420 protein-coding genes, 18 tRNA genes, 14 pseudogenes and 3 riboswitches (2 of these 455 only partly in view) are annotated in these 461,373 nt (G+C 45.6%); of the genes and pseudogenes, 239 read left to right on the forward strand and 213 right to left on the reverse strand.

The annotated features are described in order from the left end of the window. A protein-coding gene (locus ITJ87_RS11280) for a pitrilysin family protein (RefSeq protein WP_117964446.1) crosses the window boundary here: on the reverse strand, positions 1–1,080 show its 5' end (the start). The gene continues 1,824 nt to the left of window position 1, outside the view; only the first 1,080 of its 2,904 coding nucleotides appear in the window; its start codon is at positions 1,078–1,080; its stop codon lies beyond the left edge, outside the window. A gap of 271 nt (positions 1,081–1,351) precedes the next feature. Here ITJ87_RS11280 and ITJ87_RS11285 point away from each other — a divergent pair, with 271 nt between their 5' ends. After that, positions 1,352–1,855: an RNA polymerase sigma factor gene (locus ITJ87_RS11285; RefSeq protein WP_117600548.1), complete on the forward strand. Its 504-nt coding sequence runs from the start codon at positions 1,352–1,354 to the stop codon at positions 1,853–1,855. A 146-nt stretch (positions 1,856–2,001) separates the two neighbouring features. Further along, positions 2,002–3,777: a biotin/lipoyl-binding protein gene (locus ITJ87_RS11290; RefSeq protein WP_117600662.1), complete on the forward strand. Its 1,776-nt coding sequence runs from the start codon at positions 2,002–2,004 to the stop codon at positions 3,775–3,777. Between the two features lie 89 nt (positions 3,778–3,866). On the opposite strand, the gene ITJ87_RS11295 is transcribed toward ITJ87_RS11290, so the two are convergent. The 3 genes from ITJ87_RS11295 to ITJ87_RS11305 all read right to left on the reverse strand — a co-directional run bounded on the left by ITJ87_RS11295 (position 3,867) and on the right by ITJ87_RS11305 (position 9,171). Beyond that, the gene (locus ITJ87_RS11295) at positions 3,867–6,557 is read right to left on the reverse strand and encodes an ATP-binding protein (RefSeq protein ID WP_117964445.1); all 2,691 of its coding nucleotides are present in this window, start codon (positions 6,555–6,557) and stop codon (positions 3,867–3,869) included. A gap of 16 nt (positions 6,558–6,573) precedes the next feature. Then, complete coding sequence (locus ITJ87_RS11300) at positions 6,574–7,764, reverse strand: glycosyltransferase family 2 protein (protein WP_117600546.1); 1,191 nt, start codon at positions 7,762–7,764, stop codon at positions 6,574–6,576. Between the two features lie 204 nt (positions 7,765–7,968). Further along, the gene (locus ITJ87_RS11305) at positions 7,969–9,171 is read right to left on the reverse strand and encodes a BamA/TamA family outer membrane protein (RefSeq protein WP_098032475.1); all 1,203 of its coding nucleotides are present in this window, start codon (positions 9,169–9,171) and stop codon (positions 7,969–7,971) included. Positions 9,172–9,330: 159 nt separating this feature from the next. On the opposite strand from ITJ87_RS11305, the gene ITJ87_RS11310 reads away from it, so the two are divergent. The 7 genes from ITJ87_RS11310 (at position 9,331) to nqrF (ending at position 16,907) form a co-directional block, all read left to right on the forward strand. Then, positions 9,331–10,731, forward strand: a complete 1,401-nt coding sequence (locus tag ITJ87_RS11310; protein WP_117964444.1) for a C1 family peptidase — start codon at positions 9,331–9,333, stop codon at positions 10,729–10,731. A 221-nt stretch (positions 10,732–10,952) separates the two neighbouring features. Next, a complete protein-coding gene (locus ITJ87_RS11315; RefSeq protein WP_117600543.1) occupies positions 10,953–12,302 on the forward strand; it encodes a Na(+)-translocating NADH-quinone reductase subunit A in 1,350 nt (449 codons plus the stop codon). A gap of 53 nt (positions 12,303–12,355) precedes the next feature. Beyond that, positions 12,356–13,525 (forward strand): NADH:ubiquinone reductase (Na(+)-transporting) subunit B, encoded by a 1,170-nt coding sequence (locus tag ITJ87_RS11320; RefSeq protein WP_117600542.1) that lies wholly within the window; start codon positions 12,356–12,358, stop codon positions 13,523–13,525. A gap of 17 nt (positions 13,526–13,542) precedes the next feature. Continuing rightward, positions 13,543–14,232 carry a Na(+)-translocating NADH-quinone reductase subunit C gene (locus tag ITJ87_RS11325; RefSeq protein WP_117964443.1) on the forward strand — a complete coding sequence of 230 codons (690 nt, stop codon included), beginning with the start codon at positions 13,543–13,545 and terminating at the stop codon, positions 14,230–14,232. A gap of 4 nt (positions 14,233–14,236) precedes the next feature. Next, positions 14,237–14,875, forward strand: a complete 639-nt coding sequence (locus ITJ87_RS11330) for an NADH:ubiquinone reductase (Na(+)-transporting) subunit D (protein WP_117600540.1) — start codon at positions 14,237–14,239, stop codon at positions 14,873–14,875. A gap of 113 nt (positions 14,876–14,988) precedes the next feature. After that, positions 14,989–15,615 carry an NADH:ubiquinone reductase (Na(+)-transporting) subunit E gene (gene nqrE / locus ITJ87_RS11335; RefSeq protein ID WP_005828321.1) on the forward strand — a complete coding sequence of 209 codons (627 nt, stop codon included), beginning with the start codon at positions 14,989–14,991 and terminating at the stop codon, positions 15,613–15,615. A 17-nt stretch (positions 15,616–15,632) separates the two neighbouring features. Further along, positions 15,633–16,907 carry an NADH:ubiquinone reductase (Na(+)-transporting) subunit F gene (gene nqrF, locus ITJ87_RS11340; protein WP_117600539.1) on the forward strand — a complete coding sequence of 425 codons (1,275 nt, stop codon included), beginning with the start codon at positions 15,633–15,635 and terminating at the stop codon, positions 16,905–16,907. Between the two features lie 127 nt (positions 16,908–17,034). Here the strand turns inward: nqrF and ITJ87_RS11345 are convergent, their stop codons facing one another. The 7 genes from ITJ87_RS11345 to ITJ87_RS11375 form a co-directional block, all read right to left on the reverse strand. Continuing rightward, complete coding sequence (locus ITJ87_RS11345; protein WP_117964442.1) at positions 17,035–18,369, reverse strand: nucleobase:cation symporter-2 family protein; 1,335 nt, start codon at positions 18,367–18,369, stop codon at positions 17,035–17,037. Positions 18,370–18,381: 12 nt separating this feature from the next. Then, positions 18,382–18,948: a xanthine phosphoribosyltransferase gene (gene xpt, locus ITJ87_RS11350; protein ID WP_117600538.1), complete on the reverse strand. Its 567-nt coding sequence runs from the start codon at positions 18,946–18,948 to the stop codon at positions 18,382–18,384. A gap of 13 nt (positions 18,949–18,961) precedes the next feature. Then, positions 18,962–20,194, reverse strand: a complete 1,233-nt coding sequence (locus ITJ87_RS11355) for a DNA recombination protein RmuC (RefSeq protein WP_117964441.1) — start codon at positions 20,192–20,194, stop codon at positions 18,962–18,964. A gap of 21 nt (positions 20,195–20,215) precedes the next feature. Then, positions 20,216–21,070 (reverse strand): type I methionyl aminopeptidase, encoded by an 855-nt coding sequence (gene map, locus ITJ87_RS11360; protein WP_005828329.1) that lies wholly within the window; start codon positions 21,068–21,070, stop codon positions 20,216–20,218. Between the two features lie 101 nt (positions 21,071–21,171). Further along, complete coding sequence (locus tag ITJ87_RS11365; protein WP_117974666.1) at positions 21,172–24,594, reverse strand: AAA family ATPase; 3,423 nt, start codon at positions 24,592–24,594, stop codon at positions 21,172–21,174. A gap of 15 nt (positions 24,595–24,609) precedes the next feature. Then, on the reverse strand, positions 24,610–25,821 hold the full coding sequence (locus ITJ87_RS11370; protein WP_117964439.1) for an exonuclease SbcCD subunit D C-terminal domain-containing protein: 1,212 nt from the start codon (positions 25,819–25,821) through the stop codon (positions 24,610–24,612). Positions 25,822–25,848: 27 nt separating this feature from the next. Next, a complete protein-coding gene (locus ITJ87_RS11375) occupies positions 25,849–26,478 on the reverse strand; it encodes an HU family DNA-binding protein (RefSeq protein WP_117964438.1) in 630 nt (209 codons plus the stop codon). Between the two features lie 270 nt (positions 26,479–26,748). On the opposite strand from ITJ87_RS11375, the gene ITJ87_RS11380 reads away from it, so the two are divergent. The 6 genes from ITJ87_RS11380 to ITJ87_RS11405 all read left to right on the forward strand — a co-directional run bounded on the left by ITJ87_RS11380 (position 26,749) and on the right by ITJ87_RS11405 (position 31,303). Continuing rightward, the gene (locus tag ITJ87_RS11380) at positions 26,749–27,831 is read left to right on the forward strand and encodes a hypothetical protein (RefSeq protein WP_117964437.1); all 1,083 of its coding nucleotides are present in this window, start codon (positions 26,749–26,751) and stop codon (positions 27,829–27,831) included. Positions 27,832–27,924: 93 nt separating this feature from the next. Then, positions 27,925–28,254 carry a PAS domain-containing protein gene (locus ITJ87_RS11385; protein WP_005828341.1) on the forward strand — a complete coding sequence of 110 codons (330 nt, stop codon included), beginning with the start codon at positions 27,925–27,927 and terminating at the stop codon, positions 28,252–28,254. 16 nt (positions 28,255–28,270) lie between these two features. Continuing rightward, positions 28,271–29,140, forward strand: a complete 870-nt coding sequence (locus tag ITJ87_RS11390) for an aldose 1-epimerase family protein (protein WP_196096226.1) — start codon at positions 28,271–28,273, stop codon at positions 29,138–29,140. A gap of 104 nt (positions 29,141–29,244) precedes the next feature. Further along, on the forward strand, positions 29,245–30,387 hold the full coding sequence (araJ, locus tag ITJ87_RS11395) for an MFS transporter AraJ (protein ID WP_005836469.1): 1,143 nt from the start codon (positions 29,245–29,247) through the stop codon (positions 30,385–30,387). Positions 30,388–30,444: 57 nt separating this feature from the next. Continuing rightward, positions 30,445–30,879, forward strand: a complete 435-nt coding sequence (locus tag ITJ87_RS11400) for a hypothetical protein (RefSeq protein ID WP_005828348.1) — start codon at positions 30,445–30,447, stop codon at positions 30,877–30,879. A 10-nt stretch (positions 30,880–30,889) separates the two neighbouring features. Beyond that, the gene (locus tag ITJ87_RS11405; RefSeq protein WP_196096228.1) at positions 30,890–31,303 is read left to right on the forward strand and encodes a hypothetical protein; all 414 of its coding nucleotides are present in this window, start codon (positions 30,890–30,892) and stop codon (positions 31,301–31,303) included. 65 nt (positions 31,304–31,368) lie between these two features. On the opposite strand, the gene ITJ87_RS11410 is transcribed toward ITJ87_RS11405, so the two are convergent. Both ITJ87_RS11410 and rlmD read right to left on the reverse strand, forming a co-directional pair. Then, a complete protein-coding gene (locus tag ITJ87_RS11410; RefSeq protein ID WP_117964436.1) occupies positions 31,369–32,280 on the reverse strand; it encodes an RluA family pseudouridine synthase in 912 nt (303 codons plus the stop codon). A gap of 60 nt (positions 32,281–32,340) precedes the next feature. Next, positions 32,341–33,762, reverse strand: a complete 1,422-nt coding sequence (gene rlmD / locus ITJ87_RS11415) for a 23S rRNA (uracil(1939)-C(5))-methyltransferase RlmD (protein ID WP_117964435.1) — start codon at positions 33,760–33,762, stop codon at positions 32,341–32,343. 204 nt (positions 33,763–33,966) lie between these two features. Between rlmD and ppdK the strand changes: the two genes are divergently transcribed. Continuing rightward, positions 33,967–36,687, forward strand: coding sequence for a pyruvate, phosphate dikinase (ppdK, locus tag ITJ87_RS11420; protein WP_117964434.1), 2,721 nt, complete (start codon positions 33,967–33,969; stop codon positions 36,685–36,687). Between the two features lie 210 nt (positions 36,688–36,897). Then, positions 36,898–37,143, forward strand: coding sequence for a hypothetical protein (locus ITJ87_RS11425; RefSeq protein ID WP_226791151.1), 246 nt, complete (start codon positions 36,898–36,900; stop codon positions 37,141–37,143). Between the two features lie 186 nt (positions 37,144–37,329). Here the strand turns inward: ITJ87_RS11425 and ITJ87_RS11430 are convergent, their stop codons facing one another. The 3 genes from ITJ87_RS11430 to ITJ87_RS11440 all read right to left on the reverse strand — a co-directional run bounded on the left by ITJ87_RS11430 (position 37,330) and on the right by ITJ87_RS11440 (position 39,300). Further along, positions 37,330–38,112 (reverse strand): hypothetical protein, encoded by a 783-nt coding sequence (locus ITJ87_RS11430; RefSeq protein ID WP_117964433.1) that lies wholly within the window; start codon positions 38,110–38,112, stop codon positions 37,330–37,332. Next, a complete protein-coding gene (locus ITJ87_RS11435; RefSeq protein ID WP_117600527.1) occupies positions 38,085–38,297 on the reverse strand; it encodes a hypothetical protein in 213 nt (70 codons plus the stop codon). The genes ITJ87_RS11430 and ITJ87_RS11435 overlap by 28 nt, the downstream gene beginning before the upstream one ends. A gap of 163 nt (positions 38,298–38,460) precedes the next feature. Beyond that, positions 38,461–39,300 carry an ADP-ribosylglycohydrolase family protein gene (locus ITJ87_RS11440; RefSeq protein WP_117964432.1) on the reverse strand — a complete coding sequence of 280 codons (840 nt, stop codon included), beginning with the start codon at positions 39,298–39,300 and terminating at the stop codon, positions 38,461–38,463. Between the two features lie 734 nt (positions 39,301–40,034). Here ITJ87_RS11440 and ITJ87_RS11445 point away from each other — a divergent pair. The 4 genes and pseudogenes from ITJ87_RS11445 to ITJ87_RS11455 all read left to right on the forward strand — a co-directional run bounded on the left by ITJ87_RS11445 (position 40,035) and on the right by ITJ87_RS11455 (position 42,924). Then, positions 40,035–40,429 (forward strand): annotated as a pseudogene (locus ITJ87_RS11445) (hypothetical protein). Positions 40,430–40,482: 53 nt separating this feature from the next. Further along, a pseudogene (locus ITJ87_RS11450) lies at positions 40,483–41,948 on the forward strand (relaxase/mobilization nuclease domain-containing protein). 209 nt (positions 41,949–42,157) lie between these two features. Continuing rightward, positions 42,158–42,408, forward strand: a pseudogene (locus ITJ87_RS18715) (chromosome partitioning protein ParA); the annotation flags it as partial. A 51-nt stretch (positions 42,409–42,459) separates the two neighbouring features. After that, a complete protein-coding gene (locus ITJ87_RS11455) occupies positions 42,460–42,924 on the forward strand; it encodes a hypothetical protein (protein ID WP_370293458.1) in 465 nt (154 codons plus the stop codon). Between the two features lie 166 nt (positions 42,925–43,090). Here ITJ87_RS11455 and brxL read toward each other — a convergent pair whose 3' ends face one another. The 10 genes and pseudogenes from brxL to ITJ87_RS11505 all read right to left on the reverse strand — a co-directional run bounded on the left by brxL (position 43,091) and on the right by ITJ87_RS11505 (position 57,692). Beyond that, positions 43,091–45,241, reverse strand: a complete 2,151-nt coding sequence (gene brxL, locus ITJ87_RS11460; RefSeq protein ID WP_117964429.1) for a BREX system Lon protease-like protein BrxL — start codon at positions 45,239–45,241, stop codon at positions 43,091–43,093. A gap of 3 nt (positions 45,242–45,244) precedes the next feature. Then, on the reverse strand, positions 45,245–47,725 hold the full coding sequence (locus tag ITJ87_RS11465) for a PglZ domain-containing protein (RefSeq protein WP_117964428.1): 2,481 nt from the start codon (positions 47,723–47,725) through the stop codon (positions 45,245–45,247). Positions 47,726–47,739: 14 nt separating this feature from the next. Then, on the reverse strand, positions 47,740–51,471 hold the full coding sequence (gene pglX / locus ITJ87_RS11470; RefSeq protein WP_229135062.1) for a BREX-1 system adenine-specific DNA-methyltransferase PglX: 3,732 nt from the start codon (positions 51,469–51,471) through the stop codon (positions 47,740–47,742). A 192-nt stretch (positions 51,472–51,663) separates the two neighbouring features. Further along, positions 51,664–54,501: pseudogene (brxC, locus tag ITJ87_RS11475) on the reverse strand (BREX system P-loop protein BrxC); the annotation flags it as partial. Between the two features lie 12 nt (positions 54,502–54,513). Then, on the reverse strand, positions 54,514–55,311 hold the full coding sequence (locus tag ITJ87_RS11480) for a DUF6079 family protein (protein WP_117964425.1): 798 nt from the start codon (positions 55,309–55,311) through the stop codon (positions 54,514–54,516). A 3-nt stretch (positions 55,312–55,314) separates the two neighbouring features. Then, positions 55,315–55,875, reverse strand: a complete 561-nt coding sequence (locus ITJ87_RS11485; protein ID WP_117964424.1) for a DUF1788 domain-containing protein — start codon at positions 55,873–55,875, stop codon at positions 55,315–55,317. Continuing rightward, entirely contained in the window at positions 55,862–56,626 is a 765-nt protein-coding gene (locus ITJ87_RS11490) for a BrxA family protein (protein WP_117964423.1), read from the reverse strand. Before ITJ87_RS11490 ends, ITJ87_RS11485 begins: the two co-directional genes overlap by 14 nt. Continuing rightward, positions 56,626–57,096, reverse strand: a complete 471-nt coding sequence (locus ITJ87_RS11495; RefSeq protein WP_117964422.1) for a BrxE family protein — start codon at positions 57,094–57,096, stop codon at positions 56,626–56,628. The genes ITJ87_RS11490 and ITJ87_RS11495 overlap by 1 nt, the downstream gene beginning before the upstream one ends. A gap of 7 nt (positions 57,097–57,103) precedes the next feature. Then, positions 57,104–57,310, reverse strand: a complete 207-nt coding sequence (locus tag ITJ87_RS11500) for a helix-turn-helix transcriptional regulator (RefSeq protein WP_117964421.1) — start codon at positions 57,308–57,310, stop codon at positions 57,104–57,106. 205 nt (positions 57,311–57,515) lie between these two features. Beyond that, positions 57,516–57,692 carry a hypothetical protein gene (locus ITJ87_RS11505; protein ID WP_158562828.1) on the reverse strand — a complete coding sequence of 59 codons (177 nt, stop codon included), beginning with the start codon at positions 57,690–57,692 and terminating at the stop codon, positions 57,516–57,518. Between the two features lie 420 nt (positions 57,693–58,112). Here ITJ87_RS11505 and ITJ87_RS11510 point away from each other — a divergent pair. Together ITJ87_RS11510 and ITJ87_RS11515 are read left to right on the forward strand one after the other, a co-directional pair. Beyond that, a pseudogene (locus ITJ87_RS11510) lies at positions 58,113–58,475 on the forward strand (hypothetical protein). 90 nt (positions 58,476–58,565) lie between these two features. After that, positions 58,566–58,913, forward strand: coding sequence for a hypothetical protein (locus tag ITJ87_RS11515; RefSeq protein ID WP_229135064.1), 348 nt, complete (start codon positions 58,566–58,568; stop codon positions 58,911–58,913). On the opposite strand, the gene ITJ87_RS11520 is transcribed toward ITJ87_RS11515, so the two are convergent. The 4 genes and pseudogenes from ITJ87_RS11520 to ITJ87_RS18995 form a co-directional block, all read right to left on the reverse strand. Continuing rightward, positions 58,853–59,089: a helix-turn-helix domain-containing protein gene (locus ITJ87_RS11520; protein ID WP_117964420.1), complete on the reverse strand. Its 237-nt coding sequence runs from the start codon at positions 59,087–59,089 to the stop codon at positions 58,853–58,855. The genes ITJ87_RS11515 and ITJ87_RS11520 overlap by 61 nt on opposite strands. 214 nt (positions 59,090–59,303) lie before the next feature. Beyond that, positions 59,304–59,552, reverse strand: coding sequence for a hypothetical protein (locus tag ITJ87_RS11525; protein WP_118696417.1), 249 nt, complete (start codon positions 59,550–59,552; stop codon positions 59,304–59,306). A 42-nt stretch (positions 59,553–59,594) separates the two neighbouring features. Further along, positions 59,595–61,135, reverse strand: a pseudogene (locus tag ITJ87_RS11530) (toprim domain-containing protein); the annotation flags it as partial. A gap of 63 nt (positions 61,136–61,198) precedes the next feature. Further along, a pseudogene (locus ITJ87_RS18995) lies at positions 61,199–61,387 on the reverse strand (hypothetical protein); the annotation flags it as partial. A gap of 6 nt (positions 61,388–61,393) precedes the next feature. Here ITJ87_RS18995 and ITJ87_RS19000 point away from each other — a divergent pair. Then, positions 61,394–61,687, forward strand: a complete 294-nt coding sequence (locus tag ITJ87_RS19000; protein WP_370540402.1) for a hypothetical protein — start codon at positions 61,394–61,396, stop codon at positions 61,685–61,687. 199 nt (positions 61,688–61,886) lie between these two features. Here the strand turns inward: ITJ87_RS19000 and ITJ87_RS18720 are convergent. Further along, a pseudogene (locus ITJ87_RS18720) lies at positions 61,887–62,200 on the reverse strand (hypothetical protein). 16 nt (positions 62,201–62,216) lie between these two features. After that, positions 62,217–62,408, reverse strand: coding sequence for a hypothetical protein (locus ITJ87_RS18725; RefSeq protein ID WP_117964418.1), 192 nt, complete (start codon positions 62,406–62,408; stop codon positions 62,217–62,219). Between the two features lie 136 nt (positions 62,409–62,544). Here ITJ87_RS18725 and ITJ87_RS11535 point away from each other — a divergent pair, with 136 nt between their 5' ends. Both ITJ87_RS11535 and ITJ87_RS11540 read left to right on the forward strand, forming a co-directional pair. Then, complete coding sequence (locus ITJ87_RS11535) at positions 62,545–62,994, forward strand: helix-turn-helix transcriptional regulator (protein WP_117964417.1); 450 nt, start codon at positions 62,545–62,547, stop codon at positions 62,992–62,994. Positions 62,995–63,423: 429 nt separating this feature from the next. Next, positions 63,424–64,308: a sensor histidine kinase KdpD gene (locus tag ITJ87_RS11540; RefSeq protein ID WP_117964416.1), complete on the forward strand. Its 885-nt coding sequence runs from the start codon at positions 63,424–63,426 to the stop codon at positions 64,306–64,308. A 13-nt stretch (positions 64,309–64,321) separates the two neighbouring features. On the opposite strand, the gene ITJ87_RS11545 is transcribed toward ITJ87_RS11540, so the two are convergent. Both ITJ87_RS11545 and ITJ87_RS11550 read right to left on the reverse strand, forming a co-directional pair. Continuing rightward, positions 64,322–64,930: a thiamine phosphate synthase gene (locus tag ITJ87_RS11545; protein WP_117599468.1), complete on the reverse strand. Its 609-nt coding sequence runs from the start codon at positions 64,928–64,930 to the stop codon at positions 64,322–64,324. 168 nt (positions 64,931–65,098) lie between these two features. Further along, on the reverse strand, positions 65,099–65,719 hold the full coding sequence (locus ITJ87_RS11550) for a superoxide dismutase (protein ID WP_117964415.1): 621 nt from the start codon (positions 65,717–65,719) through the stop codon (positions 65,099–65,101). Between the two features lie 144 nt (positions 65,720–65,863). On the opposite strand from ITJ87_RS11550, the gene ITJ87_RS11555 reads away from it, so the two are divergent. From ITJ87_RS11555 to ITJ87_RS11590, 8 genes are all read left to right on the forward strand, one after another. Further along, positions 65,864–68,218, forward strand: a complete 2,355-nt coding sequence (locus tag ITJ87_RS11555) for an ATP-dependent helicase (protein WP_117964414.1) — start codon at positions 65,864–65,866, stop codon at positions 68,216–68,218. 141 nt (positions 68,219–68,359) lie between these two features. Continuing rightward, the gene (gene nspC / locus ITJ87_RS11560; RefSeq protein ID WP_117964413.1) at positions 68,360–69,505 is read left to right on the forward strand and encodes a carboxynorspermidine decarboxylase; all 1,146 of its coding nucleotides are present in this window, start codon (positions 68,360–68,362) and stop codon (positions 69,503–69,505) included. Positions 69,506–69,615: 110 nt separating this feature from the next. Continuing rightward, positions 69,616–69,688 (forward strand) — tRNA-Gly (locus ITJ87_RS11565). Positions 69,689–69,716: 28 nt separating this feature from the next. Then, positions 69,717–69,801 (forward strand) — tRNA-Leu (locus ITJ87_RS11570). 40 nt (positions 69,802–69,841) lie between these two features. Continuing rightward, positions 69,842–69,925: transfer RNA gene (locus ITJ87_RS11575), tRNA-Leu, on the forward strand. A 14-nt stretch (positions 69,926–69,939) separates the two neighbouring features. After that, positions 69,940–70,012, forward strand: a tRNA-Gly gene (locus ITJ87_RS11580). A 27-nt stretch (positions 70,013–70,039) separates the two neighbouring features. After that, positions 70,040–70,121: transfer RNA gene (locus ITJ87_RS11585), tRNA-Leu, on the forward strand. A gap of 32 nt (positions 70,122–70,153) precedes the next feature. Further along, positions 70,154–70,226: transfer RNA gene (locus ITJ87_RS11590), tRNA-Gly, on the forward strand. A gap of 72 nt (positions 70,227–70,298) precedes the next feature. Here ITJ87_RS11590 and ITJ87_RS11595 read toward each other — a convergent pair. Further along, on the reverse strand, positions 70,299–70,895 hold the full coding sequence (locus ITJ87_RS11595) for a DUF4923 family protein (RefSeq protein WP_117964412.1): 597 nt from the start codon (positions 70,893–70,895) through the stop codon (positions 70,299–70,301). Positions 70,896–70,906: 11 nt separating this feature from the next. After that, positions 70,907–71,515 (reverse strand): ribosome biogenesis GTP-binding protein YihA/YsxC, encoded by a 609-nt coding sequence (gene yihA, locus ITJ87_RS11600; RefSeq protein ID WP_009036961.1) that lies wholly within the window; start codon positions 71,513–71,515, stop codon positions 70,907–70,909. Positions 71,516–71,690: 175 nt separating this feature from the next. Here yihA and recR point away from each other — a divergent pair, with 175 nt between their 5' ends. Genes recR through ITJ87_RS11615 form a run of 3 tightly spaced genes read left to right on the forward strand, consistent with a single transcriptional unit; the run spans position 71,691 to position 73,366 of the window. Next, positions 71,691–72,308 carry a recombination mediator RecR gene (gene recR, locus ITJ87_RS11605; RefSeq protein ID WP_035448317.1) on the forward strand — a complete coding sequence of 206 codons (618 nt, stop codon included), beginning with the start codon at positions 71,691–71,693 and terminating at the stop codon, positions 72,306–72,308. A gap of 49 nt (positions 72,309–72,357) precedes the next feature. Further along, positions 72,358–72,816 carry a hypothetical protein gene (locus tag ITJ87_RS11610; RefSeq protein WP_117599473.1) on the forward strand — a complete coding sequence of 153 codons (459 nt, stop codon included), beginning with the start codon at positions 72,358–72,360 and terminating at the stop codon, positions 72,814–72,816. 13 nt (positions 72,817–72,829) lie between these two features. Further along, positions 72,830–73,366: a GNAT family N-acetyltransferase gene (locus ITJ87_RS11615; protein WP_117599474.1), complete on the forward strand. Its 537-nt coding sequence runs from the start codon at positions 72,830–72,832 to the stop codon at positions 73,364–73,366. Here the strand turns inward: ITJ87_RS11615 and ITJ87_RS11620 are convergent. Next, positions 73,359–73,952: a YqgE/AlgH family protein gene (locus ITJ87_RS11620; protein ID WP_165491398.1), complete on the reverse strand. Its 594-nt coding sequence runs from the start codon at positions 73,950–73,952 to the stop codon at positions 73,359–73,361. The two genes, ITJ87_RS11615 and ITJ87_RS11620, sit on opposite strands and share 8 nt — an antisense overlap. A gap of 139 nt (positions 73,953–74,091) precedes the next feature. On the opposite strand from ITJ87_RS11620, the gene ITJ87_RS11625 reads away from it, so the two are divergent. Together ITJ87_RS11625 and ITJ87_RS11630 are read left to right on the forward strand one after the other, a co-directional pair. After that, positions 74,092–77,199 carry a SusC/RagA family TonB-linked outer membrane protein gene (locus ITJ87_RS11625; protein ID WP_117964410.1) on the forward strand — a complete coding sequence of 1,036 codons (3,108 nt, stop codon included), beginning with the start codon at positions 74,092–74,094 and terminating at the stop codon, positions 77,197–77,199. Between the two features lie 20 nt (positions 77,200–77,219). After that, the gene (locus ITJ87_RS11630) at positions 77,220–78,800 is read left to right on the forward strand and encodes a SusD/RagB family nutrient-binding outer membrane lipoprotein (protein WP_117964409.1); all 1,581 of its coding nucleotides are present in this window, start codon (positions 77,220–77,222) and stop codon (positions 78,798–78,800) included. A gap of 28 nt (positions 78,801–78,828) precedes the next feature. Here the strand turns inward: ITJ87_RS11630 and ITJ87_RS11635 are convergent, their stop codons facing one another. Then, positions 78,829–80,145, reverse strand: coding sequence for a pyridoxal phosphate-dependent aminotransferase (locus ITJ87_RS11635; RefSeq protein WP_117599478.1), 1,317 nt, complete (start codon positions 80,143–80,145; stop codon positions 78,829–78,831). Positions 80,146–80,309: 164 nt separating this feature from the next. On the opposite strand from ITJ87_RS11635, the gene ITJ87_RS11640 reads away from it, so the two are divergent. Further along, positions 80,310–80,383: transfer RNA gene (locus ITJ87_RS11640), tRNA-Asp, on the forward strand. 217 nt (positions 80,384–80,600) lie between these two features. Next, positions 80,601–81,740, forward strand: a complete 1,140-nt coding sequence (locus ITJ87_RS11645) for a site-specific integrase (RefSeq protein WP_196096229.1) — start codon at positions 80,601–80,603, stop codon at positions 81,738–81,740. A 51-nt stretch (positions 81,741–81,791) separates the two neighbouring features. Here the strand turns inward: ITJ87_RS11645 and ITJ87_RS11650 are convergent, their stop codons facing one another. The 11 genes from ITJ87_RS11650 to ITJ87_RS11695 form a co-directional block, all read right to left on the reverse strand. Continuing rightward, complete coding sequence (locus ITJ87_RS11650) at positions 81,792–82,610, reverse strand: site-specific integrase (protein WP_005794462.1); 819 nt, start codon at positions 82,608–82,610, stop codon at positions 81,792–81,794. A 2-nt stretch (positions 82,611–82,612) separates the two neighbouring features. After that, positions 82,613–83,869: a P-loop NTPase gene (locus ITJ87_RS11655; RefSeq protein WP_005794459.1), complete on the reverse strand. Its 1,257-nt coding sequence runs from the start codon at positions 83,867–83,869 to the stop codon at positions 82,613–82,615. 5 nt (positions 83,870–83,874) lie between these two features. Then, positions 83,875–84,144: a hypothetical protein gene (locus ITJ87_RS11660; RefSeq protein WP_005794458.1), complete on the reverse strand. Its 270-nt coding sequence runs from the start codon at positions 84,142–84,144 to the stop codon at positions 83,875–83,877. Next, positions 84,128–84,526 carry a YopX family protein gene (locus ITJ87_RS11665; RefSeq protein ID WP_005794456.1) on the reverse strand — a complete coding sequence of 133 codons (399 nt, stop codon included), beginning with the start codon at positions 84,524–84,526 and terminating at the stop codon, positions 84,128–84,130. The genes ITJ87_RS11660 and ITJ87_RS11665 overlap by 17 nt, the downstream gene beginning before the upstream one ends. 5 nt (positions 84,527–84,531) lie before the next feature. After that, on the reverse strand, positions 84,532–84,789 hold the full coding sequence (locus ITJ87_RS11670; protein WP_004326977.1) for a hypothetical protein: 258 nt from the start codon (positions 84,787–84,789) through the stop codon (positions 84,532–84,534). Then, the gene (locus ITJ87_RS18730) at positions 84,755–84,964 is read right to left on the reverse strand and encodes a hypothetical protein (RefSeq protein WP_005794455.1); all 210 of its coding nucleotides are present in this window, start codon (positions 84,962–84,964) and stop codon (positions 84,755–84,757) included. The genes ITJ87_RS11670 and ITJ87_RS18730 overlap by 35 nt, the downstream gene beginning before the upstream one ends. 6 nt (positions 84,965–84,970) lie before the next feature. Then, complete coding sequence (locus tag ITJ87_RS11675) at positions 84,971–86,701, reverse strand: hypothetical protein (protein WP_009132264.1); 1,731 nt, start codon at positions 86,699–86,701, stop codon at positions 84,971–84,973. A 649-nt stretch (positions 86,702–87,350) separates the two neighbouring features. Beyond that, entirely contained in the window at positions 87,351–87,563 is a 213-nt protein-coding gene (locus ITJ87_RS11680) for a hypothetical protein (protein ID WP_005794446.1), read from the reverse strand. A 2-nt stretch (positions 87,564–87,565) separates the two neighbouring features. Beyond that, entirely contained in the window at positions 87,566–88,459 is an 894-nt protein-coding gene (locus ITJ87_RS11685; protein WP_009132265.1) for a hypothetical protein, read from the reverse strand. Positions 88,460–88,538: 79 nt separating this feature from the next. After that, the gene (locus tag ITJ87_RS11690) at positions 88,539–88,820 is read right to left on the reverse strand and encodes a hypothetical protein (RefSeq protein ID WP_004327399.1); all 282 of its coding nucleotides are present in this window, start codon (positions 88,818–88,820) and stop codon (positions 88,539–88,541) included. A 139-nt stretch (positions 88,821–88,959) separates the two neighbouring features. Further along, positions 88,960–89,199: a hypothetical protein gene (locus tag ITJ87_RS11695; protein ID WP_004327398.1), complete on the reverse strand. Its 240-nt coding sequence runs from the start codon at positions 89,197–89,199 to the stop codon at positions 88,960–88,962. Positions 89,200–89,573: 374 nt separating this feature from the next. Between ITJ87_RS11695 and ITJ87_RS11700 the strand changes: the two genes are divergently transcribed. The 9 genes from ITJ87_RS11700 (at position 89,574) to ITJ87_RS11740 (ending at position 95,060) form a co-directional block, all read left to right on the forward strand. Continuing rightward, positions 89,574–90,140, forward strand: a complete 567-nt coding sequence (locus ITJ87_RS11700) for a hypothetical protein (protein ID WP_009132266.1) — start codon at positions 89,574–89,576, stop codon at positions 90,138–90,140. 760 nt (positions 90,141–90,900) lie between these two features. Then, complete coding sequence (locus tag ITJ87_RS11705) at positions 90,901–91,164, forward strand: hypothetical protein (RefSeq protein WP_005794441.1); 264 nt, start codon at positions 90,901–90,903, stop codon at positions 91,162–91,164. A 7-nt stretch (positions 91,165–91,171) separates the two neighbouring features. Continuing rightward, positions 91,172–92,809: a phage/plasmid primase, P4 family gene (locus ITJ87_RS11710; protein WP_181976269.1), complete on the forward strand. Its 1,638-nt coding sequence runs from the start codon at positions 91,172–91,174 to the stop codon at positions 92,807–92,809. Between the two features lies 1 nt (position 92,810). Then, on the forward strand, positions 92,811–92,993 hold the full coding sequence (locus tag ITJ87_RS11715; protein WP_005794436.1) for a hypothetical protein: 183 nt from the start codon (positions 92,811–92,813) through the stop codon (positions 92,991–92,993). 2 nt (positions 92,994–92,995) lie between these two features. Next, positions 92,996–93,217, forward strand: a complete 222-nt coding sequence (locus tag ITJ87_RS11720) for a hypothetical protein (RefSeq protein ID WP_008673439.1) — start codon at positions 92,996–92,998, stop codon at positions 93,215–93,217. Positions 93,218–93,222: 5 nt separating this feature from the next. Further along, the gene (locus tag ITJ87_RS11725; RefSeq protein ID WP_005794434.1) at positions 93,223–93,600 is read left to right on the forward strand and encodes a hypothetical protein; all 378 of its coding nucleotides are present in this window, start codon (positions 93,223–93,225) and stop codon (positions 93,598–93,600) included. After that, on the forward strand, positions 93,597–94,004 hold the full coding sequence (locus tag ITJ87_RS11730; protein WP_005794432.1) for a hypothetical protein: 408 nt from the start codon (positions 93,597–93,599) through the stop codon (positions 94,002–94,004). The genes ITJ87_RS11725 and ITJ87_RS11730 overlap by 4 nt, the downstream gene beginning before the upstream one ends. Then, positions 93,988–94,776, forward strand: a complete 789-nt coding sequence (locus ITJ87_RS11735; protein ID WP_005794430.1) for a hypothetical protein — start codon at positions 93,988–93,990, stop codon at positions 94,774–94,776. The genes ITJ87_RS11730 and ITJ87_RS11735 overlap by 17 nt, the downstream gene beginning before the upstream one ends. Positions 94,777–94,805: 29 nt before the next feature. After that, positions 94,806–95,060, forward strand: a complete 255-nt coding sequence (locus ITJ87_RS11740) for a hypothetical protein (RefSeq protein ID WP_005794429.1) — start codon at positions 94,806–94,808, stop codon at positions 95,058–95,060. A 196-nt stretch (positions 95,061–95,256) separates the two neighbouring features. Here the strand turns inward: ITJ87_RS11740 and ITJ87_RS11745 are convergent, their stop codons facing one another. Beyond that, on the reverse strand, positions 95,257–96,753 hold the full coding sequence (locus ITJ87_RS11745; RefSeq protein WP_117707987.1) for a phage portal protein: 1,497 nt from the start codon (positions 96,751–96,753) through the stop codon (positions 95,257–95,259). Beyond that, the gene (locus tag ITJ87_RS11750; protein WP_005794423.1) at positions 96,750–98,384 is read right to left on the reverse strand and encodes a terminase large subunit domain-containing protein; all 1,635 of its coding nucleotides are present in this window, start codon (positions 98,382–98,384) and stop codon (positions 96,750–96,752) included. The genes ITJ87_RS11745 and ITJ87_RS11750 overlap by 4 nt, the downstream gene beginning before the upstream one ends. A 348-nt stretch (positions 98,385–98,732) precedes the next feature. Between ITJ87_RS11750 and ITJ87_RS11755 the strand changes: the two genes are divergently transcribed. The 23 genes from ITJ87_RS11755 (at position 98,733) to ITJ87_RS11865 (ending at position 113,123) form a co-directional block, all read left to right on the forward strand. Then, positions 98,733–98,805 (forward strand) — tRNA-Met (locus ITJ87_RS11755). A gap of 65 nt (positions 98,806–98,870) precedes the next feature. Beyond that, a tRNA-Phe gene (locus tag ITJ87_RS11760) sits at positions 98,871–98,943 on the forward strand. Positions 98,944–99,022: 79 nt separating this feature from the next. Further along, a tRNA-Asn gene (locus tag ITJ87_RS11765) sits at positions 99,023–99,095 on the forward strand. A 7-nt stretch (positions 99,096–99,102) separates the two neighbouring features. Continuing rightward, a tRNA-Trp gene (locus tag ITJ87_RS11770) sits at positions 99,103–99,175 on the forward strand. Positions 99,176–99,180: 5 nt separating this feature from the next. Beyond that, positions 99,181–99,251: transfer RNA gene (locus tag ITJ87_RS11775), tRNA-Gln, on the forward strand. A 5-nt stretch (positions 99,252–99,256) separates the two neighbouring features. Continuing rightward, a tRNA-Glu gene (locus ITJ87_RS11780) sits at positions 99,257–99,328 on the forward strand. Between the two features lie 73 nt (positions 99,329–99,401). Further along, positions 99,402–99,486 (forward strand) — tRNA-Ser (locus ITJ87_RS11785). A 6-nt stretch (positions 99,487–99,492) separates the two neighbouring features. Further along, positions 99,493–99,574, forward strand: a tRNA-Tyr gene (locus ITJ87_RS11790). Positions 99,575–99,668: 94 nt separating this feature from the next. Further along, positions 99,669–100,292: a hypothetical protein gene (locus tag ITJ87_RS11795; RefSeq protein ID WP_032581963.1), complete on the forward strand. Its 624-nt coding sequence runs from the start codon at positions 99,669–99,671 to the stop codon at positions 100,290–100,292. Positions 100,293–100,319: 27 nt separating this feature from the next. Next, a complete protein-coding gene (locus tag ITJ87_RS11800) occupies positions 100,320–100,727 on the forward strand; it encodes a hypothetical protein (protein WP_004327383.1) in 408 nt (135 codons plus the stop codon). 37 nt (positions 100,728–100,764) lie between these two features. Continuing rightward, positions 100,765–101,958, forward strand: coding sequence for a hypothetical protein (locus ITJ87_RS11805; protein ID WP_005794414.1), 1,194 nt, complete (start codon positions 100,765–100,767; stop codon positions 101,956–101,958). Positions 101,959–101,977: 19 nt separating this feature from the next. Further along, a complete protein-coding gene (locus tag ITJ87_RS11810) occupies positions 101,978–102,352 on the forward strand; it encodes a hypothetical protein (protein WP_005794411.1) in 375 nt (124 codons plus the stop codon). A 2-nt stretch (positions 102,353–102,354) separates the two neighbouring features. Beyond that, positions 102,355–102,678: a hypothetical protein gene (locus ITJ87_RS11815; RefSeq protein ID WP_004326777.1), complete on the forward strand. Its 324-nt coding sequence runs from the start codon at positions 102,355–102,357 to the stop codon at positions 102,676–102,678. A gap of 3 nt (positions 102,679–102,681) precedes the next feature. Further along, the gene (locus ITJ87_RS11820) at positions 102,682–103,212 is read left to right on the forward strand and encodes a hypothetical protein (RefSeq protein ID WP_004326776.1); all 531 of its coding nucleotides are present in this window, start codon (positions 102,682–102,684) and stop codon (positions 103,210–103,212) included. Positions 103,213–103,235: 23 nt separating this feature from the next. Beyond that, positions 103,236–103,604: a hypothetical protein gene (locus tag ITJ87_RS11825; RefSeq protein WP_224205391.1), complete on the forward strand. Its 369-nt coding sequence runs from the start codon at positions 103,236–103,238 to the stop codon at positions 103,602–103,604. Positions 103,605–103,627: 23 nt separating this feature from the next. Next, on the forward strand, positions 103,628–104,191 hold the full coding sequence (locus tag ITJ87_RS11830; protein ID WP_004326773.1) for a hypothetical protein: 564 nt from the start codon (positions 103,628–103,630) through the stop codon (positions 104,189–104,191). Positions 104,192–104,292: 101 nt separating this feature from the next. Beyond that, positions 104,293–104,751: a hypothetical protein gene (locus ITJ87_RS11835; protein WP_004326772.1), complete on the forward strand. Its 459-nt coding sequence runs from the start codon at positions 104,293–104,295 to the stop codon at positions 104,749–104,751. Between the two features lie 113 nt (positions 104,752–104,864). Then, positions 104,865–105,035 carry a hypothetical protein gene (locus tag ITJ87_RS11840; RefSeq protein WP_007854272.1) on the forward strand — a complete coding sequence of 57 codons (171 nt, stop codon included), beginning with the start codon at positions 104,865–104,867 and terminating at the stop codon, positions 105,033–105,035. Between the two features lie 17 nt (positions 105,036–105,052). Next, positions 105,053–110,527 (forward strand): tape measure protein, encoded by a 5,475-nt coding sequence (locus ITJ87_RS11845; RefSeq protein ID WP_143888259.1) that lies wholly within the window; start codon positions 105,053–105,055, stop codon positions 110,525–110,527. Further along, on the forward strand, positions 110,524–111,036 hold the full coding sequence (locus ITJ87_RS11850; protein WP_007854278.1) for a hypothetical protein: 513 nt from the start codon (positions 110,524–110,526) through the stop codon (positions 111,034–111,036). The genes ITJ87_RS11845 and ITJ87_RS11850 overlap by 4 nt, the downstream gene beginning before the upstream one ends. A gap of 596 nt (positions 111,037–111,632) precedes the next feature. After that, positions 111,633–111,947 carry a Rha family transcriptional regulator gene (locus ITJ87_RS11855; RefSeq protein ID WP_004326767.1) on the forward strand — a complete coding sequence of 105 codons (315 nt, stop codon included), beginning with the start codon at positions 111,633–111,635 and terminating at the stop codon, positions 111,945–111,947. 9 nt (positions 111,948–111,956) lie between these two features. Continuing rightward, positions 111,957–112,682, forward strand: coding sequence for a KilA-N domain-containing protein (locus ITJ87_RS11860; RefSeq protein ID WP_004326766.1), 726 nt, complete (start codon positions 111,957–111,959; stop codon positions 112,680–112,682). Between the two features lie 9 nt (positions 112,683–112,691). Then, complete coding sequence (locus tag ITJ87_RS11865) at positions 112,692–113,123, forward strand: hypothetical protein (RefSeq protein ID WP_004326765.1); 432 nt, start codon at positions 112,692–112,694, stop codon at positions 113,121–113,123. A 69-nt stretch (positions 113,124–113,192) separates the two neighbouring features. Here ITJ87_RS11865 and ITJ87_RS11870 read toward each other — a convergent pair whose 3' ends face one another. Beyond that, positions 113,193–114,683: a BACON domain-containing protein gene (locus ITJ87_RS11870; RefSeq protein ID WP_196096231.1), complete on the reverse strand. Its 1,491-nt coding sequence runs from the start codon at positions 114,681–114,683 to the stop codon at positions 113,193–113,195. Positions 114,684–115,154: 471 nt separating this feature from the next. Between ITJ87_RS11870 and ITJ87_RS11875 the strand changes: the two genes are divergently transcribed. The 15 genes from ITJ87_RS11875 (at position 115,155) to ITJ87_RS11945 (ending at position 128,433) form a co-directional block, all read left to right on the forward strand. Then, positions 115,155–115,667: a hypothetical protein gene (locus tag ITJ87_RS11875; protein ID WP_196096233.1), complete on the forward strand. Its 513-nt coding sequence runs from the start codon at positions 115,155–115,157 to the stop codon at positions 115,665–115,667. A 4-nt stretch (positions 115,668–115,671) separates the two neighbouring features. Beyond that, a complete protein-coding gene (locus tag ITJ87_RS11880) occupies positions 115,672–118,542 on the forward strand; it encodes a hypothetical protein (protein WP_005794390.1) in 2,871 nt (956 codons plus the stop codon). After that, entirely contained in the window at positions 118,539–119,744 is a 1,206-nt protein-coding gene (locus tag ITJ87_RS11885) for a hypothetical protein (protein WP_117708019.1), read from the forward strand. The genes ITJ87_RS11880 and ITJ87_RS11885 overlap by 4 nt, the downstream gene beginning before the upstream one ends. A gap of 1 nt (position 119,745) precedes the next feature. Beyond that, complete coding sequence (locus ITJ87_RS11890) at positions 119,746–119,979, forward strand: hypothetical protein (protein WP_196096235.1); 234 nt, start codon at positions 119,746–119,748, stop codon at positions 119,977–119,979. Continuing rightward, complete coding sequence (locus ITJ87_RS11895) at positions 119,963–120,985, forward strand: hypothetical protein (protein WP_196096237.1); 1,023 nt, start codon at positions 119,963–119,965, stop codon at positions 120,983–120,985. The genes ITJ87_RS11890 and ITJ87_RS11895 overlap by 17 nt, the downstream gene beginning before the upstream one ends. Before the next feature lie 18 nt (positions 120,986–121,003). Then, on the forward strand, positions 121,004–122,323 hold the full coding sequence (locus tag ITJ87_RS11900) for a hypothetical protein (protein ID WP_196096239.1): 1,320 nt from the start codon (positions 121,004–121,006) through the stop codon (positions 122,321–122,323). Between the two features lie 516 nt (positions 122,324–122,839). Continuing rightward, positions 122,840–123,655, forward strand: coding sequence for a hypothetical protein (locus tag ITJ87_RS11905; RefSeq protein WP_005794376.1), 816 nt, complete (start codon positions 122,840–122,842; stop codon positions 123,653–123,655). Positions 123,656–123,900: 245 nt separating this feature from the next. Further along, complete coding sequence (locus ITJ87_RS11910; RefSeq protein ID WP_224205385.1) at positions 123,901–124,383, forward strand: hypothetical protein; 483 nt, start codon at positions 123,901–123,903, stop codon at positions 124,381–124,383. A 21-nt stretch (positions 124,384–124,404) separates the two neighbouring features. Then, on the forward strand, positions 124,405–124,800 hold the full coding sequence (locus ITJ87_RS11915) for a hypothetical protein (RefSeq protein WP_005794372.1): 396 nt from the start codon (positions 124,405–124,407) through the stop codon (positions 124,798–124,800). A gap of 6 nt (positions 124,801–124,806) precedes the next feature. Next, positions 124,807–125,982: a hypothetical protein gene (locus ITJ87_RS11920; RefSeq protein ID WP_004326739.1), complete on the forward strand. Its 1,176-nt coding sequence runs from the start codon at positions 124,807–124,809 to the stop codon at positions 125,980–125,982. Positions 125,983–125,984: 2 nt separating this feature from the next. Next, the gene (locus ITJ87_RS11925) at positions 125,985–126,248 is read left to right on the forward strand and encodes a hypothetical protein (protein ID WP_004326738.1); all 264 of its coding nucleotides are present in this window, start codon (positions 125,985–125,987) and stop codon (positions 126,246–126,248) included. A 27-nt stretch (positions 126,249–126,275) separates the two neighbouring features. Beyond that, complete coding sequence (locus ITJ87_RS11930; RefSeq protein ID WP_005794369.1) at positions 126,276–126,743, forward strand: hypothetical protein; 468 nt, start codon at positions 126,276–126,278, stop codon at positions 126,741–126,743. Then, positions 126,721–127,137, forward strand: coding sequence for a hypothetical protein (locus tag ITJ87_RS11935; RefSeq protein ID WP_005794367.1), 417 nt, complete (start codon positions 126,721–126,723; stop codon positions 127,135–127,137). The genes ITJ87_RS11930 and ITJ87_RS11935 overlap by 23 nt, the downstream gene beginning before the upstream one ends. A gap of 28 nt (positions 127,138–127,165) precedes the next feature. Next, positions 127,166–127,873, forward strand: coding sequence for a hypothetical protein (locus tag ITJ87_RS11940; protein ID WP_117700607.1), 708 nt, complete (start codon positions 127,166–127,168; stop codon positions 127,871–127,873). After that, complete coding sequence (locus ITJ87_RS11945) at positions 127,870–128,433, forward strand: DUF6549 family protein (RefSeq protein WP_005794364.1); 564 nt, start codon at positions 127,870–127,872, stop codon at positions 128,431–128,433. Before ITJ87_RS11940 ends, ITJ87_RS11945 begins: the two co-directional genes overlap by 4 nt. Before the next feature lie 41 nt (positions 128,434–128,474). Here ITJ87_RS11945 and ITJ87_RS11950 read toward each other — a convergent pair whose 3' ends face one another. The 38 genes from ITJ87_RS11950 to ITJ87_RS12130 all read right to left on the reverse strand — a co-directional run bounded on the left by ITJ87_RS11950 (position 128,475) and on the right by ITJ87_RS12130 (position 150,157). Beyond that, positions 128,475–128,876: a DUF3127 domain-containing protein gene (locus ITJ87_RS11950; protein ID WP_004326735.1), complete on the reverse strand. Its 402-nt coding sequence runs from the start codon at positions 128,874–128,876 to the stop codon at positions 128,475–128,477. 186 nt (positions 128,877–129,062) lie between these two features. Continuing rightward, positions 129,063–129,728, reverse strand: coding sequence for a hypothetical protein (locus ITJ87_RS11955; protein WP_004326734.1), 666 nt, complete (start codon positions 129,726–129,728; stop codon positions 129,063–129,065). A 90-nt stretch (positions 129,729–129,818) separates the two neighbouring features. Next, positions 129,819–130,112, reverse strand: coding sequence for a MazG nucleotide pyrophosphohydrolase domain-containing protein (locus ITJ87_RS11960; RefSeq protein WP_004326733.1), 294 nt, complete (start codon positions 130,110–130,112; stop codon positions 129,819–129,821). Next, entirely contained in the window at positions 130,096–130,497 is a 402-nt protein-coding gene (locus ITJ87_RS11965; protein ID WP_005794355.1) for a hypothetical protein, read from the reverse strand. The genes ITJ87_RS11960 and ITJ87_RS11965 overlap by 17 nt, the downstream gene beginning before the upstream one ends. A 1-nt stretch (position 130,498) precedes the next feature. Continuing rightward, positions 130,499–131,014 carry a hypothetical protein gene (locus tag ITJ87_RS11970; protein ID WP_004326731.1) on the reverse strand — a complete coding sequence of 172 codons (516 nt, stop codon included), beginning with the start codon at positions 131,012–131,014 and terminating at the stop codon, positions 130,499–130,501. Then, complete coding sequence (locus ITJ87_RS11975; protein ID WP_005794352.1) at positions 131,011–131,418, reverse strand: hypothetical protein; 408 nt, start codon at positions 131,416–131,418, stop codon at positions 131,011–131,013. The genes ITJ87_RS11970 and ITJ87_RS11975 overlap by 4 nt, the downstream gene beginning before the upstream one ends. Further along, positions 131,415–132,680 carry an RNA-splicing ligase RtcB gene (locus tag ITJ87_RS11980; RefSeq protein WP_007846611.1) on the reverse strand — a complete coding sequence of 422 codons (1,266 nt, stop codon included), beginning with the start codon at positions 132,678–132,680 and terminating at the stop codon, positions 131,415–131,417. The genes ITJ87_RS11975 and ITJ87_RS11980 overlap by 4 nt, the downstream gene beginning before the upstream one ends. A gap of 186 nt (positions 132,681–132,866) precedes the next feature. Next, positions 132,867–133,142 carry a hypothetical protein gene (locus ITJ87_RS18735; protein WP_007846615.1) on the reverse strand — a complete coding sequence of 92 codons (276 nt, stop codon included), beginning with the start codon at positions 133,140–133,142 and terminating at the stop codon, positions 132,867–132,869. Beyond that, positions 133,142–133,633, reverse strand: coding sequence for a DNA N-6-adenine-methyltransferase (locus ITJ87_RS11990; protein ID WP_117696789.1), 492 nt, complete (start codon positions 133,631–133,633; stop codon positions 133,142–133,144). The genes ITJ87_RS18735 and ITJ87_RS11990 overlap by 1 nt, the downstream gene beginning before the upstream one ends. Next, positions 133,630–133,866 (reverse strand): hypothetical protein, encoded by a 237-nt coding sequence (locus ITJ87_RS11995; RefSeq protein ID WP_007846621.1) that lies wholly within the window; start codon positions 133,864–133,866, stop codon positions 133,630–133,632. Before ITJ87_RS11995 ends, ITJ87_RS11990 begins: the two co-directional genes overlap by 4 nt. Before the next feature lies 1 nt (position 133,867). After that, positions 133,868–134,785, reverse strand: a complete 918-nt coding sequence (locus ITJ87_RS12000) for a radical SAM protein (protein ID WP_117700608.1) — start codon at positions 134,783–134,785, stop codon at positions 133,868–133,870. Then, positions 134,785–135,132 carry a DUF551 domain-containing protein gene (locus ITJ87_RS12005; protein ID WP_005794341.1) on the reverse strand — a complete coding sequence of 116 codons (348 nt, stop codon included), beginning with the start codon at positions 135,130–135,132 and terminating at the stop codon, positions 134,785–134,787. The genes ITJ87_RS12000 and ITJ87_RS12005 overlap by 1 nt, the downstream gene beginning before the upstream one ends. 2 nt (positions 135,133–135,134) lie before the next feature. After that, positions 135,135–135,530: a DNA methyltransferase gene (locus ITJ87_RS18740; RefSeq protein WP_007854407.1), complete on the reverse strand. Its 396-nt coding sequence runs from the start codon at positions 135,528–135,530 to the stop codon at positions 135,135–135,137. Positions 135,531–135,603: 73 nt separating this feature from the next. Then, on the reverse strand, positions 135,604–135,771 hold the full coding sequence (locus ITJ87_RS18745) for a hypothetical protein (protein WP_225538764.1): 168 nt from the start codon (positions 135,769–135,771) through the stop codon (positions 135,604–135,606). A 271-nt stretch (positions 135,772–136,042) separates the two neighbouring features. Continuing rightward, positions 136,043–136,897: a phosphoadenosine phosphosulfate reductase family protein gene (locus ITJ87_RS12015; protein ID WP_196096241.1), complete on the reverse strand. Its 855-nt coding sequence runs from the start codon at positions 136,895–136,897 to the stop codon at positions 136,043–136,045. 2 nt (positions 136,898–136,899) lie between these two features. Beyond that, on the reverse strand, positions 136,900–137,154 hold the full coding sequence (locus ITJ87_RS12020; protein ID WP_005794336.1) for a hypothetical protein: 255 nt from the start codon (positions 137,152–137,154) through the stop codon (positions 136,900–136,902). Then, complete coding sequence (locus tag ITJ87_RS12025) at positions 137,111–137,476, reverse strand: hypothetical protein (protein ID WP_005794334.1); 366 nt, start codon at positions 137,474–137,476, stop codon at positions 137,111–137,113. Before ITJ87_RS12025 ends, ITJ87_RS12020 begins: the two co-directional genes overlap by 44 nt. Positions 137,477–137,530: 54 nt before the next feature. Beyond that, on the reverse strand, positions 137,531–137,710 hold the full coding sequence (locus tag ITJ87_RS12030) for a hypothetical protein (RefSeq protein WP_005794333.1): 180 nt from the start codon (positions 137,708–137,710) through the stop codon (positions 137,531–137,533). A gap of 51 nt (positions 137,711–137,761) precedes the next feature. Further along, the gene (locus ITJ87_RS12035) at positions 137,762–138,346 is read right to left on the reverse strand and encodes a hypothetical protein (protein WP_196096243.1); all 585 of its coding nucleotides are present in this window, start codon (positions 138,344–138,346) and stop codon (positions 137,762–137,764) included. 8 nt (positions 138,347–138,354) lie between these two features. Further along, positions 138,355–139,065, reverse strand: a complete 711-nt coding sequence (locus ITJ87_RS12040) for a TIGR02757 family protein (RefSeq protein ID WP_117700610.1) — start codon at positions 139,063–139,065, stop codon at positions 138,355–138,357. Next, on the reverse strand, positions 139,037–139,705 hold the full coding sequence (locus ITJ87_RS12045) for a hypothetical protein (protein WP_117700611.1): 669 nt from the start codon (positions 139,703–139,705) through the stop codon (positions 139,037–139,039). Before ITJ87_RS12045 ends, ITJ87_RS12040 begins: the two co-directional genes overlap by 29 nt. Then, positions 139,587–140,006: a hypothetical protein gene (locus tag ITJ87_RS12050; protein WP_009132280.1), complete on the reverse strand. Its 420-nt coding sequence runs from the start codon at positions 140,004–140,006 to the stop codon at positions 139,587–139,589. Before ITJ87_RS12050 ends, ITJ87_RS12045 begins: the two co-directional genes overlap by 119 nt. A 5-nt stretch (positions 140,007–140,011) precedes the next feature. Then, positions 140,012–141,118 (reverse strand): DNA cytosine methyltransferase, encoded by a 1,107-nt coding sequence (locus ITJ87_RS12055; protein WP_117700612.1) that lies wholly within the window; start codon positions 141,116–141,118, stop codon positions 140,012–140,014. Further along, positions 141,103–141,639, reverse strand: a complete 537-nt coding sequence (locus tag ITJ87_RS12060) for a hypothetical protein (RefSeq protein ID WP_007854438.1) — start codon at positions 141,637–141,639, stop codon at positions 141,103–141,105. The genes ITJ87_RS12055 and ITJ87_RS12060 overlap by 16 nt, the downstream gene beginning before the upstream one ends. A gap of 116 nt (positions 141,640–141,755) precedes the next feature. Continuing rightward, positions 141,756–141,917 (reverse strand): hypothetical protein, encoded by a 162-nt coding sequence (locus ITJ87_RS12065; protein ID WP_005794321.1) that lies wholly within the window; start codon positions 141,915–141,917, stop codon positions 141,756–141,758. An 83-nt stretch (positions 141,918–142,000) separates the two neighbouring features. Beyond that, positions 142,001–142,372 carry a hypothetical protein gene (locus ITJ87_RS12070; RefSeq protein ID WP_230391777.1) on the reverse strand — a complete coding sequence of 124 codons (372 nt, stop codon included), beginning with the start codon at positions 142,370–142,372 and terminating at the stop codon, positions 142,001–142,003. 536 nt (positions 142,373–142,908) lie between these two features. Continuing rightward, on the reverse strand, positions 142,909–143,118 hold the full coding sequence (locus ITJ87_RS12075; protein WP_004326707.1) for a hypothetical protein: 210 nt from the start codon (positions 143,116–143,118) through the stop codon (positions 142,909–142,911). 1 nt (position 143,119) lies between these two features. Beyond that, positions 143,120–143,929 (reverse strand): hypothetical protein, encoded by an 810-nt coding sequence (locus ITJ87_RS12080; protein ID WP_004326706.1) that lies wholly within the window; start codon positions 143,927–143,929, stop codon positions 143,120–143,122. Between the two features lie 159 nt (positions 143,930–144,088). Beyond that, the gene (locus ITJ87_RS12085) at positions 144,089–144,832 is read right to left on the reverse strand and encodes a hypothetical protein (protein ID WP_009132286.1); all 744 of its coding nucleotides are present in this window, start codon (positions 144,830–144,832) and stop codon (positions 144,089–144,091) included. 6 nt (positions 144,833–144,838) lie between these two features. After that, positions 144,839–145,117, reverse strand: coding sequence for an HU family DNA-binding protein (locus ITJ87_RS12090; protein ID WP_009132287.1), 279 nt, complete (start codon positions 145,115–145,117; stop codon positions 144,839–144,841). A gap of 3 nt (positions 145,118–145,120) precedes the next feature. After that, the gene (locus ITJ87_RS12095; protein WP_009132288.1) at positions 145,121–145,549 is read right to left on the reverse strand and encodes a hypothetical protein; all 429 of its coding nucleotides are present in this window, start codon (positions 145,547–145,549) and stop codon (positions 145,121–145,123) included. 289 nt (positions 145,550–145,838) lie between these two features. Next, a complete protein-coding gene (locus ITJ87_RS12100) occupies positions 145,839–146,285 on the reverse strand; it encodes a hypothetical protein (RefSeq protein WP_229128048.1) in 447 nt (148 codons plus the stop codon). A gap of 165 nt (positions 146,286–146,450) precedes the next feature. Next, positions 146,451–146,675: a hypothetical protein gene (locus ITJ87_RS12105; RefSeq protein WP_009132290.1), complete on the reverse strand. Its 225-nt coding sequence runs from the start codon at positions 146,673–146,675 to the stop codon at positions 146,451–146,453. Next, the gene (locus ITJ87_RS12110) at positions 146,675–147,583 is read right to left on the reverse strand and encodes a recombinase RecT (protein WP_004326700.1); all 909 of its coding nucleotides are present in this window, start codon (positions 147,581–147,583) and stop codon (positions 146,675–146,677) included. Before ITJ87_RS12110 ends, ITJ87_RS12105 begins: the two co-directional genes overlap by 1 nt. Next, on the reverse strand, positions 147,580–148,548 hold the full coding sequence (locus ITJ87_RS12115) for a PD-(D/E)XK nuclease-like domain-containing protein (RefSeq protein ID WP_009132291.1): 969 nt from the start codon (positions 148,546–148,548) through the stop codon (positions 147,580–147,582). Before ITJ87_RS12115 ends, ITJ87_RS12110 begins: the two co-directional genes overlap by 4 nt. 71 nt (positions 148,549–148,619) lie before the next feature. After that, positions 148,620–149,321 (reverse strand): hypothetical protein, encoded by a 702-nt coding sequence (locus ITJ87_RS12120; protein ID WP_117797000.1) that lies wholly within the window; start codon positions 149,319–149,321, stop codon positions 148,620–148,622. Positions 149,322–149,705: 384 nt separating this feature from the next. Then, complete coding sequence (locus tag ITJ87_RS12125; RefSeq protein ID WP_024987683.1) at positions 149,706–149,957, reverse strand: helix-turn-helix domain-containing protein; 252 nt, start codon at positions 149,955–149,957, stop codon at positions 149,706–149,708. Further along, positions 149,954–150,157: a hypothetical protein gene (locus tag ITJ87_RS12130; RefSeq protein WP_004326696.1), complete on the reverse strand. Its 204-nt coding sequence runs from the start codon at positions 150,155–150,157 to the stop codon at positions 149,954–149,956. Before ITJ87_RS12130 ends, ITJ87_RS12125 begins: the two co-directional genes overlap by 4 nt. Before the next feature lie 776 nt (positions 150,158–150,933). Here ITJ87_RS12130 and ITJ87_RS12135 point away from each other — a divergent pair. The 7 genes and pseudogenes from ITJ87_RS12135 to ITJ87_RS12165 all read left to right on the forward strand — a co-directional run bounded on the left by ITJ87_RS12135 (position 150,934) and on the right by ITJ87_RS12165 (position 156,350). After that, entirely contained in the window at positions 150,934–151,704 is a 771-nt protein-coding gene (locus ITJ87_RS12135; protein ID WP_004326695.1) for a LexA family transcriptional regulator, read from the forward strand. Between the two features lies 1 nt (position 151,705). Then, positions 151,706–152,044 carry a hypothetical protein gene (locus ITJ87_RS12140; RefSeq protein ID WP_004326694.1) on the forward strand — a complete coding sequence of 113 codons (339 nt, stop codon included), beginning with the start codon at positions 151,706–151,708 and terminating at the stop codon, positions 152,042–152,044. Between the two features lie 333 nt (positions 152,045–152,377). Beyond that, a pseudogene (locus ITJ87_RS12145) lies at positions 152,378–152,902 on the forward strand (putative quinol monooxygenase); the annotation flags it as partial. 11 nt (positions 152,903–152,913) lie between these two features. Next, positions 152,914–153,729 carry a carboxymuconolactone decarboxylase family protein gene (locus ITJ87_RS12150; RefSeq protein ID WP_117964408.1) on the forward strand — a complete coding sequence of 272 codons (816 nt, stop codon included), beginning with the start codon at positions 152,914–152,916 and terminating at the stop codon, positions 153,727–153,729. A gap of 8 nt (positions 153,730–153,737) precedes the next feature. Beyond that, on the forward strand, positions 153,738–154,301 hold the full coding sequence (locus tag ITJ87_RS12155; RefSeq protein WP_117964407.1) for a sugar O-acetyltransferase: 564 nt from the start codon (positions 153,738–153,740) through the stop codon (positions 154,299–154,301). A 16-nt stretch (positions 154,302–154,317) separates the two neighbouring features. Further along, the gene (locus ITJ87_RS12160) at positions 154,318–155,184 is read left to right on the forward strand and encodes a DUF3737 family protein (protein ID WP_117964406.1); all 867 of its coding nucleotides are present in this window, start codon (positions 154,318–154,320) and stop codon (positions 155,182–155,184) included. Further along, on the forward strand, positions 155,181–156,350 hold the full coding sequence (locus tag ITJ87_RS12165) for a MalY/PatB family protein (protein ID WP_117962370.1): 1,170 nt from the start codon (positions 155,181–155,183) through the stop codon (positions 156,348–156,350). The genes ITJ87_RS12160 and ITJ87_RS12165 overlap by 4 nt, the downstream gene beginning before the upstream one ends. Here ITJ87_RS12165 and ITJ87_RS12170 read toward each other — a convergent pair. Together ITJ87_RS12170 and ITJ87_RS12175 are read right to left on the reverse strand one after the other, a co-directional pair. Then, positions 156,327–156,746, reverse strand: a complete 420-nt coding sequence (locus ITJ87_RS12170; protein WP_117599484.1) for a pyridoxamine 5'-phosphate oxidase family protein — start codon at positions 156,744–156,746, stop codon at positions 156,327–156,329. The genes ITJ87_RS12165 and ITJ87_RS12170 overlap by 24 nt on opposite strands. Positions 156,747–156,839: 93 nt before the next feature. Next, complete coding sequence (locus ITJ87_RS12175) at positions 156,840–157,724, reverse strand: AraC family transcriptional regulator (protein ID WP_117599485.1); 885 nt, start codon at positions 157,722–157,724, stop codon at positions 156,840–156,842. A 153-nt stretch (positions 157,725–157,877) separates the two neighbouring features. Between ITJ87_RS12175 and ITJ87_RS12180 the strand changes: the two genes are divergently transcribed. Then, positions 157,878–159,095 carry a sugar MFS transporter gene (locus ITJ87_RS12180; RefSeq protein WP_117599486.1) on the forward strand — a complete coding sequence of 406 codons (1,218 nt, stop codon included), beginning with the start codon at positions 157,878–157,880 and terminating at the stop codon, positions 159,093–159,095. Here the strand turns inward: ITJ87_RS12180 and ITJ87_RS12185 are convergent. Next, positions 159,087–159,611 (reverse strand): chromate transporter, encoded by a 525-nt coding sequence (locus ITJ87_RS12185; RefSeq protein WP_117964405.1) that lies wholly within the window; start codon positions 159,609–159,611, stop codon positions 159,087–159,089. The genes ITJ87_RS12180 and ITJ87_RS12185 overlap by 9 nt on opposite strands. Then, entirely contained in the window at positions 159,608–160,159 is a 552-nt protein-coding gene (locus ITJ87_RS12190; RefSeq protein ID WP_117964404.1) for a chromate transporter, read from the reverse strand. Before ITJ87_RS12190 ends, ITJ87_RS12185 begins: the two co-directional genes overlap by 4 nt. Before the next feature lie 193 nt (positions 160,160–160,352). On the opposite strand from ITJ87_RS12190, the gene ITJ87_RS12195 reads away from it, so the two are divergent. The 5 genes from ITJ87_RS12195 (at position 160,353) to ITJ87_RS12215 (ending at position 164,840) form a co-directional block, all read left to right on the forward strand. Further along, positions 160,353–160,748, forward strand: a complete 396-nt coding sequence (locus ITJ87_RS12195; protein ID WP_117964403.1) for a hypothetical protein — start codon at positions 160,353–160,355, stop codon at positions 160,746–160,748. Between the two features lie 2 nt (positions 160,749–160,750). Beyond that, on the forward strand, positions 160,751–162,040 hold the full coding sequence (locus ITJ87_RS12200) for a DUF3440 domain-containing protein (protein WP_117964402.1): 1,290 nt from the start codon (positions 160,751–160,753) through the stop codon (positions 162,038–162,040). Continuing rightward, a complete protein-coding gene (locus tag ITJ87_RS12205; RefSeq protein ID WP_117599490.1) occupies positions 162,037–162,570 on the forward strand; it encodes a ParB/RepB/Spo0J family partition protein in 534 nt (177 codons plus the stop codon). The genes ITJ87_RS12200 and ITJ87_RS12205 overlap by 4 nt, the downstream gene beginning before the upstream one ends. A 165-nt stretch (positions 162,571–162,735) precedes the next feature. Then, a complete protein-coding gene (locus ITJ87_RS12210; RefSeq protein ID WP_117964401.1) occupies positions 162,736–163,671 on the forward strand; it encodes a UDP-glucuronic acid decarboxylase family protein in 936 nt (311 codons plus the stop codon). Positions 163,672–163,712: 41 nt separating this feature from the next. Beyond that, on the forward strand, positions 163,713–164,840 hold the full coding sequence (locus ITJ87_RS12215) for a response regulator (protein ID WP_117964400.1): 1,128 nt from the start codon (positions 163,713–163,715) through the stop codon (positions 164,838–164,840). Between the two features lie 121 nt (positions 164,841–164,961). Here ITJ87_RS12215 and ITJ87_RS12220 read toward each other — a convergent pair whose 3' ends face one another. The 4 genes from ITJ87_RS12220 to uvrB all read right to left on the reverse strand — a co-directional run bounded on the left by ITJ87_RS12220 (position 164,962) and on the right by uvrB (position 174,578). Further along, entirely contained in the window at positions 164,962–167,856 is a 2,895-nt protein-coding gene (locus tag ITJ87_RS12220; protein ID WP_117964399.1) for a PD-(D/E)XK nuclease family protein, read from the reverse strand. A gap of 44 nt (positions 167,857–167,900) precedes the next feature. After that, positions 167,901–171,242, reverse strand: a complete 3,342-nt coding sequence (locus ITJ87_RS12225) for an exodeoxyribonuclease V subunit beta (RefSeq protein WP_117964496.1) — start codon at positions 171,240–171,242, stop codon at positions 167,901–167,903. A 133-nt stretch (positions 171,243–171,375) separates the two neighbouring features. Then, positions 171,376–172,431, reverse strand: a complete 1,056-nt coding sequence (locus ITJ87_RS12230) for a linear amide C-N hydrolase (RefSeq protein WP_117964398.1) — start codon at positions 172,429–172,431, stop codon at positions 171,376–171,378. Positions 172,432–172,517: 86 nt separating this feature from the next. After that, entirely contained in the window at positions 172,518–174,578 is a 2,061-nt protein-coding gene (gene uvrB / locus ITJ87_RS12235) for an excinuclease ABC subunit UvrB (protein ID WP_117964397.1), read from the reverse strand. A gap of 116 nt (positions 174,579–174,694) precedes the next feature. Here uvrB and ITJ87_RS12240 point away from each other — a divergent pair, with 116 nt between their 5' ends. From ITJ87_RS12240 to ITJ87_RS12260, 5 genes are all read left to right on the forward strand, one after another. Continuing rightward, positions 174,695–175,993 carry a phenylacetate--CoA ligase family protein gene (locus tag ITJ87_RS12240; RefSeq protein ID WP_117599496.1) on the forward strand — a complete coding sequence of 433 codons (1,299 nt, stop codon included), beginning with the start codon at positions 174,695–174,697 and terminating at the stop codon, positions 175,991–175,993. Between the two features lie 44 nt (positions 175,994–176,037). Next, positions 176,038–176,463: an amino acid-binding protein gene (locus ITJ87_RS12245; protein WP_057098070.1), complete on the forward strand. Its 426-nt coding sequence runs from the start codon at positions 176,038–176,040 to the stop codon at positions 176,461–176,463. A 196-nt stretch (positions 176,464–176,659) separates the two neighbouring features. After that, positions 176,660–177,478 carry an outer membrane protein assembly factor BamD gene (locus tag ITJ87_RS12250; protein WP_009038614.1) on the forward strand — a complete coding sequence of 273 codons (819 nt, stop codon included), beginning with the start codon at positions 176,660–176,662 and terminating at the stop codon, positions 177,476–177,478. Positions 177,479–177,502: 24 nt separating this feature from the next. Continuing rightward, positions 177,503–177,838 carry a DNA-directed RNA polymerase subunit omega gene (locus ITJ87_RS12255; protein ID WP_005825356.1) on the forward strand — a complete coding sequence of 112 codons (336 nt, stop codon included), beginning with the start codon at positions 177,503–177,505 and terminating at the stop codon, positions 177,836–177,838. Next, a complete protein-coding gene (locus ITJ87_RS12260) occupies positions 177,838–178,299 on the forward strand; it encodes a DUF4293 domain-containing protein (RefSeq protein ID WP_005825355.1) in 462 nt (153 codons plus the stop codon). Before ITJ87_RS12255 ends, ITJ87_RS12260 begins: the two co-directional genes overlap by 1 nt. A gap of 168 nt (positions 178,300–178,467) precedes the next feature. Here ITJ87_RS12260 and ITJ87_RS12265 read toward each other — a convergent pair whose 3' ends face one another. Both ITJ87_RS12265 and ITJ87_RS12270 read right to left on the reverse strand, forming a co-directional pair. Beyond that, positions 178,468–179,169: a porin family protein gene (locus tag ITJ87_RS12265; protein ID WP_008663316.1), complete on the reverse strand. Its 702-nt coding sequence runs from the start codon at positions 179,167–179,169 to the stop codon at positions 178,468–178,470. A 73-nt stretch (positions 179,170–179,242) separates the two neighbouring features. Continuing rightward, positions 179,243–181,033 (reverse strand): LysM peptidoglycan-binding domain-containing protein, encoded by a 1,791-nt coding sequence (locus ITJ87_RS12270; RefSeq protein WP_117599497.1) that lies wholly within the window; start codon positions 181,031–181,033, stop codon positions 179,243–179,245. Between the two features lie 189 nt (positions 181,034–181,222). Here ITJ87_RS12270 and uvrA point away from each other — a divergent pair, with 189 nt between their 5' ends. From uvrA to ITJ87_RS12285, 3 genes are all read left to right on the forward strand, one after another. Further along, positions 181,223–184,054: an excinuclease ABC subunit UvrA gene (uvrA, locus tag ITJ87_RS12275; protein WP_117964395.1), complete on the forward strand. Its 2,832-nt coding sequence runs from the start codon at positions 181,223–181,225 to the stop codon at positions 184,052–184,054. Positions 184,055–184,079: 25 nt separating this feature from the next. Further along, positions 184,080–184,559, forward strand: a complete 480-nt coding sequence (gene ybaK, locus ITJ87_RS12280; RefSeq protein ID WP_005825350.1) for a Cys-tRNA(Pro) deacylase — start codon at positions 184,080–184,082, stop codon at positions 184,557–184,559. A gap of 117 nt (positions 184,560–184,676) precedes the next feature. Continuing rightward, positions 184,677–186,197 carry a peptide MFS transporter gene (locus ITJ87_RS12285; RefSeq protein ID WP_005825349.1) on the forward strand — a complete coding sequence of 507 codons (1,521 nt, stop codon included), beginning with the start codon at positions 184,677–184,679 and terminating at the stop codon, positions 186,195–186,197. Positions 186,198–186,286: 89 nt separating this feature from the next. Here the strand turns inward: ITJ87_RS12285 and ITJ87_RS12290 are convergent, their stop codons facing one another. Next, positions 186,287–186,784 (reverse strand): GNAT family N-acetyltransferase, encoded by a 498-nt coding sequence (locus ITJ87_RS12290; protein WP_057255989.1) that lies wholly within the window; start codon positions 186,782–186,784, stop codon positions 186,287–186,289. Positions 186,785–186,891: 107 nt separating this feature from the next. On the opposite strand from ITJ87_RS12290, the gene ITJ87_RS12295 reads away from it, so the two are divergent. The 19 genes from ITJ87_RS12295 to ITJ87_RS12385 all read left to right on the forward strand — a co-directional run bounded on the left by ITJ87_RS12295 (position 186,892) and on the right by ITJ87_RS12385 (position 206,352). After that, positions 186,892–188,352: a monomeric [FeFe] hydrogenase gene (locus ITJ87_RS12295; RefSeq protein WP_005825346.1), complete on the forward strand. Its 1,461-nt coding sequence runs from the start codon at positions 186,892–186,894 to the stop codon at positions 188,350–188,352. 16 nt (positions 188,353–188,368) lie between these two features. Next, positions 188,369–189,427 (forward strand): [FeFe] hydrogenase H-cluster radical SAM maturase HydE, encoded by a 1,059-nt coding sequence (gene hydE / locus ITJ87_RS12300; RefSeq protein WP_117964394.1) that lies wholly within the window; start codon positions 188,369–188,371, stop codon positions 189,425–189,427. A 52-nt stretch (positions 189,428–189,479) separates the two neighbouring features. Beyond that, positions 189,480–190,898 (forward strand): [FeFe] hydrogenase H-cluster radical SAM maturase HydG, encoded by a 1,419-nt coding sequence (hydG, locus tag ITJ87_RS12305; protein ID WP_034525452.1) that lies wholly within the window; start codon positions 189,480–189,482, stop codon positions 190,896–190,898. A gap of 11 nt (positions 190,899–190,909) precedes the next feature. Beyond that, a complete protein-coding gene (hydF, locus tag ITJ87_RS12310) occupies positions 190,910–192,100 on the forward strand; it encodes a [FeFe] hydrogenase H-cluster maturation GTPase HydF (RefSeq protein ID WP_117964393.1) in 1,191 nt (396 codons plus the stop codon). A gap of 222 nt (positions 192,101–192,322) precedes the next feature. Then, the gene (locus ITJ87_RS12315) at positions 192,323–192,649 is read left to right on the forward strand and encodes a PadR family transcriptional regulator (protein WP_057281192.1); all 327 of its coding nucleotides are present in this window, start codon (positions 192,323–192,325) and stop codon (positions 192,647–192,649) included. Between the two features lie 82 nt (positions 192,650–192,731). After that, positions 192,732–193,841, forward strand: a complete 1,110-nt coding sequence (locus ITJ87_RS12320; protein WP_057281191.1) for a PspC domain-containing protein — start codon at positions 192,732–192,734, stop codon at positions 193,839–193,841. A gap of 542 nt (positions 193,842–194,383) precedes the next feature. Beyond that, positions 194,384–194,920, forward strand: coding sequence for a UpxY family transcription antiterminator (locus tag ITJ87_RS12325; protein WP_005825336.1), 537 nt, complete (start codon positions 194,384–194,386; stop codon positions 194,918–194,920). Between the two features lie 35 nt (positions 194,921–194,955). Then, positions 194,956–195,444: a UpxZ family transcription anti-terminator antagonist gene (locus ITJ87_RS12330; RefSeq protein WP_005829506.1), complete on the forward strand. Its 489-nt coding sequence runs from the start codon at positions 194,956–194,958 to the stop codon at positions 195,442–195,444. Positions 195,445–195,457: 13 nt separating this feature from the next. After that, a complete protein-coding gene (gene pseB, locus ITJ87_RS12335; RefSeq protein WP_005836599.1) occupies positions 195,458–196,480 on the forward strand; it encodes a UDP-N-acetylglucosamine 4,6-dehydratase (inverting) in 1,023 nt (340 codons plus the stop codon). Continuing rightward, complete coding sequence (pseC, locus tag ITJ87_RS12340; RefSeq protein ID WP_057281190.1) at positions 196,477–197,640, forward strand: UDP-4-amino-4,6-dideoxy-N-acetyl-beta-L-altrosamine transaminase; 1,164 nt, start codon at positions 196,477–196,479, stop codon at positions 197,638–197,640. Before pseB ends, pseC begins: the two co-directional genes overlap by 4 nt. After that, on the forward strand, positions 197,637–198,494 hold the full coding sequence (locus ITJ87_RS12345; RefSeq protein WP_057281189.1) for an aldo/keto reductase: 858 nt from the start codon (positions 197,637–197,639) through the stop codon (positions 198,492–198,494). Before pseC ends, ITJ87_RS12345 begins: the two co-directional genes overlap by 4 nt. Before the next feature lies 1 nt (position 198,495). Then, positions 198,496–199,278: an SDR family oxidoreductase gene (locus tag ITJ87_RS12350; RefSeq protein ID WP_057281188.1), complete on the forward strand. Its 783-nt coding sequence runs from the start codon at positions 198,496–198,498 to the stop codon at positions 199,276–199,278. Continuing rightward, the gene (locus ITJ87_RS12355) at positions 199,272–199,979 is read left to right on the forward strand and encodes a cytidylyltransferase domain-containing protein (RefSeq protein ID WP_057281187.1); all 708 of its coding nucleotides are present in this window, start codon (positions 199,272–199,274) and stop codon (positions 199,977–199,979) included. Before ITJ87_RS12350 ends, ITJ87_RS12355 begins: the two co-directional genes overlap by 7 nt. An 83-nt stretch (positions 199,980–200,062) precedes the next feature. Next, positions 200,063–200,356, forward strand: a complete 294-nt coding sequence (locus tag ITJ87_RS12360; RefSeq protein WP_057281186.1) for a nucleotidyltransferase family protein — start codon at positions 200,063–200,065, stop codon at positions 200,354–200,356. 423 nt (positions 200,357–200,779) lie between these two features. Then, positions 200,780–202,201 carry a bifunctional UDP-2,4-diacetamido-2,4,6-trideoxy-beta-L-altropyranose hydrolase/GNAT family N-acetyltransferase gene (locus ITJ87_RS18755; protein WP_064774925.1) on the forward strand — a complete coding sequence of 474 codons (1,422 nt, stop codon included), beginning with the start codon at positions 200,780–200,782 and terminating at the stop codon, positions 202,199–202,201. Positions 202,202–202,218: 17 nt separating this feature from the next. Beyond that, on the forward strand, positions 202,219–203,511 hold the full coding sequence (locus ITJ87_RS12370) for a hypothetical protein (protein WP_081030666.1): 1,293 nt from the start codon (positions 202,219–202,221) through the stop codon (positions 203,509–203,511). Next, entirely contained in the window at positions 203,508–204,572 is a 1,065-nt protein-coding gene (locus ITJ87_RS12375; protein ID WP_057281184.1) for an ATP-grasp domain-containing protein, read from the forward strand. Before ITJ87_RS12370 ends, ITJ87_RS12375 begins: the two co-directional genes overlap by 4 nt. 27 nt (positions 204,573–204,599) lie before the next feature. After that, positions 204,600–205,637 (forward strand): pseudaminic acid synthase, encoded by a 1,038-nt coding sequence (pseI, locus tag ITJ87_RS12380; protein WP_016273592.1) that lies wholly within the window; start codon positions 204,600–204,602, stop codon positions 205,635–205,637. 7 nt (positions 205,638–205,644) lie between these two features. After that, positions 205,645–206,352: a PIG-L deacetylase family protein gene (locus tag ITJ87_RS12385; RefSeq protein ID WP_035457975.1), complete on the forward strand. Its 708-nt coding sequence runs from the start codon at positions 205,645–205,647 to the stop codon at positions 206,350–206,352. A 13-nt stretch (positions 206,353–206,365) separates the two neighbouring features. Here the strand turns inward: ITJ87_RS12385 and ITJ87_RS12390 are convergent, their stop codons facing one another. The 3 genes from ITJ87_RS12390 to ITJ87_RS12400 are packed head-to-tail and all read right to left on the reverse strand — an operon-like array spanning position 206,366 to position 207,414. After that, positions 206,366–206,779, reverse strand: coding sequence for an N-acetylmuramoyl-L-alanine amidase (locus tag ITJ87_RS12390; RefSeq protein ID WP_057281183.1), 414 nt, complete (start codon positions 206,777–206,779; stop codon positions 206,366–206,368). 2 nt (positions 206,780–206,781) lie between these two features. Next, a complete protein-coding gene (locus tag ITJ87_RS19005; RefSeq protein ID WP_005829485.1) occupies positions 206,782–206,889 on the reverse strand; it encodes a smalltalk protein in 108 nt (35 codons plus the stop codon). 39 nt (positions 206,890–206,928) lie between these two features. Then, positions 206,929–207,414 (reverse strand): DNA-binding protein, encoded by a 486-nt coding sequence (locus ITJ87_RS12400; protein WP_005829481.1) that lies wholly within the window; start codon positions 207,412–207,414, stop codon positions 206,929–206,931. Between the two features lie 208 nt (positions 207,415–207,622). Here ITJ87_RS12400 and ITJ87_RS12405 point away from each other — a divergent pair, with 208 nt between their 5' ends. Next, on the forward strand, positions 207,623–207,841 hold the full coding sequence (locus ITJ87_RS12405) for a DUF4248 domain-containing protein (RefSeq protein WP_005829478.1): 219 nt from the start codon (positions 207,623–207,625) through the stop codon (positions 207,839–207,841). A 124-nt stretch (positions 207,842–207,965) separates the two neighbouring features. Here ITJ87_RS12405 and ITJ87_RS12410 read toward each other — a convergent pair whose 3' ends face one another. Together ITJ87_RS12410 and ITJ87_RS12415 are read right to left on the reverse strand one after the other, a co-directional pair. Beyond that, complete coding sequence (locus tag ITJ87_RS12410; protein WP_057281182.1) at positions 207,966–209,741, reverse strand: DUF3987 domain-containing protein; 1,776 nt, start codon at positions 209,739–209,741, stop codon at positions 207,966–207,968. Positions 209,742–209,795: 54 nt separating this feature from the next. Continuing rightward, positions 209,796–210,425: a BT4734/BF3469 family protein gene (locus ITJ87_RS12415; RefSeq protein WP_172793028.1), complete on the reverse strand. Its 630-nt coding sequence runs from the start codon at positions 210,423–210,425 to the stop codon at positions 209,796–209,798. 1,439 nt (positions 210,426–211,864) lie between these two features. Between ITJ87_RS12415 and ITJ87_RS18770 the strand changes: the two genes are divergently transcribed. The 9 genes from ITJ87_RS18770 (at position 211,865) to ITJ87_RS12460 (ending at position 222,063) form a co-directional block, all read left to right on the forward strand. Next, positions 211,865–212,047: a hypothetical protein gene (locus ITJ87_RS18770; protein WP_230391778.1), complete on the forward strand. Its 183-nt coding sequence runs from the start codon at positions 211,865–211,867 to the stop codon at positions 212,045–212,047. Between the two features lie 292 nt (positions 212,048–212,339). Then, positions 212,340–213,758, forward strand: coding sequence for a lipopolysaccharide biosynthesis protein (locus ITJ87_RS12425; protein ID WP_057281181.1), 1,419 nt, complete (start codon positions 212,340–212,342; stop codon positions 213,756–213,758). A 1-nt stretch (position 213,759) separates the two neighbouring features. Beyond that, entirely contained in the window at positions 213,760–215,289 is a 1,530-nt protein-coding gene (locus ITJ87_RS12430) for a hypothetical protein (RefSeq protein ID WP_117964392.1), read from the forward strand. A 265-nt stretch (positions 215,290–215,554) separates the two neighbouring features. Then, complete coding sequence (locus ITJ87_RS12435) at positions 215,555–216,472, forward strand: hypothetical protein (RefSeq protein WP_057281179.1); 918 nt, start codon at positions 215,555–215,557, stop codon at positions 216,470–216,472. A gap of 18 nt (positions 216,473–216,490) precedes the next feature. Further along, positions 216,491–217,345, forward strand: a complete 855-nt coding sequence (locus ITJ87_RS12440) for a glycosyltransferase family 2 protein (protein ID WP_147336728.1) — start codon at positions 216,491–216,493, stop codon at positions 217,343–217,345. Further along, positions 217,342–218,100, forward strand: a complete 759-nt coding sequence (locus tag ITJ87_RS12445) for a glycosyltransferase (RefSeq protein WP_057281177.1) — start codon at positions 217,342–217,344, stop codon at positions 218,098–218,100. Before ITJ87_RS12440 ends, ITJ87_RS12445 begins: the two co-directional genes overlap by 4 nt. 305 nt (positions 218,101–218,405) lie before the next feature. Next, a complete protein-coding gene (locus tag ITJ87_RS12450; protein ID WP_117964391.1) occupies positions 218,406–219,401 on the forward strand; it encodes an NAD-dependent epimerase/dehydratase family protein in 996 nt (331 codons plus the stop codon). Positions 219,402–219,424: 23 nt separating this feature from the next. Then, complete coding sequence (locus ITJ87_RS12455; protein WP_117964390.1) at positions 219,425–220,375, forward strand: glycosyltransferase family 4 protein; 951 nt, start codon at positions 219,425–219,427, stop codon at positions 220,373–220,375. Between the two features lie 125 nt (positions 220,376–220,500). After that, a complete protein-coding gene (locus ITJ87_RS12460) occupies positions 220,501–222,063 on the forward strand; it encodes an ATP-binding protein (RefSeq protein ID WP_117964389.1) in 1,563 nt (520 codons plus the stop codon). Between the two features lie 78 nt (positions 222,064–222,141). Here the strand turns inward: ITJ87_RS12460 and ITJ87_RS12465 are convergent, their stop codons facing one another. The 6 genes from ITJ87_RS12465 to ITJ87_RS12490 all read right to left on the reverse strand — a co-directional run bounded on the left by ITJ87_RS12465 (position 222,142) and on the right by ITJ87_RS12490 (position 230,447). After that, the gene (locus ITJ87_RS12465) at positions 222,142–222,930 is read right to left on the reverse strand and encodes an N-acetylmuramoyl-L-alanine amidase-like domain-containing protein (RefSeq protein WP_087332508.1); all 789 of its coding nucleotides are present in this window, start codon (positions 222,928–222,930) and stop codon (positions 222,142–222,144) included. A 97-nt stretch (positions 222,931–223,027) separates the two neighbouring features. Then, positions 223,028–226,249, reverse strand: a complete 3,222-nt coding sequence (locus ITJ87_RS12470; RefSeq protein WP_117964388.1) for a glycoside hydrolase family 2 TIM barrel-domain containing protein — start codon at positions 226,247–226,249, stop codon at positions 223,028–223,030. 8 nt (positions 226,250–226,257) lie between these two features. Further along, complete coding sequence (locus ITJ87_RS12475; protein WP_005836645.1) at positions 226,258–227,145, reverse strand: alpha/beta hydrolase; 888 nt, start codon at positions 227,143–227,145, stop codon at positions 226,258–226,260. An 18-nt stretch (positions 227,146–227,163) separates the two neighbouring features. After that, positions 227,164–229,155 carry an OPT family oligopeptide transporter gene (locus ITJ87_RS12480; RefSeq protein ID WP_195690894.1) on the reverse strand — a complete coding sequence of 664 codons (1,992 nt, stop codon included), beginning with the start codon at positions 229,153–229,155 and terminating at the stop codon, positions 227,164–227,166. Positions 229,156–229,252: 97 nt separating this feature from the next. Then, complete coding sequence (locus tag ITJ87_RS12485) at positions 229,253–229,648, reverse strand: DUF1573 domain-containing protein (RefSeq protein WP_005836647.1); 396 nt, start codon at positions 229,646–229,648, stop codon at positions 229,253–229,255. 91 nt (positions 229,649–229,739) lie between these two features. After that, complete coding sequence (locus ITJ87_RS12490; RefSeq protein WP_181980942.1) at positions 229,740–230,447, reverse strand: precorrin-2 C(20)-methyltransferase; 708 nt, start codon at positions 230,445–230,447, stop codon at positions 229,740–229,742. Between the two features lie 123 nt (positions 230,448–230,570). On the opposite strand from ITJ87_RS12490, the gene ITJ87_RS12495 reads away from it, so the two are divergent. The 7 genes from ITJ87_RS12495 to ITJ87_RS12525 all read left to right on the forward strand — a co-directional run bounded on the left by ITJ87_RS12495 (position 230,571) and on the right by ITJ87_RS12525 (position 238,166). After that, positions 230,571–231,428 (forward strand): helix-turn-helix domain-containing protein, encoded by an 858-nt coding sequence (locus tag ITJ87_RS12495; protein ID WP_005836651.1) that lies wholly within the window; start codon positions 230,571–230,573, stop codon positions 231,426–231,428. A gap of 90 nt (positions 231,429–231,518) precedes the next feature. After that, on the forward strand, positions 231,519–232,109 hold the full coding sequence (locus ITJ87_RS12500) for a DUF417 family protein (RefSeq protein ID WP_044468336.1): 591 nt from the start codon (positions 231,519–231,521) through the stop codon (positions 232,107–232,109). Positions 232,110–232,113: 4 nt separating this feature from the next. Beyond that, positions 232,114–233,469, forward strand: a complete 1,356-nt coding sequence (locus ITJ87_RS12505) for an FAD-dependent oxidoreductase (protein WP_117713488.1) — start codon at positions 232,114–232,116, stop codon at positions 233,467–233,469. A 102-nt stretch (positions 233,470–233,571) separates the two neighbouring features. Continuing rightward, entirely contained in the window at positions 233,572–234,741 is a 1,170-nt protein-coding gene (locus tag ITJ87_RS12510) for an ABC transporter substrate-binding protein (protein ID WP_117964386.1), read from the forward strand. Next, entirely contained in the window at positions 234,741–235,778 is a 1,038-nt protein-coding gene (locus ITJ87_RS12515; protein WP_034529853.1) for an iron ABC transporter permease, read from the forward strand. The genes ITJ87_RS12510 and ITJ87_RS12515 overlap by 1 nt, the downstream gene beginning before the upstream one ends. Next, positions 235,771–236,790, forward strand: a complete 1,020-nt coding sequence (locus ITJ87_RS12520; protein WP_009038555.1) for an ABC transporter ATP-binding protein — start codon at positions 235,771–235,773, stop codon at positions 236,788–236,790. Before ITJ87_RS12515 ends, ITJ87_RS12520 begins: the two co-directional genes overlap by 8 nt. Beyond that, on the forward strand, positions 236,787–238,166 hold the full coding sequence (locus ITJ87_RS12525) for an MATE family efflux transporter (protein ID WP_005829402.1): 1,380 nt from the start codon (positions 236,787–236,789) through the stop codon (positions 238,164–238,166). Before ITJ87_RS12520 ends, ITJ87_RS12525 begins: the two co-directional genes overlap by 4 nt. A gap of 13 nt (positions 238,167–238,179) precedes the next feature. On the opposite strand, the gene ITJ87_RS12530 is transcribed toward ITJ87_RS12525, so the two are convergent. From ITJ87_RS12530 to ITJ87_RS12610, 17 genes are all read right to left on the reverse strand, one after another. Beyond that, complete coding sequence (locus tag ITJ87_RS12530; RefSeq protein WP_057252497.1) at positions 238,180–239,265, reverse strand: linear amide C-N hydrolase; 1,086 nt, start codon at positions 239,263–239,265, stop codon at positions 238,180–238,182. A 67-nt stretch (positions 239,266–239,332) separates the two neighbouring features. After that, positions 239,333–240,007: a porin family protein gene (locus ITJ87_RS12535; RefSeq protein ID WP_195690895.1), complete on the reverse strand. Its 675-nt coding sequence runs from the start codon at positions 240,005–240,007 to the stop codon at positions 239,333–239,335. After that, entirely contained in the window at positions 240,004–241,899 is a 1,896-nt protein-coding gene (cbiD, locus tag ITJ87_RS12540; RefSeq protein WP_117964385.1) for a cobalt-precorrin-5B (C(1))-methyltransferase CbiD, read from the reverse strand. Before cbiD ends, ITJ87_RS12535 begins: the two co-directional genes overlap by 4 nt. Positions 241,900–241,931: 32 nt before the next feature. After that, entirely contained in the window at positions 241,932–243,785 is a 1,854-nt protein-coding gene (gene cobM / locus ITJ87_RS12545; RefSeq protein ID WP_022401024.1) for a precorrin-4 C(11)-methyltransferase, read from the reverse strand. Between the two features lie 11 nt (positions 243,786–243,796). Then, positions 243,797–245,065, reverse strand: coding sequence for a bifunctional cobalt-precorrin-7 (C(5))-methyltransferase/cobalt-precorrin-6B (C(15))-methyltransferase (locus ITJ87_RS12550; RefSeq protein ID WP_005836663.1), 1,269 nt, complete (start codon positions 245,063–245,065; stop codon positions 243,797–243,799). Between the two features lie 99 nt (positions 245,066–245,164). Then, positions 245,165–246,574, reverse strand: coding sequence for a precorrin-3B C(17)-methyltransferase (gene cobJ / locus ITJ87_RS12555; protein WP_057098097.1), 1,410 nt, complete (start codon positions 246,572–246,574; stop codon positions 245,165–245,167). Between the two features lie 99 nt (positions 246,575–246,673). Continuing rightward, the gene (locus ITJ87_RS12560; protein ID WP_005836667.1) at positions 246,674–247,573 is read right to left on the reverse strand and encodes an AraC family transcriptional regulator; all 900 of its coding nucleotides are present in this window, start codon (positions 247,571–247,573) and stop codon (positions 246,674–246,676) included. 209 nt (positions 247,574–247,782) lie between these two features. Then, positions 247,783–248,607: a sirohydrochlorin cobaltochelatase gene (locus ITJ87_RS12565; protein WP_005836669.1), complete on the reverse strand. Its 825-nt coding sequence runs from the start codon at positions 248,605–248,607 to the stop codon at positions 247,783–247,785. Positions 248,608–248,641: 34 nt separating this feature from the next. Then, the gene (locus ITJ87_RS12570; protein WP_181980943.1) at positions 248,642–250,711 is read right to left on the reverse strand and encodes a TonB-dependent siderophore receptor; all 2,070 of its coding nucleotides are present in this window, start codon (positions 250,709–250,711) and stop codon (positions 248,642–248,644) included. Between the two features lie 115 nt (positions 250,712–250,826). Continuing rightward, complete coding sequence (locus ITJ87_RS12575; protein WP_005836672.1) at positions 250,827–251,159, reverse strand: DUF2149 domain-containing protein; 333 nt, start codon at positions 251,157–251,159, stop codon at positions 250,827–250,829. Positions 251,160–251,180: 21 nt separating this feature from the next. Further along, complete coding sequence (locus tag ITJ87_RS12580) at positions 251,181–251,786, reverse strand: MotA/TolQ/ExbB proton channel family protein (protein WP_117964383.1); 606 nt, start codon at positions 251,784–251,786, stop codon at positions 251,181–251,183. A gap of 33 nt (positions 251,787–251,819) precedes the next feature. Then, positions 251,820–252,377 (reverse strand): hypothetical protein, encoded by a 558-nt coding sequence (locus ITJ87_RS12585; RefSeq protein ID WP_117599535.1) that lies wholly within the window; start codon positions 252,375–252,377, stop codon positions 251,820–251,822. A gap of 13 nt (positions 252,378–252,390) precedes the next feature. Next, positions 252,391–256,302, reverse strand: a complete 3,912-nt coding sequence (locus ITJ87_RS12590) for a cobaltochelatase subunit CobN (protein ID WP_117964382.1) — start codon at positions 256,300–256,302, stop codon at positions 252,391–252,393. A gap of 15 nt (positions 256,303–256,317) precedes the next feature. Next, positions 256,318–257,832, reverse strand: coding sequence for a PepSY domain-containing protein (locus ITJ87_RS12595; RefSeq protein ID WP_117599537.1), 1,515 nt, complete (start codon positions 257,830–257,832; stop codon positions 256,318–256,320). A 69-nt stretch (positions 257,833–257,901) separates the two neighbouring features. After that, positions 257,902–258,849: a sirohydrochlorin cobaltochelatase gene (locus ITJ87_RS12600; protein WP_117599538.1), complete on the reverse strand. Its 948-nt coding sequence runs from the start codon at positions 258,847–258,849 to the stop codon at positions 257,902–257,904. A gap of 17 nt (positions 258,850–258,866) precedes the next feature. Next, a complete protein-coding gene (locus ITJ87_RS12605; protein WP_117599539.1) occupies positions 258,867–260,171 on the reverse strand; it encodes a hypothetical protein in 1,305 nt (434 codons plus the stop codon). A 21-nt stretch (positions 260,172–260,192) separates the two neighbouring features. Then, the gene (locus tag ITJ87_RS12610) at positions 260,193–262,553 is read right to left on the reverse strand and encodes a TonB-dependent receptor (RefSeq protein WP_117974673.1); all 2,361 of its coding nucleotides are present in this window, start codon (positions 262,551–262,553) and stop codon (positions 260,193–260,195) included. A 121-nt stretch (positions 262,554–262,674) separates the two neighbouring features. After that, positions 262,675–262,883, reverse strand: a riboswitch (cobalamin riboswitch). Positions 262,884–262,925: 42 nt separating this feature from the next. Then, positions 262,926–263,131, forward strand: a riboswitch (cobalamin riboswitch). Between the two features lie 134 nt (positions 263,132–263,265). On the opposite strand from ITJ87_RS12610, the gene accC reads away from it, so the two are divergent. From accC to ITJ87_RS12630, 4 genes are all read left to right on the forward strand, one after another. After that, on the forward strand, positions 263,266–264,777 hold the full coding sequence (gene accC, locus ITJ87_RS12615) for an acetyl-CoA carboxylase biotin carboxylase subunit (protein WP_117599541.1): 1,512 nt from the start codon (positions 263,266–263,268) through the stop codon (positions 264,775–264,777). Positions 264,778–264,808: 31 nt separating this feature from the next. After that, positions 264,809–265,324: a biotin/lipoyl-containing protein gene (locus ITJ87_RS12620; RefSeq protein ID WP_117599542.1), complete on the forward strand. Its 516-nt coding sequence runs from the start codon at positions 264,809–264,811 to the stop codon at positions 265,322–265,324. Positions 265,325–265,378: 54 nt separating this feature from the next. After that, a complete protein-coding gene (locus ITJ87_RS12625; protein ID WP_117964381.1) occupies positions 265,379–266,911 on the forward strand; it encodes an acyl-CoA carboxylase subunit beta in 1,533 nt (510 codons plus the stop codon). Positions 266,912–267,045: 134 nt separating this feature from the next. Beyond that, positions 267,046–268,731 carry a putative transporter gene (locus ITJ87_RS12630; protein ID WP_195690898.1) on the forward strand — a complete coding sequence of 562 codons (1,686 nt, stop codon included), beginning with the start codon at positions 267,046–267,048 and terminating at the stop codon, positions 268,729–268,731. An 83-nt stretch (positions 268,732–268,814) separates the two neighbouring features. Here ITJ87_RS12630 and ITJ87_RS12635 read toward each other — a convergent pair whose 3' ends face one another. Both ITJ87_RS12635 and ITJ87_RS12640 read right to left on the reverse strand, forming a co-directional pair. After that, positions 268,815–269,567 carry a nucleotidyltransferase family protein gene (locus ITJ87_RS12635; protein WP_117964380.1) on the reverse strand — a complete coding sequence of 251 codons (753 nt, stop codon included), beginning with the start codon at positions 269,565–269,567 and terminating at the stop codon, positions 268,815–268,817. A 25-nt stretch (positions 269,568–269,592) separates the two neighbouring features. Beyond that, positions 269,593–271,023 carry an RNase adapter RapZ gene (locus ITJ87_RS12640; RefSeq protein WP_196096245.1) on the reverse strand — a complete coding sequence of 477 codons (1,431 nt, stop codon included), beginning with the start codon at positions 271,021–271,023 and terminating at the stop codon, positions 269,593–269,595. Positions 271,024–271,224: 201 nt separating this feature from the next. Here ITJ87_RS12640 and ITJ87_RS12645 point away from each other — a divergent pair, with 201 nt between their 5' ends. The 9 genes from ITJ87_RS12645 (at position 271,225) to ITJ87_RS12685 (ending at position 280,561) form a co-directional block, all read left to right on the forward strand. Continuing rightward, on the forward strand, positions 271,225–272,613 hold the full coding sequence (locus ITJ87_RS12645) for a cobyrinate a,c-diamide synthase (protein ID WP_117964378.1): 1,389 nt from the start codon (positions 271,225–271,227) through the stop codon (positions 272,611–272,613). 167 nt (positions 272,614–272,780) lie between these two features. Beyond that, positions 272,781–273,827 carry a site-specific integrase gene (locus ITJ87_RS12650; protein WP_117964377.1) on the forward strand — a complete coding sequence of 349 codons (1,047 nt, stop codon included), beginning with the start codon at positions 272,781–272,783 and terminating at the stop codon, positions 273,825–273,827. 345 nt (positions 273,828–274,172) lie between these two features. Next, complete coding sequence (locus ITJ87_RS12655) at positions 274,173–275,219, forward strand: DUF5119 domain-containing protein (RefSeq protein WP_229135065.1); 1,047 nt, start codon at positions 274,173–274,175, stop codon at positions 275,217–275,219. Positions 275,220–275,256: 37 nt separating this feature from the next. Continuing rightward, a complete protein-coding gene (locus ITJ87_RS12660) occupies positions 275,257–276,396 on the forward strand; it encodes a fimbrillin family protein (protein ID WP_117964375.1) in 1,140 nt (379 codons plus the stop codon). A gap of 11 nt (positions 276,397–276,407) precedes the next feature. Then, positions 276,408–277,481: a fimbrillin family protein gene (locus ITJ87_RS12665; protein ID WP_117964374.1), complete on the forward strand. Its 1,074-nt coding sequence runs from the start codon at positions 276,408–276,410 to the stop codon at positions 277,479–277,481. Positions 277,482–277,540: 59 nt separating this feature from the next. Continuing rightward, positions 277,541–279,283 carry a fimbrillin family protein gene (locus ITJ87_RS12670; RefSeq protein ID WP_117964373.1) on the forward strand — a complete coding sequence of 581 codons (1,743 nt, stop codon included), beginning with the start codon at positions 277,541–277,543 and terminating at the stop codon, positions 279,281–279,283. Positions 279,284–279,415: 132 nt separating this feature from the next. Beyond that, complete coding sequence (locus tag ITJ87_RS12675; protein WP_229135066.1) at positions 279,416–279,583, forward strand: hypothetical protein; 168 nt, start codon at positions 279,416–279,418, stop codon at positions 279,581–279,583. Between the two features lie 30 nt (positions 279,584–279,613). Further along, complete coding sequence (locus tag ITJ87_RS12680; protein WP_117964372.1) at positions 279,614–279,988, forward strand: hypothetical protein; 375 nt, start codon at positions 279,614–279,616, stop codon at positions 279,986–279,988. Between the two features lie 3 nt (positions 279,989–279,991). After that, positions 279,992–280,561, forward strand: coding sequence for a cob(I)yrinic acid a,c-diamide adenosyltransferase (locus ITJ87_RS12685; RefSeq protein ID WP_117964371.1), 570 nt, complete (start codon positions 279,992–279,994; stop codon positions 280,559–280,561). Positions 280,562–280,592: 31 nt separating this feature from the next. Here the strand turns inward: ITJ87_RS12685 and pncB are convergent, their stop codons facing one another. The 4 genes from pncB to ITJ87_RS12705 form a co-directional block, all read right to left on the reverse strand. Continuing rightward, positions 280,593–281,777: a nicotinate phosphoribosyltransferase gene (gene pncB, locus ITJ87_RS12690; RefSeq protein ID WP_005829296.1), complete on the reverse strand. Its 1,185-nt coding sequence runs from the start codon at positions 281,775–281,777 to the stop codon at positions 280,593–280,595. 240 nt (positions 281,778–282,017) lie between these two features. Further along, positions 282,018–284,408 carry an ABC transporter permease gene (locus ITJ87_RS12695; protein WP_117964370.1) on the reverse strand — a complete coding sequence of 797 codons (2,391 nt, stop codon included), beginning with the start codon at positions 284,406–284,408 and terminating at the stop codon, positions 282,018–282,020. Next, positions 284,405–285,400: an HlyD family secretion protein gene (locus ITJ87_RS12700; protein ID WP_117964369.1), complete on the reverse strand. Its 996-nt coding sequence runs from the start codon at positions 285,398–285,400 to the stop codon at positions 284,405–284,407. The genes ITJ87_RS12695 and ITJ87_RS12700 overlap by 4 nt, the downstream gene beginning before the upstream one ends. 12 nt (positions 285,401–285,412) lie before the next feature. Then, a complete protein-coding gene (locus ITJ87_RS12705) occupies positions 285,413–286,840 on the reverse strand; it encodes a TolC family protein (protein ID WP_016273658.1) in 1,428 nt (475 codons plus the stop codon). Between the two features lie 177 nt (positions 286,841–287,017). Between ITJ87_RS12705 and ITJ87_RS12710 the strand changes: the two genes are divergently transcribed. The 4 genes from ITJ87_RS12710 (at position 287,018) to ITJ87_RS19010 (ending at position 293,342) form a co-directional block, all read left to right on the forward strand. After that, positions 287,018–288,535, forward strand: a complete 1,518-nt coding sequence (locus tag ITJ87_RS12710) for a cobyric acid synthase (RefSeq protein ID WP_171030465.1) — start codon at positions 287,018–287,020, stop codon at positions 288,533–288,535. Next, positions 288,528–289,562: a threonine-phosphate decarboxylase gene (locus ITJ87_RS12715; RefSeq protein WP_117964367.1), complete on the forward strand. Its 1,035-nt coding sequence runs from the start codon at positions 288,528–288,530 to the stop codon at positions 289,560–289,562. Before ITJ87_RS12710 ends, ITJ87_RS12715 begins: the two co-directional genes overlap by 8 nt. 3 nt (positions 289,563–289,565) lie before the next feature. Next, positions 289,566–290,534: an adenosylcobinamide-phosphate synthase CbiB gene (cbiB, locus tag ITJ87_RS12720; RefSeq protein ID WP_117964366.1), complete on the forward strand. Its 969-nt coding sequence runs from the start codon at positions 289,566–289,568 to the stop codon at positions 290,532–290,534. A 108-nt stretch (positions 290,535–290,642) separates the two neighbouring features. Beyond that, a complete protein-coding gene (locus tag ITJ87_RS19010) occupies positions 290,643–293,342 on the forward strand; it encodes a HAMP domain-containing sensor histidine kinase (protein ID WP_310591548.1) in 2,700 nt (899 codons plus the stop codon). Here ITJ87_RS19010 and cobC read toward each other — a convergent pair. The 4 genes from cobC to cobU are packed head-to-tail and all read right to left on the reverse strand — an operon-like array spanning position 293,323 to position 296,213. Further along, complete coding sequence (gene cobC, locus ITJ87_RS12735; protein ID WP_057252470.1) at positions 293,323–293,862, reverse strand: alpha-ribazole phosphatase; 540 nt, start codon at positions 293,860–293,862, stop codon at positions 293,323–293,325. The genes ITJ87_RS19010 and cobC overlap by 20 nt on opposite strands. A 16-nt stretch (positions 293,863–293,878) precedes the next feature. Beyond that, positions 293,879–294,622, reverse strand: coding sequence for an adenosylcobinamide-GDP ribazoletransferase (gene cobS, locus ITJ87_RS12740; protein WP_061412619.1), 744 nt, complete (start codon positions 294,620–294,622; stop codon positions 293,879–293,881). Between the two features lies 1 nt (position 294,623). After that, a complete protein-coding gene (cobT, locus tag ITJ87_RS12745) occupies positions 294,624–295,661 on the reverse strand; it encodes a nicotinate-nucleotide--dimethylbenzimidazole phosphoribosyltransferase (RefSeq protein ID WP_117964365.1) in 1,038 nt (345 codons plus the stop codon). Positions 295,662–295,691: 30 nt separating this feature from the next. Then, complete coding sequence (gene cobU, locus ITJ87_RS12750; protein WP_117599556.1) at positions 295,692–296,213, reverse strand: bifunctional adenosylcobinamide kinase/adenosylcobinamide-phosphate guanylyltransferase; 522 nt, start codon at positions 296,211–296,213, stop codon at positions 295,692–295,694. A gap of 141 nt (positions 296,214–296,354) precedes the next feature. On the opposite strand from cobU, the gene ITJ87_RS12755 reads away from it, so the two are divergent. After that, positions 296,355–296,427 (forward strand) — tRNA-Gly (locus ITJ87_RS12755). Positions 296,428–296,542: 115 nt separating this feature from the next. Continuing rightward, positions 296,543–298,036: a proline--tRNA ligase gene (gene proS, locus ITJ87_RS12760; RefSeq protein ID WP_005829226.1), complete on the forward strand. Its 1,494-nt coding sequence runs from the start codon at positions 296,543–296,545 to the stop codon at positions 298,034–298,036. 168 nt (positions 298,037–298,204) lie between these two features. Here the strand turns inward: proS and ITJ87_RS12765 are convergent, their stop codons facing one another. Continuing rightward, complete coding sequence (locus ITJ87_RS12765; RefSeq protein WP_005836958.1) at positions 298,205–298,540, reverse strand: type II toxin-antitoxin system RelE/ParE family toxin; 336 nt, start codon at positions 298,538–298,540, stop codon at positions 298,205–298,207. Next, a complete protein-coding gene (locus ITJ87_RS12770) occupies positions 298,531–298,764 on the reverse strand; it encodes a hypothetical protein (RefSeq protein WP_005829224.1) in 234 nt (77 codons plus the stop codon). Before ITJ87_RS12770 ends, ITJ87_RS12765 begins: the two co-directional genes overlap by 10 nt. A 176-nt stretch (positions 298,765–298,940) precedes the next feature. Between ITJ87_RS12770 and ITJ87_RS12775 the strand changes: the two genes are divergently transcribed. Further along, positions 298,941–299,123, forward strand: a complete 183-nt coding sequence (locus tag ITJ87_RS12775; protein ID WP_005829223.1) for a hypothetical protein — start codon at positions 298,941–298,943, stop codon at positions 299,121–299,123. Between the two features lie 110 nt (positions 299,124–299,233). Beyond that, positions 299,234–299,368 (forward strand): annotated as a pseudogene (locus ITJ87_RS18775) (glycosyltransferase); the annotation flags it as partial. A 79-nt stretch (positions 299,369–299,447) separates the two neighbouring features. On the opposite strand, the gene ITJ87_RS12785 reads toward ITJ87_RS18775, so the two are convergent. Together ITJ87_RS12785 and ITJ87_RS12790 are read right to left on the reverse strand one after the other, a co-directional pair. After that, positions 299,448–299,549: a smalltalk protein gene (locus tag ITJ87_RS12785; protein WP_005829220.1), complete on the reverse strand. Its 102-nt coding sequence runs from the start codon at positions 299,547–299,549 to the stop codon at positions 299,448–299,450. Positions 299,550–299,603: 54 nt separating this feature from the next. Continuing rightward, entirely contained in the window at positions 299,604–300,113 is a 510-nt protein-coding gene (locus ITJ87_RS12790; RefSeq protein WP_035448452.1) for an HU family DNA-binding protein, read from the reverse strand. 274 nt (positions 300,114–300,387) lie between these two features. Between ITJ87_RS12790 and ITJ87_RS12795 the strand changes: the two genes are divergently transcribed. Further along, positions 300,388–300,648, forward strand: coding sequence for a DUF4248 domain-containing protein (locus ITJ87_RS12795; RefSeq protein ID WP_005829216.1), 261 nt, complete (start codon positions 300,388–300,390; stop codon positions 300,646–300,648). A 129-nt stretch (positions 300,649–300,777) separates the two neighbouring features. Here the strand turns inward: ITJ87_RS12795 and ITJ87_RS12800 are convergent, their stop codons facing one another. Together ITJ87_RS12800 and ITJ87_RS12805 are read right to left on the reverse strand one after the other, a co-directional pair. After that, complete coding sequence (locus ITJ87_RS12800; RefSeq protein ID WP_117966927.1) at positions 300,778–302,907, reverse strand: VapE domain-containing protein; 2,130 nt, start codon at positions 302,905–302,907, stop codon at positions 300,778–300,780. A 122-nt stretch (positions 302,908–303,029) separates the two neighbouring features. Continuing rightward, on the reverse strand, positions 303,030–303,353 hold the full coding sequence (locus ITJ87_RS12805) for a hypothetical protein (RefSeq protein ID WP_005829213.1): 324 nt from the start codon (positions 303,351–303,353) through the stop codon (positions 303,030–303,032). Between the two features lie 739 nt (positions 303,354–304,092). Between ITJ87_RS12805 and ITJ87_RS12810 the strand changes: the two genes are divergently transcribed. The 14 genes from ITJ87_RS12810 (at position 304,093) to ITJ87_RS12875 (ending at position 317,930) form a co-directional block, all read left to right on the forward strand. Continuing rightward, positions 304,093–304,620: a UpxY family transcription antiterminator gene (locus ITJ87_RS12810; protein ID WP_117966924.1), complete on the forward strand. Its 528-nt coding sequence runs from the start codon at positions 304,093–304,095 to the stop codon at positions 304,618–304,620. 16 nt (positions 304,621–304,636) lie between these two features. Then, positions 304,637–305,575, forward strand: a complete 939-nt coding sequence (locus ITJ87_RS12815; RefSeq protein ID WP_229135067.1) for a hypothetical protein — start codon at positions 304,637–304,639, stop codon at positions 305,573–305,575. Positions 305,576–305,586: 11 nt separating this feature from the next. Continuing rightward, complete coding sequence (locus ITJ87_RS12820; RefSeq protein ID WP_005836965.1) at positions 305,587–306,987, forward strand: lipopolysaccharide biosynthesis protein; 1,401 nt, start codon at positions 305,587–305,589, stop codon at positions 306,985–306,987. Between the two features lies 1 nt (position 306,988). Further along, on the forward strand, positions 306,989–308,173 hold the full coding sequence (locus ITJ87_RS12825; RefSeq protein WP_117588820.1) for an EpsG family protein: 1,185 nt from the start codon (positions 306,989–306,991) through the stop codon (positions 308,171–308,173). A 72-nt stretch (positions 308,174–308,245) separates the two neighbouring features. Then, on the forward strand, positions 308,246–309,316 hold the full coding sequence (locus tag ITJ87_RS12830) for a glycosyltransferase (RefSeq protein ID WP_117588821.1): 1,071 nt from the start codon (positions 308,246–308,248) through the stop codon (positions 309,314–309,316). Between the two features lie 17 nt (positions 309,317–309,333). Then, positions 309,334–310,416, forward strand: a complete 1,083-nt coding sequence (locus ITJ87_RS12835) for a glycosyltransferase (protein ID WP_117588822.1) — start codon at positions 309,334–309,336, stop codon at positions 310,414–310,416. Between the two features lie 192 nt (positions 310,417–310,608). After that, positions 310,609–311,949, forward strand: a complete 1,341-nt coding sequence (locus ITJ87_RS12840) for a right-handed parallel beta-helix repeat-containing protein (protein ID WP_117588839.1) — start codon at positions 310,609–310,611, stop codon at positions 311,947–311,949. 28 nt (positions 311,950–311,977) lie between these two features. Continuing rightward, on the forward strand, positions 311,978–312,946 hold the full coding sequence (locus ITJ87_RS12845) for an SDR family oxidoreductase (RefSeq protein ID WP_117966921.1): 969 nt from the start codon (positions 311,978–311,980) through the stop codon (positions 312,944–312,946). A 67-nt stretch (positions 312,947–313,013) separates the two neighbouring features. After that, positions 313,014–314,279 (forward strand): nucleotide sugar dehydrogenase, encoded by a 1,266-nt coding sequence (locus ITJ87_RS12850; protein ID WP_117966918.1) that lies wholly within the window; start codon positions 313,014–313,016, stop codon positions 314,277–314,279. 4 nt (positions 314,280–314,283) lie between these two features. Continuing rightward, positions 314,284–315,411 carry a glycosyltransferase family 4 protein gene (locus ITJ87_RS12855; RefSeq protein ID WP_034523419.1) on the forward strand — a complete coding sequence of 376 codons (1,128 nt, stop codon included), beginning with the start codon at positions 314,284–314,286 and terminating at the stop codon, positions 315,409–315,411. A gap of 34 nt (positions 315,412–315,445) precedes the next feature. Next, on the forward strand, positions 315,446–315,637 hold the full coding sequence (locus ITJ87_RS12860; protein ID WP_005836975.1) for a hypothetical protein: 192 nt from the start codon (positions 315,446–315,448) through the stop codon (positions 315,635–315,637). Next, positions 315,634–315,954: a hypothetical protein gene (locus tag ITJ87_RS12865; RefSeq protein WP_005829173.1), complete on the forward strand. Its 321-nt coding sequence runs from the start codon at positions 315,634–315,636 to the stop codon at positions 315,952–315,954. Before ITJ87_RS12860 ends, ITJ87_RS12865 begins: the two co-directional genes overlap by 4 nt. 9 nt (positions 315,955–315,963) lie before the next feature. Further along, positions 315,964–316,959, forward strand: a complete 996-nt coding sequence (locus tag ITJ87_RS12870) for an NAD-dependent epimerase/dehydratase family protein (RefSeq protein ID WP_117974596.1) — start codon at positions 315,964–315,966, stop codon at positions 316,957–316,959. 23 nt (positions 316,960–316,982) lie between these two features. Continuing rightward, a complete protein-coding gene (locus tag ITJ87_RS12875; RefSeq protein WP_118696408.1) occupies positions 316,983–317,930 on the forward strand; it encodes a glycosyltransferase family 4 protein in 948 nt (315 codons plus the stop codon). 14 nt (positions 317,931–317,944) lie between these two features. On the opposite strand, the gene ITJ87_RS12880 is transcribed toward ITJ87_RS12875, so the two are convergent. From ITJ87_RS12880 to ITJ87_RS12900, 5 genes are all read right to left on the reverse strand, one after another. Then, complete coding sequence (locus tag ITJ87_RS12880; protein WP_196096247.1) at positions 317,945–319,438, reverse strand: hypothetical protein; 1,494 nt, start codon at positions 319,436–319,438, stop codon at positions 317,945–317,947. A 201-nt stretch (positions 319,439–319,639) separates the two neighbouring features. Next, a complete protein-coding gene (locus ITJ87_RS12885; protein WP_117966910.1) occupies positions 319,640–321,763 on the reverse strand; it encodes a S9 family peptidase in 2,124 nt (707 codons plus the stop codon). 37 nt (positions 321,764–321,800) lie between these two features. After that, positions 321,801–323,132, reverse strand: coding sequence for an MATE family efflux transporter (locus ITJ87_RS12890; RefSeq protein ID WP_195690899.1), 1,332 nt, complete (start codon positions 323,130–323,132; stop codon positions 321,801–321,803). A gap of 102 nt (positions 323,133–323,234) precedes the next feature. Next, positions 323,235–325,088, reverse strand: coding sequence for a membrane protein insertase YidC (gene yidC / locus ITJ87_RS12895; RefSeq protein ID WP_117599576.1), 1,854 nt, complete (start codon positions 325,086–325,088; stop codon positions 323,235–323,237). Between the two features lie 31 nt (positions 325,089–325,119). After that, positions 325,120–326,739 (reverse strand): CTP synthase, encoded by a 1,620-nt coding sequence (locus ITJ87_RS12900; protein ID WP_117966405.1) that lies wholly within the window; start codon positions 326,737–326,739, stop codon positions 325,120–325,122. A gap of 271 nt (positions 326,740–327,010) precedes the next feature. On the opposite strand from ITJ87_RS12900, the gene ITJ87_RS12905 reads away from it, so the two are divergent. From ITJ87_RS12905 to ITJ87_RS12995, 19 genes are all read left to right on the forward strand, one after another. After that, complete coding sequence (locus ITJ87_RS12905; RefSeq protein ID WP_005829153.1) at positions 327,011–328,450, forward strand: DUF3078 domain-containing protein; 1,440 nt, start codon at positions 327,011–327,013, stop codon at positions 328,448–328,450. 230 nt (positions 328,451–328,680) lie between these two features. Beyond that, a complete protein-coding gene (locus ITJ87_RS12910; protein WP_005829149.1) occupies positions 328,681–329,100 on the forward strand; it encodes a SoxR reducing system RseC family protein in 420 nt (139 codons plus the stop codon). Between the two features lie 37 nt (positions 329,101–329,137). After that, on the forward strand, positions 329,138–330,040 hold the full coding sequence (locus ITJ87_RS12915; protein WP_005829147.1) for a Fe-S cluster domain-containing protein: 903 nt from the start codon (positions 329,138–329,140) through the stop codon (positions 330,038–330,040). A 60-nt stretch (positions 330,041–330,100) separates the two neighbouring features. Further along, positions 330,101–331,438: an electron transport complex subunit RsxC gene (gene rsxC / locus ITJ87_RS12920; RefSeq protein WP_005829145.1), complete on the forward strand. Its 1,338-nt coding sequence runs from the start codon at positions 330,101–330,103 to the stop codon at positions 331,436–331,438. A gap of 6 nt (positions 331,439–331,444) precedes the next feature. Continuing rightward, positions 331,445–332,437, forward strand: coding sequence for an RnfABCDGE type electron transport complex subunit D (locus ITJ87_RS12925; protein WP_005829143.1), 993 nt, complete (start codon positions 331,445–331,447; stop codon positions 332,435–332,437). Further along, positions 332,434–333,099, forward strand: coding sequence for an RnfABCDGE type electron transport complex subunit G (locus tag ITJ87_RS12930; protein WP_005829140.1), 666 nt, complete (start codon positions 332,434–332,436; stop codon positions 333,097–333,099). The genes ITJ87_RS12925 and ITJ87_RS12930 overlap by 4 nt, the downstream gene beginning before the upstream one ends. A gap of 16 nt (positions 333,100–333,115) precedes the next feature. Next, entirely contained in the window at positions 333,116–333,700 is a 585-nt protein-coding gene (gene rsxE / locus ITJ87_RS12935) for an electron transport complex subunit RsxE (RefSeq protein WP_117599732.1), read from the forward strand. Between the two features lie 61 nt (positions 333,701–333,761). Then, positions 333,762–334,340 carry an electron transport complex subunit RsxA gene (rsxA, locus tag ITJ87_RS12940; RefSeq protein WP_008663551.1) on the forward strand — a complete coding sequence of 193 codons (579 nt, stop codon included), beginning with the start codon at positions 333,762–333,764 and terminating at the stop codon, positions 334,338–334,340. Between the two features lie 132 nt (positions 334,341–334,472). Continuing rightward, positions 334,473–335,507 (forward strand): UDP-glucose 4-epimerase GalE, encoded by a 1,035-nt coding sequence (gene galE, locus ITJ87_RS12945; RefSeq protein WP_025833837.1) that lies wholly within the window; start codon positions 334,473–334,475, stop codon positions 335,505–335,507. A 615-nt stretch (positions 335,508–336,122) separates the two neighbouring features. Continuing rightward, complete coding sequence (atpD, locus tag ITJ87_RS12950; protein WP_117599578.1) at positions 336,123–337,658, forward strand: F0F1 ATP synthase subunit beta; 1,536 nt, start codon at positions 336,123–336,125, stop codon at positions 337,656–337,658. A gap of 19 nt (positions 337,659–337,677) precedes the next feature. Further along, entirely contained in the window at positions 337,678–337,926 is a 249-nt protein-coding gene (atpC, locus tag ITJ87_RS12955; protein WP_117599579.1) for an ATP synthase F1 subunit epsilon, read from the forward strand. 40 nt (positions 337,927–337,966) lie between these two features. After that, on the forward strand, positions 337,967–338,386 hold the full coding sequence (locus ITJ87_RS12960) for a hypothetical protein (RefSeq protein WP_117599580.1): 420 nt from the start codon (positions 337,967–337,969) through the stop codon (positions 338,384–338,386). Beyond that, on the forward strand, positions 338,370–339,440 hold the full coding sequence (atpB, locus tag ITJ87_RS12965) for a F0F1 ATP synthase subunit A (protein ID WP_117599581.1): 1,071 nt from the start codon (positions 338,370–338,372) through the stop codon (positions 339,438–339,440). Before ITJ87_RS12960 ends, atpB begins: the two co-directional genes overlap by 17 nt. A gap of 56 nt (positions 339,441–339,496) precedes the next feature. Continuing rightward, complete coding sequence (atpE, locus tag ITJ87_RS12970; RefSeq protein WP_005836993.1) at positions 339,497–339,754, forward strand: ATP synthase F0 subunit C; 258 nt, start codon at positions 339,497–339,499, stop codon at positions 339,752–339,754. Between the two features lie 95 nt (positions 339,755–339,849). Next, on the forward strand, positions 339,850–340,356 hold the full coding sequence (gene atpF / locus ITJ87_RS12975; RefSeq protein ID WP_005836994.1) for a F0F1 ATP synthase subunit B: 507 nt from the start codon (positions 339,850–339,852) through the stop codon (positions 340,354–340,356). An 11-nt stretch (positions 340,357–340,367) separates the two neighbouring features. Next, the gene (locus tag ITJ87_RS12980) at positions 340,368–340,928 is read left to right on the forward strand and encodes a F0F1 ATP synthase subunit delta (protein WP_005829118.1); all 561 of its coding nucleotides are present in this window, start codon (positions 340,368–340,370) and stop codon (positions 340,926–340,928) included. Positions 340,929–341,061: 133 nt separating this feature from the next. Continuing rightward, positions 341,062–342,645 carry a F0F1 ATP synthase subunit alpha gene (gene atpA / locus ITJ87_RS12985; protein WP_085929908.1) on the forward strand — a complete coding sequence of 528 codons (1,584 nt, stop codon included), beginning with the start codon at positions 341,062–341,064 and terminating at the stop codon, positions 342,643–342,645. Between the two features lie 121 nt (positions 342,646–342,766). Then, complete coding sequence (locus tag ITJ87_RS12990) at positions 342,767–343,657, forward strand: F0F1 ATP synthase subunit gamma (RefSeq protein WP_008663556.1); 891 nt, start codon at positions 342,767–342,769, stop codon at positions 343,655–343,657. Positions 343,658–343,824: 167 nt separating this feature from the next. Further along, entirely contained in the window at positions 343,825–346,041 is a 2,217-nt protein-coding gene (locus ITJ87_RS12995; protein ID WP_117689313.1) for an AAA family ATPase, read from the forward strand. A 52-nt stretch (positions 346,042–346,093) separates the two neighbouring features. On the opposite strand, the gene ITJ87_RS13000 is transcribed toward ITJ87_RS12995, so the two are convergent. The 5 genes from ITJ87_RS13000 to ITJ87_RS13020 all read right to left on the reverse strand — a co-directional run bounded on the left by ITJ87_RS13000 (position 346,094) and on the right by ITJ87_RS13020 (position 351,037). Continuing rightward, complete coding sequence (locus ITJ87_RS13000; RefSeq protein WP_195690882.1) at positions 346,094–346,996, reverse strand: SDR family oxidoreductase; 903 nt, start codon at positions 346,994–346,996, stop codon at positions 346,094–346,096. 25 nt (positions 346,997–347,021) lie between these two features. Next, positions 347,022–347,618 carry a hypothetical protein gene (locus ITJ87_RS13005; RefSeq protein ID WP_022400749.1) on the reverse strand — a complete coding sequence of 199 codons (597 nt, stop codon included), beginning with the start codon at positions 347,616–347,618 and terminating at the stop codon, positions 347,022–347,024. 100 nt (positions 347,619–347,718) lie between these two features. Further along, the gene (locus ITJ87_RS13010) at positions 347,719–348,525 is read right to left on the reverse strand and encodes a hypothetical protein (protein WP_117966408.1); all 807 of its coding nucleotides are present in this window, start codon (positions 348,523–348,525) and stop codon (positions 347,719–347,721) included. A 21-nt stretch (positions 348,526–348,546) separates the two neighbouring features. Beyond that, positions 348,547–349,269, reverse strand: a complete 723-nt coding sequence (locus ITJ87_RS13015) for a response regulator transcription factor (protein ID WP_022400751.1) — start codon at positions 349,267–349,269, stop codon at positions 348,547–348,549. 73 nt (positions 349,270–349,342) lie between these two features. Then, on the reverse strand, positions 349,343–351,037 hold the full coding sequence (locus ITJ87_RS13020; protein ID WP_022400752.1) for a sensor histidine kinase KdpD: 1,695 nt from the start codon (positions 351,035–351,037) through the stop codon (positions 349,343–349,345). A 201-nt stretch (positions 351,038–351,238) separates the two neighbouring features. On the opposite strand from ITJ87_RS13020, the gene ITJ87_RS13025 reads away from it, so the two are divergent. Beyond that, complete coding sequence (locus tag ITJ87_RS13025) at positions 351,239–353,392, forward strand: outer membrane beta-barrel family protein (RefSeq protein ID WP_117966477.1); 2,154 nt, start codon at positions 351,239–351,241, stop codon at positions 353,390–353,392. Between the two features lie 133 nt (positions 353,393–353,525). Next, on the forward strand, positions 353,526–354,701 hold the full coding sequence (locus ITJ87_RS13030; protein WP_226791163.1) for a TlpA disulfide reductase family protein: 1,176 nt from the start codon (positions 353,526–353,528) through the stop codon (positions 354,699–354,701). Positions 354,702–354,900: 199 nt separating this feature from the next. On the opposite strand, the gene ITJ87_RS13035 is transcribed toward ITJ87_RS13030, so the two are convergent. After that, positions 354,901–355,026: a DUF3791 domain-containing protein gene (locus ITJ87_RS13035; RefSeq protein WP_117966480.1), complete on the reverse strand. Its 126-nt coding sequence runs from the start codon at positions 355,024–355,026 to the stop codon at positions 354,901–354,903. 129 nt (positions 355,027–355,155) lie between these two features. Between ITJ87_RS13035 and ITJ87_RS13040 the strand changes: the two genes are divergently transcribed. Further along, positions 355,156–356,826: a formate--tetrahydrofolate ligase gene (locus ITJ87_RS13040; RefSeq protein ID WP_117966413.1), complete on the forward strand. Its 1,671-nt coding sequence runs from the start codon at positions 355,156–355,158 to the stop codon at positions 356,824–356,826. Positions 356,827–356,930: 104 nt separating this feature from the next. Here ITJ87_RS13040 and glyA read toward each other — a convergent pair whose 3' ends face one another. The 5 genes from glyA to pyrB all read right to left on the reverse strand — a co-directional run bounded on the left by glyA (position 356,931) and on the right by pyrB (position 361,109). Then, the gene (gene glyA, locus ITJ87_RS13045) at positions 356,931–358,211 is read right to left on the reverse strand and encodes a serine hydroxymethyltransferase (RefSeq protein WP_117599591.1); all 1,281 of its coding nucleotides are present in this window, start codon (positions 358,209–358,211) and stop codon (positions 356,931–356,933) included. A 102-nt stretch (positions 358,212–358,313) separates the two neighbouring features. After that, on the reverse strand, positions 358,314–359,084 hold the full coding sequence (locus ITJ87_RS13050; protein WP_117966416.1) for a porin family protein: 771 nt from the start codon (positions 359,082–359,084) through the stop codon (positions 358,314–358,316). 23 nt (positions 359,085–359,107) lie between these two features. Continuing rightward, positions 359,108–359,674, reverse strand: a complete 567-nt coding sequence (locus tag ITJ87_RS13055) for a flavin reductase family protein (RefSeq protein ID WP_117599593.1) — start codon at positions 359,672–359,674, stop codon at positions 359,108–359,110. Continuing rightward, positions 359,671–360,135 carry an aspartate carbamoyltransferase regulatory subunit gene (gene pyrI / locus ITJ87_RS13060; protein WP_117966419.1) on the reverse strand — a complete coding sequence of 155 codons (465 nt, stop codon included), beginning with the start codon at positions 360,133–360,135 and terminating at the stop codon, positions 359,671–359,673. The genes ITJ87_RS13055 and pyrI overlap by 4 nt, the downstream gene beginning before the upstream one ends. Positions 360,136–360,161: 26 nt before the next feature. Further along, positions 360,162–361,109, reverse strand: coding sequence for an aspartate carbamoyltransferase (gene pyrB / locus ITJ87_RS13065; RefSeq protein WP_195690881.1), 948 nt, complete (start codon positions 361,107–361,109; stop codon positions 360,162–360,164). Positions 361,110–361,572: 463 nt separating this feature from the next. Here pyrB and ITJ87_RS13070 point away from each other — a divergent pair, with 463 nt between their 5' ends. The 5 genes from ITJ87_RS13070 to ITJ87_RS13090 all read left to right on the forward strand — a co-directional run bounded on the left by ITJ87_RS13070 (position 361,573) and on the right by ITJ87_RS13090 (position 367,674). Beyond that, entirely contained in the window at positions 361,573–363,903 is a 2,331-nt protein-coding gene (locus ITJ87_RS13070; RefSeq protein WP_117966422.1) for a transglycosylase domain-containing protein, read from the forward strand. 20 nt (positions 363,904–363,923) lie between these two features. Then, positions 363,924–364,289 carry a 2-amino-4-hydroxy-6-hydroxymethyldihydropteridine diphosphokinase gene (locus ITJ87_RS13075; protein ID WP_117966482.1) on the forward strand — a complete coding sequence of 122 codons (366 nt, stop codon included), beginning with the start codon at positions 363,924–363,926 and terminating at the stop codon, positions 364,287–364,289. A gap of 82 nt (positions 364,290–364,371) precedes the next feature. Beyond that, positions 364,372–365,127 (forward strand): 3-deoxy-manno-octulosonate cytidylyltransferase, encoded by a 756-nt coding sequence (gene kdsB / locus ITJ87_RS13080; protein ID WP_195690880.1) that lies wholly within the window; start codon positions 364,372–364,374, stop codon positions 365,125–365,127. A 12-nt stretch (positions 365,128–365,139) separates the two neighbouring features. Next, positions 365,140–366,429 (forward strand): pitrilysin family protein, encoded by a 1,290-nt coding sequence (locus ITJ87_RS13085; RefSeq protein ID WP_117966427.1) that lies wholly within the window; start codon positions 365,140–365,142, stop codon positions 366,427–366,429. An 81-nt stretch (positions 366,430–366,510) separates the two neighbouring features. Next, complete coding sequence (locus ITJ87_RS13090) at positions 366,511–367,674, forward strand: phosphatidylinositol-4-phosphate 5-kinase (RefSeq protein WP_117966430.1); 1,164 nt, start codon at positions 366,511–366,513, stop codon at positions 367,672–367,674. A 90-nt stretch (positions 367,675–367,764) separates the two neighbouring features. Here the strand turns inward: ITJ87_RS13090 and ITJ87_RS13095 are convergent, their stop codons facing one another. Then, complete coding sequence (locus tag ITJ87_RS13095; protein ID WP_165491402.1) at positions 367,765–368,703, reverse strand: ribose-phosphate pyrophosphokinase; 939 nt, start codon at positions 368,701–368,703, stop codon at positions 367,765–367,767. A gap of 124 nt (positions 368,704–368,827) precedes the next feature. On the opposite strand from ITJ87_RS13095, the gene ITJ87_RS13100 reads away from it, so the two are divergent. Genes ITJ87_RS13100 through ITJ87_RS13110 form a run of 3 tightly spaced genes read left to right on the forward strand, consistent with a single transcriptional unit; the run spans position 368,828 to position 375,350 of the window. Continuing rightward, positions 368,828–373,174: a DUF5113 domain-containing protein gene (locus ITJ87_RS13100; RefSeq protein ID WP_117966434.1), complete on the forward strand. Its 4,347-nt coding sequence runs from the start codon at positions 368,828–368,830 to the stop codon at positions 373,172–373,174. Between the two features lie 3 nt (positions 373,175–373,177). Beyond that, positions 373,178–373,906, forward strand: a complete 729-nt coding sequence (locus ITJ87_RS13105) for a DUF5932 domain-containing protein (RefSeq protein WP_117966437.1) — start codon at positions 373,178–373,180, stop codon at positions 373,904–373,906. After that, on the forward strand, positions 373,899–375,350 hold the full coding sequence (locus ITJ87_RS13110; protein WP_131226274.1) for an AbgT family transporter: 1,452 nt from the start codon (positions 373,899–373,901) through the stop codon (positions 375,348–375,350). Before ITJ87_RS13105 ends, ITJ87_RS13110 begins: the two co-directional genes overlap by 8 nt. On the opposite strand, the pseudogene rpiA reads toward ITJ87_RS13110, so the two are convergent. Beyond that, a pseudogene (gene rpiA / locus ITJ87_RS13115) lies at positions 375,325–376,029 on the reverse strand (ribose 5-phosphate isomerase A). The gene ITJ87_RS13110 and the pseudogene rpiA sit on opposite strands and share 26 nt — an antisense overlap. Before the next feature lie 288 nt (positions 376,030–376,317). On the opposite strand from rpiA, the gene ITJ87_RS13120 reads away from it, so the two are divergent. Continuing rightward, positions 376,318–376,391 (forward strand) — tRNA-Arg (locus ITJ87_RS13120). Positions 376,392–376,712: 321 nt separating this feature from the next. On the opposite strand, the gene ITJ87_RS13125 is transcribed toward ITJ87_RS13120, so the two are convergent. Then, positions 376,713–377,675, reverse strand: a complete 963-nt coding sequence (locus tag ITJ87_RS13125; protein WP_117966440.1) for a S9 family peptidase — start codon at positions 377,673–377,675, stop codon at positions 376,713–376,715. A gap of 311 nt (positions 377,676–377,986) precedes the next feature. Then, on the reverse strand, positions 377,987–378,220 hold the full coding sequence (locus tag ITJ87_RS13130) for a YecH family metal-binding protein (protein ID WP_022402461.1): 234 nt from the start codon (positions 378,218–378,220) through the stop codon (positions 377,987–377,989). A 209-nt stretch (positions 378,221–378,429) separates the two neighbouring features. Between ITJ87_RS13130 and ITJ87_RS13135 the strand changes: the two genes are divergently transcribed. Then, positions 378,430–379,143: a hypothetical protein gene (locus tag ITJ87_RS13135; protein ID WP_008664631.1), complete on the forward strand. Its 714-nt coding sequence runs from the start codon at positions 378,430–378,432 to the stop codon at positions 379,141–379,143. A gap of 72 nt (positions 379,144–379,215) precedes the next feature. Here ITJ87_RS13135 and ITJ87_RS13140 read toward each other — a convergent pair whose 3' ends face one another. The 3 genes from ITJ87_RS13140 to ITJ87_RS13150 are packed head-to-tail and all read right to left on the reverse strand — an operon-like array spanning position 379,216 to position 382,403. After that, positions 379,216–381,225: an alpha amylase C-terminal domain-containing protein gene (locus ITJ87_RS13140; protein ID WP_117966443.1), complete on the reverse strand. Its 2,010-nt coding sequence runs from the start codon at positions 381,223–381,225 to the stop codon at positions 379,216–379,218. A gap of 31 nt (positions 381,226–381,256) precedes the next feature. Further along, positions 381,257–381,703 carry a YhcH/YjgK/YiaL family protein gene (locus ITJ87_RS13145; protein WP_117966445.1) on the reverse strand — a complete coding sequence of 149 codons (447 nt, stop codon included), beginning with the start codon at positions 381,701–381,703 and terminating at the stop codon, positions 381,257–381,259. Positions 381,704–381,737: 34 nt separating this feature from the next. Further along, entirely contained in the window at positions 381,738–382,403 is a 666-nt protein-coding gene (locus tag ITJ87_RS13150; protein WP_117966448.1) for a DUF2461 domain-containing protein, read from the reverse strand. A 333-nt stretch (positions 382,404–382,736) separates the two neighbouring features. Here ITJ87_RS13150 and ITJ87_RS13155 point away from each other — a divergent pair, with 333 nt between their 5' ends. After that, a complete protein-coding gene (locus ITJ87_RS13155; protein WP_117599602.1) occupies positions 382,737–382,967 on the forward strand; it encodes a hypothetical protein in 231 nt (76 codons plus the stop codon). 104 nt (positions 382,968–383,071) lie between these two features. On the opposite strand, the gene ITJ87_RS13160 is transcribed toward ITJ87_RS13155, so the two are convergent. The 13 genes from ITJ87_RS13160 to fabD all read right to left on the reverse strand — a co-directional run bounded on the left by ITJ87_RS13160 (position 383,072) and on the right by fabD (position 395,834). After that, positions 383,072–384,769, reverse strand: a complete 1,698-nt coding sequence (locus ITJ87_RS13160) for an alpha-amylase family protein (RefSeq protein WP_117966451.1) — start codon at positions 384,767–384,769, stop codon at positions 383,072–383,074. A 32-nt stretch (positions 384,770–384,801) separates the two neighbouring features. Then, entirely contained in the window at positions 384,802–385,611 is an 810-nt protein-coding gene (locus ITJ87_RS13165) for a patatin-like phospholipase family protein (RefSeq protein WP_117599604.1), read from the reverse strand. A 285-nt stretch (positions 385,612–385,896) separates the two neighbouring features. Then, entirely contained in the window at positions 385,897–386,406 is a 510-nt protein-coding gene (locus ITJ87_RS13170) for an ECF transporter S component (protein ID WP_171030451.1), read from the reverse strand. Positions 386,407–386,475: 69 nt separating this feature from the next. Beyond that, on the reverse strand, positions 386,476–387,597 hold the full coding sequence (locus ITJ87_RS13175) for a DUF362 domain-containing protein (RefSeq protein ID WP_117599605.1): 1,122 nt from the start codon (positions 387,595–387,597) through the stop codon (positions 386,476–386,478). 262 nt (positions 387,598–387,859) lie between these two features. Further along, a complete protein-coding gene (gene thiD / locus ITJ87_RS13180; protein ID WP_117966454.1) occupies positions 387,860–388,687 on the reverse strand; it encodes a bifunctional hydroxymethylpyrimidine kinase/phosphomethylpyrimidine kinase in 828 nt (275 codons plus the stop codon). Positions 388,688–388,708: 21 nt separating this feature from the next. Further along, entirely contained in the window at positions 388,709–389,305 is a 597-nt protein-coding gene (locus tag ITJ87_RS13185) for a thiamine phosphate synthase (protein ID WP_117599607.1), read from the reverse strand. An 18-nt stretch (positions 389,306–389,323) separates the two neighbouring features. Next, positions 389,324–390,019 carry a HesA/MoeB/ThiF family protein gene (locus tag ITJ87_RS13190; protein WP_117599737.1) on the reverse strand — a complete coding sequence of 232 codons (696 nt, stop codon included), beginning with the start codon at positions 390,017–390,019 and terminating at the stop codon, positions 389,324–389,326. Between the two features lie 35 nt (positions 390,020–390,054). After that, positions 390,055–391,188, reverse strand: coding sequence for a 2-iminoacetate synthase ThiH (thiH, locus tag ITJ87_RS13195; protein WP_117599608.1), 1,134 nt, complete (start codon positions 391,186–391,188; stop codon positions 390,055–390,057). 20 nt (positions 391,189–391,208) lie between these two features. Further along, positions 391,209–392,891, reverse strand: coding sequence for a phosphomethylpyrimidine synthase ThiC (gene thiC, locus ITJ87_RS13200; protein ID WP_117599609.1), 1,683 nt, complete (start codon positions 392,889–392,891; stop codon positions 391,209–391,211). Positions 392,892–392,904: 13 nt separating this feature from the next. After that, positions 392,905–393,681 (reverse strand): thiazole synthase, encoded by a 777-nt coding sequence (locus ITJ87_RS13205; protein WP_117599610.1) that lies wholly within the window; start codon positions 393,679–393,681, stop codon positions 392,905–392,907. A 10-nt stretch (positions 393,682–393,691) separates the two neighbouring features. Then, positions 393,692–394,375 carry a thiamine phosphate synthase gene (locus ITJ87_RS13210; RefSeq protein WP_117599611.1) on the reverse strand — a complete coding sequence of 228 codons (684 nt, stop codon included), beginning with the start codon at positions 394,373–394,375 and terminating at the stop codon, positions 393,692–393,694. A gap of 5 nt (positions 394,376–394,380) precedes the next feature. After that, positions 394,381–394,578, reverse strand: a complete 198-nt coding sequence (gene thiS, locus ITJ87_RS13215) for a sulfur carrier protein ThiS (protein ID WP_117599738.1) — start codon at positions 394,576–394,578, stop codon at positions 394,381–394,383. A 69-nt stretch (positions 394,579–394,647) separates the two neighbouring features. Then, positions 394,648–394,738, reverse strand: a riboswitch (TPP riboswitch). Between the two features lie 208 nt (positions 394,739–394,946). Further along, complete coding sequence (fabD, locus tag ITJ87_RS13220; RefSeq protein WP_117599612.1) at positions 394,947–395,834, reverse strand: ACP S-malonyltransferase; 888 nt, start codon at positions 395,832–395,834, stop codon at positions 394,947–394,949. 397 nt (positions 395,835–396,231) lie between these two features. Between fabD and ITJ87_RS13225 the strand changes: the two genes are divergently transcribed. The 6 genes from ITJ87_RS13225 to ITJ87_RS13250 all read left to right on the forward strand — a co-directional run bounded on the left by ITJ87_RS13225 (position 396,232) and on the right by ITJ87_RS13250 (position 405,054). Further along, positions 396,232–396,963, forward strand: coding sequence for an NUDIX domain-containing protein (locus ITJ87_RS13225; RefSeq protein ID WP_117599613.1), 732 nt, complete (start codon positions 396,232–396,234; stop codon positions 396,961–396,963). 49 nt (positions 396,964–397,012) lie between these two features. Continuing rightward, positions 397,013–398,500: a xylulokinase gene (locus ITJ87_RS13230; protein WP_117966472.1), complete on the forward strand. Its 1,488-nt coding sequence runs from the start codon at positions 397,013–397,015 to the stop codon at positions 398,498–398,500. Positions 398,501–398,590: 90 nt separating this feature from the next. Further along, a complete protein-coding gene (gene xylA, locus ITJ87_RS13235; protein ID WP_117599615.1) occupies positions 398,591–399,907 on the forward strand; it encodes a xylose isomerase in 1,317 nt (438 codons plus the stop codon). A 114-nt stretch (positions 399,908–400,021) separates the two neighbouring features. Beyond that, a complete protein-coding gene (gene xylE / locus ITJ87_RS13240) occupies positions 400,022–401,509 on the forward strand; it encodes a D-xylose transporter XylE (protein ID WP_117599616.1) in 1,488 nt (495 codons plus the stop codon). Positions 401,510–401,661: 152 nt separating this feature from the next. Then, entirely contained in the window at positions 401,662–403,323 is a 1,662-nt protein-coding gene (locus ITJ87_RS13245; protein ID WP_117966474.1) for an IS1182 family transposase, read from the forward strand. Between the two features lie 198 nt (positions 403,324–403,521). Beyond that, the gene (locus ITJ87_RS13250) at positions 403,522–405,054 is read left to right on the forward strand and encodes a carbon-nitrogen hydrolase family protein (protein WP_117599617.1); all 1,533 of its coding nucleotides are present in this window, start codon (positions 403,522–403,524) and stop codon (positions 405,052–405,054) included. A gap of 281 nt (positions 405,055–405,335) precedes the next feature. On the opposite strand, the gene ITJ87_RS18780 is transcribed toward ITJ87_RS13250, so the two are convergent. Further along, complete coding sequence (locus tag ITJ87_RS18780) at positions 405,336–405,590, reverse strand: hypothetical protein (RefSeq protein WP_226791169.1); 255 nt, start codon at positions 405,588–405,590, stop codon at positions 405,336–405,338. A 141-nt stretch (positions 405,591–405,731) separates the two neighbouring features. Between ITJ87_RS18780 and ITJ87_RS18785 the strand changes: the two genes are divergently transcribed. The 6 genes from ITJ87_RS18785 (at position 405,732) to ITJ87_RS13280 (ending at position 412,183) form a co-directional block, all read left to right on the forward strand. Continuing rightward, positions 405,732–405,932 carry a hypothetical protein gene (locus ITJ87_RS18785; protein ID WP_226791171.1) on the forward strand — a complete coding sequence of 67 codons (201 nt, stop codon included), beginning with the start codon at positions 405,732–405,734 and terminating at the stop codon, positions 405,930–405,932. A 465-nt stretch (positions 405,933–406,397) separates the two neighbouring features. After that, a complete protein-coding gene (gene ileS, locus ITJ87_RS13260; protein WP_117964611.1) occupies positions 406,398–409,886 on the forward strand; it encodes an isoleucine--tRNA ligase in 3,489 nt (1,162 codons plus the stop codon). Between the two features lie 32 nt (positions 409,887–409,918). Further along, a complete protein-coding gene (locus ITJ87_RS13265) occupies positions 409,919–410,299 on the forward strand; it encodes a TraR/DksA C4-type zinc finger protein (protein ID WP_005654117.1) in 381 nt (126 codons plus the stop codon). A gap of 2 nt (positions 410,300–410,301) precedes the next feature. After that, entirely contained in the window at positions 410,302–410,934 is a 633-nt protein-coding gene (locus ITJ87_RS13270; protein WP_117964610.1) for a lipoprotein signal peptidase, read from the forward strand. After that, the gene (locus tag ITJ87_RS13275; RefSeq protein WP_117964609.1) at positions 410,931–411,857 is read left to right on the forward strand and encodes a DUF4296 domain-containing protein; all 927 of its coding nucleotides are present in this window, start codon (positions 410,931–410,933) and stop codon (positions 411,855–411,857) included. The genes ITJ87_RS13270 and ITJ87_RS13275 overlap by 4 nt, the downstream gene beginning before the upstream one ends. Further along, complete coding sequence (locus ITJ87_RS13280; RefSeq protein ID WP_117599621.1) at positions 411,854–412,183, forward strand: hypothetical protein; 330 nt, start codon at positions 411,854–411,856, stop codon at positions 412,181–412,183. Before ITJ87_RS13275 ends, ITJ87_RS13280 begins: the two co-directional genes overlap by 4 nt. On the opposite strand, the gene ITJ87_RS13285 is transcribed toward ITJ87_RS13280, so the two are convergent. After that, a complete protein-coding gene (locus ITJ87_RS13285) occupies positions 412,137–412,898 on the reverse strand; it encodes an RNA methyltransferase (RefSeq protein WP_117964608.1) in 762 nt (253 codons plus the stop codon). The genes ITJ87_RS13280 and ITJ87_RS13285 overlap by 47 nt on opposite strands. A gap of 143 nt (positions 412,899–413,041) precedes the next feature. Between ITJ87_RS13285 and ITJ87_RS13290 the strand changes: the two genes are divergently transcribed. Continuing rightward, a complete protein-coding gene (locus ITJ87_RS13290) occupies positions 413,042–415,351 on the forward strand; it encodes a BamA/TamA family outer membrane protein (RefSeq protein ID WP_117964607.1) in 2,310 nt (769 codons plus the stop codon). 78 nt (positions 415,352–415,429) lie between these two features. On the opposite strand, the gene ITJ87_RS13295 is transcribed toward ITJ87_RS13290, so the two are convergent. From ITJ87_RS13295 to ITJ87_RS13305, 3 genes and pseudogenes are all read right to left on the reverse strand, one after another. Continuing rightward, positions 415,430–415,984 carry a DUF3332 domain-containing protein gene (locus ITJ87_RS13295; protein WP_117599624.1) on the reverse strand — a complete coding sequence of 185 codons (555 nt, stop codon included), beginning with the start codon at positions 415,982–415,984 and terminating at the stop codon, positions 415,430–415,432. 137 nt (positions 415,985–416,121) lie between these two features. After that, positions 416,122–416,559 carry a DoxX family protein gene (locus ITJ87_RS13300; RefSeq protein WP_117599739.1) on the reverse strand — a complete coding sequence of 146 codons (438 nt, stop codon included), beginning with the start codon at positions 416,557–416,559 and terminating at the stop codon, positions 416,122–416,124. A gap of 56 nt (positions 416,560–416,615) precedes the next feature. Next, a pseudogene (locus ITJ87_RS13305) lies at positions 416,616–417,493 on the reverse strand (NAD(P)/FAD-dependent oxidoreductase); the annotation flags it as partial. A gap of 305 nt (positions 417,494–417,798) precedes the next feature. Here ITJ87_RS13305 and ITJ87_RS13310 point away from each other — a divergent pair. Both ITJ87_RS13310 and ITJ87_RS13315 read left to right on the forward strand, forming a co-directional pair. Next, on the forward strand, positions 417,799–418,992 hold the full coding sequence (locus tag ITJ87_RS13310; RefSeq protein WP_117964606.1) for a BamA/TamA family outer membrane protein: 1,194 nt from the start codon (positions 417,799–417,801) through the stop codon (positions 418,990–418,992). Next, positions 418,979–420,679, forward strand: coding sequence for a lipid A phosphoethanolamine transferase (locus ITJ87_RS13315; protein ID WP_117599626.1), 1,701 nt, complete (start codon positions 418,979–418,981; stop codon positions 420,677–420,679). The genes ITJ87_RS13310 and ITJ87_RS13315 overlap by 14 nt, the downstream gene beginning before the upstream one ends. A gap of 24 nt (positions 420,680–420,703) precedes the next feature. Here the strand turns inward: ITJ87_RS13315 and ITJ87_RS13320 are convergent, their stop codons facing one another. The 6 genes from ITJ87_RS13320 to ITJ87_RS13345 all read right to left on the reverse strand — a co-directional run bounded on the left by ITJ87_RS13320 (position 420,704) and on the right by ITJ87_RS13345 (position 428,984). Further along, positions 420,704–421,120 (reverse strand): DUF1893 domain-containing protein, encoded by a 417-nt coding sequence (locus tag ITJ87_RS13320; RefSeq protein WP_117964605.1) that lies wholly within the window; start codon positions 421,118–421,120, stop codon positions 420,704–420,706. Between the two features lies 1 nt (position 421,121). Continuing rightward, positions 421,122–422,522 carry an aldo/keto reductase gene (locus ITJ87_RS13325; protein WP_117599627.1) on the reverse strand — a complete coding sequence of 467 codons (1,401 nt, stop codon included), beginning with the start codon at positions 422,520–422,522 and terminating at the stop codon, positions 421,122–421,124. Between the two features lie 21 nt (positions 422,523–422,543). Continuing rightward, a complete protein-coding gene (locus ITJ87_RS13330; protein ID WP_117599628.1) occupies positions 422,544–424,040 on the reverse strand; it encodes a 4Fe-4S binding protein in 1,497 nt (498 codons plus the stop codon). A gap of 196 nt (positions 424,041–424,236) precedes the next feature. Continuing rightward, entirely contained in the window at positions 424,237–426,027 is a 1,791-nt protein-coding gene (locus ITJ87_RS13335; RefSeq protein ID WP_117964604.1) for a glycoside hydrolase family 15 protein, read from the reverse strand. Positions 426,028–426,032: 5 nt separating this feature from the next. After that, on the reverse strand, positions 426,033–428,288 hold the full coding sequence (locus tag ITJ87_RS13340) for a bifunctional alpha,alpha-trehalose-phosphate synthase (UDP-forming)/trehalose-phosphatase (RefSeq protein ID WP_117964603.1): 2,256 nt from the start codon (positions 428,286–428,288) through the stop codon (positions 426,033–426,035). A 138-nt stretch (positions 428,289–428,426) separates the two neighbouring features. After that, positions 428,427–428,984: an NAD(P)H-dependent oxidoreductase gene (locus tag ITJ87_RS13345; protein ID WP_117964602.1), complete on the reverse strand. Its 558-nt coding sequence runs from the start codon at positions 428,982–428,984 to the stop codon at positions 428,427–428,429. Positions 428,985–429,256: 272 nt separating this feature from the next. On the opposite strand from ITJ87_RS13345, the pseudogene ITJ87_RS13350 reads away from it, so the two are divergent. Next, positions 429,257–430,378: pseudogene (locus ITJ87_RS13350) on the forward strand (tyrosine-type recombinase/integrase). Between the two features lie 171 nt (positions 430,379–430,549). Here ITJ87_RS13350 and ITJ87_RS13355 read toward each other — a convergent pair. From ITJ87_RS13355 to ITJ87_RS13410, 13 genes and pseudogenes are all read right to left on the reverse strand, one after another. Then, positions 430,550–431,053, reverse strand: a complete 504-nt coding sequence (locus ITJ87_RS13355; protein ID WP_227203692.1) for a S24 family peptidase — start codon at positions 431,051–431,053, stop codon at positions 430,550–430,552. Further along, positions 430,990–431,844 (reverse strand): hypothetical protein, encoded by an 855-nt coding sequence (locus ITJ87_RS13360; RefSeq protein ID WP_117964625.1) that lies wholly within the window; start codon positions 431,842–431,844, stop codon positions 430,990–430,992. The genes ITJ87_RS13355 and ITJ87_RS13360 overlap by 64 nt, the downstream gene beginning before the upstream one ends. After that, positions 431,837–433,471 carry an ABC transporter ATP-binding protein gene (locus ITJ87_RS13365; RefSeq protein WP_117964601.1) on the reverse strand — a complete coding sequence of 545 codons (1,635 nt, stop codon included), beginning with the start codon at positions 433,469–433,471 and terminating at the stop codon, positions 431,837–431,839. Before ITJ87_RS13365 ends, ITJ87_RS13360 begins: the two co-directional genes overlap by 8 nt. Further along, complete coding sequence (locus ITJ87_RS13370; protein ID WP_227203694.1) at positions 433,468–434,586, reverse strand: nucleotidyltransferase family protein; 1,119 nt, start codon at positions 434,584–434,586, stop codon at positions 433,468–433,470. Before ITJ87_RS13370 ends, ITJ87_RS13365 begins: the two co-directional genes overlap by 4 nt. After that, positions 434,583–434,849, reverse strand: coding sequence for a PqqD family peptide modification chaperone (locus tag ITJ87_RS13375; protein ID WP_117599633.1), 267 nt, complete (start codon positions 434,847–434,849; stop codon positions 434,583–434,585). Before ITJ87_RS13375 ends, ITJ87_RS13370 begins: the two co-directional genes overlap by 4 nt. A gap of 126 nt (positions 434,850–434,975) precedes the next feature. Further along, positions 434,976–437,837, reverse strand: coding sequence for a cell surface protein (locus ITJ87_RS13380; protein WP_147341688.1), 2,862 nt, complete (start codon positions 437,835–437,837; stop codon positions 434,976–434,978). A gap of 505 nt (positions 437,838–438,342) precedes the next feature. Continuing rightward, positions 438,343–439,551 carry a site-specific integrase gene (locus ITJ87_RS13385; protein ID WP_117599635.1) on the reverse strand — a complete coding sequence of 403 codons (1,209 nt, stop codon included), beginning with the start codon at positions 439,549–439,551 and terminating at the stop codon, positions 438,343–438,345. 4 nt (positions 439,552–439,555) lie between these two features. Continuing rightward, positions 439,556–440,230, reverse strand: coding sequence for a hypothetical protein (locus ITJ87_RS13390; RefSeq protein WP_117964599.1), 675 nt, complete (start codon positions 440,228–440,230; stop codon positions 439,556–439,558). Between the two features lie 23 nt (positions 440,231–440,253). After that, positions 440,254–441,181: pseudogene (locus tag ITJ87_RS13395) on the reverse strand (relaxase/mobilization nuclease domain-containing protein). Next, on the reverse strand, positions 441,178–441,540 hold the full coding sequence (mobC, locus tag ITJ87_RS13400) for a plasmid mobilization relaxosome protein MobC (RefSeq protein WP_117599637.1): 363 nt from the start codon (positions 441,538–441,540) through the stop codon (positions 441,178–441,180). The pseudogene ITJ87_RS13395 and the gene mobC overlap by 4 nt, the downstream one beginning before the upstream one ends. Before the next feature lie 157 nt (positions 441,541–441,697). Continuing rightward, the gene (locus ITJ87_RS13405; RefSeq protein WP_117964598.1) at positions 441,698–442,174 is read right to left on the reverse strand and encodes a DUF3408 domain-containing protein; all 477 of its coding nucleotides are present in this window, start codon (positions 442,172–442,174) and stop codon (positions 441,698–441,700) included. A 607-nt stretch (positions 442,175–442,781) separates the two neighbouring features. Beyond that, a complete protein-coding gene (locus ITJ87_RS18900) occupies positions 442,782–442,916 on the reverse strand; it encodes a hypothetical protein (RefSeq protein WP_255461548.1) in 135 nt (44 codons plus the stop codon). A gap of 40 nt (positions 442,917–442,956) precedes the next feature. Beyond that, on the reverse strand, positions 442,957–443,520 hold the full coding sequence (locus ITJ87_RS13410) for a sigma-70 family RNA polymerase sigma factor (protein WP_195690877.1): 564 nt from the start codon (positions 443,518–443,520) through the stop codon (positions 442,957–442,959). Between the two features lie 490 nt (positions 443,521–444,010). Between ITJ87_RS13410 and ITJ87_RS13415 the strand changes: the two genes are divergently transcribed. Continuing rightward, complete coding sequence (locus ITJ87_RS13415) at positions 444,011–444,283, forward strand: helix-turn-helix domain-containing protein (RefSeq protein WP_370540405.1); 273 nt, start codon at positions 444,011–444,013, stop codon at positions 444,281–444,283. Then, on the forward strand, positions 444,244–444,519 hold the full coding sequence (locus ITJ87_RS13420) for a helix-turn-helix domain-containing protein (RefSeq protein WP_117964623.1): 276 nt from the start codon (positions 444,244–444,246) through the stop codon (positions 444,517–444,519). Before ITJ87_RS13415 ends, ITJ87_RS13420 begins: the two co-directional genes overlap by 40 nt. A gap of 830 nt (positions 444,520–445,349) precedes the next feature. Here ITJ87_RS13420 and ITJ87_RS13425 read toward each other — a convergent pair. The 3 genes from ITJ87_RS13425 to ITJ87_RS13435 all read right to left on the reverse strand — a co-directional run bounded on the left by ITJ87_RS13425 (position 445,350) and on the right by ITJ87_RS13435 (position 447,784). Then, a tRNA-Lys gene (locus tag ITJ87_RS13425) sits at positions 445,350–445,422 on the reverse strand. Between the two features lie 93 nt (positions 445,423–445,515). Next, the gene (locus ITJ87_RS13430) at positions 445,516–446,319 is read right to left on the reverse strand and encodes an MBL fold metallo-hydrolase (RefSeq protein ID WP_025835841.1); all 804 of its coding nucleotides are present in this window, start codon (positions 446,317–446,319) and stop codon (positions 445,516–445,518) included. 82 nt (positions 446,320–446,401) lie between these two features. Next, entirely contained in the window at positions 446,402–447,784 is a 1,383-nt protein-coding gene (locus ITJ87_RS13435; RefSeq protein ID WP_117964595.1) for an MFS transporter, read from the reverse strand. Positions 447,785–447,992: 208 nt separating this feature from the next. On the opposite strand from ITJ87_RS13435, the gene ITJ87_RS13440 reads away from it, so the two are divergent. Continuing rightward, positions 447,993–448,682, forward strand: a complete 690-nt coding sequence (locus ITJ87_RS13440) for an HAD family hydrolase (RefSeq protein WP_117599641.1) — start codon at positions 447,993–447,995, stop codon at positions 448,680–448,682. Between the two features lie 42 nt (positions 448,683–448,724). Here ITJ87_RS13440 and uxaC read toward each other — a convergent pair whose 3' ends face one another. Continuing rightward, on the reverse strand, positions 448,725–450,131 hold the full coding sequence (uxaC, locus tag ITJ87_RS13445) for a glucuronate isomerase (protein WP_117599642.1): 1,407 nt from the start codon (positions 450,129–450,131) through the stop codon (positions 448,725–448,727). Between the two features lie 233 nt (positions 450,132–450,364). Here uxaC and ITJ87_RS13450 point away from each other — a divergent pair, with 233 nt between their 5' ends. Both ITJ87_RS13450 and ITJ87_RS13455 read left to right on the forward strand, forming a co-directional pair. Beyond that, positions 450,365–451,426 (forward strand): substrate-binding domain-containing protein, encoded by a 1,062-nt coding sequence (locus ITJ87_RS13450; protein ID WP_117964594.1) that lies wholly within the window; start codon positions 450,365–450,367, stop codon positions 451,424–451,426. A 39-nt stretch (positions 451,427–451,465) separates the two neighbouring features. After that, complete coding sequence (locus tag ITJ87_RS13455; protein WP_117964593.1) at positions 451,466–452,914, forward strand: tagaturonate reductase; 1,449 nt, start codon at positions 451,466–451,468, stop codon at positions 452,912–452,914. A gap of 108 nt (positions 452,915–453,022) precedes the next feature. On the opposite strand, the gene ITJ87_RS13460 is transcribed toward ITJ87_RS13455, so the two are convergent. Both ITJ87_RS13460 and ITJ87_RS13465 read right to left on the reverse strand, forming a co-directional pair. Next, positions 453,023–453,556 carry an FHA domain-containing protein gene (locus ITJ87_RS13460; protein ID WP_117964592.1) on the reverse strand — a complete coding sequence of 178 codons (534 nt, stop codon included), beginning with the start codon at positions 453,554–453,556 and terminating at the stop codon, positions 453,023–453,025. A gap of 50 nt (positions 453,557–453,606) precedes the next feature. Further along, the gene (locus ITJ87_RS13465) at positions 453,607–454,761 is read right to left on the reverse strand and encodes an SPOR domain-containing protein (RefSeq protein ID WP_117964591.1); all 1,155 of its coding nucleotides are present in this window, start codon (positions 454,759–454,761) and stop codon (positions 453,607–453,609) included. A gap of 232 nt (positions 454,762–454,993) precedes the next feature. On the opposite strand from ITJ87_RS13465, the gene ITJ87_RS13470 reads away from it, so the two are divergent. The 4 genes from ITJ87_RS13470 to ITJ87_RS13485 are packed head-to-tail and all read left to right on the forward strand — an operon-like array spanning position 454,994 to position 459,120. Next, on the forward strand, positions 454,994–456,412 hold the full coding sequence (locus tag ITJ87_RS13470; protein WP_117964590.1) for a capsule assembly Wzi family protein: 1,419 nt from the start codon (positions 454,994–454,996) through the stop codon (positions 456,410–456,412). A gap of 4 nt (positions 456,413–456,416) precedes the next feature. Then, positions 456,417–456,965 carry a dTDP-4-dehydrorhamnose 3,5-epimerase gene (gene rfbC / locus ITJ87_RS13475; RefSeq protein ID WP_117964589.1) on the forward strand — a complete coding sequence of 183 codons (549 nt, stop codon included), beginning with the start codon at positions 456,417–456,419 and terminating at the stop codon, positions 456,963–456,965. 3 nt (positions 456,966–456,968) lie between these two features. Beyond that, positions 456,969–458,282, forward strand: a complete 1,314-nt coding sequence (locus tag ITJ87_RS13480; RefSeq protein WP_117964588.1) for a UDP-glucose/GDP-mannose dehydrogenase family protein — start codon at positions 456,969–456,971, stop codon at positions 458,280–458,282. Positions 458,283–458,319: 37 nt separating this feature from the next. Then, a complete protein-coding gene (locus ITJ87_RS13485; RefSeq protein WP_117964587.1) occupies positions 458,320–459,120 on the forward strand; it encodes a DUF4738 domain-containing protein in 801 nt (266 codons plus the stop codon). A 41-nt stretch (positions 459,121–459,161) separates the two neighbouring features. Here the strand turns inward: ITJ87_RS13485 and ITJ87_RS13490 are convergent, their stop codons facing one another. Beyond that, positions 459,162–460,448, reverse strand: coding sequence for a DEAD/DEAH box helicase (locus ITJ87_RS13490; protein ID WP_117964586.1), 1,287 nt, complete (start codon positions 460,446–460,448; stop codon positions 459,162–459,164). Positions 460,449–460,576: 128 nt separating this feature from the next. Further along, positions 460,577–461,373, reverse strand: partial view of a phosphoserine phosphatase SerB gene (gene serB, locus ITJ87_RS13495; RefSeq protein ID WP_117599649.1) — the 3' portion only. Its footprint extends 433 nt past the window's final position; only the last 797 of its 1,230 coding nucleotides appear in the window; its start codon lies beyond the right edge, outside the window — the gene reads right to left on this strand; its stop codon occupies positions 460,577–460,579.

The following is a 461,373-nucleotide window of genomic DNA, read 5'->3' on the forward strand; positions in this document are numbered from 1 at the left end:
GTAGGCTCCGGCGCTGGTCAGCTCACCGTCCAGTACCAGCTTGTCCATGGTTCCGGTCTGGCTGTTGTTGTTCAGCAGTGCCAGGGCGATGTCCAGAGCATCTTCGTCGGGATGTCCGGCAGGCACTCCGTTGAATACCATTGCCACTTGCGGGTAGAATCCCACTTTGGCCGAATATTGTTTGCGGCCTTTTATTTCGAGGTTCTGGTAGACCTTGCGCTCGGGTGCGGGCTTTGCAGCCAGACGCCCGAAGGCGGCATTGATGCGTCCGCTGATTTGTTGGGCTTTGATGTTTCCTACGAGTACCAGTACCATGTTTTCGGGTACATACCATTGTTCGTAGAATTCAATCAGCTTGCTCAGGCGGGGATTCTTCAGATGTTCGGGCAGGCCGATGATGGAACGGGAGTAAGGATGTCCCTCAAAAGCTTTCTCCATCACGAACTGGTTCTGTGCACGTCCCTGGTCATCTTGTGAACGGTTATATTCTTCGTACACGTTTTCCAGCTCCGACTGGAAGGAACGGAATACGGGATGCAGGAAACGTTGTGAGGAAATCTCCAGCCATTTGTTTATCTGATAGGCAGGGAAGGAGCTGTGATAGAAGGTCCAGTCATAGTAGGTTCCTGCATTTACCCCTTTGGCGCCCATGCTTTCCATCAGGTTGGAGTATTCATTGGGAAGCCCCAGCTTTCCGGCCTTGACGGTCAGCTCATTGATTTCCTTGCTGATGGCTTCTTTTTTTACCGGGTCGGCTTCTTCGGCCATCTGGTCGTACTTGGCGATGATTTCCTTGTAGATCGGTTCTTCTTCCGTCCAGTTCAGCGCGCCTATCTTGTCTGTTCCTTTAAACATGACGTGCTCCAGGTAGTGTGCAAGTCCCGTGTACTCTTCGGGGTCGTTGATGGAACCGGCACGTACGCCTACCAGTCCGAATACGTCCGATTTGGATTCGTCTTCCCATATATATACGGAAAGACCGTTCTTCAGCTTGAACGCTTTCAGTCCTTGTCCAAAGGAGGGCAGGGAGATGATGACGGCAGCCAGCAGAAGAAGTGACTTTAATTGAAATGATTTCATAAAATAAAGTGTTTTTATATAATAAAAGTGTTTCCCTATATGTAGGCAAAGCTATAAAAAAATCACGTAACATTTACGAAATCTTCGGAAAAATGATGATTTTCAGTACATGATATCACCCGTAAACTATCATAGAGGGGGTGGAAACTGTCAAATGATAGTTTTTACCCCTAATAAAAACCGTATTCCGTCCCCCGGAGCTTCAAATCTTCCTTATACTTGCAACCGTAAAACCTAAACCATTATTAACTATTTAAAAATTGAGCAAAGTATGAATACTTACAGTTTTAGAAAAGATTTACTTGCAGTGCAAGAAGAACTGCTTCGCTTTGCATACAAGTTGACAGCCGACCGGGAAGAAGCGAATGATTTGTTGCAAGAGACGTCTCTCAAGGCTTTGGATAACGAAGACAAATTTGAACCCGACACCAATTTCAAAGGTTGGATGTATACCATTATGCGCAACATCTTTATCAATAATTACCGGAAAATAGTTCGCGAACAGACTTTTGTAGACCAGACGGACAATCAGTATCACCTCAGTATGCCCCAGGACTCTGGTTTTGCCAGTACCGAAGGTGCCTACGACCTGAAAGAAATGCACCGCATCGTCAATGCCCTTCCACGCGACTATAAAGTCCCTTTCTCCATGCACGTGTCCGGTTTCAAGTACCGTGAGATTGCCGAACGTCTCGGTCTTCCACTCGGAACAGTGAAAAGCCGCATCTTCTTTACACGTCAGAAGTTGCAGGATGAACTGAAAGATTTCATCTGATAATAGTTTGGTAGTAGCAATATGATATATAACATATTGATTGCGATGAATTTTTAAGGATTATTCTTGACTATATGTCAGAATAATCCTTTATATTTGTATATGTTAAGTTAACCGAAGAAAAAAATCTCTTATTACTGACTATGATGAAAAAGGAAATTAAATTCAGTCTTGTTTACCGGGACATGTGGCAGTCGTCCGGTAAGTATCAACCCCGGGTAGACCAGTTGGTACGCATTGCTCCGTTGATAGTAGAAATGGGCTGTTTTGCACGCGTCGAAACGAACGGAGGAGCTTTTGAGCAGGTAAACCTTCTGTACGGCGAAAATCCCAATAAGGCTGTACGCGCCTTTACCGCGCCTTTCAGGGAAGCAGGTATACAGACGCATATGCTTGATCGCGGGCTGAATGCACTGCGCATGTATCCCGTTCCAGCAGATGTGCGCCGGCTGATGTACAAGGTGAAGCATGCCCAGGGTGTGGACATTACCCGTATCTTCTGCGGACTGAACGAGACGCGGAACATAATTCCTTCCATCAAATATGCCCTGGAAGCGGGCATGATACCGCAGGCTACGCTCTGCATCACGTATTCTCCTGTCCATACGGTGGAATACTATGCCGGTATTGCCGACCGATTGATTGAAGCCGGGGCACCCGAAATCTGCTTGAAGGATATGGCTGGCATCGGACGTCCGGGTATGCTGGGACAGCTTGTCAGAACCATTAAGGAGAAGCATCCCGATGTGCTGATACAATACCACGGGCATAGCGGTCCCGGACTTTCTATGGCTTCCATTCTCGAAGTCTGCGAGAACGGTGCCGACATCATCGATGTGGCGATGGAACCCATGTCGTGGGGCAAGGTTCATCCGGACATCATCTCCGTGCAGGCCATGCTGAAAGATCTGGGTTTTCAGGTGCCCGACATAAACATGAAAGCCTACATGAAAGCCCGTGCCATGACGCAGGAGTTCATTGACGATTTCTTGGGTTATTTCATGGATCCCACCAATAAACATATGTCCTCACTCTTGCTGAAGTGCGGTTTGCCGGGTGGCATGATGGGCTCCATGATGGCCGACTTGAAGGGAGTGCATTCCGGCATCAACATGATACTGCGCGGCAAGAATGAGCCGGAACTCAGTCTGGACGACTTACTCGTCATGCTGTTCGACGAAGTGGAATATGTATGGCCCAAACTGGGCTATCCTCCTTTGGTGACTCCTTTCAGCCAGTATGTGAAGAATGTGGCTCTGATGAACCTCATGCAGCAAGTAAAGGGAGAGGAGCGCTGGACGATGATAGACAACCATACGTGGGACATGATTCTGGGCAAGAGCGGACGCCTGCCCGGTACTTTGGCGCCCGAGATAGTGGAACTGGCCAAGTCCAAGGGTTTTGAGTTCGTGGATACGGACCCGCAGCTGAACTACCCGGATGCTCTGGATACATACCGGAAAGAGATGGACGAAAACGGTTGGGAATATGGCGATGATGACGAGGAACTCTTCGAGCTTGCCATGCACGACCGGCAGTATCGCGACTATAAATCCGGCGTTGCCAAGAAACGTTTTGAGGATGACCTGCAGCGTGCCAAGGATGCGGCGATGGCCAAAAACGGATACTCGGAAGAGGAAATCAAGAAGCTGAAGCGTGCAAAGGCAGACCCGATAATCGCGCCTTCCAAAGGGCAAGTGCTTTGGGAGGTTTCTGTCGAAGGTCCTTCTTCTGCTCCTTTCATTGGACGCAAGTACCAGCATGATGAGGTGTTCTGCTACATCTCTACGCCGTGGGGTGAATACGAGAAGATATGGACCGGATTTACCGGACGTGTGGTGGAAGTCTGTGCCAAGCAAGGGGATGTGGTCAATAAAGGCGATGTGATAGCCTATATCCAGCGGAGTGATATCTTTGCATAAATGAGAACTTGAAAAAGTGGAATTTCACTGAAAGTTGATAACGTAGTAGGGTGATAATGCGATAGTTTATCACCCTACAGTCCTTTCAGTCATCCTTTATTGTCCAACCATTTCTTGATGGTTTCCTTCAGTACTTCTTGGGTGAAGGGTTTGGTAAGGAAGTCGTTGCAACCTGCTTCCAGGGCAGCCTGCTTGTCGTGTTCGTAGGCATAGGCTGTAAGGGCGATGATGGGGATGTCCGGCGCCAGTTCACGGATGATGCGTGTGGCGTCGATTCCGTCAAGGTTGGGCATTTTCATGTCCATCAGGATGAGGTCGGGATGGACTTCCTCGAACATAGTTACGGCTTCCATGCCGTCTTTGGCATGTTTCAACCGATAGAGCCGGCCTAAAATGGCGTTAATTAGGATGAAATTGCTTTCTGTATCTTCGGCAATCAGGATGGTTTTGGAAGGAGGGGTAGGGAGTGTTCCGGCTTCTTCATTCTTCGGGGAAGTTCCGGGGGCTGTATTTCTGCTCCTCTGCTCTGTGGAATGTGCCTTTGCTGTCGTTTCCCGGTTGTTCTCTTCCTTCTTTTCCATCTCTGTTTTGCTGGAGGATTCCAGTGGGAGGACAAAAATAAATGTGGTGCCTTTACCCACTTCCGAAGTGACGGATATGTTGCCGCCCAGGCGTTCGATGATAGTCTTGCAGATGGAAAGTCCCAATCCGGTGCCTTGGGCAAAGTTGTTCACCTTGACAAAACGTTCGAATATCCGGTCCACTTTGTCCGGTGCAATTCCCATACCCGTATCGGTGACGTGGAATGCTACATACTTGCCTTCCCGGTGATACCCGTAACTGATGTACCCGGCGGGGGTGAACTTGAAGGCATTGCCTATCAGATTGGAAATGACCTGGAAAATCCGGTTCTTGTCTCCGTCAATCACGATATTCTCGTCAGAGGGTTCGTATATCAGCTCCACTCCTTTGGGACAGCGGAAAATATGTGCGTCGTGTATCTCCTTGCAGAGCGGATGGAGGCGTACGGGCGTGATGGTGAACTCCACGATACCCGATTCGATTTTTGATAAGTCGAGAATTTCGTTAATGAGCTGGAGCAGGCGTTCGTTGTTCGATTCTACTATTTCGTAATAGCCTAGCCGTTCCTTCTCGTCGGTGCTTTCGGCAATGATGCGCGAGAAGCCTACAATGGCATTGAGCGGTGTGCGTATCTCATGGCTCATGTTGGCGAGGAAAGCGGATTTGAGCTGGTCGGAAGTCTCGGCTTTCTCCTTGGCTACGAGCAATTCCCGTTTCATCTGTTCCATTTCCGTGATGTCCCATTCGATGTTCAGCAGGATGGGGGAGAAATCGTTGCTTTCAATCTTCATCTTTCGCTTGTCCAGATAGATGGGGGTTCCGTTTCCGTCGCGTTCTTCCGCAATCCAGTGCATCTCTTTGCCGGTCCTGGCTATTTCAATGTCTTGTGCTCTTTTTTCCTGGGCAGTCTCCAGGGGATAAAAGTCGAAGTCGTCTTTCCCCAATGCCTCTTGTATGGGGATTTCGCGGTTGTACGATTCGCGGTTGCGGTAGAGGTACTTGAAGTTGTTGTTGATGTCCTTCACGACAATGCCTGCCGGGAGGTTTTCGATGATTTTGTCCAGAATCAGGTTGAACTGTTTGATTTGTTGCTCATGCCGGATGCGTGTGGATACATCCCTTCCGAAAGTCCAGACCGTCCCTTCGCCTTTGTCACTCGTCACCCAATAGGCGTTTCCTTCTATGGCGAGTACTTCCGGACGCAGTGGCAACGGATTGTGAACAATATAGCCTTGGGAGGTTTCTCCGCGTTTGACACATTCTGCAAATTCTTTCCACGATTTTTTGTCTCTTCCATACGAAGGCAAGTCGTATATTTTCAGTTTCGTGATGTCTTGGGTATTGCCGATGCCATGTCGCTCCTTGAAGCAGCGGTTGCCGAATATCAGTGTACCGTCTTCGTGTGCCGAGTAAATATCTTCGGTGGAGTTGTTGATGGCATGTGTCAGCAAGTTGATATCGTTGCGCCGTTGCTGAATGTCGGTGATATTCTGTATATATCCTTCCAGAATGGTATTTTTGTCTTTATGATATTCGCGTGCAAAGGCCTTGAGCCGTATATAGAAAATCTTTTCTTGAAGCAAGATGCGGTAGTCCACACTGTTTTCCATTTTCCCTTTTAGGTTTTCTTTCAGCCAGTTGGTGAAAGATTTCCGGTCTTCGGGAAGTATCAGTTTCAGATAGTCGTTCAGATTGATTTCTTGTGTCTCCTCTGTGCATAGGATATCGGTGTGTCCGGCATATTTGAAGCTTTGGGTGTCTGAATCGTATTGCCAGTTTCCGATAAGCGCAGCTTTTTGGATTTCATTCAACTCTTGGTTTTTTCTTTCGAGTTCCAGCTTGCGCTGACTACGTTCCGTGATGTCGCGGTATTGGCAGAGCACCATTCCGTCAAAGGGGGACATGATACACTTGAAGAAATAAGTGGTGCCGTTCAAGGCCATTTCGTAGTTATGGGTAGAGCGTATTTTGTGCGTCAGTACTCTTTTAAAGTCCGGATAGATTTGGTTATAAGTGGATAAGGGAATTAGTTGGAACAGATTCTTGCCCAGTAACCGGTCTTCCTTCAAGAACCAGAGATTGATGTTGTAAACTGCAATGTCCACACAAATACCGTCTTTGTCCAGAAGAATCATGGTGTCGGATGTCAGCTTTAACAGTCTTTCGGCGTTTTCAGCTTGTTTTAAAATGTTTTTCATTCTTATAGTATTAGTTTCATGCCCTTCTGGCCTTCTCCCATGCGCCGCTTGCATTGTCTTTACGTTTGCGCAGGTAGTTGAATCCTCGTATGACGTTGACGTTCATAAAAAGGAAATAGTAGGGGATGAAAAGTATCTTGTTCTTTATATGCTTCGTTGAAAGGTAGTACCCCCAACTTCCCATGAGGTAGAAAAAAGCTTGTAACAGCCAGATGATGGCATACAGTAATGGCGTGCTTGTCGTAAAGATGAGAATTGTGTTGAGGGGAAGCAATAGAAACAATAGGATAGGAGTGAGCGACCAGCGCAGCACCCGGTGGGAAATATATTGGAAACAGAATGTGCCGTAACGGAACGGGTTGAGCAGCGGACGTAGCCGCCAGATAGACTGCAAGCCACCGGCAGCGATGCGCACCTTGCGCTTTTCTTCCTCGCGCATATCTGCCGAGCCGCTTTCTACGGCATAGGCATTGGCGCAATAGGCAATGGTGTGTCCCTGCATGACGATGTGCAGGGAGAGTGTGAAGTCGTCGAGCAACGTGTCTGTTTGCATTTCTTCGAACAGATTGCGGCGCACGGCAAACAACTCACCCGCTGCTCCTACTGCTGAATAGAGGCGTGCGTCGAGCGCTTTGAGGGTGGATTCGTATTTCCAGTACAACCCTTCTCCCCCAGAGGCAGCATTGTCCTTACTTTGCACAGCAATACGTTTTTCGCCTGCCACGCATCCCACTTTAGGGTCGGTGAAGGCGTGCACTATCTCCCGTAGGGCTTTTCGGTTGAGGTGCGTATTGGCATCGGTGAATACGACAAGGGGCGTTCCTACGAAATGTATACCGCGGTTCAGGGCGGCTGTCTTGCCTTGGCGTTGGGGTTGGTGGAGGACGGTGGCTTGCGGCCAGCGGGAGAGGCGTTCGTTGGTACGGTCGTTGCTGCCGTCGGTCACCCAAAGAATGCGTAGCTTGTCGGCAGGATAGTCCAGCTCCAGACAGTTGCGCATTTTTTCGTCCACTACATCTTCTTCATTATAGGCGGCGATAAACAGAGTCAATGGGGGCAATGCGTTGTCGGTGGGCATAGGCCAGAGGGTAGGTGTGTGGAAGCACTCTTTTATCTTGACCAGAATATATAATAATATACCATAGCCTATATAGGTATAGAACACTATGAATAAACTTATCCAGAAGAGTATCTCAAGAACTTTCATGCTTCTGTTTTGTTTGCTATCTTTTTGAGGAAAAAGAAATGTGATTGCCAAAAGTATGGATAATCTTTTACTGATGCAAGAAAAAGAAAAGAAAAATGAAATGTTTGTGTCTCAAGAGGTAAAGTTTGGTTTTCAGGGCATTTTGATGTTATAATCATTCTCCATAGGAGGGAGACGGGCAGATACGGCAAGGTAAGGCGTTACTCAAAACGCTTCTGTCATATTGAAGTAAAACAACATCTGGTTGTTTACCGTGTTTTTGCCTAAATCCAGGCGGACGTTCATGCGTGGCTGTACCTCAATGCGTAGACCTACACCATAGTTGGGCAGTACGCCCTCTATCTTGCCAGGAGTGGGGCCCATGAAGCCGCACCCGGTCCAGGCTACAAAACCTATGTGGTTGAGCATCCGCTTCAGCCAGGTGCTGCGGTCGGTATTGAGCATCTGCCGGTATTCTGCCATGACCACGTGCGAGGACTTGTCGCGATACTGCCCCATGTAGTAGCCGCGCAGGTCGAAAGGCGTTCCGGTGAGGGCGTATTGCGTCAGTGGGACGTCGCCGAACACGTTCTTGGTCTGTGCCGTCCACGCAAGCACCCTGCGCTTGCCCAGTGACTTGTATTGGCGGTAGTCTATCTCCAGGCGGTAGAAGGTCTGGTCGCTTCCGATGAATTTGGTGTACATCATGCCGCGGAAATCCAGATACATGCCGCGGTAGGCGTTGGCGGGAACGTCACGGCTGTCGTATGTCAGCAGGAAGCCGAGGCCGGAGTTGAAGTTGTTGTAGCCGTTGGCCGTACCGCCTGCCTCTTTGTACGAAGGTTCGTTCACCAAGAACTTGCCGGGCTCTGTCAGGTGGTCATAATTGATGTCTATTTGAGGTCCGGCAAAGATATTGCTGTTGCCCAGCCGGAAGAGGAACCAGGGGTTGATTTGCACGCCGCTGTATCGGTATTTGCTGGTACTGTCGCTTCGTACGTAATCTTTATTGGTATTATAGCCGATGCCGTAAAAGTTTTCTTCCGTATTTTTATAGCTAAACTTTCCGAAGATACGGAAACGGTCACCCTTGAAGAAGAGTTGAGGCTTGGAGAAAAGATTGATGCCACCGTTGAACATGAAGGCGATGGCCATGGGCACTACGGAGCGCAACTGCGTGGTGTCGCTGGGGTTTATGCGGAAGGTCATCAGGGCGCTTCCTCCCAGCACGGCACCGAAGTCGGGAGTGTAGCTGGGTCCACCCAGAATATTGTAATGCAGATTCCGGCGCGCTACCTTTTGCTTGCGTAGTTCTTTTTTTGTCAGTGCGGGAACGCTGTCGTTTGTGGCGGCCGCAGTCTGTTCCTGGGCATAAAGGGTGGTGGCGAACAGCACCAGTGCGATAATGCTTAGTATATATCTTTTCATGTCGTACGAAATGTGGGTGCAAAGGAAACTATTTTATTCCGAATAGTTTTCACTGTAATAGATAATAAATCTAAAGATGTCACTAAAATTATCAAAAAAGACATTACTTTTGTCTGCTTCACGAAGCAAGACATCAATAACTAAAAACACATAATCTGAATGAAGAAACAATTTTTATCTGTAATTGTTCTGAGTGCCGCACTGCTTTCTGTGCAGGCACAAGAAGGAAAAGGCGGCATCAGCCCCGAAATGCTTGGGCAAATCAAGCAAAGTTATCAAGGCACGGCTGCCGACAAGGCTCTCCGCAATGCCATAGGCAATAATGACATCCGTAAACTGGCACTCAACCAGGAGAATATGCAGGGCATGGATACCCACTTCTCCGTCAAGGTAGAGTCCAGAGGCATCACCGACCAGAAGTCGTCCGGCCGTTGCTGGTTGTTCACCGGGCTCAACGTGATGCGGGCCAAGACCCTTGCCGAATACGGTTTCCAGTCTTTTGAGTTCTCCGAAGTCTATCCTTTCTTCTGGGACCAGTTGGAGAAGGCAAACCTCTTCTTGCAAGGCATCATCGACACCTCCAAGAGTCCCCTGACTGATAAAACCGTAGAATGGCTCTTCCAGCATCCGCTGAGCGATGGGGGTACCTTTACCGGTGTGGCCGACATTGTTTCCAAATACGGCCTTGTTCCTAAAGATGCCATGCCTGAAACAAACAGCAGTGAAAATACCTCCCGCATGGCCAACCTCATCTCTCTGAAGCTGAAAGAGTATGGTCTGCAACTACGTGATATGGCTGCCGCCGGTGCCAAGCCCGCAGCTCTGGAGAAGGAGAAAACCACAATGCTCGGAACCATCTACCGCATGTTGGTGCTGAACCTTGGTGTACCTCCCACGGAGTTCGACTATGTCTGCCACGATGCTAAGGGTAATCCCGTGGAGACAGAGCATCACACTCCCATGTCTTTCCTTGAGAAGTATGGAGACAAACAACTGCTGACCAACTACGTAATGCTGATGAACGATCCCAGTCGTGAGTATTATAAGTGCTATGAAATAGACTACGACCGTCACCGTTACGACGGTAAAAACTGGACTTATGTCAACCTGCCCGTAGAGGATATTAAGGAGATGGCCATCGCCTCCTTGAAGGACAGCACCATGATGTACTTCTCTTGCGATGTGGGCAAGTTCCTGAACTCTGAACGCGGTCTGCTTGATGTGAAAAATTATGACTACGAGTCACTGATGGGTACTACCTTCGGAATGGATAAAAAACAACGCATTCAGACCTTCTCCAGCGGCTCGTCCCACGCCATGACCTTGATGGCTGTTGACTTGAACAAAGACGGAAAGCCCGTAAAATGGATGGTAGAGAATAGCTGGGGAGCTGCTTCCGGTTACCAGGGACATCTCATCATGACCGACGAGTGGTTCAATGAATACATGTTCCGCTTGGTGGTGGAGACAAAGTATGTTCCTGCCAAAGTGATGGAATTGTTCAAACAAAAACCTATCCGCCTGCCGGCATGGGACCCGATGTTTGCTGAAGAAAAGTGATGATAAGGATTAGAGGTTAAGGATTAGTGATTAGTGGGGCTGCGCTATGATTCCGCAGGGTATTAATCCCTAATCCTTAACCCCTAATCCTTGTTCTCGTGTTCGTTAACGAAAGGGATTACGGAAATTTCTCCGTAATTCCTTTCTTTTTTGCTCTTTATTCACGTTCTTTTTTGCTACTTTTGCGGCAAATTAATGAAACCATTATTTTAAATAAACGCATGGCAAATGTAATTAAGTTACGTAGAGGCCTTGACATTAACCTGAAAGGCGCTGCTGCCCAGGAACTTGTGTCTGTTAAGGAACCAGGATTTTATTCGCTGATTCCCGATGACTATACAGGCATCACTCCGAAAGTGGTGGTCAAAGAGCAGGAATATGTGATGGCCGGGGGACCCTTGTTTATCGACAAGAATCATCCTGAATTGAAATTTGTTTCGCCCGTCAGTGGCGTAGTGACAAGCGTGGAGCGTGGTGCGCGCCGTAAGGTGCTGAACATCGTTGTAGAGGCTGCCACTGAACAAGACTATGAGGAATTTGGCAAGATGGACCCGTCCAAGATGAGCGGCCAGCAGGTAAAAGAAGCTCTTTTGCAGGCAGGTATGTTCGCTTTCATCCGCCAACGTCCGTACGACGTTATCGCTGACCCGACGGTGACTCCGAAAGCTATTTTCATTTCGGCTTTCGACAGTAATCCGCTGGCCCCCGATTTTGAATTCGCTCTGAAAGGAGAAGAAGCAAACTTCCAGACGGGACTCGACGCTTTGTCAAAGATGGCAAAGACGTATCTGGGTATTAGTGTAAAACAAAAGGCTGCTGCCCTTGTGCAGGCAAAGAACGTTACCGTAACAGCTTTCGACGGACCGCATCCGGCAGGCAACGTGGGTGTACAGATTAACCACATCTCTCCGGTAGTGAAAGGTGAAACGGTCTGGACTATCAGTGCCGAAGCCGTACTTTTCATCGGACGTCTGATGAATACCGGTCATGTAGACTTGACCCGTACGGTAGCTGTAACGGGTTCCGAAGTGTTGAAACCCGCTTATTGCAAGCTGAAAGTCGGCGCTCTGCTGACGAACGTTTTCAAAGGTAACGTGACTACCGACAAGGACCTCCGCTACATCAGCGGTAACGTGCTGACCGGTAAGAAAATTTCTCCGAACGGCTTCCTCGGCTCTTTCGACAGCCAGCTGACCGTTATTCCCGAAGGAGATGAAATCCATGAAATGTTGGGTTGGATTATGCCGCGCTTTAATCAGTTCAGCGTCAACCGCTCTTACTTCAGCTGGCTGATGGGCAAGAAGGAATATGTGATAGATGCCCGTATCAAGGGTGGCGAACGTCACATGATTATGTCCAACGAATACGACCGCGTATTTCCAATGGACATCTTCCCCGAATATCTGGTGAAAGCAATCATTGCAGGTGATATTGACCGTATGGAGGCTCTGGGTATCTACGAAGTAGCTCCTGAAGATTTCGCTCTCTGCGAATTCGTATGTTCTTCCAAAGTGGAAGTGCAGCGCATCGTACGTGCAGGACTCGATATGCTTCGTGCCGAAATGGCATAATCGGGGCGTATGGCAAATCGTAAATTGTAAATCGTAAAATCGTAAATATATTAATGAAAGCGTTAAGAAATTATCTCGACAAGATAAAGCCGAACTTTGAAGAAGGCGGCAAATTCCACGCATTTCGTTCGGTGTTCGACGGCTTCGAAACATTCTTGTTCGTGCCTAATGCCACTTCGAAATCGGGAACGCATATTCACGACTCCATTGACAGCAAACGCATCATGTCGATGGTGGTTATTGCGTTAGTACCGGCACTGCTGTTCGGTATGTATAACGTAGGTTACCAGCATTTCCATGCTACCGGTGCCACCGGCGGCTTCTGGGAAATGTTCATCTACGGTTTCTTGGCTGTATTGCCAAAAATCATTGTATCTTATGTAGTAGGTCTCGGCATTGAGTTCGTAGTAGCTCAGTGGAAGAAGGAGGAGATTCAGGAAGGCTTCCTGGTTTCCGGTATCTTGATTCCGATGATTGTTCCGGTAGACTGCCCGTTGTGGATTCTAGCGGTGGCTACTGCATTCTCTGTAATTTTTGCTAAGGAAGTATTCGGTGGTACGGGTATGAACGTGTTCAACGTAGCTTTGATTACCCGTGCATTCTTGTTCTTTGCTTATCCTACGAAGATGTCGGGTGATGCCGTTTGGGTATCGGGCGACAGCATCTTTGGTCTGGGGCAGTCGGTAGACGGACTGACGGTAGCTACTCCGCTGGGTGCAGCCGCTACCTCGGGCGCCGTTCCGGAATTCTCTTGGGACATGGTGACCGGCCTTATTCCGGGTTCTATCGGTGAGACAAGCGTAATTGCCATCGCTCTGGGTGCCATTTTGCTGTTGTGGACGGGCATTGCAAGCTGGAAGACGATGTTTTCCGTATTCGTAGGTGGCGCCTTCATGGCATGGGTATTCAATACAATCGGTCCCGACACCCCGATGGCACAGATGCCTTGGTACGAACACCTCGTGCTGGGTGGTTTCTGCTTCGGTGCCGTGTTCATGGCTACCGACCCCGTTACATCGGCACGTACAGAGACCGGTAAGTATATCTTCGGATTCCTGATTGGTGTCATGGCTATCATTATCCGTGTGCTCAACCCTGGTTATCCCGAAGGTATGATGCTTGCCATTCTGCTGATGAATATCTTCGCTCCGCTGATTGACTATTGTGTGGTACAGGGCAACATCAGCCGTCGCGAGAAACGTGCAATCAAGTCTAACAATTAATAAATACCGGAAAAGAAATGAATACCAATAGTAATAGTTATACTATCATTTATGCTTCGGTAATGGTTGTTATCGTTGCATTCCTGCTGGCATTCGTAAGTTCTTCCTTGCGCGAGACGCAGAACAAGAACGTGGAACTTGACACGAAGAAGCAGATTCTTGCTGCACTCAACATCAAGGACGTAAAGGATGCCGAAGCTGAATATAATAAATATGTAAAGGGCGATATGCTGATGAACGTTGACGGTAAGCTGACTGAGAATACCGGTGCATTTGCTACCGCTTACGAGAAAGAAGCCAAAGAAAATAACCGTCTGCATGTATTCGTGGCAGAGGTTGACGGTGAGAAGAAATATGTATTTCCCGTTTACGGCGCCGGTCTTTGGGGTGCTATCTGGGGATATGTTGCACTGAATAGCGACAAGGATACCGTTTACGGTGTTTACTTCTCCCATGCCAGTGAGACTCCGGGTCTGGGTGCCGAAATTGCAACTCCCCAGTTTCAGGGTGAATTCACTGGAAAGAAAACATTGGAGAACGGCGAGGTGGCCCTCGGTGTTGTGAAGAACGGCAAGGTAGAGAAACCTGACTATCAGGTGGACGGCATTTCCGGTGGTACCATCACTTCTGTTGGTGTGGATGCTATGTTGAAGGCTTGTCTGAGCAGCTACAAGAACTTTTTAACTAATAATAATGAGGAGGAATAAGAATATGGGACAATTGTTTTCAAAGAAGAATAAAGAAATATTCTCTACTCCGCTGGGACTGAACAATCCTGTTACCGTGCAGGTATTGGGTATCTGTTCTGCTTTGGCTGTTACTGCCAAGCTGGAGCCCGCCATTGTGATGGGTCTTTCAGTGACGGTGATTACGGCATTCTCCAATGTAGTGATTTCACTGCTGCGTAAGACGATACCCAACCGTATCCGTATCATCGTTCAGCTGGTGGTTGTTGCCGCGTTGGTAACTATTGTAAGTGAGATTCTGAAAGCTTTTGCTTACGATGTAAGTGTGCAGCTTTCTGTATATGTAGGTCTGATTATTACCAACTGTATCCTGATGGGGCGCTTGGAAGCATTTGCCATGCAGAACGGTCCCTGGGAGTCTTTCCTTGACGGTGTGGGTAATGGTTTGGGATATGCCAAGATTCTGGTAATCGTAGCTTTCTTCCGCGAGCTTCTGGGTTCGGGAACGTTGCTCGGTTTCAACATCTTGAACTATGAACCTCTGCAGAAGTTGGGCTATGTGAACAACGGCTTGATGCTGATGCCGCCAATGGCATTGATTCTTTGCGCTTGCATCATCTGGTATCAGCGTGCACGTCACAAAGAATTGCAGGAAAAGCAGTAATAAATAAATGAAGAATGAAAAATGAAAGAATGAAAAATGGGCTGCTCTGCTGCAGTACAAGTTCTCATTGCTTTAATTCTTTAATTCTTTAATTCTTAATTTATCGAAGAGATATGGAACATTTAATAAGTTTATTCGTCCGCTCTATCTTTGTGGACAACATGATATTCGCGTTCTTCCTCGGTATGTGTTCTTACCTTGCCGTATCGAAGAATGTGAAGACTGCCGTAGGACTGGGTATCGCCGTAACTTTCGTGTTGGTGGTTACGCTTCCGGTCAACTATTTATTGCAGACAAAGGTGCTGGCTGCCAACGCAATCATTGAAGGCGTTGACCTCAGCTTCCTGAGCTTTATTCTTTTCATTGCTGTAATCGCAGCTATCGTTCAGTTGGTGGAAATGATTGTAGAGCGTTTCAGCCCTTCGCTGTATGCTTCACTCGGTATCTTCCTGCCGTTGATTGCTGTAAACTGTGCCATCATGGGTGCTTCTCTTTTCATGCAGCAGCGCATCACGCTGGGTGAGAGCGACCCGAAATTCATCGGTGGCATTGCTGATGCTGTCTCTTATGCGTTGGGCTCCGGTATCGGTTGGTTGCTGGCTATCGTAGGCTTGGCTGCCATCCGTGAAAAAATGGCCTATTCTGACGTTCCGGCTCCACTGAAAGGACTGGGCATCACGTTTATCACTGTAGGTCTGATGGCAATGGCATTTATGTGTTTCTCTGGTTTGAACATCTAAAAGAAAGGAATAAAACAATGGATATGAATATGATATTAGCAAGCATTGGAGTATTCCTCGTGGTTGTCATCCTGCTTGTTGTTATCCTGCTGGTTGCCAAGAATTTCTTGGTGCCTTCGGGTAATGTAAAACTGACTATCAATGGTGATAAGGAACTGGACGTAGCTTCCGGTTCTACATTGCTGAATACGCTGTCTGTAAACGGTGTGTTCCTTTCCTCCGCTTGCGGTGGTAAAGGTTCCTGCGGACAGTGCAAATGCCAGGTAATGGAAGGTGGGGGTGAAATCTTGCCTTCTGAGACTCCGCACTTCAGCCGTAAGCAAATACAAGATCACTGGCGTCTGGGTTGCCAGGTGAAGGTAAAAGGCGATATGGCTATCAAGGTTCCCGAAAGCGTACTGGGCGTAAAAGAGTGGGAGTGCGAGGTTATCTCCAACAAGAATGTGGCTACGTTCATCAAAGAGTTCATCGTTGCTTTGCCCAAAGGCGAGCACATGGATTTCGTTCCGGGTTCTTATGCGCAGATTAAGATTCCTAAATATTCGATGGATTATGATAAGGACATCGATAAGGAACTTATCGGTAAGGAATACTTGCCTGCATGGGAGAAATTCGGTCTGTTGGGCTTGAAGTGCCGCAATGACGAAGAAACCATCCGTGCTTACTCCATGGCCAACTATCCTGCCGAAGGCGACCGCATCATGCTGACGGTACGTATCGCTACGCCTCCGTTTAAGCCGAAAGACCAGGGACCGGGCTTCATGGATGTAATGCCGGGTATCGCTTCTTCTTATATCTTTACCCTGAAACCGGGTGATAAGGTGACCATGAGTGGTCCTTACGGAGACTTCCATCCGATATTCGACTCTAAGAAGGAGATGATGTGGATCGGCGGTGGTGCCGGTATGGCTCCGTTGCGTGCACAGATTATGCATATGACGAAGACACTGCACACTACAGATCGCGTGATGAATTACTTCTACGGTGCACGTGCATTGAATGAAGTGTTCTATCTGGAAGACTTCCTGCAGATTGAAAAGGATTTCCCCAACTTCAAGTTCCATCTTGCACTGGACCGTCCCGATCCGGCAGCCGATGCAGCGGGCGTGAAGTATACTCCGGGCTTCGTACACAATGTAATTTACGAGACTTACTTGAAAGACCACGAAGCTCCCGAAGACATCGAATACTACATGTGCGGTCCCGGCCCGATGTCGAAGGCTGTTGAGAAGATGCTCGACGACCTCGGCGTTCCGGCTCAGAACCTGATGTTCGATAACTTTGGCGGATAACCTTCCTTATCCGTCTTGAGATAAAAAACTCCGGCTTGGCCTTCAGGGTCTTGCCGGAGTTTTTTTGTTCGAGGTATTTTCCTCTCTAATGAAAGAAAGTGGAGTGGATTCTTCGCAGTTTTTTCTTTTATTCCTTGATATGAATCAGTGCATTTGCCAGAATGGCTGTTACTCCTCCGGTGGTAATTCCCGAGGAGAAGATATTTCTTAGTATTTCGGGAAGTTGGCATAATATTTCCGGAACCAGTTCTACGTTTAGTCCCAAAGAGAAACTGATAGCCATGACTAATGTTGCCTTACGGTTGATTTCCTGTGCGGCGATGATGCGTATGCCTGCCGCTGCCACTGTTCCGAACATAAGCAGGGTAGCGCCGCCCAATACCGGTTCCGGCATCAATGAAAATACCAGGCCTACGGCGGGGAAAAGCCCGAGTATTACCAGGAATCCTGCTATATAGTAACCTACATAACGGCTTGCCACTCCCGTCAGTTGTATCATCCCGTTGTTTTGGGCAAATACGGAGTTGGGAAAAGAGTTGAGCATACCTGCCAGCATGGAGTTGAAGCCGTCGGCAAGGATACCGCCCGAAGCGCGTTTTACGAATGTTTCTCCTTCCACCGGTTCGCCGGATATGAGCGAATTGGCTGTGATGTCACCGTATGCTTCGATAGCGGTAATCATGAAAATAAGTCCTAAGGCAATGATGGTTGAGATGCTGAAGTCCAATCCGTAACGGAACGGCATCGGGAGATTGAAACCGCCATAACTTTGTATGGATGTAAAATCTACTATCCCCATGAACCATGCCACGATATAGCCTATAACCAATCCGATGACAATGGAACTCATCCTCATATACCGGTTGGAACTACGGTTGAAGGCAATGATGAGTAGCAACACCAGGGCCGCCAGTCCCACATGGCGCAGACTGCCGAAACTGCCGTCCGCTTGCGCTGCCGCACCGCCTCCGCAAGCAGTAATTCCCACTTTTATCAGACTCATTCCAATGAGAGTGACAACGATTCCCGAAATGAGGGGCGTAATGATTCTCTTGGTATATTTCAAGATTCGGCTGATGAACATTTCCACGGTAGATGCTGCGATGCAAGAACCGAAGATAAGCGGAAGCCCGCCCATCGTTCCGGCAGCAATAATGGGTCCGATAAAGGAAAAACTGGTTCCTTGGATGCATAGCAGCCCCGTACCCAATCCTCCGAACCTGCGGCACTGGATGAACGTTGAAATGCCCGAAGCGAACAATGCCATGGATACCAGATAACCGGTGGTCTCGGCATCGAGTTTCAGTGCTCCGGCAATAATGAGGGGAGGTGTGATGATGGCAACGAATATGGCAAGCAGATGTTGCAGGGCGGCGAAGAATGCTTCCTTGAAAGGTGGCTTGTCATTCAGTCCGTATATCAGTCCGTTTTTTAACTTTTCTCCTTCTTGATTGTCCTCCATGTGTGCAGCGGTTTATCTGATTTTAATCTCACAATTGTCCAGACTCTCGATGATGGCAAGTGATTCCACATGGATGCCTTGTTCGCGCAATTCGTCGCCACCATGCTGGAAAGCCTTCTCGATGATGAATCCCATACCGGCCAGTTCGGCACCTGCCTGCTTCACAAGGTCAATCATGCCTTTGGCTGCATTGCCATTGGCCAGAAAGTCGTCAATGAACAGTACCTTGTCACCCGGACAAAGGAAGTCCTTGCTGACACAGACCTCGTACGAACGGTTCTTGGTGAAGGAAAATACGGTGGTGGTCAGCATGTTTTCCATGGTACTCGGTTTCTTCTTCTTGGCAAATACTACGGGCAGTTCCAGCAGATAACCTACCATGATGGCAGGGGCAATTCCGCTCGCCTCTACTGTAATGACCTTGTTGATGGAGGTGGAAGCGAACCGTCTGACAAATTCCACGCCGATGGATTTCATCAGGATGGGGTCCATTTGGTGATTAATGAAGTTGTCTACTTTCAGAATGCCTCCGGGGAAGCATTTTCCGTCTTTGAGAATGCGGTCTTTCAGAGTTTTCATGTTGGATGATGTTTTATTGAATGTTATCGTTTTCCTCTTCTGTTTCTTCTTGAATGGTATCTTTGGGCAGCAATCTTGGAGAAATGCGTTTCTTGGGAGTGAGGCTCATGCCTTTCAGCATTTCGGCCTGGCGCACTACGCTGCCGTTACCGTCCGAGAGCTGGTTGAAGGCTTTGTCGTAATCCCTTTGCAGGCTGGCCAGTCGGTCGCCGATACCGAGGAAGGTGTCGGTAAAGCCTGCAATCTTTTCATATAAGATGGTGCCGCGCTTGATGATGGCCTGCACATTCTTTACCTGGTTCTCCTTCTTCCAAAGGTCGAGCGAGAGGCGCAGGGCGCTAATCAGGTTGGTGGGGCTCATCAGTACCACCTTTTTGTTGTAGGCATATTCCCAGAGGTGGGTATCGCTTTGGATGGCGAGGAGGTAGGCACCTTCGGTGGGGATGAACATCATGACGAAATCCGGCGATTGGGCGTCATAATGCGAGTAGTCTTTATGGCTGAGCTCGTCGATGTGGGCGCGGACGGATTGCAGGTGTGCTTTCAGGAAGTGTGCCTGCTCCTCCTTGTTTTCGGCAGAGGTGTAGGCAGCATAGGCAGTCAGCGACACTTTGGAGTCGATAATCATTTCCCGTTCGTCGGGGTATTTCACGATGATGTCGGGCTGCATCTTCTGCCCGCTTTCCTCGTTGATGATGGCTTCGCCCCGTTCGTCTTTTAGAAACTCCTGGCGGAAGTAGTGTTCGCCTTCAATCAGTCCGGAGGCTTGCAACAGACGTTCCAGAATCATTTCGCCCCAGTTGCCTTGCATCTTGGAGTCTCCTTTCAAGGCACGAGTCAGGTTGTTGGCATCTTCGCTGAGGCGGTTGTTCAGCTCCACCAGTTCCTTGATGCGTTCACCCAGCGAGAAACGTTCTTTGGCTTCGGTGCTGTATACTTGTTCCACCTTTTGGCGGAAGTCCTTCAGGTTATCGCCCAGCGGACGGAGCAGATTGCCCAGGTGTTCGGCATTCAGCCTGGTAAAGTCTTCGGCTTTGCTCTGGAAGATACGGTTGGAGAGATTCTCGAACTCGGTGTTCATGCGCTTGTGCAACGCTTCGGCTTCTTCCTTCTGCAGCTTCAATAATTCTATTTCCTTCTTTGTCCCGCTGATTTCCGCCCTCAGTGCGGCTGACTTGCGGTCTGCCGCCAGATAGCCGACTACGGTTCCAATGATTATCCCTATAATCAGTAATAATATTTCCATAGATGTTTTGAAGTGTCCGCCTTATTGTGTCAATATTTCGTTTCCGTCTTCAGTAATCAGGATTTGGCTTTCCCATTGGGCAGAAGGCAGTCCGTCGTCTGTGCAGACGGTCCATCCGTCGGCTTCGTCGATAAAGACTTCGTAGCTTCCCATGTTAATCATCGGCTCGATGGTGAACGTCATGCCCGGCACTATCAGCATGCCCGTACCACGTTTGCCGAAGTGTTCCACATCCGGTTCTTCGTGGAACTTGACGCCGCAGCCATGTCCGCAGAGGTCGCGTACCACGCTGTATCCGTTCTTTTCCGCATGCTCCTGGATGGCGGCGCCTACGTCACCGAGGCGTGCCCAGGGCTGTGCGGTCTGTATGCCTATGTCACGGCATTCTTTGGTGACCTGTACCAGTCTCTGCATGTCGGGGCTGACTTCGCCAATCATGAACATGCGTGATGCGTCGGCAAAGTAACCTTTGTAAATGGTGGATACATCGACATTTACAATGTCACCGCTTTTCAGGAATTCCCTGGTGCTGGGAATGCCGTGGCACACTACATCGTTGATGCTGGTACACACACTTTTGGGGAAGCCTTCGTACATGAAGGGGGCGGGGATGGCGTCGTGGTCTGTGGTGAAGCAATACACCATATGGTCAATTTCAGCTGTGGACATGCCTTCGCGAATGTTCTCGGAGAGATAATCCAGCAGGGCCGTGTTGATTTTGGCGCTTGCGCGGATACCGGCCAACTGCTCCTCGGTGCGGAGTGCGCTTCGCATCGGCAGTTTATATCCTTCTTTCTTATAATGTTGAATTTTGGCTTCTACTTCGTCGGAATAGTTTTTAGGAGTAAACCGGACTCCTTTCATGAACTTTTTCATTGTCTTTTCTTTTTTATGAGACTGCAAAAATACACAATAATGCAGGTGCTTGTACTATCAAGAGCCGAAAAAACATTCGTTTTCTTTATCCCGATACCAGCTTAGAGGGTATTCACCACTTCTATTTCGCTTCTTGAACTGTCTATCCTCCGTACTTGTATCTGGGTCTTTATGCGCTCTTTCAGTCCTTCCACATGACTGATGATGCCTACCTTCTTGCCGCCCATCTGGTGCAGTTTTTCCAATGTGTCCATAACGGTGTTCAGGTAGTCGCTGCTCAGTGTGCCGAAACCTTCGTCGATGAACAGTGTGTCTACCGAGAGGCTCTGGCGGCTGAGGGAAGAAAGTCCGAGGGCAAGTGACAGAGATACTAGGAAGCTTTCGCCGCCCGATAAGGTGCATGCCGGACGTGCCGCACCTCCTTGATGGAAGTCGCGCAGCAGGATGGTGAGCGAACCGGCCTGGCATTCCAGTTCGTAGCGGTCGGTCAAGCGTTGCAGATAGAAATTGGCGCCTGCCAGCAGTTCTTTTAAGACGAAGCTCTGGGCTATGTTGCGGAAGTTCTTTCCCCGTTCGTCACCGAAGTGGTGGCAGAGGCGGTCCCACTTCAGATACTCTTCGCGTAGCCGGTCGGCACGTTCCTTTTCTTCCTTTATCCGGTCGATGTTACGGGTGTTTTCTTCCAGGCGTAACTTCTGCTGGCCGATGGATTGGTTGCCGACGGTTATCTTTTCTTCGAGATTCGCGATGAGTGCATCCAGGGTTTCGAGGTTCTCGTTTTCTTCTATTTCGGGCTTCCGGCCGATGTGCTCTTCCACTTGTCCGGTGGCCAGATGAAAGGCGGTCGATGCAGCTACTTCTTCCTCTTTAAGTGTCTGCAATGAGGCACGCAATGCTTCTATCCGGGAGCCGGACCAAGCGGATAGGACGGTGATACGCTCCTCGTCGAGAGTGGGGTTGGCGGCATAGAACCCGGTTAAATCCTTTTGCAGCCTTGCCATTTGTTCTGCGGTGGAGGATATGCTTTGTTTCAGTCCGCTTGCTTGTGTATTCAGATTATTCCAGGCAATCCCCAGGTCCTTGATTTCCATTTCCTGTGTTGCTGCAGGTGCGTTGCGCCAGTCGGGGAATGCGGCATCGATGCTTTCCTTGTTGATGTTTATCCCTTCCAGCTCTTTGTGGATAAGGGCAATGGCGGATTTCAGTTCTCTTTGTTTTTCCTGCGCCAGCCGGTAGTTGCGCGTAGCTTGCGTTAGGCGGTCAATAAAGGAGAGGGGGGAGTTCTCCCATTCCGTGTTCCATCCTTCCCAGAGGATGTGGGGAGTGACGCGGTCCATGGTGGCACGTATGTTCTCCTTTTCGTTGGCGGTGAGCGACTCGTAATTGACGATGTTGTTTTTCAGCTCATTCAGCACTCTGTCGGCAGAGTTGAAGGCTTGGCGTGCAGCGTCCACATGTTTTTGGCATTCGTCCTTTTGCCGTTGCAGAGTTATGATTTGTGCGCTGAGCTTTTGAACTTCAGTGAGCTTTTCGTTCAGTTTGTCTGCTTCCAGCTTGTTCTCTTCCAGTAGCTTCTTCAGGGTTTCGTCGGTGGTTGTGGAGAGGCCGATGCCGTTGCATTGGGCGCATTTGGCTTGTGCGTCAGTACGGGCAAGGTTGTAGCTCCGGAGCGCTCTTGCTGTGGACTGACGGGCATTCTCTGCCAGCGTTCCGTAGGTCTTGGATTCTGTCCGATTGTTGTTCAATGCCTGCTCGGCTTCCTTGTATTCTTTCTCTTTTGTTTTCAGGGAGGTGCGTATGGGAGCAAGGACAGACTGGAAATCTTCATCTTTGCAAAGCGATTTTATTTCTTGTCCGCACACGGGGCAAGTATCCCCGACGACAAGCCGGGAGCGTGTTTCCTTTGCCCACTCTTCTACGGCTTCCTTTTGCTTGTCGTAGAGGGTGCGGATGTCATCATAACTTGTTTTCCTGCTGTCGAATGCCGTTTGCAGGAGGACGTATTGCTTTTGGCACGCCTCCACTTTGGCGTTCAAAGCCTTTTCGTTTTCCTTCGCCTCGTTCAGTGTCCTTTCCGTTTCAGCCAGTAAAGACAAGGCGCTCAAGGCTTGTAGCAGGTTCTCCCGTCCGGCATCGAGTTTGTTTTTCTTGTCTTGCAGGGCAGGGCGGTCCATGGTTTCAAGCTGCTTGTTCCGGAGGTTTATTTCGTTTTGCAATGTATGGTTCTCTTGTTCTTTCCGGGTGAGGGCAGCTTCCTTGTCGGTACGCTCCTTGACTTTTACGGGTTGTTGCGCGGCCAGTCTTTCAAGGTGCGCGTTGTAGGTGCCGATGCGTGTTTGGGCATCGAGTGCGGATTTTAGGCCGGTAATGATGGATTGGCTTTGCTCGAACATGGGCAGTAAGGGCGAATGCTCTTGCAAGTACTTCTCGGCACGATGCAGCTTGTCTTCTTGCTCTTTCAGGAAACCGCATAGCCACTTGCTTCCTCCGTCCAGCCGGGCAAAGGATGCTCTCAGTATCCCGGCTTGTGCATGGTTCTGTTGTTGCTGCTGTTGCTGCTGTTTCAAGGTAGAGAGCCAGTTGCGGGCGTCGGCGGTGGCATTCCATTCTTTAATCAGGAGTTCTTTCTGTTTGAATTCGTCCGATTGCAGTTGCGCTTGCTTCCCTTCCCATATCTTCTTTTGCTGTTCACGGGTGAGGAGGAGTTCGGAGTATTTCTTCAGCCAGTCCCGTTTTGCGAGGGCGGCGGTTTTCTGCTCATTGGCTTCCTTGACTCCGGCATTTTGCGTGGCTATGGCTTCCTTGATTGTGGCGACTTCTTCTTCTGCCAGGATGTGGATGCCTTCCAGCTTCCGGTTCTGGTTTTCGTATTCCGTCCGTCTTTCCTTGGTGGCGGCATATATTTCGGCACCTATTTCGGAGTAGATACTTGTACCGGTCAGCTTTTCCAGAATATCCGATTTTTCGCTTTCCTTGCTTTGCAGGAACTTGGTGAAGTCGCCTTGTGCCAGCATGGTGGTGCGGCAGAATTGTTCGAAGGTCAACCCCACTGCAGCTTGTATTTCCGTCTTTATCTCATTCTTTTTGTTGAGCTGTATGCCGCTTTTATTGTTTTCCAGTGTCCAGCGCACATCCTGCACGGCTCCTGAAATCTTGCGGTGTGCCCGCGCCACGTACCATCGGGCGGTGTAGGGTATTTCGTTTGAGCCGGTAAACTCCAGCTCCGTCCATGCTTCACTGGTGTTACGGCGCATCAGTTGCCGGCTGTCGTTGATGGCAACATCTTCCTTTTTGGCAGAGAAAGTCTGGCTCAGGTCTTTGTATTTTTCGTTCTCGGCATGGTCCATGCGGGGCGTTTCGTTGTAGAGTGCCAGGCAGATGGCGTCGAGAATGGTTGTCTTCCCTGCACCCGTTTCGCCGCAGATAAGGAAAAGGGATTCCTCGCTTAGCGGTCCGTTCTCAAAGTCGATGACGGCATCTTCTATGGAGGCAAGGTTCTTTATGGTGAGTTTCTGAAGTTTCATGTTCCGGACAAATGATTAGGAGTTGTTCTTGCTTTTCACTTTTTGCATGACAGTCTCCATCAGCTGGCAAAGTTCTGGGTCCATCTCTTTTCCTTCGGTTTCGCGGTAGTAGAGTCTGGCTATTTCCAGGGGAGACATTTCCTGCATCTCTTGGATGGAGATAGGCTTGCTCTCGTCAGTGTCGGCCTGCCGCTCTCGGGTAGTCTTGATGTAGCAATATTTGCATGCCTTGCCTTTGGCGGCGTTCGAGGCTTTTTCGTTGCAGTCGGGGGGCAGGTAGCCTTTTGTCAGCACATTCAGACGGAGGTATGCAGGTTTCTCTTCCGGATATTCTTCCAGCAGTTTCAAGGCGTCTTCGAAAGGCGTCGGGTCATGTGGAAGTGTGACGAGCGGAATCGGATTTTCAATTTCCCTTGTACTGATTTGTGGTTCTGCCCCTTTCTCCAACTCGATGATGGAGACGGAGTGAGGGTAGGTTTCGTCGAAGCTGACGGAGAGGGGAGTGCCGCAATAGCGTGCGTGGTGATGACTGCCTTTGATGTCCTGAGGGCAATGGATGTGTCCGAGTGCCAGGTAGTCGTACCCTTCTCCCATAGCGCTGAGGGGAACATACTCTATTCCTCCGATACTCTCATCGTGCCCGCTACGGTCGCTGCCTTCAATGGAGAGATGGGCCATGAGGACGACGGGAAGCTGTGCCGTATTCCGTTTCTTCACTTCGTCCAGCAGTGCCTGGAAGAAGCGTGCCTGTCGTTGGTCGCGCGGTGTTTCAGTGTCCAGCAGGGGGAAGTTTTGCGGATAGACGTGGGGCACGGCAATGACGTAGCCTATTGTCTTTTTTTCATTGTTTATCTCGATGATGTGCTTGTCCAGATTCACTTCCTCGGCTGTACGTTCGATGTTTCCCACAACGTTCAAGCCGAAGTGCTGCCAGAGGCTGCTGTCTATCTCCAATTTGGAGCTGCTGTCGTGGTTTCCGGCGGTGACTACGATGGCCATTCCGGGGCAGGCTTGATGGATGTTCAGCATGGCGTCGGTGTACATCTTCTGCGTGGTGGCAGCGGGAGAGGAGTAGTGGTAGATATCTCCGCTTACCACCATGGCGTCGGGCTGCTCTTCGGTTACTATGCGGGTGAGTTGCCGTAGGAAGGATTGCTGCTCGGCGGTGCGGTCGTAGTTGTAGAGGGTGTGTCCCAGGTGCCAGTCGCTGGTATGTAGTATTTTCATTGTTTTTGTTACTTCAATGGATGTGGGTTATGGTTTCCTTAGAATATAAATCTTGTGTGTTCCTCGTCCTTTGTAGTCGATGCCCGATTCGGGATTGGCTATCCATTCGCGCAACTCGCGGGAGGCGGCGGACTTCAATAAGCCGGTCAGTTGGCAATAGTCGGCTTGGGTCATGAAGCTGTTCTTCTCCAGGTATTTTTTTGCCCGTTCCAGCCGTTCCTGCGGAGAAAACATTTGTGAGGAGCGTTGGAATTTGTCGGTGGAACGTTTCAGGTGGCAATGGCGAGCGGTACGGTACAGCAGTTCCTTGTCTGCCTTGAAGTGAATGTCCTTCAGGCAGATGCTGACGGCGTTTCGCTTGGTGTCTCCTTCTTCGCCCGTCTCCCGTTCACGGTCTTGCCGCAGACCGAGGGCAGGGGTGAATACTCCTAAGTTGTCAATCTTCACGGAGTAACCTTGCCCCATTTGGTAGGCTATTTCGTCGGTGATGGCTTGTACCAGTCCGATGATGTCTCCTCGTGTGAAGGATGAGGCGTATGCTATCTTTTCGGTGATGGTTTCCAAGTTCACCTGCCCGTATAGTTTCATTCGTGGGTAGAGGATGCGTTTGCCGTCTTCTCCCGGCAGGTTCAGTTCCTGCATGTTGTATTCTGCCATGATGGTAGCGTTGTTATGAGGTTCGTTTGTTTGTTGGGGCTTACAGAGTTTGTCCCAAGGTTGCGGATGTGTATGCCAAGGTTGGGGATTTCTATCCCAAGGCTTGGGATAGACAAACCAAGGGCGAAGGTAATTCTTTATCTCTATACTTGCAAACTTTACTATTAGTAGTTAGGAAGTTTTTTATTGGTAGTCGGGAAGTTTTTTGTTATAGGTTTGAGAGAGGAATTGAAAAAAACGTTATCTTTGTTACATAAGAGAAGTGCATGAATGATGAACAAAACTAAAATTAAGCGATATATGAAACATTATCCGGACTTATTATTGTTGTTTGCCTTATTGTCCGTTACCACAATGATTAAAGCACAAATATCGATAAGACCTTATAGCGAATGGGAAGCAACCCAGTTTGTTGCAGTGAACGGACATCAGCCCGAAGACTATGTAACGCCAGATAATAATTGGGAAATACTATACAATTTACGGACTCCACGTACTCAAGCCGAACTTCGTGAAATGGGTATTAAATGCTCTGATAGCCAATTATTGTTATTGGAAGTAGGTGGACTTGTCAGTAAAACAAAAGGAAAATGGAAAGCTACTATACCCATTCTCGACAAAGAACAGACCAATTCTCTAAGAAGCTTAAGTAAGGAGATTGCTGAATCCATGTATGTCAAAACAAAGGCAGACTTTATATCATTGGCACAAACTATCAGTGAAATGGGATTCAAGAACAATGTACTCTCACTTGTTTTTTCATACCTTCTGGATGGAAAAATGTGGACAAAGTTAGTCTTGTTTGAGGATGTTGACAATTATACAAGCTGGAGTGGCTGTTACTGGGTATTATACGAATCAAGAAATGGCTTTGCATGCGGTACGAATGGTTTCGGAGAACAGAATTTGATTTTGACTTACATCAATAGCGGCATTGCTCCTGACAACGACATTATGGACCATTGTGCTGATGAAATAGTACAATTCGGAAAAGTAACAGATGCCAAACTCGTTTCTCAGTTAAAACCTTATGGGCTGGTAGATGATAATGGAGATGTATTATTTCCTATTATAAAGAAACGGCAAGACCGCTTTCATCAAATAACTGAAAAATTGGTAAACTCTATCAGTGCGGAACTAAAGAATAATTGTGGCTCCTTAGCAAGCCAATATGGTATTGACAATGAAAAAGTGGCAATGGTGATGCTGTACCATGAAATCATGTGGGATTTGGTAGATAATCTGATTCAAGATAGGATAATCTTCACTCCAGCTATTTTCAAAGATGAAGAATCGAATAAAGAACGATTGAATGAAGTCGTTTTCTTCATAGAAGGAGGATTAATGCAATAATAATTCGATAGAGAAAAGGACATTTGACTTTGAAGAGTTTTCTGTAAATGTATTTCAAGTGCATAGAAAATAGCCAATTAAAAATAAAGAATTATGTACGAATGGGCCAATGAAATGAACTGTGCCGTAACTGTATGCGACACAAAGGGAATCATCCTATATATGAACGAGAAAGCATGCCGTACGTTTGCCAAACACGGTGACCTGATAGGCAAGAATCTCTTTGATTGCCACAACCCGCAATCGCAAGCCAAGATACGCGAACTGCTGGAGACGGGGGGAGTGAATGCCTACACCATTGAGAAGAACGGTGTCAAGAAAATGATTTATCAGACGGCATGGAAACAGGACGGAGTAGTCGGTGGCCTGGTGGAGATTTCGATGGAAATACCCGGAGAGATGCCACACTATATGAGAAAATAACAAAATGATATATGATATGAAAACACTTTCTAATTCAGAACTGACAATTAAAGTTTCACCGCATGGAGCCGAGTTATGCAGTATCTTGCATGATGGAAAAGAATATCTTTGGCAGGCAGACCCCGCTTTCTGGAAACGGCATTCTCCGGTGCTTTTTCCCATTGTAGGTAGCGTTTGGGAGAATGAATACCGCCACGAAGGCGTTTCCTATGCATTGACGCAACACGGTTTTGCCCGCGATATGGATTTTGAATTGATGCTTGAACTGGAAGATGAAGTGCGTTATCGACTGGTTGACAGTGAGGAAACACGCAAGAAATATCCTTTCCCGTTTTGCCTTGAGATAGGCTATCGGATAGAGGGAAAGAAGATTGAGGTGCTTTGGAAAGTCATCAATACCGGAACACGCGAAATGCACTTCCAGATAGGGGCCCATCCGGCTTTCTATTACCCGGACTATGATACGGAGACAACGGACCGTGGATATTTCGGCTTTGATAAGACGGAAGGTTTGCACTATATCCTTATCTCCGAGAAAGGATGTGTCGCTCCGGATAAGGAATATTTGCTTGAGTTGACAGATGGCCTGCTGCCTTTGGACATCCACTCCTTTGATAAAGATGCCCTGATTCTGGAAAACAGTCAAGTGAAAGAAGTTACATTATATAATAAGGAGAAGAAGCCCTATCTCAGTCTGTATTTCGACACTCCGGTGGTGGGGTTGTGGTCGCCTCCGGCCAAGAATGCTCCGTTTGTCTGCATCGAGCCGTGGTACGGGCGTTGTGACCGTGCCCATTATAAGGGCGAATATAAGGATAATGACTGGATGCAGCACTTGGCGCCGGGAGGAGTCTTTAAAGGTGGGTATACAATTGATATAAGATAAAAAATGAAGAAGGATACTGAAAATAATTCGGTATCCTTTTTATTTGGAGAATGCAATGTCATTATCTTTGCGCCCGGTAAAAAATATAGGTTGTTTTTTAAGGTATGAAGAAGAGTCTTATTGCATTGGCGTTCGGTACATTGGGGCTAGGGATTGCCGAATTTACGATGATGGGTATTTTGCCCTATGTGGCTACTGATTTGGGAATCAGCATTCCCGTGGCCGGTCATTTCATTTCTGCGTATGCGTTGGGTGTTTGTTTTGGTGCGCCCATGCTGCTCCTGGCCCGTAAACGCCCGTTGAAGCAGATTCTGCTGGTCTTGATGGCATTAATGATTGTGGGTAATATTTGTGCGTCTATGGCACCCAATTATTGGGTCTTGCTGTTGGGACGTTTTGTTTCCGGACTTCCTCATGGCGCTTATTTTGGGGTGGCTTCCATTGTTGCGGGAAAATTGGCTGATAAGGGGAAAAGCTCGGAGGCGGTTTCAATTATGATAGCGGGAATGACTGTGGCCAATCTGTTTGGGGTGCCGTTGGGTACTTCGTTGAGCCATACACTGTCTTGGCGTGCCACGTTTCTGCTGGTAGGTGCCTGGGGATTGATAACATTGTACTACATTTGGCGTTGGGTACCGCAGGTCGAAGGACTGAAAGACACGGGATTTAAAGGACAGTTCCGTTTTTTGAAGAAGCCGGCGCCGTGGCTCATATTGGGAGCTACGGCTTTGGGCAACGGTGGCGTATTCTGCTGGTATAGCTACATCACCCCGTTGCTGACTGAGGTTTCCGGTTTTAGTGCGGAAAGCATTACGGCGCTGATGGTACTGGCAGGATTCGGAATGGTTGCCGGCAATCTGGTCAGTGGGCGCATGTCCGACCGGTACACTCCGGGAAAGGTGGGTACGGTGGTGCAAGGGATGATATGTGTTATTTTATTATTGATATTTTTACTCTCGCCCTATCCGTGGTGTTCGGCAATATTGATGACACTCTGTACGGCAGGTTTGTTTGCCGTCTCCAGTCCGGAGCAGGTGTTGATGATTCGTGTGGCCCCTGGAGGAGAAATGTTGGGAGGCGCTTGTGTGCAGATGGCCTTCAATTTGGGGAATGCTATCGGAGCCTATATCGGAGGTCTTGCCTTGAGTGGAGGATACCGTTATCCCGCATTGGCAGGCGTACCGTTTGCACTGATGGGATTTATTTTATTCCTTGTCTTCTACAAGAAATTCCAGGATAAGTATTAAGTGTTTCATTTTTTTTGTGTATGTTTGTCCGCAAGTATTAACTAAACTCGATAACTTATGAAGACTTTGAATTATGTGAAGATATTGCTGTTGTGTGTATTTACGATTGGGCTGGCGTCTTGTGGGGATGATGTATATTATACCATGCAGAATAGCGACGACAAATTGTGTGGGAAGACGTGGATAGAAGAATATCAGACGGAAAACAAAGATGGAGTTGAAGTGTTATGCAGTCATCAGCTGAAGTTTGCCAAGGCTGATAATTCTGGACAGGAAATCTGGGAGTATTATCGCGGAGGCGAGTCCCGTCCCTATGAAACGACTTCACGTACTTTTACTTGGAAATGGATGGATAAGTCTATGGAGGGGTTGACTCTGAATTATGGTGCCGGTGAAATCAAGTACTTTGATAATGTATGGGTGCGCGAACATTATTTATCCGGTAAACTGGATGGAGTGGTTGTTATGATGGTAGATGCTAATTATAAATAAAGTATGGCTTATGAATAATATGTTGAAATACACAAAAATGTTATTGTTGTTTGTCCTTGTATTAGGATTGACATCATGTGATAGTGAGGAAGAAACGGAATATAATCTGCCCGGTGAATGGTATACATCTGAAGAAATAGATTTCGGGGCATATACTTGGGGTAGGGGGACGATTATGACCTTTAACGCGCGCAACCAAGGTACTATTGGTTCATATGGCGACCCGAATTATTTGCTTTTCAGATGGAATTGGGTTAGTGGGGCTTACAATCTGATGGAATTGGAATTCTATGATGATGGCAGCATGGCTTACATTGAAGGAGCCATGGCTGATTCTTATTCTTTCAGTGGTACTTGGTATAATAGCTGGAGGGAATATCAAGATAATATTCACGGACAGCCTTTTCGTATGCATCGGCAATGACGACATGCTTATCAATAAAAAACGGAGCAAATCAATTGCTCCGTTTTTTATTGTATGTCAGCTTTTTACTTATTCTTCAAAACCAATTTCTTGAACTCTCCCGGATAAGGTGTTTCAAACCGCATCAGCTCTCCCGTGACGGGATGATAGAAACAGAGTTTGAAAGCATGCAGGGCCAAGCGTCCGATAGGATTTACGTCTTCCAGTCCATAGCGTCCGTCGCCGATAATGGGATGCCCCAAATCCTGCATGTGTACACGTATCTGGTTTTTTCGTCCCGTTTCCAGGTTCAGTTCAACGAGAGAGTATCCATTGGCTCGTTTGATGGTACGGTAATGCGTAATGGATTCTTGTCCCCCGTCATCTGTCGGGCTGGAGTATACATACAGCTTACGGTCTGTCAACCAAGAAACCACGGTTCCTGTATCTTTTTCCATCTCGCCGACCACTACGGCTACGTATCGCCGGTCTGTTACAATGTCATGCCAGTTATCGCGTAGTGTACGTTGGGTCTTCTCGTCTTTGGCAAACATCATCAAGCCGGAGGTGTCACGGTCCAGGCGGTGCACGATGTGTACACGGTGCTGCTTGCCCGAGCGTTGCACGTATTCATTCAAGATGGTATAGGCGGTACGTTCCTTTTGCCGGTCAGTGTTGACGGACAGCAAACCCTGCATCTTCTCTATCACGATGATATAGGCATCCTCGTATACAATCTTCATCAGTTTATGGTTGAACTCTTTACGTCCCTTCTCACGGCTGATTTGTACTTTCATACCCGGTTTCAGGGGAAAATTGTATTGTGTAGTGATAACGCTGTCCACATATATAATGCGTTTGCTCAGCAATGATTTCAGCTTGGTGCGGCTGGCGTCCGGCATTTTAGCTGCCAGAAACTCCATGAGCTCCATCGGTTCCTTCACCATGTAGTCCGTATATTGTGTGCGGGCTCTTGCTGTAATTTTTTCTTTTGCCACGACTGGTTTTAATTTACGATTAGACAATTTACAATTTACGATTGAAAACTACTTGGACTTTCAATCTTTTAATTCCAATAATACTACGTTTTCCACATGGTGGGTGTGCGGGAACATGTCTACCGGTTGAACGGCCTTCACTTTATATTTCGCATCGAGCAGTTGCAGGTCGCGCGCCTGCGTAGCCGGATTACAGCTGACGTATACGATGCGTTTGGGTTCGGCAAACAGAATGACATCCACTACATCCTGGTGCATTCCGGCACGGGGAGGGTCGGTGATGATGACATCGGGACGGCCGTATTGGTTGATGAAGTCTTGTGTCAGCATGTCTTTCATATCTCCGGCAAAGAACAATGTATTTTTAATTCCGTTAATCTCGGCATTGACCTTGGCGTCTTCAATGGCTTCGGGCACATATTCTATGCCGATTACCTGGCGTGCGTGCTTGGATACGAAATTGGCAATGGTACCCGTGCCGGTATAAAGGTCATAAACAAGCTCGTTACCGGTCAGTCCGGCAAAGTTGCGCGCTACTTTGTAGAGGTTGTGGGCTTGTTCGGAGTTGGTCTGATAGAAAGATTTGGGACCTACCTTGAAGCGCAGTCCCTCCATTTCCTCGAAGATGTGGTCTTTTCCCTTGAAGGTGTGTACCTCGAGGTCGGTGATGGTATCGTTGCACTTATTATTAATAATGTATAGCAGGGAAGTGATTTCGGGGAATGTATCTGCTATGTATTGCAGCATTTGCTTGAACAGAGCCATTTCCTCCTCTTTCTCTATCTTGCAGATGAGGATTACCATCAGTTCGCCGGTGGTAGAGGTACGCACAATCATATTGCGTAGCATTCCTTCATGCGTACGCAGGTTGATGAAGGAATAGTTGTGCTGGTAGGCATAGTCGCGTACCGCATTGCGGATGCAGTTGGATATATCGTCCTGCAACCAGCACTTTTCTATGGCAAGCACTTTATCGAAAGCATTGGGAATATGGAAGCCTACGGCATTCATCTGTTCGTACACTACATTCTGCTGAACCTCTTCTGTCGTCAGCCAACGTTTGTTGGAAAAAGTGTACTCCAGTTTATTCCGGTAGAACTGAGTTTTTTCTGAACCTAATATCGGAGAAATTTCCGGTAATTCTATTTTGCCGATGCGGGTGAGGTTGTCCGTTACTTGTTTTTGCTTATACTTGATTTGCTCGGAATAGGGGAGAACCTGCCATTTACAACCGCCGCATACACCATAATGTTGGCAGAATGGAACTGCCCGTACTGCCGAATATTCATGGAATTTCACAGCTTCGGCTTCAGCATAATGATGCTTTTTTCTCTTAATTTGCAGGTCAACTACATCGCCGGGGACGACATATGGTACGAAAATCACCAAATCATTGACTTTTGCGATGGCTTTTCCTTCGGCAGCCACATCCGTAATTGTCACCTTCTCCAGTAGGGGAAGTTCTTTTCTCTTTCTTGCCACTTTTACACCAATCTAATAAATTCTTCGGCAAAAATAGACATTTTTTCGGGATTTCTCTCTATGAAATGAAATATTAAAGATTGCAATGTCGAAATTGCATTTTAGCATAAAGTTTTTTCTGAAAAAGTTTTCTAGTCTGCGAAATATACTTAGATTTGCGAACAGAAAAGAGAAAATCACTATCAAAAACTTTAAATTTATATTATGGACAAAAAAAGAGTTTATACCTTTGGTAACGGTCAGGCAGAAGGAAAGGCCGATATGAGAAACCTTTTGGGTGGGAAAGGTGCCAACCTTGCAGAAATGAACCTTATAGGAGTTCCGGTTCCTCCGGGCTTTACAATAACGACAGAAGTTTGTACGGAATATTATGAAATGGGGCAGGATAAAGTCGTTGCTCTGTTGAAGAACGAAGTTGAACAAGCCATCGCTCATGTGGAAACACTGATGCGTTCCAAATTCGGTGATGTGGAGAATCCGTTGCTGGTTTCCGTTCGTTCGGGTGCACGCGCTTCCATGCCGGGCATGATGGACACTATCCTGAATCTTGGCTTGAATGACGAAGTGGTGGAAGGCTTGACGCGCAAGACGGGCAATGCACGCTTTGCATGGGACTCTTACCGTCGTTTCGTGCAGATGTATGGCGACGTGGTGCTGGGTATGAAGCCGGTGAACAAGGAAGATGTAGACCCGTTCGAGGCTATTATAGAAGATGTGAAACATGCTAAAGGCGTGAAGCTGGACAACGAGCTTGAGGTGGAAGACCTTAAGGAACTCGTGAAGAAGTTCAAGGCTGCCGTAAAAGAACAAACAGGGAAAGACTTCCCGACTTGTGCTTACGAGCAGTTGTGGGGTGCCGTTTGTGCCGTATTCAACTCTTGGATGAACGAACGCGCCATCTTGTATCGTAAGATGGAAGGAATTCCTGACGAATGGGGTACTGCCGTAAGCGTTCAGGCTATGGTATTCGGTAATATGGGCGAGAGCTCTGCCACGGGTGTTTGCTTTAGCCGAGATGCTGCTACCGGTGAAGACCTTTTCAACGGTGAGTATTTGATTAATGCACAAGGCGAAGACGTGGTTGCCGGTATCCGTACTCCGCAACAGATTACAAAAATCGGTTCTCAACGTTGGGCTGAATTGGCCGGTGTAAGCGAAGAAGAACGTGTCAGCAAATATCCTTCCATGGAGGAGGCTATGCCGGAAATCTATAAGGAGTTGGATGCTTTGCAGACGAAGCTCGAAAATCACTACCGTGATATGCAGGATATGGAGTTCACTGTACAAGAGGGTAAACTCTGGTTCCTCCAGACCCGTAACGGTAAGCGTACCGGAGCCGCTATGGTGAAGATTGCCATGGATTTGCTCCATCAAGGTATGATTGACGAAAAGACTGCATTGATGCGTTGTGAGCCCAATAAGTTGGACGAACTGCTCCACCCGGTATTTGACAAGACAGCTCTGAAGCAAGCCAAGGTATTGACCCGTGGTCTTCCCGCTTCTCCGGGTGCCGCTACGGGACAAATCGTATTCTTTGCCGATGATGCTGCCGAATGGCATGCTGCCGGCAAGCGTGTGGTGATGGTACGTATTGAGACTTCTCCGGAAGATTTGGCAGGTATGACAGTTGCCGAAGGTATCCTGACTGCCCGCGGCGGTATGACTTCTCATGCGGCAGTGGTTGCTCGTGGTATGGGTAAGTGCTGTGTATCCGGTGCCGGTGCCTTGAACATAGACTACAAGGCGCGTACAGTGGAAGTGGATGGTGTACTGTTGAAAGAAGGTGACTATATCTCCTTGAACGGAAGCACTGGTGAAGTATATAAAGACAAGGTGGAAACAAAAGCGGCTGAGCTGTCCGGTGACTTTGCGGAACTGATGGATTTGGCAGACAAATATACGAAGCTGCAGGTTCGTACCAATGCGGATACTCCTCATGATGCAGAAGTGGCACGCAATTTTGGTGCGGTGGGTATCGGCCTTTGCCGTACGGAGCACATGTTCTTCGAAGGCGAGAAGATTAAAGCCATGCGCGAGATGATTCTGGCAGAAAACGCCGAAGGACGTCGCAAGGCTTTGGCTAAGATTCTACCTTACCAGCAAGCTGACTTCAAGGGTATCTTCAAGGCAATGGCTGGTTGTCCGGTGACTGTACGTCTGCTCGACCCTCCTTTGCATGAGTTTGTTCCCCATGACCTGAAGGGACAGCAGGAAATGGCAGATACGATGGGTGTAAGCCTCCAGTATATCCAGCAACGTGTTGAGGCGCTTTGTGAGCATAATCCGATGTTGGGTCATCGTGGTTGCCGTTTGGGAAATACATATCCTGAAATTACGCAGATGCAGACGCGTGCTATCCTGGGCGCTGCTTTGGAATTGAAGAAGGAAGGCGTTGAAACCCATCCTGAAATCATGGTGCCTCTGACCGGCATCTTGTATGAGTTCAAGCAGCAGGAAGAAGTGATTCGTGCTGAGGCTGCCCAGTTGTTTGAAGAAGTGGGTGACAGCATCGACTTCAAAGTAGGTACAATGATTGAGATTCCGCGTGCCGCCTTGACTGCCGACCGCATTGCTTCCTCTGCCGAGTTCTTCTCATTTGGTACGAACGACTTGACTCAGATGACATTTGGTTATTCACGCGACGATATCGCTTCCTTCCTCCCGATTTATCTGGAGAAGAAGATTCTGAAAGTAGACCCGTTCCAGGTACTCGACCAGAATGGTGTAGGACAGTTGGTGCGTATGGCTACTGAAAAGGGACGTGCTATCCGTCCGGACTTGAAGTGCGGTATTTGCGGCGAGCATGGAGGTGAACCTTCTTCTGTGAAGTTCTGCCATAGAGTCGGCTTGAATTATGTCAGCTGTTCTCCGTTCCGTGTGCCCATTGCACGTCTGGCTGCGGCGCAGGCGGCTGTTGAGGAATAATTCCAAATTGGCTTAATTAAAATAATAGGCTGTAACTCATTGAAATACATGAGTTACAGCCTATGTTGTTCTTATACGGTTCGTACACTTGACAATGGAAACCGCGCCAAATGTACGTACTCGCTTACTCACTGCTTACACTAAAACTGATGTTGCTTACACCTGCTTACACCATCAAAAAAGCCTATGGCAGCGTAAAATTAAAAGCTTATGACAACTACATTAAAAGCAATCGTAAGGAAGCTGAGAACAGACGGCCTTTATGCAGTGTACACTCGCATCGTACACAACAGAAAACCGGGTTACATCAAGACCAACAAGATTGTTGATGCGAATTATATCTCTAAAGAGAATGAACCGACCGACCCTGTCGTTAATGAGTATTGCTCAATGCTCGTTCGACAATATACAGACCGACTGAACAGAACCAACACTGCCCATAGCACAGAACGTTAGAACTCTTTAAATGTTAATTTTCAGTGCTTTCAACTCATGGTTTTGGGAGATTTTGTTTCGTGAGAATGCGCTATATTCATTACGATTGGAGATGAATGTTTATTATTACATTTGTGAGCGAATGGGCTAAAAAACTCGCCTTGGTCTTGTGGGGTTCCACTTGACCAAGGCGAGTTACTTATGCTATTAAAGTTCATCTTCTGCCTGGATGCGCTGTTTCCAAAGTTTTAATTCATTACGCATTGCATTTCTAATCTCTTTCAAAGGTTTGTTTGGAAACTCATGAATGATAAGATTATGAAGAAAGAGAAATACGGATATGAAATATTTGCTCACCAACCAATCAGTAGCCGATGGATGTAAAATGCTTACTGCTGGAATGCCAAAAAATGTGCCAACTTCCCATTTCAAGTTATCAAAGACTTGAACAGATTGGATAGCATCTGACTCAGACTCATCCATATTCTTTCTGAGCGTATCAAAAGCATTTGTTTCCATGAAAACAATCCTTTTTGGTTTGAGTATGTTTATTAGCTCTATAGTGCTTTTAATACCTTCAGCCAACAGCTCTTTCTTCAAGGTACTTACACCTTTAGATGACTCAAACGGAGAAAGATTTGTCCATACCACCTTCTTGTCATCATCAATCTGGCTGTCCGGGTATTTGGAACCATACCCAAGGAACAATCGTCCGTTGGCAAGAAAACGGGAATCTTTCAATTCCTTGTCGAACCGCTTGCTCCACCATTCTTTGTTTCCCTCCAAGTAACCATCAACTGTATGGGTAGAGGTACATTTCCCGTTTCCTTTGGGATTTATTCCTACTACCATCAGTTCAATGTCAGTTTCAATTACGTTGAGAGGTGATTGGGTATAATACGGAGTGTTATACTTCTGTGAGAGTTCATTAAATTTCGGTATCCACAGTTCACTCCATTCTTTCAGTAATTCTTGTTTGGTCTTTTCCATTGTATCAAGTTTTTAATCGGTTTCGTACATTTTCCATAAGTCTTTTGTCCACTTGTGCATTGGGCGGTGGCATAAGTGCCAAGCAACCACCGATTCAGCGTTCCGTTCTTCAAACTCTCCGGATTGGCAATGTAATAGCGAAAGCTATCCTTCCAGTTGCATTCAATCAGCACTCCTAACGACATAAGGATGTTGCCTTTCCACCGGTCAAAGGTCTGTCTGGGGATTGGTTTGCCATTACTGGATCTTCATTGAGGAGCCATTTCTCGTTGAGCTCCTTCAAAGAAAGTCCCTTCTCTCCAGCGTGGGAAAGCGTATTGACCACCCAAATGTATTTTTCCAGGAAAGTCATCTTCCTTCTGTTTTACGCAGTCCACTTCCGTATTTCGCTTCAAACTCAGTAACCAGTTTCTGGAAGTTCTCGGGCAGATAGGTCATCGCTTTTTCACACATGTTCGCAGGCACCCCATAAAGAGCTTCAGCAATGGAACCGGTGATGCAGCCGATGGTATCGGAATCGCCACCGATACTGATGGCATTACGGACAGCATCTTCAAAATCCGTAGCCTGCAGCGCACATTGAATGGCTTGCGGAACGCTGTCCTGACAGATGCCGCCATTGCCTTCCCTATCAACTCCATTCCAGGAATAACGTTTTTGCAGTTCGGCAATGGTGAGCGGGAAACGATAGCCGAATTCCTGCTCCATACATTGCTGAATTTCATCCTTCGATGCTCCCTTACGGGCCAGGAAGATACACATGGCTGTAGCCTGTGCACCCTTGATGCCCTCCGGATGGTTATGCGTTCCTTCCGCTGAAACCTTGGCGGCATTCATGGTGTCATTTTTCGTATCGAATGCCCAACCCACCGGACCTACACGCATGGCCGATCCGTTGCCGCAGCTGTTGTATGCCGGAGCATATCCGGTTCTTGTCTTCTGGATGACCCAATTCTGGAAACAGTTTCCATATCCTCCCATCGGAGAGGGATAAGCTTCCGCATACCGGACATAGTAATCCGCCACCAGTGAAAGGCGTCCGGCCAGAATCGCATCCGCTGTAGCCAACGTCAGGATGCTGTCGTCTGTGTATTCCACGTAGCGAGCGAAGAACTCAAAGTCCTTGGTTCGTATGTTACTGAACTCGTAGATACTGCCTACGATGTCCCCAATGATACTTCCAATCATATTCTTCCTGTTTTAGTGATTCTACTTACTCAAAGCTGTTGCCACCAGTAATGTCCGTAAATATACTCATTTTGTATCTCATACAGAGCCAACCGATGGACTTTAATGCAAAGTTACCACGATACTCCCTCAAAAAGTGAGACACTCTCTATGTTTTAGGTCATAAGTACCATGATATTTGCTGTTGATACTTTTATACGGCCGCATTTCCATACGCTTCCACACTTCTTTTTCACTTCTGTTCTGAGTCCATAGGCAGTAATGTCCTTTTGCCCTTGAAGTCATTGTCTATAGAACATTGAAGTATGTATAGCCTTTGCAACCTTGGAATATGGGACGGATGAACCATTAGTTCAAGGCAATAGCCCAGCTTGGCAACAAGTGATTTCTATACAGACGTATGCCGTTCCAAAGATGCAGAAAACTACGGATAAAGAAATTTGGAACACTTGATAATCAGGCTAATATTACCGAATATTTTTCCCAAGAATGATGTTGTGAATTTTTGCGTTTCGCCGTTTTTTGTGCTTCTTTGAGGTCTCTAAAGCTACCGGGAAGACATCGAACTGCGTTGCAGGATTTGTCAAGCAAGTTGTACTCTTGTCATTACAAAACGGAGTTTTGTCCTCACAAGAGTCACTTGCCGATTACTGCCGCAACGGAGCGATAAATCGCTGTTTCGCTATGCGAAATAGGTGTCCGGAGAACCCAGCTAACAAGTAATCAAAGGAAGTATGAAACAGAAAACCAAAGTATTCCAGTTACGGCTTATCCCGAGGAAGCCCAACTGTTGAAGGAAAAATCAGGCTTATTCCACTCTGTGAGCCACTATATCCTGTCTGCAGTGCAGGAATTTTCCAATGTGGATGTGAAGGAACGCATCGAGTTGATCCGAGAACTCGGAGAATTTTACCGAAAGAATCAGAACGAACTGTCCTGGGCAGGCGGAAACCTAAATCAGGTGGTCAAACGAGCCAATGAGCTAGCGGTAGCCTGGTTACTCGCACCCAGCTATAGCCAAGAGATTGTGCTTCCAACCATTCGGGAAACACAGGAAACGATGAACCGCATCAAACGGGATTTGGAATTGATTACACTCAAGTGTATAAAAAACAAAACACTGAAGTAATGTTTGTGCGGTATATACTTTAACCGTTGAACCCAACTAATCCGAATATTCAGATGATTGCAACCATTTTACCCGGAAGTTCGAACTTCCATGCCGTAGATTATAATGAACGGAAGGTGGCGAAAGGTGTAGCCCGGTTACTGGAGATAAAAAACTTCGGAGCACTCGGTGAAGTGCGCAAGCCAACCCCTGAAGAGCTGGCTCAGTTTCTCATGGAATATTCCTCCATGAATCCCAGAATCCAGAAAGCCCAGTTCCATGCAGCCATCTCCTGCAAGGGCTACGAGATGTCAGAAGCCCAGTTGCTTGATTTCGCGCACCAGTATCTTCAAGAAATGGGCTATGCCGAACCCGGACAACCCTGGCTCATTTATTCCCACAACGATACAGACAATGCACACCTACACATTGTTACTTCGAGAGTGGCGCCCGACGGTCGCAAGATACAGCATAACCATGAATGCAGACGCTCATTGACAAGATACTCGGTATGGACCGGCAGCAGAAAACAGACAAGGACATCGAGGCCGTCAAACAGTACAGCTTTTCTTCCTTCACCCAGTTCAAGGCCGTGATAGGAACCATGGGCTATGAAGTCTTTCAGAAAGACGGGAACGTCTTCGTCAAGCAAGGAGGCAGAATCCAAAAGAAAATTCCTCTGGCAGAGATTGAAGCCCTGTTCAAGAAAGGCTATCAGGATAAGGCACGCAATCGCCAGTTGAGAGCCTACCTGAAGAAATACCGGGATGTATGCGCCAACAAGGAAGAACTGCAGAAGGAAATAAAGAAGAACTTCGGAGTGGATGTGGTTTTCTTCGGCAAGAAAGACAAGCCCTACGGCTATATGCTGATAGACCATGCCAACAAGACCGTCATTCATGGTGCCCGGGTCCTTGCCGTAGAAGAACTGCTCGACTTTGCTACCCCGAACAACGCTTTGACCGGATAGAAGCATTCATAGACCAGTTGCTGACCCTCAATCCTAAGGCCACGCAGGGAGAAATCTTCCAGAAATTCAAGAAACAGCATGCCTATATAAAGAAAGGTGTCATCTACTACGATGGCCAGAGCAGACCCTTGCCGCCTTTCATGGCCAAGGCCATAGACCGTAATAATCGCATCAGTTTCATTGAGAAATTCCGCCTGCAGAACGAAGCCGAAGTGGAAATGCTGTGCAAGGCATTCAAGGTGGACCGTCCGGACCTGGTGGACATTTCTACAGAACGTCCTCCCAAGTATGCTGATGCTGTGGACAAATTGCGTGATATATTCCAGAATCCCGAAGTGAAGTCCCCCCCGCAGCGCTATGTATCAAGAAGGTTTTGATGTGGAACGGGTGAAGAAGAAGCCCAAGAAGAATACACTCAATCCAATCAAAAGTTTACAGCGGAAGTCCCATCAAGGATTGGGTAAACTCCGGAAAGAAGGAGTCGGCAGTCACAGTGCTAACCGCGAATGGGAAGTTGGCAAGAAAACGAACTACGACGAGGTGGACGACGGACGCTCGTTGAAGATTTAGTATTGATGTTTAATGATTTAAGTTACAACAGAAAGTCAAATGGGGACTTTTAGTTGTAACTTTTTGGGCTAATTTTTCTCAGATTCCCTTGTTCCGAAGTCCATTCACCCCCCGGTTTCAGCAACCGAAAGCACATTGATGTTGTACATTTAGGTTTTCCCTGTTCCAGCATTTACTTTTGCTTGCGAATTTAATAAACGGAAAACAACATGATACAGACCCCGGTCATAGTCACCTTTGCCAACTACTTAGTGGCAAAAGGCGTCCGGGTGGTTATCATCGACTGCGACTTCCAACACTTGATCATGAAATGCCGCAAGGCAGACATCAAGAAGTATGAGAGGAACAACTACCCTATGAAGTCTGGTCATACGAACCCAACAACAAAGTGGATAGGACCTCGCTGGTGGAGAAACTGCACAATGACCCAGAGATAGATGTGGTACTCATCGACTCACCTGAGGAGGATGTAGACATATCGGACGAAGCACAGTCCTTCCGACCTCATAAGGTGAGCAGGGAGGAACCGAAGAAGGAAGAGGAAAAGAAAGAGGAATCCGAAGCACAATCGGATGCCGATGCTTCACAGGAAGGGAAAGAAGAATCCGACGATGAAAAGGAGCAATCAGACAACTCAGAAGAAACATCCAATGAAACTGAATTGGACACCGAACAGGACGAAACTTCTTCTCAATCTTCGGATGATGAAACGACCGAGGAACCTGCTAAAGAAGCAGAGTCTGAAAAACCTTCTGATGAACAAGCATCCGAAGAAAGCAACGATGATGCCTATGATGAAGAACACTCTGAAAGTAACGACCACCCCTTCTGCTCACCGAGCTACCGCGAAGCCATCATGACGGACGGCATCCTGGTGGATGACATCTTCAAAGTCATCGACCAGCTGGCTGAAACCGGTGAATGTGACCTGGGCACCATAATCTATCACTGCGAAAGCATGCGATATGCCGGGTGAATGCACCCTATACCAACTGGACGAAAGTCCACCGTTCCTTTAGCGACCTCTGATACTTGAATGACCTCTGTTCCTTTGGCGATGAAATCCATTATCTTTTTAAGCAAGTCTGCATGAACCTGATAACCAAGTAAATCTTGCGTTGTTTCATTATCTGACCACATATTTATTCAACTTTAGTATATACAATTTTTGTTTCCAAGCAAGGGCGTAAATCCAAGTCATAATAGCCCATAAGATAGAAGTTGCGACCAATGTTTTGATAGATATGCAAGCCGCGGTCAAGGGAGATATTCCATCCGTTGTCGGTGATGATGTACCTTGCATGAATTAAATCTGAGAATGTGAATTCAAAATCAATCCCAGTATCTTGCAGAGCCGCCTTTAGTTGTTCCAGCCCATCTTGAATCTTTTGTGTTTCATCAATGGATTCACCCATTTTGGTGGTAAGTATAATCTTCTTACAATCACCTATTTTTACAATGGATTCAATAAAGCGAGTTAGATTTTGCATTTGATATCCATGTGATAGGTAGGGCTCTTGCAGTTCGATAACCTTTGCCCCTTCCAAGTAATCAGCAAATAGCTTATCGTAGCTGTAGCCTGTATCTCCATACCGAATAGCAAGCGATTTGGGCTTTGGATCATTGTCTATTATTGCATTAGGTGCAGTTGTCGCTTGTACAGGTGTAAATTCTTGCAAATATTCTTTCTGGCATACCGCTTCTTTTTCTGTGCTCTTAGATTTATGAGGATTAAAGGCTGCTGGTTGTTTTTCAATAACAATTTCTACATCCCCAGTCTTTCTAGGATCCTGTGTAGCCATTGAATCTTTACTTTCCGGACACCATACCACAACTTTTTCTCCATCTTTGTTGATATACGACATATTGATGCGAGCGTATTCTTCATCAGGCTTACGCTTATTCAATTGTTCTTTTACACGTCGACGACCTTCTAGAGCATACGCTACAATCTCATCAAACTCCTTAGGCGTAGGTTCACCTATGGGGTAAATGAGTTTTAAGAAGCCAAGTACAGTTTTTTGAAGCGCACGACTATCACGGCCTTCTACATTGTCACCTACTTTGAGATATTTATTCAATATGGGCAGATAGTCACTGTTGTGGTCAAAGAGGTAGTGCATGACTTCCGACAGGTAGTCAGAAATCATGCCATAGTTGTTATTGTAGGCAGAATCGTCAATCTTGGGTATTTCCCAGCCTGGTATATAATTGTAGAACCGATCGATAACAGCAAAGTCGAATGCCTTGGGTAAAGTGGCCAATAAGTCATGATCATAGCTGTTGACTATAGTGGGTATGTTCAAGTCAAAGTTACCGACAAAAGCAAAACTAGCCTGTCCGGTCACTTCCTGTCCTCGGCTGAAGCGTCCATTTGCCATATAATCCTTCATGATTTGAATGGTATCGGCATCTTTAATCTTCATGTTGGCTACTTCGTCAAAAGCCACATTGTCCCAAAATCCCACTGCACCAACTTGTTTACGCTGATTATTGTACAGCAATGTCGCAGTACTGGCTTGCCCACCGGACAGCAAGGTGGAATAGGGAGAGAACTCCGAGTAAAAGTACGACTTACCGGTACTTCTACCTCCCAGTTCTATGCTGTTATAATTGTTTTGTACCAATGGGATGAATCTCGACAAGATATGGAATTTCAGTCGTTTGCCATCTTTGTCTCCCTTTAGAGAGCGGCTACGTTCTGCCAACCAGTCCGGATTGATACCGATACTGCGTATCAAAACATTTATCCACTCATCCGTAGTGAATCCTTTACGGCCTTCAAACAGTTTTTGTTCATCAAAACGTGCTATTTGGATGGGGCGCAAATCTTCTACATAGAAGGCATAGTCATCCTCTTGCACTTCATTGTAAGCCAATGTGACTTCAGCCCAGATACCACTTTCAAGCAGTTTTTCGTTTTTCTGATAAAACTGCGGATTGATGGCGATACGTTTGGAACCGAAATTTTCCATTTCGGCCCAATAACGTTTTTCTCGCTCCACATATTTCACATGGATCTTATCAATAAACTTGTGGCGCTTCTTTTGTTCCACAATAGCCTGAGCCTTATTGCTTTCATCGGGCTTTACGTAGTTCTTCTCGATGATTTGCAACACTGCTTTTTTACCTTCCTCAATTTCATCTGGGTCGTCCGAGGCACAATAACGTGACAAAAGAAATTCCAGTACGAATGAAGGCACATTTACAGTCTGTTTGATTTCATGCAGTAAATCCTTTCGTACGACCTTTCCAGGGAAGTATTCGTTGAGCTTTATATCTAGTCTGTCCATTGTTTAAAAATCAAATTCAGTTTGTAATTGAATAGAAGCTAATGTCACATTGGTATCTGGATCAAGGGCCATCACAATGATATCACCTTCTACGCCTTCGTTAATTTCTATGGGTTGCTTACACTTGTCGCATTCACTTGGAATTGCAATCAAGTCTGTTGTCTCATTATAGAATGTCGATTCAACCACACGACCCACTTCTTTTCCGGATGCATCGGTTACTACCATCTTGACAATGCACAGTTCAGGGCGGAAAAGTGAATCCACACCGCTAAAGTTTAATTCGATGAGCGGACGATTAACACGTACAATGCCACTGTTCTTTCCTTTATAAGTCAGCTCAAGACGGAAAGCATCTTTTTTGCGCTCTTCTGTCAATTGAACAGTCAGGATGGGAACGATGTTTTCCTGCAGCGACAAACCTTCATGGAAATAGATCTTATTCTTTTCATAGATGCCATATTGCTTGGCAAATGCAAAACGATAGACTTGGCTATGCACACCGATTTGCTCAGGAGTATAGAGCCATGAATTTTCGTTTCCATTCAGATCACCTGCTTGACTACGGCGTTCGTTCATTACGCTGGTACCAACAGGCTTGCTCATATTGTCTCCAGCCTGGTATTTGGGCTGTACCATATAACCATGGTCGGCCATAATGACGACATTGTCGAAACCTGAATTTTTGCAAGCACGGATACACTTGGTAAACAGTCGCATTTCACTTTCCATTTCAGAATAGCCTACACTGTTTAGATTCTCTCCCGCAGCATCGATTGATTGGCTGCGAATGATAAGCAAATTCACATCCGAGGTGACGTTAGCTGAGAGGAAATCCTCGGATCGTACATCCATCAGCTTAACATGCGCAGGCACTTTACTTTCAATATAGCTGATTCGATCTGCCGGTAAATCTACCTTTTTCCCTTCAAGATAAGGCTGCAGTTTACCATCTTCAACAGCCAACTGCAACTTTGATTCTGCGTCAGGAAGTAAGGCAGCCATGCCAAATCTGGTTACCGTAGGGACGTAAGCGGCCGAAGGCTGTATGCTGACGGTATAACTGTTTTCCAGGCTTTGAGCCAATTCCTTACCCATCTCAAAACGGAAAGCGTCGGCATAGATGATGGCTACTCGTTTGTGGGCATTTAGGAGGGGTGCAATTCCCTTGTTCCAAGCTTGTATATTCCAGTTGATGCCTGCAATTGGATAGCCTTCTTCTTCAATGAGTTTCTGATAACGACTCTGTATTTGTTCGGTAAAGTTTCGATAGTTACGATATACAAACTGCGCTAATTCATTTATCTGTGGTGTGTCAACATCCGAACCGGTCAGAATGGTCTGAAAACGGCGGAAGGCATAATCAACCTTATAGCCTTCTTCGCTGTACCACAGGACAAAATCCTTCAAGCTATCCAAATCGCCCAAAGGCTGGCGAATGCACTGCATCATTCGTTCACATTGGTCGGTTAAATTCCAGAATAATGCCACACCGGCATTAGCCTGATACCAAACGCTCTTTTTGTTTTTTGCTACCAATAACGTGGCTTCCGTGTATTCACCTTTGTGCAGATGGTCCAAATAGATATTGAACTCCACCTTGTTTTCAAAGGCAAATGTTACTATTTTACCTAAATCAATCGCATCAGCAAACAAACTATCCAGATGTAAACGACTGGTAATAGCCTGAGCCTGTTCTACATATTCGTCACGAAGATCGGTACGGTTGCGGATGCTTTGACAGAGGTTGTTTATGCTCTCCATGTTCTCTTTCGGGCATTTAGCCACGGTGTTGAGTTCCGCAGGCAAAATTCCGGGCAGGTCGTGCACGAATTCGCTGAAGAGCAAGTATTGCCATAGCTTTTGCTTGACATCCTTCAACGTAATTCCATTACTGTCTAATCCGGGCAAATGGTTTTCACCGAAGCTCTTCCATTCACTCATCCATGCAGTGCTGTTTATCTCATTTAAAGCCAAGAGATTCAAGGTAATCTCTACCATGCTTTTACCACCGGTAAGCGTCTCCAGCTCCGGATAATTTACACCCTCTTGCAGGGCATTGATGTTGGCAAAGCTGGCTGTGCCATTCTTAAACAATTCATCAATAGCCTCTGTTTTTCCGTGAAGGAAGTTTTTGCACAGGTTGATATAGGAGTCATTGGGACCGATGGGAAAGCGGGCACCAATTTGCGTCATTCCGATAAAGGGGTCATACACCCGTTTTTTATCTTTGGGGACAGCTGATTTGCGATAGATCAGCAGGCGCGCATCTTCGTTTTGAGCCAACTCGTTCATCCAATAGTCACAAGCCGCTTCTCTATGATGAATCAATTCTCGGGTGGTGTCGATTACCTGTACACCTCGCTCTGCCACCAAAGGCAAAAGCGAATAGTATTTGCCCTCGGGGTCATAAATGGTTATAATGGGATGTTCCTTGCTGGTTTTACCAATCCAAACATCTATGATATGTCCTTGTATATCCATATAGATAGAAGTGTTTATAAGTCAAACAATTGCATCGTTGGTCCTTCGCTGCATTTTTTTCTTGGTTTCTTTTCCTTGGGCTTGTTTTCGCACAATTCCTCAAGACCATGGGTCAAGGCCATGCACCAATCCTTTTTCGCTTTGTCTCGGATGCGAGCCGGATAGAGAGCATAAGCCAAATGGCTCCAGTCATATTCACCCTTTTGTAGATTCTCCCAATTGCTCAGGCATTCCTTTTTCCATGCGTTGTGGCGGAACACATTGCGCAATGGTGCTGCTGTTACCGGAACACCATCATCATGATTGGGCTTATATGGCAAATCATTCAATTGTTGGAGTTCTGCCTCCAATGTGCGTATATCGCCCATTAGGTTGAGCAAGGCTGCCTCTCGTTTCTTATCGTTAGCCAGTTGAGCTGCTGTCAAATCGCTTTGTGCAGCGGTATGTTCTTTGCTCAACAACAAGAGTAAGTGAGGCAGTGTTTGACTACTCAGTTGGGGATAATACACCCAAAGGGTAATTTCGCCCTCCGGTGATGAAACCGGCCAATAGATAGGTGCTTTTCTGCGGCTCTTGGTATAGCGCTTAAAATGGTAATCGAAGAAACCATTAGGCGATTCCAAATAAGTTTGCAAACTATCTACACCTATTAACTGGCAGAGTTCGCTTTCCATTTCATCTGCATCATTTTTCCAGAGACTGTGCATCACTTCCTGCACGCGCTTTACTAAACTGTCAGGATGCTGATCATCACCTATCAGAATGCCGTCAGTCGGTAGTGTAAGCGGATATAGCTGCGCTTCTTCAGACTGGAACGATACTACTGGCATAAAGGGCAAGGCGTCGAATACATCGCCAAAGGGAGGAATGGTTTCGGGCTGGGCTGCATAGCGGATATTCCATCTGCCGAAAGCCATGCCAACCAACTCCATGACGATTTCTTGCGCCATCACTTGTTTATTGATGACATTCCCATTGCTGGCACCATCGATGGAGAGTAGTTCTTCATAAGGACGGCAACTCTTATAGGCATTGAGCGTGGCTCTGAAGTCACTGTCTACTTCAATCTCTGCCAAGTCCATCCATAAGTCGTCGTTTTCTTTCACTAACTCTTGGTAGCGGGTATAATCAGCAGTAAGTTTTTCTTGCAGTTGATCTAAACTTTCTCCTAAATGGTGACCATGCATAATCTGTGCAATCAAGCCATGATATTCCAGGTTGGTTTCATCTAAACTGAACCACCAGCGTTTGATGTCAATGATTTCAGTAATAATGCGCTCAATATCAGCCTGACGATCGGCATAGTCGGGCATGGGGAGAAGATTCATATAGCCAGAAGGCTTATGTTGACCAGTATATTGATTTATTGCATATTGCGATACAATAGAATTGATATATGATAGCATTGTAAAAGAGCTTTCTTTATTTAAGCGGGGAATAGTTTGCCCTTCTACCGTAAAATAGAGGTTTCTTTTAAGAATATGTGCATCTAGAATATCTCCACGTTTACCATAGCAGAGGCCTGAACTTCCAACCGAATCAATACCTGTTGGCCTAAAGTTGGGATAGGTCTTAGCAATATCACCATTTCTTTCCCAGATCATAAAGTCTCTATATTGAGTATAAAAGAGAGTGTATCCGCTTCCTTCGTATATATGACGCACGTTTAGTAGCTGTTTGTTGCTTTCGTAAAATAATCTAAAGTGCACATCTGCAACAAGTGCCATTCCTCGTTGTGCAGGCATTCCTCTCTGTTCGATATTCTTGCAATTAAATAGATTTAGTAGTTTTCCGTCAAATTTATAACCAATTACAGTATTAGGAAGATTTGAATAATCAATAGACTTAGACCAATAAACGTCTGAGATAGAATCAGAATTCTTTATAGCGTTTTCAAGTTTACTTTCCTTGTTGTCCGTATCCAATAAGTCTATAAAAACTCCTTCCTTGTTTGAACTTATTTTACTGATTACTAGCGTTGATGTTTCTACATTAGCATCTAAAACATTCCATCCAGTGTCTGCACAAGCTGAAATATAACCGCAAATATTTTTCTTGCGGAATGGTTCGTAAGAGGATTTGATGAGCACAGTACGGTCAAAGATAGCCCCAACGAGTCCATCGTTGACCAATAATTCTTGCATGCGATCGAAGAAAGCGCAAACAAGGTTTTTGCACCAACAGGAATAATGGGTATCTAAATAGTCAATCGTACTTTCTGATCCTTCTCCAAAAGGCGGATTCATCAAAATTACATCGTATCGCTTCTGACACAGTTCAATGAAAGCAAACCCGCGTACCGCATCATTGGCAAACAAGGTATTTTCGTAGCCTTCTTCTTCCGACAGACGAGAAGAAACCGTGTGCAATGCCCCTTGCAACTTCTCTACAACTGTAGCGAAGAAAGCTTCCTTGGCTTCCTTCTTATTGATAAGAACATGAAGCTTTTTGTTTACAGCGCCAATTTCTTTTATCTTTTCCTCCGAATCAAATAAACTGGCATCTACATATTTATTTACTTCACTCCAATTCTTGCGTAAATCTTCAATTTCAGCTTCTATTTCCTGCTCCATCTTAATGAGCAAGCCCGCTTCGCCTGCATACTTCATCTTGTCCCATATCTTTATCAGCAAGCGTTGCATGGGTTTGTCCAATTGTTCGGTCAATAATTTGAGCATACGCTTATTGCCCGGCATCGGCTCAGCCAATACCAGGTGTGAACGCTCAATTACCGGACGCTCCTCGCGAGGAATGCCCAAATTACTCCACGATTGTTGAGCACGGAGCCACAGCGAAAGAGCGGCAATCTGCAGAGCACGAGGATCTATCTCCGCACCATAAATGTTGTTTTCCAAAATAAGTTTGGGAACCAAGCGAGCAAAAGATTCTCGGGTCTCCGTGTAGCGATATTGTGACAACAATTCGGGCTGATTGTCCCAGGCATCCATATAGATGGCTTCCATAACATCGAAGATATATAGCCCAAAATGCATAGAGCCACAAGCAGGATCAAGCATGGACAATTCGGTCGGCTCCTTAATAGGGCGTGGCGTCAGTACCTCGTCAGGCCGATGAATCATATACTGGCATAAATCTGTAATAGAGGTCTTACCACCGGTCATTTCATACCAAATACGGCCCAGAGAATTGTCTGTGAGAAAACGCACGACATAATCAGGCGTAAAAAACTGGTTACGCACCGCCATTTCTCGACTATTGCGCGGACGATTGCTTTCATCACGCATCTTGCGACGTTCCTCCAATGAATTATAGTACTGGAAAATCCAGCCCAAAGTTTCGTCTTCCCTCCAGAAGTCTACCGTCTCGCCAGTCTGGTCATCATAGAAAGCCGTAAGATTTTCATTGTTGATTAAGTCAAAGAGTTTGGTCAATGTCGTTTCATCCGGCCACATCAATCCATAAGGAGAATAGCGGTCGAAAACCGATGGAAGTTCGATAGACAATTCATCGTAGAGTGACTGGATATACCAGCAGTAGCGTTCGTAACGGGAGCCCACGCTGCCCTGTCCGGTTACCATATCATAACTGACGAAGCCGGCAGAATCGTAGCCATCACCGATAGAGGGCATAATCAATTCACGTTCTTCACACATGCGTACAGCACAAAAACGATTCAATATGGTGAACGCTTGTTCGGCTGTAAGCTGTTGCACTGCTTTTTTGTCGATATCTGTACTATCTGCAGGAAGGCTGTTTTTGATGTATTGCAAACGGCCACGAAGCATGCGAGCACGATAAATAATATCCGCATTACTTGTAGTTAGTTGGCTGACAGGAATAACCCGGCCGTCAGCCCAAATACCATAATGTTACTGCAGAGAAGATATGATGTTGTTTGTGAGCAACGTCTTGACGTCGCTCACAAACTGCATTAATATTTTGCGTCCTGATGTAGAAATCATAACTAGAAGTTTTGATTAGTCAATAAAAGAAAGATCAATGGATACGCCCTCATCCATTTGAGGCAATAGACGAGTCAACTCATTAATAAGCGACTCAACATCCTTTCGCTGAGTGAGGCGGCGCTTAATCTGACGACGAACGACTGTTGGTGTAGGTTCGTTAGCTCCTGAAGCATTTTCGGCATCAGTTTCGTCACTGCTTTCATTGGGGCGATTGGTATCATCGTCCTCAGCAGGCGTTGTAACAGCCGGTTTGTTGGCTGCTACAAAATCCTTCACTTTTCGCTCAAGACTATCGAATAGACCTAGAGGAGCGTAGAAAGCAGTAAATTGATTGCACATTTCCTGCAAAAGTTCGAGCGTTTTACCCTCTTGAATAGCAATTTTACTCATCAAGACTTCGATGCTCTGCTTCTGTTCCTCTTTCAATGAACAGAAATCTTCCGAACCACGAATTTCGCTGTTCTTCTGATTGATGAAGAGAGTAGCCTCCGTATAGAAGTGCATGCAAGCCTGCTCAATTTCATTGTCAATGCGTGAAGCCAAATCCGCATATTCTGCAGTGTGATTAAAACAGATTGGATCGAGCATAATATCGTTGAAGGCCTGTTCATCTTCTCCCAATTGATTCTTCAATATTTCCAGAGTGGGGAGTTGCGGCAAGCGTTGGGCATCATTCAGTCGTTTTTGGATTTTCTTGATAGAAGTGATAACCTTCCCTTGTTCCTCCGCTTTGAACACCAGGTTGACAAACCTTAATGCATCAGCACAAGCTTTGTCTTTGGCAAAGAGATAAGGTGCTTCGGCACCTTCTGATTCGATAATCTTAACCAAATAATTCACCGCTTGACTAACAGTAGATGTTCCAGCCATTTTCAGTTTTTCAAAAGTGTCTTTTAATTGTTCCACTTTTGTTCGACGTTGCGTGGCGATTTTTAATGATATTTTGGCTATGCTGGCTGGAATAGGAGATAATCCTTGCGGGTTGTACAATTCCTTCAGGGTAGTCATAGCCATCATCATTTCTGCCGGCTTTAAGTGAGCATCTGTATTAAGAGACAGCCCAAGGTGGCTGAACGATGTATTATTCTTCATGGCTTCAGCAGCATTCTTGGTGAACATTTTAAATGACTGAGCACCACTTCTTACCACGATAATGCCGGCCTTCAACATCAATGCTACTAAATAGCGGATGGTATCTTTGCTCCAGCCATACTGAGCACGGCTGAAGTGGTCGGATAGTTGTCCACCATTAGCATCATTGTTTGAGGCGATATAATCCTTTATTTCAGCAAACGCAGCATGACCAGTTTCTATAACACCATTATCGCCTACAATGCCAAATGGATTGAGCGACTCGGGCAGCTTGGTAGAATCTTCATAAGCCAATAAATCACTAACAACAGAAGCTGACATGCTACGCGAAGCCAAAGGATATTTGTTGTAAACCTGTTCGGCAAAACTCTTCAAGGCTTGCGTCTTGTAAGTTTCTCCATTTACAGATGTAGGCGAACCCTTGCAGATGGTTTCGCTGTTGTTTTGTGATTGACGTAAAATGCGTGTGATTTCCTGACGATTCTTATCGGCATCTGCTTGTTGCGCTCGCAGGTAATCTTGGATTTCCTTATTAGTATCATGCCGATGATTGTTGCAAATGGTTTCGTCTCTCACCACATCAATTAGCAAGAGCTCTATATCTTGCGGCAAGGTGCAAACCCAAAACATGGTCTGCTTATTTTCCACTTTTGTACTTTCAGTCAGGAGCGCATTATGCACTTTCTCAAAGTCGCTGGCGTCCACGAAGCGAACGTTCAGTTTGATGTCACCTCCCGAAATCAACACGGGATTCTGTCTGCCACGGCATAATTCCACCGTTGCACTAATTGTCTTAGAGCCATAAATGCTAACAGATGGAGCCGGGGATAGAATATCGTGCACCAACTCTTTCATGACTTTGAATTTATCAGAGTCAGTTGCATTTATTCTGGAACGTTCATCTTGGACGCTAAGAATGGCATTGGTCATGAATCTGAAACGTCCATCAATTTCTTGGAGTGTAACGCCGGCTGTGTCTTTTATTTCATCCAGTAAAGCACGGAGTTCCGGTTTGCTCAATGGATGGCCAATCTGTTGGAATAGCAAGGAGCAGAGATTGTCGAACGACAAACAAAAGTCGTCCAACAATTGCATAATGGCTATCGTCTTGCATACTTTCACAGCCAATGGGTTGCTACTATAAAGTTCGATGGCTTTTTTGGCGGAAATGACAATTTCGCGGAAGTCTTGATTCTTCTCCATATACGGATGAAGAGCATCATAGAACAAATCCGGCGTAGCCATCTTGCCTAAAGGGCATTCTGCCAAATGGCCATCTACCAATAAGTCTCTAATCAATCGGATGACTGAACGAAGACCGGAGCCGCCACTTCGGCTTGCCAGCTTTTGAAGTAAAGCCAGCAAGATATCAATATGAACGGGTAAGAATGGATAGAGATTGGCAAACAATTCGCTGGTCAATGGCTTCATATACAGCGAACGTTCCATATTTGTCAATCGCGTTTCCAACTTAATGGACGCTTCATTGCGATTGAACAGAGCAGTCAATACTTCTTTTCCCTGTGGTGACTTTCCCAACAGTCGTTTTGTGATGATTTCCTTGATATCATCAGCTTCTATATCAACCTTGATGGGGAAACGGTCATTGAGTTTAAAGAGTTTATCTGAGTTAACTTGTGCTTGAGGATTATCTTCTGTCAAGGTTTGTTGAGCAGTACCGATGAGCCAAACATTTCCTTTAAATTGAGATTTTAGGATTTGCATGGTTCCCTGCATACTGCGAATCAAATCTTCACTGCCTCCTACGTATTAACCAATTTCGTCGAGTACATAGATAATGCGTTCTTTGCCATATTTTTGTTTAACTAATGAACAGAGTCGTTTGAAGCGATCAGTTTCATTCTCAACAGATTCAACTTTGATAGCGTTATACTCTTCGGAAGAGGAGAAATATTCAGGCAATATGATTGGTGCAAATTTGGCAGCATATTTATTGGCTATCAACTTCTTTGATTGAATAACCTCCCAGTCTTTCCCCTCTGCTTTTACCATTTCGCAGAACTGATCATATTTACCCTCTTCTTGAAGAATGGAAATAAAATCCATTAGTTTAGGGTCGGTAGCTTTGATGCCAATGAGCTTCAACGTTTCGTAATACATTATATCGCTCACTGTCGATGTAATACCAGCTGTAGCTTCAGTGGTAAGGTCAATCATAATAACCAGGGGATCATACTTTTGGATAACCGCACGATGCAAGGTCTTGAGTGCATTATCTTCAATACGATTCATCAATTTTTCCCCAAAGCTGATACCATCCACCTTTAATGACTGCTGGAAAGAATATCCCAAATATTTGGCAAATGAACTCTTACCAGAGCCATAGAATCCAGATACCCAAACACCTACTTCGTTGGAAGAATCACGGAATGCAGACTCCAGTTCTTCGATAACCTTTTCATAGTTATCGTGCAACTTGTCGGTTACTACATATTCATTGATTTCGTTTTTTAGATTCTCCTCGCTATTATCTGCAAAAGTGACAACACTTTCAATTCGGCGATTGATGTCCTTGGACGAATCAAATAGTTCTTTTATGGTATTCATGTCTTAGAAGTTTTTTGAACGATAGCTACCGTCCATGGGATAAATATTTAAAAATGTTTTGGCAATACCTTGAGCGCTGCCGGGGTAGAGAATTAAGATAGGAAGGTCAATCTTGTTGTATATCAACTGTTCGATGCGACCAATCTTATCATAAGGATGAAGAAGCTCAAGATCCTTGAGGATGAGCAAAGGGTGAGCTGTGGCCATCATCTCTTGTTGAACAGCAAGAATAGAATTGGCAACAACCGAATTGTCTTGTATTTCTTGCCGAATACTTTCATAAAGATCAAATTCATTGTCTTCATCTACCCATACTTCATCATAATATTCATGGTTGTGAATATACTCTTGCAGAACTTTGCCAATAGAAAGTATTTTTACATCGGCGAAGCCATGAAACTTAGCTTTGGGAATCAAATGAAGGGGAATCATACGATATACCTCCATAGCATCCTCTACATCATAATTCACATAGCAGATGGGGCGGTCGCCTGTTGGATTAAGTATATCAGGACGACTTAAATAAGCAAGTGCTTCCTCAAATTTTTGTTCATAAAGTTGCATTAATAAACTCCTCCATTGATTTGTAATTCCATGAAATAGTAAGCAATTCACCAGATGTCTGAGCCATATAGGCACCTTTGAGACTAAGGTTCATTATTCTATCCAACACTTGATGACGAGTCAGGTTAAAGAGGCGCCATTCTTCCATTTCCCAAATAGCCATATCTGACATTCCTGCAAAATGCTGTTCATGCATAAAATAAAGAATTGTAAAGTCGTTCACTTCATAAGGTAGGATTTCGCCTTTACGGTTAATCATTTCATAATCGATAAAACATGAACGGACATAAGAGGCGTTACGCTTCTGTACAGACTCGCTCCATTTTGCTCTGCCTTCTTTTACTAGGTTTTCAACGTATTTTGTGAAGGCATCCCTATCAACAATATGCAGGTCTTCATTTTTGCATGAATTCAAAATTTTTGTGACGGCATCGAAAAATACAGCGTTTTCGCGAGCACAATAGACCATGAGAAGTTGAGTAAAATGCTTCAATGACAATCCACACTCACGAATGAGTTTAAGCCAAAGAGGCACATTGGGATTTACTTTCATAAATCTCTGGAAAAAGACATCATAGATAATATGAACCAGTCTATTTTCCGTTTTGCATGACAGGCAATCATTTTCTTTCACACACTTAATGAGCGCATCCTTGTCCATGCCTTCCTGATAAATAGAGAGCAGAGACAGTGTTTCATTAATCATGCCGGTGCCATGAGTTAACTGAGTTGTGTATTTAGGATTCCTCATCAATTGAAATATGGATAACAGCAATAACTGTTGGTGAATAAATTTGTGTAATGATAGGCCATCACTCTTAGAGAATTGTCTATATCATCTGACAGCTTTCCAATATTTATAGCTTCAAAACAAGGATCACATGCCACTGTAGCCATGGAACTGATGAAATCAAGTGGCTCCATGCCTAAGTTTACGTCATCGTCCAAATGATGTTTAAGATAGACATAAGTTTCCTCTTCTATTTGTATCGGACATTTGAAAAGGCTATACATATCTTTAGGTATAAAATTCTCATGGGTCTTTTGGACGATATTAATCATCAAATTATAAAAGGCCAATTTGGAAGACTTAGGAAAAAGGTAATTCATATATTCCTTTGCTGCATTATCTTCCAAGCATGGCCAAAGTCCCTTGCCGCATCCTGCTTTGTAAACAGCAAAACGCAATTTAAGTAGATTGACTATATCCGAATTTTTCATGTTGCTCTTATTGTTTATTGGTAGGTATTAGCAATTCTCGAATGTCGGCTTCTAACAATTTGGCCACCTCTGCCAGAGTTTCTATAGATGGCTGTGATGTGTTAGTACACCATTTGCTTATCGTAGCAGGGTCTTTACCCATTTTATCTGCTAACCATCTGGCTGTTTTCTTTTTCTCAACGAGAACCACTTTTAGCCTATTTAATTCTGCCATAATGATAAATTGATTGTAGTAATACGCAAAGATAAAACATTAGAATGACAATATACAATATTTGTTTGATTATTTGATTGATTTTTCTATGAAAATTACACGATAACTCTACCGAACGCAGGCTGGCGCTTGCGGAAGTAGAGCCATTGAATGGTTTTGGCAGTTGGCTCACAGATGTTGGCCGCCACTTCCGACTTATCGTATTTCATGCGATGTCGGAAGTGACGACCTTTTGGGGACGATGCGCCATCCGGTTTGCTCCGTGTCTGCGACACCAAGCAAAGCTCGGCTGATTGGCTTTTGCTACGAATGGAGGACTCCAGTCCGTTGCCATAGAGAGAACCTGCAAGGCTCCACTTCGCTTCACTTTATAGGTTCTCACAACGGCAACGGTTTTCGGGAAGCATATCTTCAAGATGGATGGGTTATTGGGTTGCGCAAGCTTTCATGAGGAATTTATCTAGGATAACCTGTTAGAGCTAATTCTTTCCCTTGGAGTCATGTTCAGGAAAGTCTTGGAACCATTGGAGCTTCTTGGTCCAACTCGTTTTGTACGTGCAAAGGTACTGCGGACGGGAGAAACGTCAAGTGCCGCTGACGCTTTCGGACGGAGGACTTTCCAGCAGCCTTCTACAATTTGTGCCAAATTGGGTATTCCGTAAAGTCCTCTGTCCTCCCACTTGCTTTATTCTCCCTGGTGTCCGCAGTGAGGGGATGCATGTAAAACGGTTTTCCCAACCAAGAAGCTCTAAAGGGCTTCACAAGAGGGATCGGAAACGTAACCAACTTAAATGATATAATTATGTGCAGACTCATGATAACACAGTTGGAGGAAGCCTTGAAAGGTTTTCCTCTCTATTCCCAGGACGGTAAGGGAAAGGACGCTATTTGCCGTGCCATCTTTGCGCTCGGTGGCGTGTAGTGGCTCATTCTTGAAGGTGAAAAGGAAGGAAACGACACCATCCTCTTCGGTATCGTCATCGGGCTGATGGAGGACGAATACGGCTACATTTTCTTGAATGAGCTGTCGGACATTGAGTTGGACTTGACCAAACAAGGCTTCGGCAAACTACAAGTAAGGCAGCAGGAGAACTTCCATCCGGTGCCGCTGAAGAAGTTGTATGACAGTTGGTTGCAGGAGTTCTTTGCAAGAATGGGTGAATGAGTGTGAGAACGAAGTGAAAGTAACAACAAAATGACCTGCCTTATCCGTCACGGACCGGGAAGGTCTCAAACAGTAGGTTTAGTCTGAGATATGAGGAATGGAAATATATTCAGTATCGCAGCCCAACTCGGTTGGACTGCTTCCACTCAGTACAAGGAAGGCAGGCTCTTCTTTGACTTCCATCGGAAGACCTTGAGCGGTGTGCCGTTTACCTTCACGGCAGAAATGAAGGACGGCAAGGTCAGTAACCTGGTGAAGGAGATTGAGTCCTTCGTGGATGCCAGCTTGCCGAGGCAGACGGCAAATCCGTTTTGGCTGGTCTGCCCTGGAGCCAGTGGAACTGAGTTCCGCTGCCCGGCAAGTCCAAAGGCAGCCTTCTATTCACGAGGGCTGTCCTTGAACTTGCGCTCTCTTCTTGGAAGACCCGCTTCCTTGTAGGCAATGAGGTCACTTCCCTGGAAGAGGATGCCCCTTTTATCGGTGTAGATCCGGATAAAAGGCAAAGGTCGCTCGGGATTGTTGATGTAGTCGTAGATGGTACATTGGTGCACCCCGAGGTAAAGGCAGGCTTCCTTGATCATTATCAATGGAATATGTTGCTTCTTGGCTGCCATGCACAGCGTGAACAGGAGGGAGTATAATCCGTTTACTGCCACTGGAGAGTTGACGAATGCTGGTGGCAGAAACATTGTGTACTTCTTTGATGCGTACGTCATATAGTTTGCTTTGTCCGTCTGCCAATGTAATAGCTTCTGCTGAAAACTTACTAATGCCGGATATCAACTGCTTGAGACCATCGGTTAGGATGTCATAATTTTCTTCATCCGTCTATTTCAGGTAATACAGATATTCACTCAAGGTGCGTCTGCCCAAAATGGAAATGCCTTTATTTTCCTCGGCAGAAAAATAGCTTTGCGGATTGTCTAAGGTTTCTATATTGGGGATGGTGATGGCATATATCTGTTTGGCAATGTCGTTAAAGAACACATGGTTGGTGGCTGCTATGGTAGAGAGGGCCAACTGTAAGGAGGTTACCTCATACTGTTGTAACCATTCTTCCTGTATTTCGCCCAGCAAACGCAAATATTTTCGCGTTTAGACGTTCCTTACTCTTCATATCTGTTTTAACCCGAGAAAGGCCGGATGAGATTTCAGGTAAGAGAGGATGGTGGACCACGACGAGCGGTTGGCCGTGATGTTCTGGGTGGATTTCCGGCTGCTGAACAACGAGGAGATGGCAGCCATGTTCAGGTAGAGAATGGGGTGGGCTTCCTTGAACTCGATGTCCGTGTTTGTCAGCATCGGACGGAATTTCGTGAGGTAACGGATGTTGAAGTGTACCTTCTCCACACATTTGCCGATGGTTTGCCAGCCCTGGAGCATGTTCCAGAAATCTACCACCTCGGAGCTCTCCTTCGCCAGTTCATTCTGATTGTGCATGCCACTGATGCAGGTCTCCAGCATCTGGGTGTAGTTGAACGATAGGTTCAGCACGGTTTCCAGCGTGCGGAAAGCAGCCAGCGGAATCACCCAGTTACCGAAGATACGGTCATGGATCTGTTCATCCTCTATCCGGATGGCCAGCTCGTTCTTGGTGATGCCGTACAGGGTTGCGAAGTTCTTCTTAAAGAGGTCACGGTATTTGAGAATTTCCAAGGTCAAATGGGTCAAGCCCAGATTGCAGATGGCCTGCAGCTCTTCGTAGTGCTTCTTTTCCAGAATGCTGAAGCTGGTCTTGGAGTATTCCAGAAATAGCACACGGGTATAGAGCGCCATGTCCTGAGTAGGCTTCTCCTGACCGCAGATGACCATTCCGGTCGTGACAATGGTTTGTGTGGCCATGCCGTCCGTTTGGGTGTTCTTCTTGGTCTGTTCACCGCCACCCCAAAGTCCTTTGAGAAAGGCGATCTTCCGGATGTCGAGGTCGTTCTTATATTCGTTAAACACGACAAGAATGTTTACAGCCTGGGAACCCCGGTCGTTCATGGCCGGAACGGAAGCCACACCCATGTTGGGCGGTTCCACATCGTGAAGGAAGAAAGCCTCCAGACTGGTGGCCAGCGTGGTCTTACCTGTACCTTTCTCACCAAACAGGTTCAAGATGGGGAAATGGCGGGGCTTCCGGTACACGATGTCACGGAATAGGGTAGCAAGCAGATAGCCAAAAGTCACCTGGGCATTGTTCCCGAAGACAGTGGTCAGCTTTTTTCCTGCTTTCGGTCCATCGTTGTTGAGGAAGGACTTTTCTTGGATTTGTTCCGTATCTGCTCCACGGCACTCCGCCACAGTCGGGTCTTGCCGTGAATCTTTCCCAACTGCTCGATGCACTGGGTATAGACCATCTGGTCTTTGACATAGCGCAGCAGCCCAGCGATCAGGCTGACGCATTGCCCCTCTTTGACAAGTGAATCTACTTGGGCAAACAGTTCCTTCGCCATGACCGCCTTGAAACCAGGGCCGTAGGGACTGCCCTTGGCCAGGTCCGTATCGGGAATGAAACAAAGCGAGTTGGTGTAGTGCTTCAGGATCTCAAACTGGTTCTCGTTCCAGGCCGTGCCGAGTGTGGCCACTGTATTCTCCAGTCCGATGGACTGCAGGCGTAGCACATCCGGCGCTCCTTCCACGATGATGAAGTTGGCCGCGTCACGCAGACGGAAAGCCCAGTCAATGCCGAACAATGTTTCTCCCTTGGTGTAGAGCAGACTGGTGATGGAGTTGATGTATTTGGGCGCTTTGGGGGTGGTGCCGATATACCGGGCCGTATAAGCGATGATGCGTCCCCATTTGTTCCGGATTGGAATCATAATCCGTTTACGGAACATCGGATAGAGCTTTTCGTCTTCATTTTTCCGGAGTATCCCCAACTCTATCAGCAGCTCTTCCTGTAGTCCCTGCTGTCGGCAAAAGTCCATGAACGCATGGATTTCCCGTGGCGCATAACCGATACCTGCTTCTGCACAGAAGTCCTCCGGCTATCGGTTGTAGGCATATTCCCGGGCATGACGGCTGTCATCATTGGCAGAAACGTGCAGATTGTCTGTAAAGAAGGTCTGGACTTTTTCCAGTACGGCATACAAGGAATCCTTGTGTGCCTGCTTTACCTTGTCGGCTGTAGCCGTTCATCCGGTATTTACGCAATGTCTTGTAGCAGACGCCCAGTTCTGCACAAGCTCTTTTTACTGAACTCCCAAAGGATCTACTATTGGCTTTGATTCTATCATATCTTTAAACTTTTTGGATATACCAATGGTCTATGAGAATGGGGTACACCAGATTTGTGTGGTATTCTCATTACATATTCAAATTGATAAAAACCAGTTCCTACTATTATGGTTTGTCTCCCAATAATGAATTAAGTGGCTATACTCTGGGAGTATGACGAGGTTAAGTATAGTCGCTGTCGTTTTTAATCTAGTCTTTTTTATCTTGCTTACGTACTCTTTTAGTTCTTACTTGAACTTTTTTGAAGTAGTTTTGAGTGGTCCGCTGGAGAAGTCTTAGGTCTGCAGTTCTGTATTCTAACTTGCCTGGTCGTTTGCACGGCTCAACCTTTCCTTCCGCCAGCGTTCAACATTACGTCTGCCAAATAATCTTCAGGCCTTGTTTTGACTGATGTATTCAGGGTTGTCATGGGTGGATTGAATCATGTTGGCAATTCTAGCTGCTAAGTCATTGGCGAACTCTTCGTATGGAATCATTTGGTCTGAGAATTCTAGAACATTCATAGGACTCAGGTTTAGTCTACGAAACTCGTGTAACCATAATTGTGTAGGTCTCCCGATTCGTTCTGGTTTTGAACTGTCGGTTGAGAATCATTCCTAGTTTGGAAGCTTGTGTTCGAACACTTTTCATCTTTTCGATGGGGAACTCCATGCTTTCGCCTACTTCAAGAGAAACGAGCGCAGGACGGATTTTTGTAGAAATTTCATTCATAAAACTTTGGTGTTTAATGTTTAACCATGCCCCATGGTTATGGGTTTGTACACCCCAAATTAAATGATTTATGTTTATATAGCCAATAAATGTTTGATGTCTTTTTGAGCTTCAATTAAAATTTTGTTCGTATGCTATGAGTATAGGAATAAAGCATGTTCATATTGGCAGGGAGATTGATAAACGACGTCTAGAGCTAGGTATCAGTAAATCAGAGCTTGGACGGTGCATTCATGTGCCCCAGCAGCACATCAACCGTATTCTGGAGAAAGAAACCATCGACACAGGCAAACTTATAGATATAAGTGTGGCCTTGGAGAAGAATTTCTTTGATCTGTATGCTTCTGATATGCACAACGTATCTGCATATCTGGCAGCAGTATCCATTCATGGAGATGCCAATAATATGATTGGCGATTCAGAAGTTGCGACTGAGCTGTCCCAAACGAAAGTTGTTTTGGAGGAAAAAGACAAGACCATTCAGGTTCTAACTGACGAAATCAAGCGTCTGGAGGAATCACTTGAGGATAAGACACTCATCATATCCTTCTATAAGGAGAAGGTGGGTGAACCAATAAAGAAATAACCATAGTTGCCTAGTCTGGAGAGATTGGTAGAGGTTGTGGTGAGTACAAGATTTTAGTGAAGTAATAGATATGAGTTGCAGGCTCAGAGCTTACCAGCATAGTGTAAGCATCTGATAGTTAAGCCAGCTTTTCAACAATGCCTTTAAGTCATGATGGAAAATCCATCAAACTTTAAACTTTAAATAAACATTCGCTTACACAGGAAGTGTTTGCAATTGATTTTCATAGCTATATTAGAGTGGCACAGGCTGCCATTGAAGGCTGATACCAATAATACTGAATAATGAATTTATGGACTGCATGCTTTACTTGGTAATGGCATGCGGCCCATTTTGTTGGGAAAAAACTGTAGTTTCTATTAATTTATTTGTATTTTCTTTAGTATATTTGCTTCCTATAATTTTATAGTAATAAGCAAGCAATAAACGATGATGCTAACAATTACGGCAGCATATGATGTCTGGACCAGCGGCCTCTATCAGAAGGATGAAGCATTGATATACAGTTTTGGCATGATTGTCATTCTGCTTTTGGTCATCATGATAATCATTTCCATCAGTAAAAGCAAAAGGTTGAAGACGTTGCAGCGCATTAATGAGGTTGCCGAAGAATCCAACCAGCTGAAGAATGCTTTCATAGCTAATATGACTCACGAAATTCGTACTCCTTTGAATGCTATTGTAGGCTTTACAACTATGCTTGCCGAAATGGATGATCTGGACAGAGAAACCCGTATGGCTTTCCTGAAGGAGATTAATGATAACAAGGACTCGCTGCTGCAACTGGTCAATGACTTGCTGGACTATTCAAAGATTGAGGCAAAGACCCTGGAATATAATGATGGAGAAGCGGATGTGAACGCGCTGATTGATGAAGTCTGCACGACAGAGAATATGCGCTCGCATCCCACAGGTATTCAGGTGGAGTTTGTAGAACGGCTGCCTCAATGCCGTTTGGTGGTAGATCGCGTGCGCTTTGCCCAAGTTATAGGTAACTTGGTGAGGAACGCCTTGAAGTTTACGGAGATGGGCAGTGTGAAAATCGGTTGTAGGAGATTGAGTAATCATAACTTCTATTTTTATGTGGCAGATACAGGCTGTGGCATTGATGAAGTGGGAAGACATGCCATCTTTGAACGGTTTGTGAAGATGAACTACAATATTAAAGGTACGGGGTTGGGGCTTTCCATCACTAAATCCATTGTGGAACACTATGGGGGAGGTATAGGTGTGGAGTCCAAGAAAGGGGAAGGCTCCACTTTCTATTTTACGTTGCCTGCCGGTATTGAATACAAAGAGTACGGTAAATTTTGATTTACCTGCGCTCTCAATCAGCCATTTCCTTCAGCTTCTTGAAGTGGCGGATTACTTCCAGATAATCGCGGTCGGTGCAGGCGTTGAATTTATTCCATAAGTCACCCATTATAACGGCACCACCGAATCCGTAATCCTTTATCTCCAGGATGTTATCGGAGGTAATGCCTCCCAAAGCCATGACTTTGCTGTCTATAATTTTACTTTTTTCTGCTTGTCGTAGTTCTTCGGCTGTAAAGCCTGATGTAACTCCGGTCTTTGTGATGCAATTATATATCGGACTCAAGAATAGATAGTCATAAAAATGTTTCTTGTTCCGTACTTCGTCCAGCGAGTGGCAGGTACAGCTGATGTGTCCTGAATAATCGTGCGGTTCTTTGGGGTTGCGGGTGTTTAGATGAATCCCCATCAGGCTGAATTCTTCCTGTAGGTAGAAGTGTTCATGAGTAATGATGCGCTTATGGTATTTTTGGGGTATCAGCGTTAAAAGTCGTTCTGAATACATGGCGGGAGTTTCCGGCTTCCTCAGATGTAGAATATCCAGCCCCTCTTCGAATAGTGCCGTGATAATCTTGTCTTCTTCCACAAAAAATGTGGGTGCTGTTACTACGATGAGTTTCATTTCTTTCGTTTAACTTTTAAGTTTAGCAAAGTTAATGAATACTTATGGTAGAAGCCAAGGAATTTCTTTAAAATATGTTAGATGGCTGCTTTAAACAAGAAAACGCCTTCTTGCGTCTTTATAACTCAAGAAGGCGTCCTTCACATGGCTTTGTGGGACCTCGTTGGTCTATTTGAATCTTTTACCTACCGCATCCCAATCAACGATGCTCCACAATTCGTTTACGTGATCGGCACGGCGGTTCTGGTAATCAAGATAGTAGGCATGTTCCCACACGTCGAATCCGAGTAGCGGAACAAGACCGGCGCGTACCGGATTGCTACCGTTGGCTTCTTTGGTTATGTGGAGTTTACCGTTCTTGTCGGCAGACAACCAAGCCCATCCGGAGCCGAACAAGCCGACAGCTGCCGCGTTGAATTCCTTCTTGAAATTCTCAAAGCTGCCGAAGTCGCGTTTGATGGCTTCTGCCAGCTTGCCGGTAGGCTCGCTGTGGGCAGGCTTCGGGGCAAACTGTAAGAAGTATAATGTGTGGTTCAATACTTGTCCTGCATTGTTGAAGATGGCACCGTCCGGTGCTGTGGCAACAATGGTTGCCAGGTCTTTGCCTTCAAATTCCGTTCCCGGAACGAGGTTGTTGAGGTTGTTCACGTAGGTTTGCAGATGTTTACCGTAGTGGTAATCTATGGTTTGCTGACTGATTACAGGTTCCAGTGCATTGTTAGTGTAGGGAAGTTTTGGCATTTCGTAAGTCATAACTGTTATCATTAAAATCGTTAATATTGTATTCATAAGTTTCAATTATTTAATTTTGGAACTTTACTATATAAACACTATAACCTATAGAAATGTTCGTACGTCTCCGAAGCTTTTTTTATCTTTGCCTCCGTAAAAACAAAGGAAGGAAAAATATCATCATTTTAAGATTATACGGATATGCCCGATTATATAGAGGAACTGAACGAAGGACAACGGAACGCGGTGTTATACAATGACGGTCCGTCACTGGTGATAGCCGGTGCCGGTTCGGGAAAGACGCGCGTGCTGACCTACAAGATTGCTTATCTGCTGGAGAATGGCTACCAGCCTTGGAACATTCTGGCATTGACCTTTACCAACAAGGCGGCGCGCGAAATGAAGGAGCGTATAGCCCGTCAGATGGGGCCGGAGAGGGCGCGCCATCTGTGGATGGGAACCTTTCACTCCATATTCCTGCGCATTCTGCATGTCGAGGCCGGGCATATCGGCTTCACTTCGCAGTTTACCATTTACGATACGGCGGACAGTAAAAGCCTGATACGTTCCATTATCAAGGAAATGGGGCTGGATGAGAAAGTGTACAAGCCGGGGATGGTGCAGGCGCGTATCTCGAATGCCAAGAATCATCTGGTTTCTCCGGCAGGCTATGCCAACAACAAGGAGGCTTACGAAGGAGACCGTGCTGCCAAGGTTCCGGCGCTTCGCGACATCTACCAGAGATATTGGGAGCGTTGCCGGCAGGCGGATGCGATGGACTTCGACGATTTGCTGTTCTACACATTCCTGCTGTTCCGGGACCACCCCGAGGTGTTGGCGCGTTATCAAGACCAGTTCCGTTACATTCTGGTGGATGAGTATCAGGATACCAATTTTGCACAGCACAGCATCGTGCTGCAACTTGCCAAGAACCATCAGCATGTCTGTGTGGTGGGGGATGATGCACAGAGTATCTACTCCTTCCGTGGTGCCGATATTGACAATATTCTCTATTTTACGAAAGTATATCCCGATACGAAGGTCTTCAAGCTGGAGCAGAATTACCGTTCCACCCAGACCATTGTCCGCGCGGCCAACAGCTTGATAGAAAAGAACCAGTGGCAGATACGCAAGGAAGTGTTCTCGGAAAAGGAGAAGGGAGAGGCCATTGGTGTGTACCAGGCATACAGTGATGTGGAAGAAGGGGATATTGTGGTGAATAAGATAGCTGAACTGCGGCGTGAAAAGCGCTATGCCTACTCTGATTTTGCGATACTCTACCGTACCAATGCGCAGAGCCGTATTTTTGAGGAAGCCATGCGCAAACGCAGTATGCCTTACCGTATTTACGGAGGCTTGTCGTTCTATCAACGCAAGGAAATCAAAGATGTTATCGCTTACTTCCGTCTGATAGTGAATCCCAATGATGAAGAGGCTTTCAAACGTATTATCAATTATCCTGCACGGGGTATCGGAGATACGACAGTGGGAAAAATCATTGCTGCTGCCACCGGGCACAATGTCAGTTTGTGGACCGTGCTTTGTGAGCCGTTGGCGTATGGCTTGAACTTCAATAAAGGTACGGTGGGAAAGTTGCAGGCATTCCGCGAACTTATATCCGCCTTTATCACAGATGCTGCGGAGAAGAATGCCTACGAGATTGGTGCTGACATTATTCGCCAATCGGGCATCATCAATGATGTGTGTCAAGACAACTCTCCCGAGAATCTGAGCCGTAAGGAGAATATAGAGGAGTTGGTGAACGGTATGAGTGATTTTTGCGCCCAACGGCAGGAGGAAGGAAACCCTAACGTGTTGTTGGGTGACTTCCTTTCGGAAGTTTCCCTTCTTACCGACCAGGATTCGGATAAGGATGGGGACGATGAGAAGATAACCCTGATGACTGTACATTCGGCCAAGGGATTAGAGTTCAAGAATGTGTTTGTAGTGGGGATGGAGGAGAATCTTTTTCCCAGCGGCATGGTGGGTGACTCTCCCCGGGCATTGGAGGAAGAACGGCGGCTGTTCTATGTAGCCATCACACGTGCCGAAGAACACTGTTTCCTATCGTATGCAAAGACGCGTTTCCGATATGGCAAGATGGAGTTTGGCAGTCCCAGCCGTTTCCTGAAGGATATAGATATACGTTTCCTGCGTCTGCCTCAGGATGCGGGAATGTTCCGCAGGGTAGAGGAGGAAGCCGCCGCTTTCCGCAGGGAGAACGCCAGAGGTTTTGCGCCTGATAGGGAAGATGCTCCGTATGGAGGAAAAGAGCGTGTGTCTGTACGACCGAAACAGCAGATTATTGCGCCGACCGTCCCACGTAATCTGAAACGGGTGGCGCCTTCTGCAAATACGGCAAGTACATCGCCTTCTGCCGGTGCGTCTGCCAACTGTGTACAGCAGGGACAACTGATAGAGCACGAACGTTTCGGCCTGGGTGAAGTTTTGAAAGTGGAGGGCGAAGGAGACAATGCGAAAGCCACCATCCGCTTCAAGAATGTGGGAGACAAACAACTTTTGCTGCGCTTCGCGCGTTTCAAAGTGCTGTCATAGGATAGTACGCATCTTTTGTCTCACACAGAGGCGGGATACTTGTAAGAGGATGATGGCATGAGTGTAGGACTGTGGTATCTTAAAAAAGACAGTTAGAACGATACATACGGACAATTTAGAATAGTAAATATAGATAGAAGAATGACAAATAAAGACTTTTCCCTTTTCCCTTCTCCCTGCTATATTATGGAAGAAGGATTGCTGAGAAAGAACCTCGCACTGATAAAAAGTGTGGCCGACCGCGCAGGTGTGGAGATAATCCTCGCTTTCAAATCATTTGCCATGTGGCGTTCCTTTCCCATTTTTAGGGAGTATATAGACCACTCTACGGCAAGTTCCGTCTACGAAGCCCGTCTTGCATTGGAGGAGTTCGGAAGTAAGGCGCATACGTACTCGCCTGCCTATACCGAGGCCGATTTTCCGGAGATAATGCGGTGCAGCAGCCATATCACTTTCAATTCGCTTTCGCAGTTCCACCGTTTTTATCCGGTAGTGGTGGCGGAGGGAAGCAACATTTCCTGCGGTATCCGTATCAATCCTGAATACTCTGAGGTGGAAACGGAGCTTTATAATCCCTGCGCACCCGGTACCCGCTTCGGTGTAATGGCTGATCAGCTTCCCGAAGAACTTCCGGCGGGTATTGAGGGTTTTCACTGTCATTGTCACTGCGAGTCTTCTTCCTACGAGCTGGAACGCACATTGGAGCACTTGGAAGGAAAATTTTCCCACTGGTTCTCACAAATTAAGTGGTTGAATTTAGGAGGCGGGCATTTGATGACGCGCAAGGATTATGATGTAGAGCATCTTGTCCGTCTGTTGCAGGGGTTGAAGGAACGCTATCCGCATCTTCAAATCATTCTTGAGCCCGGTTCCGCTTTCACTTGGCAAACCGGTGTGCTGAGCTCGGAGGTAGTGGACATCGTGGAAAACCGTGGTATTCGTACTGCTATCCTCAATGTTAGCTTTACGTGCCACATGCCGGATTGCCTGGAGATGCCCTACCAGCCTGTGGTGCGTGGAGCAGAGATGGACGATGCGGGCCCTTACGTCTATCGCCTTGGAGGGAATTCCTGTTTGAGCGGCGACTATATGGGACTGTGGAGTTTCGACCATGAGTTGCAGATAGGGGAGAGAATCGTCTTTGAAGACATGATACATTACACCACTGTAAAGACGAATATGTTCAATGGAATTCATCATCCGGCCATTGCAATGTGGACAAAAGAAGGAAAAGCTGAAGTTTTCAAGCAATTTTCTTATGAAGATTATCGTGGCCGAATGAGTTGATAATCAAAAGTCTGCTTGTATGCCTGGAGAAAATGTACACTTTTTGTGTGAAAAAAGTCTGCGGAATGTTTGCAGGTTTAAGGAAAATATCTACCTTTGCATCCGCAATCGCGGAAATAGCTCAGTTGGTAGAGCATAACCTTGCCAAGGTTAGGGTCGCGAGTTCGAGTCTCGTTTTCCGCTCAACGCAGTTTGGATTGCAATTACCTATGCCCAGGTGGCGGAATTGGTAGACGCGCACGTTTCAGGTGCGTGTGTCGAGAGGCATGCAGGTTCGAGTCCTGTTCTGGGCACCAAGGTAAAGCAGTCGGTTCTTTGAATTGTTGAAAGTAAGTTGGAGAGGTGGCGGAATTGGTAGACGCGCTACTTTGAGGGGGTAGTGACAATTATGTCGTGGGAGTTCGAGTCTCCTTCTCTTCACGCTTTTATACATTGCGGAAATAGCTCAGTTGGTAGAGCATAACCTTGCCAAGGTTAGGGTCGCGAGTTCGAGTCTCGTTTTCCGCTCTTTCAGATGTATTGAAGATGACTTATGCCCAGGTGGCGGAATTGGTAGACGCGCACGTTTCAGGTGCGTGTGTCGAGAGGCATGCAGGTTCGAGTCCTGTTCTGGGCACTTTATTCCTCGAAAAAGGAGAGTCATCCAATGCGGAAATAGCTCAGTTGGTAGAGCATAACCTTGCCAAGGTTAGGGTCGCGAGTTCGAGTCTCGTTTTCCGCTCTTTTCAGATAAAAAAATCCCGCAAGCATTGTTCGGTGCTTGCGGGATTTTTTTGTTGTATGGAAGTTGTTGTTACTGTTTCTGTAATGAGAATCCGAGCATCATTCCGTCGTAGCTGTTGGCCAGTGAGCCGATACTCTTCAGGGTAGAGTTGCTGCTTTTGCTGGAGAGGAAGGTTATCAGTTTCAGTAGCTTGTCCGATTCGAACAGCAGGTCCATAGTTGTGGAGGTAGCGTTGATCTTAGCATTCATACCTATCAATTTGGCAAATTTCAAGTTGACCTTTTGGGTGGATGCATTGTAGGAGTAGCTTCCCTTCATGCTCTTTTGCCCTACTTTGGCGCTGAATGTGCTGTCGGCGTTGAATGTGAATGACATTTGCCTGGCTTTGATGCCTACTTTGGCAAGCTGTTCGTCCAGTTTCTTTTCTGCGGCTGTGGCGGCAACGGCACCGCCGGCTTTCTGCAGCAGGTTGTCCGATTCGAATTCAATGGCGGAGCCGGTATACGACCAAGTGCCGGTCATATCCGCTGTTGACTTGCCGGTCACGGCATTTACCGCCTTCTCTATATTTTCTTTGTTGAACAAATCCTTGATGGATTGTGCGTGACTATTGCCGGTCAGCAGTAGTGCGGCAACAAACAGTTGCCAAAAAACGAATCTTTTCATTTTACTTATGTCTATTGTTTGCTATTCAGGCTTTTGTTGATACTTTCGATATAGTCCAGCAGCTCTTTCCGTCCCATGCGGTTTTCAGAAGAGGTGATGAAGTAGGGAGGCAGCTCTTCCCACTGTTCCTTCAACTGTTCCAGGTATTCGTTGATGTGGGTGTTCAGTCTGCCGCCTTTCAGTTTGTCGGCCTTTGTGAAGACGATGGCAAAGGGTACGCCGTTCTCGCCCAGCCATTCCGTAAACTCGAGGTCGATGGCTTGGGGAGCCAGCCGGCTATCTATAAGAACAAACAGACAAGTCATCTGTTCGCGTTGCAGTATATAACTTTCTATAATACGTTTGATTTGTTCCTGACCTTTCTGTCCCCGTTTGGCGTAGCCATATCCCGGAAGGTCTACAATGTACCAGCTCTTGTTGATTAGGAAATGGTTGATAAGCATGGTCTTTCCCGGTGTGGCAGAGGTCATGGCGAGTCCTTTCCTTCCGGTCAGCATATTGATAAGACTGGATTTTCCTACGTTGGAGCGTCCGATGAAAGCATATTCGGGAAATGTACCGGCGGGGCATTTCCGCACGTCTGTGTTACTGATGACGAATTCGGCGTTTGTAATATCCATTTTGTTGCCTTTTTGGGGTTTTACGTGTGGCAAAGGTAGCACTAATTTCATAAGTTTGCACTATCTTTGCCCAGAAAGCGAAGATAGGCTGCACCTCAGCATAAAAAATGAACGAGTTCATTTTATTCTGCATTCGGTTTGCACTATCTTTGTGGCCAATAGGAAAATTTTAAGTATGAATGGACAGTTTCCCTCGACATTATTGGAGAAGGCGGTAAATGAGTTTGCCAAGTTGCCCGGAGTGGGACGTAAGACGGCTATGAGGCTGGTTCTTCACCTGCTCCGCCAGGATACGGCAGTGGTGGAAGCGTTCGGCAATGCCATTGTGACGCTGAAGCATGAAGTGAAATATTGCAAGGTATGCCATAATATATCAGATACGGAGACGTGTCGCATCTGTTCCAGTCCGCAACGGGACGCTTCCGTGGTCTGTGTGGTAGAGAATATCCGTGATGTGATGGCTGTGGAAGCCACACAACAGTTCCGTGGTTTGTATCACGTGTTGGGAGGCGTCATCTCGCCGATGGATGGCATTGGTCCCGGAGACTTGCAGATAGAAAGCCTTGTGCAGCGGGTAGCCGCCGGTGGCATCAATGAAGTGATTCTTGCCCTGAGCACGACGATGGAGGGAGATACGACAAACTTTTATATCTACCGCAAGCTGGAAAAACTGGGTGTGAAGCTCTCCGTCATAGCCCGTGGCATTTCCATCGGCGACGAATTGGAGTATACGGATGAAGTGACTCTGGGACGCAGTATCGTGAACCGCACTCCATTTTCCGGAACTGCCTGATCGTGTTGGGCTTCTATCAATTATTCATTATCCACTATCAATTCACTAAATGGAAGAACAAATAAAGAAGACTGCATTGCGTGTCCGAACAACTTTTGCTTATTTCTGGATGCTCCCCATCCTACTCGTCCTGCTTGGAGAAACCGGAGGCGAATGGGTAGGTATGTATGCCGGAGATGTACGTGCTATCTATATGGCTGAGACGATAACCATTCTGCTGGCTGCCTCTTGCGTGCCCGTATCCCTGAAACTCTTTTCATGGGTATTAATCCGGAAAATAGATGTAGTGACGCTTCCCGAAGCCCTCCGCCTTTATGCGTTGTGGAGTGGCGTGCGGCTGGCATTGCTTGCCATACCAGTGCTTGCAGGTTTTTTCACCTATTATATAATGTTGAGCAGTACGGGTGTACTGTGTGCACTGATAGGACTGACGGCTTCTCTGTTCTGCCTGCCGGGTGATGGACGCCTGCGTAAAGAACTGCATATCAATAAAGAAGAAGAAATGTAACCGACTGGAAGATATGAATAAATCTTATTTCTGTAGTGAAAGGGTGCGTCTACGTGCTATGGAGCCGGAAGATTTGGAAGTGATGTATGCTATGGAGAATGATTCCCGGACTTGGGATGTGACGAACTTCACCGTGCCCTATTCCAGATTTGTCTTGAAACAATATATTGAGAATTCCGAATGCGATATGTTTGCCGACCGCCAGCTGCGTATGATGATTGTACGTGTAGAGGATGATGCGGTGATAGGCACCATTGATATTACAGAGTTTTCTCCCATGCATGCCCGGGGAGAGGTGGGCATTGCTATACGGAAGGAGTATCAGGGCAATGGTTATGCCAAGGAAGCGTTGCGTTTGCTGTGCGACTATGTTTTCAGTTTCCTATATCTGAAGCAGTTGATAGTCCATATTTCGGTGGATAATGAGGCAAGTATCCGCCTTTTTGAATCCTGCGGTTTTGTGCGTTGCGGGCTTTTGAGGGAGTGGTGGCGCGTAGGAGGGTGCTATAAGGATGTCGTATTGTTGCAACTTCTCCGCAACACTAATTGAACGTTGGAATCTGGGGGAAACGCGACCATATTTCATATTTTGCTCCCAGCTTGCACAATGCCTTCTTCCAGAGTGTGCCGCTGGCTGCCTCGTCCATTAGCGAGCTGATGTTTTCTTTGCCTACCAGCCAAGTGTTTTCTTCAATTTCCCGGTCCAGCTGTTCGTACTCCCAGCCGGAGTATCCCAAAAAAAATCTGATTCTGCCTTTAACGGAATTTCCCTGCATGATGTAGTTTTTAATGGCTTCAAAGTCACCGTTCAGGTAGAAGCCTTTGCCGATGGGCAATGCTCCGGTAATGCCCTTGAGCGTGTGCAAATAGAACAACGTATCTGTACTGAGCGGTCCTCCTTTATAGATAGGTATGTTTTCCGGGCAGTTGAAGTCTTTCAGCACATCATTCAAGAATAGGGGGAGAGGTTTGTTCATAACCAGTCCCATTGTGCCGTCATGTGTATGGTCCACCAGTAGAATGACGGATCGCCCAAACATGTGGTCACACAAAAAGGGTTCGGAAATCAAGACCTTTCCCCGGGCAGGAACCACATGGTTTGTTTCTATCTTGAATAGATCTATATTGCTATACATGCCCCTAATATACATAATATTCCACAATAAACAAAAGTTCTTCGCTGTTTTTCATTTTAAAAGTTTCTTTTCTCAGATTTTATGGTTTTTTTATTCGAAGAAAATGCTTAAATTTGCAAGTAATTGGCAATTTAATACAATGAAGTATACTACACTATATATGTTAATTTTAGGGCTGTTTTCTATAGGATGGACGGATTGCCCGGAGGGATTTTGGGAGCGTATGCAACGTCCGGGGCATTCCGAAATACAGCTTTCCAAAGTGACGGTAAGTGGCTGTGTGCTGGATGAAGGTGGGTTTCCGCTGGCCGGTGCCACTATTCAGGAGAAAGAAACGGCCAATGGTGCGATAGCGGATTCGGAAGGAAAATTCACGCTGGTGGTTGCCGATAATGCAGTGCTCCGTGTTTCATTTATCGGCTACATTTCCCAGGATATTGAGGTGGAAGGACGTTCGACCTTTCATATCACACTAAGAGAAAATATGATAGAGCTGGATAATGTCATTGTTACCGCTTTGGGTATCGAAAAGAAAGAAAATTCTCTTTCTTATGCCACAGATTTAATAAAAAACGAGGAATTGACTCGAGTAAAAATGCCCAACTTAATCACTTCGTTGACCGGCAAGTCAGCTGGTGTGCGTGTTAACCAGGTTTCTTCCGGTCTGGGAGCTTCAGCCAAAGTCAGTATCCGTGGAGTCCGTTCGGTGGCGAGTGACAACCAACCTCTGTACGTGATAGACGGTGTTCCCATTCTGAACTCCACCTCCGAGCAAGCATACTCTGCCATAGGCGGGACGGCCAATGCCAGCAACCGTGACGGAGGGGACGGCATTTCCAATCTGAATCCTGAAGATATAGAGAGTATCAGTATCCTGAAAGGAGCTCCCGCGGCAGCTTTGTATGGTAGCCAGGCTGCCAATGGGGTGATACTGATTACTACAAAGAAGGGGCAGTCGCACGGGCAGCGCAGTGTTTCTTTCTCGACGAGCCTGATGTTCGACAATGCTTTTGCACTACCCAAGATGCAGAACCGCTATGGAGTAAGTGACGGTGTGGACAGTTGGGGAGAACGGGCAAACCTTCCCGAATATGATAATCTGAGAGACTTCTTCTCTACTGGTGTCACCTCCATAACTTCCATCTCCTTGAGTCACGGCAATGAGAAGTTGCAGAACTATTTCTCCTATGCCAATACTACGGGGCATGGCATCATTGGGAAACATAACCTTTCGAAGCACAACCTCACTTTCAGAGAGACTTCCGTTCTGTTGAATTCCCGTCTGAAGTTAGATGGCAGTATGAACTTGATGCGCCAGGTGGTGAAGAACAAGCCTACCGTGGGTGGTTTCTACATGAATCCTTTGGTGGGGCTCTACCGTTTTCCACGGGGTGAGGATATTTCTTATTATAAGGAGAACTTCGAGGTTTATGATGAGGGTAGAAACCTGAACATACAGAATTGGCATACCTCCTACGAGGATTTTGAGCAGAATCCCTACTGGATTACCAATCGCATATTGAGCAAGGAGAACCGTATGCATGTCATAGTCTCCTTATCTGCCAATCTGAAGATAAACGATTGGTTAAGCCTGCAGGCCCGTGGCAATGTAGACTATATTAACGACAAGGTGCGCCAGCAGTTCTATGCCTCTACCGCTCCGGCGTTAGCGGGAGCCAATGGGCGTTATATCGAGATGGACTATCAGGAAACCCAATATTACGGAGACGCCATACTGATGATGAAAAAGCAGTGGGATGCATTCTCTCTCAACGCGGCGCTCGGTGCCAGTATCAATGACAAGACAGTGAACTCCACCCGCTATGACTCTAAAACAGCTTCGCTGAAATATGCCAATGTGTTCAATCTGGCCAATATCATCATGAATGGTTCCGCTGGGCTGGACCAGAAGATTGATGCACGGCGCCAATTGCAGTCCTTGTTTGCGACGGCACAACTGGGCTACAACGAGTTTGTCTATCTTGATTTGTCGGCCCGTAATGACTGGTCCTCCACACTGGCTTATACATCTCATGAGAAAAGCGGGTTCTTCTATCCCTCCGTGGGATTTTCGCTGATATTCAATAAGCTGATGACTTTACCCCGATGGGTGTCACTGGCAAAGATAAGGGGGGCATACAGCATGGTGGGCAATGATATTCCCATGTTCATCACAAATCCTTCCTCGCATATCACGGCGGGTGGAGAGTTCCTGGCAAGTGATGCCGCGCCGTTCAAGGATATGGAACCGGAGATGACGCATTCCTTTGAGGCGGGTATAGAAGCGCGTTTTTTAAAGAACCGCATTGGTTTGAATGCCACTTTCTATAAGACGAATACCCGGAACCAGTTCTTCAAGCTTCCCACTCTGTCGGGCGATAAATATGCCTACCGTTATGTCAATGCGGGTAATATACAGAATGTGGAGTGGGAGGTTTCATTGGATGCCGTTCCTTTGCTGACAAACCATTTCAAGTGGAAAACAGAGGTAAACTTCTCCACCAACCGCAACAAGATAATTTCACTGCACGAAGCGCTGAAGGAGTTTCTTTACGGTCCTACCAGCTTCTCGTCCAGTTATGCCATGAAATTGGTGAAAGGGGGCTCTATCGGTGACATCTACGGAAAAGCTTTTGTACGTGACGATGCGGGCAATATCGTTTACGGCACGGAAGGAGACAATACCGGCATGCCTTTGGTGGAAGGTGATGGCAATACGGTGAAAGTGGGCAATGCCAATCCAAAACTGATGCTGGGCTGGAATCATATGCTGTCTTACAAGAATTTTTCTTTCTATTTTCTGGTGGATTGTCGCTTTGGAGGCGATATTTTGTCCCAGACGCAGGCGGATATGGATATGTATGGCGTTTCTGAAGTCACGGCCCGGGCCAGAGACAAAGGTTATGTAATGCTTGAAGGTAACCGGATAGATAATGTGAAAGGATTTTATAAGAATGTTGTAGGCGGACGGGCCGGGGTGACGGAATATTATATGTATGATGCCACGAACATCAGGCTGCGTGAGCTGTCCGTGGGCTACCAACTGCCTGCAGCCTGGATGGAAAAGACCAAAGTCCTCAAGCGGGCACAACTGTCCTTTTCGGGACGCAACTTGTTCTTCTTCTACAAAAAGGCGCCTTTCGACCCTGACCTGGTACTCTCTACGGGCAACGATAACCAGGGAATTGAAGTCTACGGTATGCCTACCACGCGTAGTTGGGGATTTTCTTTGAAGTGTGAATTTTAAGAGGGGGAGGGAGACTTGATATGAAGAGGATTATAGTACTGATTGGCATGGTTTTCGTGTTTCTGGCTTGTACGCGGGACTTTAAGGAAATCAATACGGACAAGTCCGGCGTGACGGACGAGGACTTGCAGGCCGACTATAACGAACATGGCATCCGTCTTGGAATCATCCAGCAAGGCATCTATTTCAATTACGACTACGGAAAGGGGAAGAACTGGCCTTTTCAATTGACCCAGAATTTGAATGCCGACATGTTCAGCGGTTACATGCACGATGCCAAGCCTCTGAATGGAGGTTCGCACAATTCGGACTACAACTTGCAGGATGGATGGAACAGCGCCATGTGGGGACATACCTATGAGTATGTTTTCCCGCAGATATATCAGTCGGAGAATGCCACACGTGACCGTATGCCTGCCTTTTTCGGCATTACCAAGATACTGAAGGTGGAAGTGATGCACCGTGTCACGGACTATTACGGCCCTATTGTGTATAGTCATTTTGCCGATCCCGAAGCCCGTTATATGCCTGACACGCAGAAAGAGGTCTATAATGCCTTTTTCTGTGAACTCGATACGGCTGTTGCTGTACTTTCCGATTATATTGTCGAGCATCCGGGAGCTTCGGAGTTTGCGCGTTTCGATATGTTGTTGGACGGTGATTATGACTCTTGGATAAAGTTTGCCAATTCGTTGCGGATGCGGCTTGCCATGCGCATCGCGGTAGCCAGTCCGGAGAATGCAAAAACGGAATTCCGTAAGGCGATGGATAATGAATACGGAGTCATTCGGGAGGCGGACGAGTCGGTGGCGGTTTCCACAGCGAGTGGATATACCAATCCGTTGGGCGAGATAAACCTTGTTTGGAATGAAGCTTATATGGGAGCGCCGATGGAGTCCATACTGAACGGATATGAAGATCCCCGTCGTGAAATCTATTTTGCCACTTGCCAGAATGAACAGTTTGCAGGCGAGTATCGCGGCATTCGTCAGGGTACATGCTTTGCACATAACTATTATAATACACTCTCAAAATTGAAAGTTACCCAGCAGACTGATGCAGTGTTGATGCCGGCAGCAGAAGTCTGGTTCCTGCGTGCCGAGGCTGCCCTACGGGGATGGACTGATGAGTCGGCGAAAATCTGCTATGAAGAAGGGGTAATGGCTTCTTTCCGTCAGTATGGCATCTTGCAGTCCGACGCTTATCTGGAGAGCAACTTGTTGCCTGCCGATTTTGTGGATACCTACGATATGGAGAATGATATTACCGCCCGTTGTCAGGTTTCGCCACGCTGGCTGGAGTCAGCGGATAGGGATACGAAACTGGAGAAGATTATTACCCAAAAATGGATTGCCATGTTTCCCGAAGGGTGTGAAGCTTGGGCTGAACAGCGCCGGACGGGGTATCCCCGGCTATTCCCCGTACGCTTTAATCACAGTAAAGACGGGTGCATAGATACTGAGACAATGATTCGCCGTCTGAACTTTCCCGGCGGACTGAAGACGGAGAATGCCGAGCAGTATGCCGCTTTGGTAGAGGTACTGGGTGGAGATGACAATGCCGGTACCCGATTGTGGTGGGATACCGGCATCAACTGGTAGAAACACCTTATTTATATAGGGATATTTTTTATTGGATGGGGTGATTCTCGGCAAAAATTGCCATACGTTCGTCCAACTGGTCGTACTGATGGTCTTGGATAAAGGAAGTGCAGGCACGTAATCCTTCCTGATGGCTTCCGGTGGTCACCAGCGAAATGGCGCTTACACCGTAGTACATTAGTTCCCGCGCAAGTTCTCCGCTACTCATGCCCGGGTAACCGATGGTGAAGTAGAAACCGTCGGCAACGGGATCACCCAAATCATTGTCGTATACCAAGTGGAAACCGTGGCGCAAGAAGATTTCTTTCAGGCGGCGGGCACGTTCACCGTATACTTTCACTTCATCAAGGAAGTTGTATTGACCTTCATTGGCTGCTTTAAGCATGGCGGCAAGAGCATACTGCGCAGAGTGGCTGGTGCCGGAAGAGAGCGCATAGAGTACGCGGTGGATGAATACTGTGCCGAAGGTGCCGCCGCCGTAGCGTTGTGTCAACCCGGGATAGGCCCGATGATACAGTTTGTCCGAAATGCAGCTGACACCGATACGTTGACCGGCATAGCTGAAAGCTTTGGAACCGGAAATGAGCAGCACGTAAAGGTCCGTATAGTGTGCCACAGAAGGTTGGTAAGGCGCTTGGAACGGTTTGCTCAAGTCTTGGCGGAAGTCCATGGCAAAGTAGGCGAGGTCTTCCAGCACAATGACGTCATATTTGGTTGCCAGTTCGCCGATGATGCGCAATTCTTCTTCTTTTAGGCAAATCCAGCTGGGATTGTTGGGATTGGAATAGACGATGGCAGAGATATTTCCTTTGCTGAGGTAACTTTCCAACTTCGCTTTCAACTTGTTGCCACGGTAGTCATATACGTCAAAGGTTTCATATTTCTGTCCCATCACGACCAACTGCTGCTTCTGTACCGGGAAACCGGGATCGATGAAGAGAATGGTATCCTTTTTCTCATCGCACTGGCTGCATGTGAGGAATGAAGCAAAAGTTCCTTGCATGGAACCGGTAACTGGTACGCAACCTTCGGGGGCTACATCTACATTGATAAAGGCTTTGATGAAACGGGATGCTTCCTGCTTCAAGGCGGGGAGTCCGTTGATGTCCGGGTAGAGGCTGGCAATACCATTCTGCAATGCCTCCACCTCTGCCTTTACGCCGACGGCTGAGGGGGGGAGTCCGGGTACACCCATTTCCATTTTTATGAATTCCACACCCGATGCCGCTTCGGCATTGGCTGCAATGGCTTTGACTTCACGGATAGTTGCTTTGGCAAAGTCTGTGATATGAAAATCTGCGATAGTTTCATCTATCAACTTACGTTCAATAGGAGTATTTCTCATGATTTCAATATTAATTTAGTTTTGCAAAGGTAACATAAATCTCTTATAATCAAGCTATGTTAAAAAAAAGATGATTTTTTTCTTTCAAGCTATTGCAGATATAAGAATTTTGTCTACCTTTGCAACCGCAATCGAGAGAGATAGCAACGAAAGAATGAAATAATGGTGCGTTAGTTCAGTTGGTTAGAATACATGCCTGTCACGCATGGGGTCACGGGTTCGAGTCCCGTACGCACCGCGAAAGGGAGTAACATTAGTTACTCCCTTTTTTGTTGTGTATCAAACAATTAAGGCATTGGAAGTAGATGGAGAACATGTAAAAATTGGGTGTATATTTACCGGAAACTTACCAGTATTTCCCGATTTTTACCGATATTTTCACCTATAATGATACCGCCTTTGATACCATTTTTTTATTGTAGCGATAATCAGTAGATACCAAAACTCAAAAGAATATGAAATATCCGACAATGAGATTCGTCTTTGATCGTAAAAAGGTTGCGACAAAGACACACAAGGGACTCGTTCAAATTGAAGTTTTGAGCGAAGGTAAGAGAAAATGGATCGGAACCGGCGTTAAAGTCTATTCCGACCAATGGAATGATCGAAAGAAGATAATCAATTCAGTTGAAATGATTCAATTGAACCAGTGTCTTGATGAACAACTCCGGATTATCCAAAATTGGATTAATGAGCTTATCAGCAAAAAGGAAGTTTTTGATTTTGATAAGCTGGATAGATTTTTGAGATATACCAATAAATCAGAAAGTTTTGTTGACTTTGTAGAAAGAAGAATTGAAGAGCGTGGAGATATAACGGAAAGTACCAAAGCTTCCCATCGGACATTTGCGGCCTCATTACGTGAATTTGACAGAATAATATATTTTTCTGATCTGACAAAAGCCAATATCACATTGTATGATGATTGGTTACATGCTAAGGGCTATTCACAGCCGACAATATATAACTATCATAAACGTAACAAACGTTATATTCACGAGGCCATAAAGTTTGATTTGCTAAAAAATGATCCGTATAAGGGTGAGCGTTTTTCCCGTGGCAAACATGCCATCAGGAAATATTTGACTGCCGAAGAATTGAAGAAAGTGAAAGATGCTCAAATAGACTCGGAAACGATCTGTAGAGTCCGTGACCTTTTTATTTTTCAGGCATATACTGGAATATCCTATGCTGATCTTGCTAAATTCAATTTCAAACGTGACGTACAAAAACGCGGCAATAAGTATGTTATATTGGATATTCGTTTAAAGACAGAAGAAAACTATTTTATCGTATTACTGTCTCCTGCAATGGAAATATTGAAAAAATATGATTATGTGCTTCCGATTATCAGTAATCAACAATACAATTTGCGGCTTAAAATAGTTGCTGATTATGCAGGGCTTGATAGAAATTTGACCGTTCATTGCGCCAGGCACACATTTGCGACAATGTGCCTGAACAATGGGGTTAAAATGGAAAATGTGAGTAAAATGCTCGGTCATACAAATGTACGCACCACACAACAATATGCTAAAGTTCTGAATGCCGAAGTGGAAAAAGACTTTGAGATGCTGGAACGGATTTTGTCATAGCATAAGAGAGCCACGCTAAAATAGTTCTACTGATATTTAGCGTGGCTTGTTTCATTTGAAATACTCCATAACTTGTGCCGATTGTTCACGGAGACCACAGCAAAGATAATTTTGAGTCATTTCCACACTTGCATGTCCCATCATTTGGCTTATAGAGTATAAATCGGCACCCCGTAAATACAAATTGGTTGCAAAACTCCGGCGTGCCGTATGGCTTGAAACAAATTCCCATTTTTCACCTTCCACTTCCTTTCCGGCCTTGAATATTTTAACCGCTTCTGTGATTCCGGTTTTCCGGCAAATATTACGGATATTATTGTTGAATGTCGGATCGCTAACTTCTTCTTTAGGCAAGTTTGTTAGTAGCTCTTTCACAATTGGCTTCAATGGCACTGTGGCATGAGTCTTAGTCTTTAAGCTGACATAAGAGATCATTCCACCCACTATATTACGGTTGTTCAACCGTGTATAGTCACTATGACGGCAACCAGTAAAGGCTCCTATTAAAAATTGTGTGCGTACCAATTGTTCGTTGGCATTCTTGGGAACATAGGTGATAATTCGTTCAAGTTCTTCATCAGTAAGCCAAACATTAGTGCTTCTCACATTTTTTACTGAAAGGATTTTATTATAGTCTTTAGGTAGCTCAACCTCTTCATTATACAAGTTCAATACAGCTTTTAATTTGGCGGCATATTGGCGAACAGAGTTTGGTGCCAGCCGTTCTTCCATATAATCAACAAAAGCCTGCAATCGGACTTTTGAAAGATTCTCCCATGTTGCCGGGCAATCGTTCGCCTTACTATACATGTTGAGTATAATTTCATATTTGGGGTATTTTACCAAAAATGCTGTACGTAAATCTTTCATTTTTATTTCATTTCTTTATTCCAACTATCATAAATATCTTCCCAATTATCACCTAAGCCAACCCTTATACCGAAAGCGTTGTAACATTGTTGTACCGTTTCTTTCGGTGGTAAATATCTCCCGTCACTTAACATTATATAGCCTTCGTTTATTTCTTGTTGTAGCAAGTTTATATCTACTGGCATAATTTCATCAGGGAACAGCACCACGTTTCCTTTACTCGTTTGATAACTGACTCTTGGTAGTTCAAAATGCCCTCTCTGCCCAGTCAATAAAGAACAGATTCCGATTTCTCCGGTAATGAGATGAACTTCCGTGTTTGGCGCATTTATAACCATAAAATAGGCGTTATCGTCATTTTGGAAATGATTTACTACTCTGCCCACCCTTTCTGTATCACATCTTCTCATTCTCTCGTCCCAAAGATGTCCCAAATCATCATGGAACCGGATATAATCTCTTACCTTATCCCATGTTCTTACAGACAGAAATTTCATAGCAGGTAGAGTAAGAGTTTTTTCTACACCATTATCATATTTAAGTTCATGGGTAAAGTAATGTTTTCGTGAGCCGGTAATGTGTATATCCGTAACATCAAAGTTTTCATCATATCCGTTTTCGGTGGAATATTCTTCAAGAACAACAATATCACTCTGTACGATTTCATCAACTATCTTTTGAAACTCATTATAGGCGTTGGTTAGCAGGTTTTCGGTATTCATGTTGTCCTGCATGGGTATTTGTGCAACAAGTCTTATCGGGTATTCATTATGTTCTGTACCATAGCACATATTCTCCACAATACCACAATTAACCTTCCCACATCTTTCATGAAAGAAGTCCATTGTACGCAATACATCTTGGTTGCTTAATTTCGTGGGTTGGGTGACAAACAGCACATAACTTACTTTTACCCTACTAAGAAGTTCTATATGCACGTTTGTAACACTTGGAGGCGTGTCAATAAGAACATAATCCGGGTTGATAGAGTGTATTTTCTTTTTAGCCAGTTCAAGATATTGCCTTACCATTGATTTTTCCAAGTAAATAAACTTGGAAAACATATTTCCAGAAGAGTGTACCCAAATCATTTCATGCGGATGATCGCCTTCAAATTCGGTGTTCATTGACGGGGTATTTATATCTGCATCAATGATAAACACCTTATTCCCTTGTTTTGCAAGTAATCTTGCTATATTTGCGGTTGTTGTGGTTTTGCCTACGCCGCCTTTGCCTGAATATATTATAATAGCTTTCATATCAATTAAATATTTGGTTCAATAAATTCTATATTAGCCATCCGCATTTCATCTTCAAACGCCCATTTGTAATTGTGATTTTCCCAAAATGAAGCATATTCACAACCACGGCAAGTAACGGAGTATCGGCCTTCTCCTATTTTTCTTGCTTTACAAACATCGCGGAAAATCCGGTTATCTATCGGAAAGTCTGTAAAACATACGATCTCTTTTCCTTCATCCAGTAGCTTTTTAAGAAGCTGATAGTCACGACTGGTTCTATATGGCATATTCATGGTTGACCCCTTCTTTCATCAATTCAGGATTATCAAAAGCATTTCCTATGACTCGAATTTCCCGTTTGAAATCATTCCACCAATCAGGTGAAATTTGTTGCCATGGGTTCATCCATTCTTTATTTAAGTCGCTGATATTGGCAAGGCAAAAGCAGGCATATTCATCTATGTATTTAACCAATTTGGGATATTTACCATTAACACTAATAATGTCATGTTCGTAAATTTCTGTACCTTCTTTATCTGTTTTGCCTATAAATTGGCCGATTGTTTTGCAATCAACCTCATACTCTATGAATGTTCTTTTACCTCTATGGTTCAGATCACCATATACCCACATCTTTGTATTAAGGCTTTTGCCTCTGAATTTTATTATTCTCATAAATATTAAGAGTCAAGTTTTTTAATAAATTCATTTAATCTACTGGCTGAATAATCGGTACCGCCAATTATAAAATAACCATCAACGGCAAATTTGAATGCTTCAATGGCTTTTTGTCTCATTCCTTCTTCGGCTATCGCTATTGCTGCATAGGCTTTTGCTTCTGATATGGCATATTGCACATAGCCGGTAGAATCCATCCGGTTGTCACTTTCCAAATCCAAAGTGTTACGTCTGATATAATCTTTTGCTTTTTGATTCATACTTTTGGGTATTTTCCTTCTCCTTTCGGATCAGTTCATTAATAAATTTACTCATGTTCGGTTGCTCTCTGACAAAATCAACCAAATCAATATCCAGTCTAATAGCATAGACCTTACTTTTCGTAACCGGTTTGTTTCGGCGATAACTTCTTTTGGCTTGTTTATTCTCTTCCATAATAATTCATTGATATATGTAATAATTCGTTTGAAATGGCTGTAATTTAGGCTTGTTTGCCTCTTTTGTTCCGTCTCTGATTCGATGATTACCTTTGGTGTGAAAACGTCTGAAATCGCCCCAAAATAGTTCATCTGCATTTGCCTTTGGTCGGATTGTTCCCCAAACATATCGCCGTAATAGTTTGGGTAACATCATGGAAACAAACAGTAACGCTATACATTGGTGATTCAATAGTTTGGGCACAACGATTCGGCTGATAGTTCGTTCATGTTTATGTATGAAGATAGGCACCGGGAAAACCAAAGGCCGATCAATATACAATAGTTCGGGTGTGTATGCGCGTACTGGTTCATCCTCTGTTATTGGTTCGGGTACATTTGCGTTTGTTTCTTCGCTTACTGATTCGGTTAATAGTTCAGGCAAAGAAATGCCGGATAGTTCGGTTAACATTGTTAGCCTCTGTAATGCTTTGTTTATTTGATCCTGATAAAACCAACGGGAAATAAAATCTATCAGAGCTACCAAAGCAAAGACAAACGCCGGTGTTTTCGTTTGTGCATCCACATATAAGGCCGGTAAATGTTTTTCCGGTTCTCTTACCGGTTCTTTTTCCGGGATGATCGGAGCTTTGGCGCGATCTAAAGCCTTTATATTACATTTTAAGTTCGGGCAAATAGAATCATTTATAAATGCAGGCATAACCACACCTATACGCGCCGTCTTATCATCAAAGACCGCCGCCCGATCAGGTGCAACCAGCCACACGCCACCAGTCCAGCCGGAAAGCAAGGGGATAACGTTTGATGCAAAGAAACCTAGCTTTATATCAATTAAAGCGGCTTTTTCCAATGTTGCACAAAGTTCTTTGTGTCCGTTACTGTCTGCATCATTATAAGATAAATAAACTTTATTATCTCCGGCAATAGTACGAAGTGAAAAACCGCTTTTTTTGTTTCGTTTGGCTATTTCTTTTACAAAACCGGCGACCGCTTTTAATTCGCTTTTCTGAATCTTTATAAATCCGTCTTTTGAAAGATTGGGGTACACAAGCCGGTAATTAGGGAAATATCCGGCAAAATCACAAACAAAGGTTTGTTTCTTATCGTTGGTTATTTCTGTAATATTGCCGCCTTCCTGATTACAAACACAAACAGAACACCGGCCAACCATTTCTTTTAAATGTTTGGGATTGATAAATAATTTTAGGCCGTCAGGCAAAAGCCCGGATGTTTCAATAATTACGGGGTATTCTTTTAATGTACGCCCGTCAGAAGCAACTAAAGCCGATTTGTAAGGATCAAGATAAATATAATTAAATACCGGTCTTAGAGGATCTTTTGTTACTAATTTAGTGATATTTAGATGTTCCTTTGTAATCCACATATCAAAGGAGCAAACAATATTTTCGCGCTCTTCTATTTTGGTAAACCTTGTTTTATTGGCTTGTTTGGTGCCTATCAGCTTTTCAAATTGCCAAACAAGATTAAAAACCTGATCCACTGGAAAGGAACATTTAAAGCTGTTTATTTGTACAGTCCTAAAATCCGTTATATTTAGTTTGGCATCAACGCAAAGATATTTTATATTTATCTCGTTACCGTTGGCATCTTTCAGTTTTGCAAGCTCCGCGGCGGTATAGGTGCCGGGAGCTATTTCTATTTCATTTGTAAAAACGTCGTTTGCTATTTTAACCAATTCGGCCAAAATGAGGCCATTAAATTCTTTTTCATTCATAACATTAAATAGTTAGATATTTTACACCAAAGTAAAAGCCTAAAGCAAGGCAAAAAAGCAAGTAAATAGGAAGCAGCCAAAGACCGCCAAACGCGCTAAAGCAGATTAACAAAACTACTATTAGCCAAATAATTACGCCCACCATGTTAGAAAGTAGGGTTTTCAAGCTCTTGCAAAAAATCGTCCTCCGTTATACTCTCACATATATTTGAGCCATCAACATAAACACTAAATCCGGTTGCGGTGCGGAATACTTCTAATTTGTGCGTTTCTCCGTTTGGGGATTCTATTATATAAGCAGTCATAATATCAAAGTTTAAAGGAATGCCGGGAAACCGCCCGGCGCGGTGGAATGTTTGTATTATTCGTTTATGTTATGCAAATTACAGTTCCAAACGTGTTAGGGAATGAACCGTCTTTGTTAAGGCTAACAATAGATATATTATCCCCGTTATCCTTTATTACATAAACTATAAGTTTTCTAAATCCATATAACCCAATATGATATAATATCTTTTTCTCCATAAATTTAAAATTTGTCTGATTGATCGTTTTTATTTATGAAGTCTTTTAATTTTTTGGGATCGGTGCCAGAGATAAACACCACGGCACCGAATAAAAGCAGCATTAAACAAAACATAGCTTATTATTAATAAAGTGTTGCACGTTCGTATAAACTTTGCGATATAATGCCATCTTTACAAAGTCCGTCTTTATATTCTCCGAAAGCTATATTAAAATCCAGTTTAAAAGAATGTTTCTTTTTGTTGGCTTCTCTTTCAAATTCGCCTCCGAACTCTTTGCAGAACACCCAAAAAGATCGGCGTAACTCTTTTTGATTGGTTATCGTATATTTTGCCATGGCTATTTCATTTTAAAAGTTATGCCAGCAGGCAACAAAGAACGGTTAACACTGGAAACGAATTTATTAAAATCGTTCTCCGTTACTTTTGTTTCGTAGTCTTTCCAATTAAAAACAAGCTCGTTACTATGATCGTAATATATCACATTACAAACTGATAACCCGGCATCAAGAACGGCCAGCATAACTCGCTTTTCATTTTCGGCCTTTTGTTGTTTCTTTTTGCAATCGTTAATTATTTCAGCGCGTTTTTTCTCGTATGCTTTGCGCTTTTCTTCGTCTTTTCGCGCTTGTACAGCTTCAGGACGATAATAACCCTCGTTTATTCTGTTAGTTATAGTTGTACGTTCTTCATCCGTTAATTTCAAAGTAAAACGTTCATTTTCCGGCTTATATGGGTTTTCCCATATTTGCCCGGTTAACTCTTCCAGCTTTTTTATAGCCTCGTTAGATTCTCTTTTCCAGCGTTCAACGATACCAAGCGTATAAAGAAGGTATTTAAAGTATTGTTTATCTTCTGCCTGATAAAGTAAATTATACTCCGTTTCTGTAATACGCAAATAGTTAATTGCAGTTTCTTTGCTGCTGTTTGTAATATGATAAAACCCGTTTTCAACTGGGTACATTGGCGCGCCGTAATGATTAGACAAATGAAGATCAACGAACATTTTAAACTGTGGGAAACGCTTTAGTATTTCTTCATGGCAGCAACCACCAGCACACCAAACGAAACGCCCGTTTTTGCGTTGTTCGTAAATATCCGCCGTTATACTCCAATCGCATATATTATTTTTGCAATCATCAGCCAGTAATATTTTAACATTGATTTCAAAGGTTGTCCCGGCTTGAATATATCTTTTTGATACTGTGTAACAAAGTCTATTTGTAGTAGTCATAATACAAAGTTTTAAAGGGTGAATAATGAAAAGTAAGAAGTAACCCGGAGCCATGACAACCCCGGAAAAATAGTTATTATTAGAATTTAGAAAGATATTCCACGCATCCGATAATATAGGCCGCGTGTTCTCTTGCCGCTTGTTCTTTTTCTTGCTTGGTTGCGGTCTTATGATCCTGATCGGAAAGCATTTTAGCCGCCATCCGGACGATCTTTTTCATAGTAGAACAGTTTGCAAGATATTCAACGGAAGGAGTTAAACCGCGGTTTACTTTTTTCAAGAGTGCATTTTGCAGCCATTCAGTAAGCGCGTAAATATCGCGAGAATTGCGAATATAGATAATTAATAAATCTGTGTTCATAACGCAAAATTTAAAGGGTGAAACTTGGTTTGTCTTTGTTTTTCCCTTAACTTTGCGTTATCACTGTGGAAGGTGATCCGATAAACGCAAAGTTTAAAGGGAGGCCGGGAAGAGTCGCCAAACTCGACCCGGTTTTTTATTAATATGAAATCTTTTGAATGCGATCAAAAGGAATTAATAACGCTATATGTTTATCTTGATAGTGAATCAGTTCAAAACTATTTGCCGTTGATAGTCTTATAATAGCGGCTTTTTTCGCCGTTTCTTGAAACACATCAAAATGAACCTTCAAACGGTTGCAACAGTTTGTGCCCTCTGGGGCTACATGTACGGCGTTTAGCGTTACATTTTTGTTTTGTAAGTTTAGTAATACTTCCATGATCTTATATTTTAAATTAAACACTCAACCAAGAAGAAGTAAAAGCGGAATTTGTGGAAGGTGATCCGGTCTTTTATCTCCTTTTCTGTATTACAAAGATACGAATAATATTTGTAATACAAAACAAAATGTACTTTTATTTTTAAGAAAATGCTCCGTTTTTACATTTATTAATATTGATATAATATATTGATTATCAATAAATTAATAAATAATATGATGATAAATATAAAGTATTTAAGAAGTAAGGAAATATTTATAGAAAATAGGTGTTTAAATACGCTTATTTGCTTTATTTATAGCCTTTGTTTAACTTTGTAGCAAGTTACAGAGCGCGAGACGCCAATATAATAAACCCTTTTATATCGTTTTATATGGTGTATAGTAAGCGCGTAACAGATTTACAGCAAATTTATCAATTAACCCCGGATGATGTTTTCTTTTGTATGCTTGTAGCATCCGGCGCCAGTCGTGGCGAAGCATACGCAACTATATTTAGACCACGATCTACAAAGATAGAAACAGCGCAACGCGGAGCCGCCCAACTTGCAAAGGATAAACCCGGCATTAATAAACTAATACGGTCTTTTGAAGATAACCGCGCCGCCTTCCTTCCTGACAATGATAGCCCCAAAAGCAAGAAGAAAAAGAAAAACACAGAAACAGAAGAGGAAGAAAAAGCCGGAAATGTTGTACAATACCGAGATAAAGACGCTGTTTTATCAGGTCTCGAACAAACTTTGCCTTATTTGAGGGGCAAAGATCGTGCAGATGTATTAATGAAAATAGCCGATTTACAACAGATGAAGAAGGACGAAAATACAGAAGAAGAGGAAACAGTACATTATTATTTGCCTTTGCAGTGTTATAGATGCAGCCTTTTTATAGCTGATCGAGCAAAGCGGAAAGCAGAAGAAGCGGAAAAGCCGGATAATATTTAATATTATAGGTATAATATAAAGAGAATCAAGGCAAAGCGCGGCTTTTCTCCTTCTTTGCTGGTCAACTGGATAATGAAAGCAGGGAGGGCACCCCCCCCCGGCTACCCAAGACACCAAGCATGTTTCAATCCCGGTCAAGATTTTTATTTTTTTTTCTTTTTTGGAGCCAATAATGGATGTTTTTAAGGCTTTTCCAATGATAAATTACAAAAGTGAATGTCCGATGTATAGTTTTACTTCTGAAAATGTATAGTATATGTATAGTTTACTTCATAACTATACATGTGTAAATCATTCATTATTAGGTCAATGGAAATTTAATGTATAGTATGTATAGTTTATATGTAAATTGCGTATGGGGAAAAAATATATATAATATGGTTTGCATAAAAAACTATACATACTATGCACTATTTTTCCATTGATTTGTATTTCAATATGTTATATATGTATAGTTGCCTTTAAAACCCTACATAAACCATACATATCAGAGAGAATGTTCCATCTGTATTTCCTATTGAAATAGAGTAGTTATCCTTTGTTTATCAATATTTTGCGATTATTGGTCTTCAATGATGCAACGAATAAAAACATGGCAAAAAGACTTCAAAAAAGCGTGTTTATTCTATATTTTAAGTAGAAAATAATAGTATTTATATGGTAATTATGTAGAAAATAAGCTATATTTGTGGCATAAAACACTTGAAAAATAGCATAAAAACAGTAGAAATGCTTTGTTTTCGGGTATAAAAACGGTGGTATGAATAAGTTTGAGTCTATATTGTTTGATTATGGGCGATACGTTTTTGTTTCTGTGTTCAGAAAAGCGCAGGAAGAGGAAAGATATGAAGATTGTGCGGTGATGCGAGATATTATGCAAAAATATCATATACCTTGTGACACATCTTTAGAGGACTGGCGTACTGATTTGTGGCGATTTGGATATTCAGGAGATGTTGCTATAAATAATCTGTCAGTATATATGGTTGAGGCCTTAACCCGTGCCGGGTATTCAAATTCATAGATTGTACATGGAGAAGGGAAAGTATAGGAAGTTGTTAAATGAGGTCTTCGGGCTTATGAAAGGCGAGAAACTGGATGCCGCCTTACAAGAGTCCAAAAGTGCAGCGCGTGTTGACGCTGTGCAGGACTTGATGCGTGCAGCCATTATACGATCTTCGATTTGTAAGTTCAATGGTACGCCTTACTATTTCAGTGGCCGAATATATGAAGAGATGGCATGGGATGATTTTGGCAATCTGATATATGACTTGATGCGTAAATGCAAAATGCCCAATGGTGATTATTCCCGTGTGGAGGGTGTACTGAAAGTCTGTAAGCGTGTGGTGGCAGGAAAAGCCTTGAAGCCTGATAATGCCATTGTGGTGTTCAATAACTGTGTGTTTGATATGAGTGCTCGCCGTGCGCATTCTTTCAACAGCCGTTGGGTACAGACTACATGTGTTCCCTATGACTACAAGCCGGAAGAGCATGTCTTTCTTTGGAGAATGTTCCTGGATGAAGTTTTGCCGGACAAAAACATGCAAAAAGTTTTGCAGGAGTTTCTTGGAAGTATTTTTGTTGACCGGCGTGTGGCGAAAATGGAAACTATGCTTGTTCTTCGTGGCTCCGGCTCCAATGGCAAAAGTGTAGTCTTTGAAACGATCATGGGCATACTTGGCCGGGAGAATGTCAGCAATTTCGGCATAGGTGCATTGATTACTGGAAATGAGAGAAAAAAAAATATCGCTTTCATTAATGGCAAGCGGTTGAACTACTGTTCTGAAATACAAGCGTTAGAGTTTGGTAAGGATAGTGACACGTTGAAGAGCCTTATCAGTGGTGAACCTACCGAAGCCCGGCCTATCTATGGCGATAACTTCACTGCTTACAATATTCCTCTGCTTATGGCAAATGCCAACCAAATGCCGTATTTGAAAGACTGGAGCTATGGAATGAGGCGGCGTATTTGCATTATTCCCTTTGAGGTGGAGATACCCAAAGCCCGGCAGAAAAAAGAACTGTCACGGGATTTGGAGGCCGAATACCCAGCTATATTCAATTGGATATTGGAAGGACGTGACCGTTTTATCGCCAATGGTTATAAGTTGACAGACAGTAAGGAGCTTGAAAATGTCATGGATGAATATCAGTCGGAAAGTAGTACCGTAATGAAGTTCATGTATCAAATGAACTATCTGTGCCGCTATGAGGAAATTGCCGATATTGAACCCAAATGGATGTCTTCGGCCATTCTGTACCGGAAATATTGCAAATGGTGTAGGGACAATAATGCCAAAGAAGAGAATGTGACAGTATTCGGACGTATTCTTTCGGAAGCCGGTTATCGTAAAAAAAGAACCCCGAATGGTCAGGTGTATGGTTTGTATGGAACAGCCTTGACGGAAAAACTCTATTATGAGAAACGGGAAGACCTACGGGGTAACTATAAGCAAAGGATCGCTAAACCGGTTTATCAAGATGGCAAACGATACGCTTATACCCATGAAGGGCTTGCGGCCTGCTTGTCATTGAGCATTTATCAAGTCCAGCGTTTGTTCCGGGAGAAGAAACTGGAGGGGACGTACCACATGGAGAAGAGAACAACTGTTTTTGACTTGGACGCTGTGGAGAAGATTATCAAACAATTAAAAATAAGAACCAAATAGTATGATCGCACCGGATGAATTTGCAGAGGTTATTGAAAAAATAGATAACCTACGGGGAGCATTGGAAATCCCTATGCCAGCTGGATTTCATGTAAATCAAATGAAGCGTGAGCTTGAAGAAGTATCAGACAAATTAAAACGGATTTACGTTGAGGAAGAAGACGAAAATCCATGGGAGGAATAAGCATGGCAGTAAAATTTAGACACAAGGAAACGGGATTGTTCTTTTGCAGGGCAAAGGGATTATCCCCTTCAAGAAGAGATTATGACAAACTTGGAGAAGAAGGTATTTTTAGGAAAAGGCATTTGTCTAAGCGAGGAAGAATCTACGAAAGCGCAACTGAAAATCAGAAACGGGATTGGATTGGTAAGAAACATGCAGATGAATTTGAAATAGTAAAAGTATGAAAAATATGAATCACATAGAGTTAAGTGTTGAGCTGATGTCTATTCTTCGGGCCTTGAACTATTCATGTGAATTGAAGACAATAGAAGGTAAGAGCATTGTAATGGATATAGCAGTGCAAGGAGAATTGTCTGTCAGACACCAAAAAATGATTGAAATGCTTCTTGGTGGATTTCTCTCTGAATTTTATTGGGTAAATGGGAAGCATCATATTTATATCAGAGAAGAGTGCAAAGGGCTTCTTCCTGATGATGATAGGTATAGTTGCTTGATTTATGAAATGAATAAAGTATCATCGGATGAAGAACGTATAAACTCTTACGGTAAGGAATACTTTTTTAATCTTGGAGATAGATTTGAACGTAAATTAAAAATAGGATTATGAGCAAAAAAACAAATGGTATTCAGGTAGGTAACTTTATTGTTACGAGGGATAATGGTAGTGAACATGACTGGATCAGTATTAAGGCAGTGTCAGGTTTTTGGAGTATGCGTTTTCGGGATGATAACGGAATGTTTTCCCGGATTCGGGAGTTAACCAACAATAAGGAACTTCGTGAATATTTGGAAACATGGATCAAAGTATGTTTCCTTATTAGTAATGCAACCCCTGACGTTAAGTTTATGGAAGAGTTTTTTAAAAGCTATTCTGATCTTACCGAACGGCTACGAGGCTTGCAGCAACCAGTATCACCGGAAGATGATGCCAAGATACTGGAAGAAGAGAGAAACATGAATAGTATCAAGGAAGGTATTAAGGAGGAACATAAAAATGAGGGTACCGACTGATAAGGAAATTGAAGAGGCCAAAGAATACCTCCGTCAACGTCTGGATGCGGAGCTATCCATGCGTACCAATCTTCAAATTGTAATGATCGAGGCGGCAAAGCAAATTATAGATATTTCATACCGGTACAAGATCAGCCCTGAACTATTCCGTTTTTCAGCAAACAGACAGTTGCAGGAGGAAGTGGATGCCATTATTTTATCCCTTCTTGAAATAATTGAAGACTATACTTATACTTTGGCAGTAGCGACACATGAGGATAATAAGGATGCAATCATAACATGTATAACGCGAGAATCATACGGCAAAACCTTCACACAACGTGCAAGAGAATATGTTGACCGGTTTTCAAAGGAGGTTGAAACGGCCATTGCCGCCGGATTACTACTGAACCTTTCCAAAGACAAATTACTTTCATCTATCAGGCAGTCGGTAAAAACGCCATTGCTTAATGAGCATGTACAGAGAGCTATTTCAAAGGGTTATCCGATTATTTCAAGACTCGGTGTTCAGGAGTCTTTTGGAGTAGGACGTACTGTAAGCTCTTGGACTGCACTGTCAGATTTGACGGAGTATGCTGTGGCAGAGGGTTGGATGAAGCATTGGGAATTGCAGGCTAAAGCCTGTGGAGCCGTAGGGTTCTTTGTCATGCGTGGCAGCTCCTATCCTTGTAACATTTGTGACGATGAAGTCGGATTTCATGTGGAATGGGACAAATTACCACCGTATCACGGTCATTGTAAATGCTTTGCCGTTCCCGTATCAGCAATATAATTATTTAACATACTAAATATCAGAATATTATGTTTGGATTATCATTAATCAGCACAAAGAAACTCAATCATCTTGCATCAGAATGCAGCAAACTGGCTATTGCCAATGTTGAGCTTTCAAAACAAAATGCGACACAATCTAAAACTATTATGGAACTTACTGGAGAAGTCCGGGTGCTAAATTCTAAAATCCTTCTGAATGAAAGTATCAATGATGATCTGCAAAAGAAGCTTAACCGGAAATATCCTCGAAAGCCTTATAATAAAAAATTGTATCGAAAGTAGTGTCATATTCAATTCATTCATTACATTTGCAATGTAGAAGCTGACTTGTTATAACACAAGCTTATCAACCAAATTGTTGAAAAAGTAAAGCCTCTGTCTATTTTATGTAGGCAGAGGCGGCTTTTCCTAATGTATAGTTACATTGGATTCAGAGCGCGGAGTACGGGATTGCTTTCGCGCTCCGCGTTGGTACAGATCATTTTGCATTACCCTCTTTATTTTCATTTTTCTTGATTTTCAGTTGATATAGCAAGTCAGCTTGTTGCTGTTCCTTATATTCACGCATGATACGATCCCATTCATTGTTTTTTCCATAGCCGGATTCTTCCGAGCCGGTTTCTTTTGATAAAATACCGGCACCGACTAATTGTACCAAGTTCGATACCAATTCGGCTGCATTTTGGTGGACGTATGGAACTGCCCACGAAAAAATTTTCAAATTGAGGAATTTGGTAAGTTGGCCTTTTTCTGTTCCATATCCGTGCAGGAACAGCCGTTTCATTTTGTCTATTGATTCGTCAAATTCCTTGCAGTCAATCATGGCTTTTTCCAAAGATGGTGAATAGATCAGCTTGATAGCAACACCCGGTAAATCTCCTGACTTTACTTCGGGAGGCATGACAACAAAACTCCCCATAAAAATCATTTTAAGTAATGTATTAATTTGAAGTTCAAATGATTGTGATGCTTCGGGACGATTCATAAAGCCTGCATCATCATCCTTCCCCATAGTGATAGCTTTTACCGCACCATACATATCTCCCTGAATCTCAACATCTTCACCTTTAAGTAACATGATTGGAAATGCGTATGCCATATTGTTTTGACACAAATGGGAAATAGCCAGTTCGTACTTGTCGATATTATCTTGTGAAAAGCTCCAGCAGGCACCGTGTTTGTCCCGATAATATACAACCGGACATTCGGTAAATCCATGATCGTGTTCTTCCACTAATGTATATCCTTCAATACCGAAATACTGTTTCACTTTGTTTATTGCTCCGGCTATTCCCCTTTTATCCTGCCGGTAACGGTACATTTTTTTATTATCCCACACTTCCACCCAAGAAATGAGTTCCTTTCCCTCTTCGTCATAGTCGCTGTATCGCCGGGCAAACAGTGTCATTTGACCGGTTATGGAATCGTAGTGAGGATAAAGAGTGTCACCATCAAAATAGGAGAGATTCTTGGTGAACACCTTGCCTTCATTCATATAGAATACGATTGCTGCATCTCCCGTTATTTTTACACTTTTGGCATATTCGTAAAATGCAATCTCCATATTTTTATCCAGCCATCCTTTTTGAAATTCGAGAAATATTTCCCGTGAATTTTCATCAACTTTGGTATCGGTCAGCTCATGATGAATGTCATTGCCACATAGATGTACAAGTTGTTGGATAGTGATTATCATCTGAAAGGGAAAAGAAGCACGGAATACTTTCTCCCGGAAGAACCGTTTCTTCTCTTCGTCATATTTCAGTCTGTCCGGGTAAAACAATTCCGAATTGATCTTGTGCCCTGAAGGATAAAACTCACGGATAAAATCAGCCTGCGAAATGAGCTGCCATGTCAGCCTATCACTGTTGTTTGTGAACGATGCGTTTCTTAAATCGCTCGTAATCCTGCCTTGCAAGTAACCTTCGGGAGTAACCCTTGCAAAAGGCTTTTTTGTAAGAATCTCTGCTATCATATTAATCCTAAACCTTTTATGTGTTTGCGTTTATGTTTAATTTCAAAAATCATTCGCATAAGCAATGCTTCTATGAAGTCGGGAGAATGACCTACTAATTTTTTCATTATAATCTTCTTGATAATAGTCCAGCCTTTCTCTTCACTGTCTTCATCCTTTCGTATCGCTTTCCTTTCCTTGTCGAGAATCTGTCTAAGGGGAACTTTCTCAAACCCTTTGCCGGAGAACTTGCGTTCAAGAAGAGTCGGTTCAATGGAAATCTCCCGGTTGATAATTTTTTGTGCGAACAGATATGCCGCTTGTGATTTTAAATTCGCATAGATGTATTTGAATTTCTCTTCCACGGCTTCTTTGTTGTTGAATGGGATTGCATTCGGGAAAAAGCCTTTGAATATTTGTCCGAGTCCGTTAAGGTCATAGGTGAAGCATTCTTCTCTTACATGCCATTCTTCCAGCATCGCTTTTACGGTATCGACTGTTTTCTTGCTGTCAAGTTTGCAAACAAATATGTCTCTTATATGCCATCCTTCCCACAGCCACATGACAAGACTGTCGCCACCCTCAAATGCCGCATCACATGATACCCGGCGTATTCCATCACCTATCTGCATGGAATTGCGGTATAAGGCTTCCATGTGAGTCAGCTTTATTATATCATCTCCGGCAGCTTTGTATTTCCAGTTACCGTCAAGATCGCGTGCGCGTTGTTCGTCTGACTGGTTGACAAGGTTAGCCAAATAGGTCGGATCAGAAGACATCAGTTTTACATTATCGGAAAGTTTTGCTTCAATAAAAGTAACCGACTTGATAAACAGTTCTTGTGGTGTGCCATATTGCTCATACTCCGGCTTCCAGTAGGCGTGTATAATATCCTTGCATTGCTCATATACTTCCTCACGGGTATCTCCCCAATATATACCTGAAACATTGTCCCCGTCCATAAAACAATACCGGACTCTGCCATCACGTTCCGGGATTGGAAGACCATCTTCTCCGATCCACCAGTCAATGAATTTTGCAACCCAGCTGTCAGGATCAGGGTTACATGTTCCGATAAAGCGGTTACGGATATGAAAGGCGTTACGGTTACAAGTGATAAGGTATTTGAATTTGAGATATTCCATGTGGGTTATTTCATCCACACCTATATATGCGAACTGTTTACCTTGAAAACGCTTTTTGAAATCGTCAAGTGTGTCAGCATGATAGCTGAATTTTAAAAATCCACCTTTATAGAAATTCCAGCGCATGTCGTTTTTGGACTTGTTGTATTCCCCAAAATCATCATATAAGGTGGATGATGTTTCTACCATATCAGAGAGATCGTCTATCTCATGCCGGAGAAGCACAGAACGGAAGTTTTTATTTTTTATATCTTTCAATGTTTCCATAAGAAGAGTAAAAGTTTTACTTCCCCCACGGCATCCCCCACAGATGGTAATATCAGCCGGGGTGGAGAGCATGTTTTCCTGCCCTCCACCTTGTGCGATTATCTTATTCGGATTAGGAATTTTCCTATCCGCGTCCCTTAACATTTGGATATATTCATAATCAAGCACCAAACTGGCATTAACCGTTTTTATTCCACTATATTTCTCCATAAAAAGAAAACCGATCCTCACATTACACATGTGGAGACCGGCCTATAAGCTCTGATTCTAATATTGCAGTACAAAAATACGCATAAATAGTATTATTTTCTACATTTTAATAGAAAATAATATCAAAAATGTTTTGAGAAAAGAAATCCAGTACATATATTTGCAACGAAAACATGGAGTATGATAAAAATTAGTGCGGATAAAGATGCAGATCAAAGGGAAATATACAACAAGATAGTTTTATGTCCGATATGCGGTCAGAAACTAACTGATATAAGCTATGTCAATGGTGTTGTTATATTGAGAGTGAAGTGTCGTAGATGCAAGAACTACATAAATGTGGATATTGTGGGTACAAAGTAGTTTTCAGGATAATATCGCGGAGTGGAGCAGCTGGTAGCTCGTTGGGATCATAGCCCAAAGGTCATTCGTTCGAGTCGAATCTCCGCAACAATAGTTGGAGTTGCCGCATTGTTTCTCCCTTCGATGTGGCGTATGGGGATAAAGGGAGAATATGGAAAGATGGCAGACGTGGTGTATGCGCCGGACTGAAAATCCGGTTAAGGTGATTCGATTTCATCTCTTTCCACAAAACCTATACGGTGTGGTTCAATTCCCACAGGTACGCTGAAATGGGGTATCGCAGGTTAGGTGAGTATAGGTATATTGTCCGGTTAGCTCAATTGGTAGAGCAATACACTGTTAATGTAAAGGTCGGTAGTTCGATTCTATCACCGGGCGCAATGAAGCGGAGATAGTTCAGTTGGAAGAACGTCAGATTCCAAACCTGATTGTCGGGGGTTCGAGTCCTTCTCTTCGCGCATATTGAGATATGGTGTAATGGCAACACAGCAGATTTTGGTTCTGCTATTCAAGGTTCAAATCCTTGTATCTCAACAAATGGCGTATTCGACTAACGGTTAGGTCGTCACCTTTTCACGGTGGAAACCAGAGTTCGATTCTCTGATACGCTACACAAAATGAATAACGTCCGAAGTACAAGGGAAATGCGGTGGTTTCACAGAGATGTCTTGTAGGCCGCATATTGGAAGTATGGGTGAGTGAACGATACCACCTCTTTGCTAAAGAGGCAAGCTGAAAGGCTTCGGAGGTTTGAATCCTTCTGCTTCCGCAAAACGGGTAGTTACCGAAGTGGCAAACGGGATAGACTGTAAATCTATTGGCTTTCGTCTTCATTGGTTCGAGTCCAATACTGCCCACTATTAAATGAAAAATAAGACCAAAGAGTCAGATTGATGCAAAAAAGCATTGTCTGACTCTTTTTTTATTCAACATAAACACAAAATAAACACGATGGAACAAGAAAAAATCTTATCCACATTAAGCGAGAAACTTGGAGAAACCAGTTTTTCACCGCAGACATTACAGAAGTATGTAGAACTTAATCCCGTAGCCGAAGGTTCGGAGCCTGACGAGGCTTATTGGAACAAGGCTGTGAATTTTCTGAAAGGGATGCAAGGACAGTACAACCATGATGTCGCAACCAGAGTTGAGGACTTTAAGAAAAACTATAAGCCCCAACCGACTCCCCCGACACCTCCAACTCCACCGGCACCACCGAAAAACGATGATGAACTGGAGAAGAAGCTGAAAGAACTGGAAGCACGTTTAGATGCAGAAGACAGCAAAAAGGTTCAAGCTGACCTGCTAAAGAAGGTTACGGCTGCAATGAAAGCCAAGCAAGCGAATGATGATTACGTATTGGGCAAGACTTTGCAGGGGGTAACTTTCGATACCAAGAAAACTGTGGATGAACTGGTTACTGAATTTCTGCCAAAATATGATGCAGAATATAAGGCGTGCAGGGGTTATGGCACCGCCCCAAGAACTTCTGACGGTTCAGGTGGAACACAACACAATGCAGCCAGCAGATACTTTGAACGTAAAGGCAAGAAGGAAGGCTGGAAGAAGAATTAAAATTATTAACTCTAAAACAGTAAATGTATGGGAACAATGGGTAACACGTTTGATGTGAACACCGTGAAATACGGACATGCCCGTAAAGTGTGGCGTGAAATCCGTCACCGTTATCCGGGCGGTGGTATGGTGAGCAACATTTCCGATTGGGTTGCGGTTGGCAAGATTCCTGCCGGTACAGCTGTGAAGTTTGATCTTTCAGGTAAGACATTCACCGCTTATACGGATGCACAGATCAAGGCGGCTGAATCAGATATTACCACTCTTGGCATTAATGGTTATTTGCAAGAAGATATTCTTGTAGCCAGTGGCAACACAAAGGCCAGTGGGACAGTAGTCTATGCCGGAGAGATTTATCAGTACATGTTTGACGAAGAAGTGGTCGCTATCCTGCAAAAGATTACTACACTTCCTCAAATTGTATGGGTGCAGTAAAAGAATTTGAAAACAACATTTAAAATACGACAATTGTATGAATACACTTCCTATTGATTTGTACAAGGTTATCGAGTATGGGCTTGGTGGGGACACTTGGCAAGAATTTATTGACCGTTACAAGGAGAAGTATGACCTACTTCAAATTGATGGTTTTGAATTTGAAGCAACCAAGTTGGATTATACTTTCTCCCAGCTTATTACGAGCCTCGGCGTGAAAACGCTGCCAGCTTACGTTGATCCGGAAAGTCCGGGTTATGAAGCTGCATTGGGAGAACTCGAAGGAAGGACGGGTAATATCCCGACTCAAAAGAAGTTCTACCGTTTGAACCGTGTGACTGTGAGACAACAATTGCAGCTGTTGCAACGGGTAGGCATGTCCGCATTGACGGAAGAGATGCAGAATGTGTTCTTGGGCTTGCTTGATGAAAGTGCTGACGGTCTTATCGGATCGTACTACAATGCGCTTACTCACCAGCGAATGAGAATTGTTTCCACGGGTAAGTTCACTATTGATACTGATAACAACCCACGTGGTTTGAAGGGTATCACTATTGACTTTAATATCCCTGAAAACCATTATCAAGTATTGGCCGGCACAAGCCGCTGGTGGACTAAGGATGAACATATTCCGGCAAATCAAGGCTCTGCCTCTGATCCGATTATGGATGTAAAGAACAGAGTGAAAGAGATTCGCCGCAAATATCATTATTTGGGCAAGATCAGGATGGAGCTGGCGCAGGACTTATGGGATGATTTAATGACTCATACCACGGTTCTTAAACGTATCGGCCATTCCCTCTATCCGACTGTGACGGATGATAGTACGGTTATTGCCAATGCACAGAATGAAGATGAAGACCGCCTGAAAGCCATTTTCAAGAAACTGGTTAAGGTGGATGAAATCGTGCCACGTGACAGCTATGCTTTTGTTGACAAGCCCGGTAAGGATGCGGACGGACAACCTGATCTTATCACTGAACAAGTGGAGAACTTCAAGGCCACCAATATTGCCTTTATACCAGTAGGTCAGATCGGTACTATTCAAGGTGTGGAGCCTTTGACTTTGGGATATGAGGCAAACAAGGTTGCTTCTTATGACGGTGGACGCTTGAAACTGACACAGAGAGCCAATCCTGAAACACATTCAATCTATATTGAAAGTGAAGCCGCCCAAATGTGTGTGCCGAGAATGCCACAGTATATGTTCATCTCTACTGTAACTGTGTAATTCTTAAATTCATGCAAGAATGAATGAGGAACTTTCTCATACGGAAGATATGACCATTGAGGACTTTTTGAGTGGCGCAACTGCTTATGAAATAGCGGACAACGCCCTCAAAAGGGTTCTTGTCAAGCGGAAAATCGCTTTTGGAACAATGGTAAGTGAACTGACCGAAAGGCAGCTTGATCTTGCCACTGCCGATATTTACATGTGGTGTGCAAGCACTCCAAGCAGTAAGAATGATACCGAAGACAGTGACGGGGGATGGAAGCATAAGGAAGGTGGTTGGCAGACCAGTGCATACGACAAGCGGCAACTCCGTGAAATGGCGAAAGAACTGTATGAGAAATGGGATGAAGAAGTTGTAAAGGGCACTAAAATCAGAATAGTCAATTTTTGAGTATGAAAGTAAATAATCCACGGCATCCGCACAAATGTACTGTTTACCGAATTATAGGTGAGGATTCTTTCAGTGATGGTGAGAAGGTGATCTTGTATGAAGGTATATGCCGAAAGGAAGGTAGTACAAATTTGCGGACATTCAAAACCGATAATGTGATAAAGAGCGATTATCTGTTGAGCCTTCCCGGAATTGTTGAAGGAATATTGGCCGGTGATCTGATAGATGTCACGGACAGACAAGGCACTTTCACTCAATGTATGGTTACTGATAGCTATGCCGGAAATTTGGGAACAACTGTGTATTTCAATCTTGCAAAAAATTAACGCATGGATAACCGGAGCAATGAAGTATTGTTTGATGAAGGAATAAGGAAGGCAAAGGAGCTTGTTTCAGGATATATCTTTGATGTCTTGACTAAATGCTGTGAAGAACTTATCCAAGATGCACTTGATAACAAGTCAGGCTTTCGGAATCTTACGGGTAATACAATAACCAGTTATGCGTGCGGATTATTCATGGACGGTAGATTTTCCTATTTCGTTTGTAGTGGAGATTCAATGAAACAACCGGTGAGAGTAAAGCTGACTAAAGGTGAAACATTTGTAGGTGTCAGTTATGATAATCAGAACAGACGTTTTACTGGAACAATAGAAACTGATAAAGGTTATGGCGAAGCATTCTCCTTTGATTTCTTGAAAAGATATAAGTCGGAATCACGTAAAGGATTTGAGATAGTAATGTGCACGGGTACTGAATATTCAACCTATTTGGAGAATGTGTTGAATGCAGATGTTCTGACCGGAACATTTCAAAGGGCACAAAATACATTATTCAAGAACTTTAAACCAATGAAATGATGGGACGGACAGTTTATAGACGTATGGATATATTAAAACAAATCGCTGATGCAGTAACCGGCATTGGTGAAAAGGTTTTCATAACAGATCGTCCGGCTGCTGAACAAAAGGCGATGAAGGACTTTGTTGTTATCCGGTTGCCACAAACTATCCAAGATAAAGGGAGTACCTACCAAGACACTTACTGTCAGATAAACGTTTTTGCGCATGATCGCTCAAACGGTATTGAGAATACAGTCCGTTTGGATGAAATGCAAATGGAAGTGGTTTCAAAATTTCCAATAGTGACGGAATTGTTTTCAGCTGTAAGTCCACGATTGCTTCCCGGAGGAAATGACGGACTCGGTTTTCATTCCTTAATAATACAAGCGAAGCTAATAATAAACAAATGACACAAACTTAAAAAGATACGATTATGGCAGAGATTTCTATTACTACCAAACTGGAAGAGTTAAAGGTGCTCTTTAATCAGATGAAGGAGGTTTATTATGTGTCCAAAGTCAATAGTGACCTCGCAACTTTAGCGGCTTTTGATATGGAGCTGCCGGTACTCTCTGACGGAGTTACATTTGATACCGGAGCTGCCGATGTTTCCAAGATCAAGTTGACAACCGGAGCAACTTGGACTTCTATTGCTAATGCTGGAGATTCCGATATTCAGTTTCAAGTACCTTCCGTGGCAGGAAAGATCAATGACTTGTTACTGAACAAGAAAGCGGAAACGGTGACTATGACTGCTACCATTGATGGTGAGACTTATGAAGGTGAAGGTTACAATATCGAACCGAAGAAAGTAATCGGAGGACTCTTCATGCGTAGTGAAGACCGTCAAACAGCCTTGTTCTTACCGAATGTTGAGGGGTATAGCAACTTCGTCAGCGAGCAGGATAAGCCGGGGTACTTTAATGTATCTGTTTCTCCGTTGAATGATGCTAAGGGTGCCTCTATTTACATTTTACGTAAAAAAGTGTCCGAATAAAAAACTTAGGATATAACACTTTGCAAAATTCATATCAGCGAAAAGGTGGTGAGCTACTTGATACCGGCCACCACCTTTTTTCGTATAAAACACGATAAAATATGACAAAGAAGAATGACATAACACTTCCTACACCGGAGGATGAAAGGCTATTGAATGATGTGTTGGAAGACAGTGTGGACTATGTGGAAGTCCGAGGAAAGAAATATGGTATTTCATGGCTGAAAAGAGGGACTATACGCAAATTCACCAGTACCATGCAGAAATCGGGAAATGATGATAAGATCAGTTGCCAATGTGCAGCCGCTATCATTTTGAACGGATATTGGAAGATCAAGTTCTTCTATCCTTTCTTGTGGCGATGGTTCTTTTATATCAAACAATATGGAGATCATGAGCTGATGAAGGTTATAGCCGTCGGCAAAAAAAAAATTCCAGTGGAAGACTACTTGACCGCTACCATATATCTGACCGCGATGAAGGACACGATGATGACAATGACAAAAGAGGAAGCAGAGCATATCCTTCACGAACCAGCTACGGACAAACGTGGGAAATAGGCAAGTCCTATCCGTGGCTGACAGAGCCTTTGAGAGTATTTGGGATTCCAATAAGCAAGCCCTTGTTTGGTATTTATTGGGTACTTACAAATGCACAAATTGAACTATTGGCAATGGATGTGTCTATTGTGGTTACAGATTGTGACAAGGACAACAAGGAAAAGAAGCACGATACGAAGAACTTCAAATCCCCTTCCGTAAGCGAAATAGAGGATGCTGCCAAACGCTGGAAAAATAAGTATGGCAATGGAGAAACAGCAATTAACATTAATGATTATAAGTAGCACAAACACAATAATATATGGCTGATCTCGGTAATTTATATTTTGATATACTGTTCCGTGATAAGACAGCGGAACAACGTAAAAAATTGAAAGCGGAAATCACCAAAGACTTGCAGGCAAAACTTGATGTGGGTTTTGACAAGAAGAAGTTGGTTGGTGATATGAAGACTTTGCTTCAAAGTGAGAAGTTTAAGATCAATGTGGTAGTGGATAAGGCCAGTACCACACAAGCTGTCCGTGCCGCCTTGCAAGCCGCCGGGTTGAATACAAACTTTACAGCAAGTGATTTACGCGCCGCCAAAGCCGCAGCCATTCAAACCAAAGCGGAGGCTTCTGCCGCAGCCGCACGTGAGCTTGCGCGACAAAGAGCCGCCCGTGCCGCCAAAGCGGAACTGGATTTGGCTAATGCCCGTGAGAGATCAGCCAATGCAGCAAGGCGGCACATGACAGCCACTCTCAATATGAATGGAGCAATGAACAGCCAGTTGAGTATTGTCGGACAATTAAGAAATGAATTTTTGGGGCTATACTCCATTTATGCGGCACAAAATTTCTTACGTGCAGTGGTTGATATTGGTGGTGAGTTGGAGAATCAGAAAATTGCAATGGCCTCTATCCTGCAAGATGAAGGCAAAGCTACAACCATATTCAATCAGATTAAGAAACTGGCTGTTGCTTCTCCGTTCGGGGTTATGGATTTGAATCAGTATGCCAAGCAACTTTCTGCATATTCTATACCATACAATGAATTGTATGATACCATGAAAAGGCTGGCTGATATATCAGCCGGTGTAGGTGTTGATATGGGGCGTATCATATTGGCCTTCGGTCAGATAAAGGCTGCTAAATTCTTGAAAGGAACAGAATTGCGGCAATTGACGGAAGCGAACATTCCTATGGTGGATAAACTGGCCGAGCGATTCAGTAAGTTGGAAGGCCGCATTGTCAGTGCCGGTGAAGTGCTTGATATGATCTCGAAAAAGAAAGTTACGTTTGAGGACGTAAAAGATGTTCTTTGGGAACTTACGGATGATGGTGGCATGTTTCATAACATGCAGGAAGTTCTTTCAGAATCAGTCAAATCCAAATGGAAGAACTTGGCTGATGCGATTGACATTATGCTTGGTGATATTGCGGAGTCAATGGGTAGTACATTGAAATGGACTGCCGAAAGCCTTACCACCCTTGCTCAAAATTGGAAAGAAGTTGTACCTTTTATAACAGCGGCCACAGCTGCGTTTGGAACATATCGGGTTGCGGTTTATGCAGGATCACGTGCCATGGGAGTGGCAAATGCTACATTAATAAAAGGAACACTCGCAGCTAAACAGAAAACAGCAGCGGATTTAGTGATGGCTTCCAATTACCGCACTTTAACTGCCGCTGAAAAAGGATTGATTGCTTCAAGAAATGCTATGACTACCGCAGAATGGAGGGCATTGGCTGTTAGTGGCGCATTGAACAAAGAACAAGCGTTGAGGTTGATAACACTTGGGAAAATTAAATCAGGTCAGGCAGGACATATTACCCAATTACTTAATATATCAAAAGCTGAACTTCAAGTGGCTATGTCAGCTGGAAAAGCTCGTGTGGCAATGGCAATGCTTAGTTATGGAGCCAAACAAGTTTGGACTGCTTTTAAGGGTTTGTTCAATCCATACATGTATTTGTTCGCTGGACTTTTTGCCATTACTGAATTATGGTATAAGTCCGGGCAAAAGGCTGACGAAATGAACGAGCGTATTTCCGAGCTGACAACAAGAGCACAAGACGGTTTCAAGAATTTAACGAAAGAAGCTCAAAAATTTGCTGATGTTGATCCTTTTAAGGCGAATGATGCCTCACTGATTTCTTCTATTGAAGAAATGAAAACAGCATTAAAGGATTATTCTCCAGTTTGGGCAGACACTTTTAATGAAACGTTTAAGACTGATGATGAAGGAAATACGGTTAAAAGCCTTGCAGAACAATATATATTGCTTCGGAATGCTTTGAATGATACAAAAGAGGCTTATAGATTGTTGAATGCCATAAAAGGTACGTCTGAACATGCCAATGAAGCGACTGACGGTTATTTTGATGACAGTTTTCTTGAAAATATCAATGACTACATTGATGCGGAGGAACGGGTAAACAAGATTATTGGCCGCATGTCAGGCAGCTATATCGAGTATTCCACCGCCATGCAGAAAGTTATAGCCAAACATGGTGATTTTGCCAAAGCCGCTTCGGGTAAACCGCTGAAAGAACAGCTATCCATTCTCAAAGAATACCCCAAAGCATTGGCCAGCCTGAATAATGAGTTGCCTTTCACTGGAGGATATAGAGATGATATTTTTCAATTGCGGAAAGCGTGGAAAAACTCTAAGCGTATTTATATGGAAGATGTATTGCCGGATATGAAAGACTTCCTATCTGGGTACAAGTCGAGGCTGAAAGCTGCCGGCTGGGATTTGGAGAATTTGAGTGATGCGCAGAAAATAGCTATCGGTTTGGATATAAGTTCTTTCTTTGATACGTTCGAGAAGATGCCGAAATATATGCGAGACTTCTTTAACGAGAAGACTCTTGAAGAAGAGTTCAATATCAAGATTAATGCTGAATATACAGAAGCCAGTCAAAGTTTTTCTGATTTGCAGAAAAAGTTCAATGAAGCCACAGATGGGCAATTTGAAGCCCAAATAAAGGTTTCCACAGATTCAGAGAAAATCATTGAAGGAATACAAAAAGGATACAAGGAAGCTAAAGAGACAACAAATCAATTGAAGCCGGTATTGATTAAAGCCGGAATAGATTTGTCAGGTATTGGAGCTATTGACTTGTCAAAACTTCCCGACTGGCAGAAGCAAATTGTATCAGATTATAAAAAGGCTTTCGACACAATGCAAGCCGGTGAGAAAGGAGCTAAAGAAATCGGGTTTTCTCTCACTGATCCAAATAAGGATAAGAGCAAAAAGGATGCCTTTGCCGAAAGATTGAAAGAACGGGTAAACTTACTAAAGGAGGCATATTCTGAATATAAGAAGTGGACTGACATTGTTGGAAAGGGAGAAGCTGCCAGCAAGGTTAAAGAATCGGGTATTTTTGATTCCTTATTTAAAGGTAAAGAACCGGTGAATATTGTAAATTATCGGGATGAATTGAATAAGATCCTTAACCAGCTTGACGATAAGACCAAAGAGCGTAGGGAATTGAAAGTCTCTATACGGAAAGTGCTTTTGGATATTGATGCCAACGCTATGAAAGAAGCTTCGGATAAGGCCACAAAGGAACTTGAAAGGTACGTGTCTGATGTTTCAAAGAAATGGGATATATACAAGCAGCTTATCAATGCCGGTGCAAGTAAGAAGGATGCTTCAACTTATGCTTTTGGTTTTTTGACTGATTATGAGAATGAAGCGCAATATTTAATAGATACAGTACAAAAGAAACTCAAAGAAAAGGCTGTTGATCTTCCATTCACTTTGAGTGACGATGAAGCAGAAAGTATATTAGGAGGTAAAGACAGCCCATTATATAAGCAATTTTTTAAGGTGTGGAAGGATGCTAAAGAGGCATTTGAGAAAGATAAGGTAAGTATTGCACTTGATGATACAAAGGTTATTGCCAATGCAAGATCAACGATAGAAAAGATACGAATATTAAGTGAACAGTACGCATCAAAGACTGGATTAAGTGTCGGAAAAAATGGGGAGTTGGTTGGTGATACGTCAGGTCTAAACAATGTTCAGAAGGCTTATCTTGATGAATATAATAAGAAGCTGATTGAATTAAAATCGACCTTATTACAATTGTTACCTGAATGGGAGAAAATATTTGGAGATAAAGAGCAACGTTCATTCTCTGATTTGAAAGAGGCTGAACGTATCGCAAGGGAAATCAAGAATAATGCAAAGGTTTCCTATGATAGCGATGGAAAGCCCAATGGATTTACTTCTTTTTTTACGAAAGATGATGGTAGTATTGAAAATGTTAAGGGTGCTTATTCTTTGTTGGATAAATTGATAAAAGCCATCCCCCAGTTGCAAGATGCACAGTTGGCTGTAAATCCATTCAAAACCTTAGCGAAGAATGTAAAAGAACTTTTTACTTCTGAAAAAGACAGCGACAAACTGGAAAAGAAAATCGGACGGTTGGGAGAAAGTGCCGCTGAAAGTGCTGATCTTGTCGGCAATTTTGCAGGACAGATGTCTTCCATGTTCGATGCTTTGGGCAATGAGGGTATGGCCGATACAATGGGTAATGTGCAGGATGCCATGTCTTCTATAAGCAATATCGGGCAGGGATTCGCCAAAGGTGGAATAGTTGGTGGTATTGCTGCCGCTGCCGGTGAAGCTGTAAACTGGATTGGGAAGATAGCACAAGCACATGACAAAAAGCTTGATAAGGCTATTGAAAAAAGTAAACTTCGTGCTCAACAGTTGCAGTATATATACGAACAGATTGACGGTATTCTTGAACGTTTCTTGGGCAGTGGCACGGAACTAAAACTTGTAGATGCAGAAAATGACCGTACCCGGTTGAATCAATTAAATAATCAGATTGAGGCAATACGCAATAAGGGGAAGATCAACATCTTCGATTTGATGTCTTTGCAGAAATATAAGCAGGAAGCGGAAAAACTTCAAAAACGTGTTTCGGCATACGATGAAGGCGGTGCATACGGGTATCAACGTGCCTTGATGCAAGAACAACTTTCAGAGTTGGAGAAACAGCGGCAAGCCGAAATTGACAAGAAGAAGACGGATGATAGCAAAGTGGCTGATTATGAGAATCAGATTGCGGAGATGAAACAGCAAATAAAGGATTTTGCCGAAGAAACGGCTGAATCTCTTTATGGCATTAATTTGAAAGACTGGGCTTCGCAGTTGGGAGATGCCTTGTATGAGGCATGGCAGAAAGGCGAAGATGGTGCTGAAGCTTTCAAAAATAAGGTTGCCGATATTATGGGTGATGTTATGAACTCCATTCTCAAAATAAGTATTTTGGAACCGGCCATGCAACAGCTTCAAAAGATGCTTTTTGGTGAGGATGGAATGAGTGGTTATTTCGGCAAGGATTTCTCTCTTGACGAAAGGGAGTTAGAAAGTATTGCGGACTATCTAATGGGGGTCAGTGAGAAAACCGATGATTACTATTCCATGCTTGACAAACTGAATAACTATATGGAAAAGAAATATGGTATCAGCATGAAGGAAGAGGAAGAAGACAGTGGAAGTGGTTTATCTAAAGGCATACAGAATGTTACTGAAAATACCGCTAACCTTTTGGCTTCTTATATAAATGCAATCCGGGCTGACGTGAGTGTCAAACGGGAGTATGTGCGCAGATTGGTTGAAGAATTGTTCCCGGCCTATAATGTAATAGCACAAGCGCAATTACAACAACTGACAATGATACAGATAAATACAGCAAAGAATGTGGAATTTGTGGAAGAAATCAGAGATATACTGCATAGGAATATAAACGGTGTAAACAAATTTAATGTATGATTATGAACAGATTAAATAGTGAATTGAGAGGCCATGCCGTATCGTATGGCCTCTGCACACAATGGCAAGGTGACTGGCAAAATAATAAAAGCCAGCAAGAATTGATCGGAATGTATATACGGGGTATTGATTTTTGTATTGAACACGATTATCCGACAGTGGAATATATAAAAGGTAATTTTGACCGGAGTCTGCTTCATCAAAACCTTATTTTTGTTGATGAACCAGTGACCGGAGGCAACAATGGTGTATATGTACTGAACGGTAAATGTTCAGGCAAACTTTCTTTCGGTAAATTTACAGCCGCTACTCTCCATTTGCGCCATGATAGTGAATTGACTCTTGAAGTGGAAGATTGCGCCAAAGTTTTTGTGAGTGTATATGATCGGGCTAAACTACATGTAAGGCAAAGCGATGTGGCTAAAGTTTATGTATATGTTCATGGTGGAAACTGTAAAATAGAATCCGAAGGCAATGTTATGGTAAGATATAAAAAGAATAGGGACTAACACGTTTTCTGCAATATATTTATTTACAGTATTTTATATTTCTAAATTATTTGAACGGTATCATAAATTGCAACCAACATCTTGTCACAATACGGTAGATACGCGCATTATTTATATTATGTCTAAATTTTAGAGTAAATATAACTGTTTTTATTTACCGATTCTTACCGTTTGTTACTGATGTTTACCGAATTTATTTTATTGATTTTTAGGTTGTTGTATGGTGAAAATATCGTCTTTATATTTGCGCTGGAAACAATGTTGTAAGGTTCATTACGTGGTTGTCATGAACTGGAGTAAAATATTATAGGGCATTCTCTTTGAGGCAGACAACCACATTAAGCTTCATCGGGATTTGCCCTTTCTCTTTACTATTATGTCAAGCGTGACTATTATATTAAGGAGGGTTCAGTAGGTACGAGTAATGGCGTATTGGGGTTCGATTCCCTGCCTACTACAAGATCGGACAAAATAATTCCCCAAAAGCGGAGATGTCCGAGCCGCTGATGGGGAAAACATTAACTTTATAGTGCAAAGATATGGAAAATTTTAATCAGTTAATACCTATTGATGAGGGAAAAGGTAAAAAAAGAACAATGACCTCCTTACAGATTGCAGAAATTACGGGCAAAACTCATTCAAATGTAATGCGAGATATTCGCAATATCCTTGAACAACTGGAAGAAAAACATAAATTCAATTTTGAATTGATGTTCAAAATCACAAAGTTAGGGAATAACGCAGAAAGAAAAGACCCTTATTATCTTCTCACTAAAAAAGACTGCTTGCTTCTCGCAAGTGGTTATGATGCAAACTTACGAGCCAAAATTATTAATCGTTGGGAAGAACTTGAAGAAAACAAGCGTGAACTTTCCCGTAAAAGGGAGAAATCTTTGTTAAGTAAAATCTAAATTTATAATATGAAAACAAATCAAGAAATGGTGCGATACATTGATAGTTTTTCTGTGGTTCAGCGCACGAGTGATGGTTATTTTGACGGAACTGAATTGCTTCGGCAGTGGAATAATGTAGAAGGGAATCCGAGAAGGCAAATGAGTAAATTCTTAGAATCTGATAATACATCAGAGTTTTTGAAAGCTCTTGCAGAGGATGAAAGCCATAGAGCAAAAATGCTCATTGGTGAAAATCAACTACTTATAAAAGTTAAGGGTAGAAATACGAAAGAAGGCAAAACACCCGATAAAGTTTGGATGAATCCGCTTCTGTTTATCAAATTTGCTATGTGGATAAATCCGGCTTTTGAAGTCAAAGTATTACGGTTTGTGTACGATGAAATGATTCGCTATCGAAACGATGCCGGGGATGCTTACAAAGAACTTGGCTCTGCCGTTCAGAAGATAGTTCCTAAAGAGTTTATGCCGAAAGCAATGCAAAAGGTTGGGGAAGCATTGAATTGGGTTGTGTTTAACTCACATGAGAAAATGCTTCGCAACAAGCAGGGTGATGAAAGCAAACAACGCGAACTGTGGCAGCTTGAAAAGAAGGTGGCTGATTTAATCAACGAGGGATTCATTACCAACTTCGATAATTTAATATCATACCTTAGAAAACAATATTCAAAAAGGAACTATCCTGCCGTGTTCCAATTACAGCAAGAAAATACAAATTTTATCCACTATAAATAATAAATCAATATGGAATTAGTAGAATTTATGAGCAACAAAGAATGCGTTGTAGAAACATTCAAAGTAAATGGTCTTATTGCAAAAGACAATACGGTAACAGAGAAAGGTTTAATGGCTATACAGTTCTATTTAGATATGATAGAGCAAAAGAAGCCAGAATTAGAAAATTGTCAAACGGCTTATATGTCATGTAGTGAGGTGGAGGAATGGGAAAAGAAAAACGCTGCGGCTTCGGTAAGTTTTGACAGCGGAGGGGTAGTCGAGTTTCTCCCGATAGAAATGTTCTCAAAAGATGCTAAAATAGAAAAGGGAGGTGGCATAAAAGGTATGCTTATTTCAATGTGCGATTGCGCATGTGAAGATGAAATATCCGAAATAGTATCTTCAAATGATGAAATTCGTAAATTGAGAGATGCGCTTAACAAATATCTCGAAAGCTGAATACTTTTGGCTAAGAGTGGCAAAATGCACAAAATAAATTGGGCTGACTTCGGAGCCAGCCCAATTGGATTAATAACTTGTTGTTGCGTCAATCTTGACACTTTCGGATATAATATTTTCTGAATCATTATATCTGTATGTAACTATTGCATTCCATTTAGAAAGCGTTTCATAAAAAACATTGTCTATGACGTATATTCCGTAATCTCTTAAATTTATTTGATTTGATTGCCAACGCACTCTATCAGTATTATTAGAATCGAAGCTATTAGTAGTAGTTATTAGTTGATTGTTTTCATCTGTGATGCTAATTCCCTCAATCTTAAACTTCTCATTTCTGTTATTGGAATATATTTGCCCGGCAAAATTGATAAGAAATTTATTTTCATTTTGTTCAATTGTTCCCAAGCCTGCCTTTAAATAACAACATTGTACATTTATATCGAATGAAGAAGATATTCCGCTATAAGGAAGGTTGGCTGTAATTCGAGTTTGCCCGGTTCGGCCTTGACTATTACATATAACTGTACTGCCAGCAATGGAAACCAAGTTTTCATTTTCAGATGTGAGCACTAAATCTTTTATATAAGCATTTGCAGGTTCTACTACAATCTGTGGGATGAATGAATACCCCCAGTTCCCCTCAAAACAAGAAGCTGATAAGTTTCCTCCCCATACATTGTATAACTGAATACTTTCTGCCTTTATTTTGGCAGTAATATAAGCTATTGCGGTTTTATCTGCCCTATTGTTATATGCTGAAATTATGCTTGTACCGTTAGTTTTAATATTGAGTACACCATTCTGATCTACTTCAATAATATCACTATCTGATGAAGTCCATTCCAAAGTCTGATCTGAACTGTTTGCAGGTATAAATACGGGATGTAATGCAAGATTGGCATTTCTATCAAAAAATAGGTTTGTTCCTTCTTGGAATGAAACTGATTGCATTGGGATGAAACCTTCTTGCGTAATAGTGAAATCTTTTGAAATATTATCTCCCTTCAAAGTGATTGTACCTTGCCGCTGTAAGGAAGAGTTTTCATCCACAGTGATCGTTATCTTTCCATTGGATAAAGTTCTTGTTTTTGCGGCATGAACCCAGTTCATTGTTTCAGGAATAACAATTTCCATATTGACATTGGATTTGTAGGTAAATTCTTTGGTACCACCTTTCCAGCCAAAAGTAGAGTTTTGTTCAGGAATTAAAATAGCATCCTTTTGGGATTGTGATATATTTATTTGTATCGGTTCAAGAAAGCCGTCAGATGTTATTAGTATAAATCCAGTTCTTTTGTCATAATCAGGATTGGTTGCAACAGAAATTGTCACTTGTGCGTTCCCACTACCTTCTTTGGATGATGATACAGTTATCCATTCAAATGGATTATCATCAATATACCAGTTTGTGTTTGAGGATATTGAAATTGTTTGACTGCCACCATTACTATCAAATTCAAGACTGTTTTCGTCAATTGTTGTATATTTCTCTTCATCTTCTGATGAACATGCGGCGAATATCATTACGCATATAAGTGTAAATAGGACTTTTTTCATTTCTTGTATAATTTGTTTGATAAATATTTTATATCACTCTTAAATCTTTTAGTATCAAAACGGTTTTCAGGAAAGTCAACGTATATAATTAGGAACAACGCAAATAAGGGGAGTAATATTACTTCAATAATAGCCCAGTGCCACCCTAACACACTGAAACAAATCAGTAGGATTACTACTAACCAAACTAAAACTCCTAACATATAATAACCTCTTTTATAATTATAGACAAAAGTATTAATAATAAGTGTATTAATTAATGATATTTTTTATGTTTTTCAACATACACGTGGAAGCAAGTTAGGGGTTGAGTATAATAATCTACTAAAAAATACTTTTATGGTATTATTTTCTATGATTATATAGAAAATACAATTATATTTGCGTTGAAATAAGATTAAAGTATAAGGCCATAGAGCTTGTTGTGGAGACTAAATATCTCTGCGGCAAGCTCTTTTTTTATATGTGTATATGAACGAACCGTATTCTATTTTGATGCAGAAAACTACCGAGAATGCTCCGGTCAAAGACAGCTTGGCGCATTTTGGAATTGTGTGCACTGAATTTCCGTTCAAGCCGGGTGGGGAAACGAAAGATTTACCCAAACGGGATTGGCCGGATGAAGACGGTGAAGATACTTACATACCCGATAAGCTGCTATTAAAGGCATACGACTTGGAAGCCGAGATGTGTTATAAGGGGGATTTGGGTACTGCATACGATAAAATTATGGCCTTTCAAAACTATCTCACGGGGGAGAATGGTGACGGTGCCACCTTGAAAATGTATAACTCGCACACGGGTATCGGGCGACAAGGACTTTACTTACTGGAGGTTGGAGATTTTGAATTTAACAAGTCCAATATGGATGAAGTCTTGACCTTCCCGGTAAAATTTAGAGTAACTGATCCTCGAACTCAAATAATCCCCTCGTATAGTGTTGCGGAACCGACAAAGATAGTTGCATTGGTTGAAAAAGTATAGCTGTATGGCATGGAAGGTTTATGATAAAACTGGCAATACGGTACGTTGTACGCTGAAAAGTTTGGAGTATAATGGTACATGGATGGGTGCATGTTTTGTGACAAGCACTCTGAAAAGTGCCGTGCCCATTCTTTTTGAGATAGGTGACTATGTTATGTACCGTGGCGAGAAGTTTGAGATAAACTATGATCCTACGGCATTAAAAAAGGCGGCAAGAAAAACTTCGGGAGAAGCGTTTGTTTATGATAACATAAAGTTTAACTGGCCGGGAGATGAATTGACGCGATGTGATTTTCTTGATTATGTGAAAAGTGATAATCAGATACACTTCACTTCTTTGCCAAAGTTCAGTTTCTTTGCTTCGTCTATACAAGATTTGGCAGACCGTGTTCAAGTAAATCTTGACCGTATATATACCGGAGCACAAAAATGGACGGTTGTCGTACACCCTGAATATGTGAGCACTACCAATGTAAACATTGATGTGAACAATATAAAGGTATGGGGTGCATTGGAGTTGCTCAATTCAAAATTTGGTGCGAACTTTGTTATTCGTGGCCGAACAATAACAATCGGTACTGCCGGTATTGCTGTGGGCAATATTTTCAAGTATGGACGTGGAAACGGTTTGTACGAAATTCAACGTACAGCCGATGCGGATCAACAGATTATTACGCGATTGCGTGCATACGGTAGTACAAGAAATATGCCTAACCGGTATTATAATAAGCTCTCAAACAGTTCTCTTACCAATTATTTGCCGAATAACATGGCCGTGGAAAATCTGATGTTACCTGATTTTCCTAAGACAACGCTTGATCCATATATTGACAGCAAGAATATTGCTGTGCTTGGCATTCGGGAAGGGAGTGTTTATTTTGACGGTACCGGTGATTTGGAAGAAATATGTCCTTCAATGGAAGGTATGACCGCCGAACAGTTGAAAGATGCAGGTATTTATGTATCGTTGGATGCCGGGGATAATGGCAATCTTGACGAAGTGGCTGATGCCGAACAACTGACAGATGATGGTACAATGGATAGCCTGAAAGAAGGTGAAGATGTCCCACCTTTTACAATAACGCTAAAAGATGTTGGTTTCAATATAAACGATTACCTGACTTCTGAAACAGCCACCATTAGCATGAAAAACGGCATGTGTGGTGGCCGGGATTTTGAAATAACCAAATGTGAGAAGAAGGGCAATAAATATGTGCTGACTTGTAACCGTGTATATGATGAAAGTCTGAAATTATATTTCCCATACAAGGATTACAATATAAAGTCCGGTGACAAGTTTGTCCTGCTTTATATTGATATGCCGGACGTTTATATTCAGGCTGCTTCACAACGGTTGCTTGCTACCGCGAAAAAATATCTTGCAAAGAATGACTATGTGCGCTATTCGTATGAACCGAAGGTGGATGATATTTTCATGGCACGCCAACATGATGAGGCTGTTGCAAGGGGGGAAGCAAGCATACATGATACTTTGAAAGAAGGGGACTTGATGCTATTCACTGATAGCGATCTTGGTATTGAAGGCAGCATCATTATTGATACCCTTATTATCAAAGAGGGAGAAAATATGATACCGAAGTACACTATGACACTTCGGGAGGAAAAGGCTGTTGGATCGCTTGAAAAAATCCAAAATCAGATAGACTCTATTGCAGGTGGTGGGCAGGGAACCGGTGGCTTGAATACCCAACAGATACAGTCTATCATCCGTTCACTGGGCAATCAGCTTTTTCTTTCGCGCACCCACAATGATACGGCAGCTGGGCTTATCGGCTTCTTAGCCGGTGCTATCTTTGGTGCAAGCGGTTTTGCAGAGGGTTTGACCGGCTTTGGGGCGAAAATAGACAGCATGGGACGTGGGTATATGGAAAGCCTCACGTTACGCAGGTTTTTAGAGGTGCCGGAATTGCGTTTTAACCGTGCTGAAATTGTGCTTGGTGACAAATGGCGTTCTCCCGGTGCTGGAATTATAGAGAGTGTTGAGCCTGATTATGATGCTGATGGTAACTTGCTACGTTCCGGGACAATAAGTTTGAAATTACAAGACGGTGAAATAGGTGCTGTGGCTGTGGATGATATTTGCATGGGGTATTTCCATGACTATGAAACGCCGGGGAATAATGCGGTATCTGATATAGATGATAGCCGTGGCAACCGTATGTTTGCCGGTTTCTGTACAATCTATTTTCGTATTACAGAAATATTGGATGCCGGAACAAACAAAAGGTTTCGCTATGTGCTTCGTGGTGTTTCTGATCGTTGGCAATATTCTTTCCATCCGTGTGAGGCTTTGCATTTTGTCGCTTATGGCAACTTTACAAACAAGGAACGCCAGACTTCCGCTTATGAGACGAGGACATACCGCCGTTTCTTGGTAGGGGTAAATGACTGGGAGTTTACAAAGAGTATGGTTGCAATGCAGGATGGGGATTTGAGCAATCTCAACATCTTCGGGTTGGATATGACCGGTTATTCCGCTTATCTGAATAACATTTATATGACCGGCACAATCGAACAGTTACAGATAGATGCACCAGTACGCATTGAGATTGATACGCAAGGTGACAATTTTCTTGCTTATGGTGAATCAATGGAAATTACTTGCAAGGTCTTTAAAGGTTGGGAGGATATTACAGACACAGTTAGACAATGGGCTATCCGAAGGGATAGTGGAGATACCGCCGATGATGAAGCTTGGAATATCAAGCATAAAGATTTCAACGGTTCAATAACGATACATAACACAAAGGAAATTAGTGATTTAGGAAATAATTCAGTAACAGTGGTAAGTACCTTGTTTACCATAACGGCAACAAATGATACTGCATCAGTAGAAGCAATTGTGACGATATGATAGAGAGTGAAAAGAAAAGAATCAGAAAAGAGTTTCAACCGCTTACGATTGCAGTAAGCTTGAAGATAATGACACCGAACAGTCCGGCCAATCAGGTCTATAATCCGGTGGCAAATGAATATGATCCTGACCGTGGGGTTACTCCGCTGGTGATTTTACCGGAAGTCATAGCGAATGCCGCTGACGGTAGCTGGGATATGCCTTATGTTAATTCTTTGTTGGCAGAAATGAACTGGTTTGCTAATGGAGAGAATATTTCTGCAATCAGTTCATGGAATGGGAAGTACAGTATAGATACGGTTGGAGATACACGCGGTGCCATTACCATAAGCAGAAATGTGGCTCCGGGTGAAAGTTTTGAGTTGCATTTTGAGGGTCTGATAGCTGATACCCGGCTTGGGGTGAATATTCCCATTAAGACTGACCCTATCATATTGACAACGGTAGATAAGAGTGAAGATACCTACGGTTTGTCTATTGGGGATAGTCAGATAATCCAGTACAATCCATTTCTTGACAAACTCTTGTTGTATGATTACAAGGTAGCCAACAAATTGATTTCCGCATCTACGGCCAATAGGAATGCGGCTTTGGATGAAAATTCATACGAGCGCACCATTCCACTTATGGTAACAAAGGGAGTGAATAAAATAACTACCGGATATACGATTGAACTTTATCAGGTAAACAGCATATCCAGTCAAACGAGGATGACTACTGCAAATCACGAAATTGTGGCTTTGTCTTTAACCAGTCTGACAATGGATTTGCGTTTGATCGAGAAAGGGGATTATTTGCTGTTGGTGAAGGTTGGTGGAAAGGAGGTTGCAAGACAGCAATTCTCCGTCAATCGTGTTTATCCCAAATTTACGTGCATACCGGCAAGTCAGGCTTCCATCAATCCTGATGAAATCCTGCACAGGAATATAGCTATGGTACAGTGGAATGGCGAAATTGTGCCGATACCGGCACCGATTATCCGCATGGTATGGTTTACGGATAGTGCAAATAAGACCGGGGTACAATGGCAGGAAGGAGAAAAAACTGTGATAATGTTGGATGGAACCGGTATTGGTGAAACTTATCTTGATGATTGGTTGGATGTGTACATTAAGGCCGAGCAGAAAAAGGCTTTCTCTGTATTAACAGATGGAACAAATGAATATACGGACAGTAACGGGAACATATATATAAATAATTGACATGAGGTATGTTGTAGCAAATAAGGAAAAGGCTTTGGATGCCGGGGTTCTGTTGTTGGGGCACTTAGTAAAGGGAGAATCCATTGTCTTGAATGAAAAGGAGGTAATGTGTCTGCCTTCTCTTGATGGAGAACTGGAAGATAGAATACTGTTGTTGGACGGTATTGTTTATACTAATACAAGCATGAATAAAATTATATCAGAAGGAGGTTGGGAATATGGCAGAAAATTATAGTGCCCAAAATAGCATCACAATCAAACGTCTTCGTTCCAATGACAGTTTGATGCTGACTTTTGAAAATAATGGCATTCCATTGTTTCAGGCCGTAGATGAAGCAAGTGGGGCTGTCTCTCCTGATTGGAGTATAGCTGCGAATCAGCCGGTACGGACACCCAAAGTGACTTCAGCGCGTGGGTTGGCGGTCAGTTTGTCGCGCCATAGTTGGGCTTACAATGGAGTGGCTTTAAATTTTAACGGCACGGAAAGTGGAGGTTGGAAAAAAGACAGTACGGGCAAATTCTCTTTGAATACCAGTACCGGTGCCATTAAAATTATCGGAAACTTGGCGAGCAAAACGAATATTGCGGGAGATACATTGACTTATTCATGTGTCGCTTCTACGGCAGGTGTTGAGTATAATTTGACCGGGGAACTGCCTATTGCCATTCAGAATATGGGAGCCAGCTCTTACTATCTTGCCATTCTTGCGAGTACTGAACAGCTGACAAGCCAAGTGACAAGTTGCACATTGACTACAAAATTGTATGCTAGTGCCAATGCGATTACCGATTACTATGTAAAATGGTATAAGGACACGACGGCTTGGGCTGATAAGAACGGGCAAAAGAGTATAACTGTTACTCGTGGTGATGTGGATGGTACCCAGTTGTTCATAGCGGAAGTTTATCAGTCTTCAGGTGCTTCACAACCGATAGCACGTGCCGGGGTACGCATTGTTGACACGGCAGATGAATTTCAGATTGTGTGTTATATAACTTCTTCTAACAAAGAGGTTGATACCGGACAGCCCGTTACTGTAAGTGCCAAGATTGTAAATATGACTACTGGATCAACTTATACTCCTACTTCCGCATCGTGGACTATGGATGTGATGGATAAGGAAAACTGGAAGAGTTTGAAGCATTCTACAATAAATTCCATATCTGTGACAACAACGGAAACTGATAGGAACGGGACTCAATATGATGTTGATGTTTTGGCAGAATGTAAATTTAATTAACAAAAACAAGATAATATTATGGCAACTAAAGGATTAGGAAATGAAACATTGGTGACTTCCATTCTGCGCTCCAATACAGTGCTGGTAGAAGTTGGTGGTAGTGTTAGACGCATTACCGTAGAAAACTTCATGAACGCTATCAATAATGGCGATGAACAAATGTTGAGGCAGGTGGCTTGGGGGATTCCAATCAAACAATCAACCCAAAGTAGCACAAACTATGGTGTTATAGGTAATACTGCTGCATGGACGGAATACAAGTTGTATTGTGGCCGTTATCTCGTAACGAATGATGGAAGGGCAGCTAAAATGTCCCCTACCAATAGTGCGGTGTTTGCTGATGGTACTGCGGTAGATGAAACCAAAGGGCACGTGATGTGGATAGGGCCACGTTTGTATTATCGTGTACAGACTGACAGTGTGAGTGGTTTACCAGTCTTATGGCTCTCGATGCTACCTATTGGCGGTGAGTTTATTGGTGGGGCAAACGGTGGAATGTATAATTGTATTGGGGCATATAAAGGCTCCATGTCAGGTAGTGCACTTGTCTCACGTTCAGGAGTTGCACCGGCAGGCAGCAAGACAATCAACGCATTTTGGAATGCTGCACAAGTGAACGGTAAGGAATGGGGACTGACCGATTACGATCAGAGAAAGCTTATTATGATGTTGGGGCTGTCCCAGTACGGAGATACCAATATTCAAGCCAAACTTGGTTATGGTGTGGGTGGTAGCTCCAGTAAAGACTTGTGGGCTGCTGCGGCAGCATTGCAAACTGGCGCAACAAAGAGTCTCGGTGACAATTGGGGCAAAATAGCTATTTCTGTGGTGAATGGAAGTAATACTGGAGTGGATTGTTCACGGGTGAACATGATGGGTATAGAAGATCCTTATGGGTGGCAGTGGGAATTTCTGCAAGGAGTATTTTGCGGTAGTTCCAACAATAGTGCTCAAAGTGGAACGGAAATTTTCATTTACAAAGGAAACCGTTTACCGACTACTGCTGAATTAGCTGCGCATCCAAATGGTGAATACAGACAAGCTACCCGTCAGACAGCTTCCGGTCAAGTGCAGGAAATAATTCTTGGGGAGCATTTTGATATTTTCCCGAAAAAGATTGGTGGAAACAGCACTTCTTATTGGGCTGATTATTCATGGGCAAACACTACTGGGCAGCTGGTTCTGTGGGGCGGTACTGCGAATGTCGGTGCGAATTGCGGCCTCGCTTGTGCGAGCTCGGATATCGGTTGGTCGAACTCGCTTGCGGGTATCGGCTCTCGCCTTGCGTATTTTGGGAATTTAACATTTGTTAGCGGTGCATCTTTGATGGCTGCATAATAGATTTTGAAATATTAGTTCTTTGAATTTCAATTAATTAAAACCCGTCCACCTTCTCGTTTTACGGCAACGGATAACGGGACGAAAGCCGAAAGGCGTGGACGGTTGGCAGAGGGGAACAAGAGCTGGTTCTTTGGGGCGGTAATGCGAATAACGGTGCGAATTGCGGCCTCGCTTATGCGAACTCGAATAACGATTGGTCGAACTCGAATGCGAATATCGGCTCTCGCCATACTTATTTATCGTAGAGTAATCTGCGAGTTCTCCGAGCCATGACCTTGCAGGATTTATATCGTTGCAACGTAGTAATCAATTGGTTACGATGTCAGAAAATCAAGAATGCGGAAAGGTTGCCCAATTTGCGAAAGGCAACAAGCGGTGTTAGTAGGTTGGTTCTCGAAAGCTCCGGGCGAATTATTCAAGCAAGTAAAAACAGCTTGCAGTTATCGGAATAATTAAAATAGTCTGAACAAGACAAAATTGGAAGTATGGTGTAAATTTTAAAACAAAGCAGCAGTGAATATTGGAAGAAGTGATATTGATTGGAAGAGTCTATCGCATAATGAAATTGATAGAATTATAGCGGAAAGGATAGAGGCTGACAATAAACGGATAGAAGCAAACGGTGGAAAGAAATCTAAAAGAGCCGGGTATATTCTTGAACGTATAGCAGAGATAAATAATTTACGTGAAGCGGACAAAGAAGCACAAGATGGGAAGGTTAAGAAAAACCGCTTTATCAGGCGGCATAATCTACACCCGGAAGAAGACCTCCGAGCTTTGCAGTTGATGATCCTGACATTGGATTTTCCGGCACCGGATTATAGCGTAATGAGAGTAAAAAGTGATGCAGGAAAGGTTCGAGATATTGTCAAACAGAAATATTTCCCGTGGCGTATATTGCACCATGCAATTATGAGGGTGATTGAAGAAGATGTTTATAGAAATTTGATTTATGATACAAGTGCGTGTATCAAGGGAAAGGGATTACATTTTGGAGTAAGGAGAATGAAACGTTTTCTTCACCGGTACCCGGAATACAAATGGTTCGTAAAGACTGATTTCAAAAAGTTCTATCAAAGTATTCTTCATGAGCTTATTGTTGCTGCATTGAGAAGGAAATTCAAAGATGAACGATTTATTAAATTGATCGAGATAGCTGTTTTATCGTATGACAGCGGAACAGAGTTAGTTGACGTATTGGAGAATGAAGTTGAACGGAAGAAGAGGTGTTCCGATTGGAGCATTTACAAGCCAACCTATCGGGAATTTTGCGGCAAGCCGGATAGATCATACAATGAAGGAGAAATATCGTGTCAAATGCCTGCATAGATATTGCGATGATAATGTTATGCTGGCTCGTTCTAAGGCCGAAGCGTTGTTTCTTATTCGTGCGTATGAACGGGAAAGTGCAAAAGTTGGGTTGGTAGTTAAAGCAAACAGTTGTATTGCTCCGATAGGAACAGAAACAAAAAATGGGAACAAAAAGCATAGAAAGCGAAAACGTAGTAAGAGGAAGAAGGATTAACTTTTTGGGCTATTGCTTCACGAAAGATAATGTTCGGATGCGTAAAAATATGAAAAAGAACTTTGCCCGAAAGGTGAAACGAATAAAAAGCCGGAAACGTAACCGCGAGATACGAGCTTCATACTGGGGCTGGTGTAAGTGGGGAGATTGTAAGAATTTATGGAGAACAATAACAAATAATGATATGAGTTTTGCAGATAAAGGTATCAAACAGAGTGGTAGAACAAAGGACGGAAAGAAGTTCTTCGATGTAAAAGAGACAAGATTGATGGATATTCTCAATGTCCCTATAACAGTGGTGGACTTTGAAACGAATGTGAAGACAAAGCAAGGTGAAGGTAGATATTGTGTTCTTTTTGAACAGAACGGACAACGTAGCAAATTCATAACGAACTGTTACAATCTGAAAGATGTGTTGGATCAGGCTCGCGAAGCGGAGAATAACGGTCAGAAGATTTTTCCAGTGGAAAATGTGATTGTCAAGCGGCGTTCGTTAGGTGACGGGAAGAGTGCTTATTATTTTGAAGAATAATTATAAAAATGGAGGTAATTTATGAAAAGTTATGGAACTCTTGTAGGAGAACTGCCGACTGGTATTGAATTTGTAGTTGAAGGTGCGTTGCTACGCATTTACTTCGACTTTGAGAGAAGAGAAGCTGTTCAAAAGGCCGGTTCGGAAGATGTGGTGGTTGAAGACCAGTATGTCTGTGAAAACGTGGATGTTGAAGGGGAACATGATTATGACAGTATTGTAAGTGCCATTATCATGGAACGTTATGATGCGAATAAACGTGATGCCATTTTCGCCAACTTGGAAATGGCACGTGATATGGCTTCGGAACTTGACGAAGGTAAGCGTGCCGAATATCTGAAAGAATACACTGATTATCAGAGTTATCGTATCAAGGCTAAGGAGATCGCAAAAGAAGTATTAGCAAAATTGAAGTAATCCGGTATGGAGGCGCAAGGGCATATATTAATACGAAGAAAGGCCAAAAATGGAATTGACGGTACTAATGGGGAACCGGGGAAAAACGGGCTGCAAGGCTGTATTCTCCGGCAATCCGAATGGGCTAAAGGCATAGAGTATCGCAATGACGAGGCTTTGACTTCCGGTACCCGGTACTTGGATATTGCAATTGTGACTACCGGTGCTAATACGTTTAATGCGTATAAATGTCTGAAAACTCATACGTCCAGTGATTCCATTCCGGTGACAAATACAACTTATTGGCAGAAGTTTAATTCTTTGGTGCCAGTGTACACTCCGCTTATCATGGCTCAAAATGCTATTCTACGGTTCATGCAGGGTAATCAGCTTTTGATAATGAAGGGCGATAATAAAACGGTTGCAGCAGGTCTTGTTGGTGGTGACTATCCGTTATGGGTTGGAGCTACAACACCGACTGATGCGCCATATAAGGTGAGTATAGCAGGGAAACTCTATGCGGCTGGTGCGGTTATTTCAGGTGACAGCACTTTTGAAGGTACATTGAAAGGTGTATCAGGCTCTTTTACAAGGTTGAATTGCGTGAATGCTGCTGGTGATGCGGTTGGAGGAATCAGCTTTGGAAGTGATGGAAGAATGTGGTTTGATGGTGATATGTATCATCAAGGTACTAAGGATAACCGGTCATTACGTTTCTACACTTCTGACTTATGGTGTAGAGGCGTGTTTGGCGCAAGGGAAAGAAGCATTATGGTAGTTTACGGCTCCTATGCCTATGTGTACACAAAAGGTGCTGATAAAACCGGTACTTATATACCTTTGACTTCCGGGACTTCCTCTGCTAACGAAACTTATTATACAGTTCCTTGCTATTCGCCAAGATACGATTATAACGGTGAAACTTCGGGTTTTCCAGTTGATACGGTTATATTTAGAATAACATCGAATGTAACCTACCGTTATCTTTTGAGTCTTGCCGTCACCCAAAGGATATTCGTGGTTAATGCAAATGACAATTATAATAATGTTCAGATATATGCGAATGGAACAAAGCAAACATTGAATGGCGGTTCCATGCACCATTGTATGCAGTTGGTGGATTTTATGTATCCGTCACCGAACTCTGACTGGTTGGGAAGAGGACTGATGTTCGGTGCTTCAAATGATAATGATTGGAAGTGATTATGAAAAGGATAAATTTTGAAAGAATTGAGATATTTGTTGATATTGATAAGACGAGATGTTCCGTTGAGAACTACAAGAAGGATTTTGCCAATATCATTTATCAACTTGGCAGGGGAATAGAGGCTCATGCCCTCGCATTTAAAATATTCAACTCCAATGGAGAAATTGAGTATAACGATGAAGAGTGTAATATGATTAAGGAATACGCAAGTTTATGTTCCCCAGCCTTTATTGATGCTATCAACAAATTACTATTGGAATAAAAATAATAAACGCAAACACAAAAGGATATGAACGACATTATTGAAACATTCATTCACGACCATTTGTTTTTACATTTGGTTTTGATAGCGGTAAGTATGACAGCTATCATAATCGCAATGGGGATAGATTTTATTTCGGGGATTCAGAAGGCCAAACAGCGTGGGGAACTTCGTACCTCGAAGAAGTACAAAATGACAGCGACAAAAGCGAAGAAATATTTTAATCCGTTTCTGACACTGGTTATGATTGACCTTATATGTTGCATCGTCATTCCATTTCCAGTATTCGCTATGTTATGGGCGGTTTATTGCGTTTTCTGTGAGTTCAAATCGGTACGTGAGAAATCATGGGAAAAGGCCGAGCTTCGGAAAGCGGAAAAGACCATGAGTATAATCATTGAGAATAAGGACGATATAGCACGACTGGCCGCACAAATATTGTTTGAAACACAAAAAGAAAAGGAGGATAAAAATGACACGGGGACTACGGAATAATAATCCGTTAAATATACGGAGAAATAATACGAAATGGCAGGGGTTGTCTGCAACACAGACAGATAAAAGTTTCTTTCAGTTTAAAACTATGGCATACGGTTATCGTGCTGCTTTTAAAACTCTTCAAACTTATATTCTTAATAAGTATGATACTGACAAAGACGGCACGGCCAATGAACTTGAAGATGTTATTATGCGATGGGCACCGCCATGTGAGAACAATACTGAAGTGTATATTGCCACAGTCGAAAAGCGTTCAGGCATATCTCGTCATACAATTCTGAACAGAAACAACCGGGAACAACTTATTGCGGTGGTGGCTGCAATGAGTTATGTTGAGAATGGTGTTCCTGCAAACATGGATGAGGTAAGGAAAGGTTGGGAGTTGATATAGGAAACAAACATATAAACACATAGAAGATATGGCAAACTTGAATTTTACTCTTAAAGAAGAGGATTGGTACGAAAGCCAACCTATACAGTTATCTACTGGGAAATTTGCTATTAGCATCAATTTTGGAGATGCAGCAAACAACAGAGTTGTTGTGTACAAAAGTTCTAATGGAAAGGATTATGTACCTTACAAAACAGCACTTGGGGTTGGAGAGTTCTGTGATATGAATGTCGACGGGTTGATAGCCGGACAATATGTTATGGTAGGATGTAATGAACTTCCTATTTCATCTTCATTTTTGGAAAGTTCTGATGGTAGCAGCAGTGCGAGCAAATCGGATATTTTAGCAGAAAGCGGACGTGCTCAACTGGCAGAGTCCCAACTGGAACAGTCCATAAATGCGGTGAAGACCGCTTTGGATGAATTGGTTGGTACTGTTGATGCGACTACGGCCATTGACACCTTCAATGAAATTGAAACCTTCCTTGCAGGAGTAACCAATGAAAAAACTCTGACTGGAATGTTGGCTGTTACTGATGGAAAGGCCGTGACCGCACAAACAACGGCTGATGCTGCAAAAAGTACAGCTCAAACAGCTCTTAGTAAAGCCACTGCCAATGAAACAAAACTTAATACAATACCTGAAATGCCGGAGAATGACAGTAAGATATATGGTTTCTGTAATGGTGCATGGGTAGTTATTGCGGAAGTTGGTAAAAATGTATATACAGATTGATTATGAGATTGAAGATAGGTATAGGAGTAATCTTTGTGTTACTCCTTGCGGCAACCTTTTTGATGTACCGGTTGTGGCAGGAAGAGAAGAAGGAAAGTGCCCGACTTTCAGATAATATGAAAAGTCTCTGTACTGGGCTTGAAGAATATAAGATTAGGGATAGTCTAAATGTGGTTGAAAACCATGTTTTACGGCTTAACATAGAAGAATTGAAAGAGCTGCGGAGTGCGGATGCAAAACTAATAAAAGAATTGAATCTGCGTCCAAAAGAAGTCGAATATATCACAACCACAAAAGTTGTCACTAAAGACAGTATTGTATTTGTTCTGAAAGACAGCTGTTTCAATTATTCAGATAAATGGGTGGATTTTTATGCAAATATTCCTGACAGCACATTTACTTATGAAGTGAGAGACAGTCTTTCAAGTGCGATAAGCCGGATATATAAACACAGGTTCCTATGGTGGAGATGGGGGACAAAGGGGTATAAACAAACGATAGTCAATCATAACCCACGAAGCAAAATCGTTTATAATGAAATTGTAAAGGTGGAACATTAATTAATAAGAAGGGAGCCGAAATGCTCCCTTCTCCTTTTTCTTTAGAAAGGCAAATCGTCTTTTTGTTCCCCAAAATCCACTGGCGGTTGAGGTATGGCAGTTTGTACGGGTGCCGCGGTGGATGATGCCCCCTGATAATAAGTTTGGGGCTGTTGCGCTGCGGTAGGCTGTCCTGGATTACGGAGTGTTGCTTTCCAGCAAGTAATGGAGTTAAACCATTTTCCTTGCCATTCATTCGCATTAATATCTATTTCAATATCAACGTCTTGCCCGACTGCTAATCCAAAATTCTGAATATTGCTATTCATTACTGAAAAAGCGACTTTTTTAGGGTATTGGCCGGGAATTTCCAAAACGAAATCTTGTCTTTGCCAGTTGTTACCATTTTTTGAGACACCCGATTGTATCGGTTGTGCCACAATAATTTTTCCTTCTAATTTCATTGTTCGCTTATAAATAGTTAAACACTATATGCCCGGCCTTTTCAAGTTTACGGGCATAATCTAACATTCTTTCTTTAGTGCTGAAACTTTCATCATTCCACCAAATGCCAAATCTTTTAATCTGACACTGATAGCGTTTGTCTCCTAATAGATTCTCGGATATTCCTATACGATATTTTGCCATTTTTATTCATCATCCCCAGCCGGATTTAACTTGTCTGACTCATTGATTGCGCGGCTGATAATATCACAATCAGTAAGTTTTCGTTGTATGATAGCCATCCCCCTTTTGCAATTATCACTTTGATTGAGGTCACAATACCCTCCCTTATATAAAATATCAGAAAGTTCGTCCAATACTTTAAGTGTGTCAGTGAGCCGGAGATATGTTATTCCGGTTACTTCTTTGTTGTATGGACGGACTTCTTCTATCCGTTTGTCAAGGGATAGACAAGCAAGCTCTGCCATACATCTTGTAAGTTCTACTTTGGCAAGTAAGGCACTGTTTTCAATCCGGCATTTGTCAAATTCCAGTTTAATGGAGTATTCCATTTTAAGCAGATCAGGTTGTACTTCATCTGCAATATACTGGTTAGCATCAGCCATGAAAAAAGCCCGGTGTCCAGCTATTTTATTGATTTTCTTTTCATATTGAAGCATCAACTGTTCCAGTTTATTTCCTTGCTGCTTTACGCGGAAACGACAAAGCCTTGATTTACGTAATTCACTTAACATTTCTACAATTAAGGAACAAACTATGTCATTGGTGAACAATATGTTATATATTGCTGCCAGTGTGATATTTTCAGCTTTTAACTTCTTGTCTTTTATATCACCTATTTTTCTTTCCATAAGTTCATGAAATCTTTATAGACACATGGTAGTGCAAAGATAAGGACAAACGTCTCAACAATCAACTTTATTAATTGTCCGGTTCCTATATCAATCCATTCTGTTTTTATTATAATTCATTTTGGCTTCAATGAGTGAATCAATGTCACATTTGAAATGATGTAGTGTACTTAGGGCAACAATGATTACATCTGCCAGTTCTTCTTCTACATCTAAATACTCTTTAATATGTGGAGATTTCTCACCCGTACACTCAAAGACTTCGGCAACTTCTTCAAGCAGATCGCGGTGAAGATTGTTGTTGCTATCATTGTCGGGATCAATCTTTCCACGTCTTACGGCACATTCATAAGCTTTCTGCGCGATCTCATTTAATTTTCCCATTATCAATATGTTTTATCCAGTTATTATCTTTCTCCAAAAACCATTGCCAGCCATTTTGGGGCTTGATTTTTCGTTTTATATACCGGCGAACTGTGGCATAATTCAGATTTAGCTTTTGGGCGGCTTGGGTTATTGAATCGAATCTATACCATTTGCCTTCGGGAGTGATTGCGATACACGCAAAGGCATGGGCGTTTCCATTAGACCAATATCTATGTCCTTTCAAAGCCTCGCTGTGTCTTTTTCTTATTTCAACAGCTCTCTCTTTGCCATAGTATTCTTCATAGGTTTTTCCTCTTAATCCGTGGTGATAGCCTTTATTGAAAACATTATGTCCGTTGACAACCCGTGTGACCGGTATTTCAGGGTCTAATCTTAATTCCATATTATTCCTTATTTTTGTAATTATCTCTTCTCATTTGGTGATAGCGATAGTACATGGATAAGTCGAGTTTACGAATGAAATTATCATCCGCTTTCATGTCAGAAACTTTTTGGGCAGGCTTGACTACCTCAAAGAAAATTCTCTTTACCGCATACCTTCCCTTTTCAAGAGAATAACATTGCACTGATCCTTCATAAGCATAAATAAGCCCGGCAAAATCAGGGACTTCATCGGGCTTTATCAAACTTTTTGGTACTATATAATAAAAATAATTGGTACGTTGGCCGGAAGTGACAACATCAAACTTGTTCTTGCCATATTTATCACTTTTCTTTTTATCCTTATGGAAATCACATCTGCTTACTTTTACTTCATATTCATAAGTCAGGCGTGACCGGGTAACTTCCAATAAGTCAGCTTCCCATTTCCCGACAAAAATATTGGGAAAGATGCGGTTTCCTTTTTTATCACGAAAAACATGATCGCAAAAGCCTTGTATAATATCAAGTGTTTTCATTTGATCTTTCCATGTTCCTTATCCAGTTCATACTCAAAAAATCCTTTTGCCTTATCATAAAGTCCGTCCTTTATATCAGAGAAATACATAGCGGCATTAAAGGCTTTCAATGCTGCCACACGAGCTTTCTTCTTATAATAGTCTGCCCGTTTGATCGTATTTTCTTCTTTTCTACGTTCTTGCTGTTCCAAATATCGGTCAACCGCTTCTCGTCCCCAACGGAACATGTCTTCTTTGTCGGCAAAGGTGGCAGATTCTTCACGGATCAGCCTTTTCTCCGAGGAAATGACATAAGCTGATATTCCTTTGTATCTACGAATGGAAACGGCTATGTCGAAACCTTTATAATTTTGCTGTTCAACATAGCCGCCAAGAGTATATGGGAAGTCTGTCTTTTCTATCATACAGCTTTGATATTGATTAGTGGCACAATTGTATCAATAATTTCTACCGTAGGTTCTATAAGCTCTTTTATTTCCTGAACATTTTTGTATGCCATAGGACTTTCATCCAATGTCCCTTCACATACGGAAGTGGAATACACTTTGCTCATTTGGGTTTTGAATGCGTCCATTGATAATCTTTCTTTAGCTTCGGAACGGGAGTATAAGCGTCCTGCACCATGTGGTGCAGAATAGTTCCAGTCTTTGTTTCCCTTACCACGACAAAGAAGAATACCGTCTGCCATATTCATAGGAATCACAACGTAATCATTGGCGTATGCGGCAATAGCCCCTTTACGGATTATCATATCATCAAAGCTGATATAGTTATGGACTGTCTCAACGGATATTGTAGCGTTCCAGCTCAAAGTTCTGATTATACGCTGTATAATCAACTTGCGGTTGAATGCGGCATATCCTTGTGCGATCACCATGTCACATAAATAGTGGAGCATTGCTTCATTTGTGAGATACCCGGAATATTCGGCAAATTTTTCCTTCAAACGTAGTATTTCAGTTTGCATGAATTGTGGCTCAACAGTGGACTTCAAGCGTTGAATTTCATTAGAAAAAGCCTTTTTATCAAATTTTGCTATTTCTGCATGGTATTTACAGACCTTCACACCAAAGTTGCGCGATCCGGTATGTATTGTAAGAAATATATTATTGGTTGACTCGGCACGCCCCAGTTCTATAAAGTGGTTTCCACCTCCCAATGTACCTAAAGAGTTGTAGAATGTGCCTTCATTTATCCCCACCTTCTTACAAAGTTGTGATACATATTCTTCATTAATAACTGGTTTGGTTAGTTGGTATTTAGAGCAGAACTGATCCATTCTGATAGATAAGAAGGTAAACAAATCTTCCTTTTCTTGTTTGGATAAGGGTTGTTGGTTAATCTCAAATCCCATAGGTATGATGGAACGGATTGCATGATTAATGTCCGGGAAAGACTCTTCTGTTATTGCATTTTCAATTTCTACACACAACATTCCACAACCAATATCCACTCCGATATGATTGGGGTTGACACGATCTGTAACTGGCATGGTGAATCCAATCACTATATCTACTCCCTGATGGGTATCAGGCATAATACGAACCGGAACACCAGTCGTAACCGGATTGTTCAAAATGTTTTGTATCGTTCCAATAGCTTCATTTTCTATTGCATTTGTAAATATTTTACAATCTTTGCCGAATTTTCCTTGTAATTCAATCATAATCAAATCTTTTCGTTAAGTTTTTCAAGAAGTTCATTCGCACAGTTCTTTGCGTATTCTTCATCTTCATCATGAAAGGACTTGACTGTTATCCAAATCCCTGCAAATTTAACTTGTACTTTGTAATCAAGAAGGAGGTATTTCTCTCTGTTTCCGCTGCAATTATCTTCTACGAAGGTAGTCGTTTTATTGATTCTGTACTGTTTCATCATTATTTATTTCTTTAGAGTGGCAATTTCTATCAAGTATCTTAATGCACTGTTTAATTCCAGTATCAAATCCTTCTTTATAGCCTTTGGTATGCTCACCTAAAACATATATAGTCATTGACAGCCAAAATAGAAGTATGCCAACGGATTTATACCAGCATGGTAAAGATACAGAAAAGGGTTTTAAGGTGATAGAGAAATCACCGATCCACAGAAGACCGGCAATGAGCATGAGTAAATATAAGACTTTCATCATTTATCATTGTTAAGTTCAACATATTTGCCTTGTAAAGAGCAGTTCCTTAAAATTTCGGCATTTTCCCGGCCAAATGCAATAAGAACACTACCGCAACCGGGGCTGTCCCCACGTGTTCCATCGGGACGGAAGAATTTTATTCGATTCCTCAAAAACATCATACCGGTTGCTTTCGTGAAGATGATGTCTTGAAACTTATTGCTGTCACACCGGTTAAAAAGTAGTGCTATACCGTTGCCGTGTTCTGCCAATTTCTCTACAAACTGCCATATAAGCGGTTTGGAGTACGGAGGGTTAAGCCAAATTCGCCCCCCCCAATTTTGTATAAGACCATTGTCCTGCTTGTTGTACATGATTTTTGCGGTAGGCCAAAGAGGGTGCATGGGAGCACATGGATCAAGGTCAAATTCACCTAATGCTTCAATGATTTCTCGTGGTGTGTACCATTCATCGGAAGCGTTTGCAGATCGTTCAAAAGATGTATTCATGTATTACTTACATTTAGGATTTTACGAATTTCTATATGATCGCAATTTTCATCAGCCTTTTTCAGAATATAAGCAATTTCTTCTTCCTTACTCATGTTCTGTGGACGTTTCGTTGCTTCTGCTCTCAATTCAGAAATAATTTTATCTACTTCGGGATTAGGAGTTTCATATAATTTTTTAAATTCAGCGGCTCTACGTTTAATAAGTCGCTCTGTCTTTTTGTTTAATTTCATCTCACAATATTTTAAAGTATTCCTTACATAAAAAAACTTTTCTTGGTGAAAAGTCTTTGAAGTCGCAACTCATGTATATTTCCTTCCTATCAGCCCAATGTGCCATGTCTTTCTGCCACTGTGGAATAATTTGGTGTGGATTGTTCAGATCACGAAAGGGTTGACAATGTGGAAGAAAACGGCGGCTTTTAGATTTCCAGTAGTTGACGCGCGCAAACGATTCTTCAAAGTCCATAAGGATGCAATACAAGAAATATTCCCCTTTATATCCATACTTGTCTATTAAAGCGGAAGCACGTTCAACTTCTGCAATCTGTCCCGGTGTATCGCATCCAAAGCGAATACGTTTAATCCATTTTACTTTTGCAAGTAGCCGAGCGATTTCATCCGTGATTAAACGAGCATCCAGTCCTTGATTAAAATCCACTTTGATACCCAGTTTGATGATTTTCTCTATTTGCTGCAAGCCATAGTTTGAGGCCAGTATATTATTATCCATAAGGATAGCTTTCTTCCGTCCGGCTGTTATTTCCTCAATATCCATATAAGGTGAAATTTTTCCTTCTTTTTTAGGAACAACACACCATTTACACCGATTGGGACACCCACGTGTCAGAAATCCATAGGACAAATTGGAGTCAATATTGTAGATCGAGTAATCAGGTTGAAGACGATCAACCTCAACTGGAAGAACTTTTTCAATATCATATCCGGTACCACCTTTTTCTATTTGGTTAGCATTGATATAATAGTTATAGTCGGGTGTGAAAGTGAAAACTTTAGCTACATATACTTTATCATATTTACATAGTGGATTATACCATTCCACTTGATCGCCTCTTGCTTTGTGGTAAGCACTGATCTTCATAAGTGCTAAATTGGGGAAATTGCTATCAACGGCTAAAATTCCAATATTCATTATTCTTCAAATTTAGGTTTTGGCATCCATGCTATCGGTTCCCATGACGGAGGTATGCTGCTCATTGAAGAGTAAATTGGGTTACCTTTGTACGTGTCATAGATATAACCATCCATGCAGAACCATACATTGTTGCTATATGTACCGTTAAAAATCGCACCATGTTTACATAGAATGATGATGTCTTCATTTTCATCCGGTAACCGTTCTTTCACTGATACCCACGGAGGTTGTTTTGTCTGCCATCTGGCTCCTTCTTTGAATCCTATTCTAAAACAAGTTATTTTATCCCAGTCAGGATGTACGCCTCCAATTTCATTTACGGCTTCTTCTAATGTCTGTTTCATATCTATTTATCAAATAAATTAGTTTGAACCAACCTTCCTCTCTCTGTTTTTATCTCCCCAAAACATTCCCGGTGAAAACGTTCTTCTTGTGCTTCAAAGTATTCTTCATCTATTTCAGTTGCATAGAAATCGAATCCAAGTCCATAAGCAGCTATTCTGCTGCTTCCTGAACCTAAATGACTATCAAAAATTTTGTCTCCCTCTTTGGCGTTTTTTCTTAATATTTCAGCATATAATTTCACTGGCTTCTGACAACGATGGATATTTCCACCTCGTTCTCCAATTGTACACCGGTTTAGAGTTATGATCCGAAGAGCCTTGTCAAAACTACTCCATGCCAATTCACCGTCAGACATAGTTAATCCATGTTGTCCTTTATCCCAAACAATCCAACCCATTTTGGGAGGAAGATAGGTAGTAAAGTAGTTACCACCAAAAATTATTTGATTCTTCGATACCCTGAATAGTTCCTCAAAATATTTCTTTCCGGGGGGGGGACTTATCCCAATCCTTTCTTTTATATTGTTTAAAGCCTAAATGCTTCGGCATCCCACCTTTGTGCATTATGTCTATGCCATACTGGGGATCGACTATCGCTAAATCAAAGAACTTATCAGGAATCCCCTTCATGTATTCCATACAGTCCATGTTATATACTTCGCTTATCGGCATTATTTATATCCTTTCTATTCTGTTATTATTAATTTCATGTGCATTCTTGAAATCATTTTCTCTTCTTCTTTCAACTTATGATAATAATCTATAGCTTCATCTTTAGTATTGAATGTACCAACACACGAATAATGCCAAGATCCGAAAGGATCTTTGAGGATAAACAAGTTGTATGAACCTAAGACCGTTTTCGCCAAATAGTAAGGATCTCGTATCATAATGTTCATTCCATTTTTATTTACTCGCATAGTCCATGAAACAGACTCATGCAGGCATATCCACCTTCCGGCTCGAACATATCAGGGGTATGTTCTTTAACGTACTCCAAAACTTCCTCTACATAAGGATATTGTTTGTTTTTACAGAATCTTTGAGGTATGTATAATGGAGGAAAGAAGGAATGTCCTACGCTTTTCTCTGCTTGAATTAGGCGTTGGCACATTTTAGGATCATTTTTGGCTATGAGTTCGATTTCTTTGTGCCGACACATGATACACGGGAAACATCCAACACGTGAGAATCCACGATAATACAATGGATTCGGTTTCTGCCCTGCATCCAGTATGCAATCTATAACTTGCTGTGCACTCCATTTGAAGATCGGTCTTAAAACAGAAGCGTCATATTGGGAACACCATTCTTTGACATCCTTACTTCGGTAGTTTTCAGTTCTTCCTTTCTTATTAGGTTGAAAATACGATTTGAAGTACATACATTCCTCTTCCATTGCCGCACGTGCTGTACTTTCTCCGGCTCTGATACCTTGTATGATAATGCAGCTTTCTTTCAAAGAAAGTACATAATCAATCATTGGCTTCATTTTTAGTTCACTGGTACAAAATCGTGCATTCGTGGAAGGAAATCTTTTCTTATGAGCTGCCAAAGACACAAAATCATATTTTGATTTGAGAGTTATAAGTCTTACACCCATTTGCAGACAAACATCATTCACATGTTTATATGTGTCAGGGTGTTCCCAACCGGTGTCACAAAACACAGCGGTTAAATTCCCCCCCCCCCCATATTGTTTGAAGGCTTGGATTAAACATGCTTGTGAATCCTTACCACCTGAAAAACTTACTAATATTTTCATTTTTATGCCATTTCAATTTTTACATATTCATTTTTATTAATCCCGGCACTACCTTTGGGAGAATACACTAATCGGCCTCCATTATCCAATATCTTTTGTACATCTTTCATAGCTTGGTATGCTTGGGTATAGTCTTTGTATTCTTGGTGGCCTATTGGATATTTGCAATATCTTCTACCACCGTCAGGCATGATGCTGATACCGAATACTGTTTCATAAGTTTTTCGGTTGAAATTCTGTTGAGTCCTTACTTTCATTTTTTTTGATACATTTTCCCAGTTTAAGTATAAATACACATTCGTTATCCGGTGCTCCCCAATTGGTGTTACCAACTCCGATGGTTATAGATTCAAGTTCAAAAAGCATTGTCCGTTTGGTGTAGCCAAAACGGAAGCGAACATGAGTGTATTCTTTGGGGTGAAAGCCGTTTCCACGTGTAATACAAGAAAAACAAATAGCTTTCTTACAATAGAAACCAGTCTTTTCATAGGAATTGCGACCTCCACATTTTGCTAATCTTCCGATCCAGTATTTCTTGATCTCTCTGTATTCTTCTTTCTTATTTCCGGATTCGATCATTTCATACCATTTTGCTTTTAATGGCAGGTCAAGGATTTTCATATTAACCATAGTCTAAAAGAGTTGCGGATTCTGTTTGTCGTGAAGGATTTTTTGAACACGTTCAATTTCTTCATCTACTTCACGCTCAATTTGTTTACTTATTCGTAAATCTATCTGTCTCTTATTTTTTAAATATTCTTTTTGGCAACGGCGCATTTCCACCACTTTGTCGAAAAAATCTTTTGGAGTCATAGATTTAAAAGGTATGGAAAAGGCCGCTTTGATGCGGCCTCCCCAGTGTGATTACTTTTTTCCAATCAGAAAGTCTTTCCACAATTCTTTGAATTGTTCTCCAAAGTAAATTGCGATTTCACTTGATTTTACAGCAAGGCGAGAGCCGAAATATGCACCCGAGTACGACCAATCGCTATTCGAGTTCGCACAAGCGAGGCCGCAATGCGCACCGTCATACGCATCACCGCCCCAAAGAACCAGCCGATTACGATCCTCTTCGTCCATTTCATCAATTTCTTTTTGATTATAAAGATAAAACCACGGCGTATAACGGTATTCATCTTTAGTAAATCGTGGAAAATCAGGATCGTTGTTTAACGCACGGGCAATAGTGCATAGTTTGATGTAGGCGAGGTGTGCAATATCAGCCACTTCTTCTTTGTGTCCGTCTTCATCTTCAACAAGTAGGCGAACAATGGGTTTTACACCTATTGCTTCACAAGCATCTTCGTAGGTTTTAATATTGTGATAATCTGTATAATCCGGCTTTTGCTTTCCGAATAGGGCTGTTAGAATACTAATTGCTTTAGGACAGTCGTTTGCTTCACTAAAAGCGGCTGTTACCTTTTCTTGTGTGATTTTAAGTTCTGACATAATGTAAATTATTTATTGTTAATACTATATCCGAATAATGCAAAATCTCCCCGGCACGGATCATCCGGGAAAATTGTTTTCATGTAATTGGTTACTTGTTGAACCATTTTCCAGTCCTCTGTTTTGCGTGTTGTTATCCCAAGCTGATGTGCCATTTTTGCAACATGCGCATCCAATGGTATGTATAATTCTGTTGGATGAATAATAGTCCAAATACCTAAATCCACCGGCGATTTTCGTACTACCCACCGTAGAAACAGACAAATACGCTTGCATGGAGAATCACGCTCCAATTTTGGAATACCTTTTACGCCACCAAAATCTGTTTGTATTTCACGGATAACATTGTTGTAACCCTCATAAAATACTTCCAAATCATCCCATTCCTGATATATGTTGTACAACCGCTGGCAAATGCAGAAGAAGTCATGGTAGGTGAACATACGGTAGAAGGTATTTGTATTTTCTTTGTATTGTTCCCATACTTTGTTCATAATGAAGTCATAAGGAGAATTACCCATTAGATTATCCAAAATTTCTGCTTGCTGCATTATCAGTTTGCGATTCCCGAAAGCTATCCATGAGGTAAGAAAGGCACTGATTTCTATGTCCTTTTTATCATTGTACTTATGTGGAAAAAATATAGGATCATCTTTTATAAAATCAGGTGTTTCAAATTGTTTCGCCCAGTCAAGTAGTTTGTCTCTTAGTTCTTCCATAATATTCTTCTTTCCATTTTTTGAAAGCGGCTTCTTTATCATTTGATTTCATCCTTTGTATGAATGATTGATGGGATTCCAATAATTCTTTGGCCTCTTCATCTCCATTTTCCGATCTTTCAGTTAGATGTTTGATATATTCTCCGTAGAACATTCCAGTGCTGTTATTATTTTGTTCATGGGCTTCATTAATTGAAAGAGAAGAAACAATTTCATCACGCTGTGCATCGTATTCATTTAACCAGCCGAGAATGATATTACCGTCCAGCCTATCGTAAATCTTACCGGAAGCCATAGCATTACGGAAACACAATTTGATTTCCTCCAATTTGAGATAATAGAATCTGTCTATTATTAGATCAGCGGTAAGTGCCACTTGAACATCATTCATCGTTTTTCCGACATTGAAAAAAGACACAAGCTCGTTAATCGCAATTACCAGTATGGCTCTTGCGCCAGCCAATGTGATTTCTTTTCTTATAACGGAGAGTGGTAGGTTAGGAGTGTTGAGAACAGCTTCTTTAATCGAACTTACGTGCAATCCCTTGTAATACTCCGCTTGCAAGGTCAGCAAGTCTTTCAACGCTTTCTTTTCGGTTGCCGGGAGATTGCTGTTGACTTGAATTAAGTTGTTTCCCATACTTGTTAAAATCATTATTAGACCATCTGACTAAACGTTTGGAAACTTCAAATGTACGTTCCTTCTCAAAGCGCATTTTCCGGCCTCCGCATTCAGTCCAATACTCAAAAAAGTCCTTCAACATATCATCAGGATATTTTCCTCTATACATGAGGACTTCACTTCTGAATTTGTCTTTCCTTGCAGAAAGAGAATCCTTATTCATATTCATCTTATGGCCTAATCCGGCCATGAATGCTTGTTCCAATGTTGCATCGGGATGATCCCGACACCATTGGGCTGCTAATTCTTCTGATTTCATTTGATTTATAATTTAGATAACCAATATTTCCATACTCGTGAGGCTACTTGTGCCATCATAACGGGTGGTACACTCATTCCACAGATATAATGTGGGGATTGGTTGAGGAAATGATAATCTTGTGGAAATGTGGATATATTACATACTTCTGACCGTGATAAATATATAGGCTGCTTAAAAGGAATAATTGAGTCTGCATGAGTTGTTAGGGTGTAGCTTACTTTGTTCTCATATAGATATTGTTGATTAAAAAAGCCTCGTTTTCCAGTTTGTTTCTTATAGGCCTCTGCCAAAGCAATATCTCCTGCCACTCTCTGCTCAAATAACTTTCTCATTTTTACGCCAATAGGCTTTCCCTTGTAATCCGCATATTCCCCATAATATATTTCCGATTCATTAAATTCCATGTCGATGTATGGCTCAACATTGAAGAGGTCTGAAACTTTTAGGAAATGGGCTCCCAAATCATGTCTGATACATATAAAGAATACACGTTCTCTTTTTTGAGGTACTCCCATTTTAGAAGCATCAAGAAGAAAATGCTGACAATAATAACCAGCTTCCTCAAAGTCTTTGTATATACGTCTGACATAATCAATCGCATTCCCTAAAAGAAGTCCTTTCACATTTTCAGCAATAACGACTTTAGGTTTTAAGCGTTTGGCAAGTGCAATAAAATCAAAAAAGAGCGTGTCTAAAACTTGTGTCTTTTGACCTTCCTTGAATTTCTTTTCTTTACCCCACGCATCTTCACGTAATCCCGACATGCTAAATGTACTGCAAGGTGGTGATCCGTCCAATATATCTAAATGGTACAGTTCCTCGGGAAGATTATTCCTTTTCACTAAATCACGAATATCTTCCAAATAACTATACTGGGGATGATGGTTTGTTTCATAGCATTTCATCATTCGTGGATCAATCTCATTACAGCCAATAACATCGTAACCTGCTATTTTGTAACCCATAGTAGAGCCACCGCCACATGCAAAACAAGAAAATACCTTTCCTTTATCTTTAGTAAAAACAGCATCTTCTAAAGACCAGCGATAAGGATAGAGATGTTGTGTATGGGGGGGGGTAATTACATCTTTCATCATTCCACCTCCCATAATTCAGCTACTCTTTTGAACTCTTCATCAGCCGGAACCGGGCAATCTTTGATCCATTGCATATCTTTTACTTTCCATAACGAAAGGTCTGTGTTGTCAGGAATATGCTTTTTAATATCAGGAAAAAGATTGAGCCGAAGAGATTTACTTTCCATAAGTTCATCTTTGTAATCCAACAAAAAATTATTGGCCTCCAATAAACTATGAATATCATTAACAGAATGTGGAGTGTAAACAACTCCATCGAAGTATCTGATATAATTGGGGAGCATATCAGCCAGTGCCGTATATAGAAATAATTTTCCTTTATTGCCATAGGCCAATTTTTGAACGGTTTTGATACTTTCAGCCAAATTTGCCAGTTTTTCAGGAAACAAAAGTGGTTCTCCACCAGTTATCATGATCTCTTTGTAATTAAAGTGCTCAACAACTGGTAATTTTGAAAAATCCCATGAGTTGTTGCAACACATAGGACATTTGTTCGGACATTTGGTTGTAACCAATAGACGTAACTTTTCCATTTATAATGATATTGTTTGGGTGTATTTCAATTCTCCGGTATATCCACGTGCTTTCAATTCTGCGATAAGTTCCCGTGGAGAAAATTTTGCCAATTCAGGATTGGAATATATTTTCTTCAAATTCCCCCCCCTCCCGGAGTTTTCTTACGGTTTCTGGCATAAACATTACCGCACTCTTTACAATATGTCTGCAATCCATCTTCGGTTGAAGCATTTTTCCAAAACTCACTGACCGGAAGTTCCCGGCCACATTTGCTACATTTTTTTAATTTTTCCATTATTCCTTTTCTTTAATTCTACCATATTCACATATTAGTAAAGCATCCGAAGTTGCCAATGTAACTTTTGCATACGGGAACAGCTATTGGGCTTTCTTCTTTAAGATGTTTTTCCATTCTGTCTTACCCAATTTGTCTGTATTTCGTAATCCTATAGTTTTTTGCCAAGTTTGTGGAGATACTGTTACTGTCGGAATCCCACAAGCTATCAATCCCATAGTCAGCTGTCCGTAACCTTCTCCAAAAACAAAAGAGGCAGAAGCACTTTGTCCGGTCATGCCATTCACTCGTTCCAAATAACAAACGCTATTTTCTTTGTATATGGAGAGAAAATCTAATAAGTCTTTGGGAGTTGGTGGCATTTTGATACACTCCAATAATTTGTTATTCTCGGTGTCGTACACTACAATTCCACCGTTTTTGCCAACATCTATACCTATGATCCTTCGTTTCATAAATTATACTTTTTTGTTTATAAATCTTTTGAGCTTAATTACATCTTTCTTTCCAAGCCTTAGTGCTTCACTGGTCTTGATGTCAGAAGGTGAAGCTTTACAATTCTCGGTTATCCTTTCAAAATGTCGGATAAAGGATTTTAGGAAATAGTCGGGGATTTCAACTTTCATAATGATTGATTTATGTGGATAAGCCCGGACTCGAACCGGGAACTGTTGCAATCAGGATTTTCGTTTCTGCTTCCGTTTGTACGTATGTCAAGTGTTAATAGCATATTACCTGACTCGTGATGCTATTCGTGCATTTTTACCACAGAAACTAAGCGTCTTCCGATTTCGCCACTTATCCGTTTGCCTCTACAATAGAGGCATTTTACATGAACAAAAAGACTCTTTGTAGTATCTACCGTCGTGGAGCGTATGCAGCGTACTCGACTCGACTTGCAAAGAGAAGAAAAAAGGTGAGGCATGATAGTTCCCGGATAGGCGGTCAAGCCACACCGGGAGAAGCTGATTATTAATCGGGTTGATAATTATTATTTTAGGAATTTAGCAAAAGTCTTGATTGAGCCTTCATTATTACTTTTTAAAGAGGCCAATTCTGTATTTTTAGAAGTTAGTGTAGAAATAACAGATTTATTCTTTTCGATTTCTGCATCAATATCACTATTAAGTGTTTCCAAATCGGCTTTTGCTTGTGCAAATTGAGACAATATTGTATCTCTTCTTTGTTGAAATGTCAGCATATTATTTTGTCATTTTTAAAAATTCAGGAGCAATGCCATATAGAGGTGTCTTCCCGTCCCACTTGTCTATAAATTGTTTATATAAAATCTCACGGGTGAGTCCACGGGACGCAATTAAAGCTTGTTCTGTTTTTAGTTGCTCCAGTTCGTTTTGCTTCTTTTGTTCTTCAATCTTCTGATCAAGTACCGAAATATTAGTGTTTACCTCGTTACGGCTATCTATTTTATCGCGGACAGCTCTTGAAAATTCCAATTGTGCGGAGAAGGTCAACAACTGCAATCCCCGTTTCTCAAATTCTTTATCAACGATCTGTTCCAGTCTCTTTTCAAATACCAATGAACCACCGTCAGCCATCAGACTGTCTGTTTTATGTTTGCGACTTTCTTCTTTGATAAGATCATATATACGTGGCTCCAAAATATTATCTTCTAATGATTGCATAAAGCCATCTTTTCCCGATGGGGTGTCAGCCTTATCAATATGCTTGTTATCAAATACAATATCAATAGCCCTGTTTTTCATTACTTTATAAGAGTAAGTTGGCCGGGCTGTAAACTCTGTATTGTCGGCTGCCTTTAGTGTGACTGGATCAGAAAATTCTCCGCGCTGATCGAATAGCGGAACTTGAAAAAGCTCTGTGCCTAATTCCCATGTAGATACCTTACCGGCAACGATTTTAAAATCTTCTTTCCCTTGTTTGCCGTAGTTCTCCATAAGGACACCGGCATAATTGGGAGCAACTCTTTCGCATGAAGCAAACAAAACAACGGCAAATAGTGCCACAATCAAAAAATCAATCTTTCTTTTCATTTTCTACTTTTTTAATGATATTATAAACTATAAATGCTACAGTCAGCATGATTATTGAAATTCCAAGCCACGCATTTATGTGATTGAATACGCGGTTGCCAATGAAGAAAGCCGATACGACAAGTACCGGCTTCCAGTATTTCTTTACAGACTTCATTGTTATTGTTCGATAATGGCAATATCCGGTGCCAATTTACGAATTAACAACAATTGCTCGTCAATGGCCTTATTACGCTCTTCTTCCACTATTACTTCTGCACCGGGAGAGCAAAGGGATAATCGAATGTTACGCCCATCCACATCTGCAATGATTTCCACTTCAATTTCTTCTGCCGGGCGACCTTTGAAAATCGGAACAATAAGATTGAATGAGGCCGGAAGATTGGAGTTGACAACTTGGCTGTAATTGTCAGTGCGACTACCGTTGTCTTGTCGGGAGTTTTCCACTTTTGAGTCAATGCTGGCTTTGAAGTTCTTCAAGACTGTTACCAGTTCCATGTTGTATTGTGCATCCTTGAAGAAGGCACGATTCATTTTGAAGAACTTTGAAAGCTGCACCGGTTCCCATGTCTTGCTTGTGTTAATACCAAATTCAAGAAACTTGGGATAGTATTTCAACTCACCTCTTACAGTAGCTTTATTCCTACTGTCAGTTTCATTGGTGACAAGTTTAAGTGTCATTTTCTCCCGATCAACAAGAATATAGCAACGTTTCTGATTGATCTGCTCTTTTTCAGAGATTCTTTTCAAGAGAAATTCATGAACACTTCCAATTGTTCCGGCTAATTCTACCTTATCAGGCTCCAGTACCGGTAACTCATTTTCTTCGTGAAGTTCAATAACTCTAAGGGTTGCTTCGGTCATACCCGGAGCAAAGTTCACTTGCATCTTTTCGTTTCCCATGCTGTTCTACAAATTTTTAGTTCTGTTTTTAAATGATTTGGCAGGTTTGAAATGTGGAGTATAATGCTCCGCTATGACAATAGTCTCGTTTTTGTGTATGTTACGAGCAACTTTTCGTTTATAGTGTTTGGGTGACAGTGTGCCAAAACCTCTGATATAAAGAGTCTTTCCATTAGCTACTGCATCCACGGTCTCTTTCAGTGCTGCCTCTATGACAGTTCGGACTTCACAAATAGCGATACCGGTTGATTCGGCTACTTGCTTGATAAGTTCTTCTTTCCTCATAGCTTATCCCTCCGTACCAGTAGATTCCATGTCCTCGAAGACTGTTTTCTGCATCTCTTGTGCTTCCATCGGACGTTCTTTAACCAAGTCACCATTACCATTGTAATATCCGGTAGTACGGGTGCTACGTTCCATGAACTTAAAGCATTCATCCGTAATTTCCTCATAACCACGCTTTATATCGGTAAGCAACGTTTTTTTACGCTCTTTTTTAGGTTTCATCTTGTCTTTGTATGCCTGCATGAAAGCTTTCTTTTCTTCTTCCAGTGCGGCCATATCAAGATCAATATTTGCCAACTCCGTTTTCCGTTCACCCATTTCTTCCTCACTGAAAGGAGAGGTATAGGTGATTCTTTCAACTGCTGCGCAATTGTCTTCCAACATTTGTCTGCGAAGCAATGGATTCTTGTCTTTAAATAGTTCTTTATCCATATCATAACGGTTTTAAGCCATATCGGGCAGAACCGACAAATGGCTGTGGGTTAGTCCTTATGTTTGCTTTGTGTATATCATCTGTACGATGATTGAATAATCGGGGTAATCCCGTTATTTTGTCATATACAACCAGTTCAGACGATACATAACAAATAAAGCCTTTCAGTCGCTCTTTCAACCATGCGTTCTGATAGGCTCTGCGTTCACGATACTCTTGGTAGCTCATTCCTTTGGGACGAGCTGTGAGAAGGGGAGTGTAATTTCTCGCCCCCCCCCCGATTTAGATTTACTCTTTCCCATCAATCAAATTTTTATATTGTTTTTCTGAAACGAACTTGTCGCAGTTCTTATACCAAGTGCCATCATTTATTTTGTATGGGTTGCTCGTTTCATCCACTTCATTCATAATACCGACTACCGCATTTTCTTTGTTGTTATCATCCCATACGATAACAACATCGCCGACAGTCGGGATATATTCAGGCTGTAACTTCTCAAAATTGAAGGAGTAATGTTTTTCTTCCTTCATGGCGGCAAGCATCTTTGCCTTTTCCTCTTCTGTAGCTTTACGGAATCCCTTCATGCCTCCGATACCAGCTTCGGGTGTGAGTTTTACAAAAACTCTGTCACCTTCATCGTTGGAAGGAACATAAGCGACAAGGCCGAAAGGTACTTTTATTGCTGGTAAAAAAGGAAGCGGCCTTTCTTCTCTAATTTCAGAGAGAATCATCATGCTGCCCCCTCCGCGATTTGGATTGATAATTACGTCACCGGGGATGAATGTCTCACCTTCAAACTCAAATTTACCCCCCCCCCATAACTTTTTGGGTAGATTGCATACTTTCTTCTTTCACGATTTTTACCATGTGTCCTTCGGGCACTTCAACTGTTACTGTTCTCATTTTAATTTGATTTTAAACTGGTTATTGTATTCTATGTATTTTTTCGGGCAGGTTGTTTCTATAATTCCGTTCATTGTAGGAATACGAAACAACTTGCCGGATTTATGAAGCTCTTTTTCAAGCTGTTTTGCTTTATGTAAAGCAGCCAAAGAACGTGTTTCATTTTCGATCAGTTCTTTAGCCGCTGTGATACTGTTACTAATTTTTTCACATGAATCCATTACTTGACTTCTTCTGCGTATGGAGTATCGTCTTCCTCAAAATCGTCCGGTTTCTGACCTTGTGCCTTTTTCCAGTCTTCAAACATTTCATCATCCAACTGGCTCTCTGTTTCAAGAACTTTAATCATGGAATCTGAAATGCCGGTTTTGGGCAGGAATTTGAAAGCCCAGTTCACGATTGTTTTTCGAGCCATTTCTTCAAAGTCTGTGTCCCACGGGGATTGCTTGCCTTTCTTGACAGCCTCACTACGACTTTTTATTTCTTCAATACGTGCTTTGGGCATTGCATCGAATTTTACAACACCGGAAGTCAAGACTGCAAAATAGTAGCCTCCAAGAAGATCACCACGTTCTCCGAATACATTGGGTTTGTGGATGATAGTGCCACCGGTACCTTTTGTCATGCTGAACTCGTCATTAGCATAAACCAAATCAGAATAAATATCTTTTACAACACCGGTGCGGATCAAAATATCAACTTTACCCATGTATGAAGCTTGGAACTTCACTTTGCCTTTGTACGGTACAAGATACCCCAACCTTAGTTCAGGATTGAGCGTCAGACCGGTAAGAGAAACGTTTTTGATTGCTTCGACAAGATGATCGGGATATTGCCGGGCACAGTCAATCAAATAAGGATTATTCAACATTGCCTGCATAGCGAAATTGACTTCACGGGCAAATTGCTGTTCTGTGCCACCAGCTGCTATAAATGCCTTTTTAGGGGAGATAAAACAGCTTTCCAATCCTTTCAGTTGTACTGGAAAGGCTGGTGGGGCAGAAGGAACGGGCGGTTGTGGTGTGGAAGGTGTTGGGGAGACCGGTTCTGTTTTTGTTGGTGAAGGAGCATTGTGTTGTTCCATTCCCAAGTTCCCTTGTTGGGGGGATTGATTCTCTGTTTTACTCATTGTTCTTGATTATTATAAAAGTTAAACATCTTGTTCTTTTCAAATGCAGGTGTGTCAGGTATCATTATTCTTCGTCCTTTGAATCCCGGCTGAATAAATATCTGTGCACCGTCAAAATCATTGTTTTGTGTACAGTAAACATGCTGGTCTAACAATTTCTTGAATGCCAATGCGCTTGCCCCCATTTTCACAATTCCGTCTTCCAAATGGAAAGCCCAGTTAGCTGCACTGACAAATACTGCGTCATAGGGAGCTGTCTTTTGTTGCATAACCCAGTAGAACTCCTTCCATACTCCAGTACGTTCATGTTCAAAAAACTGGTAGAAGGCTGCCGAAATACCGTAATGAAATTTGGCGATAGTCCGGTTAACTGTTTCTTCATGAAGATCATCAACCGCCAATGTTTTCCAGTCAACAATTTTTTTGGCCGTTTCCACATCAGGGCGATATTTGAACTTGCATCCTTCGTATTCAACGAAATGGCTAACTTCGGCTTTTCCCCATTTTAATATCTGCCTAATCTGTTTGGAGGTGTCCCGGCAATTATTAAGAAGCTCATAAACCATTGTTTCAACCAATTGTATATCGGTTGTGCTTGTCAATGTTTTACCGGGATTTGATTCTTTGGCCTCTATTAGTGCAATCTGATATTTTTGGGTGTCTCGTCCATACGGACAGCCAGTTTTAGGATTTATAGGTGGCTCAAATACAAGAAGATTGTTTCTCCATTTGTCAAGTGTTCCAGTATTAACAAGACTTTCCATTGCATCATGGTACAGCGAGCCTTTTTCAGAAGCTTCAATACTGATCTCGAACATTTCAGGGTGCAATGCCTTGTATCGGGCAAACTTTGGGGACACCATATAATCTTTAATCTGCGTACTACTTAGGAAATCTTTGAATCTTTCTCCACGGTGGTATTCTTCATTTGGCAGATTGTAAATTGTATCTTCTATATTACTCATATAATGAATTTGGAGTTTTACAAAAAACTCCCTACTTTCGCAAGCAAGGAGCCAATAACTAACTAAAAAACTTATTCATCACTTGTAGATAGTAATTCTTTGTAATTCTGTAATATGTATTCTTTTTCTTTATCTGTAAAAGAATAGGCTTTAGCCATAAATTTCATTGCCATATCCTCATTGTGATCGGAAAGGGGATAATAGTCAGTAGCGAATTTGTAAGTAAGCCTATTCAATCGCTCATACTTAACTTTGACCTCTTTAACCCGTCCGCTTATTTCCGAGATAATACCGGACGCTTCTTGCATCTTTTCGTCATATTCTTTTTGGTCTTTCGCTGCTTGTTCTTTCATAACCTTGTTCTGTGCGGCAAAGTTTGAAATCTTTTCGTATAGTTCACTTGAATATACAAAGCCACAGTTAACCTCAAAGTCTGGCTTGATAGAGTAATTGTATTTATCTTTCTTGACGAGATATTTGTAGTCGCTTCCGAGTTTGTTCCAATCGTATTCAACTTTGCGAAGGGTTTTCGCATTACGTAATGCTTCTGCTACCGCATTCGCTTCTTCCATGTCTGTAAAAGCGTAACCTTCAAAGAATGGGATCGTGAACACTTTCAAATCAGCAGGTTCAATCTCAAACAATTCGGGAACCTCCGGCTTATCCATAATTTTGATACCTTCCTCCATCATGCGGAGTTTAATCAATTTCTGTACATCTTCCTCCGTTAACGCAAGAATCTCTTGCTCGGTCATTTCTGTAAATCCTTTCATACTTTTAGCATTTAAAATGTGTTCCCGTCCGCGTTCCGATGGATTGTTGGCCGTAGCTTTTTAGCGGTGACCGCTTCTTGCGAAGCACGGGTATATATATCATTTAAAGTATCTATTCAGTTAAGAATGTATTTATAAACGCCCTACGTTTACTTTGTCATAATATAAGTTGTTTTTGATAACTTAGTGATTCGTGTGCTGCATCTTCTTATTGGCAGTCCGTATTCACACTCTTTTCACTAATCCGCTTTGGCTACTTTGTCGGTCTATTTCGCCCTTTAGATAAGCAGTAAACCTTGTTTTAAGTCTTTATTTGTTCAGACTATACAATATGTCAAAGAACGTTTTGTTAGTTCCCGGAAAGACGGCCAAATCCGTCCGGGATTATTTTCTTTCCATGAATTTTCTCAAAGCTGATTTGGTAAAAATGAGACTCTTGCCATTTTTGGTGTGAGGAATATCATGTATTCGATTGTATAAGGTTTGCAACTTCCATCCAAGAAATACAGCTGCTTGTTTGGCATTCAAATACTCTTCGGTTTCAGCAGTCGCCATTTCTGTTACAGCCTTTCTCACATCATTGCGAATAAACTTGTGCAGTTCTTCTGCAATCATTCTGGCATCTGAACGGTTCATTTCTTTATCGCTTCGATGGTTATCTGATTTTTATCTTTGTCGATGGATATTGAATATCTTTCAACGTCTTCACGGGGATCAGTAAAAGCTAATTGATAGGCGTAGCTTCTTGCATTGACGCAATCCTTGTAAGAATCCAGCTGCATCACTTTGGAAGAACCAGCTTTAATGCTTAGAATATCTTTCTTTGTTACTTTCATATTATTTTCTATTTTATACTTAAATTTTCCACAAAAAATTTGCATAAAAGAAAGCTAACAACTACATTTGCCAATGAGATATGTAGTAAGTGGCTTTTGAAGTCGCCAGCTTTCTTGTTGTTCAAACTTACACTCTTTGTTTGTTTGACGTTGCAAATATACTTCATATTTTCAGAAGTACAATAAAATACTTCATAAAATTTGTAGTATTTCGTATGTTATAAAACATATTTTAATGTAAGTTGCTGGTTTATAAAATGTTATACAAGTGAGGCTTGCGTAAAAAGAAAGCTTTCTGAAAAAAAAGTAATGTCGTTCTATTAGTATTGTAATAATTGAAGAAGTAAAAGACGATCTCATTCGGTAAGGTGCTGGATTGCTGCATAGTTAGCCCTTAGACGGTTTCCCGTTTTTGCTATATGCAGCATAAGAAATGTCTCGTTCGTATAAGTACGCCGTTCTTAGCTGGCCGGGCATTAACAAGTTACCCGACTTCCCGGATTTTTCGCTTACTTGTAGCTGTGCAGGCATCCCGGTTTCGTTTGCCTCTCAATATCGCACGCCCTTCGCAGTATTGAGTTGTAAGAGTGTAACCCTCTGTCTCTCCGCTATGCGGCCTACCGCCGATTACACAATGTGGAGAAAAAGAAAATCCGCAAATAGGTAGCAGCTATTTACGGATTTCTATATATAAACTCCAAATAGGATGTTTAATCAATTTATGTGGTAATACTGCTACTATTACGGATGCAAATATACTACTTAATTTACGAAGTATGCAAGAAGTTGACGATAAAAAATTGAGTGATCTCTCAAAAAGGTTTTTGCAAGCAATTTCATATTGTGGTTTGAGTGGGTATAAATTGAAGAAAGACAATATTATATCCAGTGAATCAACTCTTACCAGTATAAAAAAAGGGATTCAGTTACCAAGTAAAAAAACAATTGATGCTTTTTGTGAGAAGTATGATGTGAGCAGAGCATGGCTATATACTGGAGAAGGTTTGTTTGCAAAGACTCCATCAGGACAGATAGAACCTTCGGAGAAGGATATTAGGGATGCTCTGAAAAATGCGAGAATGCAATCAGACTCTACGATTAGTAAAGTAGCTCCTTATCTTCAAGATATTCTTGTAAAAGTAAAATATGTTCCGATAGATGCTGCGGCTTCATTTGTCGAAAGCTTATATAACACAGCTTATGAAATTGATTCTTATGGTGTCATGCCGGAAGAAGGTGAAGTGCTTGATGATTCTTATATGGTCTTTCAGGTACGTGGTGACAGCATGGAGCCAACTATACCGGACGGAGCTAAAATTCTTGCTCGCAAAATAGAAGAAGGTTTGTGGGAAAGCGCGTCAGGAGTTGTGAGTATTGTGTATGGGAAAACACTTTCAGTCAAGCGGATATTGAAAAACAGTCTTTTCTTGGATAATGTGCTGACTTTAAAGGCTGATAACCCCAAGCATGGCCAGTTAGATGTCGAGAGAAGAGAAATAAGGGGGATGTGGCAAGCATTACGCATAATAAGTCAAAAGATTATTTGATATGGAAGAAAGGGCTATTGACAGATTACGAAAATTTGCAAGGTATGCACGTGATAAGGGAGTTGTCAAAGGTGAGAACTCGTTTGAGGCTTATTGTGAATTATCAAATAGATACATTTATAATTCCATAAGGAACGGGAAGGGGGCTATTGGAACTGATATAATAGCTCGTATTGTGGATAAGTTCCCGGAATTGAATGTGAAGTGGCTTTGTACTGGCAAAGGGAATATGATTGAGACGGATATTGATGCGAATGTCAATTATAAAGCGGCTTATGAGGGTGCAATGATGCAAATAGAAGCTTTGCATAAAATTATAGAAGAAAATAAGCGGAGATGATATAAATATGATACCATTAATATATTTTTAACAAGTATTTTGCTGATTATCAGTATAATAGTAAAATGTGTTAGTTCCGTACGCACCGCGAAAGCAAATATCAAATTAAAGCAAAGCTCTGAAATTCAAGGATTTCAGAGCTTTTTTTCTGTATCGGCAAGAATAACGATTAAAAAATCATGCATGGGATTATTCGTGGGATTTCTGCCAGTCTTACTATACTCATCTGATGAACTTGAACTTTCTTGCGGTATAATCGGGAATTCGGGTACAAATATCCGTAAATCATATACACCTTCGCTTGTGCTATCGCGGTACCTTTGTCATCAGAAGTTTAACAAGAAAATTTGTGCGATAGTCAATACATACGCTGCTCCTGAAGTGCTTGATAATAACGGGAAACTTGACTATACGAAGCTGAAACCCGTATTGTTTGAATTTCCGACCTATTCCTACCTTGCCACGGGAGAGATTATCGGCAAATGCCTGAATCTGGATAAGCAGCCGGGTATGTGCGCTAAAGAGCCGATGAGTGCTGACGGTATCGTGCGGTTGTCGAAAATCGAAGTTTATCCGCAGTATCTCGACGAATATATGAAATACGCAACCGAAGTAGGCGAAATCTCTCTGCGCATCGAATCGGGCGTGCTGACTATGTATGCGGTCGGCGAGAAGGAGAATCCCTGCAAGGTGACTATTCTCGAAACCTATGCGAGCCGTGCGGCTTATGAAAAACATATTGCATCAGAACACTTTCAGAAATACAAGCAAGGAACGTTGCACATGGTCAAATCATTGGTCTTGTCTGACCAGACGCCACTTAATCCGGCTAACAAGCTCAATAACTTCATGCAATAAATAGAACGACTATGAACAAGATTTTTTTAATTTCAGTATTCAACATTTTAACACTCAATATTATGGCACAAGAAAAGATAGTACAGACAGCAGGACGTACCCAGTTGGGTGAGTTTGCTCCTAAATTTGCGGAACTAAACGACGATGTCCTCTTTGGCGAGGTCTGGAGCCGCACCGACAAACTCGGTCTGCGTGACCGTAGTTTGGTAACTATAACTTCTCTTATCAGTCAAGGAATCACGGATAATTCGCTCGTGTTCCACCTTCAGTCGGCAAAAAAGAACGGCATCACCCGTACGGAGATTGCTGAAATCATCACCCATATCGGTTTCTATGCCGGTTGGCCCAAAGCGTGGGCAGCGTTTAATCTGGCCAAAGGCGTATGGGCAGAGGACACTGCCGGTGAAGATACCAAAGCCGCGTTCCAGCGTGAAATGATTTTCCCCATTGGAGAACCGAACACAGCATACGCACAGTACTTCATAGGTAACAGCTATCTTGCTCCCGTTTCACGTGAGCAGGTTTCCGTCTCTAACGTCACTTTCGAGCCTCGTTGCCGCAATAACTGGCACATACACCGTGCTACTAAAGGCGGTGGACAGATGCTTATCGGTGTTGCCGGTCGTGGGTGGTATCAAGAAGAGGGCAAGCCGGCAGTAGAGATTCTACCCGGTACGGTTATCCATATCCCTGCAAATGTGAAGCATTGGCACGGTGCTGCTTCTGATGGTTGGTTTGCCCATCTTGCTTTCGAAGTTCCCGGTGAGGATACTTCTAATGAATGGCTAGAACCGGTGACGGATGAAGAATACGATAAACTTAAATAGGAGAAACTATGACTACGAACGAATTCAAAGAATATGTAAAGACGCGTCAAGCGCTTAATACGGAGGAGATACACCGTTTTATGGACGAAATGAGCAGTGAAGCCAGGCGTATCACTTTCCGGCTGAACACCGCATACTATACGCCGGACGAAGTACGTGAGTTGCTATCCGAATTGTTCGGTTATCAAGTTCCGTCATCGTTCCGAGTATTTCCGCCGTTTTATGCCGATTTCGGGAAGAATATAACAGTGGGCGAAGGCGTATTTATTAATGCCTGCTGTCATTTTCAAGACCATGGTGGTGTGATAATCGGCGACGGATGCCAAATTGGGCATAATGTAGTCTTTGCAACGCTCAATCATGGTTTGCCTCCGGCTGAACGCCAAACTACCTATCCGGCACCAATTGTACTGGGCAAGAATGTCTGGGTAGGTTCTAATGCAACAATTCTTCAAGGAGTGACAATTGGTGACAATGCTGTGGTGGGAGCTGGAGCGGTCGTGACGAAAGATGTGGAAGCAAATACAATAGTAGGTGGTGTCCCCGCAAAATTGATAAAGAGAATAGAATAATAAAATTGAAAACAAGGTGAAAATAATATCAAATACAGCATTTGGCGGAGAAAGACCTTTGTTCGAATCGCATGACTTACGTTTGGAGAATGTAGTTATCCGTGCTGGAGAATCAGCCATCAAGGAATGCAGCAACATCGAAGCTGTTGATTGTCGGTTCGAAGGAAATTATCCCTTCTGGCATGTTCACGGATTTGTTATCGACCGTTGTTTTTTCGATGTCGGCGGGCGTTCGGCACTGTGGTATTCCGACCATCTGAAAATGACTGATACGCGTATCGATGCACCCAAAATGTTTCGCGAGATGCACGACATCGAAATAGAGAATGTAGAGATAAACGATGCCGATGAGGTGTTCTGGCGTTGTAAAAAACTGAATATCAAAAATCTGAAACTGCATGGAGGAACTTATCCGTTCATGTTCAGCAGCGACATCCGCATAGACGGATTGGAAAGCGACAGCAAGTACGTTTTCCAGTATGTGAAGAATGTGGAGTTGCGCAATGCCAAAATCACTACGAAGGATGCCTTCTGGGAGGTGGAGAATGTGACAATCTACGATTCTGAACTCAGCGGCGAATATCTCGGCTGGCATTCGCACAATCTCCGGTTGGTGAATTGCCATATAACCGGTGAGCAACCGCTCTGCTATGCCCACGACCTCGTACTGGAGAATTGCACCTTTGGTCCCGACTGCGACCGGGCTTTTGAATATAGTTCGGTGCAGGCAACCATCAAAGGAACAATAGGCGGGGTGAAGAATCCACGGACAGGCTGTATCACTGCCGAAAGCTATGGGGAAATCATTCTCGACGAAAATATAAAGGCGCCTGCCGATTGTGAGTTGAGGCTTTGGGATGGTAACTGGATTTATAAATTATGAAATACGATTTCGATACAATCATCTCGCGTCGCGGGACGAATTCTTATAAATGGGATATTCCCGAAGAGGAGAATGTACTGCCCATGTGGGTGGCGGATATGGATTTTCGTACAGCACCCGCTATTATCGATGCCTTACAAAAGCGGGTGGCGCACGGTATTTTCGGTTATACAAAAGTACCCGAAGCCTATTATGATGCGGTTGTCCGGTGGTTCGATGACCGGCATCGCTGGCAGGTTGATTCCCGGTGGATTATCTATACGAGTGGTGTCGTGCCGGCTCTGTCAGCCATTATCAAAGCCTTGGCCATGCCGGGTGATAAAGTCATCGTTCAGACTCCTGCCTATAATTGTTTCTATTCATCTATCCGTAATGATGGATGCGAGTTGTTTGCCAATAATCTCATTTATCAGGATGGCCGCTACGTAATCGACTTTGCCGATCTTGAAAGGAAAGCTTCCGATCCGAAAGCAAAAATCCTGCTGCTGTGCAATCCTCACAATCCGGTCGGACGGGTCTGGACTCCGGAAGAACTGCAGCATATAGGTGATATTTGTTTACGGAATGAGGTGTTTGTCGTGGCGGATGAGATTCATTGTGAACTGACTTACGAAGGATATGACTACACACCCTTTGCCTCCTTGTCTGAACGCTTTTTGCAAAATTCCGTTACTTGCGTTTCGCCGAGCAAGGCGTTCAACCTTGCCGGGTTGCAAATCGCCAATATCATCGCAGCCGATGAAGAGGTGCGCCGCCGTATTGACAGAGCCATCAATATCAACGAGGTATGCGACGTCAATCCGTTCGGCGTAATCGCCACAATGGCAGCTTATAACGAAGGTGGGGAATGGCTCGATGCCTTGCGGAAATATCTGCGGGGGAATTACGAATACCTCTGCCGCTTTTTCAAGGAACGGTTACCACAATATCCCGTGTTGCCACTCGAAGGAACTTATTTGGTTTGGATAGACTGCAGTGCCTCTGGTATCAACTCAGATGCTGTCGCCTTGCGTTTGCAAGAACAACAGCACTTGATGGTCAATTCCGGTACGATGTACGGTCCCGGTGGAGAGGGCTTTATCCGGCTGAATATCGCTTGCCCCCGGGCTCTGCTTGCTGATGGACTGGAACGGATGGCCCGTTTATTCTATCGTGAAGTCTTCTGATTTAAATCCGCTGTAATACCTACCGGCGAAGGCGGTGAACTTCAGGACACAATAATCGGGATCAGTCACTCCTTCGGGGTAGTACATAGTGTCGCCTTCCTGCCATATCATTTCCTTACTGGTGCTGTCCGTCAGTATCTCCATCGTGCCGCGCAGCATTACGCCCTTGAAGAAGCGTGTGTTGCAGACGTAAAGGCATGCCCGGTTATTTTTGAGAAATTGCGAAACGCGCATCGACGAGGTGTTCGTTGATAGGTAAATGTGTTTGATCCCTTCCCTTTTGCGGGTTTGCAACATGGCCTTGATGTTGGGAAAGCCTTCGGCATCCATCGAACCGACAAAGATGGTTTTTTCCTTGTCAATCATGTTTCCTACTGTTTTTTCTGCATTTCTCATTGTTTGTTTTTTTATGGGTTATTGTTTCAAGGGCAAAGATAGCCGGTAAGTGGAACTTTTGTACAATAAAAAAGAAGGAGGATATGTCACTTTTCACGGTTTCTCCATTTTCCGGTAGGCGAGGGGAGTATACCCTATACATTGTCGGAAACTACGTACAAAGTAGGAGACGGTTGAGAAATGAAGTTCAGAGGCTATTTCTGAAATGGGGAGGTCGGTGTAGGTGAGCAGACGCTGGGCTTCGTCTGTAATCTTGTTGAGTATGTACTGCTTGGCATTGATGTTTATGGCCGAAGAGAGGATTTCGTTCAGATAGTTGGGAGTGATGCATAGTTTATCGGCATAGAATTGTACAGAATGCTGCTCCCGGAAGTGCTCCCCAACCAATTCGAAGAATCGGCTGAGGTGGAAGCTGCTGATATCTTTATGTGGCTCCTTACCCGTCTCCGGAGGGATAGAGGTGCGGTAGGCACGGTTGAGTAGCATGAGGACTTCGTAAAGTAAGGCGCGTAATATGCCCGTATCGTGTGGGTGGAAAGAGTCGATTTCGACCTTTATGTCGTGCAGAAGTTGGAGTATCCGTGCATAGAGCCCGTTCGGCAGTTGGAGTTTGTCTGCCGTTTTTCCCATTCGGAAGAACGGGAGGTGCTGCACGAATAGTGGGTCTTTGAAGAAAGAGGTCAAAAAGGTATCCTCAAAAATTAGAGCATGACCGTTGCCGATACGGTCTGTGTCCCAACTGCGCACCTCACCTGGTTTGGAGAAGAATACATCACCGGGAGCTGCCAAGTGTGTCCGGTTACCGATAGTGAATTCTCCTTCTCCTTCTGTGATGAAGGTGATGTCATAGTAGGTCAGAATATGTACTTTTCCCTGGGTCAAGAATTTCCGGGTATACTGCAAATCAACGACATCTATCAGAAGTTCGCTTCCGTACTTAGTTTTGTAGAAATTGTATCGTGGGATGGCATTTTTCATGGCTTAACATTGTATGATGGCAGTAAAGTTAGAGAAAAAGCTGCTCCGTACAATAGCGAATAGGAAAATGTTGGGTAAAGACCGGGAGTTTTGTTTATCTTTGCACCCGCAATTATCAATCGCCTTGCAACGATTGTCTGGAATTATCATATTATGAAACAGAAACGAATACCATTGGTGGGCAGACAATACCTTGTGCCCTTCATTTTGATTACCTCTCTTTTCTTTTTGTGGGGATTTGCCCATGCCATTCTGAATGTACTGAACAAGCACTTTCAAGAGATACTGGATATCACGAAGACACATTCGGCCTTTATACAGATGACGATGTATATGGGATACTTCATTATGGCCATTCCTGCAGGACTTTTCATCAGTCGCTTCGGATACCGCCGGGGTGTGGTATTCGGTCTGTTGCTCTACGGCATCGGTTCGCTGCTCTTTATCCCCGGGCAGCATTATCTGTCTTTTAATCTTTTCTTGTTTGCATTGTTCGTGATAGGCTGCGGACTGACATTTCTTGAAACTGCCGCCAATCCTTATGCCACAGAATTGGGCGCAAAGGAAACTGCTGCCAGCCGACTGAATTTCGCACAATCCTTCAATGGTCTGGGATGTATCTGTGCGCCGGTACTGGCTGGACTGCTACTCTTCTCGAAGGATGGGCAGACGGGCTCGGGTAATGTCGCATTGCCCTATATCTGCATGGGGGTAATTGTGTTGCTGGTAGCGCTGGTCTTTTCAAGAATCAAGTTGCCCGAGATTGAACATAGTGTGGAGGTGGACGAAGCTGGTAATAAGGTCGGATTGTGGTCACACCGGCTTTTCATTTTCGGGCTGATAGCCTTGTTTGCCTATGAGGTCGGCGAGATTTCCATCAACAGCTTCTTCATCAATTACGTGGTGGAGCAGAATTGGATGAATGCCCGCGAAGCTTCCGTAGTGCTTTCTTTCGGTGGACTGGGATTATTTATGTTGGGACGTTTTGCCGGTAGCTGGATTATGGGACGTGTGCGTGCCGAGAAAATGTTGCTGGTGTGTGCTACGGGGACAGTAGTGACTACTTCGTTGGTACTGCTGGATGTAGGGATGATATCGCTTGCAGCTCTGTTGTGCGGATATGCGTTTGAGGCTATTATGTTTCCCACGATTTTTGCCCTTTCCTTGCGCGGGCTGGGCAACCATACCAAGAGGGCTTCCTCTTTCCTGATGATGTCTCCCGTGGGAGGCGTGGTAGGTCCGCTGTTGATGGGACTGGTGGCAGACCATACGACGATGGTGTGGGCGTTCATTGTACCGCTGGTTGCCTATTGCGTGGTATGGGCATATGCTCGCAAGATGGTGTCCGTCTCTACCGCTTCCTCAATATAGAAGGAATCCTGTGATTCCGGCAAGGATTATCAGTAAGATAGGGTGAAGGTGCCACTTCCACGTCACGCCGAAAGCGGCTGCAAAGATAAGTATGCTTTTGTAATCTATGAAATTTTCCTTGTTCATCAGCAATAGGGCAGCAGCAGCTATCAATGATACGGACATGGGCAGTAGTCCAGACATTGCCGCCTTGATGTATTTGTTGTCTTTGCATTTCACGAAGAAGTAAGAGATGAGCAATACCAGGATGAACGAGGGAAGGCATACTGCAACGGTGGCCACGACAGCTCCCCACACGCTTTGAGTAACTGCATAGCCCACATAGGTGGCACTGTTGATGCCTATCGGACCGGGCGTCATCTGCGAGATGGCCACCACGTCCGTGAATTGTTGCAGGGTGAGCCAGTGATGGTGGTCCACCACCTCGTATTGGATGAGGGACAACATGGCGTAACCGCCTCCGAAACCGAACATTCCTATTTTCAGATATACCAATATCAGCTGCCAATAGATCATATCTGTAATTTTCTCAGTTTATCTTTTAACCATAATGTATAGAGCATTCCTCCTGTAATTCCTGCAAGGACAATGTATACGGGGGATAGCCCGAATTGCCAGATGAGTATGGTGGCGATGGCTGGAAGCACCAGTTGCCAATACTTCAGCTTCAGCGCCCGTGCAGCCGAAATGCAGGGTATCACAATCAGTGCGACTACTGCCGGACGGATGCCATTAAAGATGCGTATCATCACCTGGTTGTCCTGGAAATGAGCGAAGGACATGGCTATCAGCATCATGATGACAAAAGAGGGGAGGATTGTGGCAAGTGCACACACCAGGCTGCCTTTTACTTTATGCAGCTTGTAGCCGACGAATATGGATATATTGACAGCAAAAACACCGGGAAGTGACTGGGTCAACGCAAACATTTCCATGAAATCTTCTTTACTCATCCATCTCTTTTTTACGATTTCCCGTTCAATGAGAGGTATCATAGCGTATCCACCACCGATAGTGAACATTCCTATCTTGGCAAAGGTCATAAAAAGCAGTAAATATTTCATTATTTCTCTTCGGGTGACGTTCTTTTGCAAAGAAACCCAAATTAATCAACATATACAAATTAGGGGTATAATATTTATTTATTGATATTTTATATTGTAGAGCTATATTCTTAAATCTATTTAAAAGGAGGATATTCCGTCGTAAATAAGCTTTATCTTTAACACGTAATTACAAATAATATAAAATGTAGGTATGATACAGATAGTGCAATTACATGGTACGGATAAGAAGCTGTATGAGCTTGTAGCCCCTTTGGTTATGAGTCCGGAAGTACTGAAACAGAACTACAATTATCCTTTCCGGACATCGGAAGAGTACGAGTGGTTTGTTGCTCTGGATAATAAACATGTTGTAGGTTTTGTGCCGGTGGAGCACAAGAAGTATGAATGTGTCATCAACAACTATTATATTAAGGAAAGGAATGTTGACACTCTGAAATTGCTTCTGGAAAAGGTACTCGAGAAGCAGGGCGAGGAGAGTAGCCTGACGGCTGTTAGCTTTGTCGAAGATAGGGATGTCTTCAGCGAGCTGGGCTTTTTGGAAGACAAGGTATGGACCCGTTATGTGAAAATGAAGAAAAACAAATAATTATGGCTGCACCCAAAAATGTGTATGAACTGGCGCAAGAACGTCTTGATGTGATTTTTAGGGAATTTGACACGATATGCGTCTCTTTTTCGGGAGGAAAAGATAGTGGAGTGTTGCTGAATTTATGCATAGATTATATCCGCCGGAATCGGCTGAACCGTAAACTGTGTGTATTCCATATGGACTATGAGATACAGTATAGCATGACCATTGATTATGTGGACCGGGTATTGGAGGCGAATAAGGATATATTGGAGGTGTACCGTGTTTGCGTGCCTTTCCGTGTAACGACTTGTACGTCGATGTACCAGAGCTACTGGCGTCCGTGGCAGGAGGATTTGGAGGACATTTGGGTGAGGAAAATGCCGAAAGGCTGCCTCACTAAAGAGACATTTCCTTTCTACACTTCCGAAATGTGGGATTATGAGTTCCAGATGCACTTTGCCAAATGGCTGCATGAGAAGAAGGACGGAGTGCGTGCCTGTTTTCTCATAGGTATCCGTACGCAAGAGAGTTTTAACCGCTGGCGCAGCATTCATCTGAACCGGAAGTATCAGATGTACCACAATTACCGCTGGACCTCGAAGATAGGTAATGACATTTTCAATGCTTATCCCATTTATGATTGGAAGACGACGGATATCTGGACAGCCAATGGTAAATTCGGCTTTGACTATAACCATTTGTATGACCTATATTATAAAGCCGGGGTCAATATCGAACGCCAGCGTGTGGCAAGCCCTTTTCTCTGTGAGGCACAAGAGAGCTTGAAGCTGTATCGCGTCATCGACCCGAATACTTGGGGAAGAATGATAGGACGGGTCAACGGGGTGAACTTTACCGGTATTTATGGAGGGACGCGTGCTATGGGGTGGCAAACGGTCCGACTGCCCGAAGGGTATACGTGGAAGGGCTTTATGCAGTTCCTGCTTTCCACCTTGCCGGAAGAGACCCGGAGGAACTATTTGAAAAAGCTTACCGTCAGCATTGAATTTTGGCGTACAAAGGGGGGGTGTCTGGCTGACGAGACCATCCAGAAGCTGAGGGATGCAGGAGTGTCCATCGAAGTGATAAATACCACGAATTACAAGACGAACAAGAAACCGGTGCGCATGGACTATCTGGATGATATTGACATCGCGGAATTCCGGGAAATCCCCACTTATAAGCGGATGTGCATATGCATCCTGAAGAACGACCATGCCTGCAAATACATGGGGTTTGCCTTGAACAAGGAAGAGGCATACAAAAGAGACAAGATAATGGAACAATTCAAAAATATGATGTTATGAGCGTAGATAAAAGTCCGGTATATAATGTAAAAGCAATTCCAATAGAGAAGATACAAGCAAACGATTACAATCCGAATGTAGTGGCACCGCCCGAAATGAAGCTTTTGGAGCTTTCCATCTGGGAAGATGGTTTCACCATGCCTTGTGTCTGTTACTATGATGAGGAAGCGGATAATTACATCCTGGTGGACGGTTACCACCGTTATCAGGTGTTGAAGACATCCAAGAGGATTTATCAGCGTGAAAATGGGTTGCTTCCCGTGGTAGTGATTGACAAGGAACTTTCCAACCGTATGGCATCCACTATCCGTCACAATCGTGCCCGTGGCACGCACAACATCGAGTTGATGTGCCATATTGTTGCGGAATTGGACAGAGCCGGCATGTCGGATGAATGGATAATGAAGAATATCGGAATGGATCGCGACGAAGTATTGCGTTTAAAGCAAATTTCGGGTTTGGCAGACTTGTTTGCGAACAAGGACTTCAGCATTCCGGATAAGAAAGAAGAGTATATGTTGGATAAATAAATGAATGTTTCAGGGGTGGATTTTTTAATCTGCCTCTTTATATTCATTAATAAGTGAAATATTTCGTTGCAAACTTGCATAATTTAGTCAAATCGCCTACATTTGTCAGCATCAAAACAAACAGAATAGGTCTTATGTGCTTTAAGGCACTATAAAAAACATTACATGAAGAAAATTTTGGTTAGTGGTGGTGCTGGTTTTATAGGTTCTCACCTTTGTACCCGATTGATAAACGATGGGCATCAGGTGATTTGTCTGGATAATCTTTTCACCGGTTCGGAAGGAAATATCACTCATCTGAAGAGCAATCCCCGCTTTGAGTTTGTACTGCATGATGTGGAAACCCCTTATGATGCAGATGTGGACGAAATCTATAATCTTGCTTGTCCCGCTTCTCCCATCCACTACCAATATGACGCCATTAAAACTATCAAGACTTCTGTATTGGGCGCCATCAATATGCTGGAGCTGGCCAAAAAGACGAATGCCAAGATATTGCAGGCCTCTACCAGCGAAGTGTACGGTGACCCCGTTATTCATCCCCAAGTGGAAAGTTATTGGGGAAATGTAAATCCAATCGGCCTCCGTTCTTGTTATGATGAAGGGAAGCGTTGTGCCGAGACATTGTTTATGGACTATCACCGCCAGAATGGAGTGCGGATCAAGATTATCCGTATATTCAATACGTACGGTCCTCGGATGCTGCCGAATGACGGACGAGTGGTTTCCAATTTCGTGGTTCAGGCATTGCAGAACCAGGATATTACGATATACGGTTCGGGCAATCAGACACGGAGTTTCCAGTATGTAGATGACTGTATAGAAGGTATGGTACGGATGATGAATACGGAGGACGATTTTATCGGTCCGGTAAACTTGGGAAATCCGAATGAATTCTCCATATTGGAACTGGCGGAAAAGGTCATCAGGTTGACGAATTCCAAATCGAAACTGATTTTCAAGCCACTGCCTCATGATGATCCCAAACAGCGTCAGCCGGACATCACTCTGGCAAAGGAAAAGTTGGGCTGGGAACCGACTATAGAGTTGGAAGAGGGTTTACAGTATATAATAGAGTATTTTAAGGAATATCGTTCCTAACTAAATAGTGATTTTGATAACGGGAAAAACAATATAGAAAGATGAACATGGAAATAAATCCTTCCGAATACAAGATCCTCATCGTTGACGATGTGATGTCAAACGTTTTATTGTTGAAAGTGCTTTTGACAAACGAGAAATTCGCAATTGCTACTGCGAGTAACGGGCGGCAGGCGTTGGAGCAGGTGGAAAAGGAAAATCCTGACTTGGTTTTGCTTGATGTAATGATGCCGGACATGAGTGGTTTTGAAGTAGCCCAACATTTAAAGTCAAATCCGCAGACTGCTGAAATTCCGATCATCTTTCTGACCGCACTGAATAGTACGGCAGATATTGTGAAAGGCTTTCAGGTAGGAGCGAATGACTTCATCTCTAAACCTTTCAATAAGGAGGAGCTGATTATCCGTGTTACCCACCAAATATCTTTGGTAGCTGCCAAGCGGCTGATTTTGAGTAAGACGGAAGAACTGCAACGTACCATTGCCGGGCGTGACAAGCTCTATTCGGTGATTGCCCATGACCTGCGTTCTCCGATGGGATCCATCAAGATGGTGCTGAATATGCTGATATTGAACTTGCCATTTGAGAAAATAGGTGCTGAAATGTACGAGCTTCTGACGATGGCCAACCAGACAACGGAGGATGTGTTCTCATTGCTGGATAACCTGCTGAAATGGACAAAGAGTCAAATCGGTAAGTTGAATGTGGTTTATCAGGATGTGGATCTCGTCGAAGTGACAGACGGTGTCATTGAGATTTTTAGTATGGTGGCAAGTCTGAAAAAGATAAGAATCCGCGAGATGAAACCGGAGAGAATGATGGTTAACGCTGATATTGACATGCTGAAGACGGTGGTCCGCAACTTGTTGAGCAATGCCATCAAGTTCAGCAAGGAGAATTCCGAAATATTGGTGAAGATGGAGGAAGTGGATGGTATGGCAGTTGTCAGTGTTCAAGATCATGGCTGTGGCATCAGCGAGGAAGGGCAGAAGAAATTGTTGCATACTGATACGCATTTCAGCACGTTCGGTACGAACAACGAAGAAGGCTCGGGACTGGGCTTGTTGCTGTGCAAGGATTTTGTCGTGAAGAATGGCGGTAAACTGTGGTTTACTTCCAAGGAAGGCGAAGGCTCCATATTCAGCTTCTCTATTCCGGTGAAGAAATGATAACGAAGAAAATAGAACGGATGGTCCGTTGAGGTAAAACAGACCATCCGTCAGACTCAAATAGACCGTCTGTTACGGTCGTACAGACCATCTGTTTCTTATGAACGGATGGTCTGTTTTTTTATCTCTTACACAGACCGCGGAAATCGCAATATTCACATTTCCGGGTATCCTCTGTTTGGCTGAATGTTTCTTCTAGGCTGAATATCTCCTGCAGGAGTCCGTGCAGCCGTTCGCGAAACTCGTCTTCGAAGAAAGCGAAGTTGTTGACCGGTACCTTGGGTTGTCGTGGCGCTCCCATTTCGATGATCGGGGAGTAGCTTTCGGAAGCTGCCCGGTGGATGTAGAGCAGGGAAGGGGCTACCTTCAGCGATTGCTTGCGGCAGAGGATAGCGGCGTACAAAAACGTCTGGAAAATATAGTTGGGACGGTTGTCGGCGGGAGTAAACAGTTGTTCTATATTTTCTGGAGTCTTGGGAGTACCGCCTGTCTTGTAGTCCACAATACGTAGCGTGTCTCCTTTGCTGTCCAGGCGGTCGATGGTACCGCCTATCTGTAAGGCAAGCTTTCCTTGCGGAGTATCTATTTCCATCGTTTCTCTGACGTCCTGTTCCATGCCCTCCATACGGAACGGGGCATATTGCAGGTCATTGCGCAGGAGCTGGCGCAGGTAAGAGGCGATGACTTTGGAATGGATGAGCTGCGTACCGTTATACTCCGGTTGCTCCGTAAGGGGCACATGGAAGAACTTTTCTTTGAAAGCATTGTCCACATAGGCTTGCAGGCGAACATCGTCTTTCAGTAATTGTTCCAGGTCATCTTTACGTATCTCCCGTCCGTTGGCTATCAGTTCGTTGTACACCAGTTCGGCAGAACGGTGGAAGATGGTGCCGAAGAGGGCGGAGTCTATCTCGGCGCTTACTTCATCGGGAGCTTTCAGGCCAGCTACGTATCGGTAGTAGAATTTCAGCCGGCAGTCCAGATAGGCATTGAGGGCAGAGGGGGAGAAGAACGCTTGGGGACGTCGGTGGATGTCGTAGGCATCGAACATCTGTTGCAACATCTCCGGTGTCTTGTGAATCTCAATTTCCCGGGCTTGCTGGGGGGATTGTCCGGCTTCAAGGTACTCAAGGGAGATGTTGTGTGGCGATTCTACCAGGAATTGCAGCATGAAGCGGGACATTTCCCCACGGTTCAGTCCGTCCGAAGAGGTGTTATATAATAAGGTGACGTTTTCTGCCCGCTGGATGAGGCGGTAGAAGTAGTAGGCATAGACGGCATTTTTGTGCTCTATGGTGGTCATGCCGAAGGCTTTCCTTAGGTTGTAGGGGATGAAGGAGGACTCACCTCCGGCTTTGGGCAATTGCCCTTCGTTGAGGGAGAGCATGATGAGATTGCGGAAGTCGAGGTTACGCGTTTCCAGCACACCCATTACTTGCATGCCGATGGCGGGCTCTCCGTGGAAGGGGATGTTGGCAGAGGTAAGCAGCCGGTTCAGCAGTCGCTTCAGCGTGTCTGTGCGCAGGCTACTCAGTTCCCCGGTCTCTATCAGATTGAGCAGGCGATTGACGAGAGTGTAACTTTTGAACAGAGACTCACGGTACAGCTGGTTGAAGATGTCTTCCACGTCTTTTTCCTGGCGGTAGAGGACGGCTACTTCGCGAAGCAGTTCGGTGAGGTAGCTGCATAGGGCGGCGATGCCGTTCTGTGGTGTAAAGACTTGTTCAAGGAATGCGTCCTGCTTCAGCTCCGAGGGAAGAGGATAGAAGCGATTGTCCTGCGTAAGCCGTCTTTCCAGTACTTCGGCATGGGAGGAAAGCTGCCGGGTATAAGGATGTTTCAGCAGGGTGAGTACGGTCTCGTAAGTATATCGTCCGGTACCTGTGTGGTAGCCGGTAGTCTGTAGTTCTACAAGGGCGTTGATGAAGCTGTATACCGGAGTTTGGGCAAGGGGGAATCCCATTGTGATGTTGACGTTCTTTACCTCTGCCGGAATGGAGTGGAGGACGGGAAGCAGTAGGGATTCGTTGCAGAGGACGACGGCAGTATTCTTTAATGAAGATTCTTCATTTCTCTGTTTTTCGTTCTCCCTAATCCATTGAGGCAAGTAACGGGCTTGTGCATTTTCCGTAGAAGCGGAGATAAAGCGTACATTCTTGGGTTTCCGCAGTACATCAAAGGATTTTTCGGGGAGCTGGTTGGGGAACAGCTTTAGGTTGCGGAGGATGAATTCGCCTGCTTCGTGGGTATAGGGTGGTTTTTGTTCGCGTGGGAGGCGGGTGTAGAATACGTCATAGTCCCAATAGAACATCGCTTTTCCGGCATTCTGCAAGAGCTGAAAGAAACGGGTTTCTACTCTATTCAGCACGTTGAAGCCGACAAATACATAGCGGTCGTAGCGTAGTCGGTCGGTGTTGAGTTGCTCCATGACATTGCGGTACATCATGCCTTCGTAGGCGATGCCAAGTTCCGTGAGGTTTCGGCGGTAGTGGCGGTAGATGTCGCCCAACTTATCCCAGAGGGAGATGAATTTTGCTTTCAGCTCCGTGCGCTTTTCTATGGAGAAATTTTGGAAGAATTGGCGGATGGCTTCTTCCTGCTCTTGGTCAAGGAAGTCGTAGCCGTCCATGATGTTCTTCAGTTCCTGCAGATTGCTGAAGAGCTTGTCGGCATCTACGAGGTTTTTGTCCACGTCGTCGAAGTCGCTGATGAGCAGTTCTCCCCAGAAGTAGAAGTCATCCAGAGTCTCTTCACTGTGGGTCTCTTCGCGGAACACCTTATACAGTTCGCATACCAGGCGGATGGGGTCACCGGACTTTAGTGGCGAGAGTTGCCGGAATAGTTCGCTGATGCTGACGTAGGCGGGCGACCACAAGGGGCGGTCCGTTTCGGCTGCCAGGTATTCGTTGAAGAACAGACTGGCACGTTTGTTGGGGAAAACGATGGCGGTGCGCGAGAGGTCGTTTCCTATTTTGGCGTAAAGGTCGTGGGCGACCAGTTGGAGAAATGTTTTCATAATTCAGTTGATAATTGATAGTTGATAGTGGATGGAGAGTGAGTTTATACCGGTTCTATGTTGTTCTCCTCTACATACCACAAGTAGCCCCGTATATTTTCTGCGGCATACCCCATGCGGACCAGCAGTTGCATGTATCTCTGTACTTGCTTGTTGTACTTCTTATTCGGCTTTCCGAACTTGAAGTCTACCACTACGATTTCTTCACCACGCATCATCACACGGTCCGGGCGGCGTGTCCGCAGTTCGCCGTTTTCCTGCCAGATGATGTCGCATTCATTGAACAGCCGCCACGTCCCCGAATACCAGTCCTTGACTTGGGGCAGGGAGAAGGCGCGTTCGGTGAGGTCGCGTATTTCTTCTTCCGTCTCACTTCGTCCAATTACTCCTTCAAAGACGAGCTGGCTGATGGCATTGTCAATATCTTCTTCGGTTTCGATAGCAGAGAATAAGGTATGCAGCAAACGTCCCCGGTTGATGAAACGCTGGCTGGATTCTGCTTCGTCCACTCCTGCTATGAAGTCTGCCGAACGGTTGGATTGCCGGAACTCGATGTCGTGGAGCATACTCTCCATGTGGACGGGCAGTTTGACCGGCTTTTGCGAAAGTCTGTTGACCGGTTGCTGTTCATAAACCTCAGGTTTACGTTCGCAGTATAGAGGTTTCTGTTCGTAGCATAGAGGTTTGGCTTCGTCATCAGTAGGGTTGTCTGCGTCATGCTGTGAGACGGGGATGGAGGAGAGACAAATCTTGCCGTTCTCGTATATGGCAGCTTCTTCGTCCCAACTGCCTGCTCCGTCTTTGGCTATGTGGGGCAAGGTGTTGGCAAGGAGTTCGGACATGGTTCCCTTCTGTTCCTTCCGGCTCCAGAGGATGAGGTTCTTGCCGGCACGGGTAAAGGCCACGTACAGCAGATTCAGATTGTCCACCCATAGCTGAAGCCGTTCGTGCAGATAGTCCTGCCGGTATATGGATTCCGCCATGGTGGTGGAATAGTTCACCGGCACTAAGCTGATGGCATTATAGGGCTCTTCCGGTGGGATGCACCACACCAGCTGGTTGTTGGTTTCGTTCTCCAGCTTCCAGTCGCAGAAGGGAATCAGTACGGTATGGAATTCCAGTCCTTTGGACTTGTGGATGGAGAGGATACGTATACCGTCCATCTCACCGCTGGGGATGGTCTTGCTGCAAAGGGTTTCGTCCCAGTAGCGGATGAAGCTGTCCAGCTCGGAAGAATTGCTTTGCAGATACTCCGTCACAGCATCGAAAAAGGAGAAGAGGTAGGCATCCTGCTTTTCAATGCAGCTCATGGTGAAGATGCTGAACAGTTCTTCCAGTAACTCATACAAAGGCATCAGGCGCAGCGTTTCCCGTCGGGAGGTAAAGGCTTCGGGAAGGGGAGTGGCTGTTGTGAATTCCGGTTGCTCGTCATTTGTCATTTGTAATTTGTAATTCTCCATCAGTGCAGCCTCCGCAATCTTGTTCTCCGGATTCGACAGGCAGCGCAGGGCATCCATCAGCATGCAGATGGCAAGGGAGGCATCCAGACGGAAAGCTTCGTCGGACACGACAGAGAGATGCAGCTCTTTGTCGAAATAGTCGGCTATCGGTGGGATATTCTTGTTCTTGCGGACAAGGATAGTGATGTCATTCAGTGTTACGCCCTCTTCCAGCAGCCGCTGTACTTCTTCTCCTAAGGCGAGAAGGGTCTGCTCTGTATAGTTGTGTTCATCGTCCGGTTCAAGGAAGGCAGCTTTTACGTAGCCGTACTCCGTGTTCTTGGGCGATTCCTGCACTACGTCGGCATAAGCGCGTTTCAGGGGTAGGCAATCCTCTTTCAGTTCGTTCAGGTGTAGCGCATTGAGGTAGTCTATGGCAGCGGTAAATACTTGGTTGTTGAAACGGATAATGTTGGTTTCGCTACGTCGGTTTGTTTTTAGGGTTTCCACACGGACGGGGAAGTTGTTTAATGGAGAACTTGATTCTCTATTCTCCATTTTCAATTCTTCATTGCCTAAACTATTCAGTATTCCCCAGTCCCCGTTCCGCCAGCGGTAGATGGACTGCTTCACATCTCCCACAATCAGACTGTCGGCTCCTTGCGAAAGTCCTTCGAGCAGCAGCAGGCGGAAGTTGTCCCATTGCATGCGGCTGGTGTCCTGGAACTCGTCAATCATGACGTTGCGTATGTTGGCGCCGATTTTCTCGAAGACGAACGAAGAGTCACCCTCGCGCACCAGTTTGTGCAGTAGGGCGTTGGTATCCGAGAGCAGAAAGCGGTTGTGCTCCCGGTTTAGCGTGCGTACCTCTTCGTCGATATGATTGAGAAGTTGCAGTTTGTTGAGGTGCTGGAGCGAGAGGCGGCAACTGTTTAGGGTACGGTTGCGTTGCGGACGCATTCTTTCGGCTTCCTGCAGTAGAGGCATCAGACTGGTTTCTGCCAGACGGATGATGTCGTCCTTTCGTGAGGATGTTTTCGTTGCCCAGTTTTTTGCATCTGTCAGGCTGTTTTGCAGGGTGGCGTTCAGCACATCCTTGTCAGAAAGTCTGCCATCGCGCAGCTTGCGGAAGTAACTGCCGATACCTCGGGCACCTCCTTTCAAGTCTTCGGGAGTAAGGGCATGCCCTTCCAGTTCGCCCTCAAACTGGTCGTAGAAGCTTTTCATCTGTTCCAGAGCCTCGGTTTCCATATCGCGCAGCACATCCCGGTAGAGTTTCAGCGTATTCGGAGTACGCAGGCATTGCCGTAGTTTTTCACCGCGTTCTATGTAGCTTTCATCGAAGATATTTCGTCCGAAACTTTTCACCTCGTTCGATACGTTCCAGCGTTTGTCGTCGCGGATACGCTCGTCGATGTAGTCCAGTAGCCACGCCAGCACGAGAGAAGTGGGGGTAAGTTTTTCGATGAGGCTGTCTACGGCATCACTCAGCACTTCACTGTTGTTCAGCTCTATGCTTAGGTTAGGACTTAGTTCCAGTTCGCGGGCAAGGTTGCGCATCACGGATTGGAAGAAGGAGTCGATGGTTTCCACTCGGAAACGGCTGTAGTCGTGCAGCATGTATTGCAGTGCCATGCCGGCCCGTTGGCGGATGTCTTCGTCCGTCAACAGCCGATTGTTTCCGTTTCCCGCCTTTTCATCTTTTATCCTTAACCCTTCATCCTTAATCCTTTCCAAATACGCTTTCGATGCGGGTTCTCCCTTCCAGATGCCGTAAAGCTGTGTCAGTATGCGCTCCTTCATCTCTGCCGTGGCCTTGTTAGTGAAGGTTACGGCAAGTATCTGCCGGTAGGCGCGTGGATTGATTATCAAATGCTTGATGTATTCCACAGCCAGCGTAAAGGTCTTGCCGGAGCCGGCGGAGGCTTTGTATACTAATAATTCCATGTAAGTTGCTGCATTGAGTATATATCTGCAAACGTACATAAAAATAATGAAAAAATGAATGCTTCCCTGCTTTCTCTTAATAGAAATAAGTGGGGAAGCATCCGTTATCAAGAGGCTATACGTATGGTCTATACTACATTACCGGTGTCTGGAATAGGAATACAAACCCCTTGCTGTCTTTCAAATCTTTTACGGCATCTCCTGCATAGATTTCTCCGTTCGTCAGCGAAAGCTTCTTGATGCTTGCATTCGGACTGAAATCAATTTTATTCAGGTCGAGCCAGAACAAGTTGGGAGTCATGGTAGATTCAAAATAATATACTTTGTTTTTCTGGTCGGATACAGAACGCCAACGGGTGGAGGAGATATGAGGCTTGTCCGGTGTGGTGATACCGAACGGTACAGAAACATTGCGCATTACGCTCAATACACTGGGTACGGCAATCTTTGCATCTGCTGTTTGCGGAATGGCATTGATGTAGAATGATGCGCGTACAAAGCGGTCGCTGGAGCGGTTGGTTCCCGGTAACATATTCAGTCCGCCTACCTCTTTCCAATAGTCGTTGATACCCAGCTGGAGTTCATATTTGGGAGAGTTGGTCATTACTTGATACTGCTTTCCTTCATGTATCTCAAGGTTTCCGTCTATGTATTCCAAGACAGCCGTGTTTCCGGTTTCATCTGTGATGGCCAGATGCAGGGTGGAAGCGGCACCGTTGGGCAGGTCCGGTGCATCAATGCGGAAGGATTCTTTTTTCAGTTCATCCACAGCTTCGCGTACGGTTGCAAAATTGTCGAGTACGTATTGCGTCCAGATACTGATGCCCATAATCGGGCGGTTGTCTTCCGGGCGATGGTAAACGGACTCTGGAAGGAAGAGCAGGCTGGCAACCAGACCTTTCTCGTTCATACCGTCGCAGGTTCCTATGTCATAACCGGTGGCAATGACACTGCCGTACCTGGAAGTCCAGTTCACCGTATTTCCTTTGTTGTAACCTGCCCTCTGCATGCCTCGTGGGAATACATAGATGTTACTCATAAGGTCTTCTTTCCAGTCCATCGTACGTCCCGTAATGACTGTATTGTTAGGACCGATGTAGGTGGCGCGGGTACACGCTTCTGTTTGTTGTACATTCATGGCGGCTATGGCAGCCAGTGCAACAGCTATTGTCTTTATTGGTTTATTCATCTCGCTTTTGTTTTTATGATTAATACTCTGTTTCATAGAGTAACAAAAGGAGAGGAGTATAGTTTGAGGAAAAGAGGTGAAATTCCTTACTCGTCTTTTTCTTTCAGCAATTCTTCCATTTTCAGTACTTCGTCACGGTACTGGGCGGCTTCGATAAAGTCGAGCTTCTTGGCGGCTTCCTGCATAAGCTTCTTGGTACGTTCGATACTCTTTTCCAGTTGCTTGCGGCTCATGTACTGCACTATCGGGTCGGCAGCCAGCGTAGATGTACTTTCTTGTTCCACATAGGGACGGGGGGCACTGGAAGTGAACTTCTCGCCGCTGAGGACGGCTTCGCCGGCAGCCTCGTTGGTGGCAAACACATTGAGGTTCTTCGCTTTCTTGATTTGCTGGGGCGTGATGCCGTGCTCTTCGTTGTACTTCAACTGTTTCTCGCGACGGCGGTTGGTTTCGTCGATGGTCAGTTGCATGCTGTCCGTTATCTTGTCGGCATACATGATGACCATGCCGTTCACGTTACGGGCGGCACGCCCGGCAGTCTGTGTCAGTGAGCGATGGGAACGGAGGAAACCTTCCTTGTCTGCATCGAGGATGGCAACGAGAGAGACTTCGGGCAGGTCGAGGCCTTCACGCAGCAGATTGACGCCGACAAGTACATCGTAAACGCCTTCGCGCAAGTCACCCATAATCTTTACACGCTCCAAAGTATCTACGTCGCTGTGGATGTAATTACACTTCACGTTGTTGTTCAGCAGATATTCCGTCAGTTCTTCCGCCATTCGTTTGGTGAGGGTGGTGACGAGGGTACGCTCGTTCTTCTCGATGCGCAGCTGTATCTCTTCCATTAGGTCATCTATCTGGTTGTGGCTGGGACGTACCTGGATGATAGGGTCCAAGAGTCCGGTCGGGCGGATGACCTGCTCTACTACGATGCCTTCGGATTTCATCAGCTCGTAATCTGCCGGTGTGGCGCTGACATAAATCACTTGCTTGGCCATCTCCTCGAATTCATCGAACTTCAGCGGGCGGTTATCCATGGCAGCCGGCAAGCGGAACCCGTACTCCACCAGGTTTATCTTGCGGGCACGGTCACCTCCATACATGGCACGTATCTGCGGAACGCTGACATGGCTTTCGTCAATGACTATCAGGAAATCTTCGGGGAAGAAGTCCAGCAGGCAGTAGGGGCGGGTACCGGCAGCACGTCCGTCAAAGTAGCGCGAATAATTCTCAATGCCGGAGCAATGCCCCAATTCGCGTATCATTTCCATATCGTAGGTCACCCGTTCCTGCAAGCGTTTGGCTTCGAATGGGCGGCCTTCGTTTTCAAACCATTGTACCTGCTTGTGAAGGTCGTCCTCTATTTCGTGGATGGCACGTAATGTGGCTTCTTTGGTGGTCATGAAGAGGTTGGCGGGATAAATCTTATAAGCGTCGAACTTGGCAACAGTTACGCCGCTCAGAGGGTCTACCTCTTCAATGCTATCCACCTCGTCTCCCCAAAAGGTGACGCGCAGCAGGTTGTCGGCGTAAGCCAGATAAATGTCCACCGTATCGCCTTTCACGCGGAAGTTGCCACGGTTCAGGTCAATGTCGTTGCGTACATAAAGACTGTCCACCAAGCGTCGCAGGAAGACATTGCGACTGAAATTCTTGCCTTGCTGCACTTCGATGACGTTGTTATAGAAGTCTGCCGGGTTCCCCATGCCGTAGATGCACGAAACGGAGGATACCACCACTACGTCTTTTCTGCCCGAAAGCAGGGCCGAGGTGGCGGCAAGGCGCAACTTGTCTATCTCGTCGTTGATGGCAAGGTCTTTTTCTATATAAGTGTCCGAAGAGGGCAGATAGGCTTCGGGCTGGTAATAGTCGTAGTAGGACACATAGTATTCCACAGCATTGTTCGGGAAGAATCCTTTGAACTCGCTGTACAACTGGGCGGCCAGCGTCTTGTTGTGGCTCAATATCAGCGTTGGTTTGTTGATGTTGGCAATGACGTTGGCTATGGTGAATGTCTTTCCGGACCCGGTGACACCAAGTAATGTCTGTGCGGGAAGCCCCTCGCGCACGCCTTCGGTCAGCTGTGCGATGGCCTCCGGTTGGTCACCGGTGGGCTGGTAAGCGGATGTCAGTTCGAATTTGTTCATTTTCTCTTCTTAGAAGCGGCAATATTCGGTAAAATCTTTGAGATAAACAAAATTTTTTTGTTTACTTTGCAGCTATATTGATAATAACCATTAATAATTGTAATACAACGAAAAACATGATTTGGAATGAAAGCATCGAATGCATGGACCGCGAAAGCCTTCGTAAAATCCAGAGCATTCGTCTCAAAAAGACTGTGGAACGTGTGTATCATGACACTCCTTTTTACCGTAAGAAAATGCAGGAACTGGGAATTACTCCCGATGACATAAACAGTATAGATGATATTGTAAAACTGCCTTTTACCACCAAGTATGACTTGCGGGACAATTATCCCTTTGGCCTCTGTGCCGTACCTATGAGCCAGATTGTGCGTATTCATGCCTCTTCCGGCACTACTGGAAAGCCCACTGTAGTAGGCTATACCCGGAAAGACCTTTCAGTATGGTCCGAATGCCTTTCACGGGCCTTTACCGCCTATGGTGCCGGTAGTTCGGATATTTTCCAGGTGTCCTACGGTTACGGACTTTTCACCGGCGGACTGGGTGCGCATGCCGGTGCCGAGAATATCGGAGCTTCTGTCATCCCGATGTCCAGCGGTAATACAGAGAAGCAGATTACACTGATGCATGATTTCGGTTCTACCGTGCTTTGCTGCACACCCTCATACGCCCTCTATCTGGCAGATGCCATCAAGGACTCCGGCCTTCCCCGAGAAGATTTCAAGTTGAAAATAGGAGCCTTTGGCGCCGAGCCATGGACCGAAAATATGCGTCGGGATATTGAAATAAAGCTGGGAATCAAGGCTTTTGATATTTATGGACTTAGCGAGATTGCCGGTCCCGGTGTAGGTTACGAGTGCGAGTGCCAGCACGGCACTCACCTCAACGAAGACCATTATTTCCCCGAGATTGTAGATCCGAAGACCCTCGAGCCGGTTGCTCCTGGCCAGACCGGCGAATTGGTGTTCACTCACCTTACCAAAGAGGGTATGCCGCTGTTGCGCTATCGTACCAAGGACCTCACGGCCTTGCACTACGATAAGTGCTCCTGTGGACGCACACTGGTCCGTATGGACCGCATTTTGGGACGTAGCGATGACATGCTGATTATCCGTGGTGTCAATGTATTCCCCACCCAGATCGAGTCTGTCATTCTCGAAATGCCGGAGTTCGAACCTCACTACCTCTTACTGGTAGATCGCAAGAACAATACCGATACCATGGAGTTGCAGGTTGAAGTTCGTCCCGAATACTATTCCGACGAAATCAACAAGATGCTGGCTTTGAAGAAGAAGCTCGTAGCCCGCCTGCAGAGCGTACTCGGTCTCGGTGTAGATGTCCGTCTGGTAGAACCACGCAGTATTGAGCGCAGCGTAGGCAAAGCCAAGCGCGTCATCGACAACCGCAAATTGTAATTGCCAAATTGTAAATTGTAAATTGTCAAATAGTAAATGAACCTATGGTAGCAAAACAACTTTCCATTTTTCTGGAGAACAAGTCCGGCCGCCTCACAGAGGTGACTGAAGTTCTTGCAAAAGAAGGTGTCAACCTTTCTGCTCTATGTATTGCAGAGAATGCCGATTTCGGTATCCTTCGTGGTATTGTTTCTGAACCGGATAAAGCATATAAAGCTTTGAAAGATAATCACTTCGCTGTGAATGTAACGGATGTGGTAGGCATCAGTTGTCCCAATATTCCCGGCTCATTGGCGAAAGTGCTCCGCTTCCTCTCCGATGAAGGTGTCTTCATCGAGTACATGTATTCCTTTGCCAACGGTGAAACGGCCAATGTCATCATCCGTCCTAACGACATGGATAACTGCATCCGTGTATTGACAGAAAAAAAGGTTGATTTGCTGGCGGCAAGCGATTTGTATAAGCTGTAAAATGTAAAAATAGTGATTAGCGATTAGTGGTTGGTGGTTGCGCTATTACTCCGCATGGCACTAATCGCTAATCCCTAATTCCTAACCATTAATCCTTATTTCCTGCCCGTTCGTCTGGTTTTTGAAAAATTAAGGCTCGTATCGTTGCTTTATTCGATGCGAACCCCTATCTTTGCGCATTATTTGAACAAAAGTAATGAAGAAGAATATCCTAATAACTCTGCTTGCAGCATTGCTGCTCTCCTCGTGTGGAGAATACAACAAATTGCTGAAAAGCACAGATTACGAATACAAGTACGAAGCGGCAAAAAATTACTTCGCAAAAGGTCAGTATAACCGTGCTGCCACTTTGCTCAACGAATTGATTGCTATTCTCAAAGGTACTGATAAGGCAGAGGAATCCCTCTATATGCTGGGCATGAGTTACTATAACCAGAAGGATTATCAGACTGCTGCGCAGACTTTCATTCAATACTACAACGTTTATCCCCGTGGTACATTCACAGAACTGGCACGTTTCCACGCCGGTAAAGCTTTGTATCTGGATACTCCGGAGCCGCGTTTGGACCAATCCGGCACGTATAGCGCCATCCAGCAGTTGCAGATGTTTATGGAATACTTCCCGCAAAGTTCCAAGAAAGAGGAGGCGCAGAACATGATATTTGCCTTGCAGGACAAGCTGGTGATGAAGGAGTATCTGTCTGCAAAACTTTATTATAATATGGGTAATTATCTGGGTAACAACTATCAGGCTTGCGTTATCACTGCGCAGAATGCTTTGAAGGATTATCCCTATACCAACCTGCGTGAAGATTTATCCATTCTTATCTTGCGTGCCAAGTATGAGTTGGCTGTATACAGTGTGGAAGACAAAAGGGCAGAACGTTACCGCGAAGCTGTGGATGAATGTTATGCCTTTAAAAATGAGTTCCCCGAAAGTAAGTATATGAAGGAAGTCGACCGAATCTTTAAGGAAGCACAGAAAATGCTGGGAGAAGGAAGTGAAGAGCAATAATATAATAATACAATAGATAAATTTATGGATTACAGAAAGACAAATGCTCCTACTACTACGGTGACCCGTGATATGATGGAGTTGTGTGAGGATACCGGTAATGTATACGAAAGCGTAGCGATTATCGGAAAACGTGCCAACCAGATTAGTGTGGAAATCAAGAATGACCTTTCCAAAAAGCTTGCTGAGTTTGCCTCTTACAATGATAATTTGGAAGAAGTGTTCGAAAACCGGGAACAGATTGAGATTTCCCGCTATTACGAAAAACTGCCGAAGCCGACATTGATTGCAACACAAGAGTATGTGGAGGGTAAGATTTACTATCGTAACCCGGCTAAGGAAAAAGAAAAATTACAGTAATGATACAACGTATTCAATCTGTTTATTTGTTGTTGGTAACTATCCTGTTGGTTGTGGCAATTTGCATGCCTGTAGGACAGTTCATCGGAGCGGACGGAGTGACGGCGCATGTTTTCAAACCTCTGGGAGTGGCTTTGGCCGACGGAGGATTTCAGTCTACTTGGGGCTTGTTCGGGATATTGTTGCTCAGTGCACTTGTTGCCTTCTGTACGATATTCCTTTTCCGTAACCGTATGTTGCAAATACGCATGACGATTTTCAGCAGCATTCTGCTGATAGGCTACTACATAGCCTTCTGTGTATTTATGTTTATTTTGAAGGGTGATTTGGATGCAATGACTTTCCAGTTAGGATGGGCGCTTTGCCTTCCGGTGGTAGCCATCATCCTTAACTATCTGGCCTTCCGTGCCATCTACAAAGATGAGGTGATGGTGAAGGCGGCAGACCGTTTAAGAAGATAAGAAGGTTTATCTACTTGATAATAACAAAAGGCAGACCACGTATTTCATTCGGAATACGTGGTCTGCCTTTTTTATCGTTTCCGCTTGAGGTTAAGCCGTTCCATTATACTGTTCCCATTAGAGGAAATTGTCGTTCCTACGTGTGGAAACGGGTGTCTCCTATAAGCATTACTTCTTCAAGTCGAAGAGATAAGTTATCTTGGCCGTAATGACTCCGTGTGCGGAGCGTGAGAAAAAGTCTTTCTTGGTGCTGCCATAGAAATCGGATAAAGCATAGTAGTATCTTCCTTCTACGATGAAATTGCCTGCCTTGGTGCGCAGCTCTATGCCTGCTCCGCCTGCAATGCCGTAGTCGAATTTGTTGTCTATGGCCTTGCCGTGCTGTTCCACGGTGATGTTGGTGTAGGATTCTGCTACAGTGCCGTCCCAGTCGCCGTCTATTTTTTCGCTGTCGCCAAGCAGGAAACCTATCTGCGGACCGGCATGGATGAAGAATTGCAAACCGCGGTCCTTGCCGAATGCCAGATGTGCCAGGAACGGTATTTCCACATAGTTCATGGTGCGGGTGTAGCTCAGTGTGGGATAGTCCTCGTAATACTCGTCCCAACCGTGTTGTGAGAAGTTCAGCTCGATTTGTGCACCGCAAATCATACTGAAGTATTTTTCGGAAATGTATCGGGCTGTTACACCGCCGTTGATACCCATCAGATTCTTCTGCTTGACAGAGGGAGAGAAGCTTACGCTATTCAGATTGATGCCTCCATTGACGCCCACAGCGAAGTTGTGGCGTTGCTCGCCCACCTGCGCATGCAGGGGCAATATACATGCACACACCAGCAGGGCGAATATGATGATTGTTCTCAGGTTCATGTTATAAGTTATAAGTTACAAGCTACAAGTTAATAGTTATATAGTGGATTATCAGATTATTAATCCTTAATCCCTAATCAAAGTCCAACTTCACCAGCTCAAAGTTCTTGGTGAAGTGCACGAAGAACACCTTCTTGTTGATGAAGCCTCCCCAGTTGTTTACCCGTTGGAACTTGAAGCCGGTCTGGATGGGAATCAAATCCAGTCCCTGCATGTTCTTCTCGAAAGAAGAGCCATAGCGCGCAAGTCCTTTCAGGAAGAAATAACCGGTATCGAAGCCCAGCATTCCGAATTTGGGATAGCGCTCGTCCATCTCCTTGCCATACCATCTGCGGTAGTTTTTGGTAAAGTTGATGGCGGCAGGCAGCAGGTTGTTGGTATAGAAAGAGGAATAGAAATAGGTGTCCAGTTCAAAGAAGGCTTCCAAGTGGTCTTTGGTGTAGGTCTGCCATTCCGGATAGCCGAACAGATGGATACGGCTTTCGGGTTGTTCGCGCACCAATAAGGTCAATTGGGGAAGTATCTTAATCAATGTCAGGTTACTGCCGGATGTGGGGATAAAGATATTCTCACGGTCCGTGCGTAATACTGTTTTCAGGGATTCTACGGTGACATCCTCTTTCAAGCTCTTCATCGGGATGGAACGGTTGCGCAGTTCATCTTTCAGTCCCTTGATGAATTCTGCCTTGTCCTTGGTGCCCTGGCTGGCTTCAATGAAGATGACGTTGGCATTGGGGAACTGGCGCACAAAGTGGTCGTACACCTCGGAGTACAGATAGGATTGGGGGGTATTTATCTGATAGACCGCCGGATTCTGGAATACCGTGTTGTCTTTCGATGTGAATGGTATCACCAGGCGTGTGTCTTGTTTCTTGGCAAACTCGGCCAGAGGTTTGATGTGCTGTTGGTACAGAGGCCCGAAGATGATGTCCATGTCTTTCATCTCGCTTTTGCCCAGGATGGAGTTCAGCGAGGCACTTTCGGGACCAGAATTGTAAGTGTACAAGTCAATGGAAGTGCCAGTACGTTTCAAGCTGTCTACGGCCATCAGCAGGCCTTCGTAGTATTCCACCATACGGGAAGACTCGCTCTTTGATACCCCGTCCAGGAAGGGAAGGATGACGGCAGCCTTGATGGTGCTGAAGCGTTCTGTCTTTTTCCGGTTTTCACGGAACAGCTCGCTGTCGGTAGGTATTGCCTGCGACTGGATATTTTGCTCCGTCTGTGCTTTGGGATAGGGAATGCAGAGGAAGGTTCCCTTCTTTATTTTGTTTTCGCCTTTTAATTCCGGGTTGGCGGCTATCAGTTCGGCTTCGCTGATGCCGTATTCACGGCTGATGCTGAATACGGTTTCTTTCCGCTTCACTTTATGCATGTCACGGCATCGTGACTCTACGGGGCCGAGAATATTGTTGTTGGCAACCACAGTGCTGCTTTGTGTCTCAACCGGGACCATGGTTTGGGGCTCGGTTGTGGAAGGGATACGGATTACTTGTCCGATACGGAAATTCTCGGCGCTCAGTCCCGGGTTGGCGTCACAGATGGCTTTGGCAGATACATTGTATTTCACGGTCAGTCGGTAAAGGGTCTCACCGGTTTCGATGGTATGGTATGTTTCTTTTTGTATGTTGGCAGCGCTGCGTGGAATACGCAATGTGCGTCCGATGAATATTTTCTCGTCACTGCCGGGGTTCAGTTTGATGATGTCCGACTGGCTGACGCCGTACATGCTGGCGATGGAGTAGAGACTTTGTCCTTTTTCGATAGTATGCAGAAAATAAGATTGATTCTCTTGTGCTATTGCACCGATACTGCATGCACTGGCAAGCAGCAGGGAGCAGATAATGCGGTTAATCGTTTTCATTCAGTAATCGTTGGTTTATGTTTACAATTTCCCAAAGTAGCTGCAAAGGTACGAATATTGTGGCATTCAAACCAAAGGATTGCGTTAAGAAATAATATTGTGCATTTCAAAACTGAAAAATAGCGCTTTTCGGCTGATATTCGGGGGGAAACAGTTATTTTTGCAGTTAAAACGATAGGATAAATCAACATGCAAGAAGAAACAGAATATATCAATGTATATGGTGCGCGCGTGCACAACCTCAAGAATATCGATGCCGAGATTCCCCGTAACAGCCTGACTGTGATTACAGGCCTGAGCGGAAGCGGCAAGTCCTCTTTGGCATTCGATACTATTTTTGCCGAAGGGCAGCGCCGCTATATCGAGACCTTTTCAGCCTATGCCCGTAACTTCCTGGGAAATTTGGAACGTCCGGACGTGGATAAGATAACGGGACTGAGTCCGGTTATCTCCATCGAGCAGAAAACCACGAATAAGAATCCACGTTCCACGGTGGGTACAACGACAGAGGTTTATGATTACCTTCGTTTGTTGTATGCCCGTGCAGGAGAGGCTTATTCTTATCTCTCCGGCGAGAAGATGGTGAAGTATACCGAGGAACAGATACTCGATCTTATCCTGAAGGATTACAAAGGAAAACGCATTTATATCCTTGCTCCACTGGTGCGCAGCCGTAAGGGGCATTACAAGGAGCTCTTCGAGCAGGTGCGCAAGAAAGGCTATCTCTACGTACGTGTGGATGGTGAGGTGTGCGAAGCCTTGCCAGGCATGAAGCTGGACCGCTATAAGAACCATGATGTGGAGGTGGTGATAGACAAGCTGGTGGTGACGGACAAGGATGACACACGCCTGAAGAACAGCGTGGCCACTGCCATGCGCCAAGGTGACGGATTGCTGATGATACTCGATGTGCAGACGGATAGCGTGCGCCATTACAGCAAACGGCTGATGTGTCCCGTGACGGGGTTGTCCTATCGGGAACCGGCGCCGCACAACTTTTCCTTCAATTCGCCGCAAGGTGCATGTCCTAAATGCAAAGGGTTGGGGGTGGTCAGCCAGATTGATATTGACAAGGTGATTCCCGACCGTGAGCTCTCCATTGCCGGAGGTGCCATCGCACCGTTGGGGAAAGCCAAGAACAGCATGATTTTCTGGCAGATTACCGCCTTGCTGGAGAAATATGAAGCAACGCTGAAAACACCGGTCAAAGACTTACCGGAGGATGCCATCGACGAGATTCTCTATGGCTCGGACGAGCGTATCAAGATAAAGAGTTCACTGATAGGCACCTCTTCTGATTATTTTGTGACGTTTGAGGGGGTTGTAAAGTATATCCAGATGCTGCAGGAGAAGGATGCTTCTGCCACGGCACAGAAGTGGGCGGACCAGTTTGCCAAGACTGCCGTTTGTCCGGAGTGTCATGGCGCCAAGTTGAATAAGGAAGCGCTTTCATTCCGCATTCACGACAAGAACATCTACGAATTGTCTACGATGGACATCAATGAACTGTATGACTGGCTGGTAAACGTAGACCCGTATCTTAGTAGCAAGCAACAGCAGATTGCCGGTGAAATCCTGAAGGAAATCCGTACACGGCTCAAATTTCTGCTTGATGTAGGTCTGGATTATCTTTCGCTGAACCGTAGTTCCGTCAGCCTTTCCGGTGGTGAAAGCCAGCGTATCCGCCTGGCTACGCAGATAGGTTCACAGCTGGTGAATGTGCTGTATATATTGGATGAGCCGAGTATCGGCCTGCACCAACGCGACAACCAGCGCTTGATACACTCTTTGAAGGAACTGCGTGACATTGGCAACTCCGTCATTGTGGTGGAGCATGACAAGGATATGATGCTCGCCGCCGATTATGTCATTGATATGGGGCCGAAAGCCGGTAGACTGGGAGGGGATGTTGTCTTTGCCGGTACTCCCCGTGAAATGCTACGGACGCATACGCTGACTTCCCAATACTTGAATGGTGAGCGTGCCATTGAGGTGCCTGCCAAGCGTCGCGAGGGCAATGGACACAGTCTGTGGCTGCGTGGCGCCAAGGGTAATAATCTGAAGGATGTGGATGTGGAGTTCCCGCTGGGCAAGCTGATTTGCGTTACCGGTGTTTCCGGCAGTGGCAAGTCCACGCTTATCAACGAGACGTTGCAGCCTATTCTTTCGCAGAAGTTCTATCGTTCACTGCAGGATCCTTTGGACTATGATAGTATTGAAGGGCTGGAATATATAGACAAGGTGGTGAATGTGGACCAGTCTCCTTTGGGACGAACGCCGCGTTCCAATCCTGCCACTTATACCGGTGTGTTTTCCGATATCCGCAATCTGTTTGTCGGCTTGCCCGAAGCGAAGATACGTGGATATAAGGCGGGACGCTTCTCCTTCAACGTCAGTGGCGGACGCTGCGAAGCTTGCCAAGGCAATGGGTACAAGTGCATTGAGATGAATTTCCTGCCGGATGTGTATGTGCCTTGCGAGGTATGTCACGGCAAGCGTTACAACCGAGAGACGCTGGAAGTGCGTTTTAAGGGAAAATCCATTGCCGATGTGCTGGATATGACCATCAACCGTGCGGTGGAGTTTTTCGAGAATGTGCCTCAGATATTGAACAAAATTAAGGTTATCCAGGAAGTGGGATTGGGTTATATCAAGTTGGGCCAGTCTTCCACCACGCTCTCCGGAGGTGAGAGCCAGCGCGTGAAGTTGGCTACGGAACTTTCCAAACGTGATACGGGCAAGACTCTGTATATCCTTGACGAACCTACTACCGGACTTCATATCGAAGATATCCGCGTTTTGATGAACGTGTTGAACAAACTTGTAGACAAAGGGAATACCGTCATCGTCATAGAGCATAATCTCGATGTCATCAAGATGGCGGACTATATCATCGATATGGGGCCAGAAGGCGGTAAGGGAGGGGGAGAACTCCTTTCCTGCGGAACCCCGGAAGAGGTTGCTAAAAGCAAGAAAGGCTATACGCCTAAGTTCCTGCGTGAAGAATTGAATATCAAGTGATAATTATCTCATCATAGAGAATATTATGAAAATCAATAAGACGAATGCAGCAAGGCTTCTCGACAAGGCCAAGATTGCGTATGAGCTCATTCCCTACGAGGTGGATGAGAACGACTTAAGTGCAGTGCATGTAGCTGCCAGTTTGGGTGAGGACATCAATTGCGTGTTCAAGACGCTGATTCTTCACGGTGATAAATCCGGTTATTTTGTCTGTGTCATCCCGGGTGAGCACGAAGTGGATTTGAAGCTGGCGGCAAAAGCGTCAGGAAACAAAAAATGTGACCTTATCCCGGTTAAGGAACTTTTACCTCTGACTGGCTATATCCGGGGTGGGTGTTCACCCATCGGCATGAAGAAACCTTTCCCTACCTATATCCATGAAACGTGCCTGCGGTTTCCGTATATCTATATCAGTGCCGGACAACGCGGTTTGCAGCTTAAGTTGGATCCGAAGGATTTGGTAAGGGAAGTGCATGCAGAGGTTTGTATTCTTTTTAATGAATAAATCTTCTATTTCTGCCGAGATATTTTAATTTTATAAGGAAATCTTCAATAGAATTTATATATTTGCAGGAATTATTCAAGAAATCAATCCAATTACTAATTCTAAAAACTAATTTTTATGTTCAACAAACACCCTAAAGGTCTGATTGCCGCATCTTTTGCTAATTTGGGCGAGCGTTTCGGCTTTTATACCATGATGGCCATTCTTGTACTTTTTCTGCAAGCCAAGTTCGGACTGGATGGAAAAGAGGCAGGTTTGATCTACTCAACATTTTATTTTTCTATTTACATTCTAGCATTGATAGGTGGTATTATTGCCGACAGAACCCGTAATTACAAAGGTACCATCTTTGCCGGTATTGTTTTGATGGCGGTAGGTTACTTGATGCTGGCCATCCCGTCTCCTACACCGGTTGCCAATAAGACCTTGTTTCTGGTGATTACTTGTGCAGCCTTGTTTGTCATTGCTTTCGGAAATGGTCTTTTCAAGGGAAATCTTCAAGCGCTCGTAGGGCAGATGTACGACAATCCTCAGTACTCCAGCATGCGCGATTCCGGTTTCTCCTTATTCTATATGTTCATCAATGTAGGTGCCATCTTTGCCCCGTTTGCCGCAGTAGGCGTGCGTAACTGGTGGTTGTCCACATTCGGCTACAATTATGATGCCGACCTGCCTGCCCTTTGCCACGGACATCTGGCAGGAACGCTGACTCCCGAGGCTGTGGACACTTATAGCGCATTGGCAGCCAAAGCCACTATTTCCGGAACACCCGTAACGGATATGACGGTATTTGCCAATGAATATCTGAACGTGTTCACCACTGGTTTCCATTATGCATTCGGTGTAGCTATCCTGGCTATGGTTCTCTCTTTGGTAATTTTCGTCATCAACAGAAAGAAATTCCCCGATCCCAGCAAGAAGGTTGCTGCAAAAGCGGGCGATGCCACTGCAGTGGAGATGAATGCACAAGAGGTAAGACAGCGCATGTATGCATTGTTTGCCGTATTCGGTGTGGTAATTTTCTTCTGGTTCTCGTTCCATCAGAATGGGTTGACACTGACGTATTTTGCCAAGGAATATACAGATTTGAATTTATTCGGCATGGCTATTTCAGCTGAGCTGTTCCAGTCTTTGAACCCGATTTTCGTTGTATCTCTGACACCGGTCATCATGGCTGTCTTTGCAGCACAGCGTGCCAAGGGTAAAGAGCCTTCCACTCCGCGGAAGATTGCCATCGGTATGGGTATTGCTGCCACCGGCTTCCTTATAATGGCTATCGGTTCTTATGTAAGCAACTTGCCGATGCACAAGGATATAATCGCTTTGGGTACCTCTCCGGTGAAGGTGACTCCGCTGTTGCTGATGGTTACCTATCTGATATTGACTGTTGCCGAATTGTACATTTCTCCGTTGGGCATTTCATTCGTGTCCAAGGTGGCTCCTCCCAAATATCAGGGTATCATGCAGGGCGGTTGGCTCGGCGCTACTGCCATTGGTAATCAGTTGCTCGTTATCGGTGCTATCCTTTACGAAAGTATTCCTATCTGGATGACGTGGACGGTATTTGTAGTAGCGTGCTGCATTTCGATGTTCACCATGCTGTTCATGCTGAAATGGCTTGAAAAGGTGGCGAAGTAATCGGAAACGAAAGATAAAACTAAAGGCTGCGCAATGTTCGTAATGAACTGCGCAGCCTTTAGTTTTTGGAGGGCTTTTAATGCCGGGGCTCAGATTTCCAGTCCCATGATGTAGTCATTCATGTAATATCCGTTTCCTATCGGGAAATCCCCTTCACGGAGTTTCCGCATTCCCATATGTTCGTAAAACTGCAGTGCCTTGTTGTTACGGTTCACATTCAATTCCATCAGACAAGGGCCGGGATGCACTTCCTTGATGTACTTGATGGCTTCGCGAAAGAGGAAACTGCCGCAATGTGCACCCTGGTAATAGGGGAGCACATAAATCTTTTGCAGGTGGAATAAATTTTCTCCTTGCTGCTGTACGGACACATAGCCCGCCGCTTCACATTCTTCGTAGGCCAGGAAGTAGACGTGACCTTCCTCTTCCATTTGCTTGCGGATATTGTCCAATGAATACATCCATTCCATCATGTAGTCGGTCTGTTCGGGAGTAAGGATATCCTTATACGTGACAGGGAATATCTGCTGCGCAAGTTTCTGAATCAGTGCGCAGTCTGCTGTCGTTGCTTTTCTTATGGTAAACATATCGGTTGTATTTATACTGTTTGGGGTGTAAAGTTAAGCCTTTTTTGTGAAACAATCGTTATCTTTGCAGACCGTTACCGAACTAACTAATTTTGATTTTAAAAATTATGGCATTTACGAGCAACATTATGATTGTCCGCCACAGATTACTGAAGGAACTGGTAAAGCTGTGGAATAACAACGAACTTGTGGATAAAATAGACCGGCTGCCCATCGAGCTGAGTCCGAAGAGGTCCAAGCACGCGGGACGCTGCTGTGTGCACAAAGAGCGCGCGGTGTGGAAGTACAAGTCATTGCCGCTTCTGGGACTCGATATGGAGGACGAGACGGATGAGCTGACCCCCTTGTCGGAGTACGCTGCCCGTGCACTGGACAGAGCGGAAAATGGCAGGCCGAAAGACAATATCATGTGTGTGATTGACGAAGCTTGTTCGGCATGTGTGCAGATTAACTACGAGATTACGAACCTCTGCCGCGGATGTACGGCACGCAGTTGCCAGGTAAATTGTCCCAAGAAGGCAGTGCACGTCAAGGAGAGCGGGCAGGCATGGATTGACCATGATGCGTGTATCAGTTGCGGCATCTGCCATAAGAGTTGTCCCTACCATGCCATTGTTTATATTCCCGTACCTTGTGAGGAAGCTTGTCCCGTGAAAGCCATCAGTAAGGATGAGAAGGGGATAGAGCATATTGACGAAAGCAAATGTATCTATTGCGGAAAGTGTCTCAATGCATGTCCATTCGGAGCAATTTTCGAAATATCGCAGGTGTTCGACGTGTTGCACAGAATCCGCAAGGGTGAGCAGGTGGTGGCTATCGTGGCTCCGTCCATCCTGGGGCAGTTCAAGACGACTATTGAACAAGTATATGGCGCATTGAAACAGGTCGGTTTTACGGATGTCATCGAGGTGGCTCAGGGAGCGATGGATACCGTCAGCAACGAGGCGCACGAGCTGATTGAGAAGCTGGAGGAGGGTCAGAAGTTTATGACGACTTCCTGCTGTCCGTCTTATATAGAGTTGGTGAACAAGCATATTCCTGCCATGAAGCCTTACGTGTCGGGCACCGGTTCGCCGATGTATTATGCTGCCCGCATTGCTAAAGAGAAGTATCCGGATGCGAAGGTGGTCTTCATAGGTCCTTGCGTTGCCAAGCGCAAAGAGGCGCAGCGCGACGAGGCGGTGGACTTTATCATGACTTTCGAGGAGGTGGCTTCCGTGCTTGCCGGGCTGGATATTCAGATGGAGCAGGCAAAGCCCTATTCCATGAGTTTCACTTCCGTGCGCGAGGCGCATGGTTTTGCGCAGGCAGGAGGCGTGATGGGTGCCGTGAAAGCCTATCTGAAGGAAGAGGCAGATAAAATCAATGCCGTACAAGTGGCTAATCTGGATAAGAAGGCTATCGGTGCGTTGCGTGCTTACGCCAAGTCGGGCAAGGCTCCGGGGCAATTTATTGAAGTGATGGCTTGCGAGGGTGGTTGTATTACCGGGCCATGTTCGCATAATGAAATAACTGCCGGAAAGCGCCAGCTGACGCAGGAGTTGGCAAAGAGAAAAGAGACGTATTAGCCCTTTGTCCGTTTATATGAAGCATTTGATTGACAAATTGCGGAGCAATCGCAGGCTGGATGCCGAAGAGTATAAAGCCTTGCTTCTTTGTCGGGACACAGAACTTGCAGCCTACCTGCAGGAGCTTGCCCGGGAAGAAGCGCTTGCCTGCTTTGGCAATAAAATCTTCATTCGCGGACTGATTGAGATAACCAACCGTTGCCGCAATAACTGCTACTATTGCGGCATACGGAAGGAGAACCGGAACATAGTCCGTTATGAGCTGGCGCAGGAGGAGATTCTTTCGTGTTGCCATGAAGGCTATCGGTTGGGTTTCCGTACCTTTGTGCTGCAAGGGGGCGAAGCGCCGGCGGTGAAGGATGAGGGGATGGTGGAGACAGTTGCCGCCATCCGGCAATCCTTCCCGGATTGTGCCATTACCTTATCCTTGGGCGAGAAATCGCGGGAAGCCTACGAACGTTTCTTCCTGGCAGGTGCCAACCGCTATCTGTTGCGGCACGAAACCTGCAACGAAGGGCATTATCACCGGCTTCATCCTGCGGAGATGTCCCTTTCCCATCGGTTGCAATGCTTGGACTGGCTGAAAGAGATAGGCTATCAAGTGGGAACCGGAATCATGGTGGGCAGTCCTTACCAGACGGTGGACCATTTGGTAGAAGACATTCTCTTCATCGAACGGTTTCAGCCGGAGATGATAGGCATGGGACCTTTTCTTCCGCATCACGATACTCCGTTTTCCTCTTTTCCGCCGGGAGATATGGAGTTGACGTTGAAGTTGCTTTCTATCTTCCGGTTGATGCATCCCGCGGCACTGATACCTGCTACCACTGCCCTGGCCACACTTGCTCCGGACGGACGGGAACGGGGAATATTGGCTGGCGCCAATGTCGTGATGCCTAATCTTTCGCCTTCTCATCAGCGGGCGAAGTACTCCCTCTATGATAACAAAGCTTCTGCGGGTGCCGAAGCGGCAGAAGGTTTGCTAAAATTGGAGGAACAACTGAAAGGGATAGGCTACGAGGTATCAAAAGAGAGAGGAGATTATGAGAATGGAGAATTGACCGTTGATAATTGATAATTTTCAAATCTTCATTCTTTATTTTAATTACCAATTATCAATTTACGAAGTGTATAACATAAAGTCAAGACAAGCGGAAGAATTCATCAATCACCAGGAGATATTGGATACATTGGAGTATGCGCAGGCAAACCGCAACAACCGTCCGCTCATCGAAAGTTTGATTGACAAGGCTGCTTTGTGCCAGGGGCTTTCCCATCGGGAGGCGGCCCTGCTGCTGGAATGTGACGAGCCGGAACTGGTGCAGCGCATCTATCATCTGGCACGTGAAATCAAACGGAAATTCTATGGCAACCGCATTGTGATGTTTGCCCCGCTTTACCTTTCCAACTATTGCGTGAACGGTTGCGTCTATTGCCCGTATCATGCCAAGAACCGTACCATCCCCCGCAAGAAACTCTCGCAAGAGGAGATACGCCGCGAGGTTATCGCCTTGCAGGACATGGGGCATAAACGCCTGGCGCTGGAAGCCGGAGAAGACCCTCGAAACAACCCTATCGACTATATCTTAGAGTCTATCCGCACCATCTACAGCATTCATCACAAGAATGGGGCCATCCGCCGGGTGAATGTCAACATAGCCGCCACTACAGTGGAGAACTACCGGCTGCTGAAGGAGGCTGGCATCGGCACTTATATCCTTTTTCAGGAGACTTACAGCAAAGAGCATTACGAAGCCTTGCATCCCACGGGACCGAAAAGTAATTATGCCTACCACACCGAAGCGATGGACCGTGCTATGGAGGGTGGCATCGACGACGTAGGTATCGGCGTATTGTTCGGTCTGAACACCTATCGTTATGACTTCGTAGGACTGCTGATGCATGCCGAACATCTGGAAGCTACCTTTGGCGTGGGTCCGCATACCATCAGCGTGCCGCGTATCTGTCCGGCAGATGATATTTCGACCGAGGATTTTCCCGATGCCATCTCGGATGAGATGTTCTGCCGTATTGTGGCGGTTACCCGCATTGCGGTGCCTTATACGGGAATGATTATTTCCACCCGTGAGTCGGAAGCCGTACGCCGTCGGGTGCTCGAACTGGGCGTTTCGCAGATAAGCGGCGGTTCGCGCACCAGCGTGGGAGGCTATGCCGTGCCGGAAGCCAAAGAGGAAGATTCCTCCCAATTCGATGTGAGCGACCGGCGCACGCTGGATGAAGTGGTGAGTTGGCTGCTCGACCTGGGGCATATCCCCAGCTTCTGCACCGCCTGCTATCGCGAGGGACGTACCGGAGACCGCTTCATGTCGCTCGTCAAGCGCGGACAGATAGCAAACTGCTGCCAGCCCAATGCACTGATGACATTAAAAGAATATCTGGAGGACTATGCCTCCTCCGAAACCAAGGAGAAGGGCATACAGCTGATTCGTGAGGAGATGGAGCATATCCCGAACCCCAAGATACGGGCGATAGCCGAACGTAATCTTCAGGAGATAGGGGAGGGGAAAAGAGACTTTAGATTTTAGATTTCGGATTTATGAATAATACACCTCGTTCCAACCGCCTGCACATTGCCGTCTTTGGACGACGGAACAGCGGAAAGTCCAGCCTTGTCAATGCCTTGACCGGGCAAGACACGGCATTGGTATCCGCAACGCCCGGCACTACTACCGATCCCGTAACCAAAGCCATGGAAGTATATCCTTTGGGCCCGTGCCTCTTTATCGATACCCCCGGTTTTGATGACGACGAAGGCGAACTGGGCGGTATGCGCGTGGAGCGTACCTTAAAGACGGTGGAGAAAGCGGACATCGCCCTCTTGCTTTATGAAGCTGACGGAACGCTGGAACAGCAATGGCTAAAGCTACTGGCTGCGCGCGAAATCCCCGTGATACTGATACTGAATAAAGCCGATTCCCGTCAAGACACCGCTTCCGTGGTGCTTCGGATTGAAAAGGAATGCGGGCAGGCTCCCGTTGTGGTCAGTGCCAAAGAGGGTACCGGCATTCAAGGCATTTTCGATGCTATTCTCGAAAAGCTTCCCGAGAATTTTGGTGAGCAGACTATCACGGGCAATTGGGTAAGTGAAGGAGATGTCGTCCTGCTGGTGATGCCCCAGGATATACAAGCCCCCAAAGGTCGTCTCATTCTTCCGCAAGTGCAGACCATCCGCGAACTGTTGGATAAAAAGTGCTTAGTGATGAGCTGCACCACCGACAAGCTGCAAGCCTCCCTGCAAGCCCTTGCCCGTCCGCCTAAGCTGATAATCACCGATTCACAAGTATTCCCCATCGTCTATCAACAAAAGCCTGCCGAAAGTAGTCTTACTTCCTTCTCGGTTCTTTTTGCCGGCTACAAAGGAGATATCAATGCCTTCGTGGAGGGAGCTGCCGCTATCCATAGCCTGACCCCCCAATCGCGTGTACTGATAGCCGAAGCTTGCACCCACGCCCCGCTGACCGAGGACATCGGTACCGTCAAAATTCCCCGCCTGCTACGAAAGCGCATCGGCGAGGAATTGCAGATAGACTTTGTATCTGGAAATGACTTTCCCAAAGACTTGTCCCGATATGATTTAATTATCCATTGCGGCGCTTGCATGTTCAACCGGAAGTACGTTCTCAATCGTATAGCCCATGCCCGCGCACAGCACATCCCCATAACCAACTACGGAGTAGCAATTGCGAGTCTGACCGGTATATTGGATAAAATTGTTATCTATCGGTAAATATCCCTTTCCCTCTCTGTTCACGTTACTGATGTTATAGAGTAGCGTGAACTACTTTTCTTGTTAATAATATTTAATATATGGTACTTTGTAATGCAAGGTACTGATATAATACATATATTTGTGCCATACAAGGAACAACAATAGAATGAATAAGGACACTCATTACTCTATTGCGCAGCAAAATAGTAAATCGTAAATTGTCAAATAGTAAATACCATTATGGATGTAAACAATGTAAAGTCGCAAATGCGCAAGGGCATGCTTGAATATTGCATCATGCTGCTGCTTCACAAAGAGCCGGCTTATGCTTCGGATATCATTCAGAAGTTGAAAGAAGCCAGACTGATTGTGGTGGAAGGTACACTTTATCCGTTGCTCACCCGTTTGAAGAACGACGACCTTTTGGGGTATGAATGGATTGAGTCTACACAAGGTCCTCCCCGTAAATATTACCGGTTGACGGAAAAAGGAGAAGTCTTTCTCGGTGAACTGGAAACATCCTGGAAAGAGTTGAACGATACGGTGAATCACATCAGCAATTCTTGAAATGCCCACAGAGAATATGCTGCATTCGCCGAATGGTAAATAGTAAATCGTAAATAGTCAAATTGTAAATAAATAGTGTGTTATGAAAAAGACATTAACTGTAAATTTAGGTGGAACCGTTTTCAATATTGATGATGACGCATACCGTCTTTTGGATAATTATCTGAGTAATCTCAAGATGCACTTCCGCAAGGAAGTCGGTGCCGACGAGATTGTAGATGATATTGAACGCCGTATTTCCGAACTCTTTGCCGAGAAATTGTCGGCCGGTTCGCAAGTAATCACGATAGCCGATGTGGAAGAGGTGATTGCCCGCATGGGAAAGCCGGAAGATATGGAGGCGGAAGGAGAGAGTGCTAGTGCCGATTCCGGCAGCACGAGTGCCGGGGGCGGCTATGGTGCCGGTGCTTGGAACAGCAATACCGCTTATGGCACTACACGCCGTCGTCTATACCGCAATCCGGATGACAAAATGCTGGGTGGTGTCATCAGTGGAATGGCTGCCTACCTGGGATGGGATGTAACTTTACTTCGACTGTTACTGCTTGTCATCTTGATTTGTGGGGTAGGGACATTGATACCGGTCTATATCGTGTGTTGGCTGGTTATACCGGAAGCCCGCACAGCGGCCGAGAAGTTGAGTATGCGTGGCGAGGCCGTTACGGTGGAGAATATCGGAAAGACGGTGACGGACGGTTTTGAGAAGGTTGCCAATGGGGTGAATGATTATATGAGGTCGGACAAACCCCGTACTTTCTTGCAGAAGTTGGGAGATGCATTGGTGATGATTGTCGGCTGGTTCTTGAAAATCTGTCTGGTGATATTTGCCATTATCTGCAGTCCGGTATTGTTTGTATTTGGAGTGGTATTTGTGGCGTTGTTGTTTGCTGCGATAGCGGTGGCTGTTGGTGGCGGTGCGGCTCTCATTTCCTTTTTCCCGATGGCTGATGTGGTACTGCCTACTTCTCCGTTGTCTGCCATTGTGATGTACATTGCAGGAATCTTGCTGGTAGGAATTCCTTTGGTCAGTCTTGTATGGGCCATCTTCAGTCAGATATTCAAATGGCAGCCGATGAATTCCGGTTTGAAGTGGACGCTGGTTATTCTTTGGATTGTAAGTGCGGCTTGCTTCGGAATCTGTTTTGCAGTGCAAGGGGCTACTTTCCCGGAATTGGGTATCTTTAACTTCTGAGAATAGTAATTTCTTTTTTAATTGATATCGTGTTTGTAGGAATCTGATTTCTATAAACACGATATTTTTTATTTCAATGTAATTATTTGTTATACAGTGGAATATTTCGTTTGGAAAAGGTGTTTTTTAAACGTTCGTTTAATGAACGCAAAGATAACGTGTATTTTTGAATCTCGCAAAATGTTTAATAAAAATATTCTATAAATTTCTTTTTAGTGAGTATAATACTTTGTCAGTAAGCCTATTGCATTGTATTTCTCTAACTTCTTCCTTTTACTAATTTTTAAGTAATCTTCCCTCTTTAGTTTTCTTAAATATTGACGTTCAAAAAACGAACGTCTATTGAACGCTTTTTGCTTGCAATAGATTCGTTTACAGCATTTTACCTGACAGGTAATGAATGACTGCAAAAAATCTGTTGACAAGAAGGGCATAAAGCTTGTCGTATTCTACATAAAGTGTCCGCAAGTAATTGAATTTCAAGTGTATGCAAGAGGTTCAAAGCCCCAGGAGAACACCCTTGTCTGAACAAAAGCATAAAAATGGGAATAGAGAAAGAGGTCGAAATCTGGTATGCTATGCGTGCCACCTACCGCAGAGAACCAGATGCCATGCATCTGCTCAAGAAAGAAAATTTGGGCTGTTTCATTCCTATGCAATACAAGATATGTATAAAAAAAGGGAAAAAAGTCCGTGCTCTGGTTCCGGTCGTTCATAATCTGCTTTTTGTCCATGCCCGTCCTTCCGATGTGCAGCGTGTAAAATCTCAAGTCACTTATCTGCAATATATCACCGATACCCGCAGTGGGCAGAAGATTATTGTCCCAGACGGTCAGATGCAGCGTTTCATTGCCGTATCCGGCACTTACGATGATCATCTTCTTTATTTTCAACCGGATGAATTGAACTTGTCCAAAGGCACCAAAGTCCGGATTACCGGCGGTGAATTTGAGGGGCAAGAGGGTGTGTTTCTGAAGGTGAAAGGCGCACGTGACCGTCGCGTGGTTATCGAAATACAAGGTGTCATAGCTGTTGCCATGGCCACTATCCATCCCGATCTTATAGAAGTAATCGGCTGAACTTTAATTTTTAATTCTTAATTCTATAATTGCTTATGTCTCTTTCCGAAGAAGCAATCACTCTTCAGCGTGCTGCGCACGAACTGATGTATTTGGGTATGGACGGCAGTCCCGTCTATAGCGATGACTTGTCACGGCGGAACGGTGAGGTCTACCGTCTTACCATGGCTTTATACCGGTCGGGTGTAAAAGGCACTACCATCGAAGAGCAGGCAAATGTCTGTCTTGCCCTTCTTATGGGTTACAGCGCCTCTTTTGTGGACCATGGCGAAAAGCAGCAGCATGTCCAGGAAGTGCTGGACTGTTGTTGGGATGTGCTCGACGCCCTTCCCGCTTCCTTACTGAAGCTCCGTCTGCTTACCGCCTGCTACGGTGAAGTGTTCGACGAGTCTTTGGCCGACGAAGGCCGTTCCATCATCGCCTCCTGGGATTCCTTATCACTTACTCCCGAACAGCAGGAAGCGGTTGATGAATTTCAGAATGTGACAGACAATCCCTATCCATGGGAATATATCGATGAATAAAACTTTTCATATAATGCTTAACAATAAATCCGTATTGATTACCGGAGGAACGGGTTCCTTCGGAAAGAAGTTTGTGGAAACCATTCTCCGTGATTATCCGCAAGTAAAGAAAATTATTATTTACTCCCGCGATGAGCTGAAGCAATTTGAGCTGAAACAGAAATATCCCGGTCATAAGTATCCGCAACTGCGTTTCTTTATCGGTGATGTCCGTGACCTCGAACGCCTGACGCGGGCTTGCGAAGGAGTGGACGTGATTATCCATGCAGCCGCCATCAAGCAGGTGGATACCGCTGAATACAATCCCGAAGAGTGCATCAAAACCAATGTACACGGTGCGCAGAATGTGATAAAGGCTGCTCTTGCCACCGGTGTACAGCATGTGGTGGCCCTTTCTACTGACAAGGCTTGTGCCCCCATTAATCTTTATGGCGCCACCAAGCTCACTTCCGACAAGCTGTTTACTGCCGCCAACAATATCAGCGGTTCCAAGGACATCAGGTTCTCCGTAGTCCGTTATGGCAATGTGATGGGTTCCCGCGGTTCCGTAATCCCTTTCTTTATCAACAAGCGTGACAACGGGGCGAAGGAACTTCCCATAACCGATATGCGCATGACCCGTTTCAACATTTCACTGGAAGCCGGTGTCGCTTTGGTCATGTATGCCATCGGACATCACCTGGGTGGTGAAATCTTTATTCCTAAGATTCCTTCCTATCATATCCAGGACGTGGCTACCGCCATTGCACCCAATCTGCCGCAGGTGGAAGTGGGCATCCGTCCGGGAGAGAAACTGCACGAGGAGATGATTACTGTAACCGATGCTCTTGATACAATCGATTTGGGCAGATATTATGTCATTCTTCCTTCCGTATCTTTCAAGCACAGTCGCGAAGAGTTCATCAGACATCACAATGCAGTACCCGTTCCCGACGGTTTCCACTACAGCAGTGACAACAATACGGAGTGGGAGACAGTAGAGACTATGCGCGAGAATATAAAGAAATACGTTGACCCTAATTTCGAGGTGAAATGATAAGCAAGCCTATTCCATACGGTCGTCAGCATATCACAGATGAGGACATCCGGGCAGTCATCGATACCCTGAAAAGCGATTACCTGACACAAGGTCCCAAAATCAGGGAATTTGAAACGAAATTTGCCGAATATGTAGGTGCACAATATGCCGTAGCGGTGAACAATGCTACTTCGGGGCTTCATCTTGCAGCTACCGCACTGAATGTAAAGCCGGGTGACAAGGTGATTGTCACTCCCATGACCTTTGCTGCCAGTGCCAACTGCATTCGCTATTGTGGCGGCGAGGTGGTATTCTGTGATATTGACAAGGATACTTACCTCATGGATATCCGTAAACTCGAAGCCATGCTTAAAGCTTCTCCTCGCGGTACTTACAAAGGTATTGTTCCGGTTGATTTTGCAGGCTATCCTTTGGATCTGGAAGAGTTCAGAAAGCTTGCCGACGAGTACGGCTTGTGGATTATCGAGGATGCCTGTCATGCTCCCGGTGGCTATTTCATGAACAGTAAAGGCAAGAAACAACATTGTGGCAACGGTTGTTTTGCCGACTGTGCCGTATTCTCTTTCCATCCCGTGAAACATATCGCTACGGGTGAGGGAGGCATGGTGACCACCAACAGCAAGGAGCTCTATGACAAGCTTTGTCTTTACCGTACGCATGGCATTACGAAAGACCCTGCTTTATTGCACGAGCATCATGGTGGCTGGTATTACGAGATGCAGGAGTTAGGCTACAATTACCGTCTGACTGATTTTCAGGCTGCCTTGGGTATTTCTCAGCTGGAGCGTGCGAAAGCAGGTCTTGACCGCCGCCATGAAATCGTGAGACGCTATAATGAAGCGTTTTCCGGAATAGATGGTATCAAGACTCCGTTCAATGCTGCCGATGTCTATCATGCTTATCACCTTTATATCATTCAAGTAGCTGACCGCTTGGGCCTTTATAATTATCTGCACGAGAACAATGTCTATGCGCAGGTTCATTATGCTCCGCTTCATCTGATGCCTTACTATCAGCAGTGGGGAAATAGGAAAGGCGATTTACCTATAGTAGAAGAGTATTACGAACATTGTCTGAGTCTTCCGATGTATCCCACGCTGACGGACGAGGAACAGGAGTATGTGATTAAAAAGGTTATAGAATTTGTAGCGAAATGAATTGCGTAAACAAGCTTGTTCTCGGTACCGTACAGTTCGGACTTGACTATGGAATAAATAATCAGTTTGGGCAGGTACACCAAGATGAGGTCGGGCAGATATTGAGGTGGGCAAAGAAAAGCGGAATTAATACGTTTGATACCTCCTCTGCCTATGGAAGTAGTGAGAGCGTTTTAGGAAGGTCTCTTTCTGAAAATAATCTTCAGTTTCAGATTATTTCCAAATATCCCCAGTCTAAAGAAAATGTTGCTACCGTATTCGCTTCTTCTATAGAGAAGCTCCATCAACAGAAGTTATATGGTTATCTTGTTCATCATTTTGAGTTCTATCAATCCCATCCTCAATTATGGGAAGAGATGAAGCAACTCAAAGCAGAGGGAAAAGTAGAAAAAATTGGTTTTTCGCTTTATGATATCAATCAACTGCAATATTTGTTAGATAATAGAGTAGAGTTTGATATTTTACAATTTCCTTATAATCTCTTCGATCGGCAGTTCGATGTTTATCTTTCTCAACTTAAGCAGTCTGGGGTAGAGATACATACTCGTTCTGTATTTTTGCAGGGACTTTTTTTTAAGGATCTGGGTAGCCTTAGTGGGCAGATGGAACCATTGAAACCTTATTTATTGCAGATTAGATCCTATTGTGCAGTGCATTCTATCACCATTGAACAATGTGCATTAAGTTTTGTGCTTCGAAACCCCTTTATTGATGGTGTATTGATAGGGGTTGATAATATAAGTCAGTTGCAGAACAATATCAATGTGGCCATCTGTACGAAAGAGGTTGAGGAGTTGGCTAAACAGATAACTGTGAAAGAAACTTATTTGTTGAATCCTTCTAATTGGTTATAATATGAATGTTTTAGACTTTTTCTCTTTGGAGAATAAAGTAGCCATTGTCACTGGCGGCTACGGTTATTTGGGAAAAGCTTTTGTACAGTCTCTTAATGAAGCAGGGGCAAAAGTTGTTGTGGCCGGTAGAGATGAACAAAAGTTTAAATTGGCTTTTCCCATTGTTTCCAATATCTATTTCTGCCCTTTGGATATTTCGAACACAGAGAGCATCAAAAAATGCTTTGCTGATGTGAATAAAACATATGGTAGTATTGATATTTTGGTGAATAATGCAGTATATCTGTCCGGTCAATATCCTGAAGAAGTTAGTGACAAGGATTTGGCTTATTCATTTGATGGTATTATAGGTAGTGTTTACAAGTGTATACGCGAAGTAATTCCTTATATGAGAGAACAAAAGTCTGGAAATATTGTGAACATCGCTTCTATGTACGGTGTGGTGGTTCCTGACTTTAAGGTTTACGACGGTGATTGCAACCCAAATTTTAATCCTCCTCAATACGGAGCCTCCAAAGCCGGAGTCATTCAACTGACCAAATTCTTTGGTGAATATCTAATAGGTGATAATATTCGTGTAAATGCCATTTCTCCAGGACCTTTTCCTTCGCCTTCTGTACAAAAGAATGAAGAGTTTGTAAGTCGTTTGGCAGGTAAAAATCCTTCCCGGCGCATTGGCAATCCTGAGGATTTAAAAGGTGCATTGCTTTTTTTGGCATCAGATGCATCCAAATATGTAGTGGGACAGAATATTCAAGTAGATGGAGGGTGGACAATATGGTGAATACACTTTGTATTGTGCAAGCGCGTTTGACTTCATCAAGACTGCCAGAGAAGGTATTGATGGAGTTGGGAAACAGTGGGCTTTCAATTCTCGAACATGTTAATATGCGTCTCAATAAGTCCTTGAAAATAGATAAGGTTGTATTTGCTATACCAGACACACCTTTGAATGATAAACTGGCCGATTTTTTGGAAAATAAGAAGATAGAATATTGTCGAGGTAGTGAAAATGATGTTTTAGGGCGCTTCTATCATTGTGCAGAGAAATATAACCCTGAATTGATTGTCAGGGCCACTTGCGATAATCCGTGTGTTGATTGGCATTTGGCTGATGAAATGATAGAAAACTGGGGTGATGCGGATTATATGTATTGTAAAGAAACTCCATTGGGTACTTCTGTAGAGGTATTTACAAAGCATGCTTTAAATGAAGCTTATCACCATGCTAAAACCCCTGAAGAAAGAGAGCATGTTTGCCCTTACATAGCTCGTAATGAAAAAAATATTTGCAAACAATATCCTTATAATAAGCTTAGTTATCGTTTGACTGTTGATGAGGAAGCCGATTTTTTGCTGATGAATGAAATCTATAAGCAGCTTTACAAGAATGCTCCTATTGAGAATAAGATGATTTATGAATACTTGGAGAAACATCAAGAACTATTGGGGATTAATAGTAAGGTAAAACAAAAGTTTCTCTGATTAGGAGCCGATTTTTCATGATTCCGGCCAGTTTTTATTTTAGTTTCGATATTTATCTTTGTGTGTAGTAAAAACAAAGAGACATGAAGGCAACATCTGAATACATCACTCTTTTGCGTAAGTACATGGCCGAAAATGCTTCTAAATATGGCATTATGCGTATGGGAATATTCGGTTCTGTAGCGCGTGATGAACAAACTGTTGAGAGTGATGTGGATGTTTATGTTGAATTGCAAACGCCCAGCATGTTTAGTTTAGTTCACATCAAAGAAGAGCTTCAATACTTGTTTGGCTGCGCGGTGGATATCGTAAGATTGCGTGAAGATATGGACGGAATATTGAGACTGAACATTATGGAGGAAGGTATTTATGCATAAAGAAGAAGCACTTTTCTTTTGATGTTTTCTTCATTTGTTTTTTTGTAGCAAAAGAAACTGTATATGGACGAAAAAGAATGCTTGAGTAGGTTGTCACCCTTTTTGTTTTGGGACATTGATATGTCTCAAGCTTCTATGGATGCCTGCCCCTCAACAAGTGGTTCAGCGAGTACTTGAGTATGGCAATCTTGATGATTGGCGTTTGATACGTGCGTATTATGGTTTGCATCGCATTGTAGAGTTATGTAAGCAGATGCGGACACTTGATCCGGTTTGTCTTTCTTATATTTGCCTCTTGTCCGGCACGTCAAAAGAAGAATATAGATGTTATCATACGGTACAGTCGAGGCCCACACTCTGGAACTCTTGTGCTTGATGTGGTGAAGAATTTCCAATAATTTCAATTTAATTCATTTCATTTTCTTGAAAAAAATCTATTTCCGTGCCGATGCAAGTGCTACCATCGGCTACGGTCACTTTATTCGTACTCTGGCTTTGGCCGATATGCTGAAGGACGATTTTGATTGTACCTTCTTTACTTGTCATCCTACCTCATATCAGGTAAGTGAGATGGAGAAAGTATGTCCTTTCATCCCCTTACAGGAAGAATCACATTATGATGAGTTCCTTTCCCTTTTGCAAGGTGACGAAATTGTGGTGCTTGACAACTATTTCTTTACTACTGATTACCAGCGTGCCATTAAAGAAAAGGGATGCTGTCTGGTGTGTGTGGATGATATGCACGACAAGCATTATGTGGCTGATGTTGTGATAAACCATGGGTTAACGGATGAATCCTTGTTTGATGTAGAGCCCTATACCAAACTCTGTTTGGGGTTTGATTGGGCGTTGCTCCGTCATCCGTTTATCGAAGCTGTAAAAAAACAGCGTTGTCATACTATAGGGGGTATAGAAAAAGTTACTATTACATTTGGCGGTTGTGATGATTTTGATGCAACCGGTTACTATGCAAGTAATCTTCTTGAGAGCAAAAATATTAAATCAATAACCGCAGTTGTAGGTGATGCCTATAAACCAATCCACCCTATATCACAAGATAGACGCCTTACATATTGTTCAGGCCTTTCAGCTGAACAAATGGCTGATTTGTTTAGGCAGTCAGATCTCGTTATTTGTTCAGCAAGTACAGTGTGCATTGAGGCTTTGTTTTGTAATACAAAAGTTGCGGCAGGGTGGTTTGTAGATAATCAGATGGATTTCTATAATCTTGTCACTGCTAAAGGATGGGTAATCGGTTTGGGCAATGTGGAGCACCCCTATATAGATATGGATGCTCTTAATGCATCAACGGTTCCTTGCGCATCTATAGGGAAAGACATTCGTCAAAACTATTGCCAGCTATTTCATAACTTACAAGATGGTTATTACCTTAGGAATGTACGTTTTCAAGATTTAGATTTGTTGTTTCATTGGGCCAATGATTCTACTGTTCGTAACAATGCGTTTAATACAGATCCTATTGAATATGGTGGTCATTGTCAATGGTTTGCCAATTGTATGCAAAGAGATGATGTTCAAATCTTTATTCTAGTTAAGAATAGCGCTCTTGTTGGTCAAGTCCGATTCAATATTGAAGAGGGTAAAGCTGAGATTGATTATTCTATATCATCAGAAAGTCGTGGAAAAGGTTTGGGTAATGTTATTATTCGATTGGGCATAGAAGAGGCAAATCGGATGGGTATTAAAGAATTAATAGCAAAAGTTAAAGACAAGAATATACCGTCGCAAAGAGTGTTTTTGAATAATGGCTTTATGTGTAATGAAGATATATTGACATTTGAGGGAGTAAAGAGCTATAACTATTTGATGCGGGAACCGTATTGAAATTTTAAACTGTTTTTATGAATAAATATCTGTTAGATTTTCCGTTTTATACCAAGGATCCCGATACGAAAAGTGCATTGGATAGTGAAATCCTAAGATTAGTCCATGATTATGGAACCCCATTCTATTTGTTTCATGAAAAAGATTTTTGTGAAAACTTCCAATCATTATGTGACTCTTTCCGTGCTGTTTACGATAACTATATTCCTTCTTACTCTTATAAGACCAACTATACCCCCTACATATGTAATTTAGTTAAACAGATGGGGGGATATGCCGAGGTTGTGTCCGATATGGAATATACTTTAGCAAAAAGATTGGGCTATCCGGACAGTCAGATTATTTATAACGGACCTTGTAAAGGCCGTTGTATGGAGGAGCATATTCTTAATGGGGGCATATCTAATATAGACAGTGAGGATGAAGCTTTACGTGTCGTTGAAATATCCCGCATTCATTCAAACAAGATTATAAGGGTCGGTATCCGTGTTAACATGGATATTGGTGCTGGATACATTTCACGTTTTGGTCTGGAAAAAGACAGTGAATCTTTCCGACGTACGATTGATTGTCTAAAGGCATGCGGCAATGTCGTTTTGAGCGGTGTACACTGCCATATAAGTCGTGCACGGGGATTAGAGGCTTGGCAAAATAGAATTGACGGTTTATTGGATGTCATCTCTAACTATTTTGACGGAGCCGTAGACTACGTTGACGTTGGAAGTGGTATGTTCGGACAAATGGATCCTTCTCTCGCTATTCAGTTTGGGGATCATGTTCCGACTTATGATGATTACGCCCGCGTAGTGGCTGGAACTATGGCGCAGTTCTTTTCTGGTTCAGAAAAGAAACCTATTCTGTTTTCAGAACCGGGTACTACCCTCATATCAAAGTTTATATCACTGGCAACCCGTGTGGATAATATCAAGTCTATTAGAGGTAAACAATTTGTAACCGTGGACAGTTGCTATTACAATGCCGGTGAAATTTGCAAGTTCAAGGAAGTGCCTTATCGAGTGGTCCATTCTGCAGGTTCTGTCAATGCGAATTATAGTTCGGGAATCACAGATATTATGGGATACACTTGTTTGGAACAAGATTGTTTATATCATGACTTTAAGGAACCTGTTTCTGTAAGTGACATTTTGCTCTTTGGTAATGTGGGGGGCTATTCAATCGTATCAAAACCACCGTTTATCCAACCGGATTGCCAAATGTTGTGTTATTCGCAAGATGGCACGATTAAGGTAATCAAACGGGCAGAAACTTTTGATGATGTGTTCAACACTTTTATAACAGAGAAGCAATGAAAGACCTCACAGTATTAATTTCCGCCAGTGGCTCACCATCTATTCCCGGCATCATAGCTTGCTTCAAAAATAATGGAGAACGTAAAATTAGGGTAGTAGGTGTGGATATGTCTGATGAACCTTCTGCCAGGTATATGGTTGACGCTTTTTATCAAGTACCTGCAGCTACTCATCCTGATTATTGTAACATATTGCTCGATATTTGCAAGAAAGAACATGTAGATATCTATTTCCCGGGAGTTTCGGCGGAAGTGAGTGCATTGGTGAAACGATGGGACGATTTCAAGCGGATAGGGGTCACTTTGTCGGTTTCCAACAGCAATTCTGTAGATGTGGCAAATAACAAGCTTAAGACATACCAAATGCTTGCAGAGGCAGGGATACCGGTGCCTGAATATTATCCAGTCCATACAGTCAATGACTTTGTTGAAGGGTGTAAGTATATGGGTTATCCCCAAAAACCTGTATGCCTAAAAATAGTCAATGGTAGTGGAAGCCGTGGTGTAAGAATTATTGATGCGAACAAGTCCCGTTATCAGCTATTCGCCCATGAGAAGCCCAACAGTTTCTATACTTCTTACGATGATATGCTGAGCATTTTGAAAGAAGTGGATGTGCTGGATGAGCTTATGTTGGTGGAGTTCATGCCAGGTAATGAATACACAGTTGACCTTTTGGCTCATAAGGGTACTGTAATCTATCAGGTAGGCCGTGAAAATGTCGTTAGCCTTATGAGTATTGCACAGGAAAGCGTATTGGCTTATGACTGGCAAGCTTATAAAATATGTAGCGATGTGGTGCGCTTAATGCACATGGATGGTAATGTGGGTTTTGACTTTATGCGCAGTGCAGATGGAACGGCAGTTTTAATGGATATTAATCCTCGTTTGACGGCTACGGTATCTGTAATTGCAGCAGGTGGAGTAAATTTGCCTTATCTCCGCATTAAACAATTGTTAGGCGAACCATTGCCCCATGTCTCGCCTCAGTTTGGCACCCGTATGAAACGTAGATACTTGGAGTATTTTACTAACTCTGAAGGAGAACTCATCAAATTCTAAATATAGTATATTTGCATAGATATAGATATGGTAGAAATCAATTTTGATAAACTGGACAGAACGCTGGTTTTGGCAGAACTGTCTTGTAATCATTTGCAGAGCTTTGATATTGCTGTCCGTACCATCGAGGCAATGAAAAAGGCAGGTGCCGATGTTGTAAAAGTACAGAATGACAATCCAGACGGAGGTATTACCATTGATTGTGATAATGAATATTTTCAAATTGGTGGAGGCACTTTGTGGGACGGGAAGACATTGAACAAACTCTATAAGGAAACATACACGCCTTGGGAGTGGTTGCCCAAATTGCAGAAAGTTGCCCATGATTTGGATATGGAGTTCTTTTCAGCACCATCAGATTTGGAAGGAGTTGATTTTCTGGAAAAGATGAACGTTCCTGCTTATAAAGTTGCAAGTTTCGAGATTACAGATACAGCTCTTGTTCGCAGAATGGCCTCAAAAGGCAGGCCTATTCTTATTTCTACAGGAATTGCCGAGATGACTGACATACAAGAAGCCATTGATATTTGCCGTAGCGAGGGTAATAATCAGATTGCTCTTCTGAAGTGTACATCTTCTTATCCCACTCCTTTAGAAGAAGCTAATGTTTTGACAATTCCCGATATGACCAAGCGCTTTAAAGTTGTGGCGGGCCTTTCAGACCACTCTATGGGACACTCTGTTGCTGTTGCCGCTGTGGCATTAGGAGCAAAGATTGTGGAAAAGCACTTCATTTTAAGTAGGGCAATGGGAGGCCCTGATGCTGCTTTCTCAATGGAGCCGGATGAGTTCAAGACGATGGTAGATGAAATCCGTAATACAGAAAAGGCTTTAGGCACTGTACAATATGAACTAAACGAACATGCACGGTTCAATAGAGGTTTCGCTCGTTCTTTGTTTATTGTTGAGGATGTGAAAGCCGGCGAAACGCTTACGGCTAATAACTTACGCTCTATTCGGCCAGGGCAAGGATTGCATCCGCGATATTTGGATGAACTTCTAGGTAGAACTGTCAATCGTGATGTCAAACGTGGTACTCCAATGAAAATGGAGTACGTTCAGTAATATATTTATGTCTCTATTTACAAATAAACGTATCATGGTTGTTGCCGCCCATCCCGATGATGAACTGCTGGGCCTAGGCGCTACCATGCACAAACTAGTCAAGACACAAGGAGTACAGACCCGGGTCATCATTTTGGGAGAGGGGATTACTTCACGCTCAGATACCCGTGACACGGAACAGTGGAAGGAAGTCTTGGAAAGGCATCATCAGAATGTGGAGACGGCGCGGCAGTTGATAGGCTATCACAGCGTGCAGGCATATAATTTTTCCGACAATCGTTTTGACAGCCATGCACTGCTTGATATCGTAAAGGTAGTGGAGCATGAGAAGGAACAGTTTCGTCCGGACTTTATCTTTACCCACCATGGTGGCGACCTTAATATTGACCATCAGATGACTTTTCAAGCAGTGATGACTGCCACACGCCCTATGGAGGACGAACCGGTGAAGGCTATTTTTACATTCGAGACCCCATCAGCCAGTGAGTGGCAGGCTACTTGCGACCCACGCCATTTCACTGCCAATTTCTATATGGAGATTTCGGAGGATGATTTGAAAGCAAAATGTGCTGCCATGGCAGCCTATGAGTTTGAGAGCCGTGCTTTTCCGCATCCGCGCTCTTCGGAGGCATTGAAAGCCCTTGCCCGGTTTCGCGGCTATACCGTAGGCAAACACTTGGCCGAGGCATTTCAGATAGTGCGGATGATAGAATGAAGAAGGGAGCCTTTTAGAGCCCCCTATACTCCCTTTCCGCATCGAAGCACGGACAAGCTTTCGCTGGATTCAAATCATGGTGCCCCACAATCAGCGCCCGTGGAAAGATACGCTTCAACTCACGTAGTAGTGCCAGTAACGAAGCCTTCTGTTCCAATGTACGGGTATCGGCAGGAAAACTTGCAGCATCCAGTCCTCCTTCATAACAGATGCCGATAGAATGGCGGTTGTGATTGAGGGAATGCGCACCTATTTTTTCCAACGGGCGGCCGCGGTGTATTTCGCCGTTGCGGGTCAGATAGAAATGATAGCCGATGTCACGGAAGCCGCGGTGGTGGATGTGGTCGCGGCGGCAATCCTCAAAGCCCAGGGCCACGCCTTGAGGCGTGGCTGAGCAATGAACAATGAGCAGGGTAATCGTACGCATGGCTATTTGCAAGCGCCCAGACCTAAAGCTCCCGCTATGGCGGTAGCTACGGTGATGATTACTTTGAGGACAATGCCCCATACGGATTTTGACTTTTTGTCTTCACTCATGATGATTGGTAATTGATAATTAGTAATTTGTAATTATTCTCATCCTAACGGATTCTCGCCCTGATTGCCGTCACTTCCTCCGGAACCGCCGTCGGAACCACTGCCATCGGGAGCTTTTCCACCTACGGTGTACAGGGAAGATTCTTTCAGCTGTCCATCCAGGTTGATTTGGGCATTACTCAGTTCGCCGGTGGCACGGGCGCGGAGCTTCAGCCCCTTCACGTTGTTGGCCAGCGAGAAGTCGGCAGCGGATTGCGCCCCTTTCTTGCTGACGATTCCTACGGAGAAGATGGCAAGGTCATCCAGTTTCACGTTCTTGCCGTCCAGAATCAATTCTTTGGTGCAGGAAACCATGTCTGCCAGTACCCCCTTGATGACACCACTCGAATAGGGGGTGTTGTGATTGGACATGTGCTTGGCCAATTTTTCGATGTCGAAGGTTTCTTCGATTACGGGGCGTGCATACCAGAGGCCTTTCAGCGGGCTGTCTTCGCCCGTCACTTGATACTTTTTGTAACGAATCATACAATTAAAATTTAGAAGTTAAAGGATAAAAACATTTGCTGTGTTGAACTCAACGATGCAAAGATAAGGCTGTGGATACGGGCGTTTGCCGGTTTTTGCAGGTTCTCGTCTGTTTGGGTCTGTTTTAGTCGGTTATTTACGCTTGTAAGTTTGATAATGTCATGATTTATAGTTACTTTTGATGAAATATAAATCGTAACTGTCAACTATGGATTCTTTTGTCATACGTACATACGGGCGTACTGAATTGGCCCAAATCTATTGTCCCAATCTTTGTCCGGAGGCTGCCTTCCGCAAACTGAAACACTGGATAGACCTTTGTCCCGATTTGCGTGACGGACTTTCCGCCTTGGGTGGTTCTTCCCGTTCCCGCTCTTATACGCCTGCCCAGGTGCGGCTGATAGTGGCTGCACTGGGAGAGCCTTAAACCTGAGGTTGGATGGCGTAAAGGTCAGGCCGGGAAGCGTAAAGGTGAGGTTGGTACACTTGGTACAGAGGTTCATCCATCCTTTCGCCTCACACACATACGCGTGCGTGAAGCGAAGTGAATGTCAGACTTTTGGTTTCCGGTAGTTTCCCTTGCCATCTACATTTTCCACCAGCCCGTGTTTCTGCATGCGTTTGAGCCAGGTGGAGGCGGTTTCCGATTTGATGCCCATCTCTCCGGCTTTCTGCAGGAAAGAGGCCCGTGTGAATTCTTCTTCCATGCTGTCTACCAGAGCATCCCGGTCGGCATTGCCGCGGCTTGTCACTTCGGTGTTGGGCAGGAAGGAGAGGATATGGGTGGTATGCCGATAAAGGCTTTCGGCCAGTGAGAGTACGGCATGAAAGTCATCGGAAGCAATGAGGAGATTCCATCGGCTGACAATGTGGTCTTTCAGATTGTCTGTGGCTGTGTGAGGGTCGGGCGACACGTAAGGCGAGGCGGTGATTTCCCCTTGTTCCATTGCGCGGAGCATGGCCACCACTTCCATGATGCGGCAGATGTTGATGGCCAGACGTGCCACGCTGCTTGACATCTCGTTTCCGTTGGCTAGTCCGGAGCGTACGAAAAGCCGGGAGAAGAGCCGGTTGAATTCATCTTTCTGTCCGTCCGTAAGGTGAAGGGTGAATATTCCGTTCATGACAATGGTTTTCAGTTTGTCCTTCCATTCCATGCCCAGAGCCTTGAAGGTATCTTCAAGATCGCTGTCATTGCGGTCGAACTGGTTTTGCCAATGATGTATGGCAGGCATGTAGTAGAATACCTGGCGAGAAAAGAGCCCGTTCTCAGCAGTGGGAATCAGGGGTTTCACTTGTGAGGGGGTGCCTGACAGAAGTACGGAAAGATAAGTTTTCTTTACCTCTCGGTATTCGTGGTCGGTGCGCCGGTTGTAGGACAGTCGGTCGTGGTCGAAGGCTTTGCGCATGGTGTCGCTCCAGTGTCCGTATTCCGAACCGATGGCGGTGGAGATGGTGTCGGCTTCGCTTTCGCATATCAGTCCGGTACCGTCGGAGTCCATCAGGTTTTGCAGGATGCCGGTTCCGGTGTTGTTGCCCGAGATGAGGAACATCTTGTTGAGAGGCATTACGGGAGTCTCCGTTTTTCCACGTTCCTTGCCCAGTGTGTCGTATTTTGCTTTTTCGCGGCGGTAACATGCCATGCTTTCGTCTACCTGCCCACGTATTTCATCGTGAATGGGCTCGGCAAGCAGGCGTACCAAGGAGAGCACTCCTTTGCCGGATGCAGGTAGGGCTACTACAAAGGTTTGCAGGCAGGGGGACATCATTTTTCCTCCGTAGGAACATCGGACGTGTTTTCCCATACTGGCACCCAATACGGTGATGGCACCCAGTAGCAGTACATCGTATTGGGCGAGGGAGGTTCCGCAGCTCATGATGCGATTCAGGGGATAAGGCCAGTGGAGGTGTTCGTCGAAAGTGGGTAATGGAGACAGTGGTTCAATGCCCGATGCGGACTCTTCCTCGCGTGCGCGCGTGTGTGAGGTAGAAGAGAGGGGTGAACTTTGTGTACCAAGTGTACCAATGGCGGGTGCGGCTTCATGCTGAATCTTCACGCCGCAAAGCTCGGCCAGATGAAAGGCGGTTCCTAGATGCACGTCGTTACGGCCGGTCTTCAGGGCATTGCTGAAGAGCTTGTCGGCTGCCCGTTGGTCGTACTTGGACGACAGGCTGCACAGACTTAAAAAATCATGCCGTCCTGCTTCTCCGCAGTCGGTGGCAATGGCAAATGCCAGTTGTATATATTCTTGATAGGTTGGAGCAATGTCTGCTCCTGCATTTCTGACTGCTTCGGCCAGAAGGTGCAATGAAGATAGTGGTTCCATCGGATTTGGTAATTTATAATTAGTAATTTGTAGTCGGTGATTTGCAATGACTCATCATTCGAAATTCACAACTTCTCTGAGCAGTGCCTTCGGGTCATGGCAGAGGAAACAGGCACGTACGAGGTCTTTCCCCGAAGTGTCCACTCCTTTTCCGGGTTGTGTGTTTTCGGCGTCATACATGCAGTGGACGTAGTTCATGGCCCAGCGCACCGCCTCCGTGCTGTCTTTTCCGATAGGGCAGGGTACAAAAGCCTTTACACCTCGTCCGGTAGGGCTGATGAACACCAGTACCGGTGCGAGGTAAGGGTCTTTGAACAGTAGTTGCTTCAGGCGTCCGGCTTCGTCAGGCGAGTCGAGATGGTCTACGTCCACCACCACCAGTCCGGAGGGTAGCTTTAGGCAGTCGCTCCGTCGTCGGGTGAATACGCCGCAGGGGGTGACGTAGGGTAAGGTTTGCTGTTTCAGCATCCGGCAGTTGTTATCATCGCCTTGTAGGGCAGCTTCGCGGATGGCTTGTGTTAGGGTGATCAGCCGTTTGTTGGCTGTGATGAGTTGGTAAACTTCGTTCAGTTCTAAAGTACGCAGGGGGGTAAGCGTGGCGCTTTTCACGATTTTCCCGGTCGCTCCGTCCTTCATCGGTGAGATGGGTGGCATGAAAAGCGACATTTTAAAAGATTTTGGCATATTATACGTTTAAATAGTTGGCTCAAAGGTATTCATTCTCTTTCGTTGAATCTTTCCCACATGTAAGAAAGATTTTAAAGGAACAAAGTAAATAATAACAATATATAACATAATATTCTATCTAATTACTTAAAATTTATCTAAATGGGCAAAAATTTTATTCACCCTTCATTGGGCTTTTTTATCGAGCGAACGAGAAAACAGAGTGGAGTCACTATTGAAACTCTTTGCAAGGATTTGCATATTTCTCCATCCACGTACATAGACTTAAAAAAAAGGGTGCAACGCCTCACTTAGTACATACGAAACTCTTCTGCGATACTATATCGATGAACTGGAGGAACTGGGTGATGACGAAATCAGGAAATTGGCGGGGGAATGGGTGGAGAAATGGCTGGAGTCTAGGAAAACAAGGTAGCTGTTTTATTGTCCCACTTAAAACAGAAGGATATGATCCTTACATTGATTATCTGAAAGGCGTTAGCATATTCTTTGTAGTATTGGCTCATTGTTTGTTGATATAAAATTGCTTGTTGTTCTCTCTTTGGGGAGTACAGTCAGTTCCCTTGTTTCTATTGATACAAACTTTTCATGTTCATAAGAAGGGGGGGATATGGCGGTTAAACTGCCGGATTTCAAAGAACTGTTACTTTATTTTTAGTACCAAACAGAGGCCGTTCCTCATAGAATGTCTCTTCAGGCATTCTGTTCAAAGAATAACGTCCCTTACAACATTTTTCATAAATGGTATAAGGATACCCACAGAAAAATAGTAGAAGTTCAGGTGAACGGTGTCCCTCAGGTTCAATACCGGAGTCCGTGCCGTCTTCTCTTTCAGGGGGAAAAACTGTAAAGAAGGCGAGTCCTTATTCCCTCTTGTTGGGCACAGACACCGGAAGCCGTACAAAGCCCCGAGGGTACTTCCTGTGCGTATATCCGTGGAGCTAACTTTGAGTAGTGGCCTACATATCCTCCCAAAGGATTTGGATTCTCTGGACCTATACCGTCCGAACCAAAAACAGGAAGACCCGTGTCGAGTATGACATTTATATCGTCGTTGAAAGACCGTCGTATCGTTTGCCTGTTCGCTTATGATAATCGTTCCTATAGTCTTTTCGAGAAAAAGTTTATTGCGAGCTATCAGTTTGATAATCAAAGATGACGGAGGTAACGAGGTTGTCTATCGGATAGACTGGAAGGACGTGGTCTTTCAGTTAGATAATTCTGTGATTAAATCATTAAAAATAAGATGATTATGTCCTATATTTATATGGTTATATCAAGTTTTTTGTATATTTATATCGCAAAAAGCGGGATATGGATACGGACAAATTACAACAGTTGATAGTTCAGAAGCGCGAGCTTCTGGCGCATGAGACCTTCTCGCGTCGTGCCTTTGCTGCTGTGAGGATATGTCTGATGAAATGAAGAGCCAGTATGTGGAATACTTGATCGAACGTCTGGAAAATGCGGAACTGGATAACCGTGTGATGAGACTGGTGTTGGAGGATCTGAGCAGAGAGTTACCCCACTCCAATCAGATGTTAGAAAAATCAAATGAGTTGCAATCTCTTCTTGAGGAAGAGCGTAACTTGTGTAAATCCTTGGACTGTGAGATATAAAGCTGAAGGAACAATTCGAATCCATCTGCAAATACTGTTTCGGTTCGAAGAAATAGTCCGTAAAAAGGATGGTTCCGGTTCGGATGCACAAGATATCTTTGAGTCTGTCACCGTAAAATATAGACTTGGCTGTATGTCAATAGTTAAAAATCAATTGAATTTGATAGTATTTTTTTAGGCATCCATTCTGGTGCTTTATAAAAAGGATATGCTCAAAATTGAGTATTAACGGTATGCCCTAAACAGAGTGCTTACGATTGATTGCTAGTCTTTCATAGGTTACCTTAGTAATATGAATATATCTTCTTTGTTTGCCAAATCTATATGGTTTGGGATTGTCCCTAAATTACCGACATTTATAAATATACTTATACTTCCTTTAGTGACCCCTTATCTGTCAGCTAGCGATTATGGCGTATGGGGGATTATTTCAAGTTATATGGGTATCTTTATATCTATATATACTTTGGGATTGCACATGCACTTAAGCAATTCGTATTATGAATATGGCGATAAGTATAGACTTGTCTGGGGGCGTATTTTGTTTCTATTACTATTATTATCTACTTTTTTTTCGTGTATTCTATTTTTTATTATTTGGAGTACATTTGATAATTTAGATTTTGATAATCGTATATTATTAGCTTTGTTGTCTGTTTTTAGCTTGCAATTCAATGCTAATAATTTGATGGGACAATGCCTATATACACTGCGTGGAACTCCTATTCCTTTTGTTGTAAGAACATTAGTAGGTGGTTTAATTGGGATTGCGGTAACTTTTATATCTATTAGATACTTAAGAATTGGATATTTAGGATTTGTTCTTGGTTCTGCACTGAACTATATGTTTTGTTTCTTTTCTTTTATCTACCCTTTGTGGATGAAAGAGAAACTTTATCCAAGAATTGAGATATCTAAAGTAAGAATTTTCAAATTACTGAAGATATCGTTACCGGTTGTTCCTCATGCTTTAGGATTTCTGCTGTTGTCCTCTTCAAGTAGGATAATAATGGCTCTCTATGAGATACCTATAGAAGATATTGGCATATATTCCAATGGTTATATTTTAGGTGATTATATAACTATTGTGACAACAGCTTTGGCTTTTGCACTTGCTCCTTATATGCAGACTACTTTTAGAAGCGAAAATTATATGTGTTATCGTTTCTTATTTTTCTTGTGTCAATCTATAGCATTGGTATCTATCTTTATTTTTTGTTTGTGGATGCCGGAGATTTATAGCATTTTGATAAGAAATGAGAGTCTGCAAGAAAGTATGGTTATTTCTCAAATATCATGTTTTGCTAACTGCGTATTCCCGTTATATGTTTTTATGTCAAACATCTGTTTTATAAAGAAAGATACTATGCAATTACTCTGGTTAGTATTTATACCCGGTCTTTTGAATATTATCTTGCTCTTGATTTTTATCCCATTGTTTGGCTATAGAGTTGCTGTGATTACAACCTTGATTTCTTATTGGACTCAAATGTTTATCCCATTTTTCATCAGGTATTATAAGGAGCAAATTTCGTTATGGTTAGGTAATAGGTCTAAATTGGTAGAATTGTTTTTGATATCTGTTTTTGCATTGGTGACATCTATAATTCTTTCAAAGTACTTTATGGCTAAATTATCGATGACTTTATTAATCATGGTAATTATTATTTCTAATATAAGTAAAATTTCATATAAACTAAAATTTTTGTAGGATGAAATATTTGTTTTATGGAGGTTCCTCTATAACAATGCCTCATATGGGAGTGTTATTAAATGAATCTTTGGCTTTAAATGAAAAGGGGGATGAAATAGTATGGGTATATTGTAATGCTAAATATCAATCTTGTATCTCCAATCTGAGCTCTAATTCTGTAATTTGTAAGAATTGTGTGAATAGAGTTCATAGGCTTTTAGGTAAATACTCAAAGCATTTGACTACTATACCTTTATTTGATAAAAATAAGTGTGTAAAAGATGCAAAAGAATATTTGTTCTGTGATATAGATGAATTGAAAGACTTTACATTTCAGGGTTGTAACCTAGGTTATTCTATAGCATCGGCCTATATTTCAGCAACAAGAAATTCTATAATGTCTTTTTCGGAGAGACATAAACAATATTATTCAAAATTAGTTTCACAAGTAATTGAGAGATTTATTTGTTTTGAAAAGATTGTAAAGGATTGCAGACCAGATTGTATCGTAGTTTTTAATGGCCGTTATTTTGATGCAGCCATATGCATAGAAATAGCAAGGAAGCATCATATAGATTACCAGATAAAAGAAGTGCTGGATGGCCCTAGATGTAAAAAGCCATTTTTTATTGAAACTTTTTTTAATTGTAGTGCATTTGATATCAATAATAAAACGAAAAAAGTTTATGATACATGGAATCAGTCGTCGCTTTCAGAAAAAGAAAAAATTAAAATTGGGAGCCACTTTTATGAATGGAAAAAAGGAGGAGATTGTGTTATTGATAAATCTTATGTAAAAAAGCAACAAATAGGGTTACTTCCTCAAAAATGGGATTCGCAAAAGAGGAATATTGTTATATTCAATTCTTCAGATGACGAACTCGCTGCTATCGGAGCTGACTATGATAGTTATTCTTTGTTTAAATCTCAGTATGTAGGCATTTGCTCTATATTAGAACACTTTATAGGGGAACGAAATTTCTGTTTTTATCTGCGTATGCACCCTAATTTGTCCCAATTAGATAACCCTTTTGTGAATGATTTATTGGAGCTGGCTGATAAGTTTGATAATATTATAGTTATTGCACCAGCTGAAAAAATCAGTAGTTATTCGTTGATGAATGCGGCTGATAAAGTTATTTCATTTGGATCTACTATGGGGGTAGAGGCAAACTATTGGGGAAAGCCATCTATACTCTTGTCTGCCAGTGAATACTATAATTTAGGCGTATGTTATCTTCCCAGTAGTATAGAAGAATTGTGTGAGATGATAAAGGCCGATTTGCAGCCTCTAGCTAAGGAAGGAGCTCTAAAATATGCGTTCTATTTGTTGGATAGGGAAGTGAGATGCCATAGAGCAAATTTTGTTGATATATCGTTCATTAAACGAAATATGCTTTTCAAAACAATATATACATTCTCTTATGATAAATTGTTATATTCTTCTTTTTTAGCGAGATTGGAGTCTTTATTGTATCGTAAATTATTTTCAAAATTTATTCCTGACAAGAATAAATTTCCGGAGCAAATTGTTTTAGATAATATTTAGTAACCTCATAATGTTGTCTGAGCGAAAAATCTATTATTGGATACCTTTATTGGTAGAGGTATGTGCACTTTATAATAGTATACTTATTAGGTATGGAATACGATACGCATATCTTTTCTTTTTGATATTAGGATTATCTCTTTTATTTAGAAGAAAAGTTTTATGTAAGTCTAAAATCTATTTTTTTTCTATTGTCATATATATAGTTAGTGTCATTTTATCTTCCATTTTATTTTTATTATCTCAAGCAACCATATCCATAATTATGGGGATGATTATTTATACATTGCCATTACTATATTGGTTGCTATATGATGAAAGAAAAATGCTACTCTATTTTCCGCAGCTTATTTTAGGGCTAAAATATCCGGTTTTGTTGATTGCTATATTAGGGGTTATACAATTCTATGTTTCACCGGGGATATTTGGATTTATAAACTTGAGTGGACCTGTTGATCCATATGTACTGAAAGCTACTTCTGACGTGTTTCCTAATTGGATGATTTATCTAAGGGCAACTTCTATTTTATCATCACCTCAAGTTTTTGGTTTGTTTATGGTATTGTATGCAGTCTCATTTTTTCTTTATAGCAAAAAAAACGCCTTAAATTTGATCCTAATGTCTATTTATTTATTTGCAGGGGCTCATTCAGGTAATAAATCATTTTTTCTGATACTTCTATTGTTTGGGGGGTATTATATTTTGAATACAAGAAATATGAAAAGTAAAATTATGACACTTTTAGTTTCGGTTGTTTTACTTTTAGTAATGGTTTATTTTTCAGATGAGGTTTCTTTTTTGTCTAGAATAGTTAGTGTGGAAAATATTGCGGGAGAGGAAAAAGAAGGTAGATTAAGTGTTTATCGGGAATTGCTTGAGAAGGTTTCTTTTTGGGGAGATGGTGCTGGGACTCATCAGATCCTGGGAGGAGAACAGAGCGCAGAAGCTACTGAAAGCTATTTTTTACAGATATTAGTAGAGCTAGGGATGATTTCTTTTGTATGCTTTTTACTAATATTTTTATTGGGTTACTTAAAAGATAAAAAAAGTATAAACATAATGCTCTTTTTCATAGCTCTGTCAATGGTATTTGTTCACTGCTTTAATGCGTTTGTGTTTTTTATAATGTGGGGTTGGTTTTTTATATTGCCACCATCAATAAATATTGGTAAAAAAATCTAATAATACTGTTCCATATTCATGAGATACGATTTAATTTTCATCTCAACTTGTACATCTCTTTCTCATGTTCATTATTTATTGTCAAGTATTGCAAGCAACAATGAAAGTTTAAGAGTGCATGTAATCATTTTATTTCAATGCGGTTTTGATTTGGATGTTGTTTATGATACTTCTTATACTACAATCACCAAATTGAAGTGTGAAGAACTTTGCAGTTTATCAAAGGCTAGAAATATAGGTATTAAATATATAAGAGAACATAATTTGATAGCATCTTATGTGATGTTTCCTGATGATGACAGTACATTTGACAAAGAGTTCTTTGACAATTTTGTCTCAGAAGTGTATTCTGATACATTGATTAACGTTTTTTGTGAGGGGACAAATATACCATACCAGAAAATGCCGCAGTTAAATTATTTGGAAAAAACAAATAATTATCAAAATGCCATGTCTGTTAATATGATTATTCAATATGACCATTTTATAGAAATTGGATTTTTTGATGAAAGAATGGGAGTTGGTGCCAAATATGGAGCAGGAGAGGATGGTGATTTTTTTCTTAGAATCTGTGAACGATTTGGACCTTTTGTATTTAATCAGCATTTACACACATTTCATCCGGCTTCCGATACGAAATTTGCAACAATTTCTTTAAAAGCTTTGATTGAAAGGTATAAGAAATATGGTGAAGGTGTGGTCTTTTTGCTCTGCAAACATAAAAAATATAAGCAGGCTATACATTGTATAATAATGGGAATATTGGGAGCTTTCAAAGCTTTAATAATTGATTTTGATGGAAAGCTATGTTTTGCCAGAATAGCAGGATTCTATTATAGAAGTAAAATGTTACTTACTTTAATCACAAAATGATTCACAATTCTGTAAAGTTATCTTTTGTCATTGTAGAATATTATTCTATTGATGAAATCTTGCTTTGCCAAGATGCTATATCCCGGAATATTCCTAGGGAAGTTTTATATGAAGTTATTGTTTCATCCAACTCTGTTTATTCTAAAATAAAACAAGAAGAACTGGTGAGAGACTATAGTATGCTGAAGTGGATATTCAATGAGCAGAATGGTGGATTTGCATATGCTATGAATCAAGGGTTGAAAGTGGCTAGTGGTGATGTATTAGTGATAATGAATCCAGATGTGAAACTAGGTAAGGGGGTTGATAGGATGTATGCTTATTTAATGCAGAATGATTCTATTGGTGTCATTGCACCACAGATAAAGAATGTACAGGGTGTAATACAAGATAGTTTTCGTCGTTTTATAACACCCATGAATTTTGTTTGTCGCCATTTGCACCGGATGCTGGGTATGGAGAGAGTGGAAATTGCATTAAATATACAGTCGGTAGATTGGGTGATAGGTGCATTTATGATGATACCACGTCAGGCTTATGAGGTAGTAGGGGGGCTGGATGCGCACTACTTTTTGTATTGCGAGGATATGGATTTGTGCAAGAGAATGCATCTGGCAGGATATTCTGTTGTTTATTTTCCAGAGGCAGAAATTGAGTATGAGGGGACACGATCGGCAAGATATTCTTTGAAGTATGCTTGTATATTTCTCAAGTCATTATTGCGGTATTGGAAAAAATTTGGTATTTCAATTTAGGGTTATAAATTGAGTAGTATATCTATACTGAGAATTTTGAAAATTGAGTCATATAAAAAGCAAGAATCGGTAGAAGGAAAGTTTGTTACTTACACAAGCAATAAGGAGAATTTGGATATTGTTATTGGAAAATGTGATGATATTGGATGTGTTATTGGGGGAGGAACTATTGAACAGGCTTCATTCCCATATAAAGTTTGTGTTCATATGAAGGTATACTTGTTGTTGAAGTTGAGGATATTTACTTTATCAAGTATATGACCAATAATCACGTTTCTGGTCAGTATATTTTATAGAATAATTCCATGAACATATTAATCACTGGAATCCACGGCTTTGTGGGCTCCAATCTTGTTATTGCCCTAAAGGAACGTCATTGTCTTTACGGGCTGGATATTGTTGCTCCTGAAAAGGCGGGGGTGATAAAGACTTTTTTCTGGAAAGATATTGAACCGGCTTCTTTTCCGATGTGGGATCTTCCTGAATTCGATGCCATTATTCATCTGGCTGGTAAAGCCCATGATATGAAAAATCGGTCCGCAGCCCAATCCTATTTTGATATCAATACGGGATTGACCCAAAAGATATTTAATTTCTTTCTGGAATCGTCTGCGAAGAAGTTCGTATTCTTCAGTTCGGTAAAAGCCGCTGCAGGCTGTGTGTTGGGTGATATGCTGACTGAAGATGTGGTGCCTGCTCCGGTAGGGCCTTATGGGGAAAGTAAGATAGCTGCCGAGAATTACATCCTTGACAAGTTGAAGGTTGAGAATGGGAAATTGAAAGCTAATCCTTATGATGACAAGCAGGTTTATATCCTGCGTCCCTGCATGATTCATGGTCCCGGTAACAAAGGCAATCTGAATCTTCTTTATAATGTGGTGAGGAAAGGTGTTCCCTGGCCTTTAGGGGCTTTTGAGAACAGAAGGTCTTTTACTTCAATAGACAATCTCTGCTACGTGGTGGAAGGTCTTTTGACCAAGGAGGTGGCGAGTGGTATCTACCACATGGGAGATGACGAAGCCTTGTCCACAAATGAACTGATAGCTTTGATGTGTCGGGCTTTGGAGCGTAAGCCGCATATCTGGAAGATAAACAGAGGACTGATGGAATTCTGTGCCCGGCTTGGGACTCTGCTCCATTTGCCTTTGAATGCAGAGCGCCTGCGCAAGTTGACTGAGAATTATGTGGTGAGTAATGCGAAGATAAAGGCTGCCCTGGGTATTGACAGAATGCCGGTGAGGGCAGAGGAGGGGATAGTGAGAACGATAAAATCGTTCTCAAATATAAAAGTAAACAATTAAAAATTAAAGAGGAAAATACTGTTATGTATTATCTGATTATATTGGTTCTGCTGTTTTTGGCAGAACTTTTTTATTTTAGAGTGGCTGATAGGTGCAATATCATCGACAAGCCCAATGAGCGGAGTTCCCATACGAAAGTGACTTTACGCGGTGGTGGGATTATTTTCTATTTCGGGGCGTTTGCCTATTTCCTGACGAGTGACTTTGAATATCCCTGGTTCCTGCTTGCCTTGACACTGGTGACGTTCATCAGCTTCGTGGACGATATAAAATCCACCGGACAGATGACAAGACTGCTTTTTCATTTCTCTGCTATGGTTATGATGTTTTATCAGTGGGGGCTGTTCTCCTTGTCCTGGTGGTGGATAGTCATAGCCTTGATAGTCTGTACGGGCATCATCAATGCCTACAATTTTATGGATGGGATTAATGGGATAACGGGAGGTTATTCTCTGGTTATTCTTGCTGCGTTGGCCTATATCAATAAGGAGGTGGTTACTTTTGTAGAAGCGGATTTCATCTATACCGTTATCTGTTCCGTTCTAGTCTTCTGCTTCTTCAATTTCCGCAAGCGTGCCAAATGCTTTGCCGGTGATGTGGGTTCGGTGAGCATTGCCTTCATCCTTCTTTTTTTGATAGGAAGACTTATCATTAGAACGGGTGATTTCAGCTGGATAGTTCTTTTGTCCGTTTATGGTGTGGATAGTGTATTGACTATCATTCACCGCCTGATGCTTCATGAGAATATCGGGCTACCGCATCGTAAGCATCTGTATCAGATTATGGCGAATGAGCTGAAGATTCCCCATATAATGGTTTCTTCTATTTACATGGCAGTGCAGGCAATCATTATCGTAGGATATATAATGTGTTTAGGTTACGGTTATTGGTATTTGGCAGGTATAATTCTTTTGCTTTGTTTTCTTTATATCTGTTTTATGAAGAAGTATTTCGGATTGCACCAGTCTACGTGAGTAATACTGAAATGATGATTAGTAAGATAATGAAAGGCGATGGAGACTAAAATCTCCATCGCCTTTCGTCTTATTTTTGAAATATAAATCGTACCTTTGTCATACACCAATCAGGTTATAATAACATGGAACAGATGCGTAAACTACCGATAGGCATACAGACTTTTGAGGAAATACGTAGGGATGGTTATCTCTATGTAGATAAGACGGCTATGGTTTATCAAATTGCAAATGTAGGTAAACCTTATTTCTTGAGCCGTCCCCGTCGTTTTGGCAAGAGCCTGCTTCTTTCTACCTTTGAAGCCTACTTTCAAGGACGCAAGGATTTGTTTCAAGGTTTGGCCATCGAACAGCTGGAAAAGGAATGGGAAGAATACCCGGTTTTGCACTTGGATTTGAATGCCCGGAAATATGAAACTGCTGCTGACCTGACGGCTATGCTTAATCAGTATCTGGAGAAATGGGAGCTGCTCTATGGTCAGGAGAAGAAAGACCGTAATCCGGAAGAGCGTTTTGCTTACGTGATAGAGCGGGCATGCATGCAGACAGGAAAGCAGGTTGTTGTGCTGATTGATGAGTATGACAAGCCATTGCTTCAAGCGGTCTTGGATGAGAACTTGCTGGATGAGTATCGGAAAACATTGAAAGCATTCTACGGTGTCTTGAAGAGCGCTGACCGTTATCTTCGTTTTGTTTTCCTGACCGGAGTGACCAAGTTTGCGCAAGTAAGTGTATTCAGTGACTTGAACCAGCTGAATGATATCAGCATGAAGTCTCCTTACGCTGCTTTGTGTGGTATTACCAAAGAGGAGTTGGTGAAAACCTTTCTGCCGGAACTTGAGAGACTGGCTAAACGAAGAGGGATATCTTTACAAGAAGTGATTGATTTGATGGAACGTCAATATGATGGTTACCATTTTCATCCGGAAGGTGTAGGAATGTTCAATCCGTTCAGTGTATTGAATGCTTTTGATGCAGAAGAGATGGGGTACTATTGGTTTCAGACCGGCACACCTACTTACTTGGTTGACTTGCTGAAGCAGAGTGATTACGATATACGTCTATTGATAGATGGAGTGGAAGTGCTGGCTTCCGCTTTCTCTGAATATCGTGCGGAAACAAATAATCCTCTTCCGATGATTTATCAAAGTGGTTATTTGACCATAAAAGGGTATGATGATGATGTGAAGCTATACACTTTAGGCTTTCCAAATGATGAGGTTCGTTACGGCTTTCTGAATTTTTTGGTACCCTATTATACCAATGTATCCAATGATGAGACTGGTTTCCACATCGCTAAATTCATGCGTGAATTGAAGAGTGGGGATGTGGAGGCGTTTATGGAGCGTCTTAAGATATTCTTCTCCGGTATTCCGTACGAGTTGAGTGATGATACGGAACGTCATTATCAGGTTATTTTTCATGTAGTGTTTACTTTGCTGGGACAGTTCATCCGGTCTGAGGTTCGCAGCAGCCGCGGCCGTGCGGACGCAGTAGTTCATACCCCTACCGCTATTTATGTTTTTGAATTCAAACTGGACGGTACAGCCGACGCAGCTCTGAAACAAATAGATGAGAAGGGGTATCTGATTCCTTATACCTTGGATGGCAGGAAATTAGTGAAAGTAGGTGTGAACTTCAGTAAAGAAACACGGAATATTGATGAATATATTGTCGTGGAGGAATAGGAACGAATAATCCTATATACGGAAAAGGCGATGAAGATTTGATTCTTCATCGCCTTTTCCATATTATAGTATTTCATTTTATTTCTTCATCCTCAGTACCCGTATTCCCGTCCACTTATTATTGTCTTTCAGCATTTGGGACAAGGGGACTTTGGAGACGACCACTTTCTTGTCGGTAGAGGAAGCGTGTACCAGCAGGAGTTTGTTATCCGCATAGAAAGCGATTCCCATGTGGGCTACATCCAGCCCCGGAGTGTTGGTGGTGATGGCTATGATATCGCCGTCTTTAATCCACGGGAGACCATCGGCGGGAAGTTTGGCTTTGGGAAGATAGTGAATTTCCTTGCCGGACAAGGATTGTTCAATCTTCTTCATTTTGGCTATGTTCTCCGGAGAATTTGCCAGCTGCTTGTAGAGTTGGGGGTGGGAAGACATGTAGGAGATGGACAACCGTTCGGTGTCGGGACTCATGGCGCCCGTTACATCTTGAAGGAAGCCGTTGCGTACGCCATTGTTTATCCAGTCGGCAATATAATGCAGGCGGGAAGTGTACCCGTCGATTTTACCGTCACGGTAACGGATTTTTTGCAGGTTATCGGCGAAAGCGCTTTCCGAGATGTCTCCATCGGCCAATTTGGGGGTGAGTGTCTCTGCCAGCACATATTCCACCAGCGTGGTGCAGTCTACCTCATCGCAGTTGATGACGAGTTCCTCGGGACCATCTGCCTCCAGCGTATGGGCTACGTATGGCACATCCAGATACTTTATTCCATTGCTCAACATATCTTTCCCTCCCTGGGCAGAAACGGAAGTTACCATGGCTGCGGCGCAGAGGGCGCTGAACATAAATTTAGTCATTGTTTTCATTTTTCTTTCTTTTGATTATTATTGTTCTTGAACGTAAAAAGGATGCAGCAAATTTACTACATCCTTTTTATAAAAGCTTAATCCGGAGGGATTAAATTCAATATTGCCGGATTAAATATTTATAATCCTCCTTTTTATCGAACGGAACAAGGGAGAAACCGTATTCAATGGCGTTCTCTTTGCCCGGACGAATCAGATAGGGTTCATGGGCGGTTGCGCCCCAACTGTCGTCTCCACCGACACCCATCATGCGGTAATCAATGAACAAATCGACCATCTTTTCCGGCAGAGGGTCGGTGAGGTGGCGGTGATGGGTCTTTTCGGTACGCGGAGCGCCGTTGTCAATCGTATCGCCGCTGTCCATACTTTCCAGGGGATAGTTGGAGGCGTTCAGCTCAAAGGTGCGGTCGGCGATGAGCAGCAAACCACGTTGCGTCTTATCGGTAAGGGCGCACCAATAGATGTCCGTGCGATGGTTGTTCTCCTGTGGGCGGACATACGGCTCGTACATATCCTTGACCGGGATGGCGTACTCTCCGATGAACTGGGAGGTACGGCGGTCTCGGTAATTCTCTTTCGGACCGCGACCGTAGTAGGTCAAGTCTGTAAAGCTTTCCGGCAACTGCATCCGCAGGCCCACACGCGGTATCATCGGAGCTTGGTCTCCTTCGGCCACGAACCGGTTGTCTACCTTGATGACTCCGCTGGCATATATCTTATAGGTGATGTCCCAACGGGCGTCTGTCTGTGGAAAACGGTAGGTCACCTTTATTGTCGTGGCATTGCTGCCCGGAGTCACTTGGAAACTTTCGGCTTTTGGTTCTTGATAGCTTGCCTCTTTCCAGGCTTTGAGGCGGACGGGGAGGTTGGCTCCATAATCATTGTCCGTCGGTGCACGCCAGAAGAATGGCCGGGGACCCTGACCGTTCAGTATGTACTCGTGCTTCTTGTATAAATAGGAGGTGAGCAGACCGCTTTGCTTGTCGAAGGTGGCTTTGAAGTCGGGACCGGAGAACGCCACCAAATTTCCCTCTTCCTTAGAAGTGGCGGGCTTCTGTGCCGTAGCCTCTTTCTTGTAGAAGGTATGGACGTAGGTCTGTTCGCGTGCAATGACCGTGCCGGCCGGGAGGAAAGGTTCTGCCGTCTTGATGGCTGCATAGAACTCGATGCGTACATCTCCCGTTGTCTGTTTCTCTTTGGGTATGCCGTTCAGGAAGCCGGTAGTTACCGTCTTGCCCGGTGCAGCATGGATATTTTCAATCTTGCCACGGTAGACTTCCTTTCCATGGTCGCGGATGATGTAGTAGAAGTCGTACTTGTCGAGATTGGTGAAAGAGAAATCATTGCGGATTTTCACGGTGGAAGTCTGCTTGTCGAAATCAAGGAACTTGATGTTCTGGTAGACCTTCCCCATCTCTTCCGTCTGTGGTTTGACACTGCGGTCGGGGTATACCACGCCGTTGATGCAGAAATTGCCATCGGAGGGGGTACCGTTCTCGCCATAGTCGCCGCCATAGGCCCAGTATTTGCGCCCGTCGTCTGTCTTGGCGGCAAAGCCTTGGTCTACCCAGTCCCAGATACAGCCGCCCTGGAGGATGGGATATTTTTCGATGATATCCCAGTAGTCCTGGAAGTTACCGAGACTGTTGCCCATGGCATGGGCATACTCGCAAAGAATGAGGGGACGCGTCATCTCTTTGTTCCGGGCATACTTCTCCAGATAGGAAGGGGGAGCATACATCGGGCAGTAGATGTCCGTATTCCATTCCAACAGTGCGCGTTCATACTGGATGGGACGACTGTCGAGCGTCTTCAAGGTGTTGTAGGTAACGTAGAAATTCAATCCGTTTCCGGCTTCGTTGCCCAGCGACCAGATGATGACTGACGGATGGTTCTTGTCCCGTTCGTACATATTCATGGTACGGTCGAGGTGGGCATTCATGAAGAGCGGATTGTTTCCCAGCGTGCCGCCTACACGCAGGTCGTAACCCATGCCGTGGCTTTCGATATTGGCTTCGTCGATGACATAGATACCATATTCGTCACAGAGTTCGTAGAAACGTTCCTGCTGGGGATAGTGACAGGTGCGGACGGTATTGACATTGTATCTCTTCCAAAGCTCGAAATCTTTCTTCATCAGTTCTTCGGAGACATAGTGACCGGTATTCTCGTTGTGTTCGTGATAGTTCACGCCTTTCACGAGGATAGGTTGTCCGTTTACCAACAGTTGCTTGTCCTTGATTTCCACTGTACGGAAACCTACTTTGCAGCTTGTCGCTTCAATCACATCTCCGTTCGGGCGCTTCAAGCTGACGACGAGGGTATAGAGGTTGGGCGTTTCGGCTGTCCATTGCAGGGGTTCCTGGATGGTCTTCTTGGTGAATTCCACTTCCGTTTGGTCACCGCTGACCTGAGTAGAGGACTGGGCTATCTGCTGGTCGTTCTTGTCCAGCAGGCGGTAACCAACGACAAATGGGGAATTTTGTCCGCTTTCATTGGTAAACTGCACCTTTACCTTGAGGATACCGTTCCGGTAGTTCTCATCCAAAGGAGACTCCACCTTGAAGTCTGTGAGATGGATTTGAGGCTGGGCATATAAGTAAATGTCCCGTTCGATACCACTGATGCGCCAGAAGTCCTGGCATTCCAGATAGTTGGCATCGGAAAAGCGGTGTATCTGAATGGCAATGACATTCTTCCCTTTCTTGGCAATGGCGCTGACGTTGAAACGCGCCGGAGTCTTTGCATCTTTACTCATGCCTACAAACTTGCCGTTGAGGTAGTAGAAGGCTGCCCCGCGTACGCCGTCGGCACTCAGGAAAATTTCCTTATCGTCCCAGTCTCCCGGAAGAGTGAACTCGCGGCGGTAGGTGCCGGTGGGATTCCATTCTTGGGGAACGTATGGAGGATTGGGCTTGTCCCAATAAGGAGGATAGCCCGAAGAACAGAATTCATAAGGCTGGTTCACATAGATGGGCGTACCGAATCCCTGCAACTCCCAGTTTCCGGGTACATTGATGTCCGGCCAGCGGCTGGCGTCCACACGGTCCATCATGAAGTCCGTGGGGCGGTCGGCGAAGGTTTCCACATAATGGAATTTCCATTTCCCGTTAAGGGACAAGCGGAAGGTTCCGTTCTTGCGGTCATTGATGACGGCATCAGCCTCCGTGACGTAGGAGGTGAACGTGCTGCGGGCAGGCTCCCGGTTGATGCTTGTCAGCTTGGGGTTGGTAATCTCTTCGTAGCGATTGTTCTCCTGAGCAGTCAGGGCAAAGGGAAACGCTGCGAGGCAAGTGAGTAAAAAATACTTTTTATTCATAATTGCTTTTATTTCTTTGTGGTAGGTTCAGAGACCGGGAATACGAGCCCTTCACGCAACCACTTCTCCAGTTCTTCCGTCCATTGACGCTTGTAGGTGAAGTTGTCCCGGAATCCCCAGCCATGTCCGCCGGTAGGGTAGGCATGCAGGCTGGCAGGCACTTTGTGGTCGCGCAAGGCGAGGAAATAGCCAATGCCGTTGATGGGTGGCACTGCGTCATCGTCCGAAGAAAGCATGATGAAAGCTTGCGGAGTGCGTGGGGACACTTGCCTTTCGAGGGAGTATTTTTGTTCCAGTTCCTGAGATGGATTTTCTCCGATAAGGTTCTTACGGGAACCTCCATGGGTAACGCCTTTCTGCATGGAAATCACCGGATAGAACAAGATCTGGAAGTCGGGACGGGTCTTGTCACTGCTGTATAGTGTGGCAAGCGAAGCTGCCAGATGGCCGCCGGCAGAAGCGCCCATGATGCCTACACGCTGAGGATTGACACCCCATTCGGCGGCATGTTCGCGTACCATGCGGATGGCTTGTTCGGCATCGGAAAGGGGCACTTCATGGTGCCCGTTGGGCATACGGTATTTCAGTACTGCATAGGTGATGCCTTGTGTGTTGAACCAGGGAGCCATGTCGTGTCCCTCGTGCTTCATGGCCAGCCCCCCGTAGCCGCCTCCCGGACACATGATGATGGCCATGCCGTTGGGGTGGGAGGCAGGGTACACCGTAAGGGTAGGGGTGGTGACATCGGACACCCATTCGTTGTTATGGTTCTGTCCGGAATTGGTCAGTTCGTTGTTATTGGGGGCACCGTTGGGCCATAGGGGCAGCTCAACGGGCTTTTGTGCAGATAACATGGTCGCTGCAAATAGAAAAGATAAAAGTAGAATCTTTTTCATGTTCTTGGTATTTAAAAGTTATTTGGTTTTCATGGAAGCTTTGATGAGGTAGAATATCAGAATGGCATAAGCACCCAGCGCCAGCACTTCAGACCAAGTGTTCTGCAACCATGCATCGTTCACGAGGTTGATTCCTCCGAAACGCATGGCAGCACTTGCCACACCCATTAATGCACCGCTGGCAATGAAACCGGAGGCAAGCAGGGTACCTTTCTCCCCGCGTTCGGCATTGAGAGCGGCATCCTTGCTGCGGCTGGTCACGTACCAGTTGATGGCACCGCCCACTACCAACGGAACATTCAGTTCCAATGGGATGAACATACCCAATGCAAATGCCAGTGCGGGAATCTTGCAGAAATTGAGGATGACGGCCAGCACTGCACCGATACCGTAGAGCGGCCAGGGCGCACCCACACCGTTCATCAACGGTTCGATAACGGCCGCCATGGCATTGGCTTGCGGAGCGGCCAGCTGTCCGCTGGTGAAACCGTATGTCTTGTTCAGGATAATCATTACACCACCTACAGTAGCGGCAGAAACGATGGTTCCGAGGAACTTCCAGGTCTCCTGCTTGGCAGGCGTGCTACCCAGCCAGTAACCGATTTTCAAGTCTGTGATGAAGCCTCCCGCCATGGACAGTGCCGTACATACAACACCACCCATCACCAGTGCCGCAACCATTCCTCCGGGACCTTTCAGCCCTACGGCTACCATGACTACGGATGCCAGGATTAATGTCATCAGCGTCATTCCGGATACGGGGTTTGTGCCCACAATCGCAATGGCATTGGCTGCCACGGTGGTGAACAGGAAAGCGATACCTGCAACAAGCAGGATAGCTACAATGGTATGTGTCAAGTTGCCCTGCATCACATCGAAGTAGAAGAAGAGAACAACCAGCAGCAGCGTGATGATGGAACCGATGGCGATAATCTTCATAGAGATGTCCCGCTGTGTGCGTTTCACACTGGCTTCCACGTTGGACTTACCTCCCATTTCCTTGGCAGCCAGTCCTACGGCACTCTTGATGATGCCCCAAGACTTGATAATGCCGATGATACCTGCCATGGCAATGCCACCGATACCGATGCTCTTGGCATAGTATTTGAAGATTTCTTCCGGAGCCATAGCGCCTATGGTTGCCGTGATTTCGGGGTTCCATTGGTTCAGTACGGAATCTCCCCAAATCATGGACATACCGGGGATGATAATCCACCATACGGCCAGTGAGCCGGCACAGATGATGGACGCGTATTTCAGTCCCACAATATAACCCAGACCGAGCACGGCAGCACCCGTATTAACCTTGAATACCAGCTTGGCTTTCTCGGCCAGCATTTCGCCGAAGCCGCATACGCGGGTAGTGAAATTCTCGTTCCACCAGCCGAAGGTTGCCACGATGAAGTCGTATAGACCTCCGATAATACCAGCCATGAGTAATGGTTTTGCCTGGCTTCCGCCCTTTTCACCGGAGACGAGCACTTGTGTGGTGGCTGTCGCCTCGGGGAAGGGATACTTGCCGTGCATGTCGCTCACGAAATATTTGCGGAAGGGGATAAGGAAGAGAATACCCAGCACACCTCCCAGCAGGGAACTGATAAAGACTTGTGCAAAGGTGACGGTGATTTCTTTCGGATAGGTCTCTTGGAGAATATAGAGTGCCGGAAGGGTGAAGATGGCACCTGCCACGATGACGCCCGAGCTGGCACCGATAGACTGGATAATGACGTTTTCGCCCAATGCGTTTTTGCGTTTGGCGGCACCCGATACGCCGACGGCAATGATGGCGATGGGGATGGCGGCTTCGAATACTTGTCCCACCTTCAGCCCCAGATAGGCGGCTGCGGCCGAAAAGAGGATGGCCATCAGAATACCCCATGTCACCGACCAGGCATTTACTTCTGAATACTTCTTATCCGGGCTCATCAGAGGGTTGTACACTTCTCCCGGTTTCAATTCACGGAACGCATTTTCCGGTAGTCCGGTAATAGGTTCTTCTTCTTGTTTCATAGGTTTTGTAGTTTTATGTTTTTCTTTAATAGACTTCAAAGAAAGCAAAAAAAAAGGAGATTTAAAAAAATCTCCTTAATTCTGTATGGTAAAATGCTTATTTGGCATCTTTAGCGGTCATGTCCCCTTCGATAAATAATCGCATGATTTCCGTTTTGGCATTGGTGCGCAGGGTAATGGATTTCTTGAAGTGTCCGGGGTATCTTCCGGTTCCATTATAAGTTACTTTCACTGTTCCTGTCTTTCCCGGTGCTATCGGTTCTTGTGAATATTCGGGAACGGTACATCCGCAGGAAGCTACAGCCTGATGGATGACAAGCGGAGCATCGCCTACGTTCGTAAACTTAAAGGTGTAGCTGACCACAGGACTGTTTTCGGAGAATGTGCCGAAGTTGTGGGTGGTCTGTTCGAATTTGATGTCTGCCTTTCCTTGTGCATAGGCATAACCGATGCTCATAACCAGCAGCATCATATAAAAAACGACTTTCTTCATGTTCTTATCTTTTTTATATTTCAACGGCGCAAAGGTAACCCATTTTCATTAAAATAATGCCTATGGCGTGCGAAATTGTATTAAATCGGGCTCAAAAGGCCTTTGGGCGAATGATAAGCAAGGAAAAATAAGGGAAACGGATGGCCGCTATCCGCTTGCTGTCATTGATATACTTCTCTTCCGGAGTGCCTACATTCTCAAAATAGTGATACCGGTATTCGGGATGCAGGCGGATGCAGCGGTGAATCTCATCGGTGCATCTGGACAGCTTCATGATGACAACCGCACTGTTTTCGCTTGTCAGTCTTTCTATCTCTTCTGTGGTGGCGATACCGGGTATCACCGTCAGCCGCTCTTCCTGGCTGGCTACATGGAGCCCGCCCAGTGCGCCGGCGGCAATGAAGGCGGGGATACCGGGGATGTGCTTCACGGGGATGCCGTCTGCCTGCAGTTTGTCATATACATAGTGTATGGAAGAGTAGAATCCGGCATCTCCTTCGGCAACGATGCAGACTTTCTTTCCTTGTTGCCGGAGGGTGGAGCTCTCCATATAGACCTCGTCGTAGGCGCTCAGGGCTTTTTCGCGCTGTTTGCTCATGGGGAGTGGAAAGCGGCGCACCGTGTTTTCCGGAATGTCAAGTTGCAATAGGATGTCGGCTGCGCGTGAAACTCTGTTTCCATCTTTGGCCAGTGTCTCGGGACAGAAGATGCAGTCGGCTGTCTGCAGGGCTTTCAAGCCTTTTACGGTAATCAGCTCCGGTTCGCCGGGACCGAGAGATACAAATATGACGGGGAACATTTGCATGAAGACATTAAAGGTTAAAAATTAAAGAACAGCAAAACGGCTACAAAAGTGGGGAAATAATCAGTAGCAAACAAGATATTCGCTATCTTTGTTATTTACTAAAACAATCTGTTTTTTATGGATTATCAACTGAACACCCGCTTGAATGGCAACATAGCCATGACTTCCAGCTACCATGAGCGTGCGTCGCTGCAACGTGACAAGACTCTGTATAAATTCATTTGGGTACAGAGCGGTACGCTGACTCTGGAAATAGACCATATCCCCATGCGCCTGGAAAAGGATGAAATCGTGACCTTGACCCCGTTGCATCACCTGGAGGTAAAAGAGGTGGACGGTGAATACCTGACGTTTGTATTCAACAGCAATTTTTATTGCATCTATGGACATGACAACGAGGTCTCTTGCAATGGATTCCTTTTTTATGGCTCTTCCAAGGTGATGAAACTGGCACTTTCTGCCGGGCAGTCTTCCAACTTGCATGACATAGTCCGCATTTTCCGGCAGGAATCGGTCATCCATGACAACCTGCAGGAGGAGATGCTGCGGATTGTCTTGAAACGTTTCATCATTACCTGCACACGCATTGCGCGCCAGCGTTTTGGGGTGGGGCAGGAGAAGGAAAAGACGTTTGACATCATCCGGCAGTATTACGTATTAGTGGACCGGCATTTCAAGGAGAAGAAGCAAGTGCAGGATTATGCTGATATTCTTTGCCGTTCTCCCAAGACACTTTCCAATCTGTTCTCGACCTGCGGGTTGCCTTCCCCTTTACGGGTGATTCATGACCGCATTGAGGCAGAAGCCATGAGATTGCTGCTGTATACCCACAAAAGCGCTAAGGAAATCAGCTCCATTCTGGGCTTCGAAGACTTGTCCGCGTTCAGCCGTTTTTTCAAGAAAATGACCGGCGAGAGTGTCTCGGACTACCGGAAAAGAGTGAAACGGGAAGAATTGCCAACTGTTGCGGAATAATTGCCATTTCGTACGTGGTGGAAAACAAGGAACTTTGCAAAAACAAAAATCAAGTCATATTACTGAAACCATTTAAAAAGTAGAACAAAGATGAAAACGAAATTGCAAAACTTGTTTATGGCTGCGTTGACGCTGGCCGCTTCCACTCAAAAGTTGGGTGTTAATTTGATTCGTGTAGCCATCCTGGTTATTTTCGTATGGATTGGTGGGTTGAAATTCTGGAATTATGAGGCTGAAGGGATTGTCCCTTTTGTGGCGAACAGCCCGTTCATGAGCTTCTTTTATACAAAGAGTGCCCCGGAGTACAAGGAGTATAAGCTGAAAGAGGGCGAGTTCAATGAGGCGAAACATCAGTGGCACGTGGAGAACAATACGTATGGTTTCTCCCACGGTCTGGGCATTCTGATTATGGCCATCGGCATCCTGACATTTCTGGGGATATTCTCTCCGAAAATCGGACTGGCGGGAGCCGCACTTGCCATTGTCATGACGATGGGTACCCTCTCTTTCCTGGTGACAACCCCTGAGGTGTGGGTGCCCGACTTGGGAAGCGGGGAGCACGGCTTTCCGTTGCTGACGGGGGCAGGGCGCTTGGTCATCAAGGATACGGCCATTCTTGCCGGTGCCATTGTCGTACTGTCTGACAGTGCAAAAAGAGTATTGAACCAATTAAGGAAATAGACGTATGAAACAGTATGATGCCATTATCATCGGATTCGGCAAAGGCGGAAAGACATTGGCTGCCGAGTTGGCAAAACGGAAGCTGGACGTTGCCGTAGTGGAGCGTTCGGAAAAGATGTATGGAGGGACATGTATCAATATCGGTTGCATTCCCACAAAAACATTGGTGCATGCGGCAAAGCATGCGGACAAAGACGCTTCTTGGGAGGTCAAGAAGGCATACTATCGTCAGTCCATTGCAAGGAAGGAAGAGGTCGTCTCTTTCCTGCGTCAGAAGAATTATCACAATCTGGCCGACAATCCTCATATAACGGTCTATACGGGTATCGGCTCCTTTGCAGGTCCGGATGTGGTGGAAGTTGGGATGGTGGAAGGGACATTACAATTGCAAGCTCCCCGGATATTCATCAATACGGGTGCCGAAACCGTCATTCCACCGATAGAGGGGATACAAGGTAACCCACGGGTATATACCAGCACCTCCATTATGGAACTGACTGAGCTGCCGGCACAGCTCGTCATTGTAGGTGGGGGATACATCGGACTAGAATTTGCTTCCATGTATGTTTCATTCGGTTCGCAAGTCACGGTGCTCGAGGGCTCTTCCGAACTGATATCCCGGGAGGACCGGGACATTGCGGACAGTGTCCGGGAGGTATTGGAACAGAAAGGAATCGTTTTCAGGCTGAATGCACGCGTGCAGTCCGTGAAAGACTCTGACGTCATTTACCGGGATGCGGTCACGGGAGAGGAACATCAGTTACACGCAGATGCCATCCTGCTGGCTACCGGCCGGCGTCCGAATACGGCTGGCTTGAATCTGGCGGCGGCAGGTGTAGAGGTGAATGAGCGCGGTGCCATTGTGGTGGACGACTATTTGCAGACTACCAACCCCAAGATACATGCTATCGGTGATGTAAAGGGCGGTTTGCAGTTTACCTACATTTCTTTGGATGATTACCGCATCCTGCGCGAAGACCTTTTCGGGGCAGGAGAACGCAAGGTGTCCGACCGTGACCCGGTGAGCTATTCGGTATTCATCGACCCGCCGCTTTCACGCATCGGGCTGAGCGAAGCGGAAGCACGCAAGAAGGGATTGAATATAAAGGTCAACAAGCTGCCGGTAGCCGCCATTCCGCGTGCCAGGACTTTGGGCGATACGAACGGACTCTTCAAGGTGGTGGTGGACGCCGATACGGACAAGATAGTGGGATGTACGCTGTTTGGTCCGGAATCGAGCGAGGTCATCAACCTGGTGGCAATGGCTATGAAGACCGGGCAGGAATATACCTTCCTCCGTGATTTTGTCTTTACACATCCCAGCATGAGTGAAGCACTGAATGACTTGATGGGCTTTTAAAGATTATTTAGGCACAATATCCGTCAATTTGCAGGAAGAGCATTTGCGTATCTCCCCAAAAATGACGAATATTGTGCCCGAATTCTATAAACCCCAATAGTCATGACCCGGATATCTGCCATAGGCATTGCACTGCTGTGCATTTTATGCGTAACCTCTTGCGGCTTAAAATCAAGACAGACTACTACCGAATCTTCTTCCGAAACGGGCTATTCTCCGGTTATGACAGACACGGCAGCTACCATTGTACCGCTTTATGCCAAAGGCTATACGGTGAAGTACTTGCCGCACCATGTCCGCCTGGTGGATATACACGACCCTCAGAAAGAAAACGGCAACACCTTCCATTACGCACTGGTACCGAAAGGCATAAAGCCTGTCGGTATACCGAGCGACTATACGGTGATTGAAACGCCGGTAGAGCACGTTATGTGCATGACATCCCTGCAACTTTCCAACTTCATCCGTCTGGATGCCTGCGATTATGTGGTGGGCATCACCAGTACGCGCCATCTCTTCAACAAGGAGATGAACGAACGTTTGAAGTCCGGCGAGACCGTGAAGATTGGTATCGAAGGGAACTTTGATAATGAAGTGATAATGAGCATGAATCCGGATGTTATCTTTATCTCTCCTTTCAAGCGGGGCGGATATGATGCCATGCGGGAAATCGGTATTCCACTGGTTCCCCATTTGGGATATAAGGAGATGACCCCGTTGGGGCAGGCTGAATGGATAAAATTCATCGGCATGTTTATAGGCCAGGAAGTGGAGGCGAATGAAAAGTTTGCTGCGATAGAGAAGCGCTATAACGAATTGAAGGAGCTGGCTGCCAACGTGAAGAAGCGTCCGATGGTATTCAGCGGCGAGATACGGGGTGGCAACTGGTATGCAGTGGGAGGAAAGAGCTTTCTTGCCGAACTGTTCCGTGATGCCGGTGCGGATTATTTCTTGAAAGACGATCCCCGTTCGGGAGGTGTCACGCTGGATTTTGAAACCGTATATAGCCAGGCGGAGAGTGCCGACTATTGGCGCATTGTCAACAGCTATGACGGGACATTCACGTATGATGCCTTGAAGTCCCTCGACCCGCGTTATGCCGACTTCCGTGCGTTTCGTGAGAAGGGAGTGGTATACTGCAACATGCGTGAGAAACCCTTCTACGAAAGTATGCCCATGCAGCCCGAAATTGTATTGGAAGACTTGATACATGCTTTCCATCCCGATTTGTTGCCTGACTATAAACCGACTTACTACGAACTGCTGAAATGATAAAAAGACCCGTACTTCCGTTGATGTTGCTGACACTGGCATCTATCTTTCTTTTTTTCCTGCTGAACCTGCTTTTGGGGTCGGTTCACATTCCTCTGCGCTCCGTGTGGAACATATTGTGGGGAAATACGGATGAATCCGTTATTTGGCAGAATATTATCTGGAAGTCCCGCGTGCCCCAAGCGTTGACGGCATTGGTGGCGGGAGCAGGGCTGTCAGTCAGCGGTCTGCAGATGCAGACGGTGTTCCGCAATCCGCTGGCAGGGCCTTCGGTATTGGGCATCAGTTCAGGTGCCAGCCTGGGTGTGGCTTGTGTGGTATTACTGTCCGGGGCGATGGGCGGTGTGGCATTGAGCCGTTTGGGGTATATGGGCGAGGTTGCCTTGTCGGTTGCCGCCATTATCGGTGCGCTGGCTGTGATGGCGCTCATTGTCTATGTCTCCCAGAAGGTGAAGGGCAACGTGACGCTGCTGATAATCGGTGTGATGATAGGCTATGTGGCAAGTGCCGTCATCGGCGTATTGAAATATTTCAGTGTGGAGGAAGATATACGTGCATATGTCATTTGGGGATTGGGTAGCTTTGCCCGTGTTTCGGGCGACCAGATGGTGCTGTTTGTCTGCATCATGGCTGTGCTGCTTCCGTTGTCCTTCCTGCTGATAAAGACGATGAATCTGTTGCTGCTGGGCGATGGCTATGCACGCAATCTGGGACTGAACATCAAGCGGGCACGCCTGCTGGTTATCTCATGCTCCGGCGTGCTGGTGGCTATTGTAACGGCCTATTGCGGTCCGATTATGTTTATCGGATTGGCGGTTCCCCATCTGTGCCGTGCCATCTTCCACTCTTCGGACCATCGGGTACTGATGCCTGCCACATTGCTGGTAGGCGCTTCCCTGGCATTGGTCTGCAATCTGATAGCCCGTATGCCCGGCTTCGAGGGAGCTTTGCCGGTCAACTCGGTGACGGCACTGGTAGGTGCGCCGGTAGTGGCTTCTGTACTTTTTAGAAAACGGAAAGGAGAATTGAATGAATAAGGAAACCATACATATAGAGAATCTTTCCATCGGTTACCCCGGTAAGGGGGATGTGAAAGTGGTGGCAGACGGCATTTGCGCCGGAATTAACAGTGGTGAGCTGACTTGCCTGTTGGGAGCCAATGGAGTGGGGAAGTCCACGTTGCTCCGTACGCTGTCCGCCTTCCAGCCGAAACTTGGAGGAAACATATTTATTGAAGGAAAAGAGATAGGGGACTATACCGACAAGCAGCTTTCGCGCGTCATCAGCGTGGTGCTGACGGAGAAGTGCGATATACGCAATATGTCCGTCGTAGAACTGATAGGTCTGGGGCGTAGCCCCTACACCGGTTTCTGGGGAACCCTTTCGAAAGAGGACAAGATTGTGGTGGACAAATCCATCGCCCTGGTAGGCATTCCCCATCTGGCACACCGCATGGTGCATACGCTGAGTGACGGTGAACGGCAGAAGGTGATGATAGCCAAGGCGCTCGCCCAGGAAACTCCCGTCATCTATCTGGATGAACCGACAGCTTTCCTTGATTTTCCCAGTAAAGTAGAGATGATGCAACTGCTTCACCAGCTCAGCCGGCAAACGGACAAGACGATTTTCCTTTCTACTCACGACCTGGAACTGGCCCTGCAGATAGCGGACAAAATATGGCTGATGGACAAGGTGAACGGCGTAACTATCGGTACGCCCGAGGACCTTTCGTTGAACGGCAGCCTGAGCAACTTCTTTGCCCGTAAGGGTATTGCCTTTGATTTGGAAACGGGACTGTTCAGGGTAGCCAATGAATATACCTCCCAGATACGCTTGGCGGGCCACGGGCAGAAGTATGCCATGGTGCGCAAGGCACTCCAGAGAAACGGGATTCTGGCAAACCGGAATGTTGAATCGGAGATTTATATCGAAACCGGAGATTTGAAGGGAGACGGCAGCTTCGTATTCCATCGACCGGGCAAGGAGCCGGTAACAGTGTACTCCATTGAGAAATTGCTGCAAATAGTCTTGTCATTCCATTCCCTATGATGCACCATTCTGCAAAGGATAATTATGTCCACTTAACGACGACTCCGGTCCCCCGGCTGATTACGTCATTGGCTGTGCCGACCATCATCAGCATGCTGGTGACGTCCTTCTACAACATGGCAGATACCTATTTTGTGGGTAAAATAAATACCCAGTCTACGGCTGCCGTAGGTATCGTGTTTTCTGTGATGTCCATTATCCAGGCTGTGGGATTCTTCTTCGGTCATGGTTCGGGGAACTACATCTCCCGTAAGTTGGGGGCGCAGGAAACGGAGAGTGCCGAGAAGATGGCATCCACCGGCTTCTTTTTTGCCTTGTTTATCGGAGCGGCTCTGGCTGTGCTGGGATTGCTGTTCCTTACACCGCTTTCCCTTGCTTTGGGGTCGACGCCTACTATTCTTCCGTATACGGAGCGCTATTTGGGAATCATTCTGCTGGGTACTCCTTTTATGACCGCCTCATTGGTGCTGAATAACCAAATACGTTTTCAAGGTAATGCGGCGTATGCCATGGTGGGGATTGTGAGTGGGGCGGTCATCAACGTGGTGCTCGACCCTATCCTGATTTTTGTATGCGATATGGGCATATCCGGTGCCGCACTTGCCACAGTAGTCAGCCAGATATGTAGTTTCATCCTTTTGCTATATATGGGGCGCAGAGGAGGAAATATACGTATACGTTACAGAAACTTTACGCCTACACTGGCTTTCATCAAGGAAATTATTGGGGGTGGAACTCCGTCACTCACCCGGCAGGGACTGGCAAGCGTGGCAACCATTTTGCTGAACGTGGCGGCCGGTGCATATGGTGACGCAGCTATTGCAGGGATGTCCATTGTGACGCGTATCTCTATGTTTATCAATGCTTTCCTAATTGGTTTCGGGCAAGGCTTCCAACCGGTATGCGGATTCAATTATGGTGCCGGGCTGTATGCCAGAGTGCGCCAAGGATTCTGGTTCTGTGTGAAGGTAGGCTTTTTCTTTTTGCTGGTTTGTGCGGTGGCAGGTATGGGATATGCCGAGGAGATTGTCTCCATCTTCCGCAAGGGAGACCCTGCTGTTGTAGCTACCGGTGCGGCAGCATTGCGCTGGCAGTTCATCACCTATCCGTTGGGTGCATGGATTGTGGTCAGCAACATGATGCTGCAGACTATCCGCAAGCCCGTACGCGCTACGATACTTTCCTCTGCCCGTCAAGGGCTGTTCTTCATCCCCCTCATCTTCATTCTTCCTTATTTCTTAGGACTGAAAGGGGTGGAAATGTGCCAGGCGGCGTCGGACATGCTGACCTTCTTCCTCGCCATTCCATTGACCTGCGGGGTGCTGGCGGAGATGAAGAGGAAGGAGGCGGAACAACTGCAACAGCGGCAATCTTGAAGTTTCTGCGTCCCTATTCAATTTTCACGGGAGCTATCGGTTGCCGCTTCACTTTATCGAGGGGAGCTGCATGGTACTCGATGCGCCCGAAGTCTATCTGTCTCAAATCAATGCTTCTGATTGTACTGTTGTACATGGTGCGATAGTAGATGATACCGTTTGTCATATCTGTGGCCGATGTCCATTGGGTGGCACTTGGAATATTGGCAGGAACCTGGCCGAGGGGAAACTCGATGCCTACGGGTATATCAAAGTTATTCAGTATCTGAAAACATTGGAGAACGGTTTCCTGTGCGGTATTCTGTGGTGGTGTAGAAGTCTGGTAGAAAGCGGCACGGATAAAGCGGGAAGGGGGAGTCACATCTCCCGGAATTCCCAAAAAGCCGCTTCCCGAACCGAAAGGGGCTATAGTCACATTGCCCAGCGATTTGCTTTTGGCACTGCCCGGGTAGAGGTTCACATAATTGTTTAAGTTGGTCATCTGCCAGTCAAAGCCGGGGGAGTTTGTCAATACTCCCAGTTTGTTTTCATAGAAACGGGGCTGTCCGTCGATGAACTCCAATACCAGTTGGCGGCCGGTCTTGTCTGCAATCCGCCAATGTACGGTGGAGGCGCGTGGGTCAATGGCTATGACCGTCACATTTTCAATAGCCTCCTTTACCTCGTCCACAGTAGAAAAGCTTCCCAACAGCCATGATACCAATTGTAAATCGGCTATGCTCGACGCTTTTCGTGTGGGGTCGTACTCCTCATATTTGCCATATCCGGGAAAGTAGAACAGCCCGGCGGAGAGCCCGGCTTCATTCAGACCTTCGGCCACGAACTCCTTTTGCTCCACTGCCAGGCCTACGTAGCCATAGCGTGAGGTGAACTCCATGCCGGACAGACTGCCTCCGGGTGTCAGTGATTGTTGCGAATAACCGCGCGGTACGATGACGTACTGGCTGTTCAGCTCACTGCCTCCCCATTCGATGGTGCGAGCTACGACGTGCGCATTGTCTTTGGCCGTCAGGGTGATACCGGTACATGCCTCTGCTGTTTGAGGGGCGAAGGTGAGGGCTGTCATTGCTGCCAGCAGGATAGGAATTCTTTTTGCCATATTATTCAGTTTATATTGTTGAGTATCTGTTTGTATACTAAACAACTCTGTATGGCAAAATGTTCCCTTACCAGAACCGGTACCCCAGCGTAAAGAATGCGGCGAAGTTCTTGGGAAAATATCCTCCTTCTTCCGAATGACCTATCATCTGGTTTATCTGCTCATTGACTTTTACCAGTCCCACTTGTGTCTCTGCACCGATGATGAATCTTCTGTATTCAAAAGTAAGTCCCAGGGCAATACCTGCATCGAAACGGTTGTTACCCATTTTCCCGTCTACCATACTGCCGAAAGTGTCTATCTTGAACTGATATCCTCCCTGCATACTGCTGCTGCTATAATCGTAGGTCTCGCCGGAGGTCTTGCCTGCCACGCCTATGGCCACATAAGGGCCGACGCTCAGCGAGGCATGATAATCCCTGCCCAGATGGAGGCGGGCCGCTATCATGAGGGGGATTTGCAGATACAGTTCATGCATTTTGGCCTTGCCGATGTGGCTTATCTCGTCTTTACCGCCGATGGACACAAACTCCAATGCGGATTGCAGCACCCAGGTCTTGTTGAGGACATATTCTGCACCGACACCAGCTTTGTAAGCTATTTGGGTGTCACTACTGGAGTGTTTTCCATGAAAATGGGAGGTACCGATTCCAGCTTTTGCATGAAAGGACAGCGGGCTTTGTGCCAGACCGGTCAGTACGGTCATTGCCATACAGACGGTAATGATTATCTTCTTCTTCATGAGTAAATTTTTCCGTTTTCGGTTATGAGTAATACTGTTAGTTCGCCATTGGGCAGTAAGGGGGCACAGTGCCGGTGACAGAGCTCAATCAGTGCCTTGCCAAACTTTTCCAGCAGCTCTTCGGGAATGATGTCCCAGAGTTCGCGCGCCAGGTTCATCTGTCCGATGGCGGCAAGTGTTTCTTCGCTGCATCCCGTCTGGCGTGCCAGGTCTTGAATGAATTCCTTATTCATGGTCACTTTCTTGCTGTGGGTATCCAGATTGCCTTCGGCCAGTTTCACGGCCTTTCCCATCATCACGCCGAGGGTGACGTGCGGTACTTGCTCTTCGGCTGCTATTTTCAAGGTTTCGCCGATAAAGTTGCCGTAATGCACGAAAGCCTGGGTGGGGAGGTCGGGATAATACGCCTTGATGAAACGTTCGCTCTTTGCGCCGGAGCTGATGACGATACGAGGGTTCCGGGTTGCCTTTGCCACTTCCATGGACTTCCGGATGGAATTGATGAAGGCTTCCGAGGAGAATGGCTTCACGATGCCGGAGGTCCCGATAATGGAAATGCCTCCTTCGATACCGAGGCGGGGATTGAAGGTGCGTTTGGCTATTTCTTCTCCACCGGGGATGGAGATGGTAATGAGAATAGGATTGGGCTGTTTGGCAATATGGAGGCGTTCAAGCCATAGCTTGACGTTCTTCTTTATCATTTCGCGTGGGGTGTCGTTGATGGCAGAGCTACCGAGCTCAAGTCCCAGACCGGGCATGGTGACGACACCTACGCCTTCGCCGCCGCAGACGATGATGTTGTAGTCGTCCTGGGGAGTGTCTTCCGGCAGCGGGTCGTCTATGCGGAAAGGTATGGCTATATTGGCCACAACTTTCATTCCGTTGGTGATGTCCGGGTCGTCGCCGGCATCCTTGATGACGGTAGCGCTTGTCTCGAACATGCCGTCACCGTTTTCCAGAAGGTCGGAGTGGGGAATATGGTGCTGAGGCTCTACGGGAACCTGGATGGTTTCTCCGTTGGGAAGAACTACCGGAAATTCCGTAGGACGCTTTTTGAAGTAGATATTGAATACATCCCAGGTGGCGGCTACGGCGGCAGCGGCGGCACATGTTCCGGTGGTCAGTCCGCTGCGCAGGGGGAAGAAGTCGGGTAAATGTTTCTCGATTATGCGGCGCAGGCCATGCTCGCCGTTTACACAGATAAACTTGTCGGATGTCTTGGGGCGGCAGATGGCAAAGATGCGTATACCCAGTTGCCGGGCAGCTTCCACCTTTTCGCAGAATCCGCCCGATATCCCGCTTTCTTTGAGGAGGATGGCTTCGGGATGAAGCTGTTTCATCAGGACTTGCTCGTCTTCTCCGGGCGTGTAGTAGTAGAGGTTCTTCTCGGAGAAACCTTGTTCCCGGGCGAGCTTGCGCGAGCTGTCACGGTCGAGGATGCGGAAGTAACAGCAGGCATTCTGCCACAAAGGCTTCAGCTTACCTATGGTCTGTACGCCGGTCAGTGCAAGTAAGATGAAAATCTTTTCTTTCTGTATCTTCTCGATGGCATCGTCATAATCCCTGCACCAGGTGATGTGTTCTTCATCGCGTTTCGGGAAGATACGCTCGAAACGGATGACGGGGATATTCGATTCCACGGAGACTTGTTCCAGAGTCTCATGCAGCTGTGTGGCAAAGGGGTGCGCGGCGTCTATCAGCAGCTTTATGTGATGCTGTGCACAGAATGTTTCTATTTCTATTGCATCCATCGCGCCTTGCAGGCGGATGCCATTATGCAGAAGTACGTCCTGCTCATCCCCTTTGGTAGAATAGTAGAAAGTTTTTCCGGCTTCTTCAAGGGTTTGGATGGCTATGCGTCCTTCGGTGGTTCCGCCAAATATTAATATCATGTTTGAATGTTTATGGGTGATTAATCGTTGATTTATTTCCGGTACAGATGCTTGAACTCGTGTGCATAGAGCCGTGACAGACCTTCACGGTTGCCGATGGCTTCGCCTACGACAATCATGGTTGTCAAGGTGAGGTTATTTTCCTTCACTATTCTGGCAAGGTCTTTGAGTTCCCCCCTGAATATTTGTTCGTCTTTCCATGTCAAGTGGTAGCAGACAGCTACGGGGGTAGTTTCCGGATATTCCTGCAACAGTTCTTCCTGCACCTGCTTCGCAATGCTTGCACTGAGGAAGATGCACATGGTACTTTGTGAGCGTGCCATGAGATGTAGCTTTTCGCGTTCGGGCATGGGCGTACGTCCTTCGCCGCGTGTTAGGATGATGCTTTGCACTTTTTCCGGAATGGTGAACTGCGACTTCAAGGCAGCTGCCGCCGCCTGGAAGGAGGATATGCCGGGGGTGATGTGGTAGCTCATACCGTGCTGGTCAAAGTAGTTCATTTGTTCCTGAATGGCACCATAGATACAAGGGTCACCCGTATGCAGGCGTACGATGAATTTTCCCTTGTCATAGAACTTCTTCATCACTTCAAATTGTTCTTCCAAATCCATGGAAGCGGAGCTGAGTACGGTAGCCCCGGCCTTGGCACAGAGAGTCAGCTCCCTGGGAACGAGACTGCCGGCATACAGAATGAGGTCGGCGCGTTCCAGCATTTGGCGTCCGCGTACGGAAACCAGGTCCGGGTCGCCCGGGCCGGCACCCACTATTTCGATGTGGCCCTGGCGCACAGTTCTTATGTCAAGGGCGGCGGCCACGGTATAGTTCTCTCCTTTCTTCTTGGGCACCAGCAGCCGGGAGTTGTTTGCACTCAGTAAGGCGGCGGCTTCGCTGACGCTGGGGGTACCCATGTGCTTCATGACGGTTTTGCTGGGATGGGGCACCTCTATCTCTGTCAGTTCCTCGGCTGTATAGAAGTAGACCGGGAACTTCTTTTGGAGCGCTTTCACTACCGGTTCGTCACTTTTGGCTTTAATCGTGGAGATGGAGGCGATGCTTTGGGGCATGATGCCGTATTCCTTCAGTGTGTTCATAATCTCTTTCTCCACTTTCCGCACGGGACCTGCCAGCCGGGCAAGGCCGATGCCGAGGTGTACGACACAGGGCACGTAGCATATCATAGGCATTTCCGGGAAGTTGGGGACTTGGGGAGATACGCACAGAATCAGTTTGAAGCGTGAAGGTTTAATGTCCTGCACCCGGTAGAATACTTCTACATGAGGCGGCAGGTGCGCCTCCATCCAGTCCGTGCCTTCATTGCGCACCGTGAGCAGCAGGGCGGTGGGCTTGCCGGAAACGAAGAGGCTGATATGCTCGTTCATGCATACTCTTTTTTTCTCTTCGGGCGTCTTGGCAAGTTCTGCCAACAGGAGGGTGGAGGGCTCGGCGTTGATGACCGGAAACCACCCGAAACGTTGGGGCAGGGTATCGAGTCCCCATAGACCGGTGCAGTCGCTTTGCGTGGTGACTACCGGTTCGGCCCCGAGGATATTCGCTACCTGGTGGGTCAGTTCGTTGGCTCCTCCGATGTGTCCGGAAAGTACGGAGATGGCAAATTTACCGGTACTGTCCACGCAAACCACGGCAGGGTCGGTATATTTGTTCTTCACGCAAGGAGCGATGGTGCGGACACAGATTCCCATGGCGCCAATGAAGACAAAGGCATCATAGCGGTTGAAGTTTTCCGCTGTGAATTTGCCGGCGGATTCTATATGTGTGCATCCCTCTTCGTGCCTGAGGGTGAAGATTTCGGAGTCGGGAAGTTCGTTGAGTAGTGATTGGGCTATGCTCAAACCGGCTTCGGAGATTAGAATAATAGCTGTTTTCATAATGGGTATGTTTAAGAAAGCGTGGCTTTCATAATTTCAATGGGGTTATATTCGTTCAAGGCGATATGGGTGGAAGGGTGGAGCACCATTCCGTTCCGCTCGATTCCTCGGCAGAACGCCTCCTTGCTTTCTGCCGATACGGAGTTGAAGACGATGCAGCCTTCGGGGTGCAGCACTTGTTTCACTTTCTCTATCATTTCCTCCAGATGTCCGCCGTGTCCACCGATGAAGACGGCATCGGGGCGGGCAAAGGGAGTGAGGTCGGTGTGCAGGAAATCTCCGGTTACCGCCGTAATGCCCGGTGCGCCGAAGCGGCGGGAGTTGGTGTCCATCAGCTCTTTTCCTTCGGGGCGTATCTCGAAGGAGATGACGGCGAGATGGGGAAATTGCAGGCGGGCTTCGATGGAGACGGAACCGGTACAGAAACCGATGTCCCAGAAAACGCGGCGGCGGTTCAGTTCCAATGCCTGCAGGGTGAGCAGGCGGATGGGAGCCTTGGTTATCATGCGGGCGCGTCCGTCAAGATGTGCAAACTCTTCATCGGGGATGCCGAAGGGACGGACTGGAAAGTCCGGGGCTTGTACGCTGCCGTGCAGGGAGTTTGTGCGGCATTGTCCGGGATGGCTGTCCAGCAGCAGGCAGTTGGGATGTTCGAAGTCGCCGGCAACCGCTTCCCGGGGTGTCATCCGGCGTATGCGTTCCTTTTCGGGATTGCCGAGATGTTCGCCGATGTATAGCGTGTAATGGGAGTACCCGTATTTCAGCATGCGGGCGGCAATGGTGACCGGGGTATGTTCGCGGTCGGTGAGGATGCCTATTTTGGGGGCACGCTCTATGAGGGCACGGTCGAACTCCTGCCAGGGGCGTCCTGTCAGGGAGACGGTGCGCATGTCGTCATACGGCATGACGAGGCGGTGTGCCAATGTCTGCAAGGAATTGAAAGCGGGATAGAGCAGAATGTCTGCCTCGGGAAGCTTACGCTTTATGGTATTGGCAAAACCGAAGAACAACGGGTCGCCGGACGCGAATACAATGATGGAGTTGTCCGTAGCCGTCTCTTCGAAGCGGGTAAATATTTCTTCATAATGGGAAAAGACACAGTCCAGCGGTACGGTGATGGAAATCCATTCGGCCCCGGCAGGCAGCAGAGGACCGACAATCTCCTTATGCCGTATGCCACCGGAGAAGACCTTCCCCTTCCGTATCTGTGCCAGTGCTTCCGGTGGAAAGAAGGGGGAACGGTTGTCATCCATTCCTATGATTATAAATCTGTGTTTCATTCAATGAGTAATCTTATGAAAATATCAAGTAATGTAAGGGGGCATAACAAGTAATGTTATCGGTCGTAACAAGTAATGTTATGGAATGTCTCTTTTCACTTACACATCCCTGCCCGGGCGCAACTGCTCCGCATCGTTGTAGCACAGCACGGAGTTCACCAGCGTGGCAGCTAAGTTACTGCCTCCCTTACGTCCTTCTACGATAATCTTGGGTATTTCCGTAAAGGGTTTCACCATGTGTTTGGACTCCTGCACATGCACGAAGCCTACCGGTGCAGCAACAATGCCCGCCGGATGTGCCTTGCCCTTACGTATCAGGTCGCAGAGTTCCATAAGTGCCGTAGGTGCATTGCCGAATACAAAGAAAGCATCGGGATGCTCCTCCACAGCCAGGCGGATGCCTGCCTGGGTACGGGTGATGCCTTTCTCTGCAGCCATCGTCGCTGTGCGCAGGTCGCCAAGGTAACATTTCACCTCTACGCCCAGCCGCTGCAAAGCTCCTTTGCGGATACCGCTGGCTGCCATCGTGACGTCTGTGACAATGGTCTTGATTCCGCCTTTCTCGATGGCTTGATACAAGGAAGCCACGGCACCTTCGTCCGTATGCAGCAGATACTCCATTTCAAAATCGGCGGTGGTATGTATGGCATGGAGTAAAGCCCATTTATGGTCGAGGGGAATATGTTTGTTCTTCAGTTCCTTTTCGATGGTACGGAAACTGCGAATCATGATGTCTTGCCCGATGCCCGTGGCTTCGGTATTCGTGTCCCGGTAATAGCCGCGCGGAGTGATGAAGGCTCCGTTCCATTCGTAGGACTGTGAGTTGCCTATCAATATGACTGTAAACATATCCACCTCTTCGGGATTGAAATCTCCCAGCGTGGTGATGTGTACCGCTTGTTCCGGGCGTCCTGCCTGGCGTACATATCCCACGGGCGTTTCCGGTGAGCGTCCTTCCTGCAGAAAGAGTTCTTTCAAGCGGTAAAGCTGCCAGTAGCGTCCTTCACTTTTGGGGTTGTAGACTGCCGTCACGAAGTCGGCGGCAGCGGCTGCGATGATACGCCTTTCAATACGCTCCCAGGGAGTCATCAGGTCTGAAAGGGAGATGACACAGAAGTCATGTCCTACGGGAGCTCCCAGCAGTGAGGCTGCCTTTTGGAAAGCGCTGATGCCCGGCAGCGAAACGATTTCCACGTCGCTGTTCCTTTCCCGCTTCATCTCGTAGACAAGCGGCGTCATACCATAGATGCCCGCATCCCCGGAACTGATGACGCAGACCGTCTTTCCCTGCTCTGCCAGCTCGAAAGCCTGCTCGGCACGGGCGCGCTCACGCTTCATGCCGGTATCTATGCATGTTGTTGAGGGGTGGAGATAAGGGGTTACAAACTGGAAATAATACTTATATCCCACCACTACATCTGATTCTTGCAAAGCGGAAATTACGGCGGGAGTTATATCCGATTCATTGCCCGGTCCGATGCCGGCAACAATTATTTTGGGGTGTTTCATATCCATATGTTCTATTGGCATACAAAGATAGAACTTATATTTGATGAAACCGAAAAAACTCTGTGTTAATCCGCGTAATCTGTGGTGAATCCTTATTGTCTAAACCTGTAAGTGCCGGTATTCGCTCGGAGTATAGCCTACGTTCTTCTTGAACACGCGGTTGAAGTGCTGCGAATACTGGTATCCCAGCTCATAGGCAATCTGGCTGACCGTCTTCCCGCTTCCTATAATCATTTCTTTGGCCAGGTCGATGATTTTGTTCTGGATATATTCCTGCGCCGTCTTTCCGGTTTCCTTCTTCACCAAATCTCCGAAATAGTTGGAGGAGAGGAACACTTTGTCTGCGAAGTATTTCACGGAAGGCAGTCCTTCGGTCTGCGGTTTGTCGCTCTGGAAATAGTCGTCTATCAGTGCTTCAAATTTCATCAGGATGTCTTTGTTGGCTGCCGAGCGGGTGATGAACTGGCGTTCGTAGAAACGCATGCAGTAGTCCAGCAGTAGCTCGATGTTGCGTGCAATCAGACCCTTGCTGTGCTTGTCGATGGGGCGTTGGATTTCCATCTTAATCTTCTTCAGACAGTCGAGGAAGATTTCTTTCTCGTCTTCGGACAAATGCAGTGCCTCGGTAGAGGAATAGGAAAAGAAGGAATACTGCTTTATTCCCTGTCCCAGCGAGGTGCCTTTTATCAAGTCGGGGTGGAACAGCAGGCCGGAGGCGCTGGGCTGCATACCTTCCAGCATGTTGACCTCGGTCACCTGGCCCGGGGCGAAGCTGGTTACCGTGCCTTCCTGGTAATCGTAATACTGTTTTCCATAGCGTATGTCTCCGCATTTGGTGTTTTTGAGGAAAAGGGCGTATACGCCATAGTTCAAGGTGAAATGCCTGGGATATCCGGTGGCTTCGGACAAATCGACTACGCTGACCAGCGGATGCAGGGTTTCGAGACCGAACATCTTGTTGTATTGGTCTACAGCATTGAGCTTGATTACTTCTTCCATAAACGTTCCTGTTAGTTTTGTACAAATGTAGAGAATAATCCGGAAAGTTCCATATCGCAGGAGGAGGAATCCGTAATATGGTTACAAATGTCCGTAATCTGTGTACATTGAAAAGAGCTACACCCTTTGTCCGGAATGGTGTAGCCATCCGGAGCAAAGGGTGTAGCCTTGGTATGTAAAAGGTGTAGCCCTTTTACGCTTGCTGGTTATCAATCTTTTAGCATAGCTTTGATGTGTTCCATATAGAGCTGGCGGATGGCTTTGTTTTCGCCCAGTCCCTGCATGCGTACATTCACTTGATAGCTTTGCTTTTCAAGTTCCGTCTTCCACACGCCGGCAATGTCTTCCTTGGTATGGTTGCCGCATACCAACAGCAACGGAACCAATGTCACGCTCTTGGGGCGTGTCTCTTTCAGTTGCAGCAGGGTTGCGTCCAGGGTAGGATATCCTTCAATGGTGCTGACGTGGAAGTTCTTCAGTCCATGGGCTTTCATCATGAAGTCGAGCATGGCGTAAGTAGCCGTGCTGGGTAGCTGGTTGCCGTGCCCCACATAGACAATGTCTTCTTTCTTTTCCGGCTGTTCGGCGGTCAGTATACCGATTACCTTCTCGCAGTCTTCGACGGAGTAGAGCAGGGGATTTCCCACTTTTATCTCCTTGAAGAAGGGACGGAGCTTGTCTGCATCCCTGCGGACGGAGGTCATCTCACTGCCTTCTATCAAGGTGGTGCTCTGGACGTAGATGGTCCGGTAGCCTTCGGCGCGAAGTTTCAGCAGTGCATCCGTAGGGCTGTCTTTGTACACACCCTCCTTGGCAAGTCTTTTTCGTACAATCGGCGAGATGTATGCTTCGCGCACTGTAAACTGCGGAAAGGCTTCTTGTGCCTCACGGGTCACGACGTCGAGCGTCAAGGCACGTGTCTGAGGGTCCGAACTGCCATAATGGGTGATGAGCAGAGCCGCCTTCTCCTCTTGTTGTGCGGAGGAGAAGAGGCTGATGCCGAGTAAATAGAGAGTGATGAAAAGATGTTTCATAATTGTTGTTGTTTCTAAATGCGTTATGGAGAGATTATTTTAGTCTGAGTGCCAGGCTGATTACTACCGAACGTCCCGGAGAATACAAGGCGAAGTTCTTGTTCAGCGGGCGGTTGTCCTTCTTGTTGAAGATATTGTCTATGCCGATGCCCGGTTCGATGACAAAGTTGCGGAAGCCGTCGAAGGTATGGCGGGTATTGAGGTTCCAGATGCCGTAGCCCGGAGCATTGCCGTCCGCGTCGCCCGGATAGTAGACTTTGCTTTGCAGACGACCGTTCAAGTTGAGGTTCAAGGTATAGTCGCTCCAGCTGTGTGTATAGTTTCCGGTGATGGTGGCTGTATGGCGTATGCTGCGCTCGATGTTTTGCCATTCGCCTCCTTCGTTCAGACCGCGTCCATAGGCGTAGGTATAGTTTCCGGCCAGGGTGAAGCCCGGGAACAGATTGCCGTTCAAGTTCACTTCAAAGCCTTTGACGGTAGCTTTCTCGAAGTTGAAGTAGTTCTTGACACTTAGGTTTTTCGTGGATGAAAGGTCACCGATTTCGGGGAACTCTTCACGCAACCGGTTCTGCTCTGCTTCCGGTAGGTCATCGAATTTGGTGGATTTGGAAGTTACCATGTTCTTTACGTAGTTCAAGTAGCCGGTGACGGAAGCACTGAAACGGCTGGTGCGGTATTCCATGTTGATGGAGTAATAGTTGCTGCGTTCGGGGTCGAGGTTCTCGTCACCCAATGAGATGGTGGCCCGTGTACCCATTGTCTTCTTGAACATGTGGTAGTAGAGCTCGTCGATGCCCGGAGCACGGAATCCGGCAGCATAGGTGGCACGTACATTGAAGTTGCCTATGTTGTACATGGCTGCCACTTTGGGGGTGAAGCGTCCACCCGTCTGTTCGTGATGGTCGTAGCGTACACCCGCAACACCGGTCAGATGGTTCCATAGCTTCACTTCATGCTGGCCGTAGGCTGATGCCGTATAGACACTTTTGTCCAAATCGGAGTCGGGACGGCGAAGCACTTCACAGCGATAGTCTGCACCGAACACCGTAGTGCTGTTGGTTGTAAAACCGAAGATACCTTTCAACTCGGCATCATGGAATTTCTGAAGCTTGGTAAGCGCATACTGTCCGGGCAGGTATCCGCTGTTTTCTATCAGGTATTTGTAGCGTGATGCGTAATTGTTTCCTGAATAGTCGAACTGGATAACGTTGCGTTTACTCAGTTTGTATTTGGCGCCTGCCCCCCAGTTGTAACCTTCGTAGGTAGTGTTGTACTTGCTTCCGCCGGTGATATCCTCGCGTTCTACCGGACGTTCGAGTCCGCGGTTATAGTATCCACCGTTGGCATAGAAGGAAAGCTGGTCCGTAGCATCATAGGTAAACTTCTGCGAAAAGTTATTCGAGCTGTAGCCCAGGGAGAGCGGGGCAATCGTTTCGATGATGTCTTCTCCATCTTCTGTCAGATGGCTGTTTTGCCAACCGTCGGAGTGGTCGTATTTATAGGAAGTGTAGGACCCTATTTTTCCTTGGGCGATGTCCAGATTCAAGCCTTGGGAGAATTGATTCTTTCTCGTATAGCTGCTATTGCTGCTGAAGGCTACCACATCTTTAGGCTCGTTGGTAATGATATTGATTACACCGCCGATGGCATCCGAACCATAAAGGGAAGAAGCGGCTCCGTTCAGTACCTCGATGCGTTTGACGCGGGTCATGTCTATTTGGTTGAGGTCGATGTTACCGGTAATGTCTCCCGTGACCTTGCGTCCGTTGACCAATATCAGCACGTGCTTGTTGGAGAGTCCGTTCATCATCAGATAGGACCCCATTGCGTTCGGACGGAAGGAGAGCGAGGGTACCATCATGGTCAAGGCCTGCTGGAAGTCGGTGATACCGGCACGCTTTATCTCGTTGGCAGTGATAACCGATACCGGAGACGGAGTGTTCTTCAGTCGCTGATGTGTACCCGTACCCGTTACTACGACCGGGTTCAACTCGTGAGTTTTCTTGGTCATATCGTCGCTGTCACCTTTTTCTGCTTGTGCATAGGCACCGGTGGCGATGATTCCTCCCATAAGGAGAACTGTGAGAAGTCTTTTCTTTATCATATATTGTTTTATTTTATATAACGCTGCAAAGGTACATACCATTATCGGAGGGTGAAATACTTAATAGTTGTTATACTGCGATGGCCAAATAGCTATTAATAGGTACTGTATTCCCTTATTCCGGCACATAGATAATCTCTCCATTTTCAAGCTGATAGGCAACTCCCACTTTCTTTCCTCTTTTACCGGAGGTCTTTGGGTCTTCGCTGGGAGTGTATTTCTTGATTTCCTGCCCTTCTTTGGTAATGATTTCCATATTTTCCTTTCCGGGATTCTTCACCATGGTGAAGTCTTCTTTGGAAAACATCTCCGTCATATTGAAGCGGGAGACGAGAGCCACCATCAAGGCTACGGCAAAGACCATTGCTACGTCAAAAAGATTGGCTACCGTACCCATGGGGTCGGAGTCCGAATCGCTGTGCAGTAATCTGTTTCTCTTACTCTTCATTGTTTTCGTATCGTTAGTCCGTTATTCCTTTTCGGCCGTTTGGCGGCTTATCACTTTGTACAGATATTCCAAGTCGTTCATTTCGCGGGCATACCAGCGTTGTTTCACTTGCAGGGTGATGATGCCGACAGCAGCAATGACCAGTCCTACCACTGTAGTGGCAAAAGCCACCTGCATATTGTAGGCCATGGAGGAGATGTCTCCTTGTGCCAAACCTACCAGTGCGGGACCCATCGGGATGAGGGTACCCATCAGTCCCAACATAGGACCCAGCTTGATGAAAGTACGCGAACGTCCCAACTCCTTCTCGGCTTCCACTTCATAATTGGCAAGCAGGTGTTCGCAGTAGGCGTCGTCGTCCCGGTGTGCGGACAGTTTGGACAAGCTGCGGAGGAGAGGGGAGTTACCTGCCGACGGGAGTTGCTGCAGCAGTCCGTCTATATTCTCTGGGGTGATGTTCTCCAGTGTTTCAGCGAATTGCTTCTGTAATTTCATCCGTTGATAGAACTCCCCGAAGAAACCTCCCGCAAGGAGAATGGCACGTAGAAAGAGTAGCAGCAGCAGGACTATGACGGGAACCAGCAGCCCGTTCGAAATCCAGAACAGTGTGCTTGAGATTGTTTCCATATATCTTTTTAGTTTTTAATTCTTTAATTCGTTTCAATAGCCCGTGGCAATGATGCTCAATATAACAATGAAAATATTGACAATGAACAATACTTCCAAGCGCAGCGGCTTGTCACCGATAGCATATCGCAGCAAACGGCTACCGGCACCGACTGCAAGGAAAGTAACACCGGCTGCTATCCATGAGAGACTGCCGAAATCAAGACCGGGAAAAGAGAAAAGCAGTAGCGCCAGGACGTAGCAGATTACTCCGCCTATCAGTATGCCGGGGTATAGCTTCAGCAAGAGGGTGACCGCTTGTTTGAAGGCCGTGTTGCGGGTACGCATTTCTGCGAAACAGTCGAAACAGAAAGCTATCATTACGGCAGCTTCCAGGGTGACACATACCGACAAGTTCAACATCTGCGGGCGGGAAGCAAAAAAAGATGCCACCACGGTCTTGGACTGTTCCGTCATCCACGGAGTCACCAGCCACGCAAAAAAGGCACAGCCTGCGGCAACCGTCCACATTCCCCAGCGGGGATAGAACCCCACCTTCAATAGAAAATTGAGGGCGATGAATAGGGCTAACAGATGAATGACGTATTCCATAATACTCTGTTTCTTATTCTTTTTTCCTTCTCTTCAACAGTACGACCAATCCGATGAAGCCTATGATGACAAGAGTGCCTGCAATCACTCCGTTCACTCTGTTCTTACGTACCGTTTGTTCGGAAGCCAGTTTGTGTTCTTTCAGTACGACATTCTTGTCATTGGTTACGGATGCTTCGTGTACCTCCTGCATGTTTCGGGTATAGGTCTGCTTCTCACTATTGTTCAACCGGTCGGCAACGAACGATTGGAGCCTGGTATTGTCACAAACGAACTCTGTGCAGGCGGCACCCTTCTCGCGTGTGATTTGTGCATGCAAGGAGGCGGTGGTTTTCAGTTGCTCATCAGATGCTTTCCAGTAACCTTTGCGGGCACTTTCCAGCATGACGGCTGTCATGGCCTGGAATGCGGCGGGATTGACACGGAGGAAGTATTCGTGAATGCCCAGCTTATTCTCATCCTTTATATATATTCTATATAAGTCATTGAACAGTTCCTTGTCTATGGCCGACGGACGCATAACGTGCCAGCCGAAGATGTTGCGGAAGATTTCGCCGAACATCTGCGCCGAACCTTCCCCGCCTTTCATCCGCTCTTGTATAAAGGTAGGGTTCAAGACGGTGGAACGTGTCTCTACGGCAATGGCCTCTTTGGCATCCTGCATGCGGCGGTTGGTCCGGTTGCGGTAGTCTGCCATATAGGCATCCGGTTCCTTGCCGGTCACGGTTTTGACGGTGAGCGAGAGTCCGCCCGTAAATTCATATACATGGTCCAGAGAGATGGGGCCCCATGTGTTACTTTGACGGGGCTGGATGACAACATCCGTTTCGGACAGTGCTGAGGCAAACAAACCTTCCTGGACGTCTCCCCAATTTTCGTCGTCCCCATAAGAGGCACCCATATTGTTGAGATATCCTTCCGCTATTTCCTTTTCGCTTTCCCACGAACCGCTGTGCTCGGTATAGGCCATCATACCGGTACTGTATCCGCTGTTGACCGGTCCGAATACACGCATCACAGACATTTCACGGGCACGTTTGGGGGAAGTTCCCTTTTCTACCAGTAATTTTTCCTGCAACAATGTACCTGATGCCACGTAGTTGGAATAGGTCTCATTCCCGGCTTCCGATGCCAGACGTATGGCATCGGTCAGTAGTTTCAGGCGGGAACCGGCGATGTCGCGCAGTTGCCCGGAGACTTGCACCAGCACATTGATGCGCGGACGTCCCAGTTCTTCGCTGGGCACCAGTTTCAAGTCGACCACTCTGCCTTGGTCATCGCGTACGGGTTCTACTCCCAACATCCAGAATACTTGAGCGAGTGTGGCTCCTTCCGTATTGATGAATTCGCCTGCCCAGAAGGTATAGCTTACTTTCCGGGGATATTTGCCGTGCTTGCTGATGTACTGTTTTAAAGTCGCTTCTGCCAATCGCTTCCCATCTTCCCAAGCCCTTGGGTTGGGAGTATTCTCGGCGTTGATGCTGTACATGTTGCGTCCGGTGGGCAGAACGTTCGGGTTCAGTACGGGGTCACCTCCCGGAGCGGGAAATACGGTCCCCCCGCTGAGTGCACGCACCATGGCATTTTGCTCGTTGGCGGTGGAGGCCAGCAACTGTTCGCGATAGAGCAGGGCGGGGCGAAGCTCCGGTGCTACAGATGCAGTATCTTTGGGTGGATTCTGGAGTAAGGCAGTCAGTCTTTTCCTGGCAGCAGGCAAGTAGTGGTGGGCTATATAGGTAAAGTCTTGCAACTGCTTTGTGGTGATTTTACCTTTATCGCGGTCCTTGCGGGCCGTTTCGTATGCCAGCGGGTCGGCAGCGACGGCGAGAGTGGTAGTCAGCAGGTCGCGGTCAGAATAAGGCTCGTTCATGGTGTAGTACGCACCCAGTATCTTTTCGTTGGCTATCTCTTCGGTGAAGGCATCCAGACGTTCCAACTCCTCGGCTGTATAGGGTTCGCCGGATATGGAATCCAGATTGAGGTCGCGGTGCAGCCCCAGGCGCATGGCCTCTTTTTTGATGTTCATTCCCAGAGCCCGGTGTTTGGCAGTCCCTTCGTCCAGCACTTTGTGAATATCTTCCAGCAAGGCCGAATAGCGTTGGCGCATACCGCTCTCCACGTAGGGCGGAGTGAGATGGGTGACCAGTACGGCATGTGTTCGGCGTTTGGCAATGATACCCTCGCCTACGTTTCCGGTGGTATAGAAGTAGAAGTGGGGGAGGTTACCAATCAGTACATCCGACCAGTCGGCCTGCGACTGTGCCACATTCTTTCCGGGAGTATATTCCAGGTTGCCGTGGGTGCCGAAGTGAATCACCGCATCTGCTTTGAAACCTTTTTGCATATACAGATAAGGAGCCAGATAACTGTGGGGCGGCGCCACCGGCATACCGTGCACCAGTTTGAACTCATCATCTCCCAATGCCGGGCGGGGCTGGGGGAAGAGCAGGATATTGCCGAATTGCAGGCAGGCAATGGCGATACTATCTTCTGTTGCCAGCAGATTGCCGGGCGCATCTCCATATCTGTCCGTCACTTCCTGATATTTCTCGGGAAGGAGTACTTCGTGTGCCCATTGTTCGTATTGCTCGGTAGACAACCATACCGGGTGTGCTGTTTTCAAAAACTGTTCTTGCGCTCCTTTGGCATACGAACCCATGACGGCACCGTCACGATGTATCCGCTTGCCGAACTCCTCTACAGTGGCAGGCAGTCCGCCGACGTCGTACCCTTCCGAGCGCAGGCGTTTCAAGAAGTTGTAGAGTGAAGGAATCACTTCCATTCCGCTTGCCAGCAGAGCGTCTTTTCCCGGAGTCTTGAAGTAGCAGATGGCAACACGCTTTTCTTTGTTGGACATGTCTCTCAAGGACATGTACTTGGTAATATGGTCCACTACGGCATCTATCCGTTCATTTTCGGCGGTGTACAGATAATATCCCTGCTTGTTTTTGTTTTGGGTGGCGATGCAGAGGGGCAGCATGCCTCCGTCTATCTCCGGCACCACTATACGGGCAGTCAGCGTACCGCCGCTGACGGGGGTATTGGGGTTCAGCCATTCCTCGTGGGGCTGAATCAGCGGGAAAGGCATGAATAAAGGAATGTTTTCCTGGTGCAGCCAGTTGATGAGTGAGTCATTGCCCAGCCGTCCCATAGGTAGGTAGACTACTGCATCGGGATGGAGGGTACGTATCATATCGGCACGCGGTTGGCCTCCGGCAGTGAAAGGGTAGACATTGAAGCCTGCTTGTGTCAGGCGTGTGATGAGGGAATCTACGTGGGCACGGTTTCCTTCCATCGGAAAGTTGAGTCCGGAAATCAGGGCAAGGTTGCGTCCGTCCTCATGGTAGAGATTTTTTTCTTTCAGATAGGCAGTTACCTCTTGCGGAGTACTGAAGTAGCAGCCGTATTCGCGGTGGTAGAACATGTTCTCTAGCAATGGGATGGGAGGCTCGTAATCTTGGTGTCCCCACCGGTGGGGAGTGGCAATGTGGCGCAGGTAGAGTAAGGCATTCCGGTAGTTGTGTTTGTTGCCGTTCTTGAGGTACTCCCGCAACGTGTGCTGTTGCTCGTTGGTGATGTTATAGTTGATGGAGAAAGCGGAGTTTCGTAACGTATTGGTAAAGACCGGTACTCCGCCGGCACCCACCCGTTCCACTTCGGCAACTTGGCTGTCATCGAGATACAAGCCCCTGCTGTACATCACGATGGCGTCATAGCCGGAAAGGTCCTTCACATCTTCTTTTTTGATGCAGTTGACTTCTATCCGGGCACAGTCATTGTTCAGGGCAATGTCGGCAGCTTGTGCCAGGGTTGCGTTGATAATAAGTATACGTGTAGGAGCCAGCCAGTATTGATAGGCCGCAAAGCTGCAGACAATCAATAGGGCTATGCTGCCGAGGAATATTCCAAGTCTTTTCTTATTCATACAAGTTTATTCTCGTTAATAGAGTTTTTGTCTTTTGCAACATTTTCTTCTTATATAATTCACACTTAACGCCACACCCGTGATGCAAACGGCTGTACCTCCAAGCAGCAATACCCAAAGCACAGTCTTGCGCAGGGTGGCATTGGAGTTCAGACCGGGCAGACGCATGCGGTGCAGGGCTGTATAGCTCCAGTATTTCCAGCGGGAGGAAGTGTCTGTATGGCGGATGATTCCCGTTTCCGGGTGAATGTAATAGACGCTCCGGTCCGGGTCGTCCACCGTAATCTTCCAGACGGGAAGCTGGGGTCGTCCGCGATACATATTGCTCATGTCGCGATAGTAGGTCTCGAAATGTTCGAGCCGGGAGATGCGTATGCCGGGGATATGTTGTGAAGAATCACGCCGGGAGGCATAAATGCTTTCCACGCCTTTCAGGATTTCTTCTTCGGAGAGTTGTAACGGACGCGGCAGGCTGTCGGCGGCATCGATGTAATACTCGTTTTTTCTATCTTTTACGATGTAGTAGGGATGTTCGCGGAAGTTGCGCCACTCTATCTGCAAAGCTTGGGGATAGGCAGCTATGACACGGCGGTAGTCCAAGGGGTAATCCTCCGGTTGTGGGGCACGGGCATGGAGCGTGCGTGTGGCGCTGCCTTTCTTCAGTGCCGGTTTATGAATCCATTCGGGAATGTCTGCCAGAGACATCATGCCGCTGAAGGTGAAGGTCAGTACGAAGATGCCGAAAAAGATTCCGCTGACGTAGTGCCAGTGATACCATCTTTTTCGGTAGGGGGAGAACTTGGGATGGCGGCTTCGGTGCGTCTTACGCCATACATCCACAGTTACCCAAATGCCGGCAATGACCATGAGACAACCCAGAGCTGTGAGCCAGATGACGGTCTTAGTCCAAAGGACGGTGTCCTGCCGCAGCCAGGTGAAGTATACCCAGTGGGGAATGGCACCCAGCCATGCCCAGAAGCGTTCGCTTCTGTTGGAGAACTGCAAGGCCTCACCGTTTTGTGAACTCAGATAGAGCTGTGTCCCGGCATCGTCGGCAAAGTATATTTTATAAATGGGCATTTCCTTTTTCAGTTCAGCGAAGGGAATCCATTGGTCCAGAGAGTGGAGGGTGTCGATACGGGTAATGGGAGAAGAACACCACAAAGCTGCTGTCCGGTGCAGGTGTTCACTGTCCAGAGAGGGTCGTGAGATGGTGGAATCGGCAAGGAAATGAAGCGTGCCTTTTGTGGTACTAAAGCTGAACTCGGGGTGTCCGGCATTGAGGTTCAGTATCGTAGACCTGACCTTTACGCCACGGGGCAGGCGGGCTGTGACGGAGGAGATGTCCGGAAGTGAGTCTCCGGTTTGGGAGAGCATATCCAGCTTTTGCATTTTCTCTTTGGCGCTGACACGGGGAAAGCGGTGGTACATCATCACGAAGGCGGAGAGGAACCACATGAGAAATAGGATACAGAGCAAAGTGCCCAGTATCCTATGAATAGAGTACATCAGTTTGGTGATAACATTCATTGTCGTTCGCGTTTTTCCTGCAAAAGTACAAGATGATTCAAGAACACTAAATACCCACTAATGGGTATATTATTCTGTGTCTTTTCCGGCAGCATAGGCCGCCTTCTTCGTCATGATGTCCAGCATGCGGTGCTTCAGTCCGAAACGGATATGGTCAATGAATATTTCTTGAATTTCCGGAATTTGTCCCAGTCCTTCCAGTTGTGCACTGACGGTGAAGCCTTCTTTCTCGAGCATCTCCTTCCACTCTCCGGCAATGTCGTTTTTGGCATGGTCTCCGGCAACAAACATGAAGGGTATGAGGGTCACACGTTTGGCTTTCCCGGCTTTCAGTTGTGCCAGCATGGTGTCAAAGGTTGGATAACCTTCGATGGTGCCCACATGGAAATTGGTCAGTCCGCCTGCTTTCAGCATATAGTCCATCTGACTGTAGATGGCGGTACTGGGGGTATAGGTGCCGTGGCCCACAAGGACGAAGTGTTCTTTGGTAGCTTTCTTGCTTTGTGCCGGGGCGTTGTAGCGGTTCCCCAGAATACTTGCCACTTTCTCTGCATCTTCTATAGAGTAGAGCAGGGGAGTACCTACACGTATTTCCTTGAAGAAGGGCAGTGCACTTTCCACATCCCTGCGGAGTGATTCCATTTCTACTCCGTCAATGATGTTGGTGCTCTGCACGATGAGGTGTGTGTAACCTTCGCTGCGCAGTTTCAGCATGGCATCCAGTGGAGTCAGCTTCGTGGTGCCGCGCTCTTTCAAGCGGCGGATAATGATGCGCGACGTATAGGCTTCTTGGAACTTCAACTCCGGGAAGGCAGCTTGTGCCTTGGCGTTGATGGCATCAATGGTGAGGGCACGGGTATCGTCATGCGTAGTGCCGAAGTGCACCATGAGCAGGGCGGCCTTGTCACCGGGTTTCATACTTGCAAGCATATCGCTGTGCTCGTAATTGCCTCCCCCGTGCGCATGGCAGAGGAGGAGGAAATTACAAAGGAATAAAAAGACAAACAAATTCTTCATAAATACTGATGCTTGTTTTAATCGTTCTCTATGACACGTATCATATCGAAGTAGAAGCGTCCGTCCACTTCGGCTCCTTTCTCTACATTACCGGTCTTGATGTCATAGATGTAGATAACGGCGTTGGCATCTTCTTCAGTGTTTACACCAATGTATGCTTTGTTGTTGAAGATGACAGAACGCTGTGAGAAGCGACCGCCGCTGTAACCGATTTCCTTGCCATCATAGCTTAAGCGTGTCTTGGTTCCGGTGGTAAGATCGAGGATGGCGTAGTAGTGAGAGTAAGCGTCGATGCCGGGTTGCTTATCTGCAGCGGGTCTATCGGCATTGTCATTACGTGCATACACTAAGGCTTTGTTCCCTTCCAGATATTGAACGGTCAGCAATTTGCCGTCGGCATTGGGATAGCCGTTGTAGGAAGCGTCGAATTCTGTTTCGCCTTTGTTGATACGTAGCAGGATGCCTTTGAAAAAAGCGTTATCTTCTTCGTGGAAACAAGCTAGGTAGAGATTGTCTGCTTCGTCGTACATTACGCAGTTTTGCATCAGTTCTCCGTAAGCGCTTCCTGCCATTTCGCATTCGATGGGAGAGAGCACATCTTTTTCTACTTCCATGGTAGAGGGGTTGATAATGGCTGTATGGAAGTTAGGCTCTTGCTGGTCTATATTCGTCAAACCGTCTGTCTCTTTCCAATAGTAGAAGTAGTACAATCTGTTGTCTGATTTGCGGTAGGTGAGGATACCGGAGCTTGTCAGTTTGAGCCAGTTGGTGGGGGCTGGTATGTTGAGTTCACCTTCAGCAAGGATAGTCAAGTCCTCTGCGTTCAGTTTCGTATAAAGAATCTTGTCCTTCTTACCATTGGTAGACATGATGACGAGTGTGTTGTCATCAATCCAGGCATGTGTGTAGGAACGTACCTTATAGCTGTTGGCCTTGAAAGGACGTTCTGCAATAACCTGAACTGCATTGTTCTTGATTTGATATTTTACGAAACGGTCGTTGGTTGCGGGTATTTGGTAGTAATATTTTCCTTTTGAGATAGTCTCCATGGAATAATCTCCCAGTTCCGAACCTTCTCTTTTCACAGTGATGACACCCTGCTCTGCGGCCAATGAGTTGACGCTATGGACAATAGTGGTATTCTTGCTACTCATCCCACCGTGTTTGTCTACGGTGACAAATAGGTCGAAGTGATAGTTATCCTCATTGACTTCCGGGTCGGGATTAGGATTAGGTTCCGGGTCATCATCGGAACACGCTGTGAATGACAGTGCCATCATGGCAGCCATAAAGGCAATCAGTGTAAATTTGAATTTTCTCATTTTGAATGAATTATTAAATGATTAGTTAATGAATAGTCTGAATTTAGCAAAAAAAGCACGTCCGGGCTTCTGCAGCTTGTAGTTGTCATAGGCTGTCTTGTCGAGGAAGTTGGTACACTCCAAAGCCAGATTATAGCGTCCGCGTCTCCATGAGTAAGTGATGTCGGCATTACAGATGTGCTGGGCGGGAATGCGTGCCTTGTTATCATATGCGCCGTAAGCTTCCCAGGTCAGGAAGTACCAGTGTACCCATTGATAGGTACAACCCAGGCGCAATCTGCTTTCGGGCAGGGCAATGTTGCGGAAGGTATAATAAGCCTCTACGCTACCGAATAGCCACGGGCGGTTGGGCACACGGTTGTTATAGGTGGCAGAGGGCTTTCCGTCACCCTTGTACTTCTGCTGGTCGCGAGTGTCCTGGTAGCTGACGTTTGTGGCGAGTTGCAGTCTGCCTTGCCAGTCGTAGCGCATTTCCCCTTCCGCACCTTTTACATGGACAGCCGGGACGTTGGTATATTGCATTGTACCCTCTTTCTCGGCAATGCTGGTCTGAATGTAGTTGTCTACCTTACGGAAAAATCCGCTCATCTCATAATAGAATGTATGTCCATTGCCCGGGTGCCATGTGCCGAACAGAGAGGCATTGAAGTTGTTGCTGTTTTCCGGTTTCAGTGCCACGTTGGCATAGATGGTGGTACCGTTTCCCAACAGCTCGCGGGCGATGGGCAGTCTTACGCTATGCTCGTAGGATACTTTGATGGATAAAGGTTCCACGATGATATACCGGAGTCCGGCACCGTAACCCAGGTAGTTCTTGGTGGTGGAGCCTTGCACATCCTTCGAGCCGGTCACGCTGGATTGGTCGGTCTGCCGGATATTGGGATGGTTGATGTAGTCTTTTATGAAGAATACGTTTTCCATCTTGCCATCCAACAGAGACTGGTTGTAGGAGAGTCCCAGGATATGTTTGGTAACCACATCTTTTGACGGCTCGAAGCTGGTATCAAGGTCATCGAAGCGGTCGTTTCCGGTACGGCTCAAATGGTAGTTCAGATTAAAGCTGTGATGGGTATTCAGCTGATAGTCCAGGTTGGTGCGCATGATGGTGAGCGGACGCTTGTAGTGGCGCATGGATGGTTCTTTGCCCATAATCTCGTTGCGCTGGCTCACGATGTATCCTCCGTCCCAATAGTACTTCCGATAGGCAGTGTCCACGGTCAAGGAATGGTCCCAGGTGTGGGAGAGGGAGGCATTCAGTTGCATGTTCTTCAGGATGAAGTTGTACTTCTGATAGCGGGCAGAGATGTTCCAGGAATCGGAATTCCTTTCTGCCATTCCGTATACTTTGTTTTGAACAGACCCCGTCTGCAGTTCCTTGTCTGTTTTTGAATAGGAGGCGGAAACAAAGAAAGCATCAGCCCAGGATTTGTTGACAAATCCGGCTTCCACCTGTGCCAGTAGCGAGAAGTAGCCGTCATGAAAACGCTTGGGATTGCCATATATGAAGTTGTCCCCGCTTTCGTCGCGCATCTGTACATTCTTCATTCTATAATCGTTTTTGGAGTAGTTGATGCCAACGGTGGGCCGGACTATTAGTCCGTTTTTCTTTTCTACGAACTGTGCATTCAAGTCTGCCTTGTGGGTATGGAAGGAGCCGATGCCGTAAGATACATCCAGATAATCCTTTTTTTCCTGCTTTGTAATGATATTGATGGCGCCGCCCAGTGCATCTGTTCCCAAGCTGGCAGGGACTACTCCTTTGTATATCTCAATCCGGTCTATGATGTTAATGGGTAAGTTGGCGAGGGAAACACCGCTTCCTTTGGTGTCCAGTGGCATTCCGTCCAAAAAGTAGCGGACTGAATTTCCAGACATTCCATTGATGGAGAGGTCGAAGTCCGAGCCAACTCCGCCTTCCTCTCTCACCTTAATGCCCGTTGTACGGTTCACCAGGTCGTTGAGGTTATTCAGTGAGTTTACTATCGGCTTGATGTCGAGTGCATTGACGGAAAAGGCTCCTTCCTTCACTTTCTGCGTTTGGGTCTTTCCGTAGACCTCGACAGAACTCAGTGTTACGGCACTTTCCTGCAATGTAAAGTTCTGTTTTTTATCCTGCCGGATGTCGAGGGATTGTTTCACGGTTTGGTAGCCCAGGAAGGAGACGACGAAGGTATGTTTACCCGGGGCGACTTGCAGTGAATACTTCCCCCGGTCATCCGTATAGGTGCCGGAGGTGGTGTTTTCCACAGCGATGGTGGCTTGGGCTATCGGTGTCCCGTGCTGGTCTTTGACTTTTCCGGATAAGGTGACCTTATTCTGTGCCATACTACCTGCAGGCAGTAGGCAGATAAATGTAAATAGCAGTCCTGTGATGAATCTCATTTCAGTTCCTTATAAGCGTTCGTAACTTGCCCTCAAGGAAAAATGAACAAAGAGAAAGATTCCTTTATATGGATAAAGAATGCCTCGACTCAATGTTTTGTTGCTTTATTCCCCGAAAGCACTAAAACTATGTTGTCTTGGCAGGTCTTCTGACTTATCCCTCTTTGAATGCCTTCCCATCCGCCGGGCGGACAGTGGCTTGTAGAATATTCAAAGATTTTGGAAGGACTTACAGCAGCGGGTCTGTTCAGGATTTGCACCTGATTCCCTTTTTCATCACTCATCTCCAACAGAACCGGGAGAGGTGAAACCAAAACTGGGACAAAGATAACAAAAACTATTAGGTTTGCGAATACTCCTGATAATTTTTCTTATCTTTGCCCGCGAATTGGTTCCGGATGCATGTTTCCATCATCTGGATTAAAAGGGAATCGGGTGTAAATCCCGGACAGTCCCGCTGCTGTGAAGCTCCGTTTATATCATGAAAAACACCTTTGCCACTGATATGCATTGAAATATCGGGAAGGCTTCAGGATTAGGAGTCAGTCAGAAGACCTGCCATTCATTAAAGGCTGCCTTTGCTCGTGGGTTAGGAAGACAGTACGAAGATATTAGTTGAACATTTAAACAAGAAATGGAATGCCTTTGTTGAAGGTATGTCCGCATTGTGGTGTGACTATATATATCCTTTATATATTAAAGAAAAAGTAAAATGATTAAGAAAGTATTGATTGCCAACAGAGGTGAGATTGCCTTGCGCGTCATGCGTTCGTGCCGGGAGATGGGACTGCTTACGGTTGCCGTCTTTTCCGATGCCGACCGTACTTCTCATCATGTGGCATATGCCGATGAAGCCTATCCGATAGGATCGGCCGTGGCAAAAGAGAGTTATCTGAATATTGAAAAAGTGATTGCCACGGCAAAGCGATGCGGTGCCGATGCCATCCATCCGGGTTACGGCTTTTTGTCGGAGAACTCGGAGTTTGCACGCCGTTGCAAGGAGGAAGGGATTATCTTTATCGGTCCCGCCGCCGAGACGATGGAGGCGATGGGCGACAAGATAGCTGCCCGCAAGCGAATGATTGCGGCAGGCGTACCCGTGGTTCCCGGAACGGAACAACCTTTGCAGAGTGCCGAAGAAGCCGTGCGTATCTGCAACGAGATAGGCTACCCCGTGATGCTGAAGGCGTCTATGGGTGGCGGTGGTAAAGGTATGCGCCTTATCCATAACGAGAGCGAAGTGGTGGAAGCCTACAACACGGCACGCTCCGAGTCCATGTCCTCCTTTGGAGACGACACGGTCTATCTGGAGAAGTTCGTGGAAGAACCGCATCACATCGAGTTCCAGATATTGGGCGACAACCACGGCAACGTTATCCACCTTTTCGACCGCGAATGCTCCGTGCAACGCCGCAACCAGAAGGTGGTAGAAGAAAGCCCGTCACCCTTCCTTACGCCGGAATTGCGCCGGGAAATGGGAGAGAAGGCGGTTGCCGCAGCAAAGGCAGTGAACTACTCCGGTGCAGGTACCATCGAGTTTCTGGTAGACAAGAACCGCCGTTTCTATTTCCTCGAAATGAATACGCGCCTGCAAGTGGAGCACCCCATCACGGAAGAGGTGGTAGGCGTAGACCTGGTGAAAGAGCAAATCCGTATTGCCAACGACGAGGTGTTGCACCTCAAGCAGGAGGACCTGTTCCAGCGCGGTCATGCCATAGAGTGCCGCATCTGTGCCGAAGATACGGAAAACAACTTCATGCCGTCTCCCGGTGTCATCAAGCAACTGACGGAGCCGAACGGAATCGGTGTGCGTATAGACAGCTATGTGTACGACGGCTATGAGATTCCCATCTACTACGACCCTATGATAGGTAAGCTCATCGTATGGGCAACCACCCGCCAGTATGCCATCGAGCGTATGCGCCGTGTGCTCTATGAGTACAAGATTACGGGCGTAAAGACCAACCTTGCCTATCTGAAGCGCATCATGCACGTGCCCGACTTTGTGAAGGGAGAGTACAACACCCTCTTTATCGAGAAGAACGCCCGCATGCTGGTACGCACCAATACCACCAACGAAGAGTTGGAGAACATTGCCATGATAGCCGCCTATATGGACTATCTGGTTAATCTGGAGGAGAACGTTTCGGCACAGCTGTCCGATGGCCGCCCCATCAGCCGTTGGAGGGAATTCGGCTTGCAGAAGGGAGTGCTTAGGATTTAAGGAATGGAAAATTGATAATGGAGATTTAATAATGGAAATACATATAGGAGACCGTATAGCAGACATTACCCTGGTGGGTAAGGAAGGAAATAAGGTTCAGCTTACCATTGACGGAAAGCCTTACGAAGTGGACATTGTGATGGCGGAGAACGGAAGTTGCTCCGTCCTGCACAACGGAAACTCGTTCAACGCAGGCCTTGTGCGCGGCGAGGGAGGAAAGAGCTATGACATCAGCATGCTCCAGCGTTCCTTCCACGTAGACATTGTAGACACGCAAGCCAAGTATCTGCACATGAAGAAAGGAGCCGACGAGAAGCAGGGCGACAAGATTCTGGCGCCGATGCCGGGCAAGGTAGTGAGCATCCCCGTCAAGGTGGGCGACCGACTGGCTGCCGGAGACATTGCCGTGGTGCTGGAAGCCATGAAGATGCAGAGTAACTATAAGGTAAATGCCGACTGCATCGTCCGCAACATCCTCGTGAGCGAGGGCGAACCGGTAAATGCCAACCAAGTATTGATTGAATTGGAGTTGATAAAGGGGGAATAATCCCGAGTCGCATTCAGTCCGTATATTATAAATCACTAAATTGTAAATGCAAATATGAACAGAGAAGAAATATATCGCCAGTTTGAGGAACTGGACAAACGTGCCTCGCTGGGTGGGGGCGTAGACAAGATAGAGAAACAACACGCCTCCGGCCGCATGACTGCCCGCGAACGTATTGAGATGCTGCTGGACAAAGGCTCGTTCAATGAGCTGGACAAGTTCGTGAACCATCGCTGCACCAACTTCGGCATGGAGAAGAAGCAGATTGCCGGAGACGGCATGGTGTCCGGTTACGGAAAGATAGACGGCCGCCTTGTATTTGTCTATGCCTACGACTTCACGGCGCACGGCGGTTCGCTCAGCGAGACGAATGCCGCAAAGATTGTGAAGGTGCAGCAGCTTGCCCTGAAGAACGGCGCTCCCGTCATTGCCCTCAACGATTCGGGCGGCGCGCGCATTCAGGAAGGTGTGAACAGCTTGGCAGGCTATGCCTCCATCTTCTATCAGAACACCATTGCGTCGGGTGTCATCCCGCAGATATCTGCCATTCTGGGGCCGTGTGCCGGTGGGGCATGCTACTCTCCGGCGCTTACCGACTTTATCTTCATGGTAAAGGAGCAGAGCCACATGTTCATCACCGGTCCGGACGTGGTAAAGACCGTGACCCACGAGGAGGTGGACAAGGAGGAACTGGGCGGTGCCTATACGCATAGCAGCAAGAGCGGCGTTACTCACTTCATGTGCAATACGGAGGAGGAGACACTGATGAGCATCCGCGAGCTGCTGAGTTTCCTGCCGTCCAACAATATGGAGGATGCTCCCTTCACTCCCTGCTCCGACGATATCCATCGCCGGGTAGAGACGCTTCAGACCGTCATCCCCGAAGACCCGAACATGCCCTATGACATCAAGGATATTATAGAACCGGTGCTGGACAACCAGTACTTCTTCGAAGTGATGCCTCACTTTGCCAAGAACGTCGTTATCGGTTTTGGTCGCCTGAACGGGCGTTCGGTAGGTATCGTGGCAAACCAGCCTGCCTATCTGGCGGGTGTGCTCGATATTGATGCCAGCGACAAGGCGGCACGTTTCATTCGTTTCTGCGACTGCTTCAACATCCCGCTGATAACCTTCGAAGATGTTCCCGGCTTCTTGCCCGGAACGATGCAGGAGCACAACGGCATCATCCGCCACGGCGCCAAGATTGTCTATGCCTACGCTGAGGCTACCGTGCCCAAGATAACGCTGATTACCCGCAAGGCATACGGCGGCGCCTACATCGTGATGTCCAGCAAGCCGACGGGTGCCGACGTGAACCTGGCTTATCCGCAGGCGGAAATCGCCGTGATGGGTGCCGAGGGTGCAGTGAACATCCTCTACCGCAAGTCCTCTGCCGAAGAGAAGCAGGAGATTATCAAGGAGTATGAAGACAAGTTCTCCAACCCTTACCGTGCCGCCGAGCGTGGCCTCATAGATGAGGTCATCATGCCGCGTGACACCCGCTACAAGCTGGTGCAGGCATTGGAGATGGGGCACAACAAGAATCAGAGCAATCCACCGAAAAAGCACGGCAACATGCCTTTATAATAGTAGTTATTTTTTATGTGTGAAATGCGTATCCCCGGAGAAGTGATTTCTGTGGGGATATACTTTTTAAATAGAGAATTAAGAATTAAACAGTAAGGTTGAAAAGTAAAAAGTAAAAACTAAAGATAGAAACTATGGAACTATTAAGAAACCTCTTTGAGGGTTATCCCAATCTTTGGGGCGGAGGAGTGGCACACTCTGTCCTGATTCTGTCCCTGGTCATCACCTTCGGTATCATGCTGGGCAAGTTGAAGGTGGCAGGCATCTCGCTGGGTGTCACTTGGATTTTGTTTGTGGGCATTGTCTTCGGACATTTCGACATGAACCTCGACGAACATCTGCTGCACTTCCTGAAGGAGTTCGGCTTGATACTGTTTGTCTATTCCATCGGTCTGCAAGTGGGACCGGGATTCTTCTCCGCTTTCAAGAAGGGCGGACTTACGCTGAACATGGTAGCAATGCTTTCCGTCTTCCTCAGCGTGGTTATCACCATTGTGTTGCACTTTGCCACCGGAATCCCCATTACTACGATGGTGGGTATCTTGTCCGGAGCCGTGACCAATACCCCCGGTCTGGGTGCTGCCCAGCAGGCAAACAGTGACCTCAACGGGGTGGATGCTCCGGAAATCGCACTCGGATATGCCGTTGCCTATCCGCTGGGTGTGGTGGGCTGCATCCTGGCGCTGCTAGCCTTGAAGATTTTCATGCGGATTAACACCCAAAAAGAAGAGGAGGATGCCGAGCACGGGCTGGGTCATCTGCAGGAGCTGACCGTGCGTCCCATATCGGTAGAGATACGCAATGAGGCAATAGACGGCAAGCGGATCAGAGATGTGAAACCATTGTTGAACCGTGCGTTTGTCATCTCCCGCATCCGGCACACCGGCAGTCAGGAAACAGAACTGGCGAATGCCGATACGGTGCTGCACATGCAGGATGAAATTCTGTTCATTGCCAACCCGAAAGATGTGGAGGCCATTGTTGCCTTCTTCGGAAGAAAAATTTCGGTGGAGTGGGAACGGGAGGACAAGAACTTGATTTCACGCCGCATCCTCATCACCAAGCCGGAACTGAACGGCAAGTCTCTGTCTCAGCTCAAGATACGTAACAACTTCGGTGCCTGCATCACCCGTATCAACCGTTCGGGCGTGGACCTGGTGGCAACTCCCCACTTGCAGTTGCAGATGGGAGACCGTGTGACGATTGTAGGCAGTGAGCTTGCCGTGAGCCATGCGGAGAAGGTGCTGGGTAACTCGCTGAAGCGTCTCAACCATCCCAACTTGATTCCTATCTTCCTGGGTATTGCCCTGGGATGTATCTTGGGCAGTCTGCCGTTCATGTTCCCCGGCATTCCCCAACCCGTGAAACTGGGACTGGCTGGCGGACCGTTGGTGGTTTCCATCCTCATCAGCCGTTTCGGGCCTCAATATAAGCTGATAACCTACACGACGATGAGTGCCAATCTGATGATACGCGAAATCGGTATCGCCTTGTTCCTGGCCTGCGTGGGGTTGGGTGCAGGAAAGGGATTCATCGATACCATTATCTACGAAGGCGGCTATGTGTGGATTGGCTATGGGGCCATCATCACGGTCGTTCCGTTGCTGGTGACAGGATTCATGGGGCGCTATTTCTGGAAGCTGAACTACTATACGCTGATAGGTGTGCTGTCCGGAGCTAACACCAATCCACCTGCATTGGCCTATTCCTCGGACTTGACATCCTGCGATGCCCCTGCGGTGGGATACGCCACGGTCTATCCGCTGGCTATGTTCCTGCGGGTGCTGACGGCTCAGTTGCTGATACTGGTACTGGCGTAGTTTCACCATAGATAATCTATGGTACATAGGTTGATTTGATAACAAGTAATGTAAAGAGAGCTAACAAGTAATGTTAGGCTGCTTTACATTACTTGTTGTTTTTGTTTGTAGTATTCCTCCGCTTGTGCCAGTGTCTCCGGTTTGCCGATGTCGAACCAGCGGAATCCTTGCAGCGGATAGCCTTGTATGTGCACCTTTGTGCAGGCGGACAAGTAGAAAGGAATGATGGAGAACTTGCCGTTCCACTGCCCATCGTCCATCAGGTGGAAGAGGGAGGGGGAGATGATGTGGATACCTCCGAAGGCGAGTTCCCGGTACTTCGTTTCCCGGTAGTCGAAGCCTGCCGGTTTCACCTCTCCGGTGGACTTGTTTATCCAGCCGTGCAGGTGGTAGTCGTCGTCAAAAAGGAGATAGCGGGAAGTCTTGCGCTCGCTCACAAGCAGGGTAGACTCCGCATCGCTCTCCAGATGGTGGCGGTAGAGGCCTGCAAGGTCAATGTCCGTCAGAATATCCGCGTTGTGCACCAGGAAAGGTTCTTGTCCGTCCAGAAAGGGGCGTGCCTTTTTGATGCCTCCTCCGGTGTCGAGCAGCATGCCGCGTTCGTCGCTGATGTGAATCTCCGTGCCGAAGTTGTCGTGGGCACGGAGGAAGTCGATAATCTGCTCCCCGAAGTGGTGGATATTGACCGTTATCTCGTTGAATCCTGCTTCCTTCAACCGCAGTATCACCCGTTCCAGCATGGGCTTTCCTGCTACGGGAACGAGGGCCTTGGGCATGTTGTCCGTCAAGGGGCGCAACCGGGTGCCCAGGCCGGCGGCGAAAATCATGGCTTTCATATTGGCATATTCTCACATTAGCACATTAAACTTTGGCCTTAAACGTCTGTTCAATATTCTGTTCTCTATGTATCAGGTTCACTTGCACGCCGAACTTCTTGTGCAGATGTTCCGCCAGGTGTTGTGCCGAGTACACGGAGCGGTGCTGTCCGCCGGTGCAGCCGAAGCAGACAGACAGATTGGTGAAGCCGCGTTCCATGTAGCGCTTCACGGAAGTGTCGACAAGGGCGTAGGCATGCTCCAGGAATACGGCTATCTCGCCGTCGTCTTCCAGGAAGCGGATAACGGGTTCGTCCAGTCCCGTGAAGGGTTTGTAACGCTCGTACTTGCCGGGGTTGTTCACAGCGCGGCAGTCAAAGACGAAACCTCCTCCGTTGCCCGTGGAATCTTCGGGGATACCTTTTTTGTAGGCAAAGCTGGTGACTTTCACCACGAGGCGGCGCTTTTGCAGGTCGTCTGTAAACTGTTTCAGCTCGGTAAGTTCGCGCAGAATCCGGCAGAGGTAGGGATATTCGGGATAAGGCTCTTGGAGCAGCTGGCGCAGGTTCTCGATGGCGAAGGGGACACTTTGTATGAAGTGGGGCTTCTTCTCGAAGTAACCGCGGAAACCATAGGCACCCAGCACCTGCATGGTGCGGAACAATACGAAGTGGCGAAGCTGGGCATAGAAATAAGCCTCGTCCACGGGCTGGTACTTGCGCAGGGCGTCGATGTATTCCTTCAGCAACTCTTTGCGCAGGCTGTCGGGATAGTTTGCTTTGGCTTGCCACAAGAAGGAGGCAACGTCGTAGTAAACCGGACCTTTGCGTCCGCCCTGGAAGTCGATGAGCCACGGCTCGTTGTCCTTTATCATGACGTTACGGCTCTGGAAGTCGCGGTACATGAAGGTGGCGGAGCTGCTACGGAGCAACACGTCTGCCATCTTCTGGAAGTCGTCTTCCAGCCGGTCTTCCTGGAAGTCCATTCCCGTAGCCTTGAGGAAGCAGTATTTAAAGTAGTTCAAGTCCCACAGAATGCTGCGGCTATTGAACTCTGCCTGCGGGTAGCAGTAGGAGAAGTCCATGCCGTCGGCTCCGGCAAACTGCACGGCGGGCAGCAGACGGATGGTCTTGCGCAGTAACTGCTTCTCATCCTCGCCGAATACGCTGGTCTTGCGGCCTTTCTCGATGGCATTGAATAGGAGCGAGTCGCCCAGGTCTTCTTGCAGATAATAGATATCATCTTCGGAGCGGATGAACACTTGCGGTACGGGCAGTCCTTTCTGGCGGAAATGTTCTGCCATGTAGAGGAAGGCGCGGTTCTCCTCCACAGACTCTCCGCTGACGCCGATAAGTGTAGGACTTCCGATGAGGCGGAAGTAACGGCGGTTGGAGCCGGAGGAGGGGAGTTCGTCAATCTGTTCCGGTTCGTGTCCGGTATGTGCGATGTAGAGTTTCTTAAGTTCTTCGGTTATCATGGTGGTATGTTTTATTTTGGCAGCTAAGATAAAACTTTTGTCGGAGATATGCTTATCTTTGCACGTTGAAAATGTACTAATGTGCCAATATGCCAATGTGCCAATATGTCAATATGTCAATGACCTGCGGCATGGGGAAGTAGCGCAAGTATAGCGCAGCCGATTAGCACATTGGCACATTAAATCATTAACACATTAATTATGCGTTCCATCCCTCAGTTTCTCATAGCCGCCCCTACATCGGGCAGTGGAAAGACCACCGTCAGTCGTGGACTGATGGCATTGTTTGTGAAGAAAGGTCTGAAGGTGCAGCCTTTCAAATGCGGCCCCGATTATATAGATACCAAGTATCACGAGGTGGTATGCGGCCGTCCTTCCATCAATCTGGATACTTTCATGGCATCTCAGGAGCACGTAAGCAGTCTGTATGCACGCTATTCGGCGGATGCGGATGTTGCCGTGGTCGAGGGGATGATGGGGATGTACGACGGGTACGACCGCGACCGGGGCTCGTCGGCAGAAGTGGCTCGGCTCTTGGGTATTCCTGTGGTGCTGGTGGTTGATGCCAAGTCGGCTGCCTATTCCATGGCTCCTTTGTTGTCGGGGTTCATCAATTTTCGTCCGGATATACGTATTGCGGGAGTTATCTTCAATCGTGTCGGCTCGCTCCGTCACTATCGGATGTTACAGGAGGTCTGTGAAGACTTGAACGTGACTTGTCTGGGCTATCTGCCCAAGCAGAAGGAACTGGAGCAGGAGTCGCGCCATCTGGGGCTGGATTTCAGCCGTTCTAAGGAGACGGAGGGGCTGGACATGCTGGCAGGCTTGCTGGAGGAACATGTGGACTGGGAACTACTGCTCTCGACAACCGGGCGTCCATTGCCTACGGCGGCAGTGGAGGAGAAGCCGGTACTATCGGAGCCGGGGAAGCTACATATCTCGGTAGCGCGCAACGAAGAGTCCTTTTCCTTCCTGTATGCGGAACATCTGGATATTCTGCGCCGTATGGGCACGGTCACTTTCTTCAATCCGGAGCAGGACCGGGCTGTTCCGCAAGAGACGGATTTGCTCTATCTGCCCGGCGGCTATCCCGAGAACCGTCTGGAGGAACTTGCCGGGGCAAGGCTTGCCAGGGAGTCTATCCGCAGCTATATAGAGGCCGGTGGCAGGACGCTGGCGGAATGCGGGGGGATGATATATCTTTCGCAGTCCGTTCTTTCTGATGGGGATACGGACGGGGGAAGTGCCGGGAGCTGTGTAGGCAATATTGGAAATGAGATGGTAGGAGTATTGCCTTTCAGCATTACGAACGAGCGTAAACGCAGGAAATTGACATTGGGATACCGCCGGTTCGACTATAACGGATGGCGGCTTAAAGGACACGAATTCCATTATACGCAGTTTGCCGTGCCCGAAACCGATGGAAAAGAAGGTGGTGCGTGCAGTCTTCCTCCCTCGATAGCGCAGGTCTACAATGCCAAAGGAGGGAAGGTAACCACTCCCGTCTTTCGCTATAAGAACCTGATAGCCAGTTATACGCATCTGTATTGGGGCGAGGTGGATGTGATGGCTTTGTTCGGTGAACTCTAATCTTGTAGAACCTCCTTTGAACCGGTTTGTTTTAGTGAACAAATTTATTTATCCCTATATATTCTTTATAATTTTCTTATATAATTTACTTTGTACTCATAAATTTTCCCATCAACGTGGCCTTTTCAGGATATGCGTAGGGTGCGGATTTGAAAATCAGATTTATTATGAGTAAAAAAGAGAAGAATGTAGAAATGGGGAGCCCCATGAAGATGCCGGATTTGGCATCTTATATGCAGACGGTGATTGAGCAGTTGGAAGCGGATAAGAAGCGCTCGGCGGCACATACCTATACGTATGCGTTGAAATCTATCGCGGAGTTTTACGGTGGAGCAGGAATGCCGATGCCGGTGGATGAGGTCTTTACGCCAGGCAGGTTGAAGGAGTATGAAGAATGGATGAGACGGGAAGGAATGAGGAAGCGGAAAAGAGAACCTAAAGGGTTGAGCTTGAATACCATTTCCACCTATATGCGGAACTTGAAGGCGGTATATCACCAGATGGTCGGTGAAAAGGTGCTGCCCTATAACCCGAAATTGTTTGATGACGTGTACACAAAAGTGGAATCACAGACTAAACGGGCGCTGGAACTGGAACAGATGAATACGTTGCTGTGTACAGACTTAAGAAAATTGCCTTCGGATCTGCGGTGTGTGCTGGCTTATTTCTTATTGATGTTCCTATTCCGAGGAATGCCGTTCATTGACCTCGCTTATTTGCGTAAACAAGATGTGAAAGGGAACCGCATTGTATATAGCCGCCACAAAACAGGACGGCAGATGACGGTGCGTATTCCCAAAGAAGCGATGGAACTGATGAAAGAGTTTAAAAACAGGAATCCGGATTCCATCTATCTCTTTCCGATTCTACACAGACAAGAGAGCAAGAAGAAACGGGCCGGGAAGGTGAAAAAGGATAAAGAACTGTATATGGATTATCTTCGGGCTCTTCGTGGCTTCAATCTGAAACTGGAAAAAATAGCGTCTCTGTTGCTGCCAGGTGTGAAGCTCAGCTCATATGTGGCGCGCCATACATGGGCTACGTTGGCTTTTCATGCAGGAATGAGTATCGGCATCATCAGCAAGGCATTGGGCCATTTCTCTATCAAGGTGACGGAAACATACCTGAAACCTTTTGAGAATGAAAAGGTGGATGCGGCCAATGAAGAACTGATAATCTCGGTCGCAGGATACAATGAAAAGAAAGTTGCATGAAAAATGCCGTCTGACAATGGCTCTGGTAAGGGAAGTGTTACTTACCAAGTAACGGATAGTTTGATTCACAAAGATTGGAATTCTTCCTCATAAATCCAAATAATAGTTTAGTTTTCTATAAAAATCTTATCATTTTATTTGTTTACCGACACAACACACGAAAAAATACATATTGTTCCGGTGTGTATTCTGAAAAACACACAAAGTGCTCCTCCATTTCTGATGCCTCAAAAACGGAATATATTTCTTTACATCATTATATGACTCCCAAAACAGCTTTTTTTATTGCGGATAGAGAAGACTATCCGTTACTTGGTAAGTAACGGCTTGACAAAGCAAATTATAATGATACTTATAAAAATAAAACACTTGCTTTTTGCATCGGGAAACATGCTGCTATTGTGGGTGTTTTACAACTTCACCTTCTTCATGTTGGTCGCTTGTAGTCACCGTGAGCAGGTTTACTTCCTTGAAACTGAAATCATAATCAGTGCTGATTGGAGTCGGTCGGGATTGAATGAGAAGGAACAGGATTATGGTGCCACCACTGTATTCTATCCTACAGACGGCAGTAGTCCCATTATGGTACTGATGGGCGGCCGAACGTATAAGACTGTGTATCTGAAAGAAGGACGTTATGACGTTGTTCTCTTTAACCGTTCATTTGACGATTTTGGTAACCTGGGCTTTAGGGGAGAAGATGCCTACCGGACGTTGGAGGCACATGCCACAAATGTGGTGACAAAGGATGTCCCTTCCACGGAGATAATCATTATGGATAGTCCCGACGAACTTGCAGCCGATTGTATGGAAAGTTTTGAAGTGACTCCGGGCATGTCGGGAAACTATTCATCGGGCATGACTAACTGGGGGAGCAAAAAGATTGACGGTAGTAAAAATGGTTGCCAGCTCTGTTTCCTTCCCCAAAAACTGACTCAAAAGATAACAGTTAAAATCCGTATTAAAGGAATGAACAATATACGTAATGCCATTTGTAAATTGGATGGTATTGCAGAATCTGTGTTTCTCGCTTCGGGACAGATTTCAGAAAAGACTGTGGCGCAGGAGTTTTGTCTCGGTAATCCCGTTTATAATTCCGGATCGGCGACGGACGGAACACTAAGCGCCTCTATCAGCGTGTTTGGTTTTGATACGGAGATTTCACATAACCTGCATTTGAGAGCAGAATTGGTGGACGGGAAAACCACATTTGAAGAAAGTTTTGATGATCTGAAAATAAGCCAGTTGGAAGAAGGAGGTGGAAGAATGAGCATTTTCATCGACATGACGTGCGAAAAAAAAGTACCGAATGTGAAAGTTGAAGGAAGTTCGGGTTTTGACGCCAACGTGGATGACTGGGAGGATGAAGTGAACAGTGATATAGATATTTGAGGACATAATTAATATTAATTGAAAAAATGAATAGAAGATGGGAACGAAAAGTTTATTGATGGCAATGGCAGCGCTGACGATAGCCGGTTGCTCGCAAAATGAAGTTACGGGGATAAATCCGGATGCAGACCGGACAATCGGTTTGGATGTATATACGGGAGTACAGACCAGAGGAACGGAAACCACTACGTCCACGCTGAAAGAAGCGGATGCCGGTTTCGGTATTTTTGCCTATAAAACAAGCAAGGAAGGATGGGATAGTGAGAAAACGAGTACAACACCCGATTTTATGTATAATGAACATGCTACATGGACTTCCGGTAGTTGGGGGTATGCTTCTCTGCGTTTTTGGCCGACGAATGATGATAAAATAACTTTCTTCGCTTATGCACCTTATGAATCCAATCCGGGAGAGGGAACAGACCAAAAAATAATTTTATCGGCACAAAGTGATAAAGAGGCTCCTAAAATCACCTTTGAAGTAAAAACTTCAAATAATTGGAAAGATATGGTGGATTTAGTAACGGATTGCCGTACTGCCATAAAAGACTTGACTTCTGAGAGCAATGTCGGTAACAAAGGAACAGTCCAGTTTAAATTCAGCCATGTGCTTACCCAAATAGCCAATGTCAAGGTGAAGCCGGACGTGAATCTGGGCGCTGAAACAAGAATCTTTGTAACAGGATTAAAACTGTCTCCGGGAAGTGGAATACTTTACAACAAAGCGGTTTATGATTTCGGTACTGATGCTTGGAATGCCATCTCACCTTCCGCATCCTATTTTTCGGCTGAGCAAGACCTTAGTGAGTTTGTGAATAGAACAGGCATTGACCAATGGGGGTATAAGAAGAGTGCTGTCGACGTAAGTAGTAATACCGATGCAACAGCTTTGTTCTCAGAAAAGGAAGCTCTTTATTTCATTCCAGTGAATAACCAAAACGGTACAGCCAAGGAAGGGGATTTGAGCCTAAAGATTAGTTATGATGTTGTGACAAAGGTGAATGATAGTAGTAATCTGACAAGTACTGTGACGGATAAAGAAGTCAAATTGCCGCAAGGAACTTTTAAAAAAGGGACACAGCATACTTACGTGTTGACCATCAAGATGAATGCTATCAGTATTGCTGTTGATGACAATATGACGGGATGGACCAGTAATGGGGAAAGTAACATTTAGGTAGAAGGAGTATGAAAGGAAAAGCAGAAGATATAGGGATGAAGCGGTTGTGTAGCATCCTCCTTGCATTACTTTTGTTGTTGGGAGCATGCAGTGGGGAAGAAAGTAAGAACGGACTTCCGCAGGAGAATCTTCCTATCGGCTTTTCTGGAGTTATTACAATGACGAGGGGAACCGGGAAATTTGCCACTGCCGGTGAACTTAAGAATGTGGGAGTGTTTGCATATTTTACACATGGAAAATTCAACGAGAATACTGCCATACCGAATTTTATGTATAACCAGCTTGTGGAAAAACAACAGGATGAGGGAACATGGTCTTATAGTCCGGTCAAGTTCTGGTCGGACAATTCCACCACGGATAAAATCAGTTTCTTTGCCTATGCCCCTTACGTGAATGAAGTGGAAAATGGTTACCTCTCTTTTCAGGATGAAGGAACGGCAAGCGGATTTCCGGTGTTGGGGTATACCGTTCCGATAGCTGTAAATAATCAGATAGATTTTCTTGCCGCAACTCCGGTAATGAATCAAAGCAATGGTAATGTAACTTTCAAACTGCACCATACACTGACCAAGGTCAATGTCTATATAAAAAGTAATGATAATACGGAGGGAAAGTCAGTAACTTCCTTCTCGATTACGGGAATGAAGAGTGGATTGCTTACCTATTATAATCCTACAGCAGATAGTGACATAGGCTGGAAGTGGACATATCCATCGGCTGATGAAAAGGAAAACTTTACCACCGGTATAATAAGTTTTCCGGTACCGGATACAATTATAGAAGAAAAGAAACTGCTTGCAACCTTCTTTCTGCTTCCTGCCGGGGCAGGAAGTAAGTTCAATATTTCTTATCAATATACGGCCAAAGATAGTAATAATGCTCTTGTTGTTCAAACTGTCAGTATGGAAAACCAGTCTTTGCCTCTGACTGATAATTGGGCTTCGGGAAGGGCCGTCAGCTATACTATAGGTATAGCACGAAAGGCAATTACTGTGATACCGGAGAACGGTCCCGTATCATGGGAAGAGAATGCTGAAACCGAGACAGTTATTGGAACGGAAGCAAAACAAGAGACTGATTGACCTGACGGGGTAATTCTGGACTTCGCAAAAAGATGCCAATCTGTTTAAAGTAAGATAATATGAAAAGATATATGAAATTTTTCACTGGAATAGTCTTTTGGGGCATCCTTTTAGTGTGTAGTGCATGCACTGACGAATACGAAGCAAACAATGGAGGTATGAAGGAGTGCTGTGAGGGAGTACCCTTTACAGTCCGGGCTATAGTCGCTGATTTTGAAGAGCTCTCCAATGCAGGAAAGTCCTCTACACGTACCTCTGTAAGGGACGAACTTTTTAAAATGGAGTTTGTCGATGGTGATTCGATTGGTGTTTTTGCCATAAAGGACGGTGCTATAATGGATAATATTGATAATGCCAAATTGGTTTACAATATGTCAAGCGGCAGTTGGAATCCGGTGGGAAATGGTACACTTTATTGGTATGATGGAGTGAGTTATGTCGCTTACTATCCATATAGGAAGAATATCACAATAGATCTCTCAAAAGGTATGGACGGAGCTATTGCTTCACTGACCGGGAATGAAAAACTGCAACCTGCGAAGGACCAGTCCACAACAGAAAAGCATATTGTCAGCGATTTGTTGGTTGCCACCGGCGTACCTGCTATTGACAATTCTTCCGGAATAATCCTGAACTTGTTGTTTCAACACCAGTTTGCATTGCTTGTGTTGCAACCGCAAGTATACGTAGGTTGTTTTGCACCAGAAAAAGCAGGCTTTGTTTACCATAGGGAATCGAGGGTTTTAGGAACAGACTCGGCGGCTATTAATGTGAGTCTGAACGGTATTACTCCATATCAGATAGATTCTTTGAAATATTGTGCCATTGTTCTGCCGCAAGCAAATGCACGGGTTACCGGAAACTATATGACTACCGATGGCAGAGATGATACGAATATAAAGATAAATTATTCGGGCAGCTCCATCAGTTTTACTTCTGGAAAATGCTATACCTTGAAGGTTATTAGTCCCGTACCCGGTAAAGGAAGTATAGAAAGAAAGCTTTATCCCGGGGATTTTGTCTTTCAGAACGAAATCGATAAAAGAATAGAAGTACATCCCGGAAACGGGAAGTTGGAAGAAGATGGGAAAATCTATGATTATGAAAATGCTATCGGAATGGTAATTACTTGCGATCCGGAAAGGATGACAGACGAGAGGTGTAATAAAAAAGGATGGAATCATGCCTATGTGATGATGTTGGATAGTTTGAAAGAAGGGAATTGGGGACCGATGGATTTAATCGAAGCGGATATTGATACAATATCAATAGCTGATGTGAAGTCAAAGCATGATTTTAGCAGAATTAAGAATAACATGAACGGGTACTCTGAAACTTTACAAATGCTGGCAAATCATGAGGGTGATGCATCTTTTGTAAGCGACTGTCGTGCTTTTTATCTGGTGAAAACTTACAATAACAGCAATAAGGTGCCGGATGGGATCGAACGTAGTCCGTGGTTTCTGCCAAGCATAGGGCAATGGTTTGATGTATTGGTGAATATTTGTGGAAAATCTCCGGAAAACTTTCGGCACAATACCGGTAATGGTTTACAAGACGAAAAGTGGGGACTGGAAACGTTGGACAAGTTAAAAGGACAGTTATCCAAAGTTGGTAAATCGCTACCGCAGTTTAACGTGAATCACAGACTTGGTTTCAGTTGCAGTTCTCAATATGATAAAGATAGAAACTGGATGCTTCTCTGGCATATCGATGATCCCTTATACAAATGGGAAAGGGTTTGTTTACAAGGATATAATAAGACTTCTGTATGGCATGTCCGGCCGTTTTTTGCTTTTTAATCATTCCTTGATTAAAAACAGTTCTAATCTAAGTTTGAATTCATTATGAAAAAGTCCGGATAGCGCATTGATATTTTATGTAATTTCGTTTGTGTTCTCGAAATAGTGGAGTATCTTTGTTTTAAATATATTATGAAACTGAATACTTATCGCTTGTCTTCTTTGGAAGACCCTACTGATGAACAACTGCATGCTTTGATGGAACAAGTGGCTGTTGCGGCCCGTGAAAGTTCTCGCAAGGCAAAAAAAGAATGGGAGCGGAGGATGCAAGAGGTGAGAGAAAAAATTGAAGGCATATAGAGCTAAAAATGTAAGTGATATATCCATGTGATGAACGAAAAAAATCCGACACTTTGTATAGTAGCTGGTCCGAATGGTTCGGGTAAAACTTCTACGACAGTGCAACTGCTTTATAATGAATGGGTAGAAAATAGCCTTTACATTAATCCTGAGATAAATGTACGGCGTATTACACAGCGCTATTTGAATGGAGGGCATGAAGTTCCCATTTCCAAAATTATTTCCCGTTATTATAAATCGTTATTGAATATAGGCAAAGCAATATCCTTGGTTGATAGGGTATATATCTACGATAATTCAATAGAAAATCAAATCCCTCGATTATTGTTCCGCACTGTAAACGGGACCCTCTTCAAACAATATGTAGAGGAAATCCCGCAGTGGGCACAGTTTCTTATCAAATAGAGTATGAAAAGAGTCTATACCAAAACTGGAGACAAAGGAACAACGGGTATTCATGGTGGCACGCGTGTGCCGAAAGATGACATCCGTATCGAGGCAAACGGATGCCTTGATGAATTGAATGCCGTGATTGGTATCGTGCGCTCCATGCTGGCGGCAAAAGATGCCTGGCAGGAGTTGCTGCATGCTGTCCAACGGGAACTGATGGTGGTAATGAGCCATGTGGCCACTCCCTCGGGAGTGGTAAATCCTAATCCGCTTTCTGCCGCAGAGCTCACGCTGCGCTGTGAGCAGGAGATGGATGCCATGACCGTCCTGCTGACGGACAATGGCTACTTCCTTTTGCCCGGTGGCACTCCCATATCAGCCCAACTGCAGTTTGCCCGTACCGTGGCCCGCCGTGCCGAACGCCGTTTGTGGACACTCCATCGCCAAGACCCCGTGAACGAGGATATCCTGCGCTTCATCAACCGCCTTTCGGACTTGTTCTTCGTCATGGCCCGCATGGAGATGCAGCGACAGGACTGGCCGGAGGAGAAATGGCAAGAGTTTGCCTACAAAAGGAAAAGACAGTAAGCGTTTATCGCTAACCGCCGGGAAGCTGTTTTCAGCATAGGGGTTCTATTTGCTGTCCGAGCCTTAAATCATACAGACATGCCCGTACTTCCGCTTCGCTGCCGATATGCTTTCCTGCATCGTCGGACAGCTTCACGCATTCGCGCCATTCCTGGTTGACGTTCATCTTGCATTGCGTCAGTTTCATTACGATGTTGGAGGGCTTGAATCCGGTATCATTCGTCAGATTGGTGCCGATGCCGAAGGAGCAGCGGATTTTGCCCCTGCAATGCTCCTGGATGTCGAGTGCCTTGCCAAAATCGAGCGCATTGCTGAAGACGATGGTTTTAGTGGTAGGGTCGATGCCCAGTTCGCGGTAGCGGGCAACGAGCTTGTCGGTGAAATCGAATTCATCGCCGGAGTCGCAGCGTACACCGTCGAATAGTTTGGCCTGCTTGCGGCTCAGGTTACTTAAGAAAATGCCGGAGGTATAGGTATCGGACAGTGCGATGCCCAAGTCACCGTCGTACACGTTCACCCAGTTTTCCAAGGCCATGTAGTTGGCGTGTTTGTAGCCGAACTGTGCGCCGTGGAACATGAACCATTCATGCGGATGCGTCCCCATAGGCTTCATGCCGTATTTCATGGCGAAGTGGCAGTTGGAAGTCCCGGTACAGTATTCGGCGGCTTCCTTCAGACGGTCTATGACTTTGTCCTGTACCTCGAACGAGAAGCGTCTCCGGGTGCCGAACTCTGAAAAATACAGCTGGTGTCGGTTGGAGAGTGCCACCTTTTCGGACAGTTTGCAGAGTATGCCGTCCATGTCGGCCACGTTTCCCAAAGAACGGTTCTTTATTTCGGATACGATAGAAAGCAGGGGGACTTCGTAAAGGGTGGCCTTGTACAGATAGTCCGTGATTTCAATGTTCAGGTGCCGGTCCTCGTCCAGATGGATGCTTACCTTCTCCGGCTGGAAGCGGAAGGAGGAGAGCCACTCCCAATAGACCCTCGGCAGGAAACGGCAGTGGCGGGTCATGTATTCCAGCTCTTCGGCAGTAAGTACGGTCTGTGCCAGGCTGTCCACCGCCTCTTGCAGTTCCTTCAGAAACGTGTCCGTATAGGCGGTGTCGTCTCTGTCCTTGAAGCTGAAAGTGCCCATGGCATAGGGAAACAATTTGATGTAGGCATACGAGGTGGTGAATTTGTAAAGGTCTGTATCGAGTATGGTATGAATCATGGCAAAATATTCTTTAGTTATGATGTTCGATTTTGGGGATGAAGATAGTGAAAATTTCTTATTTGATCAGCCTCTATCTGTTAACAACGGCATATTCCTATTAAACCATGTTATAAATGAGACCGTCATGGACAGAAATTTTGGATATTTCGGGGAAGTCCGTACATTTGCAATGTGTTTTTCATAGTATTAGATTTAAGGTTAACAAAAGATTGGCTGTCTGGGATAGATAGCCTTTTTTTATGCCTTCACTTTTCCTTTTCCGTAGAGGTGGCGTGTAGTGCAGAGCGCCAAAGTTCCATAGACCAATACTTGTATCCACATCGTCAGCATCTGCGGCCATACGTCGGCCAGCGTTCCACCCATTGAATTCAGTTTTACAAAAGCAAGTACGGCAGGACCTGCCGGAAACAGATAGTGGGCTGCCTGCCAATACCACGGCATCAGCTCCAGCGGATAGGACACGCCCGAAAGGAAGATATAGCCCACAGAGAAGAAGGCTATCATCAGCAACGGCGCTTCGGAGTCTGTAAACCAGCGGGAGACGGCCAGGGCAAGGAAACTCGTGCCCAGCAGGAAGGGTATCATCATTGTGACGATGTCTCCTCCGCTGCCGATGTGTGGGATGCTGAACAGGTGCGGCAACAGTCCCAGCAGGAATAGGGAAAACACCACGTAGAGCATGAAGTATACGAAGGTCCTGCCTCCGACAATCCGTAATGTATCCTTCAATGAGTCGGCACGCATCAGCCGTATTCCTTTTCTTCGGGCTTCCGCTTCCTCGCCCGTCAGCATGGCAATCACCATCAGCATCGTCTGGAAGATGATGACAATTAGGACGGCGGGAATCAGATAGGAACCGTAGCCCTCTGTATAGTTGTAGAGCGCCGTGCCGGACACGCTGACGGGAGCGGACGAAGCCACTGCCAGCAGTCCTTGCGGAGGTAGGAATACGGTGCCCTCCATGCGGTGGGCATCGTTCACGGCAAGCATGACGCGCGCACTGGATTCTTGCAGTCCTTTGAAGTTGAGGAAAGCGTCCGTGGCGGCATAGAGTACGAAGACCGAAGTCTCGCCCCGTGCCACACGTGCCTCGAAGTCGGCAGGCAGGTAAAGGATGCCTGCCACGTCGCCCTGCTTCATCCATTGGCGGGCTTCGAGGATGTTGGGTGTCTGGCCGTAGACGGCGGTCTGGGGAGTGGCGTCGAGCAGTCGGATGTATTCGCGGCTGAGGGCGGAGTGGGAGAGGTCTACCACTGCGACGGGAGCCTTGCGCACCAGGTTGGGGGCGTACATGTAGTTGTAGAGCAGTCCGTAGAGGAAGATACCGCCTGCCAGCACGAGCAGGATGGCGGGATTGGTGGCGATGGCATGCCATTCGTGGCGGATGACGGAAGCTGTTGACAATGCGGTAGGTGTGCAAGGTGATGGGGAGGTGGGGATTGCTTCTTCCCTCGTTTCCTTTTTTATCCACCATTTCAGCAACGGCAGTATCAGTAGTGCTGCCAGCAAGAAGATGAAGAGTGTAGCTACCGACTGCCAGAAGTAGGCAAACCCTGCATCGAAGTAAATCATGGCTTGTGCCGCCTCCGTGAAGTGCCGCACGGGGAAGAGGTAGGAGGCCGCATGCACGGGCGCATACATGGCTGTAACGGGAAACGTGACTCCGGACAGCGTAGCCCCCAACGACCCCACCATGGATACTACACTGATGATATAGGCAATCTTGGGAAAGACAGAATAGATAAAGACCGCCAATGCCTGGGTAGCGATGATGAAGAGCACGGTCATTGCATTCATCAGCCACAGACTGCCAGCGAAGGGGATATGTAGCGGGCCGAACAGTACATAGTTTGCCAGGATACCGATGGACGAGAAGATGAGGGTATAGGGCAGCAGTTTCCCTGCTACGGCAGTGAGGATATTGCCTCGTGCCGTCTCCAGCCATTCGCCGACGCTGCCGAATTTCAGTTCGCTGCCTATGGAGTAGACGGTGGTGAGCAGGATGAGTATCTGGAACAGTACGAAAAAGAAAGGCTGGCTCAGGTAGATGGAGTAGTCCATGTCCGGATTGTAGAGGGGATGGGTACTGGCTTCTACGGGGAGCAGAAAGGTCTGTATCTGTTCTCCGCTTACTCCCAGTGCTTCGGCCTGCATCACGATGGGCGAGAGCGCCACGGGGGCAAGCGTATTCTCGAACGCCGCCATCAGCTCGCTGCCTACCGAGAGGAGGGCATAGTGGTAATAATAGGTGAGCGTTGCGCCAGCTCCCGTCACCGCCTTCTGTTCGAAGCGGGGCGGGATGACGAGGTAGCCGTATATGTCCTTCTGTTGCAATGCCCGGCGGGCGTCGGCTTCGTCGGTGAAGTGCTCCGTCACACGGAAGGTGGGGGCGGCAGAGATGCGTCGGGAGATATTGCGCGAAGTGGCAGTGTTGTCCAGGTCGACGATACCCACGGGGATGTTCTCCATCTGTCCGTTTCCGAAGATGGTGGCCATGAAGAACAGACAGAACAAAGGCAGCACGAGGCAGACGCCGAGGTATAGACGGCGGGAGGTCATGCGGTGCCATTCGCGACGGATAACCATGCGGAGCGCTTTCATTGCGTAGCCAAATTCTTTATCTTTCATTTTTTATTCTTCATTTTTAAGAGTACGGACATCCCCGGTCTCAATCCCTCTACCTGCTGTGTGGGACGTGCGTGTATCTCGAACGTCTGCATGTCATAGCTGCCCGTCTGTTTGGTGGATTTCCAGGTGGCGAAGCTGCCCAGCGGACTGATGTAATAGATGCGGAATTCAATGTCCTTGCCGTCGATGGCGGGGACATCGGCACGGAAAGTGCCTCCTATCTTGAATTGCGGCATCAGGTCCTCGCGTATGTTCAGTACCACGTGTGCATCGTCCATCACGACGAGGCTCATGATGGGAGTTCCGGGAGCCACCAGTTCTCCGCGTTTGGGGAAGATGGTGGCTATCTGGCCGTCTTCGGGAGCGGTGAGACGGGAGTCGACGAGGAGGGAGGAGACTTCATCGACGGTGCTTCGCGCCGCTTCCACCAGGCTGCGGGCCGAGGCGCGGTCCTCGCTCTGCGCTCCGTCTACGGCCATCTGGTATTGCTCGTAGGCGGCACGTTCGGCGGCTTGGGCAGCTTTGTACATGGCTTCCACCTCGTCACGCCGCTGGGAGGTGACGACACTGTCCTTATAAAGCGTTACAATGCGCTGGTAAGTGGTCTTGGCGAGGGCAAGGTCGCTCTGCGTCTTGTTCCAGAGTTGCCGGGCGGTGGCCACAATCTGGCGGCGGGTACCGGCGTCTATCTTCTTGTTCTGCTCCTGGGCCACCTGCTCCAGGGCATTCACCTGGCGGTATTTGGCTTCAATGGTGGGGCTGTTGATGACGACAAGCGTATCGCCTGCCTTCACCCAGTCGCCCTCTTGTACGAGGAAGGAGTCCACACGTCCGGGCAGCTTCCCGCTGATACGTATTTCCGTTGCTTCCACTTGTCCTTGCAGGACTAGGGGCTGCCGGCTCATGAGTAATATGCCGGCAAGCGAAATGATGACCGTTGCGGCCAGGATAATGACGAATGCAATGCTGATGCTTTTATTATTGATTTTCATAAAGGGTAGGTTTTAATAAGTTGTCTCGAAATATTTCTCGAACCGTTCCGGCGTTCCGCAGATAGCCAGCAGGTTCATCAGTGCCACATCATATTCGTAGTAGGCTGCCAGACGCGCCACGCGGACGGTTGCCAGCATCGTTTCCGCATCTACGACCTCGGTACTGGTTGCCATGCCTTCGGCAAAGGATTTCTTGCGGATTCGCACCAGCTCTTCGCTCAGCTCGATGGTGGTATTCAAGGCGCGTACGTTGTCTTGTGCCTTTTGCAGTTGGGTGTAGAGCTTGTCGATGCCTACGCTCAGGTCTTCTTTGGCTTTTTCTTGTCCCAGGGCAAGGGTCTGCTGGGCTATCTTCGACTGGCGGATGCGCTTCTCACGCGCCAGTCCGTCGAACAGGTTCCAGGTGAAGCCCACACCTACGATGGTGCGGGGGACAAGATTGCTTTGTATGCCGTGGGCATAGAGGGTCTGCTTGCCGAATACGGCGATGTCCGGCAGGTAGCCGCTCTGGTCGATGCGGAGCTGCTGGCGGGCAATCTGTGACTGCAGTTGCAGTTGGTTCACGGTGTAGTTCTCCACCCGCATGGCTTGCAGGAACTCCTCTTTGGCGGGCAGTTGGTCGTTGATGAAAAGCTCCGAAGTAGGATGGATGCTGCATGTGTCTTGCAGGTTGAGCAGGGTGCGCAGGGCACTTTGCACGACGGAGGCCTCCTTCCGGGCAGCCTCCAGTGAACGGGCAGCTTCATCCATATTCACTTGGGCAAAGAGCCGGCCTGCCTTGTCTATCATGCCGGCAGCTTCCAGTTTAAGGGCATTCTGGTAATGGCGTTGCAGGCTGTTGTAAGTCTCCTGCCGCACGCGTACTACCTCTTGCGCAAGTTTCAGCCCGAAGTAGCTTTCTGCCAGCAGGGTGCGTTGCGTGGCATCGGTCTGTCCCCGGTTTTCGCGGGCAATGTCTATCATGGTGTTGCCTATCTTCGAGGCCCGGATGCGCTTGCCGCCGGAGAATACGACCCATTCGGCGGTCAGGCCGACGGAAGTCAGGTTGCGTGGAGCCAGTGGAAAGGCAAGGGTATGGGAGCCTATCTGGTCGAGTATGCTGCTGATGAATTGGTCGTCCGGCACGATGTTGTGCACAAAGTCCTTTGCCGGGTCGGTGAACTGGGAAAGGGGCTGTTTTACCTCTATCTTTTCGGAAAGATGCACGAACGTACCGGCACCTTGCAGGGAGGGGTACCAGAGGGCATTCAGTTTGTCACGTTCCGCACGGGCGGCTTCAATTCCCTTGTCGGCTATTTTCAGGCTGCGGTTGCCGTTTTGCATCTGCCTTAGGGCATCACCGAAGCTAAGGGGAAGGGAGGTTTGTGCGGCCACTCCACCGATGGCAAGCAGCACGCAGGCAGCAGCCGGAAAAAATCTCCGGCATAATAGATTATTCATAAGTTCGTTCGGTTTAGGGGTTCTTGTTTCTCTAAACAAGAGGAGGTGGGAATTGTTCAGTAGTCATCTTTTTGAATAGAACGTTACAAATATAACGAATAGTTTCCGAAGATATGGCTTATGAATGGGAGAGATATTCGGATTTGCACTATCTTTGCATTCGCTAAAATGGAATTTATGGAGAAACTTCATCCGATTATGTTTGCCGGGACGGGCAGTGATGTGGGAAAGAGCATCATTGCTGCCGCCTTCTGCCGCATCTTCAAGCAGGACGGCTATCAGCCCGCACCGTTCAAGGCACAAAATATGGCGCTCAATTCATTTGCCACTCCCGAAGGGCTGGAGATAGGCCGTGCCCAGGCTGTGCAAGCAGAAGCCGCCGGAGTGCCTTGCCACACGGACATGAATCCGCTACTGCTGAAACCACAGTCGGACCATACCTCGCAGGTTGTCCTCAACGGGCGTCCTATCGGCAACCGCAATGCTTATGAGTATTTCCGCAAGGAAGGACGCGACGAGCTGCGCCGGGAGGTTTGTGCTGCCTACGACCGCCTTGCCGCTCGCTATAATCCCGTTGTGCTGGAAGGCGCGGGAAGCATCTCCGAAATCAATCTGCGGGATACCGACCTTGTCAATCTGCCGATGGCCCTGCATGCCGGAGCCGATGTAATTCTTGTGGGCGACATTGACCGTGGCGGTGTGTTTGCCAGTGTCTATGGTTCGCTGATGTTGCTTCGTCCCCATGAGCGGGAACGCATTAAAGGAATTCTTATCAACAAGTTCCGGGGGGATATACGTCTCTTCGAGTCGGGCATTACGATGCTGGAGGAGCTTTGCGGCATTCCCGTTGTCGGGGTGGTGCCTTACTACCGTGATATCTACATTGAAGAAGAAGACTCCGTGGCGCTTGCCGCAAAGTCTGTCCGTGCCGAGAAGGGAAAGGTGAACATCGCCGTCATTCTGCTGCGCCACCTCAGTAACTTCACCGATTTTAATGTCCTGGAACGTGACCCACGCGTACATCTCTTCTATACTAACAATGTGGATGAGCTGGCAAAGGCCGACGTCATCCTGCTGCCCGGCTCCAAGAGCACACTTGATGACCTTTACGAATTGCGCCGTAACGGTGTGGCGGCTGCCATCACCCGTGCCCACCGTGAAGGTGCCACCGTGATGGGCATCTGCGGTGGCTATCAAATGATGGGGCAGGAGGTGCTCGACCCTGAGCATGTGGAAGGAGACATCGAACGCCTGCCCGGACTGGGACTGTTGCCCATCAGTACCCGCATGTCGGGAGAGAAGGTGACCCGCCAGGTGAAGTTTGGTCTGTGCAATCCCCATTCTCCATCTTCCACTCTCCGTTCTCCATTCATGCAGGGCTATGAAATCCATATGGGAGTGACCACCCCCGTGGAAGGCGCCCCCGATTCTCCCCTAAATCTTTTGGAGAACGGCTCTACCGACGGTTACTACGTGGACTCCACCTGCATGGGGACCTATATTCATGGCATTCTCGACAATCCGGAATTCATAGATTTCCTGCTTGCGCCTTTTGCAGACAAACTGTCCGGGAATGCCGGCGCTTTCGATTACCATACATTCAAAGAAGAACAATACGATAGGCTTGCCGAGCACGTGCGCCGCCACGTCAACCTGCCGCTTATCTACCAAATATTGACAAAGAACCATGATTGAAGGACACGGAGACGATTCCTATAAATACAGCCGTCCCATTACGGCAAACTTCAGCTCGAACGTTTACAACAGGGTAGACCTCTCTGCCTTGAAGGCGCATCTGTGTGCCCGGATTGACGGCATCGGCAACTATCCCGAACCGGAGCCTTACACGCTTGAGGCCTGCCTTGCCCGCTGCCACCGTCTTCCTGCCGAAGCAGTGTGCGTGACGAACGGAGCTACCGAAGCCATTTATCTCACCGCACAGACTTTCCGCGGGACAAACACCGCCATTGTGCAGCCCACTTTCAGTGAATATGCCGATGCCTGCCGCATGCACGGCCATCGGGTCACTTCCCTTTACCGGCTTCCTGCGGAGAGCGAGGGGTATCGCTTGCCGGAAGAGGTGCGCATGCTGTGGCTGTGCAATCCCAATAACCCTACCGGAACGGTCGTGGAGAAGGAATATCTGGCAACACTTATCAGTCATAATCCGCAGGTATGTTTCGTCATCGACCAGTCTTACGAGTTTTTCACCTTGCGTCCGCTTTTCTCTGCTGCCGAGGCGGCGGAGTCTCCCAACGTCTTGCTGCTGCACTCCATGACCAAGCGTTATGCCGTTCCCGGTCTGCGACTGGGATATGTCACCGGCGCCCCCCACCTGCTGCACCGCTTGCGTACCAACCGTATGCCCTGGTCGGTCAATCAGCTTGCCATTGAGGCGGGACTCCATCTGTTGGAACATGATGTTCCCAATCCGCTGGATGTGGCGTCTTACTTGCAAGAGGCTGCCCGCCTGCGCAGTGCGCTCGAGGCATTGGGAGGACTGGAGGTATGGGCTACCGAAACCCATTTCATGCTGGTGTGCCTCCGTATGGGCAAGGCTTCCGCCTTGAAAGACTATCTGGCAGGGGAGCATGGCATCTTGATTCGGGACGCCTCCAACTTCGACGGACTGAATGAACACTTCTTCCGCATAGCCGCCCAGAGCCGGGAGGAGAATGACAGGCTTGTAAAAGCAATAGGACAATGGCTTGAGGAGGAATAACCGATGGAAGAAGATGTACTTATACTTTTGGGTGTCGCCTTCAACTTGAACCTGCCGCTTCTCACTGCCTGGCTGCTCGACCACTGGCTGGGCGACCCGGCGTGGCTACCCCATCCGGTGGTGGCTTTCGGTAAAGCCATTTCTTTCTGTGAGCACCGGTTGAACCGGGGCGATTCGCGTTTCCTGAAAGGAGCGCTTATGACGGTGCTCCTCGTGGTAGGTGTGTATTTCGTCACGCTTCTGCTACTCCGCTTGGCTGCACTCTTTTCTCCGGGCATGCTGCTGACGGTGCAGATACTGCTGATATTCTATTGCTTGGCGGGCACTACACTGGTTCGCGAGGTGCGTATGGTGTTCAAGGCGGTGGACCGTTCCTTGGAGGAAGGGAGGATGCAAGTGGCACGTATCGTAGGGCGTGATACGTCTGCACTCTCGGCGCAGGAGGTGAGAACCGCGGCATTGGAGACTTTGGCAGAGAATTTGAGTGACGGGGTAGTTGCCCCCTTGTTCTGGTATCTGCTGTTGGGAGTTCCGGGCATGCTTGCCTATAAGATGGTGAACACGCTGGATTCCATGGTCGGCTACAAGAATGAACGCTATCGTCGGTTCGGCTGTTTTGCTGCCCGTTTGGATGATGTTGCCAATTATATTCCCGCCCGTCTGACAGCCTTTCTGATGGTACTGGTTTCCGGTCGCCTTTCCTTGTTTGCTTTTGTGGGCAGATATGGCAGCCAGCATGCCAGTCCCAATTCCGGTTATCCGGAAGCCGCCCTTGCCGGTATTCTGGACTGCCGTTTCGGAGGTCCGCACAACTATTTCGGCGAGGAGGTATGGAAACCTTATATCGGTTCTAATGAACGGCCTCTGAAGACAGAAGATATGCGTGTGGCTGTCCGCATCAACCGGCGTGTGGAGTGGTGGATGGTGGTTGCCGTAATAGTGACATCGACCTTGGCTTCCTTTTGTTTTTAAAATGTTGTTATTTTAACTGATTCTTTGTCCGTTCCAAAAAGATATAATATCTTTGCAAGACCGCGTTGCATTAAAAATGTAACTTTTAAAGCAGACAAAGTCTTATAAATGAGGATAAAGCAACTATATATATTCCTTTTCTTTATTTGGTTCGGGAGCACAATAATTGCATCGGCAACAGATAAAGCGGATTCTTGGACTAAAGAAAAGGAAAGTATAGTCCATGAGGTCATCTCCACTTTTCACAACAGCCTCGGTTTCGACTATCTGACCCGGGAGGAGTGTGACTCGCTGAATGCCGACGGCCTTTTGTCCCAATTGGATGAATCCCAGCGCTATTACACCTATTTCGAACTGGAAAGAATACTTATAAAATCCTCCCTTTTCCGTGGAGAAATCCGTATGGCCATTGCCCAGAGCGACCAGATGTACTCCAAAGCCCGCGCGCTTGCCTACCCCTTCGGCAATGCCCTGGCGCTGAATGCCATGGGAGAGGTGTACAGCTATACCGGCAGGCTTCGGGAAGCCGGTGCCGCTTACGAAGAGTCTTTGAGACTGCTGGATGGGATGGACGGGGAGGATGTGCATATCCGCATGCTACTGGTGGAACTGATAGATTATAACCTGCGCATACGGAATGTAAACGGTGCCTCGCGTTATCTTGCACGTCTGAACCTCTATCCGGAAGACCGGCTTTCTCCGCTGGAGCTGGCCATGCGTCACATCTCCAATGCTTCCTGCCAATTATTCAAGGGTGACTTGAAAGCTGCCAGCCATTGTCTGGTACAGATAGGCCAGCTTGAAGCGCAACTGATTCCGGAGATACGGCAATACCTTCTGATTATAGATGCCCGTTATCTGGTGGCCACCGGAGAGCATGAGGCAGCCTTGACCGCCTACAATGATTTCCTTCAAACCGAATATGCCCGGATAAACCATAACATCTACAAGGAAGCTCTGCTCGAAAAGGCGGATTTACTGGTGAAGATGGGGAACAAGGAAGAAGCCTACGGACAGTACGGCAAGGTCTTTTCGTATATCAAGACTTCGTTCGAGAAGAACTATCCCAAGGAGATAGACCGGCTCTGTACCCGTTTCCAGGCCGACCAACTGGCCTACCAGAACGAACGCGACCGCATTGTATCCATGCGTTTCTATCTGGCAGGCATCATTGTGTCCGTACTGTTTCTGATATTCCTCCTGGTGCTGGGCTGGAAGAAGATATTCCGTTTGAAGCGTTCCCAGATGCGGCAGGAGGCGATGAAGGAGAAAGCGGTGTATGTGGCTAAGGAGACGTTGGAGGAATCAAAACTCCGCCATAGCAATAACGGGATGATAGCGGCGTATAACAGTCTGGGATGTGCCTATGGAGTGTCCAGCCGCCCGAATGAGGCACTGGACGCTTTCTTGGAGGCTTACCGGAATTTCTCTCCCCAGACAAAGACCAGCCTGAAAGTGGATATACTGTCGCGTATTGCCCAGGTATACGGCAATGGCGGTAAAGACAGCTTGAAGCTGCCCTATTTGCATGAAATGGACATGACGTTGCAGACGGTTATTTCCAAAGAACCCGAGACAAGGAAGAACTGGAGCAATTTCGAGATTGACTGCGAAGTGAAGTATATCCTGCACTACATGAACCGGAAGAACTTTACAGTGGCGCACGAGCATATCGAGAAAGTAAAGAAACTGCTTGAGCCGCATGTAGATCCCGTCTTCTGGCTGAATGTCCAGTTGATACAGCTTCAATACTATGCCAAGACCGATGAGTATGACAAAAGCATCGCATTGATAGACGAGGTGACCCCTACGGTACTGAACAACTACGTTTCCACCTTTGCCACTTTGATAAACTACAAGGCGAGTACGCAATATGACAAGGGGGACATTGACGGGGCCATCGAGACCCGGCGCTACCTCATACGCAAGCAGGATTCGCTGAACAATGCCTTCTCGGCCAACCAGTTGAAGCAGGTCAAGGAGATTTACCACATTGACGAGCTGCTGTTGGAGAAGCAGAAGATTCAGGACATGAATTACCGTATAGGATTTATATTCCTGGGCGTTTGCCTGCTGCTGATGCTGCTTTTCTACTTGTATACGCGCTATGTCTCCGGAAAGATTGCTGTCGTAGAGAAGAAGACGGCCGAAGCCGCCTTGCAGGCAGAGACGGACAACATCGCGAAGGAACGTCTGAAATCGGAAATCAGCCATGATATACGTACCCCGCTGAATGTGGTGGTGGGCTTTGCCGAATTGCTGACCGGAAAGGAGGAGCTGGATAAGGAGACTAAGAGGGAATACGGGCAGATGATTCAGACCAATGCGGAAAGTCTGCTGAATTATGTCAACAGCATTCTGGAGTTGTCCCGCTTGGAGTCCGGCAAGATTCAGTATGAGGACGAGGAGTGTGACATTATTCAGTTGTGCAGTGAGGTGCTGGATAAAGTGAACGGCCGTGAGGAGAGCACTGTGTCTGTCAGCCTGCAGACCGACCTCAAGGAACAGCTTGCAAGGACGGACCGGAGGTGGTTCGATACATTGCTTGTCAGCATGCTGACTCCGTCAGAGAATGACACTGCCCGTTATGAGGCGATTATCCGCATCAGACGGGACCGCACTAGGTCGGCCCTCTATTTCGACGTGGTCAACGCCCCGTTTGCAAAGGTGCATTTTGAGAATAAAACAAGCTTGATTCGCCATGAAATCAATGCCCATTTTATTCATTATTTTGGAGGTATCTACAAGGTGCAAACCGAAGCGGAGGAAGGCCCTACTATTTCGTTCACTATTCCTTGTCGAGATTGATGCGGACGATGCCGCCGTAGGGCGTCAATGCGTCGAAGGCTTCTTCGGCTTTGAGGATTCCGGCATAGAGTTGTGCGCAGATTAATACGCCTCCGTGTGCGAAGATGGCAACGCGTGTATAGGGCTTCTTCTTTAATTCGTCCAAAAACTGGCTGACACGCCGGTATTGCATGGTAAAAGATTCTCCACCGGTAGCTGCCACGTTCATGTAGTCGGCATACCATTCCTGCAAGCGTGGGTCTTCATTTTGCTCGAACGGCTTCATCTCCCAGTCGCCAAAGTTGATTTCCATAATCCGTTTGTCCCGTTCTGCATCGGGATAGCCGCAATAGGTGGCGAGGCGCACGCAGCGGGTCAGGGGACTGGTGTAGACGTGGTCGAACGGAAGGTATGCCTTCAGGTTTTCTGCTGTCACGGCGGCTTCCGCTTCAAATGTGGGTTTCAGGGGAACATCGGTCTGTCCGTAGCATACGCCCGGAGGAACATCTACCGAAGTGTGTCGAATGAGTATTACTTCCATCTTTAATTTTCAGTTGTTAATTTATAATTAGAATAAGGCTTCCCAAGTAGAAGGACAGTTCGCATAGCAGGAAAGTGGCCCCGCAGCAGTCACCCGTATATCCTTGTAGGCGCCGCTTCATCAATCGGTAGAGCAGGAAGAAGGTGAGCAGTGGGAAGAGGGTGGCAATCCACAGCTTTATAGGCAGCAGCAGTACGAAAGGAAGCAGGCCGCAAAGAAATCCGGCCAGTAACTCGTGCCAGCTCATGCGGTTGTAGACGGTCTTGCTTTTGCTGTCTTCCTCTTTCCGGGCATAGGGCAGATAGTTGACAATCTGGGAGGCACAGAACTTGGACCAGCAGTCACCGCAGAGCACAAGGATGCAGAGAAGTCCCAGTGGCAGGTGATGAAGTTGGAGCAACAGCAGGAAATAGCATATCAATCCGATGACACCGTAGCTTCCGATGTGGGAATCCTTCATGATGGCAAGAGTCCGTTCTCGGGTGGTACCGCCACCGAAACCGTCGAAAAAGTCTGCCAGTCCGTCTTCGTGCAGGCATCCGGTGACAATTAGGCGTGCGATGAGGGCAAGAATCCATGCCAATGACACCGGCATAATCTGTCCGGCAAGCCACAGCACTGCCGCCATCACGCCTCCCGTCAGCCAGCCTACAAGCGGCCAATAGGGAACCACATGCTTGAAACACTCTGCCGGTACTTCCTTGATTTTCCAGAAGGGCAGTCGGGTGAGCATTATGAATGCAGCCAAGACATTGTTCATGTTAAAAGTATTTAGTGATGGAGGCATGTGCAAAGTTATCCATTTCATTGAGCATCCGCACGGCCGAGTCGACAATAGGATATGCACAGATGGCCCCTGTTCCTTCTCCCAAACGCAGCCCCAGATTCAGCAGCGGACGGGCATGCAGGGCGTCGAGCACCAGTTTGTGGCCCGACTCGTCTCCGCAGTGTCCGAAGATGGCGTAATCCGTCACTTCCGGGTAGAGCCTGGCGGCGGCAAGCAGGCAGTTGGTCATGATGAATCCGTCAACAAGGATAATCATCCTCAGCTCGGCAGCTTGCAGCATGGCGCCTATGGCCATTACCATTTCCAGTCCACCAAAGTAGCGGATGATGTTCCGGGGAGAGCCGTCGCCTTTGTAATTCTCCATAGACTGTTTCAGCACTTCGTATTTGTGGCGGATGCCCGCGCTGTCGAGTCCGCTGCCTGCGCCGACACATTGTTCCAGAGGAATGCCGGTAAAGCAGGTCATCCACAGGGAGGATGAAGAGGTGTTTCCGATACCCATTTCACCGAAGCTGAGGACATTACTGCCTTCTTCGTGGCATTGGCGCACCACCTCGGCACCCCGTTCCAGGCACATCTCCATTTCCTCTTCCGTCATGGCTGCCTCGTGCAGATAACTCCGGGTGCTTTTGCGCACTTTCATATTGATGATGCCTTTCTCGTAGGGGAGGTCGTAGTCTACTCCTGCATCTACTATTTTCAGGGTAAAGCCGTGCTGCCGGCAGAGGAAATTGACACCTGCCCCTCCATGAAGGAAGTTGCTGATTTGCTGCCAGGTGATTTCCTTTGGAGACAGACTGACACCTTCTTCTACAATGCCGTGGTCGGCGGCGAAGATAATGTTTTGCGGATGTTTCAAGGCGGGGGATAATGTCTGTTGTATGAGTCCGATTTGGAGTGCCAGTTCTTCTAAAATGCCCAATGAACCTTTGGGTTTGGTCAGGTTGTTGATTTTGTCAATCAATGCGGGACGGATTGACTCATCCGGGCGGGTGATATGAAATGTTTTCATCAGTCTGTTGAATTTTAATTGTTTGTTGTTTTATGAATGAGTGTTTTTTACGGTAAGTGGGATGCCGGATACCATCAGTATCACTTCGTCGGCACGGGCGGCTACATATTGGTTCATCCAGCCTTGCATGTCCGTGAACTTTCGTTGCAGTTCGTTCTCGGAAGTTCCTCCCATACCTATTTCATTGGTTACAAAGATGAAGGTTGCGTCTTGTGCCGTGAAGCGGTCGAATTCCGCCTTGGCAGCGGCAAGTGCCCGGTCGGTATCAGACTCGAGGTCGAAGAAGAAATTGGTACACCACAGGGTGATGCAGTCTATCAGGACGACCCGCCCCTCCAGCCGGTGGCGGCTGAGTTCTTTCTCCTCTTCGATGTTTGTCCATTCCGGCCCTCGGCGTTCCTGATGCCGGATTACCCTCTGGCGGAATTCTTCGTCCCAGATGCGTGCTGTGGCAAGATAAACGGGAGTGGGAGAGAGCTCGAGTGCCAGCTTTTCCGCATAGGTGCTTTTGCCGGAACGTGCTCCTCCGGTGATGAGTATGATTCGTTTCATTGGTATTTAGTCTGTATTTTGAAAGAATATCTTTGTTTTCCCGAGCAAAAATAAGAAATATTTGACGAAACGTTTGTTTTTTTAGGAAGTAATTTATTAACTTTGCCACCGTTTTTAAGGCATGACCTTGGAAATGTTTATGCGGCAGTAGCTCAGTTGGTAGAGCATCAGCTTCCCAAGCTGAGGGTCACGAGTTCGAGTCTCGCTTGCCGCTCCTCCATTTAGAGTTAGGCAGTTGCATCACAGCGGCTGCCTTTTTTTAAATATCGAGGAAAATGTTCGGGTCAAGCCATTTTAAACGTAGGAAAAACTTTAAAAAACGAAATAGAATGGCAGTAGAATTGAAAGACCTTACCAAACGTAGTGAGAACTATTCTCAGTGGTACAACGAGTTGGTGGTAAAAGCCGATTTGGCAGAACAATCGGCAGTACGCGGCTGTATGGTGATCAAGCCCTACGGATACGCTATCTGGGAGAAGATGCAACGTCAGTTGGACGATATGTTCAAGGAAACGGGACACGTCAACGCTTATTTCCCCTTGCTTATTCCGAAATCATTCCTCAGCCGTGAAGCGGAACATGTGGAAGGCTTTGCCAAAGAGTGTGCCGTCGTGACGCACTATCGTTTGAAGAACGATCCGAATGGCGGCGGTGTGGTGGTGGACCCTGCTGCAAAACTGGAAGAAGAGCTGATTATCCGCCCCACTTCCGAAACCATCATCTGGAACACCTACAAGAACTGGATCAATTCATACCGCGATCTGCCTATCTTGTGCAACCAGTGGGCAAACGTGTTCCGTTGGGAAATGCGTACCCGTCTGTTCCTCCGTACCGCCGAATTCCTCTGGCAGGAAGGACACACGGCACATGCCACTCGCGAGGAAGCCGAAGAAGAAGCGGTAAAGATGCTGAATGTATATGCCGAGTTTGCCGAAAAATACATGGCGGTGCCCGTGGTAAAGGGCGTGAAGTCTGCCAACGAGCGTTTTGCAGGTGCCCTCAACACCTACACCATCGAAGCGATGATGCAGGACGGAAAGGCTTTGCAGAGCGGTACTTCCCACTTCTTGGGACAGAACTTCGCCAAGGCGTTCGATGTACAGTTCGTCAATAAGGAGAACAAGCTGGAGTATGTTTGGGCTACCTCCTGGGGTGTTTCCACCCGTCTGATGGGAGCGCTTATCATGACGCATTCCGATGACAACGGTCTGGTACTTCCTCCGCACCTGGCTCCGATACAAGTAGTCATCGTACCTATCTACAAGAATGCAGAGATGCTGGCTAAGATTGACGAGAAAGTGGCAGGCATTGTTGCCAAGCTGAAGTCAATGGGTATTTCCGTGAAGTACGACAATGCCGACAACAAACGTCCGGGCTTCAAGTTTGCCGACTATGAGGTGAAGGGTGTTCCCGTTCGTCTGGTGATGGGTGGCCGCGACCTGGAGAACAATACAATGGAAATCATGCGTCGCGATACACTGGAGAAGGAGACGCGTTCCTGCGAGGGTATCGAAGAGTACGTGAAGGATTTGCTCGAGGACATTCAGGCTAATGTCTACAAGAAAGCGCTCGATTACCGTAACAGCCGCATCACCAGCGTGGACAGCTACGAGGAATTCAAGGAAAAGATTGAAGAAGGCGGCTTCATTCTGGCTCATTGGGACGGGACTACCGAAACCGAAGAGAAAATCAAGGAAGAGACCAAAGCAACCATCCGTTGTATTCCTTTCGATTCATTTGTTCCGGGTGACAAGGAACCGGGCAAGTGTATGGTTACCGGCAAGCCTTCTGCCTGCCGCGTGATTTTCGCACGTTCCTATTAATAATACCCACCCCGGATTACGCGGATTAACACAGATGATTTTAGGAGTTCTGATAATCAGAAACTTTTATCTGCGTTAATCCGCGTAATCCGGGGTGATTGTATATCTTGATACGTCCTCTCGGTTTTAAATTTATAGAGTTATCTCTCATCATGAATTGATGAACAGCTATTTATATTGCTTCAGAAATTCTGAGATTGTTTTGCGTACAGTTTCCGGAGATTGTTTTGAATGAAGCATTGCTGCAATGACAATCCTATTCTCATCAATCAAATAATATATCACGTTAGGGGAAAGTTTTAAATGACGGACAGTAATGTTGTTAAATAGAGTAGAAAAATCACTGTCTATAATTCCTATATACGGATGTTTTGCTAAAAGATTTACTTTGTCTTGTATCTTTTGACGTGTTTTCTGTGCCGTCAACATGCCAAAATTATTCTCTACATAAATAAGTATCTCTAAAAAGTGCTCATAAGCCAACTTAGACCAGACTATTTCCATCCCATGCGTTCATTTATCATACTCTCTATTTGGGAGTTTGATATACAGTGTCCTGCTTTATTCTCTTCTAAGGCAAATAGAAGGGCTTCAGCCAAAGCATCTCGGGGAATACTGTTGATAAAGTCGTCCATCGGTATGGCTGATTGATGATAAGTTGCCATCATCGGTTCTTGTGCCGTTTGTTTGGAAGAGTCCTGCTCTTTATATGGTTTAATTTTACCCATTGCTTTTATTTTTAATCAAAGGTAAACTGAATAAATGAAAACTCCTAATATTCAATCCATTTATTTTCCACTGCATCAAAGCCAACCAATCTACATACTATTGTAACCTCCTTCACATCTTCTCGTAACAACTTTCCCTCATTTTTGCAGCGTAAAAAAAGAAAGGAGGCCCGAATATGAAACTGAACAGAAATGACTATACCGTAGAGGCGGCAGCCGGCGGTGGTTTTTACGCTTATTTTATGAATAATGTGTTGTGCAGCGCCTACGGTGAAACGCCTGACGAAGCCTGCGAAAACCTGGAACAGATTGTTGACGATTTTGTCAGTGATATGTATATGGTCGAGGAATTTGTCTGATATTCCGGCATCATATGCCGACCGAATTATCCTTTTTACGTATTTATTCCATAAATTCTCTTGAAGTCATGTCTGCGCGATGCCGGTGTGGCTTTTGTCATTTATAACCGGAAGCCGAGGTGTGCCGTGTGGACGACACCTTGAGTTTCCATCAGCTCGATGACGTCAAGTTCCTGCGCTACATGGCAGGCTGCAAGGCCTATGCCACCACTGCCGGCTTCGAGTCGGTCTGCGAGGCGATGTATCCTGCGCTGTATAGAGACGGCAGGAAGAGGAAACCTTTTTCGGGGTTTCCTCTTCCTGCCGTCCTTTCTTTCCGGCGACTTAAATGCTCACGTTCATCGCATTGGCTCCCAATGCCCCTAAGATGGCGGAGGCTACTGCAATTACGACTTTCAGAATTTTATCCCAGATACTTTTTTTCATGCTATATACGTTTTAAAAGTTGAACATACGAATCGGTAGTAAAATCAGTCATACTTATCCCAACGGATTTTCGCCCTGGTCTCCGTCCGAACCGCCTCCGTCTCCCGAGCCGGAACCGCTGCCGGAGCTTCCTCCTTCACCGTCTCCCTTGTTCAGCAAAGCTTCCAGGTCGTAGAAGTCAATCTTCTGCCCGGCACGCGTGGCGGCGATGTCCGGTCTTACGGTGCTGGAAGGCCGGAAATTGATTTTCACCGCCTTGATGTTCTTGGCGGTACACTCCTTTACATCCAGTACGCCTGCCGTACGCGCCGACAGGCTGAATACGCCGAAGTTCTTGATATTCACCGACTGGCCGCTGTAGAGGGTCGTAATCATGGCTTCCACAAAATTGGTCAATACACTCTGGATGTCTCCCAGCGTCAGCGAACTCTTCTCTTTCATCACATACGCAATGTCGTCCAGCGTCGCATTGTCGCCCAGTGTCACCAGCTGCGGGTAGAACTTTGCCACCGCATCTGCCTTTCGAGGATCTTTCCTCGCAATTTTCTTGAATGGTACTCCCATAAACAATTAAATAATTAAAAATTAACAATTAGAAATTAAAGTCTCGTATTGCAATACTCTTCTCTTTCTCCTTTAGGGGGAAGAGGGGTGCTGCAAAAGTACTCCTCCGGCTTTTTCTGCTCATGGCTTTCTTCGGGTTACGCCGTCTCTTTCCCGTTTCCTTTCTGTTCAAAAAAAATTCTTCGTCCGATGCCCGTTTATGTCTGTATATGCTTGGTCATACCGCTGATATTCAGTATCTTTATGGTGTAATAATCAACCAATAACATAAAGAATGAAAACAGAAAAAGAAAAGAGGGAAGAGGAGGAGGAAGACCTTCGTCCGTTCCGCATCCACGCCTATTCGAAGGAGGAGCTTGCCATGCTCTACAACCCGACTTACTGCATCAGCAATGCCATCTATACCCTGGCGGCATGGATACGCCACAACAAGGCGCTGAAGGGTGAGCTGGAGAAGGTGGGCTACAACAAATACCGGCGCACCTTCACTCCGCTGGAAGTGAAAGTGCTGGTGAAGTATCTGGGAGAACCCTGACAGGATGCCGGCCGGAAATAGGGAAGCAGTGTAAAGAAAACGCCAATATATGTAAAGCCCCGTAACAATATATGTTGTCATGCACAACAATATATGTTACGGGGCTTCTCTCTTCTCCTCGAATGCCGGTTACTGATATGTCTGGATGTCCACTACCTCATATTCGGTCGTCTCCTGCTCGTTGGTCCGTGTGCCGAATCCGTACTTTTCCAGTGCCTGCACCAGTACCAGCTGGGTGTGCGGGTTCACCTGCACCTTCCCGAATATGCTGAGCTTGGTCAGTATGACGCTGGCAGGGAGCCATTTTACCTGCAGGTCCTCGGGCAGCGGTTTGCGGAAGAAGACGAAGAGGTTCTCCTCCACGGGGTCTTTCATGCGGTGCCGTTCGTTGTGCTTGTTCAACTGTTCTATCTCCTCGCCCTCGTACCAGTATCTGAAACCGCCTTTCAGCAAGGCGAGGGCCTGGGCGTAGATGCCGGGATGGTTCACCGGGGTGTGGTAGTCTATACCGGTGATGGTGATGGGGAGGAAACGCCGGTTTCCGCCGATGTCCTGCAGGCACTGCCGGTTGTTGGTGCTCGCGATGAAGGAGCAGTGGCGGGGCAGGGTGAAGGCTTCGATGTCGTAGGCCTTGCGCTGTGTCACGTTGTCCTGCGCGATGATTCGCTTCAATGCTGCCAGCTCGCCGGGCTTCACGCCTTCGAACTCCTCCATGTTGATGATGATTCGCGTGGCGAGCAGGCGGGCATCGTCCTTGTTGCTCGGGTCTATTATGCCGTTGTAGAAGTACTCTTTCCACTCGGGCGGCAGCAGGCGCCGAATCCAGCTGCTCTTTCCCTTTCCCTGCTCGCTGTAGAGGATGATGACGAGCTGGTTCATGTCCTCGTCGCTCAGTGCGCAGGCCACCAGGCCCACTATCCACCGTTTGAAGCCCTTCTGCCATAGCTCCCGGTTCTCGGTCGTCAGGGTGTCGGCAAGTTGGGCGATGTAGTCCGTCCCGTCCCAGGGGGGAAGCGCGTACAGATAGTCGGTGTAGGGGTTGAACTCTTTGGCGTAGTTGGAGTCTATCACGGCTCTGAGGAAATTCTGGTAGCAGGAGATGCCGGCCATCTGCAGGTCTACGAACATGGTGTTGTAGTCCTTTCCGCGCATGGGGCGGTAACCTTTTCCGGCATCTGCCGACGGGGTGTAGGGCATGAATTCGAGGCGGTCCAGGATGAGGTTCCTGCGGATGCCGTAGTGCTCTTCCAGAAAGCTCATCACTTGGTTGATGACGGGCTTTTTCTCTTCCTTCTTTGTGGCGGCTTCGCTGGTCTTGTCGGTATAGATGTAGGCATTGTGCAGGGGAGATTCCACGTCGGGATACTCTTGTCCGAACTCGTTTTTCGCCAGTCTGATGGCTGTCTGCTCGTCCAGGCCCTTGCTGTAGCATTTGTTGCCCAGGGCGAAGAGGAAGTTGTCGCGGTTGCCTGCCCGGAACCTGGTGGTGCGCTTCACGGCAGTCACGGCTTGGGAGAATATCAGCTTCTCCCAAGGTTTTGCGTCCTGCGGTGTGGCGGCAGAGGAGGCGGGGAGGGGGTGTACCGTTTCGGCAGCCGTCCTCTTCTTGCCGCTTTCCTTCTTCGCAGGCGGGATGATGCGTGCCGGCAACGGGGAAATCTGTTCCAGCAGTGCGGCATTGATATAGGCATGCGGGTCGAAGGACATGAAGTATCCTCGCGAGATGTCCTTTCCGCTTCCGTCCACCTCTACTCCGAGAAGGGCCTCGTAGTGCTCTTTGGCGGCGCTGTACAGCTTCAGGTGTATCTCCTCGAGCGTGGCGTAGGTCACCTCGCCCTGTCGGAGACGGTCATACAGACGCCGGGTGTATTCCGTCTGCATGAAGACGAACAGCTTGTAGCCGTGCCTTTTGGGGGAGAGGAAACTCCCCAGGGTGTGCGGGTCTTCGTTGATGAGGGTCCGGGTCTGCTCCAACTGTCTCTCTTCCAGGTCGTCGATGTCGAGCGTGATGACGGGGTTGTAGCGGGTGATGCTCGGTGCGAGCCTTCTTTCCCGGTAGTTGGCCGTGAGGGTTCTGAAGGGAAGCTGCTTCTTGACGTGGTTGGCTTCCTCCACCTTTCCCTGCGCCACGAGGCTGGCGATTTTGATGATTAACTTGGCATGCTTGCCGTTTCTTATGTCAGCCATGTCCTGCGTGAAGGTTGTCTCCCCGCTGACGGCGCTGAAACCACGGTAGGTGGTCACTGGAATGTTTTCCATTCGATTTGTATTAAGTTTGCCTTATTGGCGGCGCAAAGATGCCGTTTATTTCCTTAGGAAGCAAAAACGGCCATCCGCAGTGGGACAGCCGTTTTTTTACAATTTGAATTCCTTGGTCCGTTTTACTCCTTGGGATATAGCTCATTGAAGAGCTTATATATCTCATCCTCAATGCAATCGGGGTTCAGCGTATTGCCGCTTCCGTCCGCGTCCATAAAGTTTACAAGTAGATGCAGCAGCTTGGCGAAGGGGCTTACGCCCTTCAGTCCGTGTTCCTTTTGGGGATTTATCAGCAGTGGTATGAAGGGTGTCAGGAAAGCCTTCCGCTCCTTGTATTCCACGGTTAACGACTTGTGTTCTACCATAGAAAGCAGGTCGATGGCTACTTGCACCTCTTTGCTCTCTTTGGTGTACAGCACTTGGTAATCTCTCCCTTTGATTTGCATCACGCTAATTGGCGTTTTTTTGTTCTCATAATTACAATTTGAAAATATAATTTTATATTAAGTTAGTAAATCGGTTGCAAAATTAACAAAAAAGGAGTCTGTACAATTACAGATAACGCAGATTTTATGTTTTTCTTACCTGATGCAACGCTTCTGAGGACGTGAAATTAAATAATCCGTGTCATCTGTGTTATCAGCGTCTGAAAAATTATCATAAAGCATCATCTGCTGAATAGTTACGAAATTCTGTGGTATCCCTGTGAAGTAGTGAAGCGTGTGTGTAGTCTGTATGTATAGGGTGAGGTACCGGAACCTATGGTTATATATGTAACACACTCTTTCTTTAAAAAAATAAGAAATGACGCGCGTGCGCGTGTATCTTACCTAATGAACGTAATTATTTGATATATAGTGCGATGATACCTGCATTAAAAAAGATTATCATTTTATCAATCAGAATATTTTGTACTTTCATTTCTTGACATTACCTTTGCGTTCATTAAACGGAGCGTGTCATAAAACATTTTTTTTATTATAAACGTTTCGTTTATGACTGCTTATCGCAAGATGGCTTGAATATAACTATTTCGTCGCCTTCCTTCCGAGATGGTGGAGGGTCTTGAAATAAAATGAATGCATATAGTCTATTTAAAGTAACCGCATTACATTACTTGACCGGGAGGTACTTCGCTACTCCGGTGTCCCCCAATCATATTTTTTTGTGAACGAGAATGCAGAAATGCACTGGTATGCAGTGCGTGTCACCTATAGCCGAGAGTTTTTTTTCAAGGAATACCTGGATGCAGAGGGCATTGAAAACTATATTCCCATGCGCTATGAGTATGTCGTGAGGAAAGAGCGCCGCTTGCGCAAGCTTGTTCCTGCGGTCCATAACCTGGTCTTCGTCCGCTCCACCCGTGAGCGTATGGACGAAATAAAGAACAAACCGGGCATGAACATCCCCATCCGTTATATCATGGACCGCGAAACCCACCAGCCCATCGTCATCCCGGACTCACAGATGCGCAGCTTCATCGCCGTGTCTGGCACCTACGACCAGGCTGTGCTCTATCTTGAACCCACCGAGCTGAACCTCTCCCAAGGAACCCGGGTACGCATCACCGGCGGCATCTTCGAAGGAGTGGAAGGGGTGTTTGTGCGTGTGCGCCATGATAGGAGGGTGGTGGTGAACATCGAGGGGGTGATGGCGGTGGCGACGACGTTTGTGCATGCGTCGCTGGTGGAGGAGATAGGAGAAGGAAGTTAGCGCTTATTGTATTATAATGAGAATTAAATATGTTTTTTGGGGATATTCAGATTACATGAAAGTTGTAAATAATGATATCCTATATAATAAAGATGTTTTGTATTTTGCTCCCAATGATTTATCAGTCAGGCAAAAAATATTATATAATATTCTATTTTTTATGACAAGATATGGATGGGAGAATATGGTTCCTGAGTTTATATATAGATATTTATATCCTTTACAAACCATACATGGATATGAACAAGTGTATTTTATTATATACGAACAGAATGTTTGTTCTACTCACCTTCCTTTTTTGGAATATTTGAAAAAAAAATATCTGCATTCAAAATTGTTCTACATGTTTACAAATACATTGTCTTCCCGAGTCAATGAGAAACAGTTGCGGTTTGTGGAAAATAATCGGGAAAAGTTTGACATGATTATAACTTTTAATGAAATAGATGCAGTTGAACATAATTTTCAATTTTACAATCAGGTTTGTTCCGTATTGAATGTTTCGATTAAGGAGGAAAATGAATCGGATATCTTTTTTTGTGGTTTGGATAAAGGTCGAAGGGCGATAATAGAACAACTTCGGAATCGGCTGGAAAGTTGTGGGATAAAATGTGATTTTAATATTGTTGATTCTAAGCATAAGTTGCCATACGAAGTTATTGTATCTAAAATTGTCCAGACAAAGTGTATTTTGGAAATTTTGATGGATACATCACAGTCCGGGTCATCTTTAAGAGCAGCAGAAGCAATTGCTTACAAGAAAAAGTTGCTGACAAATAATGCTTTCATAAAAGCAAAGGAATATTTCAATGACAAGCAGTTTTCCTATTTTTCTACTCTTGAGGATATAGATGTGGATTTTATAAAGGAAGCTCTAGACAAATCACAATGTGTTGATTCTATGATTGTTTCCCCTAAAAGATTTTTAGATTTTTTGAAGCAGAATAGTATTTGAGAGACTAGAAAATGAGAGAGTTCCTAAAGTCTTTTTTTTCATTTGGTGTTGCAACGAGCATTGAGAAAATATTGGCTTTCATTTTGCTGCCCATTTATACTCGTTTATTTACAACTACCGAATATGGAATGATTGATTTATGTCAGGTACTTATGGGGATAGTATCTGTATTTGCGTTGCTGCAATTGGAAACATCGCTTCAACGATACTATTACAAATGGGAGGGGGATGATAAAAAAATCTTTTTGTTCAGCATATTAATTACGGTCATTTCATTATCGTTTTTTTTCTCAATTATAATATGCTTGTTGTCATATTATATTTCCAGTTTGCTTTTTTCCAGCTCTGCTTATTATTTATTAGTTATATTGTCTGCAATCCAGTTGCCTTTTATAAACTTTTCAATGCTTGGCTTGATTATACTTCGGTATGAAAAAAAGAACTTACTTTTTACTTACCAAGTAATATTGAAAGTCGTATTGCTATTGTTATCCGTATTCGTTTTTGTTGTTTTCATGGATGGAGGCTTGGAATGGGTTTTGATATGTCAGTTATTGACACTCGTATTGACTTCTATCGTATTGTATACTAATATAAAGCAATATTTGCTTTTTTCTTTCTCATGGAAAAATCTCATGATGAGCTTTAGTTATGCTTTGCCTCAGTTTCCTGCTCGTGTGGGAAGTGTGATGATGGTTTATTCCAATCGGCTCTTTATGGTGTTTTTTTTAACAACATCAATAATAGGCTTGTATTCTTTTTCTTTAAAGTTGGCCTCTGGCGTGCAAATCTTGGGAACAGCTTTTATGATGGCTTGGCTTCCTTTTATGTATCAACAGTTTGCAAAGGAAAACCACCGGTTGCTTTTTGCGAAGTTCATGCCTTTAGTTTCTTGTTTCTTGTTTTTATTAGTATCGGTATTGTCATTGTTATCTGAAGATATTGTTAGTATAGTTGCAGGTCCGGATTTTTTTTATTCATATAAATATATTGGCAGTTTGTCGCTATATTTTGCTTTGACAATAATAAAAGAAGTAATTGATATCGGACCTAAATATACGGAGAAAACAAAGTATGTATCTTATAATTATTTTGTGTCTTTGATTGTTAATGTGGTAAGTATGTACCTGTTTATTGTATTTTGGGGAATAGAAGGAGTGATTTATTCGATGATATTAACATATCTGATATTGGTTGTAATTAGTTGGATTGTGTCTAATAAACTGTATTATATTCCTTTTAGTAAATTTTATTTTGTAATATTGATATTGCCTGCATTGAGCATTTCTATGTCTGTAATGAATTGCAATATGACTCCTATGACTCGATATATCATATTAATATTGGCAGTTGCTTTTTATGGAATAGAAATGTACATGAATTATAAAAAGGTAAAACTGTATCTGAGTTAGAATGCCGTATATACCAATTTTACTGTTATTGTTTTTTTTGTCTTTTTCTTATGACTTTTTAGGTCATAAGAGAGGTTATAATTTAGGATATTATTTCATTTACTTGCTGTTGGTAGTAGTTTCTGGGTTTAGATATCGAATAGGAGCGGATACTTTTGCTTATCAGGATTTTTTTGAAGAGGAGCAGGTTTATTTGTCCGACCTATCCTTAGCTGATTATTTTTCATATAGATGGGAGCCTTTATTTATTTTTTTCGTGGCTTTAATAAAATCAACTATAAACGATTTTATTTTTTTTCAGATAGTTCATTCAATTATAATAAATTCGGTTGTTTTTTGGTTCATCTCTTCTAATACGAAAAATAAGTTTACAGCAGTTTTTCTTTATTTCCTATTTTTGTATGTTTTGGTAAATATGGAAATAGCGAGAGAAGCATTGGCCGTTTCTGTCTTTTTGGTCAGTGTGAAATTCTTGCAGAATAAAAAATACGTTGCTTATTATTTATTGGCAATTATAGCATTCCTTTTCCACTATGGTGCTGCGATATCGTTTGTTTTTCCTTTAATATACGGTATAAGGATTACGCTAAGACGCATTTTCTGGCTGTTTGTAGTTGTTGCAGGAATCATTATAAATATAGACTTTATCATTGCTGCGGCTTTTTCTTTAGGAGTCCCTCCAATTATATTTATAAAGTTGGTTAATTATACGGAAGTATCAGAAAATCTGAATTTTATGGGCATTCTGATTGCTTTTTTGGGTTACATTCTTTTTCCTTGTGTATTGATGCAGATAGAAAACCGGATATTACGTATGAGATCTCGGTTTTATGATTTCTATCCCATATTTCTTTTGCTTGGCATATTGGTGATTTGCTTTCCTTTCATCAGCCGTTTTTTTAATTATTTATGCCTCATTGGTATTATTTTCTTAAGCGATTTCGTAGTTGAGCTATGGAAAAGCAATCGCTTTGTATTTGGCACTAGATATATATTGCTGACATGTATACTTTCGATGGTTCTTTTGTGGAATGGCAGATACTACTTTAGTGATATGTCAGATTTGACTGGCAAGAATATGAGGAAGTATGTACACTGGTATCCATATAGTTCAATATTGGATAAAACGAAAAATCCGGATAGGGAATCTCTTCAGGATTATTATTCAATGATAAATGCTGATTAGCAAATTATTATTTTTTTGTCACCGCTAATTTACGACATGTTTTTTTGTTGTTTTTTGAATTCCTAAAATGTGATGAAAATCTTTTTTTATATTAATACTATATCCAGTGGTGGTGCTGAGAGGGTACTTACCAATTTGGCTACAGAAATGTCCGTTCGTGGTCATAAGTGTACTATAGTAACGTCTTTTCCTTGTTCATGGGAATATTCTTATGGAAAGGGTGTAAGGCGCATTTCATTAAACTCGAATAAAATAGAAGGATATCTTAAAAGAAATGTATTACTTACTTGCCGTTTAAGGAAATTGTTGGTATTGGAAAAGCCGGATATACTTGTTTCATTCATGGCAGAACCGAATTTTCGGGCAACAATAGCGAAAATGGGAACTGGTGTTAAATCTATTTTTTCAGTGCGTAGTAGCCCACATATTGAATATAGGGGTAAATTAGCATTTTTTCTAGCAAAAACGCTTTTTCGTTTTGGGAATTCGGCTGTTTTTCAAACTAATGATGCTAAAAATTGGTTTCCTCAAGCAATACGAAAAAAATCAGTTATCATATATAATCCTATTGGTGAAATTTTTTATAATACGAGACTGAATGAAGTCCGGTCTGGAATAGTTACAGTTGGTAGAATTAATAAACTGAAGAATCACAAATTATTGATTGAAGCATTTGCAAAAATTGCAAATAAGATAAACGATGACCTTACAATATATGGTTCTGGTGATACAGCTTCGTTAAAAATATATGCAGAGTTACTTGGAGTAGGTCAAAGAGTTCACTTTCCAGGACAAATATCCAATGTTCCTTTTTCTCTTAGAAATGCGCGCTTATTTGTCTTGTCTTCGGATATTGAGGGAATGCCTAATGCGCTGATGGAAGCTATGGCTATTGGTCTTCCTTGCATTTCTACGGATTGCCCTTGTGGTGGTCCACGAATGTTGTTTCCTAAGAGTATTGCTGCTTATCTTGTTCCTGTAGGTGATTCAGAAACTTTATCGGAACGAATATTGACAGTTCTTACTGATAGGGAGCTGGAAATTTTTCTTGCGCAAGAATGTAAGAAAGCTTCTTTTGAATTTGAACCATGTAGGGTTTTTGATAGATGGGAATGGTTATTTGAAAACGTTGTGCGGTCATAGATAATATAGGGAATACGGTGAAAATATTGCATGTTATAAATTCATTGGTAAGAGGGGGAGGTGCAGAAGCATTAGTTCTGGCATTAGCAACGGCATTGAATAAGATTGAAGGTAATGTAGTGCATGTGCTCAGCTTGGAAAATCCAAAGGATAAAGAATATGCCCAATTACTGGAAGCACAAGGAGTCCGATGTTTTGTACTATCACATCAAATGAGGTCGTTTAGGAATATTCAATTGTTATCGGATTTTATTCAGGAACATGATTATGATATTATAAATGTCCATCTTTTTCCTTCCTTGTATGTGGTGGCATTAACCCAAAGACTAAAAAAAATGAATGTGCGTTTAGTATATACAGAACATTCAACAACTAATAGGCGCAGAAAAAAAATATGGAGGGCTGTTGAGAAAAAGATATATGATACATATGATTGTGTTGTTTCAATATCTACAGAGGTGGAGCGGGCATTGAAAGAGCATATTCACAATATACATAGTGTTGTAATCAATAATGGAATTAATGTATCTTTTTTTGAAAAAGCTGTTCCAATAGATATATGTAAAGAAATAGGGGTAACTTCTGACTGCAAATTTGTAGCGATGGTGGCTCGATTCTCTTACATGAAAGATTATAAAACTCTTATTAGGGCATTATTAAGACTAGATAATAATGTGCATTTATTATGTATTGGTGATGGTCCTTTTCTAAATGATAATAAAGATTATGCTCACGCGATGGGTATTGGTTCTCGTGTACACTTCTTGGGATTAAGGAAAGATGTTCCTAATTTATTGCAAGGTTCCGATGTTATTGTTCTTTCGTCAGAGCACGAAGGATTCAGTATTTCTATGCTTGAAGCCATGTCATGCAAGAAGCCATTTATTGGGTCTAACGTGCCGGGTATTGGTGATTTAGTAAGAGATGTGGCATTACTGTTTGAATTCCAGGATGATGAAGGATTAGCTTTGTGTATAAATAAGGTTTTAGGGGATAAGACATTGTATCAAAATGTAGCTGAAAGATGTCATTCTTTTGCTAAACAATATGATATAAATGCTGTTGCACAGAAATATATGTGCCTTTATAAAAGTTTGTGATTTTTTCGGAGAACTCTCTTTTTTCATTTACGAATTAGTACAATGAAGTTTTACTTATTAATATTACTTTTCTTTATTTTACCTATATATAGTCAAGCTAATATCGTTTTCGTGACAAATAGTATACAGCCTATTCAGAAGCAGTTTAATTTATCATATGCGAAATATGTAATTAAATCCAATATAAATCTTATGTCTCAAAACGTTGTCATTCCTGAAGGTGCAGTCTTGTGTTTTGTAGATAGTGGACGAATCGAAAATGGTACGCTTATTGGCAATGGAACAAAAGTAATGGCTCAACAAAATGTTGTTTTTTCGGATAATATTTTGTTAAAAGGAAGTTGGAAAGCTGATACAGCCTATTCTATATGGTTTGACTTCAAAAGTGATTGTGTTGTCGATTCTTCAGGACGATTTATCAGTGGAAGTGATAATAGCCAGCAGATGAATAACATATTGTTGTTTGATAATTTACTCTTTAACTGTGGTGTTTACTACTTTAAACATGCTAATTTTCAGTTACATTCTGATATGATTATTGATGGGGGAAATAGTGTTTTTAAATGGAATACATCGTTGAAGGCAGATTGCTTTATGGCTATTGGAGATAATAGAGGGAAATGGGCTGGAACATCAAATATTCAGTTGAAGAATTTTACAATAATTGGCAATAAATCGGAGTCAGATATAAAAACGGAGCAATGTCATGGAATATGCATCCGATATGGAAGTAATATCATATTGTCTAATCTGCAATCCGGTTTTAATCGTGGCGACGGATTATATATAGGCAATGTTTACCTTGAGTCTAATATAGATCACTCACCTTCTTATATAAGTGTTATAAATTGTATTTTTAGTGACAATCATCGTCAGGGAAGTTCCATTACTAGAGCTAATCACGTTGATTTTTTAGGATGTAAATTTATAAATACAAATGGTACGCCACCTCAAGCCGGTTTAGATATTGAACCTAATGATATAAATATTTCAGCGTATGAAAACTGTTATTACGCGTGTGAAAATATAAGGATAAACAATTGCTTTTTCAGCAATAATGCAGGAAATGGTTTATTGGTTGCTGGAAGAAGTAAAAATAGAGAAGGGAAATATATTGTTAATAATATATTTGTTAATAATAGTGTGTTCGACAGAGGGAATATTCGAGCTTTTGGACTGAAAAATATGCAGGTGAAAGAATGTGATATATTGACTGACAGCTATGGATGGCTTACATATAGATACTCTACAGAAGATGTTTTAATCGATAAATGTAAGATTATATGTTGTAATAAGAACAATGATTTTGTGGGGATAAAAGTGGAATCTACTTCTGAGAATAAACATAATAATATCATAATTTCTAATTGCTCAATAACAAATTTCGGCAAATTTGGAATATTCTTCAATGATAAAATTGATGGTATTTCAGGGCGTATAGTGAATAATATCTTTCATAAGTGTGGTAAAAATATGAAAAAGAACGATTTGAGTAAAAAGATTGAATATAAGGAGAATATATATAATGATTAGATGATAATTATAACTTAAAGTTTATATAATGAAAGTATTAGTTACCGGAGGAGCCGGCTTTATCGGCTCTAACCTTTGCGAGTATTTACTTGCCCATAATTATGAAGTTGTATGTTTGGACAACTTCGCAACAGGGAAGATTGAGAATCTTCTTCCGTTATTGAATCAATATCCTGATACATTTAAACTGATCGTAGGTGACATCCGTAATTTCTCTGATTGTCAGAAGGCAGTGGTAGGAGTCAATTATATTCTGCATGAGGCAGCATTGGGTTCTGTACCCCGTTCCATCAAAGACCCTGCCACTACTAATGCAGTTAATATTAGTGGCTTCCTGAATATGTTGATTGCTGCCCGTGATGCAGGAGTGAAACGCTTTATGTATGCGGCAAGTTCATCCACTTATGGAGATAGCCAGTCTCTTCCCAAAGTGGAAGATGTGATTGGTAGACCGTTATCTCCTTATGCTGTAACCAAATATGTGAACGAGCTTTATGCGGATGTATTTGCACGTACTTATGGAATGGAATGTATCGGCTTACGCTATTTTAACGTATTCGGACGTCGTCAGGACCCCTTTGGTGCTTATGCTGCTGTTATCCCCTTATTTGTAAAGAAATTGATGGCACACGAGAGTCCCGTGATTAACGGTGATGGTGAATACAGCCGTGATTTTACTTACATTGACAATGTAATCCAGATGAATATGCTTGCCATGACAACCACCAATCCGGATGCAGTCAATCAGGTTTATAATACCGCTTTTGGAGAAAGGACTACATTGAATCAGCTGGTGAATTATTTGAAGGAATATTTGAGTGAGTTTGATCCGAAAATAGCTGATGTGGAGATTCTTCATGGCCCGAATCGGCAGGGTGATATACCTCATTCTTTGGCTTGCATTGATAAGGCTAGAAAACTTCTTGGTTATATTCCGGAATACAGCATGCGCGACGGTCTGAAAGAAGCTGTCAAATGGTATTGGCATAATATCTGATTCATTCATTCTTTTTCCCTTTCTATTAGCTAATAAACTAAACTTCCTAATAAATACTGAAAATCTTATGGATACAGTAAAAATCGCCGTAATCGGTCTCGGTTACGTAGGGCTTCCTTTGGCTCGTTTGTTCTCTACCAAATACAAAACTGTTGGTTTTGACATGAATAAATCTCGTGTGGATGCATTGATGGCAGGACACGATGCTACCCTTGAAGTTTCGGACGAATTGCTACAGTCTGCCATTGCCAATGGCTTCAAGTGCACGGCTGACATTGAAGACATTCGTGATTGCAACTTTTATATTGTGGCAGTTCCTACCCCTGTGGATCATAACCATAATCCGGACTTGACTCCTCTGTATAGTGCAAGTACCACTGTAGGGAAAGTGATTTCCAAAGGTGATATTGTAGTGTATGAATCTACAGTATATCCGGGTGTGACTGAGGATGAATGTATTCCGGTAGTGGAAAAAATATCCGGTTTGAAATTCAATACGGATTTCTTTGCAGGTTATTCCCCCGAACGCATCAATCCGGGTGACAAGCTACACACAGTCGAGAAGATAAAGAAAGTGACTTCAGGTTCAACTCCTGAAATTGGTAAGAAAGTGAACGAAGTGTATGCTTCTGTTATATCTGCCGGGACACATTTGGCTCCCACGATGAAGGTGGCGGAGGCAGCCAAAGTCATTGAGAATTCGCAACGTGATATCAATATAGCCTTTGTCAATGAGCTTTCCAAGATATTCACGCGTATGGGGATTGATACTCAGGATGTGTTGGAGGCTGCAAGTACCAAATGGAATTTTCTTCCTTTCAAGCCGGGGCTGGTTGGAGGACACTGCATTGGCGTAGATCCTTATTATCTGGCCCAGTGTGCACAGAGTTATGGCTATAATCCTGAAATCATATTGGCCGGTCGTCGTATGAATGATGGTATGGGAGAGTATGTGGCTGGTCAAGTGATAAAACTGATGCTGAAAAAAGGAATTCAGGTTTTGAACTCTAATATACTGATACTCGGTTTTACTTTCAAGGAGAATTGTCCGGATGTACGTAATACGAAAGTGATAGATATTTATGAGGCTTTGATGGGATACAATCTGAATATAACCGTTTATGATCCGTGGGCAAATCCGGATATCGTAAAGCATGAATATGGAATTGAAGTGATCAATGAACTTCCTGAAGAAAAGTTTGATTCGGTTGTGTTGGCGGTTGCCCATCAACTGTTTACGGGAATAGATATCGAAAGTTTGTCGAAGACACGGTCTGTTGTGTTTGATGTTAAAGGTTTCTTGCCCAAAGAATCCGTTGACGGCAGATTATGATAAAATGAAAAAGCTTTTCTTTGTTACCAATGTTGATTGGTTCTTTATTTCCCATCGTTTGCCTATTGCCCTGAATGCTATTCAGCAGGGATATGAAGTTTATTTATTGTCACGGGATACCGGAAGAAAACAGTTTTTACAAGGGAAAGGGATTCGCTTTATCGATATTCCTTTTGACCGTTCCGGAAGTAATCCTTTGCATGAATTGAAATGTATTTTTCAGTTATATACAAACTACAAAAAGTATAGACCTAATATAATTCATCATGTTACTTTAAAGGCTGCATTGTTAGGTTCTGTTGCAGCTAAGCTGTCAGGGCAACATCATGTTGTGAATGCAATAAGTGGATTGGGGTATAACTTTACGAACGGCAGGAATGGGATTTTGCAGAAGTTGATAAGGACTTTGATCCGCATTGCATTCAAAAGTAAGTCTTTTTCCTTTATTCTTCAGAATCCGGATGATGTGGGGATGATCAAAGGCTTCAATCTGGTTCCCTCGTCCCATATTTTTCTGATAAAGGGCTCGGGAGTAGATTTGAATGAATTTGTTTTTTCCCAAGCTCCTGGCAAGACTCAATTAAAGGTACTCTTTCCTGCAAGGATATTGTTGGATAAGGGGGTGATGGAGTTCATTGATGCAGCCAAATTACTTCAAAAGCGATTTATTGGAAAAGTAAAATTCATATTGGCAGGTGATTGCGACAAAGAAAATCTGGCTGTTTTGGGGGAAGAAAAGCTAAGGTCTCTTCTTGTCGATGATTATATTGAATGGATAGGATATCAGGCTCAAATGTTTCCTATATATACGGATAGCGATATCGTTGTACTGCCTTCCTATCGGGAAGGTTTGCCCAAATCCTTGATTGAAGCATGTGCGGTAGGGCGTCCTATTGTAACAACCGATGTACCGGGTTGCCGTGAATGCGTGAAATCCGGATATAATGGTTATTTGGTTCCTGCCAAGGACAGTAGGGCGTTGGCTGATGCCATCGGCCTATTGATAGAAGATGATGCGAAGAGGAAGGAGTTTGGAAGGAACTCTCGTCTGTTGGCGGAAGAAGAATTTTCTATAGATAAGGTTGTCAGGCAAACTTTTGATATTTATCAATCAATTATTAGGATATCTTGATATTCCCGGGTATCTTTGTAGAAAGATTGGATTCATGAAGAAGAACAAGCCATATAAGGAACAAGAACCGATGGTGCCGAATGTTGGTGAACCGGTAGTTGTATATACGGGTAATGAGAATAATCCGAATATCGTTACGGAAGGACGTGATGACATTAGGCATGCTATTTCCGGTGAAGAATTATTGGATAGACTTTGCCCTCGTATAAAGGCTTTGTTTGGATGAGAGTCGTATTCGCTCCCGAAGTAGAGGAGGATTTGTATGGGCTTATAAAAATACTTGTTGAGAAGGAGTATTTGGGTACTTATCCTTTTGCTATTTCTTATGTGGAAGAACTGATAGCTGATATTCAACAGAACATTCATTCTAAATTAAAAAAGAAAGCGCCCGCTTTTTTTGAGCGTTATGGTAAGGATATGTATTACATCACTTATCAACGTAATTCTAATACGACGTGGTATATTTTCTTCTCTGTCATTGGAGATACTTATTTTATTAAATACATAACCAATAATCACGTTTCCGGTCAGTATATTTTTTAGCATATTTCAATGAACATACTCGTCACTGGAATCCACGGCTTTGTGGGTTCCAATCTCGTTGTTGCCCTAAAGGAACGTCATAGCCTTTACGGGCTGGATATTGTCGCTCCTGAAAAGGAGGGGGTGGTAAAGACTTTTTTCTGGAAGGATATCGAACCGGCTTCTTTTCCGATGCGGAATCTTCCTGAATTCGATGCCATTATTCATCTGGCTGGTAAAGCCCATGATACGAAAAACCGGTCCGCAGCCCAATCCTATTTTGATATTAATACGGGATTGACCCAAAAGATATTTGATTTCTTTCTGGAATCGTCTGCGAAGAAGTTCGTATTCTTCAGTTCTGTGAAAGCCGCTGCAGACAGTGTGGTGGGTGATATGCTGACTGAAGATGTGGTGCCTGCTCCGATAGGACCGTATGGGGAGAGCAAGATAGCTGCCGAGAATTATATTCTTGGCAAATTGAATGTTGAAAATGGAGAATTGAAAGTTAATCCGTATGATGACAAAAAGGTCTATATCCTGCGTCCTTGCATGATTCATGGTCCCGGCAATAAAGGCAATCTGAATCTTCTTTATAATGTGGTGAGGAAAGGCATTCCCTGGCCTTTGGGGGCTTTTGAGAACAGGAGGTCTTTTACTTCGATAGACAATCTTTGCTATGTGGTGGAAGGACTGTTGACTAAGGAGGTGGGGAGTGGTATCTACCATATGGGGGATGATGAAGCCTTGTCCACGAATGAACTGATAACTTTGATGTGTCGGGCTTTGGACCGTAAACCGCATATCTGGAAGATAAACAGAGGACTGATGGAATTCTGTGCCCGGCTTGGGACTCTGCTCCATTTGCCTTTGAATACAGAGCGTCTGCGCAAGTTGACAGAGAATTATGTGGTGAGTAATGCGAAAATAAAGGCTGCCCTGGGTATTGACAGAATGCCGGTGAGGGCAGAGGAGGGGATAGTGAGAACGATAAAATCGTTCTCAAATATAAAAGTAAACAATTAAAAATTAAAGAGGAAAATACTGTTATGTATTATCTGATTATATTGGTTCTGCTGTTTTTAGCAGAACTTTTTTATTTTAAGGTGGCTGATAGGTGCAATATCATCGACAAGCCCAATGAGCGGAGTTCTCATACGAAAGTGACTTTAAGGGGTGGTGGAATTATATTCTATTTCGGAGCGTTGGCCTATTTCCTGACGAGTGACTTTGAATATCCCTGGTTCCTGCTTGCCTTGACACTGGTGACGTTCATCAGCTTCGTGGACGATATGAAATCCACCGGACAGATGACAAGGCTGCTTTTTCATTTCTCTGCCATGGCCTTGATGTTTTATCAGTGGGGGCTGTTCTCCTTGTCCTGGTGGTGGATAGTCATAGCCTTGATAGTCTGTACGGGTATCATCAATGCCTACAATTTTATGGATGGCATTAACGGCATAACCGGTGGTTATTCTCTGGTTATTCTTGCTGCGTTGGCCTATATCAATAAGGAGGTGGTTACTTTTGTGGAAGCGGATTTCATCTATACCGTTATCTGTTCCGTTCTAGTCTTCTGTTTCTTCAATTTCCGCAAGCGTGCTAAATGCTTTGCCGGTGATGTGGGGTCGGTGAGCATTGCCTTTATCCTTCTTTTCCTGATAGGCAGGCTCATCATTGAAACGGAAGATTTCAGTTGGATAGTCCTTTTATCCGTTTATGGTGTGGATAGTGTACTGACTATCATTCACCGCCTGATGCTTCATGAGAATATCGGGCTGCCGCATCGCAAACATCTGTATCAGATTATGGCGAATGAGCTGAAGATTCCTCATGTCATAGTCTCTCTGGCCTATATGACAATACAGACTTTTATAATAGTAGGATATATTTATTACCAACAGTATGGCTATATCTTCTTGATAGGGTGTATCTTACTGTTGAGCGCAATATACGTACTCTTCATGAAAAAGTACTTTTCAAGACATATCTCTTGAATTACTGTCTTCCATTATACAATTTCCACGGTCACTTGAATACCTAAAGCTTTGGCAATACGCTCGATATCACGCTTCTTGGAATGTGTGTTATTACGGCTCATCAGATACCAGCCATTCCCTATTGGTTTTTGGTCACTTCCGTATTTGGAGTCGAGTATGTTTGAAACCAATGGAACATTACACTGTTTAATACCTAAGGCAGATACTTTCTTTATGCCTACTGTCATTATAAATTGGCGAAGGGTTTCGGCCGCTTTTTTTTCCTGAATCACTTTTCCGTTTTCAAAAGTAATCTTTAACTGGTATACTGGAGTATTATTTTCTCTAGAGTTTTTTTTGTTTACTTCCAAAACTTTGACTTGCTGTGCGTTTTCTGTATGATGTACGGCATCATCCGTAATGGTATATAGCTTTTGGACTGCAGCAAGGAATTTCGGGAATAATGTCCCCCATTGATTGTTGACGACAATTCTCGTGCCGTCCGCTAATGGGATGATTTCTTCCTCCTTTAGAAAATAGCGCTTCTTTAGATCAGGATGAAGTCTCAATTTTTCCCGAACTTCTTCCAGACTACGTACCACCCCCAGTGCCCTACTGTGCAGACTAGGTGGGAATACCTTTTCCAGTTCTTTGTATCTGATGTTGGGATGAGCTTCTATGTAATGTTTTATCACTTCCAGTACGAAGCGCCTTTTTACATGGAAATTGATCCCGTCAAAGGAATATTTGGTGTGGTCTTTAGAGTCTTTTGTCTGGTTACCGATCGGTAAAGGCTGAGGTATCTGAGGATTCCTGACTGATAATGAAGCAACTGCGTTGTTCTTCTCGTAATGAACCGTGAGCACGACATTGGCAATCTCTTCATTGATGGCGGATTCTTCAGAACCGGCTTTCATGAATTTCTCTTTAAGCAATGAAAGCATGTTCTTTACACCATTATCGGGAGACAAGAACTCGGTAAATTGTCTGTGCAGATTATTGCGTGCTTGTATCCTTTGATATTGTTCGTAGCAGAATGCCTCTACGTCTTTTAAACTGAATGTATCGTAGGTGAGCAGGTCGCAAATAGTGGAACCATTGGCATCTTCCTTTTGAATCTCTACGGTAAATACACAAACGGGACTTTCTCCATCATTGGGAACATCGTAATATAGTTCGATCTTTTCTCCTATGTATAGTCCGATATTGAGTTTGAGTTGGCGCATATAAGACATCAGTTGGTTTTCTTGCCTTTCGTTCCGTATATTGGATGGACGTTTTATTTCAATGGGAAGTACGGGAGTAGGCACCCCATTTGCATTCTTTTTCCAGAGGACGATGTCGGGCCGTATGGAGCTGTTGTTTCCTATAGGTAGAGTCAATTGGGATCTCATCGTTTCATTGGTTTTCTTCCATCCAAGGAATTTCAGACAGATTTCTATTTCCCGTTGGTAGTCACCTTCTGCAGAATTTACTCCAAAGTAGGGCAACAGTGTTTCTACAATTTCCGGCCAGTTTTCGTTCATTGTTTATGTGTTGTTAATCATAGTTATACAATTTGTCTGCATCGTTTTTAACTTATGCATAAAACAAATGTATTGACTTTATTTGAACTGCCCAAATTATAGTCATAAAAAATGAATCGGGCGGTGTACAATAAAAACAAATAATCCCGGATTCTTTGTCAAGGATCCGGGATTATTTGTTTTTATTGTTTTTGAGGGGCTTTACTTAGCAGGTTTCAGCCATTTGTCCAGCCATTCAAAGAAGGTACGTTGCCACAGCACGCCATTCTGAGGTTTCAGTACCCAGTGGTTTTCGTCCGGATAGATAAGCAGTTCGGCAGGAACGCCACGCATCACGGCTGCATCGAAGGCGGCCATTGCCTGGTTGGCAAGGATGCGGAAGTCCTTCTCTCCGTGGATGCAGAGGATAGGGGTGTCCCATTTGTCGACGAAGAGATGCGGGGAGTTGGCAAAAGTGCGTTGTGCCGTAGCGTTGTTCTTTTCCCAATAAGCGCCGCCCATATCCCAGTTGGCAAACCATTTCTCTTCCGTTTCCAGATATTGCATTTCCATGTTGAAGATACCGTCGTGTGCGATGAATGCCTTGAAGCGTTTGTCATGGTGTCCGGCAAGCCAATATACGGAGAAGCCTCCGAAGCTGGCGCCTACGCAACCCAGGCGGTCTTTGTCGACGAAAGGTTCCTTGGCCATTTCGTCAATGGCAGTGAAGTAGTCCTTCATGCACTGGCCGCCATAATCACCGCTGATGGCTTCGTTCCACTCTACACCGAAGCCCGGAAGACCACGACGGTTGGGAGCTACGATGATATAGTCGTTTGCCGCCATAATCTGGAAATTCCAACGGTAGCTCCAGAACTGGCTGACGGGACTCTGAGGACCGCCTTCACAGAAGAGGAGGGTGGGGTACTTCTTGTTGGGGTCGAATTGTGGAGGATAAATTACCCAGGTCAGCATCTGCTTGCCGTCGGTGGTCTTCATCCAGCGGGCTTCCACTTTACCCATTTCCAGCTGGTCGTAAATCTGCTTGTTTTCTGTGGTCAGTTGCACTGCTTCTGCAAAAGCGTCGCCGTTGCGTGCACTGTTTACGGCATAGATTTCGTCGCCCATGCTCATGGAGTGGCGTTTGGCGATAATCTTGTCTCCGCAAAGGGCGAGTGAAGCATAGTCGTGCATGCCGTCGGTGAGCTGGGTAAGCTTGTCGTTTCCGGCAAGGTCGATGTTGTAAATCTGTGTCTCGCCATGCCATACACCGATGAAGTAGATGCTCTGGGAATCTTTGTTCCACAAGAAGGCGTCCACGTTCGATTCGAAAGCTTTGCTTACAAAACGTTTCTCACCGGTCTCGAGGTTCATGATAAACAAGCGGTTCAAGTCGGCTTCGTAGCCGTCACGTTCCATGCTCTGCCAGGCGATGTATTTGCCGTCGGGAGAGTATTGGGGATTCGTATCATATCCCTTGTTTTCTTCCGTGATGTTTTTGGTTTCCTTGGAGGCAAGGTCGTAGATATAAATGTCGGAGTTGGTGGAAATGGCATACGCCAGTCCGGTTTTCTTACGGCATGTATAGGCCACTTTATCAGAAGACGGGCTCCATGCCAGCTGCTCGATACCGCCCCAGGGCTTCATCGGGCTTTCGTATGGCTCTCCCTCAAGAATATCGGTGACATTGCTGATGGCATTGCCGTCGAAATCAGCAACAAACGGATGGGGAGCAGTAGTCACCCATTCGTCCCAATGCTTGTACATCAGGTCGGTAACGATAATGCCGGTGGCTTTAGGAAGGTCCGGATGTTTGTCTGCCGTACTCTTTACGGTCTTTACCTGGGCAATGAAAAGGAGTTTCTTGCCGTCGGGCGAGAAAGAGAACCCTTCGATGTCTCCCTCGTATTGGGTCAGCTGCTTGCGTCCGCTGCCGTCGGGATTCATTTCCCATACCTGGCTGCTGCCGCTTTCGTTGCAAAGGAAGGCAAGCTTCTTGCCGTCCTTAAACCACGTGGGCTGTCCTTCTTGCCAGGCGTCATGCGTTATCTGGGTATTGTCACTACCGTCGGCATTCATGACGAAGACTTCGCTGTTACTCTTGTTCTGGGGCACGCTGTAATAAGATACCGTGTAGGCAATCTGCTTTTCGTCGGGGGATACGGCCACACTGCCGATGCGTCCCATCGCCCAGAGTGCCTCGGGTGTCATACGCTTTCCTTCAATCTTGATGTCCGACCGCTGGATGAGCGTTGCTGCGTCCTGCTGCTGTCCGGCATCTTTTGTGCCTCCGCAAGAGGCCAATGTCATGGCTGCTGACATAAGTAGTAGATTTACTTGTTTCATATATGCTTTTTGTTTCAGTTATTTTAATGCAAAGATACTAAATTTTCCTTCCTTGCCAATTTCCACGTTTGATATATAGCCAGCAGAAAATGAGAATAAAGCTGGAATAAACCATTTCCGAGGTCCAGCAGATGGCCACGTCGAGTTGCAGAATCAGAATAATGTAGGTGATATAGGCTGTGTAGATGACCAGCGTAGCCATCTCCACCCCCCATGCCGTACGCGTGTTGCCGGTTCCGGAAACTGCCTGGAAATAGACATTGGCAGGAACCAGGAACAGATAGGTGGAGCACATCACCCAGAGCGAATGTACGGCAGCGTCCTGCAGGTCGGGTATGTCGGTATAAATTCCCAGAATCAGCTTGGGGAACAGCGCAAAAAGCAATGCCAGCGGAAGTACGAAGACGTAGGCTATGCGTACGTGCTGCCGGATGGTGCCTGCCACGCAATCGGAGTGGCCTGCACCGATGAGGTTGCTGACCAGTGACCCGCAGGTAGAGGCAAATGCCATGAGTACCATGAACAGTATGCCGGACACGTTGCGGACAATGTTGGTCACTGCCAGCGAGCGCTCTCCCAGATGCTCCACATAAAGGAAGAAAAGGAACCAGGTGGAGAGGGAGAAGAAATTCTGTATCATGGTCCAGAAAGAGACGTTCAGCATCCGTTTCAATACGTCCAGCCGGAACTTAGGAATACGGTCCAGCCCGTACTTGCGGCAGTCGATGCGGCTGCGGGTATAGAGGATGAAGAATAACAGCGAAACCAGCTCGGCCAGTGAGGAGCCGATGGCGGCTCCGGCAATGCCGAGCGCCGGGAAACCGAATTTACCGAAAATCAGGATATAGTTGAATACGACATTGCTCAACACCATGACAATGGAGTTCAGTGTCAGTGTCTTGGTTTGGGTGGTTCCCAAGAAAAAGGCACGGAACATGACTGCGCTGAACGAGAAGAAGGCACCGAATATACGCCAATGCAGGTAGCTGGTGGCTGCTTCGTAGATATGTTCCGAAGCGACGATGCGTTTCAGGATAATCGGTGAGAAACAATAGGATAGCAGGAACATGACTGCCGCCATTCCGACTTGGAAATAGATACCCTGATAGAACAAGTCACCGATTTCCTTATACTGCTGTTCGCCGTTACGCCGGGCAATGAGTATCTGTGCCCCGATGCTGAAACCGAAGGCAACCATGAAGATGACCATGTAGAAGACACCGGCGATGGCAGATGCTCCCAGTTCGACTTCGCCCACACGCCCGAGGAAGGCAGTGTCCGTCATACCTATCAGTTGCTCCATAAGGAGGCTGATTAGGATGGGGTAGGCTATAAGCCAGATCTGTTTGTAGGTGTATTTAGTCTGCATAATTTAGAGTCTGTGAGTTTTTTCATTGGCGTAAGGATAAGAAAGCCGGGCAAATGTCATTGTCCGGCTTTCTGCAAAAGAATATCTTGAACGGTAGTCTTACTACTTTTTGTTCTGTCTCTCTTTCATCATCTGTTCCTGCTGTTTCTGCATGGCTTCCAGACGGGCGGCGAAACCGGTTTTCTTCATCTTCTTCGGGTCTTTCTTGTTGGCTTCCAACTGGGCAAGAAGGGCTTCCTCATTGGTTGTCTTGCGCATGATGAGCGTTGTTACCACACTGATTAACGTAGAGATGAAGTAGTAATAGTTCAATCCCGAAGGATAATCGTTCAATATGAAGAGGAACATGATAGGCATCAGGTATGACATCCACTTCATGGCAGCCATCTGCGGATTGGCACCCGTATCCTGCTGCTGCATCATGTACTTCGTGTTCAATATGTTGGTAACCGTCATCAGCAGGCAGAACAAGCTGAGGTGGCTGCCCAGGAACGGGATATGGAACGGGAAGTTGATGAATGCATCATAAGTGGAAAGGTCATCTGCCCACAAGAAGCTCTGTTGGCGGAGTTCAATGGCACTCGGCACGAACATGAACAAGGCCATCAGGATAGGGAACTGTATCAGCATCGGCAGACATCCACCCATCGGGCTGACTCCGTACTGGCTGTAGAGGCCCATCACTTCCTGCTGCTTCTTCATGGCATCTTCCTGCTTGGGGTACTTCTTGTTTATCTCGTCGATTTTCGGTTTCAGTACGCGCATCTTGGCAGAAGACATGTAGGTCTTCCATGTAGCCGGGAATACCACTGCCTTTACAATCAGCGTCATGAACAACAGTACGATACCCATGCTCAAACCCCAACTGGACAACCAGTCGAAGATGTTGATGGTGAACCATTTGTTTATCCAGCGGATGAGCGGCCAGCCCAGATAGACCAGACGGTTCAGCTCCCACTTCTCGTCATGCCCCTTGTCGAGTGCGGTCAGAGTCTTGTAGTGATTGGGGCCGAAGTAGAAGAACAGCTGGGTAGGTTCCTTGCCGGTAGGATCGAACTTTGTGCTCATCTCTGCAGAATAGTCCTTGATGTAGCCGCTGCCTTGAGTCTCCATCTTGGAACTCAGCTTGGTCTTTTCAAAGTCGGCATCTGCCAAAAATACTGAAGAGAAGAACTGGTTCTTGAAAGCAATCCAGTCCAGGCGTTCTGGAACTTCCTTTTCATCGTTCTTGTTGGCAGACAGATAATCGGTACCCTCTCCGGTGATTTTGTAAGTCAGTTCAGCCAGACGGTTCTCGTAGGTGTAACCCTTCTCTATTTGACGGGCACGCTGAGACCACTCGATGTCCACATAATTGTTGGTAGCCGCCAGCTTGCCTTCCATATTGACAGCCTGGATAGTAAAGTCTATCAGGTATGTGTCATTGTGCATGCGATATGTAAAGTCGATATAGCTGTTGCTGTCTGCCGACAAACGCATGGTGACGGTACTGTCCGTACGGTTTACTGCGGTGAAATAATAGTCTTCCGTCTGGATAGTCTCTTTCTTGTTGTAAAAGAGGAAATTCATGGAAGCGTCGTTGCCGCTGAACAGTGTGACGGGAGTCGTTTTGTCTTGTCCCATGTATTCCTTCAGCGTGGCCGAAGCTATGCGTCCGCCTTTTGTATCTACGGTTATTTCTGCCAGGTTGTTCTGGATGGTTACTTGCGAGTTGGTTCCTTGACGGGCGTCGAAGAAGAGGGCAGTGGAGTCAACGCTTGTTTCCGCTCCGCTTTCGTTGGCCAGGGCTGCTTCCGCCTTGGCTTTCAAGTCGGCTTCGCGCTGTTGCACCTGGGCTATGGAGTCGTAGTAACGTTGCTGTGCTTCCAACTGCTCCTGGCTGGGACGGCTCAGAAAGCTGAAACCTACTAACAATATCGCTATCAGAACAAGACCTGTGATGGTATTTTTATCCATTCTTTGTTGATTACAGATTACTAATTACAAATTATTTCTTTTCGTTTTCATTTTCGATGGCGGCCTTCACGAATGCTACGAACAGCGGGTGCGGATGCAATACCGTACTGCTGTATTCGGGATGGAACTGGGTACCGACAAACCACTTCAATGCGGGTATTTCGACAATTTCTACCAGATCCGATTCGGGGTTTATACCCACACACTTCATGCCTGCTGCTTCGTAGGCCTCCTTGAAGCTGTTGTTGAATTCATAGCGGTGGCGGTGACGCTCCTGGATATGCTCGGTACCGTATGCCTCGTATGCCTTGCTGTCTTTCTGCAGAACACATTCATAGGCACCCAGACGCATGGTCCCACCCATATTGGTGATGGATTTCTGCTCTTCCATGATGTCGATAACATTGTGCGGTGTCTTTTCATCCATCTCACGTGAGTTGGCATCGGCGTAACCCAGTACATTACGGGCAAATTCAATGGCGATGCACTGCATACCCAGACAGATACCGAAGGTGGGGATGTTGTGTGTACGCGCATATTTGATGGCTACGAACTTGCCGGCAACGCCGCGTTCGCCGAAGCCCGGACCGATAAGTACGCCTGCCATGCCTTTCAGGGCTTCTGCCACATTCTCGTCCGTTAGCTTTTCACTGTTCACGAAGTCTACCGATACCTTGCGGTCGTTGTAGGTTCCTGCTTGTGAAAGGGCCTCGCGGATGGACTTGTAGGCATCCTGCAAGTCATATTTGCCCACCAATGCGATGTGCAGCGGGGCAGTCTCTTCGGCTTTGTGACGGCGTTCGAGGAAAGCACGCCACGGTCCCAGCCCCGGAGTGTCGCCCACGGGAAGCCCCATCTTCTTCAGAATGGTGGCGTCCAGCCCTTGGGACTGCATCAGGATGGGCACCTCGTAGATGGTAGGCGCATCAATGCTCTGCACTACGGCATTCTCGTCTACGTTGCAGAAGAGGGCCACCTTCTTGCGCAGGTTGTTGCTGAGTTCGTGCTCGGTACGCAGCACTAGTACATCCGGTTGAATTCCCACACTTTGCAGTTCCTTTACGGAGTGCTGGGTGGGCTTGGTCTTCAGTTCACCGGCAGCTGCCAGGTAGGGGACATAAGTAAGGTGCACGCACAAGGCGTCTTTTCCCAATTCCCACTTCAGCTGACGGATGCTTTCCAGATAGGGCAGAGACTCGATGTCGCCCACTGTACCGCCAATCTCGGTAATAACAAAATCGAATTTGTATTTGTTTCCCAACAGTTTTACATTACGCTTGATTTCGTCTGTAATATGGGGAATAACCTGGATTGTTTTTCCCAGATAGTCACCCCGGCGCTCTTTGTCGATGACACTTTTGTAGATGCGTCCGGTCGTGATATTGTTGGCCTTGGTGGTCTGGATGCCCAGGAAGCGTTCGTAATGACCCAAGTCGAGATCGGCTTCATGGCCATCCACGGTTACGTAGCATTCGCCGTGTTCATAAGGGTTCAGTGTACCCGGGTCGATGTTGATATACGGGTCAAACTTCTGGATGGTTACCTTGTAACCTCTTGCTTGCAGCAATTTACCGATGGAGGATGAGATGATACCTTTACCTAGTGAAGAGGCAACACCACCGGTGACGAAAATATACTTTGTTTCTCCCACAACTATATTATTTTATTAATTGTTTAATCTAATTCCAAGAGCCTATACGGCTTGTCGTTCAGGGTGCATACTGCTCCCGTCAATACACGTGGAACTTAAAAAGCGCAAAATTATAAAAAAAAGAGGAAGTAGAGAAAGTTTCTGTGAAACAATTATTAAAAAATACGATTTCATCGAAGAAACTCTCTCTAGCCTTTTTCTTCATGGCTTTTCTATGTTTTCTAAACATTTTAAGCTAAATTTGCGCTCGAAACATAGACTTAAGGGCATTATGAAGAATAGACACATTGCATTTTGGTTAATTGCTACGATGATCTCTTCGTCGGTGATGGCACAGAATACGCTGGATACCGCCTCGAAGAACAGTGGACAGGAAACAACTGCCAAAGCCGACACCTTGCCGGATATAATGAAAGAATACATGATTCTGAAATTGAAACCGGAAGGTATGGGGTACAGGCTGGATACTGTTTCCATATTATATGAAAGGTATATCGGAGTGCTGGATTATTTGAATGACCCCACGACTCCGGAGCGTTATATACCTTCCAATCCGAACTACTATAGGTTGTTCCTTCCCCTTACCTATTATTATGCCCCCATGAGACGCCTTTCCAAGGTGGACTGGCATTTCCAGGTGCCTGATACGGTGCCTGCCCTGACGCGCGAGATGTTGCCGTTCGACACACTGAGTTTCACCTCAAAGGACCGAGCCAACAAACTGGTGGACCGTACGCTGCTGAACACGTATGTGAATTGTCCCAATCTGGTTGTAATGACCGAGAAGGAGGTGATGAAAGGGAAGATATTCAAGGATAATATAGAGAAGGAGGTTTCTTCCAAGCCGTCCGTCGTGAAACTGTTTGCACAAGAGAATATGGTGGGAGTGAAGGAGGAAGCCGACGTAATTATCCACAAGCCCAACTGGTGGGTGACCGGTGGAAACGGTTCGTTGCAGATTACACAGAACTATATCTCCGACAACTGGTACAAGGGAGGCGAGAGCACTAACGCCGTGCTTGCCAACCTGCAATTGTTTGCCAACTATAATGACCGTGAGAAGGTGCAGTGGGAAAATCTGCTCGATGCCAAGCTAGGCTTCAGCTCGGCACCTTCCGACGAGTTTCATAACTATCTGGTAAGTACCGACCAACTCCGGCTGTACAGTAAACTGGGTATTCAGGCTGCATCCAAGTGGTATTATACCATCACGACTGAGTTTAAGACCCAGTTCTGCAATGGCTACAAGGCCAACAGTGAAGAGCTGGTTTCCGCTTTCTTTGCTCCGGCAGATTGGTCGAGCAGTATCGGTATGGACTACAAGTTGAAAAAGCAGAAATTCAGCTTGTCCGTTTTCATAGCTCCGCTGACGTACATGCTGCGTTATGTAGGGAATAAGGGGGTGAATGAAGTGAGTTTCGGTCTTGAGGAGGGCAAGTGCGTGAAGCATAACTTCGGTTCGCAGATACAGCCTACACTTTCGTGGACCATCATTCCTTCCATTACGCTGGATTCCCGCCTAGACTTCCAGACCAGTTATGAGTGGACACGTATCGAATGGGAAAACACGGTGAACTTTGTGCTGAACCGCTATCTTTCCACCAAGCTTTATGTGCACGCCCGCTATGACGACAGTGCCAAGCCGACGGAAGGGGACAGCTATTTTCAGGTAAAAGAATTGCTCAGTTTCGGTATCAATTATAAATGGTAAATAAACAAATGGTCTGTTCGGAGTGAACAGATTATCTGTTTTGGTTAGTCAGACGGTCTGTTTTTCCTTGACAGACCGTCTGTTTTTTGTCTTTTTGTAGTCTGTGGCAGGTGAAAAAACATAAAAACATAGAAAAAGCACGTTTACGAACACAGAAAATGCATAGGAAAGGTTTGCAGTTCACAAATAATGCGTAAATTTGCCGCGATTTGTAATGCACACTTTGCAAAATGGCGAATACTATAAAACATCAAGGTATTGTGGAAAACATAAACGGTTCTCATCTCCAAGTGAGAATCATCCAGACTTCAGCGTGCGCTTCGTGTAGTGTCAAGGGACATTGTACCTCTGCGGATACGAAAGAGAAACTTGTCGATGTGGCCGATGCCAATGCCGCATCCTACCAGCCCGGCGACCGTGTATGGGTGACGGGCGAACTTTCAATGGGAGTGATGGCAGTTCTGTTTGCCTTTATATTTCCTTTCCTTATTCTGATAATCTCACTATTTGTCTTTATGGCTATCTGGAATGACGAGCTGCGTTCCGCGCTTTGTTCGCTAGCACTTCTTGTACCTTATTATTATATATTGTGGCTGAACAAGTTGCGGATGGGTAAGAAGTTCTCATTCTCCGTACGACCGATGAACTAACTAATAATAAAACAAATAATTAATAAACAACTAATTTATGAATGTAATTCTGATTGCAGTGATTTCATTGGGAGTTATAGCGCTGGTATCGGCCGCTATTCTTTACGTGGCTTCCAAGAAATTCGCCGTGTATGAAGATCCGCGGATTGCCCAGGTAGCAGAGGTGCTTCCCCAGGCAAATTGCGGTGGATGTGGTTACCCCGGTTGTAGCGGATTTGCAGATGCTTGCGTAAAGGCAGGTTCGCTGGATGGTAAACTTTGTCCGGTGGGTGGACAGCCCGTCATGACAAAGATTGCCGAGATTCTGGGCTTGGATGCCGCTGCTGCCGAACCTATGGTTGCGGTGGTGAGATGTAATGGAACTTGTGCCAACCGTCCTCGTGTGAACCAATACGATGGCGCCAAGAGTTGTGCCATTGCGGCTTCTCTCTATGGTGGTGAAACGGGTTGTAGTTATGGCTGTCTGGGATGCGGCGACTGTGTGGCTGCCTGCCAGTTCGATGCTATCCACATGAATCCGGAGACCGGACTTCCCGAAGTGGATGAGGAAAAGTGTACGGCTTGTGGAGCTTGTGCCAAGGCTTGTCCGAAATCTATTATTGAAATCCGTCCTCAAGGCAAGAAATCACGTCGTATTTACGTACAGTGTGTAAACAAGGACAAGGGGGCCGTAGCACGCAAGGCTTGTACCGTGGCATGTATCGGTTGCGGCAAGTGTGTGAAGGTTTGTCCGTTCGAGGCTATCACGCTGGAAAACAATCTGGCTTACATTGACCCCAATAAGTGTAAATCCTGTCGCAAGTGCGAGGAAGCTTGTCCGCAAAACACAATCATTGCCCTCAACTTCCCGCCGCGCAAACCGAAGGCTGACGATGCAGCTCCCCAAGTAAAGGTTGCAGCTCCTAAAGCTGAGGTTGAGACTCCCAAAGCAGAGGTTTAGACTTCCCAAGTTGAGGTATGAATTAATAAAGTAAATAAACGACTAAAAATACAGAATTGTATGTTGAAGACATTTTCAATTGGTGGAGTCCATCCACACGAAAATAAACTTTCAGCACATCAGCCTATCATCAAGGCAGAGATTCCGGCCAAGGCCGCTATCTTGCTGGGACAGCACATCGGTGCTCCTGCCAAGCCTATCGTTGCCAAAGGTGATGTTGTGAAAGTGGGTACAAAGATTGCCGAGCCCGGCGGTTTTGTATCAGCAGCCATTCATTCGTCTGTCAGCGGGAAAGTCGCTAAGATTGACACGATTGTCGATGCCAGCGGTTACGCCAAGCCTGCTATATTCATTGACGTAGAAGGGGATGAATGGGAAGAATCCATTGACCGTTCCGAAACGTTGGTGAAGGAATGCAGTCTGACTTCCGAGGAAATCGTGAAGAAAATCGCCGACGCCGGTATCGTAGGTCTGGGCGGTGCATGCTTTCCTACGCAGGTCAAGTTGTGCCCTCCTCCTGCATTCAAGGCAGAGTGTGTCATCATCAACGCCGTAGAGTGCGAGCCGTATCTGACTGCCGACCATCAGCTGATGCTGGAACATGCGGAAGAAATTATGGTAGGTGTATCCATTCTGATGAAGGCGGTAAAGGTGAACAAGGCATTCATCGGCATTGAGAACAATAAGCCCGATGCCATCCAGCTGATGACGAAGGTTGCTTCCAGCTATGCAGGTATCGAGGTGGTACCCTTGAAGGTACAATATCCGCAGGGTGGTGAAAAGCAGTTGATTGATGCTGTCATCAGTCGCCAGGTTGCAGCCGGTGCGTTGCCTATCTCCACGGGAGCTGTGGTGCAGAATGTGGGTACCGCATTTGCCGTTTACCAGGCCGTACAGAAGAACAAACCTCTGTTTGAGCGTGTCATTACCGTGACTGGTAAGTCGTTGGCAAAGCCGTCCAATTTCCTGGCACGTATCGGTACGCCGATGAAGCAGCTGATTGAAGCTTGCGGCGGTCTGCCCGAAGATACGGGTAAGATTATCGGCGGTGGCCCGATGATGGGTAAAGCTCTGGTAAATACGGATGTACCGACAGCCAAAGGAAGCTCCGGTATTCTGATTATGAACGAGAAGGAAGCCAAGCGCGGCGAAGTACAGCCTTGTATCCGTTGTGCTAAGTGCGTGGGAGCCTGCCCGATGGGGTTGGAGCCGTATCTGCTGGCTACCGTTTCGGCCCACGGAGATTTTGAAAGAGTAGAGAAAGAAGACATTATGTCGTGTATAGAATGCGGTTCATGCCAGTTCACTTGTCCTTCCAACCGTCCGATGCTGGATTATATCCGCTTGGGTAAGGGTAAGGTAGGAGCGATGATCCGTGCACGTCAAGCTAAAAAATAACGAAGTATGAATAAATTAATCGTATCCCTTTCGCCCCACGTTCACGGCGGTGACAGCGTGAAGAAGAATATGTACGGTGTGCTTATCGCATTGATTCCGGCATTCCTCGTTTCGCTTTACTTTTTCGGACTGGGTGCGCTGATTGTTACGGCCACTTCCGTAGCAGCCTGCTTGTTCTTTGAATGGGCCATCGGCAAATTCCTCATGAAAAAAGAGACCACAACCATCACCGACGGCTCTGCCATCATTACCGGTGTGTTGCTGGCCTTTAACCTGCCTTCCAACCTGCCCATCTGGATTATCATCCTTGGTGCCTTGTTTGCCATCGGGGTAGGCAAGATGTCCTTCGGAGGTTTGGGTTGCAATCCCTTTAACCCTGCACTGGCAGGACGTGTATTCCTGTTGCTTTCATTCCCCGTGCAGATGACGACATGGCCGGCTGTAGGCCAGTTGACAGCCTATACGGATGCCACGACGGCTGCTACGCCGCTGGCTATTATGAAAGGTGTCATCAATGGTGCTCCGGGCATGTCCCTGAGCGACCTTCCGGGAGCTTTCGACCTTCTGATAGGTAATAATGGAGGATGTCTCGGTGAGGTGAGTGCCTTGGCGCTGCTGCTTGGTTTGTTCTACATGTTGTGGAAGAAAATCATCACCTGGCACATTCCGGTATCTATTCTGGTGACGGTATTCGTGTTCTCCGGTATCATGTATCTGGTCAATCCGGAACTTTATGTATCCCCGGTCGTACAGTTGTTGTCCGGTGGTCTGATGCTGGGTGCTGTCTTTATGGCTACGGACTACGTGACTTCTCCGATGAGCCACAAAGGTATGCTGATTTATGGTGTTTGCATCGGCCTACTGACTGTCATCATCCGTCTGTTCGGTGCATATCCGGAGGGTATGTCGTTTGCCATTCTGATTATGAATGCGTTCACTCCGCTCATCAACACCTATGTTAAACCTAAACGCTTTGGGGAGGTAGCGAAGAAGAAATGAAAAAGTTAGAATCATCCTTGAAGAATATGTTGCTGGTACTTACGGGCGTTACCGCAATCTCCGTAGCGTTGCTGGCTTATGTAAACGAATTGACGAAGGAGCCCATTGCGCAGGCCAATGCAAAGACCTTGAGCGATGCCGTAAGTGCGGTGGTTCCGGGCTTCGACAATGACCCCATCGCCGAGAAGAAGATGCAGGAAGTAAACGGAGTACAGTATTCTGTATATCCTGCCACCAAAGGCGGAGAATATATCGGAGCTGCTGTGGAAGCTGTTGCCATGGGTTTTGGCGGTGAGCTGAAAGTGTTGGTCGGTTTCGATGCTGAAGGCAAAATCATCGACTACTCCTTGTTGTCGCATGTGGAAACTCCGGGGTTGGGTTCCAAGGCTGCCGACTGGTTCAAGAAAGGCAATAAAGGTGACATCACCGGCATGAATCCGGGTGAAGCTGCATTGACAGTGAGCAAGGACGGTGGTAAAGTAGATGCCATTACAGCGTCTACCATCACCTCACGTGCTTTTTTGAATGCAGTGAATGCGGCTTATGCTGCCTATGCCGGTCAGGAAACTGCCGACGGCACTACCGGCGCTACTCAAAAGAATGTTGAACAACCTGCTGATTCCGCAGCTCCCGAAGCTGTGGATACACTCAGCGCTAAATGAGAAAGGAGTAGAAGATATGAATAATTTTAAAGTTATGATGAACGGGATTATCAAAGAGAATCCTACGTTTGTACTCCTGCTGGGTATGTGTCCTACACTGGGTACCACTTCCTCTGCCATTAACGGTATGGGTATGGGACTGGCTACAATGTTCGTGCTGATATGTTCCAATGTGGTGATTTCTGCCATCAAGAATCTGATTCCCGATATGGTGCGTATTCCTTCATTCATTGTGGTCATAGCATCATTTGTGACACTGTTGCAGATGATAATGCAAGCCTACGTTCCTGCATTGTACGCCACGCTGGGCTTGTTCATTCCGCTGATTGTTGTAAACTGTATCGTATTGGGACGTGCCGAGGCATTTGCTGCCAAAAACAATCCGGTGGCTTCCTTGTTCGACGGTCTGGGCATGGGCTTGGGCTTTACCATTGCACTGACATTGCTGGGTGCCGTGCGTGAGTTCCTGGGAACCGGCAAGATATTTAACTTGAGTATCCTTCCTGAAGAATACGGCATGTTGGTATTTGTCCTTGCTCCGGGTGCATTCATCGCATTGGGCTATCTCATTGCTTTAATCAACAGTATGAAGAAGGCTTGATAATGGATGATTGATAATGGTTCATTATCGATTGTCATTTTTCAATTAATAAATTAAAGAAATGGAATATATATTGATATTTATCTCGGCAATCTTTGTAAACAACATCGTATTGTCGCAATTCTTGGGAATTTGCCCGTTCTTGGGAGTTTCCAAGAAAGTGGAGACTGCATTGGGCATGTCGGCAGCGGTGGCATTCGTGCTCACCATCGCCACCATCGTGACATTCCTTATTCAGAAGTATGTGCTCGACGCTTTTGATTTGGGCTATTTGCAGACTATTACCTTTATCCTGGTGATTGCCGCATTGGTGCAGATGGTAGAGATTATCCTGAAGAAAGTTTCTCCTTCTCTGTATCAGGCCTTGGGCGTGTTCCTGCCGTTGATTACTACCAACTGCTGTATTCTCGGTGTGGCCATCCTTGTTATCCAAAAAGATTATGATTTGCTGACGGGAGTGGTTTATGCATTCTCCACGGCACTTGGTTTCGGCTTGGCACTGACACTGTTTGCAGGCCTGCGCGAGCAAATGAGCCTGGTTAGTGTGCCGAAAGGTATGCAGGGCACTCCGATAGCTTTGATTACGGCCGGACTGCTGGCAATGGCATTCATGGGCTTTTCGGGGGTTGTGAAGATTTAAAGAAGAAAAACCGGAAATAAAGTGAAGGGGGGATAAGCTAAAATTTATCCCCCCTTTTTCTGTTTTTATTAATTTATTTCCTTACATTTGTGGCGTATTGATAACCTAAAAGCTAAATTGTCTATATTTAATATGAAAGAGAAAATTTTAGTTACGGGTGGAACCGGTTACATTGGTTCTCACACGGTGGTGGAACTTCAAAACGCAGGTTATGAAGTTGTTATTATTGATAATTTGTCAAACTCCAGCGCAGATGTTGTAGATAACATAGAGAAGGTATCGGGTATCCGTCCTGCATTCGAGAAATTGGATTGCTTGGATTATGCCGGTCTTGACGCTGTGTTTACCAAATATAAAGGCATTAAAGCCATCATTCACTTTGCAGCCAGCAAGGCCGTAGGTGAGTCTGTCCAGAAACCGTTGCTTTACTATCGTAATAACCTGGTTTCACTGATTAACCTGCTGGAACTGATGCCGAAGCATGGAGTGGAGGGTATCGTATTCTCTTCTTCCTGCACAGTTTACGGCCAGCCGGACGAGCTTCCGGTAACGGAAAAGGCACCTATCAAGAAAGCTGAGTCTCCGTATGGAAACACGAAGCAAATCAATGAAGAGATTGTACGTGATACGGTTGCTTCCGGTGCTCCGATAAACGCCATCTTGTTGCGTTACTTCAACCCGATAGGTGCACACCCCACAGCATTGCTGGGAGAATTGCCTAACGGTGTACCGCAGAACTTGATTCCTTATCTTACCCAGACCGCTATCGGCATCCGTGAGAAACTGAGCGTGTTTGGTGACGATTATGATACTCCCGACGGTTCTTGTATCCGCGACTTCATCAATGTAGTCGATTTGGCCAAAGCACACGTAGTGGCTATCCGCCGTATCTTGGAGAACAAGCAGAAGGAGAAAGTGGAAGTATTCAATATCGGTACAGGTCGTGGACTTTCCGTATTGGAACTGATTAATGCTTTCGAAAAGGCTACCGGTGTAAAACTGAACTATCAGATAGTAGGTCGGCGTGCCGGTGATATTGAGAAGGTATGGGCAAACCCGGAATTGGCAAACAATGAACTGGGTTGGAAGGCAGAAACAAGTATTGAAGATACTTTACTTTCTGCATGGAAATGGCAGTTGAAGCTTCGTGAACGAGGTATTCAATGACAAACTTTGAATTTGTGTTTTTTAACAAATAAGCAATAAACAAATGCCTCCCCGCATTTGTTTATAATGTGCAAATCAGCCTGAAGCTGTTTATGTATATGTGAATATCCGTAACTAGTACGTATGCCTCCCCGGCATAGACAGGTAAGATTGCATAGTAGTTTTGTCGTGTTTTATTTTGTGTTTGTGTTGTGAATAAGCCTTGTCGAGAGACAAGGCTTATTTTTTTGTATATTATATACGGAATCTTTATTGCCAATTCTGTGGTTTTTCATAAGATGGGTGGGCAATTCCTTTTCTTGCCAATTGTTAACTGACGTTATCATGTCTGTAGCAATTTGTTCCAATTGTAGTATTAATCGTTCAAAATAGTATTTTTTGTTCAAAAAATGCTATACACGGTAACAACTACATGCAAATTGTTTATACATTTGCGTTGTTGTTTATGTAACTATTGGGATGAACAAACCGTTGCTGACAAACGTTAATAGGTACGAGTACTTATATAGCTGACGAAAGACGCGACTTGGCTGATTTGTTTTAGAGGATACACGCGACTTACAACTTAGTATTGGGAAAAATAATTAAGGAAATATAGAATAAAAAAGATTGCTTATGTCACAGATTGTTGGACATATCTCACAGGTAATCGGACCTGTAGTAGACGTCTATTTCGAAGGAACGGAGGCAGAGATGATGTTGCCGAGTATTCACGACGCACTGGAAATAAAAAGGTCGAACGGAAAAAGACTGATTGTAGAGGTACAGCAACACATTGGTGAAAACACGGTGCGTACTGTTGCTATGGACAGTACGGACGGCCTGCAGAGAGGTATGAAAGTGCATCCGCTGGGAGGCCCCATCACCATGCCGATAGGTACACAAATCAAAGGCCGCCTGATGAACGTAGTGGGCGACTCTATCGACGGCATGAAGGAACTGGACCGTACCGGTGCTTATCCCATCCATCGCGAACCCCCTAAGTTTGAAGATTTGACTACCGTACAAGAGGTACTTTATACAGGCATCAAGGTTATCGACTTGCTGGAACCCTATAGCAAGGGCGGTAAAATCGGTCTGTTTGGTGGCGCCGGTGTAGGCAAGACAGTGCTTATCCAGGAACTCATCAATAATATTGCGAAGAAGCAGCACGGCTTCTCTGTGTTTGCCGGTGTAGGAGAACGTACACGTGAAGGCAACGACCTGCTGAGAGAAATGATTGAATCCGGTGTTATCCGTTACGGAGAAGAATTTAAGAAGAGCATGGAGGAGGGCCATTGGGATTTGTCCAAAGTAGATTATGACGAAGTGGCCAAATCACAAGTGTCTTTGATATTCGGTCAGATGAACGAACCTCCCGGTGCGCGTCAGTCCGTGGCATTGTCAGGGTTGACGGTAGCCGAGTCCTTCCGTGACATGGGAGCGGAGACGGACGGTCCGCGTGACATTCTGTTCTTCATTGATAATATCTTCCGTTTCACTCAAGCCGGTTCCGAGGTTTCGGCCTTGCTGGGCCGTATGCCTTCTGCCGTGGGTTATCAGCCGACACTGGCAACGGAAATGGGTGCCATGCAGGAGCGTATTACCTCTACGAGAAATGGTTCCATCACTTCCGTGCAGGCTGTATATGTGCCTGCCGATGACTTGACTGATCCGGCGCCTGCTACAACATTTACCCACCTCGATGCCACCACGGTGTTGAGCCGTAAGATTACCGAACTTGGTATTTATCCTGCTGTAGACCCGTTGGAATCCACTTCACGCATTCTTGACCCACACATCGTGGGGGTGGAACACTACGAAGTGGCACAACGTGTGAAACAAATATTGCAGCGCAACAAGGAATTGCAAGACATTATCTCCATCCTCGGTATGGAGGAGCTCTCTGATGCCGACCGTACGTTGGTGAACCGTGCGCGTCGTGTGCAGCGCTTCCTTTCACAGCCATTTGCCGTTGCCGAGCAGTTTACGGGTGTCCCCGGTACAATGGTTTCCATTGAGGATACTATCAAAGGCTTCAAGATGATTCTTGACGGAGAGGTGGACTACCTGCCCGAACCAGCTTTCTTGAATGTGGGAACCATTGAAGAAGCTATTGAGAAGGGTAAGAAACTACTGGAACAGGCAGGGGAAAAAACGATTAAAAATTAAAACTCTGGGAGCTTTGATAATGAAGAAGTTGCATTTGAATATTGTTTCACCGGAGAAGGAACTCTTCAACGGGGAAGTGGAAAGTGTTACATTGCCGGGCACTATGGGCTCTTTTTCTATCCTGCCGCAGCATGCACCGATTGTGTCATCGTTGGGAACGGGGACATTGGTTTACGCAACGGACGGTGAGGAACATGAGCTGGATATTCAAAGCGGATTCGTAGAGATGAGTAACGGAAGGGTTGCCGTCTGTATAGAACAGCAATAGGCAATTAAAAATAAGAAATTGAAGATTAAAGGTTGTTGGCGTGACTATTACTAAGAGAAACTACTTATTGCATACAGCGCTCTTGACGGTATTGATAGGAATTGTAGGCGGATGGACGTACTTTTCGATAAATCCGCATCACTATTTCGGCGGTTATCCGCTGATTCCGCTTTTCTTCTTTGTTTTCGGAATATTCATGATTAATATGACCGAAAGCTGCCGTCACCGGATGCCGGGACGAATGTTGCAGATTTATCTGCTGATGCGTGTGATGAGAATGCTGGTTTCCATGATTGTGATGCTGGTTTATTGCGTTGCAGTACGTGAGGAAGCCAGGGTGTTTCTGTTGACGTTTATAGCCAACTATCTGATATATTTGATTTATGATTCCTGGTTCTTCTTCACTTTCGAGGCGAACAAGAAACAGAAAAAGAAAAGTAACAATGAAAAGATTGCGTAACATACTGACTGTAGTTCTGTTGGCACTGGGCATGTTGCTACCCGCCACGGTGCGGGCCGAGAATACGGTGGACGTGAAGGAGATTGTCTTCGGGCATATCGGCGATTCTTACGAATGGCACATCACGACGTGGGGCGAAACTCACGTTACGATTCCTTTGCCGGTAATAGTGCATAGCTCTACCACCGGATGGCATGCCTTTCTATCCTCACGTCTGGAGGAGAACGGTGGAAGTTATGAAGGCTTTTCCATCGCTCCCGCAGGAAGCAAGTACGAAGGCAAGCTGGTGGAGTATGATGCCACCGGAAACGAAATACGCCCGTTGGATATCTCCATCACGAAGGTGACACTGGCTTTGCTTATCAACAGCGCATTGCTGCTTGTCATCATTTTGAGTGTGGCGCACTGGTATCGCAAGCACCCGCAGGGAAGTGCCGCTCCCGGTGGTTTCATCGGGTTTATGGAGATGTTTATCATGATGGTGAACGATGATATTATAAAGAGCTGTGTCGGTCCGAAGTACCGTAAATTCGCACCTTACTTGCTGACGGCCTTCTTCTTTATTTTCATCAACAACATTATGGGGCTGATTCCTTTCTTTCCCGGAGGGGCCAACGTGACGGGAAATATAGCCATTACGATGGTATTGGCCATCTGTACTTTCTTGGCCGTGAATATCTTTGGAACCAAGACTTATTGGAAAGATATCTTTTGGCCGGATGTGCCCTGGTGGCTGAAGGTACCGGTCCCCATGATGCCGTTTATCGAGTTCTTCGGTATTTTCACCAAACCGTTTGCTTTGATGATACGTCTTTTTGCCAATATGCTGGCAGGGCACATGGCAATGCTGGTGCTTACCTGCCTAATATTCATCTCGGCCAGTATGGGACCTGCTTTGAACGGAACGCTGACCGTGGCATCGGTGTTGTTCAATATCTTTATGAATGCACTTGAGTTGTTGGTTGCCTTTATCCAGGCATATGTGTTCACCATGCTGTCAGCCGTGTTCATCGGTCTGGCGCAGGAAGAGCATAAGGAGAAGGCGGTGAAGTGATACGATTATTGGGAATATAAATATTAATAAAAATAACCATTTAAAAACTGAAAGTTATGTTACTATCTGTATTATTGCAAGCTGCTGCGGCAGGTGTGGGAGTTAGTAAATTGGGTGCAGCCATTGGTGCTGGTCTGGCTGTTATTGGTGCTGGTGCAGGTATCGGTAAAATCGGTAGTTCTGCCATGGAAGCCATTGCCCGTCAACCGGAAGCATCCGGAGATATCCGTATGAACATGATTATTGCCGCTGCCTTGATTGAAGGTGTTGCTTTGTTGGCAGTAGTTGTGTGTTTATTGGTATTCTTTTTATAATGTACAATCTACCATTTACCATTTACAATTTGTCCGTGCAGCATCACCGCGCAGCCAAATTGTAAATCGTAAATTGTCAAATAGCAAATAAAATTATGTCATTGTTATTACCCGATAGTGGTCTGCTGTTCTGGATGCTCCTTTCATTCGGTGTGGTGTTTGTGGTGCTTGCCAAGTACGGTTTTCCCGTTATCACCAAGATGGTGGAAGGTCGCAAGACCTACATCGACCAGTCTTTGGAAGTGGCACGCGAAGCAAATGCCCAGCTCTCCAAACTGAAAGAGGAGAGTGAAGCGTTGATTGCTGCTGCCAACAAAGAACAAGGACGTATTCTGCGGGAGGCGATGCATGAGCGTGACAAGATTATCGTCGAAGCACGCAAGCAGGCGGAAGCCGCCGCGCAGAAGGAGCTGGACGAAGTTAAAAAGCAGATACAGCAAGAGAAGGAAGAGGCCATCCGCGATATTCGCCGCCAGGTGGCAGTCTTGTCCGTAGATATAGCCGAGAAAATTATCCGCAAGAATCTGGACGAGAAACATGAGCAGATGGAGATGATAGACCGGATGCTGGATGAAGTGCTGGCCGCAAGTAAAAACAATTAATTCTCAAAGAAATGGATATAGGAATCGTTTCGATGCGTTATGCGAAAGCATTGATGGAATATGCCAAGAGCATGGGGGCAGAAGATACTCTGTACAAGGAGTTTTGTATGCTCGACCGTAGCTTCAGGAAACATCCCGATTTGCGCATGGCATTGGAAAACCCCATCCTGACGATACGTGAGAAGTTAACACTTATCTGTACCGCTGCTGTGGGGGATGCTCCTGCGGGCCGTGAGTTTGCGCGTTTCATGACCCTGGTGTTGAAGAACCGGCGGGAAAACTTTCTCCAGTACATCTGCCTGAGTTTTCTGGATTTGTACCGGAAAGACAAGCATATCGGTGTAGGAAAGCTGATAACAGCCGTTCCCGTCAGCCAGGAAGTGCGGGAGCGCATCCATGACAGTGCTTCCTCCCTGCTGCATGCCAGCATGGAGCTGCAGACTGAAGTGGATCCCTCCATTGAAGGTGGTTTTATCTTCGACATCAACGACTTCCGTCTGGATGCCAGTATTGCTACGCAGCTTAAGAAAGTGAAACAGCAGTTCATTGATAAGAATAGAAGAATCGTGTGATTTACGATTTGACAATTTACAATTTACTTATTTAATAGTCTTGTGATGCGTAAGTTGTAGAGGTCAAACAGTATATGATTCGGGTTCTTTCAAATAGTAAATAGTAAATTGTAAAATAGTAAATACTAAGATGTTGTCTGAAAATATAAAAGTAAGCGAAGTCTCCGATATTCTCCGCAAGCAACTGGAAGGGATTGACACCCGCGTACAGTTGGACGAGATTGGCACGGTACTGCAAGTCAGTGACGGTGTAGCCCGTATCTATGGGTTGCGCAATGCCGAAGCCAACGAGTTGTTGGAGTTCGACAACGGCATCAAGGCCATTGTGATGAACCTCGAAGAGGATAATGTGGGTGCTGTGTTGCTTGGCCCTACGGATAAAATCAAGGAAGGCTTCATTGTAAAGCGTACCAAGCGTATTGCTTCCATCATGGTGGGAGAGGGTATGCTGGGCCGTGTAATAGACCCTCTGGGTGCGCCGCTCGATGGCAAAGGACTGATAGGCGGAGAACTTTATGAAATGCCGCTGGAACGCAAGGCGCCGGGAGTTATCTTCCGTCAGCCGGTGAATCAGCCGCTACAGACCGGTCTGAAGGCTGTGGATGCCATGATACCTATCGGCCGTGGACAGCGTGAGCTGATTATCGGTGACCGACAGACCGGTAAGACGGCCATTGCCATCGATACCATCATCAACCAGCGTGCCAATTTTGATGCTGGCGATCCGGTATATTGCATTTATGTAGCCATTGGCCAGAAAGGTTCTACCGTAGCTTCTATTGTGAATACCCTGCACCAGTACGGTGCGATGGACTATACCATTGTGGTGGCTGCTACGGCGGGAGACCCGGCTGCATTGCAGTATTACGCTCCCTTTGCAGGGGCTGCCATCGGAGAGTATTTCCGTGATACCGGCCGTCATGCGCTGGTGGTCTATGACGACTTGTCCAAGCAGGCGGTGGCCTATCGTGAAGTGTCTCTGATTCTGCGCCGTCCGTCAGGACGTGAGGCCTATCCGGGTGATATCTTCTATCTGCACTCCCGTTTGTTGGAACGTGCGGCGAAGATTATCAGCCAGGAGGAAGTGGCACGCGAGATGAACGACCTGCCGGACAGTCTGAAAGGCAAGGTGAAAGGTGGCGGTTCGCTGACTGCATTGCCCATTATCGAAACTCAGGCAGGAGACGTGTCCGCCTATATCCCAACGAATGTGATTTCAATCACTGACGGGCAGATATTCCTTGATACGAACCTCTTCAACCAGGGTAACCGTCCGGCCATTGACGTGGGTATCTCTGTGAGCCGTGTGGGTGGTAATGCCCAAGTCAAGGCTATGAAGAAGGTGGCAGGTACATTAAAGATTGACCAGGCACAGTACCGGGAGCTGGAAGCGTTTACCAAGTTCAGTGGCGATATGGACCCCGTGACGGCATTGACCATCGACAAGGGACAGAAGAATACACGCCTGCTGGTACAGCCCCAATACAGCCCGATGCCGGTAGAAAAGCAGATTGCCATTCTTTATTGCGGCACGCACGGCTTGTTGAGGAATGTTCCTTTGGACAAGGTCAGCGAGTTTGAACGCAACTTCCTTGAGTCTCTTGAGATGAACTATCGCATGGAGGTACTCGACGTTTTAAAGACGGGTGCCATCAATGACGATGTCTGCAAGAAGATTGAGGAGACGGCAGAGGCGGTTGCAAGGCAATTCATGTGATTTACGATTGGACGATTTACGATTTACGATTGGAGTTACTCTATATGGTAAGTTGTAAATCGGACGCAGGCAGAAGTTACCTCAATCGTAAATCGTAAATAATTAAATCGTAAATAGATATATGTCTTCACTGAAAGAGGTAAAAAATAGAATAAGCTCCGTCAAGAGTACACGCCAGATAACATCGGCTATGAAGATGGTGGCATCTGCCAAACTGCATAAGGCGCAGGGGCGGATTGAGAATATGCTGCCTTATCAACGGAAGCTGAATGAGATTCTGACGAACTTTCTGCGTACGGATGCTTCTTTCGAGTCGCCCTATACCGAGAAAAGACCCGTGACAAGGGTAGCGGTCGTGGCGTTTTCGTCCAATAGTTCCTTGTGCGGTGCATTCAACTCGAATGTGGCGAAGATGCTGGAACGGACTTTGGAAGATTACCAGTCGCTGGGCAAGGAGAATATTCTGATATATCCCGTTGGGAGAAAGGTGGAGGAAGCCGTCAAGAAAATGGGATATGTGCCGCAAGGCAGCTACCAGGTGATGGCAGACAAGCCTTCGTACGTTGAAGCGTATGAGCTGGCAGAGAAGTTGATGCATGAGTTTGTGGAAAAGCAGATTGACCATGTGGAATTGATTTACCATCACTTCAAATCGATGGGTTCGCAGGTGCTGCTCCGCGAGAATTATCTGCCCATTGACCTGACGCAAGTAGCGCAGGAGGCGGCAGAAGATGTACCGGAGGATGCCCGCAGTTTTAATAATGATTACATTGTGGAACCTTCCGTCGGCGAACTGATAGCGGAACTTCTGCCAAAAGTGTTGAGTCAGAAGATATTTACCGTGCTTCTCGATTCCAATACTTCGGAACATGCTGCCCGTATGCTTGCCATGCAGACGGCGACAGATAATGCCAACGAGTTGATTCAAGATTTGACGAAACAGTATAACAAGAGCCGTCAGCAGGCCATTACGAATGAGCTGCTCGATATTATCGGCGGTAGCTTGAAATAGTCCGGATTGCCCCGTAAAGGGCTTTCTCAGGATGGGTACAAATAAATGGAATAATAGGACAAGGATAACGAAATAAGCGTTATCTTTGTCCTATTATCATATATGGCTACTGATGAAATCCGTATCATTCTGAGAGAGAGCGGATTGGTTGAATAATAAACATATCAATGGAGAATAATCCCGAAATAGCGCTTGCATGGCAATTCATTGAAAACACAGGCACTCATCTTTTTTTGACCGGCAAGGCAGGTACCGGTAAGACAACTTTCCTGCGAAAACTGAGGGCAGAGAGTCCGAAACGGATGATTGTACTTGCACCGACGGGAATTGCCGCTATCAATGCAGGCGGTGTCACCATCCACTCCTTTTTCCAAGTACCTTTCGCTCCTTATGTGCCCGAAAGCTCATTCAGCGCAGATGGCAAGGCAACCTACCGTTTTCGTTACGGGAAAGAGAAAATTAACATTATACGCAGCATAGATTTATTGGTCATCGATGAAATCAGTATGGTCCGTGCCGACTTGCTCGATTCGGTGGATGCCGTCTTGAGGCGGTTCCGCGACCGGAACAAACCCTTTGGCGGCGTGCAACTGCTGATGATTGGCGACTTACAGCAGCTGTCTCCCGTAGTGAAAGACGATGAGTGGCAGATGCTGCGCAAATACTATGACACGCCTTATTTCTTCTCCAGCCAGGCCTTGAAGCAGACGGAATATTGCACCATAGAGCTAAAGAAAGTCTATCGGCAGAACGACGGGACTTTTCTTGAATTACTGAACCGCATTCGCGAAAACCGTTGTGACGGGCAAGTGCTGGAAGCCTTGAACCGCCGGTATATTCCCAATTTCGTACCAGATAAAGAAGAAGGATACATCCGCCTGGTGACCCACAACTATCAGGCCCAACGGATTAATGACCATGAGCTGGAACAACTTCCGGGACGCTCGTATGCCTTTCGTGCCAAGATTGACGGAAAGTTTCCCGAATATTCCTATCCCACGGATGAGGTGCTGGAACTGAAACGCGGTGCCCAGGTAATGTTCGTGAAGAACGACACCTCCGGCGAACACCGTTACTACAATGGCATGATTGGAGAGGTGACAGCCGTGTCGGCAGATGGAATTGAAGTGCGCAGTAAGGGAAGTGACGCTACCTTCTTACTTCAGGAGGAAGAGTGGACGAATGCCAAGTATGTGCTTGATGAGGAAACCAAGGAGATTACAGAAGATATTGAAGGAACATTCCGGCAGTATCCGTTGAAACTGGCTTGGGCGATTACCATCCACAAAAGCCAGGGACTGACGTTTGAACGTGCCGTGATTGATGCCAGCGCCTCCTTTGCGCATGGGCAGACGTATGTGGCCCTGAGCCGCTGCAAGACGCTGGAGGGAGTGGTGCTCAGTGCTCCGCTTTCTGCAAGAGCCATAATCAATGACAATGCGGTGGAAACCTTCACGATGGAGGCACGGAGAAACGAGCCGGACGAGAAACGCTTCCGTTCCTTGCAGCAGACCTATTTCCTGGAACTGCTGTCGGGCCTGTTCGATTTCCAGCCCATGGAGCAGGCTTTGCGGCGGTATGTGCGGCTGATAGACGAACACTTGTACAAGCTCTTTCCCAAGCAACTCGCAGCCTGCAAGGAGGAAGTGGAACGTTTTCACGACAAAGTGACGAAAGTGGCCCAGAAGTTCGGTATCCAGTATACCCGCCTGATTGATACTGCGCAGGACTATGCAGCCGACCCGACTTTGCAGGGGCGCATACACGCTGCCGCCACTTATTTTCAAGAGCAGTTGCAACCGCTGGATGCGGTGATGGCGAGTGCGGTAACTTCTGATAATAAAGAGTTGAAGAAGAAGCTCCGGGATGCCATGGAGGAGCTGGAGGAAATGTTTGACTTGAAGACTGATTTGCTGGATTATGTGCTGGAGAATGGTTTCCATGTGGCAGAATACTTGAAGCAGAAAGCACTGCTTTCCATTGATGATTCGGCTTTGCAGAAGGGTAAAGGCAAAGGGAGAAGTGCCGCTGCCAAAGAAGGGCAGGGAAGCAGTAAGCAGGCTGATAAAGAGAAACGTCCGCGTGAGCGGAAACGCGATGCTGCGGCTGTTGAAGTACCCACGGATGTGTTGCATCCGGAACTTTACAACCGCTTGGTGGCATGGCGCAATGCAGAAGCTTCCGCGTTGGGGTTGCCCGTATACACCGTCATTCAGCAGAAGGCAATTCTGGGTATCAGCAATCTGCTCCCTTCGGATAAGGCTATGCTTGTACGCATTCCGTATTTCGGAAAGAAAGGGGCGGAGAAATATGGAGATGTGATTCTGGAGATGGTACGTGTGTATCGCAAAGAGAAAGGACTGGCAGAGCCGGAGTTGCTGTAGTCGAATCTGCTGCCATCCTCAACCTGCATCATTTACCATCCGACTGCATCATTTACCATCCGAACATCTGCTTTATTCCTTCCTCCAGCGTGCGCGGCTGATACCCCAGTTCCCGGTGTGCCTTTTCTATACTCAGCCCGCTGAAACGGGGACGTGGTGTCTTTTCGTTCATCTCCTTCGTGGTGACGGGACGGATGAGCGAGCGATTCAGCCCCAATACGTCCGCTACCCGATAAGCGATGTCTGCAATGGTCAGGCACTCGCTGCCACAGAGGTGGTAGATGCCGTTTTGTGGGTGATTTATCAGCTTCTCCACTCCTTGCGACACGTCTCCCACGAAGGTGGGCGTACGCCATTGGTCGGATACGACGAACACTTCCTCATTGTTCCTTAATCTGTTTGCCACCAGTTGGAGCACATTTCCATGCTGTCCGGGCAGGGCGGCACCGTACACCACCACTACGCGCACGATGGCATAATCCCTGCAAACGGCAGCGATACGTTTCTCACCTTCCAGTTTGGTGTAGCCGTAATAATTAACGGGAGCGGGAATATCCTCCTCCGTATAGGGTCGTTCCGTATCACCACCGAAAACGAAGTCGGTGGAAAGATGGATAAAACGGCTGCCTCCCGCCTCACAGCATTCTGCCAGATGCTCCACGGCAGTAATGTTGACGGCATCCGCTTCTGCATGGTGCGTTTCGCAATAATCGGGGACGGAGAGGGCGGAGGTATTGATTACAACATCCGGCTGTACTTCCTGGAAAAGTTTTTCCACCGCCTGGCGGTTGCATATATCCGTGCGGATAAAGCGATAGTTGCCCGAATGGGGACAGATGTCGTCGTGCAGGGAACAGCCCGTTGTCTGATAAAACACGTTGTGGGACAAATCATCCAGGATGCGTCTGCCGGTAAAACCGTTGGCGCCTATCACCAGTATTTTCTTTCTTGTCATTGATTCTGTTGTTAAGTGATGGGCATCAATAGGGCACGTGTCTGCCCTGCTGTACCTCGATGCGTATGCCAAAGGATCCGTTGGCTGATTTCAGCTCGAACGCCCCTTTGAAATTGTTCTTTTCCCAAGGCAGTGCGGAAGGGTTGGGCACTTTCCAGCCGTCCTTGTCATATTCGCCGTACGTATGGATGCGCATGCCGTTCTTCAAAGTGAAACTTCCCATTTGCAGGTTGTCAGTAGAGCCCCAGAAGCCCGTCAGTCCGAAGGGATTCGAACTGAAATACCGGGAGTTGCTGAGTGAGAATATGTTCGAAAGACCTTGTGAATAAGTCACGTTCGGGTTCAACTGGAAGATGCGGCTATAGTCTTTGCTGGCATCCGGTATCTCCAAAGTGAATTTGGGAAGAGTGGGGGTGGACAGATTCATCAGCCCCATATCCAGCAGGAAGCCGTCGTAATTCTTCACGTCCGGCAGAAGCTCCTTTTCAGACGGAGACATGCCTTCGGGAGACGCTTCGCCACGTACAGCGGTACGTACCGTATCGGCAGGCATCCCACTCTGTGCGCTGACGGACGATATGCCTGCAAGTAAAATGATGATGCAGAAGAAGATTCGTTTCATTGTTCTTTGTTCACAATTTCAGTTGCTGTCTGCCGCATAGGGGCAGACTGAACAAAGATACTCGTTTCCCTCTATTTCCGGAAATATCTTTGTATTATTTCTATTTCTTTATACGAATGGTAGGGGCGAAAATGGGCGAAGTCACCCATTTCATTTTGGTGGGGTCGTATCTTCGTTCCATCCCTCCGTTGAGGTCGAGCCAGTCCGTCACTTTCAGTTCCAGTACCATGCCATAACCGCTTTGCGGATACATCGGGTTCATATATCCATGAAAGGAGTTACTTCTCCCGTAGCCCGAATACTGGCCGAAGGCATGTAGACGCATGTAGGGATTGATGCGGTAGGATACGGAGGCATTGTAGCCTATGTCCCATTGAGTACCTCGGGGGGCATCCCTTTTGGCATACTGGGCACCGGTAATGGATGAAGGTTGGGAGATGGAATAATGGGCGGCATATACCCCTCCGCTCAATTCCCAATGTCCGTCGGGACTGTAATAAGTAACTCCTGCGCCAGCCTGCATGATGGAGCCCATTGCAGGATAGGTGTTATGGCTGCCGTACATCGTCAGTACGACTTCCGGCGAGAGCAGGAAATCGGCGAAACGCTGGAAGTCCCATTCAAAGATGTTTTTCTGAAAGTGTATCTTCTTCATGTCCGTCCAGGGCAGGGGCTCCACATAGTCGGAGGGAGGGAGATGGAGATTTATCTCTTCCTGCTGTTCGCCCTGCAGACTTTGTTGGGGCTGGCTTTCATCAAGGCCCGTACGCTTGTTCTCTTTTGGAGAAAAGGGAATCTGCTCTTTCTTTACGGGAGGCCGGTTCTTTATTGTGTCTTCCGGAATCTCGCTCTGTGCATAGGCGCAGAGTGAGGAACAGATAAAAGTAATGAATAATAACTTTCTCATAAATAGTAGTTTAGTTTTAGTTTAGTTCACTATTAGTTTATATCCTATTCCCCGCACATTGACGATACGGATGCGCTCGTCTCCGGCCAGTTTATGCCGCAGTTTGGTGATGAACACATGCAGGCTGCGGGAGTTGAAGAAGCTGTCGTCTCCCCAGAGGTCGAGCAATACATTCTGGGTGTTGACCACCTGGTTACGGTTCTCGCAAAGACGTTTCAGTATCTCGGACTCGCGGTGGGAGAGTTCCACTTCCGTATCCGCGTTAGGTGAAGTCGGGGTGCTGCCTGCAAAAGCAAGTCGTTGAGTGACGGAATTGAAACGGTAGTCACCGATTTCAAAAACGGTAGTTTCTTTGGGCTTTTCCTCTGTAAAGGAGAAAGCTTTGCCTACCAGGGCCTTTATGCGGATAATGAGTTCCTGCATTCCGAAAGGCTTTTTCAGGTAGTCGTTGGCACCCAGCTCAAACCCTTCCACCACATCGTTGATGGTGGAGCGGGCGGTAAGGAACAGTACCGGGGTCTGTTTGTCAGTCTGCCGGATGCGGCGCACCATTTCAAAGCCGTCCATGCGGGGCATCATCACGTCTGCCACCAGCACGTCGGGACGGAGGTCGAAGAACTTGCGCAATCCCTCTTCACCGTCTGCTGCGGTGTGGATGATGAAGTTCTGTCCTTCCAATGTGTCCTTGATAATCATGGCGAGGGTCTGTTCGTCCTCAACCAGAAGTACAGTTATCTTTTCCATAATTGTCGCTTTTGTTACAAGTAATGTAAAGCTCCTTAACAAGTAATGTAAAGTACCCTAACAAATAATGTTATCATATCCTTATCGTAAAGGTACTTCCTTTTCCCAACTCACTCTTTACCGATACGCTGCCACCATGCTTCTCTATCATGGTCTTCACATAGAACAATCCCAGCCCATAGCCTTTCACATCGTGCAGATTACCCGTGGGTACGCGGTAGAATTTGTCGAAGATGTGCTTCTGCTTCTCGGGAGCAATACCGATACCGTGGTCGCTGACGGAGATTTCGGTCTGTTCATTCTGCCCTTCGACGGTTACCTTGCGGCAATGGATGGCCACTTCGGCTTCTCCGTGCGAATATTTGATGGCGTTGTCTATCAGGTTGCTGATGATGTTGCTGAAATGCGTACGGTCGGCAAGTACGCTCAAATCTTCCGGTTCGATGTCCACCGATATGTGGACGGAGCTTTCCGCTTTCAGCTTGTGTTGTTCGATGAGCGTTTCCAGAATATCACGTATTGCAAACTCCTCCGGGTGCAGGCGGAAAGTCCTGCGGCGTTCCATACTCATGGAAAGTATCTGTTCAACCAGTCCACTGAGGCGCTGAAGCTGTTCCTGGCAGATACGCAGGTATTTGTCGCGTTTGGCCTTTTCCTCCGCTTGGTTGAAGTTGAGCAGAGCGTCGTTGGCGGCATATGCTACGGCGATGGGGGTTTTCAGTTCGTGGGTGATGTTGTTGGTGAAATCGCTCTTCATCTCTTCCAGTGTCTTCTGTTTCAGGATGGTGCGTATCAGGAACCAGAAGGAGAAAGCGAGTACGATCAGAATAACGAATGATGTGGTGAGAATGCCCGACATCTGTCGCAAGACCAACATGCCGGCCGGTTCCATGATGAGACGGTAGCTTTGATTTGTATTGATGTCGAAAGAATAATTATATTCCACGGCTTTTGAGGTAGGCACATAGCCGGGGGTACCGATGTTTACCAATGTATCTATATAGAGAATGGTAGAGTCCCATTTGCTGCCTTTGTGAAGATGTAGCAGCCTATGGGGAAGATTGATGTTACGGTCATGCAGGAATGAAGTCAGCAGGCTGTCATAAAGCACTACGTCGGGGTCGGAAATGATGTCCAGTCCCGAATGCAGTCCGCGCTGGAGGTAGGTGGCGAGTTCCAGCATACTGTTTTGGTCGCGCAAAATCACATCCAGTCCCCCTTTGGCACTCAATGCGGATTGGGGAGAGCTGTCTGAGTCCTTGACTGCTTCTTCCAGACGCTCTCGGGCAGAATCGGCAGACATCCAACGGACTTTATCCGTTTCTCTATGCTGGTCGATGAAAAGCACACTGTCCTCTTTGGTGAGCAAAGGAACGTTCTTCCTGACACTGACTTCCACGCGGGTTGAATCGTTCGGGTGGGTCACGTAAACACTGTCTCCTTTGGGCATGAAGGTTTCGTGCAGGGTGGTGTTGTCCAAAGAATCTTCACGGGAGATGGTGGTACTGCTACGGACAAATGATTTTCCGTCATCGCTGTATCCGGCTGATACGCTGACTTCACCGTGGTTTATGTCGTCCTGCTTCATTTTATCCACGCGTATCATCATTTCGTTATAGTCGCTCATGCGCATGGCTTCGGTGATGTCCCTTTCCATTTCACTGTGCATGGTATGGTAGAGCCCCGTCAGCCAGTAGGCTTGGTAGGCGAAGATGCCGGCCAGGGAGACGATGACAAGTATGGCAATATATTTGAATGGCAGTTTCATGTTTGTTTCCGGTTACTTTTATACATACAAAGGTAAGATTAATATTGTGAACCCTATCATCCGATAAGACTAAATAACACTCCCGATAACACTGGATAACACTTGGTAAGCCGCTGATAACACAAGTTTCTGCTGATTCTGCCGTACTTTGCAGACGAAGATTTGCAGAAGAAGAATATAAACATAAATAAAAAGAAGAACATGAAACGATTCTATTTACTCCCTATTGTATGCTGTGCTTTGAGCATCAGCCTTTCGGCACAAGAGAACAACGGTACTGCAACCACCTCCGGTGCGGACGACAACCGCATCCTCAGCGCCGACAGCCTTATCACGACCGATGCCCGTCTGGACAGTCTTTATCAGACCTTGCCGGAAGTGATGATTACCGGTGAACGCCCCATCGTTAAGGCAGCGCAAGGCAAGCTGGTGTACGACCTGCCCCGCCTTATCCGGAACCTCCCTGTAGACAATGCCTACGATGCCGTGAAAGAGCTTCCCGGCGTCATCGAGATGAATGGCGGGCTGCAGTTGGCAGGCCAGGGAGTCACCGTTATCCTGGACGGCAAAGTAACCACCCTCAGCACAGAGCAGCTCTATTCCTTGCTGCGCAGCATCCCTGCCAGCCGCATAGAGAAGGCGGAAGTGATGTACAACGCCCCTGCACGCTACCAGGTGCGTGGCGCACTGATCAATATCACCCTGAAACAATCGGTAGGCGGCCCCGGCTCCTGGCAAGGCGAACTCTATGCCAAGTATCGCCAGAAGCATAACGAAGGCTTTGAGGAACGCGCCAGCCTGCTCTTCAGCAAAAATAAATTCTCAGCAGATTTTCTTTACTCGCACAGTCATGGCCGGGGCTACTCTACTACCGACAAAGAGGCTGTGCACACTCTGGCAGACGGCTCGGTTCACCCCATGACAACAGATGAGGTGGGCCGTGGCCGCAGCCATACCCATAATTTCAGGGTAGGGGCGGACTATAACATCGCCAAGGACCATCAGCTGAGTTTCGTCTATAACGGTGGCTATTCCACCTCCCACAACTGGACGGGCGTGACGGGCACGCAGGTGTCCACAACTCATGGCAATAGCACCGACTGGCTGCACAACGGCCGTCTGGACTATCGTACCCCTTTCGGCCTCAAAGCCGGTGCCGAACTGACCTACTACCGTTCCCCGTCCGACCAGTTGCTGCATAGCCGCATGCAGGATGAGGAACTTGACTTCTACACCGAAGATTGCCAACGCATCAACCGATGGAAATTCTTTCTGGCCCAGGAGCATAGTCTGGGAAAAGGTTGGGATTTGAATTACGGAGCCATCTATACTACCAGCATCGACAACAGCTACCAATATTATTACGACCCCGAAACCGGCGAACAACTGACCTCCTCAGATGCCTTAAGCAATATGAAGTCCCGCCGCCGCGAACAGACCTGGAATATCTATGCAGGTTTCAGCAAGAGTTTCGGCGACAAACTCGCTTTGGACGCTTCCCTGGCTGTGGAGCATTACAAGACTCCCGTCTGGAACCAGTGGGACTGGTATCCCATCGTCAACTTGAACTATATGCCGGCACCGGGACATATCCTTCAGCTCTCTCTGAGCAGCGACAAGGACTATCCCGACTACTGGGCGGTGCAGGATGCCGTCTCTTACATCGGCGGTGGATACTCTGAGCTGCATGGTAATCCGTTGCTGAAACCGGCACAAGAGTATGAGCTGAAAATGACCTATATTTTGAAGAGCAAATACATCTTCAGCGCCTGGTTCAACCACACCAAGGACTACTCTGTACAGACACTCTACCAATCCTCCGAACGTCTGGTTGAAATCTACAAGACACTCAATTTTGATTATCAGCAACAAGCAGGAATACAAGCCTCTATCCCATTTAAGGTGAAGGATTGGTTGAATTCTCGCCTTACCCTCATAGGCTTGTGGCACCGCGAAAAGGATGGTGATTTCTGGGATATTCCTTTCGACAGAAAGCAATGCTATGGCATTGCCCAGATGAGCAATACTTTTACTCTCTCCACCAAACCCGACTTGAAGCTGACGGTGACCGGCTTTGTGCATAGTAAAGCCATTCAGGGCATTTACGACCTGCCTACGTCGGGCAATGTGAATATTGCCCTGCGCTACGGCTTTGCCAAGAACAAAGCCATCCTCAACCTCTACTGCAACGATATTTTTGAGACGGGACAGATTTCTCCCCGCATCCGTTTCAAGACGCAGAATGTGACGAATCATTACTCATGCTTCCGCGAATTCGGCGTATCGTTTACCTATAAATTCGGAGGATATAAGGAGAAGCAACGGGAGGCGGTGGATACGTCGCGGTTCAAATAAAAAGTAATTATTCGCTGAATAGTTACAATAAAAAAGGTCGATGTTAAATATGAATAAAAGGGGTTACGATATTTTCGTAATTCCTTTTATTCTTAGTATCATTGTTCATTGTTAATCAAAATCGATAAAGGATATGAACTGCAGGAAGGTAGTAAGCGCTGTATTTCTGTTATTAGTAAGCGTTTGTATGCAGGCGCAAGGTACTTGTGTCATTGAAGGAAAAGTAAAGAATGTGAAGCAAGGAGTCTGCCTGAATCTATTTCGGATGGAAGGAGACGTGGGAAATAGTATTGCAACAGATACCCTTCAGGGAGACAGTTTTCGTTTTGAAATACCTATCTCTAAAACAGATACAGAACGTTTGAGTTTGATGATTCGTGACGGTAATCTGTATAGTATGGGATTGTCCCTTTGGGCTAAGGAAGGTTCCCATATCCGCTTGACGGGCGAGGATATGAACATCTACACCTGGCAGGTGGAAAGTGAAATGCCGCAACAGAAGATATGGCAGCTTTTTGTAAACGATTCACGGGATTTATGGAACCATAATCAGGAGAATAGAATGGAGCACATGCGATTGATGCGCAAATATCCCCGGAAACCGGATGATAAGGAGGTGTTGGCAAAGGTCGTTGCTCTACGTGACAGCTTGGAGAAAGTAGAAAATGATTTGGATATCCGCATAGATTCCAATGTTATAGCCCGCATGAAGCAGTTGCCGATAGAGGAGGTATGGATGGATAAACTGAAAAGTCTGGCGATAGGGGTGAGGTACACCAAGGGATATCCCTATCGCAAAGAAGTAGAGGAGTTATATGCCAGACTTACCGATGAACAGCGCGAGACACCGGAAGCTCTGGATATCCGGGCATATCTATTTCCTGCCCAGACGGTTGCTACCCAAGAGCAAGCTGCGGATGGTGACTTGTTTGACTTGCAAGGAAACGTACACCGCTTGTCCGATTTCAAGGGGAAAGCGGTGCTGATAGATTTCTGGAGCCGTGGTTGCGGTCCTTGCCTCAAGGCTTTGCCGGAGATGAAGGAAATCAGCCAAAAGTATAAAGACCGTTTGGAGGTAGTAAGTATAAGCATTGATGACAAAACAAATTGGGAGATAGCTTCGCGCCATCATGCCATCAGTTGGTGGAACTTGAATGACTTGAAAGGCAATCACGGATTGTATGCCAAGTATAGCGCAGGCTCCATTCCCCGCTATGTGTTTTTATCTCCGGAGGGAGAGGTTGTAGAGATGTGGTCCGGTTACGGGAAAGGCAGTTTGTTGGAGAAACTGGGAAAACTGATGGAATGATAATCAAATTATTCCCGTTCTCTAATGAAACTTTCATACAATGCGACAGGACCGTAATGCCAATATTTGGTGTTTTCCTTTTCAAGCAATTGAACAGACTGACTTTGGAGGGTAGCAATAAATATAGGTTATTGTCTGTAATTTTTCTATTCATAGTATACCTCCTCTGCTTTAATATAATTGAGATAGGTTAGTGCCTCTATTGTAACACTCCGTATCTGTCAAACAACTCCATTACCTCCCTTCCCTGCATAGAGTTCTTCTTTTTATACTGCTCTATGCAGAACGAGATGAAATAAGTAACATCCAATTCAGATTTATTCATAAGATGAACCATGTTTTTGTCTCTTGCAAATGTAATAAAAGTATTTCTACCTTGATGTGGTTTGCTACAAAAAATGTACTTTTGCAACTTTCAAAACATTAAAGTTGTTATTTAAAGAAAAGACTCTGTATGAAATCGGACATTGAAATAGCCCGCAGCATAGAGCTGAAGAAGATAAAGCAGGTTGCCGAAAGTGTGGATATCCCGCGTGACGAGGTAGAGAACTATGGACGATACATAGCCAAGATTCCCACTCATCTGATTGATGAAGAGAAGGTGAAGAAAAGTAATCTGATACTGGTGACGGCAATTACTGCGACAAAGGCGGGTATCGGTAAAACAACCGTATCCATCGGTCTGGCACTGGGACTGAACAAGATAGGCAAAAAGGCAATTGTCGCTCTGCGCGAACCCTCTTTGGGTCCTTGTTTCGGCATGAAAGGCGGTGCTGCCGGCGGAGGATATGCCCAGGTGCTTCCCATGGAGAAGATAAACCTGCACTTTACGGGCGACTTTCACGCCATTACTTCGGCACACAACATGATTTCCGCATTACTCGACAATTATTTGTACCAACATCAGGCGGACGGCTTCGGACTGAAAGAAATCATCTGGCGGCGTGTACTCGATGTAAACGACCGTTCCTTGCGCAGTATTGTCACCGGATTGGGTCCGAGCACTAACGGCATTACCGAGGAGTCGGGCTTCGACATTACTCCGGCTTCTGAAATTATGGCCATTCTTTGCTTGGCAACAGACCTTGATGACCTCCGCCGTCGCATCGAGAACATTATCTTGGGATTTCGTTTTGATGGTACTCCATTCACTGTGAAAGAGTTAGGAGTAGCCGGTGCCATTACTGTTCTACTGAAAGATGCCATCAATCCCAACTTGGTGCAGACTACCGAAGGTACTGCCGCTTTTGTTCATGGAGGACCGTTCGCAAATATTGCCCATGGTTGCAACTCCATTCTTGCCACAAAAATGGCCATGACATTCGGCGATTATGTAGTGACGGAAGCCGGCTTCGGGGCTGACCTGGGTGCGGAGAAGTTCTACAACATCAAGTGCCGCAAGAGCGGCCTACAACCCAAGTTGACGATAATCGTTGCTACCGCACAAGGATTGAAGATGCATGGCGGCGTCAGTCTGGACCGCATCAAGGAACCCAATATGGAAGGACTGAAAGGGGGCTTCGGCAATCTGGACAAGCATGTACGCAATTTGCGTTCATTCGGCCAGCAGGTCATCGTGGCATTCAACCGTTTTGCCAGTGATACGGACGAGGAGGTGGAAGCTATCCGCCGCCATTGCGAAGAAAAGCTCGAGGTAGGTTTTGCCGTGAACAACGCCTTTGCCAAAGGAGGAGAGGGAGCCGTTGACCTTGCCAATCTGGTAGTAGATACTATTGAGAACAAACCATCCGAGCCGCTGACCTTCACTTACGAGGAGAACGATTGCGTGGAACGCAAAATCGAAAAGGTAGCCTGCAACCTCTACGGAGCAAGTGTAGTGACTTACAGTCTCCATTCCCGCAAGGTTATCAAACTGATAGAGCAGATGGGTATCAGCCATTACCCCGTCTGTATCGCCAAGACGCAGTACTCCTTCTCTGCCGATCCGAAGATATATGGTGCGGTCAATAACTTTGAATTCCATATCAAGGATATTGTAGTCAACAACGGTGCGGAAATGATTGTAGCCATCGCCGGTGAAATTCTTCGTATGCCGGGATTACCAAAGAAACCACAAGCCGAACACATTGATATTGTGGATGGAAATATAGAAGGGCTGAGCTAAACGCGCTCCGCGCGTTTAGAATTAAAAAACAAGAATAAAGGCTGCGCAGTTCAAAGCGAACATCGCGCAGCCTTTAATTTTAATTCTTAATTGCTGTTTGCTTATCAATAAGCAAACAGAGGATATTCTTTCATCTTTGCATTGACGCGTGCACGTACCTCTGCGATGACTTGTTCGTTGTCTACGTTGGACAGAACGGTTTCAATCATCTCGGCAATTTCGAGCATCAGGTCTTCCTTGGCACCACGGGTTGTGATGGCAGGAGTACCCAAACGGATGCCGGAAGTCTGGAAAGCCGAGCGGCTGTCAAACGGAACCATGTTTTTGTTTACGGTGATGTCGGCAGATACCAACGCTTTCTCGGCAACCTTACCGGTCAAATCGGGATATTTGCTGCGCAGGTCCACCAGCATGGAGTGGTTGTCCGTACCGCCGGAAACAATAGTGAAGCCACGGTCCATCAAGGCTTGTGCCAGGACAGCGGCATTTTTCTTCACCTGCTTGGCATATTCTTTCCATTCCGGTTGCAGGATTTCGCCGAAGGCAACGGCTTTGGCTGCGATGACATGTTCCAGCGGACCACCTTGGATACCGGGGAATACGGCTGAATCCAGCAACTGGGACATCATCTTGATTTCTCCCTTCGGAGTTTTCTTGCCCCAGGGATTGGGGAAGTCCTTACCCATCATGATAACGCCACCACGAGGACCACGCAGAGTCTTGTGAGTAGTAGAGGTCACTATGTGGGCGTATTTCACGGGGTTATCCAGTTCACCGGCTGCAATCAGTCCGGCAGGATGAGCCATGTCAATCATCAGGATGGCACCTATCTTGTCCGCGATTTCGCGCATGCGCTTGTAGTCCCATTCGCGGGAATAAGCAGAACCGCCGCCGATAATCATTTTGGGTTTCTCGCGCAGGGCAACTTCTTCCATCTGGTCATAGTCCACGCGTCCGGTTTCCCGGTTCAGATTGTATTCGCAGGGAGTATAGATAATACCGGAAGTGTTGACCAGGGAGCCATGGGAGAGGTGACCACCGTGTGCAAGGTTCAGTCCCATGAATTTGTCGCCCGGGTTGAGCACGGCGAGGAATACGGCTGCATTAGCTTGTGCACCGGAGTGCGGCTGTACGTTGGCCCATTCTGCGCCGAAGATTTGTTTCAGGCGGTCGATGGCAATCTGTTCACTCTGATCCACTACCTCACAGCCACCATAGTAACGCTTGCCGGGGTATCCTTCAGCATACTTGTTGGTAAGGCAGGAGCCCATTGCCTGCATAACTTGGTCACTTACAAAGTTCTCTGATGCAATCAGTTCAATGCCTTTGAGCTGACGTTGGTGTTCTTTTTCGATAAGTTCGAAAATTAAATCATCTCTTTTCATTCTGCTTATTAGATAAGTTTGGTAAATCTGTGTTCTCTTATTAAGCGCACAAATTTACGGGAAATAAATGAATAAATTGAAAGAAAAGGAAGAAATTTACTGTCAAAAGAACACTCCGAAAGAAAAACTCAGCACATTGTCCCTGCGGTGAAAACGGATTTCGTTTTTCGTATTTTCGTCTGCGGCGTTGTTGTCGGCCGGAATATCGTATGTCACACTTTTGGAGATGTTGTGCAGCCCCATGTCGTAACGGAAGTCGAAAAAGACGCGTGAGATGGTGACGGATACGCCGACCGTGAAGCTGAGATTGAGCGGACGCAGCCTTTCACGGATATTCACCTGGTCGAAATTCTCGAAGTCGATGTCGCTTTTCCGGTCCCATATATAGCGCACTTTGGGTCCGCCAAAGACGGCAAGGCTGTACGGTCCCTCCTTGACGAAGTTGTATCCGTAGATGACGGGGATGTCTATACTGTGGATGGACGATGTAATGGAGGCTTCCTCCGGCAGGGCTCCTGATGCGGCGTTTTCGGGCAGAGGTTTCTCGAAGGTGATGTTGCACCGGTTGATGTTGTAGGATATTTCCGGTTGCAGAAAGTGGCGGTCGAAGTTTATCCGCATGAAAAGGGAACCGAAATATCCTATCTTGTAATTGTTCTGCACTTCGTCGATGGGCACTCCGTTGACGCTGAACTGGGACACAAGGAACAGGGAAGAGGTGAAACCGCCTTTGAAACCGAAATTGACCGGAGTTTCCTTGCGGTGTCCGGAATGCTCTTCATCGGCAGTACCGGGCACAATCGGAGTCTGTCCCCACATCATGGTGGGGAAGGCCAACAGATATAAGCCCATCAGGATTCGTCGCAGCTCCATCTCTTAAAACCTTTATCGCATTATTACTTCTTTTTCTCCACCGTCCATCCGAACTTGCCTATCTTTTCCCCCAGCTCATAATATCCGCCGTGCACATAAACCAGCGGATTCGTTTCCGCCAGTTCCAGTTTGCCGGTTTCAGGGTTCAGATTACGGGTATCGGCACGGACATTTACCACATCTGCTATAAACATGTCGTGCGAACCGAGAGCCATAATCTCCTTTACCCGGCATTCTATGCAAAGCGGTGATTCCTCGATAAGAGGCGCGCTGACTACGGTGCTTTTCCCGGGTGTCAGATGCATTTCCTCGAATTTGTTGTAGTCCTTTCCGGAGCGTACGCCACACCAGTCCGTGGCACGGGCCATGTCTTTCGTGGTGAGGTTGATGACGAATTCCATATTCCGCTTGATGATGTCGTAGGAGTGGCGTTCGGGGCGTACGGAGATGTAGCACATGGGCGGGTTCGTACAAATCGTCCCCGTCCATGCGATAGTCAGAATGTTATATTCCTCCGGAGTGCTTCCGCAGCTCACCAGTACGGCGGGCAGCGGATAAATCATGGTTCCGGGTTTCCAGTCTTCTTTCATATAATCTCAATATCTTCTCTGGTCTGCTCCTTTTCGCAGTAGTGGCATTTGATGACGCAATTGTCCTTATCCACGACATGAAACAACGTAGGCATAGGCTCATTGTTCGTGATGCACTTCGGGTTGGCGCATTTCACGATTCCGCGCAGTTCGTCGGGCAGGCGGACTTCGCGTTTCTCCACCACTTCGTAGTCGCGGATAATGTTCAGTTTTACATTGGGAGCCACCACGGCGATACGGTTTATCTCTTCGTCGCAGAAGAACTTGTCGGCAATCTTGATAATGCCTTTCGTGCCCAGCTTCTTGCTCTTGAGGTTGAAGCCGATGGTGATATTGTTGCTCATGTGTTCCAGTCCGAGCAGGGAGACTACGGTAAACAGTCTCTCGGAGGGTATATGGTCTATTACAGTGCCGTTTTCCAGAGCAGCAACCTGCAATTCCTGTTTCTTTTCGCTTAACATCTTGAAATATTAGTTATTAGACGATTCTACTGAATTACTCCTTTACTCTTTTTCACCTCATCCAGTGTGATGCCCAGTACATCGCACAGAATAGCTTCACGGGCATACAGTCCGTTTTGTGCCTGCTGGAAATAGTATGCCTTGGGATTGTCGTCCACATCATAGGCTATTTCGTTGACACGGGGCAGCGGATGCAGAATGCGCAGGTTGGGACGGGTATGTTCCAGCATCTTGTTGCGCAGGATGTAGACATTCTTCACCCGCTCGTACTCCATAAGGTCGGTGAAGCGCTCGCGCTGCACACGGGTCATGTAGAGGATGTCGGCGTCTGCGATGATTTCTTCCGTAAAGTCCGTATGTTCCACGTACTTGATGTTGTGCTCGCGGCAGTAGATTTTGTATTCTTCGGGCATCCGCAACTCGTCGGGAGCGATGAAGTGGAAAGTGGGGTTGAAGTGGCGCATGGCCATCAGCTGGGAGTGGACGGTACGGCCGTACTTCAAGTCGCCGACCAGAAAAATGTTCAGGTTCTCCAGTGTACCTTGTGTCTTGTAGATGGAATAGAGATCGAGCATGGTCTGTGAGGGGTGCTGGTTGGCACCGTCTCCTGCATTCACAATGGGCACGGTGGTGACTTCACTGGCATAGCGTGCGGCTCCTTCGAGGTGGTGGCGCATCACGATGATGTCGGCATAGTTGCTCACCATCTTGATGGTGTCTTTCAGCGTCTCGCCCTTGGATGAGCTGGTGGCCTTTGGGTCGCTGAACCCGATGACACGTGCTCCAAGCCGGTTGGCGGCAGTCTCGAAACTGAGGCGTGTACGGGTGGAAGGCTCGAAAAATAAGGTGGCAACTACTTTCCCGTCCAATATATGCCGATTGGGATGGGCTTCAAATTCTTTCGCCATCTCGAGCATATAGAGGATTTTTTCCCGGCTATGCTCGGCAATGGTGACTAAACTTCTGTTTTCCATATCGTTGAATTCATTTATACTTTTCGAGAGTGTAAAGTTACGGAAAATATGCGGGCTACGGAAATATGCGGGGAAGTTTTTTTGCGAAATATGGGCTGTTTTTCAAACCGTGCGGCATTTGTTTTGCAAAATCTACAAAGGGTATGAATCGGCAACAGCAGCACTTTTTTTGTAGTTGCTGTTGTTAGATATATAATTATAGGTATAAATGGCATCTGCGTTTTATGTATCAGTATTGTATTGCAGCTGTTTAAGTGCAGAAAAACTAAAAAAAACATCAATGGAAATCCTGTTTCTTAAGCAAAAATCGCCCAAAAACGAGCAAAAACACGCATGAAAAACACGAGTTTTCTAATGTGAAATACTGATTATTTGTCGAAAAAGATACGGGAAAGCATAGGTGCGTTTAATATATTTCCGTACCTTTGCCCTATTATTGAACTTTGATTTTAGCAACTGAAACATGATAAGGAAAGTCGTCAAAATCCTATGGATTTTCATCGCACTGATTTCGCTGGTGTGTGTCTTTATATTCTTTTCCATAGCCAAGGGCTGGATAGGCTATATGCCTCCGGTGGAAGACCTGGAAAATCCAAATTACAAATTTGCCACAGAAGTCTTTTCCGAGGACGGAAAAGTATTGGGTACTTATTCCTATAGTAAGGAAAACCGCGTGTTTGTGGGATACAATGATTTGTCGCCCAATATCATTAACGCCTTGATAGCTACGGAAGATGTACGTTTTGCCGAACATTCGGGCATTGATGCCTACGCCCTGACGCGTGCCATAGTGAAGCGCGGTATCCTGATGCAGAAGAATGCCGGCGGTGGCAGTACCATCACCCAGCAGCTTTCCAAGCAGCTTTATTCCCCCAGTGCTGACAATGTGATGGAACGTCTGTTCCAGAAGCCTATCGAATGGGTGATTGCCGTAAAGCTGGAACGTTACTATACAAAAGAGGAAATCCTCACCATGTATCTCAACAAGTTCGATTTCCTGAACAATGCGGTAGGCATCAAGACTGCTGCCTTTACCTACTTCGGTTGCGAACCGAAAGATTTGAAGATTGAGGAAGCGGCTACGTTGGTGGGCATGTGCAAGAATCCGTCTCTCTATAATCCGGTGCGCTACAATGAACGTTCCCGCGGACGGCGCAATGTGGTGCTCGACCAGATGCGGAAAGCGGGATATATTACGGAAGCCGAGCGCGACTCCCTCCAGGCGTTGCCTCTGAAACTGAAATACAACCGTGTGGACCACAAGGAAGGGCTGGCCACTTATTTCCGCGAATACCTGCGCGGCGTGCTCACTGCCAAGAAGCCCGACAAGGCTGATTACCGCGGCTGGCAAATGCAGAAATACTACGAGGATTCACTCGACTGGGAGAACAACCCGCTCTTTGGATGGTGCGAAAAGAATACCAAGAAAGACGGTACCAAATACAACCTCTACACCGACGGGCTGAAAATCTATACCACGCTCGACTCGCGTATGCAGCAGTATGCCGAGGATGCCGTGACAGAGCATCTGAAGGAACTGCAAGGTTACTTCTTCAAGGAAAAGAAAGGAGCCAAGAAAGCTCCCTACACCTTCCGTCTGACCCAGGAGCAGGTGGACGAGATTCTGGGACGTGCCATGAGGTTGTCCGACCGCTACCGCCTCATGAAAAAAGCCGGAGCCACCGAAGCTGAAATAAAGAAAGCCTTCGACACCCCGGAGGAGATGTCCGTATTCAGTTGGGAAGGGGAGAAAGACACCATTATGACCCCGATGGATTCCATCCGTTACTACAAGTTCTTCCTGCGTGCCGGTTTCATGTCCATGGACCCGCGCAACGGACACGTCAAGGCATACGTAGGCGGACCGAACTACCATTACTTCCAGTACGATATGGCCATGGTGGGACGCCGCCAGGTAGGTTCTACCATCAAGCCTTTCCTTTATACACTGGCTATGGAGAACGGTTTTTCTCCCTGCGACGAAGTGCGCCACGTGGAATACACGCTGATTGATGAAAACGGAAAACCGTGGACGCCGCGTAATGCCAACAAAAAGCTGATTGGCGACATGGTGACCGTGAAGTGGGGGCTGGCAAACTCGGACAACTGGATTACGGCCTATCTCATGAGCAAGCTGAACCCCTATAACCTGAAACGCTTGATACATACTTTCGGTGTCCGCAACCGCGACATAGTACCTTCCGTTTCACTCTGTCTGGGCCCGTGCGAGATTTCCGTCGGCGAGATGGTGAGCGCCTATACCGCTTTCCCCAACAAGGGCATCCGGGTAGCTCCGCTGTTCGTGACCCGCATCGAGGACAACGACGGAAACGTGCTGGCAACCTTTGCCCCCGAAATGCAGGAAGTCATCAGCGTATCCAGCGCTTACAAGATGCTGGTCATGCTGCGTGCCGTTGTCAACGAAGGTACCGGAGGCCGTGTGCGCCGTCTGGGTGTGAAAGCCGACATGGGCGGCAAGACCGGAACGACAAACTACAATGCCGACGGCTGGTTTATGGGCTTCACGCCTTCGCTCGTGTCTGGTTGCTGGGTGGGCGGTGAGGACCGCGACATCCACTTCGATACGATGCTTCACGGACAAGGTGCTTCCATGGCATTGCCTATCTGGACCAAATACATGGTGAAAGTGCTCGGTGACAAATCGCTGGGATATGATGAAAATGAAACATTCCAGTTGCCCGAAGGCTATGACCCGTGCAAGGATGATATAAATCTGGAAGGAGACACCCATATAGAAGAACCGATAGAGGGACTCGACGAACTGTTTAATTAGTTGAAAGGTGAAAATTGAAAGTGGATTATACGATTAGTATTGGGAGCAACGAGCAGCGGAGGGAGAACATGGAACTGGCTCGCAGACGCTTGACGGAACTTTTTCCCGGAATACGTTTCTCGGAAGAGGAGGAGACGGCACCTTTGTTCTTTCACCGTCCGAATCTGTTCTCCAATCAGGTGGCATGCTTCGCTTCCGATAATCCGGCAGAGGAAGTCACCGCCTGCCTGAAAGCCATCGAACGGGAAGCCGGAAGGAAGCCCGAGGAGAAGGAACAGGAAATTGTACGGCTGGATATAGACTTGTTGTCTTGTGACGGGACTGTCTATAAGCCAAAAGATTTGAAACGTGATTATATCCTGCGAGGATTGAAACAACTGTTATAATTAATAAAGAATATAAGGAGATGTGTCGATAGTATATGAACACTTTCGGACACCCCCTCATTTTAAAAGACGAAGATTGAAAATGAAATTTTTAGGAATCATACCTGCCCGTTACGCATCTACGCGTTTTCCGGCCAAACCATTGGCAGTGTTGGGCGGAAAAACCGTGATACAGCGAGTATACGAGCAAGTGGCAGGAATCTTGGACGATGCATACGTGGCTACGGACGATGAGCGTATTGAAGTCGCAGTAAAAGCATTCGGAGGAAAGGTGGTAATGACTTCCACCGAACATAAAAGCGGCACCGACCGCTGTCAGGAAGCTTGTACAAAAATAGGAGGACAGTTTGATGTCGTGGTGAATATCCAGGGGGATGAGCCTTTCATCCAGCCTTCGCAGTTACAAGCCGTCAAAGCATGTTTCGACGATCCGGCCACCCAGATAGCCACTCTGGTGAAACCCTTTACGGTAGATAATGGTTTCGAGGCACTGGAAAATGTGAACTCTTCGAAGGTTGTGCTCAACAAAAACAGGAATGCCCTCTATTTTAGCCGTTCCATCATTCCCTACCAGCGCAATGCGGCGAAGGAAGACTGGCTGAAGAACCATACGTATTATAAGCATATCGGCCTTTATGCCTATCGCGTAGAGGTACTGAAAGAGATAACCGCCCTTCCGCAGTCATCCCTCGAGATTGCCGAATCATTGGAACAGCTTCGTTGGCTGGAAAACGGATATACCATCAAGGTAGGTGTCACGGATGTGGAAACTATCGGCATAGATACTCCTCAAGATTTGGAACGGGCAGAAGAATTTCTTAAAAGCCATGGGCTGTAAACTAGAAAGCCCATGCTGAACCGAAGTGACCAACCCCGGATTCTTGAACCGGAACAACTGGTGGTGCAAAGGCCGGAACGTATCAAGTTGCCTAATGGCGTGCCATTGAGCGTGCTCAATGCCGGTGACAATGAAGTGACACGTATCGATCTCCTCATGGCAGGCGGCCGATGGCAACAGAAACAGCCCTTGCAGGCGTTGTTTACGAACCGCATGCTTCGCGAGGGCACCCGACGCTACGATGCCGCCCGGATAGCGGAAAAGCTGGACTATTATGGAGCCTGGCTGGAATTGTCCAGTGCATCCGAGTATGCCTATGTCACCCTTTATTCTCTGAATAAATACCTTCCCCAAACGCTTGATGTATTGGAATCTATCGTCAAAGAGCCGGTATTTCCCGAGAAAGAGCTGGGAGTGATTGTAGACAATAATATCCAGCAGTTTCTTGTCAACTCTTCCAAGGTGGACTTCCTGGCGCACCGCGGATTGGTGAAGGCTCTGTACGGCGGGCAGCATCCCGGCGGACGTCTGGTGCAGGAAGAGGATTATCAGCGCATCACTCCTGCTGTGCTACGCGAGTTTTATGACCGTTATTATCATTCTAATAATTGCAGCATCTACCTCTCGGGCAAGGTAACCGACGATTGCATCCGCCGGATAGAGTCCTTGTTTGGCTGCGAGGCTTTCGGTACGGATTTCCGCAAACCGGAGAAGACAGAATTCCATCCGGTTACCGCTTCCGGAAAACGTATCTTCATCGAACGTCCGGATGCCCTGCAAAGTGCCGTCCGTATGGGCATGCTTTCCCTGGACCGTAATCATCCGGACTACTTGAAGGCCCGCGTGCTGGTCACACTGTTCGGGGGCTACTTTGGCAGTCGCCTGATGTCCAATATCCGGGAAGATAAAGGATACACGTACGGTATCTCCGCAGCCATCATGCCCTATCCGGGGCAGGGAGTGCTGGCGGTCAGTGCCGAAGCCGCCAACGAATTTGTGGAGCCTCTTATCGGTGAGGTCTATCATGAAATAGACCGCCTTCAGAACGAGCTGGTTTCCGATGGAGAGCTTTCCATGGTAAAGAACTATATGTTGGGAGACATGTGCCGTAGTTATGAATCTGCATTCTCGCTGGCGGATGCCTGGATTTTTGTGCAGGTATCGGGCTTGCAGGATACTTACTTTGCCGAAGCATTGGATGCTGTCAAGGAAGTTACCCCGCAAGAAATCCGTGAACTTGCAGGGCGTTATTTATGCAAAGAGAAATTAAAAGAAATAGTGTGCGGCAAAAAAATGTCATAAAAAGCGGGAGTTATCGCATCATTTTACCGGATAAATCCTACCTTTGTCAATTATCAACTATCAATTATCAACTATCAATTAATGAAATATCTATATACTGCACTCATTCTGGCTTTCTTATGTCAAGGCGGAGCCATTGCCCAGGAAAAAAAAGGCGGCTTTTTCGATAAAGTGAAAAGTACATTCTCTTCGGAGATAAAGATAGGTACCTACACGTTCAAAGACAACGGGGCCGTCTATACCGGTGAAATAAAAGGCCGCAAGCCCAATGGAAAGGGAAAGACCGTTTTTAAGAACGGTGACGTCTACGAGGGTGAGTATGTGAAGGGCAAGCGTGAAGGCTACGGTACATATATGTTTCCCGACGGTGAAAAGTATGAGGGACAATGGTTTCAAGACCAGCAGCATGGCAGGGGTATCTACTATTTTATGAATAACAACCGTTATGACGGCATGTGGTTTCAGGATTACCAGCATGGGAAAGGAACCATGTATTATTACAATGGTGATATTTATGAGGGCGACTGGGTGAATGACAAACGCGAAGGCCAGGGAACGTATACCTGGAAGAACGGTTCCAAGTATGTAGGCTCGTGGAAGAATGACAAGAAAGACGGCAAAGGAACATTGACCTGGAATGACGGTTCCAAATATGATGGGGAATGGAAAAATGATGTCCGGGACGGTAAAGGAACTTTTGAATATGCCAACGGTGACAAATACGTAGGTGACTGGAAGGACGACATGCAGCATGGCAAAGGTATTTACTTTTTCCATACCGGCGACCGTTACGAAGGTTCTTATGTTCAAGGTGAGCGTACCGGAGAGGGCATTTACTACCATGCCAGCGGCAACAAGTATGTGGGCAGTTTCAAGGACGGAAAGCAGGAAGGCCACGGCACATTTACGTGGGCAAGCGGCGCCGTTTACGAGGGTAATTGGAAAGACAACCAACGTGACGGATACGGTACTTACAAATGGAATGTAGGTGACTCTTACGAAGGTGAATGGAAAGACAATAAGTTCAACGGTCAGGGTACCCTGATTCAGACCGATGGAACCAAATATAAAGGCGGTTTTGTGAACGGTATGGAAGAAGGGAGCGGCATCCAGGAAGACAAGAACGGAAATCGTTATGAAGGCTTTTTCAAACAAGGAAAGAAACACGGCCCGTTTGTGGAAACGGACAAGAACGGGAAAGTGATACGGAAGGGAACGTACAAAATGGGAAGGTTGGAAAATTAAAGAAATAGAATTAAAAATTAAAGGCTGCGCAATATTCGTCTGAACTGCGCAGCCTTTAATTTTTTATTATTTAATTATCTAAACTCGTGTTTAGATAATGTATTGTGAACTGATTGATTCATTGTTCATCACCCGCTTGATGGTTTCGGCGAACATATCGGCAATGCTCAACTGTTTAACCTTGTCACATTTTTTAGAGTAGGGGATACTATCGGTAAATACCATCTCCGTCAGTGCAGATTCTTGTACACGGAAAGAAGCCGGGTCGGACATTACGCAGTGGCTGGCAATGGCACGGACAGATTTGGCTCCGGCTTCCAACATGATGTTGGCAGCCTTGGTAATGGTTCCTGCTGTATCTACAATATCATCTACCAATACTACATTCTTGTCTTTTACATCACCGATGATTTGCATGGTGGCAACCACGTTTGCTTTTTCACGTGTCTTGTTGCACAGCACCAGGGGTACACCGAGATATTTGGAGAATGTACTGGCACGCTTTGAACCGCCGACATCCGGGGTAGCGATTACCAAGTCTTCCAGCTTCAAGGATTCAATATAGGGGAGGAACACTGCTGATGCATACAAATGATCCACCGGAATGTTGAAGAAACCCTGAATCTGGTCTGCATGAAGGTCCATCGTAATCAAACGGTCGATGCCTGCAACAGAAAGCAGGTCGGCCACCAGCTTGGCGCCGATGGAAACACGGGGTTTGTCTTTTCTGTCCTGACGTGCCCAACCGAAATAGGGGATAACGGCTACAACGCTTTTTGCCGATGCTCTTTTAGCGGCATCGATCATCAGCAGAAGTTCCATCAGATTGTCAGAATTAGGGAAGGTTGATTGAACCAGGAATACATGCGAGCCACGGATAGATTCCTCATAAGAGACTGCAAACTCACCATCCGCAAAATGGGTGATGTTCATCTTTCCCAGAGGGCAATCAAGGCTAGCGCAGATTTTCTCTGCAAGGTATCTCGAATTTGTTCCAGAGAATACCATAAAGGGTGCTTTTTCGCTCATTTGTGTAATAGATGTTACCTATTTGTTAATTTGCATGCAAAGGTATGAATTTCCCGTTACATAAAACAAGAGTTATTGTATAAAAATTATTTTTCTTTCTCGGATTTATTCGTAGCTTTGCTTTATGAAACGACTTTCTTCCATATGCTTTGCGGGATTGCTGTGCCTTTGTACAGCAATGGTTTCGTGTGTAGGAACGGCACCCATGAAGGAAGTGCGCCTTATCGACTCTCTAAACCAGGTGGCTTATGCTTATCGTTATAAAAACCTGGATTCATCCTGCTATGCGGCATCAAGGGCCTACCGTGAAGTCAGCCTCTATAAACAAGGAAAAGCGGAAGCATCCAATAATCTGGGCTTTTGTGCTTTTATGCGTATGGATTTTGAGCAGGCCGAAAAATTTCATATGGATGTCTATAATCTGACCAAGAATGAGCTGGAACTCCTTATTGCCGACATCGGCTTGATGAAAATTTATCAGCGGACGGCGTTGAACAAGGAGTTCTACGATTATCGCAACAGTGCCTTGCGCCGTATGAAAAGGATAGCGGAGGATGACAATCTGTTTGTGGACCGACACGAGCAAATACGTTTGAATTATGCCCGTTCCGAATTTTATATCGTATCTGCTGTTTATTATTATTATCTGCAACAACGTCCCGAGGCAGTGGCTTCTATCAATGAAGTAACTGATAATCAAAAATTGTTGGCAGATACCAACCAGTTATTGTACTATCATTACATTAAGGGATCCGCTGCCTTGTGTGAAGGCGAGACGCCGGACGAACAAAGGCTGCGAGAGTTTGACGAACTATATACCACGTGGCGGTTGGCATCCCGTAAAGGGTATCTCTACTTTGAAGGGAACGGAGTGCAGGGGCTTGCCAACCTGATGGCCTCACCGGAGAATTACGAGTTTTTCCAGGACCGCCGTTCCCATGCCCTGACACGGTTTGGAGTATCGGTAGACTCTCTATTGCCAATGCGTCTAGGGCAGTTGGCTCTGCAGAAGTTCAGTCAATATAAAGATTTGTATCAGATAGCAGGCGCATATGTGTCCATTGGCAAATACCTGAATGCCCACAGTCACTATACAGAAGCTCTTGACACGTTAAAACTTGCTCTGGAATGTGTAAATGACCATCACCGCCTTTTCTATGACTGCCACGATAGTTTGGACTGGCTGAAAGCATTTGACCGTCGAGATACGATTTGCGCTGAGAAGGCATGGATGGAGCAGAAACTGAAAACCGTACCTGAGTGGATTTCACGTATTCGTGAACAGTTGAGCGTTTCGTATGCAGGACTCGGGATGAAAGAAAAATCAGACTATAACCGCAATATTTACCTGGATATCCTTGAAGATACACGTCAGGATAAAGAGCTGGAAAGCCGCTATCAGGCATTGGAAAAGGAGGCCGGACAGCTCAACGTTGTGTTGTCACTGGTCATTGTGGGCTTCGTGCTTGTATCGCTCTTCTTCTGGTTTTTCAACAAGCGTTCCAAAGACCGGAACAGAGTACATCTCCACCGTTTGCAACTGATGCTGGACATCTGTCAGAAGATAACGGCATCCATTCCGGCAGATGCACAGACTGAGGAGGAAATCATCGACTCTATCCGGACGGCTGTCTGCCCGGAATTGGAAAAGCTGTTTGGAGTGAAGGACATCCGCATAGACAACGGGCAATTAGTGTTCCCGCGTCGGATGAGCAAGGATGAGCAGGCGATGGTACGGGTGATAACTCCCTATATCCAATGGGCGATAGACAACGGCATGACGTCCATCTCCCTTGGCGACGAACGCCGCAGACTGGAAAAGCAACGCTACATTTACGAGCAGCACATCGCAGGGAACAAACGGCAAAATCTGATAAAGAAAGCATGTATGGCTATTGTCAACGGAATTCACCCGTACATAGACCGTATCATCAACGAAGTACAGAAACTGACTCAAAAAGGATTCATCAAAGAGGAGCGGATAAAGGAGGAGAAATACCAGTATATCGACGAGTTGGTTACTACCATCAACGAATACAATGATATTCTTGCCCTTTGGATAAAGATGAAGCAAGGAAGCCTTAGCCTGAACATAGAGACGTTCGAATTGAATGAACTTTTCGAGCTGCTCAGGAAAGGAAGCCGTACATTCGAGATGAAGAGACAGTCGTTGGAGGTGCAGCCTACGGATATCAGGGTAAAGGCAGACAAGGCCCTTACATTGTTTATGATAAATACACTGGCGGAGAATGCCCGTAAATATACCCCTCAGGGCGGTATGGTGAAAGTATATGCACGGCAGGAGGAGGATTATGTGGAAATCTCGGTAGAGGATAATGGTTGTGGATTGTCACCGGAAGATGTAGCCCGCATCGTGGGAGAAAAAGTATATGACTCAAAAGCCATCGGTATGAGTGACGCTCCCGACAAGGAGGAATTGAGGAAGAACAAAGGAAGTGGCTTTGGACTGATGAATTGTAAGGGCATCATTGAAAAATATCGCAAGACGAATGATTTGTTCAAGGTCTGTCTGTTTAATGTGGAGAGCGGGCTGGGAAAAGGCAGCCGTTTTTATTTCCGTCTGCCTGCCGGTATCCGTAAGTCCGTGTCGGTGTTGCTCGTCGTGTTGTCTTTGTGCATGTCATCCTGCCGGCATGCTGTGGAACAGCCTGCTTCCGGAGAGGTGTTGCCGGATTCTTTGGCACTGCTTGCACAGAATGAATACGAAGCTTTGCTGGACGAAGCCTCCGATTATGCCAATGAAGCTTATTACTGCAATGTAGACGGAGAATACGAACTGGCTTTACAATACATAGATTCGGCAATGTATTGCCTGAACGAACATTACAAGCAATACGCCCATCCTATACATCGCTATATGACGCTGACGGGAGACGGGGCGCCTGCGGAACTGGATTGGTGGAACCAGATGTTCAATTCGGATTTCCATGTAATTCTGGATATCAGGAATGAAGCGGCAGTCTCATTTCTTGCATTGAAGCAATGGGATGACTATAGTTATAATAATGCTGCCTACACTACCTTATACAAACTGTTGGGAGAAGACCAATCCTTGGAAGAATATTGCCGGCAGCTGGAGCGTTCCACCAACAACAAGATGGTGGGCATTTTGCTGGCGGTAATTTTGCTGTTCGTATTGCTGTTGGGATATTACATACTCTACTTCCGTAAACGTCTGGTGAACCGCTGGAATCTGGAGCAAGTACTGGAAATTAATGGAAAGGTGTTCAATGCCTCCTTGTTGCCGGTTTCGGATACGGAGGAAATGTTGCAGCGTGAGGAGGATACATTGAAGGAAATCCCACAGCAGATAGTAAATTCCGCTTTTGATGCAGTGAACGAACTTTTGAGTATCGACCGGTTAAGCATAGCTGTATACAACGAGACTACACATAAGTTGGAATACACTTCCAATCCAGTGGAAGATACCGCCGTGGACGAGCTGCCTGTCCGAAGGAAATATATGGAGAATTGTTTTGAGCAGCAAGTGTACATATCGGAAAAGGGTATACAAGCATTGCCGCTTGTTGTGGATGCAGGCAATATGTGTCGTTGCATAGGTGTGCTGTGTCTGGAACGCAGGGAAGGTACGGAGCAGGAGACCGACCATTTGCTTTTGGAACTGATAGCCCGTTATGTCTCCATTGTAATCTTCAATGCAGTGGTTAAGTTGGCTACGAAATACCGGGACATCGAAGTGGCTCAAGATGAAGCCCGGCGAGCTTCCTGGGAAGACAGTTTGCTGCATGTACAGAACATGGTGCTGGATAATTGTCTCTCGACCATCAAGCATGAAACGATTTATTATCCGAACAAGATAAAGCAGCTGATAGGGAAACTGCGGTCCGGCAAACAGACAGAAGCGGAGGAGCGGGAAACGGTGGTTGCCATCAGCGAATTGATAGAGTATTACAAAGGTATCTTTACGACACTCAGTTCATGCGCTTCCCGCCAGTTGGAAGAGGTGACTTTCAGGCGTGCGACAATATCTGTGCCGGAACTTATGGCTACTGCCGGGAAATATTTCCGCAAAGTGTATAAGGGAAACAAGGCGCATATTGATTTTAAGATACAACCGTTGGAAGGACGGATTACCGGCGACTGGAACCAGTTGCGTTTCCTGCTTGAAAACCTGATAGACGAGGCTTGCTCCGTAACTCTGGATGGAGCTGTCTGTCTGTCGGCCCGGGAAGATGGGGAATTTATACGTTTTCTGTTTACAGATATGCGTAGGGAAAAGACCCGTGAAGAATTGAACCAATTGTTCTATCCCGACTTGTCTCGCATGACGGCCGGTGAGAAAGGAGAACTGTATGGTACGGAATATCTGGTGTGCAAGCAGATTATCCGCGACCATGACGAGTTTGCCGGACACCGGGGATGCCGTATCAATGCCGAACCGGGAAAGGAAGGAGGTTTTACAATATATTTTACGCTACCGAAAAAATGAAATATGGAAGACAAAAAATTTAAAGTAATCATCGTTGAGGATGTCAAGTTGGAGCTGAAAGGGACGGAAGAGATTTTCCGCCATGAAATTCCCAATGCGGAGGTAATAGGTACTGCTATGACTGAGCAGGAGTTCTGGACATTGATTGAAGCCGGCGTGCCGGATCTTGTTCTGCTAGACTTAGGATTAGGAGGTTCGACCACAATCGGGGTGGACATCTGCCGGAATATCTTCAAGCGTTATCCGGGAGTACATGTGCTGATATTCACGGGAGAAATATTGAATGAGAAGTTATGGGTGGACGTACTTGAAGCCGGTGCCGACGGCATTATCCTGAAAACCGGAGAGTTGCTGACCAAAACCGATGTGCAGGCAGTGATGGACGGCAAGAAGCTGGTCTTTAACTATCCGATACTGGAGAAAATAGTGGAACGCTTCAAGAAATCTGTCCTGAATGATACAAAACGTCAGGAAGCAATCATAAGCTATGATATTGATGAGTATGACGAGCGTTTCCTCCGTCATTTGGCACTGGGCTATACCAAAGAAATGATTGCCAATCTTAGGGGAATGCCTTTTGGAGTCAAGTCGCTGGAGAAACGACAGAATGACTTGATTGGCCGTCTTTTCCCGCCTAGTGAACGGGTGGGGGTGAATGCCACTCGTCTGGTGGTGCGTGCATTGGAACTCCGAATTCTGAATATAGACAATCTGGAAGCCGACGATGAGTAAACTCCGGATGCCACATCCCGCTACGATGTTCTTCCTGCTGACGCTGGCAGTCATCCTCCTTTCATGGATATTCGATGTCTATGGCCTGAGCGTGCTGCAACCGCAGACTGGAGAAGAAATACGGGTGCAGAGCCTGCTGAGTCCGGAGGGCATACGCTGGCTGCTGCGCCATGTCATAACCAATTTTACGGGATTCGCTCCGTTAGGGCTGGTGATTGTGGCTATGTTCGGAATAGGGGTGGCACAGCATTCGGGTTTCATCGATGCATGTATTCGCAGGGGGGTACGACGTCCACGTGATCCTTGGCGCATTATCCTGCTGGTCATTGTCTTAGGACTGTTGTCCAATATAGTGGGAGATGCAGGATATATCATTCTGTTGCCGATAGCTGCGACTTTGTTCCAGTCCGTCGGTCTGCACCCCATTGGAGGTATAATTACAGCTTATGTTTCAGTCTCTTGTGGCTATAGCGCTAATGTGTTTTTGAGTACATTAGACCCCATGATTGCCTCTGTAACGCAAGAAGCGGCTGATAGGATGAATATTGCTCCGGGGCAGACTGGACCGCTGTGCAATTATTATTTTCTCTTTGTTTCCACGTTCCTGCTTGCATTTATCATTTATCATATTACCCGCAGGAGCTTGTTGCCGCACTTGGGAATGTATGCAGGGGATATTCATTTTAATGGCTACAAACAACTGTCCCGCAAGGAACGGAGAGCTATGTTGGGAGCTGTATTTGCAGGCTTGCTGTATATTGCCATTATTCTGTGGGCTACATTCTCTTCATGGGGGATATTGCGGAGTGTCAATGGTGGGTTGATTCGTTCTCCGTTTATAGTCGGTATTCTGTTTTTGCTTTCGTTTGGAATAGGTTTGATGGGGATGGTCTATGGTTTTGCCTCCGGCCGATACCGTACGGACGGTGATGTGATAGAAGGGCTTACGCAGCCGATGAAACTGCTGGGCGTTTATTTTGTGATAGCTTTCTTTGCCTCACAGATGTTTGCTTGTTTTGAATATTCCCACTTAGACAAGTGCATTGCCATTTTAGGCGCCAATCTGTTATCTTCCGCTTCTTTGAGCAGCTTATGGATATTGATTCTCTTCATTCTTTTTACGGCGCTGGTCAATCTCTTTATGGTATCTGCCACAGCTAAATGGGCTTTTATGTCTTTCATTTTTGTTCCGGTACTGGCAAGTATGGGCATTTCGCCGGATATGACCCAATGTGCGTTCCGTATAGGTGACAGTGCAACAAATGCCATAACACCTTTTATATTCTACATGCCACTTGTTTTGACCTATATGCAGCAATATGATAGGCAATCCACTTATGGTTCACTGCTGAAGTATACTTGGAGATATTCTTTAGTCATTCTGTTGGCATGGACCGCCTTATTTGTACTTTGGTACATCAGCGGTTTGCCATTAGGACTGTAATGTCATAACCAATGAACAACCCGCTTTCGATAACCCCGGTAATGGCTTTCAGTTTCTGTTCCAAATCAGGAACAATGTTGCTGAGATGAATGTCAAGAATGAAATTACCGTTTTCGGTAAATACCGGGCCGTCTTTTCCTTCTGCAAGGCGTAGGCTGATTTTTGAAGCTCCCAATAAGCGTATCTCGTTTTCCACATGGGAGAGAGCATGTGGAAACACTTCCACCGGTATGGGGTATTTGCTCCCCAGTTTGCTGACAAGCTTACTCTCATCGATAATGATGTAAGTCTTGCCACTGCTTTTAATGAGGAGTTTCTCCTTAAACATGGCTCCGCCACGTCCTTTGATGAGGTTGTTCTGCGGATCCACTTCGTCTGCACCGTCGAATGTCCAATCCGGACGCTTATTCCACAGAGTAGTTTGCGGCAGGCCAAGCTGTATACATGCCATCGAAATTTCGGCAGATGCCGGAATGATTTCTATATGCAAAGATTCTTGTTTAACTCGCTAAGCTAATGCAAACAAAGTGAGATAAACGGTAGAGCCGGAGCCTGCTCCTATGGCATCACTGTCTTTGGCCAGTCCGGCAATTTCCTGGGCTGCCAATTCCTTATTCGCTTTATTGCTGATTTTATTTGACCATTGCAATTCTTGTATCAACTGATTTTCCCATTCCATCACTTTAAAGTTTAGTTGTTATTACTCTTTCATTCATTTTCGGGTCAATGCTACTTTCCCTGCTTGAATATTCATCCATATTTTTACTTTTTATAATTAGTAACATTGATAATTTGCAAAATGTTTTAATACATCTGTATATAAATACCGTGTATCTTGTTTGTAAAGGTAACTAATCATTACTTTTTATATAGCAAATGAGCCTTTTGTACATAGGTAACGAAAAAAGGTGGTACAAAAATTTGCAATATTCGCAAAAAAGCGTACCTTTGCACCGCAATTAAGGCTGGTTCCGTAGCTCAGCTGGATAGAGCAACGCCCTTCTAAGGCGTGGGTCTTGCGTTCGAATCGCAACGGAATCACAACGAAAAACCGCAAATAGCTAATAAAAAGCTTTTGCGGTTTTCTTGTTTTAGAATTAGAAAATGTCCGCATAGGTTGTAATGGGAAACAAATTGGAGTATTTGGTTTACATTGCAGGCAAGATTTATTTGCGATACCTGGAGAAAAAATTATCAATCCAACGGACTAGATATACTATAATAACTCCGGCTATGACCATACTGATAATACGTACCAACATAATTTATAGAATTAAAGATTTGTTTTTATAGAATAATAATGTGCAAAGATAATTGATTGGTGGAGAAACAAAAACTCTGGAAAGGATATAAAGATAGGAGTTAACGCATATTTTCACGGATATAATCCTCTATTGTAAAATCACTCTTATATCTAGATATTTCCGGATTCTTCTCTACAGTCGTAATGCAACGTTTTTCTTTACCAAGTACCAACCGGTTTAGGAAGCTCAGGATGTCACGACGATTATCCTTCATAGGAGAATAGGATAGGGAATGTCCTATACCTTCCGCTATATAGAAATAGTATGCTGTCTCTTTTTCTTTCAGTTGCATACAGATAAAGTTTGAGCCCCATAGCCCCATTTCCTCTTCTATTACTGCCTTAGTAAAAGGAACCGTGCTGTCGGCATCACCATGGAACAACATAAGAGGACAAGGGGACATTATCCATTTTGGAATACCATTGGCACAGATTGCTCCAGAAAAGGAAATGACCCCTGCATAATTGAAATTGGCAGGTAATCTGTCCGCAAAGGCCGTTTGATTGCAAATCTCATACTCTGCTTGAAGGGCAGTTATCGCACCTGCACTTGAACCGCAAGCTATAATTTGTGCAGGATTTATTTGCCATTCTACACTATGCTCAATTATATAATTTGTAGCATCACCAAAATCTTCTACAGCACAAGTGATTGCTTGTTGCAGGGCAGAAGAGAATCCTTGCAAGTCCGAATACTCCGATTTATCTATATCCTTTAATTGGGTACGGTAATCTGTTGATACTACCACATAGCCGGCTCGTGCCAAAAAATGAAAATAAGAAATGTAATCGGGATTATCTCTTCTCCCGCCTTTGAAACCTCCCCCAAATGCAAAAAGAATGACGGGCTTTGATTGTGTCCCTTGTATTTGATCAATCATTACATACTTGTCCAGTTTCAGAGTATCAGCCTTTTTGATGGCAAAAGTATATGTTTGCTTGTCAATATGCTGTGCATGCACAACAGTAGCTATACTCAATAATGAGCATGCCATCAAGATAAAAATAAAGCGTTTTCCCATATTCAGTTTATTCTATTAATGCTGCGTGGATTATCTGACCTACAAAGATAGAATAAAACTATAACTAAAAAGAGGAAAGATGACATTTAGACACAAAAAAAGGCTATCTATCCCAGACAGCCAATCTTTTTTATTAACCTTAAATCTAATACTATGAAAAACACAGTACAAAGATACGTACTTGCAGGAGATATCCAAATTTTAGCGGGTAATCAGCGGATATTATAACATGGTTTAGTAGAATATTATTTCCGTTAACTATTAACATAAATAATATTCAATTTAACAGAAGAAGGAATTAATATTCCTCATCAGTGATTGCAAACTTTAGTCATGTCCACTGTAAATCCACCATTGGCGGGTATAAATTTTCCTTTTCTTTTAAGAAATTCTATCAGGGTATCTACATCCATATTGTCGGCAGAGCAGGTGAAAAAACGCTGCTGCTCGCCGAATTTTTGGATAATGGCTTCTCTCAATGATAACTCAGTATAACTATTACCTTCCATCATGTGAAGGACTTCATGTGCATGTAATTGTTCCATAATCTTTTTTTGTGGCAAAGATAATATGATATTCTAAGTATAAGTGTAACATATGTGACAAAGCCCAACACACATATCCGGATATTTGCTTTTACGTAAAATAACACTTGTTACGACTATGCTAAAAACCTCAAAAAAAGTAAAAAGGTTTTGCTTCTATACCATTGTAAACTAACTTTGGGAATCAACTTTTAAATGAATTAAAGCATATGAAAAAATTAATCTTATCTATTGCACTATGTTGTGCAGCTACGAATTTCTTTGCGCAGAATGCTGACCCTGCCCAGTTGGTCAACGATGGTAAGGCTGCTCTTGAAGCTAAAAATTACCAGGAAGCTTACACAAAATTTAGTACTTATCTGACACAAACAAACAACCAAGATTCCGTAATTGCATATAACTGTGGCGTTTGTGCCGATAAGATAAAGAAACCTGCCGAAGCTTTGAAGTATTTTGATATTGCTGTACAGAAAAAGTATAACCTGGCAAATGCTTATATAGGTAAAGCCGGTGCTTTGAAAGATTTGAAGAAAAATGATGAGTATGTTGCCACTTTAAAGGAAGGGCTGGAAGCAAATCCCGGTAATAAGACATTGACTAAATTGTATGCCACTTATTACGTAAATCAAGGTATCATGGCGCAGAAAGCCAAAAAGATGGATGCAGCCGAAGAAGCATTTAAACAAGCCATAGCTATCCAAGCAGATAATGTAAATGCACTTAACAGTCTGGGTTCTTTGTATTATAGTAAGGGTGCCAATACCATGAAAACAGATGTAGAAAAAGCAAAAGTTGAATTCAAGGAAGCCAAAGAATATTTGGATAAACTTATTCCATTGCTCTCTGCAGACAAACCAGCTCAAAAGAAGATGATGGATAATGCAAAAACGATGTTGAACTTCATCGACAGTCAATTGAAATAAAAGACTCTCCTATATAAAAAAGAGGCAGATATCAATTCAGATATCTGCCTCTTTTTTAATGTTATGAAATGATTATTTAGTTCTTTTCAGTACAACAGCTGTACGTGCCGGTATGTAAAGCTTCAGCCACTCCTTCTTGTCTTTTTTATAAAGCGGATCGTGGATGGTAAAATGTTTGATGGTATCATCCGTCAAACCATTACCGCCATAATCTGGATTATCTGTATTCAAAATAACTTCATAAGTTCCGGCAGGAACCAAGAAACCGTAATCAGTAAAAGACTGCTTAGGGTTGAAGTTGAATACAAAAATCAAGTCCTTGCGCATATAGGCCAATACCTGGTCACCGTCATTATGCCATATTTCTTGGACCGGAGTAGCTTGGAAGTTCTTTATGCTTTTTACAACTCCCAACATGGCAGCATCAAAGTCACCCATATAATGATATGCCAGATTCTTGTTGTCCACCAAATCCCATTGACGGCGGGCATATTTACATGACCAACCGTTACCTTCACGGGGGAAGTCAATCCATTCCGGATGTCCGAATTCATTGCCCATAAAGTTAAGATAACCGCCGTTGATAGTAGTCGCAGTCAGTAAACGTATCATTTTATGGAGAGAAATGCCGCGATTTACGGTATAGTTTTCGTCTCCTTTCTGCATGTGCCAGTACATATCCGCATCAATCAAGCGGAAAATGATGGTTTTGTCACCCACCAAAGCTTGGTCATGGCTTTCCGCATAGGAGATGGTCTTTTCATCTTTGCGGCGGTTGGTCACTTCCCAGAACATGCTGGATGGCTTCCAGTCCTCATCTATTTTCTCCTTGATTGTCTTAATCCAATAATCGGGAATATTCATGGCCATACGGTAATCAAATCCGTAGCCACCATCTTCATATTTTGCTGCCAGTCCGGGCATTCCCGATACTTCTTCGGCAATAGTAATGGCTTTGGCATTGACTTGATGGATAAGCCTGTTGGCAAGTGTCAGATAACAAATGGCATTGTCGTCTTGATGTCCGTTGAAGTAATCTCCGTAATTACAGAATGCTTCTCCCAAACCATGGCTATAATATAGCATGGAAGTCACTCCGTCAAAGCGGAAGCCGTCGAAATGATATTCTTCCAACCAAAATTTACAGTTAGAAAGCAGGAAATGAATAACTTCGTTCTTGCCGTAATCAAAGCAAAGTGAATCCCAAGCCGGGTGTTCCCGACGTCCACCGGGATAGAAATATTGATTAGGATCACCGGCAAAGTTACCCAAGCCTTCCACTTCATTCTTCACAGCGTGTGAATGGACAATATCCATGATAACCGCAATCCCCATGCTATGGGCTGTATCAATCAGTTCTTTCAGTTCTTCCGGAGTACCAAAGCGGGAAGAAGCGGCAAAGAAACTGGAAACATGGTATCCGAAGCTACCATAATAGGGATGTTCCTGGATAGCCATAATCTGTATGCAGTTGTAGCCTTCTTGGGCGATACGTGGAAGAATCTTTTCTTGAAATTCCTTATAGCTACCGACCTTTTCCTCCTGCTGAGACATACCGATATGGCATTCATATATCAACAAAGGATCTGTAGACGGCTTGAAAACCCGCTTCTTCATTTTATAGGGTTTCTCCGGAACCCAAACTTGGGCACTGAATATTTTAGTCTGTTCGTCTTGTACGACACGTGTAGCCCATGCAGGAATGCGCTCACCGCAACCGCCGTCCCAATGTACCATCAGCTTGTACAAGTCACCGTGTTTCACAGCATCAGCAGGAAGCTTGATTTCCCAATTGCCGTTTGCCTTGCGTTTCAGGCTGTATTTCTTTTCTTCCTTCCAACCGTTAAAAGTTCCGACTATAAAGATTTGGGTTGCGTTAGGCGCCCATTCGCGGAAAACCCAGCCGTCGTCAGTACGATGCAGACCGAAATAGAGGTATCCGGATGCGAAATCAGATAAGGTTAACTTTCCTTTATTGGTCAGTTCTAGTTCTTTGTCTATGGCATGTTGATGACGTCCGTTGATGGCATCGGCAAAAGGTTCCAGCCATGGGTCATTCTTGATTAAATTCAATGTTTCCATATAGAGGATGAGTTTTGGATATTTGATAAATTTACGCTTTAACTTTCACAATTACTTTTTTTACACCGTTAGGAGTAATACCCGGAGCATGCCCGTCCTGAGGGAAAAAGATAGCAAACATTCCGGGCTTCACTGCAATATAGCTCTCTGCCAGTCCTTCAAAAAAAGTGATGTCTTTTTCCGCATTGTAAGGAGCATCAACCGGAAGGCAGTCTTGGGCGGCGGTATAACCTATTATCTCCGTACCGGACAAAGGTATTTGAATGTCAATATAGTCTTTATGAGTTTCCAGTTTGGCATTCTCTTTTTCTTTTGGATTTGTCTGAGCCACATTGACCAACAAGTCCTTTCCTTTCAGTTCGGTCTTGCCGATTTCCAAAGAGTGCAAATCATGTGATTTTAAAAAATCAATGGCCTGCTCAAACAGAGGATGCAGCAAAGTATATTTTTCTATGTTTTCAAGTCTGTCTACAACCATAATTCAAATGTTTTAAGTTAGTTATATAGGTAAATTATTCAAAGTCGTCTATGGTGTAATTCACAAAATCAGAAAAACGCTTCATCTGCTTGAAGATGTCGTCTGTACGATCCAAAAAGTCTGGAGCAAGAAAGAAGCTGTCCGGCTGGCAGCAGGCAACCGTATACTCTTTACACTGAAGGTATTTCAGATAGGGATAGTCCTTTGGAAATCCTTTTGGAGCTGTTTTTAGAAAATTCTCTCCGATGATGGGGAAGTATTGCTTGAAAGCGGGATCTTCCACTATGCTACGAAATTCATCCATATTATCGTATACAGCTTGTCGCAGAGCTCTTAACAAGGGCGAGGGAGGACAATAACTTCCACCGGCCAACAGGCAGTTTCCCGGTTCCAGATGCACGTAATAGCCACAATGGTCGGATTTCTTTCCTTTCGCATTGATATATCCTCCCAGATGTGTCTTGTAGGGAGTTTTATCTTCGGAAAAGCGTGTATCACGATAAATACGGTATGTACAGTCCTTTGCTTCTATGCCACGGATGCTTTCATCAAACAAAGAGATACGGGAGATAATTACTGTAAGCAAGTTTTCAAACTCGCTGCGGGCTACTTCATACTGTTCCCGGTGAGAATTGAACCATTCACGATTGTTGTTTGCAGACAGTTCTTTCAAAAATTGAAATATAACAGGGATATTCATATCATATTCTTTCCTTATTATCTGCCAAATTTACGGATAATATTTCTAACATGCTACAAAGAAGGGTAAAAAAAGCATCGGCTCTGGTAAACCGATGCTCCTTACACATTTATCAATCAAACAGACGCTTCTGTTTTTGATGTACTTACTTATCACAAGCGGGTACGTCTCTTTTAATTAATCTTATATCTAATACTATGAAAAACACATTTATATAACACAACAAATCGAGATTTTGTTCATGCAGATGAGGATAACTTTAGCATAAAAAATGGGTGGGTCATTTTATTCTGCATCCAGTTTGCACTATCTTTGCAAGAAAAAATGTAGAATATGGCCGAATATAAATTTGATGAAGATAGCGTTAAAGCGCTGATAGATTGGGCAAAGAGCACATCTTTCCCTCAAAGTGTAACATTGTCTGATGCTGAGAACATAGTGGATGTGAAACGTTTTGTGCAAGCTAACCTCAGTGATATAGATGCACATTATCCTGATGATTTTTATAATCCTGCCATCACGCGGCTATATCGACTGAAGGAATATATGGAAGAGAACCAATAAAGACTTGGCACTGATTATGCGGAAAGCCGCGAAGCGATTAAGAAATCCGTGTTGTTCTGCATAATTAGTGCCAAACCTAATAAATCACCTGAGTTGTGCCCCCATTATAGCTTTATCTTAAGTATCTTTCCTCCATATCCTTCGACGGCCACATTAGTAGCCTTATAGGGAAGCAGACTTATGTTTTCTTCTTTTCCGCTGAGCAGCTCCGTAGCTTTGTACTGATCCATCTGCGGTATTTGCAGGAAGTCAAAAGCATGAGAAGGAATATTTATGGCAAGGTCTGCCGAGATATGGTCGAAGTTCACGACAAACAGCAGCAGGTCCCTCTCAAATTTGCGCAGGAATGTATATTGCTTATGTTCATTAAAGCGCCATCCGTTGACATTGGCATACATCAAATCGAAGAAAGCTCCTTGAGAGATGGCCTTTTCTTCATTGCAAAGAGTCAGCAACCGTTTATAAATGCTGTATAGGTGTTTCTGGTCCTCCGTCAGCATCTTGCCGTCGAACTTGCCGTCATTGCGCCAACGGCGGATGGTATCTACACTCCAATAGTCAAAGATGGTTGTACGTCCGTCCCGGCCGCTGAAACCTTCGCTATCCATGCCCAGCTCACCAAACTCCTGACCGAAATAAATCATCATCGGATTGGTGTTCATGCAGGCTGACACAATGAGTGCCGGAATCGCCTTGCGCGGGTTACTGGCAAAAAAGTCGGAAGCGATACGTTGCTCGTCATGGTTTTCCAGAAAGTTCAACATGCGTTTTTCTATGCCTCCCAGACTTTGCCAAGAGCGGGTGATGGCAGTTGCCGATTCATACCCGCAAGTAACAGCTCGCAAGGTATCATAAAGTCCTACTTTGTCGTATAAATAATCAAACTTGCCACGGAACAAGTAATTCTTGTATTCTCCCGGGTTGTAGACTTCGGCTATAAACAGCAGGGAGGGATATTGTTCCTTGACCTGCGGAATTGCCCATTCCCAGAACTCTACGGGAACCATCTCGGCCATATCGCAACGGAAACCGTCTATGTTCTTTCCCGCCCAGAACAGCATGATATCCAGCATCTTGGTCCATGTGTCGGGAATGGGGTCGAAATGGCAAGTCCCGCCGTTCTGGTAATCCACTCCATAATTCAACTTTATAGTTTCGTACCAATCGGTGATGTTTGGATAAGCATCAAAACGGTTGTTTCCGGTAGCTTTTGCCGGAAACTCCCTATAAGGTTCGGCGGCTGCACCTTTCATGTCAAATTGGCCATGCAGTTCCGATTTCGGGATATAATAGAAGTTATTATATGGGCTGAACGCATAATTGGTATCATCGTTTGACCCCAGTTGTGAAGTGCCATCCGGCTGGGCATCCGAGTGATATTGACGGGCTACGTGGTTGGGAACAAAATCTATGATAACCTTCAGACCGCTACGGTGAGTGCGCTGCACCAGATTCTCAAACTCTTTCATACGCTCCGGTACGTCCTTGGCGAGATCCGGGTCGACATCATAGTAGTCCTTGATGGCATAGGGAGATCCGGCTTTACCTTTCACTATGGCCGGATGGTCGGGTTGGATATTGTGACGGCGGTAGTCAGTTTGCGTAGCATGCTCGATGATGCCCGTGTACCAGATATGTGTAGCGCCAAGCTTCTTGATTTCTCCCAACGCCTTGGCTGTAAAGTCGGCCATCTTGCCGCATCCATTTTCAGTGATGCTGCCATTATTGATGCAGTGGTTATTGTTGTTTCCGAATAGTCGGGTGAACACTTGATAAATAATCAATTTGTTTTCGTCGTTCATTTCTTTGTTTTCTATGTTATAGAATGGTTATTTTATTCTTTCCAAATGCTGCCTTTGTCTATGAGCAGGCGTTCCAATATATCATTGGTCGTATTATATCCCTGCATGAATATCTCCTCCGCCTTTTCCAGCTCTGTATTGCTGTATCCCTCCAAGTTATAAGGTTCTATCAGCAAATCAGCCTTCTCGCGTTCAGGAAAAGAGTTGGAGCGGAACATAAAATTATAGGAACGTAAGGCAATGCTCACAATGTTCATTTTATACTTGGTTGCCATCAAAGGGCTGACATTCACGGCAATCACTTTTTCGCATATACGGCGGAGGGTAGAGACAGGCAGGTTCATCAGCAGGCCTCCGTCCACGTAATGGGTGCCGTCTATATTGACCGGGGCAAACAATACCGGCATGCAACACGAAGCTGCTACGCGTTCGGCGATGTCCCCTTTATGGAAATGTACCAGACGTCCGTGGTCCAGGTCAGTAGCTGTAATAATCAGAGGGATTTGCAGTTCTTCCAGTTTCTTGGATTTCAGATTGCTTTTCAGGAAATCGATGAACTCTCCCAATTCAAATAATCCGACTTTGGGAATCACCAGTTTGGTCAGGTCCTGAAACTTGTGCCCGGCAAAGTAGTCAAGAACTTTATGCGGTTCATTGCCGTCGGCGTAGAATACCCCGGCCAAGGCTCCGGCACTGACTCCGGAAAGTATATTGGGCTTGATGTCATGTTCCAATAAAGATTGCATGGCACCCAAATGGGCAAAGCCTTTGATGAAACCGCCGCTCAAGGCAAAACCTATCGGATATTTTTTAGTGAACCAGTTGTTCGTTGCTACCTCCATGTTGAAAATATAATATATTGTTCGGCACGAAATTAATGATTTTATCGTAGGGAGAAAGGAAAATAGCGGAAAAAAGTTCAAAGTATTAAGAGAAAAGTCTTCTCTATTAAGGAGAAAGTTTTTCTTGGTTAGGGAAAAAGTTTTTATCAGTTAAGAAAAAACTTAGTTTATGGTTTGCGGATGTCTATCCCAAGGCTTGGGATAGACATCCGCAAACTGGGGATATGTATCCGCAGTTTGCGAACAAAGTTTTAGGATTAAGGGATACTGTTTGAGAATATACGCTTAATTTTTTGCGATTGCTTTCAGCAGTACATATCCTCCGAACCACTGAATCAGCATGCCCGGAATGCCCATACGGAAATCTTGCACAGCCAGAAAGAAATTACCGCACAGCGCCCATTCAAAGGCCGTACCGATAATTTGATAGGAGAGAACCACGCCCAGCAATGCCAATAAAGAGATATTCTTGGCATAGCGTGCAGCAAGAGCGGCGGCTCCGGCCAGCAGACCGGACTTTATAAGTATGGCCGGCAACACGGCTGCTGCAGGCATGGCAAAAAGCAGATGATTGATGACCGGCGACAGGATAGCCGTCAGCAGACCTACCTTGAAACCATATTTATAAGCAGCTATCAGTGTGAAGAAATAGATGGGAAGCAACGTCGGACCGCCTGCCGGGACCAGATGGCAGAGTTGCGGCAAGGCGATGTTTCCTGCCACGAACAGCAGGGCGAATAGATAGGTCTTTACGTTGCCGAAAGGCAGGGAATAAAGTTTTGCAGATGTTTCCATTTGTATAATATTATGCATTAATTGATAAATCTATTTTTAATATGACTGTTTAAGACAGAAAAGGTTTAGTCAAATCTTCACCAATTCATATTTCATGGTTCCCAATCCGATTTTCTCGGCATGGCGCAACCCGGCAAGCCAGTCCGTGTCGGGGTGCATCAAGTGGAATTTGTCGCACCCGCACAAGTCATCGTGCTCGTGTGCCGTGGCGAGGCAATTGTTGCCGTGCAGTATCGGGGCTTGGATGACCATATCTGCACATGCCTTGTCCAGTGCAACCGGGTCTGCCGAAGCCAGGATGCCGAGGTCGGGCACGATGGCGGCATCGTTGTGGTTCCAGCAGTCGCATTCGGGAGATACGTTCATGATGAAGCTGATGTGGAAATGGGGCTTGCCCATAACGACAGCCAAGGCATATTCGGCAATCTTGTAGTTCAGGCGTTCGGAAGTATCTTCGGCTCCCATCACGGCACCGTCGTGCTGGCAGAGAGCTACGCACTGTCCGCAACCTACGCATTTGGTGTAGTCTATTTCTGCCTTGCGGCTTGCATTGAGGTGCACGGCGTCGTGTGCGCAGTGTTTCACGCAGATGTTGCAGCCTATGCAGTTTTCTACGTCAATCTTGGGTTGCGAGGCGCAGTGCAGTTCCAGCTTTCCGCCTACGCTGGCACATCCCATACCCAGATTCTTCAAGGCGCCGCCGAAACCGGCTTGTTCGTGTCCCTTGAAGTGGTTCATACTGATTACAATATCGGCGTCGGCTATCGCTGTACCGATTTTGGGTGCCGGACAATATTCCCCGTTCAGAGGGATTTCGCGGTAGTCCGTTCCTTTCAGCCCGTCGCCGATAATGACCTGGCACTGGGCCGAGATAGGGTTAAAGCCATTCTCCATCGCACTTTGCAAGTGGTCTACGGCATTGGCACGACGACCGGAATACAGCGTGTTGCAGTCCGTCAAGAAAGGTTTGGCTCCCAGGCTGCGAAGCAGGGTTGCCATTCGAGCTGCATAATTGGGACGTAAGTATGCCAGGTTACCGGGTTCGCCGAAATGGATTTTAATGGCAGCAAAGCTATCTTTCAAAGGAAGTTGCTCGATGCCTGCCCTTCTCAGCAAGCGTTCCATTTTATCCAAAAGATTGGATGTAGGGGAGGTACGCAAGTCAGAGTAGTATACTTTTGCTTTTTCCATGTGTTTTTACCTATTTATTGTGATAGTATCTGCAAAAATAACAGATTATTTCATATTAATAGGTATATGGCTAAAAAAAGTAGGGATTTTAGACGTCATTGATTCACTGTTCAAGAAAGACGATGCCAGGAACATTTTGGGCATACGCTACTAAGGAGCAGGCTTGTCAGAACGCATTGTCCGTTGGTGCCAAACACATGATGTATCGGAGGCTGACAGATAATGCGTTTAGGGTAAACAGATAATGCGTTTCGACGAGCTCTTATTCCGATAAAGGAAAGTGCCATAACGGACCGTTTCCGTGTCCTATATCCATGTTTTTCCCCTGATTTATCGCAATACTGATATACTCTTTAGCCTTGCGGACCGCTTCATCGGGTTTGCTGCCACCGGCAAGAAATGTAGCTATGGCAGAGGAAAGGGTACACCCCGTGCCGTGCAGGTTACGGCTCTCTATTTTGGGGTTGGAATAGAGGATGCATCCGGATGGCAGGACGTCAGCCCCGGCAGAAGGTTGCCGGCAATAAAGCACGTCGCACATATCATTGCCCTCCAGATGTCCGCCTTTGACGAGGACAGCGGTGTTGTATCTGCAGGATAATTCCCGTGCCGCTTGCTGCATCTTTACAGTGCCGGCAATGGTTTGCCCCCACAGCAGGCTTGCTTCATTCAGGTTGGGAGTAATGAGGGTGCATAGCGGAAACAGTTCCGCCTTAATGACTTGTATAGTTTCTTCGGTCATCAGTCGCCGTCCACTGGTCGATATCATGACGGGGTCATAGACTATACACTCCGGAGTATAAGTCTGAAGACAATCGACAATGGCGGTCACAATACTGGCATCATGTACCATACCTATCTTGACGGCATCCGGCCTTAAATCATCCATAACAGAGGTGATTTGTGCTTTAACCATATCCGCAGGTATCGGATAAACCGATTGTACTCCCAGTGTGTTTTGTGCAGTAACAGCCGTGATGACGGAAGCGGCATAACCTTCCAAAGCGGAAATGGTCTTTATGTCTGCTTGTATGCCTGCACCGCCCGAACAGTCGGAACCGGCAATGGAAAGGATAATAGGGGGAAGCATGAGATAATTAAAAATTAAAAATTAAAGAAGGGGGGAGGAGAGCTGTTTCAGGTGGAGGAAGTGGGGGATGAAATCTTCCTTCGCTTGCTGCCAGATGTCTCCTAGCAGGACGGCACCTCCGAAACCTAAAGCGGCTATTTCCGGAAGATGCTCCAGGCTGATGCCACCCAATGCCATGACGTTGGAGTCGATAATACCAGCTTTCTGTGCCTTCTTCAAGGTATCGCAGGAGTAAGCGGAAGAGTAGCCTTCTTTGGATATACTGTCATAAATGGGACTGAGGAACACATAGTTACAATCTGATTTATGTTTCAACACTTCTTCAAGAGAGTGGCAGGAACAACTGATGTGTCCCTTATATCCGGACGGTATCTGCGGATTGCGCCCGTTCAGATGAATTCCTTTCAGACCGAAAACGGATGCCAGCTGGAATTGCTCATGCGTGACAATGCGCGGCATATATTCCATCGGTAGTTGTTGAAGAAAATTCCCCATCTCCTCTGCCGAAGCTCCCGGCTTGCGCAGGTGGAGTATTTCCAAACCGTTTTGGAATAAGGAGGTAACTGCCGCTGCTTCTCCTTCAAAGAATTGCGGCGTGGTAATGACTATCAGCTTCATATCTTTATGGATGTTTGTCTATAATGAGAAAATATACGACTGCATGGTCCTTAAATCAATCGTCCATAGCTTTCCAACCAAGGGTTCACCGTAGCCGCAAATCAGTTTCAATACTTCATTGGCTTCTACGCTACCCACAATGGCAGGGGTTACGCCGATAACCGATTTGTCCGGAGACGGCATGAGCAGTGTCCCTTCTTCATCCGGATAGAGGTCACGGTAGTTTTTCGCACCTTCACCGTAGCAGAAGACGGACACTTGGCCTTCAAAGCCTTGAATGGCACCATAAACGTAGGGCTTTCCCCAAGCGTTGCATACGTCATTCAGCAAGTAGCGGGTAGCGAAGTTGTCGCACCCGTCTACCACTATATCGTAGTTCCTTATCAGTTCCCCGGCATTCTTCTTGTCCAGACGGAAGGGGTACGCTTCCACGTTTACATCGCTGTTCAAACCCTGCACTCTACGGGCGCCACATAGAGGTTTAGGCTGCCCAAGGTCAGCTTCAGCATACAGAACCTGACGTTGAAGATTACTGATGCTGACCTGGTCATCGTCCACCAATCCCAGCGTTCCGACTCCTGCTCCCGCCAGATAGAGGGCAATGGGAGAACCCAATCCTCCCACACCGACTATCAACACCTTGGCATTACGCAGTTTCTCTTGTCCGGCTTCGCCTATTTCAGGGAGGGACGTTTGTCTGGCATATCGGTTCATTTGTTCATTATTATTAAGGTTCTGTATTCGGCCACTCATCTCTTGAAAGCCTTCAAATCAAAACTCGCATCCCAATCTTTCCACACCGGTTCGCGCCCCAGGCGTTTCAACGCTTTGTCCACTTCCACAGCCTTGCGCTCGTCGCTGACATGAAACTGTTCCAGCGTTTGCGGATAGCTGTAATATCCTCCCGGCTCGGTCTTGCTTTCGGCGCTCATGGTTGTCACACCAAGTGTTGCCATATGGTCGCGTATATCGGCAGGCTCGCGGGTGGAGTAGGAGATGTCCACATCATGGTCAAAGATACGCATGGCAAAAGTGACTTGTGCCAGTTCGCGGTCGCTCATGATAACATTGGGCTGGAAGCCGCCATTCTCCGAAGGACGCATACGGGGGAAGTTGACGCTGTATTTCGTCTGCCAATAATGCTTCTGGAGATAGCGCAGGTGATAAGCCATCATGGTGATGTCTGTCCGCCATTCTTTCTCCAGACCGATGAGCACTCCCATGCCGATGGAATGGACGCCCGCCTGCCCCATACGGTCGAAACCGTTGACACGCCATTCAAATTTGGACTTCATGCCGCGGGGGTGGTAGATGTTGTAATTCGCTTTGTGATAGGTTTCCTGAAAACAAATCACACCGTTCATGCCGTGCTCTTTCAGCTCTGCATACTCTTCCGCCTTTAAGGGCATCACTTCTATTTTCAGATTGCTGAAGTAGGGTTTTGCCAGGTCTAGTGCACGGGCTATGTAGGGCACGCCTGCTTTGGCCGGATTTTCTCCCGTCACCAACAGCAAATTTTCGAAAGGTGCCAGCTTCTTGATGGCCTTGTATTCGTTCACGATTTCTTCTTCCGTCAGTATGGTACGCGGCATGGGGTTGCTGATATGGAAACCGCAATACACGCAAGAGTTGGTGCAGGAATTCGTGATGTAAAGAGGCACGAACATGGAGATGGTCTTCCCGAATCGTGCCTCGGTGTATTTCTTGCTCAATCGTGCCATCGTCTCCAGATAGGGAGCAGCGGCGGGTGAGATGAGGGCCATGAAGTCCTCTACATTACAATGTTCTTTGGAGAGGGCACGGCGTACATCCGCATCTGTCTTGGCATGGATGCGTGCCGTGGTTTCCTCCCAGGATATATGTTCTAATTCGTCTGAAAACATAGTGTTCTATCAATTCCCATTTATTTCTTTTTTAATTCTCTCGACAACCGCATTGCGCAGAAGTTTGGTCCGCACATCGTGCAATACTCCCCATCCACATGCTTCCCTGCATGGAAATAGCTGAACGCACGTTCCGGGTCGAGTGACAAGTCAAACTGGTCTTTCCAGCGGAATTCATAACGCGCTTTGCTCAGTGCATTGTCGCGCACTTGTGCTCCGGGATGCCCTTTTGCCAGGTCGGCAGCATGGGCGGCTATCTTATAGGTGATGACACCTACACGCACATCCTCCTTATCGGGCAGCGCCAGATGCTCTTTGGGGGTGACATAACAGAGCATGGCCGTACCCAGCCAACCTATCTGTGCCGCGCCGATGGCAGACGTAATATGGTCGTAACCCGGTGCGATGTCCGTCACGATGGGGCCGAGCGTATAGAAAGGCGCATCGTGGCATTTTTCTATCTGGCGCTCCATATTCTCCTTAATCTTGTGCATGGGCACGTGGCCGGGACCTTCGATGAAAGCCTGCACATTCTTGTCCCAAGCACGCAGCACAAGCTCGCCCATCGTGTCGAGTTCTGCAAACTGCGCTTCATCGTTGGCATCGTGCGTAGACCCCGGACGCAGTCCGTCTCCCAAAGAGATGGCCACATCATACTGTGCCAGAATATCGCAAATGTCATCAAAGTGTTCGTAAAGGAAACTCTCGCGGTCGTGCACCAGGCACCATTTGCTCATGATGCTGCCACCACGGCTCACGATACCGCACAGCCTTTTCTCGGCCAGATGCACATTATGGCGGCGTATACCGGCATGGATGGTGAAGTAGTCCACTCCCTGCTCGCATTGTTCAATCAAGGTGTCGCGGTAGATTTCCCAGGTGAGGTCCTCCACCTTGCCGTTCACTTTCTCCAATGCCTGGTAGATGGGGACAGTACCTACCGGAACGGGACAGTTACGGATAATCCATTCGCGCGTTTCGTGGATATTCTCCCCGGTGGAGAGGTCCATCAGCGTGTCGCCTCCCCATTTACAGCTCCACAAAGCCTTTTCCACCTCTTCTTCAATGCCGGAGGTGGTGGCGGAGTTTCCGATATTGGTATTTATCTTCACCAGGAAGTTACGGCCTATAATCATCGGCTCTGCTTCGGGATGGTTGATGTTGGCAGGAAGCAGGGCACGTCCGGCGGCAATCTCCCGGCGTACAAATTCCGGTGTGATGTGTGTCTCTATTCCCAGCTCCGCGCAGTTCATGTTCTCGCGAATCGCTACATACTCCATTTCAGGCGTGATGATGCCTTGCTTGGCATAGTACATCTGTGTGCAGCATTTTCCTTGAAGGGCACGGTAGGGCAGGGTGATGTGCTCAAAGCGCAGAGAATCGAGTGACCTGTCGTCGCGGCGCATGCGTCCGTACTCCGACGTTATTTCGGGAAGCTGCTCCACATCGCCTCGTTTCAGTATCCACGGTTCGCGCAGGCGGGGCAGCCCTTTCTTTAAATCCACTTCGACGGTAGGGTCGCTGAACGGTCCGCTGGTATCATACACATACACTTCAGGATTCGGAGTAATCACCTTTTCTCCATCTATGAAGTTCGTACTGGGCACTTGTTCCACTTTGCGCATAGCTACGCGCAATTCGGGAAACAAGGTACCCGGCAAATATACTTTCTCAGAACGGGGGAATTTTATCTTCTGCTTCATTGCATTGTCAGTTTTATAGGTTCAAAAAAGCCGTCAGCGGTGAGCTGGCTTCCGCAACAAAATTATCGGTTTGTGCGCCCAGACCTGCTTCGTATGCCATGCGTCCTGCCTCTACAGCCTGCTTGAACGCTACCGCCATGGCCACGGGGTCGCCCGCCACTGCAATGGCAGTATTCACCAGGCAAGCCGACGCGCCCATTTCCATAGCCTCTGCCGCATGGCTCGGGGCACCGATACCGGCATCCACCACTACGGGGATATTGGCTTGCTCAATGATTATCCTCAAGAAATCCCTTGTCTGCAGTCCTTTGTTTGTGCCGATAGGAGCACCCAGCGGCATGACGGTGGCGGCACCTGCCTCTTCCAGTCTCTTGCACAGTGTGGGGTCTGCCTGACAATAGGGCAGTACTACGAAGCCCAATTTGACCAGTTCCTCCGTGGCTTTCAACGTCTCCACAGAATCCGGCAACAGATAGCGGGGGTCGGGGTGTATCTCCAGTTTCAGCCAGTTCGTGCCAAAAGCCTCACGCGCCATCTGTGCGGCAAAAACAGCTTCTTCGGCATTGCGCACGCCGGAGGTATTGGGCAGAAGCTGAATGCCGGGATGTTGTATATGCACCAGCATATCATCTTCCTTATTGTCCAGTTCAATTCGTTTCATTGCCACCGTCACCATTTCCGTGCCGGATGCCAAGATGGATTGTTCCATCACTTCGTCGGAATGGAACTTTCCGGTTCCTAAAAACAGGCGGGAGTTGAACTCACGTCCCGCAATCACTAATTTTTCCATGTCAGTAGTGTTATATTAATTTTTCGTTCTTTACTTTTTCCCCTGCTTCTTCATTCTTTATTAAAGAAATGATTCTCCGCATCTCGTCTGCCGGACTATCGGCATGCAGCACCGTGCCGGATAGGGCAATTCCGCTGACTCCCGTCTGCATAATGGCGGGAATGTCTGCAATGGTAATTCCTCCGATGGCAACCATGGGCAGGCATACGTTCTCCTCCCGCATCCGGTTGACGATGGCGGCATAGCCTTCCAATCCTAATATCGGGCTTAGGTTCTTCTTGGTGGTGGTGTAGCGGAAAGGGCCGCAGCCTATGTAGTCGGCACCAGCTTTGTAGTGTTGCTGTACATCCTCAAAAGTATTGGCGGTACCGCCTATAATGTACTCCGCGCCCAGAATCCGGCGTGCGTCGGCTATGGGCATGTCTTTCTTTCCAAGATGTACGCCGTCGGCACGCAGCTTCTTTACCAGTTCCACATGGTCGTCAATGATGAAGGTCGCACCGTATTGTCGGCAAAGGGCCTGCACCTCTAAGGCTACGGGTTCTATCGTTTCCACCGGGGTGTCTTTCATGCGCAGTTGCACCCAGCGGCAACCGCCCTCAAGAGCCATGCGTGCAGCATCCAGGTACGAATATCGCTCCGTATAGTGCGTGATGAACTGCATTCCTCCGTTTTTCAGCCTCTCGTCCTTCATCTTCCTCACCCTCCGCAAGCCGCTTTGATAATGATGATGGACATGTATTCCCTCAGGGCGCATTTTGTCCATTCCGTGCGAAATACAATATGGTTGTCTACGGCCACGGCAATGCCTTGCACCGGTAGGGCAAGTTCCTCGATAAGTTGTGAAAGGGTAGTGGCGCCGGTTTTCACTTCCTTGTTGTTGACCAATACTTTCATTTTTCTGTTCATTAAGAAATAAAACAATGGAAGTAAATACAAAGAAGCGTCTTTACGGCAAGTTTAGTGAAGAAAAAAATATCCAATTCCTACGGCAGTACTAACTGCATCAGGTTCGAGGGTATAATCTCAGCCCGTCAGGGCACCCCTTTGTCTTTACGGCAACAAAGGTAAGGGAAAATCGGAAATAAAAAACAAAAGGAAGCTTTTTTTCTGCCTGTCTCTGACTTTTCTTTTCCTTACCATCTCCGTACCTATACAGACGTAGCAGATAGAGAAGAGATTACAAGAGGAAAGTAAAGCTCTTTAAAAAGAAAGGCTGCCTCTCCGAAGAAAGACAGCCTTGAAGATATACTATACACAAAGAATTATGCAATCCCGTGAGCCGTTGCTTCCGGTGCAATTTTCTTGATAAGACCTTGCAGCACTGCACCAGGACCGCACTCTGTGAAGTCCGTAGCACCATCGGCAACCATGTTCTTCACTGTTTGCGTCCAACGTACCGATGCTGTCAGCTGAGCCACCAGATTCTTCTTGATTTCTGCCGGGTCAGTATGAGGCATAGCGTCTACATTCTGATATACGGGGCACTTCGGAGCATGGATTTCTGTTGCATTGATGGCTGCTTCCAGTTCCACTTTGGCAGGGTCCATCAATGGAGAGTGGAATGCACCGCCTACCTTCAACGGTAAGGCGCGCTTGGCACCTGCAGCCTTCATCAGTTCGCAAGCCTTGTTGATACCTTCTATGGAACCGGAAATTACAATCTGTCCCGGGCAATTATAGTTGGCTGCCACGCAAACTTCACCTTCGGCACTTACCTGGGCGCAGATTTCCTCAACCTTTTCATCCGGCAGGGCAATTATGGCTGCCATAGTGGAGGGCTGTGCTTCGCAAGCCTTTTGCATAGCCATGGCACGGGCATACACCAGTTTCAGACCATCTTCAAAGCTCAGTGCACCGGCAGCAACCAAAGCGGAGAACTCGCCCAGTGAGTGACCGGCGGTCATCTCCGGCTTAAAGTCATCGCCCATGCAGAGGGCGGAAATAACGGAATGAAGGAATACGGCAGGTTGGGTAACTTTAGTCTGGCGCAGGTCTTCATCTGTACCGTTGAACATAATATCAGTAATACGATACCCAAGGATATCATTTGCTTTCTCAAAAAGTTCCTTGGCTAATGCCGAATTTTCGTACAGGTCCTTTCCCATGCCAACGAATTGGGCACCTTGACCCGGAAATACAAATGCTTTCATATTTACTCGTTTTTTAGTGTTTAAATAAAAAGTGCTGCAAAGGTAGAGGTTTTTCTGATATTCACCGCACAAACGGATGTTTTTTGTGCAATACCCTTACTTTAAGGAGGAAGCTAAAATACAATATGTATGCTTGGGTCTTCTGTGATATCCGGATACTGAAATACTTATAAATGAAACACTTCCTCCTTATTGTACTTCCTACAATTAGACCTCTTGTGTATTCTTGTAAATTACATATTGTATTCCATACGATAACAACTGAAAATGATATTGTATAAAGTAAGATATGTATTCGGTTGAAAAATAATGCTTTATAACATTGTAAAAATATTCTTTTCCTTTGTTGCAAATTAGAAAAACCTATTTATATTTGCAGCGCTTAACGAGATATATTATGCAAAACATAGAACAAAAAACGCCGTTGGCAAACAATCATATCTCTGTGGACTGTGTAGTGATTGGTTTTGACGGAGAACAGCTAAAGGTTCTGCTGATTAAGCGTGCAGGAGAGGAAGAAGGAGAAATCTTTCATGATATGAAGCTTCCCGGAAGTCTGATTTATATGGATGAGGACTTAGATGAAGCTGCCAAACGGGTGTTGAATGAATTAACGGGCCTGAAGAACGTCAATCTGATGCAATTTAAGGCATTCGGTTCAAAAAACCGTACGAAGGACCCCAAAGATGTGCATTGGCTGGAACGTGCCATGCAGTCCAGGGTGGAACGTATTGTCACCATAGCCTATCTTTCCCTGGTGAAGATAGACCGCGCATTGAACCGTGATTTGGACGATTATCAAGCCAGTTGGGTAGCCATGCCGGATATAAAGGCTCTGGCATTCGACCACAACCTGATTATCAAGGAAGCCATTACCTATGTCCGCCAGTACGTCGAGTTCAATCCGTCTTCACTGTTCGACTTATTGCCGCGTAAGTTCACCGCATCCCAGCTTCGCACTTTGTACGAGCTGGTGTATGACAAGCAGTACGACGTACGCAATTTCCATAAAAAGATAGCCCTGATGGAATATGTCGTTCCTCTGGAAGAAAAACAGCAAGGCGTGGCCCACCGGGCGGCACGTTACTACCGTTTTGACAAAAAGATATACAATAAAATCCGACGGTAGCCGGATTTTGAATTCTTCATATCACTTTCATTCTTTAATATTGATAGAAATGTATTTATTAGGTTATGACATCGGCAGCTCGTCTGTAAAAGCGAGTCTGGTAAATGCGGAAAGCGGCAAATGTGTATCGTCTGCCTTCTTCCCCAAGACTGAAGCGGAAATTATCGCAGTGAAGCCCGGCTGGGCAGAGCAAGACCCCGGAAATTGGTGGGAAAATTTGAAACCGGCCACACAAGCTGTATTGGCAGAATCCGGAGTAAACGCAGAAGACATCAAGGCGATTGGTATCTCTTATCAGATGCATGGCTTGGTATGTGTAGATAAAAACCAGCAGGTGTTGCGTCCTGCCATTATCTGGTGCGACTCCAGAGCCGTGCCCTACGGACAAAAGGCTTTCGAAACATTGGGAGAGGAGACTTGCCTTTCACATCTGCTGAATTCTCCGGGCAACTTCACGGCCTCCAAACTGGCTTGGATTAAGGAGAATGAGCCTTCCGTTTACGAAAAGATTCATAAGATAATGCTGCCGGGCGACTATATCGCCATGAAGTTGAGCGGTACCATCTGTACCACGGTGTCCGGTTTGTCCGAAGGGATGTTCTGGGATTTCAAGAACAACCGGGTTGCTGATTTTCTGATGGAGTATTATGGATTCGACTCCTCTCTGATTGCCGACATCAAACCGACTTTCTCCGAGCAGGGACGCGTCAATGCTGCTGCAGCCGCAGAGCTGGGTCTGAAAGAAGGTACGCCTATCACTTACCGTGCTGGCGACCAGCCCAACAATGCCCTTTCCCTGAATGTATTCAATCCGGGTGAAATAGCTTCCACCGCCGGAACATCCGGCGTGGTATACGGCGTGAACGGTGAGGTGAACTACGACCCCAAGTCACGTGTCAACACCTTTGCACACGTCAACCATACTGCCGGGCAAACCCGTCTGGGTGTTCTGCTGTGCATCAATGGTACGGGCATCCTCAATTCATGGGTAAAACGTACCGTTGCTCCCGAAGGCATCTCCTACAGCGATATGAATCTGCTGGCAGCACAAGCTCCCATCGGCAGTGCCGGCATCAGCATCCTGCCCTTTGGGAACGGTGCGGAGCGTATGCTGGAGAACAAGGAAATAGGCTGCTCCATTCATGGCATCAACTTCAACCAGCACGGCAAGCAGCATATCGTCCGTGCAGCGCAGGAAGGCATCGTTTTCTCCTTCAAATATGGAATCGACATCATGGAACAAATGGGCATTCCCGTGCAGAAAATTCATGCCGGCAAGGCTAATATGTTCCTCAGCCCGCTGTTCCGCGAGACATTGGCCGGTGTGACGGGAGCTGTCATCGAACTGTATGATACCGACGGCTCTGTAGGTGCCGCCAAAGGCGCCGGAATCGGTGCGGGCATATACAAGGACAACAACGAAGCATTTGCCACGCTTGAGAAGCTCGAGGTGATAGAGCCGAAAGTGGCAGACCGCCAGGCTTATGCCGACGCATATGCGCGCTGGAAACACTGTCTGGAAGAAGCAATGAGATAATGTATGATTGATTCATGGCATCTTGATATGAACAAATTTTTGCAACTTATTTAAATCAAATAATTAATCCTTTAAAACAAAATTAAGATTATGGCAACAAAAGAGTATTTTCCCGGAATAGGAAAGATTAAATTCGAAGGTAAAGAGAGCAAGAACCCGATGGCATTCCGTTACTACGATGCCGATAAAGTAATCATGGGCAAGAAAATGAGTGAATGGCTGAAGTTCGCCATGGCATGGTGGCACACTCTTTGCGCAGAAGGCGGCGACCAGTTCGGTGGCGGAACAAAGAAATTCCCCTGGAACGGTGAGGCTGACAAGGTTCAGGCTGCCAAGAACAAAATGGACGCCGGCTTTGAATTTATGCAGAAAATGGGTATCGAATACTACTGCTTCCACGATGTAGACCTTTGCGAAGAAGCCGAGACCATTGAAGAATACGAAGCCAACCTGAAGGAAATCGTAGCGTATGCCAAGCAGAAACAAGCTGAAACCGGCATCAAGCTGTTGTGGGGTACCGCCAACGTATTCGGCCATGCTCGCTATATGAATGGCGCAGCCACTAACCCCGATTTTGATGTAGTGGCACGTGCCGCCGTTCAAATCAAGAACGCCATCGACGCTACTATCGAGCTGGGAGGTTCAAACTATGTATTCTGGGGCGGTCGCGAAGGCTACATGTCTTTGCTAAATACAGACCAGAAACGTGAGAAAGAGCACCTCGCACAGATGTTGACCATCGCCCGCGACTATGCCCGTGCCCGCGGATTCAAAGGTACCTTCCTGATTGAACCGAAACCGATGGAACCTACCAAACACCAGTATGATGTAGACACCGAAACCGTTATCGGCTTCTTGAAGGCTCACAATCTGGACAAGGATTTCAAGGTGAACATCGAAGTGAACCACGCTACTTTGGCGGGTCACACCTTCGAGCACGAACTCGCAGTAGCCGTAGACAACGGTATGCTCGGCTCCATCGACGCCAACCGTGGTGACTACCAGAACGGCTGGGATACAGACCAGTTCCCCATCGACAACTTCGAACTGACCCAGGCCATGATGCAAATCATCCGTAACGGAGGTTTTGGCAATGGCGGTACAAACTTCGATGCCAAGACCCGTCGTAACTCCACCGACCTGGAAGACATTTTCATTGCCCACATCGCCGGTATGGACGTGATGGCACGTGCACTGGAAAGTGCAGCCAAACTGCTTGAAGAGTCTCCTTACAAAAAGATGCTGGCCGACCGCTATGCTTCCTTCGACAGTGGTAAAGGCAAGGAATTTGAAGATGGCAAACTGACGCTGGAGGATTTGGTAGCTTACGCAAAAGCCAACGGTGAGCCGAAACAGACCAGCGGCAAGCAGGAATTGTATGAGGCAATCGTGAATATGTACTGCTAATAATGATCAATGTTTAGTGATTAGTGGTTAATAGGTTGCGCATGAAGTGTTTCAATATTAATCATTAATCGCTAATCATTAATCGCTAATCATTAACCATTAATCATTAATATCATGAATTATACAGAAAAAGGCAGTAAACTCTACCTCTTCTCTATTGTGTTGGTAGCCGTCATTGGAGGATTGCTTTTCGGTTACGATACAGCAGTCATATCCGGTGCCGATAAAGGGCTTCAGGCATTCTTTATGGGTGCCCCCGATTTTGTCTACACAGATACGATTCACGGCATTACCTCTTCCAGTGCACTTATCGGATGTATCATCGGTAGTGCTCTTTCGGGATTCTTCGCATCCAATCTGGGACGTAAGAATTCTCTTTTCATAGCCGGCGTCTTGTTCTTTCTGTCGGCATTAGGCTCCTACTACCCGGAATTCCTTTTCTTCGACTATGGTGTTCCTTCCTATTCCTTGCTCGTGGCATTCAACTTCTACCGTGTATTGGGAGGAATCGGCGTTGGTTTGGCATCCGCCATCTGCCCGATGTATATTGCGGAAATTGCGCCGAGCAACATTCGCGGGACTCTGGTATCATGGAACCAGTTTGCTATTATCTTCGGCCAGTTAGTGGTTTACTTCGTGAATTTCCTTATTTTGGGCGAGAATTCAAATCCGGTGATAAAGGCCATTGAAGGAGTCAACCAGATTCTGAATCCCGAAGCGGCAGCATGGACCACAGAGATAGGATGGCGTCTGATGTTTGTCAGTGAGGCTGTTCCTGCAGGAGTCTTTGCGTTGCTCGTACTGTTTGTTCCCGAAACGCCACGCTATCTTGCCATGAGTGGCAAGGATGATAAGGCACTCCAGGTGTTAAGCCGTATCAACGGCTTGGCTCAGGCAAAGGTTATTCTGTCTCAAATCAAAGCCACGGCAGAGGAAAAGACGGAAAAGCTTTTCACTTATGGCTGGATGGTTATCTTTATCGGAATCATGCTGAGTGTATTCCAGCAAGCGGTAGGTATCAACGCCGTACTCTATTTCGCACCGCGTATCTTCGAAACGATGGGAATGGGCAACCCGATGGTGCAGACCGTCATTATGGGTATCATCAATATTCTGTTCACGTTGCTGGCTGTCTTTACAGTCGAGAAATGGGGACGTAAACCACTGCTTATCTCGGGATCTATCGGTATGGCGATAGGTGCTTTCGGAGTAGCTCTTTGCAACGTTGTGGCAGGGCTTCCTCCCATGTTGGCTGTTGTCAGTATCATGGTCTACAGTGCTTCGTTCATGTTCAGCTGGGGCCCCATCTGCTGGGTACTGATTGCTGAAATCTTCCCGAATACCATCCGTGGCGCTGCAGTAGCCATTGCCGTAGCCTTCCAATGGATATTCAATTTCATTGTATCTTCCACCTTCGTACCTATGTACAATATGAGTTTGGGAGATATGGGAGACAAGTTCGGGCACATGTTTGCTTATGGCTTATACGGAATCATCTGTGTGGTGGCCGCTCTGTTTGTCTGGAAGCTTGTTCCCGAAACGAAAGGCAAGACACTGGAAGACATGACCAGACTGTGGAAGAATAGAAAAAATAATAGATAAGAACGTTATTGAAACTGTCCATATAAAATGAGAAAGAGGTTGTGTCAAAATGCTGACACAGCCTTTTTTTATGCGCAAAGCCCAGACTTTCTCAAGCCCGGGCTTTGTTATTACCCAAAGTTTTCGTATCTTTAGGCATAAAGTTTTTCGTTATGGCAAAGTTACATTTTCGTCCTTACATTCCCAACCAAACCGTTCTTTTTCCACAAAGAATTGATGAAAACATAGCTGCGAACGACCCGGTCCGCATCGTGAATGCTGTTATTGACAACCTCAATCTTGAGAGTTTCAAGAAGCTTTATAAGGAAACGGGCCGTTGTCCTTATCATCCTAAAATGATGCTTAAGGTGATAATCTACGCCTACATGAATAATATCTATTCTTGCCGTAAAATAGAGAAGCACCTCCTTCGTGACATTCATTATATTTGGCTTGCCGGTAATGAGCATCCGGATTTTATCACGATCAACCGTTTTCGTAACCGTGTAAAGGAGGAAATAAATAATGTATTTACCCAGTTGATTTTTGTCCTTGCCGATAAAGGTTTCATCAGCCTTGATGTGGAGTATATTGACGGCACCAAGATTGAATCCAAAGCCAACAAATATACTTTTGTCTGGCGCAAGACAGTCGAACGGAACCGTACGAGACTAATGGATAAAATCCGTATTCTCTTGGAGCAGGTGGATGAAACCATTGCACAGGAGAACTCTATAAAAGACACATCCGTGGAGTTTACTTCCTGCAGGCTCTCTGACATAGTGGATGAACTTAAAGAAGCCCTGGAACGCCAGCCTGCAACAAAGGATAAGGAAGAAAAGAAAGCCCTGCGCAAAAAGAAAAAGCAGGTCAGGGAACTTGAAGGGTATCGTGACAAGCTGATAGAATATGACAATCACCTTGATACCCTTGGAGAACGTAACTCCTATTCCAAGACCGATCCTGGTGCCACATTCATGCGCATGAAAGAAGATGCCATGAAGAACGGGCAGACCAAACCCGGATATAATCTGCAAATAGGTACTGAAAACCAATTTATCACAGACTTCCGTCTGTTTCCCAACCCTACCGATACACTGACCCTCATACCTTTTTTCCACTCTTTCCAGTACCGCTATAACCGTTTACCGAATATCTGCGTGGCAGACTCCGGTTACGGTTCGGAAGAAAATTACCGGTTCATGCAGGAGAATGGGATAGAAACCTTCATCAAGTACAATTACTTCCATAAAGAACAGCGTCCCCGTTATACTCCCAACCCGTTCCATGCCGAAAGTCTCCATTACAATGCCCAAGAGGATTATTACTTTTGTCCTATGGGACAGCACATGAACCGTATAGGAACCAAACGTGACAAGACAGCGAGCGGATACATCACCGAAAGTGCCCGGTATAAAGCAAAAAGATGCGAAGGTTGCCCTTTGCGTGGCAGTTGTTTTAAAGCTCGGGGGAACCGTATTATAGAAGTCAACCACCGATTAAATCAATACAAACGGCAGGCACGGGAAAGGTTGCTCTCAGAAGAAGGTATCAAGCATAGAGGCAGGAGGTGTATAGAACCAGAAGCTGTGTTTGGACAAATGAAATACAACATGGCATACAGAAGATTCCGGCATGTGGGAGAAGACAAGGTTACAATGGACTTTGCTTTCTTTGCTATAGCCTTTAATATCAAAAAAATGTGCGCTAAACTGATAAAAGAAGGAAAGGGGCTCATTACAGTTGCCAAATATTTGTTTATGGGACTATTTATAACCCGATATAATTGGAATATAGCAACTTGCTGCCAAATGCATGAGGAAAAAGTAGCATAGCCAAAAGAAAATATAGCAGAACTTAAAATATAAAAGAGGTTGTGCCAACGTTTTGACACAACCTCTCTTCTTGTTATCATCCCATATATTCTCTCTTATCTGTCCAAGATGAGAAAGAAAAATCTTCAAAAGGAAAGATAACATGTAAAGATAAACTGTACCTTTGCACTGTTTTTAATCAGGAATAGCAAGAAAGTTATGGATTCAATGAAAATCAATAAGGTACAGATACGCAATCTGCAGATTGAAGATTATGACCAGTTGGCACAATCGTTTACGCGTGTTTATTCAGACGGAAGCGATGTGTTCTGGACACACAAACAAATAGAAAAGCTGATACGAATCTTTCCCGAGGGGCAGATTGTGACGGTGGTTGACGAGAAAATCGTGGGCTGTGCACTTTCCATCATAGTGAACTACGATGATGTGAAGAACGACCACACCTACGCTCAGGTTACGGGCAAGGAGACTTTCAATACCCACAATCCGAAGGGTAACATCCTTTATGGCATCGAAGTCTTTATTCATCCCCAATACCGCGGCCTGCGTCTGGCACGCCGCATGTATGAATACCGCAAGGAACTTTGCGAAACATTGAACTTGAAGGCAATCATGTTTGGCGGACGTATCCCCAACTACTATAAATATGCTGACCAACTCCGTCCTAAGGAGTACATAGACAAGGTGAAGCAAAAGGAAATCTTCGACCCGGTGCTGACCTTTCAGCTCTCCAACGACTTCCACGTGCGCAAGGTGATGCGCAACTATCTTCCCAATGATGAGGAGTCCAAGCACTATGCCTGCCTGCTGCAATGGGACAATATCTACTATCAGGCTCCCACACAAGACTATGTAAGCCCCAAAACTACCGTCCGTGTCGGCTTGGTGCAATGGCAGATGCGTACCTACAAGACACTGGATGACCTCTTTGAACAAGTGGAGTTCTTTGTGGATGCCGTGAGCGACTATAAGAGTGACTTTGTCCTTTTCCCCGAATACTTCAATGCACCGCTGATGGCAAAATTCAACAATGAGGGCGAATCGCAGGCCATCCGTGGACTGGCGGCCTATACCGAGGAAATCAGGGAGCGTTTCGTCAAGCTCGCTATCAGTTATAACATCAATATCATTACGGGCAGTATGCCGCTTATCAAGGAGGACGGATTGCTATACAACGTAGGATTCCTCTGCCGGCGTGACGGAAGCTATGAAATGTATGAGAAGATACACGTCACTCCCGACGAAATAAAGTCTTGGGGATTGAGTGGAGGCAAGTCCATCCAGACGTTCGACACGGACTGTGCGAAGATAGGCGTGCTGATATGCTACGATGTCGAGTTCCCCGAACTGAGCCGCATCATGGCGGACCAAGGCATGCAGATACTCTTTGTGCCTTTCCTTACCGATACACAGAATGCTTACAGCCGCGTAAAGGTATGCGCCCATGCCCGTGCCATCGAAAACGAGTGCTTCGTCGTGATAGCCGGCAGTGTAGGTAATCTTCCCCGTGTGCACAACATGGACATTCAGTATGCCCAGTCCGGTGTATTCACTCCCTGCGATTTTGCTTTCCCCACAGACGGCAAGCGTGCGGAAGCCACTCCGAATACCGAAATGATTCTTGTATCGGATGTGGATCTGGATTTGCTGAACGAGCTGCATACCTACGGCAGTGTACGTAACTTGAAAGACCGGAGAGGCGATTTGTACGAGGTGAAGATGAAAAAATAACCTTTCCACGCCGGGTTTTTCATCGTACCCGATGCCACACTTCAGTAACTTAAATGCCACACTTTACCGCCTCAAGTGCCACATTTCGTAGTCCGAAACCTATGGCATTCCGGATGATAAAATGTGGCATTTAAGTTACTGAAGTGTGGCATTTCGGATAGTAATTCCATAGTTTATTCGTGTCTTTACACAACTTTTACTCTAAAAACTGAAACAATGGTCAAAAAAGCTTTCTCCGCTTCCGAAATACCTCTTTGCATCAATGTGCTGCGATTACTTAACTACCGTCTGGCCTCCGGTGAACTGATTCTGTCCGACTGGCATACGGTGAAACAGATTGCTTTTAATATAAGCCTTTCCATTACTCCTAGGCGCGTGTAAAGGAGGAAACCCGTATTCTCCGCACCCGGCAGGAAGTCATCATCAGGCAATTCTCCATCCTGGGCTTCCTGAAAACTGACATAAAGGTCAATTCTGTCACTTATGAACGTGTCCGCTATTACTTCGTAGACTTCATCCTCTATTTTGCCTTCCACGCCACTATGCAGCAGAAGAAGAGCAAGGAAGAATAGCTGAAGCCTGCCTACACCATAAATCAATGAGGCAGCCGCCCAAGTCTATAAAGAGCGCCGCCAATATTATAGTGATGGGGGACTGACCGGAGATGTGAAGCCTGAATGCTCAAAATCCGCCATGCAATTACAGCATCAAAAAACGCCTTTCTTGCCTATGTGGACGAAATCCTGCCCCAAAAGAAAGAACCCGAAAACCTGATGTATTACTTTCTCTCTTTCGATGAGACATTGGATTGTTTCGGAGTGGTGAATCATTTCCTTAATTATTCTATCTTGAATTATAGTTACATCAGCGGCAGTTGAAGTCTATTCGCAGATGATGCTGCTATTATTTTTTTCAATGTGATATTTTATTATTCTTTCCCATGCTGTTTTGCACGCTTATTGCTGATTGCAGCAATGACATTCGCAGAATTCTACATACCGTTTGTTGAACTCAGCAAAATAGCCCTCTTATTTGTAGTTTTCAGGTCGCTTGTTTGAACTAAATTTACGTTTTGCCGTTTTTTGCTTAGAACCCCGTGGGTTTTAGTGCTTTTCTTAGAAAGGTCACATCAAGCGGATATTACTTCCACACATCCATTGAACTGACGCCAAATAAAACATTTTATCGCACTAAGCCAGCTTTTTCTACCTAAAAAGTCTCTTGTATCTAAGTTTTTTGTAAATTTGCACTCTTAAAATAAAGAAGATGGCTTTTGATGTACCAAAAAACATGCTGGTCAAGAGTATTCTTCAATCGTAAATTGTCAAATAGTAAATATCAAGATGGGTAAGAAGTTTGCCGAATATTCGAAGCTTGACCTTTCCGAAGTGAACGGAAAAGTGTTGGAGAAATGGGACGAAAACCAGGTTTTCGCCAAGAGTATGACAGAACGTGAAGGTTGTCCTTCTTTCGTGTTTTTCGAAGGACCTCCTTCGGCCAATGGTATGCCGGGTATTCACCACGTAATGGCTCGCTCCATTAAGGACATTTTCTGCCGTTACAAAACGATGAAGGGATTTCAGGTAAAGCGTAAGGCCGGATGGGATACTCATGGATTACCCGTGGAACTGGGTGTGGAAAAGGCGCTTGGCATTACGAAAGAGGATATTGGCAGGACTATTTCTGTGGCAGAATACAATGCTGCCTGCCGCAAGGACGTCATGAAGTTCACCAAAGAGTGGGAAGACCTGACGCACAAGATGGGCTACTGGGTGGACATGAAGAACCCCTATATAACTTACGACAACCGCTACATCGAAACGTTGTGGTGGCTGTTGAAGCAACTCTACAAGAAAGGACTGCTTTATAAAGGATATACCATACAACCGTATTCTCCCGCTGCCGGTACAGGACTCAGTTCGCACGAGCTGAACCAGCCCGGATGCTATCGTGACGTAAAAGATACGACCGTAGTGGGGCAGTTCAAGATAAAGAACCCGAAGCCGGAAATGGCAGAGTGGGGGACTCCTTACTTCCTGGCATGGACTACCACTCCGTGGACATTGCCCAGCAATACCGCACTCTGTGTAGGGCCTAAGATTGACTATGTAGCCGTGCAGACCTACAACAGCTATAGTGGCGAGAAGATGACCGTCGTTCTGGCAAAAGCATTGCTCTATGCACACTTCAATAAAAAAGCGGAAGGCATTGCATTAGAGGATTATAAACCGGGAGACAAGCTGATACCTTTCAAGATTGTAGGTGAATACAAGGGACCGGACTTGGTAGGTATGGAGTACGAGCAACTCATCCCGTGGGTAAAGCCGATAGATGTGGCCGAAGACGGCAGTTTGACTGCCAGCGATAAAGGTTTCCGTGTAATCGCGGGTGATTATGTAACGACCGAAGACGGTACGGGTATCGTACACATCGCCCCGACCTTTGGTGCGGACGATGCCTTTGTGGCCCGTGCTGCAGGCATACCTTCCCTGTTCATGATAAACAAGAAAGGTGAAACTCGCCCGATGGTGGATCTCACCGGTAAGTTCTATTTGATAGATGAACTGGATGAGGATTTCGTAAAGGCATGTGTCAACGTGGACTTGTATAAGGAGTATCAGGGCAAGTGGGTAAAGAATGCTTATGACCCTCAATTCACCGTAGACGGCAAGTATAATGAGCAGGCTGCGCAAGCTGCCGAATCATTGGATATCGAAATCTGCATGATGATGAAAGCCGCTCATCAGGCATTCAAGATAGAAAAGCATGTACACAACTATCCGCACTGCTGGCGTACGGACAAACCCGTATTGTACTATCCGCTGGATAGCTGGTTTATCCGCAGCACTGCTTGTAAGGAACGTATGATAGAGTTGAACAAGACCATCAACTGGAAGCCGGAAAGCACCGGTACGGGACGTTTCGGTAAGTGGCTGGAAAACCTGAATGACTGGAATCTCAGCCGTTCACGCTACTGGGGCACTCCGCTGCCTATCTGGCGTACAGAGGACAATAGCGAGGAAAAATGTATCGAGTCTGTAGAAGAACTTTACAACGAAATAGAGAAATCCGTAGCTGCCGGTCTGATGCAGTCCAACCCCTACAAGGACAAAGGCTTCCAGCCGGGTATATATACCGAAGAGAATTACGACAAGATAGACTTGCACCGTCCTTACGTAGACGATGTCATCCTTGTTTCCAAAGACGGCAAGCCGATGAAACGTGAAACGGACTTGATTGACGTATGGTTTGACTCCGGTGCCATGCCTTATGCACAGATACACTATCCGTTCGAAAACAAGGAACTGCTGGACAGCCATCAGGTATATCCTGCCGATTTCATCGCCGAAGGAGTGGACCAGACACGCGGCTGGTTCTTCACGCTGCACGCCATCGCCACGATGGTGTTCGACAGCACCGCTTATAAGGCTGTTATCTCCAACGGTCTGGTGCTCGACAAGAACGGAAACAAGATGTCCAAGCGTCTGGGCAATGCCGTAGACCCCTTCTCGACCATCGAGAAATACGGTTCCGACCCGTTGCGCTGGTACATGATCACCAACTCTTCTCCGTGGGACAATCTTAAGTTCGACGTGGATGGAGTGGAAGAGGTGCGCCGCAAGTTCTTCGGAACACTCTATAACACCTATTCATTCTTCGCCCTCTATGCCAATGTAGACGAATTTGAATACAAGGAAGCCGACGTGCCCATGGCAGAACGCCCTGAGATAGACCGTTGGATTCTCTCCGTACTGAATACGCTGGTGAAGAACGTGGATACCTGCTACAATGAATACGAGCCCACGAAAGCAGGACGTCTCATTTCTGAGTTTGTGAACGACAATCTCTCCAATTGGTACGTTCGTCTGAACCGTAAACGCTTCTGGGGTGGCGGTATGACGCAGGACAAGCTCTCTGCATTCCAGACACTCTATACCTGCTTGGAAACTGTAGCCAAGCTGATGGCGCCCATTGCTCCGTTCTATGCCGACATGCTGTACACAGACCTGATTGCAGCTACGGGACGCGACAACGTGGTTTCCGTACACCTTGCCAAGTTCCCCGAATATAAGGAGGAAATGATAGACAAGGAATTGGAAACCCGCATGCAGATGGCACAAGACGTCACTTCTATGGTATTGGCACTGCGCCGCAAGGTGAACATCAAAGTCCGCCAACCGCTTCAGTGCATCATGATACCGGTAGTGGATGAAGAACAGCGTGCACACATCGAGGCTGTGAAAGCACTTATCATGAACGAGGTGAATGTGAAAGAAATCAAGTTTGTGGACGGTGCTGCCGGTGTACTGGTAAAAAAAGTGAAATGCGACTTCAAGAAGTTGGGACCGAAATTCGGAAAACAGATGAAAGCTGTGGCTGCTGCCGTGGCCGGAATGTCTCAGGAGGCTATCGCTGAACTGGAGAAGAACGGTTCCTATACGTTCGTCCTGAACGGTACGGAAGCTGTGATTGAAACTGCCGATGTGGAAATCTTCAGCGAGGACATCCCGGGCTGGCTGGTTGCCAACGAAGGTAAACTAACCGTAGCTTTGGAAGTTACCGTAACCGAAGAGTTGCGTCGTGAAGGTGTTGCGCGCGAGTTGGTGAACCGTATTCAGAATATCCGCAAGTCAAGCGGTTTTGAGATAACCGATAAAATAAAGATTACATTATCAAAAAATCCTCAAACAGATGATGCAGTAAACGAATATAAAGACTATATTTGTAACCAAGTTTTAGGAACTTCACTGACGCTGACAGACAACGTAGAAAATGGTGCAGAACTAAACTTCGACGATTTCTCGCTGTACGTGAGCGTAGTGAAAGAATAATTAAATACTAACCTGATTAACACGTAAAAGTTATGGCAGAAAAGACAAGATACTCAGATGCTGAATTGGAAGAATTCCGCGCTATCATTCTGGAGAAGTTAGAGTTAGCACAACGTGACTATGAATTGTTAAAGGCTAGCCTGACGGGTGCAGACGGCAATGACACCGACGATACATCTCCTACGTACAAAGTGCTGGAAGAAGGTGCCAACACCTTATCCAAGGAAGAAACCACACGTCTGGCCCAACGCCAGTTAAAGTTCATCCAAGGATTGCAGGCTGCTTTGGTGCGCATTGAGAACAAAACATATGGCATTTGCCGCGAAACCGGCAAACTGATACCGGCAGAGCGCCTTCGTGCAGTGCCCCATGCCACTTTGAGCATCGAAGCTAAAAACAACGGCAAGAAATAAAAATGGGTAAATTCTTTACGAAAGGACGGATAGCCTTACTCATTATATTCTCGGTATTAATTATAGACCAGATTATCAAGATTTGGATTAAGACTCACATGTACTGGCACGAGAGCATCCGAATCACAGATTGGTTCTACATCTACTTTACTGAGAATAGTGGCATGGCTTTCGGTATGGAAATATTCGCCAAACTGTTTCTCACCTTGTTCCGTATTGTTGCGGTAACGGTGATAGGTTGGTTTCTGCATAAATTCGTGAAGCTGGGAATGAAGACGGGATTCATCGTCTGTGTGTCTTTAGTCCTGACGGGAGCTTTGGGTAACATTATTGACAGCGTCTTTTACGGTGTACTGTTTAATGAAAGCACTCATTCGCAGATAGCTTCTTTCCTGCCTGAAGGGGGAGGATATGCTTCCTGGTTTCACGGCAAAGTGGTAGATATGTTCTATTTTCCTATCATAGATACAAACTGGCCCACATGGATGCCGTTCGTCGGTGGTGAACACTTTATTTTTTTCAGCCCGATATTCAATTTTGCAGATGCAGCAATCAGCTGTGGTATGATTGCATTGCTGTTGTTCTATAATAAGGATTTCAATGATGCCTATCACGCAGCCATAAAGAAATCATGAAAGGAATAAATCGAATTCAATGGTGTAGTGTAGTCCTTCTGGCATTCAGTCTGACGGCTTGTAAGGTGAAAAGACCTGAGACCGTCCTTCCGGATGCCAAGATGGAAAACGTGCTTTACGATTATCACATAGCCAAAGCTATGGGTGAAGAAGTACCGTATAACGAAAGCTATAAGCGGGTTCTTTACATTGAATCGGTTTTCAAGAAATATGGCATCACTCAGGCCGATTTCGACTCTTCTATGGTCTGGTTTGCCCGTAATCCGGAGGTACTTACCAAAATCTACGAGAAAGTGAATGTACGCTTAAAAGCCGAAAGAGACGGTATCAACCACTTGATTGCCCTGCGTGACAACAAGCCGAAAGAATCACTTCCCGGAGACAGTATCGACGTGTGGATATGGCAGCATATCTATCAGTTGACGGGCATGCCCCTGGACAACAAGATAACGTTTACGTTGCCTTCAGACACCAATTTCCACGACCGTGACACGTTGCGCTGGAGCGCACGCTTCCGTTTTCACAACGGTGCACCGGACAGCATACATGCTCCGTTGATGGCGATGCAGGTTCTTTATGAGAAGAATGACAGTGTCATCAGTGCCATTCGGAAAGTACAAGGCACAGGTGTGGAAACGCTCACCTTGTTTGCCGATACCTTAGGAGAAATCAAGGAAATACGCGGGTTCATCTATTACCCGCAGCAGGAGACTCCACAGCCTTTGCTGGCAGACCGTATCTCACTGATGCGCTATCACGCCACAGACAGTCTGGTCATTGCCCCAAAGGACAGCCTTCAGCAGGCCACAGACTCCCTTCGCAAGGACAGTATCGGGAAACCAGAGAAATTGAAGCCTCTGAAAATTCAGGAGCAGGAAAATGCCACAACTCCTAGAACCATACGTCCCCGTCCGAAAGCATGAAACGCTACGCTTCCCATTTTCTGTTTCTTCCCAGACATGGCTATCTGAAACAATATGTGGTGGAGATAGGTGAAGGACAGTGTGTATCACGTATCTTCCCATTGACAGAAGAGGTGGAGAATACGGAATGGCTACCGGGCGTCATAGCTTTGCTTACGGAGGCGGAAACAGACTATCCTCATTTTGATACGTGCTGCAATATACTGACGGCAATCCCTCCGGTTATCGAGGAAGAATTGTCTTGTTTGATTCCCTGGTTGTTTTTCCCTTTTGATTTTACTACAATGCTGCCTGGCGCCGGAACTCAGCGCAAACTACTGCTGTAGCAATAGCCACGTTCAACGACTCCGAGGTCTCACGGCCGGCGGGATAATTCGGTATGTATAGTTTGCGGTTGATGAGTGCCTCCACTTCTTTTCCGATGCCATTTCCTTCATTTCCCATCACAATCAGCCCATTTTTCGAGAGTGATTGTCCGTACATATTCTCTCCGTCCAGGAAAGTGCCGTAAACGGGAATATCCTTCAGTGAGCGAATGAGCTCGGGTAGGGGAGTATAATGCAGTCTGACGCGTGCGATACCTCCCATCGTGGCCTGCACTGTTTTGGGATTATAGATATCCACCGTATTGGGCGAACAGAATATATGCTCTATCCCAAACCAATCGGCAAGGCGGACAATCGTTCCCAGGTTACCGGGGTCTTGCACATCATCCAAAGCCAGACAGAGGGAGCGGCTGATGACGGAAACATCCGTCTCCTCATCCGGCTGCCGGAACACAGCCAGCACTTGTTGGGGAGTTTTTAGCAGGCTGGCACGCGAAAGTTCTTCCTCCGATACTTCCGTGACATCCGTTACAGTGGAGATAGGGCGGTTCCGGGAAAGCCATTCTGAAGTTGCCAGCAAGAACTGACAAGGAAAATGTCCCAACAAATCCCCTACGAGTTTAGGTCCTTCTGCCAGAAATACCTTGTCAGCCTTCCGGTTCTTTTTCTGCTCCAACGAGTGGATATATTTAATGCGGTTTTTACTTAATGCCATAGGATACACATGTTATCATTTGACAAAAATACGTGATTATTTCAATATAATCAAAAACTCTGCACTCTTCCGGCGTTTTTTATTTCGGGAACAAAAAAATACAAGTATATTTGTAGCTGTTTATGCGCAATTAATGACTCGGTATGGATAAAGGTTTCCGCTACGCGATACTTACTACTATCGTACTTTTGTTGGCTTCCTGTTCTTCTACCAAATATGTGCCGGACGGCTCGTATTTGCTGGATGAAGTGCGTATACATACTGACAATAAGGAAGTAAAACCATCTAATCTCTCCATGTATATCCGCCAGAATCCCAATGCGAAGTGGTTCAGTCTGATAAAGACCCAGTTGTATGTCTACAACTGGTCCGGACGGGACTCTACACGCTGGATAAACCGTACATTGAGGAAATTAGGGGATGCTCCTGTCATATACAGTGAGGAGGAAACCAATCGGACCAGGGAAGAGATCACTAAAGCTGTGCAGAATATGGGCTATATGGGTGCTCTGGTGGAACCGATACGCCAAGTCAAAAAGAAAAAGATGAGGTTAGTCTATAAGGTGACAACCGGCAAACCCTATAAAGTGCGTACCTTGAAATATGATATCCGGGACAGTAAAATAAAGGAATACATGCGGCAGGATTCTGCAGTAACCCTCTTATCCGAAGGCATGTATTTTGATGTCAATGTATTGGATGCAGAACGTCAGCGTATCACGAACAAACTGCTTCAGAACGGATATTATAAGTTCAATAAAGAGTACATCTCTTATACCGCAGATACTGTCCGCAATTCTTACCTGGTAGATTTGACGTTGCATTTGGCTCCATACAAGCAGCACAACGAGGATACACCGCAGAATCACCAACAGTACACTATCAATAAAGTGAGTTTCATTACAGACTATAATGTGTTGCAGGCATCTGCCTTGAACAGCATCGAGGTAAATGATTCATTGCACTACAAAGGATTCCCCATCTACTACAAAGACAAGCTTTATCTGCGTCCCAAAGTGCTGACCAACAATCTGCGCATCATTCCGGGAACTCTCTATAATGAGCAAAACGTGCAGCGCACCTACTCCAACTACGGACGCCTGCAAGCCCTGAAATACACCAACATCCGTTTTTTCGAAGTACAGCAGAGTGACAGTGCAAAGCTCAACGCCTATGTGATGCTGACCAGAGGCAAGCATCAGTCCGTATCCTTTGAAGTGGAAGGCACAAACTCTGCCGGCGACTTGGGAGCTGCCGCTTCAGTGGCTTTTCAGCACCGCAACATGTTCAAAGGTTCCGAAACATTCATGTTCAAGCTACGTGGGGCATACGAGGCTGTGTCTGGTTTGCAGAGCTCCTTAAATCAAGACTATATAGAATTAGGTGCGGAAGCAACTATCAACTTTCCACAGTTCATGTTTCCCTTTGTATCCAGCGATTTCAAACGGAGGATAAGGGCTACTACAGAATTCGGCTTGCAATATAACTACCAGATGCGGCCTGAATTCACACGTATTGTGGCGTCTGCCGGATGGAGCTACAAATGGGGAGTACAACAACAGCGTTCGCAGCATCGCATTGATTTACTGGACATCAATTATCTGTACATGCCCAGCATAGACCAGAGATTTAAAGAGGATTATCTGGAGAAAGACGAGAACTACATCCTCAAATATAATTATGAAGACCGTTTTATTGTCCGCACCGGCTATAGCTATATTTATAACAGTGCCGGAAAGGCTTTGATGAATAATTCCGGCATCGGAAATTCCTATACCATCCGCTTCAATTTTGAATCAGCGGGCAATTTGTTGTATGCTGTGGCAAAGCTCGGAGGAATGAAGAAGAATGCATCGGGAGAATACACTTTATTAAACATTCCTTTTGCCCAATACCTGAAAGGCGATTTTGACTTTGCCAAGAACCTGGTCATTGACAACCGCAATTCATTGGCATTTCATTTTGGTGTCGGTATCGCCATTCCATACGGCAATGCAACAATGCTTCCATTTGAAAAACGCTACTTTTCCGGTGGCGCCAATAGTGTGCGCGGATGGTCTGTACGTGATTTGGGGCCCGGTTCTTTCCCCGGCGATAATAACTTCATGAACCAGTCGGGAGACATCAAGCTGGATGCCAGCATTGAATACCGCACACGGTTATTCTGGAAATTCAGAGGGGCTCTCTTTGTAGATGCCGGGAATATCTGGACAATACGGGATTATAAAGACCAGCCGGGAGGTCAGTTTAAATTTGACAAGTTCTATAAGCAGATTGCTTTGGCATATGGTTTAGGACTGCGTCTTGACTTAGATTTCTTTGTATTGCGTTTCGACGGAGGTATGAAAGCAATCAATCCAGCTTACGAGAAGAAAAAAGACCGTTATCCCATTATTCATCCTAAATTTAGCCGCGATTTTGCTTTCCACTTTGCTGTGGGATATCCGTTCTAAAAATATAAATGACTATGGATAAATGATACTGGATAATTAGCATATACATTTACCCATTATCATTTATCCATTATCCCATTACTTAAAGGCGTAATAGCTGTCAATCATTGTCGCTTGACGTGCTGCAGCCACACCTTGGGCATCCAGTGTCACTGTCATTTCCTCACCGTTCGGAAGGGTCATTTGTGCAGTGCCGTCATTGTTCATTTGCAGCAATTCTGTGCTGACACCATCGGCAACAACATTCCAAGTATTCAACTCTTTGTTGTAAATGAGTTCCATAGAAGCGGTCTCACCTTCTTTGGTGATAGAATAGCCGTTTTCAAGTGTCTCTACCAGGTAGTCACCGTTTTCACCTTTCACTTTCTTTACATCACCAATGCTGGCCATAGGGTTTGAACCACTCCAGAATTCGATGGAGTTGATGACCAATGCATCGGCCAGATAGCAAACGCCATATACCGGGACAATATTGAATGCCAGATAAACCAGTTCGTTTACAAACTTGGTACCAATACCTTGATTCCAGCTGACCAGTTTACTATGCAGTCCAAAAGAACCGATACAAGAACTGAAAAGAAACGAGCCGCAAATCATTACGGTCGCAGCCATCTTCAAATTGAACTTTTTCATAATCACTCTTTTTTATTTTACTGTGTTTAATAGCTTTATAGCTCATTGAGTTATTTTAAGCATCCGCAAATATAGGATTTTTTACGAAAATACATCCTATTTGAGCTTAAAATCTGTTTTCAGTAAAACAGAAGTGTCTATCTATGAGCTTTTTGAGAAAGAGCCTTTCCGATCCAACGGTCAACGGCAAACTTGCCCGGGCCTATGATATACATCAATATGAACACTACCAGGTACACAAAAGCCAGCTCTTTCGTGGCAAACGGGTCATTGCCATGAATTACAAAAAAGGCAACAGCCATTGTAAACACCATTGGTATCATAGCCAAACGATAGAGAAAACCTATAATGAATGCCATGGAGCATGCCAATTCACCGAAGATAGCCAATCCTAAAGACAGCGGGCTGCCTACACCCAATGGGTCTGGGAAAACAGCCGACAGCTCTTGAAAGTTAGTCCACTTCTGGATACCGTGGTTCATTAATAATATACCGAATACAATTCTTGCAATTAATAGCATAGCAGATGTTGCCGTTCCGTCCGGTTTGACGGGAAATAAAAGTCGTTTTAACATATTCATTCATTTTTAAGTTCGTATATGAACTATAACAAATATTACTCAATAAAAGTTTATTGCCGCTTCAAGGGTTTGATGATAATCCGTAAAGACAGGTCATAGGTAAAGTAACTCCACATCCAGTCTACGAAGATGGAAAGACGATTTTTTACACCCACAATACTCATCAAATGGATGAACAGCCACACAGCCCATACCGGAAAACTTCCAAAACGCAGCTTCTTAAGCTCGACTACGGCATGATTGCGGCCAATGGTCTCCATGGAGCCTTTGTTTTGATATATAAACGGTTGCAGCGGCAGGCCTGCTTCTGCACGCTGCAAGTTCCTTATCAAGTTGCGGGCCTGCTGGATGGCTGGTTGCACCACTTGCGGGTGTCCTTTGGGATACTCCTCAGAAATCATAAGGGCCGTATTCCCGATAGCGAAAATATTGGGATATTGAGAAAGACGGTTATAAGTGTCCACCTTCAAGCGGTTTCCCGGTCCATAGGCAGGCAATCCTTGAAGGCTGTTTGCTTTGACACCGGCCACCCAGAATACATTTTTTTTGGTATTGCTTGCGGTCCCATCATTCAATGTCAACTGATAATTCTCGTATCCCATCACCTGTTGATTCAATTTAATTTCCACATCATGCTTCTTCAGATAATCAGTCACTTCTTTGGAAGACTTTTCAGAAAAGGCAGACAAAAGCCTGGAAGAGCCATCCAACAAGATGATACGCTTCTCATTGATATTCAAGCCTGGATAGTTTTGAGAAAGGACAAACTTTCTCATCTCGGCCAGAGTAGCGGACAACTTTATTTCCGTAGCTCCACCACCTACAATGGCAAAGGTCATCAGACGCCTGTGCTCTTCTTTATTACCGGTACTCTGGGCCTGTTCAAAGCTGTCCAATATCTGGTTCGGTTGAACAAGGCTTCCGAAGTATTCAATTTTCGTACTAGCTTTAATCCATCGAAGCCACCACCTACGATTACCCATCGTTTCTGCCCCTCTTTATCGAGAATGTTCATTGCTGTTTTCATTAATTCAATATCATGTTGTTCTTTGTAATATTAAAATAACAGTATAACTGAGGAAAGCTCTATAAATGATGTGGTTAAAAAGAGTGAACCCCACATGCAATGTAGAAATGAACATAAAAGAGAAAAATAGGAAACAAAAAGAAGGGTAACATTGTTGTAATGAAGAACATAAAACAAACTTTGCCACGGAAGTTTTCTACAAGCAAATGGACACTAAATTGACAAAATGGATATTACCAATATTGATGCTGATTACAGAAACGGCTGTTCATGCACAAACACACCCTGCAGAAGCAAAAAACTCTGTGGACTCAATTTCTACGTATCCGATAGACTCGCTTCTCAAGAAACGCAGTTTTTTCGAAAAAATTTTGAATTACTTCAACGATGCCAACAAAGAAAAGAAAAACAAAAAATTTGATTTCAGCATTATAGGCGGGCCTCATTATTCCAGTGACACCAAATTTGGAATCGGACTGGTGGCGGCAGGACTCTACCGTACCGACCGGAACGATAGTATTCTCCCTCCGTCCAATGTCTCTCTGTATGGGGATGTCTCCACGGTGGGATTCTATTTGCTGGGAGTACGTGGAAACCATCTGTTTCCCCAAGACAAATACCGGTTGAACTACAATCTGTATTTCTATTCTTTCCCAAGCCTTTACTGGGGACAAGGATATGACAATGGAGCCAATGATGACAATGAGAGTGAATACGATCGCTTTCAAGCGCAGGTTAAGGTGGACTTCATGTTCCGGATGGCACGTAACTTTTATATCGGTTCAATGACAGCATTTGATTACGTGTATGGGCATGACTTTGAAAAACCGGAATTATGGAAAGGAATGAAAGCGCACAGCACCAACGTGAGCTTGGGGTTTTCCTTGTTGTATGATTCACGCGATTTTCTGACAAATGCCTATAAAGGATATTACCTACGGATAGACCAGCGCTTCAGTCCGGCCTTTTTGGGAAATAAATACGCATTCAGCAATACGGAACTGACGACCAGCTATTACCAGTCCGTGTGGAAGGGTGGGGTGTTGGCAGGCCAGTTCCATACTCTGCTGAACTACGGAAATCCGCCCTGGGGACTGATGGCAACATTGGGAAGTTCCTATTCTATGCGTGGCTATTATGAGGGACGCTACCGTGACAAGTGTGCAATGGATGCCCAGCTGGAACTACGCCAACATGTATGGAAGCGAAATGGAGTTGCCGTATGGGTAGGGGCGGGAACCATATTCCCGAATTTCTCGGAATTGGAGGCCAGGCATATTCTTCCTAATTATGGTTTCGGCTACCGCTGGGAGTTCAAAAAGAGAGTAAACGTACGTTTGGATTTAGGTTTTGGCAAACACCAGACCGGATTTATATTCAATATCAATGAAGCTTTTTAGAGACATAAAAAAATGGTTCGACAATCAGGAACATTTGTTCTATCTGTTTCTGGTCATTCTGATAGTGCCCAATGTAGTGCTATGCTTTACAGAACCCATATCATGGACGGCAAAGATATGTAATATCCTGCTACCCCTTTCTATATATTATGCTGTAATGGCTTGGTCGAGAAACTGTGGCAGGACATTCTGGCTGCTATTTCCGTTCATCTTCTTCGGAGCCTTCCAGCTTGTATTACTATATCTTTTCGGTCAGTCCATTATCGCAGTGGATATGTTTCTGAATCTGGTGACAACCAATTCAAGCGAGGCGCTGGAACTGCTGGACAATCTGATACCTGCCATCGTTATTGTGGTAGTGCTCTATATACCTGCATTAATTCTGGCAACCATATCCATTGTACACAAACGCAGACTGTCCGAAGCATTCATCCGGCAAGCTCGCCGTCGCACTCTGTATGTGCTGTCTGCCGGAATATTATCCTTAGGCAGTGCTTATTTGACAGATGACCGGTATGAGCTGAAATCCGAACTGTATCCTGCCAACGTATGCTACAACATAGCACTTGCCTTTCAACGGACGGCCCAAACGCGGAATTATCACAAGACCTCTAAAGATTTTACCTTTCATGCTAGAAGTACTCATCAGGCTGATGAAAGGGAAGTATATGTAATGGTGGTGGGAGAAACCTCACGGGCATGCAACTGGGCTTTGTACGGCTATGAACGGGAAACTAACCCGGGACTGTCGGGCATTGGCGGACTGACAGCTTTCAGCCATGTGCTGACAGAATCAAACACCACCCACAAGAGTGTTCCGATGTTGCTGTCACCGGTCAGTGCTTCCAGTTTTGATTCCATCTATTATCAAAAAGGGATTATCACAGCATTCAAGGAAGCCGGTTATCAGACCGCCTTTTTCTCGAACCAGCGCTATAACCACTCATTTATAGATTTCTTCGGCAAAGAAGCCGACACGTATGATTTCATTAAAGAAGATGTGGGGGATTCCAATTACAACCCCTCTGATGACAAACTGTTGAAACTGGTAGCAAAAGAACTGGGCAAAGGAGTTTCCAGGCAATTTATAGTTCTCCACACTTACGGTTCTCATTTCAATTATAAAGAGCGCTATCCGGCAGAGCAGGCTTTCTTCCTGCCGGACATGCCCGTTGACGCGGAAGTGAAATACAAAGACAACCTGATCAATGCCTATGATAATTCTATCCGCTACACGGATAATTTTCTGGTTCGTCTGATAGATATGCTTCAAAAACAACATGTCAATTCTGCCTTGATATACACTTCAGACCATGGAGAAGATATTTTCGATGACAACCGGCATCTCTTTCTGCATGCCTCACCGGTACCTTCCTATTATCAGATACATGTGCCATTCTTTATTTGGATGTCCGACAACTACCGGCAGAGATACCCATCGTTATTGGAGGCCGCACAAGCCAATAGGCAGAAGAATGTATCTTCCAGTGCCTCATTCTTCCAGACAATGCTGGAAATAGGTGGAGTGGAGACCCCATACCGGAATGACTCTTTATCTGTCACCAGCGCTCTGTTTATCGAAAGACCCAGAGTCTATCTGAACGACCACAATGAAGCCCGCACACTGGATGATGTCGGTATGCTCAAGGAAGACTTCAAGATGCTGGAAGAGAAAGGCATCAGGTAATCAGGGAAAGAGAGCAGGCTGTTGCTATTTTGCCCTGATTCTTGATATAAAATTCTGAATCACCGGATACATCTCCTCTACCGTATTCAGCTCCATGCAAGCCGTCTCCAACGGGCACCAGCCGGTCTTGTCACGGTTAATGATATGGGGAACCTCTTGGGCAAAAGTCGTTTCAATTCCTGCTTCGCACAGCAATGCCAGCGCAGGAGTGCTGATTATATCGGCATAGACCGTTTTAAAGCCTCCCAGTACCATCAAAGCAGTGGCACCTTTCCCTATAACCTTATCGGCAATGGCAGCCCCCTTCATAAATGCAGAATCTGCCTGGTACAAATCATACAAATCCGCTACTCCCCGTTGGGTGAAAGTACGGACTTCCTCCCGGTTCTTCATAACACAAGAGTATCCTCCCTTGTGCAGTATGTCAATGATACTCTCCATTTTATAAAGTCTCTTGTTTCAACTGTTCTACAAATTTGTCAATACGATGCAGTTCTTTGGGAATATCAATCGTTTGCGGGCAATGCGGAGAACACTGGTTGCACCCGGTACAATGGTCGGCCTGTCTCAGTTTGGGTACACTTCGGTCATATCCTACGAGAAAAGCACGGCGTGCTTTCCGATAATTCTCATCCTGGCTGCTTTCCGGCACATTTCCTTCATTGACACATTTATTGTAATGTATCAAGATGGCAGGAATGTCAATTCCATACGGGCAAGGCATGCAGTACTTGCAGTCGTTGCAAGGTATGGTGGGGTACTCCATCATCAAATCTGCCGTATCATACAGATACTGAGTTTCTTCTTCTGTGAGTGGTACCAATGGAGAGTAAGTACGGATGTTATCCTGCAAATGTTCCATATAAGTCATGCCGCTCAGCACTGTCAGTACATCCTGGGGAGAACCGGCATAACGGAATGCCCAAGACGCCACACTGCGTTCGGGTTCGCGCTGCTTCAGTCGTGCCACAATATGGTCGGGGACATTGGAGAGCCGCCCACCCAGCAGAGGCTCCATAATGACAGCAGGGATCTTACGCTTGGCCAGCTCGTCATACAGATACTCTGCCTTGAAGTTGCTGCCCGAAGCATGTTTCCAGTCCACATAATTCAACTGTATTTGTACAAAATCCCAATGAACTTCACCACGGTCATGCATCTGCAAGGCATAGTCATAGACTTCGATATCGCCGTGGAACGACCATCCCAAACGGCGGATGCGTCCTGCTTCACGCTCCTTGACAAGAAAATCAATCATACCGTTGTCTATGTAGCGTTTGCGGAATTGCTCCATGCCACCGCCACCAATCATGTGTAGCAGATAGTAGTCTATATAGTCCACCTGCATATCCTCGAATGACTTACGGTACATGGCAATGGAACCCTCGCGAGTCCAGGTATCAGGATGAAAATTGGATAGTTTGGTGGCAAGATAGAACGATTCGCGCGGGTGGCGTTTCAGAGCTATTCCCGTAGACTTCTCACTCCATCCTTGTACATACATCGGAGACGTATCGAAATAATTCACACCATGGGCAATGGCATAATCCACCAGTTCGTTCACAGCATCCTGGTCTATCATTTCCCCTTTTCCATCCGGAGCAGGAACGGTAGGCCAGCGCATACAACCATATCCTAAAATAGAAACTTTGTCACTCCCCAAACCGGGAAAACTACGATAGGTCATTTTATCCGTCGGAATGGGACCCAACGCTTTACTACCTTCACTGCTCCCTTCCTTAGAACCACATCCATAGAGGGCAGCAGTAGATGTGGCGGCTGTAATCCCCACTATCTTCAAGAAATCACGACGGTTCATATTGTTTTTATGATGTTCTTCCATACTTATAGAAATTCTACTTTGTTATATAATCCGATGTCTTTCATGCCCTTCCACATAGATGGCACTAAACGGACGGGCCGGACAAAGATTCTCGCATGCCCCGCAGCCGATACAGCGCTCCACATTGATTACCGGAATCTTTGGAGAATCCTTGTCTTCAGGTATACTCGGCACCATTTGTATGGCTCCCGTCGGGCAATGGCGTGCACAGTTGCCACACTGCACACCATCCGTCAGTGGTATGCAATTTTTCTTTACCCACACGGCATGCCCTATCTGAACGGATGATTTATCAACTTTGATTATCGGGCGGATAGCTCCTGTAGGACATACCTCCGAACATTTTGTACATTCCGGTCTGCAATAGCCGCGTTCGTATGACATTTCCGGCTGCATCAATTTCCTTAAGTCCGCAGAAGGACGAAGAACCTGATTGGGACATGCCGACACACAGAGCTGGCAGGCCGTGCAGTGTTGCGCCATATTGCGGGCACTCAATGAGCCGGGAGGAGTGAGGGGAGTGCTTCGCTCGGGAATCTTCTTATCCTCAATGGCTGCCAGTCCTCCGTCTACTTTCTTTTCCTGCGCTTTTAAAACAGAAGTGGCTGCAACCAGAGCCGTTGCTGTGAAAAAACTGCGGCGGGTTTCGTTTATCTGTTCCGAATTAGCCTTGCCCGCAGCAGGTTTGCCGAAAGGATGATACTTGTAGGAAATGGCTCCATGCTTGCACTTCTCAATGCAGTTCATGCAAACCACACACCGGCTTGCATCAATCTGATGCTCCTTAAAGTTGATGCAGGCTGCCTTGCAGTTGCGTGAACAAAGACTGCATTGGTTGCACTTTTCCGAATCTATTGTGATGCGGAAAAGCGAATAACGTGAAAGGAAGCCCAAGACCGTTCCTACCGGGCAAATCGTATTACAATAGGTTCGTCCGTTGCGTCCGGCCAGAACAACAAGCACAGCCAAAGTAGCGGCAGCAATAATAAAAGTCGGCAGGCTCTTCAACCATACATCCGTTTCATAAAAGGCATAACTGTCTGCCCGTTCAGCCAGATAAGCAAGCAGATTGTTGCCCCATTGCCATATAGGTTGAAAAAGATTATTGGCAATACGTCCGTATGCACTATAGGGTGCAAGTAGAGCAGCCAATGAACCAATTCCGGCAATCAAAGCAATGATAAACACACCCAATACGCCATAGCGCAGCCAAGATAAGGCCGGAGAATAAGAGTAAGGAAGCTTCCTGCGTTTTTTAGGTTGCCGGCCCAGCCATGCCAGTATATCCTGAAATACCCCTAAGGGGCAAATCACAGAACAATAGATACGCCCGCATACCAAAGTGAGAATTACAAGAAACAATATCACTCCCACATTTAGCGCCAATACAGCCGGCAAAAACTGGATTTTGGCCAACCAGCCGAACCACCCATGCAACGTTCCCGTAAAATCAAGGAACAACAAGGTGATGAGTACAAAGCAAATCATTGCAAAAGTCAGTCTAATCTTCCGTAACATGATAATCCTTTATTTTGAGTTCCTAAACTATATCAGCGATATGAGTACAAAACAACTGCCGAAATAGTGAAATTTTATTTATGCAAAAATACATAAAAAAAGAAAGGTATCATCATTCAATGGAATTAAAAACGAAAGAAAGAAGGACAAATACAAAATGCTCCCATTTGCAGTATTAATTAAGTTCCCCTCCTCGTTACGGCCGGATAAAAGCCAATCTCTTATTTTCTTCTGCAAACAGAATAGCCGTATTGACTAATGCCAAATGCGAATAAGCTTGTGGAAAATTCCCCAGTTGTTCCTTCGTATTAAAATCAATATCCTCACTGAATAACCCCAAATGATTGGAATATGTCAGAACATCATCAAACAAACAACGGGCTTCTTCCTTTTCTCCGATAACAAAAAGTGCACGTATCAGCCAAAAAGTGCAAATGGTAAAAGCCGAAGAAGGAAGCCCGAAATCATCTTCGCTGTTATACCGGTACATCAATCCCTTATGCAAAAGAGCTTTTTTCACAGCCTTCACTGTCTTATGGTATCGGATATCGTCTGCTGCAATAAAACCGTAAGGTTCCATCAACAGCAAAGAGGAATCCATTGCCATATTATCATAAGTCTGCGAGAAACTTTGAAGTTCTTCCTTCCATCCATATGTCATTACATCCTGCCATACCTTGTCAGCTTCCTTTTGCCAACGTTCACTATAACCGTATTTATTGAGCATGGAAGCTATCTTTGCACCACGGTCCAAAGCCACCCAACACATCACTTTGGATGAAACAAAATGGCGGCTTTCTCCTCTGATTTCCCATATCCCCTTATCTGGTTTCTTCCAATCTTCCATTACCGTGGAAAGAATGCTCTTTACCATTTCCCACATATCCTCTATTTCGTCTAATGTACCGGGCATCAGCCGATAGTACTGGTAAATCAAATCCATCAGATAACCGAACGAGTCATTCTGCTTTTGATGGTAAGCATCATTACCTATCCGTACTGGTTTGGAATTCTTATATCCGGACAAATGCTCCAGAATAATCTCGGTCAGCTGCCTTTCTCCCCGAATGCCGTACATTATCTGATAGGATTCGTGCTTGGATACGAAAGTGGACTGTATGAACTTCATAAAACGTCTTGCTGCTCCTATATGGCCTATCTGGAACAAAGTTTCGATAGACATGGAGGCATCCCTTAACCAACAGAACCGATAATCCCAATTACGTACTTCGCCGACGGATTCAGGCAAACTGGTAGTAAGGGCGGCCAGTACGGCTCCGTTATAGTAAGACATCAGTTTCAAAACCAGCATGCTTCTTTCTATCACATCATTATAGAGAGAATATTTCTTAGTACGGTTGGTCCAATTAAGCCAATAAACCAAAGTACGGCAATATTCAATTTTTTCCCGTTCAATATCCACCGGAATGACCTTTTCATTGTATGACAAAAGAAAGAACTCATCTTTTTCCAATATAATTTCTTTTTTCTGTTCGATGTCCTGCAAAGGAAGGGAAGAATACAAATATTGTCTATCTTTATTATCAGAAGAACAATAGCTTTCTATAAATTCAGAAGTGACATTATGAATCACTTTACCTTGCGCATAATTGGGAGCAGGGACATAGTTTACTTTGAAACGGGGCTTACCTTTTATCCACCTCACATATCGATACAATTCTGCCGGAAGATAATGGGCATTTTCGCAGGAACGGTAATAAGGCATGTAATCAAGTACGACAAATTCTCCCTCTTTCGAAGAAAAAGAAGTAGACAATATGTTAGTGTGAGGAACGTAAGATTGTGAGATATGATAGTCTTCTGTAACGTCAAATCCAAAACTTCCTCCTCTTTCCCGATCAAGTAGTGATGCAAAGATAGACGAAGAATCAAAATCGGGAAAACACAACCAGTCTATGCTGCCTTTTTCAGATATAAGTGCGGCAGTCCGACAATTGCCTACTACCCCATAATTTAAATTACTCATTTTTACTATTTTGTTTTTAACAAGTCTCTGAAAAAATCGAATACCCCTTTCAAGCTCGTTTTGACATTCTCGCCAATGGGTTGTTTCATGTCTTTCTTGTTCGCCAGAATTTGAAGAAAAGGCAGGACTTCCGTTTGTGATGGCATATTATAGCTTGCTGCCTCCGACACATATCCCACCTTGATTGTCACTGCATTCACCGGCAAAGCTTTGAACATATCTTCATCCGTAGTATCATCTCCCATAGCTATGATAAAGTCATAATGTTTCTTTTCCAACTGGCGTCTCACTTCGGAACCTTTATTATAATCGGGAGACTTAATCTCCACCACTTTATCTCCTTGTATGATTTGCAGCTTTTGCTGTATACAGATGTTAACCAGCACATTGATAAGTTGCTGTGCCCGCAAAGCTCCTAACCATGCATCACTTTCCCGGTAATGCCATGCCAAAGTCGTTTCCTTGACTTCAAGGTGGGAACGAGGTGTCTTTTCGACAAAAAGCTTCAAGATGGACACCAATCCGGAACTCCATTCCGCTTTGTTTATGTTTTTGTGCCAGATGCCATTTTCCTTATAGAAAGCACCATGTTCCGCAGCCATTGCAATAGGTAAATTTCCCAACCATTTTTCTAAAGTAAACTGGTCGCGACCACTATTAACAACAACATGGTTGGCCGGGTCGGAAACCAGCTTCTGCAATGTGGCAATGAGTTCAGGGGCGGGCTTAGCATTTTCCGGTCGTGTCTTGAGCGACGCCAACGTTCCGTCATAATCCAGCAAGATAAGCCGTTGCTTAGCCTGGTTATATTTCATTTTGATGGCACCAATAATACCAACAGATATCCTTTTCTTACGAAGCTGTTCATTCTTACGGCACGTATCGCTCCATTCACTTACAAAGTCTGCCGCCCACTTATTAACCGTTTGTACGGAAATAATTTTCTGCATGTGTTGCAAGCGTTTCAGTTGTTCCTGTTCGGGCATCTCCAAAGCCCGACAAATGGCCTGCTTTATCTCCTCAGTGTCATTGGGGTTAATCAACAATGCATCCGTCATCTCAATAGCTGCACCTGCCATTTCACTCAAAATCAAAACACCCGGATTATTATTTTTCGAGGCTACATATTCCTTGGCAACCAAATTCATGCCATCACAAAGTGGAGTTACCAAAGCTACATCAGCTATATAGTACATTGCCACCAGTTCTTCAAATGAAAAACCGTGGTAGAAATAGCAAACCGGAGTCCAGTCCATCGTAGAATACTGTCCGTTTATAGAACCTATTTCTTCGTCAATCTTGGTTTTTAGCTCAGCATAACTATCTACATGGTCACGTGATGGAACAATGACCATTGCCAATGTAACTTTTCCACAATATTCAGGATGACATTCTAAAAAGGCAGCAAATCCCCATAAACGGTGCAGAATGCCTTTGCTATAATCCAAGCGGTCTACAGAAAGAATCAACTTATGATTTCCGAAAAATTTCCGTGTACGGTCTATCGCCCGCCATACTTCCGGTCTGGAAGAAGCATTGTGATACAGTCCGTAGTTAATTCCCATAGGAAGAGCATCGGTCCTAACTACTCTATTCCCGAGTTGTGCTTCGTCCAGTTTAAAGTCAATACGCAATACCCGTTCGACAGCACTGATAAAATGCCGCATATAGTCATGAGTATGGAAAGCTATAAAGTCAGCACCCAATAATCCTTTCAGGATTTCTGCACGTTCCGGTAATATCCGGAAAAGTTCATAGGAAGGAAAAGGGATATGATGGAAATATCCGATATTCAAATCCGGGTAAACCTTCCGAAGCATTCCGGGAAGCAGCATTAACTGATAGTCTTGAATCCACACCTTATCACCTGGACGTATCACGCGGCAAATGGCATCGCAGAACAACTGGTTCACTTCCTGATACGATTGCCAGAAAGAGTTCCGATACAGCGTATAAACAAAAAAGTAGTGACATAATGGCCAGATAGTACTATTACTATAGCCTTCATAATAATTCTTTATCTGTGTTTCGGACAAGAATACTGGGTGGAAATTTATTCCTTCCAATCTAGAAGTGATTTCCTCTTTACTATCTTCGTTGTCAACGCATATTCCAGGCCATCCAATCCAATGTTTTTCGTAGGAAATCTGAAGTGAGTCCAAACCGGTAGCCAGTCCGCCTTCACTTCGTGAAAACACGAACGTTTCATCCTCTTTGGTAACCTTAACGGGTAATCTGTTTGATATAATATAAAGTTTCATGTATGAGTTAACACAAGAAATATGCCAACTCATACAATATTTTATTTATTGCTTAAAATCAGGATTTTAGAAAAATATGAAGAGAAAAACAAACATTCAAAAATGAAAAAGATGTTCCATTTCGATATGGTCCTACTATTACCAATTATCACTGGAAATGTCTTTCTTCACCAATGCTTCAATTCTTTGCTTATAGCAATTTATCCCTTCTGCTATATTTTTACTAGCTTCCGAGGTCCCCATTCCATAGACTACAAGAGGAGTTTGCCATACCATTCCGGCATGTACAGCACTTGCTTGATAAGGTCTTAACAACTCATCCACCGTAAAACGATTTCTTCCTCCGCTTCTATAAGCATCATGTTCAGAGCCGGCAGTAGTGACCACCATCAATGTCTTACCAGCCACAGCAGGAGTTTTTGCCAGATATGTAAATACTTCATCCAACCATTTCTTCAATAAAGAAGGAGCCGACATCCAATAGAACGGAAACTGAAATACAAGCGCAGATGCATGCGATATGATAGTGCTCCATATCTCTGCATTAAAAGCATCTTCCACATGCATCTCATATAAATTGTATATGGCCACCTCTTCCATGTCACTAATAGCATCCATCAATGCCTTGTTAGCTCGCGACTCTTTTATATTGGGATGTGTCAGAAGAACCACTACTTGCTTTGAATCTTTATCCATATTGTTTTTCTTTTAGTTTAAAATCATTGATGTGTGTACAAATATATTACATATCTCTGGAAAAATCAATCAGAAACGAATAAATGATGATGGCAAAACTGATGTTCAATGACTTATGAGGAAAACCGATGAAGACCTCTCCAATGCTAAAGTGCAGGGAAACGAAAGGTAACGAGAGCGAATGGTTTTCAAATCATTACCCGGTAACCGGTACATTCAAAGTGCTGTTCTACGTGAACGGCAATAAGGAGAAAAACGGTATTGTCCCAGTTATGGGACGGGTGACAATCAACGGTTCCGTAGCCCAGTTCAGTTGCAAGCAGACTATCGCCAAAGGGCTATGGGACGCCAAGGGCAACCGGGCGAAAGGGAAGAGCAGGGAAGCGCGGGAGATCAATCTCGCCCTTGACAACATCAAGGCCCAAATCATCAGACATTATCAACGCCTCTCTGATAGAGAAGCGTTCGTTACGGCCGAAATGGTACGCAACACCTTTCAGGGACTCGGTACGGAATACAAGACACTGCTCGGCGCGTTCGACAAGGACAACGAGAGTTTCAAGAAGCGTATCGGCATAGACTGGGCGTTGAGTTCATACAAAGTGCGGGTAAGGTCAAGAAACCATCTGGCGACGTTCATAAAGAAATACCATAGGCGGAATGACATTTCCATGCTTGAGCTTACCCCCGACTTCATTAAGGAGTATGAAATCTATCTCTCCACTGATGCCGGACTTCATAACGCCAGCGTGTGGTCAAACTGCATGTGGTTGAAAACAATCGTGGCGAAGGTCCATTACAACGGGCTGATACAGAAAACCCCGTTTGCCCAGTACCGCGTCAGCCAAAACGTCAAGGAACGGGAATACTTGACCGAAGATGAGATCAAGACGGTAATGACGCACGAGTTTGCAAACAGGAAGCTGGCTTATATCCGGGATCTGTTTGTCTTCGCCAGTTTCACCGCCCTCTCTTTTTGGATATGAAGGAACTTACCACCGATGACATTGCGGAAGTGAACGGTGAGAAATGGATATTGTCGAAGCGGTACAAGACAAAGGTGAATTCCCAGGTGAAACTGCTGGATATTCCCATGCAGATCATCAGACGTTACGAGAGGTTCCAAGAGAACGGGCTCGTGTTTCCCAATTTGGACTACTGGTCAATCTGCAAGCCGTTGAAGCAGATGATAAGGGAGTGCGGGATTACTAAAAACATTCCATTCAAGCCGTCATGGATTCGCAACTCTGGCTTTGAGCAAGGGTGTCCCCATTGAGAGTGTGAGCCGGGTATTGGGGCACACGAACATAACCACCGAAAAAATCGACAAGGGCCTGACGGTGTTCGGTAACCGTCTTAACCGATCGTTCCATGAAATTTCACTAGTTATGTGATGGAGAAAACGGTTATAGCCGTCGGCCAAAGCGGATATGTGAACATTTCAAAGTGGTAATGTAACGTCAGGCAGTGTGGCAAGTACTCCCTTGTCATAAGAAAAAGAAATAAGTGCGGACTGCAAACGGTTTCGATTCCCGCTTGCAGCCCTGATGTATACATCTGTCAGGTCACCCTGCCAGACAGCGCAGGATTCTCAGGAGCGGATTCCTGAATATCCCCATCCTGTTCCACAGCATGCCCGACAACCGCCAGCGCCAGCTACTTACGGACAGTACCCTGCCGGACGGCCGGATGACGAAACGTATCTTCCCGACCACATCGGCAACCGTACACTGCTCCCGGGCTACAAAAGAGCCGTCCCCCCGGATGTACAGCCGGGCGCCTTCCCTCCTGATGATGCGGTGCAGCACGTGTCTTCCGTTATATCTGAAAAGTACCACGTCCATAGGCCGAAGTTCATCCTCCGTACAGGGGTACAGCACCACCTCGTCCCGCCCGTCACACAATAACGGGAACATCGACCAGCCTTTCAGGCGAAACTTGACGGGATGTCCTCCGGCGATTTCCGCCTCCACCCGGGAAAAGAACAGCTCGTTGGGAATCTTTCTCATATCGTATCCTTGAAAATCGTCCGACAGGCAAGTCGTGCGGCTTCCCGGTCTGGAAGGCACGCCAGGTGATAGAACGGAACAGCCTGGAGCAGCTTGTCGACACATCTGCTCACATGGTCATACAAACCGTTGTCATAAGCAAATTCCGGCGGGCAGGAAGGGTGTACTGCCCCGTAAGCCTGCAATACGGACAGCCTTGTTATCCGGTTATACGGAGCCTGCGAAAGACGCACACAGGCTTCCAGCTTATAACACTCCTGCCTGTAGCAGGGAGTTTTCCCGCTCCAAGGGCTTCCATAGACCCGCACGACGTCGTCTTCCACCCGCAGCACCGGGCTGTCATCGTTCAGCAGGAAAGCACCTTCCACATGCTCCCTCCATAGGCGTGTATGGGTGCTTTTTCCCGTTCCGCTCTCACCGAGAAACAATACCGCCCTGTCCCGGTAAACGATGCAACTGCTGTGGACGGCTATGGTGCCGTACGGAAGCGTCATCAGTCCATAGCCCACCCACAAGGCGAAGCGGTACAGACGTGCTGAAAGGTTGCCGCATATCCGCACCTCATTCCCCCCGTCGGTACACCACAGATACAGCGCATCCCCTCCGGAAGGCTCCAGCTTCAACATGAAGCCCTTGACCGTCCGTCCGAAAAAGCCCCTGACATCCTCGTATCCGAAGGTATATTCCACGTTTCCCATCACCGGTACGGCGGTATCCTCCATGAAGGCGAACAGCACCTCGCCATCCTGGGATTCAAAAGGCCTGAATCCGGCAATTCCTTCTACAGCCTTGCAGAGTTTGTCTCCCCATAACATGAAGCGGTGTCCGGCAACCTGATAAGTTCTATTCATTTTCATTTCCAATGATAATAATCCGTTTACAATAAGCCAGCGAACTTTCCCGGTGGGCGATGGAAAGTATCGTCAGTCCTTTATATCTTTCTTTCAGTTGGCAGAGGGTTTCGTTCACCTCCCTTTCCGTCACATTGTCGAGTGCCGATGTCGCCTCGTCCAGCAGCAGGACCTCCGCCTGCTTGTAAAGTGCGCGGGCAATGCCGATACGCTGTCTCTGCCCGCCCGAGAGCCTTCCACCCGCTTCACCGAGCAGGGTGTCCATGCCATCCGGCAACGCTTCCGCCCACCTGCCCAGACAGACTTGTCCCAACAGTTCCTTTACCCTGCCGTAATCAATCGTCCCATAGCCCAAGGCGATATTCTCGGCCAGTGTACCGTTAAAGATGAACACCTCCTGGGGGACGTAGCCGAGCCGCCTCATCCAGGAAGCGCGTGTCATCCCGTTCAGGAGTACCCCGTCAATCCGTATCTCTCCCGAATCGGGTTCGAGCAGACCTGCAAGCAAGTTGAACAGTGTGGACTTTCCCGCACCGCTGGCCCCCCGGAAGCCGACATGCTCCCCCTTACGGATACGGCAGTTGAAATTATCCAGCACCGGCCCGCTATCGGGATAGGTGTATGCAAGCCTCCTAATGGTTATCTCCTTTTCGAACGGTATTTCTTCGGAATATGTGCTGACCGCCTCTGCCGGTCCTGCCAGCCCTTCCTCTATCGTGTTCAGGCTGTATGCCGCGTTCTGTATCTGCGTCCATCCCGTCAACAAGGTGCGGAGGGCAGGAAGCAGGCGGAATGCCGTAATGGCAAAAACACCCACCACCATCTTCACGTCTCCGTCCCCGGAAGCCACCAGCAGGCCAAGTGCGATGACAACCGACAGTTCGGAAAGGAAGAGCGGCAGTCCGAGCACGGTGTCAAGCTTCATGCGGTTGCGGCTTATCCTGTCCAGACCTTTAAGAAAGGCGGTCTGAGAGACGGGGAAAGCACCGTTCACCTCCAATTCCATGTATCCCCCGAATGTATCCATGACGGTTCTCGACTGCTCCCGCTTGGCAAGCATATCGTCCTCGCCGTATTTCCTGACCCGTTTCCTCACCACGAGGAGATAGGTACACATGAACGGGAGGAACGAGACATACAGTAGCAATACTGACATGCCGTCGAACACGAGTAAAGCTACCGTCACCAGCATGACGAGCAGCACGTCGCCCGCCATGCGGCAGATGGAGGAGAGCAGGCCGTGGCTGAAGGAGTAACATACAACGTTGGTCTCATATGCCAGCCTGCTGCTGCCGCGCTCCCGGATAAAAAGCAGTCCGCGGCGGTAATACGCGGAGAACAGCGAGAAGCTCAGTCTCCGGTAGAAAGAGAGTAGACACCTGTCCTGGTAACGGGTGAAAACGGTTGCCAGCACGCTCTTGACAACGATGACCAGTATGGCCAGAAGACAGAACAACAAGGCAGCCCGCCGTTTTTCGCCCCCTTCCAGCAGGATATAGAGTACGGGCAGCAGTGCCGCCAGGGAGACGAAATCGAGCAGTGCGGAGAAGAACACCGTCCCTGCCATCTTCCATACCTTCCTGCGCTCTTCGGGTTGCAGCAGATGCCAGATTCTCTTCAGTGTCATTGCTCCGTACCTTGCTGGAATATGGTTTTCGGCTCTCGGATATGCGCGATGACCGAGTGCAGTATCGTCTTATATACAGAAGCACCCAATACCTCACGCTTGAGTGCAGTGAGGTGTGCCATCCTCCTTGCCTTGTAGAGGATAATGCCGGCTCTGCCTTTGACCGGTACCTTTGTCCCGTAACGCGGATGGAGCATCTCCTCCAATATGTTCCGTGCCAGATTCTCCTGTACGTCCACCACTTGTACGTCCGTCTCCAGCAGCTTGTCGGCCAACAGGGTCAGTGCCGACACGAAACGCAGGAAACGGCGGTCAGTGACGCCTGCCGGTATGTGTAGGCCATGTTTTTTCAACAGGCACGCCCAGTCGCAGAGATGGTGCAGCACCAGACCGCTCCCGTAATGCTGGGCGGCATGGAAAGCAACGAACAGCATATTAAAGAGCGGCGAGGGGGTAAGGATCCGGCCTCCGTCCAATTCCGTCGGTTGCGGGTTCATGTGTTCTTTCAGCATCTTTTCTACCTCTCTGGCCGCCTTATAGCTCTCCACGTTCAGGAAGGTCTTGTGGTTCTCCACCGGAACACCTTTGTAATAGAATACGCTGTGCTTGGGGGAATGTTCCGTATCCACGTCTATGTTCTCCTGTCGTATCAGGCTGTCCGCTAACCTGTTCGCCTCCCCGTCGCTCATCCGGCTCTTGTCCGCCGAATAGGTGTAAATGTCTATGTCGCCTCCCTCGCGGTGGCATGGAACGGGATAAATTGCGGAGAGTCCCACGCCTTTCATCTGTATAGCGGATATGCCATGCTGCGCATAAAAGCGGGAAAGTTCATCTGCCGTCCTGCAATAGTGAAGATATTTTTTCTCGTACCTTTCTACAGCGGCTGCCCATGCCAGCTTTACGGAAAGGGGCGGTTGCAGTTCCGCCGGTAGTCTCATCACACCGTCCCATGCCAGCGCCATCACTCCCTGACTTACGGCCAGGCGGTGGCATTGTTTCCACTCCTCGTCAGTGCTGTCCAGGAAAAGTGTGATTTCTGTTTTCCGCTCGTGCAGCGAGGCCCGGAGCAGGGCGAAGAGCATCCGCTCGTGTCTGTACAGTGTGATCTCTTTCATTCGATTACCTTGCATTTTTTTAGTGCCTCCATCCAGGCTGTGGCATCCTTCAATGCCTGTTGTCCGTCTATTCCGTAAGTGTCCGTCAGGATTTTCGCAGCATCTTCCGTTGTGAAATCCTTGTCTGCCAGCCGTTCATATAGCAGACGCGCGGATTTGTTCAGAGAGATGATGCGGGTAAGGTCGGCACCCGTATGTCCCTGATTCACGATGATGGTTTCTCCGGCCATTTCGCGGAGCTTGAAGTTTGGATTAATTTTCATAATGAAATATCTTACTGATAGATAAACAAGAACCACCGATGTATGATGAACACCGATGGTTCTCCTTGTTTTTTAGAAGATTCGTTGAATTTTATAATAGGGAAATATGCTTGTTGGGATATACTTTTATTTTATATACTTATCCCAACCGATTGCATTTTCTCCAATCACGGCCTCTTTGCTGATAATAATGTTTGGGTTATTAAAATCATAGTATTGTTCATTAACCGTTAAATTACCATTAAATGTACCACCATTAACAATCAACTTTATATTCTTTTTTGGGTTATTACCACCAAATTCAACATTTCCGTTAATTGTTCCACTGTTAACAGTTACGGTTACGCCGTCATACCCAGAGAAGGAATATACATCAAATGCACACTTTCCTGTTCCCGCATTGATCGTCACATTATCCAATGTGCAACTTTCATTGTTGTTGGAAATGGAGTAGTCTGCATTGGGTGTATTAAGCATCATGTCTTCTAAATGCAACTTGCTATAGTTCTGGATAACTATATCCTTGTTGTCACTGATCAGAGTTCCATTTTTGAATGTAACCGTAGAACCTTTCAACAACTGGCAGCTGTTCGTTTCCGTACCGGGAGAACCTACGGTCGGATTTCCAAAAGTCAAGGTGTGCCTGTTCATATCAATCTCAACCATCTGTCCGTCTTGCGTTACAAAACCGGGAGCGGTCATATCAGACTCCAAAGCCACCTTCACATTGGCAGTTCCTTCTTTAGGAAGATACTGCAATATACCCGGATCGGAGAATGTACCGCCGATAATAGTCATATCGGCTCCATTTCCAACATTAAGCATCAGTCCGCTAAATATACCACCGAAAATTGTCATATCACCCATATCTTGCTTGGCATCGTTATGTCCTTCGTTATCCACTGCATATTTTGCACCAGAACAGTTGAACGTACCGCCACTGATGGTAGTCACATGATGGTTCTGTACCGTGGCTTGTGACATATTATTGAATGTACCGTTTTTGATTTCCAGTGTAGCACCGTCGTCATTCTTTATCGTATTAAGTCCTCCCGAGAATGTACCGCCATTGATGGTCAGCTTAGGAGCGGCGGCATTAGTTCCCTCCACATGCCCATTTCTCGGATTGGTATTTGAATAATCATAATATCCACTGGCTATCATGGATGAGAACTTGCCACTTTGTGATACCGATACACTCTGATTTATGGTCATTTCACCATGGTTTAAAATATTGTAGTAGCTATTTCCACCCGCATTAGTGTCACTTTGGCCATTTTCCAGGCTTCTAGTATAGGTACCACCGTTCAAAAGAACCTTACCATTATTGTAAATACATGCTCTGGCATGAGTTACGTTATCTACAATACCCTCACCTTCAATAGTCAGGGAGCTGCCATGATTTACGGTAAAGGTATCACTGGCCTTATTCGTAATCTTGTGCCCATTGAGCTTGACGGTGACAGGAGTCGTAGCTGATACCACAAAATCGCCCTCCATATCATTAGACAATGTATAAATACCACCGTCTGCCAATACCTTCTTCATATCTGCTACAGCGGCATCCACTACGACAAAAACTCCATCCAATGAAGACGGAATTTCAGCACCATCCTCTTTATAAACTGTTACAGTCGTTGCTTGATTATCTGACGATTTCTCAATCGCTACCAGTTTCGCTCCCTTATTTACGCGGATATTACCTTTTTTCACGACCACCTTTTTAACTTCCACACCGTTACCAATGACAAGTGTATTATCTGCTGTTTCGGATGTGACTGTACCATAAATAGCTGCACCCGCGTTACCGGTCAGGGCAACGGTTGTGTTCGGCATGGTTATAGTTACATCCAACGGTTCAAACTTAGCAGTTTCATTGATAGGAATTGATAAGGTGAAGTTGTCAACGGAATTGTCTGTAGAACCTGAACTATTCGCGTCTAAAACTGTAAGGCATGCTCCGCTCGCTACCTTCTCCAATGAAAGGCTTTTGGCTGTCTCAGCGGTGCCATCTGAGGCGGCAGGAATAGAAATACTACTATTTGAACTGACTTCTCCGGTAACTGTCACTGCATCGCTATTTTCCAACGCGGTAGCGGCGTCATCCAAAGAGTTAGATTCTGTAGGAACCGTAGCATCTATATTTCCGTTGGTCAATTCGATTTTTTTCAAGTCACAACGGGCAATAGTATAAGTACCTGCCGCAACATTCACTTTTTCAGGAGAGCTTTGGTTTTCTGTTACTTTTATACGTACATCGTATGTTCCTGTAGGAACAGGCACATAGAAAACACCGGGCTGATCCTGGGTAGCATCACTGAATGTAATAGTCACTGTATTATTTTCATTGGTACTTGTTTCTGTTGATTCAATGACAGGAATTTCACCATTTAAATCCACTGTAAAATTACCGGTAATTTTCTTGTCTACAATAAGAGACAAGATTCCTGCCTTTATAGGCATCTTAGGCACTTTGATGCAGAACACACCGCCCAAGTGTTTCATTTGCACAGCACCGTTTACAATTTTTCCCCACATGGCCGGATTGAAGCTGTTGCCTTCACCTTGAACCGTAGTAAAGTAATCCGCATCCACTTTATTATATGTATAGGATGTAGGGAAATTATAAGTCAAGGTAGCATCATTTATGTTATGGTTGTCATAGTATGGATATACCGCATAATCGCCGATGGTTCCGTTTATTGTGCCGTCAAAAGTACCGCTTGCAGTTCCACTGCCATTTTTTAAGCTAAGGGCTGAAAAGCTACTGGCGTTTTGGGAAGTAGTGACACCTAATCGGTCATTTTGTGACCAGTAGAATTTGCCATCACTTGCAAACCCCGCACGTGTACTGGAATGGTTTCCTTCCACGGTAGCGCTCAGTATGCCTGTTGTGGAAGTGGAAATCAATTCTTCATCATTTTCATTGCTACAAGCCGTTATCAGGAATGTGGCCATAGCCAGACTAATTAAAGATCTGATTTTCATTTTTACTAATTTAAATTCATTTTTTATAGACGTGTAAATTTACATACAGACCGAATTTCCGGAAAAGTTATCAATTCCAGTTTCCGTCTTCACCTCCAGAACTTACCGCAAATCCTTTTTCTACTTCTACTTCTACCACTTCCACCTGGGGAGCTTCGTAACTTTCAATAAAAATTTCCTTGTCCATGACAAAAATCTTTTAAGGGTTAAAACAATAATGAATATTAAATATTTATATTATTCAAATCAACTTCTCTTTGTAAGAGAGGTGGGTATATCCGTTGTCAATTGATAGTCAGCGATATAGAATACAGTGAATTGTAGCGTTCACTCCACAAATGTTACTATATACCAAACAGAACAGACTGTCAGTTGCATTTTTTTAAGCAAATAAATGTGCTAATTGCTATAAAATTCTTATTTTTGCATCAACAATCACCTCTCTTACAAAGAGATATAATTTCTCTTACAAAGAGACTTTGTATTCGCTCAACAACCCTGCATGTTACAGGGATTTCAGGATCAGGCTGTTCGCCTTGTCAACCGCCGCCGTATCCAATGAAGCGAGATAGATGCGCGTGGTAGCTTCCGAGTCATGTCCCATGCCCTCGCTGATTACTGACAGTGGAACGTTCTTGCTTCGGGCTATACTCGCCCAGGCATGCCGCGCGACGTACATTGTAAGCGGTACGGGTATCTCCAGCCGTTTACCGATGACTTTCAGGGCGCGGTTGACGTTGTGTGCCGTATTGATGTACTGTTTCCTTTCTTCCACACCGCTTTCAGGGCTGATGACGGGTAGCAGATAGGTGGAGTATTCCGTATTGTACTTGTCCGCTATCTCCTGCATGCATTTCTCCCATTTGATGAAAAGCTGCTGTCCGGTCTTGCGGCGTCGATAGGACAAAATACCGTTATTCAAGTCCTTCTTGCGTAGGTAGGCCATGTCCACGAATGACATGCCACGAGTATAGAATGAAAAAAGGAACATGTTACGGGCAAAATCCAATGCCGGGCTTGATGAGAGGTCCAGCTCCTTGATTTTCCTGACTGCCATAAGGGGTATGGCCCGTTTGGCGGTCTTCTCCACTCCCGTATAAACGTGCTTAAAGGGAAATTTCTGCTCGACCAGTCCTTTTTCCACTGCACGGTTATAGACAGCACGCAGGTTACGCATATAGAATGAGGAAGTATTGGGGCTGACACCGTTCCTTTTCAGATAGGCTTCGTATGCCACCATCATGTCTGAATCCATGTCGTCCAAAAGCAGGTCACCACCTTTCCTGAAACGTTTGAAGCTGCTCAGCGTTGTAGTGTATGTTTCCCGGGTTCGTGCCTTGCCCAATGCTTTCAGACGGGCGATGACACTCTCCATGAATCCGAATAGAAGGTTTCCCGGCTCGTCCGCCGTAAAACCGGCCATTACGTCATCCGCAGAGTAGGCATGTCCGCTGACTTCCAGCGTGTCAATGACCTTGTGGAACCTTCGTATATCTGCCGCCACGCTGTTCCTGATTTCCGACAGGTAAGTTTTCCGGTTCCCGTCGGCCGATGGCAGCACTACTTCGGACAAGTTGCTGTCCCATTCGTCGGCGTGAAGACGGTAGCCTGTCTTTTGCTGACGGGCTATGCGGTTGTGTATCACCCGGTAGAATAATGTTCCTTGTCCACCATCGGTTGTCGATGGTCTGAACTTGATCTTTACGCTTGCCATAACCTTATCGGGATTTTGAAGGTTTGTTTCCGATCGAGTCAGCCCTATTCTCCTGTTCCCTTGCAGTCTGCTCTTTCAGACGTACCTCCTCGTAGGTTTCCACGTCCTTGCGTATCTGTTTGATCTTCCCGTTGTCCTGGTTGAGCTCGAAGAGATTTTCCAGTCCGGCGATGCTTTCGGGCGATGCTTCGCCCTTCATCCTGATGTAACGGTACTTCAAGTCGTTGTCGATGCGGTCATAATCCTGTCTCCTCTCGGAATAGAGCGTCGAGGCTAACAGGGCTATCAGAAGGACGATACCGATGACAATCGCCCAGTCCCATCTGTTCTCAAGCGCAAACGAGTGCCGGGTCTCGTTAATATTGTGCCGAATGCTTGCCTCGTCCGTCTTTTGGGTGGCCTGCTCTAACAGTTCTCTGATTTTCCCGAAATCCGGCTGTTCCCTTCGGGCAATCCCGTCTATCCGGTTGTTGATTGCATTCAGGCAATCCGTAATGTTCCCGGCGAACTTCGCCGGTCCGGCCTCCGTACGCTGGCCAGCTTCCTCGATCAGTGTCTTGAAGGGAGCAATATCCATGTTGGCGGCATTGGTACTGCCGCTTTGCGATGCCTGCCGGCTCTTGCTGATGGTCAGCAGTTCTTCCAGCATGGCGATGATGGTTCCTGTGTTTTCTTTCATCTTGATTGTTTTTTAGGTTGTTGTTAAATTTTAAATCCCTTGTTCTTCTTCTTTTTCTTCTTCCGTTGCATCAGCCGGCGGAATGCGGCTTTCTCCGGAGTCTCGGTGCAGGATGAAGGGGGGGGAGGTCCAGCAGTCCCAATAAACTGCTGATGAGCTCCCCGCTACCGTCTGAAGCCGGGCTGATACCTTGCCGGCAGGATTGTGCCTGCCGTTCCTGAAGACTGTTCCGGTTCAAGACTGCAGCTATCTTGGAGTAACTGAACTGCCGGTCAATCTTCGAGCCGTTGAAGGAATAGCCGTTCTTACCGAACACCACGCCCTGGATCCCGTCCGTCCACCCCTTGTACTTGAAGCGTACTTCCATCCCTTGTTTCCGCAGATTGGCGATAAGCGTGTCCAGTCACCGCACCTTCCCACTTTCGTTTTAAGAAGAAAAAACAGTTCGTATTTCGTCCTGTCTGGTTCTTTCAGTCGGTCCGTGTTCACCTGCTCCTTGCCCTCCTCGAAGTACAGCCCGTACTTGCGGGTAAGCTCCTTGCAGACGCGTTCGCTGCGGTAGCGGTCGTTCCTGTCACTGATAGTCCTGCCGTTATTGTCGATACGGTTGAAGGCTATATGCACGTGCGGATGCTCCTTGTCGTGATGCCTTCCGATGATATACTGCGTATCGCAGATGCCCATTTTCATCATGTATTCCCGGCTTATCCGCACCATCAGCTCATCGGTTAAGTGTGGCAGGTCCTGCTCGGAAAAGCTGAGCGAGATATGCCCGATGAACTTACCCACCTTCGGATTAAACCGGGACTGGGCGATGAAACTGCGTGCTATCGAGCCGTTGTCGGAGACCAGAACTCCGTCGTGGTCGATAAGCGAGGCCCCTTTTTTCCTGTCAAGGATGTAATCCACAATCCCTTTGGCTCCCGCGCCTTTTACAATCTTCGCGATCATAGGCTGATACGGTCTATGAGGGTTTCCAGCGAAAGCAGCAGGTGTCGGCATTGTCCGGAATGCAGCCTTACGCCCTCCCTGTGTGCCCCCCGGGCCAGCTGGTTCAGGTTGTTCGCCATGCCGCAGAGCTTGCGGATGAAGTCCGCCTGCTCGGTGGTGAGCCTCTCCCTTACCACGCACCCGTCCACCGCCTGCCTCACCATCTCGCTTGCCGAGACACCGGCCTTTCTGGCTTTCGACTTCAGGGCATAGTATTCCCCGGTTGCCATCTTTACCGTGATGCGGTATTTGCGTTTCTCGGACAGCCCTTTTGCCGGGCGTCCTCCCCTGTTTCTGTCGGTATCATTCTTCTGTATCATCCGGTTACATTTTTTGCATACGATTCATACTCTGTTTACTTTACAGACCGGCGGGATGTACCTCTTCGGCGGCCTTCGGGAGTAGCTAGTTTCTATATTTTGCCCCCCGAAAAAGAAATCCCGTCAAAATGCCTTTTAATTGAATGGAAATAAAGGCTTACAGCCTCTTCCAAAACTCGAAATCTTCGGTATAAAGTTCGACGTGGTGCCGGACAATATTCTCCAATAAGCCCGAAAGGCTTATGCGGTTCTCGCCGATCTTGCAGGCGAAACAGTCAAGCGTGTCACGCAATTTCCGGCTGATGAAAACCGGCTTGCGGTCTTCAATCCTGTAAGGCCGCATGAAGGTGTTCCGGTACTCCTCCAGCGAAAGTTTGCGTTGTTTGCCGCTTGTCCTGCGCCGGACGGTTGGCTCCGGTGTCTGCCCCGTAATGGAAGAAGGCTCTTCCGGCTGTCCGCGTTCCGTTTCCGGAACGGGGGCAGGTTGTTCCATGCTTTCAGGCTCATCAAAAATGGGAGCCATTGTTTCTGAAACTGTTTCCCCATGTGTTTCTGTACCAGACTTTGATGAAGGCAGATCCAGTCCCATTACCTGCATCAGTTCCTCGTCACTGAAATTTTGCTTTTTTTTCATCCTTACTAATGTTTGAACAATTAATACTGTGGTCATCGTATGTTTACATGACCTTTTGTCACTTGCAAAGAAAGTATGCATTGTATTAAATCACAACAGATTGGATGCAGGTTGGCAATTATGCGTCGTATTGCTTCTTGGAATGCTTTGTATATGGCGACGCTTTCCATGTTCTGCCGGTGTTGAACGGGCAGACATGAGAATGGGCGGAAGGAATAGTGGTTTCAAGTATGGGAATGGAACGGTTGTTACCGGCTTTCCGATAGTGGAACGGTGGTCATGTTACCGGTCGCTTCCGACCCGTTACCGGATGTATGGAATCCTGGTCTGTCGGATAAATCAGGTGATGGAAGGTACCACTGCCGGAAGGTCGGAAAGATGCGCTCATGGATGCTGTAATCCCTCTGGCGGGGGGACATATTTTATTATGTTATTCCAGAATTGGGGTATGCTATTCGTACGGGCTGCCTTTGTGACGGACAGTTCCTCCATAAAAAGGTCTGTCCGGTCAGTATGCCACTGCCACCGCCGGATAGCCCTTGTACGGTTGTCTGCATGGTTAGTTATAAGGCAGTTTGGCTTGTTGTAATGTTGGTTGGTTAGTTTGTTATAAGGGGCTGAGCTCGTTGCTCAATATCCTGCTGAGGTACATGCTGCCGTCGCGGCATACCGTGATCACCCGCTTGCCCTTGTAGGTCAGTGCCGGGTGGGAGTTGCTCTTGTTGTAAACTGTCAGTTTCATACGATCCAATTTTAGTTTATTATTAATTATAGAGTTATCATCATGCCGCGTCTCTGGCGGCTATCAATCTCCTTCGGACTGTGAACGTCCGGTTGGCGCGGACGGATTCCAGCATGACCTGTGCCCAGCGGGTTATCACCGATGTTTTCTCGCCCATGTGCCTGGCGATAATACGGAACGAGCTGCTCGTCTCGTAGAAGCGCAGCATGAACATCCTGTAATCCTCGTAGGAGAAATGCCGCCTGAGGAACTTCTGGATGTCCCTCACCAGCATGTCGCATCCGGTAAGCATCTCTTCCCATTCCTCCGTCTCTTCCCTGTCATCCGTTTCTCCCGGCGTGATGAAATACCCGTCACCGGGGCAGGAGTAGCGGCTGTTATCCCTCATTCCGGCCTGCACCATTTTCCGGTAACAGCCGAAAAAATAGGATTCCCAGTTTTCTATCCCTTCCCTTGAGAACATCACCTGCTTCCTGACTGCCAGGTAAGCGTCGTGGAACACGTCCTCGTCTGTTTTCCCGTGGTAGATGGAGATTCTCTCCTTCAGTCTCGCGTATGAACGGTTGAACCATTCGTTGAAGTCTTTCACGTCTTTAGCTGCCATATTTCTTTCATTTTATTGGTTATACATCCGGCCTGTTGTGCAGGCACTCCTGTTTCTTTGTATGCCTTACAGCCGCTCTCCCGCCGGAACGACATCAAGGCTCGGCAGGAAAAAATACCGGAGCGCGAAGCGTGAGGATGATTTTTTCCCCGCCGACCCGAAGAGCCCGGCCTTGCGCTCCGGTGGGGGACGACTACCTTTGCCTCAAAGAAACGGGGGTGTCGTGTCCTTCTGAAAAAATCATCTGCCCCCGTTACATCCTCCGGAATGAAGATTTTGACATGTAGTCATATCATCCGGCATGAAACATTATGTCAGGAGATGACATGTGCGGACAGGTCCATTGTAATACGATTTTTCCTGCCTTTATTTGCAACGGGGCAACAATTGGGAACGGTGCGGAACTGCCTGATATGGTGATACCGGCACCACAAGCGACCATTTCTCCGGATGGTATGAATTTGGAGTATCAATATAAAATCGGAATGTGATGGAAATCGTATGTTTTGAAAGGAAGGCGTTCGAGGAATTTGCCATGAAGATCGAACAGTTCATACAGAGGGTGGAGGAAATTCCCCATTTGAATCTGAAAGGCGTGAAGGGGACGGGCGGCTGGCTCGACCACCAGGATGTCTGCATGAAGCTGAAAATCAGCAAGCGCACCTTGCAGACCTTGCGGAATAACGGCACGCTCGCCTATACCAAGATAGGCAACCGTACCACCTGCCGGAAGACGTGGAGCGTATCGACTGGCTGTCGGTGATGATTGACGGCATCTCCAGAGATGGCGGGATTCCGCCAAAAGAAGACGTGTACCTGTGCGACAAGGAGGTGGCGTGTATGTTGAAAGTCAGCCGCAGGACACTGGGCGAGTACCGGAGCAACGGCACGCTGCCTTACTACATTCTCGGCGGCAAGGTCTTGTACAAGAGGAGCGAGATCAAGCAGGGGTTGAACCGGGAATACAAGGGTGTAGGCAAGACGCGGGGAAGCGGATGAAGATTATATTTCCCTTTCTATTACGCACATGCGCAGGCTGCAGGTGTTAAGTCCGCATAAGGCTGGACATTTCGTACGCCAGCCATAGACTGTTTCTTTGAGGTGAGGGAGTTTGCCGTCTGGAAAAAAGAACCTCTTTTGGGACTTTGGCACAAAGTCGTCCCCTGCCTGATATCAGGCTGTAATTCCTGTATGTGATCCTTTTCTGACTGTTCCCATCGGATCGGTCGTTTCTGCTGTACACGTTATCTTGCCCCCTGACCTTGCCTCCTGTCGGAAAGTACGGGCTATCTTGAATCGCAGCAGACACGACCGTAACAGTATGTTTCAATCCTGCCTGATTTTTTTAACTTAATAGTAAAGAGGCTGTACCACCTTTGTGACCGGATATGAAACCGGGAATTTGTTTTTGACGGTTGCTGAAAAGAAAGATCAAAGGTGTTTTGCATGTTCCGTAAAAATCGTACCTTTACATAAAGTGAGTTGTATATCAACGCAATTGATGCAAGCATGTAGAAACCATATTCTTAGCGGATTATGTGATTCTTCCCCAAATAATAAATATAGATATATGAGTGGGAGGGAATAAAAGTTTTCTTCCTACTTTCATTTCTGACATATATTTTCGAATGTGACGAAAGAGGCGGCAAGCGGGTGAGGGCAAAGGTATAAAAAAACAAACTTCTGAAAAATTTATTATGCGGACTAACGAAAAATAATGTATCATCCCCATATAGATTTACTAGTGATCCCGTATAAGGAGCTTACACCCATCAAAGCTTGTTCTTGTTAAGACAAATAAAAAAAGGAACATATTGTTCCTTTTTAAGTACACCCTCAGGGATTCGAACCCTGGACCCACTGATTAAGAGTCAGTTGCTCTACCAACTGAGCTAAGAGTGCATTCCTTATTTCTTGTTTGCGGGTGCAAAAGTAGTCCTTTTATTTTATTCGTGCAAACAAAACGGGGTATTTTTTGCGATGAAATGGGATTTTTTATTCAAACTCGTATAAATCAGAAGGAGTAGTACGCTTCAAAGCACACAACTGTACATCCTTTCCTACGATAATTCCTTTTTCCCTTAATTTCCATTCCACTGTTTTATATGCCAATTCAGGATGATTGTTGTCCTTGCTCAAATGGCAAAGCCAAATATACTGTAAATGTTCCGTCATATTTTCCGAAAGAAATTCAGCAGTAGCAATATTACTCATGTGTCCGGTGCGGCTGGTAATCCGTTCTTTTAGGTATTGTGGGTAAGTACCCATGCGTAACATTTCCTCATCGTAGTTGGCTTCCAATATCAGATAATTGGCCTTTCTGATATATTCTGCGGCCGTAGGAGTGATTTCACCAAGGTCTGTAAGAAAAGCAAACACTTTTCCGTCTATCTCAATACAATAGCCCACATTGTCCGTACCGTCATGAGGTACCTCGAAAGATTCGATATGAAAATCTTCCAACTGCATGGGTTGCTGCTTTTCCAGGTAACGGACAGACGAATATAACTTTTCTGTCATGCAATAGCTCCGGTTGATACCCTCATGAATCCGGGCAGTTGTATAAATAGGAATATTCTGTTTCTCACCCAATCCGCCTACCGCTTTAATATGATCTGCATGATCATGCGTAACAAATACCGCACGTATCATTTCCATGCTGATACCTGCTTCTTTCAGTCCTTTTTTTATCGTCCGTACTGCAATGCCGGCGTCGATGAGTATTCCATATTTTTCTGTGCCTATATAATAACAGTTGCCGCTGCTTCCACTGGCAAGGCTTATAAATTTTACTTTCATCCTAATCTCCTTAATTACAAAAAAGCCGTCGCTTTAAAAAAAAGTGACGGCAAATATACAAAAAGTATGCAATATATAAACCTTATGCCTTCTTCTTTTTGTCGATGAATTCGGTAGTTTTGGCAAAAACGAATAATGCTATTGCTGCAACCAATCCTATAGCAGCGAAATAATACCAGATATAATGTGCATTGACACTGGCTGCTTCCCACGCTTCGCGGGTTTCAAACAAGACTGGATCAGGACAATATTTTGTCAGAAGCACCCCCGCAATACCAAACCCGAAAATAGAAGAGAGGAATGAATGAAGATGACTGAAACCGAGGTACATACCTTCTTCACCTTTGGGGGCCTGCAAAGAAAAGTACTCCAGATAACGCGGTGAGATAAAACATTCTGCCAAAGCTTGCACAACAATACCAAGCACCATCATTAAAGTAATATTGCTCATGCCGGAAATAATATCGTTGCCCAGCAAATTACCGCATGCCATCAGCAATGCCGATACCGGAATAAGAAACATGCCTATATTCATAGAAGTAATAGCTGTGCGCTTTGCCATCCACCGGGTGATAAAACTTACGCAGCAAACCACTACAAACGGGTTTACATTGGCTATCCACCCCGGTTTGGCTGTTTCACCCGCCATACGGATGACATATTTGGGCATAGTTGCATAGAGCTGTTGCTGCACCATCCAAAAGCCGGTTACGATGAGGATAAGAATCAACAAACGCCAATTAGTGATAATACGCAGAAAACCTTGCCCAATTTCACGCATGCTTTTCCCTTCACCTGCTGTATGTGCCGATTTATACAATAAGACGACAGCCAATAATGCAAGCACCGTCATGGCAGCCGAGAAGTAATTAATATAAATATAAGCCTGCTCACCGATAACATTCCGTAGAGGATCGACCACCGTTTTTCCGGTAAAAGCTCCTATATTCACCATCATATAGAAGATGGAATAGCCGCGAGCACGGGTAGCCTCTGTTGTTTCCTTAGCCACCGATCCCGATATGATAGACTTGATGAACGAGCCTCCTACCATGATAACAAACAATACGGGGATAATCATCCAACGGTCATTACTATCCGGCAATCCGGAAAAACGGGTTGTCTCACCATACTCCACCAGACCGGCTGCTTCCAGTAGGGTGGGAAGCAATCCCAAGCCCAAATACCCGATGGAAAGCAGTGAAAAAGCAATAATCATCGACTTTCGGAAACCTATCTTATCGGCATATGCGCCCGTAAAGATGGGCAACAAATAGAGCCCTCCCGAAAACAGACCGGAAATCATGCTTGACTCAAAATCACTGAAACCTAAAATATTGGAAAGATAAATGGTAAGAACTATAAATACAGCATAATATGCCATGCGTTCGAACAGTTCTACTGTACTGCTTACCCAAAAAGCTCTGCTGAAGCCTTTGGAAGCGGGTTGGGGTGATGTCATCATCCTTTTGTACGATTAAAATTTATGTATTAAATGAAAAAATAAGTGCAAAAATACGGAATTAATATCGTGTTTGCAAGATATTAATTTTCTGCAAACACAATATTAATAAGTTGCAGACAAGATATTAACTTCCCATTTATCACTATTTATATTTTCATTTATATAGAATACTCCGTATCTTTGGGCGCTTTTATAAAAACGACCATTCATGAAAGATAAAATCGAATTCATAGCTTTTGATGCTGATGACACACTGTGGGAAAGCGAACTTTATATTCAGGAGTTCGAGCACAAATTCTGTAACCTTTTAAGACAATATCTACCTGCTTCATCCATATCACAAAGGTTTTTTGAAACAGAAATGAAGAATCTCCATATGTATGGCTATGGGCTGAAGAGCATAATGCTCAGTATGACTGAAACCATCTGCAAAGTGACAGACGGAAACGGGAGTATACGTCTTATAGAAGAAGTAATAGGATGGGGACAAGAGCTTCTGCAGAAACCGGTCACACTGCTGGAAGGCGTAAAGGAGACTATATCGTCACTTCATGGGAAATATAAATTGGTGTTGGCCACTAAGGGGGACTTGTTCGACCAGAAAAGAAAAATAGAAGCTTCCGGACTGCGAGAATATTTCCATCATATCGAAATTATGAGTGACAAGAAAATCGATGATTACCAGAGGCTGATTGATACATTGGGCTGTCCGCCTGAAAAACTCCTGATGGTAGGTAATTCTGTAAAATCAGACATACTTCCGGTATTGGAACTTGGGGGATACGCTGCCCATATACCATACCACGTGACTTGGGCATACGAGCAACATGAAGGGGAAATACGACATCCCAATTTTATACGATTGGATAGTATCAAAGGAATATTAGATAAGCTATAAGTTATGGGTGAAACTGCATAACTTATAGCTTACTATTGCTTTTTAGAATTGGAAGAAATTCTTAGCGTTATAATAGCTGATATCTTCAATCATCTGGTTTACGCGTTCCATCTCGGAAATAGGAATTTCACCATTTTCTACATCACGGCCTACAAGATTACACAATGTACGGCGGAAATATTCATGACGCGGATAGGAGAGGAAAGAACGGGAATCGGTCAGCATACCAACAAATCGACTCAATAAGCCCAGTACAGAAAGGGCATTCATCTGTTTTTCCATACCATCCTTCTGGTCAAGGAACCACCAACCGGAACCGAATTGAATCTTACCGGCAACCGTACCATCCTGGAAGTTGCCCAGCATAGTAGCAATGACTTCGTTGGCGCATGGATTCAAATTATAAAGAATAGTCTTGGTCAGCTTACCATTGGAGTTTAAGCGATCGAGAAATTTAGCCATAGCTTTTGCTGTAGTAAATTCGCCAATGGAATCAAAACCGGTATCAGGACCTAACAGTTTGAACATCTTACTATTGTTGTTGCGAATAGCACCATAATGGAACTGTTGTGTCCAACCTTTCTCCCAATCCATTTCGCCAAATATAACCAGCATGGCTGACTTGAACTTCAGGATTTCCTCCTTCGTCAGTTCTGCACCGCCATATACCTTATTAAAGATGGCCTTGATTTCAGCTTCCGTGTAATCCTCGGCATAGAATTCTTCAATTCCGTGGTCAGACAGTTTACATCCTTGTTCCGCGAAAAAATCGTGACGCTTACGCAAGGCAGCAACCATATCGTCAAAGCTGGAAATAGCCACATCGCTCACTTCGGCTAACTTTTCTATATATGCGCGAAAATCGGCAGGAATTTCCACCGCCATTGCCTTATCCGGACGCCAAGTAGGCAACATCTTGATTTCAAAGCCGCTCTCACGTGTCTTGATATGGTATTCCAAGGAATCAATAGGATCATCTGTAGTACAAACCACTTCCACATGATAACGGCGCATCATGCCACGGGCGGAATATCCAGGCTGTTTCAGCTTCTCATTACATTCATCATAAATTTCACGGGCCGTATGAGGATTCAGAATTTTATCGATTCCAAAAGCGGTCTTCAATTCAAGGTGGGTCCAGTGGTACAACGGATTACGGAAAGTATAAGGTACCGTTTCGGCCCACTTCTCAAACTTTTCCCAATCTGTAGTATCCTTACCGGTACAGAAACGTTCGTCCACACCATTGGTACGCATCGCACGCCACTTGTAGTGGTCACCTCCCAACCAAATCTCAGTCAACGACTTAAACTGGTAATCTTCTGCCACCATTTGGGGAATCAGGTGACAGTGATAGTCGATAATCGGCATCTTCGCCGCATGCTCGTGGTACAACCTCTGTGCTGTTTCTGTTTGCAGCAGGAAGTTCCCGTCCATAAAGTTCTTCATCTTCTTGTGTTTTAAGTGTATAAAAATATTACTTTTCGTCTATTATACATATATAGTATTGATTGTAAAGCTAATAGGTGATATATCTATTTTTAGTTTTATTAACCGTTATCGAACACAAAAGTAGAAATTTTACTTGGAGGAACAAAATAATTCGTATCTTTGCGGCGAATATTTATAATATTTAAGCTTCAGATGTCTCACCTTTACCGCCTTAGGCAGCATACCTCAAGATGGAAAACAAGAACTATACCATTAAAGACATCGCACGCATGGCCGGCGTCTCTGCCGGCACTGTAGACCGCGTACTGCACAACCGCGGAGACGTATCCGTTTCCAGTAGAGAAAAAGTCCAGAAAGTACTCGACGAGATAGATTATCATCCCAATATGTTTGCCATCGGGCTGGCGGCTAAAAAGCGCTATCATATTGTCTGCATTATACCTTATTATATAGAACATGATTATTGGCATGCTGTAGCAGCGGGAATTGACCGTGCCGCACAAGAATTACGGCCGTTCAATGTTGGAGTTAGCTATCTCTACTATCGACATGCGGACAAATCCTCCTATAAAGAAGCATGTGCTGTGCTCCGGGAGGAAAATGCCGACGCCGTACTTGTTGCCCCAAATTTCCGAGAGGAGACTATAGAACTCACTACTTATTTGGAGGAAGCGGATATTCCCTATGCATTCATAGACTTCAATATTGAACAGACGCATGCCTTGTGTTATATCGGACAAGATTCCAAAACCAGCGGATACATTGCTGCCAAGATTCTGATGCGTAGCTATGAAAAAGGGCAGGAGCTTGTGTTATTCCTGAACAATCAGAAAAACAATCCGGCAGAAATCCAGATGCAACGCCGCCTCGAGGGGTTCATGCAATACCTTTCCGAGGAACATAAGGATTTGACTATCCATGACATTGTGTTGTGCAAGGAAGATACTGACGGCAACAGACGGATGTTGGATGCTTTTTTTAAAGAACATCCCCAAGCCGTACTGGGAGCTGTTTTTAACTCCCGTATTTATCAGGTGGCAAGTTATCTACACGAAAAGGGGCAGAAGTTGGCAGGACTTGTGGGATATGACCTTTTACACAAAAATACAGAGTTCCTGAAAACCGGTGAAGTAACCTTTCTCATCGGTCAACGCCCAGGCCTGCAAGGCTATTGTGGCGTGAAGACTTTATGCGACCACGTGATATTTAAAAGACCGGTCACTGCAGTGAAATACATGCCCATCGACATATTGATGAAGGAAAACATAGACTTTTACTTTGAGTTTGAATAATCAAAAAATTACATATCAACCATTTAAATCATTTTTTAAATGAAAGCATTAAACAAAGAAACTGCTCCCAAAGCACAACGCCCGGAACGCATTATCCAGTTTGGCGAAGGTAATTTCCTTCGTGCATTTGTGGATTGGATTATTTATAACATGAATCAAAAGACCGATTTCAACAGCAATGTGGTAGTGGTCCAACCCATTGATAAAGGTATGGTTGGCATGCTGAATGCCCAGGATGACCTTTATCATGTAAATCTGCAAGGTCTGGATAAAGGAGAAACCATCAACAGTCTGACTATGATAGATGTAATCAGCCGTGCCTTAAACCCCTATACTCAAAACGACGAGTTCATGAAACTGGCCGAACAACCGGAAATGCGTTTTGTCATTTCCAACACGACGGAAGCTGGTATAGCCTTTGACCCTGCTTGTAAGCTGACAGATGCACCGGCGTCTTCTTATCCGGGCAAACTGACACAGCTGTTGTATCACCGCTTCAAGACATTCAACGGCGACAAGAGCAAAGGACTGATTATCTTCCCCTGCGAACTCATCTTCCTGAATGGCCACAAGTTGAAGGAGACAATCTATCAATACATTGAATTATGGCAATTGGGTGATGAGTTCAGAGCTTGGTTTGAGGAAGCCTGCGGTGTGTATGCAACACTGGTGGACCGTATCGTTCCAGGATTCCCCCGCAAAGACATTGCCGCTATAAAAGAAAAGATACAGTACAATGACAATCTGGTAGTGCAGGCTGAAATTTTCCATTTATGGGTCATCGAGGCTCCGCAAGAAGTCGCCAAAGAATTCCCTGCCGACAAAGCCGGACTGAATGTATTGTTTGTTCCTTCTGAAGAACCTTACCACGAAAGAAAAGTAACTTTGCTGAATGGACCTCATACCGTATTGTCTCCAGTAGCCTATCTGTCGGAGGTAAATATTGTACGCGATGCCTGCCAGCATCCTATAATCGGACAATACATCCATAAAGTGATGTTTGACGAGCTGATGGAAACGTTGAACCAGCCGAAAAACGAATTGAAAAAGTTTGCAGAAGATGTATTGGAGCGCTTCAACAATCCGTTTGTTGACCATGCCGTAACCAGTATTATGCTGAACCCTTTCCCTAAATACCAAACCCGTGACCTTCCTGGCCTAAAAACCTACTTGAAACGTAAAGGAGAACTGCCGAAAGGTCTGGTATTGGGACTGGCTGCCATCATCACGTACTACAAAGGAGGTACCCGCGCAGACGGCACAGAAATCATCCCGAATGATGCTCCCGAAATCATGCAGTTATTGAAAGACCTTTGGGCAACGGGGGATACCCGCAAAGTGTCAGAAGGCGTATTGGCAGCCAAAGACCTTATCTGGGGGGAACACGGAGACTTGAATACCGTTCCAGGATTGACAGACATGATTACCTGCTTCTTAAAATCCATCCAAGAAAAAGGCATGCAGGAAACAGTAAAAGGTATTCTTTAATTCCTATGATTTTAAACAAGCAGACCGTACAAAAGGAGTTTTTATACGGTCTGCTTTATTTATACCACATTTGATGGGAAATAATTAAGCCACAGTTTTCTTTTTTGTCTAAAGGCTTTCCTGCTCTGCTGCCCGCAATATAAAAGTAGTGGCACCAATAGTTACAATGGCTCCATCCTCAATGCGAATACGGTCTTTGTCACCCAAAATTTCATTATTAAGGAAAGTTCCCGTCAGGCTGGGAGCATCGCGTAAGGTATAAATCAACACTCCCTGCTTATTACGCTTTACATTAATGATACAGTGACGCCGGTCCATACTCATATCCGAAGTCTCAATCGGCACATCGATAACATTCCCCACGCAACGCCGGCCTATGATATTGTCACCTTCTTGCAATGGAAGTACCTGCTTAAAACCAAACACGTTCTCAATGACCGTGATGCTGCCAAAAACCTCTTTAAACTCCGCTTCATCCGGACGTTCTTCCTTTTGAGGGGCCTTCATCTTTGATTTACCTAAACGGATACTGAACTGCTTCTTACACTGGTCACATACAAAGACCAGTGATTGGCCTTCGGTATACTTGGTTTCATCGAATGTTAAGTAATTCTCACATTTGGGACAACGGATACGCTTCATGATAGTTAAAAATTAAAGAATTAAAAAATAAAGCAAGGGTAGATTACTTTCTACTTCTTTAATACCCAAGCGTTCTTATACGTTTCATTTTGGCGAACTCTGTTCAATGCCTGATATGCTTCTGTTTCTGTGCCACAAGACTCAATGCTGACACGCATTTTACCATCTCCAACGATTGCTTTTGCATGAGGATAACCTTTTTCAATCAGTTGCTTTGCCATTGCTTCGGCATCCTTCTCAGTACCTACACTGGCAATGATGATGTGGTATTTCTTTGCAGAGACAAGTGACGGAGCAACAGTCCCTGCCGTTGTCTTTTGAACTTCGCTCTTTATTGTTGCAGATGCTGAAGAGGACACTTCTGCCGCCTGCTGCTTAGGCTGAGAAACAACCGGAGCATTCTGCGCGTTAGCTTGGCCCACCTTAACCTCTCTTACGGCAACCGGAACCACCTTTTTCTTTGCCTTCTGCCCCGTGTTTTTTTGAGCCGACGTTTTCAGAGTGTCGGCCTTCCGGCTAACAACAATCGGATTAATGGCAAGGGATTCCTTTTCTATCATCTCAAAAAGTTCATTCGGAAGTAATTGCGCATAATTTCCTTCAACCACTTCCGTATTCTCTATCGGTGTAGACAAAAAGAAAAACAAGGCAACCACTGCAATCATGGCAACCGCATTCGACAAATAGGAACGGTTGAATTTAATCTCAACCCTTCGCTTTTTGTCTTCCGGCACAACTGGAACAGAATAACGGATGGTCTTTTCCATGTACGGTTTCTTCAGTTCCGCCAGTTCCTGCATTTCAAAACTATCCAGCCCATATAAGTAAGGAGTGGTTATCTTGTGGTCATAGGGAGCAAAGTCATAAATACCATGAATGGAGTAACGCAATTCGCCAATGTTGGGCAAATCCACCTTACCGTCTTCATGGAGAGCAGTGAATATATATGCCACTTCTTTTTCTACAATCCGCGTAGCATCAGAAAAATCAGTATCATAGACAGCCATATAAGATTGTACAAGTAAGCCGTCATTCATCTTCAGTTGAGGATTGAAACCGATAATACGAGTAGGGGGCAGAAAAACATTCTCTTCTGCTACTCTCATTGCCGGAGTATAATGGGCTACAAATCCTCCCAAACCGGGAACAATGACACAATCGTTCTCCAATAACAATACTTCTATGTGCTGTGCTAATTCAATCATGCCACAAAAGTAGCGGAAATATCGGATATACGCTAGTTTCAGAGCTTTTTTCTTATCAACAAATTATGAACACTGCACATTGAAAATGCATTAAAAAAGGTTTTTGGGCAAGAGAAAGGATTTTTACCGGAAAATTTTCTACTTTTGTACCGTTTAGCTATGCTTGTCAATAATAGAAGGACAATTGACCTCGCAAGAGTATACAAACCTAAACACTTAACAAAAGACTATTATGCGCATTATCTTCTGTCTGATGGTTTTCTTGTTCATAGGAAAAAACACGATGCTGGCACAACAACTGTCCTCATTCGTAGAATATGGAACAACCCTGCATACCGGTGACAACACCCCTCTTTGGCAGGTCAGCAACCAGCAAGGACTCACTTCGCTTGACAACAATACTTACATACGTGGAGGAATATCCTACAGACACCAACTCGGAAAATGGAAGTTTGAAGAAGTTGTGGATTTGGTTGCAGCAGCCGGATTCAGTACTACCTCTTTCATTGTACAGCAGGCTTACGTAGACATCCGCTACAAGTGGTTCGGATTCTTCGCTGGAAGCCGGGAACAGAATTCTCCATTGCTGAATCAAGAGCTAAGCAGTGGCGGCATGACTTGGTCGGGCAATGCGCGTCCCATCCCACAAGTACAGATAGGCATACCCGAATATGTACAGTTGCTGCCCCGTTTAGGTCTGAAAGGAGAAATCTCGTACGGATGGTTTACAGACAACAAATACCAACGGGAACAAGTCGGAGAAAAATACTGGTATACCAAGAGCATCAAATACCATCATAAAGAAGGGTTTCTGCGTATCGGTATACCCAAAGGAAAATGGCAACTAGAACTCGGGGTGACCCTCGACACCCAATTTGGTGGATATAAAATTGGAGGTTCCGAATCGGGGGACTTGGGAAACGGATGGAAGGATTATATACGCGTATTCTTCCCCGGCCACGGGAGTGAGGACGGACCGGTAGGTGAACATCTGGCTTTCCAAGGCAATTTTCTGGGCAGCGAATATATCAAAATGACTTATCGTCCTAAGGAAGATTTCTCTATCAGCGCCTATCTGGACAATCATTTTGATGACTTCTCCGCCATGGCCAAACTCAACGGTTGGGATGGCTTATGGGGTGTGGAATATAAATCCAACCATAAACAAGCCATCAACGGAATCGTTATCGAATATCTCCAGACTACCAATATGAGCGGTCCTCTGCACGGTTTGCAAAATTCTGTAGTAGGTAAGACCGGAGGAGCCGACAACTACTACAACAACGGTTACTACCCAGGATGGGCACATTGGGGCATGGCGATAGCCAATCCGTTGATAGCATCGCCTATCTATAATAAGGATGGCGATATGAGTTTCAAGTACAATCGTGTTAAGGCCCTGCATCTGGGATGGAGCGGTGACATCAGCAGTGAGTGGAGATATGTAGCAAAATTGTCTCACAACAGAACTTGGGGAACTCCTCATCGTCCAATACCCGATATATTAGAAAATTTTTCTACTTTTGCATCGTTTTACTATACTCCCCGTAAATGGAAGGGCTGGTGCTTCAACGCGTCCCTTGCATTGGATATGGGAGAGATATATGGAGACAATTTTGGAGTCCAACTAAAAGTACATAAAATATTTTAAGAAAATGAACTACATACAAACAGAGATTGACGGCGTATGGCTGATTGAGCCGAAAGTATTCCATGATGCCCGCGGATACTTTATGGAAGCATTTAAGGAAGAAGAGTTCCGTGCACATGTCGGAGACGTTCACTTCATCCAGGACAATGAGTCCAAATCCTCTTTCGGTGTATTACGTGGTCTTCACTACCAGAAGGGCGATTGCAGCCAGGCTAAACTGGTACGTGTCATTAAAGGAAAAGTGCTGGACGTGGCTGTCGACTTAAGAAAATCTTCTCCCACTTTCGGAAAGTATGTCAGTGTGGAGCTAAGCGAGGAGAACAAGAGACAATTCTTCATTCCGCGCGGTTTTGCTCACGGTTTTCTGGTGCTGAGCGATGAAGCTGTCTTTACATACAAGGTAGACAACGCATACGCACCACAGTCCGAGGCATCCATCCGTTTTGACGACGAAACCATCGGTATTGAATGGCCTGTTGCTACGGAACAGCTTCTATTATCAGATAAAGACGGACATGCCGTATCGTTCAAGGATGCGGTCTATTATGAATAAAATATGAAAATAGCCATTGTCGGTACAGGATACGTCGGTTTGGTAACCGGAACCTGCTTTGCGGAAATCGGTGTCAACGTTATTTGCGTAGACACGAACAGTGAAAAGATAGAGTCACTGAAAAAGGGCGTTATTCCTATCTATGAAAACGGACTGGAAGAAATGGTTAGCCGGAATGTGAAAGCAGGACGCCTGCAATTCACCACATCCCTGGAGAGTTGTCTGAATGAGGTGGAAGTGGTATTCAGTGCCGTAGGTACACCACCCGATGAGGATGGAAGTGCCGACTTGAGCTATGTGCTGGAAGTTGCCCGCACCATTGGACGCAATATGCAGAAATACGTGTTGGTGGTAACCAAAAGTACCGTTCCCGTAGGTACTGCCCAAAAAGTGCGGACTGCCATTCAAGAAGAACTTGATAAGAGAGGGGTGAACATTGACTTTGATGTCGCTTCGAATCCCGAGTTTCTGAAAGAAGGTAATGCCATCAACGATTTTATGAGTCCCGACCGTGTAGTGGTGGGAGTAGAGTCCGAACGAGCCAAGAAGATAATGAGCAAGCTCTACAAACCATTCCTGCTGAACAACTTCCGTGTCATCTTTATGGACATCCCTTCTGCAGAAATGACAAAGTATGCGGCTAACTCCATGCTTGCCACCCGCATCAGCTTCATGAACGACATTGCCAATTTATGCGAATTGGTGGGAGCGGATGTAAACATGGTGCGCAGCGGTATCGGTTCGGATACCCGTATCGGACGTAAGTTCCTCTATCCGGGGATAGGCTACGGCGGCTCATGCTTCCCTAAGGATGTAAAGGCACTGATTAAGACAGCTGAACTGAACGGCTACAAGATGCGTGTACTCCATGCAGTAGAGGAGGTGAACGAGAAACAGAAGAGTATCTTATTCGAAAAGTTGCAGAAGCATTTCAATAATGATTTGGAGGGAAAGGTCATCGCCATTTGGGGACTGGCCTTTAAACCCGAAACAGACGACATGCGTGAAGCTCCGGCCCTGATATTGATTGACAAGCTGCTGAAAGCCGGCTGTAAAGTACGTGCCTACGACCCGGCTGCCATGAACGAATGCCGACGCCGCATAGGAGAAAGTATTTATTATGCGACAGATATGTATGATGCCGCACTGGACGCAGATGCACTGATGCTGGTGACCGAATGGAAAGAATTCCGCCTGCCTTCATGGGCAGTCATCAAGAAGACCATGGAGCAGCCGTTGGTATTGGACGGACGTAATATTTACGACAAGAAAGATATGGAAGAACAAGGTTTCACATATCATTGCATCGGAAAATAAAGTCGCAGAAAGAAGAAAAGAAATAAACAGGGACGTTATGACAATAAAAGGAAGTGCGATTCTCATTGTACTTGTTGTCTCATTAGCCTCATGCAGCAACAGACAAACAGGAGAGGTTTCCGTAAAGGAAGATCTCATTGCAAAGCAACTGTTACAAGGCATCTGGGTGAACGATGAAACAGAAATGCCGTTGATGCGCATCGAAGGGGATACGGTATATTATGCCAACCCGCAAAGCGCTCCCGTATCTTTCAAGGTCGTTCACGATACAATCTACATATACAGCAATGAACCGGTGGCCTATAAGATAGACCGTCAAACGGAATACAGCTTCTGGTTCCACTCGCTGGCCGACGAAGTAATTAAACTGCATAAATCAGAGAATGCAGAAGATTCTTTGGTTTTCACCAGCCGGGAAGTAGAAGTCATTTCCACTACTCCAGAAGTGATAAAGAAAGACAGTATCGTAATATACAAGAATACAAGGTATAGGGGATATGTATATATCAACCCCTCAAAGATGAAGGTTTTCAAGACTTCCTATTCTGAAAATGGAATCAGTGTGGACAATGTGTATTATGATAATGTAATCCATATCTGTGTATACGAAGGGAAGAAGATGCTTTACGGCCAGGACATCACCAAAAAGATGTTTGCGGATATATTCCCTGCCGAAATACTGAATCAGGCCATTCTTGCCGATATGAACTTCATGGGTGTGGACAGTAAGGGATACCATTACCAGGCAACCCTTGGCATACCCGAAAGCTCCGTATACAGTCTGGTAAATATGATTATTGGTTTTGACTGTACAATGAGCATAGAAAAAGCGGAATAAATCCGCTTTTTCTATGTCTTTTCTTCACCACACCACAGTGTTTATTTCTTCTCACCGCCATTCTGTGGCCGTTTGGCACTGGGCTTTCCGCCTTTATTGTTGTTACGGCCATTCTTATTTCCTCCTGGCCTACGTCCGTTTCCATGGCCGCCCCGTCTTCCTCCGTCAAATGCTCTCGGCTTGTATTCTGGTGCTTCACCCAGCTCTTCGGGAACCGATATCTTATAGATATCCCTATCTAGGAATTTTTCGATATTCTTAAAGTTACCCTGCTCCTTTTCGGAAACGAAGGTGATGGCTACGCCGTCATTATTAGCACGCGCCGTACGTCCGATGCGGTGCACATAATCTTCACTGTCGTGGGGAACGTCGTAGTTTATCACCAGACGGATGTCATCGATATCAATACCTCTCGCAACGATATCTGTGGCTACCAGGATATTGATACGTCCTGCCTTGAACTCATACATCACTTCTTCGCGCTGTGCCTGCTCCAAGTCGGAATGCATTTCACCGACGTTCAGTTTCATCTGCTTCAAAGCTTTGGTCACTTCCTTCACTTTCAGTTTGGAAGAAGCAAAGATGATAACGCGTTCCGGTGTCTCCTCTGCAAAGAGGCTACGGATGATGCCCAGCTTCTGATTCTCGTAGCAAACGTAGGCTGCCTGCACAATCTTTTCTGCCGGTTTGGAAACAGCCAGCTTCACCTCGGCAGGATTGTTCAGAATGTTACCAGCCAACTGTTGTATCTTAGCAGGCATGGTGGCAGAGAACATGATTGTCTGCCGCTCTTTAGGAAGGAATTTGACAATTTGCATAATATCGTCATAAAATCCCATATCCAGCATCCGGTCTGCTTCATCCAAAATAAAATAAGAGACACGGGAAAGATCTACATAACCAAGGCTAAGATGGGCTATCAAACGCCCCGGGGTAGCAATAACGACATCAGCACCCAGTGTCAACCCTCTTTTCTGCTGCTCGAACAGTATTCCGTCATTACCACCATACACGGCCACGCTGGAAACCGGCATGAAATAAGAGAAACCTTCCATCTGTTGGTCTATCTGTTGCGCCAACTCGCGGGTAGGAGCCATGACAATGCAATTGATGGCATCGGCAGGGTGTCCGCCTTCTGAGAGCTTGTTCAATATAGGCAACAAATATGCGGCAGTTTTTCCCGTTCCGGTTTGTGCCACTGCTATTAAATCTCGACCTTCGAGTATGACGGGAATTGATTTTTCTTGTATGGGGGTGCACTCTTCAAAGCGCATGGCATCCAGTGCCTCCAGCACATTGCCATTTAAATGTAGTTCTGAAAACTTCATGTATCTCTTTTAAATTTGCGTACAAAGATAGGAAAAAGACTTATAAAATAGACTCTTACAGTAAAAAAATAAGCCCTTGGGACAATAATTATCTCAAGGACTTGCAAATTTGTTTCAAGCATCTGCCTTCAACGAGGAATATCAATGTATGAATCCTTAAATCCCAGAAAGTAAAGTACGCCATCTAAGCCGATGGTGTTGATGGATTGCTTAGCATTGGCAACAACTTTGGGCTTTGCATGAAAAGCGATTCCAAGGCCGGCAATTCCCAGCATGGGCAGGTCGTTGGCACCGTCGCCCACAGCAATAGTCTGCGCAATATCCACTTTTTCCACCTGAGCTATCAAACGCAGCAACTCCGCCTTACGCTTACCGTCAACTACATCACCGAGATAGCGACCGGTCAGTTTGCCATCCTCTATTTCCAGCTCATTGGCATACACATAGTCTATACCGTACTTCTTCTGGAGGTACTGCCCGAAGTAGGTAAACCCTCCCGAAAGAATAGCTATCTTGTAACCGTATTTCTTCAAAACATACATCAGGCGATCCACACCTTCCGTAATGGGAAGATTCTCTGCAATTTCCTGCATCACGGACTCATCCAATCCTTTCAACAAAGCCACTCGTTCGCGAAAGCTCTCAATGAAATCTATCTCACCACGCATGGCACGCTCAGTAATAGCCTTTACCTGGTCGCCCACACCTGCACGTATGGCCAATTCATCAATCACTTCCGTTTCAATCAGAGTAGAGTCCATATCGAAGCAAATGAGGCGACGCATCCGGCGGTACATATTGTCCAACTGGAAAGAGAAATCCATTTCCAGTTCGGTTGCCAGTTTCATCAACTGTTCTTGCATGGCAATGCGGTCTTTCGGAGTGCCCCGAACGGAAAATTCGATGCAGGCGCGTGTACGCGATT

Source organism: Bacteroides sp. HF-162 (assembly GCF_015679285.1).
Lineage (GTDB): Bacteria > Bacteroidota > Bacteroidia > Bacteroidales > Bacteroidaceae > Bacteroides > Bacteroides uniformis.

Excerpts from the sequence above, each read along its gene's own strand:
- ITJ87_RS13005 (WP_022400749.1), bottom strand. The coding sequence starts at position 347,618 with ATGAAACGAATCTTCTTCTGCATCATCATTTTACTTGCAGGCATATCG.
- yihA (WP_009036961.1), bottom strand. The coding sequence starts at position 71,515 with ATGGATATTACAAACGCCGAATTCGTCATCAGTAACACAGACGTGCGG.
- ITJ87_RS12840 (WP_117588839.1), top strand. The coding sequence starts at position 310,609 with ATGTCTCAAAACGTTGTCATTCCTGAAGGTGCAGTCTTGTGTTTTGTA.
- ITJ87_RS11825 (WP_224205391.1), top strand. The coding sequence starts at position 103,236 with ATGGATATATTAAAACAAATCGCTGATGCAGTAACCGGCATTGGTGAA.
- ITJ87_RS11320 (WP_117600542.1), top strand. The coding sequence starts at position 12,356 with ATGAAAGCGTTAAGAAATTATCTCGACAAGATAAAGCCGAACTTTGAA.
- cobT (WP_117964365.1), bottom strand. The coding sequence starts at position 295,661 with ATGAAAACATTTCATATCACCCGCCCGGATGAGTCAATCCGTCCCGCA.
- ITJ87_RS12345 (WP_057281189.1), top strand. The coding sequence starts at position 197,637 with ATGAATTGCGTAAACAAGCTTGTTCTCGGTACCGTACAGTTCGGACTT.
- ITJ87_RS12025 (WP_005794334.1), bottom strand. The coding sequence starts at position 137,476 with ATGATCGAATCCGGAAATAAGAAAGAAGAATACAGAGAGATCAAGAAA.
- ITJ87_RS12550 (WP_005836663.1), bottom strand. The coding sequence starts at position 245,065 with ATGAAACACAGATTTATAATCATAGGAATGGATGACAACCGTTCCCCC.
- ITJ87_RS11740 (WP_005794429.1), top strand. The coding sequence starts at position 94,806 with ATGTTTGGATTATCATTAATCAGCACAAAGAAACTCAATCATCTTGCA.
- ITJ87_RS13375 (WP_117599633.1), bottom strand. The coding sequence starts at position 434,849 with ATGAAAATTAATCCAAACTTCAAGCTCCGCGAAATGGCCGGAGAAACC.
- ITJ87_RS11425 (WP_226791151.1), top strand. The coding sequence starts at position 36,898 with ATGACAACTACATTAAAAGCAATCGTAAGGAAGCTGAGAACAGACGGC.
- ITJ87_RS12535 (WP_195690895.1), bottom strand. The coding sequence starts at position 240,007 with ATGAAGAAGAAGATAATCATTACCGTCTGTATGGCAATGACCGTACTG.
- ITJ87_RS12005 (WP_005794341.1), bottom strand. The coding sequence starts at position 135,132 with ATGAAACAGACATTAGAAGAAGCCGTAAATGAAATTGGAGGCGTACAT.
- ITJ87_RS12670 (WP_117964373.1), top strand. The coding sequence starts at position 277,541 with ATGAAAAGATATATGAAATTTTTCACTGGAATAGTCTTTTGGGGCATC.
- ITJ87_RS12910 (WP_005829149.1), top strand. The coding sequence starts at position 328,681 with ATGGCGAATACTATAAAACATCAAGGTATTGTGGAAAACATAAACGGT.
- ITJ87_RS11680 (WP_005794446.1), bottom strand. The coding sequence starts at position 87,563 with ATGGCAAAATATACGATAACCAATCAAAAAGAGTTACGCCGATCTTTT.
- ITJ87_RS11880 (WP_005794390.1), top strand. The coding sequence starts at position 115,672 with ATGGCATGGAAGGTTTATGATAAAACTGGCAATACGGTACGTTGTACG.
- ITJ87_RS12925 (WP_005829143.1), top strand. The coding sequence starts at position 331,445 with ATGAATAAATTAATCGTATCCCTTTCGCCCCACGTTCACGGCGGTGAC.
- ITJ87_RS11365 (WP_117974666.1), bottom strand. The coding sequence starts at position 24,594 with ATGAAACTTCAGAAACTCACCATAAAGAACCTTGCCTCCATAGAAGAT.
- ITJ87_RS12325 (WP_005825336.1), top strand. The coding sequence starts at position 194,384 with ATGGGAATAGAGAAAGAGGTCGAAATCTGGTATGCTATGCGTGCCACC.
- ITJ87_RS12870 (WP_117974596.1), top strand. The coding sequence starts at position 315,964 with ATGAACATACTCGTCACTGGAATCCACGGCTTTGTGGGTTCCAATCTC.
- ITJ87_RS18735 (WP_007846615.1), bottom strand. The coding sequence starts at position 133,142 with ATGAAAGTCTTATATTTACTCATGCTCATTGCCGGTCTTCTGTGGATC.
- ITJ87_RS12915 (WP_005829147.1), top strand. The coding sequence starts at position 329,138 with ATGAATGTAATTCTGATTGCAGTGATTTCATTGGGAGTTATAGCGCTG.
- ITJ87_RS11750 (WP_005794423.1), bottom strand. The coding sequence starts at position 98,384 with ATGTGTAATGTGAGGATCGGTTTTCTTTTTATGGAGAAATATAGTGGA.
- ITJ87_RS12480 (WP_195690894.1), bottom strand. The coding sequence starts at position 229,155 with ATGAAACAAGAAGAAGAACCTATTACCGGACTACCGGAAAATGCGTTC.
- ITJ87_RS12865 (WP_005829173.1), top strand. The coding sequence starts at position 315,634 with ATGAGAGTCGTATTCGCTCCCGAAGTAGAGGAGGATTTGTATGGGCTT.
- ITJ87_RS12785 (WP_005829220.1), bottom strand. The coding sequence starts at position 299,549 with ATGAAAAAAAGTATCTGGGATAAAATTCTGAAAGTCGTAATTGCAGTA.
- ITJ87_RS11295 (WP_117964445.1), bottom strand. The coding sequence starts at position 6,557 with ATGAAAAACATTTTAAAACAAGCTGAAAACGCCGAAAGACTGTTAAAG.
- ITJ87_RS12520 (WP_009038555.1), top strand. The coding sequence starts at position 235,771 with ATGAATAAGGAAACCATACATATAGAGAATCTTTCCATCGGTTACCCC.
- ITJ87_RS11690 (WP_004327399.1), bottom strand. The coding sequence starts at position 88,820 with ATGAACACAGATTTATTAATTATCTATATTCGCAATTCTCGCGATATT.
- rfbC (WP_117964589.1), top strand. The coding sequence starts at position 456,417 with ATGAACTACATACAAACAGAGATTGACGGCGTATGGCTGATTGAGCCG.
- ITJ87_RS11815 (WP_004326777.1), top strand. The coding sequence starts at position 102,355 with ATGAAAGTAAATAATCCACGGCATCCGCACAAATGTACTGTTTACCGA.
- ITJ87_RS11385 (WP_005828341.1), top strand. The coding sequence starts at position 27,925 with ATGTACGAATGGGCCAATGAAATGAACTGTGCCGTAACTGTATGCGAC.
- ITJ87_RS13450 (WP_117964594.1), top strand. The coding sequence starts at position 450,365 with ATGGAAAACAAGAACTATACCATTAAAGACATCGCACGCATGGCCGGC.
- ITJ87_RS11970 (WP_004326731.1), bottom strand. The coding sequence starts at position 131,014 with ATGAAAACACTTGATATTATACAAGGCTTTTGCGATCATGTTTTTCGT.
- ITJ87_RS13385 (WP_117599635.1), bottom strand. The coding sequence starts at position 439,551 with ATGGCAAGCGTAAAGATCAAGTTCAGACCATCGACAACCGATGGTGGA.
- ITJ87_RS12215 (WP_117964400.1), top strand. The coding sequence starts at position 163,713 with ATGAACATGGAAATAAATCCTTCCGAATACAAGATCCTCATCGTTGAC.
- ITJ87_RS11895 (WP_196096237.1), top strand. The coding sequence starts at position 119,963 with ATGGCAGAAAATTATAGTGCCCAAAATAGCATCACAATCAAACGTCTT.
- ITJ87_RS18900 (WP_255461548.1), bottom strand. The coding sequence starts at position 442,916 with ATGAAACTGACAGTTTACAACAAGAGCAACTCCCACCCGGCACTGACC.
- ITJ87_RS11285 (WP_117600548.1), top strand. The coding sequence starts at position 1,352 with ATGAATACTTACAGTTTTAGAAAAGATTTACTTGCAGTGCAAGAAGAA.
- ITJ87_RS13250 (WP_117599617.1), top strand. The coding sequence starts at position 403,522 with ATGGATTCAATGAAAATCAATAAGGTACAGATACGCAATCTGCAGATT.
- ITJ87_RS11595 (WP_117964412.1), bottom strand. The coding sequence starts at position 70,895 with ATGAAAAGATTCGTTTTTTGGCAACTGTTTGTTGCCGCACTACTGCTG.
- ITJ87_RS12700 (WP_117964369.1), bottom strand. The coding sequence starts at position 285,400 with ATGAAAATCAATAATAAAAGCATCAGCATTGCATTCGTCATTATCCTG.
- ITJ87_RS13090 (WP_117966430.1), top strand. The coding sequence starts at position 366,511 with ATGAAATATCTATATACTGCACTCATTCTGGCTTTCTTATGTCAAGGC.
- ITJ87_RS12560 (WP_005836667.1), bottom strand. The coding sequence starts at position 247,573 with ATGGAAGAAGTAATCAAGCTCAATGCTGTAGACCAATACAACAAGATG.
- thiS (WP_117599738.1), bottom strand. The coding sequence starts at position 394,578 with ATGAAAGTATTGGTCAACAACAAGGAAGTGAAAACCGGCGCCACTACC.
- ITJ87_RS13245 (WP_117966474.1), top strand. The coding sequence starts at position 401,662 with ATGGCAAAGTTACATTTTCGTCCTTACATTCCCAACCAAACCGTTCTT.
- nqrF (WP_117600539.1), top strand. The coding sequence starts at position 15,633 with ATGGATATGAATATGATATTAGCAAGCATTGGAGTATTCCTCGTGGTT.
- glyA (WP_117599591.1), bottom strand. The coding sequence starts at position 358,211 with ATGAAAAGAGATGATTTAATTTTCGAACTTATCGAAAAAGAACACCAA.
- ITJ87_RS12635 (WP_117964380.1), bottom strand. The coding sequence starts at position 269,567 with ATGAAAGCCATGATTTTCGCCGCCGGCCTGGGCACCCGGTTGCGCCCC.
- ITJ87_RS11850 (WP_007854278.1), top strand. The coding sequence starts at position 110,524 with ATGATTATGAACAGATTAAATAGTGAATTGAGAGGCCATGCCGTATCG.
- ITJ87_RS12135 (WP_004326695.1), top strand. The coding sequence starts at position 150,934 with ATGCAAGAAGTTGACGATAAAAAATTGAGTGATCTCTCAAAAAGGTTT.
- ITJ87_RS12105 (WP_009132290.1), bottom strand. The coding sequence starts at position 146,675 with ATGGATTCATGTGAAAAAATTAGTAACAGTATCACAGCGGCTAAAGAA.
- ITJ87_RS13155 (WP_117599602.1), top strand. The coding sequence starts at position 382,737 with ATGGCCGAATATAAATTTGATGAAGATAGCGTTAAAGCGCTGATAGAT.
- ITJ87_RS11555 (WP_117964414.1), top strand. The coding sequence starts at position 65,864 with ATGCCCGATTATATAGAGGAACTGAACGAAGGACAACGGAACGCGGTG.
- ITJ87_RS13130 (WP_022402461.1), bottom strand. The coding sequence starts at position 378,220 with ATGGAACAATTACATGCACATGAAGTCCTTCACATGATGGAAGGTAAT.
- xylA (WP_117599615.1), top strand. The coding sequence starts at position 398,591 with ATGGCAACAAAAGAGTATTTTCCCGGAATAGGAAAGATTAAATTCGAA.
- ITJ87_RS11465 (WP_117964428.1), bottom strand. The coding sequence starts at position 47,725 with ATGGATATACAAGGACATATCATAGATGTTTGGATTGGTAAAACCAGC.
- ITJ87_RS12470 (WP_117964388.1), bottom strand. The coding sequence starts at position 226,249 with ATGAATAAAAAGTATTTTTTACTCACTTGCCTCGCAGCGTTTCCCTTT.
- ITJ87_RS13335 (WP_117964604.1), bottom strand. The coding sequence starts at position 426,027 with ATGAGTAATTTAAATTATGGGGTAGTAGGCAATTGTCGGACTGCCGCA.
- ITJ87_RS13140 (WP_117966443.1), bottom strand. The coding sequence starts at position 381,225 with ATGGAAACATTGAATTTAATCAAGAATGACCCATGGCTGGAACCTTTT.
- ITJ87_RS11375 (WP_117964438.1), bottom strand. The coding sequence starts at position 26,478 with ATGGCAGAATACAACATGCAGGAACTGAACCTGCCGGGAGAAGACGGC.
- ITJ87_RS13465 (WP_117964591.1), bottom strand. The coding sequence starts at position 454,761 with ATGATTGAATTAGCACAGCACATAGAAGTATTGTTATTGGAGAACGAT.
- ITJ87_RS11725 (WP_005794434.1), top strand. The coding sequence starts at position 93,223 with ATGAATCACATAGAGTTAAGTGTTGAGCTGATGTCTATTCTTCGGGCC.
- ITJ87_RS11930 (WP_005794369.1), top strand. The coding sequence starts at position 126,276 with ATGAACGACATTATTGAAACATTCATTCACGACCATTTGTTTTTACAT.
- ITJ87_RS11915 (WP_005794372.1), top strand. The coding sequence starts at position 124,405 with ATGAAAAGTTATGGAACTCTTGTAGGAGAACTGCCGACTGGTATTGAA.
- ITJ87_RS11345 (WP_117964442.1), bottom strand. The coding sequence starts at position 18,369 with ATGGAGGACAATCAAGAAGGAGAAAAGTTAAAAAACGGACTGATATAC.
- cbiD (WP_117964385.1), bottom strand. The coding sequence starts at position 241,899 with ATGATATTAATATTTGGCGGAACCACCGAAGGACGCATAGCCATCCAA.
- ITJ87_RS12485 (WP_005836647.1), bottom strand. The coding sequence starts at position 229,648 with ATGAAGAAAGTCGTTTTTTATATGATGCTGCTGGTTATGAGCATCGGT.
- ITJ87_RS13310 (WP_117964606.1), top strand. The coding sequence starts at position 417,799 with ATGGACACTAAATTGACAAAATGGATATTACCAATATTGATGCTGATT.
- ITJ87_RS13455 (WP_117964593.1), top strand. The coding sequence starts at position 451,466 with ATGAAAGCATTAAACAAAGAAACTGCTCCCAAAGCACAACGCCCGGAA.
- ITJ87_RS12605 (WP_117599539.1), bottom strand. The coding sequence starts at position 260,171 with ATGAGAAAATTCAAATTTACACTGATTGCCTTTATGGCTGCCATGATG.
- ITJ87_RS13435 (WP_117964595.1), bottom strand. The coding sequence starts at position 447,784 with ATGATGACATCACCCCAACCCGCTTCCAAAGGCTTCAGCAGAGCTTTT.
- ITJ87_RS11300 (WP_117600546.1), bottom strand. The coding sequence starts at position 7,764 with ATGAAAGTTCTTGAGATACTCTTCTGGATAAGTTTATTCATAGTGTTC.
- ITJ87_RS12000 (WP_117700608.1), bottom strand. The coding sequence starts at position 134,785 with ATGAATATTGGAATTTTAGCCGTTGATAGCAATTTCCCCAATTTAGCA.
- ITJ87_RS12850 (WP_117966918.1), top strand. The coding sequence starts at position 313,014 with ATGGATACAGTAAAAATCGCCGTAATCGGTCTCGGTTACGTAGGGCTT.
- ITJ87_RS12435 (WP_057281179.1), top strand. The coding sequence starts at position 215,555 with ATGGGGATGATTATTTATACATTGCCATTACTATATTGGTTGCTATAT.
- galE (WP_025833837.1), top strand. The coding sequence starts at position 334,473 with ATGAAAGAGAAAATTTTAGTTACGGGTGGAACCGGTTACATTGGTTCT.
- ITJ87_RS12505 (WP_117713488.1), top strand. The coding sequence starts at position 232,114 with ATGAAACAGTATGATGCCATTATCATCGGATTCGGCAAAGGCGGAAAG.
- ITJ87_RS12075 (WP_004326707.1), bottom strand. The coding sequence starts at position 143,118 with ATGCTGACATTTCAACAAAGAAGAGATACAATATTGTCTCAATTTGCA.
- ITJ87_RS12055 (WP_117700612.1), bottom strand. The coding sequence starts at position 141,118 with ATGGGAGGTGGAATGATGAAAGATGTAATTACCCCCCCCCATACACAA.
- ITJ87_RS12590 (WP_117964382.1), bottom strand. The coding sequence starts at position 256,302 with ATGAATAAGAAAAGACTTGGAATATTCCTCGGCAGCATAGCCCTATTG.
- ITJ87_RS11520 (WP_117964420.1), bottom strand. The coding sequence starts at position 59,089 with ATGGCAGCCAAGAAGCAACATATTCCATTGATAATGATCAAGGAAGCC.
- hydF (WP_117964393.1), top strand. The coding sequence starts at position 190,910 with ATGAATAATACACCTCGTTCCAACCGCCTGCACATTGCCGTCTTTGGA.
- ITJ87_RS11620 (WP_165491398.1), bottom strand. The coding sequence starts at position 73,952 with ATGTATAGCAATATAGATCTATTCAAGATAGAAACAAACCATGTGGTT.
- ITJ87_RS12570 (WP_181980943.1), bottom strand. The coding sequence starts at position 250,711 with ATGATAAAGAAAAGACTTCTCACAGTTCTCCTTATGGGAGGAATCATC.
- ITJ87_RS11855 (WP_004326767.1), top strand. The coding sequence starts at position 111,633 with ATGACCTCCTTACAGATTGCAGAAATTACGGGCAAAACTCATTCAAAT.
- ITJ87_RS12695 (WP_117964370.1), bottom strand. The coding sequence starts at position 284,408 with ATGAAAGATAAAGAATTTGGCTACGCAATGAAAGCGCTCCGCATGGTT.
- ITJ87_RS12125 (WP_024987683.1), bottom strand. The coding sequence starts at position 149,957 with ATGAACCGTTCAGATGCCAGAATGATTGCAGAAGAACTGCACAAGTTT.
- ITJ87_RS13160 (WP_117966451.1), bottom strand. The coding sequence starts at position 384,769 with ATGAACGACGAAAACAAATTGATTATTTATCAAGTGTTCACCCGACTA.
- ITJ87_RS11860 (WP_004326766.1), top strand. The coding sequence starts at position 111,957 with ATGAAAACAAATCAAGAAATGGTGCGATACATTGATAGTTTTTCTGTG.
- ITJ87_RS13230 (WP_117966472.1), top strand. The coding sequence starts at position 397,013 with ATGTATTTATTAGGTTATGACATCGGCAGCTCGTCTGTAAAAGCGAGT.
- ITJ87_RS11840 (WP_007854272.1), top strand. The coding sequence starts at position 104,865 with ATGGATGTGTCTATTGTGGTTACAGATTGTGACAAGGACAACAAGGAA.
- ITJ87_RS11920 (WP_004326739.1), top strand. The coding sequence starts at position 124,807 with ATGGAGGCGCAAGGGCATATATTAATACGAAGAAAGGCCAAAAATGGA.
- ITJ87_RS11735 (WP_005794430.1), top strand. The coding sequence starts at position 93,988 with ATGAGGGTACCGACTGATAAGGAAATTGAAGAGGCCAAAGAATACCTC.
- ITJ87_RS12585 (WP_117599535.1), bottom strand. The coding sequence starts at position 252,377 with ATGGAATACGTCATTCATCTGTTAGCCCTATTCATCGCCCTCAATTTT.
- ITJ87_RS12230 (WP_117964398.1), bottom strand. The coding sequence starts at position 172,431 with ATGAATAAACCAATAAAGACAATAGCTGTTGCACTGGCTGCCATAGCC.
- ITJ87_RS12680 (WP_117964372.1), top strand. The coding sequence starts at position 279,614 with ATGAACGAAAAAAATCCGACACTTTGTATAGTAGCTGGTCCGAATGGT.
- ITJ87_RS12885 (WP_117966910.1), bottom strand. The coding sequence starts at position 321,763 with ATGAAACAAGTAAATCTACTACTTATGTCAGCAGCCATGACATTGGCC.
- cobS (WP_061412619.1), bottom strand. The coding sequence starts at position 294,622 with ATGAACAATGTCTTGGCTGCATTCATAATGCTCACCCGACTGCCCTTC.
- ITJ87_RS13480 (WP_117964588.1), top strand. The coding sequence starts at position 456,969 with ATGAAAATAGCCATTGTCGGTACAGGATACGTCGGTTTGGTAACCGGA.
- ITJ87_RS12250 (WP_009038614.1), top strand. The coding sequence starts at position 176,660 with ATGAAGAAGAATATCCTAATAACTCTGCTTGCAGCATTGCTGCTCTCC.
- ITJ87_RS12500 (WP_044468336.1), top strand. The coding sequence starts at position 231,519 with ATGAAAACGAAATTGCAAAACTTGTTTATGGCTGCGTTGACGCTGGCC.
- ITJ87_RS12175 (WP_117599485.1), bottom strand. The coding sequence starts at position 157,724 with ATGAAAAATGCCATCCCACGATACAATTTCTACAAAACTAAGTACGGA.
- ITJ87_RS11910 (WP_224205385.1), top strand. The coding sequence starts at position 123,901 with ATGAAAAAGAACTTTGCCCGAAAGGTGAAACGAATAAAAAGCCGGAAA.
- ITJ87_RS12575 (WP_005836672.1), bottom strand. The coding sequence starts at position 251,159 with ATGAAGAGTAAGAGAAACAGATTACTGCACAGCGATTCGGACTCCGAC.
- ITJ87_RS19000 (WP_370540402.1), top strand. The coding sequence starts at position 61,394 with ATGGATTTCCCGTGGCGCATAACCGATACCTGCTTCTGCACAGAAGTC.
- ITJ87_RS12490 (WP_181980942.1), bottom strand. The coding sequence starts at position 230,447 with ATGTTCCCCGTCATATTTGTATCTCTCGGTCCCGGCGAACCGGAGCTG.
- ITJ87_RS12265 (WP_008663316.1), bottom strand. The coding sequence starts at position 179,169 with ATGAACCTGAGAACAATCATCATATTCGCCCTGCTGGTGTGTGCATGT.
- ITJ87_RS11495 (WP_117964422.1), bottom strand. The coding sequence starts at position 57,096 with ATGAAAAATTCGGATATAGTCAATCTACTTAAATTGCGTTTTGCTGTT.
- ITJ87_RS11700 (WP_009132266.1), top strand. The coding sequence starts at position 89,574 with ATGGTGTATAGTAAGCGCGTAACAGATTTACAGCAAATTTATCAATTA.
- ITJ87_RS12410 (WP_057281182.1), bottom strand. The coding sequence starts at position 209,741 with ATGGAACCACTATCTTCATTGCACCTTCTGGCCGAAGCAGTCAGAAAT.
- ITJ87_RS12440 (WP_147336728.1), top strand. The coding sequence starts at position 216,491 with ATGAGATACGATTTAATTTTCATCTCAACTTGTACATCTCTTTCTCAT.
- ITJ87_RS13285 (WP_117964608.1), bottom strand. The coding sequence starts at position 412,898 with ATGGCATTAAGTAAAAACCGCATTAAATATATCCACTCGTTGGAGCAG.
- ITJ87_RS11795 (WP_032581963.1), top strand. The coding sequence starts at position 99,669 with ATGGAACAAGAAAAAATCTTATCCACATTAAGCGAGAAACTTGGAGAA.
- proS (WP_005829226.1), top strand. The coding sequence starts at position 296,543 with ATGGCAGTAGAATTGAAAGACCTTACCAAACGTAGTGAGAACTATTCT.
- ITJ87_RS12770 (WP_005829224.1), bottom strand. The coding sequence starts at position 298,764 with ATGGGTAAAATTAAACCATATAAAGAGCAGGACTCTTCCAAACAAACG.
- fabD (WP_117599612.1), bottom strand. The coding sequence starts at position 395,834 with ATGAAAGCATTTGTATTTCCGGGTCAAGGTGCCCAATTCGTTGGCATG.
- ITJ87_RS12225 (WP_117964496.1), bottom strand. The coding sequence starts at position 171,242 with ATGGAATTATTAGTATACAAAGCCTCCGCCGGCTCCGGCAAGACCTTT.
- ITJ87_RS11960 (WP_004326733.1), bottom strand. The coding sequence starts at position 130,112 with ATGGGAAAATTAAATGAGATCGCGCAGAAAGCTTATGAATGTGCCGTA.
- ITJ87_RS18785 (WP_226791171.1), top strand. The coding sequence starts at position 405,732 with ATGCTCAAAATCCGCCATGCAATTACAGCATCAAAAAACGCCTTTCTT.
- ITJ87_RS12790 (WP_035448452.1), bottom strand. The coding sequence starts at position 300,113 with ATGGGAGTACCATTCAAGAAAATTGCGAGGAAAGATCCTCGAAAGGCA.
- ITJ87_RS13265 (WP_005654117.1), top strand. The coding sequence starts at position 409,919 with ATGGCAGAAAAGACAAGATACTCAGATGCTGAATTGGAAGAATTCCGC.
- ITJ87_RS13000 (WP_195690882.1), bottom strand. The coding sequence starts at position 346,996 with ATGACAAGAAAGAAAATACTGGTGATAGGCGCCAACGGTTTTACCGGC.
- ITJ87_RS13490 (WP_117964586.1), bottom strand. The coding sequence starts at position 460,448 with ATGAAGTTTTCAGAACTACATTTAAATGGCAATGTGCTGGAGGCACTG.
- ITJ87_RS12115 (WP_009132291.1), bottom strand. The coding sequence starts at position 148,548 with ATGAGTAATATAGAAGATACAATTTACAATCTGCCAAATGAAGAATAC.
- xylE (WP_117599616.1), top strand. The coding sequence starts at position 400,022 with ATGAATTATACAGAAAAAGGCAGTAAACTCTACCTCTTCTCTATTGTG.
- ITJ87_RS12020 (WP_005794336.1), bottom strand. The coding sequence starts at position 137,154 with ATGAAAGTAAGGACTCAACAGAATTTCAACCGAAAAACTTATGAAACA.
- ITJ87_RS13390 (WP_117964599.1), bottom strand. The coding sequence starts at position 440,230 with ATGAAAGAAAACACAGGAACCATCATCGCCATGCTGGAAGAACTGCTG.
- ITJ87_RS12655 (WP_229135065.1), top strand. The coding sequence starts at position 274,173 with ATGATACTTATAAAAATAAAACACTTGCTTTTTGCATCGGGAAACATG.
- ITJ87_RS11440 (WP_117964432.1), bottom strand. The coding sequence starts at position 39,300 with ATGATTGGAAGTATCATTGGGGACATCGTAGGCAGTATCTACGAGTTC.
- ITJ87_RS12640 (WP_196096245.1), bottom strand. The coding sequence starts at position 271,023 with ATGATAACCGAAGAACTTAAGAAACTCTACATCGCACATACCGGACAC.
- ITJ87_RS13430 (WP_025835841.1), bottom strand. The coding sequence starts at position 446,319 with ATGAAAGTAAAATTTATAAGCCTTGCCAGTGGAAGCAGCGGCAACTGT.
- ITJ87_RS13280 (WP_117599621.1), top strand. The coding sequence starts at position 411,854 with ATGAAACGCTACGCTTCCCATTTTCTGTTTCTTCCCAGACATGGCTAT.
- ITJ87_RS11535 (WP_117964417.1), top strand. The coding sequence starts at position 62,545 with ATGAGTATAGGAATAAAGCATGTTCATATTGGCAGGGAGATTGATAAA.
- ITJ87_RS12650 (WP_117964377.1), top strand. The coding sequence starts at position 272,781 with ATGAGTAAAAAAGAGAAGAATGTAGAAATGGGGAGCCCCATGAAGATG.
- ITJ87_RS13015 (WP_022400751.1), bottom strand. The coding sequence starts at position 349,269 with ATGGAAAAGATAACTGTACTTCTGGTTGAGGACGAACAGACCCTCGCC.
- ITJ87_RS11805 (WP_005794414.1), top strand. The coding sequence starts at position 100,765 with ATGAATACACTTCCTATTGATTTGTACAAGGTTATCGAGTATGGGCTT.
- ITJ87_RS12660 (WP_117964375.1), top strand. The coding sequence starts at position 275,257 with ATGGGAACGAAAAGTTTATTGATGGCAATGGCAGCGCTGACGATAGCC.
- ITJ87_RS12450 (WP_117964391.1), top strand. The coding sequence starts at position 218,406 with ATGAACATATTAATCACTGGAATCCACGGCTTTGTGGGCTCCAATCTT.
- ITJ87_RS12715 (WP_117964367.1), top strand. The coding sequence starts at position 288,528 with ATGATTGAAGGACACGGAGACGATTCCTATAAATACAGCCGTCCCATT.
- ITJ87_RS13295 (WP_117599624.1), bottom strand. The coding sequence starts at position 415,984 with ATGAAAAAGTTCAATTTGAAGATGGCTGCGACCGTAATGATTTGCGGC.
- ITJ87_RS13270 (WP_117964610.1), top strand. The coding sequence starts at position 410,302 with ATGGGTAAATTCTTTACGAAAGGACGGATAGCCTTACTCATTATATTC.
- ITJ87_RS12810 (WP_117966924.1), top strand. The coding sequence starts at position 304,093 with ATGCACTGGTATGCAGTGCGTGTCACCTATAGCCGAGAGTTTTTTTTC.
- ITJ87_RS13410 (WP_195690877.1), bottom strand. The coding sequence starts at position 443,520 with ATGGCAGCTAAAGACGTGAAAGACTTCAACGAATGGTTCAACCGTTCA.
- ITJ87_RS13165 (WP_117599604.1), bottom strand. The coding sequence starts at position 385,611 with ATGGAGGTAGCAACGAACAACTGGTTCACTAAAAAATATCCGATAGGT.
- ITJ87_RS11380 (WP_117964437.1), top strand. The coding sequence starts at position 26,749 with ATGATGAACAAAACTAAAATTAAGCGATATATGAAACATTATCCGGAC.
- ITJ87_RS12995 (WP_117689313.1), top strand. The coding sequence starts at position 343,825 with ATGGAGAATAATCCCGAAATAGCGCTTGCATGGCAATTCATTGAAAAC.
- ITJ87_RS12415 (WP_172793028.1), bottom strand. The coding sequence starts at position 210,425 with ATGCCAAAATCTTTTAAAATGTCGCTTTTCATGCCACCCATCTCACCG.
- ITJ87_RS18740 (WP_007854407.1), bottom strand. The coding sequence starts at position 135,530 with ATGGGTTGGATTGTTTGGGATAAAGGACAACATGGATTAACTATGTCT.
- ITJ87_RS13110 (WP_131226274.1), top strand. The coding sequence starts at position 373,899 with ATGAGTAAACTCCGGATGCCACATCCCGCTACGATGTTCTTCCTGCTG.
- ITJ87_RS12190 (WP_117964404.1), bottom strand. The coding sequence starts at position 160,159 with ATGAAATATTTACTGCTTTTTATGACCTTTGCCAAGATAGGAATGTTC.
- hydE (WP_117964394.1), top strand. The coding sequence starts at position 188,369 with ATGAAGCATTTGATTGACAAATTGCGGAGCAATCGCAGGCTGGATGCC.
- ITJ87_RS12510 (WP_117964386.1), top strand. The coding sequence starts at position 233,572 with ATGACCCGGATATCTGCCATAGGCATTGCACTGCTGTGCATTTTATGC.
- ITJ87_RS12845 (WP_117966921.1), top strand. The coding sequence starts at position 311,978 with ATGAAAGTATTAGTTACCGGAGGAGCCGGCTTTATCGGCTCTAACCTT.
- ITJ87_RS12890 (WP_195690899.1), bottom strand. The coding sequence starts at position 323,132 with ATGCAGACTAAATACACCTACAAACAGATCTGGCTTATAGCCTACCCC.
- ITJ87_RS11965 (WP_005794355.1), bottom strand. The coding sequence starts at position 130,497 with ATGGAATTAAGATTAGACCCTGAAATACCGGTCACACGGGTTGTCAAC.
- ITJ87_RS12030 (WP_005794333.1), bottom strand. The coding sequence starts at position 137,710 with ATGACTCCAAAAGATTTTTTCGACAAAGTGGTGGAAATGCGCCGTTGC.
- ITJ87_RS12930 (WP_005829140.1), top strand. The coding sequence starts at position 332,434 with ATGAAAAAGTTAGAATCATCCTTGAAGAATATGTTGCTGGTACTTACG.
- ITJ87_RS12875 (WP_118696408.1), top strand. The coding sequence starts at position 316,983 with ATGTATTATCTGATTATATTGGTTCTGCTGTTTTTAGCAGAACTTTTT.
- pseC (WP_057281190.1), top strand. The coding sequence starts at position 196,477 with ATGATAAGCAAGCCTATTCCATACGGTCGTCAGCATATCACAGATGAG.
- ITJ87_RS11835 (WP_004326772.1), top strand. The coding sequence starts at position 104,293 with ATGACAAAGAAGAATGACATAACACTTCCTACACCGGAGGATGAAAGG.
- ITJ87_RS11315 (WP_117600543.1), top strand. The coding sequence starts at position 10,953 with ATGGCAAATGTAATTAAGTTACGTAGAGGCCTTGACATTAACCTGAAA.
- ITJ87_RS12610 (WP_117974673.1), bottom strand. The coding sequence starts at position 262,553 with ATGAGATTCATCACAGGACTGCTATTTACATTTATCTGCCTACTGCCT.
- ITJ87_RS12820 (WP_005836965.1), top strand. The coding sequence starts at position 305,587 with ATGAGAGAGTTCCTAAAGTCTTTTTTTTCATTTGGTGTTGCAACGAGC.
- ITJ87_RS11830 (WP_004326773.1), top strand. The coding sequence starts at position 103,628 with ATGGCAGAGATTTCTATTACTACCAAACTGGAAGAGTTAAAGGTGCTC.
- ITJ87_RS13470 (WP_117964590.1), top strand. The coding sequence starts at position 454,994 with ATGCGCATTATCTTCTGTCTGATGGTTTTCTTGTTCATAGGAAAAAAC.
- ITJ87_RS12855 (WP_034523419.1), top strand. The coding sequence starts at position 314,284 with ATGAAAAAGCTTTTCTTTGTTACCAATGTTGATTGGTTCTTTATTTCC.
- ITJ87_RS13025 (WP_117966477.1), top strand. The coding sequence starts at position 351,239 with ATGAAACGATTCTATTTACTCCCTATTGTATGCTGTGCTTTGAGCATC.
- ITJ87_RS12445 (WP_057281177.1), top strand. The coding sequence starts at position 217,342 with ATGATTCACAATTCTGTAAAGTTATCTTTTGTCATTGTAGAATATTAT.
- ITJ87_RS13360 (WP_117964625.1), bottom strand. The coding sequence starts at position 431,844 with ATGAATAGAACTTATCAGGTTGCCGGACACCGCTTCATGTTATGGGGA.
- ITJ87_RS11660 (WP_005794458.1), bottom strand. The coding sequence starts at position 84,144 with ATGAATATGCCATATAGAACCAGTCGTGACTATCAGCTTCTTAAAAAG.
- ITJ87_RS13315 (WP_117599626.1), top strand. The coding sequence starts at position 418,979 with ATGAAGCTTTTTAGAGACATAAAAAAATGGTTCGACAATCAGGAACAT.
- thiH (WP_117599608.1), bottom strand. The coding sequence starts at position 391,188 with ATGTTTTCAGACGAATTAGAACATATATCCTGGGAGGAAACCACGGCA.
- ITJ87_RS12140 (WP_004326694.1), top strand. The coding sequence starts at position 151,706 with ATGGAAGAAAGGGCTATTGACAGATTACGAAAATTTGCAAGGTATGCA.
- ITJ87_RS12155 (WP_117964407.1), top strand. The coding sequence starts at position 153,738 with ATGACTACGAACGAATTCAAAGAATATGTAAAGACGCGTCAAGCGCTT.
- ITJ87_RS11710 (WP_181976269.1), top strand. The coding sequence starts at position 91,172 with ATGGAGAAGGGAAAGTATAGGAAGTTGTTAAATGAGGTCTTCGGGCTT.
- ITJ87_RS12185 (WP_117964405.1), bottom strand. The coding sequence starts at position 159,611 with ATGATCTATTGGCAGCTGATATTGGTATATCTGAAAATAGGAATGTTC.
- pglX (WP_229135062.1), bottom strand. The coding sequence starts at position 51,471 with ATGCTTCGTGGCCGTTTGCAATACATCAAAAACAGCCTTCCTGCAGAT.
- ITJ87_RS13035 (WP_117966480.1), bottom strand. The coding sequence starts at position 355,026 with ATGAATAAATCTGAATTGGATGTTACTTATTTCATCTCGTTCTGCATA.
- ITJ87_RS13405 (WP_117964598.1), bottom strand. The coding sequence starts at position 442,174 with ATGAAAAAAAAGCAAAATTTCAGTGACGAGGAACTGATGCAGGTAATG.
- pyrI (WP_117966419.1), bottom strand. The coding sequence starts at position 360,135 with ATGTTAAGCGAAAAGAAACAGGAATTGCAGGTTGCTGCTCTGGAAAAC.
- ITJ87_RS12040 (WP_117700610.1), bottom strand. The coding sequence starts at position 139,065 with ATGGAAGAACTAAGAGACAAACTACTTGACTGGGCGAAACAATTTGAA.
- ITJ87_RS12060 (WP_007854438.1), bottom strand. The coding sequence starts at position 141,639 with ATGGAAAAGTTACGTCTATTGGTTACAACCAAATGTCCGAACAAATGT.
- ITJ87_RS19010 (WP_310591548.1), top strand. The coding sequence starts at position 290,643 with ATGAGGATAAAGCAACTATATATATTCCTTTTCTTTATTTGGTTCGGG.
- ITJ87_RS11480 (WP_117964425.1), bottom strand. The coding sequence starts at position 55,311 with ATGAATACCATAAAAGAACTATTTGATTCGTCCAAGGACATCAATCGC.
- ITJ87_RS11885 (WP_117708019.1), top strand. The coding sequence starts at position 118,539 with ATGATAGAGAGTGAAAAGAAAAGAATCAGAAAAGAGTTTCAACCGCTT.
- atpF (WP_005836994.1), top strand. The coding sequence starts at position 339,850 with ATGTCATTGTTATTACCCGATAGTGGTCTGCTGTTCTGGATGCTCCTT.
- map (WP_005828329.1), bottom strand. The coding sequence starts at position 21,070 with ATGAAAAAGTTCATGAAAGGAGTCCGGTTTACTCCTAAAAACTATTCC.
- mobC (WP_117599637.1), bottom strand. The coding sequence starts at position 441,540 with ATGATACAGAAGAATGATACCGACAGAAACAGGGGAGGACGCCCGGCA.
- atpB (WP_117599581.1), top strand. The coding sequence starts at position 338,370 with ATGAAAAGATTGCGTAACATACTGACTGTAGTTCTGTTGGCACTGGGC.
- ITJ87_RS12045 (WP_117700611.1), bottom strand. The coding sequence starts at position 139,705 with ATGGGAAACAACTTAATTCAAGTCAACAGCAATCTCCCGGCAACCGAA.
- ITJ87_RS12860 (WP_005836975.1), top strand. The coding sequence starts at position 315,446 with ATGAAGAAGAACAAGCCATATAAGGAACAAGAACCGATGGTGCCGAAT.
- ITJ87_RS11940 (WP_117700607.1), top strand. The coding sequence starts at position 127,166 with ATGGCAAACTTGAATTTTACTCTTAAAGAAGAGGATTGGTACGAAAGC.
- pseI (WP_016273592.1), top strand. The coding sequence starts at position 204,600 with ATGGTAGAAATCAATTTTGATAAACTGGACAGAACGCTGGTTTTGGCA.
- ITJ87_RS13300 (WP_117599739.1), bottom strand. The coding sequence starts at position 416,559 with ATGTTAAAACGACTTTTATTTCCCGTCAAACCGGACGGAACGGCAACA.
- ITJ87_RS13070 (WP_117966422.1), top strand. The coding sequence starts at position 361,573 with ATGATAAGGAAAGTCGTCAAAATCCTATGGATTTTCATCGCACTGATT.
- ITJ87_RS12425 (WP_057281181.1), top strand. The coding sequence starts at position 212,340 with ATGAATATATCTTCTTTGTTTGCCAAATCTATATGGTTTGGGATTGTC.
- ITJ87_RS12080 (WP_004326706.1), bottom strand. The coding sequence starts at position 143,929 with ATGAAAAGAAAGATTGATTTTTTGATTGTGGCACTATTTGCCGTTGTT.
- ITJ87_RS11550 (WP_117964415.1), bottom strand. The coding sequence starts at position 65,719 with ATGAATACAATATTAACGATTTTAATGATAACAGTTATGACTTACGAA.
- xpt (WP_117600538.1), bottom strand. The coding sequence starts at position 18,948 with ATGAAAACTCTGAAAGACCGCATTCTCAAAGACGGAAAATGCTTCCCC.
- ITJ87_RS13460 (WP_117964592.1), bottom strand. The coding sequence starts at position 453,556 with ATGAAGCGTATCCGTTGTCCCAAATGTGAGAATTACTTAACATTCGAT.
- accC (WP_117599541.1), top strand. The coding sequence starts at position 263,266 with ATGATTAAGAAAGTATTGATTGCCAACAGAGGTGAGATTGCCTTGCGC.
- ITJ87_RS11705 (WP_005794441.1), top strand. The coding sequence starts at position 90,901 with ATGAATAAGTTTGAGTCTATATTGTTTGATTATGGGCGATACGTTTTT.
- ITJ87_RS12205 (WP_117599490.1), top strand. The coding sequence starts at position 162,037 with ATGAGCGTAGATAAAAGTCCGGTATATAATGTAAAAGCAATTCCAATA.
- yidC (WP_117599576.1), bottom strand. The coding sequence starts at position 325,088 with ATGGATAAAAATACCATCACAGGTCTTGTTCTGATAGCGATATTGTTA.
- ITJ87_RS12465 (WP_087332508.1), bottom strand. The coding sequence starts at position 222,930 with ATGAAAACAATGACTAAATTTATGTTCAGCGCCCTCTGCGCCGCAGCC.
- ITJ87_RS12355 (WP_057281187.1), top strand. The coding sequence starts at position 199,272 with ATGGTGAATACACTTTGTATTGTGCAAGCGCGTTTGACTTCATCAAGA.
- pseB (WP_005836599.1), top strand. The coding sequence starts at position 195,458 with ATGCTTAACAATAAATCCGTATTGATTACCGGAGGAACGGGTTCCTTC.
- ITJ87_RS12240 (WP_117599496.1), top strand. The coding sequence starts at position 174,695 with ATGATTTGGAATGAAAGCATCGAATGCATGGACCGCGAAAGCCTTCGT.
- ITJ87_RS11730 (WP_005794432.1), top strand. The coding sequence starts at position 93,597 with ATGAGCAAAAAAACAAATGGTATTCAGGTAGGTAACTTTATTGTTACG.
- ITJ87_RS13440 (WP_117599641.1), top strand. The coding sequence starts at position 447,993 with ATGAAAGATAAAATCGAATTCATAGCTTTTGATGCTGATGACACACTG.
- ITJ87_RS18725 (WP_117964418.1), bottom strand. The coding sequence starts at position 62,408 with ATGAATGAAATTTCTACAAAAATCCGTCCTGCGCTCGTTTCTCTTGAA.
- ITJ87_RS11950 (WP_004326735.1), bottom strand. The coding sequence starts at position 128,876 with ATGAAATTAGAAGGAAAAATTATTGTGGCACAACCGATACAATCGGGT.
- ITJ87_RS11800 (WP_004327383.1), top strand. The coding sequence starts at position 100,320 with ATGGGAACAATGGGTAACACGTTTGATGTGAACACCGTGAAATACGGA.
- ITJ87_RS12765 (WP_005836958.1), bottom strand. The coding sequence starts at position 298,540 with ATGGAAATAGTCTGGTCTAAGTTGGCTTATGAGCACTTTTTAGAGATA.
- ITJ87_RS11355 (WP_117964441.1), bottom strand. The coding sequence starts at position 20,194 with ATGGAAATATTATTACTGATTATAGGGATAATCATTGGAACCGTAGTC.
- ITJ87_RS13175 (WP_117599605.1), bottom strand. The coding sequence starts at position 387,597 with ATGGAAAAAGCAAAAGTATACTACTCTGACTTGCGTACCTCCCCTACA.
- ITJ87_RS12035 (WP_196096243.1), bottom strand. The coding sequence starts at position 138,346 with ATGTCAGAACTTAAAATCACACAAGAAAAGGTAACAGCCGCTTTTAGT.
- ITJ87_RS13485 (WP_117964587.1), top strand. The coding sequence starts at position 458,320 with ATGACAATAAAAGGAAGTGCGATTCTCATTGTACTTGTTGTCTCATTA.
- atpE (WP_005836993.1), top strand. The coding sequence starts at position 339,497 with ATGTTACTATCTGTATTATTGCAAGCTGCTGCGGCAGGTGTGGGAGTT.
- ITJ87_RS11875 (WP_196096233.1), top strand. The coding sequence starts at position 115,155 with ATGAACGAACCGTATTCTATTTTGATGCAGAAAACTACCGAGAATGCT.
- ITJ87_RS13055 (WP_117599593.1), bottom strand. The coding sequence starts at position 359,674 with ATGAAAGAAGACTGGAAACCCGGAACCATGATTTATCCGCTGCCCGCC.
- ITJ87_RS12830 (WP_117588821.1), top strand. The coding sequence starts at position 308,246 with ATGAAAATCTTTTTTTATATTAATACTATATCCAGTGGTGGTGCTGAG.
- ITJ87_RS11935 (WP_005794367.1), top strand. The coding sequence starts at position 126,721 with ATGACACGGGGACTACGGAATAATAATCCGTTAAATATACGGAGAAAT.
- ITJ87_RS12090 (WP_009132287.1), bottom strand. The coding sequence starts at position 145,117 with ATGAGGAAAGAAGAACTTATCAAGCAAGTAGCCGAATCAACCGGTATC.
- ITJ87_RS12330 (WP_005829506.1), top strand. The coding sequence starts at position 194,956 with ATGTCTCTTTCCGAAGAAGCAATCACTCTTCAGCGTGCTGCGCACGAA.
- ITJ87_RS13125 (WP_117966440.1), bottom strand. The coding sequence starts at position 377,675 with ATGGGAAAACGCTTTATTTTTATCTTGATGGCATGCTCATTATTGAGT.
- ITJ87_RS12980 (WP_005829118.1), top strand. The coding sequence starts at position 340,368 with ATGGATATAGGAATCGTTTCGATGCGTTATGCGAAAGCATTGATGGAA.
- ITJ87_RS13105 (WP_117966437.1), top strand. The coding sequence starts at position 373,178 with ATGGAAGACAAAAAATTTAAAGTAATCATCGTTGAGGATGTCAAGTTG.
- ITJ87_RS12390 (WP_057281183.1), bottom strand. The coding sequence starts at position 206,779 with ATGCGTACGATTACCCTGCTCATTGTTCATTGCTCAGCCACGCCTCAA.
- ITJ87_RS13205 (WP_117599610.1), bottom strand. The coding sequence starts at position 393,681 with ATGGAAAAATTAGTGATTGCGGGACGTGAGTTCAACTCCCGCCTGTTT.
- ITJ87_RS13170 (WP_171030451.1), bottom strand. The coding sequence starts at position 386,406 with ATGGAAACATCTGCAAAACTTTATTCCCTGCCTTTCGGCAACGTAAAG.
- ITJ87_RS13320 (WP_117964605.1), bottom strand. The coding sequence starts at position 421,120 with ATGGAGAGTATCATTGACATACTGCACAAGGGAGGATACTCTTGTGTT.
- ITJ87_RS11635 (WP_117599478.1), bottom strand. The coding sequence starts at position 80,145 with ATGAGAAATACTCCTATTGAACGTAAGTTGATAGATGAAACTATCGCA.
- uxaC (WP_117599642.1), bottom strand. The coding sequence starts at position 450,131 with ATGAAGAACTTTATGGACGGGAACTTCCTGCTGCAAACAGAAACAGCA.
- ITJ87_RS11695 (WP_004327398.1), bottom strand. The coding sequence starts at position 89,199 with ATGGAAGTATTACTAAACTTACAAAACAAAAATGTAACGCTAAACGCC.
- ITJ87_RS13210 (WP_117599611.1), bottom strand. The coding sequence starts at position 394,375 with ATGAAGGACGAGAGGCTGAAAAACGGAGGAATGCAGTTCATCACGCAC.
- ITJ87_RS12295 (WP_005825346.1), top strand. The coding sequence starts at position 186,892 with ATGGCATTTACGAGCAACATTATGATTGTCCGCCACAGATTACTGAAG.
- ITJ87_RS11975 (WP_005794352.1), bottom strand. The coding sequence starts at position 131,418 with ATGATAGAAAAGACAGACTTCCCATATACTCTTGGCGGCTATGTTGAA.
- ITJ87_RS11330 (WP_117600540.1), top strand. The coding sequence starts at position 14,237 with ATGGGACAATTGTTTTCAAAGAAGAATAAAGAAATATTCTCTACTCCG.
- ITJ87_RS12385 (WP_035457975.1), top strand. The coding sequence starts at position 205,645 with ATGTCTCTATTTACAAATAAACGTATCATGGTTGTTGCCGCCCATCCC.
- ITJ87_RS12405 (WP_005829478.1), top strand. The coding sequence starts at position 207,623 with ATGGATTCTTTTGTCATACGTACATACGGGCGTACTGAATTGGCCCAA.
- ITJ87_RS13135 (WP_008664631.1), top strand. The coding sequence starts at position 378,430 with ATGAAAAAATTAATCTTATCTATTGCACTATGTTGTGCAGCTACGAAT.
- ITJ87_RS12095 (WP_009132288.1), bottom strand. The coding sequence starts at position 145,549 with ATGGATAAAGAACTATTTAAAGACAAGAATCCATTGCTTCGCAGACAA.
- ITJ87_RS12460 (WP_117964389.1), top strand. The coding sequence starts at position 220,501 with ATGGAACAGATGCGTAAACTACCGATAGGCATACAGACTTTTGAGGAA.
- ITJ87_RS11540 (WP_117964416.1), top strand. The coding sequence starts at position 63,424 with ATGATGCTAACAATTACGGCAGCATATGATGTCTGGACCAGCGGCCTC.
- ITJ87_RS12320 (WP_057281191.1), top strand. The coding sequence starts at position 192,732 with ATGAAAAAGACATTAACTGTAAATTTAGGTGGAACCGTTTTCAATATT.
- araJ (WP_005836469.1), top strand. The coding sequence starts at position 29,245 with ATGAAGAAGAGTCTTATTGCATTGGCGTTCGGTACATTGGGGCTAGGG.
- uvrB (WP_117964397.1), bottom strand. The coding sequence starts at position 174,578 with ATGAACAAATTCGAACTGACATCCGCTTACCAGCCCACCGGTGACCAA.
- ITJ87_RS13380 (WP_147341688.1), bottom strand. The coding sequence starts at position 437,837 with ATGAAAATCAGATCTTTAATTAGTCTGGCTATGGCCACATTCCTGATA.
- ITJ87_RS11650 (WP_005794462.1), bottom strand. The coding sequence starts at position 82,610 with ATGAAAGATTTACGTACAGCATTTTTGGTAAAATACCCCAAATATGAA.
- atpD (WP_117599578.1), top strand. The coding sequence starts at position 336,123 with ATGTCACAGATTGTTGGACATATCTCACAGGTAATCGGACCTGTAGTA.
- ITJ87_RS13370 (WP_227203694.1), bottom strand. The coding sequence starts at position 434,586 with ATGAAAGAGATCACACTGTACAGACACGAGCGGATGCTCTTCGCCCTG.
- ITJ87_RS12565 (WP_005836669.1), bottom strand. The coding sequence starts at position 248,607 with ATGAAACATCTTTTCATCACTCTCTATTTACTCGGCATCAGCCTCTTC.
- ITJ87_RS12710 (WP_171030465.1), top strand. The coding sequence starts at position 287,018 with ATGGAGAAACTTCATCCGATTATGTTTGCCGGGACGGGCAGTGATGTG.
- ITJ87_RS11655 (WP_005794459.1), bottom strand. The coding sequence starts at position 83,869 with ATGAAAGCTATTATAATATATTCAGGCAAAGGCGGCGTAGGCAAAACC.
- ITJ87_RS11890 (WP_196096235.1), top strand. The coding sequence starts at position 119,746 with ATGAGGTATGTTGTAGCAAATAAGGAAAAGGCTTTGGATGCCGGGGTT.
- ITJ87_RS12285 (WP_005825349.1), top strand. The coding sequence starts at position 184,677 with ATGTTCAACAAACACCCTAAAGGTCTGATTGCCGCATCTTTTGCTAAT.
- ITJ87_RS11430 (WP_117964433.1), bottom strand. The coding sequence starts at position 38,112 with ATGGAAAAGACCAAACAAGAATTACTGAAAGAATGGAGTGAACTGTGG.
- ITJ87_RS12525 (WP_005829402.1), top strand. The coding sequence starts at position 236,787 with ATGATGCACCATTCTGCAAAGGATAATTATGTCCACTTAACGACGACT.
- ITJ87_RS11900 (WP_196096239.1), top strand. The coding sequence starts at position 121,004 with ATGGCAACTAAAGGATTAGGAAATGAAACATTGGTGACTTCCATTCTG.
- ITJ87_RS12990 (WP_008663556.1), top strand. The coding sequence starts at position 342,767 with ATGTCTTCACTGAAAGAGGTAAAAAATAGAATAAGCTCCGTCAAGAGT.
- ITJ87_RS11990 (WP_117696789.1), bottom strand. The coding sequence starts at position 133,633 with ATGAATACATCTTTTGAACGATCTGCAAACGCTTCCGATGAATGGTAC.
- ITJ87_RS12070 (WP_230391777.1), bottom strand. The coding sequence starts at position 142,372 with ATGAAACGAAGGATCATAGGTATAGATGTTGGCAAAAACGGTGGAATT.
- ITJ87_RS12685 (WP_117964371.1), top strand. The coding sequence starts at position 279,992 with ATGAAAAGAGTCTATACCAAAACTGGAGACAAAGGAACAACGGGTATT.
- ITJ87_RS12260 (WP_005825355.1), top strand. The coding sequence starts at position 177,838 with ATGATACAACGTATTCAATCTGTTTATTTGTTGTTGGTAACTATCCTG.
- ITJ87_RS13325 (WP_117599627.1), bottom strand. The coding sequence starts at position 422,522 with ATGGAAGAACATCATAAAAACAATATGAACCGTCGTGATTTCTTGAAG.
- thiC (WP_117599609.1), bottom strand. The coding sequence starts at position 392,891 with ATGAAGCAGAAGATAAAATTCCCCCGTTCTGAGAAAGTATATTTGCCG.
- ITJ87_RS13290 (WP_117964607.1), top strand. The coding sequence starts at position 413,042 with ATGGATAAAGGTTTCCGCTACGCGATACTTACTACTATCGTACTTTTG.
- ITJ87_RS12675 (WP_229135066.1), top strand. The coding sequence starts at position 279,416 with ATGAAACTGAATACTTATCGCTTGTCTTCTTTGGAAGACCCTACTGAT.
- ITJ87_RS13010 (WP_117966408.1), bottom strand. The coding sequence starts at position 348,525 with ATGAGAAAGTTATTATTCATTACTTTTATCTGTTCCTCACTCTGCGCC.
- ITJ87_RS12180 (WP_117599486.1), top strand. The coding sequence starts at position 157,878 with ATGAAACAGAAACGAATACCATTGGTGGGCAGACAATACCTTGTGCCC.
- ITJ87_RS12315 (WP_057281192.1), top strand. The coding sequence starts at position 192,323 with ATGGATGTAAACAATGTAAAGTCGCAAATGCGCAAGGGCATGCTTGAA.
- ITJ87_RS13145 (WP_117966445.1), bottom strand. The coding sequence starts at position 381,703 with ATGGTTGTAGACAGACTTGAAAACATAGAAAAATATACTTTGCTGCAT.
- ITJ87_RS12595 (WP_117599537.1), bottom strand. The coding sequence starts at position 257,832 with ATGAATGTTATCACCAAACTGATGTACTCTATTCATAGGATACTGGGC.
- ITJ87_RS12800 (WP_117966927.1), bottom strand. The coding sequence starts at position 302,907 with ATGGAAAACATTCCAGTGACCACCTACCGTGGTTTCAGCGCCGTCAGC.
- ITJ87_RS13415 (WP_370540405.1), top strand. The coding sequence starts at position 444,011 with ATGGAAATCGTATGTTTTGAAAGGAAGGCGTTCGAGGAATTTGCCATG.
- ITJ87_RS11820 (WP_004326776.1), top strand. The coding sequence starts at position 102,682 with ATGGATAACCGGAGCAATGAAGTATTGTTTGATGAAGGAATAAGGAAG.
- ITJ87_RS12370 (WP_081030666.1), top strand. The coding sequence starts at position 202,219 with ATGAATAAATATCTGTTAGATTTTCCGTTTTATACCAAGGATCCCGAT.
- cbiB (WP_117964366.1), top strand. The coding sequence starts at position 289,566 with ATGGAAGAAGATGTACTTATACTTTTGGGTGTCGCCTTCAACTTGAAC.
- ITJ87_RS12165 (WP_117962370.1), top strand. The coding sequence starts at position 155,181 with ATGAAATACGATTTCGATACAATCATCTCGCGTCGCGGGACGAATTCT.
- ITJ87_RS12210 (WP_117964401.1), top strand. The coding sequence starts at position 162,736 with ATGAAGAAAATTTTGGTTAGTGGTGGTGCTGGTTTTATAGGTTCTCAC.
- ITJ87_RS11685 (WP_009132265.1), bottom strand. The coding sequence starts at position 88,459 with ATGACTACTACAAATAGACTTTGTTACACAGTATCAAAAAGATATATT.
- ITJ87_RS12245 (WP_057098070.1), top strand. The coding sequence starts at position 176,038 with ATGGTAGCAAAACAACTTTCCATTTTTCTGGAGAACAAGTCCGGCCGC.
- ITJ87_RS12170 (WP_117599484.1), bottom strand. The coding sequence starts at position 156,746 with ATGAGAAATGCAGAAAAAACAGTAGGAAACATGATTGACAAGGAAAAA.
- ITJ87_RS12455 (WP_117964390.1), top strand. The coding sequence starts at position 219,425 with ATGTATTATCTGATTATATTGGTTCTGCTGTTTTTGGCAGAACTTTTT.
- ITJ87_RS12880 (WP_196096247.1), bottom strand. The coding sequence starts at position 319,438 with ATGAACGAAAACTGGCCGGAAATTGTAGAAACACTGTTGCCCTACTTT.
- uvrA (WP_117964395.1), top strand. The coding sequence starts at position 181,223 with ATGCAAGAAGAAACAGAATATATCAATGTATATGGTGCGCGCGTGCAC.
- ITJ87_RS12795 (WP_005829216.1), top strand. The coding sequence starts at position 300,388 with ATGAAAACAGAAAAAGAAAAGAGGGAAGAGGAGGAGGAAGACCTTCGT.
- ITJ87_RS11720 (WP_008673439.1), top strand. The coding sequence starts at position 92,996 with ATGGCAGTAAAATTTAGACACAAGGAAACGGGATTGTTCTTTTGCAGG.
- rsxC (WP_005829145.1), top strand. The coding sequence starts at position 330,101 with ATGTTGAAGACATTTTCAATTGGTGGAGTCCATCCACACGAAAATAAA.
- brxL (WP_117964429.1), bottom strand. The coding sequence starts at position 45,241 with ATGGACAGACTAGATATAAAGCTCAACGAATACTTCCCTGGAAAGGTC.
- ITJ87_RS18745 (WP_225538764.1), bottom strand. The coding sequence starts at position 135,771 with ATGGAATACATGAAGGGGATTCCTGATAAGTTCTTTGATTTAGCGATA.
- ITJ87_RS12200 (WP_117964402.1), top strand. The coding sequence starts at position 160,751 with ATGGCTGCACCCAAAAATGTGTATGAACTGGCGCAAGAACGTCTTGAT.
- ITJ87_RS11515 (WP_229135064.1), top strand. The coding sequence starts at position 58,566 with ATGAGGAATGGAAATATATTCAGTATCGCAGCCCAACTCGGTTGGACT.
- ITJ87_RS11995 (WP_007846621.1), bottom strand. The coding sequence starts at position 133,866 with ATGAAATTAAACAAAAAGACAGAGCGACTTATTAAACGTAGAGCCGCT.
- ITJ87_RS12150 (WP_117964408.1), top strand. The coding sequence starts at position 152,914 with ATGAACAAGATTTTTTTAATTTCAGTATTCAACATTTTAACACTCAAT.
- ITJ87_RS11545 (WP_117599468.1), bottom strand. The coding sequence starts at position 64,930 with ATGAAACTCATCGTAGTAACAGCACCCACATTTTTTGTGGAAGAAGAC.
- ITJ87_RS12120 (WP_117797000.1), bottom strand. The coding sequence starts at position 149,321 with ATGAAAGGATTTACAGAAATGACCGAGCAAGAGATTCTTGCGTTAACG.
- ITJ87_RS13040 (WP_117966413.1), top strand. The coding sequence starts at position 355,156 with ATGAAATCGGACATTGAAATAGCCCGCAGCATAGAGCTGAAGAAGATA.
- ITJ87_RS13150 (WP_117966448.1), bottom strand. The coding sequence starts at position 382,403 with ATGAATATCCCTGTTATATTTCAATTTTTGAAAGAACTGTCTGCAAAC.
- cobC (WP_057252470.1), bottom strand. The coding sequence starts at position 293,862 with ATGGAAGTAATACTCATTCGACACACTTCGGTAGATGTTCCTCCGGGC.
- cobM (WP_022401024.1), bottom strand. The coding sequence starts at position 243,785 with ATGAAAACAGCTATTATTCTAATCTCCGAAGCCGGTTTGAGCATAGCC.
- ITJ87_RS13185 (WP_117599607.1), bottom strand. The coding sequence starts at position 389,305 with ATGAAGCTGATAGTCATTACCACGCCGCAATTCTTTGAAGGAGAAGCA.
- ITJ87_RS11500 (WP_117964421.1), bottom strand. The coding sequence starts at position 57,310 with ATGGCAGAATTAAATAGGCTAAAAGTGGTTCTCGTTGAGAAAAAGAAA.
- ITJ87_RS11370 (WP_117964439.1), bottom strand. The coding sequence starts at position 25,821 with ATGAAAATACTACATACCAGCGACTGGCACCTGGGACACACCCTCTAC.
- ITJ87_RS12195 (WP_117964403.1), top strand. The coding sequence starts at position 160,353 with ATGATACAGATAGTGCAATTACATGGTACGGATAAGAAGCTGTATGAG.
- pyrB (WP_195690881.1), bottom strand. The coding sequence starts at position 361,109 with ATGGAAAACAGAAGTTTAGTCACCATTGCCGAGCATAGCCGGGAAAAA.
- ITJ87_RS13020 (WP_022400752.1), bottom strand. The coding sequence starts at position 351,037 with ATGAAACTGCCATTCAAATATATTGCCATACTTGTCATCGTCTCCCTG.
- ITJ87_RS13340 (WP_117964603.1), bottom strand. The coding sequence starts at position 428,288 with ATGAAACTTTATATTATATCAAACAGATTACCCGTTAAGGTTACCAAA.
- ITJ87_RS12015 (WP_196096241.1), bottom strand. The coding sequence starts at position 136,897 with ATGAAAATATTAGTAAGTTTTTCAGGTGGTAAGGATTCACAAGCATGT.
- ITJ87_RS11485 (WP_117964424.1), bottom strand. The coding sequence starts at position 55,875 with ATGCAACTTTATGAACAAAAATTTGAGGAAGCACTTGCTTATTTAAGT.
- thiD (WP_117966454.1), bottom strand. The coding sequence starts at position 388,687 with ATGCTTCCCCCTATTATCCTTTCCATTGCCGGTTCCGACTGTTCGGGC.
- ITJ87_RS13030 (WP_226791163.1), top strand. The coding sequence starts at position 353,526 with ATGAACTGCAGGAAGGTAGTAAGCGCTGTATTTCTGTTATTAGTAAGC.
- ITJ87_RS11625 (WP_117964410.1), top strand. The coding sequence starts at position 74,092 with ATGAAGTATACTACACTATATATGTTAATTTTAGGGCTGTTTTCTATA.
- ITJ87_RS11670 (WP_004326977.1), bottom strand. The coding sequence starts at position 84,789 with ATGAATCAAAAAGCAAAAGATTATATCAGACGTAACACTTTGGATTTG.
- ileS (WP_117964611.1), top strand. The coding sequence starts at position 406,398 with ATGGGTAAGAAGTTTGCCGAATATTCGAAGCTTGACCTTTCCGAAGTG.
- ITJ87_RS11305 (WP_098032475.1), bottom strand. The coding sequence starts at position 9,171 with ATGAAAAGATATATACTAAGCATTATCGCACTGGTGCTGTTCGCCACC.
- kdsB (WP_195690880.1), top strand. The coding sequence starts at position 364,372 with ATGAAATTTTTAGGAATCATACCTGCCCGTTACGCATCTACGCGTTTT.
- ITJ87_RS12065 (WP_005794321.1), bottom strand. The coding sequence starts at position 141,917 with ATGGAAAAATTAAAAAAATGTAGCAAATGTGGCCGGGAACTTCCGGTC.
- ITJ87_RS12620 (WP_117599542.1), top strand. The coding sequence starts at position 264,809 with ATGGAAATACATATAGGAGACCGTATAGCAGACATTACCCTGGTGGGT.
- ITJ87_RS12375 (WP_057281184.1), top strand. The coding sequence starts at position 203,508 with ATGAAAGACCTCACAGTATTAATTTCCGCCAGTGGCTCACCATCTATT.
- ITJ87_RS11405 (WP_196096228.1), top strand. The coding sequence starts at position 30,890 with ATGAATAATATGTTGAAATACACAAAAATGTTATTGTTGTTTGTCCTT.
- ITJ87_RS12130 (WP_004326696.1), bottom strand. The coding sequence starts at position 150,157 with ATGAAAGTAACAAAGAAAGATATTCTAAGCATTAAAGCTGGTTCTTCC.
- ITJ87_RS12290 (WP_057255989.1), bottom strand. The coding sequence starts at position 186,784 with ATGTTTACCATAAGAAAAGCAACGACAGCAGACTGCGCACTGATTCAG.
- ITJ87_RS12805 (WP_005829213.1), bottom strand. The coding sequence starts at position 303,353 with ATGCAAATCAAAGGGAGAGATTACCAAGTGCTGTACACCAAAGAGAGC.
- ITJ87_RS13050 (WP_117966416.1), bottom strand. The coding sequence starts at position 359,084 with ATGGAGCTGCGACGAATCCTGATGGGCTTATATCTGTTGGCCTTCCCC.
- ITJ87_RS12085 (WP_009132286.1), bottom strand. The coding sequence starts at position 144,832 with ATGGGAAACGAAAAGATGCAAGTGAACTTTGCTCCGGGTATGACCGAA.
- ITJ87_RS12100 (WP_229128048.1), bottom strand. The coding sequence starts at position 146,285 with ATGATGATTCTCTCTGAAATTAGAGAAGAAAGGCCGCTTCCTTTTTTA.
- ITJ87_RS11675 (WP_009132264.1), bottom strand. The coding sequence starts at position 86,701 with ATGAATGAAAAAGAATTTAATGGCCTCATTTTGGCCGAATTGGTTAAA.
- ITJ87_RS13275 (WP_117964609.1), top strand. The coding sequence starts at position 410,931 with ATGAAAGGAATAAATCGAATTCAATGGTGTAGTGTAGTCCTTCTGGCA.
- ITJ87_RS13365 (WP_117964601.1), bottom strand. The coding sequence starts at position 433,471 with ATGACACTGAAGAGAATCTGGCATCTGCTGCAACCCGAAGAGCGCAGG.
- ITJ87_RS11615 (WP_117599474.1), top strand. The coding sequence starts at position 72,830 with ATGAATAAATCTTATTTCTGTAGTGAAAGGGTGCGTCTACGTGCTATG.
- ITJ87_RS12775 (WP_005829223.1), top strand. The coding sequence starts at position 298,941 with ATGAAACTGAACAGAAATGACTATACCGTAGAGGCGGCAGCCGGCGGT.
- ITJ87_RS13100 (WP_117966434.1), top strand. The coding sequence starts at position 368,828 with ATGAAACGACTTTCTTCCATATGCTTTGCGGGATTGCTGTGCCTTTGT.
- ITJ87_RS11390 (WP_196096226.1), top strand. The coding sequence starts at position 28,271 with ATGAAAACACTTTCTAATTCAGAACTGACAATTAAAGTTTCACCGCAT.
- ITJ87_RS12050 (WP_009132280.1), bottom strand. The coding sequence starts at position 140,006 with ATGAAATCAGAAGAATTAGCAGCCCAATGGTGTCGGGATCATCCCGAT.
- ITJ87_RS11745 (WP_117707987.1), bottom strand. The coding sequence starts at position 96,753 with ATGATAGCAGAGATTCTTACAAAAAAGCCTTTTGCAAGGGTTACTCCC.
- ITJ87_RS13225 (WP_117599613.1), top strand. The coding sequence starts at position 396,232 with ATGCAAAACATAGAACAAAAAACGCCGTTGGCAAACAATCATATCTCT.
- ITJ87_RS12110 (WP_004326700.1), bottom strand. The coding sequence starts at position 147,583 with ATGAGTAAAACAGAGAATCAATCCCCCCAACAAGGGAACTTGGGAATG.
- ITJ87_RS11325 (WP_117964443.1), top strand. The coding sequence starts at position 13,543 with ATGAATACCAATAGTAATAGTTATACTATCATTTATGCTTCGGTAATG.
- ITJ87_RS11845 (WP_143888259.1), top strand. The coding sequence starts at position 105,053 with ATGGCTGATCTCGGTAATTTATATTTTGATATACTGTTCCGTGATAAG.
- ITJ87_RS12530 (WP_057252497.1), bottom strand. The coding sequence starts at position 239,265 with ATGGCAAAAAGAATTCCTATCCTGCTGGCAGCAATGACAGCCCTCACC.
- ITJ87_RS13095 (WP_165491402.1), bottom strand. The coding sequence starts at position 368,703 with ATGAGCGAAAAAGCACCCTTTATGGTATTCTCTGGAACAAATTCGAGA.
- ITJ87_RS11810 (WP_005794411.1), top strand. The coding sequence starts at position 101,978 with ATGAATGAGGAACTTTCTCATACGGAAGATATGACCATTGAGGACTTT.
- ITJ87_RS11865 (WP_004326765.1), top strand. The coding sequence starts at position 112,692 with ATGGAATTAGTAGAATTTATGAGCAACAAAGAATGCGTTGTAGAAACA.
- ITJ87_RS11435 (WP_117600527.1), bottom strand. The coding sequence starts at position 38,297 with ATGTCGTTAGGAGTGCTGATTGAATGCAACTGGAAGGATAGCTTTCGC.
- ITJ87_RS11630 (WP_117964409.1), top strand. The coding sequence starts at position 77,220 with ATGAAGAGGATTATAGTACTGATTGGCATGGTTTTCGTGTTTCTGGCT.
- rsxE (WP_117599732.1), top strand. The coding sequence starts at position 333,116 with ATGAATAATTTTAAAGTTATGATGAACGGGATTATCAAAGAGAATCCT.
- ITJ87_RS12825 (WP_117588820.1), top strand. The coding sequence starts at position 306,989 with ATGCCGTATATACCAATTTTACTGTTATTGTTTTTTTTGTCTTTTTCT.
- ITJ87_RS11715 (WP_005794436.1), top strand. The coding sequence starts at position 92,811 with ATGATCGCACCGGATGAATTTGCAGAGGTTATTGAAAAAATAGATAAC.
- ITJ87_RS13330 (WP_117599628.1), bottom strand. The coding sequence starts at position 424,040 with ATGTTACGGAAGATTAGACTGACTTTTGCAATGATTTGCTTTGTACTC.
- ITJ87_RS11490 (WP_117964423.1), bottom strand. The coding sequence starts at position 56,626 with ATGAGGAATCCTAAATACACAACTCAGTTAACTCATGGCACCGGCATG.
- cobU (WP_117599556.1), bottom strand. The coding sequence starts at position 296,213 with ATGAAACGAATCATACTCATCACCGGAGGAGCACGTTCCGGCAAAAGC.
- ITJ87_RS12815 (WP_229135067.1), top strand. The coding sequence starts at position 304,637 with ATGAGAATTAAATATGTTTTTTGGGGATATTCAGATTACATGAAAGTT.
- recR (WP_035448317.1), top strand. The coding sequence starts at position 71,691 with ATGAATGGACAGTTTCCCTCGACATTATTGGAGAAGGCGGTAAATGAG.
- ITJ87_RS12625 (WP_117964381.1), top strand. The coding sequence starts at position 265,379 with ATGAACAGAGAAGAAATATATCGCCAGTTTGAGGAACTGGACAAACGT.
- nspC (WP_117964413.1), top strand. The coding sequence starts at position 68,360 with ATGACAAATAAAGACTTTTCCCTTTTCCCTTCTCCCTGCTATATTATG.
- ITJ87_RS12400 (WP_005829481.1), bottom strand. The coding sequence starts at position 207,414 with ATGATTCGTTACAAAAAGTATCAAGTGACGGGCGAAGACAGCCCGCTG.
- ITJ87_RS12270 (WP_117599497.1), bottom strand. The coding sequence starts at position 181,033 with ATGAAAACGATTAACCGCATTATCTGCTCCCTGCTGCTTGCCAGTGCA.
- ITJ87_RS12255 (WP_005825356.1), top strand. The coding sequence starts at position 177,503 with ATGGATTACAGAAAGACAAATGCTCCTACTACTACGGTGACCCGTGAT.
- ITJ87_RS12645 (WP_117964378.1), top strand. The coding sequence starts at position 271,225 with ATGCGTTCCATCCCTCAGTTTCTCATAGCCGCCCCTACATCGGGCAGT.
- ITJ87_RS11870 (WP_196096231.1), bottom strand. The coding sequence starts at position 114,683 with ATGAAAAAAGTCCTATTTACACTTATATGCGTAATGATATTCGCCGCA.
- rsxA (WP_008663551.1), top strand. The coding sequence starts at position 333,762 with ATGGAATATATATTGATATTTATCTCGGCAATCTTTGTAAACAACATC.
- ITJ87_RS11665 (WP_005794456.1), bottom strand. The coding sequence starts at position 84,526 with ATGAGAATAATAAAATTCAGAGGCAAAAGCCTTAATACAAAGATGTGG.
- ITJ87_RS12580 (WP_117964383.1), bottom strand. The coding sequence starts at position 251,786 with ATGGAAACAATCTCAAGCACACTGTTCTGGATTTCGAACGGGCTGCTG.
- ITJ87_RS12630 (WP_195690898.1), top strand. The coding sequence starts at position 267,046 with ATGGAACTATTAAGAAACCTCTTTGAGGGTTATCCCAATCTTTGGGGC.
- ITJ87_RS12430 (WP_117964392.1), top strand. The coding sequence starts at position 213,760 with ATGAAATATTTGTTTTATGGAGGTTCCTCTATAACAATGCCTCATATG.
- ITJ87_RS12220 (WP_117964399.1), bottom strand. The coding sequence starts at position 167,856 with ATGAAAACATTTCTCCAACTGGTCGCCCACGACCTTTACGCCAAAATA.
- ITJ87_RS18730 (WP_005794455.1), bottom strand. The coding sequence starts at position 84,964 with ATGGAAGAGAATAAACAAGCCAAAAGAAGTTATCGCCGAAACAAACCG.
- ITJ87_RS12705 (WP_016273658.1), bottom strand. The coding sequence starts at position 286,840 with ATGAATAATCTATTATGCCGGAGATTTTTTCCGGCTGCTGCCTGCGTG.
- ybaK (WP_005825350.1), top strand. The coding sequence starts at position 184,080 with ATGAAAATCAATAAGACGAATGCAGCAAGGCTTCTCGACAAGGCCAAG.
- ITJ87_RS11290 (WP_117600662.1), top strand. The coding sequence starts at position 2,002 with ATGAAAAAGGAAATTAAATTCAGTCTTGTTTACCGGGACATGTGGCAG.
- ITJ87_RS11400 (WP_005828348.1), top strand. The coding sequence starts at position 30,445 with ATGAAGACTTTGAATTATGTGAAGATATTGCTGTTGTGTGTATTTACG.
- ITJ87_RS12360 (WP_057281186.1), top strand. The coding sequence starts at position 200,063 with ATGAAGGCAACATCTGAATACATCACTCTTTTGCGTAAGTACATGGCC.
- cobJ (WP_057098097.1), bottom strand. The coding sequence starts at position 246,574 with ATGAAACACCCCAAAATAATTGTTGCCGGCATCGGACCGGGCAATGAA.
- ITJ87_RS12350 (WP_057281188.1), top strand. The coding sequence starts at position 198,496 with ATGAATGTTTTAGACTTTTTCTCTTTGGAGAATAAAGTAGCCATTGTC.
- ITJ87_RS12600 (WP_117599538.1), bottom strand. The coding sequence starts at position 258,849 with ATGAAGAATTTGTTTGTCTTTTTATTCCTTTGTAATTTCCTCCTCCTC.
- pncB (WP_005829296.1), bottom strand. The coding sequence starts at position 281,777 with ATGATTCATACCATACTCGATACAGACCTTTACAAATTCACCACCTCG.
- ITJ87_RS19005 (WP_005829485.1), bottom strand. The coding sequence starts at position 206,889 with ATGAGTGAAGACAAAAAGTCAAAATCCGTATGGGGCATTGTCCTCAAA.
- ITJ87_RS11955 (WP_004326734.1), bottom strand. The coding sequence starts at position 129,728 with ATGGAAAGAAAAATAGGTGATATAAAAGACAAGAAGTTAAAAGCTGAA.
- ITJ87_RS12905 (WP_005829153.1), top strand. The coding sequence starts at position 327,011 with ATGAAGAATAGACACATTGCATTTTGGTTAATTGCTACGATGATCTCT.
- ITJ87_RS11610 (WP_117599473.1), top strand. The coding sequence starts at position 72,358 with ATGGAAGAACAAATAAAGAAGACTGCATTGCGTGTCCGAACAACTTTT.
- ITJ87_RS11310 (WP_117964444.1), top strand. The coding sequence starts at position 9,331 with ATGAAGAAACAATTTTTATCTGTAATTGTTCTGAGTGCCGCACTGCTT.
- ITJ87_RS12475 (WP_005836645.1), bottom strand. The coding sequence starts at position 227,145 with ATGAAAAAGATTCTACTTTTATCTTTTCTATTTGCAGCGACCATGTTA.
- atpC (WP_117599579.1), top strand. The coding sequence starts at position 337,678 with ATGAAGAAGTTGCATTTGAATATTGTTTCACCGGAGAAGGAACTCTTC.
- ITJ87_RS13085 (WP_117966427.1), top strand. The coding sequence starts at position 365,140 with ATGCTGAACCGAAGTGACCAACCCCGGATTCTTGAACCGGAACAACTG.
- nqrE (WP_005828321.1), top strand. The coding sequence starts at position 14,989 with ATGGAACATTTAATAAGTTTATTCGTCCGCTCTATCTTTGTGGACAAC.
- ITJ87_RS12495 (WP_005836651.1), top strand. The coding sequence starts at position 230,571 with ATGGATTATCAACTGAACACCCGCTTGAATGGCAACATAGCCATGACT.
- ITJ87_RS13345 (WP_117964602.1), bottom strand. The coding sequence starts at position 428,984 with ATGGATAAAGATTCAAAGCAAGTAGTGGTTCTTCTGACACATCCCAAT.
- ITJ87_RS11980 (WP_007846611.1), bottom strand. The coding sequence starts at position 132,680 with ATGATTGAATTACAAGGAAAATTCGGCAAAGATTGTAAAATATTTACA.
- ppdK (WP_117964434.1), top strand. The coding sequence starts at position 33,967 with ATGGACAAAAAAAGAGTTTATACCTTTGGTAACGGTCAGGCAGAAGGA.
- ITJ87_RS11925 (WP_004326738.1), top strand. The coding sequence starts at position 125,985 with ATGAAAAGGATAAATTTTGAAAGAATTGAGATATTTGTTGATATTGAT.
- ITJ87_RS11645 (WP_196096229.1), top strand. The coding sequence starts at position 80,601 with ATGAAATATCCGACAATGAGATTCGTCTTTGATCGTAAAAAGGTTGCG.
- ITJ87_RS13190 (WP_117599737.1), bottom strand. The coding sequence starts at position 390,019 with ATGAACCGATATGCCAGACAAACGTCCCTCCCTGAAATAGGCGAAGCC.
- ITJ87_RS12665 (WP_117964374.1), top strand. The coding sequence starts at position 276,408 with ATGAAAGGAAAAGCAGAAGATATAGGGATGAAGCGGTTGTGTAGCATC.